The following is a 461373-nucleotide window of genomic DNA, read 5'->3' as shown; positions in this document are numbered from 1 at the left end:
ATTCATGAAGAATGTCATCCTTTTCCAAAGACAAACAAGATAGTGCTTAAAGCCGAATCAGAAGCCTGGGCCCAACGGTGTCGTGTGCACCCCAACCATGGATGGGACGTTCCGAGGCCCGCTCATGGTGGAATGAGACACCGCTTGTCAGCGGGTGTCTGCCACCGTTTGGCAATAGCATAACGCCGCTCTCCAGCATGGCCTTCGCCCAAGGTAAAGACAAGATCTGCAGGTGCAATAATGTCGAATGATGCGCCATAGTGCAGGCCTTATTCCGGCGAGGATATTGGCGTGCTAGCAGCGACGCGCATGGGGATGAGCTGCTCAGGCGTGTGCGCTCATGACATGCTTGACACGCGTGTAGTCTTCGAGGCTGTAGGCTGATAGGTCCTTGCCATAGCCTGAATACTTGAATCCTCCGTGCGGCATTTCGGCGGTCAGTATGATGTGCGTGTTGACCCACACGGTGCCGAAGTCGAGCGCGGCGCTGAGACGCTGAGCGCGACCATGATCGCGGGTCCAGACACTGGAGGCCAGGCCGTATTGGACATCGTTGGCTTTATGAAGCGCATCCTCTTCATTTTGGAATGACTGTACGGTCAAGATCGGGCCGAAGGTCTCGTTCTGGACGATGGCGTCTTCCTGTTGCAGCTGAGAGACCACCGTTGGCTCGAAGAAGAAGCCGGGGCGCGGAGCCCGCTTGCCTCCCGTTTCGACACGTGCGTGAGGGGGAAGGTGAGCGATGATGTTCTGCATGCGTGAGAGCTGCTTTGCATTGTTGAGTGGCCCGAACAGTACGCGCTCGTCGTCAGGGTCACCGTAGCGCGTCGCTTCGACGGCAGCGGTCAGCAGGGCCACAAAGTTATCGTGCACGCGGGCATCGACCAGAATGCGTGTCGCCGATGTACAGTCTTGGCCCGCGTTGAACAGGCCGGCCAGCGCTATGTGTTCAGCCGCCCGTTCGAGATCGGCATCGGCAAACACCAGCACGGGAGCTTTGCCACCCAGTTCGAGGTGAGCGCGGGTGACGTTTTCTGCCGCGCTCTTGGCGACTTCAATGCCTGCCGCAACGGAGCCGGTAATGGACACCAGCGATGCGGCAGGATGACTGACGATTAGGTTGCCCGTGCTGGCATCGCCCAGCACAACATTGAACGCTCCTGTTGGCAGGAATGGCGCGGCAAGTTCGGCCAGCAACAGGGTACTTTCCGGTGTGGTATCGCTGGGCTTGAGCACAATGGTGTTGCCGGCGGCCAGTGCGGGCGCGATCTTCCATACGGCCATCATCAAGGGGAAATTCCACGGTGCGACCTGACCCACGACGCCCAATGGCTCGCGCCGAATGGTCGATGTCATGCCTTCGACATATTCCATAGCCGCCTTGCCCTCCAGTAGGCGCGCGGCTCCAGCAAAGAAGCGCAGCTGATCGGCGCATACATTAACTTCTTCCGCCTTGATCAGGTGCTTGGGCTGGCCGGTGTTGCGGCACTGCGCCTCTACCAAGCGATCCGCATGCTCTTCTAGTGTATCGGCGATAGCCAGCAGGGCCTGCTGGCGCTGGGCGGGCGTGCTTTTGCGCCATTCAAGAAAGGCGCGTCCTGCTGCGGCATAGGCGGCTTCGACATCGTGTTGATCTGAAATAGGGGACAGCGCGACGACGTGTTCATTGGCTGGATTGATACATTCAAAAGTGTTCTGGCCGTGAGCAGCGATATAGCGGCCGTCGATGAAGTTGCGCAGATGAACGGGGTGGGCTGACATAGTGACTCCATATAATCACACCGAGAATAATGGCCATGCCTATTATTCGTGAGGCAGTACGTCATACAGGGCAAGTCCGAGTCCATTTTCTATTTTTGTTTTTAAAATCAATTAATTGATATGTTTATTGGTGATAATAAATCACAGGATTATATCGGCGCTGGATCAATAAAGTGCCGTGATGCGAAATCGCGAGGATTGCACGCTTTGCTATGGTGCATATTGGTTTGCTGGATGCACACTTTTAGACGTTATTACCCTGGTGAGTACTGTTTACATAAGTAAATGGTGGTGTGTTTTTTATTTAAACGGAACGAAACATCTTTATAACAGCGCAAAGTTTCACCGCGGTGAGCAACGTGAGTGCGGGCACTTTGAGTGCTGTCTTTATTGATGGGGAAATAATGAAAGGAGTGAATGACGACCGGTGAGTATCGAACATGAGCATACGATTATAGCGCAGCACGCAGTGTGAGCAGGCGGTTGCCATGGCGCTGTCGAAGTATACGGTGACAGGCAGGCCTTTTTAGCCGCACATCGAGGGGGCATGGACAGGTCTGTAGGGATAAGGCTGAATGCTTTCTGCAGACTTGTGGCGGAAGTAGTGCCAGAGGCGGGAGGTGTGGCATGGCGCAGTGATACTGCGCCATGCCGTGGGCGATGCTCTGTGTGGGTCAGGCCAGCGTGTAGCACGGTTCGTAGGCGGTACCGGGTAGCTTCATGCGTTGCTGCTCAACAAAGGCATTTAGCAGTGCGTCGAGATGCGTCATGATGTCCGGCGCTGCATGCAGCTTGAAGCGACCTCTTTCGGCAATGGCCGCCATGCTGTTGGGCTTGACGTTGCCCGCTACGATGCCTGAGAACGCGCGTCGTAGGTTGGCCGCCAATTCGTGGACTGGCTGGTTGGCATGCAGCGCAAGAGAGGCCATAGCCTCGTGCGTTGGCTCGAACGGCTGCTGGAAGTCATAAGGAATGTGCAGGCGCCAATTGAAGTAAGAGGCGTCGTGATTCTCGTGGCGGAACCGTGCGACGACATCGACCCCTTTCTGCATGGCCTTGGCGACGGCTTCCGGATCGTCGATGATGATCTGATAGCGCTGCTGTGCGGTTTCACCCAGTGTGACGGCGATGAAGTCGTCCAGCTGACGGAAATAGTCAGCACTTTCTTCGGGACCTGTCAGAATGACTGGGAATGGAATGTGCTGGTTGGCGGGATGCAGCAGAATACCCAGCAAGTACAGAATTTCCTCTGCGGTGCCTACGCCGCCCGGAAAGACGATGATGCCGTGTCCAAGGCGCACGAAGGCTTCGAGGCGCTTTTCGATATCCGGCATGATGATCAGTTCGTTGACGATTGGGTTCGGTGATTCGGCCGCGATAATGCCGGGTTCTGAAATGCCGACGTAACGACTGTTGTCGTAGCGCTGTTTTGCGTGCGCGACATTGGCTCCTTTCATAGGGCCTTTCATGGCACCCGGGCCGCAGCCGGTGCAGATATCGCGTTTGCGTAACCCCAAACGGTAGCCGACGGCCTTGGAATAGTCGTATTCAACGCGCGAGATTGAGTGGCCGCCCCAACACACTACCATATTGGGCGGACGGTGAGCGTTCAGTGCATTGGCGTTGCGCAGGATCTGGAAGACCGTATTAGTGATGGCTTCGCTGGGACCCATCGACTCCGCGCCTTGTGAAACCAGCTCATTAGAGACATAAGCCAGATCGCGCAGCATGGCCGAGAGCTGTTCCCGTATGCCATGGATCATTTCGCCATCGACGAAAGCGTTTGCGGGAGCGTTGTCCAGCTTTAGGCGCAGGCCTTTGTCTTCCTGTAGCAGTTCGATATCGAAATCGGGATAGCAAGCTTGCATGCTGGCGGCATTGTCCGACAGTGCCCCGGCGGTCAGGATGGCCAACGCACAGCGGCGCAGCGTTTCATGAAGCCCTGTCGATGAGGTATCGCGCAGCCGATTCACTTCGAACTGGGAAAGAACCTCAAGGCTGCCTTCGGGAGAGATCATGGTCGATACGGTGGGGTAGGCGGAACGCGCCTCTGTGGACGTGCGGGTCAGCGATCGTGCAGAAGCGGACGAACTACTCATCAGGATACCTCGTGTTGGAGACGGCTGTTGACGGAAGACGCCAATCGTCGACTCCCTTGGAAGGCCAGAACGTCGACAGGGGCACCTCACCGTAATAAACGCTTACACCTTACTACGGCATTATTGCCTGAGGGATCAAGCGTTGAGTGTGTGCAGCATCGCATGGGCACCGTTCGACAAACAACGCAATACGTTGTAAATGCATCCACTACGCCGCGTTATCGGCACAGATTGACGTCCACAGTGCGGTAATGGCATTGATGTCATCAACGCTCATCGCGTCTTCACCAATCGAGCATTCAATCAGCTGCCAGCAGGTGGCATCGAACGCCTCGGCGGTAATGGTGGCAGGGTCGTATTCGGCGCGATCGAGTACCAGCTCGACCTGCGGAATCAGGTAGCCCAGCGGAAACAGTTCGTGATCGTCAGCGTTCAGCTCTCGATTGAGCAGGCGTTGGCGCAGTGTTTCTCCGCGGGCGATGAAAGGGTCTGACATGGCATATCCGTTACTAGAGTGAAAAAAGACGGCGTCTTCAGCGCTAACGGGCTGTATTGAATGCCGAAACGGTGCCGCTCGGAAGCGGTTCTCTGTGTGCTTGGCGACGATCCTATCATGCGCTGGTGGCAAAGGCGCAATGCCACAGCGGTGCAGCTTTGCTATGATAGCGCCTTTCTTCTGGCCTCAGCTGGACCATCACTGCCTCATGTTCAATGCACTGTATTTCCGTACCTTCATTACTCTGGTGGAAACCGGCAGTTTCACTCAGACCGCTCGACGATTGGATATGACGCAGCCGGGCGTCAGCCAGCATGTTCGAAAGCTCGAACACTATCTGGGCCACGAGCTGCTGCATCGCCAGGGGCGTCGCTTTGCGCTGACGGAAGCGGGGCGACGGGCCTATGACTATGCGCTGAAGCTTTTCACCGAACATGAGCAGTTTCGCCACTCGCTCGACAACGATGCCGAGCACAGCGGTGAGTGTCGTATCGCCAGTCCTGCCAGTGTCGGGGTAATGTTCTATCCGTTCGTGCTGGGCTATCAGCAGCTTCATTTAGGGCTGTCAATCCATTATCGCTTTGCCTACAGCAGTGACATTATCAAGGATGTCGAAGCGGGCCGCTACGACTTGGGTATCGTTACCGAGACTTCGCGTCACAGCGAGCTGCGCTCCGAGCTATGGCATCACGAACCGCTCAGTCTGGTGGTTCCTGCCGATTTCCACGGTAGCTCGCTCGGTGAGCTGCAGATGTTGGGCTTTATCAACTATTTCGATGGCGTAAGCCATGCCAACCAGCTGCTGCGTGAGAACTTCCCTGGTGAGTTCCGCTCAATGAATAGCATCCCTCAGAAGGGCTATATCAGCGAAGTTACGCAGGTGCTTGATCCCGTCGCACGCGGCATGGGCTTCACAGTAGTACCGACAACGATTTTGGAAAGTTCGCCGTGGCAGCGTCAGGTGCGTGAACTGATCCTGCCGCGCAGCGTGTACGAAGAGCTGTATCTTGTCACGCGACAGGATATCGATCTGCCGAAGCGCTATGAGCAGCTGCTGAACGATTACCGTGATGCACGCCGCACAGCGCTCTACAGCCAGCCCGAGAACTTACCACCGACAGCCAACGAGATGGGGACGCTGTAGGCAGGCTGTTTGGCAGTGGCGTGCATATAATGGAAAGGCCTCTATTCGTCATGAAATAGAGGCCTTTCGTGTGTTAAGAGACTGTTTCATAACCTGAGCAGTTACTTTTACCCTTTCTAAAATAGACGGCTTTTGCCGCAATTTTTTGGTTTGAATCCCCCTCAATGACATGGGTATTGCGGCTATGGAACACGCTCTAAGTCCGCAAAGACAAACGAGCAGGGGGGTAGCGCTTGGCCGTGTACTATTTCGCGCTGACGCGCAGCAGCATCACACCAAACCCCCAGAAAATGATCCCCGTGGCACGGTTGAACAGCGCCTTGATGGTTGGGCGGCGCAGGTAGCCAGCCAATGTGCGGCCCCCCAGTGCATACATGAAATACCAGAAGGTTTCGATGATGGCAAAGGTGGTGATTAGGATCGCGAACTGTGGCAGCTGCGGCTGTTCCGGTGCGATGAACTGAGGAAAGAAGGCGGCGGTAAACAGGATAAGCTTGGGATTGCTGATGCTGGTGACAAACCCGCTACGGAACAGGTGCGGTAGCGACTGTACTGCCTTGGCTGCATGCAGAGGGTCTTCGCCATCAGTTGCAGCAGGGGCAGCACGCCACGCCTTAAGACCGAGATAGAACAGATAGGCTACGCCTGCGTAGCGAAGTGCTTCAAATGCGCCGGGAATTGCCATAAAGACGGTCGTTAGCCCAGCCATGGCCGCTAGCAGAACGACGATAATGGCTGACAGGCTGCCCATCATTGCGGCAATGCTTCGAGTGAAGCCGACTTCGATGCTGCGTGACAGAATCAGCAGCATGTTGGGGCCGGGGATGGCCGACAGCAGGAATACGGCACCAATAAACATCCACCACGTGTGTAGTGTCATCTTGTTTTCTCTTCTTGTCCGGCTAAATCAGCAGTGCCGTTTCACACACGGTATCGAAAGTGGGCTGGGGTGCGTTCAAGAACGTCGTGTGTGATGGCGGCGAAAGGCGTGATGATTGTTATTATCGTGAAGCGTCATTGCCGCTTAGAGTTGATGGCGACAATGACGGTTATGTCACTTCTGCACTGATGAGGCAAGTAGCAGTACCGAAGCCAGTTCAGGCGTCAGCGTTTCCCCTTCGATAATGCCTGCATCTTTCAGCGCCTTGCCAGCAGCATATACCCCAATATGAGTGCTGCCATGAGGGCACTGGCTGATGGCGATCAGGCGCTTGCCCTGACGGGCCGCCCGTTCTAGTACCTGATGTAGATCGGTGTCATCGGGCAGGTTGCCGCTTCCCCAGACTTCCAGCACGGCCACATCGGCGAGCGCCAGTTGCGCACTCACCTGTGTCGCCGCAATACCTGGCCAGAGCACGATGCGCGCAAGACGCGGCAGCGTTTCCGGCACGGCAAGTGGGGCTGCCGCAATATGCAGTGCCTTCATTACTCGTCGGCGGGCATCACTATTGGGCGGTTGCAATAGATGAAGGGCGGGCAGTGGATGATCGTCACGCTGGTTAATAGGCCAGCAGGCGAGCAACGGAGCGTTGGGTGTTTCAAAACCTTGATGATCTTCGGTATACCACTTGCGCGCGGCATCGCCTTGCAGTAGTCGCCCGCCGAAGGCCAGCATCACACCCTGTGCTTCGGGATGTGCGGCATAGCGCATGGCCAGCTCAATATTATGCGCGGCATCGCTGCCATCGGCTTCCAGCGGTAGCTGTGCACCAGTCACGACCACGGGGCAGCGGCACGTATCGCCCAGCCAGACGCTCAGCATGGCACTACACCACGCCATGGTATCCGTACCGTGCAGTACGACGATGCCGGTTACGTCATTGTCATGGGCATGATCGCGTATCTGAGTGACGAGGCGTAGCCAGTCATTCGGCGTGGCGCTGCTGGAGTCGATAGGGGTGCCTATGGCCTCCAGATGCCACTCTGGCAGGGCACTCCGGCGCGGGTGAGGCAGGTGTGTCAGCTGTGTGCGAAGGCGCTCATCCAGCTGGTGGCCCGGCACCAGCCCGTCAGGGCTAGGCACCATGCCCAGCGTGCCTCCGGTATAGAGAATCAGCAGTCTACGCGTCATAGTTCAATCTTTGTTCAGCAGCGTACGGTAGTTGCGGACAGCATCGGTAAAGGTCACAAAACGACTGTCGGCGTCGTCATCACGGCGGTCAACGCGGCAGCTGACGGCCATGCCTCGGTCGACGGCGATTTCATCGAATAGCTCCAGCGTAACGTCCTGAGGCGCCATCTGTTCCGGCGTGATGATCCCATCTGTAAGGGTGAAGGATTCAACCAGACTGGCGCGTACGCGTGTCGAACCACCTTCCTGAATGATGCGGCGAATGAACAGCCAACCTTCGCAGGCCAGCGTGGTCTGATCGTCGTAGCGACGATCGAACAAGGTGCGGTAGCACGCGCCTTCCGTTGCGCCGCGCGTGGCCATGCTGCGGTAGGCCTCGACGACCTTGTTGGCACTGACACCGGCCGCGGCCATTTTTTGCACCGCGCCCTTGTGTTCGCGGTCAAGGCGATCTTGGCGCAGAAAGCGCTGCCAATGCGCGTAGTGTTGCAGAAGGCTGTCGGGACTGGTCTTCGTGGACATCACTTAACTCCCTGTGAATATTGAAGTGTTGTCATGATGGGCAAAAAGCCAGCCAAACGCCAGTGCAATGTCTACGCTGGAAGGTTCCAGGTACAGGGATGTCTATGGTGTGACGTACCTAGCGTGTTAGGACACCGTATAAAAAAGTGGCGGCCCCCGTGTGCTGTACATGTAGTGAGGATGAAACGTGACAATGCCCGATTCAAGAACGGCCCAAACGCCTCCGGCGGATATTCATCATGAGCTGACGCTGCTCGATACCGAATCACCCGGGCGTACCGTGGCGCGGGTGATCGGGATCTACGGCGCACTGTGGATCCTGCTGACCGTACTGCTATCGCCCATCGTGCCTTATGACGCAGTAGAAGCGTGGCACTGGGGGCAAGGGCTGGAAGCCGGATCGCCCAAGAACCCTTGGCTCGTTGGCAGCGTGGCGGCGCTGGGGCGCTTCTGGCCGCTATCATGGCCCGCGTTTTGGTACGCCAGCCATGTTGTGGCGGTAGTGATAGGCGCGTGGGGCTGCTGGAAACTGTGCGAACGGCTCATCCCTGATACCCGCCGTGCCGTGCTAGCGGTACTGATGATGAGTTTTTCCGCCACCATCAGCATCGACATGCTGCCGTACAACGACAATTATCTGTTAATGATGCTGTGGCCGTGGATGTGGTACGGCTTTATCCGGGCACTGTATGACGATGGACGTTATTGGCTAATGCTGGGTGCCGTCATGGCTTTAGCCGGCATGGCCAAATACACCACCGTGTTGTATCTGCCGTTCATGCTTGTGATCGTCCTTGTGCAAGGGCGACTCAGGGCCACACTGACTCAGCCGTGGCTGTGGGGTGGTGTGCTGGTAGGGCTGGCGCTGATCGCACCTAACCTGTATTGGCTTTCTCAGCACGACTATGCCGCTTTCCGTTGGTTCAGTACGCGAGTAGGCGGTAACAGTGCGTGGGACGTTGTGCGGGTCTACTTTGCCGTCTTCTACAATGCGCTGCTGATGGCAGGTGTACTGCTGCTGGCCCGCTGGCGCTGGAAGTTGCCTGAGCGCCCTGAAACACAGGCATTCGTGATCATGGCGGTGGTACCGGTCGTGTTGCTGGGGGGCTACTTCGCATTGCGTGGGGGCGTGCGCACGGAATGGATGATGCCGTTTGCTGTGCCGCTGGGACTGGCTGTAATGATGTGTATGGTGCCAGGCGAGCATGGGCGCTATCGGTTGCCGCTCTACTGTAGTTATGTCCTGGCCGTGCTAATGCTGTGTGGATTTTGCGCATCGAAGGCATGGCAGGCCATGTATTCGGAGCGACCGCGTGAGCACGTGGCGGCGCTGTCGGATGCACTCAACAGCTGGTGGCGGGAACGGTATGAGTTGCCGCTGGTCTATGCCGGAGGTAGCCGGATGGGGGACTGGATGGGGATTTATGCACCCGATCATCCCCGTGTACCGACACGCTGGCCCTCGGCTGCCGTGCGGGCGTTGACCCCGGTTGATCATTCACCCTATCCGAACATCTATACGCCAGGGCTGACCGACGAGCTGTTGTTGCGTGATGGCGCTATGTGGGTCGGTGAGGCCAATTCGTCGTGCAGTGCGCCAAACGTGTTGGAACTTGATCCATCGCTGAGTGCATCGCTGCGCCAGCGCATTGAGTATCACACGTTGGTTTTCCAACAGAGCAGCATGCCGCGGACCTCCTTCGCAGTGTGCGTGGGCGTACTGCCGCCGGCTCGGCACGGTGTAGTGGGTGCAGCGGATGGCGTTCATCATGAAGGCGTGATGACCGAAGACGAGTGACGGTTCACAAGGCAGCCCTCATGCGGCAACTTCGGAGGGGCGGACTATACTGAATTCTCTATGGCGTTGAATGTGTAGCCTGATTGCCCACGATGCCAATGCATCGGCATAAAGAATAACCAAGGAGTCGTGACACCATGGCTGGGATTCGCTGGATGGGAAGTATTGTCGGGTGCGCACTGTTGGCTGGGTGTGCATCGACATCGCCACATGTCATTTCACATTCGATTGAAGTGTCGCCGGGCATCAATGTCGTGCGCACGGCGCAGGGCAATGTCGTTGACAGCATCACCATGCGTCGCGATGCTACTCGCGTGAACGATCTGGCGCTGCGTGATTGTCTGTTGAGCAATGTCGTACCGGCCAACCGTGAGCCGGCCACAGATATCGTGCAGCCGGAAGCGTCGGTCTGGCAGCGCCCCGGTGAGGTAGACGTCAATGGGCAGACGGTGCATTACCGCCTGTCGCTACAGCGTCTCAAAGATCAGAACTACTACCTGTTCGATCAGCTGGGGCAGCCACATCGCGATGCACAGGGGCAGGAGATGTGGACACCGGTGCCGGCTTGGGATCACCAGCAGCCGAAGGCTCTGCACAGTGCGCTGGTTGAAAAGACAAATGCCATTCAGTCGTGCTTAGTGAACGCCGAGCAGCAGCAGCGTTCAGCAACGTCGGGGCGTGATGCGCGCATGCGCTCCTCCTAAGCACTGTATTACCCGATGTTATTGCGAGGCGGTACAGCGTTCGTGCCGTCTCCATCGTTTTTCTTTCTGCCTGCTAGACGCCTTCGTTAGTTATGCCTGTCTTTGATGGTGTTAGCGGCTGTGCGCAGCGCCTCTTTTAGCGGGCCATCCGGCCAGCGCTCGAAGCGCAGCGCGCGTGCCACGCCCTCCGCCAATCGATCCATTTCCTTCAGTCGAAACGTTGCCATGTCGAAGGGTGCCCCATCGTGCTCTTTGCGGGATGGCATCACCCAGCGTAGCAGGTCGTCGAGCGCTTCTGCGTTGTCTAGTAGGCCGTGCAGATAGGTACCGATGATTTGACCATCCGCTGAGCGGCAGCCTTCTGGAGCGCGCTCTGCTTCCGCGCGCGTGGCCAGTGGTACTTCGCCGTGATCGGCGTCGGGTGGCGTGCTGCTTCCCATGTGAATTTCGTAACCCGACAGCGTTAGTGACCGCTCTCCCGTAAAGCTGCCGTGACACACGCTTTGGCGCAGCGTCTTGTGTGCGGTATAGCGTGTGGTGTGGCTGAGCCAGCCCAGTCCGGCAACGCGTGCGGCCCGCTCCGGGCGGCGAGGACTATCGTGCGCGTCTGGATCTTCGAGCCAAGCTCCCAACATCTGGTACCCCCCACAAATACCTAGCACCTTGCCGCCATAGCGTAGGTGGCGCGTCAGCCAAGCTGGCCAGCCCTGTTGGCGTAGCCAGTCAAGGTCGTCGAGGGTGCGCTTGCTGCCGGGAAGGATGCACAGGTCGCTGGAACCCGCCTCGGCAGGCGTACGGGCAAGCGTCAGGGCAACATCGGGGTGCAGGCGCAGCGCATCAATGTCAGTTTGGTTGCTGATACCGGGCAGCTGGATGACCGTGATGTGGACCTTGTCAGGGGACGAGGACCGTGTGGTCGAAAACTGGCCTGATGACAGGCTGTCTTCGGCATCAAGGTACAGCCGCTCAATCCATGGGATGACGGCCAGCACGGGCAGCCCGGTGCGCGTCTCCAGCCAGTCGATGCCGGGCTGCAGCAGGGCGGGATCGCCTCGAAAGCGATTGATGACCAACCCGATCACTTGCTGTCGTTCTTGAGCGCTTAGCAGTTCCAGTGTGCCAACCAAGTGCGCGAACACACCACCGCGGTCGATATCGGCGATCAGGATGACCGGCGCGCGGGCGGGAAGGGCCAGCCCCATGTTGACCAGATCGTGCTGGCGCAGGTTGATTTCTGCGGGGCTTCCGGCACCCTCGATCATCACGAACTGCATATCGTTGGCCAGCTGTTGCAGGCAGTCGACGACCCGCTGGCGCAGCTGTGGCTTGAGCGCATGGTAATCGCGCGCGCTCATATGGCCGATCGGTTGGCCGTCCACGATGACCTGCGAGCAACGTTCCCCGGTCGGTTTGAGCAGAATGGGATTGAAGCGAACCGAGGGAGGCAAGCCGCACGCTAATGCCTGTACGGCCTGTGCACGCCCGATTTCACCATCTTCCACACTAACAGCGCTGTTGAGTGCCATATTCTGCGACTTGAAAGGGGCTACGGCATGGCCTTGGCGCGCAAGTAAACGACACAGTGCGGTGATCAGAGCGCTTTTGCCTGCATCTGACGTTGTGCCTTGCACCATCAACAAGCGCGGATCGAAGTCGGTGGCGGTCGTCATGTCCGTTCTTCCTGCTGTTGTTCAAGATGAATCAGCAGTGATTCAAGGTAGTTTGTCCATTCAGGGGAAGCCTGCCAGAGCCCCTGCTGAATGGCGGTCATTAGCTGCTGAACCAATCGCTTAAGCGCATCGGGATTATGCTGCTGCATAAACTGCTGATTCTCGGTCTGGAGCAGCGATGCGCCGACTTGTGCATAGTGATGGTCGGCCATCACACGGGTCGTGGCATCGTAGGCAATCATGCTGTCGATGCTGCGCGTCATCTCGCTGGCACCTTTATAGCCGTGAGCGCGCATGGCCTGTTGCCAACGAGGATTGAGCACGCGCGCGTGCAGGCTCTGTATGAGTGACTCGCTGAGGCTTTGAACACGCAGTGCGGCCGGTTGGGTGTGATCGCCAACGTAGAGCGCGGGCATTGCTTGACGTAACACATAGGTGGCATTGGCCATGCCGCCTTGGAACTGTGCGTGGTCTGTGGCGTCTAGCAGGTCCTGCTCGATCAGGTCACGGTTGTGAAACACCACATCCAGCTGGCACAGCTGATCGGCAAACCCCGCGTGGGCGTCGTGCTGCTCCAGCTGATCGTCGCCGGAGGCTTGCCAGGCATGCCCGCCCCAGCGCACATAGGCTTCGGCCAGCGCCTCGCGGTCCTGCCAGTTTCCGTGCTCCAACAGGGGGGCCAGACCGCTGCCATACTGGCCGGCGGCACTGCCAAATACGCGCTGACAGGCCTGTTGCAGCGATGAGGTATCCGAATGCCCTTCGCCGAGTAACGTCTGCTGTCGCGCCATAACGTGCTGGAGAATGGTGTTGCCATTTCCCGGCTCTTCATAATGGGCCAGTGCGTGGACGGCCTTGTTGAACAGTAGAATCAGATTGGGAAAGGCATCGCGAAAGAAGCCGGAAACGCGCAAGGTCACATCGACGCGCGGTCGTCCCAGACGGAATGCGGGAATGATCTCGATATCCGCTACCCGAGAGGAGCCTGCGGCCCAGCGAGGGCGAACGCCCATTAGCGCCAAGGCCTGTGCCACGTCGTCTCCACCGGTGCGCAGCGTGGCCGATCCCCACAGCGTCATGCCGATCCACTGTGGGTAATCACCGTGCTCTTGCAGGTAGCGTTCGATGACCTGCTCGGCGGCTTGTTGGCCAAGCACCCATGCCGTAGGCGAGGGAATGGCACGGCTGTCGAGAGTGTGCATGTTACGTCCGGTGGGCAGAATGTCCCAGCGTCCGCGGGCGGGAGAGCCGCTCGCACCGGCGGGAACGGCACGGCCGTCCAGTGCCTCCAGAATCGAAAGATGTTCGCGCCGGACGCTGTCCCGCAGCGCGGGTAGCAGTGTGTGATGTGCCAGCATAAGCACGGCGCGTGTTGCAGGCCACCCCGACAGCGATTCAGGGTGGCCCTCAATGACGTGGTGACGGATGAGCTGGCGTGCGCACTGTTCGAGGCGCTCTCGTGTATCGGCTTCCGTACGCCAGAGTGCGGATGAACACGCGTCTAGAGTGAGTGGAAACGGGCCTGTCCATGCGGCCGTACTATGGGCCAGCGGATCAAATTCTTGAGGCAGTCCTAGATCATCTGCCATGGCATGCAGCAGCCCCTGATCGTCGGCAGCCTCATCACACGACACACTCCCACGGGTCGCCGCCAGCGTGCGGGGAATGCGCAGCAGTGAAAGCAGCTGATCGACCAGCAACGTATCGCGCGGCAGCTCACCCAGAACATGCAGACCGCTGCGTACCTGACTTTCCTTGATATCGCACAGCCATGCGTCCAATGCTTGTAGCAGCGTATCGTCATCGCTGCCCGCCAGCGCACGCGCTGTCGTCAGTTCTTCCAGTACATGTGTTTCACGCGCACGCGTCAGTATCTGCTGGCGCAGATAGCGTTCACGTTGCTGGTCGACGTTCATCGCCTGATAGTATTCATCCATCAATTGCTCAAGCTCAGCCAGATGACCATGAATGTCGGCTTGCATCAGTGGTGGCGTCAGATGGCTGATCAATACTGCCTGTGCACGCCGCTTGGCCTGTGCGCCTTCGCCGGGATCGTTGACGATGAACGGGTAGATATTGGGCAGCGGCCCCAGTGCAATTTCCGGCCAGCAATGTCGAGATAGTGCGAGGCTTTTGCCCGGTAGCCATTCAAGATTGCCGTGAGTCCCCATATGGATGACCGCGTTGGCCTGCCAGTGATGGCGCATCCAGAAATGAAATGCTAGATAGCTGTGCGTCGGCACTAGGGTGGCATCGTGGTACAGCGCGGCCTGGTCGATGTCATAGCCGCGCATGGGTTGGATGCCGATGAACAGGTGTCCAAAGGGCAGCCCCGCTATTGGGAACGCGGGACCTTGCGGTGTCATCAGCAGGCGAGGATCCTGTGCTGGCTGTCCCCAGCGTTCTTCAAGGGCTTCACGTGCGGTCAACGGCAGTCGAGCGTAATGGCGAAGGTAATCGCTGAGCAGTAACCCGTGGGCGACGGGATTAAATAGGCTGTTGGCGGTATTGGTCACGCCCTCACGCAGCGAGGTCATCAGTGCATCGCTATCAGTGGGAACGTTGTCGATCTGGTAGCCCGCCGCTGCCAGCACTTTCATCAAACTGACCGTCGATGCGGGTGTATCCAGTCCAATACCATTGCCCAGTGACGCCTCGTCGGCAGGATAGTTGGCCAGCACCAGTATCAGGCGGCGCTCGCAGCGTGGCGTTTGCTGCAGACGATGCCAATGCACAGCTAGCTCGGCCACGAACTGCGCTCGATCGGGCTGCAGTTCGAAACGTACGCTGTCGTATTGGCTGCGCTCATGGCGTTGCAGAGCGGCCTTAAATCCTACCGCGCGTGTAATGATGCGCCCATCCAGCTCCGGCAGCGCGATCTGCATGGCGATATCGCGCGCGCATAACCCCATGTCGTTGGCCTGCCAGTCTTCTTCACGGGTGCTGGCCAGCGTTGCTTGCAGGACGAGAATGCGTTGGCGCAGAGGCCATGAGGGTATCGTTGGGCGAGAGGACAGGGCATCGTTGGCGCTGCGGGCGATGGCAAACCCGGTCATATTGATGACCAGTGAAGCCGCTTCTTCCTCTATGGTCCGCTCCAGTAAGGTCAGGCAATCTGGCTGCTTGAGGGAGGTCACCGCTAGCGTGATGACGCGGAACCCCACTGCTGCAAGTACCTCGGCAAAATGATCGAATACCGCACTATTGGCGGCCTGCACATGGCTGCGATAGATTACCAGTATCAGCGTGGCCGCAGCGCTTTGCCCGCAGACAAGAGAAGAGTGTTTGGCGGCAGGGCGATCGGCGTGACGTATTGCGCTAGGCACTACCTGGGCTTGATCTACCGCCTGCACGGCGTCCTTGTCGGGACGCAGCCAGCGGTGCAGCACATAGTCGAACAGCCGCTGCGCGTTGCACGGGCCACCTTCACGCAGATAACGCCATAGGCGATGGGCCTCTTCTGCGCTCACCGTACCTGAAGACAGAATATCCTGATCTTCGACATCCTCACCGGGCACCACAACAAGCGTGGCGCGTTTGCGCGTGGCCCATTGCTGTAGGGCTTCCAGTCCATAACGCCAGTAACGGATGCCTCCCAGCAGCGACACCACCACCACCTTGGTACCGTGCGGCAGAGAGGGCAACATGCGATCAAGCACCTTGTCCTGCCATAGATCGAATGCCGCAGGCTTGTTCAGATGCAGCGTATTGACCAATCGCAGGGACGGATACTCCTCGGGCAGTCGATCGCTGGTGTGAGCCAGCAAGCTCAGCACACTATCGGCTCCCGACATGATGATTAGCTCGGCGGGCGTCTGGTCAAGGTCGATGATGCCCGCGCCGTCGTCGAATGCGGCACCGGGCTGAGCGGCGAAAAGATGCATGGGGCGTCAGTGAGGCAAATGGGCCTGCGACAGACGTGCGTCGATCGCGTGGGTGTCCAGCTGGCGACCGATAAAGATCAGCCGAGTCTGGCGCGGTTCATCGGCACGCCACAGTCGATCAAAGTGAAGCCCAACGCGGTCACCGACCACGTGAAGTACCTGACGCATGGGTTTGCCCGTGTCAGCGAAGCCCTTGATGCGGAAGATGCCTTGAGTCGCTACCAGGTGGCGCAGTGCGTCCAACAGCTGCAGCGTATCCACTACGCCCAGTGTCGCTACGTAGTGATCGAAGTCATCGTGGGCGTGATGATGTTCTCGGCCTGCAGCATGGTGATGATCGTGGTGTGTATGAACGTGATCGACGCGCTGTTCGGACTCAAGCCCCAGTCCCATCAGTAGCGACGCCTCCGCGCCTCCTTGGCGTACGAACAGGGTCTGAACGCTTGACGGCAGCACGGTATGCAGCTGATCGCTGACGCGCAGTCGGTCCTCTTCGCTCATCTGATCGGCCTTGCTGACGACAACCATATCTGCGGCCGCAAGCTGGTCTTCCAGCAGTTCATGCAGCGAGGGATCATGATCAAGGCTACTGTCCGCCTGACGCTGTGCCTCGATGCGCGCTGTAGATTGGGCGACTTCGCCTATGGCCAGTGCTGGGCCATCGACAACAGTGATCACCGCATCCACGGTACAGAACTGCTTAATCTCAGGCCAGTTGAAGGCTTGTACTAGCGGCTTGGGCAGTGCCAGCCCTGACGTTTCGATGAGGATATGATCCAGCTCATGGCGTCGCTTGACGAGCTCTTTCATCACCGGCAAAAACTCTTCCTCGACGGTGCAGCAGATGCAGCCGTTGGCCAGCTCATAGATGCCATTGTTTTCATCGGCAGGGCAGTTTTCTAGTGCGCAGCCTCTGATCAGTTCGGCATCAACGTCTAGGTCTCCGAACTCATTGACGATGACGGCGATCCGTTTGCCATTGGCCTGACGCAGCAGGCTTGAAATGAGAGTGGTCTTGCCGCTGCCGAGAAAGCCGGTCACGACCGTAGCCGGAATCTTGTCCAGAGCGGGTGAACGAAGGGTCATTCGGACACTCCTTATCGTCAGTGTGATGGTGGTGTGCAAAAGTCGGGCCTGCAGCACAGCCATGGTAGCGCCTGCGTGAGCAGATGAAAGGGCCCGATGGATCAGGTCAGTATCGTGCGATGGCCCCGGTGGCATCGTGCGTCGAAGATATGCAGCGAGTAATCCATAGCTGTGGCGGCTGCGCTGATCGCACCTGTGCGCTGGCCAAGGCCGCGGCTTCCGCGATGCCCCACAGCCCCGTGCGTTCGTAGAGTGACGCGGAACGGTGGCTCAGATCAGGGGCGTAAGTTGCCAGCGCCGTCGTCGACCATGCCTCAAGTGGCACATTCAATGTGTGTGCAAAGGTCGTCAGCGCTGCATGGTGTTGGCGAGGGGCCCAGCATGCGATGGCGCGCAGCGGCCCCGATGGGGTTTCGAGCCGTTGTTCCATCTGGCGAAACAGCGAGAGTAGGGTGTCGAGTGAACACGCAGCCCTGCAGCCGATTCCCATTACGAAGCCTCTCATGGCCGTACCGATGACGCTGTTTGGCGTGGTGCAGTGAACAACGCCGCGCAGGCACTGGGGTTTGAAGGAAAATACAGATGCAGATAGCTCGCGGTGGTATTGCCCTGCCGATAGACGGCCTCGCCCGGTGCCGAGTGACGCGCACGCTGGCAATGGGTCAGCGGCGGCAGTGTTTCAAACGCACGCGAATGATGATGGGAGTGGCCGCGTAGTGTGCCTTCCGGCAGCTCGACACTCTGCATACCCTGACACCCTGAATGTCCCTGCATACGTCCCTGCCCTGGCAGCACGTTAGCCATGGGGAAGGTATCGCCCTCTAGTGTGACTAGCGATGCCATCAGGTACAGCATGCCTCCGCACTCGGCCAGAATCGGGCAGCCACGATCATGGGCATTGCGCAGCGCCTGATGCATGGCGGTATTGCATGCCAGTGTGTCGGCGTGAAGCTCGGGATAGCCGCCCGGCAGCCATACGGCGGTATAGCCCTCGGGCAGCGTACTGTCCGTCAGCGGAGAGAAGAACGCGATGTCAGCACCCAACGCTTCCAATAGCCGAAGGTTGGCGGAATAGATAAAGCTGAAGGCGGCATCACGAGCAACGGCAATCCTGCAGCCCTCTAGTGTTGTTGCCGGCGTGGTATCGTACGCGGGAGCCGGAAAGCTGACGTTGGGCAGCAATGTGGACAGTGTGCTTCCTTCAAGCTGATCCGCAGCCAGTGCGATGCGTTCGTCTACATCGTGCTGTTCATCCGGCATGACCAGCCCTAAGTGGCGGCTGGGCAGTGCCATGTCGTCCTTGCGCAGCAGCGATGCCAATAGGGGTGTTTCGGGCGCCAATGCGGCCTCGATTAGCTGGCGGTGGCGCTCGCTACCGAGCGCATTGGCTACAATGCCCAGCGTGTTTAGAGAGGGGCGGTAGTGCGTTAGCCCGAGCGCCACTGCGGCCACAGTCTGTGCCATACCGCGGGCGTGAATGACGGTGACGACGGGCAAACTGAAGTGCTCGGCCAGATCAGCGCTGGAAGGGTCACCGTCGAATAGCCCCATTGCCCCTTCGATAAGAATCAGATCGGATTCAGCCGCTGCTTCGTAGAGCGCGCGGCGGCAGGCTTCTTCGCCCATCATCCATAGATCAAGCGGTTCGGCTGATCCGCCGCTGGCGCGGGCCAGCAAAAGAGGGTCAAGATAGTCAGGGCCGGTCTTGAAAACCGTCACTCGCTTGCCTTGACGCCGGTGCCAAGCTGCCAATGCGGCGGTTACTGTCGTCTTGCCTTGACCTGATGCTAAAGCGGAAATCATCAGCGCCGGACATTCGCGCGTCGTTGTCATCAAAACTCAATCCCTGCCTGTGCCTTCACACCTAGCCGAAAAGCATGGCGCTCATCCTGAATAACACTAATGGTGTCGGCTATCTCCTGCAGCGGAAGCGCCATGGTGCGTCCCGTGACGATGACGTTGAGGGCGGGAGGGCGTGCTGCCAGTACATCGGCCACTTCCTGAGCGTCCAGATAGCCATACTTGAGCATATAGGACAGTTCATCAAGTATGACGAGCTGCACCGGATGCGGCGCATCGGAAGCCGTTGACGGGATCAGATAGCGGCAAGCCATCTGCCATGCCTGCCGAGCCGCTTCGGCTTCACGCTCTGGATCTCGTGTCTCCCAGCTGAACCCATGTCCCATTACATGGAAATCGACGTTTGGGTGATCCTTGAAGAACAGATGTTCTCCCGTTTCCCGTGTCCCCTTGATGAACTGTATGACAGCTGCCCGTTGACCGTGGCCCAGTGCCCGCACCATGGTGCCGAATGCTGAGCTGCTTTTGCCCTTACCGTTGCCTTTTAGCAGGATCAGTACGCCACGCTCGGTAGTGGCCTGAGCGACACGCTCATCAATGATCTGTTTTTTCTTCAGCATGCGACGTTGATAAGAATTTTCTAGTGCCGTCATAGCGTATTGCTGCCCCGCATCGTTGCGCATTCCAATAACTTGAGTAAACAAAATGGTAATTGTGCCACAGCGTTTACGATGTCCGCTTAAATTTAGCCTGCGGCGTACGTATGCAGCGCTGCCGCGGCGACATGCTCACCGCCAAGCTGCGTGGCAAGCAGATGGCTGCGCCCCAATCGCTGCTCGCCCACTTCACTGTCGACCACGGTAAGTGGCGATGGCCACGGATCCGCTGAACTCCACTGACAGCGTGCATCCGTAATCAGCCAGCTATCGATGTGTGCGGCAGGAAAATTGCGTCGCCAGCGAGCAATCCAGCGACGGCCTTCCTGCAAGGCCAACGACAGAGGGGTGCCGCCTCCCGGCTGAAGGCTTTCCAGCGTTCGCGTCACATTGCGGATTTTTTCCTTGCCTCGCAGTAGCCACTTGACACTGTTGCCTTGAAAATACAGTAGCGCGACGTAGCGCTGTTCTTGCTGAGCTTGGGCAATCAGCTGCTGCACGATCTGCCGCGTCTGATAGAACGCCTCCGGCTGGCGCTGCGATGCTGATGAATCCAGCAGAATCAATACCGCATCATGAGCGCTTGGGTGCAAAGTGCGGCGCAGCACTTTTTTAAGTCCCTGAGGGGTCAGGTTTTCAGCGAGAGATAAAGAACGCTCCCAATCAATGTCGTCAGCAGTGTGTCGACCTTGACCGCGGCATCGTCCATGTGTGGATGCGGAATGCCATGTCTTGCCCTGTGCGATGGCAGGCATCTCAGCCGCGAGTGTATTTGATGACGGCGGCTCAGGTCTCTTTAGCAGGTAATGGTCATTGCTAAGAGAAGGGGAGGGCTGAGCGGTTGTGGACGCCGGCGAGGAGGGCGGAATATCACCTGAGTCGCCGATTGGCGCTGAGGCGGAATCTGACGTGGACGTGTTCGGTGGTGACGGAACTGATTCTGGAGCTGTCTCACCAACCTGTGCTGAACCAGAGAACGGCGAGGGAGGCATAAAGGTCGGCGCAGAGGCAGCAAATGATGCTGACGACGCACAGGATTCATGCGGCGCCGCTCGGCGATGGTTCAATACCAGTGCTTCAACGGCGGCAAGGTCGTCTTTAGTGACCGCCTCTTGCTGTTGCAGTGCGGCATGAGCTAGCGCAGCGCGTTGCCAGGCAATATCTGCGCGCACGCCTTCTATTCCCGCGTTGGCGCAACGTTCTGCGATGGCGTACTCAATCTGTTCAGGGAGATGGACATGGGGGAGTCGTTGGCGTGCCCGCTCTAATCGCAGTGAAAGAGCCTGCATGGCCTCTTCATGCTGCCGACAAAACCCCTCTGGATCTGCATCGAACTGGCGGCGTGCACGTACGATGGCTACCCGCTCTTTGCACGACGGTATGTCGCTCAGCTGTACCGCTAATCCAAAGCGATCGCTCAATTGCGGTCTCAGCTCACCTTCCTCTGGATTCATCGACCCGATCAGAATAAAACTCGCCGCGTGAACGTGGCTGATGCCATCTCGTTCCACCCGATGGCGCCCAGAGGCCGCGGCGTCAAGCAACTGATCCACCAGTACGTCCGGCAGCAGATTGACCTCATCGACATATAGAATTCCACGGTGTGCTTTTGCCAGCAGACCGGGGCGAAAGCGCACCTCTTGTCGCGACAGGGCGCTATCAATGTCGAGCGAACCGGTCAACTGAGCCGTACTGCACCCCAACGGCAGTTCCACGAACGCATCACTCCCGCGAGGAAGCAGCGCTGAAAGGGCACGTGCCAGTGTTGTTTTAGCGATGCCACGAGGGCCACTGAGCAATACGCCGCCTAAACGAGGCTCGATTACCGCCAGCAATAGCGCCGTCTTCAACGATGCCTGTCCTACTACGGCAGTAAACGGGAAAACGGGAGGCCGCTCAGAGGACAATGCCGACATGCCATGCTCCTAACATTGAGTGATCTTTTCTATATGAAATGGCGAACCCTACGACTTAGCACAGCGTGCGCGACGCCCCATTTCATTTGAGTGGCTTCACTGTACATCAATCTGATGCCCACCCCGAGACAAAGGCTATTGTCAGTGAGGCCTCTCTGTCCATTCGAAGCATTATGAAGGCATGAATGATGTGCTTATGCGCTCTGCTGAAGATAAAGGTGGAAGATCATCCAAGACGGGTGATGCATGAGGGGCATGATGGAGTGGCGGCTTACGTGGGGAAAAAGATGGATCAAGGTGAAGGGCCTGAACGAAAGGGTAGGAAGTGACGTATCCAAGGCCGCGAGGGTGCTTCGGCCGAGCGATGCGTTAATTCCATGATAAATGGATGGAAAACGAGCATTGGAAACGGAGCATCGCCTGAAGCCACGCCTCAGGCTGGCTGAGAAGTAAGGATACACATGGCTAACGTAGAAATAGTGACCTATATTCATCAGCAAGAGTTGCAATGCGTTTGCAATATCATGTCGACCGTGGAAAATGCCTGAATATCGACGTATTTATGTCGGTATTTTGTGGATTGCGCCTTCGTGCCGTCTGCAGAACGCAGAGGTCTGATCGTCATGACGGCCTTTTAACCAACTAGCATCAGGAGATTTTCAATGCGCGTTACTCCCATGCGACTGGCCATCGCCGCTTTCGCTTCCGTAGCGGTCATCAGCGGCTGTGCAGGTCAGTCCAAGCAAGAAAAAACCGCCCAGCAAGGCCAGTCTGCCATTGCTGCACCCGCTCAGCAGGCGTATCACAACGATGCTGAGCAGTACACGCTGACCTACCCGACCAGCTGGAACACCCGTGTCCAGCCACAAGATACAAACGTTTGGCAGGGCAAAGCACTGCTGGACGCTGAAAACGTCGTTGTTTTCAGCTACCTTGAAATTGACAATGGCAACCAGTCCAAACCGCTGCTGGCACTGGCGACCTATGACAAAGCCACTTACGACCGCCTGATGTCCGAAGTGGGCACAGAAATGCCGAGTGGTCAGGTCGTTGCAACTCGCGACAATAAAGTGTTGGTTGTTTACCAGAATGCCAATAACCCCTATGATCCGGCATCCTTCCAGGGTCAGCAGTACGCACGCCGTCAGGTGGGCCTGAATACCCTAAAATCAGGTCTGCAGTGGTAATTGTTGAAGGTTAGTGCTTCCCAAGGGCAAGGAGAAATCCTTGCCCTTGTCGCCTATGGCGATAGGCTCTTTACACCACTCACCACTCACCACTCACCACTCACCACTCACCACTCACCACTCACCACTCACCACTCACCACTCACCACTCACCACTCACCACTCACCACTCACCACTCACCACTCACCACTCACCACTCACCCTAGGTATAGGATGTATCAGTCATTGGCAGCTCTTACATGCGTTGCTCTGTATCGCTTAGCGTTCTGGCTGGAGTAGAGAGTGGGTAATGTGCTTTTGCTGTCCGACAAAAATGTATTCCCAATACGGTGCGTTGATGCATGTGATGCGCCCAAGGCATTGGCCGCTTTACGGATAAAGCAAAAAGAGGCATGCCCTGTCTTTCTAGTCTTGACCCCCTCGCTGTGTTGAGTGAATTCAGTAATAGCTTCATAAGAACAGGAAGAAGAGTTAACCCGCTAAGAAATCTCTTCTTGATAGCGGATAATGTCCTTTGGTTTTTAGCCTGATTGAGAATGCAATCGCATATCCGCATCAGGAAGGTGCGCATAAATGTATCTTTATCGGCAAAAGCCCTTGCCAACCCCCAGTGATCTCTGTAGAGTACGCCCTCGCTGCCAGGGCAAACGCCGGGTGGCACGGAAGCTAACCTCTTATAGGTCTTCGCTTTTTTTGAAGAGGTTTCAGTTGAGATGGTCGTATCGTCTCCTGAAACGATCGCCAAATCGGCGGTTGACAAAATCTTCAGAAAATGTAGAATGTGTTTCCACTTGCTGAGCAGCAAACGCCGCTCGCAAGACGCTCTTTAACAAGATGATCAGGCAATTTGTGTGGGTGCTTGAGGTTTTCGAAGTGAATCATCATTTCGAGCATCAAGTAACTCATCGATTCAATGAGTTGTTTCGATACTCGAGCCGGATTGGTCACCTAATGGCCAATGAAAGATTTAAACTGAAGAGTTTGATCATGGCTCAGATTGAACGCTGGCGGCAGGCCTAACACATGCAAGTCGAGCGGCAGCACGGGAAGCTTGCTTCCTGGTGGCGAGCGGCGGACGGGTGAGTAATGCATGGGAATCTGCCCGATAGTGGGGGATAACGTGTGGAAACGCACGCTAATACCGCATACGTCCTACGGGAGAAAGGAGGGGATCTTCGGACCTTTCGCTATCGGATGAGCCCATGTTGGATTAGCTAGTTGGTGAGGTAATGGCTCACCAAGGCAACGATCCATAGCTGGTCTGAGAGGATGATCAGCCACACTGGGACTGAGACACGGCCCAGACTCCTACGGGAGGCAGCAGTGGGGAATATTGGACAATGGGCGAAAGCCTGATCCAGCCATGCCGCGTGTGTGAAGAAGGCCTTAGGGTTGTAAAGCACTTTCAGTGGGGAAGAAAGCCTGAGACCTAATACGTTTCAGGAAGGACATCACCCACAGAAGAAGCACCGGCTAACTCCGTGCCAGCAGCCGCGGTAATACGGAGGGTGCGAGCGTTAATCGGAATTACTGGGCGTAAAGGGCGCGTAGGCGGTCTGTTAAGCCAGATGTGAAAGCCCCGGGCTTAACCTGGGAACAGCATTTGGAACTGGCAGACTTGAGTGCAGGAGAGGAAGGTAGAATTCCAGGTGTAGCGGTGAAATGCGTAGAGATCTGGAGGAATACCAGTGGCGAAGGCGGCCTTCTGGACTGACACTGACGCTGAGGCGCGAAAGCGTGGGTAGCAAACAGGATTAGATACCCTGGTAGTCCACGCCGTAAACGATGTCAACTAGCCGTTGGATCCCTTGAGGATTTAGTGGCGCAGCTAACGCACTAAGTTGACCGCCTGGGGAGTACGGTCGCAAGACTAAAACTCAAATGAATTGACGGGGGCCCGCACAAGCGGTGGAGCATGTGGTTTAATTCGATGCAACGCGAAGAACCTTACCTACTCTTGACATCCAGAGAACTTTCCAGAGATGGATGGGTGCCTTCGGGAACTCTGAGACAGGTGCTGCATGGCTGTCGTCAGCTCGTGTTGTGAAATGTTGGGTTAAGTCCCGTAACGAGCGCAACCCCTATCCTTATTTGCCAGCGATTCGGTCGGGAACTCTAAGGAGACTGCCGGTGACAAACCGGAGGAAGGTGGGGACGACGTCAAGTCATCATGGCCCTTACGAGTAGGGCTACACACGTGCTACAATGGCGAGTACAGAGGGTTGCGAAGCGGCGACGTGAAGCTAATCCCAGAAAGCTCGCCTCAGTCCGGATCGGAGTCTGCAACTCGACTCCGTGAAGTCGGAATCGCTAGTAATCGCGAATCAGAATGTCGCGGTGAATACGTTCCCGGGCCTTGTACACACCGCCCGTCACACCATGGGAGTGGATTGCACCAGAAGTGGCTAGTTTAACCTTCGGGAAAACGGTTACCACGGTGTGGTTCATGACTGGGGTGAAGTCGTAACAAGGTAGCCGTAGGGGAACCTGCGGCTGGATCACCTCCTTAAACGTAAAATGATCACCTCGTGATCTTAAGTACCCACAACAAATTGCCTGATCTTGATAGAGCGAAGTACTGCAGGGGATATTCCCTGGCCGTGCGCAAGCAGTTGCCGGGTCTGTAGCTCAGTTGGTTAGAGCGCACCCCTGATAAGGGTGAGGTCGGCAGTTCGAGTCTGCCCAGACCCACCATTATTATATGGGGCCATAGCTCAGCTGGGAGAGCGCCTGCCTTGCACGCAGGAGGTCAGGAGTTCGATCCTCCTTGGCTCCACCATCTGACTGTCTTGATGGCCGGTTACCCAGTACTTAGTTTAGTGATCTAGCTTCTAGTCACGAACCAATCTTCATTGCCTGATGATTGATTATTAGAGAGTGTAATAATCAATACCACATCATGTGATGCATGTTGTTTCCTGACTGTAAGCTTCTTGCTCGCAGTATTGCTCTTTAACAATGTAAATCATGCTGATGCCAAGTCCAATGGAACGCCGTCAGATTTTACTTCCTCGGAAGTAGCATCCGATAGGCCGTGACATTGGCAAATGAGATACGTCTCAAGCGTATCCGGCGAAAATTGTTTTCGTTTGAATCGTGATCTATGACTCTTTCGGGTTATATGGTCAAGCGATTAAGCGCACACGGTGGATGCCTAGGCAGCCAGAGGCGATGAAAGACGTGATAGCCTGCGATAAGCATCGGGGAGGTGGCAAATGACCTTTGATCCGGTGATCTCTGAATGGGGAAACCCACCCGTCATAAGACGGGTATCCTTACCTGAATACATAGGGTATGGAGGCAAACCGGGAGAACTGAAACATCTAAGTACCCCGAGGAAAAGAAATCAACCGAGATTCCCCCAGTAGCGGCGAGCGACCGGGGACTAGCCCTTAAGTCTTAGTTGTATTAGCGGAAGTGTTTGGAAATGCACGCCATAGTGGGTGATAGCCCCGTACGCGAAAATGCAATTAAGGTGAAATCGAGTAGGTCGGAGCACGTGAAACTTTGACTGAACATGGGGGGACCATCCTCCAAGGCTAAATACTCCTGGCTGACCGATAGTGAACCAGTACCGTGAGGGAAAGGCGAAAAGAACCCCAGTGAGGGGAGTGAAATAGATCCTGAAACCGTGTGCGTACAAGCAGTGGGAGCAGACTTGTTCTGTGACTGCGTACCTTTTGTATAATGGGTCAGCGACTTATTCTCAGTAGCGAGCTTAACCGTATAGGGGAGGCGTAGGGAAACCGAGTCTTAAATGGGCGACATAGTTGCTGGGAATAGACCCGAAACCGGGCGATCTATCCATGAGCAGGTTGAAGGTTGAGTAACATCAACTGGAGGACCGAACCGGGATCTGTTGAAAAAGATTCGGATGACTTGTGGATCGGAGTGAAAGGCTAATCAAGCTCGGAGATAGCTGGTTCTCCTCGAAAGCTATTTAGGTAGCGCCTCATGTATCACCGCCGGGGGTAGAGCACTGTTTCGGCTAGGGGGTCATCCCGACTTACCAACCCGAGGCAAACTCCGAATACCGGTGAGTGCAGCATGGGAGACACACGGCGGGTGCTAACGTCCGTCGTGAAAAGGGAAACAACCCAGACCGTCAGCTAAGGTCCCAAAATCTTGGTTAAGTGGGAAACGATGTGGGAAGGCTCAGACAGCTAGGAGGTTGGCTTAGAAGCAGCCACCCTTTAAAGAAAGCGTAATAGCTCACTAGTCGAGTCGGCCTGCGCGGAAGATGTAACGGGGCTCAAACCAAGTACCGAAGCTACGGGTTCAACACTTAAGTGTTGAGCGGTAGAGGAGCGTTGTGTAAGCCTGCGAAGGTGTGCTGTAAGGCATGCTGGAGGTATCACAAGTGCGAATGCTGACATGAGTAACGATAAAGGGAGTGAAAACCTCCCTCGCCGGAAGACCAAGGTTTTCTGTTCGACGTTAATCGGAGCAGAGTGAGTCGGCCCCTAAGGCGAGGCCGAAAGGCGTAGTCGATGGGAAACAGGTTAATATTCCTGTACCAGACAGTACTGCGATGGGGTGACGGAGAAGGCTAGGTGAGCCAGGCGACGGTTGTCCTGGTGAAAGTATGTAGGCTGAGCAAGTAGGCAAATCCGCTTGCTTAAAGTCGAGATACGAGACGAACTGATTCCTCGGACTCAGGAAGTCATTGATGCCACGCTTCCAGGAAAAACCTCTAAGCTTCAGGTACTGTGTGACCGTACCCCAAACCGACACAGGTGGTCAGGTAGAGAATACCAAGGCGCTTGAGAGAACTCGGGTGAAGGAACTAGGCAAAATGGCACCGTAACTTCGGGAGAAGGTGCGCCGGCGTAAGGTGAAGAGACTCGCTCTCAGAGCCCCAACCGGTCGAAGATACCAGGTGGCTGCAACTGTTTATTAAAAACACAGCACTCTGCTAACGCGTGAGCGGACGTATAGGGTGTGACGCCTGCCCGGTGCCGGAAGGTTAATTGATGGTGTTAGGACTCGTCCGAAGCTCCTGATCGAAGCCCCGGTAAACGGCGGCCGTAACTATAACGGTCCTAAGGTAGCGAAATTCCTTGTCGGGTAAGTTCCGACCTGCACGAATGGCGTAATGATGGCCACACTGTCTCCACCCGAGACTCAGTGAAATTGAAATCGCTGTGAAGATGCAGTGTTCCCGCGGCTAGACGGAAAGACCCCGTGAACCTTTACTATAGCTTCACACTGGATGCTGATGTTGTCTGTGTAGGATAGCTGGGAGGCTTTGAAACTGTGACGCCAGTTGCAGTGGAGCCAACCTTGAAATACCAGCCTGACATCATTGGCGTTCTAACTTGCTACCGTTATCCGGTAGAAGGACAGTGTGTGGTGGGTAGTTTGACTGGGGCGGTCTCCTCCCAAAGAGTAACGGAGGAGCACGAAGGTACCCTCAGTACGGTTGGAAACCGTGCAGTGAGTGCAAGAGCATAAGGGTGCTTGACTGCGAGACAGACACGTCGAGCAGGTACGAAAGTAGGTTCTAGTGATCCGGTGGTTCTGTATGGAAGGGCCATCGCTCAACGGATAAAAGGTACTCCGGGGATAACAGGCTGATACCGCCCAAGAGTTCACATCGACGGCGGTGTTTGGCACCTCGATGTCGGCTCATCACATCCTGGGGCTGAAGTCGGTCCCAAGGGTATGGCTGTTCGCCATTTAAAGTGGTACGCGAGCTGGGTTTAGAACGTCGTGAGACAGTTCGGTCCCTATCTGCCGTGGGCGTTGGAAGTTTGAGAAGAGCTGCTCCTAGTACGAGAGGACCGGAGTGGACGAACCTCTGGTGTTCCGGTTGTCACGCCAGTGGCATTGCCGGGTAGCTATGTTCGGACGGGATAACCGCTGAAAGCATCTAAGCGGGAAGCCCCCTTCAAGATGAGACTTCCCTGGGGCCTTGAGCCCCCTAAAGGACCCTCGAAGACTACGAGGTTGATAGGCACGGTGTGGAAGCGCAGTCAATGCGTTGAGCTAACGTGTACTAATGGTCCGTGAGGCTTGACCATATAACCCCAAAGGGTTATGGACACGATCCGAAAACAACGGATACGCGACGAGACGATCTCGGCCCAGCATGATTTACAGATTTAGGTCGCGGTGCCCTAGGCATCGAGACCGAACCGAATACGCTTGACGACCATAGCGAGCGGGTACCACCTGATCCCATGCCGAACTCAGAAGTGAAACCGCTCAGCGCCGATGGTAGTGTGGGGCTTCCCCATGTGAGAGTAGGTCATCGTCAAGCATCTTTACTAAATACCCCCGGCCAGCAATGGTCGGGGGTATTTGCTTTGGGGGCTTTGGGGGGGAGGGGCCAAGGCAGCAGGCTAAGGCTGAAGGCGGGTGATAACGGCCGCGCCTGCCCTCGTCGCTAAGAAGCACAGATGAGCGGCCAGAGCCAAGAGAAGAAGGGGAGCAGCGCAACCTAAGGCCCTGCCACCGAAAACGGCAGGCACCCCAGTAACGCATCGCCCCCGGCGCGCTGTGTGAAGGTTGTCCGCTTGTCTATCCTACATTCTGCATCGACATCACTTTGACCTATTTCGCGCATTCATTTTATCTATAGCATGAATTCTTCAGCAGTCTTTTATGCCCATTTTTGAGCTGTTGTGTGCTCCTCTAACAACTGTTCGGGCGATGCCGCGAACATCAAGACGTATAGTCTCTGAGCCAAAGCGCTTGATCAGCTGCTGTGGGTCGACAGTTGTTCTTCGGGGCTTCGACATTTTTTCAGTGCCACCGATGGTGATCGGCTGACTGTCGGCTTTTTAGAAAGCATTCACTAGGCGCTATGATTCTGCACTGATTTTTTATGATATTGGTTGATGCATACCCGAATCTCGTTAAGATGCAGCTTAAGTAACTCGCACGCCTTTTAGCTCTTCTTTTATACTTTCAGCGCAACATGATGATTACATCAATAAAAGTTAACCCTTAGTCCTCTCTGCTTGGCATTTTAAGCCACAAAAAATTATCTAATTTTGCAAAATATAGACAATCTGCTGAATATCATATTGATAGATTGATCAATATGATATTTAAAGAGAGCAAATGTAAAGATAGTAGGTGTGAAAACAGGAAGCTGCTTTTGTGTGGCAGATATAATGCTTTTTGCTATGTGCAGATCGTTATAGCTTGGCGATCGTATTTGGTTACGAAATTAATAACTGTTTGGTCAGGAGTGTTAAACAGCCGCACTAAAATGCGGCGGTAGTCTTCATTCAGGCATCACGTTCCAGTCGCTCTATCTCTGCAACGATGTAGGCAGCTGCTCTGATCAGGTTGCGGCGTGGGCTTGTTGAGGGATGCCAGCCGTCTTCGTTCCACGGCCATAGTTCTTTAGCATCTCTCTGCAAGATTTCGCGTAGTTCTAATGGGTAAAAGCTGGTCGTCGCTGCAGATAGGTATGCACCAGCAGCATGCGTGATGCTTCCATCAATGTACTGGTCTGCTTCTTGGGGCGGAAGGGTGCCCTTGATGAGTCGACGGTGCTCGTGGCGTATCTCTGTGTAAATTTCCATGGTGTTCCATTAAGCATTATTTTAGATCAACCTTGCCCCTCTATGTATCGGCTTGTCTGCTTTTGGCTATAACAAAGGAAACTGACTAAAATACGCAGTGATCTATGTATTGCGATGTCACGGAAGAGAACAACTGCCATGCCTCTATTTTTGTTGTGTGGCATGGCGTGCTTTAGGGTATGTTCAGATATGGTGTATGGGCTTGCGGAGGGAATCGTTGGTCAGTAGCGCCAAGTCTCAACGACATTGGCTCCATACTGAGCTTTCCATTCTTTCAAGGTGCGGTGGTTAGCACCTCGGGTTTCGATACGTTCTTGCGTATAAGGGTTCAAATACGACTTGACTGGGCGACGACGGGTCGACGCTGTATAGTCGGCAACAAGCGAACTGATATCTCCTGGCATTACCATTCTGATAACGCTTTCAATATCTTGATCGTACTCTTTCACCAATGCGTGCAGGCGTGTGGCAAACTCTTGATCGAGAGCAATGGCTGGATTCTGCTCAATTTGCTCAAGTTCCGCCTGCAAGCGCTCGATTTCTGCGCGCTTTTCATAGTAGGCGGCAAGTGCGAGTGTCATCTTCTTTCTTCCCTGTTTGATAATGGTAAATCCTGTCGAGAGTATAATGCGTCATGCGACGTTGATAAAGGTAGAAGGTCAACATGATAAAAGCAATTGGCAGCAAGGCACTTCTTCATCTCCTTACTTTTAAAACATTTCTGATGTTAAATATGCTTGAGCTGTAATTTATTGCGTGGATGGTTTTATTGTAACCACCAGTTATAGCCAGTAACGTGGAATGATTATTTATCTCCCGCATGGTTATGGATAATTAACTTATGCTCCCGAATATTTTTTGTATGCCAGTAGACTCATGGTGAATAGGTAAGAATTGCGGATTCCGCTCTTGCAATACGTGCATATTCTAGATTTTTTTCATTTTATTTAGCATGGTCCGGGGGCGATCACTATGCTGTTTGGGCGTAGAATGAAGATCAGACATTCCTGATGACTGTCATGGGATAAAGGAGCCACTATGAAGAAATTCGCTATGTTGCTGGGAGGTATCGCTACGGTACTGACCCTTTCTGGATGCCCTTGGTGGATGGGACCTCCTCCTGATGGTGGCCCTCATCACGGTGGCGGTGGCCCGGGCGGGTACCACGGTCATCCTTAATGTAGTAGATATAGTAGAGGTCAAGCCTTGTATTTTAGGGGGCTTGGCCTTTTTTTGAATTGCACTCCATAATGCATAACCCGTTAATTAAGTGTGGGTTGGGTGAGCGCAAAGGGGGACACCTAATCATCTATATTATGTATGGTGCAACGAGAAATTTATCACTTCATCCTTCATTTTTTGATTAGGGCATTTATTATTTCTGTAGTTTCATGCCACACCTTTAGGCTGTTCATATTATGGAGTGCATATGCCACTCTTATCTATAATAATTTTTCTTAAAGGATAAGATGATGGACTATAAAGATATTGCTTGCCGCCTAGAGGGTGATTTGCCGGATGTTGCCGCTTTGTTAGAGGGAAAGCGAGCTGCCATGGTGGCCTTTGTGGTCGCCACCGTGCTTGGGGTATCTCCTGAGCCAGACGCTATCTGTAAGGCATTGGATGCGGATATGGTTGCTGCCGTTCAAAAACTTAAGGCATATGACATAGCGGCTAAGCTGGACCAAGTGACAGAGCCAAAGGATAATTCGGATGCCGGTCGCTCAGATGTTGCTTCGGCGCGTGACATGCAGATAGAAGCTTTACATAAGGGAAAGGGCGATTTCGCGAACTGGTTTGCTGTTATCGTTTTCCTGTCATGCTTTGCTATGATCGGCGTCATGTTGCTGCATGGGGCGGCGACCATCAATGATAGCATGCGTTTCTATGTGCTCGGTTTCCTGCAGTCCGTTGTGATGGCGATTGTTGGCTTCTACTTTGGTTCTTCTGCCCCTAGTCGCAAGCAGCATGCAGCATTGCTGGGGCAGGCCAAGTAGAAGCACAACTTTAGGGCTTTCTTTTGCAGGAACAGTGGTGTATAGTACGTTCCGTACTCAGGGAGTCCTCTCTGTTGTATTTCGGAGCGTGGCGCAGCTTGGTAGCGCGCTGCAATGGGGTTGCAGAGGTCGCAGGTTCGAATCCTGTCGCTCCGACCATATTTTTAAAGGCAGAACACTTTCGAGTGTTCTGCCTTTTTATATGTGAAAGATAAGATCCTTGCCGATTTTATGCCACTCCTTCTCTCATCTCTCCATTCCGTATGCCACGGGAAAGCTAATCTATATTTTACCTCACAGAATCATATTGTTAAGGCATATGTTCCATATGGTAGAAAGCGATAAATAATATTGGGGATTGAATGTAACCATCCTATTTTCATTTTAATAGTGTGCTTTAACTTACAGCATCTATATGCTGTATGTCATTGTTAGCTATTCTGCTATTTTAATGTGGTAGATTCTCCTATCTGTGCAAAAAAATATATAAACAGGAGAAGAGCCGTCCTTTTCTGAAAATCAGTAGGCCTTGCATAGACACATAGACAAGTTTGGATATCTAATGTGCACCGTTACTTTGCTATAGGCATCAGTCGTGCATTTTTGTGTCTGCCTTGGAATGAGAGCTGGAATAATCCCGGCAGCTACTGCTATTCTGGTGAGCAAGGGAAGGGCTGGATGCTCATGCCCTTGTCTGAGCAATAACACTCTCATGAATGACAGGAGGTCTATCATGTCTGGACTAGGTTGGATTCTGTGGCTGATCGTCGGTGGTCTTGCCGGTCTCATCTCAGGCAAGCTGATGCGTGGAGAAGGCTTCGGGCTGTTCGGTAACATCATCGTTGGTGTTGTCGGTGGTTGGTTCGGTGGCTGGATTCTGCCGGTCGACCCCCACAGTGGTAGCTTCTTCGGCTCACTGATCACGGCCATCATCGGTGCTGTGATTCTGCAGTGGATCGTTAGCTTGGTCACTCGTAACCGCTAACATTATCCAAATTTGCGCTGCAATGACGCGTGAATGCTGTGCATAGAAGATGAAGGCTAAGTCTCGTACTTGGCCTTCATTTTTATAGGTAGATGCAACCTTGAAGCGCTAGCTATACATATCGTAGATGCCTGATGATGATTTTTTTCATAGGAGGGGGACCCGTTTATAGTTATTGCATAGGCACTCTTCTCGCTAGCGGCCTATTGAGTATAATAGTCTTATTTTTAGCATGGCTACTTATAGCAAGTGTGCAGGGTTTTTAAATATATAAATAAATATGAAAATATCATAAATGACTTGAATTGAAGGTGTGAGAGTTTTCAGATTTGCCTGATGCCTGATGCCTGATGCCTGATGCCTGATGCCTGATGCCTGATGCCTGATGCCTGATGCCTGATGCCTGATGCCTGATGCCTGATGCCTGATGCCTGATGCCTGATGCCTGATGCCTGATGCCTGATGCCTGATGCCTGATGCCTGATGCCTGATGCCTGATGCCTGATCTATTGGGTAGGCTGGCTTATCGCCTAATATATAATATGTATATTTATGGATTCTTATTTTTAATTAGTCAAAGCAGTTATTTTTCGACTGGTTATCTTGTTGTGTGTTAAAAATATTATTGTTATCGCGAAATAACAATAATGTGTCTGTTTTTTAGACTGGCATAGAAATGATATGTTTTATATTAGTGTTCATGATGTTTATTTTTAATATCTTATTGTCTGGAAGTAATGTGAATTTTAGTTTGAGAAATAATCCGCTGTATTTGTTATTTTTTAAACTATCTTTATAGGTCGTTTCATAATCTGAGTGGTGATTTTGCCCTTGCTAGGACAAACGGTTTTTCTGCGCTTTTTTGAATTGAACCTCTATCAATGGCAGAGATATTGAGGTTATGAAATATACTCTTGATTTAATTTGTCCAAAACTATTTATGCTTATCAATTAATATACAGTGTGATTTTTGAGTTTTAAGATTTTATAATTGATAAATATTCATTGGCGCCTATGTTGTTTGAATATTTATTTGTATTATAATTTTTGGAATTTACTTTTAATGAATTTTTGCTAAGGGCGTGTTTCATAACCCCAATACCCATGTCATTGAAGGAAATTCAAACCAGAAAATTGCGGTAAAAGATGTCTATTTTAGAAGGGAAAAAGTAATCGCTCAGGTTATGAAACAGTCTCTAAAAAGCTCTTTTAATAGCATAAAACTAATGTCTAATCTCACAGCGTAGGGTTGTTTATTAGATTATTTTTGTGTGTCATTATTAAGCATTCATCGCTAAAATGGCATTGCTTGTTTGCCTGCTAGATTCCTAGTAAAGAGTCTCCCTCTTTTTGCGGTGGAAGTGCATTGACAGTTTAGGAGCATATGTTGCTCTGGAAGCGAGCAGGTGAGAAGCCTTATTCATTATATTGGCTGTAATAAAGTACAGGGTGACGCTGGTATTGCTTCATCTTTATATAAGTTTTATTTTCTGACGTCATATTAAAAGTATACGCTTGTACTGCGATACCCCGGGCATGGATGTGCGCTGAATTAGTGCATGAGATTTTTCTCTGTTTGCTCGATTGCTTGTATGCGATTCGACTACCACCGCTGTCTTGTAGTGAGAGACGGTATGCTGACAGGCTCGCAACGAGCATGCGCTATGTGCATGCCTTGATAAGCAATGTGTGGGGGCTACATGATGTGCTTTAGCGCTTGGCTCATACCACTTAACAAAAGGCATTTTGGCTTTAAGCCAAGGCAGCGCAGCAGGAGCATCTTTGGGTTTCATGAAAGAAAAGAAGAGTGCTCGGGGCCATGTGTATCGCTTATCGCAAAATCCGAATGTCTGTGTCGTGAGATATGGGCGTGAAATGCGTATGATATTGCACTATGGCGTGAGGAACCGTCGCAATGCATTGCGTTGCTGTCATGGTCTGCGTGGCGTATGCCCATGCTAGGCTTTCTGAAATGGATTTGAATAATGCCTCATTTCAAGACCGTTGGACTTGTCATGCGCCCAGGCAGCCATCATTCCGATGAAACGCTGGGGCAGGTGCTGGATATTCTTTCTCGCCACGAGATCGATATCATATTGGACGAACGCATTCTTGCTGCCGAAATCGGCTGTATCAGTGATGGCTGTGATGTCTCGCGCCTGCCGAGAGCGGCCCTCGAGACGCTCGGGCGGCGGTGTGACATGGTGATCGTTATCGGTGGCGATGGCAGTATGCTGGGCGCTGCTCGCACGCTATGTTTGACCGGTACGCCCGTGCTGGGTATCAATCGCGGTCGTGTCGGTTTTCTGACCGATATTTCAACCGCTGACCTTGAGTTGCGCCTAGAAGAGATCTTGTCCGGTACGTATGTGGCGGAGCACCGCTTTCTGCTGGATGCGTTTATCATGCGTGAAGGCCGTGTCGTGTCCTGTGCGCATGCGCTCAATGATGTCGTGCTGCATTCGGGGCAGGTGGCTCGAATGGTGGAATTCACGCTGTTCATTGATGATCAGTTCGTGTATCGCCAGCGGGCAGATGGCCTGATTGTGGCAACGCCGACAGGTTCCACGGCCTATGCGCTGTCAGCGGGCGGGCCAATGTTGCATCCGTCGCTGGAGGCAATGGTATTGGTGCCGATGTTTCCTCATGTGCTGTCGAATCGTCCTCTCGTGATTGGAGCGGCCAGCAAGGTGTCACTGCGTATCGAGCACGGGCCTGATCCTGCTCCACAGTTGAGCTGTGATGGTCAGACTCGGTTGGTTCTGCAGCCGGGCGATAGGATCGATATCATCCGCAAGCCGCAGCGTTTGGTGTTGCTGCACCCTCAATCGCACGATTATTTCGATAGCTGTCGTAGCAAGCTCGGCTGGAGCAGCTCGACTCAGGAGTGTCCATGACCTTAGGTAGCCTTCATGTCAGACCGATCTGGTAATATCGGCATGCCTATACGCATGTTCGAAACGTCGTCATTGGATCTTATCGGCGATGCACATGGCTGTGCTGCCTTACTAGAGGCTTTGCTGGATCGGCTGGGATATCGTCCTGATGCAGCAGGTGTATTGCGCCACCCGACGCGCAAGGTTGTCTTTCTGGGCGACATCATCGACCGCGGACCACAGATACGTGAGGCTGTGGCGATGGTGCGCCGTATGGTCGAAGGGGGCGCGGCGTACGCGATCCTGGGTAATCACGAGATCAATGCGCTGCGCGCCTGCCGGCTTGAAGTTCGACAGCGTCACTCGCGCCAGCGGCAGGTGCTCAAGGAGACGCTGGAGCAATATGCCCGCTACCAAAAGGAGTGGGATAGCGCGCTGGATTGGTTCGCACAGCTGCCATTGTGTCTTGAGATGGCTGGTATGCGTGCTGTTCATGCGTGCTGGGATGAACGATTGATGCGCCCCTTCTTGGAGCGTCAACCGGACGGGCGCCTGACGCCCGAGCAGCTTCAGCGTTCGCTTGATCCTCAGTCGTTCTTTTTCGATCTGGTGGATCGAGCCACGCGCGGTCCGCAGTTGAACTTGCCTGGTAACCTGTGCATTCACGGGCGCGATGGCATTCAACGCAAGGCGTTCCGTACCAGTTTCTGGCATGCACAGCCTCACGTGTATGGCGATGTGGTCTTTCAGCCGGACCCTTTGCCGCACTGCATCGAAGAGCGGCCCTTGCAGGAGCGCGAACTGAACCAGTTGGTGTACTATCCGCCGGATCAGCCCCCTTTGTTTTTCGGCCACTACTGGCGCAATGGTCATCCCTCGTTGCTGACCCCTAATGTTGCCTGTCTGGATTACAGTGCCGTCAAGGGTGGTCATCTTGTGGCATATCGTTATGATGGCGAGCAGGCACTGTCGGCGGACCGTCTAGTATGGCAGTCGGCTAACGATCTCGCTTAATGAATGTATCCCGGTGTTCGCCATACCTGGAATGGTCTGGATTCACCGCCAACCAGGAGCTTCGCGCCTATGTCGACGGTCTATCGATTTTCTGCCGAAGAGGAGCTGGCAACGCTGCGTCAGTGGCTCTGGCACGAACACATTAGCCATTACTATCGTCAGCAGGACGGCGCTCAGCTCATCATCCTGATCAATGATGCACAGCAAGGCCCGGCCAATGTGCTGGTGGAGCGCTGGCGGCGCAACGAATTACCGCCGCTATCGTCGATGTCTTCCGCCAAAGGGCTGGTAGATAGAGGACAGTGGCGAAGCCTCAAACGGGCCTTGCATCACCAGCCGGTGACCATGGTGCTGTTGCTGGCATGCGTGGTCATCTTCCTGCTGGCGGCGGTAAACGGCAATGCGGTGTACTACGCTCTGTCCATTTTGTCGCCCAATGCTTGGCCCAGTGTGGAGGACACGCTTCATATGCATGCGGCTCTGGCCGCTGTTTTGCAGGCGCAGGAGTGGTGGCGTCTGGTCACGCCCATCTTCATTCATTTCAGCTTGGCTCATCTCGTATTCAACATGCTGTGGTTATGGGTCTTTGGTCGTCACATTGAGCGAGATGAAGGTTCTGTCTACTGGGCCGGGCTGGTTCTGCTGTGGGGCATCTTGTCTAATCTGGCGCAGCTTCTCTACGCGGGACCTGCCTTCGGGGGAATGTCCGGCGTTGTGTATGCTGTCATGGGGTATCTGTGGGTCGAACAGCTCACGGGGCGTCGGCGCATACCGGTGATGCCTGGCTGGCTGCTGTTCATGGCGGTGCTGTGGGCGCTGTGGGGGGTGGTTAATACGATGGGGTTGAGTCATAACGTTGAGATGGTCAGCAACATGGCTAATGCTGCCCACTTTGGTGGACTGTTCGCCGGCTGCGCTACGGCACTGATGTCGGCGTTGTGGCATAGATTTACGGATCGGCGGCGTGCGATGCACTAACTCCTGCTGACATGCTTTGTCGAAAAGCCCTCCACTGATGTGGGGGGCTTTTTGTTAGGTCAAGCAAATTGTTGGGCTAAGCAACGCTCATCAAGCAGCATGATCTACCGGATACCCATTAGGAGATGGGCGGCGTTTATGGTGGGTAACGTTCTGGCGCTGTGCCTGAACTGCTATTATAGGCCTTCATTACGAGCGGTTATCTTTATCTTTTCGCGTGGCGGTGTGGGTATGCAAATGGAAGGCGCATTGCGCAAGATGGCCATTACGGCTGATGAGGAGGGCAAGGCACACTATGCGCTCAGACTGGATGACAGTGCACTGCCGCTCAACGGTGCGGTAGGTCGAACGGTCCGCTTGGTTTGGACGGGTGCTATTCGTTGCGTGCACTGCCAGCGCTCTACCAACAAGAGCTTTGCCCAAGGGCACTGTTATCCCTGCTTTAAGCGGCTGGCCAGCTGCGATACCTGCATTATGAGTCCTGAACGTTGCCACTATGCGCAGGGAACGTGCCGTGAGCCGGCATGGGGTGAGCAGCATTGCATGGCACCTCATCTGGTGTATCTGGCCAATAGCTCGGCGTTGAAGGTCGGGATCACCAAACCGTCTCAGCTACCGACACGCTGGCTGGATCAAGGTGCCACCCAAGCGGTGCCTATTCTGGACGTTGATAGTCGTCTACAGTCGGGTTGGGTCGAAGATACGTTGCGTTCAGAGATCAGTGATCGCACCTCGTGGCAGGCCATGCTTAAAGGCGAAGCTGCTGAACTGGATATGGCGGCTTTGCGTACCCGTGTGCTTGCGCAGTTCGAACCGCAATTGGATGCGTTGCGTGCCCGGTGGGGGGCCGATGCTATTCGTGTGCGAAGTGATGTGCCGCGCCGTTTTCATTACCCTGTGCAGGCCTATCCTGCGAAGGTGAAGTCTTTCAATCTTGATCGACAGCCCATCGTTGAAGGGCAGTTGATGGGGCTGAAAGGGCAGTACCTGATCCTCGATAACGGGGTCATCAACCTGCGCAAGTACGCTGGCTACCACGTTGACTTCAGCGTTGTGTCATAGGGGGGCACGTGATGTCATCTGCTTCGGATGTACTGGCACTGCGCCCCGCGGTGCTGACTGATCTGGATGCTTTGGAAGAACTGGAGTTCGACTGCTTCGATTCGGATCGCTTTTCGCGCCGCCGTTGGCGCTATCTGCTCACACAGGCACATGCTGTCACGCTGGTGCTGGAAGACCCCCAAGCGGCACATGATGATGAACGCTTGCAAGGTTATGCCATGGTGCTGCTGCGAACCCACAGCCGCCGTGCACTGCTGCATTCGCTATGCGTTCACCCCCAGGTGCGGCGCCATGGACAGGCCCTGCGACTGCTGGCGGCCTGCGAGGCGCGGGCCATTGCTGCGGGGGCTGATACGCTATGGCTTGATGTTCACGTCGATAATCATGCCGCACTGCGTCTTTACCAGCGATGCGATTATCATCGCTACAGCTGGGAAGATGAAGTATATGAAGATGGGGGGGCCGCATGGCGGATGGAGAAGCGCCTAGCGCACGCCGCCATTTAGCCCGCGTGTGGAGGGCGGCATCGTATGATCAAACCGTGTGAAATGGTTGTTCACGGCGGTCGTTAGGCAATGAAGGTAAGAGCATGTGTCATACCTCCAATCCCCGTGTCGTCGAAGGGACCTCAAACCACAAATCTGCGGTAAACGCCGTCTATTTTAGAAAGGGAAAAAACAATTACTCAGGTTATGAAACAGCCTTTAAGTGATTGAGCAATAGAGCGGCTTGGTATCGGTGCGGTGAGTTTATTGCGTGATGGCGTCATACACGCGGCAGCGACTTTCCATGGCGAGCGTTGAGTAACAAAAGCTATCGGGTGTTTGTGATGGAGTGCCCAAGTGAGGCCAGCTACTTGGCAGGTAGGCCATGAAACCGTTGTTGTGTGCTAGGCGGTTTTTCATACCGGGCAGTGCAGGGTTGCCTGAAGAGTATGTTTGTATGGCTTGAGCAAAGGTCGGCAGCCTTTGGGTGTTTCAGGTTGTCGCAGAGCCTGTTGAGCCGACAAAAGAGGCTTGTCGAAGAGTGGCTGTGCTTTTACATTAGACTCATACCTGTGTTTTTCCACATGCCTGTCTGGGAGGCGTCATGTCGGCGATCTGTTTTTTTTGCGGTTCCGCTCCGGGTAATGATCCCCTCTATCAGCGCGATATTGCCGCGCTCATCGAGACACTGGCACAGCATGAGTGCTCATTCGTGTATGGGGGAGGCAAAGTTGGACTGATGGGGGTTGTTGCTGACGAAGGTCTGAAGCATGGCGCGTCAGTCACCGGAATCATCCCTCGGCACTTGGTTGATCATGAGCTGGCGTACACTGGGCTGACCGAGCTGGTTGTGACGGATGACATGCATCAGCGTAAGCTGGCCATGGCCCAGCGTTCGGATGCGTTCATCGCGTTGCCCGGTGGTGTGGGTACGCTTGAGGAGATCTTCGAACAGTGGACGTGGAGCCAGATCGGTCTGCATGCCAAGCCGTGTGTGTTCTTCAATACGGGAGGCTTTTTTGACCCGCTGATTGCGTTCCTGCAGAAGGTGGTCGACAAGGGGTTTATGAAGCCGCAGTACCTTGAAACGCTGATCGTATCGGATGATCCCGATGAAATCGTCGCGCGTCTGAAAGGCTATACGGCACCCGTAGACAAATGGTCCAAGGTAGTCGAGGCATAAGCGTAGCGCCTTCGTGCCGAAGAACGGTTGTGCAATGCCACCGATCTTCGGCACTGAATCACATCCGTTCTGTTCGCAGGTGTTCGCGCACTTCCATAAGAATCGTGCCGAGCATGTTTTTGCCAGAGCCATCACCACCATCTCCCCAATAGGCATCTTTGGACGTGTGCTCTATCAGCAGACGATCTCCCGTGCTGAGCAGCAGCGCGCTGGCTTCTTCATGCTGCGAGAACTTTTGCAGCACAGCATGGCGCATCACTTCATTCTTGATGCTTTCCCAGTCCTTTCTCAGCGGCAGCTTGCGGTTGCGGCCGATTTCTGCTGCTTCACTTGCCTTGAAGCAGCGTTGAATCTGTCGCTGGATAGCCGGATCAAGAAACTTTTGTGCCTGGAAATAGTGTTCGACTGTCCGCCAGCGCGTTTTGCCTTCCCAAAAGCCATAACGGTGAAAGTTTGAAAATATGCCGTACTCATCATTGGCACGATAGAAATAAATGGGCGTGTTCAATGAGTCTATCCCTATTCACAAAAAATAAAATTATTATAGAGTGGTATTATCAAGTAAGTGATAACGGTGACATGGTAGTCTGCGGGCAGGGAATCAAGCAAATAAGAGTAGGGAAAATAACGATGCCGTATGATTTGAAGAACAAGCTGGTCGTTGGGGTGGCCTCAAGTGCTGTATTTGATCTGACAGAGTCCGATGCTGTATTTAAAGACCGCGGTGAAGAAGCTTATCGCAAGTTTCAGCAAGACCATCTCAATGACCCCCTAGCGCCGGGAATGGCGTTTCCTTTTATTCGACGCTTGTTATCCATTAACCATATTGCAAGCAACCCCGGTGATCCGTTGGTGGAAGTCATTCTCTTGTCGAGAAATGATCCGGATACCGGGGCAAGGGTAATGAAGACCATTGAGCACCATGGGCTTGGTATTACACGTGCCATCTTCATGCAGGGAAAATCACCCTGTGCTTATATCCCTGCACTCAATATTTCGCTGTTTTTGTCCGCTAACGAAAAGGATGTTCGGCATGCCATTGAGCAAGGACATCCCGCAGGGCAGGTGCTGAATTCGAAGTTTGCGGATGACGATGATGAGACGCTGCGCATTGCCTTCGACTTTGATGGCGTTTTGGCCAACGATGAATCGGAGTCGGTGATGCAGGCTTCGGGGCTGAACGCATTTCATGAACATGAGGTGAAGAACGTGGCTCATCCTCACAGCCCCGGTCCTTTGCAGGATTTCGTCGTCAAAATTTCCCGTATTCAGGCGATTGAAGAAGCGTACAAGAAGCAGCATCCGGGCTATCAGAACCGGATTCGGGTATCAATCGTGACGGCGCGCAATGCACCGTCGCATGAACGAGCGCTTCAGTCGCTGAAAAGCTGGGGTGTTATGGCTAACGAAGCGTTTTTTCTGGGAGGAATCGAGAAGAAGGCGGTGCTTGAGGTGATGAAGCCGCATATATTTTTCGACGATCAACCCGTGCATCTCAAGGCCGCCAGTGAGGTCGTGCCTTCCGTGCACGTGCCCTTTGGTGTTGTTAACGCAACGTCTTCCAGAGTCGAGGCGTTGACGCCGACACCGAAGCACTTCTGGTTCTCTGGAGCGCTTAAGCGACTGAGAAATGGATGAAAAAACACCGCTATAGAGCGTGGCCTGCTTTATAGCGGTGAATCTCGTCATATGTCATAAAGGTACAGCAGTACTGCAGGAAAGAAGGGTGATGGTGCAGCGGCACTAGCGATGAGCGTGTGAGCGCCCTTGCACCGCCTTGAAGCGTGGGTTGCTTTTGCAAATCACGAAGACGCGACCGCGGCGTCTAACGATCTGGCAGTCGGGATGGCGCTTTTTGGCCGATTTCAGCGAAGAGAGATACTGCATGAACGGATCTCCTGACAGATAAAGGCGATGACCCCTGTGCGGATGGGCCGTCGATAACCGCAACCGTGACTTAGAGAGTGTTTCAAAACCCCTTGAAAAAAATCATGTTGCCTAAAAGTCTCACTGCATGGCTACTTCACTACTTCCTGACGAACTCTGGTATATCATCCAACCTCTTCTCCCCGAGCACACGCCAGACCCTCGCGGAGGAAGGCCTCGTGTATCTGACCGACAAGCGCTGTCTGGCATCTTGTTCGTACTGATGACAGGGATTCCTTGGCGACATCTGCCTACTTCTCTAGGGTTTGGCTCCGGCCCCACCTGTTGGCGACGGCTGAAAAAGTGGCATGAGGCTGGCGTTTGGCAACAACTCCATCATGAGCTGTTACACCGCCTGCATCTGGCAGATCGCATCGACTGGGAACGCGCCTGCGTGGATGGCTCATCCGTAAAGGCGAAAAAGGGGGATCTGCCGTAGGCCCTAATCCCACCGATAGAGGACGTTTGGGATGCAAGCGTCATCTGCTGACGGATGGCAATGGCGTACCGTTGGTAGTGCTTTTTTCTGGTGCGAACATGCACGATAGCGTTCCGCTGACGGCGTTACTGGAAGCGATACCTAAGCTGCAAGGCACTCGCGGCCGCCCTCGGCATCGCCCGAACAAACTGCACGCTGACAAAGCCTATGACTACGAGCGTTGTCGAGAAGCCTGTGTTGTTCGAGGTATCAGTCCGCGGATAGCGCGCCGCGGCAAGGACAGTAGTACGAGGCTAGGCAGGCACCGCTGGGTGGTAGAACGCACTTTTGCATGGCTCAATCACGCTAAACGGCTAGCCGTTCGGTACGAACGCCGACTCGATATTTACTGCGCCTTCACGTTGCTGCGATGTGCCATGATCTGTTTTAAGAAGCTGATGTTGGGGTTTTGAAACAGCCTCTTAGTGCAGAGCCTTGATGTCACCGAAGCGGCGCTGGAAGCGCGCTGCGCGACCTTCGGAGTTGATGGTGCGCTGCTGACCGGTATAGAACGGGTGTGAGGCCGAAGACACGTCGAGGCGTACCAGTGGGTAGGTGTTGCCGTCTTCCCACTCGATGGAGTCCTTGGTCTCAATCGTCGAACGGATCACAAAGTAGGCGTCGGCGGTAGTGTCGTGAAAAACGACAGTGCGGTAGGTCGGGTGAATGCCGGGTTTCATGGCGGTTTCCTCGATGAATGGGGCTGGCCTGCATATCGGTGTCGGGTCAGGTATCAATGTTGTTATGTTATAATGTATCAATTTTTCGATGTCAAGCGGTGCACCATCGTCAGGCAAAGTGACCACTTGGGGGACCGATAGGAAGGTCGCTATAGGCAGAGAATGGCTTGAGGCCGCTTTCCTTGGGCGGCTGCACCATTCTGGCATGTTCCTTGCTTCATGCTATGGCACATCACGTGATGTGAAACAGGCGGATGCGAGGGATCCTCATGCGGATAAGGCAATACGCGGCGTTCTGGCGCCTTCTTTGGGCGGTGGCGGGGGTGTGTGCTATGGCGGTGGCGTCAATAACGTCATCGCAGGCATGTGCCGCCGATCTGGCCGACATCCAGCGTAGAGGTGTTATTCGTGTCGCTGTGCCGCTGGACTACCCCCCTTTTGGCACGATCGCGCCGGATCTCACGCCTATTGGTTACGACATCGACACGGCCCACTATTTGGCTAATCGGCTGGGGCTGTCGCTGGAGCTCGTGCCGGTGACCAGTGCCAACCGTGTGGCCTATCTGGTCAGCGGGCGCGTCGATCTGGTGATCTCATCATTGGGACGCACCGCCGAGCGTGCACGTACCATCGACTTTTCCGTTCCCTATGCGCCGTTCTTCTACGGTGTGTTCTCTGCGCGTGATGAAGGAATGTGGGCATCGGCCGATGCGCTGGCGGGCAAGACCATCGGCGCGACGCGCGGGTCGCTTGAGGAGCTGCAGCTCAGCACCATGGCGCCCGCGACGACGGTGATCAAGCGCTACGAAGATAACGTCACCACGCTGGCGGCGTTCACGTCAGGCCAAGTGGACTACATCGCTACGGGCACGCCCATAGCCGCATCGCTGGTACAGCAGGGTGGAGCCCGTGTACCTCACCCCGTGTTGCTGCTCAAGAACTCGCCGTGTGCCGTTGGGCTGCGTAAGGATGCTCCCGTTCTGCGTGAACGTGTCAATGCGGCTATCGAAGCTGGCCTCAACGATGGCACGTTCGAAGCGATGTCGCACCGTTGGTTCGGTGTCGGCTTGCCTGCGGACATGCAGCCTTCTCATACGCTCATAGCCCCCTGACGAGGTCGAACTCATGCTGGATTTTCAGGCCTTGTGGCCTTATGCCTCCTTGCTAGCCCACGGGCTGCTGACAACGCTGTGGCTGACGGCGATCGCAATTCTGCTGGGACTGGCGCTGTCCATGGTGCTGGCGTGGTGGCGTGTGCAGTCGCCGCGTGCGGTACGTCAGTGCATTCAGGGTTACATCGAACTGATACGCAATACGCCGTTTTTGGTACAGCTGCTGTTCATCTACTTCGGTATTTCGGCGACCGGCATCCATCTGCCGGCGGCGGTCTGCGCGGTGGTGGCCATGACGCTGAACTTGGCGGCCTACGCTACGGAAATCATTCGTTCCGGCATCGCTTCCATCCCACGCGGGCAGCGCGAAGCCGCTCGTGCACTAGGGATGTCGCCCTATCAGGTGTACCGCTACGTCATTCTTACTCCTGCGATGAGCCGTGTTTTTTCGGCGCTTTCTGGGCAGTGCATCATTGTGATGCTGGGGTCGGCGGTTATTTCGCAGATTTCCGTCGAAGAGCTGACGTCGGCGGCCAGCTTCATTCAGTCGCGCAACTTCCGCAGCATGGAAGCCTATCTGGTGGCCTCGGCCTGTTACCTGGGACTGGCGCTGTTGATGCGGCAGGGATTCAACTGGCTGGATCGGCGCTGGTTTGGTTTCAAGGAAGGAGAACGCTGATGGCGACGTTCACACTGTGGGACATCGTGCGTGACCTGCTGATGGGGCTGCGCTGGACCGTGTTGCTGTCGCTGATTGCCTTTGTCGGCGGTGGCGCCGTAACGGTGCTGTGCGTGTGGGGAAGGCTGAGCGGCATGCGCTGGGTAAATCGGCTGATCTCAGGCTATATCGCGTTCTTCCAAGGGACGCCACTGCTGATGCAGCTGTTCCTGATTTTTTTCGGTCTGTCTGTTTGGCAGATCAATCTGTCGCCGCTGGTGGCGGCGTCGGTGGGGTTGACGCTGTTCACTGGGGCCTTTCTAGCGGATATCTGGTGGGCGGCGTTTCGCGCCATTTCTAAAGGGCAGTGGCACGCGGCACGCGTTCTTGGCATGACGCGCGCACAAACGGTGCGCTACATCATCGTGCGCCAAGCGTTTCGTCATGCAATTGCCCCGACCGTAGGGCTGGCCGTTCAGGTCATCAAGAATACGGCGCTGGCGTCTGCCATCGGCGTGGCTGAAATGACCCGTATTGCGTCCATCATCAACAACGCCACGCTGCAGCCGCTGACCCTGTTCGGGCTGCTGGCGCTTGGTTATTTCTGCCTCTGCTATCCGCTTTCGCGCTATGCACGTCACCTAGAGGAGCGCCTCGATGTTAATGGTTCGCGTTGATGCCTTATACAAGGCTTATGGAGAAAACGAAGTCCTTAAAGGGGTCGATCTGCGCATCGAGGAAGGTGAGGTGGTGTCGATCATCGGGCGCAGTGGGTCGGGCAAGAGCACGTTGCTGCGCTGCCTGAACCAGCTGGAGTTACACGACAGTGGCAATATCGAAGTGAACGGTCAGCGCCTTGATGCAGAGCGTATGACGCCACGCCAGCTCAGCGAAAACGTGGGCATGATCTTTCAGAGTTTCAACCTGTTTCCTCACTACACCGTTGGGGAGAACGTGATGCTGGCGCCGGAAGTAGTACAAGGGCGCTCTCGTCAGGAAACCGAGCCACTGGCGCGGCAATTGCTGGCATCGGTTGGTCTGAGTGAGAAGTTCGATACTTGGCCGGGCCTGCTGTCGGGTGGCCAGCAGCAGCGCGTGGCGATTGCCCGGGCGCTGGCGATGTCGCCTAAGGTGCTGCTGTGTGATGAGGTGACTTCAGCACTTGATCCCGAGGCCGTCACTGAAGTGCTGCATATCATGGAGTCGCTGGCGCAAAAGGGCATGACGTTGATTCTGGTAACGCATGAAATGCGCTTTGCCCGTGAAGTGGGCGATCGGGTGGTCTTCATGCATCAAGGGCGCATCCACGAGCAGGGGCCGGCTAAAGAGGTAATGAATAACCCACAGACACCAGAATTGCAGCAGTTTCTGGCCGCATCGCGCTAATGGAGGCGTTCATGGATAAGCGGGTATGGGCTGAGCGAATCGTATCGACAGCGCGTGGAGACGGACCCTTGGCCGGGCTGCGTTTGGCCGTCAAGGATATGTTCGATATCGCTGGACATGTGACCGGCGCGGGTAACCCTGACTGGGCCGCTACCCATGCTATACCGACGCGGACGGCCCCCTGTGTAGAGCGGCTGTGTCAAGCGGGGGCGCTGCAGGTGGGCAAGACCCAGACCGATGAGCTGGCCTATAGCCTAAACGGTGCCAATATGCACTACGGTACCCCCTTGAATCCTGCAGCGCCCGACCGACTGCCCGGTGGTTCATCGTCGGGGTCAGCCGTTGCCGTGGCCAGCGGTGATGCTGACATTGGGTTGGGGACGGATACGGGCGGTTCGATTCGCGTGCCGTCCAGCTACTGTGGCCTATACGGTCTACGCCCCAGTTGGGGAGCAATCGACATCAGCGGTACGGTGCCGCTGGCGCCTCGCTTCGATACGGTGGGGTTTATGTGTCGCTCACCGAGCGTGTTGGCGCAAGTTGGTGACGTGCTACTGCCGCGTAGCGAAACGACCGCGGCAGCAGAAGGGGTCTATTGGTTGGCCGCGGAAGGTCTTTCGGTCGATTTGAATGTGATCGGCGTGCGTTGTGCGCAGATGCACGTGCCATTGCTGGGGCAGCATGCATTGACCACGGCGTTTATGGCGCGGGCTAGCCAGGCCTTTCGGGTTCTACAGGGACGTGATATATGGCGCACGCACGGTGACTGGATCACATCTACCCGTCCACGCTTCGCTCCCGATGTTGCGGCTCGCTTCCAGTGGGCGGCTAGCCTAAGCGAGGCGGATGGCGTACAGGCGCAGCGGCAGGCCGACAGCGTGATCGCCCAACTGTGGCAGTGGAGTGGCCGCGGTCGCTATATGCTGGCCTTGCCCAGTACGCCGGGGGCCGCGCCGTTGCTAACGCTACAGGGCGACGCTCTGGCGCACTATCGTGAAGCGCTGATGGGGATGACCGCGTTGGGTGGGCTCTGGGGCGCGCCCGTACTGGCCGCTCCATGGCTGACGGATCAGCAGGCTCCTTGGGGGGTGTCGCTGCTGGCGGCCCCCGGTAATGACCGCTGCCTGTTGAATGCCGCCTGTCAGTTGACCTGACCCTATCATGGCCAAAGCCCCTTGCTGGTGAAGGGGCTGTGGGGAGGCATGTACTCATAGAGGATGCCGTGTGGTTAGGCTGCGCCATAGGGATGGTGAGTCATCCAGTGGCGTGCGATATCCGCCCGGCGCGTGACCCAGACACGGTCATGGGCTTCGATATGATCAAGGAAGCGCTGCAGAGCACGGAAACGCCCTGGGTGGCCGACCAGGCGTGCATGCAGTCCGATCGACATCATTTTCGGTGCTTCTTCTCCTTCGGCATATAACACATCGAAGGTGTCGCGCAGGAAGGCGAAGAACTGATCGCCGCAATTGAAGCCACCCGGAGTAGCAAAGCGCATGTCGTTAACGTTTAGCGTATATGGCACAACTAAATGAGGATGAACGGTGCCATCCGCGGTGGTGATGTCCATCCACAGAGGTAGGTCATCGCCGTAGTAATCACTGTCGTAAAGAAAACCGCCGTGTTCGACGACTAACTGGCGCGTATGGGGTGAATCGCGCCCGGTGTACCAGCCCAGTGGCGGGTGCCCGACCAGTCGCGTCAGTGCTTCAACGGCGCGCGCCATGTGTACACGCTCTTCTTCGATGCTGCGTTCCTGATAGTGCAGCCAGCGCCAGCCGTGACTGGCGATTTCGTGCCCTTGTTCGATCAACGCGTGCGCAATTTCGGGGCAACGCTCCAGCGCCATGGCCACACCGAAGGCCGTCAGCGGCAACTGACGACGCTCGAATTCACGCAGGATGCGCCATACCCCAGCACGCGAGCCGTATTCATACATGGATTCCATGCTCATGTGGCGGCCGGGGTAGGCCTGAGCGCCGATGATCTCTGATAGAAAGGTTTCGCTGTGCGTGTCGCCGTTTAGCACACAGTGCTCGCTGCCTTCTTCGACATTGAGGACGAATTGCACCGCAATACGGGCTTTGCCGGGCCAGCGGGGATCAGGGGTATGTCCCGCGTAGCCGCGCAGATCGCGGGAAGCGTTAGTAGGTGTCATGGACAGCGGCTCCTGTCGAGGGGGAGGTAGAAAGCAGTGATGCATATGGGCCCAGAGCCGCCTTGGCGGCCGGGTAGGCATGATCGCGATGTTTGACAGGGCGTAGCCCTTGATGCACCAGCCCTTCAAGCAGCTGAATGCCCGCGCTGACCCCGTCGACTACGGGCAGGCCGACGGCATCGCTCAGCTCGGCGGCCAGATCGGCCATGCCCGCACAGCCCAGCACGATGGCATCAATGTCATCTTCCTTAGCGGCGCGCTGGCATTCCTGCAGAAGCAGTGCACGGCATTCTGTGTCGGCATGCTCCAGAGACTGCACGGGTACGTTGCAGGCACGCAGACGAGCGCACTGCTGGGTCAGGCCAATCCGCTGAACGATACGTTGAGCGGTAGGAAGGGTACGTGCCAGCGTGGTGACGACGGAAAAGCGCTCACCCAGCATGGCCGCCGTGCGCATGGCTGATTCGGCGATGCCCAGCACCGGTACGCTACTCAGCTCGCGCACGGCGTCGATGCCAGGGTCACCGAAGCAGGCAATCAGAATGCCGTCTGTCGCCTGGTGCGCTTCGAGCGCCTGCGCGTGCAGCAGTAGGCCGGGAATGGCCAATGCGTCGTCGACATGGCTTTCCAGCGATGCCGGGCCCTGCGTCGACGTCAGTACCTCAACGTCGGCCGTACGCCGTGCCTGCTGAGCGACCTGAAGAATCTTGTCACTCATTGCTTGGCTGGTGTTGGGATTGATGATGTGCAGTTTCATGAAATGAGGCCTGAATGAAAAAGTGCATCTGCAAGGAAATGGGTCAGGCGATACAAGCAAGTTTCAGGCCATGACGGTGCGCTGGCTGTACAGAATGGTGCGGTGGGAGAAAGTTGGCACGGTTATTGAAGGGAGAACCGCGGGCATCGGCCAGGCGATAGATGATGTCCGCCACGACGCAGACCAACAACAATGCCATTTCGTCGAAGGTGCTTCCCATGTCTTCTCCCAACACCGTGTCGATAGCCGCTTCTGCTCGAAGCCGTACTGTCGATGAACGACCGCAGAGCCTGCGGCACAGCGACCGTCTCTATAACGAGGATCTTGCGCCCGCTGCACAGCGATGGGGTGCGTACAACATCGCCGCATTCTGGATGTCGGATGTGCACAGTGTGGGAGGCTATCTGGTCGCGGCCAGCCTGTTTGCCCTCGGGCTGAGCGGTTGGCAGGTCATGGTGTCGCTGTTGGTCGGTATCGTTGCGGTGCAGTGGGTCGCCAATATCATTGCCGCACCTTCTCAGAAAGCCGCCGTTCCGTTCCCGGTCATCTGTCGGATGAGCTTCGGCGTGCTGGGTGCGAACGTGCCCGCATTGGTGCGCGGTGTCATTGCTGTGTTTTGGTATGGCATTCAGACCTTTTTGGCCTCAAGTGCGTTAATGATGGTGCTGCTGCGCTTCTTTCCCGCGATGAATGAATGGACACACCTTTCCTTTCTGGGCCTGTCGCAGCTGGGATGGTTGTGCTTCGGTGCGTTGTGGGCCGCACAGGCACTGGTCTTCTGGCGTGGTATGGACACTATCCGTCGCTTCATCGACTGGAGCGGTCCGGCCGTCTATGCCGTTATGTTCATTATGGCGGGGTGGCTGTGTTATCGCGCAGGATGGTCGAACATTCACTTCACCTTGGGCGACCGCGTGCTAACACCTAAGCAGCAGCTGTGGCAGATGGTGATCGCGGCCATGATCGTGATTGGCTATTTCTCAGGCCCCACGCTGAACTTCGGCGATTTCAGCCGCTACGCATGCTCAATGAGTGCGGTGCGCAAGGGCAATTTCTGGGGGCTGCCGGTCAACTTTCTGGTCTTCGCGGCAACTACTGTGGCGATGGTATCCGCAACGCTGCCTGTGTTTGGTGAAATGATCGACGACCCGATCGCCACTGTGGCACGTCTGGACAGCGATGTCGTGGTTATTATCGGGGCACTGACCTTTGTGACGACGACGATCGGTATCAATATCGTGGCCAACTTTGTTTCGCCAGCGTTCGATTTCTCCAACGTTGCGCCGCGCTGGATCAGCTTCCGGGTGGGCGGGATGATCGCGGCTGTCGGGTCGGTGGTGCTAATGCCGTGGAAGATGTTCGCCAACCCCGAACTGATTCACTATACGGTCGAGGCGCTGGCTGCGGTCATCGGCCCGATCTATGGCGTGTTGTTGGTGGATTACTATCACGTGCAGCATCGCCGGGTGGACATTGATGCACTGTTCAGCATGCAGACCCACCGGCCTTACTGGTACCGCAAGGGCGTCAATCCGAGTGCTATCGGTGCATTGGTAATTGCGTCCGTGGTATCACTAGGACTTAACTTCGCGCCTTATTTCGGTGATCTACATCACTTCTCGCTGATTGCCGGTGCGCTGACCGCAGCTGGAATATATGCGCTATTGGCAAGAAATCTGCGGCAACAGCGGCTTGGAGGCGCGCTGTAATAGCCGCTGTGCCGTACGTTGTATAGACGGCAGTGCTCCTTGAGGGGCACTGCTGTTCTGTCGTTTCTGAATCCCCGTGTTTTCCGGAACGATGACGTTTACTGAACAATAAAAAGGAGTGTGTGTTTCATGAGCCGTACGCTGCTGTCTACCGTCAATCCTCCTCATCGCCTGCTGATGGGGCCCGGTCCGATCAACGCTGATCCTCGTGTATTACGCGCAATGTCATCACCGCTGATCGGCCAGTACGACCCGGTCATGACGGACTACATGAATCAGACCATGGCGTTGTACCGCGACGTGTTCCGCACTCAAAACGAGGCTACGCTGCTGGTGGATGGCACCTCCCGGGCGGGGATCGAGGCCGCGTTGGTGTCGCTGATTGAGCCGGGTGACCGCGTGCTGGTGCCGGTGTTCGGGCGCTTCGGGTTGCTGCTGTGTGAGATTGCTGAGCGCTGTCAGGCCGAAGTCATTCGCCGTGATATCGAGTGGGGGCAGGTGTTCACGCCTGATGCGATTGAAGCGATGCTGCGCGAAACGCGACCCAAGGTGCTGGCGTTGGTTCAGGGCGATACGTCGACCACTATGTGTCAGCCACTGGCCGAAATCGGTGCGCTGTGTCATCAGTACGGCGCGCTGCTGTATACGGACGCCACTGCATCGCTTGGGGGGAATGCGTTTGAGATGGATGCGTGGGAAGTAGATATCGCGACGGCAGGTTTGCAGAAATGTTTAGCAGGGCCGTCCGGTAGCTCGCCGATTTCGATTTCACCGCGTGCTGTCGAAGTGATCCGTCAGCGCGCCAGCATCGAAGCGGGCCTGCGCGGCGATGCCGATGCTGCAATCGCTGTTAATCATATTCGCTCGAACTACTTCGATCTGGGGATGATCCTCGACTATTGGGGACCATCACGCCTCAATCACCATACGGAAGCGACCAGCATGCTGTACGGTGCCCATGAATGCGCACGGTTGCTGGTCGAAGAAGGCATTGAGGCGGCAGTGGACCGTCATCAGCTGCACGGCGATGCCATGGTGCAAGGACTGAAAGGGTTAGGGCTGTCACTGTTCGGTGACCTCGACCACAAAATGAACAACGTGGTTGGCGTTTATATTCCTGACGGTGTGCCCGGTGAAGCGGTGCGTCAAACACTGCTGAACGACTATGCCATTGAGATCGGTACCTCGTTTGGTCCGCTGCACGGCAAGATCTGGCGCATCGGTACCATGGGTTACAACGCGCGCAAGGATACCGTACTGACGACGCTGGCTGTATTGGAGCAGGTGCTGCGACAGGCGAGGGCTCGTGTGGTAGCAGGCGGCGGTGTAGGCGGTGCCAATGAGGTGTATGCGCAAGGGGGCCGCGGATGATCCACGATGCTGCGTCCGTGATGCAGGCATGCGATCGGCTGGCGGCGATATCCGCTCGCAGCGATGGCATTGAACGCGTCTATCTTTCCGATGAACATGCCCGGTGCCATGCCCTAGTGGCGCCGTGGTTTGAAGCGGCGGGACTGATGACATGGCAAGATGCGGCGGGCAATCTGTGTGGCCGCATGGAAGGCGCAAGCGATGGGCTGCCTGCCGTGATGCTGGGCTCACACCTTGATACGGTGCCCTGCGCCGGTCGCTATGACGGCATCCTCGGCGTGATGATCGCGTTGGCGGTGGTGGAACGCTTCAAGGCGGCACGCCATACACTGCCGTTTGCGCTTGAAGTGGTTGGATTCGGCGATGAGGAGGGGGTTCGCTTCGGCAGTACGCTGTTGGGTAGCCAAGCCATCGCCGGTGGCTGGAACGCGCGGTGGTGGGGGCTGGAGGATGCCGAGGGCATCACACTGACCGAAGCGTTCACGTCCTTTGGGCTTGTGCCTGAGCGGATCGCTGAAGCCGCGCGGCGGCCCGATGCACTGGTCGCCTATTTGGAAGCGCATATCGAACAAGGGCCTTATTTAGAAGCGCAAGCGCGGCCGCTGGGTGTGGTCACGGCCATTGCGGGCGCTCGGCGATTCGATGTGGAGTGTGCCGGGCATGCAGGCCATGCTGGTACCACCCCGATGACGATGCGCCAAGATGCCCTGTGCGCCGCAAGCGAAGCGGTGCTGGCCATTGAGAATGCGGCCAGAAAGCATGGTTGTGTCGCTACCGTTGGCAAGCTGGATACCGTGGCCGGAGCCGTCAACGTAGTGCCGGGGCTTGTCCGTTTCAGCGTGGATATCCGTGCTCAGGACGATGCCCTGCGCGATCAGGCATGGGCCGAAATCACAGCCGCTTTTGAGTCTATTGGCGCGGCTCGCCGGGTAGCGTTTTCAAACCGAGAAACGCACTGTGCGGCAGCAGTAGGGTGCGCTCCCGAACTACAAAGCGCGATTGCTCGCGGCATTCGCAGTGTCACGGGGGAAAAGGAACCACTGAGGTTGGTCAGTGGCGCCGGACACGATGCTATGGCCATGGCGAACCTTACTGACGTTGGCATGCTGTTCCTGCGCTGTGCAGGCGGTATCAGTCATCATCCAGATGAGTCCGTGCTGGAAGAGGACGTTGCGTTGGCGATCGACGCGATGGTAGCGACGGTCAGCGCATTGGCAGAGACCCACAAGGTGCAGATTGAGACCGCCACCGTGTGAGTGCACAACGTTCAAGGGCGGCCGCTCGTATCCTATGCATAGGCCGCCCAACGTGAACATCTCGGTGTATAGAGGGTTAACGCGCTACCGTTTGCTATTCAGAGCATGGTTCATCATCCCAATACCCATGTCATTGAAGGGACTTCAAACCACAAAATTGCGGTAGAAACCTTCTATTGTAGAAAGAGCAAAAGTAATCACCGAGGTTATGAAACAGTCTCTTAGACCGCTTTTATCCTTGTGCCAGTGCTATCAACACGCGTGATAGGCAAGAAAGTGTATCGTCTTGCGGGCAGTGTTTACGGCATATGGCGAGACTACCTTTAACCATAATAAATTAATAATACTCTAGGAAGAAAGTGACTGCCCAGATGTCGTGTTCTATAACGATTATGAAAGCGTGGCTGAAATAATATTAGGCATATATTGTTTGTTAATGGAGTGTTGGAAATGATTCATGAGTTTGCAGTGGGTGATCAGGTACGTACCAAAAAAGGTTGGCCGGAAGCAGCAGATCAACGAAGAACGGGGGTGATAGTGGCTGTGACAGGGGGGGATAAAAGCAACTATGAGGAAGACGTGCGTGGTGAAAAGTGGGTTATAGTTGCTTGGGATGATGCCCCCAAACCGTGCGTGAATCGAATGGATATTGCGCATACGCATCTAGAGTTAAATCCTCCTCAGACACCTAAAAGGCTCAAGAAAGGCTAGTTATCTAAACCGCCACTTGGCGGTTTTTTTATATCTAAGAAACATTGGAAGTAAGCAATAGATGTCTGTGCGCTTATACACTACTTGCGTAGAGTAAGTGCAGCCTGTCCATCGCAGGTAGGCTATGCATAAATAGCACGTTATCTATATCTAACTTGTTCGAAATGGGAAAAAACAAGCACGCATTTGATAAAGTTATCTATATGGTAATATACCCATATCTTATAAAAAGAGAGAACATCATGGCAGGTGGAAGAGTCATTCGAGTGGGGGATATGACGACCCATGGAGGAACCGTCATTGAAGGGGACTCCACGATGATCATCAATGGCCGACTGGCAGCCAGGGTTGGCGATCTTGTTGCTTGTCCAGCATGCTTGGGGGTCTATCCGATCATTGAAGGCAACCCGGGGCTGACCAGTAACGGGAAGCCGATAGCCTATGAGGGATGCCGAACGGCATGCGGTGCTCAGTTAATCCTCAAAGAAAACGCAACGTTTATTCATCGGGTCCCCTCTGGTGGAGCGGCGTCAGTGCAGCATGAAACGTCAGCGGCCTCGGCGGAACAGCAAGTCAGCGGTCAACGCATGCAAGGGAGAGACGAGCCTAATTCAAGGCCATACTCAGGGCGCTTCAAGGTGATTGACCGAAGCAGTGGAAGGCCTTACTTGATGAAACCAGTAGAAGTGACATGCTCTGATGGGCAAGTTATTCAATGCATAACAGATGAGCAGGGCTATACCCCCGTTATAAGCAGTGACCGTCCGTCGACAATTTCTATAAAGATTATGGAGTAATTAATGGGAAGGCTTAGGCTAGGTGGGGGAGAAAATAAAGAATATATTGGCAATAGATTTAGCGGAAATTTAGATTATGAAGACAAGATATTTCTATGCAGCGCCGCATGTCAATGTGAAAAGACGCCGCTTATAGCCAAAGATGGCTCTGAAAGAAAGCAAGATTGCATGAGTATGAGAATAAATGCCTTGGCAAAAGCATCTCCGAAATCTTCTTTCTACAAAGCAGAGGTAAACTATGATATGACTCAGGCCCCGCCTGAGCCGGTATTGGAAAGCTGTCCTGCACCCGGAATAGAGCCTCAAAGGCACCCTTATCTTCCCGGCTGGATAACCAAATATTGGAATGACACTGCGAAAGGACGGCCTTCGTGGCAGAGCGGATGTGGATACATAAAAAGACCTGATGTAATAATTGTACATGATCCATTAAAATCTCCAGTGCAGTCTAATATAAAAACTGTAGTTGAGGTTAAATTTCCAAACGATACATTTGGAAAAGACCAAATAGAAGATTATATAGAAATAGCAGGAAGCGAAGATAAAGTTGCAGTCCTTTTAACAGAGGATTGTGGATGCTCTGACAAAGAGCGTGAACGTGAACCGGTGTCTGAACCGGCAGTTGCTCCTGCTGAAGAAATATCCGCTCACTCCTCCCAAGCTCGGGCAGAGGTTCAACAGGAAGCTGATAATTCGTATGCATACTATGATGGAGATAATGTTATGCATGTCGTAGCTTCTCCCCTTGACGATAATGAGAACTCATCATCATATAACCTTGGGAAATTTTTTTACTTATCGGCTGCGGAGCAGCGAGTCCTTGCAGAATCATCTGGTATGGCTTTGGCAGCCTTGGCTACTATTGTTGCGTATTCTTGGCTTGCGCTCCTTGCGTAAAGGGAAAATATATTATGGATACTAAGTTATTGGAGCTCTACGGAAATAGAATGGAGTTTCCGGGAAGACTATTAAGTGGAAACCCGCAAGATTATGTAGGGATGGCTTTGAGTGTATCTTGCACTATTTTCTTTAGATGGGGTTGGCAGGAAGAGAAAAAAGAAGCTATCTGTAAAGCCTTAGATAAATATATGTCTTGCTTTGGTTCGGAAATAAAATGGGTTTTTTCTGATGAAGAACCGGGTAAGGGAAATAAGCAAGAATACAAAAAGACTGAACCCCTTAGAAAATTATACAAAAAGTGGGATGACAATGTTCTTGTATATCGAAAATACAAAGGAGGGAACACATTTGATGATGCAAGCCCCTATTCGTTCCTAATAGGCTCTAGACGGAAATGGAAGTCAGACAAGTTTGAGAGAGCGGGCGAAATAGGCATGGATGTTGTTCGCTTCTCTGTACCGCTTCCTGCTTTAGTGCAACACCCTAAGGTATTCCAAGAGATGGTGCTTGAATTGGCAGATGGCTTGGATGCATTGCATGGTTTCGCAGGGCTGAGCACAGAATTATCGCCCGATCAGCTAACAGAAGAACCTACCGAAGCATGGCAAGCTCAACGCTGGAATGGTATGTCTGTAGGCGACGATTTTTTGGCATCAGGACGGCTCGCTACTACAAGGATAAAAACGGTTTCATGGCTGACCATCATTGGTCAGGACATAATACCGAAGGCGGACTATCAGTGGTTGAGATCAGAATTACCTCCTAGCTGGTTTGCCTTTTATGAATACAAGACAGGGGTGATTGTTCAATCAGGTCCTGCTCCAGATCCAGCCCCATTGAGCTCTAACCCATTGCCTGCAACGTATGTGCTTCCCAATATGCTTCTTAAACCGTTTAGAGCAGAGGATTGCACAATACATTTGAACACCGGCCTAACGCCGCTCATTGCCACTAAAGAGGCCAGATCAGCTTGGTTGTCTCGCTTTGATGTGCCAGAAGACCAGCTTGATGTTTACAAGGCCAAGCTAACCAAAATGCCCTGCCTGAAACAGAAGCACGTACTGATGGACGCTATAGATCCGCGGTTACAACCTCTCTATAAATGATTTTCCACGGCCCCTCTTTGGGGCCATTCCTCTAATGATCCATGCACTCCTTTCAAGTGTCTTTTTTTATGTTTATAGCCTGGTTATTTTAAATTAAGGGATCACTACCCTCTTTAAATGTTGGAGTTTGGCACAAGTCGTCACGTTGGAGACAAGCGCTGCTTAGCATCTGATCTGACTATATGGAAGAAAACGACCATAAGACGATGTGGGCGCGCGGGCGCTAACCTGTGTATGGCTAGACGTCTTTGCGACATTAACCTGTGTGAGCACTTCTGGCTTCCTGTACAATGCTGTGCATTCTCGATACGCAGTGCCGGATGAACCGGCGTAGTTCAGATAATGAGCACAAGCATGAGTACAGATTTCGAATTTTTGAAGCAAGGCGACAGCGAATGTGCCCAAGAGGCAAGCATTCGCAGAACGTTTGCCATCATTTCTCACCCCGATGCCGGTAAAACCACTCTGACCGAGAAGTTACTGCTGTTCGGGAATGCGATTCAGGTGGCCGGTGCAGTGAAAAGCAAGCGCGAAGCGCGCCATGCCACGTCTGACTGGATGAAGATGGAGCAGGAACGTGGTATCTCCGTGACCACGTCTGTGATGCAGTTCCCGTACAAAGGGCGCATCGTCAACCTGCTGGATACACCCGGACACGAAGACTTCTCGGAAGATACCTACCGCACGCTGACGGCGGTTGACTCCGCGCTGATGGTGGTCGATGCCGCCAAAGGTGTCGAGGAACGTACCATCAAGCTGATGGAAGTCTGTCGTCTGCGTACTACGCCCATCCTGACCTTCATCAACAAAATGGACCGTGAAACCCGCGATCCTATTGAAGTTATGGATGAAATCGAGACGGTATTGAACATTGCCTGTGCGCCGGTCACTTGGCCGATTGGGATGGGGAAACGGTTCAAGGGCGTCTATCACCTGATCAACGACACGATCCACCTGTATCAGACCGGTCAGGGGCATCGTATTCAGGAAGATCAGCGCATCGACGGTATCGACAATCCCGAAGTGGACAAGGTACTGGGCGAAAGCATGGCTCAGGAGCTGCGTGATGAGATCGAACTGGTGCGCGGCGCTTCCCATGAGTTTGATCTTGAAGCCTACCGTGCAGGGGATCTGACCCCCGTATTCTTCGGTACTGCGATGGGTAACTTCGGCGTTCGCGAAATGCTGGATGGTTTCGTCGAGTACGCTCCGCCGCCTCAGACCTACACCACCGATACGCGTGACGTCGAAGCGGGCGATGAACGTTTCAGTGGTTTCGTGTTCAAGATTCAGGCGAACATGGACCCAAAACACCGCGACCGCGTGGCGTTCCTGCGTGTATGTTCGGGCAAGTACGACCGCAACATGAAGATGCACCATGTGCGTATTGGCAAGGACGTGAAAATCGCTGATGCGATGACGTTTATGGCCGCTGACCGCAGCCATGTCGAAGAGGCGTGGCCTGGTGACGTAATCGGTCTGCACAACCATGGCACGATCCAGATCGGGGATACCTTCACCGCAGGTGAAGATATGCGCTTTACCGGCATTCCGCACTTTGCGCCGGAACTGTTCCGCCGCGTGCGTCTGAAGGATCCGCTGAAGGCCAAGCAGCTGCAGAAAGGGTTGCAGCAGCTGTCCGAGGAAGGGGCCACTCAGGTGTTCATGCCGCTCGACAACAATGACCTCATCGTCGGGGCGGTCGGTGTGCTGCAGTTCGATGTAGTCGCGCACCGCCTGCTGGAAGAGTACAAGGTCGATTGCATCTACGAGGCCGTTAACGTGACGACGGCGCGCTGGCTCGACGGCGATGAACGTAAGCTGGATGAAATGAAGCGTAAGACCAGTACCAACCTGGCGATCGACGGTGGTGGTCACCTGACCTATCTAGCCCCGACGCGTGTCAACCTGCAGCTGACGGAAGAACGCTGGCCGGACATCACGTTCCGCACCACGCGCGAGCATTAATATACCGTTATATTGCCATTAGGCAGCGTAACGAATAAAGCGGAGGCCACTGTGCCTCCGCTTTTTCATCTTTTACTGGTCAATATACGGCTGCCTTTACCGGTAGTGTCGATGCAATGGCGTGCGGCCGGATTATTACGCCTATAGGCTGTCGAAATCATTCTGTCCGTTGGTTTTCTTGTAGCTGGCATTGCGCTGTTCGAAGAAGTCGGTCTTGATCTCGGTGAAGTTGTCTGCGTAGGCCCGAATCCACGGCATGCCGTTGTCGGTGGCTTCATCGTACAGCGGTTCGATACCCAGCATTCCCGCCATCTTGTTAGCGCGGTACTTCACGTAGGTCAGCATCTCCTGTACGTCAATGCCATCAATGTCCGTCAGCACTTCCGATGACCACTGCGTTTCGAGATCGACGGCGTGACGGAAGGCCTCGCGCGCATAGTCCGCCAGTGCGTCGGTATTAAGATGTCGCTGTTCGCCCAGAATAGCGCGTACCAGTTCCGTGATGAATTTGGTGTGCGCCAGCTCGTCGCGGTTGATGAAGCTGATGATCTTGCCTGTGCCGGTCATGCGGTTCTGGCGCACTAGGTTATAAAAGAAGGCGAAGCCGGAGTAGAAGTTGATACCTTCCAGTATTGACGATTGCAGCAGCGCCTTTACCAGCGTATCCGGTGTCTTCTCAGACAGAAATTCATCGTAAGCCGCCATGATGGGCGCATTGCGTGCCACGATGGTGGGGTGCGTGCGTGCCAGTTCGAACACGCGTTTCTGATCGGCAAGGCCGGTGATCGACGACAGCACATAGGAATAGCTCTCGTTATGAATGGCTTCCTGCTGAGCGATCATCGACGCATTCACGTGAGCGGCATGCTCCGTGACATAGTCACTAATGTTGTAGATCAGGCGTGTCTGTGGTGAATCCAGCGTCGCTAGCAGGCCGATGATGGCATCGAACGCATAGCGCTCCTTCGCGGGAAGATCGTGATATTCCTTGGCGTCATCCTTCATGTCTACTTCATCGGGAATCCAGTAGTTAGTCGACAGTTCTTGGAATGTCCTGAGGAAGGAAGGGAACGGTTTTTCATCGAGCGGAACGCGATGCCGCTGACCGTTCAATAACCGTGACGTTGAGGTACTCAGAGACGGTTGAAGGATTTTAATCTGGCGCTGATGACCCGATATGCCTGACATTATCACACCTTTGTTTATAAAGTTAACCAAGGTTAATATGATATACATTGGTGTATTTGGCTTCAATCTGTCATCGAGAAATGCCTGCATGGGCTGACAGTCAGTGCCATGACTCAAGGGAATAAAACCTGCCATAATGCGCTAGGACATTGATTCGATATGCTATGCCGCTGAAATGTTGGTTTAAGCGCTGTGTGGGGGCGGAGATGACGCTAGATAAGGGTGTAATTGGACGAACTGTGATGGCGGTGGTTGCCTGTGTGGCATTGGTGTTAGTGGTGGAGCTAATTGTCCTGCTGTGGGTGGGAGTGCGAGACGATATTGCGCCCAGCGATGTGGGGATCGTGCTGGGGTCTAGCATTACTGCTGGAGGTGAGCCATCGCCGCGCTTGCAGGCACGTCTTGATAGGACTGGCGAACTGTGGCAAGCGGGAGTGTTTCCTGCCGTGATCGTAAGCGGTGGGGTCGAGCCGGAAGGGTGGGACGAAGCCGCTATCATGGCGCGCTACCTACAGCAGCGCTGGCACGTTCCAGCATCTGCCATTTTGCTCGACGCTACTGGCAACACCACTCATGACACGGCCTGTCATAGTGCTGCCTTGATGCGTCAACATGGCTATCGCAGCGCGCTGGTGGTCAGTCAGCATTTTCATATTGCACGCAGCCGTGATGCTTTACAGCAAGCAGGGATTGATGACGTTCATCACGCGCATGCATATTTTTTTGAAAGACGGGATATTTACTCGACGGTACGTGAAATGGTGGCCTGGCCACTATATCGTTGGCGTCATGCTGACGGTTGTGCTTCTAGCGATTAACGCTTTTCAGCAAACGGCGTGTGTTGAATATAGCATTGATGAGTTGTGCTGGCGGGGCTATAAAAAAGAGCGGCCACGTAAGGAGTATCGCGGCCGTTCTTTTATCGTCTATTAAGAGCGTGTTTCATAACCTCAATACTTTTGTCATTAATGGGCTTTAAATTAAAGCAGTGCGGCAGAATCCGCCCGTTCTAGCAGGGACAAAGGCAATCGCTCGGGTTATGAAACAGTCTCTAAACAACGCTTTTATTAATCACGAATCACAGTTGAGACGAAGATTATAAAAGACCGGATCTGCCTTCATTATGGATCCTGTTGCAGCGTCCACAATGAATCCTGGCCAGAACAGAATATTGATAAATGTAAGGCCAACCACTGATTTCCCCGTTTGCAGTACGCGTGGCGAACAGCCTTTCTTTTCGGCAGAAAGGGTAACGCTTTTACCGCGAGGGACTGGGTAAGTCACCGTTCCATTCCCCATATACAGCCCGTCGACAAATACCTTGGTGTCATTATCTTGAGTACTGACCGTAATAGTATCTTGAGAGGGGCCAAATACTGTGGCACAACCGTTCAGTAGCAGAAGGGATGCAGCGGCTGTAATTAGAAGTTTTTTCATGCTGATCGGAGTCGCTTGAGAATTAAAAGGTAAGTGTTTTAGTCAAGCACGATGTTAACACAATGTTAATATGCAAACAAATGTCATAATTGGTGGTGTTTTTGTATTGATGCCATGATGGCTGTTACCGGATAAATCGTGGGCTGCCGTGTTATGAGGCACTTAGAAAACGGTGATGTCGCAAGACTATGCTATGGTATGAGAGGAAAGCAGGGGCGGCATGCGCCTGCTCTATTGTGCCTGTAAACAGGCCGTCCAATGGATTGAAGAGGGAGTGCAAGGAGCTGCTATGGCCAGTCAATTTCTGAAGGATTTTCGCAAGTTTGCCGTCAAGGGCAACGTTGTCGATATGGCAATCGGTATCATCATCGGTGCTGCGTTCACCAGCATCGTCAACAGCTTGGTGAAGGACATTCTGACGCCCATCATCGGTCTGTTTACCGGTGGTCTGAATTTCGACAATATGTTCGTCGTGCTTCGTGAGGGTGCTATTGCGGGGCCTTACCCGTCACTGGATATCGCTCAGAAGGCTGGGGCAGTCACCATCAACTACGGTAACTTCCTGAATGCGGCGATCTCCTTCATCATTGTGGCATTCGTCTGCTTTATGCTGGTTCGCATGATCGGCAAGCTGCAGCGCAAGGAAGAAACCGAAGTCAAAGCGCCGACCACCAAAGAATGCCCGTTCTGTGCGTCGACCATCCCGCTCAAAGCCACTCGCTGCCCGTCATGCACGTCTGAGCTGGGTAGCACTGCCGGTACGATGGCCGATAGTGAAGCCACCCAAGGCTAATAACAATACGTCTATCTCTTGTCATAATGAAAAAGCCCGCTACTCATGCGGGCTTTTTCATGTCTGAATAAAGGCGATATTCCAGAAGATATGGTGAGGCCGGGACTCGGCAATGATGAGGATATTATGGATGACCAGAGTCATATGACGGCATATCACGATCATCACTGTCATCTAGATGCGGTGGCGTTCGACGATGATCGGGATGACGTCGTAGCGCGAGCACGAGCGTTAGGCGTGACGCGCTGTACGCTGGCGGCGACGGTGCGGGAGCACTGGCCGCGGGTGATTGAGACGGCACATCGCTACGGTTTCGATTATCAGCTAGGGCTGCATCCTTACTTCATGGATCAACACCGCTTAGAGGGTGCCGGTCACGATATTGACGCTTTGGCTGATTTACTGGCGGAGTTCCCGCGAGATCAAGCGCTGGTAGGCATAGGGGAGTGCGGTGTCGACAAGCGCTTTCCTGAGACACTCAAACAGCAATGGGCGTTATTCGAGGCGCAGCTTCAGCTGGCGAAGGCCTATCGGCTGCCGGTCGTGATTCATTGCGTGCGACTGTACGATGAGGTGGCAAAGCGCCTGCGCGAACTGCAGCTACCCGCCGGAGGTATTGTGCACGGTTTTATCGGTAGCGTGCAGCAGGCACAGCGCTTCGTGGCACTCGGGTTCAGAGTGGGTATTGGCGGAGCCATTACATGGCCGCGCAATGAACGGCTGCGTCGCGTGGTAGCGGCACTGCCAGCAGAGGCTATCGCATTGGAAAGCGATGCCCCAGATATGCCGCTGTGGTGGCCTGAAACGCAGCGGCCTCAGTGGTTGCGCAGCCACAACGGGCGGGATCGTAACGAACCGTGCATGGTCGCGCGGTTGGCAGAACAGGTCGCTGCGCTACAGGCTGGTAATGAGGCTAGACACCCTCGTTTTCCTGAGTGACGACGTATAGTGCTTTCGGTGGCTGTACGGGCGGCAGTGCGCGGGCTTGAGTAGACAGGATGCGCTGTCGGCGTTGGCGTGTTGGTAGTGATTGCGGCAGGCCTGTCTGCAAAGCGCGTTCGATAGCCTCTAGTATGACAACATCGAACAGACCTTCCTCTCCGTCTGGCTCTGGCACGACGTCCTGCTGCAGGCAGTCGACAAAGTAACGGAGCTCGCCACCGAACTGGTCGTGCGGGCCGTGAGCGTAGTCAAAGCTCTGACCGTGGCGTGTCAGGCGATAGGCCAGTATGGCGTCGGGGCCAAAGGTAAAGCAGGGGGAGGCACTGATTGTGCCTTCTGTGCCCACCAGTGTGAAGGTATCGACCGATGCGCCGGCAAAGGTCGTACTGAAGGTTGCGATGCGCTGGCTGGGAAACGTCAGTGTCACCGTGACGGTATCATCGAAACTGAAGTGGCGGCCCGGTGTTCGCACGCCTTGTGCCGTGACCTTGGTTGGCTCTTCATCGAACAGGTGGCGCACCTCGTTGAGCGGATAGATGCCCAGATCGGGTACCGGCCCTGACCAGTAGCCGTGCTTGGCACGGTGGGTGTCTTCATCAACATCCTGCCCAAACGCTGCTGTATACATGACGGGGCGCCCCAACTCGCCGCGGCGAACGCGCTCGATCATCTCGACGGTGGCAGGTTCCTGATGAAGGCGATAGGCCACCATTAGTTGCGCGCCGCTGTCCTGCTGGGCCTGCATAATGGCCAGACAGTCGTTGACACTGGTCGCCATCGGCTTTTCCAGCAGCACATGAATGCCTCGTTCAAGGGCGGGTACGGCATACTGGCGATGAAGGAAGTTTGGGGTCGCGATGTACACTGCATCAATGGTGTCGGATGCGAGTAGCGCATCATAGTCGTCATAGCCGTAGCAGCGAATGTTGTAGCGGTGCCCCAGCGCCTCAGCCTTACGTGGATCCCCCGTCACCAGTGCGACCAGCTCGGCATCGTCAAGCTGCGCCAGCGCTGGAATGAAGGCGGTCTGAGTGATCTGCCCGCCGCCGACGGCGGCGAAGCGTATCGTTCTGCGCGTTGCCATTCTCTAACACTCCTTTAGTTGAGCATTTCAAAGCGAGATGCGGGGTGCATTGTGTGTCGATAGGGCGTATGACGGTCATATCATGAGTGCGCTGCCATTGCTTTTACCATAGAAGTCCAGTAGGAAGATGTCGAAGGCCTCAAAGGGCTGTGCACGGTCGAAAAAAGCAGGTAAGACGCTGTGCCAGCGCTATGCTTGATAGCCAAACGGTCATTACCGCTCAAGGAGGATGCTATGACCTTAAATGGCCTACGCGCCGTGCTGTGCCGTACGTTGAGTGTGGCACTACTGGGCCTGCCCGCTGTGGCGCAGGCCGAACTGCCGCTAACGACACCGGGAAAGCTCACGATTGGTTCAGATCTGACCTATCCGCCGTATGATTGGGTGGACCAACACCACCAGCCTCAAGGTATCGACCCGGAACTGATGACATTGATTGCCCGCGAGCTGAATCTAGAAGCGGATTTTCATGACACGCGTTTCGTTAGCCTGCTGCCAGGGGTGCGTCGCCAGCGTTTTGATGTGGCGGCATCAGTGATCACCATTACGCCTGAGCGTTTGCAGACGGTGGACTTCATTCCCTATCTGAAATCGGGTGAAGCGTTGCTGGTGCGGCATGATATGGCAACACCGCCGACAAAGGCCGATGCGCTGTGCGGTCATAGCGTGGCCGTGCTGGAGTCGGCCGCTTGGATTCCTCAGCTTGAAGCATTGTCCGATCAGTGCGTGCAGCAGGGGCAGAAAGCGATCCAGATCCGCACCTTCGATACCAATCCTCATGCCACGCATGCGCTGACCTCGCGCAACGTTGATGTACAGCTGATTGACAGTGTGATGGCTGAACGGGTGGTTGAGCAGCTCAAAGGGGCCGTGGTCATCAGCTCTGACAGACTGCTCTATACCGAAGTGTTGGGTATCGCCGTCAGCAAAGAGCGGCCTGCATTGAAAAGCGCCATTGAGCGTGCGTTGATCCAGTTGAAAAACAGTGGGGAATACCAGCGGCTGTTGCAGCGCTATGGGGTGGAGGCGGCACAGACCGGCGATCTGCCAGAGGCTCAATAGGACGGGGCGCCGTGTCTCTGGTCTTCGATCGGTCTAAAACATCCGTGACTGTTAAATAAATCACTGACTGCTAAATAAAAAGACCGCACTGCCTCATTCTTAGGAGGCGGTGCGGTCTTTTTATTGTGCGGTGTGTTATCTGGTTGCTGAGGGTATCCGCTGTGCTATGAGTAGCGCATGCGGCGCTCTGTCCGGGAGCGGCTACGATGACCTCGTTAGCCTCTCATCGCCCTCGCGGCCTACGGCTGTTGGGTGACCTCCGGTACAGGCTGTGTCAGGTTGGCGCCGCTGTGTGCATCGGTGATCGTGGTCGCATCGGCATAGCCGTAGAATATGCCCTTGCTTGGAGAGGCACCTGTCTGTGCTTCCACATCACCACGGAATTGAGCTGTTTCTGACAGCGTGACCGGGGCGAAGGCACCGAGGCCTTTGAACACGGTGTAGGCCTTGGCGTTGCCCTTGACCGTTGAACCGCTGCGCAGCACTGTCAGCGCACCGATAATGCCATTGTCCTGCACCGTTCCGCCTGCCACCGTGGCGTGATCCTCGACGCGCGCATGACCGAGCACGTTGCCGCTGAGCACGCGGGCATTAAGGCCAACGTAAGCGGTGTTGTCCACGCGGGCTCCCTCGGCGACCCAGCCCCCGCCATTGGTATGGCGATGCCCTTTGGGCGTAGGCTGTGGCGCATTGGGTTGGTGGCCTTCTGGATAGGCATTCTTCAGTGTGATGCGCCACGGGTAGCGGTAGACGCTGTAATACGGCTGATCCCATTGAATATTGTGTGGTGTGCTTGGGGTGCCCATCACTACCAGATAGACCTCTTTCTCATCGGATTTAAGCCCAAAGTGGAGGCTGGCACGGCTGCCATGGCGAAGCACGCTGTAGCGCGCTTTGCCGCTCTGGCTGATCGCGACCAGTCCCCAGCGCCAGTCTGAATCGGGGGGGACGATGGTCGTTGGCTCATTGGCCAGGCCGGCAAGCTTCGATGCGGCAGGGGCGGTCTGAACCAACCCCTGAAAATCGACGTCGATCGACTTGGCACCGGTTGCCGGTATTAAGCGCACCAAATTGTAGCCCCAGCGCTGCGGTGCCCACGCAAAAGGTACTTGATAGCCGCCAGAGCTGTTTGCAATGGTGTCGAGCGAGGTCAGGCGCAGGGCGCGGTCGAGGTTACCATCGTCGTCGGCAACCGAGGGATCGAACGCGTGGTTGCTGCCGTACTTCTGACGGTACAGTGCGCCCTGATCGCTGCCGTTGGGGTTGATGTAGTCCCAGTTGACGTTATGGCGCGCCCATTCACCGAACACATCATTCAGTTGCGATTGAGACCAGCCCATGTTGTCGCGAATGATAGAAAAGGGATCGGCCGTGGCCGTGCGGGTATCACCATCCTTGGGGGCCTTTGCCCATAGATCATTGATGATGCCGTAACCGTAGCGATCCTTCAGATACTCCATGAACTGCCAGTTGCAGTAACGATCGCGTGTCGACCCCAGATACAGGTGAGGGTAGTTGATCAGCATTTCCGAGCAGTGAACCTCACTGCCGTGAAACTCGTCCATCTGGTGTGCCATCCAGTTGGCGTGTGATTCCCATATCCAGCCTGAATAGGGTGAATTGCGCATGCCGCCCGTGCTGCCCTGCAGGGCGTGAGTGAACTCATGCGCCAGCCCCCAGTGATCGGCTAGCGCTGGCGCGGCGATCCACATGCCCATCCCACCGCTGCTGGTCATGCCACCGCTCAATCCAAACGAGGGGTCGATATGCACGCTGACTTTGTACTTGGCGGCCGACCGACAATAGGGCGTAGGAAAACCTATACGTTCGATGAAGGTAGACCAGGTCTTTTCTAACTGTTCACCGGCTGCGGCAACCGTAGCCATTGTCGTAGCATTACCCGACCATCGGAAGGCAAAGTGCGCGGTTTCGTAACGTACTGAAGGCATATCGGTATCGTTGGGGTTGGCGACCCAGTGGCCATCGACACATGATGACGTTGCCGCATGGGCAAGGGAAGCCATGCTAGCCAGTCCCATACATAGCCCCAATCGCATCGTTAGCGAAGGCGCCTGTCTGACACAGTGAAACGGGTAACGGATAAGCGTGATTATTCTCATCGTACATTGGCCTTATGATAAACAGTAGCGTAGTGCTGCACTTTTAATGAGTCGCCACATCACTACCGGAAGGCAGAGATAGGCGCTGCATGAAAAGTTGTTATCATATGGTAAGAGTTATGAATATCAGTTGATTATGAGTTGTTGTTTCAGATATTAAATACATTAACTTAAAGGTTGTGTTTAATTAAATAAATCATAAGTAAAAATAAATAATGATTGTTATTGTACGTATCGTTTTATAATAAAGTAAGAAAATAAAATAACGAATATAAGTGCACAAGCCTGTCACGGTGGGCCTGCATTGCTATGGCGAGTGAGAGCGATAACCGCCATGTCCTGTATGAGCTGTGGGTTGAAACGCTGCGTTCTGTGCCTCTTGATAGCGCAAAGCATCGTTTTAGCCAACTGCGATACGGCTGAGATGAGAACGGCGTTCGTTGCCGGTAATGCCGATGTGGGTGGAGTTATCGTTTCGATAACGCGAGATGGATAACGCTCTGGTGAGGATGAACAAGGACTGGGAGCACAAAAGTGTGAAGGATAGGGCGGGTAGACAGGGGGCATCCCAAGATCGCGTGGTCATGGCGAGCGGAGCAAGATAGGGTTGTATTTGCGCCATAAAAAGCCTTCACGCCTTGGCATGAAGGCTTCGTTGTCACCCGCGAGCGCTTGATATGCTCAGCGTTCGGGGATTATGCCGTGGTGGCGATTGACGCGACCAACTCTTCGGGGTCGCGGCGTTCGATGGCGTACGGCAGTGCAACGGCCGTCACAATATCGCCGTGGACGCTGAGCGGCGGCATCTCTTCTTTTTGGCTAACGACGGCCAGCAGCTCCCAGCCTTCGCTGACGCCCGGTGCTACGGCCAGTATGGTGCCAATATCGCGTTCTGAGGCGCTGTCGACGACGCTATCACCGACGCATGGGGCTTCCAGTGTATCGGCCGCGCACAGATGCATTAGGCGTCTTTTTACTTGGCCGCGGAAATGCGCGCGCGCCACCACTTCTTGCCCGGTGTAGCAGCCTTTTTTGAAGCTGATACCCCCCAGCGCTTCCCAGTTGATCATCTGAGGTAGCCAAGCATCGCTTTGCGAGGCTTGAAGCCAAGCGATGCCCGCATCAATCTGCAGGCGCTGCCAGTCGCCCTGTGACAGCGTACTGCTGTCGACACGGTAGGGGCATTCGCTGGTGCCGATCCACACCAAGCACGCTTCGCCTTCCACGCGTAGCAGATAGCCAGTGCCACAGTTGACCCAAGCACCTGCCAGTGTGGCGGGCAGCGCTGCGGTATAGGCCGTCAGTGCTGTAGACGACGCGTGGATGCCCTGCAGGATGATATCGGTGCGAACGGTCAGCGTCGCCTTGTAGAACACGATGTACTTACGCAGATGCTGTTCCAGCACGTCGACGATGGAGGGGTGCATGATGAGCCAATAGCGCTCGGGTTCTGGGCGGAAGATACGCGTATTGGCCACCATGCGGCCCTTGGGTGTACAGAATGCGGCCAAGGGCGCGAAGGCGTCGTTGGCATGTGCAAGCTGCGCTGTGCACTGGCCTTGCAGAAAGCGTTCTGCATCCTTGCCAGCCACTTCGAGAACGGCAAACGATTCAAGGGGCGCGGTAACGGCGACGGTATCGGTTTCTGACATGATGAACCTCTTCTCTAGGCGGGAGCGGCTGCGAAGGCCCTCTCGACGGCGCAGTGCCAATAATAACGATAGCGTGCAGCGTACCCTATTTTCCAACGCACTCACATGAGCGCGGCATGCTCAGTACGATAGCGTTTCGCTATTGTCTAAGCCATGTTACGTGGTCGCGGTGACCGGTAGCTCAGTGTACGCCGCCTAGGTGGTCTGTCGTGCGGAAGGCGGTCTGATCTTTATCCTCGCGGGGAGCGGTCAGTTCCTGAATGATGGCGCAGTCATCCACATCGCGGTCGGCACTGCAGATAGTGCTGAGCGCCTTGAGTTGCTGCTCCAGTTGCTGCAGCTCGGCAATGCGATGGCGGACGTGAGCCAGATGCTCGCTGATAATGGCGTCGATGGGGCCGCAATCCTTGCCGTGGTTGTTCATTGCATGCAGCAGGGCGCGGATCTCCTCATGGGTCATATCCAGTGCGCGGCATCGGCGGATGAACAGTAGCTTCTCCAGATGAGCGGCGTCGTAGTGCCGGTAGTTGTTCTCGGTATTGCGGCGCGGAGCCTGCAACAGCCCTTCCTTTTCGTAATAGCGCACCGTTTCGATCGGGCAGCCTGCCTTGCGTGCCAGTTCACCAATCTTCATGTCCGTTCCGCCTTCGCTTGACCCTGTAGTTAGATCAGGGTTTCTAATGGCGCAGTGTAGTGAATAGACGAGTCGATTGAAATGAACGATTGCACGGAAAAGCACCACGCGCACGATCATGATGCCGCTACCTGCTGTGGTCATGGGCATTGTCATGACGGCGCTAGCGAAGCTCCTGCGGTCAGCTACGCCCCTGTCGGCGGCTCTCAAGCCGTGGCCGGAGGCTGGCGGACCGACATCCGTATCATGCAGATGGACTGTCCGGTTGAAGAAGCGCTATTGCGGAAGAAGCTGGGCGGTATGCCGGCCGTGACGGCGCTGGAATTCAACCTGATTCAGCGGGTACTGACGGTCACGCATCAGCCCGAGGCGTTGGCATCCATCCTGGCGGCCATCCGCACGCTTGGCTTCGTCCCCGAAATAGCCGAAGACGATGATGAGAAGTCCTCGCTATTGGTAGCGCGCAAGCCGTGGTGGCCGCTAGCGCTGGCCGGAATAGCAGCGTTGGGCGCGGAAACCGTACACTGGCTAGGGGGGCCGCTGTGGGTGGAAGCTGGGCCTGCGCTGTTGGCCATCATGCTGTGCGGGCTGACCACGTACCGAAAGGGTTGGATCTCAATTCGTAACGGTAATCTGAATATCAACGCGCTGATGAGCATTGCGGTGACGGGGGCGCTGGTGCTCGGACAGTGGCCGGAAGCGGCGATGGTCATGGTGCTGTTTGCCATTGCCGAATTGATCGAAGCAAAATCTCTCGACAGTGCACGCCATGCCATCGGTTCATTGATGAATCTGACGCCCGACACGGCACGTGTGCAGCAGGCCGATGGAACATGGCAAGACATGGCTGTAAGCGACGTTGTGCTAGGCAGCCGCGTACGCGTCAAGCCGGGTGAGCGGATCGGTCTGGACGGCGAGATCGTCGCCGGGCGAACCTCTATTGATCAGGCGCCAATTACCGGCGAAAGCATGCCCGTCGATAAGGCGGTGGGGGATGCGGTCTTTGCTGGCACCCTCAACCACTCTGGGGCATTCGACTACACCGTTACTGCTGCGGCCAATACGACCACGCTTGCGCGCATCATTCACGCGGTGGAAGAGGCTCAGGGGAAAAAAGCACCGACGCAGCGTTTTGTCGACCGTTTTTCACAGGTCTATACCCCCGTCGTCATTGCTGTGGCGGTAGCAGCGGCCATCCTGCCACCCGTGCTGGGTATAGGCGGTTGGCAGGAATGGCTGTACAGGGCATTAGTGATGCTGGTGATCGCATGCCCTTGTGCGCTGGTGATCTCGACGCCCGTCACTATCGTCAGTGGGCTGACTGCCGCGGCTCGCAAGGGGATTCTGATCAAAGGGGGCGTTTATCTTGAACTAGGGCGCAAGCTGCATGCGCTGGCGCTAGACAAGACCGGTACGTTGACGCACGGTCAGCCAGTGCAGACCGATATGACGGTATTCGGCACCGACAGTGAACGAGCCGTGCAGGCGCTGGCGGCGAGCTTGGCTTTCCTCTCGGACCATCCGATATCTCAGGCCATCGTTACCGCCGCCGCTGAACTGCCGTTGCAGGAGGTCGAGGATTTCGAAGCGCTGGTGGGGCGCGGTGTTCGCGGCATGATGGCAGGGCAGCCCCATGCGCTTGGCAGCCTGCGGTTGACCGAAGAAACGCTGGGCTGTTCCGATGACGTTCGACAGGCTGTGGCGCAGCTAGAGCGACAGGGCAAGACGGTCATCCTGCTCAATGATGGACAGCGGGTGCGCGGGCTGTTTGCCGTCGCTGATACCGTCAAGGACTCCAGCCGCGACGCCATTCGACGGCTGCATGCTCAAGGCGTCAGAACGGTCATGCTGAGCGGTGACAATCCCCATACGGCCAGTGCCATTGCTGCACAGGTTGGCATCGACGACGCGCATGGTCTTCAGCTGCCGCAGGACAAATTGCGTTTCGTTGAGCGTTGTTCGCGCCGTGGCGTGACCGGCATGGTCGGGGATGGCATCAACGATGCGCCCGCGCTGGCGGCCGCGGATATCGGCTTTGCCATGGGAGCGCTGGGTACCGATACCGCTATTGAAACGGCTGATGTGGCGCTGATGGACGATGACCTGCGCAAGATTCCAGCCTTCATCCAGCTTTCCCGACAGACTTATGCCGTGCTGGTCCAGAACATCAGCCTTGCGTTGGGCATTAAGGCGGCATTTATGGTGTTGACGCTCGCGGGGATGGGGACGCTGTGGATGGCTGTGTTCGCCGATGTCGGCACCAGTCTTCTGGTTGTGGCGAACGGGCTAAGACTGCTGCGTAGCAAATAACCGCGATAGGGTGGCGGTGTGTGATCGCCACGGCTGCGGATAGCCACAGGATAGCGGCCTACTGACTAAAAACAGGGCTGTGGTGCGCCGCTGGCCCGAGGAGCGGTTTCTTTTCTTCGCGCGGATAGGGCATTGAGGCCCTCTGGTCCTGCGTTGTCGCCAAGCGTCATCGGCAGCGGTTGCCTGGTTTTCTGGGCGATAGCGTCACTTGATCAACTTCCTGATTATTGACGATATATGGCGGCATCTGCGGATATGGCACGCACCCTGCGTTAACGTTACACTTGGGATTAAAGGCGCTTTCATGGAAGCGCCATTTTTCATTCACGCAGGTAAAGAGAACCATTCGATGGCCATCACACTGGAACTGGAAGGGCTGAAGAACGCCAACGATGTTAACGCTTTGACTACGGCGCTGATCTCACTCGACGGTGTCGAGAATGTTGAAGTAGCGCTTCACTGGGCAGAAGTGGAAGGGCGTGTCGCACGTCGTGCGGTCGAAGACGCTGTGCGTAAGGCGGGTTTCCGCATCAAGTCCTGAGCCGTGAAAGGGGTTTCAATCCCGCTCTTGAAAGATGCTTCGAGTGAACATATATACAGTATTCCAAGTGGCTATACTGTGTAGAGCAGTATGTCATTTGTCACTAGCGAATCATCCGCGTTGAGCGAGGAGGCCCGTCTCATGAGCAAGCCCTTCAGGATCGTATCCCGGTATACGCCTGCTGGTGATCAGCCTGCAGCCATTGATGCCCTAGTGAAAGGCGTTGAGGCAGGGCTGGCCCACCAGACGCTGCTAGGGGTCACGGGCTCGGGTAAGACTTTTACCATGGCCAACGTCGTCGAGCGTCTGCAGCGCCCGACGGTCGTGCTGGCCCCCAACAAGACACTGGCTGCTCAGCTGTACGGCGAATTCAAAGCGTTCTTCCCCGATAACGCGGTCGAATACTTCGTGTCGTACTACGACTACTATCAGCCAGAGGCGTACGTGCCTTCCTCGGACACCTTTATCGAAAAGGATGCGTCCATCAACGACCATATCGAGCAGATGCGATTGTCGGCGACCAAAGCGCTGATAGAGCGTCGTGATGCTCTGATTGTGGTATCGGTATCTGCGATCTACGGGCTGGGTAGCCCCGAGCTGATGAAGAAGATGCGCTTGCACTTTAACGTCGGCGAACAGATCGACCAGCGCTCGTTCCTGCGCAGTCTGGCCGAAATGCAGTACACCCGTAACGACGCCGATTTCCGCCGCGGTACCTACCGCGTGCGCGGTGATGTGATCGATATCTTCCCCGCCGATGCCGAAGACCAGGCCATTCGCGTCGAACTGTTCGATGATGAAATCGAAGGTATCAGCCTGTTCGATCCGCTAACGGGCGCGATCCAGAGCAAGGTGGCGCGTATGACCATCTTCCCGAAAAGCCACTATGTTACGCCGCGCGAAACCATCCTTGAGGCAGTGGAAGGTATTAAGCTAGAACTGGCCGAGCGTCTGGACTGGCTGCGTAAGCACGATCGTTTGGTTGAAGCGCAGCGTCTTGAGCAGCGCACGCGCTACGACATCGAAATGATGCTGGAACTGGGGTACTGCAACGGTATTGAGAACTATTCGCGCTATCTGTCGGGCAACGCGCCGGGTGAAGCACCGCCTACGTTCTTCGATTATATGCCACCTGATGCTCTGCTCTTCATTGATGAATCGCACGTCAGCGTACCGCAGATAGGTGGGATGTACCGCGGCGACCGTTCGCGCAAGGAAACGCTGGTGGAATACGGTTTCCGGCTGCCCTCTGCGCTGGATAACCGCCCAATGAAATTCGAGGAATGGGAAGCAGCGGTGCCGCAGACCATCTTCGTATCGGCGACGCCAAGTGCCTACGAAGAAGAGCACTCCGGGCAGGTCGTCGAGCAGGTGGTGCGTCCGACAGGTCTACTCGACCCCGAGGTCGAAGTGCGACCGGCATCGACGCAGGTGGATGATCTGTTGTCCGAGATCAACAAGCGGGTTGCGGTTAAGGAGCGCGTAATCGTCACCACGCTGACCAAGCGTATGTCAGAAGACCTGACCGAGTATCTGGACGAGCACGGCGTGAAGGTGCGCTATCTGCACTCCGATATTGACACTGTCGAACGTGTCGAGATCATTCGCGACCTGCGCCTTGGCAAGTTTGATGTGCTGGTCGGGATCAACCTGCTGCGCGAAGGGATCGACATCCCTGAGACCTCGCTGGTGGCGATTCTTGATGCCGACAAGGAAGGGTTCCTGCGCTCCACCCGATCACTGATCCAGACCATCGGGCGTGCGGCACGTAACGCGCACGGTAAAGCGATTCTATACGGTGATCGCATCACCGACTCAATGCGCCGCGCTATCGATGAGACTGCTCGCCGCCGTGAAAAGCAGATGGCCTTCAACGAGGAACATGGCATCACACCGAAGACCATCACCAAAAGTGTCGAGGATATTTTGGAAGGTGCTCAGGCACCGGGGGCACGCAAGAACCGTCGCCGTGGCGAGCAGCAGAAGGGGGCTGGCGTACAGATTGACCGCGAAGCGCTGTCATTGATGACGCGACCGGAAGTGCAGCAGGCCATTGGTCAGGTCGAAGATCAGATGCACAAAGCGGCCAAGAATCTGGAGTTCGAGCAGGCGGCGGCGCTGCGCGACCAGCTGCACATGCTCAAGGAGCGCCAGCTTGAACTGCAGTAACCTCATTGAGCGGCTTCCAGTGGCACGCTAGATGATGATAACGACAGGCTGGCGGCGACAACCGCTGGCCTGTTGTCTTTCTGGGTCTGATCGCAGGGTGCGAGCCTCTGCTGCTCTGGATTATGGTGAGGCGCGAGCGCGTTTCATCGTGTCTGTCTGGCGATAGGCACGATATCCGCCGTCACTGTCTGACTCGCCATTATAAGCATTGCAACCATAAAAAAGAGGGAGACACCATGCCTGAAGGCCCCGAAGTACGCCGTATTGCTGATCGCCTTGCCAAGGTATTGACGCCGACGCCATTGGAAGACGTCTGGTTTTCCTTGGCTGATCTGAAACCGTTCGAGAAACGTCTGGTTGGGCAGCGGGTGACCCACGTGGACAGTTGGGGGAAAGCGCTGCTGCTGACGTTTGAGGATGGGCACGTGCTGTATACCCACAATCAGCTGTATGGGCGTTGGGCCGTTGGGCGTGTGCATGCGCCGCCATCACTGTCGCGCGCATTGCGCGTTTCGTTGGTGACCGATCGCCATATAGCGCAACTGTACAGTGCCACCGATATCACGCTATGGCATCGCGATACGATCCACGAGCATCCGTTTCTTGCAAAGCTTGGGCCTGATGTGCTGACACACGGCGTAACGATAGAGCAGATTCTCGAACGTTTTGAACAGCCACGCTTCGCTCGGCGGCGGCTTGGCGGTCTGCTGCTGGATCAGGCGTTTCTGGCCGGCATCGGTAACTACCTGCGCTCCGAGATTCTGTTTTTTGCGGGACTGATGCCGCACTGGAAAGTGGCCGATCTATCACCTGTAGCGCGCGAGCGTTTGGCAAGCGTCATTCTCGACGTGACGCAGCGTGCTTGGCGTCAGGCTGGTGTGACCAACATTGACGCTTGGCAAACGCCTCTCAAAGCCGCCGGGCTAAAACGAGCGCAGTGGCGTCATGCCGTTTTCAACCGTGCAGGGGAGCCGTGTCATGCCTGCGGTACGTTGATTGAGCGCCAAGACGTAACCTCGCGTCGCCTTTATTACTGCTCCCACTGCCAGCGTTGATGTCCCGTATTGGGAACACGTTAGAAGAAACCAAACTAAAAAAAGAACGACGGGTGTCGATTATCATGTTGATTTTGTAGATAATCATTCCCTTCAATATAAAACAGTCCCACTTAGAGGCTGTTTCATAACCTGAGCGATTACGTTTGCCCTTTCTAAAATAGACGGCTTTTGCTGCAAATTTTTGGTTTGAAGCCCCCTCAATGGCATGGGTATTGGGGTTATGAAATATGCTCTTAGGGGCTACAAGATGATGACGTTTAAGGGACATTCATGAAAGCACTGTTCATTGCAGCGGCTGCCGCACTGCTGCCAGCGACCGCTATGGCCAAAGGGGCAACGTATACCTATCAGGATCGTACGGAATGTTCGGCGTACTACTCCACGCTAGGCACGATCGGTGATTTTAAGGACCTGAGCGAAATAGAAGCGAGCAGTTGGGCTGGTCGGATGAACTACGAAGATGAACAGGCCCATCCTGAAGACGACATTCTGCACAGCGGCAAGATTTTCCATGATGTGAGCAGCCGTTATAGAGCGATGCAAAGTGAGCTGCCGCGTAATCCTAGCGCACAGGACCTAGCGGCCTTCCGTGCTAAGTACGATAAGAAATGTCGTGCCATTGCGAAGCAGCAGTGCGCATTGGCTGAGGCGGGTGGTAATGCATGCGATGTGTTCACACCCGCAGAACGCGAGAACATCTATAGTAGCAGCGACAACCGCCACTAAATGAAACAGCGGTATAGAGCAATGCCTCGCCTTGTGCGGGGCATTGTTGTTTTGGGCCTTCGCCCATACACACCCGCCAGTCGTCGTTCAGCTTCACACAGGGTGGACGGGATGATTAAGCCAGTGCCCTCATGTATCCTCTGCCTGTACGCTATGCTTTATAACACCATGATCTCTGCTGTTATAAAAAGATCATCGGAAGCCATGCCCACACTGCCATCATTGCGCTGACAGCGCTGGGCCTTTCTGCCATTCACGCACGAGGCGCCTTACTGTGATTGAATCCGACACCTCGATGCTGGCACTTTTCGGCGCGCTATTTGTGTTGTTCTTTCACGCACTGGGTGTTCTGTCCGGTGTTATGGCGCTGATGTCCAGCCGCACTTCGCAAGGGGCGATTGCGTGGCTGATCTCATTGGTCACTTTTCCCTATCTGGCCGTGCCAGCGTATTGGTTCCTAGGACGTCCGCGCTTCTACGGCTACGTTAACGCACGCGGCGAGCGCGATAACGTATTGCGCCGAGAACTGCATCGCGTGCGCAGCCACCTCGATGCCCACCGTTCCTCCCTTCAGGAAGCGCATTGTCGCATACAGGCCATCGAACGCCTTTCCATGACCCCGCTTACCTCCGGCAATCGTGTCGATCTGCTGATTGATGGTGCTGATGCCTTCGACAGCATGTTCGAGGGGTTGAAGCGAGCCGAAGATTACGTGCTGATCCAATTCTTTATCGTTCGCAATGACCGCCTAGGGCGGCTGTTGCAGCAGCACTTGATTGACTGTGCTGAACGGGGTGTGCGGGTCTGCTTCATTTACGATGAGTTAGGCAGCCATCAATTGCCAGAGCGCTACATTCGAACCCTGCGCGATGCGGGTGTCGAGATCCACCGTTTTGGGTCTTCTCGCGGCTGGCGGCACCGCTTTCAGGTTAACTTCCGCAACCATCGCAAGGTGCTGGTGGTAGACGGGCGTGAAGGCTGGGTCGGTGGCCTCAACGTAGGCATCGAATACCTTGGCGAGAAGCCGAGCATAGGCCCTTGGCGCGATACGCATCTGTACCTGCATGGCCCTGCTGTGTTGGGGCTGCAAGAGGCGTTCTGGGAAGACTGGTACTGGGCGACCGAAGAGATTCTGGCGCTGGAGTGGCAGCCGCAGCATACCGAAACGCAGGATCGACAGGTGATCATTGTGCCAACCGGCCCCGCTGACGGGCAGGCAACGGCCAGTCTGATGGTGCAGAACGCCATTAATATGGCGAAGAAGCGCTTCTGGGTCAGTAGCCCTTACTTCGTGCCGGATGAAGGCGTGCAGGATGCGCTCAAGCTTGCCGCGCTGCGCGGTGTCGATGTCCGAGTCATGATCCCCGAACGCCCCGATCACCTGCTGGTATACCTGTCAGCTTTTTCGTTTCTCGGCGATATGATACGCGCCGGCGTCAAGATATACCGTTATCTTCCCGGATTCTTGCATCAGAAGGTGATGCTGGTCGATCAGCACAGTGCCTCGGTTGGCACCGTTAACCTTGATAATCGCTCGTTTCGGCTTAACTTCGAAATTATGGCCTATGTCATCGATTCTGGCTTTGCGCAGGAAGTGGAGGCCATGCTGACGCGTGATCTGGCGCAGTGCCGACAGGTCACGCTTGATGAAATCACTCAGCGACCGCTGTGGCGTAAGCTGGTCTCTCGGGCAGCCTACCTGGCTTCTCCCATTCAATAGTCCATACGGAGGCGTGCTGCATGAACCTTGAAACGAAATGGCTCGACGACTTCGTAGCGTTGGCGGATGCACACAGCTTCTCAGCAGCAGCACGGCAGCGGCACGTTACGCAGCCCGCCTTTAGTCGACGCATCCGTATGCTGGAACAGACGATAGGGCGGACGCTAGTCGATCGTTCCACGTCTCCGGTGCGGCTGACGCCTGTTGGAGAACGGTTCTTGCAGACGGCCAGGGCACTGGTCGAGCAACTGGATGATTGTCTGCCGCGCTTGCAGGCACCTGATGAAGGTACCTTGCTGTCGCTGCGCATCGCTGCGGCCCACTCGCTGGCTTCAACCTTCTATCCAGGATGGTTGTGTCAGCCAGATAACCCGCTCCAGCAGCACCATGTCGAAATTAATGCCATGAACGTTGCTGAGGTTGGCATGTCGGTCATGCTACATCGCCATGATCTGGGGCTGATCTACCATCCTGCCAATATGCCGATGGATGAGCAGATGCAAACGCGTTTCGACCTGCATCGGCTTGGTGGCACTCGTTTGCTTCCCGTCCAACGCTCCGCCGGTGCAGAGCATCGCTGGCTGGGTTATGCGCAGGGAACGTTGCTGGGCCATATGACCTCACTGTTGCCGGTCACGGAAATGCAGCATGATGATCAGGAGCGTCAGCCTACGCACTGCGCGGAAAGCGCCAATGTGCTGAAAGCGATGATCATGCAGGGTATCGGGGCAGGGTGGCTACCAGAGCTACTGATTGATGATGAATTGGAAGCGGGGACACTGGTCACACTGGGTGATGAGCAAGTACTGCTGGATATCATCCTGATACGAGCGCATGAAACGCACCCAGAGCCACTGCGCGATGCACTGTGGCATGCATTGCCGGACAGCTGTGCTGATGAACTGTGGTAAAGGGAGCGGTAACTGAGTGTGTTGAGAAGTAGAAAAGAATGACCGCGCCGTTGAGTGCTGAGGCCTTGTGATGAGCTGTTGACTGCGTAGTGTTGGTTCCTAATGCACAAAGCAAAAACCCCTTGTGCTATTTGGCACAGGGGGTTTTCGAGAAGAACGCTGTGGGTTATCAGGCCGTCAGCACTTCTTCCATCCAAGCCGCCATAGCGTCACCGTCCATGTCGACGCAGACGTCAACGATACCACCCTGTGTCCAGCGGTCATCAAGGTAGTCGCGGTCGGTGGATGCCATCAGGGTCAGGCCTTCCGCCGGCCCTTCGGTGACAACGTGGATATGGCCTTTGGCAGTCTTGAACAGTTCCGGTTTCAGCACCCATGCTACGGCACAGCTGTCATGCGGGCAGCAGCCGTCGATGCCCAGTGCGCCTTCGTAGAAGTCCGCGTAGAAATCGAAGCTATGTTGCAGCACTTTGCCCAGTTCGCCCTGATGGCTGGCGATGCGCTTCATGCGTGCCGGATCAAGAACGGCCTTGTGGGTGACGTCCAGACCTACCAGTGTCATTGGCCATGCCGCGCTCAGCACGCGTTTTGCTGCATGAGGGTCGGAGAAGATGTTAGCTTCGGCGGCTGGTGTAACGTTACCGCCGGTATGAACGGCACCGCCCATTACGACAACTCGTTTGACGCGATCGACGATGGTCGGGTCGAGCTGCAGTGCGGTAGCCAGATTGCCCAGCGGACCTACGGCGACGAGGGTGATTTCCCCCGGACGTTCACGTGTCTTATCGACGATAAACTGCGCTGCACATACGGCTTCAGGTTTGCGCGTCGGGTCGGGCAGCGACTGGTTGCCCAGCCCGTCGGCGCCGTGGATCCACGCAGGAGGCGGGAACGGTGTCTTGACCAGTGGGTAAGCGGCACCCTGTGCTACCGGAATGTCTTGGCCTGCCAGCTCGGTCAGCAGCAGTGCATTACGCGTTGCTGTTTCGACATACACATTACCGAATGTCGTGGTCAGACCGACCAGTTCGATTTCAGGAGAAGCCATCAGCAGGGAAATTGCCTGGGCGTCATCGACGCCAGGATCGGTGTCGAAGATGATAGGGATCGTCATGCTCAGTTCTCCATTCAGACAGAAACGCGCAGGGCAGCACGAAAATTGCGCGCAATAATAATGTAAAAACACGGGGATAGAAAGCCTATCCCCGTGTGTGAACCGCCATGGTCGAGCGAATCAGCGTGTTGCTTCCAGCAGCGCTACTACCTCTTTGCGTGCAGGAATGCTGGACGACGCACCCTCTAGCTGAACGCAGAGTGCTGCGGCTGCGACGGCTTCTTCAAGCGCTTGCTGCGGCGTTGCGCCTCGTACTGTTGCGGCCATAAAGTAGCCGACGAACGTATCGCCTGCGGCAGTGGTATCCACGGCATTCACTTTATAAGCCTCACGGCTTAGCTGAACGTGTCCATCACTGTAAAGCGCGCCCTTGGAGCCGAGCGTCAGCACGCAAGCACAGGACGGGAAGTGGCGATGCAGGCGGGCCATAAGGGCTTCGGGCGTAGCGCAGTCACTGCGTACCTGGGCGTCATCAACGCCTTCGCGCGCGGCTAGTAGATCAATGGCTTCCCCTTCATTAACGAACAGCAGCGATACACCATCGAGTGACAGGCGAGCGACTTCTGCGGTCATGGGCGCAGGGTTGAAGGCGATTGACATCCCTTGATGGTGGGCCTGTTCAAGTGCTTCCTTGAGATGGGCGCATTCATTCTGTACCAGCAGCCAATCGCTGGCTGTGCCGCGGGACAGCGGTGTCGTGACCGTGTCGAGCGGCATGGCACCGTTGGCGCCGTGGAACAGAACGATAGAGTTTTCAGCGGCATCATCTACTTGAATGATGGCATGGCCGCTCAGCAGGTCCTGGCAGTGGGCGATATCGTCGATATGCGCACCTGCCGTGGCGAGGGCCTGAGTTACCCAGGCATCTTGATGGCCGATGGCACCGATGTGTGCAACGTCAGCACCGGCGCGGGCAATCGCTATGGTCTGGTTGGCTCCCTTGCCACCGAGTACCTGGCGGTAGCTGCGGCTGGAGAGGGTTTCTCCCGGACGTACCAGATGGGGAACCCGATACACGTGATCGATATTGATGGAGCCAACATTGTAAATCATGAACGGAGTATCGCTTGCTTAGTGAAAAAGCCAACCTCGCTTGATCAGAGGCGCAAACAGCTTACGGTACAGGCTGCGTAGCGGCATATACAGCGAGGGCATGAACAGAGGACTTAAGACATGGATGATGAAGGCGCTGCTGAACGCAACGATGACCGCACCGGCCATGTCGATCGGGAAATGAACCCCGAGATAAATCCTTGACCAGCCGATCAAAGTGCCCAGCACGGCCAGGCCCAGACCCAGCAAACGCACACGATGGCGCAGCAAGAACGTAAAAGCTACGGTCATGATGACGGTCATGTGATCGCTGGGGAACGACGGATCGGCCTCATGATACAGGAAGTTGTGCCCAGTTGGCATCGCAAACGGTCGAGGATGGTGCCACAGCATGCCGATGACGTTGTTGACCAGCAGTGCCGCTCCTGTCGCCAGCAGTGCATTCAGCATGATGTAGTGATGTTCCGGGTTGCGTCGCAACCAGCAGATCATTAACAGCGTCGGTACTACCCAAATCGCATAGGTCGCAAAGAAGTGCGCCATGCCCAACATGAACATGGAAGGGTGAGCGGGCGCATTGATGTAGGAAAAGACGAGCAGATTGAGCGCTTCCATGGGTGGGGCTGCATCCTCGATAGACCAAGAGTAAATGAAAAAGGCGTCTGCGCTATCGACAGCGATAGGCGCGGATGGTTCGAATGCCGATGAGCGAGGGGCTATATCGGCATGCGCTTATCGTTAAGGTAGACGACAGTTTGGCGCATGTGCACCTGAAATTGTGGTGAGCCGCCATTGCGTACCTTAGCGGCGGTCAGCCGGATGGCGGTACATCGAACGCATGTAGTATAGGAAATGAGCTGCGGCCGTAAGCGTAGGATAGCGCCATCAATAGGGCGTTAAGCGCTTAAGAGCAGCTTTGGTAGGGCATTGCGCTGTGCGGCAGTCGTCGGGGCGGTACCCAACCCTGTGACGGTACAAAGGAAACTGTTGGGCAGGTGTTATGTGAAAGGCAAGAAAGGAAATGGTGGAACGAAGGGGGGACGAAAGGAAAGAGGCTCGGCAGAAACGGCAATGGCACCTAATCGGTGCCATTGTCGAAAGGGTGTGGAATCGGTAAAGCTAACCGCAGCTGACGTGGGGAGTGCCCGTTGCGGCAGAAATGAACATAGACGCCACGGAAAAGAACACCAATACACCACAGGAGTCACACAGGGTAGAGACCAGTGGGCCGCTGGCCGTGGCAGGGTCCAGCCCAAAGCGGTTAAGCAGAAACGGCAGAGACATCCCCAGCAGGCTGCCGACCATGACGATGGCAACCATGCTGATGGCGACCGCACAGGCGACATCAAAGTTGCCGCGGGCGTAGCTGATCGGCGAGATAGCGACGGCCATGGTGATCCCCAGTACGCATGAGATCAGCAGCTCGCGTCCCAGCAGCGATGTCCAGTCACGAATGTTGACTTCCCCAGTACCCAGACCGCGCACCATCAGCGTAGCTGCTTGTGATCCCGCATTGCCGCCGCTACCAATCAACAGTGGCAGGAAGATGACCAGCGCTGCCTGGGCTTCGATCAACCCTTGGAAGTGCGCGATTCCCGCACCGGAGAATAGGCTGCCAAAGACCAGCAGTACCAGCCAGACGATACGCTTGCGGTACAGCGTGAACAGAGATGTGCTGCTCAAGCCCTGTTCGAGCACCCCCACACTCCCTGCACGGTGGAAGTCATCGGTGGTTTCCTTTTCGACGACGTCCATGGCGTCATCGTAGGTCACGATACCGACCAGCTTGTTGTCGTGATTGACGATGGGAATCGCCAAAAAGTCGTAGTGGCTAATCATGCGGGCCACGTCTTCCTGCGGCATATCAGAGCTGGCTGATACCACATCGCTGATCATTACCGAATCAAGGCGTGCCAGCGGATCGGCTAGGATTAGCTGGCGCAGTGACATGGTGCCGGTCAGACGTTGCTGATCGTCCAGCATGTAAACCTGATAGATCGTTTCCGCATCCGGCGCTGTCTGGCGCACCTTGTTGAGCGCTTCCGATACGGTCAAACGCTCGTTAATCGACACGTATTCCGAGGTCATGATCGAGCCTGCGGTGCCTTCTTCATAGCTCGACAGGCGCAGCATGTCTTCGCGTTCCTTGTGCGCCATGCGGCGTAGGATCGACTCGCGGCGTACCGGTTCAAACATATTGAAGACGTCGGCACTGTCGTCGCCGTCCATTTCGGTGAACAGGCGTGCTAGCTCGTCATCGCTCAGTTCTTGGGCGATGCGCAGCTGTTTGTCGGCAGGCAGATAGGAAAAGATTTCGGCGCAGTGCTTGAGTGCAATGCCCTTGAGAAAGAGAGTTGAGATGTCATCGGGTTCGCGCGCAAAGCGCTCGGCGATGTCTGCCGCGGGGGCATCATCAAGAATGTCGTTAAGTGCAGTGAAGTCGCGGCGAGCGAGTGCGCGACGAATGCTGGGCATGAGCTCGATCGTGTTCATGAAGCCTCCTGCAGATCCACCCGTGCAGCAGCCATGAACGTCGATTCACGGTGTCAGGCTGGGGATCCGATGCAGTGTCTACGTCGGTAGTAATGTAGGAAAAGAATGGAAGTGGCGTTACGCCTTGACGGGTCAGGTTCCATTGAGTGGGTCTCTTGTTCGCGCCAATGTGGATAAAGGCGTGCCAACCTTAGACATCTCGCTAGTGAACGTCAACCGCTGCGCTGAGATTTATCCGCAGGTTCAGGGGGGAACGAGGGAGGCTTTCGTTAGGGAAAAGGACGATGTTCATGACGCAGGCAGACCTATGCTGCCCGCGCCCGTCAGGTCGTTTACTTGGCGTTGAACGTCGAAATGTTGTGAGCGATAGTGCTGATCAGGGTATCGCGCGCTTCTGTTGAAGCCCATGCGCTGTGGGGCGTTATGATCAGGTTGTAGCGGTCCTTGCGAAGTGCAGCGAGGGTTGGATGATCCTGTGATGGCGGTTCCTGATCAAGTGTATCCAGCGCCAGCCCACCTAAGTGGCCAGATTCAAGTGCCGCCAGCACCGCGCTATTGTCGATGACCTTGCCTCGTGCGCAGTTGATCAGCAGGGCGCCTTTCGGCAGTGTCGCCAGTGCCTCGGCATCAATCAGTCCCTCGGTTTCCGGGGTAAGTGGGCAGTGCAGCGACAGCACATCGGCGGATGGCAACAGAGTGGGCAGGGCCGGGCGCGTATCGTCCTGCTTGCCGGGGCGCGCCGCGAACGTTACTTTCATTCCGAAGGCTTCGGCCAGTCGCGCGACGGCCGACCCGATATCGCCGTGGCCGACGATCACCAGATGACGACCTTCCAGTAGGGTCATGAGTTTAAGGCGCTGGGTAAAGCTGACCTCGTTGGACCATTCCCCATTGACCAGTCCGTGGCGGTAGGGCAATAGGCGACCTGCTAGTCCTAGCATTAGCATCATCGTGTGCTGAGCGATGCTTGGCGTGCCAAAGCCCTTGACATTGCGGACTTCGACCCCATGTTCCTTGGCGGCCGCTACATCAATATGATCCGTGCCCGTGCCGACTGTACAAATGAGTTTTAGGTCGGGAAGGGCTGTGATGATGTCGCGAGTGATGACAACCTTGTTGGTGATAACGATGTCTGCGCCCTGCAGGCGAGACACCACCTCACTCGGAGCGGTCGAGTCGTGGCAGGTCAGAGTGTCGACGGCGCTTTCGATGGGCGAAAGGTCGGGGTCGGCAGCGAGCGTATCGATGTCCAGCATGACGGCATGCATGGCAACCTCCTCGTGCAATGGGGAAAACAGCTCTGTAGAGTCCGATCAATACCTTGCTTAAAGATAGCGACCAGGCGCTATAATAGGGCAAAATGTCCTTCTGACTGTCATGTCCTGCAAACAATTTCCAGACTGTCGTGAAACGTGAGATGGTCTGGAGCATGACTGATGTGAGTAACGTATCATGCCTATTTATGAATATCAGTGCTCATCTTGCGGCGCCACCCTGGAAAAGTTGCAGCGTATGAATGCCGAGCCGCTGAAGGAATGCCCGGAATGCCATAAGGACACTCTGGCGCGCGTGGTGTCGGCATCAGGCTTCCGCCTGTCCGGCGACGGCTGGTACGAAACCGACTTCAAAACCTCGAACAAGCGCAATCTTGCCGGGGGCGGTGGCTCTTCCGCAAACAGTTAGAGCGTCATCATGACGAGTTATCGGCATGCGGCACTCGTGTTCGGCACGGGCGCTGCATGCCGATGTCTTGCACACACATTCAGGTAATGGAATTCAACATGCGCAGCCATTATTGCGGCCAGCTCAACGAAAGCCTGGTAGACCAGCACGTCACCCTGTGCGGGTGGGTACACCGTCGTCGTGACCACGGGGGCGTCATTTTCATCGACCTGCGAGACCGCGATGGTATCGCACAGGTAGTCGTCAATCCTGACATGGCCGATGCCTTTGCCACCGCAGACCGCTCACGCAGCGAGTATGTGCTGAAAGTCGAAGGTCTCGTCCGTCTGCGCCCGGAAGGCACGCGCAACCCGGATATGCCGACAGGCATGATCGAGGTCGTTGCCGAGCACGTTCAGGTGCTGAACGAATCAAAAACGCCTCCTTTCCAGCTCGAAGAGCACAACGTCAAGGTCGGTGAGGACATCCGTCTCAAGCACCGCTACATTGACCTGCGTCGTCCGGAAATGATCGAACGTTTCCGTATGCGTTCCCGCGTAACGCACTTTGTGCGCAACTACCTCGAAGAGCACGGTTTCCTCGACGTCGAAACGCCGATTCTGACGCGTGCGACGCCGGAAGGTGCCCGCGATTATCTGGTGCCCAGCCGTACGCATCCAGGCGAATTCTTCGCGCTGCCGCAGTCCCCTCAGCTGTTCAAGCAGCTGCTGATGGTGTCCGGTTTCGACCGCTACTATCAGGTTGCGAAATGCTTCCGTGATGAAGACCTGCGTGCAGACCGCCAGCCGGAATTCACTCAGATCGATATCGAAGCGTCGTTCATCGACGAAGAAGCCATCATGTCCATTACTGAAGACATGATTCGCAACCTCTTCAAGAACGTGCTGGATGTCGAACTGCCGGCCAAGTTTGATCGCATGCCGTACAGTGAAGCCATGCATCGCTTTGGTTCCGACAAGCCTGATATGCGCATCCCGCTCGAAATGATCGATATCTCTGATCTGATGAGCCGCGTTGACTTTAAAGTCTTCTCTGGCCCTGCCAAGGATGACAACGGTCGCGTTGCGGCGCTCAAAGTGCCGGGCGGTGCCAAGCTGTCGCGTAAGGAAATCGACGAATACACCAACTTCGTCAGCATCTACGGCGCGAAAGGTCTGGCATGGATCAAGGTCAATGATCGCAAAGCCGGTCTTGACGGCTTGCAGTCGCCGATCGTCAAGTTCATGACAGATGTCATCGACGAGCTGATGGAGCGTCTGGATGCACAGGACGGCGACATCATCTTCTTTGGCGCCGACCGTACACGCATCGTCAACGAAGCGCTGGGTGCTCTGCGCGTTCGCCTGGGTGAAGATCTGAACCTCTACACGCAGCGCTGGGCGCCGCTGTGGGTTGTCGACTTCCCAACGTTCGAAAAAGACGACAGCGGCAAACTGTCCGCGTGCCACCACCCGTTCACTGCACCGGCGTGCTCCGTGGAAGAATTCCGTGCTAACCCGGGCGATTCACTGTCCCGCGCTTACGATATGGTGCTGAACGGTACAGAACTGGGCGGTGGTTCCATCCGTATCCATGAACAGGATATGCAGCGCGCGGTATTCGAAGTGCTGGGCATTAGCGAAGAAGAAGCAGAAGAGAAATTCGGCTTCCTGCTGGATGCGCTCCAGTACGGTGCGCCGCCTCACGGTGGTCTGGCCTTTGGTCTTGACCGTCTGGTCATGCTGATGACGGGCGCCAGCACGATTCGTGACGTTATCGCTTTCCCGAAAACGCAGAGTGCAGCATGTCCGCTGACCGATGCCCCGGGAGAAGTCAGCGAGGCTCAGCTCAAGGAACTCAACCTGCGTCTGCGTAAGCGCGACGCCTGAGCGACATAGCGTCATTGGTTAGGCACCGGGGACGTTGCCGGTGCCACTTCGGGTCACGACCGACAGGGTGAGTGACCCCTTTTCATTCATTTCGAGGAGGTAGCTGTGGCAGGCCATAGTAAGTGGGCTAACACCAAGCACCGCAAGGCAGCACAGGATGCCAAGCGCGGTAAGATCTTTACCAAACTGATTCGCGAGCTGACCATCGCGGCGCGTCAGGGTGGTGCTGATCCGAACGCTAACCCGCGTCTCCGCGCTGCGATCGATAAAGCCCTGTCTAGCAATATGACCAAAGACACCATGCAGCGTGCCATCGACCGTGGTGCCGGCAATACCGAAGCCGACAACATGGAAGAGCTGACCTACGAAGGTTACGGTGCAGCGGGCGTTGCGGTACTGGTCGAATGCATGACGGATAACCGCAACCGTACGGCTTCCGAAGTTCGCCACGCGTTCACCAAGAACGGCGGTAACCTCGGGACCTCGGGTTCCGTAGCGTTCATGTTCACGCGTCGCGGCAACATCAGCTTCCCGGCGGGCAGCGATGAAGAAGCCATCATGGAAGCGGCGCTAGAAGCGGGTGCCGAAGACGTCATCATCAACGATGATGGTTCCATCGACGTTGCAACTGACGTCAAGAGCTTCGGCGACGTCAAGGACGCACTGGAAGCGGCGGGACTGAAAGCCGAAGACAGTGAAGTGGGCATGTTCCCCGATAACTACAGCGAGATCAGCGACGTCGATACTGCGTCCAAGATCATCAAACTGGTTGATATGCTGGAAGATCTGGACGATGTCCAGAACGTATACAGCAACGCTGACTTCGACGACGCCATCCTCGCGGAGCTCGAGTGATCATACTGGGTATCGACCCTGGATCGCGGCGCACCGGATTTGGCGTCATCGACGTCAGCCACGGTTCGCCGCGGTACATCGATAGCGGCTATATTCGCATTCAGGCGGATACGCTGGCGCAGAAATTAGCGCAGGTCTATGCCGGCGTCAGCGATATTATTGCGCGCCATGTACCGGCAGAAGTCGCCATTGAACAGGTCTTCATGGCTAAGAACCCTGACTCTGCGCTCAAGCTGGGGCAGGCTCGTGGCAGTGCGATCGTTTGTGCGGCTAATCATGGACTGCCTGTTCATGAGTATGCCGCTCGCCTCGTTAAGCAGTGTGTGACTGGGCACGGTGGTGCCGATAAGGAAGCCGTTCAACGGCTAGTAGCTTCCACGCTGCGCCTTGAAGGACTGCCTCAATCGGATGCGGCAGATGCGTTGGCCATTGCATTGACTCATTTCTATACCCAGCGTGGTTTGGTGCGACGAGGCGGCAGTGCGCCCACCCGTCGACAAGGCAGCCGCAGTAGCTGGCGCCACTACCAGCCCTGAGCGTAATACTTCGCGGAAAGGGCTATCCTGCATAGCACGCCTATATTATCTGCCTTCATTGATGCCATGTATTGATGTACAGTAAGTGCATGCTATAAGCGTGGTAATTCCTGCCCGTTATTCTCTTTTTCCGATGAACGAGGACGCTCATGATAGGTCGGCTCCGTGGCATTCTGATCGAAAAGCAGCCTCCGCTGGTAGTGATTGATGTACAGGGCGTAGGGTATGAAGTCGAAGCGCCGATCAATACCATTCTGGCGCTGCCTGTGCTGGGAGAAACCGCGGTACTGTTCACTCATATGGTGGTGCGCGAAGATGCGCAGCTGCTGTACGGCTTTAGCAATGACACCGAACGACGCCTTTTCCGTGAACTGATCAAAATTTCCGGCGTAGGGCCACGCATGGCACTGGCGATTTTGTCGGGGATGGACCGTGCCCAGCTGGTGCGCTGTCTGCTGGATAGCGACACCAAAGCATTGACCCAATTGCCGGGTGTCGGCAAAAAGACTGCCGAGCGTCTGATCATTGAAATGCGTGATCGCCTTGAAAAGTGGCCTGAGCTCAAGATGGGGGTGCCGCAGGGAGGAGACATGTTGGCGGCGCTTGATGAAGATGCTGCGCCCCCGGATGTGGCTTCCGATCACTATGCCGATGCCGAGGCGGCGCTGATCGCATTAGGGTATAAGCCTACCGAAGCAGCGCGAATGCTGAATGGGCTGGATGCGGCGGATTCCACCGAGGCACTGATCAAGCAGGCGCTGACGCGTAAAATCTCGGGCAGCACGCCTAGAGGGACGCGCTCATGATTGAGTCCGATCGACTAATCGCCGCTGACGAGCTGCCTCGAGAAGGGCGGCTTGATCATGCCATTCGCCCGCGCCAGCTCAGCGACTATGTCGGCCAGCCGCGCGTGCGCGAGCAGCTTGATATCTTCATTCAGGCCGCACGCCGTCGAGGTGACAGTCTGGATCACACCTTGATCTTTGGTCCTCCAGGCTTAGGCAAGACCACGCTAGCTAACATCATCGCTGAAGAGATGGGCGTCGATATCAAGTCGACGTCCGGGCCGGTGCTCGAAAAGGCCGGCGATCTGGCGGCCATGCTGACCAGCCTGGAGCCGGGCGATGTACTGTTCATTGATGAGATCCATCGCCTGTCTTCCGCCGTCGAAGAAGTACTGTATCCGGCGATGGAAGACTACCAACTCGATATCATGATTGGAGAAGGGCCCGCTGCGCGCTCAATCAAGATCGACCTGCCCAAGTTTACGCTGGTTGGCGCGACGACCCGTGCTGGTCTGCTAACATCGCCACTGCGCGATCGCTTCGGCATTGTACAGCGGCTGGAATTCTATAACGTTGCGGATCTAACCCATATCGTATCGCGCTCTGCACGTTTGCTTGGCGTTGATGCCGATGAGGAAGGCGCCGCTGAAATTGCACGCCGTGCGCGCGGCACCCCCCGTATCGCCAATCGCCTGCTGCGTCGCGTACGCGACTTCACGGAAGTACGCAGTGATGGGCGCCTCAACGCCGACATTGCCGATCAGGCGCTGAATATGCTGCATGTGGATCGTCACGGGTTAGATCATATGGATCGTCGGTTGCTGATGACCATGATCGACAAGTTTGAGGGTGGGCCAGTCGGGGTCGATAGCTTGGCTGCCGCGATCAGCGAAGAGCGCGATACCATTGAAGATGTGCTTGAGCCTTATCTGATCCAGCAAGGCTTCATCTTGAGAACGGCTCGAGGCCGCATGGTCACGCGGCAGGCCTATCTTCACTTCGGAATCGACCCGACCGACTGCGACGCGTCAGAATAGGGGGACGGCGGATGAGCCATGTTAACGAATGCCCGATCCGTGTGTACATCGAAGATACCGATGCGGGCGGTATAGTGTTCTATGCCAACTACCTACGCTTTATGGAACGTGGGCGTACGGAATGGTTGCGGGATCTGAATCTTCAGCAGGGTGAGCTTTTGGCACAAGGGGTACAGCTGGTCGTTAGTCGACTGGAATGTCGCTATTTGCGACCGGCCATGCTTGATGACCCGCTAGTAGTCGAAACCTCCGTTACGGCCTGTCAGCGCACGCGCATTACCTTCACGCAGCGAGTGCTAAAAGACGGCGAATGCCTGTGCGAAGGGCAGGTGCATGTTGCCTGCATTAGCGCGGACACCCAGCGCCCCATGCGGCTTCCCGACCACTTTCAGGCGGCCGTTGCCCCTTCCGCATAGCGTTCTGCTGTAGTTGACATCGTCTGGCAGTGTCGGTAGTAAGGTGGCAGTAGTCATTCTTATCGCCTGTTGACGGTTGAGTGGCGTTGCGCGAACCGTGTGGAAGGTGTTTCCAATGAAAGCACTTGCTGTTGCACTGCTGATTCTCATGCCGCTGCACCTGGTTGAAGCGCTCGAGTGCGGTGATGCTCAAACTCAGGCTGAAATGAATGCCTGTGCCTATGCCGACTACCGTCAAGCAGAAAGCACCTTGAGCGCTTCCTATTCAGCGGTGCTGAAGCATACCTCTGATGTAGCCCAGCGCCAGTTGCTTGAAACGGCCCAGCAGCGCTGGCGTGAGTATCAAGAAGCCGACTGCCAGTTTCAGTCCTATGCCGGTCGTGGTGGCTCCCTCTATGCCATGAGTTATACCGACTGTCTCGCGGGGGCTTCCCGTCAGCGAACGGTTGCGCTTGATGCGATGCAGAACTGCCCTGAAGGGGGCGTGAACTGTACCTTTTCTGCTGACTAATCTCTCTTATTGTTATTTTTCTGAGAATGACTCTCTAATTGGCGTTCTGTATTTTAAAATTGGTAGTGGAATAATGGAACGCCTTTTAATACTACGACAATAATGGCTTTTTATAGTGGTAATAATGCTGCTGGGAATCGTTAATATTACCCATGTGGAGGACTGTCTCGTCGTATATTTTGCACCATGACAATGGCATATAACCGAGATGCAGTGGCGGTTTTAATTTGTCATGACTGACGTTTGTGTTTTATCAATGATGAATTAAATATTACCCATACCCATACCCATACCCATACCCATACCCATACCCATACCCATACCCATACCCATACCCATACCCATACCCATACCCATACCCATACCCATACCCATACCCATACCCATACCCCGCGATAATTCCGTACATGAGAAAATATAAGGGTAAATAAGTTATAAAACCTATATTGCGGCAAATGATTATGATTATTAGATAAAAGTTGGTGTTGTTTTGATATCAATGGAAAGTGAATAGATATGAAAATAATAGGGGGGAAGGTGTTGTGATGTGATTACAATTTAATGTTATAAATGGGGCTGCCTGCTTATTATTGTATGATGATAAAATACCTTGCGCCTTCCTTTGAAGGCTATCATCGTGCCCGCAGCACCCGCAGCACCCGCAGCACCCGCAGCACCCGCAGCACCCGCAGCACCCGCAGCACCCGCAGCACCCGCAGCACCCGCAGCACCCGCAGCACCCGCAGCACCCGCAGCACCCGCAGCACCCGCAGCACCCGCAGCACCCGCAGCACCCGCAGCACCCGCAGCACCCGCAGCACCCGCAGCAGAAGTGTTAAGCATTTTCCCGTGTTGTGGGTAATGAACATTTGTGTCTATCGCCAATCAAAGGCATGTCTAGTGTGGGCGGGAGCCTTGAGGTAGTGCGTGTGCTGGAATGGTGAGTGATGTTCGCATGGGTATGCATGCTGTTGTGCTCTGGGACGCACGATACCAGTATGAGGTCTGGGCTATCGCTATTATTCTTTGACCATGCACCTTAGCGTCACAGCGAACCTCTTCGGTCATTATGATGTCGGCTTCTCTTTGTTTCTCACCGCGCTAGACAGGCTATTTTTGCGAGCGATTTCTCACAATATGGTCACATTGAGACAACTGTCTTTTCAGAAAGCCTTCTGAAAGCGCATGATTAACAGCAATTTAGGATGAAATGCGTTTTGCGTTCTTCATTATTTCACATATGCTGGGCTGGTGCGGCTATGCTCTGCACGACTACCATGATACCTATCGCTGCCATGTCACGAGTCCGTTGTATGCGCTACGATTTTTATGGCTGTAGTCGATCTGCAGTCAGGAATGCGGCTATTGTAGGGGCTATCGAATGGATGACAGGCCGTGTACGAAGGACTCGGAAATGAAGGACAGACGTTCTACAGGCCGCTCAGGACTGGGCGTGCCGATTCTGTTGGCGCTGGGACTGCACGGTGCTCTTTTCACCGCACTGGCCGTTCACTGGAATTTTCCATCGGATGCTGAGCCACCGCAGCCGCTAGTACAGGCTACGCTGGTGGGCGTCGATAGCGGTGTGCCGCAGCCCGATCGGAGTGCGCCTGCTTCACAGGCGGCACCCAATGCACGCAAGGAAACACCGTCTCCTGCCCCCAAAGCGGCAGAGGAGAATGATGTGCCAGAAGTCCCTGCCGTGGCCCAGCCTGAAGTAAACGTTGAGGCTGAAAAAGCGACACAGGAAAAAGCCAAAGCCGATGCTGAGGTTAAAGCTCAGGCTGACAAAGCGGCGCAGGAAAAAGCTAAAGCCGATGCTGAGGCTAAAGCCCAGGCTGAGAAGGCGGCGCAGGAAAAAGCTAAAGCCGATACTGAGGCTAAAGCTCAGGCTGAGAAGGCGGCGCAGGAAAAAGCCAAAGCGGATGCTGACGCTAAGGCGAAAGCTGACAAAGCGGCGCAGGAAAAAGCCAAAGCGGATGCTGACGCTAAAGCGAAAGCTGACAAAGCGGCGCAGGAAAAAGCCAAAGCAGATGCTGACGCTAAGGCGAAAGCTGACAAAGCGGCGCAGGAAAAAGCCAAAGCGGATGCTGACGCTAAAGCGAAAGCTGAGAAGGCGGCGCAGGAAAAAGCCAAGGCCGATGCTGCTCGACGTAAGAAATTTGCCGAGGCGGCCGCTGCCGCTGCAGCTACGGATGATGGCGTAGGCCAAGAGCAGAAGACGCGTCAAAATGCCCAGCAAGCGGCCCAGGCCGTAAACGGTATGCAGGCGTTGATCCATAAAGCGGTCGAGCAGAACTGGTACCACTTGCCTAACGAGCCCGCTGGACTAACCGTACAGCTTTCCATCAAATTGGTGCCGTCGACGGGTGAGCTGAAAGATGTCAGTGTGTCGCGCAGCAGTGGCAACGAAACGTTCGACCGCAATGCGATACAGGCTGTACATCAGGCTGCGCCGTTCTCTGAGCTGGCACAGCAGCCTGCTGCGGTTCAAAAACAGTTTCAACAGCTTACGCTGGAATTCAAGCCGGATGCCAAAGGGCAATAAGTGTTCGTTGGCACTTTCTGAGCAAGGATTTGTACAAAACGTGGTGAGGCACACTATCATCAGTCGAGGCAAAGGAGTGCATCAGGCATGATATCGAATAGTTTTGGTGTGGCGCCTTCTGAGCCCAGCTCAGTGGCAGCCACACTTCGTGGGAGAAAGGGAATGAAACGGTTGCTGGCGGCGGCCGTTGGCTCGCTGGTTGCTATGTGTCTGTCGGCACCATCGCAGGCGGCGCTGACGATCCAGATCACGCACGCCAACGATCAGGCCATCCCCATTGCCGTGACCCCTTTCCAAGGGCAGGCGTCTCTTCCTCAGCCCGTCAGTCAGATCGTGGCTGCAGATCTTCGCAACAGCGGCGCGCTGGCCCCTCTAAGCGAGTCTTCATTGCTGCCCGCACCTGTTGTGGGGTCTGCCGTGGATTATGGTGTCTGGCAACAGCTCAAGGCGCGCTATCTGGTCATCGGGCGTGCGGAAGCCGTTGCAGGAGGCTATCGCCTGCAGTACGAACTGCACGATGTGGCAACCCATGAACGGTGGCTGTCGGAGGCCGTCACTGTGGCGGATACTCAAGCGCAGCTGCGCCAAGGGGCACACTACATCGCTGACCGTGTTTTCGAACGCATCACAGGAACCAAAGGGGCCTTCCGTACCAAGCTGGCATACGTGACGGCTCAAGGACTGGGCAACAATCAGCACTTTGGTCTCTATATTTCTGACCAAGACGGCTATGGGCCGCAGGAGGTACTCACCTCTAGCGAGCCAATTCTGTCGCCGTCATGGTCACCGGATGGGCGCAAGCTGGCGTATGTCTCCTTTGAAGACAAGCGTCCTGCGATCTACGTTCAGGAGCTGGCGACCGGGCGTCGCCTCAAGCTGGCCAGTTTCGTCGGCATCAACGGTGCTCCATCATGGTCACCGGATGGGCGCAGCCTAGCCATGGCGCTGTCGAAAGATGGTACGCCAGACATCTATCTGATGGATCTGGCGACGCGCAACCTGAAACGATTGACACAGGATCGTGCGATCAATACCGAACCAGATTTCAGCCCCGACGGTAAATCACTGATCTATACTTCCGACAAAGGTGGTCAACCTCAGCTCTACCGCATGGACCTTGCGACAGGTAGTGCTCAGCGTATGACATTCACCAATCGCTACAATGCAGGTGGTCATTACTCACCTGACGGCCGTAATATCTATCTGGTGACGCGCTCCAATCAGGGTTTTCAGGTTGCACGTCAAGATGTTGCGTCAGGACGCTTATCCGTTATGACGAATACCGTCTGGGATGAAGCGCCTGCCGTTGCGCCCAATGGCACCATCGTGGTATATGCCACACAGAAAGGTGCACGAGGCGAGTTGAATGCAGTATCTGCCGACGGGCGGGCATCCTTTGCCATTCCCTCGGCGGAAGGAAACGTACGAGAGCCGGCGTGGTCGCCGTTTCTCGACTGATCAGTGAACTAACGACAGTCATAACGCTGTCTTCGGTATTTCTCATAAGGAGATGACCATGCAAGTTTCCACTTACGCTAAAGCACTTGTTGCTGCGTTTTCCATCGCCGCTCTGGCAGGCTGTTCCAGCAACAGCACCGTACCCGACAACGGTGCAGGCGCTAACGGTGCCAACACCGACATGACCAATTCTTCTGGCGCATCTGCCAACGGTCTGAACGGCAACGGTGTTTCCGGTCAGGATCTGTCTGCTGCTGGCAGCCAGATGCCGACAACCAACACCATTTACTTCGATTTCGACCGCGATACCATTCGCCCTGAATTCGAATCTGTCCTCAACGACCATGCGGCTTACCTGCGTGCACACACCAGCACTCACGTGACTCTGCAGGGCCACACTGACGCCCGTGGTACGCGCGAATATAACCTGGGTCTGGGTGAACGTCGTGCCAACGCCGTTCGTCAGTACCTGGCCGTACAGGGTGTCAACGCAGGTCAGATCGAAGTCGTCAGCTATGGTCAGGAACGTCCGGTCTGTGGCGAACGTACTGAACAGTGCTATGGTCAGAACCGTCGCGTTGAATTCGCTTACTGATCAGCAGCAACCAATGTGAGTCCGGACCTATGAAAATTCTATGGAAAGGACTGTGCGGTGTGGGAGCCTTAGTGCTCCCACTTTCCGTATGGGCCGATGATGTGGCTGCGCCGGTACAGGATGCCGGAAGTGCGCCCGCACAGGCACAGAACGTGTCCGTGCAGAACACGCCTGCTGCCTCTGGCAACATGGTGCTTTTCAATCAGCTGCAGTCGCAGCAGACCACGATTGATCAGTTGCAAGGGCGGTTAGAAGAGCTTCAGCATCAATTGGACGACCAGCAGCAGCGGTCGCTTCAGCGTTATGATGCGCTCGAACAGCGTCTATCAGCGCTGGAGAACGGCAATAGTACAGGGGCTAATAGCGATGCCGCTGCGCCTGCGACGGGTGATGCTGCTACAGACAGCGCAAAAGGCAGTGCCGAAGCAGGTAGTGCGCAAGAGGCCTATCAAAAAGCGTTCGATCTGGTGCAGGCGCATCAGAACGATCAGGCTATTGCGGCATTCGAAGCGTTCAGCACGCAGTATGCCAATGATCCGCTGCGCGCCAATGCGCAATATTGGCTGGGTGAGCTGTACTTGAAAGGCAGTAAAGCGGACAAGGCTGAGAAAGCGTTCTTGACCGTCGTCAACGATTATCCCAAGAGCAGCAAGCGCGCCGATGCGCTTTACAAGCTTGGGCTGGTGAATGCGCGTCAGGGACGTGTCGACGATGCGCAGAAGCGTTTGCAGCAGGTGATGAAAGAGTACCCGAAGTCGTCTGCCGCAGGGCTGGCCGATACGTTTCTTAAGAAAGTAGCGGGGTAGTCTCACTCCGCTGCCGTTATGCTAGGCGCAAGAAGTGGCAGCCACATTCGTGGCTGCACCGCCTGTCACGAAGCCCCGTCGCACACCTTGGCGTCGGGGCTTCGCCCGTATTGGACGGTAGGTCGGCGTCAGCCAATGCTCGGGCGGCAGTGCATCATGTAATTGATGCTCAGGTCGTTGCCCAAGCTGTACTGACGGGTAAGCGGCTGATAGCTCAGACCCTTGAACCCCTGCACCTCAAGATGATGATGGCGCGCCCAGCAGGCCAGTTCGGCTGGGCGAATGAAACGATGGTAGTCGTGCGTGCCCGCTGGCAGTAGCTTAAGCACACGTTCCGCAGCCACGATGCCGAACAGCCATGCTTTGGGATGGCGGTTCAGGGTGCTGAAGAAGAGATGACCGTCCGGTTTGACCAGTCGTGCGCAAGCGGCCACGATGCTTTCTGGATCCGGAACGTGCTCAAGCATTTCCATGCAGGTCACCACGTCGAACTGGCCCGGTGCTTCCTCGGCCAGTGTTTCGACGCTGACAACACGGTAGTCCAGCGCTAGTGGCTGGCCTTCAGCATGTGCTCTGGCTGCACCGATCGTGGCTTCTCCCAGATCGATACCTGTGACATGTGCGCCCTGATGTGCCATGGCCTCGCTCAGAATGCCACCGCCGCAGCCGACATCAAGAATGCGGCGACCGCTTAGACTGCCGCAACCTTCGGTGATGAAACGCACGCGCAGAGGGTTGATGTCATGCAGAGGACGGAACTCGCCATCGCGACTCCACCAGCGGTCGGCCAGCGCTGCAAACTTGTCGATCTCGTGGGGGTCGACATTGGGCGTCGTGAAAAAAGTGCTTTCGGACATGAGGGCTTCCTGAAAGAGCGTCAGAACTCAACGGCACGAAAAACGACTCGCCGTATCGAAATATGCATGAAGATGGCAAACCCAGCGTAGCAAACGTGAATGTCGCCCGATAGGCGTAGAGGACGATGCCGTTTGTGACGTAAAAGCTGTGGGTCATGTGTCGAAGTATACAGGATCGCTGCAGTGCGTACTCGATATGCGCAGTGATGTTAACAAATGAGACGCGGCCGTTTTTGCGGTTTAACAGATGTTGTGCCAATACGATTTACCGTCTAATGTCATGATTATAGAGACGCAACGGATAGGTTGTCGGTATAGTCCGCGTTCTTGCCATTATTTATTGAGTATAAAGCGTAAAAGGGCAGTCAGATGTCCGCTGCTTTATATGGATACTAAGAAAAGGGACCTTCATGATTCGTAAAGCCGTTCTGCCTGTGGCCGGATTTGGGACTCGCTGCTTGCCTGCTTCCAAGGCAATTCCAAAAGAGATGATTACGATCGTTGATCGTCCCGTCATCCAGTACGTGGTCGAAGAGGCTGTTCGTGCCGGCATTAAAGAGATCATCCTGGTCACGCACTCCAATAAATCGGCCATCGAAAACCATTTCGACAAGCACTTCGAGCTGGAAGCGCAGCTGGAAGCGAAAGGCAAGACAGAGCTGCTGGAAGAGTTGCGCCATATCCTGCCAAGCGATGTTGCGATCATCAGTGTGCGTCAGCCGGAAGCGCTGGGGCTGGGACATGCCGTACTGTGCGCCAAGCCTGTCATCGGTAACGAGCCGTTTGCAGTACTGCTGCCAGACGTACTGGTTGAGGGTGCCCTCGACGATGGCAACAACGACTTAGGCCGCATGGTTCAAGCGTTCGATGAACACGGCCGCGCCCAACTGATGGTAGAAGACGTGCCGCGCGATATGGCATACAAATACGGTATCGTGGATATTGATGGCGAAGCACCTCGTGCAGGCGAGCATGCGCCGCTGGCGGGTGTGGTCGAAAAGCCTGCGCCGGGAACTGAACCTTCCACGTTGGCCGTCATTGGTCGCTATCTTCTGCCGGCTTCGATCTTGAAGATATTGCAAGACACCAAGCCTGGGGCAGGCGGTGAAATCCAGTTGACAGACGCTATCGAAACGCTGCGCCAGCGCGAAGGCGTTGATGCCTACCGCATGGCTGGCATGACGTATGACTGTGGCCACCAGCTGGGCTATCTGGAAGCCATTCTGGCCTTCGGACACAAGCACCCGAAATACGGTGAAGGATTCCGTGCGCTGCTAAAACAGTATGCAGACTGAGTGACGCTAAGAATTTCTCGCTGAGTGAGAATGCCGCCCCCGGGCGGCATTCTTCGTTTCCGATTCTGCGGGCGGACAAGGGGTTAGAGAGCGGCAGCCGGCCAACATGAAGACGGCTAGGCTAGAATCATCCCACCACATCAGGGATAATCCCGCTATAGTAACCCTCATAAGCCTTTGTCGTGGACGGATGAATACCCGTTAGCGCAAGGGTGTCTTTCGCGTGATGTATGCGAGCCTCTCAAGGCTTATTGCTCAAGCCGTGGCGCCTGCGGGCTGCCACGGGCTACGCCGACTCATCTTCTTGCAGGGACGTTGCATGATTCGCCCCCAATATTCTGCGGTGAATGCCAGGCCATTTGCATGGCGCCGCTGTACGGCATTGGCTGCGCTGGCAGCATGGACGCTATGGCCGGTCCATGCGCTGGCACTGAGCGTCGACCTGGACGGTATGTCCGGGCCCGCGGCGACCAACGTCGTCAACTATCTCAAGCCGCTGACGATTCCCGACGACGCCGATCCCGAAGCGTTCAAACGGCAGGTTAATTCATCCGTCGTCAAGGCGCTAAAAGCGCATGGCTATTATTCGCCAGAGATCACCATCACATCGCTGACTCGGTCGAAGGTCAAGTTGAAGATCGTGCCCGGCGATCCAGTGATTATCCATGGGCTGAATATCGAAGTGCTTGGCGAAGCGGAAAAGGATGAAAACTTCAGCAAGCTGGTGGATGACAGTGCGTTAGTAGCGGACAAGGGCAAAGCCCTGTCGCACTACGACTACGAAACGCTTAAGACGGCGCTGTCGACCCTAGCGGCGCAGCGGGGCTACTTTGATGCGCACTACACGCTGAGTCGCATTGAGGTTCGTCCGTGGGAAAACCGTGCGGACATCCTGCTAGTGCTCGAAAGTGGCAAGCGCTACACCTACGGCGATATTCGCTACCGTGGGGTACAGATTGACCAAGACAAGATTGATGCGCTGCGTCCCTTCAACAGCGGCGACTACTATCTGGCCGATGACCTGTCGCGTTATAACCAGCGGTTAAGTGATGCCGGTTGGTTCCGCAGTATTGCTATCAAGCCCGAGTTGCAGGCCCCGGCATCCGCTGAAGCTGATGTGGTCGAGGTGCCGCCTGATGTGGCAGTGGACTCTGCTACTGCTGCCCCGAAAGCGTCTGGCAGTGATCGTGGTCAGGCCAATATCGACGTTACCGTCACTCCCGCAGATCGCCATCGTTTCGAGACCAGTATCGGTTTCTCCACCGATGAAGGGCCGCGCACCAAACTGTCGTGGAACCAGCCGTGGGTTAATACGAACGGCGACAGTTGGAACAACAGCCTGTATCTATCAGGTAAGAAACAGATTCTGTCAGGGCTGTATTCTATCCCGCTGGATAATCCATTACGCGGTCGCTACGAAGTCGAATACGGCATCAAACGCATCAATGATAACGACACCAACAGCGTGCGCGAGTACTTGACGCCCGCTCGTGTGTGGAAGTTCGAGAACGGTTGGGAGCAGCGCCTCTACGTTACCTTTGCCTTCGAGCACTTTACTCAAGCGGATGATACAGACACGGTCTTTATTTCGATGCCGGGGATGGCATGGACGCGCACCGATGTCGATAATGCGCGCTTCCCAATGCAGGGGAACCGCCAGACGCTCAAGATCGAAGGGGCCAACCGTTATTTGCTGTATTCGGATGTGACCTTCCTACGTTCTGAGGCTTCCACGCAGTGGATTACCCACCTAGGTAACGATAACCGCTTCTTCGGGCGCTTGATTGGCGGTGCGACGGCCACTAACGATTTCCACCGCCTGCCGCCGTCATTGCGCTTCTTCGCTGGTGGTGATAACAGCATCCGCGGCTATTCCTATAACGACGTGGCACCGCGCAATGCGGCCGGTGAGTTGATCGGTGGCCAGAACATGCTGGTTGGTACACTGGAATACCAGCGCCGTATCGCAGGTAACTGGTGGGCTGCGGCGTTCTACGATGCCGGTAGCGTGTGGGAATCCAACCCTACCTCTGATGATTTGAAACGCTCCGCTGGACTGGGGGTTCGCTGGCAGAGCATCGTCGGCCCCATCCGATTGGATATCGCTCATCCCTTTGATAGCAAGGAGGACTCGTGGCGTCTGCACTTCGCCATTGGCCCCGAATTCTGATGCGTGGGTTTCGCATCGTTGGTTGGAGTCTATGCGGCCTGATGGGCCTGATACTGCTCGGGGTAGGGTTCATTCTGTCTCCTACGGGTACCGCCTGGTTGCTTGATAAAGCGCGTTCTCACGGCTATCTCAGCTATGACCACGTCGAAGGTGCTCCGCTGGATCACCTAGTACTGGAGGGGCTGCGCCTACCGCTGGGTACGACGGAGTTGCAGGCCAGCCATCTGGAGCTGCGCTGGGCAACCGACTGTTTGCTCAAAGGGCGGTTGTGCCTAGATGATCTGAGTGGTCAGGGCATCCATATTGTTGTGGGGCCTGCTGCTGAAACGACCGCGGAAACGAGCAGTTCATCAACGCCGCTGGCGCGCATTCAGACCCCCATTCCTGTCGAAATCCGCCGGATTGTGCTGGATGATGTCTCGATGGAAATGGCAACGGGCATGACGATGTCTTGGCGTCACTTTTCAAGTGGTGTCCGCATGGACGGCAGTTTGGTCACGCTGGCCGAAACGCACCTAGACGACACGCGTGTCACGCTGGCACCGGCGGCCGAAGCTTCTTCAGAAGACAAACCTGCATCGGTAGCAAGCACGCCGACAGCACGTGCTCCGCTGACCAATCCTCTGGCACCTCTCAGTATTCATCCGTTGGATCTGCCTGCTTCGCGCATTCAACTGCCCGATATCACGCTCCCCGTCGATGTGGACGTGCCCGCCATTGCTGTGGCCGGTGTCGATATCGACGGACTTGGCGCGCCGCTGCGCATTGATAGCATTGCCTTGGCCATGCACGCGCGCGATACCCGTGTGGTTGTTGATCGCTTGCAGTACAGCGGTCCTGATGGTGAGCTGGACGCTACAGCGGATGTCCGTTTGAGCGGGGAATATCCGCTCTCCGTGTCGTTGGACGGCACGGTACATCATGCGCCGTTGCAAGACGAACGACTTTCTCTTCGCGTGGGTGGTTCCCTTGCTGCGGTGAATCTGCAGCTTGATGGACAAGGGCAGATGCCGATGAAGGTCGGCATCAAGGCCGATCTGCTGTCGCAGCTGATGCCGTTCTCGGCGAGCATCGTATCACCGCAGCTTCAGTGGCCGCTGAGTGAAACCGAACGGCGTCAGGCTAGCGCGGTATACCGGGTTGATGGACTCAATGTGTTGGCCGAAGGCGATTTGACCGGATACCGGTTGGGCGTTGATGGCACGGTGCGCAGTAACACGCTCAAACCGATGCCAATTCATTTAGCGGGGCAAGGTGACGACCATCAGTTTGCGTGGAATGTATTGAAGGTGGGGGTTGGCAGCAAGGGCGGCCTGCAGAGCCAAGGGCAGGTGCAATGGGCTCCGAGGCTGGCAGCGAAAGCTGACGTTACCCTCGACCAGCTACAGGTCGATGCGCTGGCACCGACCGTACCGGGCTTGCTGTCGGGTCAGACACATGTCGAGTTCCAGCAGCACGACGATGCCAGCTGGAATGTGCAGGTGCCGAAGTTGGCGCTGAATGGCAGTCTGATGAAACAGCCACTGGCTCTGGAAGGTCAGCTGGAAGGGGATAGCGGCTTCCACTGGACGATCCGCAACCTTAATCTGCGTCAGGGACGCAACCAGCTGCAGGCGCATGGTGTTGTGGCTGAGCAGTCTGATCTGCACGCGACGATTGATGCACCCATGCTGTCATCGCTGTGGCCGGGGCTAGGGGGGCGTTTGCGGGGGCAGCTCGACGTGAGTGGGCCACTGACATCGCCGCGCGGCCGCGTCGATCTACAGGGTGATCAGCTGCGCTATGCGGCTCACCAGTTACAGCATTTATCGCTGAACGGCAGTGGCAGTGGTAGCGACGATCCTGATATGGATGTAACGCTGAGTGCTACGGGCGTGAAAAGCGGCGCCCTGGCACTGCGTTCCGCAGCGCTGACCCTGAAAGGGCGTTTGAGCCAGCATCGCCTGAACGTCAGTGTGGATGGCCAAAAAGGTTCTGCTGTGACCCAAGCGCGTTTGGCGCTTGAGGGTGGTCTAAATGCCCAGACGCATCATTATCGTGCCCGCGTGACGCCGCTGTCTGTTGACGCGGCACAGGTAGGACAGGTTGCACTCACTGGTCCGCTAGTCGCCGATGTTGACCTCAATGCGTCCGCGGCCACGGTGCAGCCGTTTTGTTTGGTGCGTGCTCAGGGCGGGCGTTTGTGTGCCGACAAGGTGATTCAGGCCAGCGCCGACCATGGTCAAGCCCAGCTTATGCTGGAAGGGCTGCCGATGGCGATGCTCAACAGTGTCATGCCTGACCCGTGGCGCGTTAGTGGTACGACGCAGGGCCGTGTCGATGCCCGCTGGTCTGCCGGTGGTACACGTTGGACAGCCAATGGTGATCTGACTAACGGCGTGACTGTCAGCGGGAAGGATGCTGACGGCAAAGCCTATAGCCTGCCTGCGATGTCGACGCATCTCGTGCTGGACGCGACGCCAGAAAAGGCACATCTGCAGACGCAGATGGTATTGAAGAATGCGGGCCAGCTGCGTCTTGACGTTGGTATCAGCGATCCTCTTGTCGCACGCCAGCTGTCCGGATCCATCGCCGTTGAACAGCTGCTGCTGTCACCCTATCGCCCATTGATTGCCGGTATCGATTCACTGGACGGGGCCGTCAATGGCCGAATTGCGCTGGGCGGCACGCTCGCGCATCCGCATCTGGAGGGGCAGCTGGTGCTTGGGGGCGTGAAAGCCAAAGGCCCCATCATGCCCATTGCGCTGGATGACGCGCGCATCGCGCTTGATCTGCACGGCGAGCAGGGGCAGATCGACGGCTATCTTGCATCGGGTGATTCGCGCTTGCTGCTGAACGGCAGTGCGCAATGGCCACTCGATGCGCCGTGGCAGGTGGCGATGACGCTGCGCGACAACGGCACACCGCTTGAAATCATGGCGCTGGACTATGGGCGTGTGAAAGTGTCGCCGCATATCGAGTTGAAGGCTAACCCTGAGCTGCTCAGCATCGAAGGTAACGTTGACGTACCGTGGGCGCGCATCGAAGTGGCACAGCTGCCGCCGACCGTACAGACGCCCTCCAGTGATGAGGTGATTCTGACACGTGACGAAGCGGCTCATTTGGATCGCCTGCGTGCGGGACTGGAAAAACAGAACCTGTCGCGTGAACGACGCTGGGCGGATGCTGCGGCTCTGCAGAAAGCGGGTATGGCAATCAATCTCAACGTGCGTGTCAGCTTCGGCAAGGATGTGCATTTGGCGGCCTATGGCCTCAACAGCAACATCACGGGGGCTTTCGATGTGCGTCAGCGCCAAAATGCCATTCAGCTGTTTGGCACGGTGGCGCTGAAGGATGGCCGCTATAAGGCATTCGGTCAGGACTTGATCATCCAGAAAGGCGAGATCGTGTTCACTGGCCCGGCCGCTCAGCCGCGTCTTGACATCGTAGCGATCCGCAATCCGGAAAGTATCGAAGATAACGTGACCGCAGGGGTGAAGGTGACCGGTACGGCTCAGTCGCCCAATATCCAAGTGTTCTCCGATCCTGCAATGAACGAGACGTCGGCGCTGTCCTATTTGCTACAAGGCCATGCCAGTGACTCCGGCAGCAACGACAACGCGCTGACATCCGCTCTGATCGGGCTGTCGATCGCCCAGAGTGGCAGTACGGTTGGTGCAATCGGTGAAACGTTTGGTATTCAGGACCTGACGCTGGATACCGCGGGTACGGGTGACAACAGCAAGGTCGTGGTCAGTGGCTATGTACTGCCGCGTCTGAAGGTCAGCTATGGCGTTGGGGTCTTTTCGCCTATCGCCGAACTGACGCTGCGCTATCGCTTGATGCAGAACCTGTATTTGCAAGGGGTCTCGGGTACATCGCAGGCACTGGATCTGATCTACACCTTCAGTCTAGGACGTACCCCTGATACATTGCCTAGTGATGCAGTCAAGAAATGACCTTGGCTTGAACGAAGACTCGAACACGGAGGTGCGCATGTCACGTTCACAACAGATGCCAACCGCAGCCGATGCCATCGTAGGTCGCCGCGAGCCGCTGCCCCTTGCGCCAGAGCACCAAGTCAATGGACATAGCATGTTACCGCCGTGGCCTGCCGAGATGGCGGTGCTGACGGTCGGAATGGGCTGCTTCTGGGGAGCCGAACGGCTGTTTTGGACACAGCCGGGCGTCTACGTCACCGCCGTGGGCTATGCCGGTGGCACCACACCCAACCCGACCTACGAAGAGGTGTGCACTGGGCGTACGGGGCATGCCGAGGTCGTGCGCATTGTGTTCGATCCGCGAGCTATGGCGCTGGAAACGCTGCTGACCCTGTTCTGGGAGAACCATGACCCGACGCAGGGTATGCGCCAGGGCAACGATATTGGCACCCAGTACCGCTCCGTGCTGTTCTATCACAATGAAGAACAGGCAGTGGCTATCCGGCGCAGTGCCGAGCAGTTCGGTGCGGCACTGGCAACCGTCGGCAAGGGACCCATTACCACGGATATCCTGCCAGAGGCACCGTTCTATTACGCTGAGACCTATCACCAGCAATATCTGGCCAAAAATCCACAGGGCTATTGTGGGCTGAAGGGAACCGGCGTCAGCTGCGTGCTCTGAACCTATGCTGGCCGTGATTCATGCCTTTCCAAGGCGCACCGCTTTAAAAGGCTGCGCCGTTGGGGAGGCATTTTTCATCGCCATAACGTAGCGATCCTGATCCGAGGAAATGGATGTCCTACGAATACGTCATTTCAGGCCCGCTGGACGTGACTGTCGAGGTGCTTTACGCCGCGCTGGACAAAGCGCTGATCGATATGCCTGGCTATGCCTGTTCGTTCAGAGAGGGCGCTGCTGCTTGTTATCGAGCTGAGCAGCGCTCCGCTTCCGATGGCTGGGGATGCGATATCGAGCTGTACCACCAGTGCGGACGTATTTTTATGACAATCTACAGCGGTATCCCTGATGAAATTGACCGGTATCTGCACGCCATGCTGCGTGTGGAGCGGTTGAGCTTCACTATGAATGAGCAATGAAATGATGAAAGGCAGTATCGAGCGGATGGCGGCGCTGAAAGAACTGTTTCAGCGTACTCTGAGCAAAGAAGAGCATCTAAGTGAAGAAGAGGGTGATCGCGTCCGTGCCAGCGGCATGGCGCAGGCGTGTGCGTTCATGGCAAGCGTGACGCATGAACCAGTGTTGTATGCTCAGTGCCAGCAGCTGCTGGCTGATCACGTTGGCTGCGCCGAAGATGTTGCGATGCTGCGTGCGCTGATTGATGAAAATGATACGGTAAATGAGATTGTGCGGCAGTCCAGCATTGCCCGTTGGCTATGAGCACCACTGAATGAGCGAGTGCGTATCGTCAATGCCAATAAAAAGGCCAGCCTCATCGGGCTGGCCTTTTCTTCTATTGTCGGTGAACGGCTATCGGTGACCGGTGTTTATTCCGCACGATCCAGATACAGCTGCTCGACCTGATCCAGACCGGATACGGTGCAATCCAGCGGAGTCACTCGACCGTTCTGCAGGCTGTAACACCAGCCATGGATGACTAGCTCCTGCTCGTTCAGCCATGCCCGCTGGATCACATTGGCACGGGTCAACTTGCGTACCTGACGACGAACGTTGAATTCGCACATCCGATCGACCTGCTGATCGTGAGGCAGGTGAGCCAGCTCGCTGCGGCGGCGTGAGTATTCTTCACGGATATCCAGCAGCCAGTTATCGACCATGCCCGTGGTACCGCCGGGCGTCATGGCGGTCTGGACGCCGCCGCAGCCATAATGGCCGACAACGAGAATATGTTTTACCTTTAGGACTTCGACAGCGTACTGGATCACGGACATCGCGTTGATGTCAGTGGGGTAGACCATATTGCCCACATTGCGGTGTACGAACACTTCGCCCGGGGGAAGGTCAATGATCTGGTTGGCAGGTACACGGCTATCAGAGCAGCCAATCCAGAGGAAATCGGGCGATTGCTGATGCTGGAGCCGGGAAAAGAACTCGGCGTCCTGCTCAGCCATACGATCAGACCAGAGGACATTGCGTTCCAGCAGGTCCTGGATCTCAGGGTGTGCTTGACACATGGCAGACTCATCTTCCAAATGTAAATCAGTGGATGTACAGCATAACGCATCTAACCTTAGTAGTACGGTATGCTTTTAAGGTGTGACGCTTACTTTCCCTGTAAGGATGAGTATTATTCACGTCTCTCTATTTGCAACCCGCTGACAAGGAGCATCGGCAGCATGGCAGAATACGATTATCAGCTTTTCGTGATCGGAGCAGGCTCTGGCGGCGTACGCGCTGCGCGTACGGCAGCTTCACGTGGCGTCAAGGTTGCCGTTGCCGAAGACCGCTATTTAGGCGGTACGTGTGTGAATGTCGGCTGTGTTCCTAAGAAACTTTATAGCATCGCTGCACATTACCATGAAGATTTTTCAGATAGTGAAGGCTTCGGCTGGACGCTAGAGCAGGCCCCACGCTTTACGTGGGCCACCCTGCGTGATCACAAGAAGGATGAGATTTCACGCCTGAACGGGATCTACCAACGCCTGCTGGACAACTCAGGCGTGACGACAATCGAAGGGCGTGCGCGTATCGTCGACGATCATCACGTCGAAGTGAATGGCCAGACATACAGTGCTGAAACGATTCTTGTCGCTGTGGGCGGGTGGCCATGGCGCCCGGACATTCCTGGCAGTGAACATATGATCGACTCCAACGCCGTATTCGACTTGCCGGAGTTCCCGCAGCGCTTTCTCGTCTACGGCGGAGGCTATATCGCCGTCGAGTTCGCGAGTATTTTCAATGGACTGGGAGCCGATACCACACTGGTTTATCGTGGTGAGCTGTTCCTGCGCGGATTCGATCACGAAGTGCGCGAGTTCACTCGCGACGAGATGGCCAAAAAAGGTGTCACACTGACGTTCGATACGTCGATCAACCGCATCGACAGGCAGGCCGACGGTTCACTGCACGTCACGTTGGATAACGGCGATGCCATCGAGGTGGATCAAGTGCTGTGTGCAACAGGGCGCCGGCCACATTTCGACGGTTTGGGGCTGGATAATATCGGCGTCGAGCTGACCGATAGTGGCAAACTTAAGGTCGATGACTACTACCGCACTGCTACCCCATCGGTATGTGCTCTGGGCGATATTATCGAAGGGCCAGAACTGACCCCTGTCGCTCTGGCACATGCCATGCGTTTTGTCAGCTACCACTATGAAAACGTTACTCCATCACCGTTCGATGCTGGCCACGTTGCGACGGCCGTGTTCTGTCATCCTAATATCGGTACCGTTGGGGTCAGCGAAGAGCGCGCTCGCGAACAGTTCGACACGATTCGTGTCTACAGCACCTCGTTCCGCCCGATGAAGCATACGCTTTCGGGACGCGACGCACGCTGCTTGATGAAACTGATTGTCGACGATGCCAGCGACCGCGTCGTTGGCGCGCATATGGTGGGGGACGATGCAGGAGAGCTTATCCAAGGGATTGCTATTGCCGTACGGGCAGGGCTGACCAAAGCTGATTTCGATGCCACGATAGGCATTCATCCTACAAGCGCCGAAGAATTCGTCACCATGCGTACACTGACACGCCACTGATGAATCAAAGCAAGGTGGATCGTTAAGAGGCTTTGCTCTGATAACAAGGTTGTCGCTGTCGATAGCGCTTATCCGTTATCTACCCAATAGAAGCCGCCTGACGTAGATGTCTGGCGGTTTTTTATTGTCCTGGATAGATGTATTTCATATTGTTTTAGGAAATAGAAATATAGATTTTTTGGCTGATCGCTAGTTATTATACGGATGCTTTATTGATTGTATTAAATTGCATTAACTGTCACATAAAAAATATGTCTTGCAAGAGATTGTTTAATAACCTGAGCGATTACTTTTGCCCTTTCTAAAGTAGATGGCTTTTGCCGCAATTTTTTGGTTTGAAGCCCCCTCAATGTGGGGTTATGAAACATGCTTTAACAATAGAGCTAGGGATAAAAAGCCTGCCTATATAAAAAAGGCAAAGGCAAAGGCAAAGGCAAAGGCAAAGGCAAAGGCAAAGGCAAAGGCAAAGGCAAAGGCAAAGGCAAAGGCAAAGGCAAAGGCAAAGGCAAAGGCAAAGGCCAAGGCCATTATATAGGCGGTATAAAATTTTTATTTTTATGATGTTAAGATGGCAGCTTTCACGATTAACACTGAAATTAATTTTTATATATCGGGTCTTTTTAACGGCTATATCAAGTCGCAATAGGTTGTTGCCATTTCGTGCCAACGTATAAAACAATCAAGCGGATATAACTCGTATCGTATTTATATTTGGTGATTGTAGACTCAAATAATAGGCCGTGTCCCTCTTTTATTGAATAGGTGCTTAACTTAAAAGGTACAGCATATGCACACGCTTCCGTGTGCGTCATTCACTATAAAAGGAATCTTATATGCACGACAACACACCTATTCATTGTCACATGGTCAAAAAAACGATCTTGAGTGTAGGTTTTCTGCTGGTCGCTGTCAGCTTGGCCAATACCGTAGGTGCGCAAGATCTAGGCGGCTTCTGGCAAAGCAGTGAAATGAGGGGATCCGGCACCGAGGAGCCTTCTCGCGCTGAGGTTTGGAGCAATCAGTGGCGCAGCGCCTATAACCGATGCAAGAGTGCGTTTGCTGACACTCGCTCAGTGCGCCTTGAACGCGTGATAGCCAGTCGCCTTGGTACTGGGCGGTTCAATATGACCGGTGAGTGGATTTGTAGTAACGACGCATAACTGTCGTTGAGGGAGAATACAGCCGCGCCCTTCAGTGGAGAAGGGCGCGGCTATTGCGTTTCTGGGATACGGATCAGTGACGGAAGTGGCGCTTCCCGGTGAAGATCATAGCGATGCCAGCTTCGTTGGCAGCTTGGATAACCTCTTCATCACGGATGGAACCGCCGGGCTGAATAACGGCCTTGATCCCGACACTGGCGGCGTTGTCGATGCCGTCGCGGAACGGGAAGAAGGCGTCAGAAGCCATAACGGCGCCTTCAACCTGTAGACCGGCATGCTCGGCCTTGATGGCAGCGATGCGGGCAGAGTTGACGCGGCTCATCTGACCCGCCCCTACACCGATGGTGCGTTCGTCACGGGCATAGACAATGGCGTTGGACTTCACGAAATGCGCGATATGCCAAGCAAACAGCAGATCGCGGTATTCCTGTTCGGTCGGCGCACGGTCAGTGACGACGTGGAACTCGCTTTCATCGTCGACACCTGCATCTTGCGTCTGGACCAGCAGGCCGCCCGTCACGCGCTTCATGTCCCACTGCGGCTGTGCCGATGTGCTGAAATCACCGCATTCGAGTACGCGAACATTAGGCTTGGCCTGCGTCACGGCCAAAGCTTCTGGTGTGATGCGAGGTGCGATGATGACCTCGACAAACTGCTTACCGATGATATCGCTGGCCGTATCAGCATCCAGCGGACGGTTAAAAGCAATGATGCCCCCGAAGGAGGACTCAGGGTCGGTTTCGAAGGCCCGGGCATAGGCTGTGCGGATACCGCCTTCTTCATCACTGACCGTAGCGACACCACATGGGTTGGCATGTTTGACGATAACACAGGCCGGCGCTTCAAAGCCTTTGACCGCTTCGAGTGCAGCATCAGTGTCGGCGATATTATTGTAGGACAGAGCTTTGCCTTGCAGCGCCTTGGCTGTAGAGATGCAGCCTGCTGGTGGATGCGGCTCGGTATAGAACGCGGCCTGCTGGTGCGGATTTTCGCCGTAGCGCAGGGTGCTCTGCAGATGCAGCTCCGGCTGCCATTCGGTCGGGAACTCGTCTGGCGTCACCGTGGTATCGCCGCGCTGGCAATGCTGCAGATAGTGAGCGATGGCAGTGTCATAGGCTGCAGTATGCGCGAAGGCCTTGCAGGCGAGACGGAAGCGCGTTTCGTGGTCGACCTTACCGTCGTAGCGTTCGAGCGTATTGATCAGAGCAGAGTAGTCCGCTGGATCGACGACGATGGTCGTGTGGCTGTGATTCTTGGCGCAGGAGCGCACCATGGCTGGGCCGCCGATATCGATATTTTCAATAGCATCTTCGAACGAGCAGTCAGGGCGAGCAACAGTGGCTTCGAAGGGGTAAAGATTGACAACGACCATGTCGATGGGAGGAATGTCTCGCGCTTTCATGACGCCATCATCAATGCCGCGGCGTCCCAAGATGCCACCATGGATACGAGGATGCAGGGTTTTGACGCGACCGCCCATAATTTCTGGGAAACCGGTGTGCTCGGAGACTTCCGTCACTTCGATCCCGTGTTCTTTGAGCGTGCGGTAGGTTCCGCCTGTAGACAGCAGCTCGACTCCGTGTCCGATAAGCGCTTGAGCGAGCGGTACTAGCCCTTGCTTGTCCGAAACGCTCAACAAGGCACGACGAACGGGTGTCAACGACATGGTAGATGATCTCCTGGGCAAAGTAGTAGACAGACACTGCATAAATGACACGTTTGCCCTGAGGTCTTGCCTCCTTCTGCGGGAGGTTACAACCGCAGGGATACTGTTTTTTCCAAGAGCGTATCGTCGCTTTTGGAAACAAACAGATATAGCTTGCCCTGCACAGGGCAAGCCCTCAATAGAACATCGAAAGTACAGCAGAATGGCGTGAAAAAACAGTCCCTGCATGCACTGTTCGGGCCTGAGAGACAGCCTTTTGATGTGATGAAATGTGCTATAGGCCCAAGAATAGAGGCCTTGCACAAGGGATTGGCTATCAGTAAAGGTGTGCTAAAAAAAAAGATGAGGTGTTGAATAAAACGGATGGGTGGTGCGCTTTGTCCAATGGGTAATAGCTGAAATTCGTAGTACCTAATGCGTGTGGGCGGTTTTAGTTCGCTTCACGGCAATGGCACTAGGCTGTATCTGAAAGATCATAGTTGTTTCAACCGGTACAGGTCTTGGTATTTGGATGATCAATTTGATCAATATCAGAGCCGACTGGTCAGCCAGCGGAGTGGGCAAAGCAAAAAAGGGATCAATAGAACTTCGCGCTCATGCGTCATGGGCGTAGTCGAAGAGAGGGCACTTCTGGGCGCTCATGCAAAAGAAGCCCGTGCATTATCCTACCGAGAGAGGGCGTTCGGGGTGCGAGTGTCACCTGCTAACGAATGGCTATGGGGGCGCTTTTTTCCGGCGTCAACATGCATGATAGCCGTGCCGTTGACAGCGTTACTGGAAGCTGTGCCTAAGCTGCAGGCGCTGGCGGCATCGTCCGAACAAGCTATACACTACAAAGCCTATGACTACCTGAGTTGTAGGGAAGCCTGTATTGCTCAATGCATCACGCTGCGCATAGCTGCCGAGGCAAGGACAGTTGAATCGAATGTCAAAATAGAGTTTTTTAACATTAATAGGAAAATAAAATAAATACAAGGTCAAGCATCATTCACTAAAGCAATAAATATAATAAAATTATGTGATTGATATAGAAAGGCCCGCTGACAGCGGGCTAGGGGAGTATTTAGTGTAAAAGATTAAGGTAGATAGCTTTTACAATCGCCGAGGTTTTATTTGGAGCATTTAATTTAAGCATGGAATTTCTTAAATGAAAGTTTACAGTACTGCAGCTTAAATTTAGTATCATTCCGATTTCGTCTGCCGTTTTTCCATCACCTGACCACCTTAATACTTCTTTTTCTCGTTCTGAAAGTTTAATATTTTCATTGTGCTTTTTTTGATTTATTTTTGTCAAAATAATCGTGGAAATATATTGCATTTTAAAATATACATTATCAATATCTTTTTGAGATATTGGCGCAGACGTATCTAGCCAAAGCATACTAAATGAGGATTTGCTCTCTATAAATGATTGCGCTCAACCTCCATAATGACCCCATCCATAATATTCATCACATAAATCAGGTACTTTAGAGTACATGTCATCATTCATTGTACCTAGCCAATAAATAGGCTCTATCGTTTGAGAACAATGAAGTGGTACTGGAGCATTGTCATAGCCACCATTTGCATGTTTTTCTACTACATCATCTTCTATAGTATTAATTGCCAATGTCGTTCTATTCGACATTGGTAAAGGAATTTCTGTTCTCCAGCCAGCACTTTCAAAACCAAATTTTTTGGTTGTTTTGAGAGCATAGTCTAGGACATCTTGCATAGTGATGGCTTTTTCTAAATCATTGTATAAATCTATCTGCCACTGGCTGTTCATTTCTCCACCCCCTTTACGACGTTCTTTATCTCATTACTGTAAAGAAATCAAGCTGAATAGCTACTGAACTAAAAGGCAGCTGTAAAGAAATAGACACACTAATGAGGTGGGTCTATGGGCGGGCTTCTTATTTTTTACGTTGACTTCAACACAGCTTACGAAGCATAAGCCTTGTTAGCTGCGCGATCCCAGCCACCGCTGATATTGACTCCAGCTTGGCCGGTTGCACGGCTTTGCTAAGTTTAAGTTAATGAGATGCGCCCATAGTTGAAATTCACATGCTCAAGGGGAAGGTCATCATGAGCGTTCCCAAACGCTGAGACGTTTGTAATAACTACTTCTTCTAGTTTTATTTGAAGGTATTTTTCTTGCTTACTGCCGGCCCTGTTGATGTAATGGATAAAATGTTAGCACTTTTTCTGTCATTCGTACCAAGCGCGCATACCCAAATTGTACAAAATGATGCCTACAGCTACGTTTCTAACGTCGCTGTAGGTGAGGTCGTAAACTGCAATAAAGACGCTCAATTGATATGGAGGTTAATGGAGAAGATTGAGGTAAATAGCTTTAACAATTGCATTTGTTTTATTTGGAGCATTGAGTTTGTACATTGTTTTTCTAAGATGAAAGTTTATAGTGCTGTGACTTAAATTTAATATTTGTGCTATTTCATCAGCAGTTTTACCATCACCACTCCATTTTAAAACTTCTTTTTCGCGCTCTGATAACTGTATATTATTTTTGCTTTCTTGTCTTATCCTACTTATAGCACTATGAACGGCAATTGTAATCTACTCTAGATTGAAGTTGACATGGTTTTCAAGATAAGATTGAGCCATTATTTCTGGGCCATCTACAATAAACATACTAAATTGCCCGCTACCTTCATTTACAGATTGTGCCCATCCTCCTTTATGCCCCCAGCTAAAATATTCTTCTACTAACTCAGGGTCTTTTTCGAAGATTGCACCTTCATTTTTTCCAGTCCATATCGCTGGAATATTTGTTTTTGAGCAATGCATGGTTACTGGAGCTTTATCGTAGCCACCGGAACTGTTTTTTTGATTAACTTTATCTTCGTTAGTACCCAAAACATAAGTTTTTCTATTTACTAAAGGCATTGCAAATTTTGTTTTGAATGTACAAAATTCAAATCCTAAAGGTTTAACTATTTTTAAGCTAGCATCCAAAACATCTTGCATATCAGTCGCACTTTGTAAATCATTAAACAAGTCTATCTGCCACTGACTATTCATTTTGTCGCACCCCGTTTTTGACGTTCTTTATCTCGTTACTGTAAAGAAATCTACGTGCGAAACCACTGCACGAAAGAACAGCTACAAAAAATAGACCCACTCAAAAGGTGGGTCTATATATGGGGAGGAAGTAGAGAGAATTATGAACATCTAAAGCTTACACACACTTTCTCTTCCACTTGACCATCACAAATATAATGTTTTTATATATTTCATTTTTTACATTGATTTCAACACAACTTACGAAGCATACGCCTGAAAAATATAAAGTATGCGGCTATTTTTTGAATTCGATTAGTATAAATTTAATTATTCTTACAGCAATGCAAACAATAAATGCACTTACAGCTATCTGCAAAGATAGGGCTATCATATCTATATTGTCGTAAGCATCTTCTCCATCGCCAATATTCATCCAAACACTGTGTTCTGCTATAAAGTCAGATAATGCTGAAAATGGAATAATGAAAGTTACGGCAAATGTCGCAAAGATATAGAGAACTAATTTTGCTATTTTCTTCATGCTACATATCCTTGGGGTCAGGAGAAATATTGTATTATTGAATAATCAGGATGGCCAATAACTCTTAGAGACTGTTTCATAACCGGAACGATGGCTTCTACCTTTTCTAAAATAGACGGCTTTTAGCGCAGATTTGTGGTTTGAAGTCCCTTCAATGACACGGGCATTGGAGCTATGAAACATGCACTTATTCATTCAGCTTAGAGGGGAGCGATGGTCATTGAAGAGGGCTGGGCGGTTAACGTCCAGAAAACTGATCCTAGCCACTATTGAACACTACTGGTATGGCTTGAACTTTTTTGTGCGCTACACGCTACATAGCCAAAGTTATTTTTTAGCGTGTATACAGCCTATCGCCGTGACCTGTCTCTTGGTTGAGCAATACATGTCACGGCGTGTCACTGGCAGTGGTGCCAATAAGGCTGATGCAGGAGTAGAGGAGGGCGGTTACAGCAGGTTGTACTGTTTGAGTTTCTTGCGCAGTGTGCCGCGATTGAGTCCGAGCATCTGCGAGGCGTGCGTTTGGTTGCCGTGCACGTAGTCCATGACACTGCTGAGCAGGGGGGCTTCGACTTCGGCCAGTACCATGTCATACAGGTCGGTTACCGTCTCTCCGTCCAGATGATGGAAATAGCGCTGCATTGTTGCGGCAACGGTCTCGCGTAGCGTCGCCTGCGATTCCTGCACAGCGTGCTGCGGGGCAGAAGAGGCGGGATGCGTGTCGGCGTGCTTTGGTTGTGTATCGTGACTCATGATGTCTTTCTCACATGCTGGCGCATATTGGCGACAGAAATGCGTGCACGAACGCGCGCTGTTGCTCTGGCGTCTCGAGTGCATTGAAACGGGCGCGAGCCTGTTGGCCTTCTGGTAGGGTCTGAAGGTACCAGCCCACATGCTTTCGGGCGATGCGCACGCCCATATAATCGCCGTAGTGTTGGTATAGCGCGCTTAAGTGCGTCTGCATAACCGCGAGCCGTTCGTCGGCAGAGGGGGGGGCCAGATGCTCTCCCGTCTGCAGGTAGTGAACGATCTCCCTGAACAGCCATGGGTTCCCTTGGGCGCTGCGGCCGATCATGACAGCATCAGCCTTAGTGTGTTGCAGAACGCGATAGGCCTTTTCCGGTGAGTCGATATCGCCATTGGCGAATACCGGAATATCGATGGCCTGCCGGATAGCAGCGATCGTGTCGTATTCCGCTTCGCCAGTATAGCGTTGTTCACGCGTACGGCCGTGAACGGCGAGCGCTTGAATGCCCAGTGACTCGGCTAGCCGAGCGATGCGAATGCCGTTGCGCGTATTTTCGCACCACCCCGTACGGATCTTGAGCGTGACCGGTACGTCGACGGCAGATACTACGGTGGCTAAGATATCGCCGACCAGTCGTTCATCGCGTAGCAGCGCTGAGCCGGCAGCCTTGTTGCACACTTTCTTAGCCGGACAGCCCATGTTGATGTCGATGATCTGGGCACCGTGCTCGACATTGCCTCGTGCTGCGTCTGCGAGCATCTCGGGATCGCCGCCGGCGATCTGAACGATGCGGGGCTCGGGTTCGCCACGATGGTCAAGGCGCAGCTTCGACTTTGCCGTATGCCATAGGTTCCGGTCGGAGGTGACCATTTCCGACACGGTTAGCCCCGCGCCCAGCTGTCGGCACAGCTGACGAAAAGGACGATCCGTGACACCGGCCATCGGAGCCAGAATGCACGGTGTCGTCAGCGCATAAGGGCCAATGGTGGGCAGTCGCGGCGGCAGAACGGTAAAGCTCATGCGTTTACATCACTCCGGGCGGTAACCATCGACGCGAATCCAGCCTTCACGATCTACCGGTGGCTTGACGAACAGGCCCTGTGCTTCATACGCCGCAACGATATCATTGGCTTGGTTGGCCAGAATGCCGGACAACGCAAAGCGGCCACCGGGGGCAATATAGCCAGCGATCATAGGCGCCAGTTCGACGAGTGGTCCAGCCAAAATGTTGGCCACAACGATATCGTAGGTTTCCTGCGGTGCATTTTCGGGGTAGTGCAGGGTGAACTGCGCGTCCTCGATGGCGTTGCGTTGAGCATTGTCGCGGCTGGCGAGCAGGGCTTGTGGGTCGATGTCGGTGCCGCGGGCATAGCGCGCGCCCAGCTTGAGGCCTGCGATTGCCAGAATGCCAGAACCGCAGCCTACATCCAGCAGGGTATGATCTTGTAGAACACCTTCCACGGCTTGCTGGTCCAGCCATTCCAAGCACAGTGCTGTGGTCGGGTGCGTGCCGGTGCCGAAGGCAAGGCCGGGATCAAGGATGAGGTTGACGGCATTCGGTTCGGGCGGTTCGTGCCAGCTCGGAACGATCCATAAACGTTCGCCCATACGCAGCGGATGGAAGTCGTCCATCCAAACACGCGTCCAGTCCTGATCTTGTAGGATCTCGTAGTCGATCTGTGGAGCGGGGACCTCTGGCAGCTGACTAGCCCAGCCTTGTTGTACACGACTGAGCATGCCGTCAACGCCTTCAAGGTCGTCATACAGCCCTTTCAGTACGGTATGTGCCCATAATGGCGTGGTGCCGCGCTCAGGTTCAAATACCGGTGTGTCCTCGGCATCTTCGAGCGTGATGGCGCAAGCACCCTCATCGGTCAGCAGTGATTCGAGCAGATCGGCGTGTTCAGGATCGATACAGGCCTTGAGCTGAAGCCATGCCATGGCAGCAATACCTCGGTAAGCACGGCCAGTGTCGCGATAAAACGACACTGGCGTGAAAGTCAGAAGAGAGAAGCATGCAGGCAGCTATAAAAGCTGCACCTGCGAAAAGAGCGGCACCTGGCCGCTCTTTCGAAGCGAAATAACAGGCCCTGGTTTATACCAAAAGGCCTGCCGATTTTCACTCAGTGCTTTTTCGACGCCAGCGAATTTTCTAGATAGTGGATGTTGACGCCGCCCTTGATGAAGGCTTCGTCACGCACCAGACGCTGTTGCATCGGGATATTCGTCTTGATGCCTTCCACCAAGATCTCATCGAGGGCGTTGCGCATGCGTGTCAGCGCGCTAGCACGGTCATCGCCCCACGTGATCAGCTTGCCGATCAAAGAGTCGTAGTACGGCGGAACGGTGTAGCCGGTGTAGATATGGGAGTCCATACGTACGCCGATACCGCCCGGTGCGTGGTAGAAGGTGATCTTGCCGGGAGACGGCATAAACGTATCAGCATCTTCGGCGTTGATGCGGCACTCGAAGGCGTGACCACGCAGCTTGATATCTTCCTGACGAATGGACAGCGGCAGACCGGAAGCGACGCGCAGCTGTTCCTTGACGATATCAACACCGGTCACCATTTCAGTGACGGGGTGTTCGACCTGCACGCGGGTGTTCATTTCGATGAAGAAGAAACGACCATTTTCGTACAGGAATTCGAACGTACCGGCACCACGGTAGCCAATTTTGATGCAGGCATCGACGCAGGACTTGAGCACGTGCGCACGCGCTTCAGGATCGACACCCGGTGCTGGAGCTTCTTCCAGTACCTTCTGGTGGCGACGCTGCAGCGAGCAGTCACGGTCGTAAAGATGGACAGCATTCCCTTGTCCGTCAGCCAGCACCTGAACTTCGATGTGGCGCGGGTTTTCCAGGAATTTCTCCATGTAGACCACGTCGCTACCGAATGCGGCATTGGCTTCGGTCTTGGTGACGCTGACCGCTTCCAGCAGTTCGCTTTCTTCACGCACGACGCGCATACCGCGACCACCACCACCTGCGGCAGCTTTGACGATGACCGGGTAGCCGATGCGGCGACCGAAGTCGATGATCTTCTGATCATCGGCCGGCAGCGGGCCATCGGAACCGGGGACGGTCGGTACGCCAGCGGCTTTCATAGATTCGATAGCCGATACCTTGTCACCCATTAGACGGATGACGTCGGCGGTCGGGCCGATGAAGGCGAAACCAGAGCGCTCTACCTGCTCGGCAAAGTCGGCGTTCTCGGACAGGAAACCATAGCCAGGATGGATGGCGGAGGCGTCGGTGACCTCAGCGGCAGAAATCAGTGCCGGAATGTTGAGGTAGGACTGGGCCGGGGAAGCCGGGCCGATGCAGACGGCTTCGTCTGCTAGGCGGACGTGAATGAGGTCACGATCGGCTTTCGAATGAACGGCCACCGTTCTGATGCCGAGCTCCTTGCATGCACGCAGGATACGCAGTGCAATTTCGCCGCGGTTGGCGATCAGTACCTTTTGCAACATGATCTTCTCGCAGATTCGGTGAGACAGGTGCAGCAAGACACCCTGTCAGGCGCAGTGCGCTGCTGACAGGGGCAAGTGGCTCAGAGGATGGTAACCAGCGGCTGGTCGAATTCGACCGGCTGACCGTCTTCAACGAGTACGGCACCGATGATGCCGTCCTTGTCCGCTTCGATCTGGTTCATCATCTTCATGGCTTCGACGATGCAGACGGTATCGCCCTTGCGGACCTGCTGACCTTCTTCAACGAACGGTTTAGCGCCCGGCGCGGAAGCGCGGTAGAAGGTGCCGACCATCGGAGAGTTGACCGCGTGGCCTGCCGGAGCGGCAGGCGCTGCCGGTGCTTCTGCGGCAGCAGGTGCGGGAGCGGCAGGTGCTGCGGCTTGAACCGGCTGCGGAGCAGAGTAGTAAGCGGTGACCGGTGCCTGGCCGCCTACCTGGCTGAAGTTGCGGCTGATGCGGACGGATTCTTCGCCTTCCTGAATTTCGATTTCGCTGACGTTGGATTCTTCCAGCAGTTCGATCAGTTTTTTGACCTTGCGAATGTCCATGTGTAATTCAGTTCCGATAGCTGTGAAATGAATACCCCTGTGCCTTGGGACAGCAGGAGCGTAGATCAAGAGGGCTTAGCGCGTGAGTCGTGCAGAGGTCAGCGATAAGGGTGACGCTGTTAACCTGTGCAAGAACTTCGAAGATCGCTTCATGATAGTCGAAGATATGCCCGCTCAGCCGATGGAGATGGAGTTTGCCGAAAATTAAAGGCAGTGTCTAGTCATGGCTGAGCACGACGTGATGCGTTCAGCACCGCGCGCAGGTGGTTTTCCACTTCTTCTCGCGAACGTTCGCCGACGATACGCTCATCGGCAGCCTCTTGTCCCTCAACGAAAAATAGAACGCCTGGGGGGCCAAATAAACCGTGGTCTCGCAGAAATTCGAGCGTCTTTTTGTCAGGATGCGTGACATCCAGTCGAAAACCCCGAAAAAGACTCAGAATTGGCTGCAATTCGGGCGCTGCATATACCGTGCGCTCCATCTGCTGGCAGCTGGTGCACCAATCTGCATAGATATCAATCAGTAGCGGCTGACTTGAGCTGTCGTTCAGTACGCGCTGCAACGTCTCTATACGGTTGATGCGAGGCCAAGGCGAGGCTGTATCGGAAGAGGGCCTTAAGCGTGGCTCAGTGGTGGCTGTAGCGGTAAAAGAGGCCAATGGGCGAAGTGGGTCGTGACCGCCAGCCGCTGCGCCTGCAATACAGGCGACACTCCATATGGCTACTGCCCAGCCAGTGACCTGCAGTAGTGCTCGGCTTCCTTGTTGGGGTGGCAAGCCTGCGCCCAGTAGTCGCGCCCCACCCAGTCCCCAGATGCCCCATAGCAGCAGAGTGCATGCTGGCGGCAGGATGCGGGCCAGTAGCCATAGTGCTGTGCCCAGTAGCATCAACCCGAACAGGCCCTTGACCGTGGTCATCCATGCGCCTGCACGTGGCAGCAGTCCCGCCCCGAATGTACAGCAAATAATGATGGGGGTGCCCATGCCTAGCGCAAGTGCCACCAGCCCCAGCATGGCCATAACGACGTTGCCTGTTGTGCTGAGGTAGACCAACACGCCGGCCAACGGGGCAGACAGGCATGGGGAGAGCACCAAGGTTGAAAGCGCGCCGGTAGCGACCGTACCGATCAGGCCGCGTTGATGCAGACGATCATTGGCATTTTGCATGCGCATGGACAGCCACAGTGGCAGTCGCAGCTGATAGAGATCGAACAGCCAGCCCGCTGCCACAATGCAGGCAACCGCCATCGGAACCAGTACCCAAGCGCGCTGTAATTGGGCTTGCAGTTGCAGGCTGCTGCCGAACAGTCCTACTACTAGACCCAATAGCGCGTAGGCGATGACCATGCCTACCACGTACGCCAGCGACAGGCCCAGCGCTTGGCGTCGAGACGGTGTGCGGCCCACCACGATCGCACAGGCGATGGGCAGCATGGGCAGCACGCAGGGCGTAAAGGTTAGGCCAATACCCGCCGCAAAAAGCACCAGTAGTGTCCAGGGTGACAGCGCGGGGGCTATTGGGGGGGCGCTGAGGACCTTATTCGTAGTGCTGGGGTGCGGGGGGGCAGAAGATGTAGCGCTTGCCGGTGCGCTGAGCGTTTTTTGCATGGGCGGGTAGCACAGCCCCGCTTCGGCGCAGCCCTGATAGCGGATGTCGATAGGGGCCGAATTGCTCTGCCAGTCGGGCAGTGTGATGCGTGCTTGGTCGTGATAGACCGAGACCAGGCCAAATGCGGGGTCGTCTTTCTGCTGAGGAGGACTGAATTGGGCGCGGTCGGTAATATCCTGACCCGCTTGAGTGAGATGAATGCGATCCCGGTACAGGTAGTAACCTGGGGCTGCCTCAAGCGCAATGTACGGGCCGTGTTCGCTTTCGGCACTATCGACCTTGAACGCTTGGTCCGGTGGCAGAAACGATGGCGTGGCTGGCGTTGCGGTGTCGGCCACTAGGTGGCGCTGAATGATGGACGGCGGCGTATTGTCGGCATGGGCTGACAGAGAGAACAGCGGTAGGATCAGCGTCCACAGGCATAATAGCCGAGTACAGAAGCGAGGCATGGGCATGCAGAAAAGTGCTCCGCGCGTAAAGGGAAGAGCGGCAAAGAGAGGGATCGCTGGCCGACAACATGGCAAGCCTGCGTGGATAAGCAAGAAGCGCCCCTGAACGGAGCGCTTCGTAGCACGTCAAGGCCGCATCATTTCTGTGCGTTGTAGGCCTCAACGGCTTTGAGGATGGCGTCGCGTGCTGCCTGAGCGCCTTCCCAGCCGTCAACCTTGACCCATTTGCCTGCTTCGAGGTCTTTGTAGTGCTCGAAGAAGTGGGCAATTTGCTGGCGCAGAAGTTCCGGAAGATCGGTCACTTCTTTGACATCATTGTACAGCGTGGTGAGTTTGGCGTGCGGTACGCAGACCAGTTTGGTATCTTCACCGGCTTCGTCGGACATGTTCAGCATGCCGACGGCACGAGCGCGGATGACGCTACCCGGCTGAACAGGATACGGCGTAACGACCAGTGCATCGAGGGGGTCACCGTCGTCAGCCAGTGTGCGAGAGATGTAACCGTAGTTGGCCGGATAGAACATCGGAGTGGCCATAAAGCGGTCGACCATCAGCGCATCGAAATCCTTGTCGATTTCGTATTTGATCGGCGTGTGCTGTGCCGGAATTTCGATGACGACGTAGATGTCATCGGGCAGTGACTTGCCCGCAGGGATGTCTTTGAAACTCATGAAGAAAGGCCTTGATGTCATGAATACAGGTTGAAGGTGCGGCAGTTGGCTCAAGCGCAGGCACTTGACGCACACATATACCTTGAGCCGCTGTCCGTGGACAGCGCCAGAGTATACGAAGTCGTTGCGGGGATTACCAATCTGCCGATAAGCAATCCGCTGAATTATCGTTTCGAGACGGCATGTTTCGTGGCTTTGGCGAAAGATGCCCCCGACTTTTTGCGCATCGAAAACAGGCGCGTGTCTCTCTATTATATGTTCCCTTATGTTGCATGGAGACGTTTCGTTGGCACATCAACTGATACTGAGCTCTGGGCAAGCTTTCGTGGCCGCCATGCCTCGCCATCACCGTTCTTTCATGGCGGTGCAATGCCCTCAGGTATTGCCGGAGCCACAGTACGGAGGATGCGCCGTCATCGCTGACTCCCCGTCACGCAATGCCATTGCCCGTCAGGCGGCGGATCTGGCGGTGCGAGGGTTCATCGACGATTACTATTCCACGCCGGAGCACTGGGACACCAAGTATGCGGTGCATCGTGTACTGCGTGCGCTCAATATGTGGTGCTATAGCCAGAGCCGCTTTATCCGCGGTGGCAGCTATGTCAGTGCCTTCTCCACCATGATCTTTAAGCGCGACATGGCACACCTGTTCCATGCTGGGGATACCCGTGTCTACCGTATCCGTGGCGCGGAATGCGATCAGCTGACGCGTGATCACATTACCGAGCTGGGCGGCTATCGCTATCCTTCGCGAGCGCTGGGGATGGACGTCAATCTCGATATCGAATACATGCGCCTGCCGGTCAAGCCGGGGGACATCTTCCTGTTCACCACTCAGGCGGTGAACGGCACGCTTACGCCTAGTGACTATGTGCAGGTCATCAGTCAGCATGCCATCGACCTGGATGAAGCCTGTCAGCAGCTCTGCCACCGTGCTAGCGAGCAGGCCAGCGAACGTGGTTATGGCGACGATTCGTTTTGCTTCCAGTTGGTGCGTGTCGATCAGATCGAAGCGACTTCCGATGAACAGCAGCAAACAGCATCGCTGCTGGACGGGGAGCCTCCGGTGCCTCCCGAGCTGCGCGTGGGGGATGAACTGGACGGTTACCTGATCGAAGAGGTCACGCAACGTACCGAGAAAGTGCGCATTTATCGGGTGTTGGATCCTGACAGTGGGCGCCGTTTCGTACTCAAAACCATCAGCCCCCAATTGTCGCGGCGCAGCCCGTTTCTCAAGCATTTCGTGCACCAGCGTGAGCTGATCGAACGCGTCCGCTCACCGTTTATCAATCGCGTGGCCAATCCTCCACGCCCGCGCAACTACTATTACTATCTGCTGAACTACATCGAAGGTGATCTACTACCCGATTGGCTGCGTGCGCATCCGAACGTTTCTTACGAGCATCGTCTCGATCTGGCGCGCCAGATGTGCAAGGCGGTATCGACGCTGACGCACAACAATGTTATTCATCAGCGGCTGCGGCCCGAGTCGTTCTTGATCGACGCGCATGGCCAGATCATGCTGGTCGACTTTTCCGCCTGTGAAGACCGCGAACTGGCCTCCAAGCAGGAACTGCTATCGCTGACCTGCGATATCGGACTGACGCCGTTCAATGCGCCGGAGTATGCGCTGAACGGTGAAGTGGGGCGGCGTAGCGATCAGTTTTCCCTCGCGGCCCTGATTTACTGGTTGCTGAGCTATCGCTGGACTGGGCGTGAGCCACACGGTGAAATGCCGTATGACGTGCCGCTCGACAGTATCCGCAGCGAGGCAGCGCGTGCGCAGATGACCTATATTCCACTGCGCGAGCGTGTGCCAAGTGTCTCACCTGCGCTGGATGATGCGCTCCAGCGCGCGTTATCGCCGCGTCGTGGGCTGCGCTTCCGGCGTTTATCGGAGTTTCTGGTGGCGTTACGCCCAGAGCAGCGTCACCTTCAGCCCAAAGCGCGTTCCGGTTCGCGCTGGTGGCCTGTCGCGGTGGGCGTATTGATCGTGGTGTGGTTGATCACCTGGTGGTCGCGCTAGCGCAGGATACGGCTATCGCGCTGAAATACGATAATTTTCCCATTCTGGCTGCGCCTTTCGGTGTGCCGATCCGATATCCTGATATATGCGTGCGCCTTTTTAGGCGCATTTCATTTTTTGTCACGCACTGCCGGGCAGGGTGGGCGTGCTTCTCCTGAACCACAGGACAAAAGGCAATCCGACGCATGCATATTCATATTCTGGGCATCTGCGGTACGTTTATGGGTAGTCTGGCGCGTCTGGCGCGCGATGCAGGCCACCACGTCACCGGATCGGATGCTCATGTCTATCCCCCGATGAGCACCCAGCTGGAAGATGCTGGTATTCATCTGATCGAAGGCTATTCTGCTGATAACCTTGAACCGACGCCCGATCTTGTTGTGATCGGGAATGCCATGTCGCGCGGTAATGCTGAGGTGGAGGCCGTATTGAATCGGCGCCTGCCGTATACCAGTGGGCCTCAGTGGCTGCGGGATCATATTCTGGGTCAGCGTCAGGTGCTGGCCGTAGCGGGCACGCACGGTAAGACCACGACCACTAGCATGCTGGCATGGATCCTGAGTGATGCGGGCCTCAATCCCGGCTTTCTAGTTGGCGGCGTGCCGCTCAACTTGGGAGTGTCTTCAGCGCTGGGCGATGCCAATGCGCCTTTTGTTGTCGAGGCCGATGAATACGACAGTGCTTTCTTTGACAAGCGCTCCAAGTTTGTTCACTACCGTCCCGATGTGGCCGTACTCAATAATCTTGAGTTTGATCATGCGGATATCTTCCCTGATTTGGCCGCTATTGAGCGCCAGTTCCATCATCTGGTGCGCACGGTGCCCGGTAACGGCCGTATCCTGCAGGCAGCGGGTGAGGCCGCGTTGGCGCGTGTTATCGCGCAGGGATGCTGGACGCCAGTTGAGCAGTTCGGTGCGGTAACGCACGATGGTTGTCAGTGGCAGTACCAACTGCATGATGCGCTGGGGCAGCGGTTCACACTGAGTTATACGGATCCGCAGCAAGGCGTTATACAGGCTGACGTGCAGTGGGCGTTGCACGGCGAGTACAACGTGCGCAATGCCCTAGCGGCCGCCGCCGCGGCTTACCATGCGGGCGTTTCTATGGCGCAGTCTGCTTCGGCACTGTCCCGCTTCAAGGCACCTCGTCGTCGTCAAGAAGTGCGTGGTGTGGTCAATGACATTGCCGTGATTGACGATTTCGCTCATCACCCGACCGCCGTGGCACTGACGCTGGCCAGTTGGCGTGCCATGGTTGATCAGCAGGGGCATGGTCGTGTGCTGGCCGTACTGGAACCGCGCTCCAACACCATGAAAATGGGCGCGCTGCGCGATCGGCTGGCGGCCAGTGTCGATGATGCTGATCTCAGCTTCTGGTACCGCCCGGCGGGGCTGGGGTGGTCGCTGGAAGACGTGACATGTGCGACACGAGCACCCGCGATGATCTGCGATGACGTGAACGCACTGGTCGACGCCCTTGTCGTCGAAGCGCGTCCCGGTGATCGTATCGTGGTGATGAGCAACGGTGGATTTGAGAATATTCATCAGCGCTTACTGGACGCACTGGCCGCTCGCCATTCGTAAGCCATCGGTTGTCAGCCGTGCATTATGAAAAAAAGCCCGCCTCATTTAGCTAATGAGGCGGGCTTTTTGTTGTCGTGTCGAGTCGACTTAGTGCAGTGGCAGCAGCCACATGCGCAGGGCCAGCAGCACGACCATGCCCAGCATGGGCAGCCATGCACCACACCAGCTCACTTCCTTGCGAGAGAACGCGTGATAGCTGATGTTGACGATCGCGTGCAGTGTCAGCCCCAGCAGTGCGCCTCCAATAAGATCGCTGAGCCAGTGGACGCCGTAGACCAAGCGCGACAGCCCCATCAGGGTCGCCAATGCTAGTGCCGTCCAGAAGCACAGGCTGCGCAGGCGCGCAGGAAGGTGGGCCATCAGGTAGGTCGCCATCAGGCAGCAGAAGATGGCCGCCCCTGATGTGTGTGAGCTGGGATAGGAGTAGGAGTGAAGTAGTCCTGACGGGCGAGGGCGATTCAACAGATGTTTAAGGCCCCAGTTCACGATCGGTACGGCCAGCATGGCACCTGCCCAGTGCAGGGCAATGGCGTAGTAGCGACGCCATGTCCACCAAATGATCCACGGTAGGCTGAGTGCCAGCAGACCGGGGCCATCACCGATCATGGAAGCGAATTTCGCGGCCGTCGTCATATAGGGCAGCTTGGCGAAATCCGCGAACAGATCACGGGTCATGGTATCGATGCCGAGCGGCAGAGGGAGCGCCTTCCAGACGATGAACGTCCATGCGATTAGGCAGGGAAGACTGATGCTCAGCAGCACGATGGCCCCTAGTGGGAAACCGTCGAACGGACTACTGAGCGCGTTCCAGAAGCGGCGGCGGCAGGAGGGCGCACGCATGCGGCGCTCCAGCGCGTAATAGAGCCGTGCTCCCGGCGCGAACAGTGTACGTCCCCACGACAGCAGAAACCCACCAACCAGAAAGGCCGCCAGCAACCCGCCGATCCAGATCGACGCTGCCGCTGAAAAGTGTGCATTCTGGCCCGCGCAGTAGCCGGGCAATAGATAGAGCGGTGCCCAACCAATGGCGGAAATGACGTTGACGACCAGAAAGCGTGACTGCGGCATCCGCATCATCCCCGCAATCATGGGAATGAGGGGGCGCACAGGGCCGACGAAGCGTCCGATCAAAATCGAACGGCCGCCGTGCTTGTTGAAGAACATTTGGCCGCGCGCCAGCCACGATGGGTGGCGGCTGAAGGGCCAGAGGCGCGGAATGCGATGGCACTGGGTTTTGCCCAACCAATAGCTGATGCTGTCGCCGACGGTAGCGCCGAGCGCTCCGCTTGCCAGCATCAGATAGACGTTCATGTCGATCTGGCCGGCGCGCAGTGCAACGCCGAACATCATGATGGTGCCGGGTAGAATCAGCCCCAGCACGGCTACAGATTCGATGGCAGCAACGATGAAGATAGCAATGGCAACCGTTAGCGTAGAGCCCGGCAGTGACGCGATTAGCTCATCCATCGTGATGCCTCCGTGACGCAGGCTGGCAACGGGAGGCAAGTGTAGGGGTAAAAGGTGACAGCAGGCAGCATGATGAGTATCTCGTGGCTGCTTTGTACATGGCAAACAAAGCCCTTATAGTGAAAGTCTTATCGGCGGAAAAATGATGAAAACGGGCCAGTTACGCACGGCCTTTGAGTGCGACATACCGCCAAATGAAGGTTACTATAGCGCAAACCGTCTGATCCGTAGAGTCCCTTGTAGCGGGTAGGGGCTTGATTTATCGCGGCATTGGATGAATGTATCTTCAGTCAGAACACAGCTGAATCTAGGAGGCCAGCATGACCGATGCTCTGCAGGACACACATTCCTATATGCTTGAACTGGGTCGCCGAGCACGCAGCGTTGCCGCAACGCTAGCGCTGGCGTCCACGCGCCAGAAGAACGATGCATTGCTGGCGGCAGCGGCGCACATCGACGCTGATCGCGCCCATATCCTCGCAGCCAACCTGCGCGATGTCGAACAGGCAAAAGCGCGTCAGCTGCCAACGGCTCGTATCGAACGCTTGGTGCTTACTGATGCTCGCATTGACGGTATCATCGCGGGCCTGCGTCAGGTCGCCAATCTTGATGACCCCGTTGGTGCCGTCGATGGCATGCGTACGCGTCCCAATGGGCTGAAGATCGGCAAGATGCGGGTCCCGCTAGGCGTTATTGGCATCATCTATGAGTCTCGCCCCAATGTTACCGCAGATGCCGCGGCCTTGTGTCTGAAATCGGGCAATGCCTGCATTCTGCGCGGTGGTTCTGAAGCCCGCGAATCCAATGCAGCGCTAGCCAAATGTCTGTATGCAGGCCTGCGTGATGCCGGGCTGCCCGAGTCTGCCGTACAGGTTGTCGAAACCACCGACCGTGCTGCGGTCGATACGCTGGTGACGATGTCGGACTATGTCGATGTCATCATCCCTCGGGGCGGTAAGGGGCTGATCAAGCGCATCTCCGAACAGGCGCGCGTGCCGGTCATCAAGCACCTAGACGGCAACTGCCATATGTACGTCGATGAAACGGCGGATCTAGCGCTGGCGGAAAAGGTCGCCATTAATGCCAAATGCTATCGTTATGGTATCTGCGGTGCACTGGAAACCCTGCTGATTGACGTCAGAGTGGCCGAGCGCTTCCTGCCGGTAATCGCTAAGGCATTTGCAGAGCGCGAAGTCTCTCTGCGTGGCTGTGAGCGTAGTCGTGCCATTGTGTCTGGCCTTGAAGCCGCAACAGAAGACGATTGGGCGACCGAATATCTGGGACCGATTCTAGCTGTGCGTATCGTTGATGGTCTGGACGACGCCATGGCGCACATCAACCGCTACGGCTCACAGCATACTGATGCCATCATCTCGACCGACATCAACCGTATCCAGCACTTTATGGCGGGGGTTGATTCCAGTTCTGTTGTGGCCAATGCGCCGACCTGTTTCGCGGACGGTTTTGAGTATGGCCTAGGGGCCGAGATCGGTATTTCAACCGGCAAGTTGCACGCTCGCGGCCCCGTCGGGTTGGAAGGTCTGACTTCGCAGAAATACATCGTATTTGGGCAGGGGCAGTGCCGTGGCTGATGCTGTACGAATCGCCATGTTTGGTGGCACGTTCAACCCCGTTCATGTGGGGCATCTGCGTGCTGCCATCGAACTGCGGGAACAGCTGGCGCTTGATCAGGTCCATATGATCGTGAACCGCGAGCCACCGCACCGTCAGGTGCCCGGTGTCTCCGGGCAGGATCGGTTTGCCATGCTGTCTGCAGCGGTTGCGCCGCTGGACGGCATCGTGGCCGATGCTCGCGAGCTGGAGCGTGAGGGGCCTTCCTATACGGTAGATACCCTGCGCTCGCTGCGAGACCAGTACGGCGCCGATGCTCGTCTGATGATGGTCGTCGGAGTGGATGCTTTCCTTGGATTAGCTAGCTGGCGTCAGCCCGATGTACTGTTCTCGCTGGCGCATATCGTCGTGATTCAGCGCCCCGGTGCCGAACTGGTACTGAGCGACGAAGTGGCGGCGCTAGTTGACGGCCGCAAGGCCGATGGCATTGACGATTTGATGGCGTGTACGTCGGGTTGTTATCTACCGTTGCGCTTGCCAACGCCGATTGAGCTTTCGGCGACAGCCATCCGTGAACGTCTGGCGCTCGAGCAAGACACACGTTACCTGCTGGCACCTGAAGTGCTGAGCGTGATCGCTGAACGTCAGCTATACCGTCAGCAATAAGTGTGTGGTGCCGACGGTCAGCCTTGCACCAGCATGTGATGATCGTGGGTGCCAACGACACGCTACTCGACGAAGAAGGGCAGCAATAGCCGCCTTCTTTGATAAAAAAGATGTCTGAACAGGCGAAGCGGGGCGAAAAAAACGGTAAGATGCGCTCTTTCCGCGGTTATCGGCCCAGATGTACCGCTTTTTCAGGCAATGCTACTGAACGATTGATTGGATAACATGCAGACACAAGCTTTGAAGACACTGGTCGTCGACGCCTTGGAAGACCTCAAAGGTAAAGATATCGTCGTGTTGGATGTCGCTCATATGACGAGCGTCACTGATTTTATGGTTATCGCGAGCGGTACCTCCTCTCGTCACGTTTCCGCTATGGCAGACAACGTCGTCGAAAAAGCCAAACACGCGGGTATGCAGCCGTTGGGTGTTGAAGGGCGTCAGGCACAGGACTGGGTGCTGGTCGACCTTGGCGATGTCGTTGCTCACGTGATGACGGCGGAAGCCCGTGAGCACTACGACCTGGAACGCCTGTGGGGCGAACTGCCCATTTCTACGCGCGACAATGCGGAAGGTGGGCAGGCGTGAAACTCCGTATCCTCGCTGTCGGCACCAAAATGCCGGACTGGGTGGAAACGGGTGTCGAGACGTATGTCAAACGAATGCCGCGCGACTGCGCTATCGAGTTTATTGAGATAGCGCCGGGTAATCGCGGCAAGAATGCGGATATCGCCAGAGCGATGGCCCAGGAAGGGGATCGCATGCTGAGCCATATTCGCGATAGCGATCATATCGTGGCGCTTGATGTCAAAGGTCGCACATGGGACACGCACAAGCTGTCGCATGAGCTTGACGGGTGGCGTATGCAGGGTGGCGATGTCGCCCTGCTGATCGGCGGCCCGGACGGCCTTGATCCGCGCTGTCTGGCCAAGGCCCATCAGCGCTGGTCGCTGTCAGCATTGACGCTGCCTCATCCGCTGGTACGTATCGTACTGGCCGAGCAGCTTTATCGTGCGTGGACCCTGTTGGTAGGCCATCCTTACCACCGTTAGTCTGTCGTTTCTTCCCGTTTACCCTGCTGTTGAAGGTCATGCTGCGTACACTGATTACCCGTCTTCGAGACAAGGACAACAAGCCCACGCGCATCAAGGATACGGCAGAGGAAGTCGCCCTGTTTCGCGGCCGCTGTCTGGCAGCGGCCGCCATGGTTGTCCTGATGACCTGTGGCATCATGGCCCGCATGGTCTATCTGCAGGTCTTCCAGCATGAAGAATTTCTGGTTCGATCCGACAACAACCGCATTCGTATTGAGCCACTGCCGCCCACCCGTGGATTGATCTACGACCGAGAAGGGCGTCTGCTGGCCGAAAACCGTCCCACCTACAACCTGATCATGGTGCGCGAGCGCTCCGGTGATGTGACCCAGACGCTGGAAACGCTGATGTCCGTGCTGGAATTGCCGCAGGACATGCTTGACGAGTTGAAAGACCGTTCGCTCCAGCGTCAGCGCCCGTTCCAGCCCGCCGTTCTTTTGAGCGATCTCAGCGAAGGCCAGATCGCACGTCTTGCGCTCAACCGCTACCGCTTGCCCGGCCTTGATGTCGAGGCGCAGCTGCTGCGCTATTACCCTGACAGCGATGTGATGGCCCATGTGCTGGGCTACGTCGGCCGCATCAGTCAGGATGACCTTACACGCCTTGACCCCGATAGCTATGCCGGTACCCATTTTGTCGGCAAGATCGGTGTCGAACGTTTTTACGAAAAGGAATTGCACGGTCAGGCGGGCATGCGTCAGCTTGAAGCCAATGCCCGTGGCCGTCTGTTGGGCGAACTGAGCCGCACGCCGCCGGTACGGGGCAAGGATGTCATCCTGACTATCGACAGTGCGCTTCAGCACAAGGCCTACGAAGAACTGTCTGGGCGACGCGGTGCGATCGTGGCCATTGATCCCAAAACGGGCGGCATTCTAGCAATGGCTTCCTCGCCGGGATTCGATGCCAACATGTTCGTGACCGGCATCAGCCGCAAGGATTACCAGTCACTTCAGGATGACAAAGACCTGCCGCTCTACGCACGTGCCGTGCAGGGGCGTTATCCGCCAGCATCGACCATCAAGCCGTATATGGCACTGGCTGGCTTGGATTCAGGCGTGGTGACGCCCGGTGATGCGGTCAACGACCCGGGCTTCTACGAGCTGCCCAATGACCCCAGTCATCACAAGTACCGCAACTGGTTCCGCTGGGGGCACGGTCGGGTTGACATGCCGCGCGCCATCTTGCTGTCCAACGACACCTACTTCTTCAATCTGGCCCACAATTTGGGCATCGAGCGTATGAGTGCGTTCATGCACCGTTTCGGTTTTGGTGAAGAGCACTCGCTTGATGTATGGGGCGCCGGTTCAGGCACCATGCCTGATCCCGAGTGGAAGCGCCGTCGCTACAAGCGCGAGCGCGACAAAGTATGGTTCCCGGGTGAAACGCTCTCTGCCGGTATCGGTCAGGGGTATATGTCGGCCACGCCGCTTCAGATTGCAACGGCAGCGGCCGTGCTGGCCAATCGTGGGAAATGGGTGCGTCCGCATCTGGCGGCGCGTATCGGCACGCACGACGTGCTACCCCCGTTCCCCGATACGCCACCCGATATCGATATCAACTACCCCAATGCGTGGAATATCGTCATCAATGCTATGAAAGGGGTCGCGGATAATTCCGATGTACTGCGCGATGGGCGTCACTATACCTTGGCGGCCAAGACCGGTACGGCACAGGTCTTCACGGTGGCACAGGACAAGCGCTACAACGCTGCCGAGGTCGATGAGCGTAAACGTGACCACGCACTGTTTATCGGTTTCGCGCCGGTTGAGAATCCCCAGATTGCCGTGGCGGTCATTGTCGAAAACGCGGGGTGGGGCGGTAAGATTGCCGGTCCGATCGGGCGTCATATCATCGACGAGTGGATGAAGCCTGGGGCTGAACACGAGGTAAAAATCCTGTCGGGACATCACGATGAAACACTGTCGGTACCCGGCGAGATCGAATAGAACTCAGGATACGTTATGAAGGGTTGGTTGCGAACGTTCTACCAGCGACGCCATGCGCGTGGCGACAGCATGGGCTTTGGCATGTTGCACATTGATCCTTGGCTGTTGCTGTCATTGATGCTGACCATGGCCGGTGGGCTAGTGGTGCTGTACAGTGCCAGCGGCGAAGCGCGTCTGTACGTTGAAGCGCAGGCGCTGCGTTTCGTACTGGCGTTCGTGGTCATGGCGATCATTGCACAGATTCCGCCGGTGACGATGCAGCGCTGGGCGCCGGCCATGTACGTGCTGGTTACCCTGATGCTGGTGGCCGTGGCTGTCACGGGTTACCACGCGATGGGGGCTAAGCGCTGGCTAGAAATTCCTGGCGTAATGCGTTTTCAGCCCTCTGAGTTCATGAAAATCGTGATGCCGATGATGCTGGCCAGTTACCTATCGCGACGTTCGATTCCGATGAGCTGGCCTGATCTTGGTGTGTGCGTGTTGATCATGATGGTGCCAGTACTGCTGATCGCGCGCCAGCCTGATCTTGGAACGGCATTGCTGATCTTTGCCGCCGCCATGTTTGTCATCTTTCTGGCCGGCATTTCTTGGCGCCTGGTCTTCATCAGTGTGCTGGTCATCGGCGCGGCATTGCCACTGCTGTGGTTCAACATGCATGACTATCAGCGCCAGCGTGTACTGACCTTCCTCAACCCTGAAATGGATCCGCTGGGATCCGGCTGGAACATTATCCAGTCTAAGACTGCCATCGGTTCCGGCGGGCTGTTTGGCAAGGGCTGGATGGACGGCACACAAGCACAGCTGCAGTTCCTGCCTGAGCGCCATACCGACTTTATCGTGGCCGTGCTGGCAGAAGAATTTGGCATGGTCGGCATGATCTTATTGATGATTGGGTATCTAATGATTGTTGGGCGCGGCCTCTATATGGCGTATTGCGCTCAGGACACCTTCGGTCGTCTGTTAGCAGGTAGTCTGATCCTGACCTTCTTTATTTACGTATTCGTAAACATTGGGATGGTCAGCGGCATCTTGCCGGTAGTGGGCGTGCCACTGCCGCTAGTAAGTTACGGTGGGACATCGAGTATCACGCTAATGGCCGGGTTTGGCATCGTGATGTCGATACACACGCACCGTCGCTTACTGCGGCCCTGATTACGCCCCCGACCCTTTTCAACGCCGTATGGACGGACGACGTAGCGATGCCCTTCGAACAAAGGAGTGAAGGATGGGTAATAGAGCGATGATGCAGAATGTCGGTGGTTACGGTGCCCGAATGGGTGCTGCCGCGCTGTTGTGGATGTCAGCAGTGGCTGCCGTGCAGGCCGCGGACTTTCCGGCTACCGAACCTGCGATCAAGCAGTTCATTGAAACGACGGCCCGCGAACAGCAGATTCCTGTTGAACAGGTGCGCCGTGCGGTCGAAGCCGCTACGTTCCAGCCCAGCATTATCGCTGCGATCAGTAAACCCGCCGAGAAGCGTCTGCGCTGGGATGAGTACCGTAACCTGTTCATGCAGCAGTCGCGTATCGACAAGGGTGCCGATTTCGTGATGCAGAACTTGCCCGCGATGGAACGTGCCGAACGTGAGTACGGCGTACCGCGTGAGATTATTGCCGCCATCATCGGCGTCGAAACGGGCTATGGCGCCAACACGGGAAAATACCGTGTGGTTGATGCTTTGGGGACGCTGGCCTTCCGCTATCCTGCCCGTTCGGCCTTCTTCAGTAAGGAGCTGAGCGCTTATCTGAAGCTCACCAGCGAGCAGAAGCTGGATCCGTTGGCGTATAAGGGGTCTTATGCCGGAGCAATGGGCTACCCGCAGTTCATGCCATCCAGCTACCGTGCCTACGCAGTGGATTACACCGGTGACGGTATCCGCGATATCTGGAACTCGCCGGCGGATGCTATCGGCAGCGTGGCGCATTACTTCCAAGCACACGGCTGGAAGTCTGGTGAAAGCGTAGTGTTGACCGCGACGGGGCCGCAGCAGCCCCCCGAAGGTCTTGATTACAACCGCCCTGAAGCACCGTATCGCACCGTGGCCGAACTTGAAGCCAAGGGCATCCATGGCAGTGCAGCACTGCCTGCCGATACCCGCGTCATTCCGCTGGCTTTTGAGCTGAGCGATGGCAGCGTGGAGTACGATATCGGGCTGCATAATTTTTACGTGATTACTCGTTACAATCACAGCCCACTTTACGCAATGGCGGTGACTTCCCTTGCTAAGCAGATCCAGAATACATTGGCGCAGCGTCAAGCCCAGCACTAAGGCGCTTCGTTGCGGTTGGGCGGTCGGATTGATCCTGTTGCTGGCCGGGTGCGCGTCTCATCAGCATCGCTATGCATCTCGCTCTGACAGCTACCCGACGGACCAGCGCGATCTGAGCCAAGTCAAGGATGCGGTACCGCATTACGAGCCGCGTGCGCGTTCGGGCAACCAGCCGCTCTACACCGTGCTGGGCAAGCGTTATAGTGTGTTGCCCAGTGCGCAGGGGTATGTCGAAGAAGGGCAGGCTTCCTTTTACGGTAACAAGTTTCATGGCTACGCTACGTCGAGTGGCGAACCCTATGATATGTATGCCATGACGGCGGCGCATAAGCAGCTGCCGCTGCCCAGCTACGCGCGGGTAACCAACCTTGATAATGGGCGCTCGGTTGTAGTACGCGTTAACGATCGAGGGCCGTTCCATGATGGCCGCATTCTTGATCTGTCCTATGCCGCCGCATGGCGTTTGGGCATCGCGGCTAAGGGAACAGGGCATGTGAGGGTCGAAGGCATCGACCCTTTGGCGCTATCATCGCCCGCTGCGGCAGCCGTTGCGGCCAAGTCCGTACCAGCAGCACCATCGACCTCGGCGAACCTCCCGCCTGCTGCCGTTGTCTCACCGACGGCACCGCCTCGTGTAGCGGCCAGTACGGTTGCGGCAGGCAGTATGGGCGGCGGAAAGATGCTGCAGGTGGCGGCGCTAAGCTCCGAACAGAATGCACGGCAGCTTCGAGCGCAGCTGAGTTCGCGCTTGTCGCTGCCGGTCGCTGTACAGAAAACGCGCGATATCTATCGTATCCATGTGGGGCCTTTTCATGATGAAGTGGCGCTGGTGGCCGCCCGAGAAGCACTTAACAACGCCGGATACGCTCACCCGATTGAGGTGGACGCGGTGCCTTGACTGTCACCACCGCATGGATGCACGTTTTTGACGGTAATTGACGTACCGTTCCACGACTGGACAACAGGAAATAGAAATCATGAACAAGAGTGCTTCATCCGTTCGCCGCTCCCGTGTCTGGGTGTTGGCGGCCATGCTGGGTATGACACCGGTGATGGCAGGCTCAAGCCTGCTGGCTCATGCGGAAGATGCACCTGCCGTCCCTCAGAGCCAGCAGTCGCTGCCGCCCAACCTGCCGCCGCTCAATCTGGCGACGGCCGTGCCGGCACCGCCACAGTTGGCGGCAACCTCGTGGTTGCTGATGGATGCGCGTACGGGCCAGGTGTTGATCGAACACGATTCTCACAAACGTGTTCCGCCGGCCAGCCTGACCAAGCTGATGACGGCCTACATCGCCGAGTACCGCACGGCACAGGGCCAGCTGCCTGAAGAGACTCCTGTGCTGGTCAGTGAGCATGCTTGGCGTACCGGTGGTTCGCGCATGTTCCTGCGCGTTGGCACCACCGTGCCGGTCAGCGAGCTGATGAAAGGGATCGTCATTCAGTCCGGTAATGATGCCAGCGTCGCAATGGCTGAGCATATTTCCGGCTCCGAAGACACTTTTGCTGCACTGATGAACAGTATGGCGCAAGCGCTGGGCATGAAGGATTCCCACTTCATGAACGCGACGGGACTGCCGCACGACGACCATTATTCGACGGCATATGACCTTGCTATCCTAGCGCGCCACATCGTCAACGACTATCCCGAGCATGCCTCTCTCTATGCTCAGAAAGAGTTCACCTACAACAATATCCGTCAGCCGAACCGCAACCTGTTGCTGTATCGCGATGCGCGCGTGGACGGCCTGAAAACCGGTCACACTGACGCTGCGGGCTATTGCATGGTGGCTTCTGCCAAGCAGGGTGACATGCGTTTGATCGCTGTCGTGATGGGGACTACCTCCGAGCAGGCGCGTGCGGTTGAAACGCAGAAGTTGCTCAACCACGGCTTCCTGTACTACACCACGCAGCACCTGTATCAGAAAGGGCCGATCAACAACGACCTGCGTGTTTGGGGCGGTGAAAAGAATCACCTGAAAGTAGGCTTCGAGAGCGACGTCTACGCGACACTGCCGCGTGGCGATGCGCCGCTGACCCAGCATACCGATCTGCCTTCCAGTGTCGATGCCCCTGTTCACAAAGGGCAGACGCTGGGCTCTATGACCATCCGTCGTGGTGATCAAGCGCTTGTTCAGGTGCCGCTGGTCGCCCTGGAAGAGGTCGAGGAAGCGGGCTTCTTTGGCCGCCTCTGGGACAGTATTGTACGTTTCTTTGTCAATCTGTTCTGATGCTAGGCATCGGTTGACGCTCAACATGGTGCCCAGAAACACCATGTTGATGTGAAACGAACCCCACGGTGGCGAAGCGCCCTGTGGGGTTCGTCGTTTCAGCTGTTTCGAAGTGCGGAGCGCAGTCGACAGCTTGCTGTTGCAAAAAATCGCGACAAACACCTTGATCATAATAGCCATTGCCCATACTACATAGCGCTATATTATCGTTATGGTGAGTGTCTTAGCGCAGGCTTTACGAGCGGCACGGCGTGATTACCACCATGACGATGACCCGCCCGCAGGATCAATGTATCCTTTAAGGCAATAGAGTGGGGCGCAGCAGCGCTTTTCACCGACGCATTCAACGCTAAGCGGTTTTAAAGTGCCGCTTGGCCTGGCATAGAGACATGATATGAGCGACAACCAGAACACTGAGCAGAAGAGTACTGAGGTGCTGGGTATGCAGGGCGATGGCGGCCAGCCGGCGCCAAAGATTGAATTTCCCTGCGACTACTCGTTGAAAATCGTTGGTGATCACGATGACGGTTTCCAGCCGGCTATCGTCGAGGTGCTCAAGCGTTTCGATAGCGGCTTCAACGAAGCCAATCTGAGCCACCAGGACAGCCGTACTGGCCGTTTCCGTTCACTGCGTGCCACCATCACGGCAACAAGCGAAGAGCAGCTTAAGGCGCTGTTCGAAGCGCTCAAGGCCACGGGTCGCGTACACATGGTGCTGTGAGGTATATGCCCGAGATGCCCATAGCCACGCCACAGCCGACGCATTCTTTTGATCTTTATCGACTGGGGATGCGCGCTTATCAGCCTGTTTGGCAGACCATGCGCCAGTACACGGATCAGCGTCAGCGCGATGATCGGGATCAGCTGTGGCTGGTCGAACACCTGCCGGTATTTACGCAAGGGCAGGCAGGCAAGCCCGAGCATGTACTGATGCCGGGTGACATTCCCGTCGTGCAGAGCGACCGTGGTGGTCAGGTGACGTATCACGGCCCTGGCCAACTGATCGCCTACCTGATGTTTGATCTCAAGCGCTGTGGCATCGGCGTGCGGTCAATGGTTACGGCGCTTGAGCAGAGCGTTATCGACGCACTGGCACAGCACGGCATAGTGGCCTTTGCGCGTCCTGACGCGCCGGGTGTCTATGTTGATCGTGCTGATGGCTCACTGGCCAAGATCGCATCACTGGGGCTGCGCGTACGTCGCGGCTGTAGTTATCATGGCATCGCGTTCAATCTGGATATGGACCTGTCGCCATTTGAGCGCATCAACCCTTGTGGGTATGCCGGAATGGCGATGACACAGCTGCGTGACCTACTGCCTGCCGGCACGGTCATTGATCGCGCGCAAGAAGCCGACCGCTGGCTGAACTGTCTTGTTCATCAGCTGACCCAACAGTCGACCGCTTTCCTGTTCGCACCTATTGCACAGGAGGGCGATCCCTTTGAATTTTACGAGTCTGGTGGTGAGTCATGAGTGAATCCACTGTAACGCCGAAGCGCGCCGTACAAGGCGTTAAGCTGCGTGGGGCAGAAAAGGTTGCCCGCATCCCAGTCAAGGTCATACCGACGGAAACGCTGCCGCAGAAGCCCGATTGGCTGCGCGTACGTATGCCGGTATCCTCTGAAGTGACCCGTATCAAGCAGACGTTGCGTAAGCACAAGCTGCATACGGTGTGTGAGGAAGCCTCCTGTCCTAACCTAGGAGAATGTTTCCACGGCGGCACAGCCACCTTCATGATCATGGGCGATATTTGCACACGCCGCTGCCCGTTCTGCGATGTGGCGCACGGTCGCCCCAACGTGTTGAACAGCGATGAGCCACGCGAGCTGGCGCAAGCCATCGCCGAGATGAAGCTGCGCTATGTGGTCATCACCTCGGTTGACCGCGACGATCTGCGTGACGGTGGTGCAGGCCATTTTGCTGACTGCGTTTCGGCTATTCGTGCACTCAGCCCCGACATTGAGATCGAAATCCTGGTTCCCGATTTTCGTGGGCGTATGGATGTGGCCATCGATATCCTGGCTGATGCGCCGCCGACCGTTTTCAACCACAACCTTGAGACCGTGCCGTCGCTGTACCGCAAGGTACGCCCGGGGGCCGACTATCAGTGGTCGCTGGATCTGCTGAAGCGCTATAAGGCGCGTCGCCCGGATGTCACAACCAAGTCTGGGCTGATGGTCGGCGTTGGCGAAACGGATGAGCAGATTATTGAGGTCATGCGTGATCTGCGTCGCCATGATGTAGATATGCTGACCATCGGCCAGTACATGCAGCCGTCCAAAAACCACCTAGCGATCGACCGCTGGGTACGCCCCGAAACCTTCAAATGGTTTGAAGAAGAAGGGTTGAAGATGGGCTTCCGCCAAGTTGCTTCCGGCCCGCTCGTGCGCTCCAGCTACCACGCCGACAAGCAGGCCCACGGCGGCCACGTATCGTGATAGCGCTGATCGCCTAGCAATATAGCGATTGCTTGAAAAGCCCTGCCGTTGACGTGTTAGCGGCAGGGCTTTTTTATGCGGTGCACGATAGTCGGTGCTATTGGGGGGAGATAAAAGTGCTGTAGTTCACACAGAGTATTCGGTCTATGGGTTATGCATTTGGGGGAAACTTTAAAAGCCCATTTTGCCTTTGAATTTTGAGGCATGACTGATTAGAGGCCTTTTCTGATGAACTTCGTATGTCATTACCCCATTTCTTTTGCACTAAGAGACTGTTTCATAACCTGAGCGATTACTTTTACCCTTTCTAAAACCTAGCGCAATTTTGTGGTTTGATGTCCCGTCAATGACATGGGTATTGGGTTATGAAACATGCTCTAATGGTCGAGATTCTAGGTATTCTTATTATTACATGCTTCCAGAGCGATCAGTCTCTACCGAATACTGCGCCGCCCCAAAAGCAACAAGGGCATCATCATTTGCTATACCGTGTCGTCTATGTCGGCGTAATGTGCTTGCTTGGAATTTCATTTGTAGATAAAAATAACCGCTGCAGAGGTCGGTGCTACTGGTCGAGGGATAAGTACCAATCGGCGGGTTAATAGTAATGGTATGCGCTCAGTAGCACTTTAGACGTATAAACGGCAGGATTTTTATTATATCTCATGCATGATTTAAGATGTTGTTATGAAATAGCCTGGGAGGCAGTGTGGGTAGCAATACACCTTTTCATAGGGCGTCGAGGCTGATATAGCGGCATAAAGTAGGATTTACTCTTATGGGTAGTGGGAAGGTTGATAAAAGTGATTGTTAGTTCATTGATATAAGCGCTGTCTAAACAGCCACAATGCTTTCTACTGCAACTATGTGTTATGATTGGGCTTGGTTCAATTGGAAGCTTGGGTTTCGTGTGCTGACAATTGGCGTACTATTTTTTATATTAAAACTGAGCAAGGCGGGGGTATAGTTTGTTGATTTTACTGTAATCATTAAGTAATTAAATGTTGTTTTTTTGCATTTCTTATTAGTGACAGTGTTGGGCTTAAAGCGGGGATATGTTATGAAAAGTTATAAAATAATAATTGAAAATATATTGTTTTTTTAAACTGTAGAGAGGTGGGGATGATGATAAAGAATGGTAATAAGTCTTCATTTAATATAGTTTTTAAGTGTGGTTGTGTGCTGCTGACTATTGCAGCTCTTTTTCTATTCCATCTCGCATATGTGGTATATACTATGCCACAAACACATCTCTTTGTACTTTTTTTCAAGTTTATTCCGGTGGCTTTTTTTGCAGTATTGGGACTGATAATGGTAGGCAGTGGTTTGGCTATAAAAGCCTTTAAAAAGTAGTGCTTTATTTATTGTGAGGTGATTGTTTTTACTTAATAATATATAAATATTTTTTTAATTTAACGCATTTATTAATAGTTAAGGGTGTAATATTTTTGATTGATATCATATTGTATCGTAGAGATATTAACAAATTGCCCGTTATGCACCATTAAATGGCAATAACTTAGATCATGTAACAGCCACTATTGAATCTCACTCGATAGCACATGGGCTTCTTATAGTGGTAGTGGCTGTTACTCCTCGTCAGCCGTTCTGTGGCTGCGGGGCGGGGCGATCGGCGGGCCAGATGATCGCTTGAGCGGCGATGACACACTGACGTACGGGGTCATAGGTCAGTGCCGGTGAACCGTGCAGTTCGAAGCCTTGATCCAGTAGTGTCGATACGCGCTGGCAGAAAGCGGCATCGTCAGGGCCGGTTAACAGGCGATAGCGTTTGAATGGGGCAGGTGAAGAAGCAGGCATGGCGATATCCTAAGAAAGCGGCGATCAATATGAACTGAGAGTGCCGCAAGTATGCGGCAGCATCAAGTCCGCGGTCAGTTGAATTAGCCGCCAAAAGTCGCTTTTTTTGGCCCTGCAGACGGGGCGTTGGGGCGTATAGTGAAGGTCTGCGAGGCAAACGCAAAAAGGCAACCCTTCGGGGTTGCCTTTCTTTATTAATGTCTGTGGGGCTCTGAATGATGGGCTGATCTAGCCCAGTAGATTCGGAAAGGCACTGTCGATGGCCAGAATGGACAGTTGCGCCACGCCATAACCGATCAGCGCCCCCGCAATAACATCGCTGATGTAGTGCAGGCCAAGAATGACCCGCGACAACATGACGATAATGGCAAACGGAATAACGCCGATCAAAAGGCGTGGTTCATACTGCCATGCGAGCGTCGTGAACATGACGGCGTGCAGAGTATGGCCGCTGGGGAAGCTGTAGCGATCCAGTGGCGGCATGGTGCACGGAATCAGATCGAACGAAATATATGGCCGTTCGCGACACAGCTTGTTTTTGATCAGTCGATAGAGCAGTCCGCCAATTGCCGCGGAAACACCCCACGAAACGGCCATGATCCACCCCAGTTTGCCGTGCAGTACGGGCAGCATAAGGCAGACGGCAATCCATGCTGGATAGTCGCCCAGCCAGCTCGCTTTCTGCAGCAGCCACAGCACGGGACGATAACTGCCTAGGCGAGTGCAACGGCGGCAGGCTTTCCACTCCAGCATATCGAGATGCTTGAATACTGCATGGCGTCGGTCACGCATCATGAGTCTCCCTGGCCTGATGCAAGTAACGAACGAACGTTTCCGCGATGTGCGGCCACGTCAGGCTTGCCACTCGGTCGCACGCGCACTGCCCGATCGTCCTGATCTGCGACGGCGTCTCGCGAATGGTCCGCACGGCGTCGATAAACGCCTGCTCGTCTCCACAGGGTACCACAAAACCGTTGACCCCATTTTCGATCAGCTCTCCCGCGGCAGCATAGTCGAACGCTACCACACACTGTCCGCTTGCCATCGCTTCAGTGACCACGTTGCCAAACGTCTCGGACAGCGAAGGGAACAGGAAGATATCCCCACTGGCATAGTGGCGTGCCAGATCCTCATTTTGCTGAAAACCGACAAAATGCGCCCACGGTGCGGCTTCTTCGATCTCATGGCGCATGGGGCCATCGCCCACGATGACGGCGATCTGGTCGGGGTGGCGTTCATGCAGTGCGCGCAGTGACGCCACCAACAGTGGAATATTCTTTTCGACAGCCAAGCGCCCGGTATACATGACAACGGGTGTGTCCGGTGTTGCGCCCCATGAGGCACGCAGCGCATCGTCACGGTGCTGAGGAGAGAACCTGCCGTGATCTAGACCGCGCCCCATGACCTGTACATTGCGGTAACCCTGTGCGGTCATGCGCTCGGCCTGCTGGCGGGTGGGTACCAGCGTGGTCAGTGTGCGGTTGTGGAAGCGTTTCAGGAACGCCCCGACAAACGGGCGCACAGCGCGCAGCCAGAGATAGTGGCGGCTGTACTGGTCGAAATTGGTGTGAAAGCCACTCACGACGGGCAGGCGCAGCTGGCGGGCAACGCGCAGTGCCACCATGCCGAGCGGCCCCTCGGTCGCGATATAGACTACGTCGGGGCGGTGTGCACGCCAGAACTGGCGCAGCTTGCGCGGAGGTACCCAGCCGATATTGACCCCTTCGTAATCCTTGACGGGAATCGCCTTGACCTGCAACTCCTCATCGACTCGGGCATCATGTGAGCCGTCTTTGGGCGTGGGCCGTACTAGCTGAAGCGTGTAGTGCTGCGCGTGAAGATAGTGCGACAGCTGTGACAGCGTATGGGTGACGCCATTGATTTCAGGCAGCCAGGTTTCGCTGACGAAAGCCACTTTCATGGGGGCCATCCGAGTGGCGGACAGCGCATGAAGTGACTCATGGTCGATGAAAGCGGGAGGCAAGGGCATAGGATCACTCACTTCAGCAAGCGGCGAGGGTCAATGGGACGACCGCTCTGGCGCACGTCGAACAGCAACTGAGGGGATGCCGTGACATCATCCTGAGCCACCTGACATAGCGGGGTACCCGTCTTGACGCGCTGGCCAGCTTTGACGCTGAGCGAGCCACAGTGCGCGTAGACGGTCTGTATATTGCGGGCATGGTGCACGATCACCACATGGCCCAGCTGGCGCATCGTGCTGGCGAATTGCACACTGCCATCCGCAACGGCAGTGGCCGTCTGGGATGTGCGGGCGGCCAGCATCATGGGTTGTAGGCGGCCGCGATCATCGGGGCCGAACTCGCGTATCACGCGCGGTTCCTGCATTGGCCATGGGCGATGGGTCATCTCGTTGGGCAGTGGAGCCGGTGCAGGTGCTACGCGGGTGGGGGTAGGGCGTGCCGCAGGGGTTTTGGTTGCCGCAGCTGTCCTGTTGACGGTGGCCTGCGAAGACTGTGTGGCTGCTCCGCGCTGTATGCCAGATAGCGTTACCCACTGGCCGATCTCAAGGCGAGGGTTCGGGGGCAGCGAGGGGTTGGCGGCGGCCATTGCCTGTGGCGTCTGATCGAAGTAGTGAGCAATGCTGTACAGCGTGTCGCCACGGCGAACACGATAGCGCATGCGTGCACTGGTCAGCGACGCGCATTCTTCCGCATTGGGTACAAGGATACGTTGCCCGACGCTCAGAGAATCGGCGCGCAGCGAGGGGTTATAGCGCTGTAGGCACGCCGTTGGGCGATTGTTGCGCTGGGCAAGACGGTAAAGCGTTTCGCCGGGTTGTAGCGTTGTCCAGCCACCATCGCCGCCGTTTAACGAGGAGGCTGTGCTGCATCCTGCGAGAAACAGCACGGCGCAAAGAGCGCCGCGCAGAGGATGACGCATCACCATCGACGCGCCAAAAGGAGCCTGCTTCGCGGATGGGCGCACATTAAGGCGGGGTGGCGTCATGAGGCCAGATACCGCGTTGTTCGGGCAGGGATAAGGCAACGCATAGCGAATTCCTGTCTTATTGAGCGGCAAGAAGCGATGCCAGCGATGCCTGCAGCGCGGGTACGCATACCAGCATGTCGCGGCTATATAGAGCAGCCGGAACCGTGTCCGGTACCGGCCCGTAATGGCTGAAACACGCGCCAGCTTCCTGCGCGATCAGCGTGCCCGCGGCCATGTCCCATGGCGAGACGCTTTCGAAATAGCCATCCAGACGTCCGTCGGCAACGTGGCACAGATCAAGCGCCGCCGCACCATTGCGGCGCAGGTCGCGACACTGCATTAGTAAACGGCCAGCCAGTTCAAGCTGGCGTGGACGAGCGCTGCGGTCATAGGCGAAGCCCGTCGCGATCAGCGCTTCATCCAACCGAGTGATCTGCCGACAGTGAATCGGGTGGCCGTTGCGCCATGCGCCCTCTCCGCGAATGGCGGTGAAGGTTTCGTTCAAAAACGGTGCATGCACCACACCAATCTGTGGTTGTCCTTCATCGCACCACGCAATCGACACGGCCACATGGGCATGACCGTGAGCGAAGTTGACGGTGCCATCAATGGGATCGACGACCCACAGCGGTCCTTCGAGCTGGGCACGGGACATGGCATCGGGGGCCAGCTCTTCGGTCAGGCGCGCTTCACCGGGATACATGCCTTCCAGCGCCTGGCTGATCATAGTGTCCAGTTGGACATCAATGTCGGTCACCAGTTCTTCACCACGTTTGAGGCGTGCACCGAAACCGCCGTGTTGGCGTGCTTCAAGCAGTGCATCGCCAGCACGGCGGGCGATGGCTTCGGCAATATGGCATCGCTGGTGAAGAGACATCATGATCGTTTCCTTCCATGCGCTGGATTAAAGAATCATACAGGATCAGTGTAGCAAGGCTTAACGCTTGACCGGGCGTTTCTGCAGCTTGCGTTGCAGAGTGCGACGGTGCATCCCCAGGCTGCGGGCCGTTGCCGAAATATTGCCATCGTTTTCCTGCAGCACGCGTTGGATGTGCTCCCAGGTCAGGCGATTAACGGACGGCGGGTGATCCGCAATCTTGGCATCCGGATCCGGCGCTTCGGTCTTCAGTGCGTGCAGCACCTCATCCGCATCGACCGGTTTGCACAAGTAGTTAGTCGCGCCTAGCTTGATCGCTTCCACCGCCGTCGAAATGCTGGAGTAGCCAGTCAGGATGATCGTTTTGCACTGCGGTACGATGGCCAGCAGTTCCGGCAGCAGTTTCAGGCCGGAGCTTTCCGCCAGCTTGAGGTCGATGGAGGCATAGTCTGGCTGATGCTGACGAGCCATCGATAGCGCCTGATCTGCCGTGTTGGCGACGAAGACAGCGAACCCGCGGCGCTTCATGGCACGCTCCATAACGCGGCAGAAGAGTTCGTCGTCATCGATGATCAGAAAGGAAGTCGGATTGTCCATGGTGTGCTCTCGTGTCATAACTCAGCGTTGACGCTTCTGGTAAATAGCGCGGGGTGGCAGAGCCATTCAGGACAAGGTGCCTGCGCGCGGCAGTGTCACTTCGGTGAGTGTACCACCACCGTCCTGGTTATAGAGTTTCACGCTACCGCCGAAGCGATTGATAGTGGCATGTGTCAAAAACAGTCCGATGCCCATTCCCTTTGAGCGAGAGGTGACGAAAGTCTCACCTAACTTATCGGCGATGTCCATCGGGATGCCCGGGCCGTAGTCGCGGATATCCAGCGTCACCGTATGTTCGTTCCAGTCCAGTGTGATCTTGATCTGATCTGGGCTGGCGTCTGCCGCGTTGTTCAGCAGGTTCATCACGGCCTGTCCCAGCGTGATATCGACATCAATCTGGGCCGAACGGCGCCCGCGCACTTCGAAGTCGTATTCGACGTCGGGGCGCATCACCAACCAGCGCTCAATGACGTTGCCAACCCACAGCGGCGCATCCTGCGTCTCGATGCTACTGGCCTTGCGTTCGGCGCTGGCCGCTAGCGTGCGCAGATGTTGCTTACAGGTATCGACCTGACAGCGGATCATATCGAGATCTTCTTGCACTAGCGGATCGGTAATATCGCTGCGCATCTCGTTCAACAACACCGCGATGGTCGACAACGGGGTGCCCAGTTCATGCGCGGTCAGTGCCGCCTGACTGGCCACTGCCAAAATCTGTTCGTTGCGCAGCGAGGCCTCGCGTGTCTGTGCCAGACTGTGGTCGCGTAGACGCAAGGCACGGGCCATCTTGTAGATGAAGTAGGTCATCAGTGCCGCACACAAGATGAAGTTGAGCCACATGCCCACGATATGCAATGAAAACGGCAGGTTAAAGAAGTGCTGCTCAAGTTGCGGCAGAGGCACATAGAAGTACATCAGCAGCGTGTAGCCGAGAATGGCGAACAGCGCGGTGGTGATTGAGTGCCACCAAGGCAGGGTGGCGGCCGCTATTGTGATCGGAACTAACAGGTAGGTTACGGCAGGGTTGGTAGCACCACCTGTCTGAAAGAAGACGCAGGTCAGTCCCAGCAGGTCAATGATGAGATGCAAGGTGTACTCAAGGTCAGAGACGGGGCGCGTGAGTCCCAGTCGCCACCATGTCACCACGTTGAAGGCCGCCATAAACAAGATGGTAGCCATCACGGATAGGACATTGAGCTGGAACCCCATCACCTCGATACCGAAGATCACGACCAGCAGAAAACCGGTCCATGTGATGCCGCGCATGATGGTCAGACGCATCAGGTTGAGCCGAGGCGTAGACAGCGCAGGAGGAGGTGGAAGCGCCATGAAGTCCTTTCCTTGGGTGAGTGTCAAACATGGATCGTCATTCTACGGCAAACCACAACGCTTGTGACCACCTGTCGCACCGCACTGTGTTGCCTTTTTCGAATTTATCGCATTTATACCGTTATATTGACTCTTGTTTCAAGCAATATTCTAGCTAACGTCCTCTCACTCAACGAGAATTGAAGTCAAGGGTGCGTGTGCGGCGCTAGATCGCTTATGATGAAGACAAACCGTCAACACGCATGTCCAACCATGACTGTGCGATGCGTTGCTTCCTTATTCACTTCATTCATCAGTGCTGGAGTCATTCCGCCATGAGCGAACCCGAAGTCGTCTATCTCAAGGACTATCTCCCACCGGCCTATACCGTCGAGACCACTCATCTCACTTTTGAGCTGGCACCCGAGGATACGCACGTCAAGGCGACGCTGCGAATGAAACGCCATCCCGAACGTGAAGCGGGCGTGCCGCTCGAACTGTTCGGTGCGAACCTTGATCTGCGTGCCATCTCGCTTAATGGCGAAGCGCTGTCCAAGAGCCGTTACCGCATTGACGGAGAACGGCTGATTATTGACGACGTTCCTGATGCTTTCGTGCTTGATACTGAAGTCGTGATTGCGCCCGAGCAGAACACAGCGCTTGAAGGGCTATATCGCTCCAACGGGATGTACTGCACGCAGTGTGAGCCAGAAGGCTTTCGCCGTATCACTTGGTACCCTGATCGCCCAGACGTAATGGCCAAGTTCACCACGACCGTCATTGGCGACAAGGCCACGCTGCCGATACTGCTGTCTAACGGCAACCCCATCGATCAAGGAGACCTGGAAGACGGCCGCCACTTTGTGACATGGGAAGATCCGTTCCCCAAACCGTCTTATCTGTTCGCGCTGGTTGCTGGACAGCTTGAAGTGGTCGAAAGCTATTTCACCACACGCAACGGGCGCACCGTACTGTTGCAGCTGTACGTCGAACCGCAGAACCTGCACAAGACTGAATTCTCGATGGGCGCGCTCAAGCGTGCAATGAAGTGGGACGAAGAGACTTACGGTCGCGAGTATGATCTTGACCGCTTCATGATCGTTGCCGTTGACGACTTCAACATGGGGGCGATGGAAAACAAAGGGCTCAATATCTTCAACAGCTCTGCGGTGTTGGCGAATCCAGAAACCACGATCGACGCAGGATTCCAGCGCATCGAAGGCATCGTGGCGCACGAGTATTTCCATAACTGGTCAGGCAACCGTGTGACCTGCCGTGACTGGTTCCAGCTGGCACTCAAGGAAGGCTTCACGGTCTTTCGTGATCAGACGTTTTCCGCTGATACCAATTCTGCGCCCGTCAAACGTATCGAAGACGTGGCCGTGCTGCGTACCCAGCAGTTCGCCGAAGACGCAGGGCCGACAGCTCACCCTGTGCGCCCTGATCATTTTATCGAGATTTCCAACTTCTACACCCTGACCGTTTACGAGAAAGGGGCCGAAGTGGTGCGCATGCTGCGCAACTTGCTGGGCAAGGAAACGTTCCGCCGCGGTACGGATACCTACTTTGAACGCTTTGATGGTCAGGCCGTACGCGTCGAAGATTTTGTGAACACGATGGCCGATGTCAGTGGCATCGACCTGGGCCAGTTCATGCGCTGGTACGAACAGGCCGGTACCCCGCGTATCGACGTGGCCGAAGAATACGATGCGGAGCGTCAGGAGTACGCTCTGACCTTCCGTCAGCATACGCCGGCCACCCCGGGGCAAGTCGCGGACAGCAAGCAGCCGCTACACATCCCAGTCCGCATGGGGCTGCTCAACGGCCGTGGTAATCCGATCGAGCTGGCCGTTGGCAACGAGCGTCCGGGACACGAAATGGTGCTGGAGCTGCGCGAAGCGGAAGAACGTATCGTCTTCAAGCACGTTGCTGAAAAGCCGACGCCGTCGTTGCTCCGAGGCTTCTCAGCGCCGGTCATTCTGAATTTCCCGTACACGCGTGAACAGCTGGCCTTCTTGGTCAAGTATGATGTGGACGGCTTCAACCGCTGGGATGCCGGGCAGCGGTTGGCACAAGAAGCGATCTTTGACGTCATGCATGCCATTCAGGCCGGTGAAGCGCCGACACTGGACGACACGCTGCTAGATGTCTTTGACTACCTGCTGAAAACGCCAGATCGTGCAGACCGCGCTGTACTGGCCGAAATGCTGCAGTTGCCTTCTGAGGCCTATCTGGCGGGGCAACGGGCACAAGTCGATATCGATGCGATCCATGATGCTCGTGCATTCGTCGAGCGTTCTTTGGCAGAGCAGCTGCACTTCCACTGGCAGGCGCTGTATGAAAGCAATGTGACGAAAGCGGCGTACGAACCGTCATTCGAGCAGATTTCTCATCGTGCACTGAAGAACGTTGCGCTGAGCTATCTGTGTGCGACAGGTGATGAAGACGCGCTGGCATTGGCCGATCAGCAGTTCAAGACAGCGACCAACATGACGGATACGCGGGCTGCGTTGACCCAGTTGGTGCACCGCCATGCCGGTGAGCGTGCTGATGCGGCATTGAAGGCCTTCGAAGCGCGCTGGTCGCACGATCCGCTAGTGATGGATCAGTGGCTGACGTTGCAGGCCACCCAGCCGCACCCGGAGGCACTGGATCGCGTCAAGGCGCTGATGGCACATCCGGCGTTCTCGCTGCGCAACCCGAATCGTGTCCGTGCCTTGATCGGTGCATTTTCACAGCACAACCATGTCAACTTCCACCGTGCTGATGGGGAAGGGTATGCACTGCTGGCAGACATCGTGCTGCAGCTCAATAAAAGCAACCCCGAGATCGCCGCACGCTTGGTACTGCCTCTGACTCGCTATCAGCGTCTGGATGAGGTGCATCAACAGCTGATGCGTGGTGCTCTCGAGCGTATCCGCAACCAATCGTTGTCGCGCAATCTGTATGAAGTGATCGAGAAAGCGCTGGCCTGAAGATTGGGGCAGTGATGAAGGCGGCCTCGCGCATTGGAAGAGCGCGACGAGGTGTCTTCTACTGAACGACCATCACGGCGGGCTGCGTTTAAGGCAGCCCGCTGCATTCAAAGGATATGAACGATGTCGCATGATGCACTGGGCCAAGCACTGATGATTCGCGCACTGGCCGCGCGCGAAAAGGCCTATGCGCCGTATTCGAAATTCCATGTGGGCGCTGCGCTGCAGACTACTACAGGAGAAGTATTCGACGGCTGCAATATTGAGAACTGCTCCTACGGCTTGACGAACTGCGCCGAACGGACGGCCATTTTCAAGGCCGTATCGGAGGGGCATGCCAAGATTTCTGCTCTGGCCGTTGCCGGCGATACCGACGGCCCTATTGCGCCGTGCGGTGCGTGTCGGCAGGTTATCGCTGAGTTTGCCGAGAAGGATACACCGGTATGGCTGACTAACCTGAAAGGTGATGTACAGCAAACGACCGTAGGGGTGCTATTGCCCGGCGCTTTTGATGCCAGTGATCTTTGATCCAGCATCTTTGATAGGACGTCATCGGGTAGGTTGCTCCGCACAATAGGCGTGGCTACCCGATGCCGCATACGGCTTCATCACGCTCAAGGCTGTTGGGGGAGAGACAGGTTCCATGGCGGCAACGCCTACGGACGGCATCTGTCTGCTGGACCGTTCAGTTGGGGCTGTACTGCCTTTGTGTTTTCATGAGCGCTCTTGTCGGTCATCTTTTCTGGAAAAGGTCCGTCTGGGGTATATCGAACCTGTATGTATAAATGCACTAGGGGCAGAGAGAGTGCTGCACCTATTACCTGTCATGCATGAGCGGCATGGATGTAGCGATGATTTTCCCGTGCTCGTGCCATATATGAAGCCTCACGCTTTCTGATAATTTTGATTTTTCGATGTGCCTGCACAAGGATGTTCGCCGCGATTTTCACAAGCATAGAATGCAGTATCCCCCCGTAGGCAGGGGCCGCCATACCGTTCATGCGCATGCTGCGGCGTCTTTACATCGCTTTATGACTCAGGCCGTATCGTTTTATGGCTGGCGCTATTTGCATGGTATGACGGTCCTACTGTCTCTTCTAATGGCGTTATTATTGGAAGCCTTTCGCCATTGATAATAGCGTTGTTCTATTAAAGTACTATTTCTGTTATTGCATCATTTTTCCTTGAGTCTTACCTAGACTTTCTATTAAGGAAATAACGTGATGCGTGCTGTTTCAATATAAACAGCCTGTGAAAAATGGACTGAAGCGTGGCCTCTATGCCCGTGCTGAGGGAGCACAAGCACGGCATTCATGGTCTTTCTATGCAACGATTACAAAAAAATACAATGGCGCTTTTGTGAGCCGGTGGCTATTTACTGGTATGTTAATAAACACTTTCCATTCGCGATAATAAAGTCGCGGTTTATTGCGGCCGTTACAATTACACCTGAAAATAGAAAATCTGAGGCAGGGATAAGTATTGATGAACTCTCTTCATCATGGACATTCACCATCGGCTGAGTTCCCGTGGCTATTGCTCTGCCCTGGGAAGCCTGCCCAATACTTCCAGTCATGTGCGATGGCGGAACATGCTGCCAGAGCCTGCGTCGAGGAAGGGCTGGCGCTGCGTGAAAGCATCGTCATCGCGTATGCACTGGGTACTCTTGCGGGCAACAGCCAAGAGGTACGGATGGTATCGCACCGTAGCCAAGCGGTAGTCGATATGCTGGCAAAGCGCGAAGAGCAGCGGCTGGCGGGGCGCGACCCTGCGAGGGATCCTGCGCTTGAAAATGGCAGTACCGCTCATGCGGCTGGGGCCTACCTGACGGCGGCAACGGCATGGTCTGTGCCCCGCGAACTGAGGCAGATCGTAATGGCTTCTGCTGAGGAGTGGTGGCCGTGGCCGCTTGACGAATGGAAGCCTGAAGGCAGCGCTCTCGGCAACCTATGCCAAGCATTGGCGCTGCTGCTGGCGGAAACCGAGCGCCTTGAGCGCCATCGTCATACATGGCAACGCTTGGCTGCCGATATCAAGGCATAGCAGAAATGCTGTGTTTTTAAGAGGTATGTGTGTTAACCGCTGCATAGGCGTTGATCAGCGCTGCGATCTGCTGGCGCTGATCGTCTGGTGCCTGAGTTAGTAGTGGCTGGTGGCGCACCGCATAGCGACGTGCCAGTGCGGGGTCTAGCTGTTCCAGCGCCGCCAGATGGCCCTCTAGGGTCCCCACATCGCCGCGGGCAAGTGGCCCTGTCAGTGCTTGAGTAACGCCACGTTCGCGGGCGGCGCTCAATGTGTTCTGCATGAGTGGCAGTAAAGCATCCATCATATCCTTTTCGCTGCTTCCCCAGCTTTCCCATAGTCGGGCCATGTCTGTCATCAGCGCAACCAGAAGAGCACTGGCGTGGTTGGCGGCCGCGTGATAACGCATGCGAGTATTCGGCGGCAGGATATTGACGTGGCTGCCAAGGGCGTGGGCAAGCGTAGCAAGATCCTTGCTCAGCGCTTCGTGCTCGGCCTCAATCGTGATGGTGCAGTGCTGAAACGTTGTTGCGGTTCCGGCCGCCTGACTGATGCTCTGCAGTGGGTGGAAGCCGCCGATATGCGCTTGGCAGTGCTGTGCAGCCTGAAGCGCCTGCACATCCGTAGCCCCACTCAGGTGAACCACGGCGCTTCCCGCCGACCATTCGATCGTATCAGCGAGAGGGGCAATGGCATCGTCAGGCGTTGCAATAAAGATAAGCGAACAGGTCTCGGCCAGCGCCTGCGCGCGCGCTATGCGGGCATGCACGCGTTGGGCTAACGCACGCGCCTTGGGGCATGCCTCGCTGCGTCCGGCAATTGCATGGATGGGATAGCCTTGTAGTGAAAGGGACTCTGCCAGAGCGGACCCCATACGGCCAGGACCAATCACGCCTAGCGTGGAAAACTCAAGGGTGGCTGCCGTGGTGCTCATGTTTCGTCCCGTTCATCCATCCTTACCACGTTTCCAAGCTCAGCCACGGCGTGACTGATGGTCCGTGCGCTCATTTCCCGTCGCCGTTAAGCTGCCCCATCGATTGCAGGTAGGGCGAAATGTGAGGATGCTGGTCATGAGAGTGAGAGAGAGCCCATACGGCGGCACATGCGATAGCCAGTGCAACCAGCAGTCGGCCACTCCTGCGCTGTTGCCTGCGCTGATCCTTATCGAGCCGACTGTCTGGTAGATACTTCTGGCTCAGACGCCGCCAGAGCGAAGAAGGCTGATCTGACGCTGCAGAGGCTGGTTCGGTTTCCACCTGCTCGGTGTCGGCAGGCTTTGGCGGCTCCGCAATGCCCAGCAGTGAAAAGTCAATGGTGTCACGTAGCGGCTTCACGTTATCAGGAAGGTCGTGATACACAGCATAAGGGCGGAACCCTGCCATGCTGTGTTCCACGAGAAAGAAGTACCGGAATGTGCCCACGGTCGTTTCTGCTTCATAGCGGAAGCCGTAGAGCGCTACGCTGTAATCGTGATTGAGGAGCTCGACATCCTGCTTGATCAGCTCCGAGGCCTGCAGGGTATGGAACGGCACAACAACGTGATGTTTCTCGTTATCGAGGATATATTTGAGTTCCCCAGTAATATTTATGGCTGTGCGCATAAGTCGTAGGTTCGATCCGTGGTGAAAAGGCCCTGATCAACGGTGGCATCCTACCACAGTCGTGCCAAGTTGCATCGGTCATTTAACAACCTATCTTGCGGTATCTCGCGGCCTGACTCTGTCAGAGCCCCGTCAATTGTACTGTTCTCGCCTAGGCCGCATATGGTCATGATAGCAAAGGAATTGGTACCATACGGACTATAATGATCACTTGTTTATTGATTGCCGGGACACAGGTATAACGATGGCCAAGCTTTATTTCAATTACGGTGTGATGAACGCAGGCAAGTCGCTTAATCTGATCAAGGACGCTTACAACTATGAAGAGTCTGGACGTAGAGTGCTGGCGTTCAAACCGGCAATCGACACGCGCAATGATAAGATCGAATCGCGTATCGGCTTGCGCCGAGATGCCATCAACGTCGCTAATGACGATGATATCTATGCCTTGTTTGAGACTGAAAATCGGCGGTTGCGGGCTGAAGAAGGTCTGCATTTTTCGGCCGTATTCGTAGATGAATGCCATTTTCTGACGGCACAGCATATCGTCCAGCTGTCGGATATCGTGGATAGGTTGAGCGTGCCCGTGCTGTGCTATGGGTTGCGGACGGATGCGTTTGGTCAGCTGTTCGAAGGCAGTGCTCGTTTGTTCGCGCTGGCCGACGAAATCAACGAGATCAAGGGGATGTGCCGATATTCGGAGTCCAAGGCGACGTTCGTAATGCGGCTCGACGAGCAGGGACGGCCGATTCGGCAAGGGCAGCAGATCTGCATTGGTGGCAACGATCACTATGTGTCGTGTTCGCGCAAAGAGTACAAGAAGCGTATGACGCTTTAGTAGGCATCAGGGCGCCATGAAGGAAAAATCCTTCATGCGTCTAGCGGAGCATATCGTGATGAGCATGATATGATCGCCCATAATGACCATGGGGTGCTTGATAAGAAAAGACACCATGGAATTTCACTTGAAAGCAGGAGATATCATCGTGGATCGTAATCCTTTCCCCACTGTTGATCAGACGCAGGTTGTGACAGCGTCAGAAGGCCGACGTGTTCTGCGCAACACGTACAGTCTGCTGGCCATCACGCTGCTGTTTTCGGCTGCCATGGCGTGGCTATCGTTCGCGCTGGGTACGCGCTACATTTCCCCGATTATTTTCATCGTCGGCGCCTACGGTCTGATGTTCTTGGTGCACGCCACCGCGCGCACAGGTTTCGGCTTGGTCGCCATCCTTGCCTTTACCGGTTTTATGGGCTACTCGCTGGGTCCAGTGCTGAATATGTTCATGTATGCACGGGGTGGCTCCAGCATCGTGCTGCTGGCGCTGAGCATGACTGGCGTTTCATTCCTAGGACTGTCGCTGGTTGGTATCTTTACGCGCCGCGATCTTGGCTTCCTCGGTAATTTCATCACGGTCGGTGTTTTCGTGCTGCTGGCAGGCATGATCATCAACCTCTTCGTGCACGCCTCGGCACTGTCGATGGTGATGTGCTGTGGTTTCATCCTGTTGTCGTCTGCCGTCATCCTGTTCCGTACCCAGCAGATCGTGCGTGGTGGTGAAACCAACTACATTCTGGCGACGATTGACCTCTATGTGAGTATCTACAACATTTTTGTCAGTCTGCTGCAGATTCTCAATAATCGTGACTGATTGATTTTAAAGGCTTTGTTGGCGTCCTGCATACTCCAACGATAGCCCTGAAAGTGTTCATTTGCGTCATGTTGGGCACAGTGTGGTCACACTCTGGTCACACTGTGTTCGCATCCAACAGGATGCTCCCAAGCCGAAACTCGAAAGCGCCTTGGCACAAAAAAGCCCTGACAGAGCGGCGCGGTCATTCTGGCTTGGTCGGTTATTTTTGTTATTGGTTCCCCACGCCTTCTAGCTGTTCGATGAACGACTGTGCGATAGCGGCAAAGTCGGCATCATCGCCAGTGCTTCGAAGCGCAGCCTTCCCCTCCAGTCGAGTCGCCCGGTTAGATGTATTCTTCTGTTGAAAATATAAAAACAATTTGTTGCTATAATGTGTAAAATTGTTTTTGGCATTGGAATGATTTGGATATAGAAGCTAAATTTGCATATGTTAATCGTGCTTGTATATCTTGTTCATTATAAGGAAGTTAAAATGAAAGGCCCTTCCAAAGATGCAATACATCCTTTGCCATATTTTCCCGAAATAATATTTCTCAAAAATATAGCAGATAATCCCAATGTTATTGTTGGTGATTATACTTATTGCAACGATCCTAAATGACCAAGTGGTTATTTTGAACGGCATGTATTTCATTATTACCCCTTTGTTGGTGATAAGTTAATAATAGGAAAGTTTTGTTCTATAGCACGTGATGTGAAATTTTTAATGAATGGTGGAAACCATGATTTGCATAGTTTGAGTACCTATCCCTTTCAAATGTTTGAGAACGGATGGGACTCTTTGCGTGAGGTTTTAAACGGCGTCTCCTTGAAAATACCCGTGCATCTGCCTTTGAAAGGAGATACTAAAATAGGTAATGATGTATGGCTTGGACTATCTGCAACAATTCTCCCTGGCGTATCTATTGGGGATGGTTCTATTGTGGGTGCTCAAGCAGTGGTAACACATGATGTTCCTCCCTACACCATTGTTGCTGGCAATCCTGCAAAAGTAATAAGAAGAAGGTTTGATGACAAAACGATCAGCAAGTTAGAAAAAATTGCTTGGTGGAATTGGTCTATTAAAAATATAAACGAAGTGATGAAATATATTGTACGAGGGGATGTAAATAATTTATGGAGATATGCAGTTGATAATAAACTTGCTATTGTTAGTTGAGTTTTTTGGATTTAAATTAAATCGCCAACTGGCGGTTTAATTTAAATCTGGAGTAAGCAAACAGCAGAGCACGCAATCACAGTATGTATTTGTACATGCCATCGCAGGAAGACTAGACGGCGCTAGTCAGCGATGCCCTAAACAATCGGTCAGTTGCTGGCAATGGCCGCATCGTCGACGTTAGCAGTAGCAGAACGACGGTATAAAAAACATCCGATAAGAGGTGATAAAAAAGAAATTATCTCCACCGCTACTCCGGACAGAAGGGTAAGAGCGATGCATGCGATAGTCGTTGTATGCCATCCTCTTTTGTTTGCACTCTGCGTAAGTGATAGAAGCGCATCTTTAAAACCAGAGGTCGAGCCTAACGCAGAAAAACATAGGCACTCATTTAGAGAGTGTTTCAAATAGAGAGTGTTTCAAAATCCTTTGAAAAAACAAGGTTGCCCAAAAGTCTCACCGCATGGCTGCTTTACTACTTCCTAGCTTAGTGCTGTGTTTGTTGGTGGGGCAGCCTTATCCCTGCCGCAGAGCATACAGGCAGGTGCCTGTCCGTATGCTCTGGTGATTCACGCGTGCGTTATCGTCGGGCAAGCCGAAAGGGGTTAAGTGCGATCAAGGCACCAAGGATCAGTACCAGTACGCCGATGCACTGTAGCAAGGCAAGGGTTTCACCCAACAGCGCAATTGAGAAGAACGCGCCACACGCCGGTACCAGCAACATCATCAGCGTCGCGCTAGAGGCCTTGACGTGGCGCAGGCCATAGAAATAGAACATGGAAGCCAGCGCGGTTGGGCCAATGATCAGAAAAAACACGTTGAACCATACAGTAGGGGAAATGCTTCCCCAGGCAACCGTGCTCCACTGAGGGGCGGCGAGAAGTATCAAGCCCAGTGCGCCTCCAGACGTGGCGCAGGCCGTTGCCTGAAGTGCCCCAATCGAGCCCTTTGCCAGCAATGTCTTGGACAGGATGCTGTACGTTGCCCAGCAGCCTGCAGCGAGCAGAAACAGCATGTCGCCCCATAAGCGGCCATTCGAGACGCTGGCGTTGCCGGCACCGTACAAAAAAATAGCGGCACCGATCAGTCCGATTAGCAATCCTGCGAGACGTGAGGGCGCCGCCGTTTCTCTGCCAAAGCCGATCATCAGCCCACTGGTCAGCAGAGGGCTAAGCACGGGAATGATAATGCTGCCGTCCAGAGACGGTGCCAGTGTCAGTGCCCAGAAGAAAAATACGTTGTAGCCGAACACGCCGATCAGGCCAGCCAGTGCGGCAGACAGCATGGCACGGTAGCTGATGACTCGAGTGCGATCCCGGAACAAAACCGCCATCAGTGCCAGCACGATTCCTCCGCCTGCAAACCTCAGTGCGGCAGCAACGGTGGCGGGCATTTCGCCGACCACAATCTTGGAACTGGCAAAGGCACTGCCGAACATGATCATAGTGCCGAGCAGACTGAGATAGGCCAATCGTGTCTCTGTGGGGCTGCTCACAGGCAGAGAGGAGCGGTCGGGCATGGGTCAGTGTGTCCTTGTTATGGATTGTTGTTTATGGCGTGTCGTGGTCGTTGTTGCTGAAGGACGGCGTTCGGTACGCAAGAAAGAAGCGCTCGCGATCATGAGGTCTGGTGTCGCCGAAAGATGACTGTCGCACAGGGGGATAGGGTGTGTCTTGGACAATCGTGCCGAAGCGGCATGAAAAGTGATGAACGGCAGGGTGAAAACGAGAAAAAGGGCCTTTAGAAGGCCCTTTTTTGGCAGGTCATCGACGTATGATCGATAGGCATTAGAGCGGCAGCGGCTGCTCCAGTACGCGGCGCAGCACGAAACTTGAGTGGGCGCTGGTCACGCCGGGAATACTGTTGATATGGTTGAGCAGTAGGTCCTGATACTCGTCCATGTCGTGCACAATGACGCGCAGCTGGTAGTCGGCTTCTTGTCCTGTAATCAGCAGGCACTCAATGATGTTGGGAATGTCTCGAATGGCCTTTTCAAAGGTCGAAAAACGCTCAGAGTTGTGCTGGTCCATTGAGATCAGTAGCAGCGCCATCAGGTTAAGGCCAAGGCGCTTGGCATCCAGCATGGCGCGGTAGCCTGTGATCAGCTCGCTTTCCTCAAGGGCGCGCACGCGGCGCAGGCACGGGGAGGGGGACAGGCCGATGCGATCGGCGAGCTCTTGGTTGCTGATGCGGCCTTCGCGTTGCAGCAGCTCCAGAATGTGGCGGTCGTAACGGTCTAGGCGGTATCCGTTTTCTGAAGAAGGCATGAGTGTGTCTCTTTTGGCATTTGGTTGAAATATTATGCCAAATTATAGCCTGCGCAATGCAATTTTAGCAATGAATAGGGCTGGATCAAGCAATGGTGTTGGGGCTACAATGGCATGAGTTCGATATGCCGTATGTAGCCACACCATAGGGATGCAGTGGCAGCGGCCACTTATTCAATTTATTTTCCTCAAGGGATCAAACACTCATGTCTGACGCTCATGTGGTGAAGAACACTATCTTTGGCGATGCGGCGCAAGGTTCTTTCGACCATCGCAAATACAGCGCTCCCGCACCAGTCCCAGCGTTCAATCGCACCTGGCCTGACAATCGCATCACGCGTGCGCCCATCTGGGTCAGTGAAGATCTGCGCGATGGCAACCAGGCCCTGCTTGAGCCCATGAGTGTCGAACAGAAGCAACGACTGTGGCATCTGATCCTGAAAATCGGCATCAAGGAAGTGATGGTTGGCTTCCCGTCCGCCAGTCAGCCCGACTATGACTTCGTGCGTTGGTTGATCGACGAAAACCAGATTCCGGAAGATGTGACAATTGCCGTGCTGGTGCAGGCGCGCGAGCACCTCATCGCACGCACCTTTGAAGCATTGAAGGGTGTGCATCGTGCCATCATCCATATCTATAGCTCGACGTCGACTATCCAGCGTGAACGCGTATTTGAGAAGACCCGTGATGACATCAAAGCACTGGCCTGTCAGGGTGTGACCTGGGTATGTGATTACGCTGCGCGCTACCCTGAAACCGACTGGCGCATCGAATACTCACCGGAAAGTTTCTCGGAAACCGAACCAGAGTACGCGGTGGAGGTGTGCGAAGCCGTGATGGCGATCGTTAAGCCGACGCGTGAAAAACCGATCATCTTCAACTTGCCGAATACGGTCGAAGTGGCTTCTCCAAATCACTATGCCGATCAGATTGAGTATTTCTGCCAGAACATCAGTAATCGCGATGCTGTTGTGGTGTCTGTGCATACGCACAATGACCGGGGCGGTGCTGTAGCGGCTGCCGAGCTGGCGCTGCTGGCCGGAGCGGATCGCGTTGAAGGTACGCTGCTGGGTAACGGCGAACGTACCGGTAACATGGATATCGTGACGCTGGGGATGAACCTGTACAGCCAAGGGATTGACCCTCAGCTGGATCTTTCCAACCCGGAAGAGATCATCCGTACCGTGAGTGAGTGCACCAAGCTGATCGTGCATCCTCGTCATCCGTGGGTCGGTGAATTGGTATATACCGCATTCTCAGGCAGCCATCAGGATGCTATTCGCAAGTCGCTGCGCAATCAGCGCCCGGAAGAAACGTGGCAGGTCGCTTATCTGCCTATCGACCCGCGTGACATTGGCCGCAATTACGAAACGGTGATCCGCGTCAACAGCCAGTCCGGTAAGGCAGGGATGGCATTCCTGCTCGAACGTGACCACGGCATCAGTCTGCCGCGCTGGATGATGCTGGAGTTGGCACCGATCGTACAGAAAGCCAGTGAGAAGACCACCGGTGAACTGTCGAGCGATGATATCCGTGCGCTGCTGTTCAAGGAATTTTCGCCAGAACAACCCTACACGCTGGAGCACTATCGTTTCGATCGCGAAGGCAGCACATTGTCCACGCGCATTCGTGAAGGCGACAAGGTGCATGTGCTGGAAGGGCAAGGCAATGGCGTGATCTCGGCTTTTGTCGACGCATGGCATCACTATGACAGCCGTCCGCTGAGCGTCACCAACTACAGCGAGCATGCCATGGGCAGCGGCAGCGATGCCAAGGCGATCGCCTTTGTTCAGCTGAACGTCGATGGTGTATCCGTGACCGGTGTGGCGGAAGACTACGATACTGGCGCTGCTTCGCTGCGCGCCATTCTGGCCGCCTTCGACCGCGCTGCACGTCAGGCGAGCTGAGATAAAGGCAGTACGGTGACGGGTATTCGTCAGCCGTAGCTACATAAAAGGTCGGTACCGAGCAATTAATCGGTGCCGACCTTTTTTACACTTAATCAGTTGTTACTGCCCCCTTTCTGAGTGCTGGAGCGATAAGCGCTGCTAATCAGTCTGATACCTGTCCGCGCAGCCAGCGAATTTCTTCGGCCCAGCGATCCGGCTCGGTCGTTTCCAGAATCAGTGGAATGTCGTCCAGCCGAGCGTCCTGCATTAGGGCGGTGAAGCAGGGCAGGCCGATCAATCCTTCTCCCAGTGGCGCGTGCCGATCGACGTGGCTGCCACAGGCTGTCTTACTGTCGTTCAGATGCATCCCTTGCAGGTAGCGCAGGCCGACCGTCTCATCTAGGGCATGCAGCATTGCTGCTGTGCCCGCGGCAGTGCTCAAATCATAGCCCGCGGCAAAGGCATGGCAGGTATCGACGCACACACCGATACGCGACGTATCTTCAACCTGCGCGATGATGGCCGCTAACTGTTCGAAGCGGTGACCCATATTGCTGCCTTGGCCTGCGGTGTTTTCCAAGACCACACTGACGTTTTGCGTTTGTTCCAGCGCATGATTGATGCTGTCGGCGATGTGAGTGATACAGGCGGCTTCACTGATCTGGCGTAGGTGGCTGCCCGGATGAAGGTTGAGTCGTGTTAGACCCAGCTGTTCACAGCGCTGCATTTCATCCAGAAAAGCCGCATACGATTTTTCACGCCCTTCCGTTTCGGGGTGGCCTAGATTGATAAGGTAACTAGCATGCGGAAGGATGTGTCGCGCAGCAAAACCGTGCTGTGTACAGGCGGTTTTGAATGCGGCGATGACGGCAGCGTCCAGTGGTTTGGATTCCCAGCGACGCTGGTTGCGCGTGAACAGCGCGAAGGCATTGGCCCCAATGGCAAGGGCATTGTCGACGGCATGGTGTACGCCGCCTGCGGCGCTGACATGAGCGCCAACATGTTTTCTGCACATTAGAAGGTCTCACCGGTCATTAATGATAATTTAGATGAAAAATGAAGAGGGTATGAAGGATATAGCGCCAAGATGCTTGGTATTGCTCTAACATTGTGGGAGGAATGAAGAGAAGAATGCTATATCTGAAAGATCGAGGGGTATCCCTTTCAGAAAACATGCGCTTATTGTAAGCCAGTCGTTACAAAAAATCTCGAATAGCTTCCGGATTATCGGATTGCCTTTAGCGAGAGAAGTCATGCTAAATGGGCGATAAGTCGCGCCTTGTGCGCCCGAGTAGGCAAGATCGCGTCAGACTGACCTTTCGCTTACTTGTGTGATCGATAAAGAGAGCGTCTCATCGTGATGTGGCCTCAAAATAGGGGCGCATTGAATGAAACAGGTAAAGGAGTCTTGTGTGCCTGATCGTAATTTTTCGAAGCACCATGCCCGCCGGTGGATACGAATACTGTCGGCGCTGTCGTGCAGCATCGCCGGCATGGCGGTTTTGCAGGCCAACGCCTTCGATTTCAATGATGTTTCAAGCCAGGCTCAGTCGCTGGCGCAGGAGCGTTACGATGCGCCAGCGCATAGCCTCTCATCTTCGCTGAGCGCGTTGGACTATACGCACTACAGGGACATCCACTTCAAGAATGAATATGCGCTATGGCACGGGCAGGGCCTGCCATTTGAGCTGGGGTTCTATCCTGAAGGGATGGTCTATGACACGCCGGTCGAAGTGAATGAAGTCACAGGCGACCAGGTGCATGCGCTGACCTATGCGCCCGAGCAGTTCGACTGGAGCGCCAATGCATCGCTCAAGCCTGAAGAGCTAGCGTCGCTGGGTTACGCTGGGTTCGAGGTACGCTATGGGCTGGGCGATGGGCAGCGCCATCCTGTGATGGCGTTCCTCGGCGCCAGCTATTTCCGCGCTATCGGTGAGAACCAGCACTTTGGTGTGACGGGGCGCAGCGTTGCCATCGATACGGGGTTGTCGTCGGGCGAGCAGATGCCACAGTTTAAGCGCTTCTGGGTCGTCAAACCGTCGCCGGGTGATCGCTACCTCATCATTTATGCGCTGTTGGACTCTCCGAGTGTGACCGGAGCCTATCGCTTCGTGCTGCGTCCGGGTGAGGATTCCATCGTGGATGTCCAGTCTCGCCTGTTCATGCGTGACAAGGTCAACAAGCTGGGCATCGCACCGCTGGCCAGCATGTTCTATTACGGCAGTGCGCAGCCGAGCAATCGTGACAATTTCCGGCCGGCCATGCATACCTCTGATGGACTGCTGGTGCGTGATGATAAGGATGACTGGACATGGCAGCCACTGCTTAACCCGCGTCGTCTGAACATCAACGATTACGAAATGCCGCGTCTGGCCGGTTTTGGGCTGATGCAGCGCGATCATGACTTCAGTCACTATCAGGATGTGGATGAGCGCTACGACCAGCGTCCCAGCGTGTGGGTTGAACCTACCCAGAACTGGGGGGCTGGCAAAGTTCAGCTGATCCAGATCCCATCGCCCGATGAAACCAACGACAACGTCGTTGCGTTCTGGCAGCCGCAGACGCTGCCGAGCAAGGGGCAGTCGTACGATTTCAACTACCGCATGACATTCACCAGCAACGAGCCGCGCCTGTACAGCAATCAGCTGGCTTGGGTCGACAGTACTCGTCGCAGCGAAGGTGAAGTGAAGCAGGGCGATACCAGTCGCAAGAATGACGGTACCGTGGCCTACATCGTCGATTTCCGTGGCGACAACCTGAAATCGCTGAGCGCTCAGAGTGTCGTGACCGCAGATGTCCTGCCTAGCGATAACGTTGAGGTCGTGAGCGCTGATGTTGCCCGTCAGCCTGTGATTGATGGCTACCGTTTGACGCTGAAACTGCGCGTCAAGGATGCCAGTAAGTCGCAGGACGTGCGCGCCTTCATCAAGGATGGCACTGGCCATCGTCTTTCTGAAACCTGGCGACTGCTGAAGACTTCCGATGCCTGATAAACACTATACGCCGTCGAGTGCCTATCTCGACCAGCTGGCGTCGTTGACCGCCGAGCCGTCTGCTCAGGCGGAATTCGAGATGCTGTCGAAGGATGATGCCCTTTCTCTTAGCCAAGCGCATGCCAAGATCGGTCATGCGCCCGAGAATTCCACTGATCCGGCGCAGCCGTCCGTTGCGCGTCGCCTCGAGCTGGCTGATCAGCACGATGTGCCTGATGAGCTGCTGGAAGAGGATCATGCTCAGCGGCTTCGGCTGCGCAGCGTGCCACGCTGGACGCGCACTCCGATAGCGCCGCGCCCGTGGTGGAAAAAGCGCGGGCCGTTGGAACGCCTATGGCGCACGCTGTGTCCTTGGGGGCGCAAGGAGCGCGCCGAGCAAGACGCAGCAGACAGCGAACAGCCGCCGTTGCATCATCACCGCTGGCAGCGCGTGGGACTGATGCGCCGCGTCGTACTGCTGTTCTTGGTGGTCGTGCAGAGCCTGATGGCGGTGGCCTATATGACCACCGTGCTACCTAACAAAGGCGGCACGCTGCTGGAAGTGGCCGTGCTAATTCTGTTCGGTCTGCTGTTCATCTGGGTGTCGTCAGGGTTCTGGACGGCGCTAATGGGCTTCCTGCAGCTGGTGATTGGGCGTGATCGCTACAGTATCTCCGCCTCGACCGCCGAGGACACGCCGATTGCCGATGATGCGCGCACCGCACTGGTGATGCCAATCTGCAACGAAGATGTCAATCGCGTCTTCGCCGGTCTCAAGGCTACTTACCTGTCGCTCAAGGAAAGCGGGCGCTTGGATTTGTTCGACATCTATATCTGCAGTGATTCCTTTGATCCTGATACCTGCGTGCAGGAAAATCAGGCATGGATGAACCTGTGCCGTGAAGTCGAAGGTTTTGGCCGTATTTTCTATCGCCGCCGCCGCCGCCGCGTGAAACGCAAGAGCGGTAACATCGATGACTGGTGTCGCCGTTTCGGTAACCAGTACCGCTATATGCTGATTCTGGATGCCGACAGTGTGATGACGGGCAGCTGCCTGACCCGTCTGGTGCAGCTGATGGAAGCCAACCCTGACGCGGGTCTCATCCAGAGTGCACCGGTATCCGCTGGGGGCACCAACCTGTATGCACGTCTGCAGCAGTTTGCTACGCGCGTCTACGGTCCGCTGTTTACCGCAGGGCTGCATTTCTGGCAGCTGGGTGAATCCCACTACTGGGGGCACAATGCCATCATCCGCGTTGCGCCGTTTATGAAGCACTGCATTCTGGCACCACTGCCGGGCAAGGGGTCGCTTTCTGGCCCGATACTGTCGCACGACTTCGTTGAAGCTGCGCTGATGCGCCGTGCCGGCTACGGGGTGTGGATTGCCTATGACTTGCCTGGGTCGTATGAAGAGATGCCGCCCAACCTGGTCGATGAGCTGCAGCGTGATCGCCGCTGGTGCCACGGTAACCTAATGAACTTCCGCCTATTTTGGGTGAAGGGCATGCACCCAGTGCATCGTGCGGTGTTCCTGACGGGCGTAATGTCCTATCTGTCAGCACCGCTCTGGTTCCTGTTCTTGGTACTGTCAACCGCGCTGATGGCGACCAACCTATTTACCGACCCCGTCTATTTTTCCAAGCCGGGGCAGTTGATAGCAGAATGGCGCCTCAATTGGTATCCGTGGCGCGCTGTGGCGCTGTTCAGTGCCACACTGACGCTGCTGTTCCTGCCGAAGATCATGAGCCTGATTTGGCTGTGTTCTCGCGGGGCCAAGGAATACGGTGGCTCGCTGCGCCTGATTTTGAGCGTAGTGCTGGAGTCGCTGGTGTCGATGCTGCTGGCCCCAGTGCGGATGCTGTTCCACACCCGCTTCGTGATCAGCATTCTGTTCGGGCTGAAGGCCAAGTGGACGTCGCCGGACCGCGAGAGCTCCGAGACTTCTTGGGGGGAAGCGATCCGTCGTCACGGTGTTCAGACGCTCGTAGGCTGTGCGTGGATCGCCCTGGTGTTGTGGATGGACCCGCGCTTCCTGCTGTGGTTCTCTCCGATCGTCGGCGCGTTGGTAGTGTCGATCCCAGTATCGGTACTGACCAGCAAAGTCAGTCTGGGGATGGCACTGCGCCGCTGGGGTATTCTGAGGATTCCGGAAGAAACTCATCCGGGGCCAGAGCTGCTTAATACGTGGAAATTCACGCGTGAAGCACGCGCACAGCGCAACGTGCCCAATTTCGTGCACGCTGTTGTCGATCCGCTGGTCAACTCGGTCAACTGCGCGCTGGGTACCGCTCGCCATACCACGTCCGAGGCGATCGAGATTCGCCGTCAGGGGCTGGTGCGCAAGGCGCTGGTCAGCGGTCCGCACCGTTTGGGTGCGGCAGACCGCTTGGCACTGCTTGATGACCCCATCATGCTGTCGCGACTGCACTATAGCGTGTGGGAAGACGGTGATCGCTATCCGGCTTGGCGTGCGGTCTACTTGAACATGCAAGCACGACAGCTTTCCTGACCCGACGCATTTCGCTGAATGAAAACGCCTTGAAGTTCTTCACTTCAGGGCGTTTTTTTATGCCTGCTTCTCTTTCCATCACGATCTTTCATACAGCAATCCTGAGTGAATTAGTTTCCGTCTCATAAACATGGCATGCGCACTGCATAGACATTGTTGAACAATCTTTATGCTTGGAGGAGTGCTCATGAAACGCACCGCTATGCTTACCGGCCTGCTCATTCTGGCAGCGACTCAGTCTCAGGCGGCGCTTGTCTCCGAAGGCGAGCTGACCATTGGTTCCGACCTGACTTATCCGCCTTACAACTACCTCAAGGATAACGAACCGGCCGGGTTCGACGTCGAGGTGATGGCGCTGATCGCGCAGCAGATGTCGCTAACGCCGCGCATCAAGGACACGCGCTTTGCCAGCCTGATCATGGGGCTGAAAAGCCACAAGTTCGATGTCGTGGCATCGACGCTGTATGTCACGCCGGAGCGTGCCCAGCAGGTGGCGTTCATTCCTTATATGAAGACCGGTGGGGCACTAATGGTGAAGGCAGGCAGTACCGATGCCCCTCAGCATCCTGAAGACCTGTGCGGCAAGCGGGTCGGGTCGATCAAAGGCGGAGCTTGGATTCCGAAGCTGCGCGCGTTGTCGGAGAGTTATTGCGCGCCACACCAGTTGGGCGCCATTGATGTGAAGGAATTCCCTTCGTCACCGGAAGTAACTCAGGCGCTCTTTTCTGGAGCCATCGACGTCGAGTATGAAAATGCGGCCGTCGCCAAGGCCACCGTCGACAAGACGGGTCAGCGGATGAAGATCACGTCGACGTCGCTGCTGTATCCGGTTGTAGTCGGTCTGGCTGTCAACAAAAACGACACTGCGCTGCACGAACAGCTCGAAACCGCGCTGAGCAGGGTCTCGACGACGCCTGAATACGCCGCGCTGCTTGATAAGTATAACGTGCAGGTACCGGCAAAGACCGATTTCCAGCGGGCGTTGGACGGCACGCTTTAACGGGAGGGCGACGCTATGCAGTTCGATTGGCCCTATCTGTTCAGCTTGCTGACGTTTGCCGACTTCTGGAAAGCCAGTCTGGTCGTGGTGCAGCTGAGCCTACTAACGTGGTGCAGTGGCGTGGTACTAGGAATGGGTATCGCGTTTGCCCGCCGGTCGCGTTCGCGGGTACTGAGAAAGGCGGCGGCGCTGTACATCTGGTTGTTCCGCAGTTTGCCGCTGTTGGTGCTGCTGATCTTCATCTTCAACCTACCGCAAATGTTTCCTGCGTTGCAGGGCGTACTGGGCAACCCGTTCGTGGCCAGTGCCATTGCGCTGATCCTGAGTGAAACGGCCTATATCGCCGAGATTCACCGCGGTGGACTGATGGCCGTGCAGAAAGGGCAGTTTGAGGCGGGCAAGGCTCTGGGGCTGAGCCGTGGGCGTATCAATGCTTACATCATTGTGCCGCAGGCGCTGCGCATTTCATTGCCGACGCTGGTCAACGAGTTCATCACGATCGTCAAGATGACGTCGCTGGTATCGGTGATCTCACTGGCGGAAATCCTGATGGTGGGCGAGCGGCTCTATACCGACAATTTCAAGGTTATGGAGACGTTGCTGGCCGTGGCGTTCTACTACGTGCTGATTGTGACGGTGTTCGAGCGACTCTTTGCGTGGTTGGAAGTGCGGCTGGATATTCAGCGCCGCACCCCAGATGCCATTGATGCTGAAGCACTGCGCACCACGCTGCCGCCGGCATCTGCACCATCGCGACGCAGCGTTCAGCCATCGGCCAAGCCCATTCTGGAAGTGAACGGCATGACCAAGGCGTTCGACGGCAAATGCGTACTCGACGGCATCCATCTGGCGGTTCATCCCGGTGAAGTCATTTCGATCATTGGGCCGTCCGGCTCTGGTAAGACCACGCTCATCCGCATGATCAATGGGCTGGAACAGATGGACAAAGGGGAAGTGTTTCTGTCAGGGCGCTCCTTCATCCACGCGGGGCAACCCGACTATGCGCTGCCGTGGCGCACTCAGATCACCAAAATCGGCATGGTGTTTCAGGGCTTCAACCTGTTTCCCCATAAAAGCGTCATCGACAATCTGATGCTGGCGCCGCGGCTGCACTTCAACGAAGACCCGCGCACTCTGCGTCAGCACTGTCTCGCAATGCTGGACAAAGTGGGCATGCTCGAACACGCCTACAAATACCCGCACCAACTGTCCGGTGGTCAGCAGCAGCGCGTGGCTATTGCGCGCACGCTGGTCATGAAGCCCAGCATCATTCTGTTCGACGAACCGACATCGGCGCTGGACCCCGAGCGCGTGGCAGAGGTACTGGACGTCATTGCGCGTTTGGCGCAGGAGGGCATCACGATGCTGATTGTGACGCATGAAATGAAGTTCGCGTTCTCTGTCTCGGATCGAGTGGTGTTCATGGAAAACGGCCATATCGCCGTCGATGCACCGCCCGCAGAAATTCGTCAGATGACGGGGTCGCGTATCCACGCGTTTGTCAACGATATTGCCATGAGCTAAGGAGCGGCCAAGCATGCCCACTTCACTATCCTCCGCGGCAGCACTGCAAACGGCGGTACTCGACAAAGACGAACTGGCATCGCTGCCGGCCTTTCAGCGTACGGCCATTGAACTGCGGGATCGCATTATCAGCGGCCGCTTGCAGGCCGGCCAGCCACTTGCCGAGCAGGAGCTGGCATCGGAATGGGGCATATCACGCAATACCGTGCGAGAGGCGCTGCGCTTTCTGCACGGTGAAGGGCTCGTGGAATACCGTCATAACCACGGTGTTAGCGTGCGCTGCTTGAGTCGCCAGGACGTGCGCGATATCTACCGGACACGGCGCTATATCGAGCTGATGGCTGTACAGCTGCCGGAGACGATTACCCATTACCACCTCGACAGGCTGCGCCAGCCGCTTGACCTATCGGCACAGGCTGCTGCCAGCGATGACTGGCAGGCGGTCGGCACCTATAGCCTGCGCTTTCACCAGTGCTTGGTGCACATGCTAGGCAGCGCACGGTTGGATGCTTTCTTTACGGTACTGGTGGCGCAGCAGCGTCTGCTGTTCGCATCGGGTCAGTATGAATCCGCCTTCCAGCAGCCTTGGCTTGAGCGGGACCGACGGCTCTGGCAGCTGCTGAGTGAACAGCGCCTCGCCGAGGTGGCTCAGATGCTGATGACGTACCTCGAAGAATCTGAGCGTCAGATCATGGACACCTTCGCTGCTCCGCGGGAGCGGCTTTTCCAAGCCCTGTGAGATTTTCAAACACTGTCAGCACAGAACACGTACTGTCTGTACAGAAGAGGAGTATGACCTTATGTCTTCTTACGCTTTTTATCCGGCAGCCTATCAGAGCACTAAAGGTTCTGCCCTTGATGTCGATTGCGATTTCTATCAGGCACTGGCAGACGGCTCAAGGACGCTGGTGAGCGAGCACCGCGTGCCGATTCGCACGGGATTTGCATGGGAAGTGCCGGCGGGCCATCTGTTCCGCATCACGACGCCGGAAGGTCCACAGGTCGGCGATCTGAACATTTGGAACCGTCATGATCCGCGCGAACGGATGTGGGTATCGCGTACGCGTCAGCTGCAGCGAGCGCACCTGTCGACTTTCGATCGCTTGTGGTCGACGTTGCCGTTCATGCGTCCGTTGGCAACTATTACGGCGGATACGCTGGCGGACTATGGTGTGGATGAACACGGTGGGCGTGTGCACGATCTAATGGGAACCCGTTGCGATCCGTACGTCAATAAGCTGCTGACAGGCGAGGATTTCGATTTCCACTGCCACTCCAACCTGACACGTGCCGTGCAGCCTTACGGGCTGACTGAATTCGATGTTCATGACGTGATGAACGTCTTCCAGTGCACGGGGCTCAATGCCGAAGACCGCTATTTCATGAAGGCCTGTCCCGCACGTAAGGGTGACTATCTTGAGTTCTTCGCTGAAATCGACCTGTTGTGTGCCATTTCGACGTGCCCGGGGGGCGATCTCTCACTCGCTATGTGGGGCGATGATGCCGAAGACACACTGAAGGTGTGCCGACCGCTTGGTATTGAGATCTATAAGCCTGACGATGCACTGCTGGCGCAATGGCAGTCGCCGGTGTCGCCGGACTATAAGGGCAATCATGGTATGCGATTGGCCGAGGTCGACTGGGCTGCCGAAGGCTCGAAATAACGGGCGGCTGCAGGACACTGTCAAAAGGGCGCACTGGCGTAGTATAAACGTAAGCAGAATGCGCGATTTATGGGCGAGGGGAACACTCCTCGCCTTGTCGGTCTATGAATGAGGTGCTGAGACCCGCCGAGCGTGCGGCATGACCTGCGACGCTATTATGCTCATGCACCCCATCGCCTTTCTCTACGGACGGGCGGATAACAACAATAGGAGGGGTTAATGGCAACATCGCTATTGCTAAATTGCGATATGGGCGAACAGTTCGGCGCTTGGCCCTGTGGTCAGGATGAGGCGTTGATCGCACTGGTCGATCAGGCGAATCTGGCCTGTGGTTTTCATGCGGGTGATTTCTCGACCATGGCGGCCGGTGTGGCACGCGCCAAGGCGCACGGTGTGATGATCGGGGCGCACCCGGGCTATCCCGATCTGCAAGGCTTTGGGCGTCGCGCGATGGCGTTTACGCCGCGTGAAGTGACAGAACTGATGCTGTACCAGATCGGTGCTCTAGATGCCTTTTGCCGCGCGCAAGGTACCGAGGTGGCCTACGTCAAACCGCACGGTGCGTTGTACAACGCGATTGCAGATGATGATGCCTTGCTGGATGCCGCACTGACGGCCTGTGCCCGTTATCGGTCAGGCCTAGCGCTGATGACACTGGCTCGCGCCGATCATGATGCTGACGCTGTACGGCAGCGTGCCGAGATTGCGGGTGTTCCGGTGCTGTTCGAAGCGTTTGCTGATCGTCGCTATTTGCCCAATGGACGACTGACGTCGCGCCAGCGCCCTGATGCGGTACTGCACGATGTGAATACCATGATTGCTCAGGCCACTGCCATTGCGGCAGGCGAGCCGTTCGCGACGGCTGATGGCGGCATGTTGCGCTTGCGTGCGGATAGCCTGTGCGTGCATGGCGATACCCCGGAGGCGTTGGCGGCTTTAACCGCGCTGCGCTGTGCCTTACAGGAGCCGGTATGAGCTTTGTGATCGAATCGGCAGGCGTCGATGCGCTGCATGTCGAGTTTACGGCAGCCCCCTCGGCGGCGCTGACTGCCCAGCTGTGCCAGATGGCGGCTCAGCTCGAACAGCAGTTTAAGGCGATTCTGCTAGATATCACCATTGGCTGGGATAGCCTGCTGATCCAATATGACATGCAGCGTGTTGGCTACAGCGAACTGTACGATCGCCTGATGCAGTGGTGCACGCAGTGGCTAGAGCAAGCGACCGGCGTTGAGCCATCCGCCGTGAACGATAGCGGCGTGCTGGCGTTGCCCGTGCTTTACGATGGTGAAGATCTCCAGGATGTTGCACGGCACTGTGGACTGGCATCGGTTGCCGATGTGATCGCACTGCATTCCAGCAGCGCCTTCTATGTCGGAGCGATCGGTTTTGCGCCGGGATTTGCCTATCTCGGCGGTCTTGATGAGCGCTTGACGTTGCCACGCCGTTCATCGCCGCGCGCGCGAGTGCCGGCCGGCAGCGTTGCTATTGCGGCTGGGCAGAGTGCGCTGTATCCGCAGGCCTCGCCCGGTGGCTGGCACCTGCTAGGGCGTTGCCCACTGACGCTGTTTGATCCCGTCGCTCAGCCTATGTCGCCATTTCATGTCGGACGACAGGTGCGCTGCTATCCGGTTGATGACGCTGAATTTCAAGCGTTGCAAGGGAGGTCAGCGGTATGACGTTATCCCCCATCTTTGAGGTTGTCGCGCCAGGGATGCTGACCACGTTGCAGGATCAGGGGCGCTGGGGGCATCAGCATCTCGGCATTTCTCCCTGCGGGCCGATGGATACGCACGCCGCGGCGTGGAGCAACCGCTTGCTAGAAAACCCCGGTGATGCGCCAGTGCTCGAAATCGCACAGGGTGGGCTGCACCTGAAGGCCAGCACTGCACTGTGGGTAGCGGTGACGGGGGCCGAGGTTGCGCTATCGGTACTGGCAGAAGACGGTCAGTGTGTGCGCCAGCCTGCGGTGTGGTCGCGGTTTCCATTGCTGCCGGGTGAGCAGTTGGTCATCGGGCCGGCACGGCATGGGGTGTGGAGCTATCTGGCGGTTGCGGGAGGCTTTGCTGGGCAGAACGTGATTGGCAGCGTGGCCACACAGACCCGTGAAGGGCTGGGCGGGCTGGACGGTAAAGGGCATGCCATTGCGCGGGGTGATCAGCTGTATCGCCGGGCTTTTGGCCCCTCATTTATGCGCGGCGCCCAGACGCCTGCCGCCTATCGCACCGAGTGGGACGTGCCCGTGCTTCGTGTGCGCTTCACTCCCGCCCACGATTACCGCCGCTTCAATGCTGACGATGTACAGCGCTTTATTGAGGCGGAATGGCAGCTGTCGACGCTGTGCAGTCGCATGGGCTATCGGCTAGAAGGTGAACAACCGCTACAGGCACCGCCAACGCGCCGATGGTCGCTGGGCGTGCTGCCCGGTGCGATCCAGATCGTGCCGGAAGGTTATCCTATCGTGCTGATGGCGGACGGCCAGACCATGGGCGGCTATCCGTTGCTGGGCTGGGTGCATCCGCTTGACCGTGCACGCCTGGCTCAGCGCCGACCGCATCAAAAAGTGCGCTTCGAGCTCTGCACCGTGCAGGATATCCAACAGGATGCTGCTCGTGCGGCAAGGTTCTTTAGTGGTGCCGTGTTGCGCTAGCCGCTCAGTCTTCTTTGCGCCGACCGCATTGTGTGTGACGCATGGCATGCCGATGCGACAACAGAAGGGCCGCTACAACTACTGTGGCGGCCCTGCTGTTGTAATGAATGACTCTCTGGTTTTAGGAGGCTGTGGCGGCTTCCAGCGCCAGTGCAGTGACTTCGGCAAGGTGATCAATTTCGTCATCGCTGATGATATAAGGGGGCATCCAGTACAGCACATTACCCAACGGGCGCAGCAGTACGCCGTGCGCTAGCGCTACTTCGTAGGCGCGCATGCCCCGGCGCTCCTCGAACGGGAAAGGGGTCAGCGAGGCTTTGTCCTTGACCATTTCGATGGCCACGATCATGCCCGTCTGACGCACGTCTCCTACATGAGGGTGAGTACGGAACGTCTCGGCAGCGGCGGCCATGCGCTGTGCTCGGTGACGATTACCTGCAATGACATCGTCTTCTTCCAAAATGTCGAGCGTGGCCAATGCGGTGGCGCAGGCCAGTGCATTGCCCGTGTAGCTGTGCGAATGCAAGAAAGCCTTCATTGTGGTGTAGTCATCATAGAAGGCGTCGTATATCTGATCGGTGGTGAGCACCACGGACAGGGGCAGATAGCCGCCCGTCAATGCCTTGGATAGGCACAGATAGTCGGGGCGGATACCGGCCTGTTCACAGGCAAACAACGTGCCCGTGCGCCCGAACCCCACCGCGATCTCATCAACGATCAGCTGTACTCCGTGGTGGTCGCACAGCGCGCGCAGTCGGGTTAAATAGCTGGGTGGATACATGCGCATCCCGCCGGCACACTGCACTAGCGGTTCCAGAATGACCGCGGCCAGTTCGTGCGCGTGCTGCGCCACGGCTTGTTCCATATGCACGAACATGCGCGCCGCGTGCTCGTCCCACTGTTCACGCGGCAGACCGAAGCAATCCGGTGAAGGCACTTTCAGCACGTCAAACAGTAGCGACTCATACGGAGCGGCGTACAGTCCTAGATCGCTGACCGACAGCGCGCCGACCGTCTCACCGTGATAGCCGTTGGTGATGGTCAGGAAACGGCGCTTTTCGGGACGCCCGATATTGCGCCAGTAGTGCAGGCTCATCTTCAGCGCGATTTCGATGGCGGCAGAACCATTGTCACCGTAGAAGCAATGGCCCAGTCCTTCCGGCGTAATGCGCCCCAGACGTTCAGAAAGTTGGATGACCGGCTCATGTGTGAAGCCGGACAGAATCACATGTTCGAGCTTGTTCATCTGCGTGCGAAGCTTGGCGTTGATACGCGGATTGGCGTGACCAAGGATGTTGACCCACCACGAGCTGATGGCATCTAGGTAGTGTTGACCCGCCATGTCTTCCAGCCATACGCCTTCACCGCGCCGCACAGGAATGAGTGGATAGTGCTCGTGATCCTTCATCTGGGTACACGGGTGCCAGAGTGCGTTCAGGTCGCGCTGCATCCACGTGCGATTGAGGGGGGCATGCGGGTCGTTCAGTCGTGGCTCAGACATGAGGTTTCCTATGGCGTATGGCGATGGACGGAAAGCGGTAGTTTAGGCACCCAGCAGCGGTGTCAGGTCGAGGTGCTGCGCGATGGCCTCGGGCTGCGGGTTATCCATAAACGGCACGATGCCCAGGCAGGGCGCTTCCAGTCGGCGATGCAAAATATCGAGGTACTGGTCGAGACAGTGCTCGGAGGGCGGCGGTGTCACGCTATTGGCAACCCAGCCGGCAATTGGCAGACCCGAGCGCTTGAGCGCTTCGTAGGTCAGAAAGGCGTGGTTTAATGCGCCCAGCTTGATGCCGACGACCAGTATCAGCGGCAGATCCAGAGCGATAGCAACATCGGACAAGTCTTCATGATCGTTGATGGGGACGTACCAGCCACCTGCACCTTCCACTAGCGTGAACTGACGGCGCAGCGCCAGGATCTCCCGTATGGGGGGTAGCATGCGCTCGACGCTGAGTGTGGCACCGGCTTCCGCTGCGGCAATGTGCGGCGATGTGGGGGCATCGAACAGCACGGGATTGATCTCTTCGAGTGTCAGCGAGGGGTGGCATTGTTGATGCAGGGCAACGGCATCTTCATTGCGCGGTCCTTCGGCAGTCATTTCGGTGCCACAGGCCACAGGCTTGCTGGCGGCCGTCGTCAGTCCCTGTTGGTGGGCTTTGTAGAGCAGGGCACAGCTGACGGCCGTCTTACCGACTTCCGTATCGGTGCCGGTAACGAAAAAGGCGAAAGAAGACATCGTGACGCTCCTTGTCGAAGAATGAAAAGAAAGACGGTTTACCGCTAGGACAGCGTTCAGCGCGGTTTGTGCAAAATCACAAAATGCGTGTCATAGCGGGCAGGGATTCCCTGTGGCTCGCGGACGTTATCGCTGGCTGCCGTTAGCTGACGTAGCCATGTGCGTCCTTTCAGCCCGCGCCGTGAAGACGCCGGTCCCTGAGCGCCCAGTTGTGACAGCCCGCGCATTAACTGGATGACATCAGCATAGTGGCAACAGAAGGACTGGCGACGGTGATGTGACAGCTGTAATGCACAGTGGTGCAGCGTCTCGTAGAGTCGCTCTACACTCATAAATGAAGAGGGATGGGGTCGTCCGCTCACCTGTTGCTGGAGCTGGCGCAGTTCACGCAGGGTGTCATCGCCCAGTGTCGAGAACGACAGCCAGCCACCGGGGCGCAGGCAACGATAGGCTTCCTCCAAAAATAGCCCCAAATCGTCAAGCCACTGAAGCGCAAGGCTTGAATAAAGCCGGTCGACGCTACCGGTGCTAAAGGGCAGGCGAGCAGCATCGGCCTGTAGCCACTGTATGGCGTTGCTGCGCGAGGACCGTGCTTTCAGCAGCATGGGGTGTGCGATATCAATGCCGCAGAGCGGGCCGGCTTGTGGTGCACGCTGTCGGGCCAGGCGCTGGGTCAGATAGCCCGTGCCGCAGCCCACGTCGATCCAGCGTTCATTCGATGACGGGCTTGGCAGCCGTTGCTGTGTCTGGGCAAGCAGGCTTTCAGCAATGCCGCGTTGTAGCACGGCCGCACCGTCATAGGTGGCGGCTGCCTGTGCAAAGCGTCTACCGATATCGCTGTGCCGCGAGGAGGAAGCCATGACCGTCATGCGTCGGCACCATCCTTGAGCAGGTCCGCTATTTGACGAGCAATGTGCTCGGCGTGAGTCAACGGTAGCAAGTGACCCGCATCGTTCAGCACATCGCTTTGCATGCCTCGCGCCATCAACTCGGCTGCTGCCGTACACGGCACCAGCGCATCGTGAGCGGCAAAAACATGACGGCATAAATACTGTTTATTTACCCAGTATGTCGATAAATCGGTACTCTGAAGCCATTCAAGCTGGCGCTGACCCTCATCAACTGACAGGGTTAAATCGAGCCAATCCCCCATCATCGTCCGCAGTGCACGAGGGTTGGAACAGCCCTGCAATGCCATGCGAGCAAAGTGGTGCAGGGTGTCCTGCGGGCGCCGCTGCCAGGCTTGTGCGAAGCCCCTAAAGTCGTGTGGCGGCATGGCGCAAGGCCAGTGATCATCGGCTACGAAGCGCAGGTTGGTGCCCAGCGTTATCAGTGCGGCCGTGCGTGCATCCGGCAGTGCTGCCAGCCGCGATGCCAGCAGCCCACCGAGTGACCAACCGAGGTAGCAGATCCTTGCATCAGGGGACGATAGCGCCTCACAGGGCAGCCACTGGTCACGCCATTTCTGCAGGTCGTTATTATGCTGTATGGATGAACAGTGTTGAGTGGGGGTCGCGTATCGAGCGTCTGGGAAATGCTTCTGCAGAGCGTCACGCAGCGGCATCATAACCTCGGCGGTAAAGCCCCAGCCTTTGAGCAGTACGAAGGTCAGCATGAGGCTTCTCCGTGTAGAGCTGTGCGTGCCACATAGGCCGTGGCCAGTATGTCGACCAATTGAGTCAGTAGCGCCGGTGTGTGAATCGCTGACAGCGTGACGCGTAGACGGGCGGTGCCCTCGGGTACGGTCGGGGGGCGGATGGCACCAATCTGGAAGCCGTGAGCCGCTGCCGCATCACGCATGGCCATTACGGTGGGAATGTCACCCACGATGAGAGGCTGAATCGGGCTGGTCGAGGCTGTCAGAGGCAGCCCGGCCTGTGCCGCCAGCGCACGGAAGAGGGCTATGTTGTGTTCAAGCTGGACACGGCGTTCTGGCTCTTGGCGCGCAATGGTCACGCTGGCACAGGCGGCATGGGCGAGGGCAGGAGACAGGCTGGTGGTATAGACGTACGGGCGCGCAAATTGCACCAGTGTGTCGATCAATAGCCGACTGCCTGCAATAAAGGCCCCTTGCAGCCCAAGTGCCTTGCTGAGCGTACCAACCAGTACGGGTACTTCATGTGGTGCATCAACACCCTCCGCTTCGGCCAGTCCAGCGCCCGAGGCCCCCAGCACGCCCACGCCATGCGCATCATCAACGATCAGTAGCGCATCGTGCTGCTGACTGAGCCGTACCATATCGCGCAGTGGTGCGGTATCACCGTCCATGCTGAACAGCCCATCACTGACTACGGCAACGCGCCGGTTGCGGTCGGTCGAGGTGTGCTGTTCACGTTCATGCTGCAGGCGTCGTTCGAGCGCGGCCATGTCCAAGTGTGGGTAGCGTTTGAGGCGTGCCCCACTCAATCGCGCGCCATCCAGCAGCGACGCATGGTTGAGCCGATCACCCAGCACAACATCACCCTGTGAAAGCAATGCGTCGTGGATGGCGAGGTTGGCCTGAAAGCCGCTCGGGAAAACCAGCGCATCTTCTCGTCCCAGCCAGTCGGCCAGTAAGCCTTCTAGCTGTGCATGGGCATCGGTCTGCCCCGTGACCAGCGCCGAGGCACCGCTACCGGCCCCGTAGCGCCTGGCACCATCAGCCAGCGCTTCTACGATACGAGGATCGCGGGCCAGTCCCAGATAATCGTTGCCGGCCATATCGTACGCAGGCGAAGCCAGCGTCAGTGTTCTACGCTGACGGAGGCATTGGGCCTGACGGCGCTCATCAAGCGCCGCTTCCAGATCGGAGGCAAAAGGAATTCCCATCATGGCGGTCAGTTCGCTGCGGCGTCGGTCGCGATGTCGGCGAAGCGCTGAGAGGCGATCGACTGCTCGATGGCCAGATCCAGCGTATCGTCATCGAACGCTTCGTGATGAGGCACACCGCGCATGCCAAGGCGCTCCAGCAGCTTCATGTCATGCTCGGTAGCGGCGTTGCCAGCGGTCAGCAGCTTCTCACCGTAGAAGATCGAGTTGGCCCCCGCAAAGAATGCCATTGCTTGCAGTTCATCGGTCATCTGCGCGCGGCCAGCGGCCAGACGCACGCGCGAGCGCGGCATTAGGATACGCGCAGTGGCGATCACGCGAATAAACTCGATGGGGTCGATATCTTCGACATCCTCAAGCGGGGTGCCTTTGACTTTGACCAGCATATTGATCGGTACACTTTCCGGGTGCTCATCAAGATTGGCCAGCTGCTGCAGGAAGCCCGCGCGGTCGAAGGCCGATTCACCCATGCCGACGATCCCGCCACAGCAGACCTTCATGCCCGCCTTGCGCACGTTCGCCAGCGTGTCGAGACGATCCTCGAAGCGGCGTGTGGTGATGATGGAGCTGTAATATTCCGGCGAAGTATCGATATTGTGATTGTAGTAATCGAGACCGGCATCGGCGAGCGCATGAGCTTGATCCTCATTGAGCTGGCCCAGTGTCATGCAGGTTTCCATCCCCAGCGCGCGTACGCCCTTGATCATCTCAATCACATAAGGCCAATCGCGTGTGGTCGGATGCTTCCAGGCCGCACCCATGCAGAAGCGCGTCGCACCTGCCGCTTTGGCCTTGCGTGCTTCCTCAATCACTTTCTCGACCTTCATCAGGCGTTCCTTATCGACGCCCGTGGTGTAGTGGCCCGACTGGGGACAGTACTTGCAGTCTTCAGGACATGCCCCCGTCTTGATCGAGATCAGCATTGAGATCTGGATGTCGTTCGGGTCGAAATTCTGTCGATGCACGGTGTGGGCAAGGTACAGCAGTTCGTGGAACGGGCGCTTCAACAGATCGTCGATCTCTTGGCGTGTCCAGTCGTGGCGGGGGGCGGTGATGTCGGTCATGTCGGCTCCTGAAGACGGAAATGGGGCAAAGTCTGTCGCGCACCCTTCGAGATGTCAACCAGTAGTCGTTATAGTGGTTGACAGTGGAGATGCCAGCACGTTCGATGCACTCTTTTTCATCTAGTGCGCATTTTCAGGTTCTGGCGAGCGACAAAAAACGTTACGATTCATTCCGTAGGCCGTTAGAACAAGACCTATCCTTTTGAGAGCCATCATCATGAAAGGGGCGGCAGCATGATTGAGACAGTGCTGGGAGCGGAATGGGGCGGTATTCTTGTCCACCTGCTTGTGGCGTGGGGTATCGGTAGCCTGATCGGACTGGAACGCAGCTTCCACGGTCGCGCCGCTGGGTTTCGGACACACGCGTTGGTGTGTGTGTCGTCGGCACTGTTGACGCTGATCACAACATATCAGCACTTATGGCTGCCTGCGGGAATCGGGCACGTACAGACGGACCCGACGCGCATGGCGCAGGGCATTATGACCGGTATCGGGTTTCTCGGGGCCGGTGTGATTCTCAAGGAAGGTTTGACGGTACGCGGCCTGACGACGGCCGCGTCCATTTGGATTACCGCATCGATTGGGGTGCTGGTGGGAATGGGGTTCTGGTGGCCCGCGTTGCTGACGACCTTTATCACCTTGATGACGTTGGCAACTTTTCGCTGGGTGGAAAGTCATATGCACCGGCAGCGCTTCGTGAGTGCCTCGCTCAAGTTCCCCAGCCATCAGGTGCCCGACGAAAGCGAATTACGAGCACATATCGAACAGCTGGGCTGTCGCGTGGTTAGCATGAGCTATCACATGAGCTATGCCACTCAGACCTTCGAGTATCAGATGGTCGTGCTGACATGGTCCCGTGATGCTTTGGCTGTCCTGTGTCGACAGTTCCGCGATATGGAGCATCTGGTCGGATTCCGATTGAGTCCTGTTGGAGGTTGAAGGAGCGTTACCCCACATGCTGCTGATCATCAATGGCAAGTCCAATGAACATCCCACATTGCGCAGAACCGTCATGCAGCTGCGCAAGGAAGGCATACCGCTGGACGTCCGGGTGACGTGGGAAGCAGGCGATGTCGCGCGCTTCATTCATGAAGCGGCTGCGCAAGAGTGTCGCCGTGTGATCGTCGGTGGTGGAGACGGCACGCTGCACGAAGCGGTAAACGGGTTGATGGCACTGCCACCGGATCAGCGCCCAACGCTGGGCATCGTCCCACTGGGCACGGCCAACGATTTCGCGACGGCGGCAGGCATTCCGGCCGATCCGGGTGACGCATTGACCTTTGCCGTACGCGGTACGTCATTTCCCATCGACGTTGGTTTGATCAACGATGTCTATTTCCTGAATATGGCGTCGGGTGGATTTGGGGCCAAGGTGACGGCCTCTACGCCGGCCGCATTGAAGAAGACACTGGGCGGTGGGGCCTACTCACTGGTCGGCGCGTTTCGGTTCTTGAACTTTTCCCCCTATAAGGGGCGTCTAAAGTTACCGGGGCTTGAAGAAGATGTATCGACGGTCATCTTTGCGATTGGCAATGGGCGGCAGGCTGGAGGGGCTCAGGAACTGGCACCGCGCGCCTATATCGACGATGGCCTGCTGGATGTATTGGTGCTGAAATCGTTTCGTATCTGGGAATTGCCGCGCCTGATTCGTGACCTTGAGCGTCTGGCCCCCAACGGTAACCTCGTGCGCTATTTTCAGGTCCCCAGTCTTGAATTCGAGTGCGATGAGGCGATGCCGATCAATCTCGATGGCGAAATGCAGGAATACGAACATATCAGTATGCAGGTTCAGCCGCTGGCGCTGGATGTGACGCTGCCGAAGAATTGCAAACTTCTGCTGCGAAACTTGGGGGATAGCCCTCGTGACGCTGATGCAGAAGAGTTCATCAGTGCGGATGCCGACGTCTTCCATAAGGAGGATTGACGCGCCGCATTAAGATATGCGCTACTGCGCACGACGTATCGCTGGAAGATACAGCGCAGCGATGCATATCGTTTTAGCTAAGGAGAGGCAACGATGAAAAAATCAATGATGTGGGCGAGTGTTGTTGGGGTTGTAGGTGCGATGGCACTGGCAGGCTGTCAGAAACATGATGACGCTGCACCGGTAACACCGGAAGCCAGCACGACCACCACCATGACGCAGCAGTCGGCACCGGAAGCGCCTGCGTCCAGCACCACGACCACAACTACCGATACGACGACAGCGCCGGCCGCTACCGATGCTGCAGGCAGCAACACGGCTCTGCCGGCGGATCAGACTGACGACATGTCGAACATGAACAGCAGCGACGCGGCCAAACCGTCCACGCTGCCTGATTCACAGTCCGGCACGGCGGAAGACAACCGCTAAGCCTTTCTCGACGCACCCTCTGTGCGTCGATGACATCGCCCATGCCGACCGCGTGGGCGATGTCGTTTATGGCTTCCGCTGATAGCCTTGACCCCATCAGCATAAAAGATATCCCTCATTGGGCAACGCTGCCGCCTGCCGTTAACATGAAATGATCCGTTCGAATGCTGTGCCTGAACGGCGTGCTTTTGTTGTGCACGCCAAGACGGCCAGATTTATTTCACACATGGACATGCAGCCATGGCAATGACGCAACGACCCGATTCCTCTACGCTGTGGCGCACGACACCACAGCCTACCGGATGGACCTGGGCCCGCGAGGGAAGCGGGCGAGATGCGCGCGCGGCCGGACGCCTCGTCAGCCGCAATATGAGGTCTTACTGGAAGGCACGCGACATGCGTTTCAGCCTTTCCGTGTTTCTCAAGCACTGGCCGACTCAGCACAGCCTGCTGTGGCGCCCTCGCCACCGTGTGCATGGGTTGCTGTCATGGACGCTCAGCGGCGAGCATGCCCACCTGTGCGAATTTCAGCTCGACGAAGGCTATCGTGGCCACGGTATCGGCACGGCTCTGCTTTCCAGCTGGCTGCTCGAGTGCTATCGGCAGGGCGTTCGCACTGTAGAACTGCGCGTTTTCCGCGATAATCCTGCCTACCACCTCTATACCCGCTTTGGATTCTGGGCGCTTGCCGTCGATCCTGACATTTCGGGCTTCATGACCATGCGTTGTCGCTTGGATGAGCGTCAAAAGGCCCATATCGAACGTCTGGCGCGTGCCGCACATGTACCGGTATCGCTCAGCGCCTAGCCACGCGTTCTGCTCCCCGTGATGCATAATCCTGGCGTACGGCGCATCCTTGCAGGTGGCTTGATTTCGCCGCCGTGAGACGCAAGTCCTAGATTGATCTCAGCATACAACGTGTAGTTGAGGCGATCCGCCATGGCCCCGGTGCCTGCATGCCATGTCCGCCGATGCGTGTCCGCAAGCGCCATGTCATCAAGAATGTGATGAAGCGATAAGTGCCCGGTAGACGGGTCGCGAGTCTGTCATAGCGAGCAACAATGTACAGCGAGCTGCCCGAAATTAAAAAAGCCACCCGAGAACCTGCGGGTGGCTTTTTTGTCTTCTGAAACAGCGCCGTGTCTTTGCGCCGTCGAAGAGTGGGTCAGAAACCGTAGATCAGCGAGACGGTCGTCGTGCTGTCGGTCTTATGCGTTGTGTCTGCCGGCGGGTTGCTGTTGTGCTCAATGGCATAGGCCAGACGCAGCGTGAAATCCTTGTTGATGCTGACGTTCAACGCGGATTCTGAATCAGTGGTCGTGTTATTGCCCGCGTACTGCAGGCCGATGCGCTGGGTGAAGTTGGCCGTGTCGGAGATGTGGTAGGCGTAGTTCAGCGCACCGTAAGCGATCAGACGCGTATCGCTGCCGCCTGAGGTCAGGTCATCATGACGAATACCCGGACCGGCCTCGACAGACAGCGAGTGGGGCGGGCCTACCAGAATCTGGCGACCATAACCGCCGGCTAGTACGGTACGGGAGTGATAGCCCGCGAAGCGGTCGCTGGTCCAGCGCAGCTGACCGAACAGATAGTTGCGGTTGGTCAGGTTGTAGCGGGTACGGCCACCCAACTGGTAGCGCTCAGCAGTCGTTTCGTCATCACTGGAGGCGCTATTGGCATTAGCCCAGATACTGTAGGAGTGATCCTTGCGGAACCACGTGGCGTAAGCCCCTGCGTTGAGCGTCTTGGAGTCGGTGTTGCCCGAATGGCCGGTATACCCCAGTTGGGCTTTGCCATCGAAGGGTTTTTTAGCAGTGCTGGGGTCGTCTAGGGCTTCGAAATCCGTAACATCTGCCATGGCCGAAAAGGAATGAGCGGCGGCCAACAGGCCCACGGAGAACAGTAAGGTGTGTCTGAGGTTCAGAAATGCCACTGTCTGGCTCCAGTTGAAGATTCAGGAAAAGAAGAATGCAATATCAGTCACATTGACTGCGTCGAGTATAGGAAACACTGTACGCGAATTACCAGCCTGGCAGTAAGGAGGCGCTCAAGAATACCGACCCGGACAGGTGCTATCGCCATAGAGGCCAAGCGTACTCCTTGAGCTTTGCTTATCGAAAGCTAATGCTGAGCGAGGGCGTTTTTTCCCTACTCGCTGCACAAAGCCACTGGCTCCGCCCTGACCGTGCTATTGATAGAGGGAACAGGTATGCTTGAGTCATCAGGTCCACTCATTGTGGCTGGCTACCCAGAGAGCGTGTTCATGCCCGAAACCACTGCACCCTTTGCCCACCTTTCACCCGACCGCGTAGCGAGTGCGATTGAGTCGCTCGGGTTCTATCTTCAATCTGAACCGTTTGCCTTGAACAGCTACGAAAATCGCGTGTACCTGTTTCGCGACGATGACGGACAGCGTTGGGTAGCCAAATTTTACCGCCCTGAGCGTTGGAGCGATGCGGCTATTCTGGACGAACATCGCTTTATCACCGCTTTGGCGGAGGAAGATGTCGCCGTCGGTACGCTGTGGCACGACGATGATGGGCAGACGTTGCATCGGGTCGATGGGTATCGCTTAGCCATCTTCCAGCATATTGCCGGTAGAGCACCATCACTGGATACACCGGATGATCTCTTTGCGCTGGGTGAGCTGATCGGCAAACTGCACAGTGTTGCGCAGCGCTGCACGTTGCCTAATCGTCCGCAGCTGGAATGGGGCGCTATGGCGCGACAGGCGCGCGATACCGTGTTGGCATCGGCACCGTTGTCTACGTTCCAGCGTGAGGCCTATCAGCGTGTGACAGATTCTCTGTTACGTGCATTCGACGCACTTCCGCAGCAGGAGATGGTCTGCCATCCTGTTCATGGCGATTGCCATATCGGCAATGTGCTCGGCGACGCCGAACACGGCTTTGCGCTGGTGGATTTCGATGACTGTCTGACCGCACCTGCGGTTCAGGATCTCTGGATGTTCCTGAGCGGGGATCGTGAAGACGAGCGCCGTCAGCAGCTGTCCGAGCTGATTGAAGGCTACGAATCGTGGCATGACTTCGATCGTCGTCAGCTGGTGCTGATCGAACCACTGGCAACATTGCGTATCATGCGTCATGCCGCGTGGCTGCTTGCGCGCTGGAGCGACCCTGCATTTCCTGTCGCCTTTCCTGATATCAAACAGAGTGGCTTCTGGGACGAGCACCTTCGCATATTGGAAGGGCAGGCCCAGGTGCTTGCATCACCTCTTCAACTGGCTTGACACTGCGCTCACCGAGATGAGTGCGGTATACTTCCCGGCCTTCAACCTTCTGGCCGATGATTCCGTTTGGGAGCAGACAAGATTCTCATGAGTGATACAGACAACAAGACCACGACAGATGCGCTCACCGACTACTACCGCGACGTCATTACCCTGCTGGGTGAAGATGTGGAGCGCGAAGGGCTGGTAGATACTCCCTCACGTGCTGCCAAGGCGATGCAGTTCCTGACCCACGGCTATGGCTTGTCGCTCGAAGAGGTCGTTAATGGCGCGGTCTTTACCAGCGAAAGCGATGAAATGGTGCTGGTCAAAGACATTGAGCTTTACTCACTGTGCGAGCACCATATTCTGCCGTTTATCGGGCGCTGCCATATTGCCTATCTGCCTAACGGCAAGGTGTTGGGGCTGTCTAAGTTTGCACGTATCGTCGATATGTACGCGCGCCGTCTGCAGATTCAGGAACAGTTGACGCTGCAGATCGCTCAGGCTGTTGAAGAGGTGACGGGCGCCAAAGGGGTCGCCGTCGTGATTGAAGCTCGCCATATGTGCATGATGATGCGCGGCGTGCAGAAACAGAATTCCAGCATGACCACCTCTGTGATGCGCGGTGGCTTCCGTGAAAACCATCGTACCCGCCAGGAATTCCTTAGCCTGATCAAGTGATCGGCGAGACAGGCAAGGGCCCTGAATACGGTATATCCGTAAAGCGCCTTTGCCTGATAAACCCTCGGGCGAGTAAGTCACCGATGATACGCGGCAATTTTCCCGCTATCCCCCATGCCGTACGCCGCGAACGATGAGAGTCAGAGGTCCGTGGCAAGCGGATATTTTTGTCATGAATTCGCTTGTTGTGGCCGTGTGAGATGTCTGGCGATGTGTGCTGGCGGGTTTCGTTAAGGCGGAAAGGGTGCTTGGCTTAGGGAAGGACGCTGGCGCGTATGTTCCATGCGGTAAAGTCTGATTCTTGGCAAAAAACCGGCAGGCCCTGAATGCGAATAAAAAAGGCCATTTGCGCGATGCCATGCGTCCATCACGCAAGGGCTTTTGATGGCATGAATAACGTGAATAAAAAGGGAGCGGACTCAGGCATCGACTGTTTCAATCCGCAAGACATTAGCCTCGCGCTAATATCAACAGTGGCCATTCCGCTCCCTGACCGCGTGCTGCGATGAATATGCGGCTACCTTATTTATGGCAGCTACTTCGACGTTCGTCAGCGTGGTGCTTTGTCACATAATGGTGCACTAAGATACCTGCGCCCTATTTATTGTTCGGCACTAATGCATACCATCCATTGTTTTTTCAGCGTGTTACCCTCATTTTCTGTAGACTTTCACCCAGCACTTTCAGTGCGAGAGTAAGGTCTCTTCCTACACCATGCTGTTAGGGTTAAATCGCTTTTCCGACTATTTTTGTAGGACTTTGTATTCAGCGTCGGATGGCGTACCATGTGCATAACAGCCTAACTAAGTCGGAGAACGTTCATGACGTCATCCACGGCCGTCCAGACAGCGCCGCACAACCCGATAGCTATTTCCGATGCGGCTCGCGACTACCTCGCCGAGCTGCTGGCGCGACAGGAAGTCGAAGGCATCGGCGTTCGCGTGTTTGTGACCCAACCGGGTACCCCGCGCGCCGAGACCTGTCTGGCATACTGCCGCCCGAATGAAGAAGAAGCAGGGGATCTGAAGTTCGACCTTGGCCCGTTTCCGCTCTATATCGAGGCCAACAGTGCTTCGTTCCTTGAAGAGGCTGAAGTCGATTTCAGCGCCGATCGCATGGGCGGACAGCTCACCATTAAGGCCCCCAACGCTAAGATGCCGAAGGTTAGCGCGGACAGTCCGCTGGCGGATCGCATCAACTACACGTTGTATGCTGAGATCAACCCAGGACTTGCGTCTCACGGCGGCGAAATCAAGCTGGTTGAAGTCACAGAAGACAACATCGCTATTTTGCAGTTCGGTGGTGGGTGCCAAGGGTGCTCCGCTGTCGACTTGACCCTCAAGGATGGGGTAGAGCGTACGTTGCTTGAGCGTATTCCTGAACTTAAGGGCGTACGTGACGTTACTGACCACACGGATACCAGCAACGCTTACTACTCGTAGTGATTGACGATGTCCGTGAAAGGCGACCTCCTTAACAGAGGTCGCCTTTTTCTTTGCACGTGTCACCGTGATTCTTTATATAAATATACCGTTATCTTCCATTCAAAATAAAAACCCCAATACCACTAGCTCATAGTTCATTAGTTATCCCTACCAATTGAATAGATATTTTCTCGCTGTTCTCTCTTGCAACGTGCTCATCCAACCTATAATTTAACCGAGGTAAAACTTTGATCTTGTCGTTTCAAAACAAGATTTAGGTAACCTTTTGGGTAAATTTCTTTGAATACCAACTACATAGAGGCCTATTGTGAGTCAATCCTCTCGCACTAAACACTACGATGAGCTGGCCGCCTCTCAGATTTCACTACCACAAGGGGCGGGTAAGGCACGACGCTTTCTCGCTTTCATCGGTCCCGGACTGATGGTATCGGTAGGGTATATGGACCCGGGTAACTGGGCGACATCGCTGGAGGGTGGTTCGCGCTTTGGATACACCTTGCTGTTTATTGTGCTGCTTTCCAGCCTGATGGCTATCGTACTGCAGTCACTGTGCGCTCGATTAGGTATTGCTACTGACCGAGACTTAGCTCAGTCCTGTCGACGCCATTGCAGCCGACCGATCAATATCGCGCTCTGGCTTCTCTGCGAGCTGGCGATCATCGCGTGCGACCTTGCAGAAGTCATTGGGACTGCTGTCGCCATCAAGCTGCTGTTTGGTCTACCAATCTGGATGGGAGCAGTCCTAACCATTCTCGACACGCTGTTGCTGCTGATGCTGATCCGCCTTGGGTTCCGCTGGTTAGAAGCCTTCGTCGGGGCAATGCTGATCATCATCTTTGCCTGCTTTACCATCGAGTTGGCACTGGCTCAGCCGTCATTTGCAGCGATCGCTCACGGGTTCTTAATGCCGGACCAGCGCATCATCACTCAATCGGACATGCTCTATATCGCTATCGGAATCATCGGTGCGACAGTCATGCCGCATAACCTGTATCTGCACTCGGCACTGGTCAAGACGCGTGCCTTCGAGCGCACCGAAGAAGGGCGGCGCGAAGCCATCCGTTGGGCATCGCTCGACAGTACGCTGTCGCTGATCATGGCACTGTTCGTCAATGCGGGCATTCTGATTTTGGCGGCAGCTGTCTTCTTCCGCTCTGGCAATGTGGTAACGGAAATCGAGCAGGCCTATGAACTGATCTCACCGCTGGTCGGCGCTACCGGTGCCGCCACGTTGTTCGGTATCGCCTTGCTGGCATCGGGGCTGAACTCGACCATCACAGCGACACTGGCGGGTCAGGTCGTGATGGAAGGGTTTCTTAATCTGCGGATGTCCCCGGTACTGCGTCGACTGCTGACGCGAGCTCTGGCCATCATCCCCGTGTTGATCGTGATCGCACTGTACGGTGAGCAAGGAGCAGGGCGCTTGCTGATCTTTAGCCAAGTTATCCTATCACTGCAGTTACCCTTTGCGGTGATTCCTCTGCTATGGTTTGTATCGAACCGCAAGGAAATGGGGCCGTTTGTCATTGGCTGGCGAATGCGCACCGTGGCATGGCTTATCGCCCTTGTCATTATCGTACTCAACGTTCTGCTGCTAAAGGATGCCGTGAACGCAATGCTAGGATAGGCTAGCGGCAGAAACATAGTATTATGCAATGGAAAGGGAAAGGTCACAGGGTTCATGCCGATAACGGTGTGTACTGCCTCGCCTTTCCCTTTGTTTGTATTACATGTTTCTGTTCAGGAGAGATCCTTACATGCCGCATTCGAACCCAAAGCCCACCGGTTCATGGCTTGCACGTCACCGTGGAGGCGTTGCGCTTTGCTGTTCCCTTGTTGGCTTTGTGCTGGCCGAGGTCGCCTCGCACTTTCGCTTACTTCCCGAGGATCTGTTGACGCTAGTCCGTGCCTTTTTTGAAGGTGCACTGGTGGGCAGTTTGGCCGACTGGTTCGCGGTCACCGCGATCTTCCATTACATCCCCATTCCTCTTCTGGCTCGTCATACCCACCTACTGGCACGCAAACGCGCGTCGATGACGGAAGGTATCGCGGATATGGTACAGAACCGCTGGCTGTCACCGGCGGCCATCCGTACTTGGCTTGACCGTGTGTCGTTCTGTGATCTGCTGGCAGGCTACCTGTTTGCCAAGCAAGGTGGGATGACCCGTCTGGAAACCTTCTCTCAACGAGGATTGTCCTTTCTAGCTCACCATGTCACGCATTCTAGCGTGACCCTGATGCTGTGCCGTTTCTGGCAACGCACGCTACATCGCTGCCCGTTGCCGAAAAAATTGACGCCTTGGCTGCTGCGCATGCTGCGTCATCCGGGCATGGAAGATCAGCTGTATCAACGGATGGCCTGCCTGATCGAGATGCTTCAGAGACACCCGCGCATTATGGCCAGCGTCAGCACCTCACTGGCAAACCAGCTCCAACTCTCGGCAACAAGCAGTACCTGGGCACGTACGCGGCTGTGGATCGGCAAACGTTTCCTCAAAGGAGACGACGATGCCGATAAACTGCGCTATCTGCTGGAAAAGGCACTAACAGGGTTGCAGCAGCAACTGCTGGATATGGCCGAAGATCCTCATCACCCCACGCGCCGTATCGTTCGCCGTCAGCTGTTTCTTGCCGTCCGCAAGGCTGATCACAATGGACAGTCGGCCCAATTGGTTGAAACGATTTGGCAGCGGGTACTGCCGGTACTGACTCATGCCGATACGGCCGAGCAGATGGCCCATCGCATTCAGAACGAACTGTCATCGCTGATGACGAACGACATGCACCTTCAGAAAACGATCCATGCTTTTGTATCGCATCAGGTCCGGCTCTTGCTGGTCGAACCCGCACGCCGCCAGTTCTGGGATGAGTATCTGCGAATTCAGTGTGTTGGCCTGCTGGAACGCTATCCTCACGTGGTTGGCAATATCGTTCGAGAATCCCTATCACCGGCACGCATGTCGACCGATCAAATGGTTAAGCAGATCGAGGATAAGGTCGGGCAAGAAATGCAGTGGATTCGCGTCAACGGTGCCGTGGTTGGTGGTCTGGTAGCAACAGGGCTGGCCTTGCTGCGTCTCGCTATCTCGGCATTGGGCTAGCGAAAAACGTACAAACGCGTACAGCAAGACGACATCATCTTGCGATCAGTAGGTCAACGTGATGTCATGATCAGGACTATGGGAAAAGAAAGTTGCTCCTATGTCCTTAAAAAAGCGACACTATATGCCTTTGGCAGGGATCGGTTCCGATCGTGGGCCACCTATAACGACAGGATGAATGATATATGAGTATCTGGAAAAAATTGCTGACGGCCATTCGCGGCGGCGCAACGGAAGTAGGGGAAGCCATCGTCGATACACAGGCCCTCCGTATTCTGGATCAGGAAATCCGTGACGCTGAAAGCGCACTGGCTCAAGCACGTCAGGAACTGGTTCGCATCATGGGTCAGCACAAGGTCGCAACGCAGAAATGCGATGAAATGGCGGCCAAGATCGCGGATCTGGAAAGCAAAGCGATGAAAGCCTTGGATGCAGGTCGTGAAGATCTGGCAACCGAGGTCGCTGAAGCTATCGCCCATCTGTCCACTCAGCACGATGCCGAACAACAGCTGGCGACTGAATTTGCCTCTAGCGTAGACAACATGCGCCAGAGCATCAGCAAAGCGGAACAACAGATTCGCGAACTGCGCCATCAAGCGGATATCGTCAAGGCTCGCGACAGCGTGCAGAAGGCACAGTCCAAAGCCCAGAGCGCTGCTACCGGTGCCCAAGGCAATGTCGGTAACGCAGCATCTACACTGGAGCGTCTCAAGGAACGCCAGCAGCAGCAGCAGGCACAGTTCGAAGCACAGGAAGCACTGGATTCTGAGCGTACGGGCAGCGACCTCGAGCAGAAACTGCGCGATGCTGGCATCACTCCGCAGGCAAACTCCGCTAGTGCCGTACTGGAACGCCTCAAGGCGTCGCGCAACGCCGACAGCGAGTAAGCTGAGCCTTATCCGTCAGCAGTGACTGGCGGATATCAATGCATTTCATGACCGCCGTGCGCTTTCATTAGGCACGGCGGTATCGTACATCTACCCGATGAGTCGTGAGGCCCCATGTCTCGTTTGTTTGGTACTATCAAGAACCTGTGGGAAAGTCGTCAGCGCACGGATGAAGCGTCCGATACCGTTACGCCGTTTCAACTGAAATCCGGAGCGACAGTCGTAATCGACAGCGTACTGCCACTGCTGCTGCGCGACCACTCGCCGATCGAACCGTTTACGCAAGAGTCTGTGTGGAGCGTAGGCATCATCGACCTCGGTCAGTCCACCTATCTTCACCGCTTCTATTTTGATGATGAGGATTACTGGCTGCAGGTGCTCTCGCATGGCCAACGCGATGCGCAGGGCGAAGATCTGATTCTGTTCGTGTACGAAGAAAGCCTATCCGTTACCAGTGAAACCGAACTCAAACGCTTGGCGGGGCCGCAGAGCGATATCGGACTTCCCGAATACGAATATGATGGCTGCACGTTCTATCGTCAGTGGGGCTCAGAAGAAGGGCAGACGGAGCTTGTACCGTTGGCCGAGCAGGTGCGTAGTCCGGAAGAACACTATAAAATCAATCACCTCAGCATGCTGTATGCGCGCGACATCGACCTTACGGATCGCCGCGAATTCCTGCTGTTTTCGGTGGAAGAAGACGCTGACGGCAACATCAGTATCACGACCTCTCGCGGCGTCACGCTGATGCCCAGCGACATTCAGGTCATCTGATTCGGGAATGAAGAGCTTGCCGTGTCGCACGCGGCAATCGCTATCCTCGTTGGCATGGCACTGCCATCCAGACACTTCTTAATAGGGGAACACCAACATGACGTTCAGTGGATCACTGGCCGGCCTTCCTTCTTTCATGGCGTACATGGGGAGCGCCATTGCGTTCTTCATCGTTTTCCAAATCATCTACACCCTCATCACGCCGCATCACGAATTCAAGCTTATCCGTCAGGGCAATCTGGCTGCCGCCATTGCATTGGGTGGTACGTTGATCGGTTTCGCGTTGCCGGTCAGCAACGTCATTGCCCATGCCACCTCGCTCATGGATTTTGCCATCTGGGCAACCGTGGCCTTGGTAGTCCAGTTGCTGTCCTTTATCGTAACGTCTCTCACGATGAAGACACTGTCGGCACGCATTGAACGTGATGAAGTGGCCGCCGGTATCTATATGGCCGCCGTTTCCGTGAGCGTTGGCATGCTAAACGCGGCCTGCATGACGCCAGCGTATTGAACATGATATTGGTCGGTGGCTCTTCAACCGATGAATAGACGCCGACCACAGGGATTGAATGCAATGAGAAGAAGAAGTCAGGTGGGGCTGGTTCTGGCCGGCACACTGCCATTAATGCTGGCAGGCTGCGGTGGCTCGGCCCCGGATACCTATACGCTCAGCAAGACGATGAGCTTTCCATCAGTAGCGGAGTGCGCTCAGGCTGGATTTTCAGCGAATGTCTGTGCCAGCGCGTTCATTAGCGCACGCAACGACTATGAGCGCACCACGCCTGAATACGACTCCAAGCAGGCGTGCGAGGACGATTTCGTTCCCGATTACTGCGTGGCGAAGACGGTAGCGCCGACGCTAGAGGAACAGACCCTTTGGCGTCCTCGGATGAACGGTTTCACCCTGAATGTGGAAGGCGAGCTGAGCGAAGCACAGGTCAATCAGGCTAAACAGGAAGCCGCTGCATCCGGACACGCGAACGATAACCAACTGCTGGAAGGTATCCTGCTGGGCTATCTGCTGAAGAGTGGCATGCAAGGTTCGCTGCTGTATGGGCCGGCTCAACCCACGTATCTGGTCCGCGACCCTGCCGTGCAGCCCCAGCCGAATACATCGACCGGCAACAGTTACAGTGGTAGCAGCTATTCCGCCTCTCGTTATGGTGGTGGTATGCGTTCATCAACGCTGGGAGAGCAGGTTGAACGCGGGCAGCACTATTCGCAGTCTCGACAGTCGCAGCGCTATGGCAACGATTACTACCATCGCCCCAGCACGCTAGGCCAGTCCCTGCGTTCTTCATCTTCAAGCTCAGGGCTGAGTCGTCATGCCGCGTCCTCCTCCACATCGCGGGGCGGCTTCGGCAGCCAATCTTCCGCACGCGGAGGATGGAGTGGTCACAGCAGCAGCCACGGCAGCTAAGAAAAGCATCGTGAGGACGCCAATCTCTTTCAGCGCGCTCACGATCTCATGGGGGAGTGCCTGCACGCAGCAACAGGCAGGAGAAGAAAACTATGCAGCGCATCACATTAGAAGAGAGACCTGATTGGCAACAGACGGCCCATGCTATGGGCTTCGATTTCCATACGATTGACGGTGAACGTTATTGGGATGAGCGGGCCTGTTACCGCTTCAGCAATGCCCAGATCGACGTGCTTGATACCGCAACGCAGTCCATCCATGACGTATGCCTTGCCGCAGTCGAGCGGGTTGTGAACAGCGATCATCTGCTGGAACAACTTCAGATTCCTGCTCGCTTTCACAGCATGATTAAAGCCTCATGGGCTAGGCACGACCCTCACTTGTATGGCCGCATGGACTTTTCCTTCGATGGCACGCAGGCCCCCAAGCTACTGGAACTGAACTACGACACCCCGACCAGCCTGCTGGAAAGCGCCGCCTTTCAGCTTGTCTGGCTGGAACAACGCATCGCACAGGGCGCGCTGCCCAACGATGCCGACCAGTTTAACCTCGTAGCACAATACTTGGCAGAACGCTTTGCAGAACTACCCAACAGGCAAGTGCCTTTTTATTTTGCGGCTATCGGTACGTCAGCCGAAGATCGTGGCACTACTGAATTCCTACGTCGGATGGCAGAGCAAGTGGGTATCCAGACCCGCCATATCGACGTGGAAGATATCGGGCTGACAGCAGAAGGTGTCTTTGTCGATCTTGATGAGCACCCCATCAAACGGTTGTTCAAGCTTCACCCGTGGGAGTTCATCTTTGCCGAACCGTTTGGCAAGGCAGTGCCTGCTTCCAATACACAATTCTTCGAACCTGCTTGGAAAGCGATCCTTTCTAACAAAGGCATATTGCCGATTCTCTGGGAAATGGCCCCCAACCATCCCAACCTGCTACCGTCATATACCGATGGCTCGCCGGAGTCACCGGTTCCGGCAGGGTGGGTACGCAAGCCTTATCTTTCCCGTGAGGGAGCAAATGTCACGCTTCAGACAAGCGATGGTGTGTGCGTTGCCGCAGAAGGGCCTTACACCGATTCCGCGTGGATTCTGCAAGAACTGGCCCCGCTACCACGCTTTGGTGACAGCTATACCTTGATCGGGTCATGGGTGGTTGGGGATCGTGCCGCGGGGATCAGTATTCGCGAAGATAACAGCTTGATTACACGGGATTCCAGCCGCTTTCTGCCGCATTTCATCTATGATCAGCCGTTATAATGGCACTTCAAGCACATACTCATCAGGGATATACCATGACACGATCGCTTCATTCGGGCCGCCATCAGACCATTGCATTGGCCATTACGGCCTTGCTTGCCGGAGCACCTCATGCCATGGCGGCACCCAGCGGCGATGGCTCTGATGGGGAACAGGTTCGTCTGACACTTGATCTGCCGATGCGGACGACACTAGAGTGCATGGAGATTCTTGGGAACGGTGCCTCCACGCAATGCGTACGCGCCTATACTTCCGCATACGAAGAGGCTAGAGCCCACCCACCGCAATATGCATCACGCCAGCAATGCGAAACGCAGCATGCCCAGACCGTGTGTGAGATGAATACGTCATCCAGGTGGGTGCCGATAATCATCGGTATGCAGTTGACGCTTCAAGGGACACTGCCCGCCACGGTCGTGGGGCAGGCTCAGAAAGAAGTGACCCAGCAAAATACGCCAGCCCGTGACACTTCACGCCAACTGGCAAAAGCACTGATTCAGGAAGCACCCGCTGCATTTTCTATAGCCAAATCCATGCCTCTGTTCGGCGACAGAGACGCCGCACTGCCATTGATCGAACCGGTGAAGCATGAGGCTATTGCTACCACTCAGCCCGTCCCCGAAGCGTCCTCTCCGGCGGCGTCAACGTACCCAGCGGCAGCAACGCCCTCCGAGAGCGGATTGAGCTCAATGGTCGCGCCTGCGTTGGCAGGAGCAGCCGTCGCTACGGCACTTCAATCAGGCGCTTCCCATAAAGCGCCTGCACCACAACCCACGGCGACAACACCATCTGCCAGCAGTTACGGCAGTAACGGTAGCTATAATAGTGCGGATTACCGCTACGGCGCCCCGCCGACACCCGCGTATGACAATGGCAGAAGCAGTTCTGGCTCAACGCGCCCAACCTCCACAGCGCCTACTGCTGCTTCACGTCAGAACTCAACTCTCGGAAATACGCTGCGACAGGGCGCAGCCAACAACGATGATCAGCAGCATGCTGCTTCAGGCGCGCTATCGCGTGGTAATACCGGTAGCTCGACAGCGGCCCGACAGGGCTGGGGAAGCAGCTCTTCCAGCGGGGGAAGTCGATTCAGTAGTAGCAGTACCAGCAAGTCATCGGGATCAACCAGCCGTCGCAGCTTCTTCGGTAAGAAACGCTAGCCCCTACGCGGTGTCATAGCGAGCAGACGGAGAGTCTGTCTGCAATCCATAAAAAAGAGGGCCCAGCAAAGGCCCTCTTTGCTCACCTGCACACTGGTGATGGGGTGCTGTCGAGCACAGGCCAGTGCCTGTTCACAGACGCGCTTGGCTCCCAACGACGATGCCACTGTATTAATCGCTTCCAGCTCGACTGTCTTTCCAGCGCGGAGCGCAGCACTGAACGATGCGGCTCCCTCGGTTTCTACCGCTATGACCGGTACATCATGCCACTGCTGACGTACCAATCCCTCGACAACACTACGGCATCAGGCGTACAGCCCGCCGCTGCCACTTCGTCAATCATGCTGGCATGACCTTGCCACAGTAGCGGATCATCGAAAGAGAGTAGGCAAGCCCCAGGTCGTCTCGAATGCGATGGATGCCGGATACATAGGTCTTGATAGCCCTAATAGCACGATAAAGGCGGCGCTCCAAGCCAACCAGTTATTCACAAAAATCGATCAGCTTCTGAGCGTCTGATTCCTTGATGTAGAGCTCAGAGTCGAAGCAACGTCTGAGGAACTGAGAAGGAGGGTAGTAGGAGCTCAACCCGGGCGATCCATTGGTTAATTGAGCCGTCAATTCGGGATCGGGCGTAACGATCGCGTCGAGTGCAAAAGAGGCCACGGCTGAAAAATCCTAGATGTAAGGCTGGACGGTGTGGGACACCAAAATACCCGGCGCATCCTCGCCCTGCTCCATATGCTCTTCCAGCTCATAGACAAGAGCTTGGCTACCTTTCCCGCCATCGGTGCTGCGCAGCGTCCCGACTTTCGTGACAATGTCATCGCACCAAGGCAGCTTTAAATTTGTGTAAAGCACACCGCGAAGCTGGTTGGTTCTTCCAATCCCTGTTGCATATAGCTTAGCGGTGTTGATCTGCAGCATAGACAGTTCCTGATTACCAAAACGGACTCAACATGCCATGATGATACATAACGGCGATCTACGTGGGTGGCCGTGCCGCTCGTTTCGATCCAGATTACAATGCCACGGATTTTCACCCAATTGATGCCCTTCAACAAACACAAAATGTACAATGCCCGACGTAAAGCGGCAATTAGTCATGTTTTTTGGGTTCCCAGACAGCCCATTGGAGATCGGAATGGCGTTTTTTACTCAGGCGGAAGCACGTAAAGCAGCGCAACAAGCCACTCGGGGTAACCGCAGCCCGAGTGAAGTCCTCACCCAAGTCCAGAAAAATTACAAAGACGCTGATCGGTTTGACACCTTTCTTTCTCACGCCATGGTTGACGCCGAACTCGTCCTTGGAATCAAAGTCCTTCTTGAGGCGGAGGGTCAAAAGGTTTACGTAGACTGGATCGACGATCAGGTCCTCGAGCGTGATCGCGTTACTGCGAAGACTGCAGACATCTTGCGCAAGCGCATGCGCCAATCCAATTCACTGCTCTACCTCGCCACTGAGAACGCACCGAAGTCCAAATGGATGCCGTGGGAGTTGGGCTATTTCGATGGCTTCAAGAACGGTGCAGTAGCGGTTCTGCCGGTGTTGGAGAAGCCGGACTCGCTCTTTGAAGGCCAGGAGTATCTGGGGCTCTATCCGGTGATCACTAAAGAAAAGCTTGCAAACAGCTCTCCTAGGCCCGTTCCAGGTCGTGGGATACGTAACCCCTACGGATTGGGGTCTTTGTTAGATCCGGGGCATATGGGCGGCCCCAAGATTTTCCTGTAATGCTGCGGAGCGCAGCCTTCGGTCCATGAGTCACCGTTACCTCTAAGGTGCCGACGCTAAACTCGCCGATGAAGACCACGACAAGCGCCAGTCCTTACCGCGCGGATACACTGGAAACCTGATTGGGCACTTCTGCCCACCGTAGATTTCAGCCATCCACGCAACGAATCGTCTGGTGAGGGACAGACGCAACAGTGTTCCATCTTTGCAGCCCTGTAGCAGCTGGGGCTGCTCCATAAGCGGCATGGACACGTCAGGATATCCAAATTTAGAAATTGCGCTGGCCGGCATGACATGCTGCCTGGGCCACGGACGCAATGTGTAGGTTTTGCACGTTGCACCGATGGCAGGCTCTTGACGCCAGCAGTAAAGGCAGTTGCTGTCCTACATCGTGAGTGATGCGCGCTGCTGTTGATATTTGCTAGGGAGATTGAATCGACTGTAGAGGGCATCCAGCACGGTTTCTCCACGGTTGGTGGACGGCTGTTGGACAAGCCACTCTCGCAGTTGAGCACCTTGTACGGGCGGCAGGTGATCGTTGAAAGCCCTGAAGGCCATTAGATGCTGCATGCTTTCAAGGCCCAGGTTATTGAACCCCTTGACGCTGTCGAGGGTAGCGCCTGTTAGTCGCTCTCGAATTCGGTTAGGCATGGTGTGCTGTACCTGAAAGCTAAACTGCAATTCTGAGTAGATCCAGGGTGAAAATGTTCTATCTCTGTCACCAAAGCTCACGGGCACAGATTTTTCAGAACGCACGAATACAAAGGTTTCAGCTTGGGCAATGGTGCGGTGAAGGGCACTAGCAAGCATCATGTGGACATCTGCATAGACACGATGAGTGTGCGAATCCTTCGTTTCTTTATCCAATGGCCGAGTTTTCGCGATGATTTGGGCCACCAGGTCGCCGAAATAGCCCCACACCGTAGAGTCGACGAAGACATTCAGGCCGAGCTCGCTCAGCGCGAGCGCTAGATCGATAGCATTTCGCTGATCCGCATGAGAATGGGAAAGAAATACGTCGTACTTGGTTTCTGGGAAAATCTTCGCCGATAGGGCTTCGGCATCCAGGACACTGCACTGGTTATACGACCCGATAAAGAACTGGGCGAGGTTATCCACCCGCATCTTGGCATCTTGAATGTAACTGTGGATGCTGAAATCATGGGGTTGATGGATGGGTTGGTAATGTTCGATTTCGAAGCCTACGTACATCAGTTAACTCCTTGTTTTGAGAAAAGGCGCGGCGCTCCAGCCCGGTTTACGGTTTGCCAGCGGCCTTTGCGGCTGCTTCGATCCACTTTCCGAGGTTTTCACGGCCGTTATTAGTGTTCCACAGATAGTGAGACGCGCCTGAAACACGCAAACTGCAGCAGTTTGTCGTATCGCCTTGCAGGTTGGCGATTTTGCTGATGTCGACGGTCAGGATGCCATTGCCCCGGGCAACGCTTTGCTCGATTTCATACTTCACCCATTTGCTCTTGTCGGTAGTTGCCCCTACAAGAACGACAGTCACGCTGGTGCCATGCAGCTGGTCATTGATCCATTTCTTGATGGCCGCATCGCCTTGACGTTCAACTTCTTCAAAGTCAGCCTTATCTATGAAACCACCCATCTGGCCTGAAGCGATAACATTGCTGTTACGCACGTTCATTGCGCGCTGAACATCCTCATACTGGAAGCTGAAAAACACCTTTCTTGCCATGATATTCGTCCTTTAAATGAGTTCCAGCAGGCGCAGGATCACGTTGCGTGCACGATCAAGGTCGGTACCCTCGGTGCCCAATTCCTGCAGCAGGGGGGTGATTTCTTTACCATGTTCGTATTTCGTTTCGTCATAGGAATTGATGACCTCTTTCCAGAGCTCTGCCGAGATCGAGCCGGTGATACCTATGGGAATAACGAAAACGCCAGCAGCGACGGCCAGATCGAACTCTTCACGCATGCCATTTGAAGGCACTACTTCACCGCAGCCCGGGCGGACCTTGTTTCCGAAGAGGAAGATAGCAATGCCTGCATGGGCCAACATGTCGCGCCGGTATTCCGTCCACAGCTCCTTTAAGGGTCGATCGCCCGATTGGCTTTGCGGGAACGGCCTGAGGATCAGTTGGTCGCTGTCCAGTCGATGGCCGCTCATGATGGTCTGCTCAATGACGCCTGAAATCACTGCGCTGCCGATACCCAAACCAAAGCCTGAAATAACTCGGAACTCAGCCTCACTGATCTTTTTACTGAGGTGGTGAACGAAATGTTCGGATTCGCTCTGTGACCAAGGGCTGTAGTCATGAGCCGCCCCGGAGATGAAAATGGTTTTGCGTTTGTGGCGATGTTCAATTTCTTCTAGGATCGCCGTGATCTCCTTGAAATCATCGACGTAAACTGCTTTGATCCCGAAGCGAAGAAGCTCCTGTTTGAACAAGTCTTCCTTTCGAAGGCGGTACTCGAAATCGGACTGATCTTCATCCTTCCCCTGGCTGACGTTGCGCAAGATGCAGTAGTGCTGGCGCTGGTGCTTGGCGTATTGGACGCGTACCCGGCTCAGGATGTAGTCCAAGTTCGGATCGGTAAAGCTAAAGCCCAGAAACAGAAAGGTCTTGGAAACCAGATCGCCACTGAGCGCAGTGATATACGGCTGCATCTTCACGTGATAACACTCGTAGTCGTCGCGGATCAGCACTGCCTCTGAAGCGTGTTCGACGTCACCGTGCATTTTGTACACGACAGCATCGCGTTTGGGCTTGGTCGTAGCCAGTTGCTTGACCGTGTGTTTGACGTCAGCGATCTTTTCGTTTTCCTCAAGGGCCGTCTCAATCAGCTTGTCGTAGTTAGTTGTCCAGTAGGTCTGGATCGGCAACCTGGCCAAGATCCTGTGGTTATCTGTAACTTTTACTTTTGTTGAAAATTCAGTCACCAGCATCTGATCAAGCTTAGAGCGGTTGGCCCCATTAGCGTTTGAATGGTACTGCGCCAACGCAACCAGATCCGTTTCTTTGTCGATGTCCAGATCCAGCTCATCGGCAATGGGCTTGAGCAGCGTTTTCCAGTTTACAAAGCCAGCGCCCTGCGAAAAGCCGGCGCCCGCGAAAATCGCGAGATTCCCCTCGGCCATCTCCTTCGTGAGCGTGTCAACGAGCAGCAAATGATTCTTTTTCATACTATTGCACTACCGATTGGATTAAAGGTTGTGTGCCCTCGTGCCATTGCCCCGCGTATCAAACAGTGCGAGGCCAGAGGTGTGTTGGGCAACGTCAATAACACGAGACAGAGTGGCATTTCAGGAAGCTCGTAATGTGTGCGTGCGATCAGCGTACCAAAAGACCTTTTCGTACAAAACCTAACATCACCAAGGCAAAATGCCATCTTTTAATCCATGATTCAATCCGTGAGCACGGGGGCAATACCGCGCTACTACGCACTGGCCACTGCCGCTTCCTATGAGTAATCCCCACCGGCTGCGGGTCGGCGCCGATGTCTCATGTCAACTGATAGGCTTCTCCACGACCAAGATAGTAGACGATGCGAGTTCGGCCGTACCCACCGAAGGTCACAAAGGGATGCCGAGTTGGTAAAGCATTGCCCGAACTCGCAGAGGGTATTAGGGAATTATGGTCGTCGGTGTTTGACCCCGCAGCATTCCACATTCAAGATGGCCCCCAGTTGAAAGCTACCTTGTCTGGTGATCTGCTCCCCGCACATTCGGAAAAAGTTGTATCAACTGCTGGTCTGTACATCGACACTATCGTGCTCCTTGTCCGACTCTCAAGATCGCTCAGCTTTTTACGACTTCGATGTTAGCCGGAGTGGTTGAGTTCTGACGTGGGTGCGGAATGTAACGGGTGATGCACCAAGACAGGTAATGCTTCAGCAACCGCAGGTACTGGTCACGAATAGGCGAATCGATGTGCGGAAAATGTGCCGTTTCAGCTTTGCCGATTCGGGCGACCAGGTTGTCGGCTTGACGGTCGCTTTAGAGCCAGATGGCGTAACCGTCCAACAAAGCCAGAATCGCTTCAAATCGTTCCGCCAATATCTTGTATTTAACATAATATATATTATGCGAACATAGGCAATTCTCCGGTACCAAGCGTTTTTTCACCATCGCTAGCCTTTATTTCCAATCCGGCTCGGTGCTACACTCGTTTGGCCCAATCTTTGTCATATGACAAAGATTAATATGAAACAGGAAATTTAAGGAGTTTTCTTCACATGTCCATCTTCACCGGTCTGAGCTCGTTCGTGCTAACGCCTATGAATGAGCAACGCATTGATGAATCCTCTTTTTCGAAGCTGATTCAGCGGCTGGCTAACGCCAAGGTCGATTCTATGGGGGTAATGGGATCAACGGGCAACTATGCCTATCTGTCGCGCGAAGAACGCAAGCGCGTGTTGGAACTAGCGGTCGATGCCGCTGACGGTGTTCCGTTGATCACCAGCATTGGAGCCGTTCGTACTCGCCAGGTGCTTGAGCTGGCTGAAGATGCGCAGAAAGTAGGCGCAAAGGCGCTGCTGCTGGCGCCGGTCTCATACCAGAAACTTCGTGAAGAGGAAGTTTGGGCGTTGTACAAGACCGTCTGCGCCAACATTTCGGTACCGCTGTGCATCTACGATACGCCGTCCACAACGCAGTTCGTGTTCAGTGACGAGTTGCATACCCGCCTTGCACAGTTGCCTAACGTTGCTGCCATCAAGCTGCCGGGCGTTCCCAGCATTCCTGCTGATGAACGACTAGCAACTGAGCGTATTGCCCGCCTCCGTCAGCTTATCCCAGATCACGTGGCGATCGGCATCAGTCATGACATCCGCGTCGCTCCGGGCCTGAATGGGGGCTGCGATGTCTGGTTTTCGGTGTTAGGCGGCCTTTTCCCGCGCATGTGTCAGGATATGGTGGAAATGGCACGGTCAGGCCAGCATGAACAGTTGACGGCCGCTTCGGAGACATTGGCACCGCTTTGGTCGCTTTTCGAGCAGTACGGTGATCTTCGCGTCACGGCAACACTTGCTAGCATGCTGGGGCTGACAGCTGTAGACAACCTACCGCTACCATTGCGCCCGCTGGATGCGCCTGCGGCAGCACAGCTGGAAGCCATCATTCCGCTGCTGTACTGACCACTGCTGTATTAGGTCACTGAAGCTGCTTTAATGCATGAATTATTCGGGCCGCTGCTGTCGGAAAGAGGCCCGAATAATCATTCAATCAACACAATAACAAACGGGAGTAGTTCAACGGTGGATGTGATCGGCATAATGATGTCGGCAGGAAAAGCATCTGTGGACATTGCGCTCTATACCTTGATTCCCATCATGGTCGTCATGCTCGTGGTAATGAGCTATCTGGAAGAAAAAGGCGTTATCGGCTGGATCATCACCAAAATCACGCCGGTACTGGCGCCATTCGGCATCACTGGCATGGCCGCCTTTGCGGCGATCCAGATGTCCTTCATCAGTTTCGCGGCGCCCTTGGCCACGCTGACGCTGATGGAAAAGAAAGGTACTTCGGATCGCAGTATGGCGGCCACACTGGCCATGCTGATGGCGATGGGACAAGGCAACGTCTTCCTGGCTTTAGTACCCTTTGGGCTGAACTGGGGAGTGGCGATGATCGCCTCGTTCATTGGCGGCGTTGTGGCATCGTCGTTCACTTGGTATCTCTGCGGACGTCATCTGTCGACCCAGCGAATACACGATCAAGATGCAGAAAAACTGTCGCTTCCCTACGACAATGTCAGACCCAAAAGCGTGATCACTGTTATCAGTGATGCGGGACGCGATGCCATCAGGATGTCGTTTGCTGCCATTCCGATGCTGACAATCTCGCTGGTGATAGTAGGCCTTCTGCAGGCCGCAGGCTTGGTCAGCCTCATTGAATGGGCTGCATCTCCCCTACTTCGCCGCTTATCACTGCCGGACAGCTATATTTTGCCCGCCTTTACCAAATGCCTTGCCGGCGGTACCGCCTATTTCAGTGTTATCAGCGAAATGGTGCACAATGGAAGGATCAGCGTGGCCCAGCTGAATGCGTCGGCCGGGCTGCTCATTCAAACATTCGATTTAGCAGGTATGGGCATATTCTTAGCAATATCGCATCGCTTCGCGCGCTTGATGCGCTACGCGTTGCCCGGCATTGCTATGGGTATTGCCGTGCGTTCTATCATTCACTTTTGCATGTTTGGCTGATGTTTTGCCGTGTGACAAAAACGATAGCCTTGAATAACACGCTGCAGCGCAGCTAGCTGGCTCGTTCATCAAGATGCCTTTCTGGTGTTTATCGCAAAGCAGGCAGAAAGGCATTTTCTCATCTTGATTCCTTCTCATCATTGTCCTTTTCAGCCATCCCGAGCCTGATGCTGCCTACTGGTAGGCTGATAAAACGCCATTATTGCCTTGGACGAGCTGAACGAAACGTGATCATTGAAATGGCCATTAGAAAGAATGCGCCGTCGATCACTTATGCCGTGGTGCAGGAGCGTTTCTGATGCAGTGACTACCGCCCAGAACGAGTAAGAAGAATGATGACGTGCTTGGTTGGCGCGGTGATGTGGCCGCGAGTGTGTCCTGAACGGGGCTTGACGAAGATACGGCCTCTATTTTCTTTTCGACCTGCCTAACAGCCTTTATTAGGCGGTCTAGCAGGTCGAATGAATAAGAGCTGCGGATTAATTAAATCGCCGACTTGTCGCAGCGAGCAGCAAGCTTGTCCAAGAAGGTGTACAGCTTCTGGTTCATGTCGCTGTAGTCGTGGGCGCGCAACTGTGCGGGCGTTTCAATGAAGCGGTGAGTCTCTGCAAGACGCAGTTCTTCTTCCGAATGCGTGATCAGTAATTCGACAACATCCGGTGTCAGTTCCATATGGCATTGAAAACCGAAGACGCGATCACTGTAGGCCACGATCTGGCGTGGGCAGCCTTCGCTGTAGGCGATCAGCTCGGCGTCTGGGGTCAGGCCAGGCATATCGCCATGCCAGTGCCCCACATTCAATGGGCTGCCAAAATGGGCGAACAGCTCATGCGCCTGTCCAGCCTCGGTCAATACGATCGGGAACTTACCGATTTCCTTTTCGGGGCTATGATCGAAGGCGGCACCCAGTGCTTCTCCGATCAACTGTGACCCCAAGCAGATGCCAAGAACGATCTTGCCTGCCTGAACGGCTTTGGCAATCAACGCCTGTTCAGCCTGCGCGTCGAAATGTGCGCATTCAGCCATCGTTGTTGCGGGACACTGTGGACCTCCCATAACGACCAGCATGTCGATATCGTTCACGGCCGTCGGCAAAGGTTCGTTCAGATAGACGCGCGAATGGCTGACGCAGTGATGACGCTGCTCTGCCCAGAGCGCGTAGGCCCCCGGTGCTTCAAAAGCTTCATGAATGACGAAATGTAGACGCATAGGGGATCCTCTTTATCTGTTCGTATTCTCTGCCGAAGCAGGGTCAAACACTCATGACGAGTGAAAATAAGGTGCCAGCAGTTGGGCTAACTTCTTCGTAAAGGTCGTGGCGTCGGCTCCCGACATATCCGATACGGTAATGCGTATGCCGTGGGATACCTGCTTTAAGGCAAAGATTTCGCCTTCGCGTACCAGCCAACCGTACTTGGCCAGCGCCATCACAACGGGCGTGCTCTCTCTAGGCAATGGTACCCAGATATTCAGCCCATCATGGCTCTCGGACAATGGAATGCCGTCTGCCTTGAGCAGATTCACCAGCGTCTCGCGCCGCATGCGGTACGTTTCGCGAGTGGATGCAATGGTGGCATCGAAGTTGTCCGCTTGCAGGCTTGCCAGCACGATATCCTGCAGAATGTGGCTTACCCAGCTGCTACCTGCATTCAATCGCAGCGCTAATCGCTGGGCGGTATCGGTGTCACTAGCAATGAAGGCCAGTCGCATGTCTGGCCCGAGGAATTTGGACGTCGAACGAATCAACGCCCAGCGTTGGGTTTCCTGCGGAATAACATGCTGATATGGGTTGTCCGAAAGCAGCGAAAAATGATCGTCGATGATGACCAACACCTGCGGGTACTGCGCCAGCAGCGCACGAATGTGCTCCGCACGTGCAGCACTCAAGCTCCATCCTGTCGGGTTGTGCGCTCTCGGCGTGATGATGATGGCCTGAACGCCCCGAGCCAGCGCGCCAGATAAAGCATCAGCGCACATCCCTTCTTCGTCCATGGGCACCGCCACGGGAACCAAACGATTGTTCTTGAGCGTATTGATGCTGCTCAGAAAGCAGGGGTCTTCCACCGCCACCCGATCGCCCTTGATGAGATGGCTGGAAAGAATCCGTTCAACGCCGTCCACAGCGCCATTACTAAGCGTCAAGGCAAAACCAGTATCAATATCCTGCCCTAACCATGCCCGACCATATTCTTCTAGGGCGGCTTCTACGGGAGGCTCGCCATACAAGCGAGGTGTCGCGCTGACGCGCCCTAGCACTTTTCGAATATCAGGCAGCAGCGATGTCGAAGGGTTACCCCCTGCTAGATCGGTCAGCGCCAGCCCCGGTGGCGTTCCTTCCTGTGGGGCATCGTGCGCGATTGAGCGAATGACGGTGCCGTTGCGCCCTTTGGATTCCGCGATGCCTGCCGCAACCAGCCGCTTATAGGCCAGTGCCACGGTGTTCCGGTTTACGTCAAGCGTAGTGGCCAGCTCTCTTACCGGTGGCAGCGTATCGTTTGCGTGAAGCGCACCCGATTGGACGGCGAGTCGGATCTGCTCGAATATTTCACCAGCGGTTTTACCTGATATCATGATAGTCCTATGACAATATATAATCTTGCCCATGTCAACAGCATTGATGCCATGTAAGGATGCCCATCCTTCGGAGAGGGGGACGCATGACCAATAACACCATGCCTTGCAGAAGTGCACGCCGTATCAAAAGCCCTACTGCCCTGAACCCCGGCCCTTGCAATAGCGAACGGCTTTATTCATATCAGCTGGGCGGCGGCCAGCGCTCCTAGCCTTCGCACGCTGTTCTGATAAGTGTTCGTTATCTCGAAGCAGGCGGCCATGCGCAGACAGTGATTGAACGAAGGATTGCGGGCACAGAGCGCGCCCGGCATGCACAGAATATCTTCTATCAGTGCTGCTTCACACAGCATCAGCGCATCTATGCCCTCGGGAAGCTCTATCCAGAGAATAAACCCGGCTTGTGGCTGGCTGACCCGCGTGCCTACCGGAAAGCTATCCGCAATCAGTGCCCGCAGCATGGCAACCTGTCGATCATAGCGCCGCCGAAGCTGACGCAAGTGGGCATCATAGCCCCCGTTTTCGAGAAAAATGCCCACCGTTTCCGATATCGACAGCGGTTCCGCTACGGTCGTTGCGAACTTGAGCTGCTGGGCCTGATGTGTGAAGCGCCCCGCGTCCAGCCAACCAATCCGAAAGTCTGGCGCAAGCGTCTTGCCATAGCTTGCGCACACCATTACCCAACCTTCTCTATCAAACGCCTTAATGTTGGGAACCTGCTGGTCCCCCAACTGCAGCTCGGCATAAAGAGCATCTTCAATAATGGCGAGCTGATAACGGTGCGCCATTTCGACCAGATGACGACGGGCAGACACAGGCATCGTAAAGCCCAAGGGGTTGTGACCAGTCGGGATGGTGATGATGGCCTTGAGCGCCTGCTGCTCAATGATCGACGGCAGCGTATCAAGGCATAGCCCATGCTGAGGATGGGTTGGCAGGCTGACGATGCGTCGTCCAAGACTCTCCAGCAGCGGATACAGTGAATAAAACGTGGGGGTTTCGATGCCAATGGCATCACCAGGTTGAGTAGCCGCCTGAACGGCCAGGCTCAGCGCCTCCATGGCACCGTGCGTCAACAGGATGCGCTCCGCATCAAGCGCCATACCCAGTTGTAGCCCGCGCCGAGCAATCTGGGTGCGCAACGTAAGCGACCCCGGCGGCAGTGCATAGCGCGAGAGCACATCCGATTCGCGCAGCAGCTTCGTCATAATCGTTTTCAGGCGCTGAGTGGGATAGAACTTTTCCCCCACGGGACAAGCCAGCGCCAGATCAATGCAGGTCCCCCGTTGCCGCTTATCCAACAACGCGGCCAACAGTCGGTCAGCCTCAGAACGAAAATGAATGAAGGCCTGCTGATGATCGGTGATGGCGCCTACCGGTGAACGGTGCTGCAAAGCGGGCAAACTATCGCAGACGAAGTAGCCCGAGCGAGTGCGTGCCGTGATCAACCCTTTGTCTTCTAGCAACTGATAAGCGGATTTCACCGAATTGAGGCTGACACCATGGGTACGCGCATAGTCCGAATAGAAGCCAGCCGCGTACCTGCCGGCAGCTGACCGCGCTCGATTGAGCGCTCCAGCGTATCGGCAATGGTTTCGTACAGATACACGATATTTCTCCTCGTCCTTGTCCGCCTTCGGCACTGTTAGCTGCCTGTCACTCATGGCGGGCAGGTACAGAGACATAGCCACGGACAGTGTGGAGACGCAAGAGACAGGAAACAACTGTACCCATTGAAAAGGGGCTGTTTTGTATCTGTATCCTAACAAGTGAAGCGTATACGCTGCCTGTCGTAGCGTATACGCATGGGCTTCCCAACCACTGATGCTGCCAGAGAGGTGATATATGCATGCCATAGACTTCAAGCAAGTAGATGTCTTTACCACCCGCCCCTTCAAGGGCAACCCGGTGTCCGTCATCATGGACGCCAGTGCGCTTTCGAGCGAACAGATGCAAGCCATAGCGCAGTGGACGAACCTGTCAGAGACCACGTTCGTTCTGCCATCGGAGCATCCTGACGCCGATTACAGGGTACGCATCTTCACTCCTCAAAGTGAACTGCCCTTTGCAGGGCACCCCACCATTGGCACTGCTCATGCGCTGCTTGAGTCTCAACGCATTGCGCCTCGCGAAGGCAAATTAATACAGGAATGTGCGGCAGGGCTAATCCCGTTGCAGGTCACACCCGAAAGTGAAGGGATCCGCATCGCTTTTGAGCTCCCTCCACTAACGATAACGCCTTTGAGCGATGAACACATCGAGCAGCTGGAATGCTTGCTGCAGTGCCAGATCGACCGTACCTATAGACCAGCGTTGGTCGATGTTGGGCCGCGCTGGATCGTGGCTCAGGCACGCGATACTCATACCTTATTGGCGAGCAAGCCCGCGTTTGCCAAGCTGGGTGAGCTACATCAGGATCTTGATGAAACCGGCGTAACGCTGTTCGGGTTCTACGCTGACGCATCCCGAATAGAAGTCCGTTCGTTCGCTCCCGCCTGCGGCGTGAATGAAGATCCAGTATGCGGCAGCGGTAACGGCGCCGTGGCAGCGTTCATTCGTCATCATGCCATCAGTATCCCCGAGGACGGGCTACTGACATCGACACAGGGACGATGCCTAGGGCGTGACGGACACCTCTGCCTTTCCATTACTGGAGATGCCATTTCTGTAGGCGGTCATGCCCTCACCTGCATCAAAGGCACTATTAACGTCTAGAAGGTCTAGAGGCATGCCCGCGATTACCGTCACGGATGATCCAATATTCAAACAAGAAAACAAAACCAGGTCAGCAGTGCCTTCCGATACCTCTTTGCGGAGGGTTCAAGAAGCCGGTTTATACACGAGTGGCATAGCATGGTTGAGGGTGTTGGGTGGTTTGGGACTTGCTGTCGAAGGCGCTACTGGTATGACGTCATCTGTCGCTAAATCAACAACGTAGAACTATCCACGGCAATCCTTACCTCGACGCGTATGTCCAAAGGTTGCTGAACAGGCATACGCAAGGCATGAGAGAGGCAAGGAGATTAAAACGAGAAAACGGATGACCCGGTATGGCCAGCGGCGATTACCTTTTCATCGCGTCGTGTTTTGATCAGGCGGCTCAGAGATTCAGGGATCTTCTGGCGGTCTTCCGCTTCTTTATTATTGTTGTTTTTGCGGAGTCTTACCTGATAGAAATAATTACTTGGTTACGGTGGCGTTGATCAGCGTCCAGGTGGTTCCTTCGGCGAGATTGACATCCGTCATTGTCGGCGTCAGCGTGCTGGAAGCATTAGTACCGTTGAGAATGACAGCACCTTTCGTCGTCGAGCAGACGTCGTTGTAGTAGACATCGTGCCAGTTAGCTTGAGTGCTGCCCGATTTGTTTTCGTATACCGTATCCATCACGATCTGGTTCTTCACATCGTTCATCGTCACGTGATCGTAATAGACACGCGCGACTTCACCCGATGCAGACTTGTCACTTTTGATACGCAGCCCGTTGGTGGTGCCATTCATGGTCAGTGTATTGACATGAATGTCATAGACACCGTCCTTAGTTTCACTGCCGATCGACATGCCATGCCCTGCCCCAAACGTGTTGTTTAAGAAAGACATATTACGGGAAGCGCCCGTGTCAGGGTTAGCCTTGACCGCAACGTTGTCGTCACCGGTGCTGATATTGCTGTTGGCTACGGTCACGTTCTGCGAAGAGATCGGGTCGATGCCGTCGGTATTGCGTGCCGTAGACGGTGTGTCAATGGTGACGCCCCAGGCTGTCAGGCCGTTCCCTTTCTTGAATACAACGTGGAAGTTAGGCGAGTTCTTCAGCGTGATCTTGTACAGCGTGATGTTCTGGCTGTTGTCGATCTGAACCAGACGCGGTGCATTCTGTTTGTTCTTTTGCGTCTTAGCATCGGCGGCCAGCTGCCACCACGTGGTGCCTTTGTCGCTCAGCTCTACACCGCCCTGCCCGTCGATAGTGCCTTCACCGTAGATACCGCTATTAGAGGCATTCTTGAGGGTGATGAGCGCGTTGCAGCCTTTGCCATCGCTGTTAAGCGTACCGCAAGTGTTGCTGCCCTTGTCGAAGGCAGCAGCATTGTTGACGGCCTGTAAAACGGCACCTTTGTCGATGATCAGGCTTCGATCAGAAGGAATCGTGATTGGGCCACTTAGAAACGTGCTGTTGCTGTCGCTTGCGACCAGTTTCACGGCCTGACCGGTAGGACAAGCGTTCAGAGCATCTTGAATCGTTGAAGTAGCATCGGTACCGGCAGCCGTCAGCGTCGTGCACGCATCAGGCGTTGTTGGCTCGGAGACGTCACGTGTGTCTGCGGCACGGGCCGCGCTGATATCCATCAGTCCCGCAATAGCGACACCGCTCAGCGCTGCGACAGGCAGCCATTTTTTGAAAGAGTAGCAAGCAGGATTATTAAACATCCAGGTTTCCTTTTATTGTTTGTTGTCATACAGATAGTGCTCTTTAAGAGCGACACCTATACAAACACAGACACAAAAAACAAAGAAATACTTAAGAATGTGCTGCCCACCCCCACAAAGCCATACGAGTCGTATCGGTATGTTGATTGCATACAAAAAAGCCTTCAATGTGCGTCGCCGTAAGCGTGCTAGCGATGAGCATGGACCATAAAAAAGGCCTTCCCCATTAAGGAGAAGACCTTTAATCCAGCAAGATATGGCGCGAATACACGATACTCGGTCGCTCAAGGCGATCAGGCATTCATTCAGGCATTCATACTGTCACCACCAATGATGGCAGACGATGTTTGCATCCATGCTGCGCCCTTCAAGCATTACTTGATGATGCTGGCGTTTTTGAGCGTCCAGGTCGTGCCTGCCGCCAGGTTGACCGATTTCATGGTCGGTTTGAGGGTACTGGAAGCGTTGGTACCGTTGAGGATAACAGCCCCTTTAGTGGTCGAACGGACATCGTTGTAGTAGACATCGTGCCAGTTGGCCTTGGTGCTGCCCGATTTGTTTTCGTAAACGGTATCCATCACGATCTGATTTTTGACGTTGGCCATCGTTACGTGGTCGTAGTAGACGCGCGCCACTTCACCGGATGCGGATTTGTCACTCTTGATACGCAGCCCGTTGGTAGTGCCGTTCATGGTCAGTGTGTTGACGTGAATGTCGTAGACGCCGTCCTTAGTTTCGCTACCGATCGACATGCCATGACCTGCACCGAACGTGTTGTTCAGGAAGGACATGTTACGCGAAGCACCTGCGCCCGGGTTGGCCTTGATCGCGACGTTGTCGTCACCGGTGCTGATGTTACTGCGCGCCACGGTCACGTTCTGCGAGGAGATCGGGTCAATACCGTCGGTGTTGCGTGCGGTAGCAGGCGTGTTGATGGTGACACCCCATGCGGTCAGACCGTTACCCTGTTTGAACACGACGTGGAAGTTCGGCGAGTTCTTCAGCGTGATCTTGTGCAACGTGATGTTCTGGCTGTTGTCGATCTGGATCAGACGCGGTGCGTTCTGTTTCTTTTTCTGCACCTTGGCATTGGCGGCCAGCTGCCACCACGTAGTGCCTTTGTCGCTCAGTTTGACGCCACCTTGACCGTCGATGATGCCTTCACCGTAGATACCGCTGTTTTTCGCACCTTTCATGGTAATCAGCGGGTTACAACCTTTACCGTCACCATTGAGGGTACCGCACGTTTTGCTGCCGTTGTCGAAGGACGACGCACGGTTAACGGCGCGCAATACAGCCCCTTTATTGACGATCAGGCTGCGACCGGTAGGAATGGTGATCGGACCACTCAGGAAAGTACCGGATGCCAAGCGTACCGCTTTACCTGCTGGGCAGGCATTCAGTGCTTTCTGGATAGCGGCTGTAGCGTCGGTTGAGGTACCTGTCAGAGAACTACAGACCGCCGGGGCAACGGGTTCAGCCACTTTGCGGGTATCTGCGGCGTGAGCGGCGGTGACGTCGATCAAGCCAGCGATGGCAAGACTGCCCAGCGCAGTGGTTCGCAGTACGTTTGCAAATGAGTGGGAAGCGTGTTGCTCAGTCATGAATTTATCCTTGTTATCAGTATTTTAATGGATGTGTTGGCTCTTTGAGAGCGGTGTCTATGCAAACACGTATCCATCTGATAACAAAATCTTTTTGATTGTCTTTCATATAGTTACAATATGGAGCACCCTGCGTTAATACGCATCGCCCACACAGGCTTCGACCAGATCAAGGCGCGCCGCCCATGGATCTGGGCTTTTCATCGCGGTATGTGGCACTCCTCTTTCATCGATATGCAGGATGTTGTTTTCACGCGGCTCGAAACATCCCCAGTGTGGCCGTTCATTGCCATTAGGGTGCCCCTGTCGCGCAAAGGCGGTCCAATAACCGTGCATGAGGGTGGCAACTTCTTGATCCCGCTCCGTCATAGGCGCATGCAGCGTGCCCAATGTATCGAAGACGAATTCGATTTCACCACCATGCGGTGCTCCCGACAGTCCATCCGAAAGCGCCTGAGGCACATAGGCAAAGCGATACAGCCATGCTGAGGTCTGGTAGCGTCGAACCATGCGAGCAATGAAACGTGCTGGCTCTGCCATCAGCGTGTCTGCCGCCAGTTGCTGAGCAACATGCGCTGGCGGCAGATGGGAAAAGAGTGCATAGGCACGCTTATAAAGCGCGCGATCATGCTGAAACGGTGCCAGCGCGTCTTCAAGTGTGCGAACCGGTGGCGCAAAGCCAAGGTCGGCACTGGTCGTCCCAATCAGCAGTGGAAGGCGATGAAAGGCCCCGCGCTGGAACAGCGTCTGCGGCTCGTCCTCAATCAACACGCCGTCAATCATTGGCGCACAGTAACCGGGGCGCTCATGCAAGTTCCCCATGTGCAATCCTTCGACGACGCGCTCGACGGGCACAGCGCGCAGGGCATCCAGCGATGCCGCCGACTTATCGGCCGGGACACCAAGCTTTTGAGCCAGTGCTTGGGTACGCGCCACAGCAGAGGCCCAGTCGTTGCCCGGCACCAGATTGTGTCGTCCACCGCCGGACTGAATGATCGCTTTATGAAACAGCCCCTTTGACACACGCGAGGTCAGCAGTGAGATGATCGACATCGCCCCTGCTGATTCGCCAAAGAGCGTGACATTGGTCTCATCTCCGCCGAAAAATCCGATATTACGACTAATCCAGCGCAGTGCTTCGATCTGATCCATCAGGCCATAATTGCCCCGGAGCGGGTCATCTTCCAGCGCAGGATGCGCAAAAAATCCCAACCGCCCCACGCGATAGTCGATGCTGACCAGTATGACGCCCGAGCGTGCGAAGGCGCTGCCGTCATAGCGCGCAGGCGATGAGGTACCGCTGATGAAACCACCACCGTGCAACCATACCATCACGGGCAGCCGATGCTGGCCGGTACAACCGTCGGGGCGCCAGATGTTCAGCCGCAGGCAGTCTTCATCCATCGGTACTCGGTGGGCTTTTCGGGAGACCACATAGGGGTGCTGAGGACAGCCAGGCCCGAACTCAAGTGCATCCAGTGTCCCGGCCCACGGCCGCGCCGGGCGTGGCGGTTGCCAACGATGTGCCCCCGTGGGAGGTTCCGCATAGCGAACGCCCTTGAATACTTCGACACCCTCTGGCGTGCGGCGACCACGAATGCGCCCCAATGCCGTACCCACTTCCGGTGCTGCCATTTAACATCCCCTGCTGAATCCGCCCAATGTACGTGCCAGATGCTGGCAACATTCCTTCGACTTTAATAGACACAACCCACCGCGTGCCGTTCACCGCATATGCAGCAATCCCGTCTATAGTGAAGCCTGAAGCTCAGGAGAGCACGGCAGACGGCGCTCTGTCCCATCTGCCTCACACATGGAGAGTGACTAGGTATGTTGAAGGTTCGCAAGGCAGAAGAGCGTGGCGTGAGCCGACACGATGGGCTGATCTCGTGGCACACATTTTCATTCGGGGAGTATGCTGATCCGCGCCACCCCGGCTATTCGGATCTTTTGGTTATCAATGATGATCGTGTGGCCGGCGGGCACGGTTTTGGCGCTCATCCGCATCGCGATATGGAAATCCTGACCTATGTGCTGGAAGGTGCGCTGGCGCACCGCGACGGTATGGGCAGCCACTCGATTCTCTATCCGGGTGAGATACAGCTGATGAGTGCAGGCACAGGCGTCACACACAGCGAGATGAACGCCTCTGCTGATGACGAAGTGCATTTTCTGCAAATATGGATCGTTCCGCGTGAACACGACCTTGCGCCTCGCTATCAGCAGCGCGTTATCGCCCCAAGCGAGAAGAATGGCCGCCTTGCACTGATCCTGTCGGAAGATGGGCGCGATGACTCATTGATGATTGCGCAGGATGTCAGTATCTATATCGGCATGTTCGGGCCGGGGCAGAAAGCGAGCCTGCCGCTGGCCGAAGGGCGCTGCATCTGGTTGCACGTTGCCACAGGGCAGATCAGCGTCAATGGGCAGCTTGTACATGCAGGGGACGGTGTCTGCATCGAACACGAATCCCATCTGGTACTCAAGGATGGGCAGGATGCCAAGGTCATCGTGTTCGATCTACGCCAACAGCCTTTCACGGCCAGATAAGCCAAACCAGTCTTAAGTTCACAGCGTTTGTAGTGGTCCTATGCCCCGGCCAGCCACACGTGGAGAAGCCGTCACACATGCGCGTTGGGGCAATCATGATATGCATCAAGGCAGCCAACGGGGTACACTCCTTTCTCATCGAGAACGAGTTATCAGAGTCAAGGACATGCCATGCAGCACTGTGATCATTCTGCGTCTACAGCCGAGCTGATTGCCAACGCAGAGCAGCGATGCCTTCAGCGTGGAACCCGCTTCACTCCCATACGCCGTCGGGTCTTCGAGCTGATCAGCAAGGCACCGGGTGCGTTGAAGGCCTATGATCTGTTGGATCAGCTGTCAGATGAACATGCTGCGGCCCGCCCACCTACGGTCTACCGTGCGTTGGATTTCCTGATCGAACAGGGTCTGGTTCACCGTATCGAATCGCTGAACGCTTTCATTGCCTGCTCGTGCCCTGATCACCGTTCGCAGTTCCAACTGATGATCTGCGAACAGTGCGGGCATGTTGAAGAGCTGCACGACACACGGCTGGTCGATATGCTGGAACAGGTGGCTCAGGAGCAGCAGTTTCGCCTACACCGCCAGACCATTGAACTGTACGGCCTGTGTCGCCGCTGCCAGTCAGGCAGTCCGCTGAACGTCTACTGAGATGCCCGCTTAGGCCCGCTCGGCGAGATCGAAGGGCCGTAGTGCGGTATTCTAGTGGCTTTCATTGATCCGGGAGCATCACCGTGAGCACAGTCGGCCTACTCAAGACCCTCGAACAGTCCCCCGCAGGCTATACCGTAGCGCTGGACAGCGTACTGGACGCCATTCCTTGGAATGCGGACGGTCTGATTGCCGCTATTGCTCAGCAGTACGATAGTCACGAAGTGCTGATGATGGCGTGGATGAACATCGACACGTTGCGCGAAACGCTTGCCACCGGGCGCGTGTGTTACTGGTCACGTTCGCGCCAAAAAGCATGGCGCAAGGGCGAATCTTCCGGACAAATCCAAACCCTCAAGCAGGCCATGCTCGACTGCGACGGCGATACCCTGCTGCTGCTGGTCGATCAGACGGGGCCTGCCTGCCACAGCGGGCGCCGTACCTGCTTTCTAACAACGCTTGAAAACGATCAGGCGGTCGTCAACAGCGATCCACTGATTTCCCCCGAAGCGCTGTACGGCAAAGGCCACTGAATTCAGCGTTTTTCATCCGGCAGAGTGCACCACTTCGCTCGCTTTTCTGGCATTCGCTCTGCGACCGCCACGTATGCAGTAGCCATAGGGCTGATACAGGGTTTGATACGTTCGCACAGCGCAATATACCAGCGCCTGTGCGAACTGAACGGTTTCGACCACGTGACTCGATAGGTCTTGCCATATGTGCTCACACGACTCAGCTTCAACGTCTGGCCCTTCACGCCGCGGACAGCGTATTGTCATCGCACTGCTGATCGCACCGATAAAAGGCTATCAGTGGGTGATCAGCCCTCTGCTGGGGCAGCGCTGCCGATTCTGGCCTTCCTGCTCACAGTACGCCATCGACGCACTGCGTCTGCACGGCCCGCTTAAAGGCGGCTGGCTGACAATCAAACGTCTGGCGCGCTGCCATCCTTTCTGCAAGGGTGGTATTGACCCCGTCCCTGAACGTGACGAACATAAACGATAACGCAACGTCAACGGCGGTGACCAAACCAAGCATTACAGTGGCGCTGCATGCACCTTAGGGGGGTGACGTTATGAACGGCTGGCAAGAAGATTTGCTGACGACGCTGGAAAAACCGCATACCTTCGATGATATTCTGCGCGTTGGGGAGCGTTCCATTCAGGCGCTGGGATTCAAGAACTGTACGTGGATCACTCAGTTGCCGGTACCACTGACACGCCGCGAGGTATTTGCCGTCGCTAACAATGACGACGAAGTCGCTCGACGAGTACGGTCAGGCTGGTACAACAAAGCACCGGTCTTCCGTATTTGTGCGGAAACTAGCCGTCCAGTGATGTGGACTGGACGCGCGGAAGGTCAGCTGTTCGACATGAACCCCGGGATGTGGGAAGAACACTTCTCACTAGGAAGGCGAGCGGGATGGGCCCAGTCGGTTCATGATCGCATTGGCATCTACAGCCTGTTCATCACCTCAAACGATAGTCAGCTGGAAGAACCTGATATCGAGGTTCATCAGCGCCAGCTGCAGTGGCTGACCCATGCCATGCACTTTGCCATGTTCACCTCGCGCGATGAGCACGACCAAATCCTGAGCAATCGCGAGCGGGAAATCTTGCGCTGGACGGGAGATGGCAAAACCGTAGCAGAAATCGGCATCATCTTGGGTCTGTCAGACAGCACGGTCAATTTCCACCTGCGCAATGCCATGACGAAGCTGGGCGCACCGAACAAGACGTCGGCCGTCGTAAAAGCCATCTTCCTCAAAGAGCTGTTTGCCTAACCACTGCATGCTCTTGCATTTCTTTCACGGTGCCAGCGCCCATACCCTGTATGTAGCTTGAGCATCCGGCACCGTGAAACCTCGCGCCTATCCCGACTTCCACCGACCGGTCATGCACTATCATCGTCATTCGCGCCACTACGACATTCATGTCATGAATACTTCGGCTAGCGACCCTGTAGAGACCCTAATCCTGTTTGCCACCGTGGGTATGGTCGCCATTCTGTACTCGGGCTGTATTCAGCGGCTTCTGATATCACACGCTCGTGAACGATAAGGCTGTTTCCAGCATCGTCCCGATGGCCTTTTTCGCCCTGACATTGGGATATTTAACGCTATCCTCCGAAACGGCGATCGCAGGCGCTCCCACGGCATGCACCCGATCAGGCCGTGGGAGGCTGATCGGGTGCTAAAAAAGGCACATAACGAATATTGCGAGTCAGAAGGTCAACAACAAAACAACGGTGGCGGGCGTTTGCCATGACCGGACAGGCCTTCAGCAACGCTTACGCTACCCGGCCGGCCTCGGTTTCTCGCCCTTCCGCGGCATACCTTCGGTGCCACACATCAGGGAGTGACCTTTATCATCTTATATATGGCGTGACACGCTAGCCGGTCTGCACGGCAGGTAGACTCTCTTCCCTAGCGAGGGCGCGGATATCAGGCCAGTTTTGCGGCGGTCAGATAGATATGGGCCAGCATGGCATGCAGGCCGTTATTGCGCGTGGGTGAAAGGTGTTGGCTCAGACCCAGTTGATCCAGGCAGTCTTTGGGCATGGCCAAGATAGCGTGGGGAGTGCGGTCGTTATAGATGCGCATGACAACGGCGATCAGACCAGAAACGATGGCGGCATCCGACATAGCGCTGAAATGCAGGTGATCACCGTGTTGTTCGTCATAAATCCAGACGTTGGACTGGCAACCGTCGATGCGATACTCCGCTGTTTTCCATTCATCCGGCATGGCGGGCAACTGTTTGCCAAGGTCGATGATGTACTGGTAGCGGTCCATCCAGTTGTCGAAGAAACCAAACTCTTCGATCAGTTCATCAAGCGCCTGCTGGGGAGTATCCGTTGCCATGTTCATCCTCGGTTGATCAGGAAAGTAACCGCTGGCCGCAGCCAGTCGGTGATGTGAAGCGCCTTATCATAACGCTACTGGTGAGCAGTGTCGTCCTGAACCAACCCTTGGCCGTGGTGAGAAAGCTGTTCATGCCACTCTTCTGCTTCGGTATGCAGATAGCGCGCAGTGGTGTCCAACCGCGAGTGACGTGCTGTCTGCGCCAGATAGCGCATTTCGACCCCAGACTGGGCCTGATGGGTGAGCGCCGTGTGGCGCAGCCAGTGAGGCGTTGCCATTCGCAGTTGCTGGATATAGCGAGGATCACCCTCTTCCGCTTCCAGCGCGGCAGCGGCCTGCTGAAAGGTCTGCCTGAGCAGGCGATACAGCTGATTATCGGTGATGCCATCGCGTCCGTTCAGCGCCCTCAGCACGGGGGTCTCTTCATGCAGAGCGGGTATATCTGGCAGTCCTAGCGTGCGACGCCACTGGGTAAGCAGTGCTCGCATCGCAGGGGGTACGGGGACCTGCGCTGCCTTCTGCCCTTTCCCTACCACACGCCACCACCAACGCCCTTCACGCTCAATGAAGTCGTTCATGCGTGCCTGTGCCATTTCGCTGACGCGTGGCGCCAGCAGGTAGCCAAAACCGACCGCAAAGCGACGCCGAGCCTGCGCGTAATCCGCCGAAGGGATCTGCCCCGCCGAGGGGCGTTGAAGCCACTGCCACAGCCAGTTCCACAGCGGGCGTTCCAGGTAGCGCTCGACGGTTGCGGTACGGTTATCAAGTCGCTGGCGTTTGTTGCGCATCAGTCGGAAAGGGTTATGCGATACCCAGCCAGCTTCCAACAGCCAGCTCAACAAGCCCTGCAGGATCACCAGCGTCTGCCGACGGCTGGCTGGCGACAGTGGCCCCCGGAACGGTCGCCAAGCGGGATCACTGCGTCGCGAAACGCTGCCGACCCAGCGTTCACGCGGGGTGGGATCGGCAAGAAACCGTTCAAACGTGTCCAGATGTTCACGGGTCATCTGATCCAGCGTCAGCGACTGATCGCGCAGCCAAAGCAGCAGCCGCTCGGCTTCCTTGCGGTAATGGCGGAAGGTGCGTGGGCTCTCACGGTATTCCATCAGCCACTGACTGACAGCTTCTGCGTCGTTGCGCGCCGGAATATGCACGGCCGACGGGCTGGAAAGGGCCGATGTCGATCGCGGCTCCGGCAGTTCGAACGTCAACGGCGTCAATGCGGTGGTGGAAGCGAGGGTCATAAGACGTCTACACCCTAAGGAAAGTGAATGATCGTGGGCGGCGCAATGTACCGCTAGGCATCATCGCCGCACAGGCCGCTAGACCCACATGGTACCGAAAAGGCACGCCACACCCAGAAAGCCTTTTCACATGCCAAGCGGCACGTTACATTACTCCGCCCTGCAGACGGGGCCTAAGCATACCGCGTTCGCAGGCCCCCAGACTATCCATACTCTCGTGCGTGACGTTCTCTTTTCTACCGACAAAAGGTAATGCTGTTATGTCGCTCTCTGCCTATATATCGCTGTTCATTGTGCATTTCATGGCAGTGGCTATTCCCGGACCGTCGTTCTTCTTCATTACCCAGACTGCTTTTAAATACGGTAAGCACAATGCACTGATGGCGACACTAGGGGCTTCGCTGGGGGTAATGGTATGGATCACGCTGGCGCTGGCAGGGTTGATCGTGCTGATCCGCCATATTCCTTTGCTGCACACGCTGCTGACACTGGCCGGCAGTCTGTATCTGCTGTGGATGGCGCAAGCAATGATCCGTAGCGCATGGGCCAGCATTCGCGGTGCACATCGTGATGACATGCGCGTAGCAGACGAACCGGACATGCTAAAGGAAGACCGTGCGCTGAAACGCCCTCCAGCACTGTGGCGTTCACTGGGCAAAGCGGTACTGGTCGAGTTGTCTAATCCCAAATCGATGATCTACTTCAGTAGCGTGCTGTCGTCATTTCTGAGCCCGGACCTTGCACTGCATGACATGCTGGGCGTGGGCATTATGATGGCACTGATCATGCCACTGTGGTTCGTGCCGGTCAGCCTGCTGTTTTCGACCGCCAGAGCGCGTGCGCTGTACTACCGAAAAGCCTGCTGGGTCGACATGGGCGCGGGTATCATCTTCACCCTGCTGAGCCTGCATATTCTGCATTCACTCTGGTCGTGATGAATACCCAGTGTGTGCAGCGGCAACGTGAAGGGGCTTGGAGGCCATATGGCGTGATGAACACTCATGCGGCCGAATAATGAAGAGAAACCGAAATATCACATATGAAATGAAAGGAAGAGCCGCACGGGGAATGCACCACTGAAAGGCGCAAGGAAGACGCGTGGAAAAAGAAGCTCAGGGCAACTAGCGCGCAGAATGGACCGTTAGGGTGAACAAAGGCCCTTGCCTCATCCCGGGGGCAAGGGCCTTGTTCCGTTTCATGGCAGACGATCTGTCTGCACCATGACTGCTGCAATCGCACATTTCCGGCCATGGAGAAGATGCGATGCAGGCCATGACAGGGGTTACGCGCCGAGAGTGGCTCCACCGTCGATCACGATATCCTGTAGGGTCACATGCCCCGCATGCGGGGATGCAAGATAGAGAACCGCGTCCGCGATATCCTGCGGTTGGGCAATTTTGCCCAGCGGAATGCCCAGCTTGAAGTCGTCTGGGAACCCGCGGATGGTCTGTTGTTCCGATTCGGGGCCATGCCACAGCGAACGCTGCATAGCGGTATCCGTCGAACCCGGTGAAACCAGATTGCAACGCACACCGTAAGGCGCTAGCTCAAGGCCCGCGCTGAGACACAGGCTGCGCAGGGCCGCCTTGGATGCGCCATAGGCACTCATGCCGATGCGCGGGGCATGGGCAGCATTCGAACCGACGGTGACGATGGCACCACTACGCTGTGCCTTAAAGTGGCCCATCGTATTGTGAAACATGCGATAGACCCCGCCCGCATTGGTGTCGATGCAGGCCTGCCAGTCGTCTTCACTCAGCTGCTCAAGTGTACCGGTGCGCAAAACACCGGCGGCATTGACCAGAATATCCAGCCCTTCACTCAGTAGTAGCTGAGCGCTCTGGCGTGCCACAGCCTCGGCATCGGTGACGTCCAACACTACGGCCACATCGATATGCCCAGCACCTTCTGCAAAGGTTCTGTCGATTCCAATCACGTGCGCGCCCTGTGCACGGAAAGCGCGCGCGATGGCAGCCCCGATGCCTTGTGCGGCCCCCGTCACCCATACCACGTTATCGCTAAATGCCTGACTCATACCCCTGCTCTCCCAGACCGGACGGGGTCAGTTGCCCGTCCTTCACCTTGACCGTATTGGAGCGCCCTTACCGAGCGCTCCCTTTCTTTTATGCTGGCGATGACAAACGTGCTTATGCCAGCGCGGCTTCGTCGGTATGTCGGTGCACCGATGCAGAGAGCAAGGCCCACCATGCGGCCAGCGTAGGCTCCCGTGCCAACAGGGTGAAATCCACGGCATGTCCGCCACGATTCCACTGTGCCGCCAGATTCATCATGCGAATGGAATCCAGTCCAAAGTCGATCAGGTTGTCATCGTTTTCGACGTCATCACCGTCGTCGTCCAGCAACGCCACGACCTGCGCGCGCAGCTGCGCGAAGCTAACAACAACGGGAGCAATACGCTGGGTGGTTGTCACGCTGCCGCAGCGACCGGCGACATAGCGCAGCGCCATGTCATGGTCTTCACGCGAGAAATCGGCCAGCGCATCGGAAACGAAGAAGGGCTGAATATCGCGCATGAAAGCATCACAGGCCGTCATCATGCAGCCAATATGGGCATACACGCCGCCGATGATCAGCTGATCGCGCCCCATCGACTTCATATCGACTTCCAGTAACGAACGCTGGAAAGCGCTATAGCGCCATTTGGTCAGTACCGTGTCCTGAAGGGTCGGTGCCAATGCATCTACGATGGCCGCACGCTCAGGATGATCATTCAGGCCAGCGCCCCACATATCGTTGAGCAAGCGACGATCTTCGGGTTTCTGATCGACAGGCTGTGCGGTATAGAACACCGGAATGCCTGAACGATGACAGAACTGGCGCAGCGCCTTCAGGTTGTCGACGACCCGCTGGATCAGCATGCTATCCGCGGCCCAGAAATCGAGGAAATACTCCTGCATATCATGGATCAGCAGCACGGCGCGGGCGGGGTCAAACGTCCAGTCAACCTTATTAGTCGGGAGTTCGGCGCTCGTCGGCAGCGAATAGTCGGCGATACGGGGAATACTCATGAATCAGCGCTCCTTGCATGGACGGAGGTCTTTGCCCCCCCCGCTATCGAACAATTTTTGGCTCTGTCTATAAACATCTGTCGGTGCGGCTGACACTGCGCACCCTAAGCCTCAGCGCATACGCGCCAGGCGCCCGAGCCTATGTACCTGATGCCAAGCCAGCGTGCAGCGTTTCTCGCAAAGCACGCTTGTCGATTTTGCCAACGGCAGTCTGCGGAAGAGCATCGACGAACTGGAAGCGATCGGGCACTTTATAGTCGGCAACACCCAGCTCTCGCAGCCAGCGACGCAAGGGGGCGGCCTTGAGCGGCGTCCGCGCGACAACTACGGCACAGCTCTTTTCGCCCATCACATCATCCGGTACTGATACGAATGCGACCTCGATAATGTCATCGTGGCGCAGCAGCAGGTTCTCGATCTCTTCGGCTGCGATCTTTTCACCGCCGCGATTGATCTGGTCCTTCTCACGCCCAACCACTTTCAGGTAGCCATCTTCCGTCATTTCGACGATATCGCCCGACACATAGAACCCCTCGTCGGTAAAGGCGAACTCGTTGTGTATGGGCGCGCGGTAATAGCCACGGAACGTATAAGGGCCACGCACGATCAGATGCCCCGGCGTTCCTGCTGGCAAAGGCTGACCATCGGTATCGACGACGAACACTTCATCGTCGGGACACATCGGATACCCTTGGGTGTGGGTGCGGTGCCAGTCGTCATCGTCCAGACGGGTGTAGTTAACCAGCCCTTCGGCCATACCGAACACCTGCTGAAGCTGGCAGCCAAAGCAGGTCGGCACGCGCTCGGCAAGCGATACCGCCAAACGCGCACCGCCAATTTGCATCAGTTCGAGACTGTCCAGCTGCGGGCGGTTCTCAACCGTCAGCGACTGTTCCCACAGCGTCACCGCAGGCGGCACCAAGGCCACCATCGTGACCTGATGGCGTTCGATCAGCGGGAAACAGCGCTGCGGTGCGGGGTCGTCTGCTAACACCACGCAGCCACCCGCATGGAAGATACCCAGCGCGCCCGGCGAACTGAGGGGGTAATTATGTGCGGCGGGCAGTGCACACAGAAAACGCGTCGCCGCCGAGACACCGCACAGCTCGACGCTGCGGCGAATGCTGTAGTCGTAATCGTTATGCGTGCGCGGAATCAGCTTAGGGGTGCCCGTGCTGCCACCGGACAGCTGGAAAAACGCCACCTCACCCGCCGGAGTGGGCGCAGGCGTTACCTCTCGAGACACCAGCCCTTCTAGGGAACCATCAATAGCAGCGTCCAGCGAAATGGGGGCAATGCCCGCCGTACGCGTTGAGGACTCACCGCGCAGCAGGACGCGATTGATATGTGGGAAATCGTCGCGCAGCGCGCGCCAGTAGTCGTCATCCGCAAACAGCCGATGGGCACGGTCGGCGATCACCAGTGAGGGACCAATCAGCTCAGCATACGCGGCCAGTTCGGTCTTCTGATGACTGAACAGTGCGTTGACCGGCACGATGCCGCATTTCAGCAGCGCGAAGAAGGTAATGTAGAACTCAGCGACATTGCCCAGCTGTACCAGAGCCGTCTGTCCCGGCTGAATGCCCAGTCGCAGCAGCGAGCTTGCCAAAGTATCAATACGCTGGTTGAGCTCGCGATAGGAGAGCTGGCGCTCGTCGCAGACCACGGCACAGGCGTCGCTGTCGGCATGCTGGGTCACAATATCGGTCAGCGGGCGGTCGATCCAGTAGCCACGCTCTCGGTAACGGTTGGCCAGATCATCAGGCCAATGAATAAACGGAATGGTCATGATGCGTGATGCTCTTGGCAGACAGAAGAAGAGGGATAAGAAGCGGTAGCCACCGACATTAGGCGGTCACTGTCGAGGCCGAAGGCTTCGAGCATGGTGCCCAGCTTGTTGGCAGTTTCGTGCCACTCGGAAGCAGGGTCGGAATCAGCGACGATACCGGCACCGGCGAACAGCCGGATGCCGCGCTCGCCCACGACGCCACAGCGAATGGCCACGATCCACTCGCCGTTACCCTGATCGTCACACCAGCCTACAATGCCGCCAAACGGCCCGCGATCCTCTGGTTCGAGCCGAGCAATCCGCTCTGCGGCCTCAGTTTCAGGGAAGCCACGCAGTGCCGGCGTCGGGTGCAGTCGACAGGCCAGTGTCAGGGCATCTTCATCGGCCGCTTTCACTTCTGCGCGGATGGACGACCCCAAGTGCCACAGACGCGTCGTCGGCATCACCTCTGGGTGTTCGGGAATGTGAAGCTGGTGCGTCACAGGGCTTAGCCGCTGGCGAATGGCCTGCGTAACGACCCGATGTTCATGAAGGTCCTTGAGCGAATGCTGTAGTGCCTGCGCCTGCAAGCGATCTTCTGTGGCATCGTCACTGCGCCGAGCCGTGCCCGCCAGTGGCGTCGACCACAACTGATGCCCTTGCTTGCGCAACAACAGCTCAGGAGATGCCCCCAGCAGTGTGCCCTGCGGCAGCGGCACACTGAAATGATAGCTATCGGGGTTCTGGGCCATCAGACGTGCCAGCAACCGCTGGGCATCGGGACGCTGCGCCGTATCCAGCAACAGCTGACGCCCTAGCACAACCTTGTCGAGCTTCCCTTCCCGCATGTCACGAACGGCCTGTGCTACCGCGCTTTGATAGCCGTACTCATCAGCACGTGCCTTGACCGATAGCACCGAGGGGGCACTTCCTGTGCGAGAGGCGCGATGCGCCTCGGTCAGCCAATGCGAGCGATCGATCTCGGTGTGGCGACGCGGAATGAACAGCATGGACGGCTGTCGCGTATCGAAGGGGATAGCGCCGACCAGTATTGGATGGGCGATGCCGGCTTTTCGCGCTCGCGCGAAAGCCTGACGAACCTGCTTCTGGAAGGCGCTGTCTGAACGCTCACCGCCAAGCGCGGCGTGGGTGATCACCTCCTGACAGCCTTCCGTTCTGAAACTGCGATACGGTGAGGACAGCAAGAAGCCATCGTGATGTGCGTGCCCAAAGCCCGGCTTGGCCGCTGCGTCTTCCTGATATGAAGGCCGCATGGTTCGCCCTCCTGCGCGGTAGGTTGAGTGCATGAAAACACCGTTCTCACGCTGGCAAGTCCCGATGAATAACGGGTATTGCACAGGCTTCCTTATGAGAATGGTTATCATTTATAACACTACGCTAACGGAGAGTGCGACCAAAAGTCAATACAGGACCATATTAGTCTTTTTTGCTAGGGTTCACGTATCATAGGGTGCATAACGTAATGATAATGATTATCATCACTTGCATGATGCAAGAGGGAATCTCAACAAAGCCTTCCTGCTGCAGCCTCAGTGCCGCCTGCGCGCGCCTGATGGCCTACCACTGATCCATGCGCACTCTCGTGTAAGGACGCTGCTATGACTCGACCGCCCTTCTCTGGTTTCTCTGCACGCCGTCTGTTCCATACTGCGGGACGACTGATGGGGCCACTTCTGATGCTGCTGTGCGTTGCTCCCGCCCATGCGGCCGAGGGCTGGCCGCGTCAAATTCAGGACGATGGCGAGGGGGTGACGCTTTCCGCCCCGCCGACTCGGATCGTATCGACCAGCGTGACGCTGACCGGCAGCCTGTTGGCCATCGATGCCCCGGTCATTGCCAGCGGCGCAACCGCTCCTCGTTCACGCATTGCCGACGATCAAGGGTTCCTACTTCAGTGGAGTGATCAGGCCAAACAGCGACACCTTCAGCGTCTGTATATCGGCACGCCGGATCTGGAAGCGATCGCAATGCAGGCCCCAGATCTTATCGTGGTGTCGGCAAGTGGTGCCGATTCGGCACTCAAACTTAAAAGCCAGTTGTCCCAGATTGCCCCCACGCTGGTGATCAATTATGACCATGCTGCGTGGCAGGATATTACCCGTCTGTTGGGACGCGCGACCGGCCATGACGCTGAGGCCAATGCGCGTATCGCCGAATTCGATGCCGCGCTGAAAAAAACGCGTGCCCACCTCCAACTGCCACCGCAGCCGGTATCGGCATTCACATGGCCTCAGGGTCAGCAGAACAGTGCCAATCTGTGGACGAGCGAATCTGCTCAGGGACGCCTGCTGGAAGCGCTGGGCATGACCTTAGCGAAGGTGCCACCGGAGCTGGCGGACTTCCATCAGATGGGTAAACGCCATGACATTCTTCCCGTTGGGGGTGAGCGATTGGCCGATGCGCTGACAGGCAAAACGTGGCTGATCTTCGCCGCCAACGACGACACCGCGCAGACCGTACGCCAGCACCCTTTCCTAAAAGATACGCTTGCCGCGCAGCAAGGACGCGTCTTTGCCTTGGGAACCGATACCTTTCGTCTGGACTACTACAGCGCCATGCGGCTGCTTGAACGCCTGTCGACGCTGTTTGGCTCACCGGCATCTGCATCCTCATGAGCACATCGTTCCCCTCGCCCGCTCAGCGTCAGACGCTGTGGTGGCTGTGCGCATTACTGCTGCTTGTTGTCATAGCCGTCAGCCTGATGGTCGGCGCACGCAGTATCGCCCCCACCACGGTCTGGCAGGCACTGACGTCTGACTGTTCGGCATCTCGGCAGGCTGACTGTGTCATCATCGAACAGGCTCGCTTACCACGTACGCTGATGGGGGTCATGGTGGGCGCGGCCTTGGGGCTATCGGGTTGCCTGATGCAGCAACTGACCCGCAATCCATTAGCCGACCCCGGCGTGCTTGGCGTTAATGCCGGTGCCAGCCTGGCCGTCGTGCTGTGCGTTGCCCTCAGTGGGCAAACCGCGATGCCGTGGCTGGTTGGTGCCGCCTTCTGTGGTGCACTGCTGTCCAGCTTGGTTCTGATGGTATTGGGTGCGCTGACGGGGCGTGGGCACGTGGATCCAATTCGACTGACACTGATCGGGGTTGCCATGGGGGCGGCTCTGGAGGGACTGTCGTCAGGTATTGCACTGCTCGACCCCACGACGTTTGATCAAATGCGCTTCTGGCGCACGGGTTCATTGGACATTCACGGCATGACGGCCCTCAAGGCGGCCGCGCTACCGATGGGCTTAGGTCTGATGATCGTGCTGCTGATAGGACGAGGGTTGGAAGCGCTGGCGCTGGGGGATCAGCTGGCCGCATCGCTGGGCAGCCGCACTCACATCACTCACGCGCTGGGCATCGTGGCCATCGCGTTGCTGTGTGGCAGCGCCGTTGCCGCGGTAGGCCCCATCGCTTTTCTAGGCTTGATGGCCCCGCATCTGGCTGCCCGACTCTCGTCCGGCTCCGCGCGCTGGCAGCTGTACTGGGCTCTGCTGATAACCCCACTACTGCTGCTGTGCGCCGACATTGCAGGGCGTGTGCTGTTCAGTGGTGAAGTACGGGTGTCGATTCTGACGGCTGTGCTGGGTGCCCCCGTGTTGATCGTGCTGGCCCGTCGCATGTGGCGAGGAACGGCCCGATGAGCGCTTGGCAACCTCAACGACAGGATACAGAGTGCGGTCCACACCGGCGTGAACATTGGCGCGCCATCATCGTTACCGCACTGTCTTTTATCGCCGTGCTGGCACTGGGACTATGGGCGCTATGTCTGGGCCGCCTGCCGCTTTCGCTTCACCAAATTATTGGCGTCTTTAATGGAGATGCCCCAGCGTTCATGGTCCGCGTAGTAATGGAGTGGCGTCTGCCGCGCATCGCGGCAGCGGTGCTGTGCGGTGCCGCGCTCGGTCTGGCCGGCACGCTGTTTCAATCACTGATGCGCAACCCGCTGGGCAGTCCCGATGTGATGGGGTTCGATACCGGCGCGTGGAGCGGCGTACTGATCGCCATGATTGCGTTTCAGGCCACCACGGTAGGAATCACCCTTGGCGCTATCGCGGGCGGTACACTGACCGCGCTCATCATCATGTTGCTGACATGGCAACGCCATCGACCGCTCAGCCCAATGGTGTTGATCATCGTGGGAATCGGCGTTCGAGCACTGCTGATCGCATTCAATAGCTGGATGATCATGCAGGCCTCTCTTGAGGCGGCACTGTCGGCAGGGCTGTGGGGCGCGGGATCACTGGCCGGCGTTAGTTGGTCGGGTATGCTCGTGCCCGCCATTATGGTGGGGATAGCCACCGCCATGATCCTACTGTTGTCAAAGGGGCTGCGTATGCTGGAAATGGGTGATGATACGGCACGAGGTCTGGGCGTTGCCGTAGGCCGCACTCGGCTACTGCTGATCGTGACCGGTGTTGTACTGGTGGCCGCGTCCACAGCCTTGGCGGGTCCCATTGCATTCGTCGCCTTGGTATCACCGCAGATCATGCATCGCCTCAGCCCCGCCCCGCAGTTGCGACTGCCGCTCGCGGCACTGGGGGGCGCGCTGCTTCTGCTGGCGGCCGACATGGCAGCCCAGCATCTTTTCCTGCCCTACCAGTTGCCCGTCGGCGTGGTCACTGCCAGTCTTGGCGGCCTTTATCTGCTGGGATTGCTACTTCGCGAGGTACGCTCATCATGACTACGGCCTATCTGCCCAAGTCTCCTCTTCAAGCCGAGAACATCAGCGTAGGGTATGACGACCAGTACGTACTGAATGCGCTGTCACTGGACATTCCTGCCGGTGAAACAACCGTCATTATCGGCCCCAACGGCTGCGGAAAATCCACGTTGCTGAAATCGCTGGCGCGCTTGCTATCACCACGGACCGGTGTTGTGCGCTTGGAAGGCGATGTCATCGCACACCAGCGCACTCGCGACATTGCTCGTCGGCTCGGCATTCTGCCTCAGTCCTCCCATGCGCCTGATGATATCCGCGTTCGGGATCTGGTGGCGCGGGGGCGCTACCCGCATCAAGGATTGCTGACACGCTGGCGCGAGCAGGACGAACGGGCTGTCAGTAAGGCCATGACCGCGACAGCCGTAGCATCGCTGGCTGACCGTCGCGTCGATACGCTGTCCGGTGGTCAACGGCAGCGCGTCTGGTTAGCTATGGTACTGGCGCAGCAGACACCCACACTGTTGCTGGATGAACCGACTACCTGGCTTGATGTAGCGCACCAGATCGAACTGCTGGAGCTAATGAACCACTTGCGTCGCGATCATGGCAAGACACTGGTGATGGTGCTTCATGACCTTAATCAGGCCTGCCGCTATGCAACCCACCTAGTGGCCATGAAGGCCGGTCATATCATCGCGCAAGGTCGCCCAGCCGATATCGTGACGCCGGAAATGATCGACACCGTCTTTGGTCTAAAATGCGTGGTGATCGAAGACCCGATTGCTCATACACCGATGATCGTACCGTTGGGCGGTTATACACACAGCCCGCTCTAAACGAAGCCTCTCCGTCTCAGATGTAGGTGTGATAAGTATGTTGGAAGGAAAAAAGTAAGAGGACGATCAGGAAGGGACGGCGGTGTGATCGAACGACGTAGGGTGGCCGCCAGCGTGGCTGCCGCGGTCGCTCAGCCTACGCTTCACTCTTAAACGCAATGTCGATACAAGCCATCGCTCGAGATCAGCGCAAACAGGCAATGGCAATGGCAATGGCAATGGCAATGGCAATGGCAATGGCAATGGCAATGATGAAACACGCCCTATCCTTGTATGGCAAACGATAGCCTGTTGAGCGCACATCAGAGACCCTGCATTGAAATAAAACCCTTTATCAGCGCGTTACCTTTGCACTCCCTAGCTAATGACACACCTACGCCATTTCGCACCAATCACAAAGTGCCTTCGTTTTAAGAAGGCACTTTATGCAATTACCTCAGGCCTCAGTGACGGCAGTAGTCTCGATTGAAGAGGCTATTTCTTGCTGTGCCAGCTGCTGCCGAATGCTGACCAGCTCTTCGATTGATACCACCGGCAGTTCATGCTGCGTGGCAAAGCTTTGAATATCCTGCCCTTTCATCATAGTGCCATCGGCATTCATCAGCTCGCACAGTACGGCAGTAGGACGCATGCCCGCCAAGCGCGCTAGCTCAATTGCGCCTTCAGTATGCCCTTGCCGTCCCAATACACCATCATCATGCGCGCGCAGTGGGAACACATGGCCAGGCCGTACCAGGTCGTGCGGGCGAGCCTGCTCGGCAATGGCGGTCTTGATCGTGGTGACTCGGTCCTGTGCTGACACTCCCGTCGTGACCCCTTCTCGTGCTTCAATCGAGATGGTAAACGGCGTCGCATAGCGGCTTTCGTTGTGCGATGCCATAGGGGGAAGCGCCAGCCGGTGCACCGCATCCGAAGTCAGACACAGGCAAACGATCCCGCTGCATTCGCGAATCATAAGTGCCATGGTGGAAACCGTCAGCTGCTCGGCGGCTACGATCAGATCGGCTTCGTCCCTCTGTTAACGCCACACGCTAGGCGATGCGACTATGGGCGTGCCCCCTTGATGATCTGCCCACCCGCGGCGCACGGTGCGTCAGGCTGCTTGAGCGTAGCGGGATCCAGCTGAACCACCATGACGCGAGCGGGAACGTCACCGACCGTCCCTGCCAAATGGCCTTCATGACCGTCGATCGGTTGCGCACCCTGATCAACGCCCAACATCACTTCACCCGGGGTATATTCGCGACGCATGCCATCTGAGGTCTCTATGAACCAGCGGCCGTCCAGCGTCACCACCCACTGCTTTGTAGGATTGCGGTGCCAGTCACCAACCCATCCCGTAGGTGCCACGTTGAAGATCATCCGCTTGGGCTGAGGGTTATCATGCGAGACCCATTCCAGCCCAGCCGGTGGTGCAAATACTTCCAGCGTCATATCACTCCAGCGGCAAAGGCTCTGGTGGGTCACACCCTTAGCATCGGCCCATACGCTCCAGTAGTCGATGTGCTCCGGCTGAGCAGGTGCTTCCTGTGCGGCACAGTTCACCCCCCATCCCAAGATTACTGCGCCTAGTACGATACGGCAGCGCGATATGTTCATAAGTGCTCCTTCTGCGTTCGTGGCAAGTCGTATGCCGTCATACGCTCACGGCAGTTTTCTTAAGATAACTTAACGCCGGGGCACCGACACCTGTTCTAACTGGCACTGGAGGGCAAGCACGAAGCCTGAAGAGCAATGGCGAGGATGGCACTGATTTGATGGTGAAAAGCGAAGCGTTGCTGTCAACGCGGTGCGCTTGCAGCGCATTGTCGTGAATGCCACAGAGGAACTATCTGCCTAGGGCGACATAAGCCTCAGCGCAAGCAGTACCATATTGTATTTATGACGTACTCTCTCTAGTATTCGTCGGCGAGCTAAATGATATTTATTGTCACCTTAGAGCTTAATGCCTGAGCGAATATCGTCCGCCTTCTCCTCTTCAAAGACACCGCGACTGCGCCGCCCTGCAAAAGGACTTCCCGATCATGTCGACGACTCGCTATTCCACCGCATCGCGCCATTTTCACTGGCTGTCCGCTGCGCTGGTTATTCTCTGCTATGCGCTCGTGTTGAGCAGGACACTGTTCGACAAAGGCACCCCGGCACGAATGCTGGTGATGCAGGGGCACTTCTGGTTCGGCATCGCCGTGCTGGTGTTGACCGTACCGCGCATCATCAACGCGTTTCGTGCGGGCACGCCCCCCATTCACCCGCCGCTCGACCGCTTCAGCCATATTCTGTCCAAGGCATCTCACGGTTTGCTGTACCTCTTCCTGATCGTACAGCCGCTACTAGGGCTACTGATGGCCGGTTTTGGGCCAGGCAAGATGACCGTTCCGTTCACTCACTTCGACATTCCGCTACCGTTTCCGCAGAACAAATACCTAGCGGGTACGCTTCGCCAGATCCATGTACTACTGGGTACGGCGTTCTATTACGTTATTGGTCTGCACGTTGTCGCAGCGTTCTATCACCACTTGATCCGCAAGGACAATACACTGCGGCGCATGTCCTCACGCGGTAATAAGGAACAGTGAAACGGTTCCGGCATTGAATGTCTTATACGAAAAGCGGCCCTTCATTGAAGGGCCGCTTTTTCATACCAACATTTGGTATGAAGAACGAATAATACCGCTAACTGATCCGATCCAGCACCACTACACCAGATGCGCTATCCAGCGAAACAGTGGCATCAGACCATCCCGCACGGATGCCACTGGGCTGCGGCACGGCAGACAATGTGTGCAACCATACCCTTTTCGCCATCGCGCAGACTTGCTGCTTACGCTTGAGATCGCCTCGGCTTCAGCAACGTCAGGCTGACCGCCAGAATGGCCAGGACCACCAACGCCAGTGCGGGTGCCGCCACGCCCCACGGTGCGCGCTCCATGTAGGGAACGGCTGATGCCAGTAACGCTCCCCACTCCGGTGACGGAGGCTGTGCTCCCAGCCCCAAAAAGCCTAGCCCGGCCAGCGCTAGCGCTGCGCCCGGCAAGCGCAGCATGGCGTGACGCAGCAACGGTAGCGTCATAGCGGGCAGCACATGATGCGTGAAGCGCCGACCTGCTCCGACACCCAATACCGGTAGCATCGCCATATGAGGCTGCGCCTGCAACTCCTGTCTGAGCGTAATCGCATGAGCGGCCAATGGTGCCCAACTGACCAGCATGACAGCCAGAATAGCGCCTCGTGGAGAAGGGCCACACAGCGCGGCAATAACGATGCCCGCTACCATAGGCGGCACGGCATTGGCGACGTCGATGATACCCGCCATCGCACGCGGCCATAGGCTGACCGTTCCCCCGATCAACAGGCAACCACTCACCACAAGCAGTGCGCCGCCGCCCGTCTGCAATGCACCATGAGCGAGACGGGCCAACAGATCACGTCCGAGGGCATCCGCCCCTAGCGGTAGCGACCACGAAGGCGCAGCCAGACGCGCATGAGACAGTGCCCACGGATCACGTCCGATGCCTGCGATCATTAGCGCAGCCAGCAGTGCAATGCTGACGATCACCCAGGCCCGTGCCGATCTAGCACGCGGAATCGCCGTTGCGACAGGCATCGAATGCTGATGCATCGCAGCACCCTGCCACCAGCGTCCAATGGCTTCAGCCAATAGACGCGCGATGACGGCAACGCCGAGCAGCATCAGCATGCCAAGCTGAACCACGGGCATGTCTTGTGCCATAACCGCCCCCAGTGTGGCTCGACCGATACCGGGAATGGCCATAATTTTCTCGACCGCAATCGCACCGCCGGTCAGCCCCGTTATCACCAGCGCCACCTGAGGCAGCAAAGACGGGAGCACCCGACGCAGAACGGCACCCGCAACGCGTACACGTGAAATGCCCGCGATCTGCCAAGTCGTGACCCAGCGTTCATTGAAGACCGTTGCAATACGGTCCAGTGCCAACCGTCCCAGCAGCCCGCCGGCGGGAATGCCCATCGCCAGTGCCGGCAACACAAGATAGAGCGGCCCCTTCCAACCAAAAGGCGGCAATAAAGGCCACCAGACCGCGAAAATTAGCAGCAGTGCTGTGGCCAGCAGATACTCCGGCAGTGCCGTTAGCGCAATGGCGACGCTACTGGTGGTCTGTGTCAGCCGCCCTCGCAGCCCCTTGCGCACGGCAGCCTGGCAGACCACTGCCGCAACACCGCCCGCCACCAATAGCGATGCCCCCATCAGTGTCAAAGACACCCCGAGTGCTCTTAGCATTGAAGGCAAAATGGCATGCCCAGACACCCATGAGCGCCCGGCATCACCATGAGCTAGTCCAACCCACCAGCGCCATAGCGCAGCCCAAGGGCCATCGGCCAAGTTGAGCGCCGCCCGAATACTGGCCAGCACCTCTGGGGTGGCTTCCTGTTCACCCGATCGCGCACGAAGCAGTGCCAGCGCAGGGTCATGACCCGCCAGCCACGGCAACAGGCCAATGACGATCACAAGACCGACTAATGCCAGCACACGCGATAGCGATGGCAAGAGGCGCTGTTTCCAGCGCCCGTATAACGAGAATGAACCGGCATCACTCATGGGGCACTGCCACTCTTCGTATCAAGGCCGATCAGCTGGCGCTCGCGCGGATCCCGGAAAGCGCCTTGAGTGCCTTCCCTTTCGCCTTGCAGTACACGCTCATGCAACAGCGGAATAGCCGCATGCGTCGCCAATATCTGCCGCTCTGCCGTGATGATGGCCTCTCGGCGTGCGGATCCCGGTGCCAGTCCCGCTGCGCTCTGCAGTGCTTGGTCGATCCCAGCATCGCACAGCTGAGACAAATTGAACGAGCCATGGCAGCTAAAGTCGCTGTACAGATAGGCCAACGGGTCACCTGAATCCAGCACTGTTGCCCGCGACAGGATGAAGGCATCGAATTTGCCTACCAGTGCATCAGACTCAATGTGCGCATATTCACGCACCACCTGATGCACCTCGAACCCCGCCGCTTTCAGCTGCTCTGCCAGCATGACGGCAACCTCCGGCAACTCAGCACGATCACTGAATGTCGCCAGCGTGATGACCTTGCCATTGGCCGGTGCGGGCACCGTTGCTTCAACAGGAAGCTGGCGGTCACGTAGAGGCGCTGCCCATGCAATGGCCGGCCCTAGCAGCCCCTTGGCGACATCCGCGCGGCCTTCGTATACGCGTTCAACGATGGGCTGTCGCTGCACGACACTCGCCACCAGCGCACGCAGTGCAGGATCGCGGAAAGCGCCCGTACGCGTGTTCAGGTACAGCGTGTTGGTACGCGGCATCGGCACTTCATGCACTTCCTGAGGTGGCAACAGCGACACCTGCGAGACAGGAATAGCCTCCACGATGTCTGCTCGGTGAGTTCGCAGTGCTGCCGCGCGCGCAACGCCATCCGGCACGAAGCTGACATCAATGCCTGCCGACTGTGCTTTCCCGCCCCAGTAATCATCGAAACGGTCAAGGTGTGCCGCACTAGTGCCTTCGATGTTGTTCAGTATGAACGGCCCCGTGCCCGCACGGCGCGGATCAAGGGTGCCATCGGCACGATAAGCGGCAGGCGATAGAATCACCAGCTGTGGACTCGACAGCCGCTGGGGTAACAGCGGGTCTGCCTGAAGTGTGGTCACGATGACAGCATGATCGCCATCAGCAACCGCCGTCAGTGTGACGCCATCCAGAATACGTGGTTTGGGGGTAGCACGGGCTGCCACGTTAAGTGCATGCACCACACTGTCGGCATTCAACGGTGCGCCATCATGAAAATGGACGCCATCACGCAGCTCGAATCGCCAATGCGTCTCATCCAATGGCTGCCAACGAATGGCCAGACCTGGCATGGCATCGCCCTGCGAATCAAGCGTGACCAACGTTTCGGCCGTATTCCAGCGCGATAGTTTGAAGGCATCGTCGCTCAGCGGTGTTAACCCGGAACGCGGAGGTTGCATCATAACAATCTGAAGACGGTCATCTTTGGACGACGCATGCCCTCCATCGAAGCAGCCTCCCAACAGAAGGCCGCTCATCAGACCGCCCAGTGTCCGACCGAAAGTATTCATAACGTAGTGATTCCTTATGGGGTGCGACGATGATTCAAGGTGCGAGGTGCACATTCAATAGAGGGGAAAGGCAGACATGGAAGCGGAGTCGCCGCGGGCGGCGTCCATCAGCTGGCAAGAAACGGCATGCTGAGGAGCGGCAATGAGTGCGGCCATCGGGCGATCTTCCACCACCTTGCCTTGCGCCATCACCACCCCGCGCGAACACAACCGCGTCATTGCCCCGATATCATGCGAGGCCATCAACAGCCCCATGTGGTATTCCGACATTAGGCGCTCCAGCAGCGCCAACATAACATCGCGCGTGGCCAGGTCCAGGCCGCTTGTCGGTTCATCTGCCAGCAATAATCGCGGCCTTATCAGTAACGCACGGGCAATAGCAACGCGCTGGGCTTGACCGCCGGACAGCGCCCCCGCGCGCTGTTGCAGTACACGCCGAGGTAGTTCGACGTTATCCAGCAGCGCGGCAATATCCGCAGACGTTGCCGGCGGTCGCCCTAGACAATGCAGCGGTTCACGAAGAACGGCATCGATACTGTGATGAGGGTTGATAGAGGCTGCCGCCGCCTGCGGAACGTACTGCACCTGCTGGCGAAACCAGCGCAGCGCACGCACGGAGCCAGGCATTATGACCCGGCCCTGAACTCTGATTTCACCTTGAGACAACGGCTGCAAGGCCAGTAGCGCCCGCAGCAGCGTACTTTTGCCACTGCCAGAAGGTCCGGTCAATCCAACGCGCTCACCAGCGTGCAGTGCCAGTGATACTGTGTCGAGCAGGCGGGTTGCAGTATCCTGCGGTGCGTGGCAGCTGATGCGCAAAGCCTCTAGCACAGGGGTATCAGGCTCGGAAGAAGGCGCTTCGTGGCGCGGCGTCTGTCGAGAAAACCACAGGCGTCGTGTTGCCGTCATGACGTCCTCGATGCGGTAGTCAAAGGCCTCGTAGCCGCGGTGGCGTCTTGTCCTAACCGTTGCTGCTCACACTGCAACGCTGCCACCATGCGCTGAGTCACCTCATGCTGAGGCGCCGCTAGCAGCGTTGCTATCGGTGCGTCTTCAACGATCTTGCCATCACATAGCACTAGCGCACGGTCACAAAGCTGCTGTGCTGCTCGCAGATCATGTGTGATGAACAGTAGCGCTTTGGAACGCTGATGATCATCGGTAATCGAAGCTCCAGCCAGCGAATCACTTTCTTCATTGTTCGTGGCGCGATTTAACAACGGCATCCCAAACAGCGCTTTGCTCTTCTGCGGTGGCACCGCACCGGACAGCGCATTCAGCACATGCTGCTGGCTAACAGCATCCAGCGCAGATGTTGGTTCGTCAGCTACCAGCAGCGAGGTATTGCAGGCCAGCGCCAGCGCTATGCAGACACGCTGACGCTGCCCGCCCGACAGCTCAGCGGGATAGCGCCCCATCACACTGCGCGATACACCGACCTGATCCAGCAGGGATTCTGCGTGCCAGCGAATGCCACACCCCTTCTGGCCCGCACCAGCGCAAACCATCATGAGTTGTTGTCCTAGCGTATGCAGAGGGCTGAGCGCTGTTGCTGTATCCTGATCGACCATCGACACGCGTGCCGCCGAAGGCCGCAGGGCCGGATGGCGCTGCGTAATGTCATAGCCACTCAGCGTGATACGCCCGGCACACTCAACATCCTGCGGAAGAATCCCCGTCAAGGCGCGAGCCAGCAATGATTTCCCGGTACCGGAAGGTCCCAGTAGCGCAACACGTTCGCCACCGTAAATCGTCATATCAACGCCGCGCAGTACACCGTGTGATGACGTGGTCAGCGAAAGCTGGTGAATCTGCAATAAAGCAGGCGCAGCCGGATTGTATGCAGCAGAAGTGGCAGACATCATCGCATCCATGATTTATGTTATAACATAACAATATCCAACCATGAATTGCCCCCTACAGCAAGCCTTTATGCGCCGCGGCTCCCGTGTTTAGGCCTTTTTTCAGTTATCTCACAGCCATCTTCTTGGTCTATTGACCCCTTTTTAAGCGGGCTTTCCCGCCCTCTATTGGGCGTTTTTTACCCACCCTACTGTTTGAATGCCCCCTTCACGCGGTGTAACCGATTATATTCATGATAAGGCGCGTAATCATGAATATATCACTTTTAATCATATCGTAATTTCATATTACATAAATTACATTTACAGTGAGCACCAAAACCTGTACAAAAAGGCCATAGCACACAGAGCCCTTGAAAAACGGCGTTTCTTCAGCAATGACGCAAGCGCTACAGTGAAAGAATCGGACTCTCACTGAACCCAACTCTGCTGTATACTTAGCCTTTAGATCTCATCAACGGGAGATGCCTGTCGTGGCCCGAAACGGTATCCAGTTCGAAGATGTGCAGCGCGCGATCGAAACGCTGCAGCAGCGCGGTGACGCGCCCACCATTCAACGCATCCGCGATATTCTCGGAACGGGAAGTTTCACCACCATAAGCGACCACCTGCGCGAGTGGCGAACACGGCACGAGCAGCGGACGGACATCCCCTTAAAAAGTGCGGTGCCAGAACGTCTTCAGGAATCCCTGATGAATATTTGGCAGCAAGCGCAGGAAGAAGCGTACGAAGGGTTGGAGCACTACCGTCAGCAGGCAAACGATGCCATCACGGCGGCAGAGCATCAGGCTCAGCAATCCATGCGCCAGGCGGAAGACGCTCAGCAGCGGCTTTCGGCGCTTAACGAGCGCCTCGACCAGACGCTGGAACGATTGGAAGAAAAGACATCGACGCTGGCACACGTCGAGAGTGAACTGGCACAGGCACAGGCCGCGATCGAAGAACGCGACCACCGCTTGCAGACGCGCGACCGCCAGATCGAAACGCTGACGGCCGATCGCGATCGTATGGAACGAGAGCACCAGGCCGCACTGGCCCAGCAGGAAGAGCACTTCCGCAAACAGCTGGTACAGGAAGAGCAGCGTCACGAAGCCGCCGAGCAACGCCTAATGCAGCTCCTTGATGCTGCCCGTCATGAAAAGCAGGAGCAGGAAAAACTGTCGCGCCGCCGCCTTGAGCAATTGGAAGAACGGCTGGACCGCATGACGGCACAGGTAGAAGAGAAACGACGCGCCCTGCAGGACGAAGAACGCCGCCATCGCGACCTTAGTCTTCAGTCGCAGCAGACCGCTCAGGTGCTAACGGATACCCGCGCTCAGCTCGAGCGCTCTATCAAGACCGTGTCGGAGCGCGATAAGGAAATCACGCGCCTGCGCACAGAGCTCCGCGTTCTTCAAGAGCGCATGGCACGTTCGTCCGTTCCCCCCTTCATGTATTGATACTGCATGTGGTCACCTCTAGGCCGGCCCTGCCGATATGTGCTGCGTGGGCTGGCCGAGCGGTAATGCACCTCTTTCCACAGGTAGTAAAGCCAATGCCCCATGTTACGTATGGGTATCCTTACGCTCCTCGATTGCGTATGATCGTGCCTGCGGAACTATCCGTACCTATCAGGTACCCTTTACAGCAAGATTTATAGAGATCGGCGCTATGCCTTTACCCTCCCATCACGAACATTTCGAGCGTGTCCGTCAAGACCACCAGCGTGAACTCGTTGAAGACTATGTCGAAGAAATCGCGTGGCTGCATGAACACGTAGGCGAAGCGCGCGCCAGCGATCTGGCTGAGCGATTCGGCGTCAGTCCCGCCGCCGTATCGAAGGTCGTGACCCGCCTCAAACGCGATGGTCTGGTCAATGCACGCCCCTATCGCGGCATTTTCCTGACAGAAGAAGGTGTGGATATGGCCCGTCACGTAGCCGAACGGCACGAGATCGTCATGACCCTGCTGCGTACACTGGGCGTTTCGGAAGATATTGCACGCGCCGATTCAGAAGGTATAGAGCACCACTGCAGCGAAGAAACCGTGGCCGCCATGCAGCGTTTTCTGGCCAAGCATGGACCTCGCAGTACGCAGTGACCCTCGGACATTGCCAGCACAATGGATGTGCACTTTCCCCCTCGCAGCACCGAACACCCGACCGCATGCACATTTTTTCCTTGTTACACCACCCGTCCCCGTCTCACCTAGTGCTGCCGCATGGCCTCCAGCAATGCCCGATAGATATCAGCGTTCTGCTCCTCGAAACACACAACGTTCACGCGTGTAATGGCGGCGTTTTCCGCCAGCAGGGCAGCAATTCTCGTCAGCGCGATCCGCGCCGCATCTTGCTTGGGAAAGCGATAGATTCCTGTACTGATATTGGGAAAGGACACACTGGTCAGACCGCACTCGTCCAACAAGGCAAAGCAGCTGCGGTAGCATTGGTCCAATAGCGCCGGCTCGCCGTGCAGCCCATCCTGCCAGCGAGGCCCCACGGTATGAATGACATGCTTCGCGGGCAGCTGGCCTGCGGTCGTTATTACCGCTTCCCCAACGTTGCATCCACCCTGCCGCGCTCGAATACGACGGCACTCCTCCAGAATGACCGGCCCACCCTGACGGTGAATAGCACCATCGACACCGCCGCCGCCTAACAGCGATGTATTAGCTGCATTGACGATGGCGTCTACGGCAATCTGAGTTATGTCCCCTTGAATGATGTGTATTTTATCCAGCATGGTTGATTTCCTTTTTCAGGGGGACACGGCCTGTGTACGGTTCTTAGCGTGGCTTAACAACCTCAATACCTATGCCGTTAATAGCGCTTTGGGTTACAAAAACATGGTAGAAACTGCCTGCTCTGGAATAGGAATAGGCAAACACAACCACTCGGGTTATGAAACAGCTTCTTAATACTCACATGGCATATCCATGAGTATGCATGCAGCGCCACCTTATGCATTCTAGAGGCATATAACACCTGCAACCCGTTAGCCCATACCCCAGCGAAGAGACTGTTTCATAATCTGAGCGATTACTTTTACCCTTTTTAAAACAGACGGTTTCTAGCGCAACGTTGTGGTTTGACGTCCCGTCAATGACATGGGTATTGGGTTATGAAACATGCTCTAAGTAGCCATGCATTCGGGTTTTACGCAGAGCAAAAGCAGGCAGGCCAAGGCTGTAGCACCCCGCTCTGGCCAATCGCCTAGCGCAGCAGCCTCTACTCATCATTTTCACGCTAGGTTTATCTTTTTCTCTTCAATCCTGCACTCACTAGAACACGCTTTGACCGCTGCGTCAGCTTTGCCACTAGAACCCTATGACGCTAGGGCTGATATCCAGAGATTGAGGCCACCACGCGCGCCATTTCTTTCCATTTCGATATAAACGATAAGCAATCGCTACGCCGACAGGAAACGGTCCACCGCGTCAACGAAAATAGAAAACTGCTCGACATGCAGCCAGTGGGCACAGTGCTTGAGGGTCACAATACGCGCATGCGGGAAACGCGCCATGATCGCGGCACGATATTCAGGCAACACATAGCTGGAATCGCCGCCTCTCAGAAACAGCACTGGACCATTGAACGGCGCCCCTTCAATCGGTGCTCGGGCAACGTCCGGATAGCCTTGTCGTAGCGCGGGCAGATTGACGCGCCAATGCAGACAACCATCCTCGCCCTTAATCAGGTTGGTACCCAGAAAACGACGTGTTTCAAGATCGTCCTCATGCAGCGCCATAAACGCATCTGCGGCAGTGCGAGATGCGGGCGGCTGATCAGCCACCACCTGCATCGCGGCAAAAATATCGTCATGGCGGTCAAGCGCATAATCGACGGGAGCAATATCGGCCACGATAAGACGCCGGATACGCTCGGGTGCCATAACGGCCATACTCATCGCGGTTTTACCCCCCATCGAATGGCCCAACAGGTCAAAATGTTCGACACCCGACACACTGAGGGTATGCAGCACATCAGCAGCCAAATGAGCGTACTGCATATCCTCAGCGTGCGGTGAACGCCCATGATTGCGCAGGTCAATCGCCACGACTCGTCGCTGTTTCTCCCATTGTCGCGCATGCGCACGCCAGTTGTCGGCATTGCCCATTAGACCGTGAAGGACGACAAGCGGCAGCGCCTCGCTGGGCTGAGTAGCAGGATAATCAACGTAGTGAAGCAGCAAAGCGATCATAACGGCTCTCTGAGGTATACGGGAAACGATCGGGCAGCAAAAAAACGAAGATGATTAAAGGCGATGCGTGATGCGCCAACAGCACACCGTGGTGGAAGGCTTCAAAGCGAAAAGAACGGCGCTGGACCTCGACGGAACTGGCCTGCCGCCCAGACAATTAAACTTCCTCGCCAAAGTATGGTGTTTGATACCGCGCTTACCATTGAAATAGCAATCGTTATGAAGCATCACCCGTTTAGGGCTGACTACGCGCAAACACACAATATCTACAGATCACCCTAGGTCAAATGCATCTTCAAGGATGCTATCACATCTTTCTGGGGCAGCGGGCAGCGGGCAGCGGGCAGCGGGCAGCGGGCAGCGGGCAGCGGGCAGCGGGCAGCGGGCAGCGGGCAGCGGGCAAAGCATACCCTCTTGTTGCCTCACGCCAAGGCCTGTCATAAAAAAAGCGCCGTTCGATTCAGATCGAGCGGCGCTTTCGCTATTAGAATATGCGTCAACGATAAAAGGTTGGCACGTCAGATCAGAGTGCGACTATGACTGTGCCGATTCGGCCAGTAGACGCTGTTGAATCCTGCGCAGGATAAGGTTCAGGATCGCACCGTACAGCGGCACAAACATTACGATGCCCACCAACAGTTTTACGGCATAGTCGGCCCAAGCGATGCTGACCCAGAACTCAGCCATGAAGGCATCGTTGCAGTGCCAGAATGCGATGGCGAAGAACGCAAAAGTATCCAGCAGCGAGCCAAGGAACGTCGATGCCGTCGGTGCATACCACCAGCGACCGGTACGGCGCAGGCGAGCGAAGACGGCAATGTCCATTAGCTGGCCGAACACGTAGGCCGCAAAGCTACCAAAAGCGATACGAGCAACGTCCAGATTCCACAGCGCTAACGACGCTAGTCCCTGATAGTGCCCTTCGGCGAACAGTACCGAGATAACGTATGACAGCAACAGCGCGGGCAGCATCACGCAGCCAATCAGGATACGTGCTTCACGCTGCCCGATCAGCCTGACGGTCAGGTCGGTACTAATGAAGATCAAGGGAAACGAGAATGTGCCCCACGTTGTCTTGATATCAAGGCCCGGAAGCGACAGAACGAATGGAATCTGAACCAGATAGTTGCTGGCACAGATAACACACAGATGCACCAGAATAACCCCAATCAGTGCTTTCCGGCGTGCGTCTTCCGGCAGTTCGATAAACCCTGCGTGTGGCAAGGGGGATGTGGCCATGCAGAAAATCCTCTCCGACAGATGTTCATACGTTGCAGCCACATGGATTGCCTTCTCCCATGCATGATGAACGCTGCAACCTCGTGAGGGCGGTCGCCTTTTTATCTTTCTGATTTCGGTGGCGAGTATGCACTGCAACACCATATGCACGCTGACTCTTCATGATGAAAAATCGCCAACGACGATACACAGCACATACCCTTAAGAAACAGACGACGTATGCTGCCATGCTGGTTGCCATAATGCCAGCCAGCAAAAGCCGCACTCGAAGCCTTCATACCATTCAATGCGCCATAGCTGAACAGGGCCGCCCATAGGCAGCCCTGTAGATGCTCAAGATAACGAAGCGATGGCACTACGTACGTTCGCTGCGCCAGTTGAGGGCACGCTGCAAGCAGGCATTGACGGCTCGCTGCAGGGTACTTTCAGCGCCGTGCGCCAGACGCGATACCAGAGAACGCGGTGCTGTCAGCGATACCTCGAAAATATCCAGACCGTCACGCGCACGCTGCGACAAATAACCTTCGCTGGTCTGAACGTCGTCGATCAGCCCCAGTGCAACGGCCTGCTGCCCGTACCAAATATCGCCATCTGCTACTTGGTCAATATCCAGCTGCGGGCGACGCTGACGCACATGCTGCTTGAACAGTGCATGCGTGTCAGCCAGGTCTTCAAGGAACTTACGCCGCCCTTCTTCGGTATTTTCGCCCAGCATGGTCAGGGTTCGCTTATGTTCCCCAGCCGTCAGGATTTCGACATCGACATCGTGCTTTTTCAGCAGGCGATGGACGTTCGGCACTTGGGCAACCACACCAATGGAGCCAATCACCGCGAACGGTGCAGCAATCAGGTGATCTGCACAGCAGGCCATCATATAGCCACCGCTGGCCGCTACGCGATCAACGCACACGGTCAGTTTTAGCCCGGCATCGCGCAGGCGGTCCAGCTGAGCCGCCGCTAACCCGTAGGAATGCACTAGGCCACCGCCCGACTCCAGGCGCAGCACAATCTCATCCCCCTTGTGTGCGCCTTCGATCAACGATGTGATCTCTTCGGCCATTTCATCCGTGCCCGAGGCTTGCAGGTCACCGTCAAAGTCCAACACCCAGATTACCGGCTGCTCGCTCACGTCTTCCTTGAGGCGCGCCTTTTCTTCCTTATGCTGCTGTTTTTGCCAGCGCTTGTATTCGCCATCGCTCATGCGCACGCCCTGCAGCTGATGCTGCCGCGGCAGGAACCGCTCTCTTCGTTCTTTGATGCTCAGAGAAGCTTCAGCGCTCCGCTGGCGGCCTGCGCCTCGAACCCGGGCGATGATGATCAGTATGACAATCAAGGCCAGCAGAAACGTTGCCACCTTAGCGGCAAACAATGAATAAAGACTCCACCACTCCATATGACTCGCATTCCTTTATGGCGGTAATGATAAAGAAGGGCACCTGCCATGGGTGCCCCGAAATTTTGCTTCGCTCGCAGGCCGATATAACCCACCCTACGCCGCAGCAGTGTCCTATGCGTGGCGTTTCGCCTTGACCTGCTTAACGTGCTGGTCAATCAGCCAGCGTGAGATGGCCCCGACCGGTGGTAATGCAGGCAGTTCATCAATGCTGAACCAGTCCGCAGCCTCAATCTCGACGCCATCGATGGTAATGTCCTTTGTCGACGTCTGTGCCGTAAAGCCCAACATGAAAGAGTGTGGGAACGGCCAAGACTGGCTTCGCTGGAAAACCACACCATGTACGTCGACGCCCACTTCCTCTCGAATCTCGCGCTTCACAGCCTGTTCGGCATTTTCACCCGGTTCAATGAAACCGGCCAGGGTGCTGAAACGCCCCGCGGGGAAATGCGGGCTGCGGGCGAGTAGCATATCGTCGCCATACGTAACAAGAGTGATAATGCACGGTGACAGGCGCGGGTAGCAGATATGGCCACAGGCCTTGCAGTGCATGGCGTATTCGAACGCGTCCATCACCATTGGGCTGCCACAGCGACCACAGAAGCGGTGATCGCGCCGCCAGTGTAGAACCTCTAGTGCAGTGGCGACCAGACAACGCTCGTCATCACTGAGCATCGGCAGGCAGTCGGTCACCTTGTGCGCACGCCGCGCCGTAGACACGTCATCACACGGCGCTTCTACGACAGCGATGGGCATGCCCTGCCAGCGCCCCAACACAATCGACCATTCAGGAAACGGTTCTTCATGTCCCAGCAGGCGCTCATCAGACGTCAGCAGCAGTTCACCATCCGGTGTAATGCGGATCAGCAGGCCCTTGCGGGCATCCACAATATCCCGGCGTTCTCTGTCGAACAGCGATGCGGCAACCGGTGCATCCTGCAATGTCGTATTAGCCATTGAGCTTATCCCATGCGCACTCGCCGCCTGACTTACCGCGAATCATGTCGAGCTTCTTCTGATGAGCTTCCCACTCGGTTTCCGACGGGCGAATAACGCGCAGCTGGCCCGGAGCCAGTGCTACACGCTGTCGCGACGAAGCATGGCTGGCTGCAGAACTGCTGCTGTCGTTATCCTGACTGCTCAGCATCAGCGCAGTCTGCCCACCGGTCATCGCCAGATAGACTTCAGCCAAAATCTCGGAGTCAAGCAAGGCGCCGTGCAGCGTACGTGACGAGTTGTCGATATCGTAGCGTTTGCAGAGCGCATCCAAGCTGTTGCGCTGTCCGGGGTGCATGGTACGCGCCATCTTCAGCGTATCCAGCACCTGACAGCCCGCCTCGACCGGCCCGATGGCGGGCCGCCATCATTCTTCAGGCGGGTGAATTCGGCATTCATGAAGCCCACGTCGAAAGGCGCATTGTGAATGACCAACTCGGCGCCTTCGATAAAGTCCCAAAATGCCTGGGCTATCTCACCGAACACCGGCTCGTTGGCAACACGTTCATCGGTGATCCCGTGAACGGACATTGCTTCGGGGTCGATGGCACGCTGTGGGTTGATGTACTGATGGTACGTGCGTCCCGTCAAGCGACGGTTGACGACTTCAACGGCCCCGATCTCAATGATGCGGTGGCCTTCTTTCGGATCGATACCGGTAGTCTCGGTATCCATGACGATCTGTCTCATCGTTCTTCCTCTATCCCCGCCTGACCAGCTCGGAACGGCCTTGCCAGCGGGGTAACGCTTAAACGAAGGTGGCTCGACGGCTTAATCCAGCGCCTGCTTACCCGTATACATTGCCTACACACCTACGTTGGAGAAACGCATGAGGGCATCAGCGACCTGCTCGTGCCAACTCGTCCATAGCGTCGTTAGCCAGTTGATCAGCTCGCTCGTTGCCTTCGTGCCCGGCATGCCCTTTCACCCAATGCCATTCAATCTCATGGCGTTCGCATGCCGCCAGCAACTGTTTCCACAGTTCGGCGTTTTTGACTGGCGCCTTAGACGCCGTCTTCCAGCCGCGTTTCACCCAGTTGTGGATCCACTTCGTGATGCCGTTACGAACATACTCGGAATCGGTCCAGAGTTCGACCTGACAGCGTCGGTTAAGCGTCTCAAGCGCCTGAATGGCCGCTGTCAGTTCCATGCGATTGTTAGTGGTATCCGCCTCGCTGCCCTTCAGTTCGCGCTCGTGTTCGCCGCTGCGCAGTATCGCGCCCCAGCCACCGGGGCCGGGATTGCCACGACAGCCTCCATCGGTATAGATGATGACATGGGGAAGGCGGGTGTTCGTGGTGTCGTCAGTGCTGCTCATGATGTCCTGATGGGCGTGATGGAGTGGAATGGGTCGTGGGACAATCGACATCCGTGCGATGCTGCTCGGTAAGCGTTGATGGCATGGGGGCCAACACCCCTTTGGGTATCGCGCCGAGAGAGAGCAACTGCCGGTGCCGCAAGCGTTTCGCCAGCGGGACGATATACTGTTTCTGGCGCCGCGCCGAAACGATATAGCTTCCGGCCAAGGGCACATCCAGCAGTGTACCGACATGTTCAGCCCATGACGCCGTACGGCAGCGTGCCGCCGAGAATGCGCAATAGTGTACCTGCTCTATTTCAAGATCGACAAATGCTAACCAGTCACGGATCTGGCGTATGAACAGACGCCGCTGTGCCGGATGACGGCGGTGACAGTGCGGCCAGCGTGGTTGCAGCGGGTTCCAGCCGATCAGATACAGGCGACCGGTATCTGCGGTAATGCGCGCCGCTTCGCTCAGCCAGTGGTGAGGCTGGTCGACACAATCCAGCAGGTGATGTATCAGCACCGTATCGAAGTGACAGTCGTCAAAGGGTTGAGCACGGCCATCCGCGATATAGTCAGCGTGCCATAGCGGCTGGGTTGATATTGACGGTGCCCAACGGAGGGCATGGCTTGGTGCGAACGGCGTGGCCAGCGATGCCGCGGCGTTCATTTCCAGCAAACGCCCCCCTTTGTAAGCCACCATGCGTGACAGCATCACGGACTCTCGCTGCCATACCTGTTGGCCCGCAGGTGTATTCCAGTAGGCCATCAGGGCACTGACACTCTGTTGCGTATCACTCATCCCGGCTCTCCTGTGTCACTGTTGCCTTCGTGCACCCCGATGTAAATCGCCGTTTCGCCACCGCGCGTTTCATTACGGCATCATATCGCGTGATAGCCATCGAACTTACACAGCATATAGCGAAAACCAAGGAGTATTTCATGTCTTATCCTCAGTCATCTCATGGAGAACTGCACCTCTACCCGCTGCCAGCGCTCGAAAGCAACTATATCTGGGCCATCGTCAACGACCGCACACGGCAGGCTGCCATCATCGATCCCGGTGATGCAGACATCGTGCAGGCATGGTTGATGCAACAGCCAACGCTCGAACTGGCGGCCATCATTATCACTCACCATCATCACGATCATACCGATGGCCTAGCCGAACTGATCGCCCGTTTTCCCGCCCTTGCCGTTTATGGGCCTACTGACGTCGAGGGGGTCACCCAGCCACTGCACGATGGCGATACTTTCACGGTACTGGATCAGCCTGCGGCAGTGCTCGCCACTCCGGCTCATACCATAGACCACCTTTGCTATCTCATTACGCCACAAGAGAAATCCGCTAAACCCATTCTGCTTACGGGCGATACTCTTTTCATGGCAGGTTGTGGGCGTCTGTTCGAAGGAACTGCTGAACAGATGCTACGTAACATGGAACGTTTTGCAGCGCTATCACCTGACACCGCTGTCTATGCCGGCCATGAATATACCCTGAACAACCTGGCCTTTGCTCTCGCCGTTGAACCCGACAACGCGGCCATTCAAGAAGCAAAGGCACGTGCCAGTGCTGCCCGAGCAGAAGGTCGCGCGACCTTGCCCAGTACGATCGGCCAAGAGCGCCGCACCAACCCCTTTATGCGTACGCATAAAGCGACCGTGATCCAGGCTGCCTGCCGCCATACTGGTCGGCCCGCGTCTGACGATCCCGTACATGTGCTTGCAGCACTGCGCCATTGGAAGGATACATTCTGACTGATGTTGAATCGTTGCCTTTGCCATACGTCTGATTCCACAGCCAATGCCGTTGCAATGAATGTCACGAGGGGGTGCCCGTGAGCCAGCCCCCTCTTCTGCGCAGTGCGATTACGCGCCGCTTGCGCCGCGGACACCGCAGCGTCGGCTGGATGCTACTGATAGCACTGGTGATGTCCCCACTCATGCCGGAGCCTTCTGAATTTCAGGCACCCACCTATCATGAGGACAGCCATTCGCTGTGGGTGCACATGCGCGAGTCTTTTGCACTCGATCACCATATCGACAATCCTCGCGTGCGCTATTGGATCGAGTGGTATCAGCAGCACCCCGATGCCATCGATCGCTACATGAAGGATGCACGCCCATGGCTCTATCATGTTTTTCATGAAGTTGATGCACGCCATGTGCCGGGCGAAATCGCCCTGCTGCCCTTCATCGAGAGCGGCTATAACCCCAAAGCGCGCAATATCAGCGGTGCCAGCGGCATGTGGCAGCTGACCCCTCAAGCCGCCACCGAGGTTGGGCTAACCCTTTCCCGCGACTATGACCCGCGCAATGATCCGCTGGAATCAACCCACGCAGCGCTCGACTATTTCCAGTGGCTGTCGGATAACTGGTTCGATGATGATTGGGTACTGATGCTGGCGGTATACAATGCGGGCGTTGGACGTGTGAACAAGGCCATCCGTCAGGCCAACACGCGCAACTATTTCGACCTGCCACTGCCGACCGAGACGCGCCTTTACGTGCCGCGCCTGTTGGCGCTGGCCGCTATCATCGACGCACCAGAACACTATGGCATTCGACTGCCGGATATTCCCAACGAACCGATGTTCAAGAGTATCCGGGTGGCGCGCCCAGTATCACTTGATTCACTCAGTTCCACGGAGCTGAGTAGCCGCCAGCTGCATGACTTCAATCCCGCCTATGGGCAAACCGTCGGTCGCCACCAACTGTTGCTTGTGCCCGTGGCGCAGGCCCCTAGCATCATGTGCCGACTCAAAGCACGCTCAGCACTGGCAGGCGACACTCGCCAGCTGTCCTGTGATGACAAGCGCGTCGCGGCAGCCCCTTGATCGAATAAGCACATAACGCAACGGCATAGCCTCGCTTTCTACGCGAGGTTAGCGACCTATGCTAGAGTAGCGGCCTGTGGGCAGCATCGGCTGTCCCTTCTTCTCTATTCACTGTTCAGGCTGCGATTTGCTCATGACCGCCAAGACCTTCATCCCCGGCAAGGATGCCGCTCTGGAAGACTCCATCCAGCGTTTGCGCGCCTCCATCGAGGCCCTCGGTTTCCACATCGAAGAGGCCCGCTGGCTGAATCCCGCGCCTTATATCTGGTCTGTGCATATCCGGGACCGCGACTGCCCGCAGGTATTCTCTAACGGGAAAGGGGCTTCGCGCGAAGCAGCGCTGGCCAGTGCCTATGGCGAAATGATCGAACGTCTTTCTACGCGCTATCTGTGGGCCGACTTCAACCTTGCCCCTGCCATGACGCAGTTCGGTTTTGTGCATCAGCAGGATGAACAGTGGCTGCCGGCCAGCGATACGCTGCCGGAACAGGTGCTCGATGCGCGTACCCGCGGCCTTTATGATCCCGAAGGCAAGCTTATGCTGTCGATGCTGGAAGATATGAACGGCGGCGATACCGGCAAAGGTGTCTGCCTGCTGCCCTATACCCGCCAGTCTGATGGCGAAACCGTAATGTTTCCGGTCAATCTGATCGCCAACCAATTTGTATCCAACGGCATGTCGGCGGGCAATACGCGCGATGAAGCGCTGGTGCAGGGACTGTCAGAGATCTTCGAACGCGCCATCAAGCAGCGCATTCTGCGCGAAGCCATCACCCTGCCAGAGGTGCCGGACAGCCTGCTGGCCGAACGTTTCCCTCATATCCGCGAAGGGCTTCAGGCGTTAAACGCCTCGGGCTATCCCGTACGTGCACTGGATGCCTCTCTTGGCGGTCGCTACCCCGTGATGTGTGTGGTGCTGCAGAACCCGCAGGATGGCGGCGTTTACGCTTCCTTTGGCGCACACCCGCGCTTCGAGGTCGCTCTAGAACGCGCGCTGACCGAACTGCTGCAGGGGCGCGCTCTTGATGAATTGGAGGGCTTCCCTGCGCCGACGACCAACATGGACCTTGTCGAAGACCCGCACAACATGGAGCTGCATTTCATCGACTCCAGCGGCTACGTCAGCTGGGCTTTGCTAGGCGACGAACCAGACTACGACTTCGCAGATTGGAACGACGATCGCGATAACGAGGCCCTGAGCACCGCACTGATCGACTTGCTGGCCGAAGAAGGCTATGACGTCTACCTCGCCGAATACACGGCGTTGGGCGCTTATGCCTGCCGAATTTTGGTACCGGGTTTCTCTGATATCTATCTGCCAGACGAGCTGTACTGGAACAACAATAACCAGGCACTGCCTTTCCGTCAGACGCTGATGAACCTGCCTACCGCCAGCGATGATGAGCTGGATGCGGTACTGGAAGGCCTAGAGCAAAACGCCGTCAACGATCAGCTTCGAGTGTTGGAATGGATCGGCATCGTGGGCGATAAAGGCACACCGTGGGCATCACTGCGCATTAGCGAACTAAAACTGTGGCTGATGTTGGCATTAGGTCTGCAGGATGAGGCCAGCGACCAAGTGGCTATGGTGCTGGGATCCGGCGATGTTGATACTGAACGCAGTCAACTGCTCTGCGCCGTACGCGACGTGCTGGAACTGGTGTCATGCGATGCCGAACTTGCTCACTACCAGCGCGCACTGGTGGGCTATCACGGCGAAGCACGCCTAGAGCAAGCCATCTCATTGGTAACAGGTGAGCAGCGCTTCCCGGGATTGACCGCTTTGGACGCTACGGCCCCTACCGCTGCACATCAGCGTTTGCTGGAAGGTTATGCAAAAGTACTGAAAGGCCAACAGGCTGCCGCGTAATTTCCAGCCATTACACCCAGTAGCCTCTATCAAGCCGCCCTGCCTTCCCATAGGCAAGGCGGTTTTTTTTATCCTTACCGTCTGTATTTAGATACCCACACACACTGTACATCATAGTTGTTCAGCGTCGTCTCCCGAACTCAGCCCCAACATATGTCTGAGCATAACCATAAATTGCTGGCAGGCCTCTTCTTCATTAATGAACCACGTTTCTCCCGTTCGTTGACCCTTCTCACTGTAATAGATCACATACCCATGCGGCTCAGTGATAAAACATAAAGATTCGTTCGAGTCGTGATTGATTGAATAACTGTCGTGAGGCAGATTCAGCGTGCTGAGCACTCCTTTTAGTTTATTTAATGACATGGTTGAATGTTTGCCGAGATGGAATTTTGGGAAATATCAAAAACAAAAGATAACGGTATAAAATTAGCACTAGATAAGATTAGGGGGTCAAAAACTCAATGACGGGATGCGGATGCGCAGTTGAGGCTAGTCGATGAGCCTCCATGCCGTACACGCGCTTCAAGCGCTCAGGCTGCAACACCTCGTCCGGCGACCCGATGGCAACTGCATTCCCATCATGCATCAACAATAGCTGGTCGCAATAGCGCGCAGCCAAATTGATGTCATGGAGCGTAACGATCGCCGTCTTGCCTCGCATAAGTGCCATCACAGCATGCGCATGCGCTATATCCAAGTGGTTGGTCGGCTCGTCGAGCAGCCAAAGCGCTGGCGATTGCACCAGAAGCCGTGCCAGATGTGCACGCTGGCGCTCTCCTCCTGATAGTCTATCCATTCGCATAGCGGCCAATACCGACAGACCCGTCAGCGACATGGCATGATTCACCTGCCGCCGACGTTCTCGACGGCTCCCGTTGTGCGGCCACGCCCCTAACGCCACCAATTCTTCGACGCGGAATGCACCGTCTCCGTGACATTGCTGCTCAAGCAACCCTACCGTACGCGCCCGCTGTAAGGACTTCATATCGGACACCGCTTGGTCGCGCCAGAGCACATTACCGCTTTGCGGCACGACAAGCCCTGCCAGTACATCCAGTAGCGAACTCTTTCCTGCGCCATTAGGGCCCAAGACCCCGAGAACCTGACCAGGCATCAGCGTGAACCCGACATCACACAGGATCCGGCGGGCACCACGCTGCAGGGTCACTCCATTAACTTCTAGCATGAAAGATCAAGTATCTCTTGCGGACGAACGCTGCCGTAGCAACAAGGCAAATACAGGAGCACCGACGATGGCCGTCACTACCCCGATGGGTAATGAATGCGCCGCCATCAGCGTACGCGACAACAGATCGGCACCGACCACAAAAACGGCCCCCAGCAACATCGCGGCCGGAATGCGGCGTCGGTGACGTACCCCCACCCACCGGCGAACGAGATGAGGAACAACGATGCCTACGAACCCGATCGCCCCGATACGGCTCACGACCAGTGCCGTCATAAATGCTGTGAGCGCCAGCAACAGATAGCGCAGCCGCGCGACGGGAATTCCCAAGGCAAACGCACTGCGTTCTCCTAGCGAGAGCACATCCAGCGGCCGTGCTACAGCAAGGCAAACGACCAACCCCATCGCAGCGGACGCAGCCAACCATGGCACATCACTCAACCGCACGGCGCTGAGGTCTCCCAACAGCCAGAACAGTAGGCCACGAATCTGCTCAGCAGAGGCCGATGATGCCATCAAGCACGCCGCAATGGCATTGAACAATTGCGACGACGCGATGCCGGCCAGCAGCGTCTGAGAAGCTGAACCCTCGCGGTGTGCCGCTAACAGCATAACGACGCAAAAAGCCGCGACTGCCCCAGCAAACGCGCCAGCGGAAAGCGCCCAGCCCCACGCAACACCAGCGACAGTCACGGCCACAGCCCCGGCAGAGGCGCCCGCCGACAGGCCTAAAACATAAGGCTCGGCCAACGGATTACGCAGCAATGCCTGCAGCACCACACCGCACAGCGCCAGCGAACCACCTCCCAGTGCAGCCGCCATAACACGTGGCAGCCGATAGTGCCACACCACGCTGTCCTGCAACGCACTGACCGCCACAGCATCGCTCCATATGGGTAACCCTAGATGGGAGGCGATAACCTGCGCAACGGCCTGGCAGCTGAGTGAAATCTCTCCTGCCACCAGCGACACAGCGATCATCACCAGCAGAAGGAGCGCGCCCACAATCATACCTAACGCTGCCAACCGAAGTCCCTCAATGCCTTAGCCAGCAACTCGACACCCTCTACCGTATCCAGCGAGGGGTTCATCGCACGCGCAGGCATCACAACGATGTGCCCCTCACGCACGGCGGTCAGCTGGCGCGCCAGAGGATCCTGATCTAGAAACTGCTGTTTGGCCTCAATGTCATCGGCGGTGAAGTGACGCCGCGCCATCGACCCGATCACAATAATGTCCGGGTCTGCCGCAGCAATACGCTCCCAACTGACGGCAGGCCACTCTTCAGCGCTATCAATCACGTTACGAACACCCAGCGTGCGATTGATCCACGCGGGAGCGCCTTTTGCGCCAGCAACCCACGCATCGCCCCCCAGCTGAGCGCTGGAGAACCAGTACAGTACCGTCGGTGCTCGACGATCCTGTGCCAGTTGCTGTCGAGTGGCTTGCTCGATGCGCTGCTGCAGCGATGCCACCAAGGCATCCCCTCGTTCAGGAACGCCCATGATCGTGGCCAGCTCGTGAATTTCCTGATAGAGCGTGTCGATGGTGAACGGTGCCTGGCGCGCACCATCAATGGTACTGGCAGCGACCTTTTGCTTGCAGTCAGTGGGCGACAGATAAGTGGGCACCCCCGCCTGCGTAAACTGTTCACGCCGAGCAGTGCGCCCCTGCGGACCGATATCGGCAACGAACTGGGCCGCGACAAGGTCGGGCTGCTGTGCCAGCACTGTCTCGAAGGCCGGATGACGGCCAGCCAGTACGGGAACATGCGACGCTTGTTCACGCAGCGCTTCTGGAACAGGATCCAGCCAGACACCACTGGCCGCCAAGCGCTTGGCCTGTCCGAGCGCCAGCACGATCTCGGCACTGTTCTGACCGAGCGTGACGATGCGCAAGGGAGGCCGGCTAAAGCTCAACGATTGCCCACAGTTATCGAGCGATACAGGCGTATAGGCAAGCGGTGTCGATGCTACGGCCAGCACACTGCTTGCCAGCAGCACACCAGAAAGCGCCAGGCGGAAAAGAGAGCGATGTCGCATAGAAAAATCTCGAAAGAACAGACGGAACAATGCCCCGCCGCCATCGTCATGGCAAACGGGGCACCGATAATAACAATAGTGACTATGATAACCGACCTAGACTGTTTCAGGTGGCACCATCACATGCCGTGGTGCGCACCACCATTGATCTGGATGATCTGCGAAGTGATGTAGTGCCCTTCCGATGAACAGAGGAAGAACCCCAGCCCTGCCGTATCCCGAGGAAAGCCCGGGCGCTTGAGCAGCGTCTCGTCGACCAGTCGGTCGTAATAGGCCTCCGTCATCATATCGCCAAAGATTTCGGTTTCAGCGATATAACCCGGCGCAATCGCATTAACGTTGATATCACGCTCGCTCAAACGACGCGCCCAAGTGTGCGTCAATGAATGCATTGCCGCTTTAACGGCACCATAGGCACCACTGCCGCCTACCGCCAAACCACGGTACACGGCGATTGAGCTGTACAGCACGATGCTACCGCCGTCCTCCATCAACGGCAGCAACGCCTCTACCGGCAGCACCGTCGGCAATACATTGGCCTGAAAAGTCGCCTGCCACTCTTCCTCGATCTGCGCCACCGTGGCACGCTCCGTTTGGGGAGCTGCGCCGGCACAGCATACGATGGCCCTTACCGAGCGTTTCTGCTGCCGAAGAGTCTCCGCCAGCGCTTCGGCACCGCTGGACAGGCTCATATCCTGCGCACAGAACGAGGCCTTCCCGGGCACTTCAGCATTGATGGCCTCCGTGACCTGACGCAAGCGCTTCTCACGGCGTCCAACCAACACGACCTCCTGTCCCGCAGCGGCAAAACGTCGAGCAGTTGCCAGACCGATACCGGCACTGGCCCCAATGACTACGATCACACCTGTCATAATGGCATATCCTGTTCGTTATCATTTGTATTCATGCATCCTGCTCTGTCACTTTTACAAAATGGCACGCAGCACCCAGTGGGCACAGTGCTTCTTTCGTAAAACTGGGGGTCGGATGAACATACAGACTATACCGCTATAGCACGCCCTCTCAGCAGTTCAGCATCCACCTTGGCAAGCAGCCCTACACAATCAAGATCCATCAACGCGATGGCCACGTCTATGTCGATCTGTATGTGAACGGCAAGGCTGTTGTGCTGGTACAGGAGCGTCTCAGCCTGACACGTCACGCGTATTTCCCCTTCAGCGGAGAGCTAGTGTTTGTGGGTACGCGGGAGCGTGATGATCACCGCTCTACACGGATTTCAGTGCAAGGTGGCCTCTGTGATATCTCTATGGCAGCTAACCTACGCCCTTGCCCCACCTGTCCTTTGAAGTAGCTACCTCTATCACTTACCGGCATGATAAAAAAGCCTAAAAACACCAATCATGACAATAAGTTGTCTTTTAAAAAGAGGGTGAGCTGTGAACATAAAGGGATGGGTGCGTTTGGGAGATAAAGCTGCCTGCGGAGGTGCAGTAGTTGAAGGGTGCCAAAACGTTATCAGTCATGGTCGACCGTTGGCACATGTGGGATCAGCCATGGCCTGCCCCTTCGGATGTCGCATCATCGAAGGCGATGCCACAACAACCTTACCTAACCGCAGGAATGCCGCGCTTCACGGTCACCGTACGTCTATGGGTTGCCCTATCGTATCATCTCTCAACAACGTCAATGGACAAGGCACTTTGCCGGGAGAACCGATCGTCAATACATTCTATTCTGACCCCAGTAATCCACCGTCAGAAAAGACCGCTGGTGGCTGGTTGCCCGCGACACACGATGATCATTTCGTGATAGCCAACCCGCATGGAGAGCCCATTCCTCACGTGCCCTATCGCATTCAGTTGGCAGATGGGCACATCGAAGAAGGCGTCTCTGATATGGAAGGCAAAAAGCATATACTGACCCAGACTCTCAGCGCCCAAGAGTTTCGCGTTTGGATCAAGGCACCGACGGCATGAACTCTATAGAACATAGTGAAGGTCAAGATACCTGGCGCTTAGTCGCCACAGGCACAACTACGCCTATCGAAGATAACACACCTAAAATAATTAACGTTTGTAATTGCCCAGAGCTAGGCTATTGGTGTGCGGAATATATCACGGGAGAAATGAAGAAAAATCCATTTACTCCAGAGGCCCAAAAAATCCGACGTCATTTGGAAAAATCAAATTTTACATCAACATATAATCGATTGTCTTGGTGGAAAAAAGCACTTTATGCTACATCTCCTAAAACAGGTTATCTTTCTACATCAGGAAAACATTATTCATATGCTTGTTATCTATGGTATGAACAAGTTAGTTATAAAAAACCATGGGATCACAAAGTTTACTTGGGGCAAGAGTTAAGAAGAATAACTATCGAAAAAAACATAAAAATATATAAAGATTCATGGGCGTGGAATAAAATAAATGGTCATGATTATTATTTTGACATCTGGTCTAACATTCATTACGGATATGTCGGGTATCTTGTAGGTTTTAGTGAAGATGCTTTGAGACGCGGCGCCGCCCTAGCACAAGCAAGAAATGATATTTTTTCTAAAAAACACTATATTCAATACCATAAGGAAAACGAAGATATAATTGCCAGCATGGATGATGTTAATGATCAAATATCCATTAATATAGGTATTGAGCTTGCAAAAACAAAGCCGCCAGAAGAACTGCAGCTATTTTGATTTACTTTCTAAAATAGAGTCTATTCCTGTTCCATGGGGAGGAACAAACGAAAATGATTCTAAATCTAAAAGGGTCCATGAATGTCAACCAAAAAACTAGCCTTCTCCATGTGCGGGATAGTAATATTTATATTGTTATCTTATGGAATATATAAATTATTTTGTTTTTCTGGCGCAGAAATAAAAATCAACTCTCCAAAAGATGGTGAAAGCGTTTTATCAGATTGTATGTGGATGGGAACTACTATGACAAAACAGGAGTATCTTCTGGAGAAACTCGTAGTTTAGGAATCGATAATGAGGAACTGGAAAAATGTTCCCATGAGGGAATAATGATTGTTATAGAAAAAAATAGCAGAGCAATATCAGGCTTGGAAAGAGACTGTAATTTTAGATATCTTGAGATACAGTTAAACAAACATGGAGAAATAATAGAAAACAAACAAAAATAATAAAATAATTTTCATTATTTACATCAAAACCCTGCAGAGCGCGGGGGGGGGGGGGGGGGGGGAATATCTGGGATTTCTATGCTAAAAAACGCAAGATCGTCCCCCATATTAGCTTATCCACTGATAGTGGTGAATTCAGCGGCGGTAAGGGGCGATACCAAGGCGGCCCCGCTGATTGAGGCCCTCGCCAACGAGATCGGCTGGGCATTCATCAACGATGGCTTAACCACGGTATTGCGCGATGTCTGTGAGGAAGGCGCTGCTATTGAGCAGATTCATGACTTGGCGCGCGCAGCGGGCATTGCCTGCATCATGAGCTCGAACACGGTCACCATCCCACCTTATAACAGCATCACGTCCTCTACCCCCACTGATGCATCGCCCGATTGGCTATCCCGCCTTTGCCTCAGGAGGCATTGCTGCCAACATCCTCTTCAACCCGGCCATCAAAGCAGGCGGCAAGGTCAGTCTCTCGACGTTCGTAACGCAAGCCAACGGTGAGTTCAACGTCCACACCGTGCAACACCGCATCTCGTGCGATGCTCCAGATGGGGAGTGATCGACGCACTTTTATGCCAACAAAGGAAGGCCTACACCTGAACGGACGCCATGACTAACGCGGCTCCCTACGGCCACCCTAAAGCGGCGCGCGCCTCAATGAAGGCCGACGTCGATTTCATCATCAGCAAGAATCGTACGGTGACGTTGGTGCAGGTGGTCGCCGTGAGAGATGAAGAGTGGCAACGGTGAGTCCGACACCGACTGCGTCGACATCAAGCCTCTGGCGAAGTCGACGTGTGCTCGCGACAGCTCCATCGGACAGCTACTTGATGTCGAATATCAGCAGGTCGTTGCAGATCACAGCCACTGGTATGCAGAAAGGGGTGATGAGACAAAGTACCCCAAAGAAACCACAGCCGAGGCAGACGCCGAAGGCATCAGCACACTACAGGCAGCGCTGGATCTTACAGGAGCGGCAACACGCTAATCCGTTATTAATAGTCACTATTGGCTTTGGTTTTCGATAGGCCGATAAGGATGCTCTCGTAAAAGACATCACCCCAAGACACACCTTCTATTGCCGTTCACCGCCACAAACCTCATAAAAAAAGCGCCCCAGTAATGATCTTCCCGAGACGCTCATTACTGCTGTGTCATCACGCAGAGAGAATGCCACGCACCGTTCTTACTACAGGCACTAGGTACGCACTTGCTCCGGTGCGTGGCTATCCCCGAAAACCGGCATAGACCGACGCAGCCCATGGGTCTTGTAGAACATGAAGGCAACACCCAAGGCCGCCCAGCTCAAGCCAAGGATCAGCGCGGGCTTGGACAGATTGAGCCACAGGATGCCGATGCCTGCGACACCTAGCAACGGCAGTACCAGATACTGCAGGTGATCCTTCAGCGTATGACGACGCTGCAACCGAATGTAAAAATGACGAATAACGGCCAAGTTGACGAACGTGAACGCGACCAGCGCGCCAAAGTTGATCATCGCCATGGCGTTTTCCAGATCAAAGCAGAGCGCGCTTAGCGCTACTGCACCGACAAACAGCGTATTCAGCACCGGCGTACCCCATACTGGGTGCAGGTAGGCGAAGAAACGTGCAGGAAACACACGATCTCGCCCCATAACGAACAGCAGCCGGGATACGCTGGTCTGACAGGCAATACCTGATGCCAGCACACCGATAAGTGCGCAGCCCAGCATCAGCGTCTGGAACAGCTTGCCACCGACGAACACCGCAATTTCAGGCAGCGCATTGTCCGGATCCAGCTGCCCACTGGCCGGGAAATACAGCTGAATGAAGTAGGACACGCCGATGAAGATCAGCCCGCCATAAAGGGCCACCAGAAAGATCGCTTTTGGGATCACACGCACCGGCTCGTGCACTTCTTCCGACAGCGTACTAACGGCATCAAAGCCCAAAAACGAAAAGCACAGCACGGTAGCCCCTGCCAGCATCGGCATAAGGTGCGCATTTTCAGACAGAAACGGCTGCAGGCTCAGCACGTGCTGCTGATACTCATGCGTCGCGATGCCGTGCCACACCAACCCGACGAACACGGCCATCATGATGACCTGAATCCATACCAGTACGGTATTGATATGCGCCACCCAGTTCACGCTGCGCAAATTAATTGCCGTGATCAACGCCACGAAGCCTGCCACCCACATCCAGCCAGGCACGCTGGGAAACAGCGCAGACAAATAGATCTGTGCCAGCAGCGCATTCACCATCGGCAGCAGAATATAGTCCATCAGCGACAGCCAGCCGACCATGAAGCCGGTGCGGTTGCCGATGATTTTTTGTACATAGGTATACGCTGAACCTGCCTGCGGAAAATGGCGAGCGAGCTTGCCATAGCTCAACGCCGTCAGCAGCATGATTCCTAGCGCCAATACATAGGCGCTGGGCACATGGCCACCACTTTTCTGCGACACGATAGCGAACGAGTCGAATACCGTCATAGGCGTCAGATAGGCAAGGCCGATCACAACGACTTGACGAAGAGAGAGAGAGCGTCTGAGTTTCGACACTGACATATCGTCAGTGGGCGTCACAACAGCGGGGGTAGAACGATGATGAGTGAACAACATGAGGTAACCCTCCGAAGACAGCCATGCCAGAATTTGGTCGAGTAGAACTGGCATGGGGCCCCTGGATACCGGAAACGCATCAAGGAATGATGTCGCTTCCGGCCGTTGCTTGACAATCCCGCGCCAGTGCTGGAACGCCTGATAACGGACAGCCTAACAATGGCTTAATTTTCCGTTAACATTCAGGCGCTTATACTCACCTTCTAGAGGGAGTTCCTTACCTCTTGCAGTACTGCGCGCGCAGTATCCATTACTTGATGGCATTGGTCTAGCGTTATTGTCAGAGGCGGTTCAATTCGCACAGTCTTGGCATTGATAAGCGTCCCCGCCACCAGCACTCCGCGGTCGAACATGCCTTTAGAAAAGGCATAACCGATGTCGTTTTCTTGGAATTCAAATGCCATCAGAAGCCCCTGACCGCGCGCCTCTAGGATCAGATCAGGGAACTCATCTTTCAGTGCAATCATGCGATCGAGCATGACCTTACCCTTCTCCGCAGCAGCGCCCGGGAGATCGTTATCGATCAGCTCTTTGATGGTAGCCAACGCCGCGGCACAGGCCAACGGATTGCCCCCAAACGTAGAGGTATGCAGGAAAGGATTTTCAAACAGCGTCGAGAAGAGCTCTTCCGTTGCCACAACGGCCCCGGCAGGTACGACACCGCCGCCCATCGATTTCGCCAAACAGAGGATGTCAGGCGTCACGCCGTAGTGTTCACAGGCGAACATACGTCCTGTACGCCCGAAGCCGGTCTGCACTTCGTCGAGGATCATTACGATACCCTCGTCATCGCACAGCTGACGTATGGCAGGCAGATAGTCAGCCGGCGGCACGATGACCCCACCTTCCCCCTGCACCGGTTCGAGAATGATGGCGGCAACGTCGTCGCCCACCGTGGCGCAGTCAGCAACGATCTTGCGCATCGCATCAATATCGCCATAAGCCACGTGACGGAAGCCCGGTACTAATGGCATGAACGGTTTGCGGAAGACAGATTTTGCCGTTGCGGACAACGACCCTAGCGATTTGCCGTGGAAAGCCCCCGTCGTCGAGATCACGGTCGTTTTGCCACGCGACGCCTGATACCCCTTAGCCAGCTTGAGGGCAGCCTCAACTGACTCAGTGCCGCTGTTGGTAAAGAAACTGTACTGAAGCCCGCCAGGGGTCAGCTGTGCCAGTACCTTGGCCAACAGAGCGCGCAAGGGATCCAGAAGCTCCTGAGAGTGTAGAGGCTGCTTGTCCATCTGCTGACGCACCGCCTTCAGCACGGCGGGGTTGCGATGACCCACGTTGTAGATGCCAAAACCGCCAAGGCAATCAATGTACGTGTTGCCACGACTGTCCATCAGGGTATTCGGGCTGCTGGAGCGCCATTCAACGGCAGCGTAGTTGCCGTCATCTGCCACGGATTTACGGTACTCAAGGAAACCAGGGTTCACGTAGTCACGGAAATTCGCCACTACTTCATCGTTGAACAACGCCAGTTCGTCGCCGGTCAACGTTTCCTTGCCGATAGTGGTCAGCACGCCATCGATAAATTCAGTGATGTCGCCATAGCGGTTGTCATCATTCATACCATCTTCTCCACACGGGTAAAAAAACTGAAATTGCAGCGTAACGCTGATAAGAAAAGCAATTACTGTGCCAAGAATGGAAGCACGGCAGCCCTTCAGTTGTTTCTTTTAGATAACACTAAGAAAGTGTAGACGGAACAGAAACAGATTGCCACGCGTGAACATGGAAATAAAACGGCACGAATAAGCGAAGTTGCATCCATCACTAATGAAAATAGTCAAGATTGTTAATAAAATAACGGGGCGGATCGATTAACTATAACCAGCCACATCACGTACATGAGAAAGCAGAGTTGAACATGGTGGTTATTAATTAACGATTAATAATGGAGAAGAGAGAACAACGTTTATAATAGAGGGCTATATTTTCTATAATATATACAGCAATACTCGCATAGAAAATAATGACAGAAAGCACTTCCACCATGAGCACAAACTGTCAAAAAATAGCACTTTAAAAGAAGATTAACGATGAGAGAAAGGCCTGCTTGTCAGCGAGATAGGACAACGCAAGTGCCCGTTGCAATATTGGTCTGCCGCCACATATCCTGCCAGATAACGATAAAAATACGCTCAAGCTGTAGCAAATGGGTCGCAACCCACTCACACAGCGGCGTGAAATCCTGCGGACGACGCATATGCCGCCCTACGCCCATGATAGTGTCCAGCATGAACTGACGCTCGGCGGAACGCACCAGCCACCGCCCTTTCACCATGTTCTGCAGCAGCGAAGCCTTGCTTGGCGGCAGCCACTCGGCCCCTTGAATGACACAATGACAGCGTTGGATCAGTGCGGACCAGCCTTCATCAGGAGCCAACGCTGACAAACGGTGCAGGCAATAGTCCCAGACGATATCGAGTGCGATAGCAGCAAAGCGGCGCTCAGGCATACGCTGCACCAGCGCCTGCACGTCGGGGTGAGCGTCAATGATGCTATCCACCAACCGATGATGCACCACACCTTGCCGAACTGCAGGCGATAACGCATCTAAGGCTTGCTGCCCTTTGACGCCATCAGCGATCAGGCAGCCTAGAAGCTGGGCGTCACTGCCTGCTTGAGCCAGTGCCGCGTGGCCTAAAAAATTCATCTATTTCAGTGACAGTTGGTCGGTCGCGGCAGCCCTGCAAGGCGTGCAACGATCTTGGCGGGACTTTCGGAACGCTGCTCATCTTCCGGGAAAAGCGCCATCAGATACATGGACGCGCCCTTTTCCTCCCCCAGAGCCGTGCGCACCGCTTTCACTAAGGGACGCATGGCCGGCACCATTTCAAAGCGTGCATAGAAACTACGTACCACCTCAATGATCTCCCAGTGGGCGGGCGTTAGCACGCGGCCTTCATGCGACGCTAGGGCTTCGGCCACCTCAGGCGTCCAGATGGACAGGTCTTCAAGGTAGCCTTCGGCGTCCAGAGAAAGCGCGGCGTAATCAACGGTCATAGAGGTATCTCAACAATCAGGTATTTAGTGCCAGGTTACGGAGGAAGCGCATTCCTCGGTCAGCGCCATGAAGCCATTGACGTCGACCCACTGTATAGCCGGGTGCGCCAGCGGTGTAATTCCGCGCGCATCGGCATCATCTTTCAAGCAATAGGTCTGGGCTTGGACCCGCTCCGGTAAGATAACGGTATATTTTTCTTGAACGACGCCATAGACCCCATCTTCGATCAACAGCAGTCGATCATCGTCTGCTAGGAACTGCACGACATCCTGCAGCCGATCCACTCGATTCACGATATACAATTTCATCTTGTCTGCCCTAGAACACCAATATGTTTGCATGGCGACTCAGAAGCGCCCGTGCATCGCACATCACGCAGCCTTCGATCAGATGATCACTGCTCAGGCCGCGTGCTTTAAGCGAGGCCTTATCCACTTGAATCGGCCCGATGTCGTACATTTCAAGCCCTTCTAGCATGCGCAGCGTACCCTTCTGACCCAGTGGCCCGGCTTCTTGGCCACGCAAGGCGACAAAGACCCCATCGCCAGCCAGCAACAGCGTTACCGACTGATCCAGCGAGGCCGCTACTAGCGCCACTTCTAGTCCTTCGCGTGCCCAAGCACTGCCATGCGGTGCATGGTTTAGCGTAATCAACAGTGACGTTGCGGCCATTCCTATCGTCTTCCCTTTCCTTTATTTACAGCCGTTCAGGCCACGTATCATCGCCACGCTACGGTGCAAACGTGATGAATCGGTCGCTTAGCTGTTGCGCCATGACTAGCTCGCTTAGCCCGGCAAGACGAAACCCTTCTGCCAGCGTAGGGGCGACGATGCCGTAGCGTGATGCCTCGCGCGCGTCAAGAATGCCGCGCCGTGCACCAGCAGCAACGCAGACCAACAGTTCGCACTGCTGCTGTTCGGCTACCCGCTGCCAGCGCTGTAACAGATGAGGCTCATCCTGAGGCGGCGTCATGGCTGCCGCACCGTTGAACACACCGTCATGATAAAAGAACACCGCCTTGAGCTGGTGACCACGCTCAGGCAATGCTTCTGCAAGCCTCAGGGCAGAATGAGACGCCTGCGTACTGTAAGGCGCCCCCAACACCATAAAACCATAATCCATAGCGCGAACTACCACCCTCTGGCCCTATCAAATGCCCATTACATTGTCAGAACGTTTCTTTCCAGAACCGTTTCAAGCAGTCAGCCATGTTTTCGGCCAATCACTGATTTCGTATAGAAGAACATCCTATGCATTGATCATACTGGCATGCATATAAAATAAGGCGCTGTTTTATAAAGCATCATACCTTTATCCATCAGCGTGTCTCACCGATGAAGGGTGATAAGCCTACTCCCAACGGTGCACCCTCTACAATGGCGTCGATACGCAGTGATCGCGAAGACCATGCTTCTATATGCCTCTAACAGACGCGGCAGCATGTTCTTCCTATCCAGCACACGAAAGATGCTGGCGAGTTGGAAGATAGCGATGAGTGCCACGGTGCCACAGCATATCACCCCTGACATTGAGCCTAAACATGCACAAAGCGCTCGCGATCGAAAGCCACAGAAAAGAGATACCATTTCCCACAAGCAGAGAGCAGAGAGCAGAGAGCAGAGAGCAGAGAGCAGAGAGCAGAGAGCAGAGAGCAGAGAGCAGAGAGCAGAGAGCAGAGAGCAGAGAGCAGAGAGCAGAGAGCAGAGAGCAGAGAGCAGAGAGCAGAGAGCAGAGAGCAGAGAGGCTCTTGTCTATCACTCCGCATGTAAAGTAAATAATGTCGATAATTACGCCATTGAATCAATGGCTGAGCCTAAACACCAAAACAGCTCAATATCATTCATAGCCATGACATGAATAACGTATTCTTATCAATACAAACTGACCATTGGCACACGTTCATCGATATTGAAGCAAGCATCATGAAAGCAATCCATCTTGCCACGACAAAGTTGCTTTTCTTATCACAACTACACATTAAAATTATATTTCATAATTCCAATATCCATATCATTAAAGGGACTTGGAACCACAAATTGCGGTTAAAACCGTCTATTTTGGAAAGGGAAAAAGCAATCACTCAGATGATGAAACAGCCTCTAAGGCCGACAATAAATATTGCCATGTTATCAGACACCATGCAGGATCATTGTATAAATAAATGTCCGAGCCAGTAGCCCGGATAAAGCCTCGGCTTCCCATGCATACCATAAATGCCCTGCTTCAAGGCTATATCACAAGCGCTTTGCTCGCCCTTTCCAGTAAACAGGTGAATGGCAAAGAACCGCTCGCAATGCGGCGCACCAGAAATGTGCCAACTAGGGCGTATTCAATTCGCCTGACGAAAAGGCCTGCTGGCATTGCTGCAGCAGCGCAACATCACTCTGATACATGATTCCATTAGGGTGCGCAGAGGCCCTTTCGGAGAGCCCTGTCATGATGGCGGAGCCGAGCGCCAGTGCCGCAGCAGACTGTCTATAGCGATCTGCTCGTTCAGCGCGGCGTTCATAAAGGCAACGCAGTAGACGCCCAGAATCTTTGGCGTGGTAGGAAGCCGCCTGCTCGCTGTTTAGCTGCTGCTGATAAGGCGTTAGTGCAGGCGAAGAGCACGCCACTAGCCCGAGCAGCATAAGGCTAGCCGTGCAGCGAAGCATTATCGTGGTCATAACGGCTCATGAGGGTGAAAGAGGAGCAAATGGCCTAGCGCACAATGCCGGAGCCTTTGACACTCTGGCCGCCACACAATAACCCGCTTGCGTTAACGATCAATCAATAACGCATCAAAAGCCAGTACACCCTCGACCAAGTCCAGCTTGCGCGCTCGAGACAGGCGCTTCACGGCATACTCCGCACGCAGCGCCCGTCTTTTCTCACCTACCCGGCAGTGGTAGCGCAGCTGCAGCGGCGCCTTTCCTCTCAGCGCACGCGCACCACGAGGGGCACCGGCCGTATGCTCCTTTAGCCGCCGCTCAATGTCGGTCGTTATCCCCGTATACAGCTGTCCATGAACCGTCTCGAGGATATACAGCCACCACACGCGCTCCGTCATGTCGGGCGGCGATCAGGCCAGCGCGTCGCGGAAACGTGCGACAACGCTGTCGTAATCATGCGGATCAGCAGCGGCACGCGCACCGAACAGTGCTGAACCGGCCACAAAAAGCTCTGCGCCAGCATCGGCGATATCGCGAATGTTAGCGGGCTTGACGCCCCCATCAACCTCAATCTGAACGCGTTGAGCATGATGGTCGTCCAGCCATGAACGTAACTGGCGCAGCTTGCCCAGCGTGGCGGGTATAAAGGACTGACCACCAAAGCCGGGGTTGACGCTCATGACCAGCACACGATCCACGACATCAAGTACGTGTTCGAGGCAGTCAATACGAGTGGCAGGATTGAGCGCAAGCCCTGCTTCCGCACCGCCGTCACGAATCAGGCGCAGCGAACGATCAACGTGACGACTGGCTTCAGGATGGAAGGTGATGCTTGCCGCTCCGGCATCCAGAAACTGTTCGATCAGCGCGTCCACAGGCTCGACCATCAAGTGCACGTCGATCGGCGCTTCCACACCGTGCTTTTCCAGATGGTCACGCAGGGCAGAACACACCATCGGGCCAACCGTAAGGTTGGGCACATAATGGTTGTCCATGACATCAAAATGGATGCGATCAGCACCGCTGGCCAGCACCGCTTCTACTTCGGCGCCGAGGCAGGCGAAATCGGCCGACAGGATTGAGGCGGACAGCTGGAAATCACGTATGGCATTTGAAGAGGAAGTCATTGGCGGACTCTCTGCGCAGGTTCGAAAGGTCATCGTGCGATCACCCAGAAGCGATCGGCTCTACCATGCCACAGAAGTGACGCTGGCAACAGGTATTGCACACGCACAGCGGGGCCGACACTGAGTGCCGCCCCACTTGATAGGTATAGTCTTTAAACGTGCTTAGATCAGCTGACGACTGCGCTTGCGAGAACGCGAGAACAGATGGGGCATGATCAAACCGAACAGCACGCCACTGCCCGCGACAGCGCCGCCATAGGCAAAGTAGCGCATCAGCACCTGCTGACGCTCACTGCCAAGCTGGGATTGAGTCGCTCTCAGATCAGCCTGAGCCTGCGTCAGCTGTTGGTTCAACTTCTGCCGTGTGGTTTCCAGTTCGTCAATCTGTGTCTTGCGCGCGTCCAGTAGCTCCCGCATGCCCGTAGTGCGCTGCTGGAAATCGCGATCCGCATTGTCGATACGACCTTTCAAATCAGCAACCTGCTTCTGCAGCTGAGGTACATACTCGGCCGGACCGGGCTGAGGCTGCAGATCGGTAGCGCGAATCCAGACGGCATCGCCCTTCTCACTGCGTACCTGCACATAATCGCCTTGGGTCGTCAGCACCTGCAGAGCCTGACCGCTTCTTACCGTTCCAACAATACGATGATTGTCAGTAGGACCACTGCGCACATAGGTCGCTAGGTGATCGCTGACCCAGCGCGTCTGATCGGCCAGTGCCGGTGTCGCTGACGCGCCCAAAAAACCGCACAACGCTAGACCTTGTGCCCAGCGACGCGAACGAAGGTTAAACCCTTCCAGAAAATGAATCATATCTGCATTGTCCATGGCTGCAGTAACAATAAACACGCAAGTGAACAGGACAACACTTGCCATAACATAAACGCATGCTGATCACTTCATGCGTGAGCCATCCAGCGCCACGATGCGGCCTGCGTACGCCGTGGCAGGGCTGCCCGGCAATTCGGCCCTTTTTCAGAAGGCCGTACAGATCTTGCATGGCAGGTAGACAAGCATGACAACGCCCACCTGCATGGCTGACCATCACCGCCGCGAACCGTAAAATGGCTACTTTTCGATACCCTATAGTGTGCCGTGAATCGCCCCACGATAAAAAGGGATGAAACGGTCAAGAAAGAAGGCATTTATACTCTTTAGTACAAAAAATAATCAAAAACAGTGCATTACAGAAACATCTGCACCTATTTTTGTTGCGATACGTGTCTCGCCGGCGCGTTCTCCTGCCCTGTGCACGAGACAATTGCCGTGCCCACTACCAGCACCACAGCCTCGCCCCCATACCTCTTCAAACATGATCAACGCGTATCGAAACCATGCTCCAGACGGCCCATAACAGGCCGCCTGCCAGCGACATACCACAACGACACGTTACACGCACACAACATGGTGCCTGCTACGCTGCATCAAAAATTCACCTGCGCGTCATGGCTCTACGGTAGAGATAAACAGCATGGCACTATAGCGATGACAAGCCGTCACACCTGACTTTAGGTACAGTTCTTATCTAGTGACAATGCCGCACAAGCATTGTTTAATATGTAGGTGCCTGAGGGCACATCACTTTTAGAAAAATAGAGGGATAGATATGGCTTTTGACGCCTACATCAAAATCGACGGGATTCCTGGTGAAGCTCTGGACTCGAAACATAAAGACTGGATTGAAATCAAATCCTACAACTTCGGGGTAAGCCAAGAAGTATCTGAAACAGCGTCCAGCGCTGGTGGTGCCACTGCAGGCCGCTCTCACTTCAGCGACTTCCACGTCAGCAAAGCCGTAGACAAAGCATCGGCTAAGCTGTTTGAAACCTGTGCGAAAGGGACTCACATCCCCAAAGTCATCCTGCACGTTAACCGTGCTGGTGGTGATCAGGTCAAGTACCTCGAAATCACTCTGGAAGAAGTTCTGATCTCTTCCTTCACGCACAGTGCAAACACCGAAGGCGACCTGCCTATCGAAAACTTCACGCTGAACTATGCCAAAATCAAGACGGCATACACACAGCAGAAACGTAGCGATGGTCAAGGCGGCGGTCAGATCGCTGGCGGCTGGGATCGTACAGCCAACAAAACGTACGCTTAATCGTCATTCAAGCCGTACACAAGAGGCTCCCTACGGGGGGCCTTTTTGATATCTGCAGTCCACCAAAAGCCCTCTTATCCCCCAGGCCATAGCCCCCTCTGACAACGGCCACCGATCGTCATGCCGCCCGCAGGCGACCGTTATCTGCACGTTCTATTGATTTAGGCTGTACACTCAATCGTCCTGACGCGGCCCGCCCGGCGGCATCGGAAACGGTGCGATCTTGCCAGTCGAGCGTACGGCGCGAGGCGTACCTTCCCGTTCGACTTCATCGATACGTAAGACCATGTTCAAAGGGATAAAACTGCGCTGCACGCCTTCGAACGAGTGACGTAACTTGTCGGTCGTCGGATCGATCACCACTTTCGAACGGTCGGCGAATACGAAATCTCCCACTTCAATGAATCCCCACAGGTCGCTCTGATAAAGCTCTCGCGCGTAGAGCTCCCATACTTCATTCTGCTGATGGAAAAGGATTCGATAAAGGGTCGTGGTTGCTGCCATTGGCCAAGTTGTCCCTATAAAAACATGCTGACAGCCTGATGCTGTCGTAAGAAAAGTGGTCTGCCTATCGAAAGGCGCACCTTCCAGCGTTCCCAAGACATCGCTGTCGAATGCGTATGCCTAGCCAAGGTCGCAGAATGGCACCGGACGCCATTCTACACGCGCCCTATCATACACGCCGGATACCGTTGGCGGGGAAACAAGATGTGGCGTTCTGCCCTTCTACTCATCCTGCCGCCGCGGTCACACCGACGCCACACCCAAAGCAACCGACTCGCGCTGTGCTATCGCATCAGGTCTGCCACATAGCGTATACTTCAAGGCTTGCTTACACGCACGGTTGCCTATTGCCTAGGGTGCATCGCGGTATCGTCTGCACGCGCGGCTCATGCTCGCGCCACCCACCGTGCTGGCTCACTGATCGGTAGGATGGATAGCCCTGCATGTTCGCTGTCCGTCACCTTCCACTCCTGTACAGGCCTGAAACGTAACCCACTATGGCGAAGAAGCTTTTCATCAAGACCCACGGCTGCCAGATGAACGAGTACGACTCAGCCCGCATGGCTGACCTGCTCGGCGAGTCCCATCAGCTGGAGCTGACCCACGACGAAAACGAAGCGGATGTCATCCTGCTCAACACCTGCTCGATTCGCGAGAAGGCGCAGGAAAAGGTATTCCATCAGCTCGGCCGCTGGAAGAAGCTGAAAGCAGCGAAACCGGATTTGGTCATCGGGGTCGGGGGCTGCGTTGCCAGTCAGGAAGGCGAAAACATCCGCAAGCGTGCGCCGCACGTCGATATGGTTTTTGGCCCACAGACGCTGCACCGCGTGCCGGATATGCTTGAAGTGCGCGATGCAGCCACCAACCGCATTTCGGTCGTGGACGTCACGTTCCCTGAAATTGAGAAGTTCGATCGACTGCCCGCGCCTAAGAGCGAAGGGGCCTCTGCATTCGTTTCCGTGATGGAAGGCTGTTCAAAGTACTGCAGTTTCTGCGTGGTGCCCTATACCCGCGGTGAAGAGATTTCCCGTCCGTTCGAAAGTGTCATGGATGAGGTCATCCATCTGGCCGAACAGGGTGTACGTGAAATCAATCTGCTGGGACAGAACGTCAATGCCTACCGCGGTACGGATGATGACGGCGAAACCGTCGATCTGGCTGAGCTGATCGCCTGCGTAGCGGCCGTCGACGGCATTGACCGCATCCGTTTCACGACCTCTCACCCGGTCGAATTTACCGATAGCCTGATCGAAGCCTTCGGTGAGATTCCGGAGCTGGTCAGCCATTTGCACCTGCCAGTGCAGTCGGGTTCGAACCGCATCTTGGCCGCCATGAAGCGTGGCCACGAACGCGACATATACATCGACAAGATGGAGCGCATTCGCGCCCTGCGTCCTGACATCAGTTTCTCGTCCGACTTCATCGTTGGCTTCCCGGGTGAAACCGAAGAAGACTTCGAACAAACAATGGATCTGATCACTCGCATCGGCTTCGATCATTCCTTCAGCTTTATCTATTCGAAGCGACCGGGCACGCCCGCAGCCGAGCTGCCGGACGACACGCCCGAAGAGGTTAAGAAAGAACGCCTCGCACGTCTGCAGGCCACTATCAACCAACAGGCGCTGCAGATTTCACGCCGCATGGTGGGCAAGGTTGAACGTATTCTGGTGACGGGCTTCTCGCCGCGCGATCCGGAAGAGCTGTCAGGCCGTACGGAGAACAACCGTATCGTCAATTTCAAAGCGGATGATGCACTTTCCTTGATTGGGCATTTCGTCGATGTTGAAATTACCGAAGCTTACTCCAATTCTTTAAGAGGAGAGCTGGTGTCGTCCGAGCGCTATTGAGGCGACCTCACCGCTCTCCAGCGTCTGTTACTCAAAGCGGGTGACGGGCAACTACAGGCGTCGCGATAGTCGTGCGCCTTTGCAACCATATTCAGGACGGTACTCTTGAGCCAGAACGCTGCCACTTCACGTCGCATCCTTCATGTCACGCTCGAACCCAATGACCCCATGCGCCTTGCTCGTCTTTCGGGACAGCAGGACGAACACCTTAAGCAGATCGAACAGCGCCTCGACGTAACGATCCGCAACCGCGGCAATGCGTTTCAGCTAGCAGGTGCCAATGCGCAGGCGCGCTTGGCCGCTCGTCTACTGGAACAGCTGTACCGTGAGACGGAAAGCGAAGACATCACCCCGGACATGGTGCACCTCTTCTTGCAGGAAACGGGTATGTCCGAAGCACCGGCCGAAGAACAGCAAGACACTGCCGAAGACGGTGACGTCATCATCAGAACGCCCAAGCTGATGATCCGCCCCCGCGGTGGCAACCAGCAGCAGTACATCCGCGAGGTGCGCAAGCACGACATCAACTTCGGGGTGGGACCTGCCGGTACCGGTAAGACCTACTTGGCCGTAGCGGCAGCGGTTGAAGCGCTTAACCAGCAGCAGGTACAGCGTATTCTACTGGTTCGTCCAGCGGTTGAAGCGGGCGAAAAGCTGGGCTTCCTTCCGGGTGACCTTGCACAGAAAATCGACCCTTATCTGCGCCCGCTCTACGATGCGCTGTACGACATGATCGGCTTTGAACAGGTCAACAAGCTGATTGAGCGCCAGACCATTGAAATCGCACCACTGGCTTATATGCGTGGTCGTACGCTGAACAACTCGTTCATCATCCTCGATGAAAGTCAGAACACCACACGCGAGCAGATGAAAATGTTCCTGACCCGTATTGGGTTCGGCTCCACTGCCGTCGTGACTGGCGACGTGACGCAGGTTGACCTACCGCGCGGCACACGTTCTGGTTTGATTCACGTACTGGGTGTCCTGGATAACGTGCCGGGCATTAGTATCACGCGCTTCCTGTCTAAGGACGTCGTGCGCCACCCGCTGGTACAGCGCATCATCGACGCCTACGACCGTCATGAAGAACAGGATGCCCGCGAGGAAGAAGAACAGCGTGAGCGTCGCCGTCAGGCACGCGAAGCAGCCCGATCGGAAGCCATGGCCTCTCGCCATGATGACAGTGGAGATACGCACTGATGGCAGTGCTACCCGAAATCGACGTGCAGTACGCAGTGAACTTTGATCAGCAGCTGCTGCCGTCGCAGGAGGTACTCGAACGCTGGCTAATGCCAGCATTCGAAGCGCACCCGGATGAAACACGCAACGAGATGACCGTACGCTTTGTCGAAGAAAGCGAAAGTCGCGAGTTAAACCACACCTATCGCGGCAAAGACGCTTCGACAAATGTGCTATCGTTCCCGTTCGAAGCTCCCCCGGGCATGGATATTCCACTGCTCGGCGATTTGGTGATCAGCCCTCACGTTGTGGCCAGAGAAGCCGAAGCGCAGGGCAAGACGCTTGCCGATCATTTCGCGCACATGACGCTGCACGGTTGCCTGCATCTTATGGGGTATGATCATATCGAAGAAGACGAAGCCGAAGAGATGGAAGCGTTGGAACGTCGGTTGCTGGCATCGCTAGGCATAGACGACCCCTACAAAGACGAGCGCTGATATCCTGCGATAGACAAGGGTATTTCCTCTCTTCCACGGCGTTGATTTGATGTTATTTTTGTGAACACTGATCTATGACCTGCCGCCCTTGCACAGGGTCGGCTAAGCTGGGACAGTGCGTTTTCAGCAACACCGCGGCGGTGCGCCCTTTAACCCTGATTCGCGCCCGCTTTACGATTCGAGGACAAGAGATTCCGCCATGAGCGATGACCGATCGAGTAGTCAGAACGGTAGAAACTGGCTTGAAAAACTGCTCGGTGCTTTTTCAAACGACAACGATGAGCCACGCAACCGCGATGAGCTGCTGGCCTTCCTTCGCGAAACCGGCCCTCGCTTCAACCTCAATCCGGATGCCATGACCATCATTGAGGGGGCTTTCAACATCAGCGATCAGCAGGTGCGTGAAGCCATGATTCAGCGCTCCCAGATCGTGGCCCTGAAGATAGATCAGCGTCCGGATGAGCTGCTGCCCATCATCAAGGCTACGGCACACTCTCGCTACCCAGTGATCGACGATAGCCTCGATGAGGTTCAGGGCGTACTGCTGGTCAAGGACCTTCTGCCGCTGATCACCCGGTCGGAAGAAGAGCGCGCACAGATCGATCTGCGCTCACTGATTCGCCCCGCAACGTTCGTGCCGGAATCCAAGCGTCTCAACAGCCTGCTGCGCGATTTTCGCGACACGCATAGCCACATGGCCATTGTGGTCGACGAGTACGGTGGCACCGCAGGCCTAATCACGATCGAAGACGTACTTGAGCAGATCGTGGGTGATATCGAGGATGAACACGATATCGAAGATGACGACGAAATCCGCGATCTGGGCGACGGCACCTGTGCCGTGAAGGCGCAACTGTCGATCGAGGATTTCAACGAACGCTTCGGCACAGAATTCTCCGACGAAGAGTTCGACACGATCGGCGGACTGGTCATGCAGCGTTTCGGCCATCTTCCCGAACGCAACGAGACAGCCATTCTCGACGACTGGACCTTTACGGTGATGAGTGCGGACAACCGCCGCATTCGCTGGCTGAAGGCCACGCCGCCGGCTCCGCACGCGTAGGCCTCGTTCGCGACGGTCCGCCAGAAAGCCTCCTGCTGCCCGTCAGCAGGAGGCTTTTTACTGTTCACTGTGGTCTAAGCTGCACGATCTTGACCTTCATTCCTTTCACTTCTGACAAGAGATACCCTCCATGCCCTTGTCCCTGCTTCGCCATCCCCGGGTGGCTGATCTCCTAACGCTGCTGCTAGGCGGCGTAATGACCCTGACCTTCGCCCCTTTCAACGCCTGGTGGCTAGGGCCATTCGCCCTCGCGCTGTACTGCGGGCTACTGAACACTCCCCGCTTTCGCGGAGCCTTTTGGCGCGGCTGGCTGTTCGGCAGCGGCATGTTCGTCAGCGGTGCATCATGGGTGTATGTCTCCATGCATACCTATGGCGGCATGCCAATGCCGATGGCGGCACTCGTGGCCGCTCTGTTTGGCATCGGGCTGGGACTGTTCAGCGCGCTGCATGGCCTGCTTTATCGCCGTCTGATCCCGCTTGGCGCGGGTCTGTATGCCGCTCTTAGCTTTGCCGGACTGTGGGTGTTGGTTAGTGAAGCATTCCGCGGCTGGGTACTGACAGGATTTCCGTGGCTACTGGTGGGTACCGCTCATGTGGATTCACCGCTGGCAGGCTACGCCCCTCTTGGCGGCGTCTATCTAATCAGCTTGGCGGTTGCACTGAGCGGGGCATTGCTCTATCACGGCAGCAAAGCGCGCGCACAGCCCCTGCAACGGCTAGGCGCCATCGCCGGACTGATCGCTGTATGGTGCCTTGGCGCACTGCTACCGCGTCAGTGGGCACACCCCACGGGGCAACCGCTCAATGTGGCGCTGGTGCAAGGGAATCTGGCTCAGGAAACCAAGTGGGAACCCCAAGGCCAGTATCAGGCCGTCGTTCGCTATGCCGAACTGACCCAACACGCCACACAAGCCGACCTTGTGATCTGGCCAGAAACGGCGCTGCCAATGTGGAACACGGAAGCCTTGCCCGTCATGCAGCGCATCCAGCAAACGCTGCCCGCACACACCGCGCTGATGTCCGGCATGCTGACCTACGACAACCGTCAGGTCTACAACAGCGTGGTAGCACTGGCCGAGCGCGACACACCCCATGAACTCCAGCGCTACTACAAACACCACCTGGTGCCTTTCGGTGAATACATTCCGCTCTCGAATGTACTGGGGCCAATTCTCAATATCATGAGCATTCCGCCGTCCAATATTTCAGCGGGTGAAGACAGCCCAGCTCCCGTTACGCTACATGGCGTGAAACTAGGCATCGCCATCTGCTATGAAATCATCTTCCCTGAGCTGGTACGAGAGCGTGCTCAGGCGGCCGATATGCTGGTAACGGTATCCAACGACACTTGGTTCGGGGCCTCGCTCGGCCCACTTCAGCACATGCAGATGGCCCAGATGCGTGCGCTTGAAAACAACCGCTATGTGCTGCGCGCCACCAACAACGGTCTGACCGGCGTCGTTGATGCGCAAGGCCACCTGATCGCCACGCTGCCGCAGTTCCAGCCGGGCGTACTGACAACACAAGCACAACCGATGACAGGACTGACACCGTATACCCAGACGGGTAGCCGCCCCACCTTGCTGCTGGCAGCACTGATGAGCATTGCAGGAGCACTCGGCGTTCGCCATCACCGGCACTAATCGTCTCACTACATTTCACACCTTAACGAAAAGCCCTTCCCTTTCTTGCCAATGCAGAAAAGAGAAGGGCTTTTTACTGCACTGCCCATGCCTAGGTATCGCTATACCGTTCGACTTCTGTGCAATTTAAGGGGAATGGCACATCGCCATGAACGGCTCCGAGATGGGCGGAACATCATCGTCATTACCCGGCATCGTCGCATAAAGTAAGCGCAACCCTCGCAACCTCTGTCACTACAGGCCCATTGTGCGGTATGCTAGAGGCATCATGGCGGCGCTATGTGGCAGGGGTATGTCGTTGACTGCGGGGTCGTATTTTCCGCGTCCCCACTGGCGCCTTCTTTCTTTACCGTCAACTGGCCGTAGCGGCGTGATCGTCGATTACGGTCTTCGTTTCCACGGCAAGGCATTCAGACCGAATCATGGATACACACTATTCACCGCGCGATATCGAACAGTCTGCTCAGCAGTACTGGGAATCTCATCAGAGCTTCAAGGCCGTCGAAGACGACCTGAAGGAAAAATACTACTGCCTGAGCATGTTCCCCTACCCTAGCGGCAAGCTACACGTTGGCCACGTGCGCAACTATACGCTAGGCGACGTCATTGCGCGCTTCCAGCGCATGCGCGGCAAGAATGTCCTGCAGCCCATGGGCTGGGATGCCTTCGGGATGCCCGCTGAAAACGCAGCGATCAAGAACGGTACCGCACCCGCCAAGTGGACCTACGAGAACATCGGCAATATGCGCGATCAGCTCAAGGCGCTCGGTTTTGCGTACGACTGGAGCCGCGAGTTTGCAACCTGCGACAAGGGCTACTACCGCTGGGAGCAGTGGTTCTTCGCTCGTCTGGTCGAAAAAGGTCTTGTCTACAAGAAAAACTCGACGGTCAACTGGGACCCGGTCGATCAGACCGTTCTGGCCAACGAACAGGTCATCGACGGCCGCGGCTGGCGTTCCGGTGCTCGCGTAGAGCGTCGTGAAATTCCGCTGTGGTTCCTGCGCATCACCGATTACGCCGAAGAGCTGCTGGCTGACCTTGATCAACTGGACTGGCCGGAACAGGTCAAGACCATGCAGCGCAACTGGATCGGCAAGTCTCGCGGTCTGGAAATCGAATTCGACGTTGCTGAAGTTCCTGAAGCCAACGCGCACCTCAAGGTCTTCACGACCCGTCCCGACACCTTCATGGGCGTCACCTATCTGGCAATCGCCGCGGATCACCCGCTGGCTAAGCTGGCGTCCGAACTTGATCCCGACATCATGGCCTTCTGTCAGGAATGCCGTCGCGGCGGTACGTCTGAAGCCGATATCGCCACGATGGAAAAGAAAGGGATGGACACGGGCTACCGTGCTACTCACCCGCTGACGGGCGAGGCGCTGCCGATCTTCATCGCCAACTTCGTGCTGATGGAATATGGCACCGGTGCCGTCATGGCCGTACCGGCTCACGATGCACGTGACTGGGAATTCGCGAAGAAATACGACCTTAAGATCAAACCGGTCATCGCGGATCTGGACGGCAATGAACCTGACGTTTCCGAAGGGGCCTACACCGAGCACGGTCAGCTGATTAACTCGGGCGAATTTGATGATTTGCTGTTCGACGATGCCTTCGATGCCATCGCCAAGCGTCTTGAGAAGGAAGGTCGCGGCGAAATCCGTGTCAACTTCCGTCTGCGCGACTGGGGGGTAGCGCGCCAGCGCTATTGGGGCACGCCGATTCCGATCAAATATGGTCCGGAAGGCGAAACCAAGCCACTGACCGACGATGAGCTGCCCGTCGAACTGCCGCTCGAAGTCGAAATCGACGCCAGTGGTTCACCGCTGAAGAAAATGGTCACCTTCTACTCGTTGGGTGACGGCTGGACACGCGAAACCGACACCTTCGATACCTTCATGGAATCCTCTTGGTACTACGCACGCTTCTGCTGTGCCGACAACCAAGAAGCGATGCTGGACGAACGCGCTAACTACTGGCTGCCGGTCGACCTGTACATCGGCGGTATTGAGCACGCGATTCTCCACCTGCTCTACGCTCGCTTCTTCCACAAGCTGATGCGCGATTTCGGCATGGTGAACTGCGACGAACCGTTCAAGCGCCTGCTCACACAGGGCATGGTTGTTGCCGACACTTACTTCCGCGAAGAAGCAGACGGCAGCAAGACTTGGTACAACCCGCTTGAAGTCGACGTGGAAACCGATGACAAGGGCCGTGCCCTCAGTGCTACGCTGAAAGCCGATGGCCAGCCGGTCACCATCGGTGGCACAGAGAAGATGTCGAAGTCGAAGAACAACGGTGTCGACCCGCAGTCGCTGATCGACCGCTTTGGCGCAGATACCGTACGTTTGTTCATGATGTTCGCGGCACCGCCCGAACAGTCACTGGAATGGTCCGATGCCGGCGTCGAAGGCGCACACCGCTTCATCAAACGTCTGTGGAAGATGACGGCTGACCATCTGGCCGCCTGCGAAGGCCAGGCCATTGAAGCGCTCGACGCGGATGCGCTGAACGACGAACAGCGCGAACTGCGCCGTAAGACGCACGAGACCATCCAGAAAACTACGGATGATATCGGTCGCCGCACCACGTTCAACACAGCGATTGCTGCTGTCATGGAGCTGGTCAATGCCATCACCCGCTTCGACGATACCAGTGCTCAGGGGCTGGCCGTAGCGCGCGAAGCCGTGGAAGCGACTATCCTGCTGCTGTCACCGATCGCGCCGCATATCGCTCACGCTCTGTGGCTCGAGCTGGGCCATAGCACGCCGGTTATCGACGCCACATGGCCGGAAGCCGATGAAGCGGCTATGGCACGTGACATCATCACTGTCGTCGTTCAGATCAACGGCAAACGTCGTGCACAGATGGAACTGTCCGCCGACGCTGACGAAGATACGCTGGAACGCGAAGCCCTTGCTAACGAGAACGTACAGCGTCACCTCGAAGGCAAGGCCATCCGTAAAGTGATCGTCGTCAAAGGCAAGCTGGTCAACATCGTCGCGTCCTAAGCACGATGACCGACCATTGATCGGCAATGACGCCCGGCCTCTCGCGTGAGAGGCCGGGCACGATTTTCAAGGAGTGAAGCGTGAATACCCGATCTTCGTTTTTCGGCACAGCCACTCGACGCCTTGCGCTGGGCCTGAGCGCCCTCACACTGGGCGGTACCCTGATGCTGGCAGGCTGCGGTTTCCAACTGCGCGGTCTCTCCAGTTCAACACGTCTGCAGATTCAGCAGATTGATCTTGCGATCACTAATGACACCCCGCAGAACAGACTGGCCCGCGATCTCCGCGAGCGCCTGTTAAGCGCGGGAGTACGTGAAAGCAGCGCAGCGTCCTACCGCCTGAACGTTGCGGAAACGCGCATCAGCGAATCCAGCGTCGGTTATAGCGGCAGCAGCGATCAGGAACGTGAAGTGACCCTGACCGTGCCCTACACCCTGCAGCGCGTAAGCGATGGCGCTTACATCACCGGCCAGGAACGCATCACGACGCGTGGTTCATACCAGACCAGCGACCGTCAGCTACTGCAGCGTGACGATCAGCGCGCCCACGTCGAAATCACCATCACCGATGAAGCCGCTGCACAGCTTGTCGAACGTCTGCGCACACTCAACGATACCGGCGCGACAGGCAAGTAAGACGTTCCCGTATTTATTCTCTGCCGAGACGATTAGGCCCTCATGGCTATCACCAAGGTCTACCCCGACAGGCTCGATGATCATATTCAGCAGGCGGGCCTGTCCCCTGTCTATATCGTAGCGGGCGAAGAACCCCTGCTGCATATGGAAGCCTGCGATACCGTACGCCGCCATGTGCGCGACAAAGGCATCGAAGAGCGCGATATTCTGCAGGTCGAAAATGGCTTTGCTTGGCAGCAGCTCACGGAAAGCGCCAGTAGCATGTCGCTGTTTGGCGATCAGAAACTGATTGAGCTGCGCATGGGCACACAGTCGCCCGGACAGGAAGGCGGCAAGGCACTGGCCGCCTATGCTACAGGTGCACGCGATAGCGGCAACATTCTGCTGCTGAGCGCAGGCCGGCTTGATTACCGCACTCAGCAAAGCCAATGGTTCAAGGCACTGGCAGAATGCGGCGTCTTCGTTGCCATCTGGCCAATCGAGTTCAAACGATTGGGTTGGTGGATCAAACAGCGCGCCGGCCGTTACGGCCTTGAGCTTGATCAGGATGCATCATCACTCATGGCTGTACGCTATGAGGGCAACTTGCTGGCCGCCGATCAGGCGCTGGCCCGCATGCAGCTGTTGATGACACCCGGCATCCGTATCACCGCCGATGCGCTGATGCAGTATATCGAAGAAGGCGCCCGCTACGACGTATTCACGCTGAGCGATGCCTGGCTGGGTGGCGATCGCCCCCGCAGCCTGCGCATTCTGCAAGGCCTGAAAGGCGAAGGTATTGAACCACCCATCATTCTGTGGGCCATCACCCGCGAGCTGCGCACGCTGCTGTCGCTTCACCAGCACGTCGAGCAGGGACAGTCTTTGGATCAAGCCTGCAAAGCCCAGCGTCCAAGCATTCCCGAGCGGCGACGCCCGCTCTACCAGCAGGCACTGAATCGTCTGCCTCGCGCTCGGCTACACAAGCTGCTGCTTTTCGCGCAGCGCCTTGATCTGACCATCAAGGGCGGAGGCACCCTGCCCATCTGGCAGGGGCTCGATGATGTGATCCTGACGCTGGCGGGCGGCCGAGGCCCGCTGACCGAGTGGCCTGCGGCCTATCGCGTTCGAGCCTGATCTCACTGTTGAGTGGGCATGCGTTTAGTTTATTTCACCTCATATGCGTTCATGTATTGACAAATAGCGGGTGACATGAACAACGCATTGCCTTTAACATGAGAGAATAGAGAAGCATTTTCCGATTCGGGAAATGCACGGAAAATCCACAATGGTTCTCCCCTCATGTATGAAAATCTAGGACTCCGACTTGGTCGGGTACCTCGTGAATGGCGCGCAATACTGGATCATCGTCTGGCACCGCTAGGCCTGACTCAGACACGCTGGGTAACGCTGTACAATCTATGGCAGGCGGGTAACGGCCTGTCACAGTGCGAGCTTGCGCGCCTCATCGGCGTCGAAGCCCCGTCACTGGTCCGCACACTCGACCAACTCGTGGAACAGGGTCTAGTGGAACGCCGGCAGTGTGGTGAAGACCGCCGTGCCAAACGCATCTATCTGACGGCCAAGGCGGGTCCCTTGCTCGAACAGATCGTCGATCTGGTGACGGAAACCCGTCAAGAAATGCTCAAAGGATTGACACCGGAAGAGCTAGAGACCCTTATTGCTATCCTGAGCAAGATTGAGCGCAATACGCAGGCGATCCTAGAGCAACAACACGACAGAGGCTGTTGTCCTCAGGACAGCTAAATCTGGCGAAATGGATGGCGGTTGCGCATAATGCCATTACTGTGAGTGTGCTGTTGCCGCTCACTTACTGCACTGGAGTTCACCATGAGTCATGAATATCGCCATGTCTTGGTCGCCGTTGACCTGACACCAGATTCTCGTCGAGTACTCAAGCGTGCACTTCCGATCGCCGAGCGCAACGAACACGCCCGTATATCGGTCATCCACGCCCTCGAACCACTTGGTTTTGCCTACAGCGGTGATATGCCCGTTGATACGCACGAACTGCAGGAACAGCTGGATCAGCATGCGCGCACGCAGCTGGCAGCACTGGCCGATCCGCTCGGCATTCCACGCGAAAACCAGCATATCGTCGTTGGCGTCGCCAACAACGAGATCCATCGTTTTGCGCAGGAAGAAAACGTTGACCTGATCGTCGTTGGCTCACACGGCCGCACCGGCCTGTCGCTGCTGTTTGGCTCCACGTCCTCTGGCGTACTGAAAGGTGCTAAATGCGACGTACTGGCTATTCGCGTTGGCCCGGACGTCAACGATGACAGCGACGACAATGATGACCAAGGGTCAGTCGATGAAGTGGTCAAGGAAGCCAAGACGGATGAAGGCAAGGTAGCCGCCCTCACCTCTGTTGAAGTTGATGCCTGATCACGGTACAGCGCTTCTGTAATGACCTTAAAAGCCCCCACTTCGGGGGCTTTTTGCTGTCCCACCATTTTTCATGTCTACACCTCCCCCTTCCTAAACGCACATTCCTGCAGGCGTAGCCGCACACGCTGCCACACGGCACAGGCCTTCCGATAACGCCGGTATTCATAAAACGAATTTTAATGATCATAAATTTTTAGCCTTGCTGACTACCCATACCCAACAAAACGGTAAGGCCCCCTAGGTGGAGATGAAAGCCATGGCGGCATAGATGAGCAGGCAGCAGGCAGCAGGCAGCAGGCAGCAGGCAGCAGGCAGCAGGCAGCAGGCAGCAGGCAGCAGGCAGCAGGCAGCAGGCAGCAGGCAGCAGGCAGCAGGCAGCAGGCAGCAGGCAGCAGGCAGCAGGCAGCAGGCAGCAGGCAGCAGGCAGCAGGCAGCAGGCAGCAGGCAGCAGGCAGCAGGCAGCAGGCAGCAGGCAGCAGGCAGCAGGCAGCAGGCAGCAGGCAGCAGGCAGCAGGCAGCAGGCAGCAGGCAGCAGGCAGCAGGCAGCAGGCAGCAGGCAGCAGGCAGCAGGCAGCATAATGTTCTAGGTCAACATCGGAAGGTCAATACTTAAAAGAAGGATTATCGGGATTCAGCGAAAATATGATTGGCTGCCGACAACAGCGGGAAACACGCTCGCTCGGGATAGCGGGGCAATGCGCGTGTTTCCACCGCAAGCAAACCGGTGGAAACACGCAAAGTGCGGAAAATAGTGTCAGGTGTCAGCCTTCATCCTGCATGGCTTCGAGTTCGACCCAGCGTTCCATGGTGGCGTCCAGTGCCTGCTGCTGTTCGGTCAACGCATTCAGCGTTTCCTGAATCGTACCGCTGTCTTGTTCATAGAAGCTTGGCTGGCTGATCTTCGCTTCTAGCTCGGCAATGGCCGTTTCCAGTGCGTCCATCTTTTCAGGCAGCTGCTCAAGCTCGCGCTGCAGCTTGTAGGACAGCTTCTTGCGCGGCTTAGGTGCTGACGCAGCGGCTTCCGCCTTAGGCTTGGTGGCAACGGGCGCTTTCTTATCCTGCGCGGGGGCGTTGGTATCGTGCTGATGCGCCAGCGGAGGCAGTTTGCCTCCTTGACGAATCCAGTCGCTATACCCCCCCACATAGTCCACGACTCGCCCTTCTCCTTCGAACGCGAGCACGCTGGTTACAACGTTATCGACGAAGGAGCGGTCATGGCTGACCAACAGCAGCGTACCATCGAACTCCAACAACAGCTCCTCGAGCAGTTCCAACGTTTCCATATCGAGGTCGTTGGTCGGTTCGTCGAGTACCAGCACGTTAGCAGGCTGCGTAAACAGCTTGGCCAACATCAGGCGGTTGGCTTCACCACCGGACAGCGCTTTTACAGGCTGGCGGGCACGGTCAGGCGCGAACAGGAAATCCTGCAGGTAGCTCATAACGTGGCGTGTACGGCCACCCACGGTGATGTGGTCTCGCCCCTGTGCTACGTTTTCGAACACGGTAGCATTCATGTCCAGTCCAGCGCGCAGCTGATCGAAATAGGCAACCTGTAGCTTGGTGCCGACATTGACGCTGCCCTCGCTAGGCTGCAGCTGCCCCAAGAGGATCTTGAGCAGCGTGGTCTTGCCCGCGCCATTGCGCCCGATCAGACCGATGCGATCACCTCGCTGCACTTCGAAGCTGAAATCACGAATGACGTAATCGTCGCGACCTTCGAAGCGCTGCGATACATGAGACACCTCGACAACACGCTTACCACTGCGCTCACCCGTATCAACGCTTAGATTGACCGTACCCTGACGCTCACGACGATCCGAGCGCTCGCGGCGCATCGCTTCCAGCGCACGCACACGGCCTTCGTTGCGGGTACGACGAGCTTTGATACCTTGACGAATCCACACCTCTTCCTGCGCCAGACGCTTGTCGAACAGCTCGTTTTCTCGTGCTTCGACATCCAACTCGTGTTCCTTGCGGCGCTGGTATTCGTCGTAACTGCCGGGATAGCGGCCCAGCTGGCCACGGTCCAGCTCGAGAATGCCGGTCGCGACATGATCAAGGAAAGTACGGTCGTGGGTAACGAGCAACACTGCGCCCGCAAACTGCTGCAGCTGTTCTTCAAGCCACAGGATGGTATCCAGGTCCAAATGGTTGGTAGGCTCATCAAGCAGCAGCACATCAGGGGACGCTACCAGTGCACGCGCCAACGCTACGCGACGACGCCAACCACCGGACAGGCCTTCCATCAGGATGTGCTCGGGCAGCCCCATTCGTTCCAACATATTGCGAATGCGCTGGTGGTAGGTCCAACCATCCACCGCTTCGATCTGGGACTGCAACCGCTCCAGCTTTTTCATGTCCGGGTCAGGCGACGCCACCAGATGGTCATATTCACTCAGCAGCCGCCCCAGCTCCGGCAGCCCTTCGGCCACCACTTCGAACAGTGTTCGGCCTTCGGCCGGTGGCAACTGCTGCGAAAGCGAGCCTATCTTGAGCCCCGGCGCGTACCACAGCGTGCCATGGTCAGGCTGCTGACGCCCCTCGATCAGTGACATCAGCGTCGACTTACCCGCGCCATTGCGGCCGACCAACGCTAGGCGCTCGCCTTTTTCCAACTCAAGCTCGGCCCCGTCAAGAATGACATGGGGACCAAACGCCAGCTGTAAATCATCCAAACGTAATAAAGTCATAACACTGATATCACTTCACAGTCAGAAAACGGGGAGGTTCGGTGCATCTTGAAAACCTCACGATGGCATCATCATATCGCATATTCACGGCACACCCTATTCATCAAAAACAACGCGCTGTTCTATAAGGTTTTTTATTCACACTCAGAAGGAGCCGCACGGGTGAAAAACAGCACCTTATTAGCAACAATCCATTGAAAGTAAACGCTTTTAACAGCATACCACTGTCGTTCGGAAACGCGGGGATCACAATGATGAAGGATCGTCGATGCCACTGGGACATCAAAGACACTGGCCGTTAGGTGTACCCTTTTTCATCAGCAGCCCCTCCGCGACAGTTCACTGCGTAGCCACCCGCATGCCATAGCATTCCCAAGCACTTAAAGGCATACACGAGCAGCGCCAAATGGCGGCCTTTTTGTGAAGCCTTATAACGCCGCTGTTTATGAACAGAAGATAGGCCGCCCAGCACTTTATGCGAGACCAAGTTCACCGTATGGCCAGCCACACAGTGTAGCCATAAGGCCATATGAAAAGACCAATCTTCTAATGTGTGATTGTCGCCTGTAGAAAGACGGGCGTAGCGATATTGAGGCCGGAAAAATCGGCAGCCTCTGGCGCCTCTATTCCCTTGCCACAGAGCGGTAGAAAGCCCGTGATTGTGTCTGCATAGGCATATTCCAGCTCGTTATATTGGATGATGAAAGACACCAGACAGGAGTGACCTCCGGCGTCTTTCGGCGTAGCTACCGACCCAAGCGCCTGCTAGGCGATAGCGGTATAGCGTTTGGACGGGCTGACGTCTTCTCTGACGGTGCCCTCTGCGACCAGCTCTTCTTCACTGATCTCACACGGCATGCCCCCTCCTGATCGAACGGCAGAACGCCAGCGCGCTTGCCCCGATCGTCGCCATACTCGGCCGTCATCAGCACATCGTTCTTGCCAAGATAGTGCAGCAGATAGAGCCGCGCCGGCAGGCGAAAGTGAACACACGAGATCATGGGAGATGCCCTTGCGCTCCAATGACGGCAAGGGGTCAAAATCGCAGCCGGTGTCCTTTTCACCAAAATATTCATCAGGCTGGATGATGACTCTCGTTGGCACAGTAGGCTGTGTATCGACTTTATCCGTCTCCAGCACAACGTACTCTTTTTCACTGTCCATCAGTAAGGTAGCGATAGCACCAAGCACATTGATGCGGACGCATCTCGCGCACCGCATCGCTGTAGGATCTTGCAGCAGTTCAACGCCATTCGGCCAATAGATGATAGACGTCGCGTGGCAGTTTTACGCCTATCGCGATCCCTGCTCTCCCATTACCCCCAGGATGAAATCGGCTAGCTCAACACTCGCCCGATTGCTCAGCGCCGCGGGATGAACATTGGCCGTCGGAGCTGGCACATGGTTGGGGTTGGGGTTGGGGTTGGGGTTGGGGTTGGGGTTGGGGTTTTACATCAACCATCCGATACCGAGCGTCGATGAAACACTCCCTAGGAAACAGCCAAGAAAACAAGGCCAGTATTTATTTATAACCCCCCGTTCCTTCCAGTGTCGCGGCAATAATCGCACCTTGCCTTAAGGCTCAGGTCATCACCTCATTCTTTGTTTTTTCGCTAAAACAGCGCTTTTCACTCTTCAGGCCTGCGCACTCACCCCTGCGCATTCATTTGTACCCCTTACCACACACCATCATGAATGGCGGATGTGTATCTGGCGCATGGCGCGCTGTGCCAAGGTTTATTCTTCGACAAAGATAATACTTTAAAAACAATGTAATACTCCACACCAAGATACCTATCACGCCGCGGTATCGTCTCATCATGCCCAGCTGGCTTTCCCTTCGTTTCTCACCGTCGGCAGGCAATAAGCGGTGCAACATCTCGGCCGCCACTCTGCAGGCGCCGAAAAATTTGTGTACCGTAAGGCCCTCCAGATAACGGGTAACGCCTTGAAACGCTGCTCGATTAAATACATTCACGTTTTGCGTAAGGATATTGAGTCCGATGCACAGTGCATCCCCCAAACTGGCGACGCACCAGATCGTCATGATTTCCATTGGCGGCGTTATCGGAGCAGGCCTGTTCGTCGGTTCGGCCAAGGCCATTGCGCTGGCTGGCCCGCTGGCACTGGTGTCTTACACCACAGCGGCATTGCTTATGCTGTGTGTCATGTGGGTGCTCGCCGAGCTGGCCACCGCCCGCCCCGATCTGGGGTCGTTTTCCGTCTATGCCGATACCACCATTGGTCGCTGGGCAGGCTTTTCGGTAGGCTGGCTGTACTGGTGGTACTACCTGCTGCTGATGGCCATCGAATCGCTGGCCGCGGGACATATTCTGCACGGCTGGCTTCCGTCAGTGCCGGTCTGGCTTGCCGCGGTAGCCGTCATTTTGGTGATGACCGGCTGCAACTGCCTGAGCGTGCGCGCCTTTGGCCGCGCCGAATACGGCCTGTCCTTCGTCAAGGTCATCTCCATTATCGCTTTTCTGATCGTCGGCTCATTGGCCGTACTGGGCATTTGGCCACCATCCGCACCAACAGGGCTTTCACTGCTCGTCGATTACGGTGGTTTCGCTCCCAACGGGCTGGCGGCAGGCATCAGTGCCTTTCTTATTGCACTGTTCAGTTTTCAAGGCTGTGAAATTGCCACCATTGCCGCAGCAGAATCCGATCACCCCGTGCGCAACGTCCGCGCCTCCATGCGCGCCGTGGTCTGGCGCATCACACTGTTCTATATCGGCTCGATTCTGCTGGTGCTCTGTCTGGTGCCATGGAGCAGCCCGCTACTGAGCGAGGGCGCCTATCAGGCTGCACTGAACGTGATCGGCATTCCTGGTTCTGCGGCCCTGATGGACGTCGTCATTTTCACAGCGGTCATTAGCTGCCTCAATTCGGCGCTCTATACGGCATCGCGAATGGCATGGTCGCTGTCGAAGCGTGGGGACGCGCCGCAGCAATGGCAGGTACTGTCTGCCCGCCATACACCGTGGAAGGCGATCGTCTCTACCGCGGCCGTAGCGCTGATCATCATCATGGCACACGTGATCTTCCCTTCCCGCTATATGGAGTTCCTGCTGAATTCCGGCGGTGCCGCCATCCTGCTGGTGTACTGTTCAATACTGACCTCGCAACTGATCGCTCGCCGAAGATGGTCGGTCTCGCCGCATGAACAGATTCGTGTGCCCGGCTATCCGTGGTTCAGTGCGATCGTGCTGCTACTGATGGCCTCCGTCTTCGGCATCATGGCGTTCATGCCCGAGCAGCGCAGCGTGCTGGGCACCACACTGGCACTCGCCGCGGTGCTGGTGCTGATTGGCCTCTACCGCCACTCGCCTAGGCCCTGAATACGCGATCTGCAGCCAACAACGAGCTATTGCCTCCATCGCAAAGACGCCGCCCGTGCTGACAGCACGCTGGGCGGCGTCTTTTCATACCACTTCACGCTTATCAATCAGCCTACAGTTTTTATTCGGCCCTACCCCGCCTTACATCATCAGATAAAAGAAGAACATTCCATATAAAAGGAATATATCAGCACCATATACGGATATCTAACATTGTTTCTCACTATATAAACACCGTCACTCTCACTAGGCTTTAGTTCAGTAGCTGCGCTCGCTATTGTTCCGTTAAAGTAAACTACCTGCAATTTTTTATCGCGGTGGAATAAAATGAACAGTCAATGGCAGATAGATCTATTTACATGCTTGAATCACGCCACGCGTCTTCAGGATGTACTGGACGCCACCCTCAAGATTGTAAAACCTATGGGCTTCGATTATGTCGGCTGGAAAGCGATGCTGCCCGTTCCAATGTCAAACCAGCGCATTCTGGCACTCAACACTGCCGAAGATGGAACAATCGAAAAGATAGGGAATGGCAGCTACGACTACACGCCAGTGCCCCGTCACTGTGCTCGCTCTACCGAACCCATTTCATGGCTAGGCACCCGCGAAGACTGGCTATTCGAGGCAGTACCCGACGTCATGGAAGATGTCTATGGCTGCGGTCGATTCGGAGGATGGGCACAGTCGCTGATAGAAAGTAAAAGAGCATACAACATGTTTTGGGTCGATACCTCATCACCAATATCACTATCAGATATAAAACATGTGAATGCAAAGATGGAGTGGGTCGCCACCTCTGTATTGATAAAAATGAATCAAATACGTCAAATATCGGATATAAGATTATCGGAGAGAGAAAAAGAGGTTCTGCGTTGGATGGGAGATGGAAAAACAGCATTCGAAGCAGGCAAGATACTTCATTTAAGTCAAAGCACTATCAACTTTCATCTTAGAAATGCCATGTTAAAACTGGATGCACCCAACAAGACATCCGCTATTGTCAAAGCAATCTATCTTAACCTTATTCACTAGATTATTCAGATACCGCGCTCTGTTACAGAGAACAGGCCATCTGCATCGAAAAGTCTATAAGGCTTCATCATCACGCAGACGGAGGGGGAATAGGTACTCGACAGAGAAAGCCCGCTAGGAGTATGGACAGAGGATTGAGTAAATGCGCAGCCATTGTTATAGTCGACTGGTCTAATTCAAGCCGTGCATTCGATACCATGAAAAATTCAGCGCAGGATGTCAGAAAACACATACTGGATACCGCTTACGGCATCATCGCCCAGAAGGGGTTTTCTGGAGTAGGCCTCAACGAAATCCTGACGAGCGCAGGCGTGCCGAAGGGATCGTTCTATTATTATTTCGGCACCAAGGAAGCGTTTGGGGAAGCGCTGCTGGAGGAGTATTTCGACACTTATCTGGCTCGCGTGGACGATATTCTAAGCGCACCGGGGAATACGGCCGCTGAGCGTTTGCTGCAGTATTTTGGCTACTGGGCCAGTTCACAGTCATCGCCCGACGCCACGGCAAAATGCCTAGCGGTCAAGCTGGGCGCTGAGGTCAGCGATATGTCGGAAGCCATGCGCCATGCTCTCCACAAAGGCACTCAACGGGTCATCCAGCGCATCACCATCGCTCTCCGTGAAGGCGAGGATGACGGTTCTCTGTCCCTCTCTTTTGCCCCTGAAAAGATGGCGGAGATGCTCTACCACCTATGGCTTGGCGCATGCATTCGCCAGAAGATCACGCGCGACAACGCTGCACTAGAAACAACCCTGTCCACGACTCGGCATCTGCTGAATCTAAACGCCTGAAAAAAATTTAACCGCCTTATATACGACTGGTCTAATTTAAACATATCGGCACGCGTTCAAGGCCGTAAACACATCGCCTAATGCATGCCGAGACGCACTGAACCATGGTGCGCACCAAAAGGAATCTACCAATGACGTCAGCCCTTTTCACACCCGCCAAGCTGGGCCGCCATACGCTCGCAAACCGTATCTTCCTGCCGCCCCTCACGCGCTGCCGCAGCAGTCAGCCGGGGGACATTCCCAACGATTTGATGGCAACCTACTACCGTCAGCGTGCTAGCGCAGGCTTCATGGTGACTGAAGGTACGGTCATTGAGCCGCGTGGACGCGGCTATGCATGGACACCGGGCATCTACACGCCGGAGCAGGTGAGTGGCTGGCGCAAAACAACCGACGCCGTACATGCGGCAGGTGGCGTAATCTTCTGCCAGCTGTGGCACGTCGGGCGCGTTTCTCATCCGGCCCTGCAGCCGAACGGTGAGGCTCCTGTCGCCCCTTCTGCACTACAGGCCAGGAGCGTTAAAGTCTTTATTCCGACAGGCGAAGGCACGGGTGAGCTGGTACAGCCGGGGCTGCCCCGGGCACTCAGCGTAGAGGAGATCAAGGAAATCGTTCATCTGTATGCCGCCGCCGCTCAGAATGCAATTGATGCCGGCTTCGACGGGGTAGAAATCCATAGTGCAAACGGCTATCTGCCCAACCAGTTTCTCTCCATGCATACCAATCAGCGTCAGGATGAATATGGTGGCTCGCTCAATAATCGCCTGCGGTTTCTGAAGGAGATTGTCGAGGCGGTAGCAGAGGCCATCGGTGCCGAGCGCGTCGGCGTCCGCTTCGCCCCGCTGTTCACAAGTACCGATGACACCAACCGTACCTATTTGGGGCTGGTCGAAGACAACCCTCACGAAACCTATCTGGCAGCAGTCAGTATGCTGGAGAATGCCGGTGTAGCGTATGTATCCATCGCCGAAGCCGACTGGGACGACGCACCAGAGATGCCGGAATCGTTCCGCCAAGCGGTGCGTTCGGCCTTCAGTGGCGCCATCCTGTACGCGGGAAAATACACAGCGGAAAAAGCACACAGGATCGTTGACGCAGGTCTAGGCGATTTCATCGGCTTCGGGCGTCCGTTCATTGCCAACCCCGATCTACCTGCACGTATTGCGCATGACTGGCCCTTGAACCCACTTGATGCGGCCACCATGTATGGCGGAACAGACAAAGGCTATACCGATTATCCGGTCTATCAGGCCCCTACTGCGAATGGTGCCTGACACTAAGCGCGGTTGACGGTAGACGTACACGGTAAGCCGCCAGAAGAAGAAAGCCCTGCGCTTCCTTCTTTTCATCTGCGCGGCGCGTTCCTATCGGCATAACGTGTCGGAGCGATGTTGCGATGCGGCCTTCGGCCGTTAGGGTACAGCGGTATCTTTCTCGATACGTCTTTTACTATCGGAAGGCCTAGAACAGCGAAGTGGCCCTGATCATCAGCTACGGTGCCACCGGTCAATACGGGGGCCACTTACCACCAATGGCATTCACCTGACCATCGTGAACCGCTATCATGGCGACCACTACGGCCAGATGGACGGCCGCCATGTCATTTCATCCTGCCTGCTTTTGACGAGGATACCTTTCTAGCCATGCTGCCCGATACGCTGACCTTTCATTCTGCTGGCCCTCTCGTCGATATCGGTGCCAACCTAACGCACGAAAGCTATGCGCGCGATCTGCCCGCAGTGCTGGAGCGTGCCGCCACTGCGGGTGTTTCGGCCATCGTGCTGACCGGAACGGATGAGGCCTCCATAGAGCAGAATATTGCCATCATGGAGCGCCACGCCAATGATGAATCGCTGCCCTTACTGCGCGCCACCGCAGGTATCCATCCTCACGATGCCGATCACTGGTCGCCTAATATAGAGCGTCTGCTGCGCGATGTACTGCGCCGCGACGATATCGCTGCGGTGGGCGAGTGCGGGCTGGACTATTTCCGCGACTACACACCGCGTGACCAGCAACGCCATGCCTTCGAGATGCAGCTTGCTCTGGCGGCCGAGTATGGGCTGCCGCTGTTCCTGCACGAGCGAGAGGCGGGACCGGACATGCTGGACATGCTAACTCACTGGCGCGATGACATCCGTCAGGCCGTGGTGCACTGCTTTACTGGCGACAGGAAGACACTCTATGGCTACCTCGACCTCGACCTTCATATCGGCATTACCGGCTGGGTCTGCGACGAGCGGCGCGGGCAACACCTGCACCCCTTGATCAAAGAAATTCCCGCACACCGCCTGATGATCGAGACCGATTGCCCGTATCTGTTACCACGTGACCTGCCCGCGTCTCCCAAGGCCCGTCGCCATGAACCGGCCCTGCTGCCGTGGATCAGCCGCACGCTGGCACGGTTAGTTGATGAGCCGGAAGACGCGCTGGCGCAGCGCACGACCGAAACAGCAACCGCCTTCTTTTCTCTTCCCGCACAGACACTACACTTGCCTGCACGCGCCCGAGCCTCACAGGAGCATTGACCATGAGCGATTCATTTCCGGCTTTTCTCTTCATCGAAACCGGCGACGACCATCTGCCGCTGGCCATCTGTTGGTCACTGCCCGACGGCCAGATCAAGCACACGCTGATTCAGCCACTGGAAAGCTGGGGCGGCGACCACACCGAACTGGGCGACTACGATATCGACACGCTGCACGCTTCGGGCGAGCGCCCGTTGGACGTACTGCGTGAGCTGGAAGCGGATCACAGCGGCGATACCGTCTATATCAACGGTCTCAATGACGATGAAGAGGCGCTGGAGCGGCTGTTTGATGAATACGGCATTGCGCCGTTCATAGCGCTGGAGCCACTGTCCTCACTCTACCCGGACTGCGATCAGGAAGAATGGAGCGAACGGCGTGGCGAACTGCTGCAGGAACAGGGCCTGACGCCAATGCAAGCCGACCATGAGATGCTGGTTATGCTGATGCTGCATCGCCGCCTGAATGGCGAAGAAGGCGACGAGTATGGCGTGGGCGGCGACTACAACGTTGATTACTGATCGGCGTGTGACAGCGTAGAGCGGATAACCGCGCGCCGCCTCGCGTCCAAGCGCATTTCATTATGAAAGACGGCAAGACCACTTCATCATGGCCTTGCCGTCTTTTTTTAGTGCTGGCACTTATGTTCAGTGGCCGGGAGCCTTAACTTTAGCCAGACCTCCTTCCCGGCATACCGCTGCGCTGACCTATGTGCTACTTACTGCACAGGTATTGCCAGCAGCGATTGGCGTATCAGTCGTCCCAACTGCTCGAACGTGTCTGGCGCAATGATGTCTACGTGGCGGCACGGCAACGGGTGCACGCACAGCTCACCGGCATAGGGAGCCCAGACCTCTCGTACGTTCCATCCCTCTGGCAGCGACTCCGTCGCGGCAAACAGTGTGACTGTGCCGTCGAAGCGATCGGTACGCGTGGTCGACAGCAACCGCACGGCATCGGCATAGTTCTGCCCGATATCATCGAACAGGGTGTCCTGCTGCCCGTTGTGCGGTGCCAGATCCGCAGCAATGGTCATAAAACGCTCACGTTCGCGCTCTATTTCGCGCAGCACCTCATCATCCAGCACACCGTCCCACTGTTGCGTTTCTGGCGGGTAGGTATCCAGTAGCCCTAAAAAGCGGACGTCTTCGCCCAGTGCCTGCAAACGCGCCGCGACCCCTTGTGCCAATGTTCCACCCAGCGAATACCCGATCAAGTAATAAGGGCCGTGCGGCTGTACCCGCTGTAGGGTGGCAAGGTGGCGATCGCAGGCCTCCGCCATATGTGCGCTGGTGGCAAGTACGCCCTCAGGCACGGGAGACTGCAGCCCGATCAGCCCCCAGCCGCTGTCCAGATAGCGCAACAGTGAACTGAACTGCCACGAAAAACCGGAAGCTGGATGGAAGCAGAACAGCGTTGCACCATCGGCGCTCGGGCGACGCAGCGTCAACGTTTCATCAAGGCCCGCGTGAGCTGCCGCATCCTCGTCGCCTAACACCTCGGCCAGCTGGGCCACCGTCGACGCTTCCATAATCAATCCAATCGAAATAGGCTGGTCGCTCCAGCGCCGCAGTTCGGCAATCACCTGCATCGCCAGCAACGAATGCCCACCGAGTGCGAAGAAATCGTCGTCGAGATGAATCGTGTCGATGCCCAAAAAACGACTAAACACTGCCGCCAAACGCTGTTCAAGCGCCGTCTGCGGCAGACGCTGGGGCGTATCATTTGCGACGGTGGGTACTGGCAGTTGCTTACGGTCCAGCTTGCCATTGGCGCTTAGCGGTAAGGCATCGATCACAACCAAGGTCACGGGCACCATATGCGCGGGCAGCTGCTGACGCAGCACCGCGTGAAGGGCAGCACGGTCAGGCCATTCATCCGGCTGTGCGGGCGTGATATAGCCCACCAGCTGGCGTTGATCCTGCTCGCCGCCACTCACCTGACCCAGCACCATGGCCGCCACCGCAGCCTGCCCAACGCTCGGTTGTGCCACAAGTACATGCTCGATTTCACCCAGTTCGATACGCTGCCCACGCAGCTTAAGCTGCCCATCGCGTCGCCCCAGATATTCGACCACGCCGTCATCGCGCCAGCGGGCGATATCCCCGGTGGCATACATCCGTTCTTCAACAGGATAACCAGTAGAAGATGTGCCCTCAGCCATGAACTGCTGCGCGGTCAGCTCTTCACGGTGCAGATAGCCATCGGCAAGCTGTACCCCCGACAGGAAGAGTTCACCAGCAACGCCGGGCGGTACGGGCTGTAGCCGCTCGTCCAGCAGCCGCAAGCGCGTGTTCCATACCGGCAGTCCGATCGGCACACTGCTGCCCACGACCTGTGCCAGCGATGCTCCAAAGGCGGGATAGTAAGTGACATCAATGGCCGCTTCCGTCGGCCCGTACAGATTGTGCAGAGGCACATGGGTATGCTGCTGCCAGCGTTGCGCCAACCCCGTCGGCAGCGCTTCACCGCTGCAGAACACTTGGGTCAACGATTGCCAGCGCTGATCGTCAGGGGCTGCCGCCAGCGTATCCATAAACGTCGCCAGCATCGACGGCACAAAATGCAGAGTGCCGACGTGATAGCGGTCAATCAGCGCCAGCAGTTGCTCGGGATCACGGTGTGCTTCGGGCGGTGCCATCACCAACGTTGCCCCAACCATCATCGGCCAGAAAAATTCCCAGACCGATACATCGAAGCCGCACGGCGTCTTCTGCAACACGACATCCCCTTCGCTCAAGGGATAGCGATCCTGCATCCACAGCAAGCGGTTGACGATAGCTCGATGCGAGACCACGACCCCTTTGGGTCGTCCCGTCGAACCTGAGGTATACAGAACATACGCGGCATCCTGAGGGGCCGGACCTTCCGGCAACGGTACGGGCGCGATCGTGGTCGTTGCCAGCAGCGCGTCATAGCAGAAGATCGGTGCCGTACCGTCGAAGCGCGCTCGGCAGTGATGATCAGTAATCAGTCGCCGTGGACGGGCATCGTCACACATCAGTTGCAGGCGGTCGTCAGGGTAGCCAAGATCCAGTGGTAGCCATGCGGCGCCTAACTCGACGACGGCCATCATCGCCAGTGTCAAACGCACGGAGCGCGGCAACGCCAGCGCTACGATATCGCCGCGCTGCACGCCCTGCTCGGCCAGCACAGCGGCAAGCGCCTCTACTTGCTGACGCGCCTGCCGGTAAGTCAGCGTGTGCGTGTCATCGCGCAGTGCGATGGCCTCTGGCGTACGCAGTGCCTGCTCACGCAGACAGGCAGGCAGAGTCGTGTATGGAACAGGGTGATCCGTGGCGTTAACGTTTGCCAGCAGGGCATGTTCTTCCGGTAGCAACATGTCCAGGTCGCCCAGTGCACGCATCGGTGAGTCCATGACCTGATCGAAAAGTGGCGCAATACGGGCGGCGTGACGCGCCAGTGAGGCGGACGAATAACGCTGGGCATTGGCCTGTAAGGTCAGCGACAGTGCCCCGCCTTCCCTTACGTGTAGCACCAGTTCAAGATCGCGTACCGGGCCGGTCACCCATTCGTGTGTCTGGTCGTCCCAGCCGGACAAACGCAGCCGATGATCGAACATTTTGACGTTGAAAACGATCCCATGTGGTGCCGCCGTCAGCTGACGTGCATCACGCTGAATCTGTTCGGCGTCGTAGCGTTGATGGCGCTTTATCGACCGCACCGTGCGTGCCAAACGCTGAGCGTTCTCCACCAATGCCTCATCCAGGTTCAGTTCGACACCCAGCGGCAGTACGTTGACCACTGGCCCAGTGGCCGTCAGCGCGGCAGACCCTAAGCGGCGCATAAAAACCATGCCGGCAGCATAGCACGACTGTCCACTTAGGCGGGCCACCCACAACGCCAGCAGAGTTAGCGCCATATCGACGCCCGTCACCTGCCCCGCTTCGCCAAGCTGCTCCAGACACGCCAATGCGCCATCCGGCAGCGCGATGTCATGGCGCACGATCTTCGTCGTCAACCGCGCCGTATCCAGCGCCTGCTCCGACAGCGTCACTGGCGCAGGCAAAGCCGCCAGCTGCTGTTGCCAGAAATCAGCGTCCTTCTGCGCGCGCGCAGAAGCATGGTACTGATGATATTCATCAACGACCGCTGCGAATGGCGTGAAAGGCGCATCACCGAGCGGCTGATCCGCACAGCTACGGCGATAAACCTCGCCGATACGGCGAGCAATAGCGGCAAAGGAAAACCCATCGACGGCCAGATGATGATAGCGCTGATACCACAGCCAACGCTCGGGGGTCCCCGCGACCTTAATCAGCAGATGACGATAGAGCGGCCGCCCTTCACTGATGCGAAGGTCCTGCTGCAAATCGTCTTGCATCAGCTGAAGCGCATGCTCGTCGGCATGATCGTCATGACTGAGATCAAACACCATGGGGGCCGCCATATCATCGGCATGGCGCATATCCGGCCACTGCTGCCATGGCACACCATCGGTATCGCCATAGTGCGCATTGAGGGTATCCACCTCGGTCATCACCTGACGGATGGCCTGCACGAAGACTTCAGCGTTCAGCGTGGCGTCGGCCTGCGCTCGAAGCTCGGTGGAATGGGCCACGACGAAGACATTGGTATCTAAGGCTGTCTGCTCAGCGACCCAAATCCCTGGCTGCGCAGCAACCAATGGCAAAGTGATGGTGGTGGACACGAACGTTCACTCCCTTGAACCGAAAATAGGAAAAGGCCTTCCCGTATGAAAAGCCAAAAACAACAGAATGGGCCGCAAGATATGCCGGAGGCGCACCTCACAAGAAAACATCACGCCAGAGGAGGATGAGGCAGCTCCCGCCACAACCAACGCAGGCCACTGAGAAGACCATCGCGCCACCACAGCGCATCGTGACCGCCTTCGCGCACGCGGTAGTGCACATGATGGCGCTGGTGTTCGAGCACATTGAGCAGCTGCTCATGAACGTGGTGAATCAGGTGCTCCTGCCGCCCCGCTTCCAGATAGAGTTCCAGTCGACCGTTCTGACCTAGCCCTTCCTCCATTTGGTGCAGCAGCCAGCAGGCATCGTCCGGCAACGTATCAAGCAGCATCAGCTCGCGACGCGGCCACCAGAACGATCCCGACTGCGCCAGCACCTTGCCGAAGCGTTCGGGCCAATGCAGCCCGGCATACAACGCAGAAAGGCCGCCAAAACTCTGCCCGGCCACCAGCGCACTGCCCGGCGTGTCATCGAAACGCGCCCAGTGTTGGGCCTGCGGCAGTAGCTCTGCCTCCACTGCCTGCCAGAACAGAGGATTGCAGGTCAGCTCGCGGCGACGCGTGGCGTTATCGACACTGTCGATAAAGAGATAGGTTGCTTCGGGAAGCTGACCAGCACGGGTCATTTCGATCAGTGCCCCAGGTAAGGGCATCTGCTGTGTCCAGAACCCCCCGTCCAAAAAGACCGCTAGCGGCCGCTTGGATGGACAGCGGCGCCCCGTCGTCATCACCCACACCGAGCGCTCGTTTTCCAGCAACGTACTGTTCCAGCGATGCGCCTGCCACCACGTCGCGGCACGTTCAGGATCGGGAAGAGACTCGCCCTGATCCCAGCGCAGCCATGAATCAGCGATGGTCGCTCTGGGCATATGCAGCGCCGACGTGGCGTGCCCTCGTCCACTGATCCAACGCCGCCCAGCGTTGAGCGGGTCGTCCTTGCCATGCGGCAGCGCACTGCGCCACCACGCCCGCAACGCATGCCACTGCTGGATGCGCGCCTCTGGGGCGGCCGCGCCATCCACACCTTGTGCCTGCATCAGCCCCTGATCGCCGTCATCAGGAATGAAGCAGTAGCTGCCGCACCAGCGGGCATCAAGCAGCACGGTGTAATGCCACACATCCGTGCCGGGCAGGCGGATCAGAGATATCGGAGGCTGCATAGCATGGTGGTCAGTCAAACAGTTGATGCACAACCAGACATGGCGGCACGACGAATGCCGTTCATTGCCCTCGGGATCGCGCCAAACGAAGGTCACTCGGCACCGATGTGGGGTCTGGTAGTCAATCAGCGGCGTGCCCCGCTCCTTGAGGCGCTGCCACCAGTCGTCATTGCCGACGTTGCTTCGCGCTAGCCAAGGGTGCAGCACGTCCTGTGCTACCTGCGTCTGAAGAGACTGATCGGGTAAGGTCATCTGGCACTACTCTGGACGGGGGCAAGAAAGTTCCGAATCACAATAACAAATCTTATTGATAATAATTCGCGTTTACAATACTGTGACGAAGGATTGCACTGCATGATGATTGATTCCCAACGATAACTTTACTGGAGGAAGGCCAATGAAGCGGCCGCTGCACCCATCGTTCGCCCTATTCGGTCTGACGCTAGGCAGTATGTCACTGTATGTCCATGCGGCAGACGATACGAGCTCGGATGTAACGACCTCCGATACGATCGAAGTCACGGCGCCCGCGATACAAAGTCTGCAGGCACTCGGCGTATCCACCATTGGCAGTGAAGATATCGAGAAGCACCCTCCCGCACGCGATGTGTCCGAGCTGGTGCGAACCATGCCCGGGGTCAACCTGATCGGCAACTCAACCAGCGGTCAGCGCGGCAACAATCGCCAGATCGACCTACGCGGCATGGGGCCGGAGAACACCCTGATCCTCGTCGATGGACTGCCCGTATCCAGCCGCGGCTCGGTGCGCTATGGCTGGCGCGGCGAACGCGATAGTCGCGGCGACAGCAACTGGGTGCCGCCTGAAATGATTGATCACATCGACGTGATCCGTGGTCCGGCCGCGGCCCGCTACGGCAACGGCGCTGCAGGCGGGGTGGTCAACATCATCACCAAGAAGAACAAGGACAAGCAGTGGCACGGCACGCTGGGCGGCTACATGAACGCTCCTCAGCACAGCAGTGAGGGCGCAACAAAGCGCACCAACTTCAGCCTATCTGGGCCACTGGCACAGGACGTCGATTTCCGCCTGTTCGGCAACTACAGCAAAACCGATGCGGACGACTGGGACATTAACGCCGGTCACCAGTCGCAGCGTACAGGCACCTACGCCAGCACACTGCCCGCCGGACGCGAAGGGGTCATTGACAAGGATGTCAACGCCGCCGTCGACTGGCACTTTACTCCCCAGCAGACACTGAGCTTTGAAGCAGGCTTCGGGCGTCAGGGCAACCTGTACGCAGGCGACACCCAGAACACCAATACCAGTGCGCTAGTGCGTTCGATGTACGGTAAAGAAACCAACGTGCTGTACCGCGAGACCTTCGCTCTGCGCCATACGGGCCAGTGGGACGATGGCGTAGGCACCCAGAACTACCTGCAATATGAGCGCACGCGTAACACGCGTATGAATGAAGGACTAGCGGGCGGCACCGAAGGGATCTTCTCTGACGGCAACTTCTCAACGTCGCGCCTCAACAGCCTGACCGCCCACAGCGAAGTCACGCTGCCATTCTCGTTCATCCGCCCGCAGAGCGCGACATTCGGTGCGGAATGGACACACCAGAGTCTGTATGACGGATCATCGACATCACAAAGCACCGCCACCGGCGGTACCATCAGCGGCATTTCATCCACCGGCCGTGATCCTAAAACCGATGCCGACCTGTTCTCACTGTTCACCGAAGACAATATTGCACTGACCTCTTCCACCCGTCTGACACCGGGACTGCGCTTCGATCATCATTCCACCGCCGGCACTACCTTCGGCCCATCACTCAACCTGTCGCAGGATATGGGTGATGACTTCACCTTGAAGATGGGCATTGCCAAGGCCTACAAGGCTCCCAACCTGTACCAGACCAACCCCAGCTATCTGCTCTACAGCAACGGCCAGGGCTGCTATACCGGAACGCCGTGTTACCTGCTGGGCAACGAAGACCTCAAACCCGAAACCAGTATCAACAAGGAGCTGGGGGTTGAGTTCCACCGTGGCAACGTACTGGCCAACCTGACCTACTTCCGCAACGACTACCACAACAAGATCGAAGCCGGCACTACGCCGATCGGCACCACAACCAATGGCAAAACCAATCTCTATCAGTGGGAAAACGTGCCGCGTGCGGTCATTCAAGGGATCGAAGGCTCCGTCAATCTGCCGATCACCGACACCATCACTTGGAACAACAACCTGACCTGGATGCTGGAAAACCGCAACAAGTCCACCAACGACTACCTGTCCGTCATTCCCGAGTACACCCTCAACTCAACGCTGAGTTGGCAGGCCACCGACGACTTTTCCATGCAGTCCACCGTAACGTGGTATGGCGTCCAGAAACCTAAAAAATACAACTACAAGGGCGAAGCCACCAGCGGAAGCGAGCGCCAGACCGTCAGCCCATACGCCCTGCTCGGCATGAGCGGTACCTACAAGGTCAATTCGCACCTGTCGGTGACAACCGGCATCGACAACGTGCTTGATAAGCGCCACTTCCGTGAAGGCAACGCGCAAACGACAGGCAATGCCAACACCAACTCGTACATGTACGGTGCTGGGGCCGCCACTTACAACGACCCAGGCCGTACCGTATACGTCAGCTTGCAGAGTTCGTTCTAACGCTGTTTCTCTGCCGGCGGGCCTACCCGTCGGCAGAACTTGGACGCTTTTTTGTTTGTCCATGAACGACAAGGCGCCGTACTGAATTCTCCTGAGCCACTTGACCCAGAGGAAATGGAAGATGAACGCACTGAACTCACGACTGGCACGCCGCATTGGTGTGCTCTCACTGGTCACCGGGCTGGCACTACCGCTCGCGCATGCTGACACCCCTCCGGTAACGCCTGCTGCAGTCCAGACGACCGCCACTGACGGCCGCATCACACAGAACGTCCTGACCAAAGGGGTCTATCAGGTCGAGTACAGCGCCAAGCGCCACATGCTGTATGCCGCCGTTGCGGGCGACCGTACCGATACCAACGATCATGGCAGTCTGCTGGTGATCGACCCCGCTACATTGAAGATCAGTGCGCGGATAGCAACCGAAGTGCGCCCCTTTGGGCTGGCACTCGACGATACGCTTGGTCGCCTCTACACCAGCGATACGCTGGATGCCTCTATCAGCATGTTCGACCTTCAGCATAACGGCCGCCTAATGAAGTCCGTGCGCCTGTCCGAGAAGAGCGATACCGACGGCAAGTATCCGTACCGCCCGCGTGAGATACGCCTTGATGCAGCACACCACCGCTTGTACATCAGCGCTCTTGCCGAGCAGGGCCGCATCTATGTACTGGACAGCCGCACGCTCGAAACGCTAAACGTGTTCGATAACGTCGGCAAGAAACCCACCGGGCTGGCCATTGATACCGCCAAGCAGCGCCTATTCCTCTCCAACGGTGACGGTGATGTGCAGGTGCTGTCAATGCAAGATGGCCGTCTGCTCGGCCACCTCAATGTAGGTACCCTGCCACTCAACTTGCTCTACGACGGCGCCACACAGCACCTGTATGCAACCGATTACAAAGGACAGGCCATCGTCAGCGTTGACGTCAAAGACAGCACCCAGCCGCGCCTTGAACAGCGCATCGCCACGGAAAAAGGCCCCGTCGCCCTGCTGGCCGTACCGCAGCGTCACGCCATTGCCGTCACAGAGCACGATGCCGGTAACGTGGCACTGTTTGATACCCGCAATGGTCAGCTGATCAAGCGTTTCGCCCTAGGCAACCAGCCCAACAGCTTGACTGCCGTTTCCGGCAAACCGACGCTCTTCGTCAGTGTCAAGCAGCCGCGCGCCAAAGACCTGTCCACTCCGGGGCCGGACAGCATCGTGCGTATTGATGTATCGAAATAGAGCGGTATGACCGCCTAGCGAAAAGAAAGGAGAAATGCCCTGCCACACGAGAGCATTCGTGCAGCAGGTCAGCGTGGAGGAATGGTAACGACCTTGCCGCAGCACCATTCCCAACTGATGTTGGCTGCTTCTCGGGCACCTCGCACCGGAAGCAGCTTTTTTTATGGGCTGATAAAGGCCGCCAGATAGCAGAGGGGAACGCCCCCCTGTATACGCTGGACATAAGCATAGTGACGCATGAACTTGAAGCCAATCTTATGCCGCTATAGGCTTGGTGCCCACTGTCCATAACAGGATGCTGCACTGCGGATGTGGCAACCGAACGCTACCGTGCGCGCTACCGTCCCTTCGTCCTATTACCGGGAAGATCATTCCTATGCCCCAGCCTGCCTCTCGACGACTTTCCCCCCCCTTGTCCTTTGCCTTCGCATGCCTGCTTACAGGCGTAGTGGCGGGTATCGGCGGACTTATCCTGTCGTCACTGTTGCATATCATTCAACACCTAGCGTATGGCTATAGCACCGACCAGATTCTTGGCCACGTCAGCTTTCTGGAAGGCGCCACCCAAGCACCGTGGTGGCGACGCCTTCTTGCACTCTGCGTGTGTGCACTGGTCGCGGGGCTAGGCTGGTGGTATTTATGGCAACGGATGCGACCGCTGGTCGGCATCAACCAGGCAGTACGAGAAGGAGCACCGCCCATGCCGACCGGATCGACGCTATGGCACGTGCTGCTGCAAATCGTAACGGTAGGGCTGGGGTCACCGCTAGGGCGTGAAGTGGCTCCCCGCGAACTAGGGGCATTAGGGGCTGGTCACATTGCACGACGCTTAGGGCTGGCGAGCGAAGACGTCGCGCTCTTGATTGCTTGTGGTACGGGTGCAGGGTTGGCCGCGGTATACAACGTTCCGCTGGCAGGTGCTCTGTTCTCTCTGGAAGTGCTACTGGGACGCTTCCGTTGGCGCATGGTGATACCCGCGTTGACCACATCGGCATTGGCCGCTTGGATTGCAGCACAGGGGTTGGGCAACGCACCACAGTACCACCTGCACATGAGCGCCGGGGCCTCCCCCCAACTGATGATCTGGGCCATTGCAGCAGGCCCACTACTGGGCCTCGGCGCCTACGCATTTTCACGCATTACAGAACAGGCCCGTGTCAGCGCCCCACGCGACCATCGCTTGTTCTTCTACTGCCTGATCAACTTCCCGCTGATCGGGCTGATGGGCATTGCAGCACCGTCGATCCTCGGCAACGGCAAACCCATCGTACAGAGCTGCATTGACGGCACGTTTACCTTACCGGTACTGCTGATGGTGCTGGTATTCAAGCTCATTGCGGTCTGGGGCAGCCTCAAATCAGGCGCGCATGGCGGACTGCTGACCCCTGGACTTGCGATGGGTGCGATTATCGGCACGCTGGCGGGCATGCTATGGAACAGCCTACTGCCAGGCATGCCCATGGAAGCGTTCGTTCTCGTTGCAGCACCCGCATTTCTGGCCGCGTCGATGCGCATGCCCATGACCGCACTGGCACTGGGGCTAGAGCTCACCCGCGTTGACCACTCATGGCTGTCACCGATGGTGCTGGCGACCGCCGGCGCTCTGGCCACCGCCCATCTGTGCCGTCAGCGCTGGAGCCGCTAGCCTCTAATAGCAATAGCCATCAGCCAAAAATGAAGCGGGCATGCCGTATGGCATGCCCGCTTCACATCGACAGAAAACCGCGCGTTACTCATTATTTCTTAGGAGGCAGCGTGTCCCATAGATGTTCGATCGCCCCGGCTAGCGCCTGCCGTGCCGCGCTGGATTTCGTTTTCGTGTAGGTATGCAATAACCGTACACAGTCTTCCGCGGCTTCGCTTCCTTCGTCCGTACCCTCTTCGTAGCTCTCTCGCGCTTCCTCAAGCCACTTGATCAACGCATGGACGGCGCGTCCTGAATCGGCTTCCGTGGTGTGGTACAGCGCTTTCAGATGCTCACGTACAGACATGATCAGCCTCTTGATGCGGATGGGTGATAATTCATCACAGCACTTCTCTACCGAGAGCGCAACACTCTACGCGCCCGTTACGCCTATCATCCACCTGAACATGTGGCACACGACACCCCCTGCAGTGCAGTCGATTCAACGCTATTTACCTAGCCCGTAAGCGGTGCGCGGGGCAGATAAATACCGACACCAAGTCGACGGGGCACATGCTGGGAGAAACACGCCGCCAATACGGCGGTCGCTTTGCATACACCCCGCATTGCGGCCATTTTTCCGTTCAGCATGCGACAAACACCCTCTATCCAAGCGCGAAACCACAACGCTACTCTGATCTTTCCAGGCTTACCGCCGACTCAGGATGTCTTCTCATGACACATGCGCTGTACATTACCTATCGCCCTTCTTCACACCAGCGTGGCGCCACCTCACACGACATGACCGTACTTGCCGATCAGATCAACCGTGTGGAAGGACTGGTTTCGAAGGTATGGATCCAAAATGAGGAAGACGAACTCAGAGGCGGCTTCTACTTCTTCGATACCGCCGAGCATGCCGAAGCATGGAAGGAAAGACTGATTCAGGAACGCACAGCCGAAGGGGCAACCCAACTGAACTACCAACTGTTCAACGTTGTTGATGATTTCACCGCCAAGACATGGCATCAACCTGCCGCATGGCAACAGGCCTGAGCCACCCGTGCATAGACCATCGTCCCATTACGCCACGGTATAGGAAGAAAGAGCAGGGAGAAGTGAATCCGCTGAGCCCTTCCCATCACAGGCCACCAGCGACAGAAAATCAGGACGCCCTCTCCGATCAAGAGGGCCAGCAATAGCGCCACACCGTCAGGTAGCAATCTCCGCCAATAACGAATCAAGGGCCAACGATACCGTTACAGCAACCTACAGCATGCCCATCACTCTATCGCTATACCCATCGCCCTGTCGCTTATGGGCAGAGTCTCATCACTCGTCGTCACTATCATCCATATCATTGCAGTGCAGCCGATAGCCCACGTTGTTGGGCCGATCTCCCTGTTCAGGCGCGATAGGCACCATACGGCATTTATGCTCCGTATCGTGCGTGCCGCGAGGGCTGGGCATATGATCTGCCGAGCGTGAAGCGTGTTCTTCTTCACCGCGAGCACGAGGATGGCTTGCAGCAGATGATGGATGAGGAGCGAGCGAAGAGTAATGCGAAGAAGAGGAGGAATGCTCGAATGCCTCAGCGGGTATACATACGGCCCCCATCAACAGTGCAACCGTGGTACAAGAGAGCCCGTTCCTAAATGTCATGACGCTGCCTTTTCTATTTTAAGTAGATGCTGCAAACCGTTATTCTGCCGCTGCTGATATACGCACAGAGCGAATACAACGCTGCCGCGCCGACATGGCGACCCTCCAGTTCGGCGACATCCATTTCATTGGGTCACACCTTCAAGCGTTCTCAACCTCGGCTAGGTCACTGATTCTAGCACTTTTTTAACCGATGATAACGAACCTTATCGTTGTATGAACCTCTTTCCATGCCATATTTTAAGATAGGATCATCAATTTGATTGAGCTGCGAGGACAGCCATCACGCTTGCATCATCCTCCCGCGTTCTTTCATAAAGCAGATGAAAAGAATTATGGTGTTTGCCTTGGCAACCTCTCTTTTCGTGCAGGACTGCGCTGACTCTCTTTTCGTGCAGGACTGCGCTGACAAACCTTCTGATAGCGATATAATGAGTGTCACGGATGAAGTAACCACCTTGATCCCTACCTGCGGCCCTTCCTCCAAATCAACCTTGCCGCACGAGATTCCAATAAGGGATATTGCCACTGGCGGCGGGAATACCGTCTTACCGAGCGGTACTACGCTAAGAGACTGTTTCATAACCTGAGCGATTACTTTTACCCTTTCTAAAACAGACGGTTTCTAGCGCAATTTTGTGGTTTGACGTCCCGTCAATGATATGGGTATTGGGTTATGAAACATGCTCTAAGCATCACGCGACATCTCCGTGGTTATCATGGCTGTTCGAGCATACCCATAACCCAACAGCCCCGGTTATAGGAACCGAGGCTGGATATCACAACGCCAGGTGGTATGCAGCTGCGCCGCCGTTACCATGCTTTGGGTATTGAGACATTGCTAGACACGTTAAAGTAAGGATCAATGACGAACTCATCTTTATCCTTTACTTTTCCAATAAGCACAGTGCGAGTAAAAGGCACCTCGGACAAGGCCTGCTTGGACGTGAGAGCAATTTTCTTCAATGCATCGGACTTGGCCCAGTCAGCCATAGGCTTCTGCTTGATGACCGCATCGACACGCCATACATCACTGATACTGGCGGGTGGCGTTGCTGTGGTATCGCGGGTAATAGACGCAATACTGACCACTTCATAACCCTCAGAAAAGCAGAGCGCCTTGTTTTCCGGCACGTATACCGCCTTTCCAGCATCGGTTAGCGCGTAATCCCGCCCTTCATGGGTCAAAATGCCGGCATCCACGAACGGCTGCAGATTGCTGGCATTACCCGGTGCAATGCCCGAGCCGAAACTACTGTCATCCAGCTGAATAGGAAAGTTATTGAACAAGACAGAGGTAAAGCAAGAGTGCTGGGGAAGCTTGTGCTGTATGGCCTGCTTTATATCGCTATCAGAAGGTTTGTCAGAGCAGCCCTGCACGAAAAGAGAGGTTGCCAAGGCAAATATCATAATTCTTTTCATCTGCTTTTACCTTTATTGAAACATCCCGGACACGATATACCACTGGACGTCAGCTTAGCCCAATTTTAACGAGCAATCGAGTTATCCTTCTCTTCCCATTTATCAGCGACATAAGACCATAGTCTAGAAAAATGGAAGTTCTTAAACTCAATGTAGCGCTCATATAAATAATACTCAAAATATTTCGCAACGTTACTTAACGAAAGAATAAACAACAGGGTAAAATCTTATCATTGACCAAGATGCTTGTTCATAAGCGTAACCGTTTAAGCAGTACCAATATCGACGGAGATTTACCTACTGGCCTATAGGGAATATAACGGCAATGGGCCTGCCACAATGGCATTGCACACACGACACCAATGCATTTCGCCTCGCTCAGCCTTTCTGCCCTTCTAACCTTGTGCCCTTCTAAAGAGGCGCGGCTTGTCAGGCACACCCCCTTCATGCTGCATGAGCAAAGTTATTCCTGTCGATACTGCCCTTTTATTCAAGGAAACAATACATCGCATTGTGACGTGGGTAAGGTCGGAAGATATTCTGAGCGGTGACTATTAGCACCGCGCAACGTTTCCAAAAGGCACCGCGTTCGGCGCAAGCAAATGCTTTTCTCGTGGCTATAGTAGATTATGACCATTGCAGGCATATATCGGCATGCCACCATACTTGATGGCAAGGACGATAATAGATTAGCCCTGCCCTTCCCCCTTATAAGGGCCGTCCAGATATTGTCTTAAGGAACTGTTTAGTAACCTGAGTGATTGTTTTTCCCTCTCTAAAACAGACAGTTTCTACCGCAATTTTGTGGTTTTAAATCCCTTCAATGATATGGGTATTGGGGTTATGAAATATGCTCTAAAAAATGGCCTTATTCATCGAAGACGCTGACTCTGCATGGAACCTGCCGTATTCAGTAACAGCGCTTGGTGGCAATGCCGTACGCTACATGGCCGTGCATATCCGCGACCGTGATGGCCGCATACCGCAGGAGGCCAATGCGCCACAGTACGTCTCATCCGAGGCCATCATTAACGCCCCAAGCACAATCGAAGAAGAGTCGGACAGGTAATGAGTAGGGGTGTATGGCCATACGGCCAAGGCAAATCACGCCTGCCGATGCCAGCGACGCCCTTTTTCGGAAGTAGGAAGATGATGAACATGGAAAGCATCGTAGTGAGGTGTTGCCATAACGACAGGCGCCGCGGGGCGATCGCGCATCCAGCGAATTGATCGACCGGGGTACTTACGCGCAAGGCTCGCCAGCGTCTCGTGGTCGTGGATGTAAATACGTCTACGCATGACAACTCTCCTCTCAGATAGGCATGCTGCAGGTTGAGCGGCCATTTACGGCCACATACTGTATGCATGCACAGTATTCTACTACACACTTCCCACGATCGGAAACTGTTCCTCGCTGTCATTTTTGCGCTTACATGACCACCATGAGCACAGGAAAACCAATCCTGTCGGGATAACAAAGAGATAGCGGTAAGTGTAAAAATTGCCGCACCCTCACCTTGAGATGGCTCAACGAATTCCAGCAACAAAAAAGCCGATCCACTAGGAATCGGCTTACTGATTGCGCGCGTCAAAAAAGCAGCGGATGGCATTTTGACAAGGGCGGATGAAGGTACAGCACCACCGACCCACAGCGCGTCATGGTGACGTCATCCACCGACGCGCTTGATGTGCCTTCTATCTATTGCCCACGTTCTATTCTGTCTTTGTAGACCCCGCCTTATTTGGCACTCGCATTGCGCTCCACCTGCTGGGTGAAGTAATCGTCGGGGGCCTGCAACGCCTCGTTTTGCTGTGCGGTCATACGCGACAGCACATCACTCAGCGGGCACAGCACACCCACTTCGGTATCTTCGCATCCCGCAAAACGCCACTCGCTCACCAAGAGGGGGTCTGCATCACTTAGCGGCGCCAGCTGGCGCCATTGATCCAGCGAACGTGCCTGGAAAGAGACGCGTACCATTTCACGGTCGCGCGGGCGATCATGGTAGCGTTCAAATACCAGCGCCCCTGCGGGAGGGATGTCGTTGCGCGGATAGCCCGGCAGCTGCCAGCCGAATCCCATCATGGTGCGCAGTTGACTGATATTGGTGTCATGGCCGAAGAAAAGCACCAACGGACGCCCAAGGGGGTCGCTTTCGGTAACGTGCGCGGTCTGAAGTGCATGGGTGAGCAGCCCCATCAGGGCAGATCCACCGTGACGTGCCACCTCTGGCAGATCGTTGCCTAGCGCATAGCGCAGTGTCTGCAGGCCCATCAGTGCCGTAACATCATGGGCATTCCGCACGTTTCCAAAAGCAACCTGATCCAGCGGTAACCCTTCGCTGTACTGCAATCGAATCGTTTCAGCCATGTTGCCCGCATACTTAAGCGGCCCTTCAAAGCGGACCTTGTTGCCTTTCGCCTGCGCCCCCCATGGCTGATCCAAGAACTGGCAAGCCTCCGGTTGGCAAACCGCTTTCCGCAAGCGTTCCACGTCATCGCGGTGGCGCTCGGCAAGTGCGTCCAGTGAACCTCCGGCAACTTGGTGCAGCTCCACGGCCACCTTTGCCTCATCCAGCGGCATGCCAACCGCCTTCTGCCCTTTCATAACAGGGTCTTTAGGACGCGAGGAATGATAGGTGTGGAAGCCACAACCGGGGAACATAGCATCCACCGCGGCCTCTCCCGTGTTGCGGGCACGGGCGGTCGGGCTAGACCACGCTAGCACCTGACGTTCAGGACAACCGTCTTCCAAAGGCAAACCCGCCTTCCGCCATTGATCCAACATCCACTTCATCTGGCTAGCGACCCCTTCGGCACCATGTGCGGTTAGCTCACCGTCATGCACTGTGCTGCTCGGCCACGCATGCCCCGTCTCGCGGGCCAGCATCTCAGAATCGGTCTGCATGCGTACGCCATGCCGCATCACCACCACCACCTGCTCAAGCTGATAATCAGACGGCTTGGCGCGCGCAGTGTGATCGCCGCATCCTGCCAGCCCGATCACCGCCAGCAGGCCGGAAATCATCCATTTTGTTGTCATTGCTGCAGTCTCTTTCATTCATCATGAAGCGTGCTCGGGTTGGGCAAAGTCTCCCAACGTCTAATGGGTCTATCATGGCAATCATGGCAGAAATGCGATAGTACTCGCGTTATCCTTCACATATCTTTCACGCACGTTTTTGGTCTTGATTCGAAACACCGCCGCAGGCATGCGATAATCATCGCATTGCTGGACACTCTGCCTCTTCCCCACACTGAGGCAAGTCCTTATAGTGTGCCCCTTGATCCGATATCCAGGCGTCCCTGATGTTCTCAAACAATCCTCTTCTTGCTCAGCTCAAGCAAAAGCTTCACGCTGACACTCCGCGCGCCACTGGCGTCGTCAAAGCAACCGACAAGGGCTTTGGCTTTCTCGAAACCGACGACGGGCAGTCCTATTTCCTGCCACCGCCCATGATGAAACGGGTGATGCATGGTGACCGCATCGACGCCGTCATTCACGAAGAAAACGAAAAGAAGAGTGCCGAACCGGAAAAACTGATCGAACCGTTCCTAGAGCGCTTCATCGGTCGTATCCGCAAGCGTGAGGGACGTCTGTCCGTCATACCGGATCATCCGTCCATTTCTCTGGCCATCACGTCGCGCGTTAAGCGCGATCTTGACGAAGCGGCCCTGCAGGAAGGGGATTGGGTTGTTGCGCATATGGTGCGTCACCCGATGAACCCCAACGACCGCAGCTTCTTCGCTCAGGTCGACGAGCTGATCGCGGCAAACGATCAGCCTAATGCCCCTTGGCGCGTCACGCTGGCCCGCCATGCACTCGAATACGCGTCTCCGGAAGGTCCTGCCGAATGGACGCTACGCGAAGAAGGCCTTGAGCGTCGCGACATCACTGCCATGCCGTTCTTCACCATCGACAGTCGTTCCACGAAGGATATGGACGATGCCCTGAGCATCCGTGCCCACGAAGACGGCGGCTGGGTACTGAGCGTCGCGATCGCTGATCCGACGGCCTATGTCGATGAAGGCGATGCGATTGATCGTGAAGCACGTCAGCGTGCCTTCACCGTCTATCTGCCGGGCCAGAACGTCACCATGCTGCCGGAAAGTCTGGCCGACAATCTGTGCTCGCTGCGCGAAGAAGAAGACCGTCCGGCGCTGGGCTGTGACATCCACGTTGCCGCCGATGGCAGCTTGGTCAGTCATGACTTTTACGCCGCAACGGTACGCTCTCACGCCCAGCTGGCCTACGAAGACGTCTCTGACTGGCTGGAAGGCAAAGGCGAGTGGACTCCGTCATTCGAACGCGGTGAAGAACAGCTGCGTGCCCTTGCCGCGCTGACCGAAGCCCGTACGGCATGGCGTCAACAGCACGCCGTCGTCTTCAAGGACCGTCCCGACTATGTCTTCGATCTGGATGAAGCAGGTAACGTCCTCGACATCCGCGCCGAGCACCGCCGTATCGCCCAGCGCATGATCGAAGAATCGATGATTCTGGCCAACGTCTGCTGCGCGGAAACCCTGTGTGAAAAGATCGGCCACGGTATCTTCAACGCTCATCAGGGCTTTGCCGAAGAGAAGATTGATCAAGCACTAGCGTTCCTCGCCGAACAGGAAATCGACGTTGCACGCGAACAGCTCACCGATATCGAAGCCTATCGCCAGTTCCGCCATGCGATGGACGCTCGCGAGGATGCTTGGCTGGACGCCCGCCTGCGCCGCTTCCAGGGCTATACTGCCATGAGCGCTACACCGGCACCGCACTTCGGTATGGGCCTTGAACGCTACGCGACGTGGACCTCTCCGATCCGTAAGTACGGCGATATGATCAACCATCGCCTGCTCAAGGCCATTCTGCTCGGCACTCAAGCTAATGGCGCCGCGTCTGAAGAAGCAACGCAGCATCTGGCCGAACGTCGTCGCCTCAACCGCATGGCCGAGCGCGACGTTAAGGACTGGCTGTACGTTCGCTATCTGGCCGCCACCATTGCCAGCGAACAAGTCTTCGAAGGCGAGCTGGTCGACATCCGTCGCGGAGGCCTGCGTGTTCGTCTCGAAGCCAACGGTGCTTCCGTGTTTGTTCCAGCGTCCACGCTGGTAGCGGATAAAACGACGCTGGCTATCGATGATAAGGAAGGTCGTGTCGTCATCAGCGGTGAATGCCGCTACCGCCTTGGCGATCGCGTCAGCTTGGTGCTGATTGAAGCGCGTGAAGACACCCGTTCACTGATCGGTCGTCTGGCCCCCGCAAGCGCATAATGCGGAGCTGCCCGCACCGCCTGGGGGCGGGCAGCAATCCTTTTCTGTGTCATTGCAGCAGAAGGCAAGCGGTCAAGGTTCTTCTGCCAGAACAACGAGGTGACGGCTGCGTGCATATTGCCGACATGACCATGTTCTATGCGCCTTCCAGCGGCGGAGTGCGTACCTATCTGGAAGCCAAGCGACAGCGGCTGGTCAACGCCGACGACGTCTGCCATTCCTTACTTATTCCCAGCCTGCCAGCAGACGCTACGCCTGCTGACGGCATAGAAGCACCTCCCGTTCACGGCTCCCGTGAGCAGCGACTTCAGACCCTTCGCATTCCTGCACCGCCTCTACCGTTCAGCGGGGGCTATCGTTTTCCACTGCGAACTCATCATTGGGTCAACGCACTGGACAGGTTACAGCCTGATATCATTGAAGCAGGCGATCCCTATGTAGTGGGCTGGGCCGCCATCCGTGCGGCACGTCGTCTGAATGCCCCCTTGATCGCCTTTTACCATTCCGATCTGCCAGAGATGCTGGGCAGCCGCTTCGGCAACGGTGTCCGTCACCTGACCGAACGCTATATCCGCCATCTCTATCGCCACTACGACAGCGTACTGGCTCCCAGTCAGCTGATGGCTCAACGGCTTGCGGCCATCGGCGTCGAGCGTGTCAGCGTTCAGCCACTGGGCGTTGATACCGTTCGCTTCACGCCAGACAAGCGCGATTCGGCACTGCGCCAGCAGCTGGGGCTTGCCGATGACATACGGTTGTTGATCTTCGCTGGACGCGGTTCACAGGAAAAGAACCTTCCTGTGCTGCTAGAAACGCTGAAGATACTGGGACCGCAGTATCACTTACTGATGGTGGGTTCAAACATGCCACGCCAGACGCCGGACAACGTCACCACGATCAGTCGATTCTGCCCCCCTGACGAACTTGCAGGCTTGCTGGCAAGTGCAGATGCACTGCTGCATGCCGGCACACAGGAAACCTTTGGCTTGGTGATTCTTGAAGCCATGGCCAGTGGTATCCCTGTCGTGGCAGCCGATGCAGGGGCACTGCCCGAAATGCTGGACGACCGCTATTCACGGCTATGCGCCCCACTTGACGCTCAGGACATGGCACGCGCTACACGCGATTTGTTCGAGCAGGACATCAAGGCTATGGGCGCTCTCGCACGCCAGCGTGTCGAACGACACCACGGCTGGGACGCGGTCGTCGACAGTCTGCGCCAACACTACGAACACGTCATTGCTGAACGCTTGACAGTCGCACAGGATCACGCTTCATGACAGCTGCCTCTTCGCGCCATTTCATGATGGCGCTGCACGACATCTCTCCTGCCACTTGGGAGGACTACCGCCCATTCGTCGAAGAAATGGACGCACGTGATGTGCGCATGACGTGGCTGGTCGTACCTGACTTTCACCATCGCAGCCCTACGTTCGAAGATCCGAAGTTTCTAGCGCTATTGGAATCCCGTCTAGCCCGCGGCGACGAGCTGGCCCTGCACGGTTTCTATCACTGCGATGACGGCCCAGCACCACGCTCAGCGCGCGAGTACTTCATGCGTAGGCTTTACACCTACGAAGGCGAGTTCTACGGACTCGATCACAGCAGCGCCAAGGCGCGCCTCGAAGAAGGCATTTCGCTGTTCGAACGCCAAGGCTGGCCACTGCACGGTTTCGTAGCACCGGCCTGGCTGATGAGTCAGGCCACGCGCCACACCCTCTCCCACCTACCACTGCGCTATACCACCGATACGAAAGGGTTCTACCACCTTCCCCATTTCGAACACGTACCGGTACCCACGCTATGCTGGAGCGCGCGCGCCAAATGGCGCCGCGGCATGTCCTATGTCGTCAATACATTGTCCGAGCGTCGCTACAGCAAAGGGCAAGCACTGCGACTGGGGCTTCATCCCGTCGACATGCGCCACGACATGTCCCGCCGTTACTGGCTGGATGCCGTAGAGCGGCTTCAACAGCAGGGTTTTACATCCATGACGAAATACGGCTGGCTTTCTGCTCAGCAGCAAACTGCTCAATCCTGATCGTCCGAGGGTATCTGCCTTTGCCATGTGCGATCGTTCATCGCAGATGCCCTTCTTCCATGACCACGTCCATGATGGAGACGCCATGTTCCGCACGCTGGGCATGCTGATCATCGGCCTGATCGCGATCATCGCGATCCCGGTGATATGGGGAGGCCGCGGTATGCTGCCCCTGTTGCATCAATTCCCGTTACACCTGCTGGTCGTGATGATCGGCATGATTTTTGTCTGCTGGTACCTTAACGCCGCCAAGTTACGCGTACTGCTGGCAGGCCGCTCAGGCCACCTGACCCGTCTGCAGTCGATGGGCGTCATCATGGCCGTAGAGTTCGCGATCTGCGCCACCCCAGGAGGGGCTGGCGGCTACCTCACGCTGATCGCGATCATGAAGCAGCGAGGGCTGCGCCCCGCCGAAACCACCGCCGTCTTTGCCGTCGATCAGATGATCGACATGGTGTTCTTCTTCGTGTCGATGCTGCTGGTCGGCCTGTACGTCATCATGACATCAATACAGCTGCCGTCGATGAAGGTGCTGGCCGTACCATTGATCCTGATGGCCGCGGCGCTGAGCGCTCTGATCTATGCGGGCCGCCACCATGAGCGCATGCTGCGCCATATCGCCGGTTTTCTGAAACTGTGCCACGTCAGCGGTCCGCGCCGCCGCAGCTGGATGCGTCGGATTCTGGTGTTCCGCAACGCATTGCGCACCACCTTAAAGATGCCGCGCCATCTACTGTTGCAGGCATTCCTGTTCGGCGTGCTGCACTGGTTAGTACGCTACACCGTGCTCTACCTAGCGCTGTACGGGCTGGGGCATCAGGTCAACTGGGGTTACACCTATCTGGTACAGATGGTGTCGATGGCAGCAGGACAGGTCACGCTGCTCCCGGGTGGTGCAGGTGGTGCCGAGTTCACCTCCATGTTCATGCTGGACCGCATCGTAGGCCACGACACGGCCGCGGCCGCCATCCTGATCTGGCGTCTGGTGACCTACCATTTCTACCTGATTGCGGGCATTCCCGCCTTTCTACTGTTGGCAGGTCGACCGCTTCTGTACACGCTGTTCAAAATGCGCAAGAAGGATGTAGAAGCGCTCAAGCACGAACACAAGTCGTGATCGTTGCGCTGGCGAAAGGCCGGCGGATAGTGTTCACATCACGCTAAGAGAAAGGTGCCTTCACGGCACCTTTCTTGCATCTGCTCCCGTAAACATTCACGCGACAGCGCAGCGCCTCCGTGCTCATCTGCCCCGGGAGCGACCGTCGACGCCCCCTCTGTGCCAAGGAGCCTTGCCATGGTTCACAACCTGATCGCATTCATGCTGGCAGCAACACTGCTTACCCTCACGCCCGGACTAGATACAGCATTGGTATTGAGAACGGCTGCCGCAGAAGGACGACAGCAAGCAATGCGGGCTGCGCTGGGCATCAATGCAGGATGCTTAGTATGGGGAGCCGTCATTGCACTAGGGCTTGGCGCACTACTGGCGGTCTCAACCACCCTATTCACCCTGTTCAAGCTGTGTGGCGCCGCCTACCTCTGCTGGCTCGGCCTGCATATGCTGCTGCGTCCACGCACTCACTTTGCATCCAACGCCAGCGACGACACCCTCAAGAGCTCGCACATTGGCTGGGGAATGAAAGGCTTATTGAGCAATGTCCTCAACCCCAAAGTGGGCATTTTCTACGTCTCGTTTCTGCCGCAGTTCATCCCCGCACAGCATTCATTTGTTGGCTGGACACTCATCTTGGTGATGCTGCACATTGGCATCAACCTGACGTGGTTCATGCTGCTGATCCACGCCACTCGTCCCCTGACACAGCTACTGCGTCGTGCCAACGTCATCAAATGGCTAGATCGCGTCACGGGAGGTCTGTTCCTCTTCTTTGCTGCTCATCTGGCATTCGGACGGCGCTAGCCAGCAACCCGGTTATGCACGCTGGAAGCGTCGCGTTGCCGGCCTTCCAGCGTACAGATCATCCTGCGCATTCAGCATTGCAGTTCACTCCTTTCATCACAGCCCGCTTCAAATCACGGCAATGCGTGATAAGACCCGGTGTCTTTTGTTATCGTCGTCTATACCTACGTCGTATACCGGCAGGACAAAGGCACCGTGCCTATAAACACGGGCCCCCCCCTTATCGCGAGGAGCAAGCACTGCATGACAACGACAATACGCGCCGCCGACCTGATCGATAGCGTCGCGAACGCACTGCAGTTCATTTCCTACTATCACCCCAAGGACTTTATCGACGCAATGTACGCGGCTTGGCAACGCGAGCAGAACCCCGCGGCCAAAGACGCGATGGCTCAGATACTGATCAATTCTCGTCTGTGCGCGATCGGCAAACGCCCTCTGTGCCAGGACACTGGCATCGTTACAGTGTTCATCACGATCGGGATGAATGTGCGTTTCGACACTGACACGGCTATTGATGATCTGATCAACGAAGGCGTCCGCCGCGCCTATACCTATCCTGACAACGTACTGCGCGCATCCATCCTTGAAGACCCCGATGGCGCCCGCCGCAATACACGTGACAACACACCGGCAGTAATTCATCATCGCTTGGTGCCCGGCGACACCATTACTCTACAGCTGGCCGCCAAGGGCGGTGGCAGTGAGGCCAAGGCGCGCTTTGCTATGCTCAACCCGGCCGATAACGTTGCCGACTGGGTCATGGCTCAGCTTCCCGGCATGGGCGCGGGCTGGTGCCCCCCAGGCATGTTGGGTATCGGCATCGGTGGAACAGCAGAGCAGGCCATGCTGATGGCCAAGCAGTCATTAATGGCCCCCGTTGATATTCAGACATTGGAAGAACGTGCTAGGCACGTTCCCGATAGCCTGAGTCACGAAGACAGGCTGCGCCTAGAGCTATTCACACGAGCCAATCAGAGTGGCATCGGTGCTCAAGGCCTAGGTGGCCTAACCACCGTATTGGACGTCAAGGTGCGCTCAGCCCCAACTCATGCAGCCAACAAGCCAGTGGCTCTCATCCCCAACTGCGCCGCAACACGCCATATCGACATCACGCTGGACGGCACGGGTCCTGCCCAGCTTCCCGTTCCATCACTAGAAGACTGGCCAGAGATAGCGCGAACAGCCAGCGATGACACGCTTCATGTCGATCTTGATACCGTCACTGCCGACGATATCGCCCACTGGCAGCCGGGACAGACCTTACTGATATCGGGCCATCTGCTGACGGGCCGCGATGCCGCACACAAGCGTCTGGTCGACCTGCTCGAACAGGGAGCCCCCCTCCCCATTGATCTACACGATAGGTTTATCTACTACGTCGGCCCCGTTGATCCCGTTAGAGATGAAGTGGTCGGCCCTGCAGGACCGACTACGGCTACCCGCATGGACAGATTCACACGCCCCCTGCTCGAACAGGCCGGCCTCAGGGGCATGATCGGCAAAGCTGAACGTGGCAAAAACGCGATTCAGGCCATCAAGGACAACCAAGCGGTCTACCTCATGGCCGTCGGCGGTGCCGCCTATCTTGTTGCGCAAGCGATCACGGCTGCCCGAGTCGTAGCCTTTGAAGATCTAGGAATGGAAGCCATCTACGAATTTACGGTCAAAGACATGCCCGTCACTGTGGCCGTTGATACGCAAGGGCACAGCATTCACGCCCTCGGGCCCCAGAAGTGGCACGACTATATCGCCGCTCACTAAACAACGAACAGTAGGCGGTAGGCGGTAGGCGGTAGGCGGTAGGCGGTAGGCGGTAGGCGGTAGGCGGTAGGCGGTAGGCGGTAGGCGGTAGGCGGTAGGCGGTAGGCGGTAGGCGGTAGGCGGTAGGCGGTAGGCGGTAGGCGGTAGGCGGTAGGCGGTAGGCCAGCATCGTAATGCCATCCCACAGGCACGCCACACTTTTTTATCAGCAGGCGTTGGCGTGCTTGCCTCTACTGAGCGATCGAGAACACGCATGGCGCTTCTTTTTCTTCACATATGCTTAAAATCACCCGTTGGTATTATGACATGAACACGTCACGATGACTGATATTTATAACAGAACCCATTGCATCAAATATTTCAAAACATTGCCATTCAAAATTATGACTAATAATTAATTATTTCTTATCTTTATAGAAGCATTATAAAATAGCACTCATTAAAAGTGTATTTCATAACCCCAAGTCTCATATCATTGAAGAGACGTCAAGCCACAAAACTGCGCTAGAAACCGTCTATTTTAGAAAGGACAAAAGTAATCTTTAAGATTATGAAACCGTCTCTAATTGAAATTACCATTCAGCAAGAAAACTGGCTATAAAAAATCTTGATACTTTTATGTATTTCTTAATAATTTCATTGTCATAATGTGATTATGAATTCCACCACCTACCCCCCTTCAAAAAGCAGGCAATGGTCGTTATATATAAAGCGTGCCCTAGGCACTTCTATAACCATTATAATTAGATGCATAACATAGCCATAAAGAGCCGTATAAAAACAAGAGATACGCTTTTTATAAGGAGCTAGCAATAGTGATCACCAATACAGTGACAACCGCCGGATTCACAATTTCCGACACCCGGATCATTGATGCCAATGGTCAGTCCTTTCTCATCCGAGGCATCAATCATGCCCATACGTGGTACAAAGCCGATATTGAGGCAGCGCTAAAATCCATTGCGGCGACAGGTGCCAACCTGGTACGCATCGTGCTATCGAACGGCACTCAGTGGGAAAAAGACGACGTCGAATCCGTTCGCAACATCCTCTCGCTGTGCGAACGGCACCAACTAATCGCCATGCTAGAAGTGCACGACGCCACAGGCAGCGACAATCTGCAAGCATTACAACACGCCATATCCTACTGGATCGAGCTGAGCGCCGTGCTTATCGGCAAGGAAGATCGGGTCATCATCAATATCGCCAATGAGTGGTTTGGCTCATGGTCATCCTACGCTTGGTCGATTGGCTATGAATTCGCCATCACGGCACTGCGCGAAGCGGGTTTTGAGCATCTACTGGTAATTGATGGTGCTGGATATGGCCAATACCCACAGTCCATCATCGACTATGGCCAAGCGCTGCTTAAAAGCGACCGTGCGGGACGACTGGCCTTCTCACTGCATATGTATGAATACGCCGCCGCCGATACCGCCACGATCAAACGCAATATCGACGAGATACTGGCACTCAATCTGCCATTGATCATCGGCGAGTTCGGGGATCGTGTGCCGGAAAGCCACCCCGTCGATATTGGCATGCTGATGCGCTATGCAGAAGAAACAGCCGTCGGCTGGATCGCTTGGTCATGGTATGGCAACGATGGGTCAGATACCGTACTGGATCTGTCTTCCGGCCCAAATGGCCAGTTCACCCTGCCCCCCTGGGGAAAGACCGCCATCGACAATGTATACGGCATAAGATATACAGCAGAACTGTGCTCGATTTTCTATTAGTAAAGTAGGTTCAATCATAATTCACGCACCCGCTGAAATATCATTGGACGTATCAGCGTTGGCCTTGTCTACCATAGCCCAAAGGCAAGGCCGACTTATGCTCATAAGCCAACTTTATTAATGAATTCAGCAAAGCAAGCTTCAAATTTATCATTATCTATACCATTAATATTTTTATCGTTGGTTATATATTCCATTGCACAGCCCACTACCGGACGCCATGCACTTCTTTCAACCCCTCTGATTACCAAGACAGGAGTATCAAAAGCACCTGCGATATGGACAGGAGCAGAACAGACAGCGACCAACGCTTGAGCCTGCTTTATATAGGCTCCCGATAACTCTAAGGTTGGCGGAATCGGGGAAACAAAAACATTTTCCAATGTTGATGCAATGGACAGACACATGGGTTCGATGCCAGGAGAGACTATCAAACAAATATCATTATTATAATGCCGTGAAATCGCCTGACAGATATGAAGAGCATTTTTTTCTGAAATAGGACCCCAAGAGGCACCTAGCAGAGAAACCGCAATATAAGGAGTACGCTCAGGAGTAATGTCTGCAACCGGAAACAGCAAGGAACGATTATAGTCGCAGCCTATCATCTGGGCGACGATGCCCCAGCAATCGACAATCGAAACACCACGCCGATATAGAAGATTGGCGTAATGAACAGATTTATGCACCATTTTAGGCCGGCTGGTGCGTTTAGCGCTTTCCATTGCGGATAGCACAGCCCGAGGTTTGAGTAGGCAGGCAAGCTGTGCGAAGCGCGGAGACACTCGCCCCAGGCCGTTGACGATAACATCAATTTTGCCTTGCTTTCTTATGTTCGCCGCCGTGTGTGCAATGCTGCTTTCGGTAAGCGCTTTCTTCTTGCCAACAGGTACGATAACAACGTTCGAGTACTGCTTATCAAGCAGCTCGATATACAGCCGGCTAGTGGGGCTACAGATGAAGTAGGCGCTTCCAGTACACTTTTCCAGAATAGCCCGGATGATAGGCGAAGCGACCATAATATCGCCAATGCCGTCGACACAGTAAAACACGGCGTTTTCGATGTTTTCAATAGGCCCGTCAGCTATCTCAGGCTTAAAATCGTACCGCTTTATTTCTAATTTTTCTTTTAGCTTCTTGATCACTTTCATTGAGTGGCGCTCGGTAAGGTATAGGATGACGTAATATTTCCCCTTCCTCACAAGATAACGCAATGCTTACAACGGATATCGCTATTTAAATTTTTATTTGCGCCATAGACACTGTACATGTTTTTAATATGGTGAGCACCCTAGCGCATAACATCCCTTTGATACGCAACCATAGTGCCACGGCCATGCAAGAATGCCTACCCCACAATAGCCAATGGCGGATAGTTATCGTCAGGCATTTCATAAAACCTGAAGTCTCAAACTCGAGTAAGTCCAACTATATAGTTGATAACTATGATATTTATCTTTTTAAACACTTAATGAATAAGGAGCTCCCTTAATCACAGCCAATTTCTTGACCTTCCTGCGTGATGATGCATTCGTTCCCTTCACTATCTCGAGTGTGCGCATCACCATTACTGTCAATCCAAGTGCGAATGGAGTAGCTGTTTCCATCACTATCGCTAGACGTTGTCTCAGTGCCATTTCCCCCAAAGGAACGACTGTTCACATCCACACGATACTCGTTGCCCTCCGCATCCCACGAACGGACATAACCATTGCCATCATCATCCATAGCACTCTCAGAGCAGACACGGTATTCGCCTTCACCAAAGCACTCGGCACACACAGCAGGTGCGTAAACAGAAGATAGAAGGCCTATTCCAAGCAGTAATAACTTCATATTTAGTCTCTCTTTCTCATAGGAAAATTATTTTAAATATCGTTTTTATTGACACAATATTTATAGAAAACATAGAGCTCCACATTTACCCATAGATGTGTTAAAAACATTATTTATAGCCATATATTATTCTGAATTTATACAGCTTATTATTTTTCACAGCGACTATATCTCTAAAAAAATCGTTCAATTTATAAAAATATTAAAAATCACAATTTAATTAAAAACTACTGAGATGATCTATAACTATAAACAAAGCGCCAACATATCGAACCCACCGTCATTAAAAACTACTAGAACAATGTCAAGTTAGCCATCTATTTATGCAGAATATGCTTTCGCTTTTATCTCAGTAATATTAATCAATACATCTTCTCAGACCCAGTTAACAGATTGACCTTGTAAACACTCACCGGGCCTTCTGGGGTCCCGAGACGCAATAGCCATGATCTGTGCAAAGGCCAAAACGACTTGCTTGCACAACTAACGACCATTTTGCTATCGCTCATGAACCATGAAAGTTAAGTAATGGATGACATGATGCATCCCACGCCTAGATAACTGCCCCACTCTGCCAAAGCTTTTTGTGACAGGACGGTTTCTACCACAATTTTGTGGTTTGAAGTTCTTTCAATAACATAGGTATTAGGGTTATGAAACACACTCTTAATATTTCTGTGCTTCTTTTCCGCCTTCATTTCACCGCAATATGCCGATAATGGGCAGTTGTTTTTTTGCCACGTCATCAACACTTAACCCATTGATATAAAAGTCTTTAAACGCATCAAAAAGCACCTGAGCGCGAGGAGGCAACCCCTGCTGCCGATACTGCTCTGCCTGTGCTTTTACCTTTTGCGTGAAGGCCTCCCGATCCACCTCAACATGGCCATCAAGGTTGTCGACACTAATAAGAAATGAAAAAAGGCAACAAGCTGCAAGCCAGACCATACGGGGCTACAGGCGAGTATGCCTATTTTTCAATTCATTAGTGTGACCAAATTGTGCTCAAGACAATACCGACACTGCCTGCATAGCACGGTGAGGCGCCAAGTGAGCATACCTTTCCGTCATCGTAACAGAAAAGTGCCCTAGCACCTCTTTGACATCAGCAAGGGGCACGCCATGGCTTACCATCCAAGAGGCACAGGTATGGCGAAGGTCGTGCACACGGAAGTCTTCTATGCCTGCTAACCTGCATGCCTTTCTAAAACTGGGATCTGGATACGCCCAACGTTCACCATCTTCTTTCGCAAAGACCCAGCGTAATTTAAGGCCATGCTCAACAGCAAACGCCCTTCTCTTCTCCAGCACCTGTATAGCAGCATCGTTGAGAGGAACAGACCGAGTACGCCCGCTCTTGTTCTCGTCAGCCAGCAAGGTCACGATGCGCTCTTCAAAGTTAATGCTTCGCCACTGGAGCTTTAGCATCTCGTTTTTCCGCATCCCGGTATTGAGCGCCAAAACGATGAAGCTGGATAACAGGTCATGGCACTTCATGCCATTGGCTACGCTGATTAGCCGATCAGCTTCCTCACGAGTAAGCCAACGTACGCGTTGCCCACGCTTAGGCAACGAGATGCCTTCAGAAGGATCACTGATATTCCAGTCCAATTCCTTGCGGCAGTACGCAATAGCCGCTTTGAAATATGACATTCGAGTACTCAGGCTTGCAGCAGTATAACCACGCTCGCGCTGCATGCGCTGTATTGCGGATCTAACATACTCCTTCTTTACCGTGTTAATGATCACCCCGCCGAAGTAGTGGCGCAGTATCTCAATAGAGGTTTGAATATTATGGAAGGACTTGCTCCCTTTCTTGGCTTTTAGGTATTCAGTCATCACCTCTTCGAACGTGTATTCAGGCGCCTTACCCCACGTTTGCTGCTGCCACAGCTCTGCCTTTAACCTCCCTTCGATCGCTTCCGCTTCTTGCTTATTGGCCGTGCCAGTAGACTGTCTAATTCTTTGGCCGTTTGGGCCTTTAAGATTGACCCACCAATACGGGCTGCCTTTCCGTTTATAAGGCATGCCTGCTCTCCCTGTAATGCGCACTTGCGTGCTTCTTCATCGATGCGACGCTTTAGCTCGCGCCAGTGCACGAGTATACGCCCCCCAATAGTGACAGCCGGAATCTCTCCAGCCTTGGCCCAACGCTCAACTGTGGAGCGGCTTACCCCCATCCTTTCCGCTACCCACCCGGGTGGCGATGTATATCGTTCCTCTTGCACAACCTCCTCCTGATACGACAAAGCCCGCGCAGGGCGGGCCGTAGGCATAAAAAAAGACGCTCAAGGCGTCTATATTGGGTATGCCCGCCCATGGGTGATCTATGGGCGAGCGTTTCTATTTTCAGTAACTAACGAACTAGGCCTGCTCTAAGGCCGTTTTCGTTTTCCCCATCCATCTTTGCAGAGAACCAGACGCGGCTTTGATAGCCACTAAGCGCTCTCTGAATTCATGGGCAACGATGCCATCAAGCATGTCGATGCATGGGTGGAAAATGGTCATCCAGCGCTCAAGAAGCTCAGCAGAGCTATTCTGAATGCAGTTTAGGTTGGTCTGGAAAGACTCCGCTAATCTCACCAACTCCTCTACCCAGTGGCGTAGTGCTTCAACCTCTATACCTGCGGCACTGATATCCATCACCCGTACGTACTGATCATTCTTGATAGCTTTACGCAGCAGCGCGAGCAACTCCGTCAGCTTGCTGTGGTAGATAAGGTCCATGCCGAATAGCCTTGAAGCAGGCAAATTGTCGAAACGATCGTTTGGCGCTTTGGGTAGGTTGACTGTGATGTGGTCGTCATTCATTGCAGCGGGGATGTACTCACCTTCAATAGCGTAAGCCGCCACGAAGTTACAGGCACTATCCATATCATTGGCGGGAATCAGCTCGGCACGCGGTACATTGAAGCGGGTATGGAGCATGCCCCACATACGGTGCTTGGCTTGGCGCTGAATGCCTATCGGCAAGACCTTCGCTTTTTTGGCGATCAGGTCGTGCAAGACGTTGAAACCATTGGTGCCGATCGTCTTAGCTTGAATAGTGTCGGCATCATCGGGCGCTATTTGACGTAAACGTTTTTCGCAGTCAATGAAGTAGCGGCGCGCTTGTCTCCCCTTCTCATTTCGCTCAACCATCGACAGCTCTTTCGCCATGTCGAGGGTGAGGTGGTAGGTCTTGGAGCGTCGATCGCCTCCGCGACTTTTGGCTGCTCGTTTGATTTCCCCGTTCTGGGAAACCAAAGAGTTTTCGCCATAATTGGCAAAAACGACGTAATCGGCATTCTCAATAAAGCCGTACTGATTGATCCGGTCAGTGATCCAAGTTGCAAAACGTTTTCCCACTTCAAGAAAAGCATGAAGCGCACGAGCATCGACGAGCTGAGATTGCTCATCGTGGATGGTGCCAGAGAATACGGGGATGATTGCCTGAACGGCAGATGCAGTTGCCATGGTACGACTCCTCTTAATTTCTGGGAGCCCGACACCTTTTCGGCCAAATGAGGGTGGCGAGCTGTACGCGGGTTGGCCGACCGGGGGTAAGAGGAAACCCGGCACACCCGAAGGTGTCCCACGCACAGCCCGCCATAACGCAGACACAAAAAAACGCCGTTATGGCGCTGTGCGCCTTACCTTTTCCGAGCGGCCAAGCCCGATCACCGATTTTGCGGCGACACACGAAAGGTAAAGCTAAACATTTTATGTGTCAATCTAATTTCGATGGCTATGCTTAGGTGTGTATGCGATACATCAGCCACTACTGAGTTGGAGATGAGTCATGAACGTCGAAGAGTACAAATGCTTAGTAGAAAACATCAGTAATGGGTTGCTAACGCTAAAAAGGACATAGAGGTCAATGCCAAGCCGATATCGGAGAACCTCAGAGCCACCCTTGAGCCTTTTAGTACTAAACTAAATGAGTTTTCAGCACAGATAAAAGCAACTATAAGTGACAAAAAACCAAACAATAATGACAAATAATCCAGGCTAATTAAAGAATTGCTAATTTGTTTTAAGGTGGCGAGCTGTAAGCGGGTTGGCGAACCGAGGCACAACGGAACCCAGCAGGCCCGAAGGGCTCATATATACAGCTTATCTCACCGTGACTTCTTATAACCACCTAGCTCAAGAGATTTAAAAAAATGTCTATTAAATCCACTCTTACTTCAACTATTACAGTATCTATTATAACAGCAAGTGCAACCATCGCAGCAACATACATAAATGGAAGGTTAACGTTAGATCAAAGAAGAGAAGAAATAAAACAACAAGATCATAAGACAGCCATGGAATATTATTATAATAGATGCAAGCTAATGTCGGAAGAATACTACCATCACTTAGATACATTAACAATTGCACGTTTATCTGAGTTTAGAATAGAAGATGTAGAACAAGGTAGACCTGCTTTAAGCAAGCAAGAATTTTTTGACATATCAGATACATTTTACAAACTAAAACAAAGCGAAAAAAGGCTTTCTATATATTTATCTAAAGAAGAAAATGAGGATATAGAAAAAGGAAAGGAAAAAGCAAGTGAACTAAAAGAAGAAAAGATTTTTGTAAGACAGCTTATACAATACTCATTAATAAACTCGATAATATCTGAAAAATTAAGAGAATGTAACACCCCTCTTTATGGGAAGGATTAAAATAGCCTACATTTTAATAATACCCTACCTTCAACTATATAATTCTCAAAGTAACATAAGACTCCTAATAAGCTGTTTCATAACCTGAGGCGATAACCTCAGTCTCTGTTAGAACAGGCGGGGTTTACTGCATTTTTGCAACTTAAAATCCCTCAGTAACAGAAGTATTGAGGCTTTGAAACAGTCTCTAATTAGAAGGGATCTTGCAGAGACTGAAGGCCATATTTATTTAAGAAGGCCGTCGCCAATTCTGATTACAACACCTTAGCGCGCTGATACGATAAGGTGTTGTACATACTCTATTGCGAACTTACTATGACCGAACGGTCCACGTTGCAGGTCGCCCTTGCTCAACAGATGAGTTTTCTAGCAACAGCTGCTCACGTCGACGATCCGACCCTTGCCAGCCGACTGATCGGCTGTTCAGGGCAGCGCTGCCCAGTATTCCTGCGGGTACTGAGTGCGGATGCGTACACTTATTTCGTGCTCTGCTGTTTGCTTCATTGTTGCCTTGATGTGACGAAGCCTGCTCATGACGAATTTTTTCGTGTTCGTTACGCAATTCTTTATATCCAAAAAACAAAGCTTCTTTTTCTTCTACACTAAAGAGCAGCATGACTTTTTTCGTATAACAAATTAGCATTCTTGTATCAAACACTTCAGTGGAGCATAAAATGACTTCTAGCATCCCCAAAAAAAGCATATCTTATTCAGACCAAACATTTATAAAAATATCGAATATATTTCTTGATTTTTTAAAAGAAATCACCGTATCAGCCACAATATTTTATATATTAAGAACAAATTGGCTACAACATCAAGAGAAACTTGTGGCACTATTAATATTTATAGTAGCATTAACAGTCCCTATTATTTCGTGCTTTAAACTGAGTCTCTCTTTAGTTAATCTTTCCGAGAAACACAAAGAAAACAGAACGTTTAGGATGCTTATTACTATGGCATGTCCGATTATCGTTGGAATAACCATCTCAGGACTATTAAACTACAATGTATATGAATCTCAAAAAGAAATATTTCCATGTATTCCAAAACAGCAAAAAACAGCAATTTAATTATAAATAATTATTTATATTAAGAGTGTATTTTATAGCCTCCCGTACTCATGTCATCAAGAAAGGCCTCAAGCTAAAAAATCTCGGCAAAAGCCGTCTATTTTATAAAGGATAAAAGTAATCGCTCAGATTATGAACCAGTCTTTTAATACGGTATAATTTAAAACTAATTTAGTTCTTCAGGAGCTCTACTAAGCATGATGGGACGTCAGTGGGAAAAAATTAGCATTGCAGTGATATCTGCATTATATATAACCGCATGCTCTAATGGTGATAAAGATCATATTAATATTAACAAAACCTACACAGAGAGCTCTTCGAATATAGAGGTAAAAGAACAAAAGGCTCCATCAAAGCCATGGACTCCTTATGTTTACAGTGATAGCGATGAAATTGTCTATAGGGATAAAAACAAACCTAATGAGTTTGTCACAAATCTCATAGCATCAGCTAGTAAATACATATATAAAGACACATATGAAACCACTGAAGAATATAACAAGAGGCTTGCCTTATGGGATCACTCTCCATTTTCCGAAGAAGATGTTTATTTAATAGAATATAAATATCCGATAAGCGTATCTTACGATGCAGACAAACAGCAGTACGAAACAGGTTATGGTGGCATAATCTGTTATGACGGCTGCAGTATAGGAGGATTCCAATTCAAAGAGAAATATCAGAGAGTTTATACAAATGGAGCTTATGAATATCGCCCAACTGTTATAGATGATTATACAATTAGCATTATCGCGCCAAAAGAAAATTTATCAGAAGTAGGGATTAGAGACAAAGACCATAGTGATATCTGGAGGCTTAAGGCAGAATGCCCAATGCCCATTGAGCAAGCAAGACTATACCGTAATTCAAATGTAAACATAGGGTATCTTGTAAAAATAATTAATTTTAAAATTCAAGATGACCCTTGGGGTAAAAAAGGAACAAGCTTGCAAGATTACCCAGAAAAAATAACAGAGAAAACAATTAAAATTCCTGCCCAAATATTGGGGTATGTATGCTATATGGATGATGGAAAAATATTCTACAAGAGCAATAAATTATCGAAATAAAAAAATACGAAAAATATTAAAAAATATGATAAGCAACAGTTGATATTAAGTATTACAGCCCGAGATGAGTTGGCTTCAGCAGCTACACTTTAGCTTACGCTGGAGCCACTCCCCACCCATACTGGACATGCTCACAGAAAAGTTCGTGGACAATGCCTTCGCGCTCGTCTTCAGAAAGACGGCTCCATTCATCAGGCGTGATATCCGTGTCTTCATGAAAGACGTTGTCATTGCCGATGAGCGGCAACCCATTAACGCTGAATTCAAGAATTACGGTGGCGTTGCTCATGGTCGTTCTCCTGGCAAATAAATGGGCTCATAGTCTGGTAGGTGCGGCACCAGCGGCACCTTGCTTGGATAACTGCCAACCATGATGGTCAGTGCCCTATCTTTGAAAGAACGGCGGTGGTCATGCCATCTACTCGACGATCGTATGCAGGTCGGCCCTGAGTAGCGGATAGAGCGGCCACAAACCCGCTAATTTCTCCTAGGTGAGAGCACACATCCTCAATTCGAAACAGCAGGTAATAGCCGGTCAGCGTCGTGTCGCGCGCATTTATTTCCCACAGCCGGAAGGTATTGCCGTTTCTCAATGACAAGCGAGGCCTGAACAGAACGGGCGATGACATGCCCGTCTTTTTGGCTCGGCTGAACTCTCGTTTATTGAGCACTAGGTCTGCTCGTCCTAGCCTAATCACATGATCAAGATTCATGGATTACCCCCGATAGTCTTCCAGTCACCGTCTTGTGCCTCGTGCCACGCTGTTGTAGCGCTCGTGACTCATCAGCCGCCACTTGCCTTCCTTTCTCACCAATCGGTAGCGAAAGCCAACGTTCACTACATCGCCCGCGCCAGAGGCAAGGCGTCTGGCGCGTAGATCCCCGCACTGGTATTGGTGAAGGGCCTGCTCAGCTCTACTACATATGGCTTGTGGTATGCGCCCCACGACCGCCATGGTTGAGTGCGATTGCTTCATAGCCACCTCCAAGGTATAAAAAAACCGGCCAGAGCCGGTTTAGATAACTATTTCTTTTTGAGCCGTTTGGGCGTTTGAGGTGGGTTCAGTTCTAGGTGCGTATGCGCAACATCCATTCGATTCACGCAGGGTTTAGGGGCATCATCCCAAGCGACAATAACCCACTTCTCGCCCCGTACATCTTCTTCGTAATTGATTTTATCGCCACCAGTTATCGCAACGATCACTCCCGTTCTTCGCTGATCTTCTGCTTCAGGCCAGCCTTTTTTAGTGCGAACTTGATCACCGACCAAAAATTCATGAGTCATTTTAAAAACCCCATTAATTAACAATATGATCCCGTAATTGTATCGGCCCCGTTTAATTAATATTTATAGAGCACTATGTTATCTACCGCTACCACCAGGTGATTATTGATGATCAATTGCAATCAAAATGGTATCTCGTCGTCGAAGTCATCAAACCCGCCGGGAGGTGGTGCGCCTCGCTGCTGCTGGGGCTGGCTCTGGGGTGGTGTGTAGTTGCCGTTCTGGGCTTGCTGGTAGCTGTTGTTTTGGCGTGGCCGCTGCTGATTCTGCTGCGCGGGTTGTTGCGGCTGGTAGCTGCCTTGCTGGCCCTGCTGCTGACCACTACCGCCGATCAGGTCGATTTCTGTGATGCGCATATCAAGGCTTTGTCCCGGCGTGCCGTCCTGCTTCTGAAAGCTACTCATCGACAACTCGCCGCTAACCGCGACCTGCTGACCTTTGGTCAGGTACTGCACAAGGCCGCCCTCGGCACGCTTACCGAACAGCGCTCCGCGCACCCACAGCGTCTTCTTGTTGTCGCCGTAACCAGCATCAACGGCGATAGCCAGATTAGCTACCGTCGTCCCGCTCTGAGTCACTCTAACCTCGGCATCTCGCCCGAGCCGCCCCGTTGCCGTAAATACGTTCATGCTTGCTCCTTATGCTGCGTGTTCAATGATGGCCTGCTCGCGCTGCGCCATCTCGTCATAAAAGCGATGCACGCTGTCGGCCAGCGCGTCGATAACCTTCTCATCCCGATAGACCCGCTGCACGAACAGCGGCATGCCGGGCCAATAGCCAACGAAGTCGAGCCATTCACGCTCACTGACCCATAGTCCGCCTTGAATCTGTGCCATGTGCTCTTTCGGCACCACGCCGTCATAGAGCATGGCGGCCATCTTGCCGGGCAGCTTCGTCTTGATCTCGATCAGGCCGTTATCGCCTACCAACCCATCGGGCGAGTACCCGACACCGTGGTTCAAAATGATGCCCGTCTCTTCAACGAGCAGCCCTGTCACTTCGGTGTAGAGGTCGCGGGCGATTGGCTCCAGTGCGTGGCCGCGCTCGGTGTGAACGTTGCCCGCGAAGCTGTCGCTAATCTCGCCAGTGAAGCGCTCAGCGATCAGTTGGAACATATAGGTGATGGCATCAGCGCCCAAGCCATTAGGCCCCTTTCCTTTGACCAGCAGGCACTGTGCCCGCGACATGGTAACGATGCCCAAACGGGCCTCCAGCCATTCAGGTGTGCCCTGCTCGACATCAACTATCTGCATGGTCAGCCTCCTGCACAGCCTTGTCAGCGTTGGCGTTGGCCTTTGCTTTCTCCCGTGCGGCGTTTAGGTTCGCCATCAGGCGATCAAACGCATCCTTGTAAACATTGGCCGGATCGCCCCAAGTGCTGTCGAACCATTCATTCGTGTGCTCGCTGCACTGCGCCAGTATTCGACCGATCTGGCCGGCCTGCATCGCCGTTACCGTAGGCTTACGTGCGGCTGACGCACCGTTGTCATCCTCGCCTCGGGTGGCAATGTTGAGCATGGCACACATGACATAGCGCTTACCGTAGGACACTGACGATCCAACCGCCTGCACCGCGTTCTTGCTGCCGGTCGTGTCCAGCGGCAGCATCACACTGGTTTCTTCGCGATGCCCTGCGGTATGCATCAGCACGCCCGTAATCTCGACTGCCCCTTGCAGGTTCCGAACACGAAAAGTCAGCCCGAACCCATGCTGCTTCATAATCGGCTTGACCGTATCGTTAATGTCCTCGAAAGTAGCGTACTTCATGTTGTGCCCTTGACCACGCTCTGCAATGGCGGGTATCTCGGCCTGCATCTCGGCCATCGCGCTATTGAACTGCTCCTGTGCAGCGCGGTTCATAATCCGTTCATGCATATCCAGCATGCGTTCCAGCTTGTCGATCGGAAGCTCCGGCATGCTGGCCATCTTTTCAATGATCGGCATGATCGACTGCGCTTGATTGGCAGGCATCTGCTGTATGCCCTGCTGCTCCACCTGTTGCACTTCATTCGCCATGATGTATCCTCTCTATGATTTCGTATTCCAACGCGATATCAGGCGGCTACCGCAAATAGCCGCCATCTCATTTCTGTTCTTCTTCCCCTGCTGCTTCTCGCCGCTTGCGGCGCGCCTCTTCTTCCCGCTGCCGACGCGCTCCAGCATGTGCGCCTGAATTGAACATCAGGATCGCTATCAACAGCGGTAGCCAAACAGCGATCACGATCTGCGGCCATGTCATACGTCTTCACTTCGCGCCATCGTCAACAGCTCATCAATGGCTTCTACTGAGTGGCCCAGCTGAGTCATGACGCAGGCGATGGTCTCCAACATGACGTACATGGCCGGAGCAACAGCAATCAGATAGCCATTGGCACGCTGCTCTTCGGGCACATTGGGAAGAAAGCTGTCATGCAGAGTGGCAATGACCTCGTTCTCGCTATCGGTGACCTCTCCCATCACCGCACAGTAACTCCATACCCCAGTGGTAAATCGCGCTTCACTCATCACATCCCCCTAATACAGAAAAGAACCACCAGCACGGCTATCAGCCATGCGATCCAAAACATCCAACTCACAGAATGCCCAGCTCCCGCTGTGCGTCCTCGCAGATAGCGTCATATATGTGCTGATCGAGCAGCTTTAGCACCCGTGCGCGCCGTGCCATCCCCTGCTGTGGCCGACCTACGTCGATCTCCAGCTGACTGATGCGAAGCTCCGCCAGTAGCGGGAACAGCAATGAAGGATCAGAGTTGTCATCCAGTGCGCTAGCGATACGTTTCTGGCAAGACTCCACATCACTGATCCGCTCGAAGTCAGCGATATGCTGTGTGCGGTCTATCTCGCGGTCGATTGCTTCACCCTGACGCGCTAGGGCCCGTTCGTTTAGCTCGAAGCGCCCGCGTTGTAGGTCGTGGTAGGCTTCGTATGATCGTGCGACGTTCATCTCATCTGCTCCCTATCCGAATAGCTGGCAGTGCCCATGCCTTCTCGTAGTAGCCACGCAGCTGGCAAGCTTTCCTAAAGTTGATGTCGTTGAGTGCGTTTGATGGCATGCCCGGGCGGCGCCACTTGAGCACCTTGCCGCTAGGAATAAGTGACGGTAGATCAACCACCCGCGTGTTTCTGTCTATCTCCACGGCTTCCTCCAGACATAAAAAACCGCCAGATGGCGGTGGTAGTTGCTTCGCTTGGCTCAGGCGCTCATCACGCCACATTGCACGACCAGATCAATTGGCCCCATGACAGGCCCGTCGACCTTGCAGCCCTTCCAGCGTGTTGCCAGTGCGTGAGCAACGTAGTCCAGACAAGTATCGTTATCGTCAATGCCGAAGTACTTAGCGTTTGCCGCCTTCAATACGTCGACGTCATCCGGCGCAGCGTCCACAACATACATATCAGCCGTGGCCGGTACGTCTTCCCAGAAGATCAGTGCTTTCATCTATTTCTCCAACAAAAAAGCCCTCACATGGAGGGCGCAAGCAGGGAATTAGGTGCCTCTATTCTCAGCCGAGGCAAGGCGTTGGTCCCACTATCGCAGCTGGCGCGAGCCGGACAGCCCCGGCGGCCTCACCACTACGCAGGTGACGCGCTTTTGCTAGAATGGCAGCTCCCACACCCCACCCAGCAAAAAAGGAATCGCCTTGTGAGCGATAAGAAAAAGTCGACTTCGTCTGACACTGGCACAATTCGGGTTCATGACAGCAAGCCACCTCGTGCGGTAGCTGCTAAGACACAGCCGCCACCCAAAAAGTAAGGAAAGATATGAGCCAAGAAGAACACGCGATCACCGACCTTGAGGTCGAAATCAATACGACATATTACGCGCAGGATATAGGCGAAATTCTCTGCCGAAGAATCAACACAACTCTGATATGTCTTCAGTTTTTGCTTGGCTCATCTGTGATAGCCAAAACCGAACACACTTTTCTCGTGGGCCTCTCTATTGCGGCAATCAGCGCCATTCAAGCTGCCTGCAAATTCTCAGAAAAAGCTGCTAGGCATCGAGAATGCCGTCTGATCTACTCTCGCCTTGTCAACGAGATAGGCCTTGCTGATGATCGCGCTGCTTATGATGCTGTAGAAGAAAAGCACTTTGCAGCAGAGGTCAATGAGCCTCAAGTCTCGCATCGCGCACTCGTTCTTGCTCAGCACTGCGCTCATCAAAAACTTTACGATAAGCCCCAAAAGATGAAGTTCAGCCTCTTAGAGCGCCTTACTGCTTCTTTTGCAGGCGTATCACTCAAACATCACTGACTTCCATCCATTCGCGATTGGCCCATCAGCGACACCTCTCACAGCACCCTTCAAGACCAATCCGAATGCGCCCTCATCGAAGGCGCTGCCGCTGTTACCTTCCCCACCCGCGGCTGGGGTATTCATTCACGCCAGCCCCTCACTCTCTCAAAGCCTACGGGATAACGTGGTAATCCATTTTTAAAGAGCTGCCGATGGGTGACTCCCTCAAACGGCAATATAAAATTAGCACTGCTAATCATTTTATTCAACATCCCTGCTAATATTTTTATCACAACAACTAATAAAATCGCGAACCAAGGCATGGAGCTGTAGGGGAGGCACAAAAAAGCCCAGCGCTTGGCTGGGCTTAGAGCTGATGGCTTGAGAATGCGCTTACTGGCTCGGGTCTCGTATGCGGATATCATCAAGCCACCACGAGGTTGTCCCAATCTCATTGTGCAGCTCAACGTACATTTTGTACCTGACTACAGCGCCGTATTTGTTCTGTGCGTCTACGTATGAAATTACTGCATGCTTGCACTGCCCCCTGCTACGCACCATTACGTCGCTATCGGAGTACGATGGAAACTGTGCGGTCGTTGGCGAGATCAGCTCTCTCTGTGCAAACTGGTTGGCCATACGAAACGCAGACTCTTTATCGTTGCATCTCTGCTCAGGAGTCGGCGGCGGTGCAGGCACTTTGGGATGATCGTCAAGCCAGTTAATTAACCAAACGGCCCCTACAAAAAACAGTAAGGCTTTCACTATCCATGGGGTCTTCTTTTTTGGAGCAGCTGCTATGGATTGCCGAACCCTAGGAGCCCCACAATGAGGACACGAGAATGCCTCACTACTCAGCGTTCCTTGGCATTCTCTGCATTTAATCAGGGCCAATTACATGCCTCCCATATCATAGGGAGGTACCTTGACGGTCTCAGATACCCACTTGCCATTAGGGTTCATGAAAACGATCGGTCGTGCCGCAGGGCGCAGCTTAACAACTATAGGCTTGTCGGTCTTTATCTCTTCCAGTACGCGGGATACATCGCTGTCCCCTTTATCGCTAGTAAAGTAGTTAAACTCCAGATCTTCCTCGCTGCCAGCACAAGCCTTTATCGCGCTGTATGAAGCACCGTTTAGTGAAACAACCTGTTTATCGTCTTCAATTACTCTTCCGCTATAGCAATATGGTGATGGATATCGAATGCTCACATGATATCCAGATTTTGGCCCAGTCCACATAGAGAGGCGTATAGGAAAATCAGGTGTGGAGTCATTGATATGTTCAGCTTCATCATCGCTCATGACTACCCATTGATGAGCACTAGCCCCGTCCGCCAGCGCCAGCAGCGCAGCACCTACAATCAGTCGTTTCATACTCCCTCCTTTTGATTGGGCCATTGTATCAGGAGGTAAAAGGCTTTAGTGCAGACGCAAAAAAAACCGTGCATTGACGAGGCTTATCTGTGCGATAGAATCTACGCCAGCGGCAATATATTGGGCTAGCTCAAAGAACAAACCGCTCCATGCAGAGCGATCCGCTTTCTTAATTTAGCAGCCTTTCCTAAACATTCGCACGGGTATACAGACATTTCCATTAGTGATAAAAATTAGCTGTCTAAAGGTCTTGCGCCTAAATATATAAAATGTGGCATTAAAATTTATAATCTACAAACAGATACAAAGCCCCAGACTACAGACCACACATAACTTTATTAAAAACATCTTTTATAGCATATCTATTTTGAAGGTTTGCTTATTGGAATTATTTTAGCTGTCTCGAGCTCATCTGATGTTAATTCCATTTGAGTCATTGATGGGCTTATATCTGAAAGAGATTTCACAACTATTCCAATAGTATCTGCTTTTCTAAACATTTGCTTATCATGAGTCCAAAGCTCATCTGCATTGTACGCTTTACATATAGCAATAATTTGCCTGTCGAAACTTACTTTTTTGCTTTCCTGCCCCTTCTCCATTTGCGCCAACTCTTTCGCAGATATCATTCTAGCGCATTCTATTGCACATATGGCATCAAAACTTACTATTTCAAAACAGCTAACTCCATTAATTTCATTATGATAAGCCTCATGTAGAGCAGGCTCTATATGTACCAAAGTCTCGGCGAATGATGGCGATGGTATTAAAATAGAATCTTTTCTTTTTTCAAAGAGATCTATCAGAGCTTCTGTACGCGCAACGGGGTTTTCAACTATTGATCCAGTCCGAGGGCAAAATAAATTATTCCCAGCAGTACTTGCATCAAGTACTTGTATCAATATATTAGTATCAATAACAATCTTCATTCTGTTGCCCTACCATCCAAAATTTCTTTGTGAATATTTTTACCGAGACTCTTTTTGATTCCACCTAGTTTTTTAAGCCTGTCAAGAGCCCGCTTAGGCGATACATTATCAATGACTTCATACGACTCAATCGTGAGCATCTTGAGACGCCAACCACCTTTTTTGCTCTCAATCCACTCACCCTTGCCATGAACGTGGATATAAGAGAACAAATCTTTCCCCAAATTCATTGCCAATTCTTGGGTTGCTTGGCAAAAAATTATTCCCCCTGTCGCACTTTCTAAACGCACAGGTATTGTTTCATCTTTACCACCTATTGAATAAAGTCTCCCTTTCATCGATGTCTGCATTATTTGCGTCAGTAATGAAGCTTTTGAGGCTTTAAGACGAGTAGGAAATGAAACTATTTTGCCACCTTCAGAAATAATCTCAGCATCGTAACCATCTTGATCCACTTGGTTTAATATTCTTTCATACGCTTCTTGCCGTGCTTTCGAGCCTCGACCATAATGTGCGTCCTGAATATTTCGGACAACGGAGCTATAGTCATTATCATCTACCATTATATTTACTAGCGCCGACCCCTTACCAATGGAGTCTAAGTGCATAGATTTTCCTTTCCCATAAAGAGTAGATATTTGCGATAGATACTTTGAGAGGCTATCAAGCGGCAAAGTCTCAGGAGACGCACCTTGAAGTCTTAGTGTCAGTGTTTTCATAGCTTGAAGGCCGCTATATTTCCGGCTTTTCCTCTAAATTGTGTCGCATTGTAAACATAGCATGTTGTTAGGACATTTCTACCTGTACAAAAGGGATGGCGCAACTATGAATACAGGATATCTCAGCATGCAGAGAAGTCTTGTGCTGTTGCTAACTTAATGCTTTACGTCTGAGGATCGGCCCGCAGACCCCTTCGCTCAAAGACAAGAGTCATCTAGAAAGTTTGTACAGCTTGCTTTACTACCCCTACCAAGCGGCAATTGCCGTTAATTTTGATAAGCGGATAGGAAGGATTAAGCGGCTTGAGATAACGCTGTCCTCCATCTTCTACCAGCTTTTTGAACGTAGCCTCTTGGCTATCCTCAAGCTTCGCCACCACCAAGTCTCCCGGCTGTGCATCAATCTGCGTGACGACTAAGATCATTGCTCCTTCTGGAATACTCGGCCCGGCAGGGCTCGTCATGGAGTCACCACGAACCTCTAACCAGAAAGCCTCACCGCCAGGAACACGATAGGTAGTCTCCATGTATTCGCTAGCGCCCCCTGGCTCGTAAGGCTCAACTGCTTCAGCCCAACTGCCTGCGGCAACCCAATTGACTACTGGATACCTGTATGTGTTCGAAGGCTGGCCTGCAATTTCTACATTGCGCTGATTTGGCTGTGGAATGTGCCGCGCCAGTCTTTTACTTACGTCTATAGGGTCGAAGCTCAACGCCCGTGACAGCTTCACCAAAGCATCCAAATTCAAAGCAATGCGCCCATTCATGTACTGGCTCACTGCGCTCTGCCCTGTCCACCCGCAAGCCTCTGCAATGTCCTCTTGAGTCAAGCGGTCCCCGCGCGCTTTGGCCTCTGCCTTGCGCTGGGAATATATCTCTTTAAGCCTTTTGGCTTCGGTAAGCTGCTCGGGAGTCAATTCTGTTCGCTTAAACTTTTTCATGGGTGCTCATTACTATAGGACGGGATCGTAGGGGCTACGACCGTTACTTTAGAAGCACCACTAATACACAACAAACACTACAGGTGTTTTTGTATTGTTTTAAAAAATGAGTACTGCTACTATAATTAGCAATACATTCGCGCTAGGCGGCTAGATATGAATGAGATTCCACTTACCACCTTCTTAAAGGCGCACACGCAAACAGAGACGGCTCGGCAAATAGGCATCACCCAAAGCCGTGTCTCTCAACTGGTTCGCGCTAAATGCGATGTTTACGTCGTTGTTACAGAAGAAGGCTCCGTTAGCTCTGCATATGAGAAACGGAAAATCGGGAAGCAGGCACGTCCACCTGTTTAACAAAGAGAAATATCGGCAAGAACCTATTGATCTTTAGGTTGTTGCCAAAAATTAAACGCTGAGTACAGATGCAAAAACGCCCGGCAGTCGTGGCATAGGAGGAAGAGATGAATCACGGCGAAGTCAATGAAATCGCCAAGAAGCTCCTATCAGACCCGCAGCTATATGCGGTCTTCAAGGAGCAAATCATGGCTGACCCAAAGAACATGGAAAAGGTTGTCAGCAATGCATATTTGGCTATCCAAAAAGGCTTAGAGCCCCATATCACCAGCCCTGATAGTCAGCCCTGCTGCTGTCGCTCTCCAGTATCTGGGAAACCGTATCGCGATAAAAACGGTTGCCTACGTCATGAATAAGAAGTTCTGAACTGGCTTTGAGGATTTTTATCGCCTCTACAAGAAGCTCATCTTTCAGCAAAAGATGCCTGCTTCTTTCTGAAGATTCGGAAACGTCTTTCAGCGTAAAGCCTGTTTTTTCAGACAGATAGTAGACAACAGCCTCTTCAGGGGAGAAGACCGTAAGAGCGTTGGAGAAGGTATTTGAGAGGTGGATGCTAAACGATCGGTACGCGATCGCGGTGATAGCGTCTTGAGTCGCTACAACACACGCTTCTCTCACCTCTTCATCTGGAAGATTTATCGCCTGCTCAAACTGACTTTTCAAGCGAGCGGAAATCGGTCTCCACTCCTGAAAGATATTGAACTCAATCACTTGGTATCTCCGTTTAGGTTTATTGGGCGCTGCAACGCCCCGCCAAACAGAATACCAAATCGTAAACGCAAAAACGCCCGGCAGGTCTGGGGAGACTAGGGCCGGGCGCTTTCACTCAATGAGGTAATGATGAATCACATGAGCGGTTTTGTCCAGCGGGGTGCGGCGTGAGCATTGAAGCGATGAACTGGGCGCTGAAACAGCAGCTCGTGAAAGACTCTGGCGCGTGCTGGGTGCTGATGGGATTAGCTAACCATGCCCGTGAAGATGGCACGGCGGCATTCCCGTCTATCGCCACGCTGATGGAGTACACCAAGCTTTCCGATCGCACCATCCAGCAGAAGCTCAAAAAGCTGCTGGAGATGGGCATCATCAAGCTGGGCAACCAGAAGGTGGCACAGGCATTGGGCTTCCGTGCCGATCGCTGCCCTACCGTCTATGACCTGTGCCTTGAGCTGGGCTTTGGGGACATAAAACCACGGGGCGAGAAATCTTCGGGTCGTAGATCACGGGGTGAAATTCACGACACCACGGGGCGAAATCTACAGCAGAACGGGGTGAAATCTACGACATCACGGGGCGAAGAATCTTCGGGGGAAACGTACTTAGAACCATCCATTAAACCGTCCATAGAACCACCCCGTGTTGCACCGGGGGCTGACGCCTCCGCTGCGGGGCCGGTTTTCGGTGAGGTCATCCCTGCCGAACAGATCGAACCGAAACGCCCTCGGGTCGACATCCCTGCTGACATGCCGGGACCGAAGGATCACAGCGCGAAAACGTTTCGTGCTTGGGCCAACTACGCCATGGCCTACCGCCACCGTTACGACGCTTGGCCGATCTGGAACGCACGTACTGCCGGACAGCTCAGCCAACTGGTCGACCGTGTAGGTCATGACCTCGCTCCTGCCGTAGCAGCGTGGTACCTGCGAACGAACAACCAGTTTTACGTCACCAAGGGCCACCCCGTCAGCCTGATGCTCACGGACTGCGAAACCCTCGCAGTGCAGTGCCAGACAGGCCGTCAGGTCACCGCGACCAAGGCACGCCAAACTGATCGTACTCAGTCCAACCTGAGCGCCGTCGAGGAAGCCAAGGCGATGATGCGTGCACGCCGTGAGCAAGCAGGAGGTGCCGCATGCTGACCGCTGACGAACAAGACCGCCTGTTCGAAGTGCTAGGTGCCACGATGGAAGTCATGGGGCAGGAATACACGCCAGCAGCCTTGATGCTTATGGTCAGTGACCTATCGGCCTACCCGCTGAACGAAACACAGCATGCGCTGGCACGCTGCCGATCGGAGGTCAAAGGGCGTCTGACGCTGGCCAGCATCGTCGAACGCATCCCGTCAGACAATGCGCACCTTCCGGCAGCCGAAGCATGGGCACTGGCGCTGTCAGGGCAGGATGAGTCAGAAACGATCATCTGGAATGGAGAGGTTGCAGGAGCTATGGCCGATGCCCGCCCGATTCTCGCTCTCGGTGACAAGGTCGGTGCCCGCATGGCGTTCATATCGTCCTACGAGCGTCGCGTTGAGCAGGCCAAGGCCGAAAGTCGCCAGCCCCAGTGGACCGCGTCGCTTGGCTCTGATCCCGCACGCCGTCAAGACGTCATCGAGCAAGCCGTTGAGCAAGGCAGGATCGCGCCAGAGCAAGCCAAAGAGCTACTGCCCTCGCCTGATCGCCTTGAGGCCAAGCTGCCGCTGCCGCCGTCACCCGAAGAACAGGAACGTCGCCGCCGCAACGCCAACCGAATGATTCAGGAAATCCGGCACGCCCTGTCGAGCGAGTCGAGAAACGATCGGATGGCACAGAAACGTCAACGTGAACGAGAGCAGCAAGAACAACGCCGCCAGCAGCTACTGGCGCAGGCAGAACAGATGGCCGAGGGCACGTCATGAGCAAACAGCAACCCGTCTACATGCGTGCAGTGCGATTAGTCGACCCAACCACAGGAGCTGAGGTATCGGCGTTCATCCCTGCCAGCGCCACAGATGCCAACATCGTGCGTGAGCGTGGCGTGAAGATCGGCACCACCCTGCGTTGCGATATGAAGCAGCCGCGCAACCTGCAGTTTCATCGACTGGCGCATGCACTTGGCCAACTGGTGGCGCAGAACATCGACGACTTCAACGGCAAGAACGCGCATGACGCGCTCAAGAAACTGCAGACCGACTCCGGCGTTGAGTGCGATATAACCCACACCGACGTGCCCGGCTTCGGGGTGCTGGTCAGTAAGCAGCCCCGCTCCATTGCCTTTGACCGGATGGACCAAGGGCGCTTCTTCCAGCTGATGAGCGAGCTGTGCACCTACATCGCCAAGACCTATTGGCCACAGTGCACGGCAGAACAGATCGAAGAGATGGCGCTGGCCATGGTGCAGGAGCGAGCAGCATGAGGATTACATCGAAAGCGATGCGTGCATCGGCTCGTGATGAGCGCTGCACGCTAGGCATCCTTGGGGTTTGCAATGAGCGTACGGATACCACCGTACTGTGCCACCTACCCAATGAGTCACACGGGCTGGCGCGTAAGAGTGATGACCTGTCGGCCTGCTATGGCTGTGCGGCATGTCATGACGTGATTGATGGACGCGTACCGTGGCCGAGCGAAGAGAAAGCGCACGCCGAGTGGTATATGCGCCGCGCACAAATCCGCACGCTGGTGCGCATGGTGGAAAAAGGCATCATCACCATCAAAGGAGTGGCGGCGTGATTCAGGTCTTCGTGCCCTATCTCGGCCCGTCACTCAACAGCATCTACGCGGGCGTCCACTGGGCGACCCGTAAGAAGCACGCCGATGCCGCCCATAGAGCGACACAGATCGCCGTCCGCGGCATGGCACCGCTTACCCACCCGGTACGCCTGACATTGCAGCCCGTGCTGGGCAAGGGGAAGCGTCGCCTCGACTGCTCTAACTATGGCTACACCCTCAAGCTAATTGAGGATGGCCTAGTGCGGTCGGGGCTACTCAAAGACGACACGCCTGATTATGTAGTCAGCGTGCAGACATTGGCACCGATCCGTGACCCTAAACGCGGCTCCGGTGTGTGGGTAATGATTCAAGAAGTAGCCGAGGGGGCTGCATGAGCAATTGGGAAGAGCTATACGCACAGTGCTATAAACGCGCTATTGAGCCGCGCACGCGCTTCCTAACCACTGATCCGCGCACAGCCGTGGCGCTGGCCTATGAAGACGGCATGCGTACGCAGTCGATGGTCGATCTGTATGAGGCTGGCAAGGAAGGCAAGAAGTCACGCTCAGTGCGGGCGATTGAGAGCCGCGAGAAGCGTGCAGGCACTGGCGCAGATATCCATGCTGAGTACCACAAGATACGCCGTTACGTTGACGGTCTGCTCGATACCGACCCGCTTCGGTACGCCGTCATCATGACGCTGGCACCAGTGAAAGAGTCTATTCGCCAAGCGTGCAAGGGTGAGGTCTACGATATGCTGCATACCCGCGTACGCATGGAGCTAGCCGAACGTGGAGAGCGAGTGCTGAAGAAGCGAGCAGAGCGCTTGGTTGCCCTATCACAAGCTATGGTTGAGCAGTCGATGCGTAGTGCCGATTGGCCGCCGAAACATGTTGCAGCGTGGTGTGAGAGCTGGTGTGGGGTGCATATTGAAATGTCTCAATGGTCGCGCAATTGCAGCAGTGATTGGTGCCTACTGGATGATTTGATGCGAGATATGGAAAAAGGCACTTTTGCTGCTATCAAAAGCATGACAAGAAAAATAAATCACCATCTGGCCTACTGCGACAATTTTGCCGCCTAATACCTGACCCAAAAGACAGGGTGCAAAAAGTGACATCTCCTTGATTTTTATAGACAATGGCCGAGCTTTGTTATCTATAAATAGAGGGAAAGATGTCTAGATTAGTTTTCGACGGGATGCAACACACTATTACTCTTTATAAGTCTGACTTTGAAATTGTGGGCAGCTGGACTGCTTATAATAGGATTGATAATGCTATAAAAATAAAAGGTAAATTTACCCACATACCAGATGGCACATATATAATACAAGATCAAATCAGACCTCACAGGCATCCAAACACAGGACAAGATACAATAGACGGAATGTACGGCTCCTATGGAATTGTGAGAATTTATATGATTGGGCATCAGGGTGTGGGCATCCATTCAGGACGACTTTATCATCAACCTGCAGGCCCAAAATACGTAACACACGGATGCATTAGAACAACTGAAGAAGCGATGAAAGCCATAAAAGACTTAATGCATAAAGAGTCCCTTGAAACATTGACTGTTTTTAACAATTCAGCTCAAGCAAACTTATTAGGATAGAGCAATGAAAAAAGTAATTTGCTTTTTGCTAGCCACATCATGGTCTCTTTTTGTGTGTCCTCTAGCGGCAGCAGAGGATGAATGCTCTTCATATAAAAAGGCAGATATGGTTCTAGACAACATATATAGCAGTTGGAACAACATTTTTTATTACTATAAAAATTATGGCGGATGTTTAGACGGCTACTATGGCGAAGGAACTACGGAAGCTGTAGCTCAAAGACTTGCTAATCACTGGGAAGAGACTAGCAGTATAGCGCCTCTGATTAATAACACAGAAGGATTTGAGTCCTTCATACTTTACAACATAAATAGCTCAGCGGATGACAAAGAGTTGCTAAAAATAAACGAATTATCGAAAGAGGCTTGCCCAGAAGGCATGACTGATTTTTGTAGAAAACTAGAAAAAACTTCCGCAGATGCTTATAACGACTTAAATTCATAGTCTCGCACTGCGATCTTCGGGCGACTTGTGTGTGTGAAGGGTTGCAGTTTTGTCGAGCAAAATGTACGATATTTGTACAGTGCCGCAGTTGCAACTAAAGGCACGACAGATAACCGAAAGCCTCGCCCTAACCGGCGGGGCTTTTTTCGTATCTGGCTCATACCGCAACCTCTGAGCCGCCTTCTCGACTTCCCCTCCGCTCAGTAGATCCAGCATCCGTGCCCCGCGTTGGGTGAAGACCACTTACAACCCAAACCAGAGTAAACGTCATGCCTCAAAATGACCCCGGTCTCTGGCGCATGATCGTCGATGCGCTGGAGCATATTCGTATATCACTGTGGCAGGAAAACATCCGGCCACACGTTATGGCTACCGCACTGTCGTTTGTCATTGCCCTACTTCGAGCTCTCGTTGGCGGCGGCAAATTCCGCCGCTCTCTTCTGGAGGCTAGTCTATGCGGTACGCTAACGCTAGCCGTATTCCCGCTGCTCGATTACTTCGGCTTGAACATCTATCTAGCTGTGTCGATTGGGGCCGCTATCTCCTTCCTTGGCGTCGATTGGTTGCGCGGCATCCTCTCTGGCGCCCTGACCCGTGTCGTCGAGCGTTGGTCAGATAAGTAACACCCACCTCCCCTAACTCGCGGCATTAGGCCGCCTGTCACCCGCTACGGCGGGTGTTTTTGTATCTGTGCAATGAGATGCATATGAACACCAAGACCAATAAGACTAAGCAGATCCACACTGGCCACTGGACGGTGAAGAATGCTCGCGGTATTCGCGCCACCAACGGCAACACCTTCCCTGCCTTTGATCCGGACAAGCTGAAACAACTCATGCCCGGCTATCAGGCGTGGGACAACTGGCTCGTACGTGACGAAGATGGCTTCGTTGCTGATGTGAATGGCTTCCGTATCCTGATCGCACTGGTGCGTCCGGTCGGCAATGGCTTCGACAGCGGCGAACGCATCGCGTACTTCTACAGCGCTGACGGTGAGCACTATGTGCCGGGCGGCTTCCTGTACGGTGATCACAAGCTGTACGACGACATTCGTGAGTGGTCCGGCTCCACGATCCTGCGCGCTGACGGCAAGCTTCAGACGTTCTACACCTGTGCCTACGGTGCCGATATCGACGGCGTGTGGCAGACCGTCCAGCGTCTGGCGACGGCCATTCAGGAAGTCACTGTCGAAGGCGATAAGCTGACGATCGAAACCCCGACCTACCATGCACTGATGGGTGGTGTGTGCGAGCCGGATGGCTTCTACTACGAAACGCCTGCGCAGGCATCTGAGCGCGAAGCCAAGTGGCCGACCCGCCACCGCGTTAGCGTCGGTTCCGACCAGACAGAAAACAACTGCATGCGCGACCCGTTCTTCTACAAGGACAAGCGTACCGGCAAGCGTTATCTGGCATTCGAAGCAAATACAGGCGCAGGCTTCCACGCACCGGGCCACGTTCGAGCTGAGTACGTCAGCGCCAATGGGCTACCGAAGGAAGGTTTCGCACCGACCGAGGACATGCTGAAAGCCAACGGCTGCATCGGCATCATCGAGCTGACCGATGATGAAGGCACTTTCGGTCAGTTCCAGGCACCATGGCTGACGGCCAACCTCGTCACTGATGAGATCGAGCGCATCAACGTCGTTGATCACGATGGCCATGTCTACCTGTTCTGCGTCGGGCACGGCAATAAGAACGCCCTCAATATGGAAAACGCGGATCTGACCAACCGCGACTACATGTTAGGCTTCCGTGCGCCGTACTTCGGTGGGCCGCTGACACCGCTCAACGGCTCCGGTGTCGTGGTACAGCAGAAGTCCTATGGTGATGCCTATGCAGGCCAGATGGCGAACCAGCAGTATGTCTACAGCTGGCTGATCACGCCGACCCGCGATCAGAAGCTGGGCGTGTTCCCGTGCGTGTCTTATGCGAACTACTGCGATACGGGTAAGGGCGTAGAGGCAGTGATGAACGCGGGCCCGTCTGTTCGCATTGAGATCGACGGCCTCAAAACCCGCATCGTCGGCATGATGTACGACATCCAGCCTGCGCAGGTTGATGCCAGCCGCGAGGCTGACAAAGGCTCTGCCACCGAGCACGGCTATGCCTAAGGCGTAGCATAAAAAAAACCTGCCATCTCCCCTAAGGGCGGTGGCAGGTTGTGTATGCAGTAGTCACTTAAGAGCGTTCTAACTCACGCAAAGCAGCTTGAGCTAGAAAACCAGATCGCGTTCTATAGGCAGCGTTCTTGGCCACCGTGTCATCAATGCGACGAATAACACGTTCGGGCAGTGAGACGTTGATTTTTTGGCTTTTGCCGAGGTAACGCGATATATCAATGTCCACTACAGCCCATACCCAGCCTTTGTAGGCCGGATTATCGCAGTGAGCATCGACAGCGCTTGCCCGTGGGATGTCATCACCAAACTCAGCCAACGTTTCCAAGTGCCCTTCGATGGCTTCCTTGGCGTTGCGTAGAGCGTCATCAAACGAGTCACCCGCAGAGAAGCAGCCGGGTATATCGGGAACGGCAACGCTATGTGCATGCTTTTCGTCTCCACGCTCAATTGCAATGGGATACAGCATGGAAGTTCCTCCTTCACGTACGGGGACCGACCTCATGCGAGGCCGGCGCTTTTTCTAATCGCCCTAACAAGACCTATCTGCAATTCCTTTTTAGGATGGGGCACGGTCACTGTGCCGGGCTTGCTTGGGTGCCTGAAGTGATGGTGGCTGCCTTTGATTCGAACACAGTACCAGCCATCTTTTTCAAGCTCTTTGATCACATCACTGCTTTTCACCTCCGGCTCCTTGCAACCAATGCAAAGCAATATTAACCCCAACAACCCCAAATATACAACCTAAAAATAACCCCAGAGTTATAAAAATATGTTTGCGCCTCGACTTCGGTCGGGGCGTTTTCGTATGCGCCATGCCCGGCGCACATCAACACAGAGCTTTTCAGAAAGGGCCTTGGAGAACGTCGGCAATAGCTGGCGAGCTTCTCTGTGGACCGACGTTCTGGGCAACAAGGCTCTTTACTCAAAAGGTGCGCAACTCATGAGCAACATCATTCCGTTCCAATACGGAGATATGACTATCCGCTTCAACACTGAGGGCTGGATCAACGCCACGGAAATTGCCAAGGCGTACGGAAAACGCCTTGACCACTGGCTGGAAAACAAAGAGACACAAAGCTATCTCAAGGCAATTGGGAAGTATCTAAATACCCCTGATTCCGGGGATTTGATTCAAGCGCGCCGCGGTAATGGTGGTGGCACATGGCTGCACCCCAAGTTAGCAGTCGTATTCGCCCGCTGGCTGGATGTGGATTTCGCGGTTTGGTGTGACTTGCAGGTCGATGCTCTGATACGCGGAGACTCCAGCCTCAAGCAACAGTACGACTTGGCTCTCAAAGCACTGCAGGAAGGAAAAGAGGCAGCCAGCTTCTTCGGCAAAGGCCTGAACTCATGGAAGCGCACCAAGCCAGAGCTCGAACATCGCGTTCAAAAGATCATCGATAAGATGCAGATGAATTTGCCTTTCAGCATAGGCGCCCCAATTCAGGGATGCCTATGCAGGTGCACTGCTCCTCATCAAACATAGAAAATCAGCAGTTCACCAACCTCCTTTAAGGGCGTTTAGGTTAAACCTTGAAGCGTAGCCTGCATGATCTCACGAACAATTTTTACTCGATCTTGCACATTATTGGCTTGCGCCACCCTATCATCGATAAAACCTTTCGCTATCTTGTCAGTGCCTTTTTTACCATTCACTGCAAGCAGACGCGCTAGACATTCGATGCAGGCATCCTCATGCCTAGCCTCGCTGTTATTTAGTGCGATTATGGCCTGCCTCGCCAATACATGCCCTAGGTTCTTCCCATTAGGAATGCTGTGGGATGCGTCGTGCTCAATAATTGCTGGTGATCGGATGCCATTCTCCAGCTTGCTTATAAGCATAGAAAATATATCACGCTGGTCGCCGCTGATGATTGGAGTAGGGTGCATAGAACAAACCTATCTGTATCGAAAGGCCTGTTGAGGCCTAGACTGATTGGGAGGCTATTCGCATGCCTTTAAGGCTAGCGCGCCCCATTCGTAAGATCGCTGAGAAACACGGTGTGCCGGATACCGTTGTTCGCAAACGAGCCAAGATGGAATCTTGGGTTTGCAGCGGAGGTTTGCAACTAGTTTGTAGATGTAAAATTTCCCCCTCCCTTCTGGAAATCCTTTTCCGCGCCAGTCCCACCGCCGCCCGGCGGTATTTTTTTGCCCAAAGATAAGGAATCAGCCATGGCCATGCGCTGGACATGCCCAGAGTGCGGCGAGTCATGCCGTATTCGTAGTAGCAAACAACCCGTGAAGGATCTGCGCTTCGTATTCCTGCAATGCAATGACATCCAATGCGGATGGCGTGGCAAAGGTACCTTCGAGATCGTTGAGTCGTACTCGGCCAAGAAGATCGCATAACAGGAGAAGCATGGCATGGCAGAGCCGGACTGGGGGGCCATACAGCTGGCCTACGAGGCCGGCACACCCTACCGGGAGATAGCCGACCAACACGGCGTGTCTGAGTCGTACGTCCGCAAGGTAGGGAAGCAACAGGAATGGAATAGGCCCGCCAAAGCATCAAAAGGCCGGGGGCGCAAAGCCAGTACGCAATCGGTGCGCACCGATACCAATGCGCACTCATGCGCACCACAGGTTGAGCACTCCGTACTGGAGGCCGCAGACGACATTCAGACGGCCTATGGCATTACGCCTCGAGCCGCATCGTTCGTGGTTGAGTACATGAAGGATCGCAACGGCACCCAAGCAGCGCTACGTGCTGGATATGCGGAGTCAGGTGCATCGGTACAGGCTAGCCGGCTATTAGCGAATGCTAAGGTCCGCCGGGCGGTTGATGAGCAGATACAAGCCCAGACCGCTCGCACTCTGATAGGACAGGACTGGGTGCTGGGGCAATGGGCAGCTATCGCTACTGCAGACGTGTCCGAGCTGACGCAGGTGCGCCGCGGGTGCTGCCGTCACTGTCATGGCGTTGACCATGGGTACCAGTACATCGATGAAGCCGAACACCAAGCGGCAGAAGAACGTGCCGAGGCCAAGGGCTATGAGCTGCCACCCTTCGGGGGATACGGGTATACCGCCCACCAGCGACCCAATGCCGATTGCCCGATGTGCGGGGGTGAAGGTATGGCCCGCGTATATACGCCAGACACCCGCGACCTTTCTCCTGCTGCCCGCCTACTGCTGGACGGTATCGAGCAAACAAAGAACGGCATCAAGGTGACTACGCGTGACCGCGATGCGGCGCTGGATCGTATTGCCAAGCACTTGGGCATGCTCAGCAACAGCCGCGTAGAGCTTTCCGGACCAAACGGAGGGCCAATACAGCACGAGTACACCGCAGACGACTATCGGGCAGCACGCGAGAAGCTGCGCAACCGGATGAGACCCGATCATGAGTGACAACATGCTGCTTGAGTGGGACGAGTTGGACTTTCCGATGCGGGTGGCAATCGCAGAAGAATCACTGACCTCGTTTCTGTCATTCGTGCAACTGTGGTTCGAACTCATCCAGGGCGATCGCCTACTGGTCAACTGGCACCACCAGTACATGGCTGCCACGATTGATGACCTGATCGCGGGAAAGCTGAACCCTCGCAACGTCATCATCAACATCCCGCCAGGCGGTACAAAGACTGAGTTCTTCTCCATCCACCTGCCAGCGTATCTGAACACGCTCGTGCAAGAAGGCGCTCTGCAGCGCTTTCGCAACCTGAACATCTCCTACGCTGACTCACTCGTGAAGCGCAACAGCCGCCGGACGCGCGATATCATCGCAAGCCGCGAGTATCAGGCGCTATGGCCCTGCAAATTCGGTGTCAATCAGGCCGAAGAGTGGGAAGTGTTCAATGCACTGGGCCGTAGCATCGCACAGACGATATCGAAGTCAGCCGGTGGCCAGATTACTGGCGGACGTGGTGGCTACATTGGCCCGGCGTACTCCGGACACATCATGCTCGACGACTTCAACAAGCCCGTCGACATGTTCAGCGAGACTAAGCGTCAGGCTGCCAACAGCATGCTGACGAACACGATCCGATCGCGCCGAAACGATAAGAGCAAGGATCACCCTACCCCGATCATCAGCATCCAGCAGCGCCTGCACACTGACGATGCTACGGGCTTCATGCTGTCCGGTGGCATGGGGATGCGCTTTCATCACATCAGCATCCCCGCATTGATCAATCGTGAATACCTCGACAGTTTGCCCAAGCGCTGGCGTGATGCCTGCTGGAACTGCATTAAGGACAGTGAAAGCCGGATCGTGGGCGGGGTTGAGTACTGGTCGTACTGGCCGGAAACCGAACACATCGACGACCTGATTGCGCTGTGGGAGAAAGACCCCTACACGTTCTGGTCGCAGTACATGCAGAAGCCGCAAAAGCTGACCGGCGGCATATTCCAGACTGATTGGTTTCAGACCTACACGACCCTTCCCCGACTCAAATACCGCGCCATCTTCGTCGATACGAACAGCGGCAAGGTCAACGATTACAACGACTATACGGTGTTCACTTTGGTGGGCGTGGGCGTTGACGACAACCTGTACATCATCGAAGTAGAACGAGGAAAGTGGGACCCGGAGGAGCTGCTGACAAAGGCCATCGAGCTGTTCGAGAAGTGGTCCCCCTACGACCCGCGCAACCCCGCACCGATTCGCTACATGGGCATCGAGGACAAACAGGCCGGTCAAGGGCTGATTACGACGCTCAAGAAGCGCCGTGGCGCCATCGCAGTTGAGGAAATCCCCCGCGGTGCCGGCGAGAACAAGCTGGTGCGCGCACTGAATAGCGTGCCGCAGATCAAGAGCGGTCGCGTCTTCGTGCCAGCAACACACGATGCTGACGGCAAGCCGATCCACATCACTCATTACGCCGACGGTAGGCAAGCAGGCAGTACGACATGGATGATCGCCGCGATGGCTGAGTTCGAAGGCTTTTCGGCGGACGACAGTCACGATCACGATGACATTGTGGATACGTGGATGGACGCCATCAGCCGCTGCCTGATCGATGATGACGGTGCCGCCGACTTCTCAGGATGGTGATCATGAACACAGACGATGAGCAATACGGTCGCCCCGAGTGGCGGCCCATCTGGATCGTGCGTTTTGAGCCCACGCGCTTTAACGCCGACTGGATCAGTGATCGTCGATCGCGCATGAAGCCACCCTTATGGCGATTCACGGCTGACCCTAACTACGCGCCTACCCTGTGGGACGAACAGCGCACCACGCAGCTCCTGCAATGGAAAAAGCTGTACGTTGCTCGGTTGGAGAGCCTGTGCTTTCCCGCCGAGTGGAAACTGCTAGCCCGTGCGCCCGCCGATCCTGATCAACCTCCAGCGGACTACGACCGCAACATTGACGGCACCATCGTCACGATCAACCCCGCAGATGCGGACTTTCTCACTCCGCCCCCACGCACCGCTGGCCTTCAGCGGCTCAATGAGGGCACCTATTAAGCAACGGAGTCACCGCCATGACGGATGCAAAGCCCCGTTTCCGTCAGCAGCAAGACGGCACGTTCACAATGCGCACCAGCGATGGCCTGCAAAACGTCATCACTGGGATGGGTACCGAACGCGACAGCACGCAGGCACACCGCTTCGTGTTCTCGAACAACTACCAGGACTGGACACAGTTTGAAGCGGCCTTTGTCGAGAACTGGCTGGCCCGTAAGTCGGTCATTATCCCGGTCGAAGACTCAACCCGCGAGTGGCGCGAGATACAGCACGAAGAGGCCGCAGCGATTGCTCAAGAGGAAGAGCGCGCAGGCCTGCAGCAAGTCATTCAGCGCGCTTTCATTGATGCAGGCATTTATGGTGGCGCCATCATTGTCATGCTGACCGACCAGCCACTGGATGCCCCGCTGGACGTCACCAAGATCGGTAAAGGCGGCCTCAAAGGGCTGCGTGTCTTCGACCGCACGTACGTCTCAGCGGTCGATATCAATATGACCGATGTGCTCGCTGGCAATTACATGCTGCCAAACACTTATACGCTCAACGGCGGTACTCAGAACGTGCACCACTCGCATGTAATCCGAGTGCCAGGGGCCGAGCTGCCGATGCGTTTGCGCGCCCTCAACGGCTGGTGGGATGACTCACAGCTACGACGGTGCCTGACCGATATCAAGAACGCTGCCGCCTCAAATGCCGGTATCGCTGCACTGATACAGCAGGCCAACGTCGATATTATCAACAAGAAGGGGCTGTACAACGCCATTGCGGCCGGTGATCAGGATGAGCAAATCGCCAGCCGCTACCGCAAGTTCAACCTGATGAAGTCGCTGTACGGCCTTGGGCTTCTTGATGATAACGAAGAGTACTCGCGCAACCAGATATCGTTCGGCGGCCTCTCTGACGTGATGCGCGCGATGATGGAATGGGCCTCAGGTGCCGTGGGCATCCCGATCACACGGCTATTCGGCGTGCAGGCTAAAGGGCTAGGCAACGACACTGCCGGCGATCAAGCCAACTACTTCAACGACATCCGATCAGGCCAAAACGGGCGTTACAAGCGCGCACTGCGTCAGCTTGACGAGGTGCTGGTGCGTTCAGCACTCGGACACATGCCCGATGACTATGCGTGGCACTGGCTCCCGCTTGAGCAGATGAACCCGAACGACGTGGCACAGCGACAGAAGACTCAAGCCGAGAAGGACGAGATTCGCCTCAACCAAGGCGTGCCGCTCAGCGCGGTACTGCGCCGCCTGCAGTCCGAAGGCGAGTACGACATCAGCGACGAGCAGATTGAGCAGGAGGAGCGCAATGAAGAAGCCGAACGACAAGGCGAAGCGGCTGGCCGTCCTGCGCCGGAGGTTGAAGAGGAAGACGAAACGTAAGGTCATACGCCCAACACGCAAGGCTGAGCGAGCGTATATCGCGGGTCTACGCGACATCGTCACTGATCTGGCCAAGCTTGTGAACAGGTCACTAATGCCATGGCTACACCAGCGCTACACCCCGTGGGAAGCGCCACAGGCCGATCATCCGCTGTCGTTTACCGACGACTTCACGACACGGCTAAACCAGCTGCGCGAGAGCTATGCCTGGTACGGCCAAGATGCTCCGCTACTGCTTCCGGACACTTCCACCACTGGTGCACCGCCAGCACCACCCGCCCCGCCTGCACATACTGCCCGCTCTAGTGCAGGTAGCGATGCCCCTTTCGGCCAGCAGATCAGACGCCTTGCAGAAGCCAAGATCAACGTCGCCGCTGCCGAAGGTACCGAAGCTGTGCGCCAGCAGGTCAACGCGGCTGTCGGTGTCGACCTAGGGGCAGTGATGCGACAGGAGCAGCTGACCGACTACGTGGCCGCAGCAGTGCAGGAGAACGTCTCGCTGATCCGCACTATCCCCGATCGCTTCTTTGGTGACATTGAACGCAAGGTACTGGACGGCTACCGCTCGGGCCGATCGCTCAAGCGACTCGCGCAGGACATTCAAGGCGTCTACTCACAATCGGACTTCAACGCACAACGCATCGCGCGCGATCAGATCAGCAAGATCACCAGTGACGTGATGATTAGGCGCATGAAGGACGCAGGCGTTGAGCGATTCCGCTGGAGCACATCAGCCGATGAGCGTGTGACCGGTAATCCAGCAGGACGTTACCCTAACGCGAAGGTGAAATGCTGGGCCATTGCGCATCGCGACATTGGCTACGGCCCCGGCGTCTATCTCCTATCAGAAGGTGCCGAGGTCAACGGCGAGAAAGGCGTCTACCCCGGCCGAGCACATATTGCTGACCGCTGCATCGCGGTCGCCCTGTTCCCTGGCATCGACTACATACCCTGGGACGAGTAGCACACCCCCTATCAATGACCATGCCCGCCCAGTGCGGGCATTTCTGTATCTGGATACCCCTATGCACATCCGATTCGCCGATCGCGCCACAGTGGGCAAGGTCAGCCAACGCGTAGTGCTCGACAACGGGTACATGCAAGTGCCAGGCAAAGTGGCTCGCGCGGGCCTGCAGCGCTACGTCGGGGCTGACTTCCTGCCAGCAGACCTCGCCGCAATCGAGCAGCAGCACGGCAGGACCATTGGTCCCCTTGATCCGATCATCATCTACCGCCCGCCGGAGCTCGTTTTCGACCCAGCGACCATGGCGGCCTTCGACAACGTCGACGTGATCATTGACCACACCGCCGCCAACTTCGTCGACACGCAGACGTATGAAAGCGACAGCGTTGGCCATGCCATTTCTGCCGGACGGCAGGAAGGCGACTGGATGGTCGTTGACCTGCTCATCAAGGCACAGCGAGCAATCGATGCGATTGGCCGCGGCAAGACGGCCCTCTCCGCCGGCTATGACGGCCAATACCGCTACGCTCCCGGCACCACTCCTGATGGTCAGCACTACGACCTCATCCTCACCAGCATCAAACCGAATCACATCGCCTTGTGCGATATCGCCAGAGCCGGCCCCGCTGCACGGCTCGCAGACAGTCAATCCACCGGAGTACTCCCCATGAAGATCCGCCTTGCGGACGGCACGTCCGTTGACGTTGCCGACGAAAACGCACGCACGCTGATCCAGCGTGAACTCGACAGTGCTGCGCAATCCGCGCAGGCAGCACAGCAAGAAGCCAGCCAAGCCGCAGCAGAGCGTGACGCGCTCAAAGACGAGAATGAAAAGCTGCAGGCGCGCACGTCTGACAGCGCTATCGCTGCACGCGTACAAGAAGTAACCGCCGTTCAGCACGATGCTGCGCAGCTGACCGGTCGTGTGGCCGACAGCGCCAGCATTGACCCGCATGCGATCCGCGCCCAGGCACTCGACCAGATGGGCATTAAATGCCGCTATGCCGACAGCTGGCAGAACGCCGATCCCGCTCGCACCGAAGCGCGCTTTGATGCCGAACTCGAAAAGAAACAGGCTGAGCAGGAGCAACAAAACACTGTGGCTGCGAAGACCGCTGACTCCCTACGCAACCTCGGTAACGATGCCGCGAACTCCGTCGCACACCATACCAGTAGCCCGGATCAGGCCCGCCGCGCTGCACGTGATCAGTACTTCAACCGCCTGAAGGGAGGTGCCCAATAATGGCTATTTCACAGAACGAGTTCTCGATCTACCCAGGACAGGCCTACGAAGGCCAAATCGCGACACTGGACCGCCCGCGTGTGAACTCAGGCATTGCCGACGACACGGTATGGTTCGGTCGTGCTGTGGTACGCGGTGCTGCTGGCCGCGCAGTGAAGGCGTTCACCAAGGACAGCAAAGCCGCCGACATGGTCGGCGTCAGCGTGCGTCATGCCGCGGCGATGAGCTACGACGGCCCGAATACAGGCAACGGCGCATCGGCAATGAAGTCTGGTTACTTCAAGGGCCAGCACGTCAGCTACCTGCGCGACGGTGCGATCCGCGTGCTGTGTGTTGACGGCGCCAAGGCTGGCGACACTGTTTCCATCATCAACGAAGACGGCGACAACCTCGGCCGCTTCACTCACGGTAAGGGCATTGAGCTGAACTGCGTCAAGTGGCGCGACACCGTGCCCGCTGGCGGCATGGGCTGGATCGAACTGTCCGGCACCCTCTCCGTATCTGCCACACCTGCATAACAACAAGGAAAACCACTATGCGCTTTGCTGATTCTTCCATTAGCTCGGCCTTCGGCTTCTTGAGCTCCAACCTCGCGCACATTGAGTCCGAGGTCTACGCCATTGAATACCCCGAGTACAAGTATTCGAAGTTCGTGCCGATCGACGACACTGCGCCAGCTTATAGCCCGCAGGTCGTACGTCGCGTCATCGACTACCGCGGTGGCCTGAAACCACGCAGCCCTTACGGCACCGACGTCCCGACCTCGGATGTCGCTCAGAAGGCCGAGTTCAAGGACATCCACACGTTCCAGAACGGCTACCAGTTCACGATTGAAGAGCTGGAACAAGCGCGTCTGGGCATGGTCACGCTGGATACCGAGCGCGCGCAGGCGGTGCGCGCCACGTCCGAGGCCAGCACTAACCAGATCATGCTGCTGGGCGCGTTGAAGGACGATGATGGCGTTACCGACCTCGCACTGGTCGGTGAAGGCCTGTTCACCAGCCCCAGCGTTCCTGTCAGCACCTCAGCGGGCAAGATTGAAGAGATCGTGTCCGCTGGTGGCGAGAAAATGGCTCAAGCGGTGCTCAACATCTTCAATGCCGCGTACAACAGCGTCTACCTCGATCAGACAAAGACAGTGCACAAGCCGAACACGTTCGCGATGCCGTCTTCGACGCTGCGGCTACTGGGCTCGACGCTGCTCGGGCCGAACAACGGCAGCAACTTCACGCTGCTGCAGTTCTTGAAGGCCAACTACCCGGACGTCGACTTCGACGATGACATCCAGCTCGAGCATGCCGGCACTGCCGGCGCACGCCGCATGATCTGCTACAAGAAAGACAAACGCATCGTACGTGGCCATATGCCGATGCCGCTGACGTTCCAAGCGATCGAAGGCCCGAACAACATGGCGTTCTACGTTCCAGCGATGTGCCGTACTGGCGGCGTCGAGTGGCGTGTACCGAAGGCGGCGAACTACGTCGACGGTATCTGATTGTTTAACCTTACAAGGGGGCTTCGGCCCCCTTTATCGTCTGGAGTTGCCATGAAAATCCTCAACATGCACACCGCCGCACTGCACGTATCTGGACCTGCTGGCGAGCGCTTTATGATCGCCCCCGGCCACAGTGAAGAGGTACCGGATGAGACCGATATTGCGCTGTTCTCTGCCGGTGGCCTGATCAACATTATCGAGCCGCCAGCACCTACGGATGAATCGGAGCCCGAACCCCAATCGGAGCCGGAGCAGTCTGACGACACAAAATCCAAGGGCAAAGGCAAAGGTGGCAAGAATGCAGATAACGCCGCAGGTGATCAGTGAGTTTCGGGATGACTACCCGGAGTTCGAAGACACGGCACGCTACACCGACGCGCTAGTACGCAAACTGCTGACGGAAGCAGATCACGAGACCGGCCAGCGCTGGGGTCAGTATGACGATGCGCAGCAGTCGCTGAAGCGCCGCGGCATGTTCGCGTTCGCCGCACATATGCTCGTGATGCGCACCGCTGCACAGCAGGTCTCAAAGGCCGGTGGCGTGGCCAGCGTGGTCGCACAGGTGTCTAGCAAACGCGTAGCGGATGAGTCTGTCTCGTATGCGATCGCAACGCCCGACTACGCTACTGCGACCGCCAACGGCTCGCTCGGTAATACCGTGTATGGGCAAGAGTTCATGCGCCTGCGCAGCCGCATCATTGGGCCGCTGATGATATGAAGATCAACACCGCCGGCCCCAACCTCGATGCGATGTTCTCGCGGCTCGATAAGCGATCCCAGCAGCTCAAGACTGACAAGCAACTGCTGGTCGGCGTCCCTGCCAGTGCGGGCACCGAAGAAGACGGCATGCCGCTGGCGCGGCTGGCGTATATCCACGAGTTCGGTGCGACGATTGATCATCCCAACGGGGCAAAGATCATAATCCCCGAGCGATCGTTCCTGCGGACGCCACTTAAGGCCAACCTGCCGAAGTATCGAAAGGCGTTCGAGTGGTTCGTAGGCCGAGCCCTCAACGGCAAGATCACTATGAACCAGGCGCTCTCACAGGCGGGGCTGATGATGGTCCGCGACTGCCAAGAAGCGATATCCCAAGGGATCGGGCCGCCGCTGGCACGCAGCACGATCGCACGCAAAGGCAGCAGTAAGCCGCTGGTCGACACTGGCCGACTGCGGCAAGCCATCACGTATCAAGTAACCAACGACGAGGAGTGACGGCATGAACGGCATCGATATGCAGTCGCTGATAGACCCGCCCTTCCGATCAACGCCAGCCGGTGACGTCTGGCTTATCCGGCAATCAGGCAACAGCGGCTACACCGGCCCCGGCGGGACATGGCAGGCAGCAAAAGCCGACCCTGTTCAATTGACCATGGTCAACATCCAGCCGCTCAAACCGCGCGAAGCCGAATCACTGATGACCGTGGGCGCCGCCGGTGTCAGTGCTCCCATCAGCGTCAACGACTGCCGCGTCGTGCATCTCAACGATGGAACCTATCTGCAGTGCGATGACGAAGCACAGGAAGCCGACATGCTGCGGTTCAGCGACGGCTTGCAGATGCGCGAGTGGCGCGTCATCGCGGTTGACAACCGACCGTGGCACCACTTCTGCCGTGCCGTCGTGCAGCGCTACCGAGGGGCTGGCTAATGCGCTCGATCGACGAATGCTATGTGCCACTGCACGAGATGCTGTGCACCGTTCTGCAACTGCCTGCCGACCGCGTTATTCTCGCGAATCAAGGCCGTGGTGCCCCGCCGGGCACCGAAGCTTATGCAACGTACTGGCCTGAACCGATCCGCGCACACGGCTGGCCGATCGTCGATCAGGAGGATGTGTCCGCCGTCGAACCATACGACCCTGCACTGGGCGGCAGCTGGACCGATCTGCGACAGACCCTACGCGTCAATATGCTGCTGAGCGTGACCGTCAATGTGTACAACGCGGACGCACAGACACGCATCATGCGCCTCGTACACGCCCACTTTCGCCCTGACATCAGTAGTCTCCTGCACACGCACCGGCTCGGCTGGCAAAGCGTTAGCAACATCCGCAACCTGACCCACATTCTGCAAGCCGGCATCCAGCCACGCTTCAACATCGACATTGACCTGTGGTCCACGTTTGAAACCACTGTTGACGTGCTCCGCGCCGCTGGCGCGCCCTTCACTTTGCACGATACCGACAATCACATCATATCCAAGGGATAACCATGTCTATCGACATCTCCGATATTGCACCACTGAACCTGAACATCGGGTCCGGTGGCTTGACCGGTGCGAAGCATGCGTCAGCCGTGGCGTTCGCTGACCAGCTTGATCTGGCGTCGAATATTACGTTCGCAGCCGAGACGTACCGCGACTACACAAGCCTCGCGGCCGTCGCCACTGACTTTCTGAAGTCATCCGAGATCTACCAAATCGCGTCGCGCTGGTTCACAAACTGCACGGGCCAACCGGCGTTCAGCATCTACATGAAGAACAGCAGCGCTACGCCAGCCGACAACATGACGGGGTTTCTGCACCAGAAATACCGCTACTTTCAGCTGTTCAAGAACGGCGACCTAACGCGCGAGACCATCCCCGGGCTGGCGGCACTGTGCGAATCGGAACGACGCGGACTGCCACTGAACCTGACCGCTGCCGATGTGGTCGCCGCGGGTACAGATGACCTCGGCACGCTGGTACACGACCTGCAGTATCGCCACGTATTCCCAGCTTACCGGTCGGCAGCGACGATCGCGCAAGATGCTGGTCAGGCTTATGCGCACTACGCCACCATGGCTACGTTCAGCAAGTTTGACCCGGCGGGCGCCAATACGGCGATCGACACCGAGTACCAAGGGCTTTCTGGCATCATGCCGGACAACCTGTCGACAACTGCAGTCAATCTGCTGAAGAAAAAAGGCATCGCCTACTTCTCACGTGTCGCGTCTAGCGGCGAAGAATCGGAATGCTTGCCTTTGAATACGTGGTCCACGTCGCCCAATCAAGAAGCGATCGACGACGTGTTCAACATTGACGTGCTCGGCAACTATCTGCAAAACGCGGGCTTCAACTACCTAAAAGGCTCGGGGCGTAAACGCGCGCTTACCGTGCAAGGGTTCAGTGGCTACATCAGTGCCATCACTACCGTACTGAAGCAGTTCAACACTAACGGCGTGCTCGGAGAAGGCAACATCACCCATCCCAGCACGGGCGAAACGGTGTATCTGCAGAATGGCTTTTTGATCCTCAACGATGAGACAGAAGTGCTGTCACTAACCGCAGCCCAGCGTCACGCTCGCCAGTACCCGTCTCTCAACATCATCGTGCTGCTGGCCCGTTCTGGCCGTGTCGCACCGATCAACCTGAACGTGGAGTAACCCCATGAGCATGCTCAATTACAGTCAGGATAAGGGCTCGCTGACGCTCAACGGTATTTCGTTCGAGAACCTCGGTGAAACTGACCCACCGATCACGATTGAGGACATCGAGCCGCGCTCGCACCTAAAGCGCGGCACCGGCGGTAAATCCGTACGCCTAGACAATGCAACGCGCGCCAAGCGCGTTACGGTCAGCCTTTTGCCGGGGTGCGATGAAGTTCGGCAAGTGTTGGCCCTCGACAAGGCCCGCGTCGACTTCAATGGTCTGTGGAGCCAAGCCGGCACCCTGGAAAAGGTCGCGCTGTTTGACGGCATTCTTGTCAATCGCGGCGAGCTGGGACGCGGGGGCAAGACAACGGCCACTGACGAGCGGCTAGTCTTCGAGTTCAACGACTCTGAAGAGACCTGATCTACACGACCTGATTACACCTCGTATACGCCGCCCATGGGCGGCGATTTTGTATCTGGGCCCTACGCGGGCCTTTTTTATTGGAGCTTCACATGGCACGTAGTTACGAAATCACCGTACGGGATCGCACCTTTATTGGCATGACCGCCTCTGCCGTCGCACAGGACGAGATGCTCGGCCTCGTCGGCCAAGCAGGCATTCTCCCCCTGCTCAATTCTGACGAGTCAATCAGCGACATGTCGAAGGTCACGTTCATGATGACCGTGCCGAAGAACATCCGCGATCGGCTTGCTCAACTTGCGACTCGAGACTTGATCAAAACCGATGAAGGCATGCCGGTCGCAATCAACCTTTTCGCCGACAACATCCAAGACTGGCAGTTGCTGATCATTGAAGCCCTGCGGGAGAACCTTGGCAGTTTTTTTACGCTGAGCGCGCACGGAAACCCCGCCGAAGACGATCTGGAAGAAGCGACAGCCTGAATAAGATCAACTGGCTGCTATGGCGCCCGTGCATCGCCAGCAGCGTGGTGCCATCACCTCTCGCGACGTGGGCAGAGATGAACGACGGCACGTATGAGCTTGCCGATGTCCTGCAGATGCACATCGTGCTTGATGAGCTCGAGTATCAACACGAGCTGGCGCTGAAAGAAGCGCAAGCCCAGGAACGCTAAGGAGCCGAAATGGCCGCTATCGAGTCGATGTGGTGGAAGGTCGGTGTCAATTACGACGACCGGCCGCTGGAGAGGATGAAGCAAGACCTGCGCGACGTTGATGCGCTGGTACATAAGCTGAACGCCCCTGCTAGCAGCAATAACAGCGCACTTTCCGAGCGACTTAGCCTGTATCGCAACCTCGAAAAGCAGGTCAGGAAGACGGCCAAGGCCATGGTCATTCCTGTGCCACAAGGCAGCGGGCAGGCTTCGCAGCAGACACGCCAGCAGGTTGAAGCCGTCAACGCCTTAGCGCAGTCATACCGCGTGACCGGTCGTGAGATCGAACAGGTCACTCAGAGGCTTCGCCACGGCGGCGCGGCGGCGGTACAGTCGCGTAGCGCCCTCTCGCAGATGTTCCGCGGCATCCATACCGGTGCCGACGGTGCAATCGGGCGGCTTGATCTAATGCGGGCCAATCTTGAGAAGCTCGGGCGACTTACCGCAGGCGCGGGTATCGCCGGCGGCATTGCAGGGACAATCATCAGCGGCGCGCAGAACGTCGTCCAAACCGAAGGCAGCGCGTATGCTACCGGCACCAGCGCACGCGCTCAGATGCGCTTCGGCAGCCAGCTCCAAGCCCTTGGCGGCCGCCGCGAAGATGCCGCACCGTTCTTTGGCAACATCAACAAGCTGGTCACCGACGCTCAGTACGGCCAGATCAGCGATGATACGCGCCTACAGATGACCCGTGCGGGCATCAACGTTGACCAGCTGCGGCAGTACTTCGACCCACGGGGCAATGATGTAACCGGTGCCGCAGATTGGCTACGCGGCCGCATTCATGATGAGGGCCAGCGCAACCCCGGTAGCGTGCGCACGGCCGCCATGTCTCTTGGCCTTTCCGAATCCTCCGTACGCCCCTTCATGACCAAGTCTGCACAGGACTGGCAACGTGAGGGAGCCCTCTTCGATCGTAGCGGTGCAGCGCCCGATGAGGAGGTCACCAAAGCCTCTGAACGCTGGCAAAGCGCAATGACCCACTTCGCTGACAACATGACAGGCATCCTCAACCAACTCATAAAACTGTCAGACCCGTTGGTGAAGGGGCTAGAGAAGGCGAACGAACATCCGATCCTTGAGGCGGCAGCCATAACAGGTGGTGGCGCATGGCTAGGCGCCAAAATGTGGTCGGGCATCAAAAACGTATTCAGTGGTGGTTCTGCTGGCAGTACAGGAGCAAGCACGGCGGCAACCGAAACGACCTCTGCCAGCCGTCTGACGGGAGCAAAGCTTGCTTCCGAAGCGGGTGCAAGGGCGGCAGGTACCGAAGTTGCTGTGTTATCTCGTTTAGCTCCCGTGCTCCGTTTTGCCAATGTAGCGACCACGGCCGCTTGGGCAATGCAGCCCATCAAAACGGCGAGGCCAGAGATCGATACTTTATCTGGCGCGGGATTAATAGAGACTCCCCCGCCGCGGCGCCGCGACCGATTTGATGAGTTAAATGCTTTCAAGCAAGACGACTTAAAAAACAAAATACAGGCCCGAGACAGCGGAAGAATTCCTACAACATGGGAAGGAAACGACCAACTCAGGGCATACGATGAAGGTATTTGGAATGAGCATCAGAAAAACTTAGAAGAATACAGACAACAAGCGGCTATCTATCAACAGCAGCCTTCTACCGTTCAAGACAATATGGACGTGCTGCAGGACCTTCGGCAGCACGTCTATTCGCCAGACACTGCAGAGGAAGCTCGTCAGCGCATTCTTTTCAAAGAGTCGCGCGGAAATCGCTACGAGGCCGATGGAAAGCTGAAGGTAAACGCGACATCCGGCGCCCGCGGTGAATATCAGGTTATGCCTGCTACTGCACGCCAGCCGGGTTATGACGTTGACCCTGCCCGTGATGATTCACCCGAAGAATATGCTCGCGTCGGCCAAGGGCTGATCAAGGCATACAACCGGAAGTACCATGGCGATATCCAGAAGATCATGTCGGCATATAACGCCGGACCTGGGGCGACTGACAGAGCCATCAATCGGTATGGTGACGAGTGGCGATCCCACATGCCGCGCGAGACACGTGGCTATATGGACTATGACCCAACCGCACCGAACTACGGCAACTATCGCCAGATGGCTGGCGGACAAGGGCCCACAGTGAACGTTCACGTTGATGCGCGAGGTAACCAGCAGCCTCACCACCTTGAGCGTGCCGTTGAAAACGGCGTCCGCCGCGGGATTGGACAAGCGAATACGGTGGTTACAACCCAATTCAGAGCATCGGCCTCGCCAGACGCTTAACCTACAGCTTGATCAATGCGAACTGCACCTTAGTTCAGCTCCGCCTTTTCCTGCTTTCATGATAACTTTCAATCGTTCAAATTGATAAGTCATTGAAATAAAACAGGGATAAGGAAACATCAATGCTATACTCTATAATATTTAGTTTAGTGTACGCTTTGATAGGTTTTTTATTCCCCGGAATTCCGCAAGTAAGAATTCACTCTTCTACTCAATCCGAGGATATTTTCTATGCGCGATTCTACATAAATGGAGATATATATGATAAGAGAGAGTTATATCATGGGGATACTGTTTATTTCTTAATCAGAGGTGAAGCCTCTAAGTATTATGAAAAAGGCATAGAAATAGATATTGAAGATAAAAACTATGAGACATCGTCTCTTAATTTAAACCAAGCATTTAAAACCATTGATATATACCTTGATAAAAATGGTAAAATCGACAAAGAAAAAACATTGATCAAGACTTAGGCTCAATATATATATTTATACCTTTCACATTATGAGAATTTGACGTCCCAACCGCCGCTTGGCGGTTTTTTTGTGCCTGGAGGAAGCCATGGCAAAGCTTGGAAACATGATCAGCAGCCGGACGCCGTCCATCCAGCCAGCTGATGAACATAACGGCGTGGGTATTATCTTCGATGCCATTCACCGTGAAGATGACAGCCGTGAGTCACAGCTCGCGAGCTACAGAACAGAGACGGCTTTCAGCGGTAATGATCACACCATTCATCGCAACCCATCGCTAACACTGGAAGTGGGCATCAGCGATAACCCTGCAAAAGTGGCGATAGCACAAGCGTCGAGCTCTACGCTGGGTGGACTAGCGAACGGGGTAGGTACTGCAGCTTCCGGCCTCATTCTGAACAAGATCGGCGGTACTGCGGCGGCGGCCGTGGGACTCGCAGCATCGGGAGGGCTCTCTGCATACGCCAGCGCGTCTCGTCGATCAGTGTCTGCTTACGACATTCTGGACGGCATGCGTCTGACGGCGATCAACGTCAACGTGGTGGGTACGAAGCGCGACTACAAAGGGTATCGCATCGTTCACCTGCGTGAAGTCACTGATCCTCAAACCGAAGGTGGCGGAATTTTCGAAATCCGCTTGGAGCAACCACGCAACTTCGCCACCAGCACATCAGCGGCAACAATCAACAGTCAGCTGCGCAATAACGACGATGTCTCTACGCGGGGCCAAGCAGACGGCAATATTGGAGAGGTGGGTATCAGCAATGGCTAGGACCATCCTTGCACTTTCGCCCAGCGGTGCACACTTCTCATTCACTGCCTCACTTGGCCAGCAGTATCGCTTCCAGCTCAACTGGCTAACAACCTACCGCTACTTCGTCGTGACCGTCACTGACGGCACTGGCAAGCGCCTAACAGCCGGTCGAGGACTGCACGTCGGCAGCAACATCATGTCGGGATGCCGCGGCTTTGCTGGCACGCTCAAGATCGAGGGCACGACACCGACACCTTCAAATCTGGGTATCGATAACCAGCTCGTATGGGAGCACTGATGACATGGCATCAACGCTCATTGACGGCCGGTACTGGGAAGCAACGATCACGCTCCAAAACGGCAGCGTGCTGAGCACCAGTGCCCCACAGCATGTGACATTCGACATTGCGTACCACCCCAATACCAGTGTCGGACACGCCGAAATATCGTTCTATGGGTTCGACCGCGACACGGTCTACGCCATCATCGAACAGGGCAGCCGCATTGAGTTTTCAGCGGGCTACCGAGATGGATTTGAGCGGATCTTTTACGGAGTGATCCGCAACGTCCACCACATCCGGTCAGGCGTCGACAACTACATCCGCGTATTTGCCACTTCCGTCTCTCAAGATGCCCAGCAGGCCATCCTTAGCAAGACATGGGGGCCAGGCACGCCCTATTTGAGCATGCTGCACGACGCCATCGACGCAATGAACGGCACCTTGAATCTGATCCCGCGCGATGCAACGTACTGGCGTGACCGACTGGGATATGCAGAGACAAGTGGCTTCACCTTCGCTGACTACGCTCTCCGGCTCGCTCAAGACCTCGCTACCCGCAGCCGGTCGATGCTCTACTCATACTCTGCAGATGGCCAGCTCCAGAATAGCGGCATCTACTCTCAGTTCTACCTCTGTGCGCCGGGATATGCAGCGACGAATGACGTACACATCATCACGCCCGAGACCGGAATGGAAGGATCGCTGACCTACATTCCGCAGGGAGTGATCGTCGCAACACGACTCAACTCAGCAATGCACCCATGCGACCGATTCCGGGTAGAAAGCCAGTACTACGCTGCCTCGGCAGGTAACCCCTACGAGGACAATCAGCGCATGCTGACAGCCAATGCTGCCGGCGAGTACTACGCAGAAACGATCACGCACCGTGGCATGTTCGACGGTGACGTGTGGACCACCAGCATTGTCGGACGAACACCCTATGCATAGCCATGACGCCCCCACCACATCAGACGCATTACAAGCCTTCTTCGATGGGCAGAAAGGCATGCTCATGACGGCCCTCCCCGGCCACCTTCTTGCCTATAACGCCGGCAAGCAGCGCGCTCAGATCAAGATCGGCATCAAACGCCGACGCAACGACATGTGGCTTGAAATACCACCCTGTATCGATGTTCCTGTTCTCTTCCCTGGCTCCCAATCGTGGAGCCTTTTTTTTGACCTGAAGGAAGGCGACGAGGGACTGGTGGTATTCAGCCAGCGGGCCGCGGATCGCTGGAAACAACACGGCGGCGTGCAGGAGCCACATGACATTCGCTCCTTCTCAGCGACAGACGCTTTCTTCATTCCTGGCGCTCGATCAGACAAGACCGCTTTCCCGGCATTCCCAGCCGGCGGCATCGGCCTGACAGACCGAGCTAATGACGTGCAGACAGTACTCACGAGTGAACGACTACGGGTCAGAAAAGGCCAGACCTCTGTCACGCTGACAGACAGCGCCGCAACGATCCGGCGTGGTAGCACAGTGGCCGAACTCACGGATACCAGCATCACCGCAACGCTGGGCTCCACTTCTATATCCATGACGCCTGACGGAATAACCCTTACCGCCGGGGGCAGCACGCTCATGATCAACGCTGCTGGCGTCGCGATTGCTGGTGCGAGCGTAACGAACAACGGCGTCAACATCGGCGCAACGCATGTGCACTCGCAGAAGAGCGACTACGCAGGCGACAGACAGAACGACACCGAGGTACCCCACTGATGATGATCCGCAACATCAAGGGCGGCGACCTTGTCACCAGCGGCAGTGATCAGCTTGTGTCAGGCAAACGCGCTGCGGGACTGAGCGCAACGTACCGCCTACGCATGATCAAAGGCGAAGACTTCATGAACGTGAATAACGGCACGCCGTGGTTCAGCGACATTCTCGGCCACGCCGACCAAGCACAGGCAGAGACGCTTATCCGCCATCAGCTCCTCGCCTCTCCTGCCGTGGCCGGTGTGGCCTCTCTCTCTTTCGATTACAACCGCTATAAGCGCGAGATCGCGGTCAGCGCGACACTCATCAGCGCCGAGGGCGATACCGTCCCCGTAGCCTTTACCAGCGAGGTCTTCTGATGCCGACCATCGACAGCACAGGCATCACGCCAAAAACGCAACAGTCGTACCTGAACGACCTCAAAAACAAGCACCTTGCCATCGACCAAGGCTGGCAAATCGACCCCTCAACGCCCGACGGCATGAAGATGCAGAGCGATTCCGAAGTGCTGGCCATGCTTGATGAAGTGCTGGTCAGCATCTACAACTCGCTCGATCCCGACAGTGCAGTCGACCAGCAGCTGGATCGGATCGGGAAGCTTTCACGAACGCCGCGCAAAGAAGCAACGTACAGCACAAGCATCGTCACCTTCACCGGCAACGCAGGGGCATACGTACCCACGGGCACGCTGATTCGACACCGATCTAACGGGACAACGTGGCGCACGAACAGTCCGCTTACCCTTGCTGATGGCGGCGCAGGAAACGTCGCGGTGACGTGCACCACTGCGGGGGCTATCTCTGCCAACATCGGTACCCTCAATGCCATCCAAGGCAGTATTCCTGACGGCGTTACAGGCGTGACAAACAGCGACGCGGCGTCGCTTGGGCAAAACAACGAGGACGACAACGACTACCGGGTTCGACGCTATGAGTCGGTAGCATCAGGCGCAGCCAACACCATTGATGCGATCTATGCCCAGATTCTCTCTCTTCCCGGAGTAAAGCATCTACGCGTCTACAGCAACGACAAAACCACTGTGAACTCGATTGGCCTCAATCCGCATTCGCTGTTTGTGTGCGTCGACGGTGGCAATGATGCTGACATTCTCAAGGCCTTTGCTGCCGTCAAGAACCCTGGTACCAACGACAACGAGGGTATTAGCACGACCAGCGTGGAAGTATCCGCTGATACCAAAACACCGAAAGGTAACCCCGTGCATCTATCGGTGTTCCGGCCGCGGTATGTGTCACTGTTCGTAAAGGTAACGATCACCTCCTCGACCTTCAGCGACGGCGACAAGAGTGCACTCAAGCAGGCAATTCTTCAGTACGCGAACAGCGGCTACCAAGGCGGCACCGGCTTTGTTAAACGTGGATTTCAGATCGGCGAAGAAGTGACCATCGGCCGACTGTACACGCCCGTGAACGCCTATATCGGCGATAACGGAACGGTGAACGATCTCACTATCGGCACACGAAAAGACGCCCTGTCACGTGACCCAGTCACGATCGCGTTTAATGACCTTGCCGTCTTCGACGCTGAGAACATCGAGATCGAGGTGCGAACGCCATGACGACGACATACGCCGACCAGGCAGAAAGCCGCATCTACTACTGGCAACGCGAGATGCCCCACCTGGTGAAGTGGGTGCGCATCCTGCCTTCTCTTCTCGATGAAAACTTCACGCGCACCTGCCGGCAGCTCAACTCGCTGCTCGATTACACCGAACAGTACGGTGAGCTACTGAACATCGTCGCGCGTATTGTCGGCATCCGAAAGCGCCCGGCCATCCGCGGGGACGCCCTCTCCTACTTCGGATACGCCGGCAACCCAGCATCGCAGCCTTACGATACCTCGCCTTATTTCGACGGCGAGGCTACTCCGGATACCGTTCTTGTATCCGACAGTGCCCTGCGCGGCATCATCGCCGCGAAAATATTCCGCAATACCAGCGCCCACACCATCGACGACTACAAGCAGATGATCGACACCATCTTTGGCGTCGACTGCACAATCATTGATCACAAAAATATGACGTTCGAGATCGTGCTCAACACCGACACAATCGACATGATGCTGTACACCGCTGTCACGACTGCATCCATCATCCAGCCACCGCAGGGCGTGTCCCTGACGGCCATTTCATTCCGCTGAGGTACCCATGACCAGACCCGCAGCATTCAACAAAATCTGGGGCTATGAGGCCCTGCAAATCACTGACGAAAACAACGAGAAAACTCAAGAGTTCATGCGCACCGGCTGGGAAGGCGGCTCGGACAAAAAGGCGCCTTCCGCCAGCGTGCAGAACTATCACATGCAGAAGACCGACCAAGCACTGCAGGAAGTCGAACGGCAGGGCTGCTTGTCATGGCGTAACGACGTTCCCTATTCCAAAGGCGCTCGCGTGTTCTTTCATGGCAGCACTTTCCATGCCCTGAAGGATAACCAAGACGTAGAGCCGCAAGGGAGCCGCGACAACGGCATCTGGTATCTGCTTCCTGTGCAGGTCTACCCCACACGTTATGACAGCGTTGAGGGGCTTGGCACGGCGGCCAAGCACAACGCCGAGGACTTTGATGCGATGGGAAGCGCCAAGGAGGTACAGCAAGCGCTTAATCAACTAATCAATAGTCTAGGGACAGCATCCAAGGAAAATAAAGAGGCATTTGACCTTCATGGCGCCGCGCAAACCGTACAAAGTAACTTAGAAGCCTTTGCAAAAACGCTGGGCGATGCAGCGAAGATGTCCAACTCTACCGCGGGTGCTTTTGCATTGAGTGGACTAATCAGCGAAGTGGCTAACACTAAGCAGCTGGTCGAATTAAGAGACAACCTGCGCAGCAGTGCAGGAGATTATTTTATTCGTATCCCGTGCTTCAACGGCAATACGAGAGAATACCTTGTCATCCAATACGGTGAGGTCAATGTGAACTATGTCGGGTGGCGTCGCTATAACTCACAAATCACGTTACCCCGCGCCTTCACCAAGTCTTTCGACAAACTCTATGTCTCTGGCAAAGATACTCTAAACGCCTATTGGACATTTGCAGGCGCAATCAAGAATACCGGAAGCTTTGAATACACTATGTACTGCGTAAACGCTGATGGCACGCCTCCCAACGTTGGCGGAAATGGATTTAACTGGTTTGCTATAGGTAGGGATTACGCATGATTGCAGATATTACGAACGGCATTTTTTATAGCAATGAAGATGAGTTCCGAAAGGCAAATAAGCTGGACGAACAAGCCACACTCCCCCGTACGGCCATATTCATAGAGCAAAACGACTATAACGAACTCTTGGCATTGCAATCCCAAGGGGCTGTGCTGAAATTTGATGATGAGGGTGTCCATGCAGTCATGCCAAAGCGTGATGCTGCTGCAGAGCGCGAGTACGCAATCAATGCCATTGACGCCGCAGCAGATGCAGCCCGTACTCGCGACAACTCTATTGGTCAGCTACTGGACGTGGAATACCAGCAGGTTATCGAAGCTCACAGCCGATGGTACGCAGAAGGGTATGATGAGGCGAAGTGCCCCGAAGAAATCACAGCCTGGGCAAATGCCGAAGGCATTAGCGCGCTACAGGCAGCGTCAGATATTGCAGAAGCGGCAGCACACCGCGAGGAAGTGATTCGTCAGATACGGACAATCCGACTCGAAGGAAAAGCAGCGATCCGAAGCGCTGGCGACGATGCAGACTTTGCGGCTATCGCCCAGCGGTTCATTAAGCCACTAGGAGGCATTGGTAACCAATGACAGAAACGACCAAGCAAGAATGACCGCCCCGCTCTATCGGGGCTTTTTTGTGCCAAGGCGCTTTCGAGTTTTGGCTCGGGAGCGTCCTGTTGGATGCGAACACAGTGTGACCAGATTGTGACCACACTATGCTCAACATGCGCTAAATGAACACTTTTTAATTAGCATGCTATAAGAATACAGCATGCATTCTCCACACATCTTCTCCTTCATTTCACCGCAACGTGCTGATAATGGGCAGCTGTTTTTTTGCCACATCATCCAGGCTTAACCCATTGATATAAAAGTCTTTAAACGCATCAAAAAGCACCTGAGCGCGAGGAGGCAACCCCTGCTGCCGATACTGCTCTGCCTGTGCTTTTACCTTTTGCGTGAAGGCCTCCCGATCCACCTCAACATGGCCATCAAGGTTGTCGACACTAACATGGAATACGCGGCCACATGCTTCTGCCAGCAAGCACTCGACGGCCTGCGGTTTAACCTCGACCTGCTCGAACGCGTGCTGCTGATCGGCATTGCGCCCATCAGGTATATACCAGTACCCATAGTCTTCCCGCTGGCGGCGTTCGTATCCTGCAATGCACCAGTGGCTGATTTCATGAAGCGCGCTGGAAAAGTACCCTCGCGCAAAGATGATGCGATGAGTAGCGCAATCAGCATCGGCTGGCCGATACAGCGGCTCGTCCGCTCCCCGCACCAATTCCGTGCGCATAGTGGGCATGAACAGCGCATTGAACAGTCCGATCAAGGTAGAAGGGTTATCTGCGTCAGGTCGGTCGATGGGCATTGAAACCGTCATGGCTACCTATTCACTTATCCATGGAAGAAGAGATGCGGCAGTATACCGTGTCTACATCAAGACTACGCAATCCCGTCAAATTGACGCAGTACAATGCACTGCGATCGCTCAAGATCACGTATCATGTAGATTCATTCGCAGACCGTTTTCACTACACAGGAGCGTCCATGTCATCTTCTCACGAGCTCTCGCGCCGGTCGCTGATCTGGTCGCTGACTCGATTGACCTTGCCCATCTGGGGAGCTGAAATAGCGCAGATGGCGATCAGTCTGATCAGCATTAGCATGATCGGGCACTACAGCACACTGGATCAGGCTGCCGTGTCGGTAGGGGTAGCACTGTGGGTACCGATGTTCTTGCTGATTGCCGGAAGCTTTTCGGGCCTGACCTCCGTCATCGCGCACCACTTTGGCGCGCGCCAGCCCGACAAGATACGCCACGATATGTGGCAGATGATCTGGATCACGTTGGTGCTGGGTGGCAGCGTGACGCTATTGCTCTGGTGTGCAACACCATGGCTGATGGCGATCTTCCATGCGCCACCAGCGCTGGCAGAGGCAGGTGAGCATTACATCTATGCCCTGCTGATAGGGCTTCCTGCTCTCATGGGCTACTTATTGCTGCTGTCCTACAGCAATGGGATGAACCATACGCGCCCCAATCTAATCTTTAACATCATGGCCATCATCATCGACGTCCCACTCACCTACCTGATGATCCACGGGGGTACGGTACTTGATGCCCTGCCGTTCGCAGTGCCACAGTGGGCACACAACATTCCTGCGCACGGCGCACAGGGCTGTGGGATTGCGTCGGCCATCACGTATTGGCTGATCATGTTCGCCATGCTGCTGTATACGGTCCGTCACCGCATCTATCGCGAAGTGCGCCTCTGGCAGCGCCCTATCGCGCCACACTGGGCAAGAATCAGCGAACTGCTGCGCACTTGCCTGCCACTGGGTGTTTCCGTGCTGGCAGAAGCGACGCTGTTCACGATGGTGGCGCTGCTCTGCGCACCGCTTGGTGCTCAGGTTGTAGCCGCCCATGAGATTACTACTCAACTGATTGCATTGATGTTCATGACACCGATGTCGTTTGGGATAGCGGTCATGATCAAGGTCAGTACCTACCGTGGACTGCAACAGCCGCAGCTTGCCCGCCGTACGGCACTACTGGGCATTGCCATGGCCGTTGCCATCGCCGTCATCAATGACTTGTTCCTACTGATCTTCGGGCGCCAGCTGCTGGGGATATTTACCACCGATATCGAAGTACTGACCCTGGCACTTCATCTCATGTTGCTGGGAATGTTGTTCCAGCTGTCGGATGCACTTCAGGCCACCATGAGCGCTATCCTACGCGGCTACAAGGATAACCGTATCGTGATGTACATCACGGTGCTGTCCTACTGGGCAGTAGGCATGGTGATTGGGATTGCGCTGGCCAAGCATGGCATCAGTGCGCCGTGGGGGGTCTACGGCTACTGGGTGGGCATGACTGTCGGTCTAACCGTTGCAGCAGTATTGCTGGGTCTTCGCCTGCGCCACACTATCCGCAAAGACATGCAGCACTATCATGCCCAGGAAGGTGCGCAAACAAGCGCGCTCTGAACCACTAGAGCGCTCGGTCCATAATGACAGAAGCCCGACACGTCATGTGCCGGGCTTCTTTAGTTTTGCCTCGACGGTCTTTTACAACGTGGGCGCGGTAAGCAGCATACGCCGCTAATCCGTCTGCTTCAGCGCGATGAGGTAGTAGAATTCATCGCCTTCTTCACGCTCTTCCAGCAGCGTATGTCCCAGAAAGCGACAAAAGTTGGGCACGTCACGCTGGGTCGCCGGGTCGGTTGCGCGAACCGCCAGTACCTGACCTTGAGCCATATCCCGCACCTGATTATGCATCATCATGACAGGCTCGGGGCAGTAAAGCCCGCGGGTATCCAAAACGGCATCTGGCGTGGGCAAGCCATCACTCATGGCATCTCTCCCTTGATGTGCACTGCGCATCGCCTGTTGCGTGCGCAATCTAACGCAGCAGTTAATCCATCAGTTCGACGAAAACGGTCACTTCTTCACGGTCGTGGTACAAGTGGCGGCAGCGCATCACATGCGTTATGCCCGCCTCATTCAAGCGTTCTTCCAGACCGTCAAGACACATCGACACTTCTTCCCAACGGCGATTCATGGGCAGCTTGAGGTTGAACACAGAGAAGCGGCACCAACGCGACAATAGCCAGCGCTCAATCATACGGATGACGCGTTCGGGGCGATCAACGATATCGCACACCAGCCATTGCAGCGGCACGGGCGGTGTCCACACGAAACCGTCTTCGCGTAGGTGCTCGACCTGTCCGGTCTTCATCAGTGCAGGTGACATGGGACCATTGTCGATGGCATAGACATGCATACCCTTCTGTACCAGCTGATAGGTCCAGCCTCCAGGTGCCGCCCCAAGGTCTGCGGCCATAGCACCATCATACAGCGCGTCCTCCCAGCGATCACGCGGCAGGAACTCATGCCAAGCCTCTTCCAGCTTGAGCGTTGAACGGCTGGGCGCTTCGTGCGGGAAACGCAGATGACGAATGCCATTGGGGAATTCACTGCGATTGCCGGGAAAACTCATGGCCACCTGAACGGCATTACCGGCAGTCCAGAACAGGTGCAACTGGCGCTTGCCCGCCCGCCGCTTGAGGGCGCCCCGCTTGCGCAGCACGCTTTCCAGCGGACGCTGTAGTGCTTTCCCCAGCCCAGACAGCGCTTTGCCTTCATTGGTGTCGGGCTGTTCAGAGCAAATCGACTCGAAGCTCCAACCACTGGCCAGTACCTGCTCGACAATCGGTCCAATACGGTCATCCGGTGCCAGAGCGGTCAATGGCGGCAATGCCACCAGTGTCTGACGGGCAAAAATCAGATGGTTCAACCGCAACGCCTGATGCAGCACGTTGGCAGGTTCGCCCGCGGGCAGGCTTGCACATACATAGCCGCTGAAGGGATCCATCTGCCACTCAAGGCGGTCGACAGCGTCACTGCCCTTTGCCTCTAGCTTTGTACACAGCTCGGCAACCAGGTCATGTTCGAACCCCGGGCGGCAGTACAGCAGCCACGCATTGGGCACCAAAGAAGAGGACTCAGACATAGGAACCACGACACTCCTGAAGCAGATACGCTGCCGAACCGACAGAATCAAAACGATAAAGCGCCCAGTGTACCGCATTCTGCCCGCATCGCTCAGCCCCGCGTACTCCAGAGGAGACAACACTTGGGTTCAGCAACGTCCAGATGCGACAACGCTCCCGCACCGAAGTACGAGAGCGTTCATGATACCGCATGCCTGAGCGTTACTTGCGCGGCTGGGCCATGGCCTGTACGCGCTTCAGCAACTGTGGATCCTGCTGGATCGCCTGGCCAATGCGATTGAACTCTTCCACCTGAAGACCGGAACTTTCAACCGCTTTGATCATCTTGCTGTTGGCTTCACGCAGGATGCTTTCATGCTGCTGAGCATCATCACCCGCTTTCTGCAACTGCGGCGTATAAGTCTGAGTGATCTCGGAGATCTTGACCGCTGCAGAAGAGAAGTCCTGCAGTTGCTGGTCAGTGAAGTTCGCGGCCACAGCACCGCTCTGCTGGCTAGCGGCTTGGGGGGCAGGTGCCGCCATGACACTCGGTGCGGCTGCCAGAATACCCGAAGAGAGCAGTGCCGCTGACAGAATAGCGGTCGTCCGTTTCATCAAATCCTCCAGAATATCGGATCGTGTGGGATACAGTGTGTCTGACGGTAGCCACACAGGATAGTTCCCAGACAATAGTGTGATTGCCGGAGCAACAACGGTATCTTCGGTCTATTATCTCTATTTATTATCATGAATTCAGCAGGTTGTTCCCGCGCGCTTACGGCCATGATTTTTTGCCTACCCATAAAAAAGAATGCGCTTTTTATGGCATGCAGGGTTTTCCCTCTGCGAGTGACTGGCTACACTGGGCTGCCCTCCTGCCGACATTTCGTCGCCGGGCAGGAGATATCGCCACCCACAGCGATTCGAACCGCCACACCCGGTGATTCGGGCATGTATGTCCACGCAGAAAAACCATTCTCCAGCAGAAAGAGTGCCTGCCGATGACTCCTCATCTCCTCTCCGTCGATGACCTTAACTTGGATGCTTTGGACGAGCTGTTCTCGATTGCCGAACGGCTGGAACCTGTCGCGCGCCGCCAGAAGGTCACTCGCATACTGGAAGGGGCCGTACTGGGTAACCTGTTTTTCGAAGCCAGTACGCGTACACGTATCAGTTTTAACACCGCCTTCTGTCGCTTGGGTGGCACAGTATGCGATACCACTGGCTTCACCTTCTCCTCAATGGCCAAGGGGGAATCGCTGGCCGATACCAGCCGCGTGATTGCAGGCTACGTGGATGCCATCGTGATGCGCCACCCCGATCGCGGCTCGGTGGCTGAGTTCGCAAGCGCGATCAATGTGCCGGTCATCAACGGCGGTGACGGCCCGGGCGAACACCCGAGCCAAGCACTGCTCGATCTTTATACGATCCGCAAGGAGTTCGCGCGCATCGGTAAGACAATCGCTGGTGCGCATATTCTGATGACGGGCGACCTAAAATACGGACGCACCGTGCACTCGCTGGCCAAGCTACTCTCGCTGCACGCCCCGATGCACTTCACGCTCGTGGCGCCACCATCGCTCGAAATGCCCGTCAACCTAATCGAGATGTTGATGGCCCGCGGACACCGCGTCGACATTCTCGACAGCCTTGATGACGTAACGACCGCCATTGATGTGGTATATGCGACCCGCATACAGAAAGAACGCTTTACTGAAGAGATGCACGATGTATTCTCCGGCCGCCCAGAGGCCTACCATGTCAATCGTGCGTTTATGGATCGCCGCGCTACGCCGCAGACCATCATCATGCACCCGCTGCCGCGCGACAGCCGCCCTGGCGCTCACGACCTTTCCACCGACCTGGATACCGACCCTCGTCTGGCCATCTTCCGCCAGACCGACAACGGTATTCCCGTGCGCATGGCCATCTTCGCCAAACTGCTGGAAGTCGATCACCTGATCGAAGGCAGCCTGCGTGACGTCACTTGGAAAGTACCCCCACGTCTGGGTGTCAATGACCGCGTCTAAAAGCGATCACGATCGACGATGCGCCAACACTGGCGCATCGTTTTCTACTTTATATGGACAGCATGATAGGAGTAGACCGTGGCCTCCCCCCGCTATGCTCACCTGAAGCGCTGCCTGAAGGCCGAAGTGCTAAGAAAGCGCCCCGCATTCTCCTGGTGGGCAATTGCCGGGCGACTGCTTTGTGAGAAGGAAAAGCGCTTCTATTTTCTCTGGCGGCTCGCCGAATACCTCCACACGTCCCCTTCCCGCGCGCAACACTGGTTGGCGCAGAAGATTACCCACCGCCTCTACTATGCCTATGGCTGTGATATCGAACTGGGAACCTGTATCGGTCCCGGACTGCGTATCCGCCACTACAGTGGCATCGTCATCAACAAACACGCCCATATCGGTGCAAACTGCACCCTGCGCCAGAACACCACCATCGGCGCAGCCTCACCCGATATCAGCCGTATCACACTGGGCGATAACGTGTCGGTAGGCGCAAACGTCTGCATTGTCGGAGACAATCTCCAGATAGGCAATAACGTCACCATCGGTGCGGCGGCCTTCATCAACAAGAACATTGCTGACAACAGTGTCTGCTACTCAAGGCATGTGCTAGTAATTCGCGAAAAAGAACTGGGCGAGCAAACCCTATAGCCCGCTAGAACACGTTTCAGTTAGCAAGACCGTCATGCCAGATGAATCACCGCTCAAGCGCCAAGAGAGCGGGACATGTATTGAAGAGCCATCATTTATGATGTGAGGGCGACACACTACGGATGCTGAGGACAAAATGCGGTCATTCAGTCGGCCACGGCAAGCCGAAGCAATGATCGTACGAACCTAGCCTCTTGTTGCAACAAAGCGTAATCGCGGTTTAGCAAGCAGCGTGAAAAATCATGATGCCATCGCACCGCCACCAAGCGCACGCCATGCTTGGACTACATAGTAAGACCGAATTTACTGGGATTCACTGCTGATATCTTCGCATATCTAACAGGAAGCACCGGACAGGGTTCGCCGAAACCGCACAAGACACGAGCAGGTGTGGCTGCCATCTACGAGAGTCGAAAGCTCACCTTTGGCTACCGTGGAGCAACGGCTGCGATGAGCTAGCCATTCGCACTTGGCATCTTCGATCATGGGCGCTTCGTCACAGCAAGCTATGCCACTTTCTCATGCATCAGGCGCTGTCGGCTGACGCTTAACCCGAGCATTACCTCCTGCCGTGTCGCACAGCACTGCTCGCCCAATAACGAGAACAGGGCAAAACAAGCCTCTATCTGATGAAACACTGCTGACAGAAACTGACAGTGTTCAGGGATACCCTACCTTTATGGGCAACAGATATCGCGGCCAAAGGCAAAGCCTGCATAATGCGAGGAGATTTCATGCACTACGATAGCAACGTCCATCGTACTTACCACCCCACACCGTACTCTGGCATCGCCTACGCTCCGCTGTGGCGTAACGATCAAGGTGGTGGTCATACCTTGCTCAGGCTCGAAACAGGCGCAAGCTTACCGCTACATCGGCACCCAGGCTGGGAACAGATCCACGTCATTGAGGGCCGACTGCAGGTTAACGACCACATCTTGGAACCCGGCGATCACCTGATCCTTGCAGGAAGCGAGGCCCATCGCGTCACCGCACTAGCGCCCAGCATTTACCTCGCCCTGTCCGAACGCGCCGGAGCAGAAATTCTCGACGGTACGGCCAACGTAAACACAACGAAAGCGTAGCCGCATCAGAGAAAACCATCGCAGAGCGGAGCATTTGGTAAGTCACAGGGTATCGTTAAGAGACTGTCTCATAACCTGAGCGATTACTTTTACCCTTTCTAAAACAGATGGTTTCTAGCGCAACGTTGTGGTTTGACGTCCCGTCAATGACATGGATATCGGGTTATGAAACATGCTCTAAGTTCACCCGTTTACGCCTAGCGTTGCGTGACATTGAAGATGAACTTGGCGAGAGTGGATTTCATTATAGTGACGCCTCAAAAAGCCCTGTTCTCAAGACCTACTCGCACTACACGCTGCGGAAAACATCAGCATTGCTGAAATCATTTAATTCATTGATGGGGCTGCGGCACCGGACTTGAGCGTAGTTAGGCAACATCCCGGACAGAGATTATCCTGCAATGAAAAAGCCCGGCATCTAGCCGGGCTTTTTCATTGCGTACGGTTCGGCGCTTTAGCGCTGCCGCCATTCGATGGCAGTACGCCAACCACACATGCCGGCAAAGTACAGTGAGGTAGCCAGCCACAGCCATTTCATTACACTGGGGTAGAAGTCGATACCGCATACCAGTACGGTGGCACACACACACCACAGCAGCGTGACAATGATGTTCAGAGACATCAGTGTCTGAACGCGAAACGGGTGCAAGAATTTGACCTTGGTCACGGTTAGCACGGCCAGCACTATGATGATAGCGAACGAGCACCAAGCTGGCAGCTGCAACACGAACAGGTACATGGCCAAGATATTCCAGGCGGCCGGGAAGCCGACGAAATAGTTGTCTTGGCTTTTCATATGCACGTTGCAAAAACAGAACATTGACGACAGCAAAATGATGATGGTCGCCAATAGTCCCCAGCCAGCCGGCAACGGAATAAAGGTAAAGATGAACACGGCAGGAATGAAAGCCCAGGTCAGATAGTCGATGACCATGTCCAGAATTGAGCCATCGAAATGCGGCAGCACTTCCTTGACCCGGTAGCGACGCGCCAGCGTACCGTCGATGCCATCAACCATCATGGCGGCGCCCAGCCACAGCAAACACTGCACCGCCTGCCCCTGAAACAGGGCCAAGGCCGCCATCAACCCCAGCACAACCCCGCTGGCAGTAATAGCATGCACTCCCCACGCCTTCCAGACATCACTGGTATTCGACGTGGTAGAAGAAAACATCTCGTTCACACTTAACTCCTAGTTGTGATGAATCGACCGTCTCTGGGTCACGGCGCGAAAGCCTACCTTATCCGCATCCCCTTGGCGATAATAGTTCACTCGCTCTCGGTTCGACCTCGCTTATTTATCAATGACTCACCGAAGCATGGGCCAACGCTTTCATTGTAGTGTGCGCAGATAGGACTTACCGCCCATAAGGCTCATCTGTGTAGCGATCCAGTGCATGCGCTGCTGGACGCGCGCATCGGGATGAACCGGACTCCACACACGGGGCGCCGGCAGAACAGCCGCCAGTCGTATGGCCTGTTCGGTAGTCAAGGCCTGTGCGGAAGTATGGAAATAGTGGCGCGCAGCGGCTTCTGCGCCGTACACACCTTCATCCCACTCGGCGCTGTTCAGGTACACCTCAAGAATGCGACGCTTCGGCCAGCTCAGCTCCATCATGGCCGTCAGCGGTACTTCCGCCCCCTTGCGGGCCCAGTCAGAGTGAGTCCACAGCAACAGATTCTTGGCGGTCTGCTGACTGATAGTGCTGGCACCGCGCAGAGAGCGTCCTTCCCGCCATGCCTGCCAAGCATCCGACATCTGCTGGGTATCGAACCCATGGTGCCACGGGAATCGCTGGTCTTCAGAAGCCATGACAGCCAACTTGAGCGAATCACTGATACGCTCGTAGGGAACCCACTGATGCTGCCAACCGCTACGTGACAGAAAGGCCTGCTCTAGCATCACAGCAGTGAACGGTACGGGCACCCAGCGAAACAGTAGTATCAAAGCACCGCACAGCGCCAGCCAACCGACGATCAGCCGAATGGCCCAACGCACGCTGCTACGCAGCAGCATGCCTATCCGAGTCGTCATTAAAAAGTATCGTCCTCTTTAGACAAGGCATCGGCATGATGATGCAAATGCTCTTCGATAAAAGAGGCAACGAAGAAATAGCTGTGATCATAGCCAGCCTGATAGCGCAGTGTCAGTGGATAGTTGGCACTCAGGCATGCATCACGGAAATCTTCAGCGCACAGCTGCTCATCAAGATACGGATCGGCATCGCCCTGATCGATGAGAATGGGGATAGCATCAGCGGGAGACAGCTCTTCCTGCACCAATACACAGGGGTCATAATCCAGCCAGAGCGTGGGATCATTGCCCAAATAGGCACTGAATGCAGCCTGCCCCCAAGGGGCGGATGACGGGTGTGCCATAGGGGCAAACGCAGAAATGGCACAGTAGCGATCGCGCAGCCTTAGACCACAGACCAGCGCTCCCAAGCCCCCCATCGAATGGCCCATGATCGAACACCGCTTGGCAACAGGAAAGTTCTGGCGTATCAATTCTGGCAACTCTTCCGTCACGTAATCAAACATCCGATAGTGGGCCTGCCACGGTGCCTGAGTCGCATTGAGATAGAAACCAGCGCCAGCACCGAGGTACAGCGGATCATCATCGCTTTCGATACCCGTATCACGGGGGCTGGTATCCGGGCAAACGAGAATAATGCCTCGCTCGGCCGCCACGCGATGCGCCCCCGCCTTCTGCATAAAATTCTCATCTGTGCAGGTAAGCCCCGACAACCACCAGACCACTGGGCAAAGGGCATCAACCGCCTGCGGTGGCAAAAAGATACCGAACGTCATATCACAGCCCAACGCCTTAGAGGCGTGGCGATAGCGCCGGTAACTTCCGCCCGCGCTGACATGTGCTTCGATGCACTCCAGCGCGTCGCTGGTCGGCGTTACATCCTGAAGGGGAAGAGGCACTGCATTGCGTTCGGTCATGAAAAGACTCCTGCAAAACACGCGCGGTGGCATCCTAGCCACCGCATGACAACATGCGCCTATGAGAGCGCATGCTCAATAGCGATCGTTCCCTTATGCCATGAGATGGACAAGGAACAAAGCACGCTAGAAGTGTATGACCGTACGGATACCGTTGCCTTGATGCAATAGGTCAAATGCCGTGTTGATCTGTTCAAGCGGCAAGTTATGGCTGACGAAATCATCAATGTTGATCTGCCCGCTCATGTAGCGCTCAACATAGTTCGGCAGTTCGGTACGTCCCTTGACACCGCCAAACGCACTGCCACGCCACACTCGCCCCGTCACCAGTTGGAAAGGCCGCGTCGAGATTTCCTGCCCGGCCCCCGCAACGCCAATGATGATAGATTCGCCCCACCCCTTATGGCAGCATTCCAACGCCTGCCGCATGACCTCAACGTTTCCAATACATTCGAAGGAGTAATCCACTCCACCGTCGGTCATGTCGATCAGCACCTCCTGAATCGGCAGACTGTGCTCTTGCGGATTGATGCAGTCGGTAGCGCCCAGCTGGCGCGCCAGTTCGAAACGCGAGGGATTGATGTCAACGGCAATGATACGCCCCGCCTTCGCCATCACGGCCCCTTGAATGGCCGACAAACCGATAGCCCCTAGCCCGAACACAGCCACTGTCGCGCCGGGTTCGACCTTTGCCGTGTTATGAACAGCACCGATCCCCGTCGTGATGCCACAACCCAGCAGGCAGACCTTGTCCAGTGGTGCAGCCTTGCTGATCCTAGCCAACGCTATTTCCGGCAGCACGGTATATTCAGAGAATGTAGATGTTCCCATATAGTGATAGATCGGCTTACCGTTCAGGGAAAAGCGCGAAGAGCCATCCGGCATTACCCCGATACCTTGCGTAGCCCTGACAGCACTGCACAAATTGGTCTTGCCCGACAGGCAGAACTTGCACTGGCGACATTCCGCGGTATACAGCGGGATAACATGATCGCCAACGGTCACAGACGTTACGCCTTTGCCTACCGCCTCGACGATACCACCGCCCTCATGCCCCAGAATGGCAGGAAAGCGTCCCTCAGGGTCCATGCCCGACAGCGTATAAGCATCTGTGTGGCAAACACCCGTCGCCACCATGCGCACTAAGACCTCGCCTTCCTTGGGACCTTGGACGTCAATTTCTTCAATGGAAAGCGGCTTGTTCGCTTCCCAAGCCACTGCAGCTCGCGCTTTCATAACATCATCCTTGATAAAAGGCTTAAGGGGGTGCAATTACCCACGGTTTTGCTGGCACCGATGGGACATTCAGTGAACATTCACTGTCATAGCTTTATGTGCAGCCTGACTTCACCATCTGCCATTAATTATGCATGATCAGAAGCATATGGGCTTAAACCATTAAGTAATAGAATGGCAATGGCACATGCTCAAGATGATAAGCATCCATTCATGGAGTTATACGGTTTGATCGTTACATGGCCAACTGCTTTATGCGCGTATAATTATCTTCTACATTGATACAAATGATTTGCTTAAGGACAAGCAGCCCATGCAAAATAAGAAAACATTGAGAATGATTAAGTTAGGACTATTTGAAAGCCTGCTTGATTATCAAGGATTGCAGCACGTGCCAACAACAATAAAAAGTGCCGTCATTTTTGTGGCCCGTCACATAGGCGACACCATGGCCATATATCCTGTCGTTCGAGCACTGCAGGCGGCCAAGGTCAACTCCATCATCCTTGTAGTCAACCCAAGCTCGTACGCGGCATTGGCACCTCTTAAAACCGAAGGAATTACGTTGCATCTCATTGACCATGAGCGCAACAAGCGTGCAGTCATTGCTGCCGCTCGGAAGATAAGACGCACTTACGGGCAAGTGGATCTATGCGTGCAAGCAATGATGCGAAATACAACGGCAACATTGCTATTCCAACGTACATTGCATGCACACTGCAACATAGGACTGCACCACTGCACGTTACACATGTATGTCCCCGAAGTGGCAAAACAAGCAATGGCAATGCTTGCAACCGAGGCACCCGCACCTTTCTGTTGGGCACAGCTCATGAAAGATGCTGGTATCGCTGATGTCGAGGCTCGCTTTGAACTGCCAATTCCTCAGAATATTGAGCGACACGTTCGCGCCCAGATAGCACCTTACGGGCCTTACTTTGCGCTGAACATGGATGCAAGCCGTGCTATCGGCAGCTTGAATGAAGAAACAGCCGTTCGCCTTATACAATGCATATCCGATGTGTACGGGTATTCCGTTATCATTACTTGCTCTCCGAGTGGCGAAGAGAAAGCACGGCGAGTGTCCCAAGCCTGTCCATCGGCACACATTATTGCACCACCTCGCTCAATTTATCACTCTGCTGCCATTATCAAGCATGCGACAGCCGTCATTTCTCCGGACACATCTATTATTCATATTGCATCGGCCTACAATCGCCCAACCCTCGGCATTTACCGCACAGAAATAAAAGCATGGCGCCCTCTCGCTGATCACAATACAGTGCTCGTCACCGGAGATGACATCAATGCCATTGACCCGGCAGTGTTTGCTCGAGCCCTTGATGAGATTCTACCTCAAAACGATGTTTTCACTGTGAAGTAAACTCACCCATGCGTACGCATGATCCCTCAGATAGTATACCAACGAAAATACCGTAGTACCTGGCAATAAAAAGCGCCGCGCATCTACCTTATGCACGGCGCCCGGTCTTTGGCTTACGCTAGCGCTGTACTTTACTTCCGTTTGCGATTTGGAATATGGATCGCGTGTCCATCCACTGCCAGAGCAGCTTCATGTACGGCTTCTGACAGCGTCGGGTGAGCGAAGCAGGTCAGTGCCAGATCCTCGGCACTGGAGCCGAATTCCATGGCAATCACGCCCTGTGCGATCATTTCGCCGGCCTGCTGACCGAGGATGTGCACGCCCAGAATGCGGTCCGTTTCCTTGTCAGTGATGATCTTCACCAGACCTTCAGTGGCATTGTTGGCCATGGCACGGCCGCTTGCGGCAAACGGGAAACTGCCTGTTTCATAGGCAATCCCCGCCTCACGCACTTCCTGCTCCGTCTTGCCTACCCATGCGATCTCAGGCGCGGTATAGATGATGTTGGGAATGGTGTCGTAGTTCATCTGAGCCTTATGACCCGCGATGATATCCGCCACCATCACCCCTTCCTCAGATGCCTTATGGGCCAGCATCGGGCCACGCACCACGTCACCGATGGCATAAACACCCACCACGTTAGTACAGCACTGATCATCGACTTCGATGAAGCCGCGGTCACTGACCTTGACGCCAGCATCAGCGCTCAGCAACTGCTCGGTATAGGGACGGCGGCCAACACAGACGATCAGTTTGTCAAATGTCTGCTGCTGTTCACCATTAGCGTCCGTATAAGTGACGGTCACTTCATTGCCAGCAACTGTACTGCCGGTAACGCGCGCGCCCAGCTTAATGTTTAAGCCCTGCTTGCTCAGGATACGGTAGGCATCTTTCGCCAGCGTTTCATCAGCAGATGCCAGGAACGAATCCATCGCTTCGAGCACCGTAACGTCACTGCCGAGGCGTGACCAGACGGACCCCAATTCAAGACCGATGACACCGGCACCAATGACACCCAAGCGTTTCGGGGCTGCCGTGAAATCAAGTGCACCGGAAGAATCCACGATAGTGTCGCCGTTCACCGGTGCCGGCGGAATGTCGACCGGTACCGAGCCAGAGGCGATGATGATGTCGCGCGTTTCGTAGACAGCCGTCGACCCATCGCGATGGGCCACTTCAACCTTGCCACTGCCCAGCACCTTGGCCGTGCCTTCCAGTGCAGTAACGCCATTGGCTTTGAACAGGCCACTGATACCGCCAGTCAACGTTTTCACGATGCCATTCTTGCGGGAAATCATCTTCTCGACGTCGGCTTTCACGCCACTGATTTCAATACCGAAGGTATCAAAGTCATCACGCGCTTCTGCAAACTTGTGGGACGCTTCCAGCAGTGCTTTGGAAGGAATACAGCCTACATTAAGGCAAGTGCCACCGTGTACGGTGCGCCCTTCAGCGTTGACCCACTTCTCGACACAGGCCGTTTTCAGGCCCAGCTGTGCGGCACGAATGGCGGCTACATAGCCTCCGGGGCCTGCCCCGATCACGATAACGTCAAACTTTTCGGCCATGATCTGATTCCGATGGAGATGGATGAATAAAGGTAATGATGGCAGACATCGCGCAGCAGCGGTGCCTGCCAGAAGGTTTTCGAAGCACAGCCACAGGCTGCGACTTCTGTTTCCGAACGCGACGGTGCTCGTTCGAGTGCGCTATGCGCCAACCGTCAGGTGGCGATCAGCATTCCTCCGCGTCTTTCCCTCTATGGTAAAAGACGCGGGCATCAATTACACGCCCAGCAGAATACGAGCAGGATCTTCCAGCAGCGCTTTTACCGTCACCAAGAACTGTACGGCATCCTTGCCATCGATCATGCGATGATCATACGACAAGGCCAGATACATCATCGGACGAATGACGACTTCACCGTTGACGGCTACCGGACGGTCTTCAATCTTGTGCATACCGAGAATGGCCGTCTGCGGCGGGTTGAGGATCGGGGTCGACAGTAGCGAACCGAATACTCCACCGTTGGTAATGGTGAACGTACCCCCCGTCATTTCGTCCAGCGTCAGGCGATTTTCGCGACCACGCTTACCGAAATCGGCGATCTGCCGCTCGATATCGGCCAGCTGCATCGTATCGGTATCACGCAGTACAGGAACCACAAGGCCTCGCTCGGTGGATACAGCGACGCCGATATCCTGATAACCATGATAAACGATGTCATCACCGTCAATAGAAGCATTGACATCAGGGAAGCGTTTAAGTGCCTCGGTGCATGCCTTGACGAAGAAGCTCATGAAGCCCAGCTTCACATCGTGCGCTTTCTGGAACTGCTCTTGGTAGTGTGCACGCAGCTGACGGATAGCGCTCATATCCACTTCGTTATACGTGGTCAGCATAGCGGCCGTCTGCTGCGCTCGCACCAAGCGATCGGCAATCGTCTGGCGCAGGCGGCTCATGGGCACGCGCATGTCCTGACGCGGCAGAAATTCGTCTTCTTCAGCGTTAGGCAGATTGGCTCGCGTTACCGACGCTGCCCCTTTCAGCTTGCGCTGCACGTCTTCTTTCAGGATACGCCCACCGCGGCCGCTGCCCGACAACGTCGAGATATCGACACCATGCTCAGCCACCAGCTTGCGAGCAGCCGGCGCAAGACGCCATTCGCCATCGGTCGGATGTGTCACCGTATTCGTATCGACGACCGTCGGGGAAGCGGACGGCGTGATACTGCCCAACTGCAGCGTACCCAGCGGCTGTTCACTGGTGACTTGCTGGCCTTCAGCGACATTAACGGCCGTCAGCGTACCCGGATCGGTGGCACAGACTTCGAGCACCACCTTGTCAGTTTCGATCTCGACCAGCAGCTCGTCGCGCTCAACGTGATCGCCCACCTGATGATGCCAAGACAGCAACGTGCCCTCCGCTACCGACTCGGGATACTGCGGGGCATGAATAATGACCGTCTTTTCTTCGGGCTGAATGGCCGCGGCCGCGGAGTCGACGACCGTTTGCGGCTGTGCGGCAACGGCCCCTTGCTGCAGATGCCCCAGCAGCTGTTCGCTGGTGCAGCGCCCGCCTTCAGCCACCAGAATATCTGTGAGGGTTCCGGCGTCGGCAGCGACGACTTCCATGACCACTTTATCCGTTTCGATTTCAACCAACAGCTGGTCACGCTCGACACGATCACCCGGAGCACAATGCCAGCCCACTACCGTACCTTCAGCAATGGATTCAGGGAAACTGGGCGCTTTGATCTCGATAGTCATATCCGTTCAATTCCTTGCCTGCATTCCGCCCTGATCCATCCAGCTACTCCGGTTCAGGGCGGGAACCGGCGGACATATCTAAACGTCGTGTATTAGGTCTATATCACGCATGGCGCGTATAAAAAGCGACCGCATCAGCGCTTGAAGCGCGATACGGCCGCGTTGATTATGCCTTGAAGGCCGCCTCTACCAGCGCGCACTGCTCTTCGGCGTGCTGATGAGCGCTACCCGTGGCAGGAGCCGCCGCTGACGGGCGACCAACATAGCGCACGCTCGCGCGATCACCCGACCGCGCCACTACCTCATCAAGGGCATCACGCACGCCCTGCCAGTAACCTTGGTTGCGAGGTTCTTCTTGGCACCATACCAGTGTTTTCAGAGCAGGATAGCGTGCCAACTCAGCAGCCACTTCTTCGACCGGGAAGGGATACACCTGCTCGACACGCACCAAAGCCGTATCCTGATGCGCCTGCGCGCCGCGCTCGGCCAGCAGATCATAGTGAACCTTGCCCGCCGACAGCACGACACGCGTTACCCGCGATGCATCGGCCTGATCGTCCGGCAGCATGGTCTGGAAATGGCCGTCCGCTAGCGCTTCCAGTGAAGAAACCGCCAAGCGATGGCGCAGCAAGCTCTTCGGCTGCATAACCACCAGCGGTTTAGCTACGCCGAGCATCAGCTGGCGACGCAGCAGATGGAACATCTGTGCAGGTGTCGTCGGCGTACAAACGAACATGTTCTCTTCCGCACACAGCTGCAGGAAGCGTTCGGGACGTGCCGAAGAATGCTCTGGCCCTTGGCCTTCATAGCCGTGAGGCAGCAGCAGCACTAAACCACAGCGCTGTCCCCATTTTGCATCACCCGCCGCAATGAACTGGTCGATCACGACCTGCGCCCCGTTGGCGAAATCGCCGAACTGAGCTTCCCACAGCACGAGAGACTGCGGCGCTGCGGTTGAATAACCGTATTCAAAAGCGAGCACGGCCTCTTCTGAGAGCAACGAATCGTGTATGACACAAGGTGCCTGAGGTGCAGAAAGGTGCTGCAACGGCACCCATGCCTTGTCCATCTGCTGGTCGTGCAACACGGCATGGCGATGCGAGAACGTGCCTCGCCCACTGTCCTGCCCAATAAGACGCACGGGGTGACCAGCAGCCAACACAGAGGCATATGCCAGTAGTTCTGCTGCCCCCCAGTTTAGCGGTATCTCGCCCGTCAGCATGCGCTGGCGGTCTTCGTAGACGCGCTCGACCTGGCGTTGAAGGGATAGATCGGCCGGCACGGCAAAGGCACGTTCGCCCAGAGCAACCAGCGATTCGGGCGTTAGTGCAGGCAGTGCCGACACATCAAAAACGCTCGCCTGCGGCGCTGAGGCAGGCGCGGATGACTCCAGCCATTTGCGATAGTCGTCGGCCAGCTGTTTCACCTGCTCAGCACTGACCCGTCCCTGCGCCACTAGGCGCTCGGCATAGCGCTGCTGTGCCGTGGACTGCTGGCGGATCTTGGCATACATCAGTGGTTGCGTGCCGGAGGGCTCATCAGCTTCATTATGACCACGGCGACGGTAGCCGATCAGGTCGATAAGCACATCCTGACCTGAGTGCTCCCGCCATTCAAACGCCAGACGCGCGGCACGCAGCACCGCTTCAGGTTCATCAGCATTCACATGCAACACGGGAATCTGCAGCATGTGCGCGATATCCGTGCAATAGCGCGTCGAACGAGCATCATCCGCCCGCGACGTCGTGAAACCAATCTGATTGTTGATGACGATATGGACAGTGCCGCCGATACCGAAGGCTCGTGTGCGCGACATCTGCAGGCATTCCATGACCACACCCTGCCCAGCGAATGCAGCATCGCCGTGCATTGCGATAGGCAGTACCTGTGCACCGTCCTGATCCTGACGCGCACGCACGGCCCCTTGCAGCACAGGGGTAACGATTTCAAGGTGGGAAGGGTTAGGCACCAGCTCGCATAACAGAGCCCCATTGGGGAACTGGCGCGTGCTGTGGTAGCCCAGATGGTACTTGACGTCGCCACTGGTGCCGGTATGCGGTGCACGCCCTTCAAATTCGTCAATGACGGCCGCAGGCGGCTTGCCCAGCGCATTGACCAGCACGTTAAGGCGGCCACGGTGCGCCATTCCAATCATAACGTGCGACAGCTTACCGGCGGCCTCATGCATCAGCGCATCCACTAGAGGAATCAAGGCATCGCAACCTTCAAGCCCAAAACGCTTGGCCCCTGGGTAGCGGCCAGCCAGATAGCGCTCGAAACCATCGGCGGCAGTCAGACGCTCCAACAGTGCCTGCTGCTCTGCACGCGATGCAGCACGCTGTGGCGCTTCGATACGCGCCAGCCACCACGCCCGCGCGTCAGGATCATCAAGCGGTATTTCGACCGCCAGCGCTCCAGCATAGGTCTCAACCAACCAGCCTTGCAGTGCCATCAGCGTCATACGCGCCGGCAAATGGTGCGGCAGCTCCATCGCTCGTATATCCAGCTCACGCGCCATATCAGCCACCGTCAATCCATGCGTAGCAGGGTCCAGCTCAGCCACCGTTTCCGGCGACTGAAGCGCTAACGGATCAAGATGTGCCTGCCGGTGGCCGTGACGACGCCAAGCGTCTATCCACGAACGCACATGGCTGGTCACTTGCTGCTCACGCGTTACCGCTGGCGAAGGCGCTGCGATGCGCTGGCGAAGGCTAGCCTGCCCGCGAAAGCGTTCGCGAACAGAGGAAAGAGGAACATGGGCTTTCGAATCTTCGACGAGGGTATCGAAATAGTGACGCCACTGTTCAGGAATGCTGTCGGGAGCATCAAGATAGCGCTCGAATAGCTGCTCGACATAGTGCGCATTGGCGCCATTCATATGCGAGCTGCGCCAGAGAGCCGCCATCCGGCTATTTTTTTGTGTCTGTTTCATGCGCGTGCGGACCTGCCTGCGAATCGGTGTTGTCATTCTGCCGGCCTTCTTCCGCTCCCTCGATATTAAAGAGGACCGGAGACAAGAGGCTTAATATAGCAAGATTGCCGCGGTAGCTTAAGAGGACTTTTCGCCCACTCGCTGCCTTTTAGTGCAAGCGGTGTCCTTTTAGCCTCAAGCAGGGGATGACAATCCTCTCTTACTGAGGTAACACTGAAAGAACCGTAGAGCAACATCTGACAGTCACGGATCACACTGTCTTCTACGCTTTGGCTTGATATCCAGCGTTGCAGGTCTACGGCAAACCGCAGCTTCCTCACGCCAAGACCTTCCTAATCCCACAATAACTACAACGATGTAAGGAATGAGTGCATGTCATCCAACAAGAAACAGGCCGTTCTACATATTGATGGGCAAGTGATTGAACTCCCCATTCTGTCAGGTACCTTGGGCCCCGATGTACTTGATGTCCGTCAACTGTCTACCCAAGGGCTACTGACCTACGACCCAGGCTTTATGTCGACGGCGTCCTGCGCCTCGGCCATCACTTATATCGATGGCACCCAAGGCATTCTGCTCTACCGGGGCTACCCGATTGATGAACTGGCCCAGCGCTCCAGTTTTCTGGAGCTGTCCTATCTACTCTTTCACGGCGAATTGCCCACCCCATCGCAGTACGCCGAGTTCATGTCGAAAGTGCAGGCGGAAATGCTGGTCCACGAGCAGCTGGTGCGCTTCTTCACCGGCTTTCGCCGCGATGCACACCCGATGGCGGTCATGTGCGGCGTGATCGGCGGACTGTCAGCGTTCTATCACGACATGCTGGATTTTGCAGAGTCGCGCGATCGCGAAGAAGCTGCCGTGCAACTGCTGGCTAAAATGCCGACGCTGGCGGCCATGTGCTACAAGTACAGCATCGGCCAGCCCTTCATGTATCCGCGCTACGAGCTGGGCTACACCGAGAACTTCCTGCACATGATGTTTGCAACGCCATGTGCGCCCTATGTCCCCAACCCTGTTGTGGTCCGCGCACTTGATCGCATTTTGATGCTGCATGCCGACCATGAACAGAACGCGTCAACCAGCACGGTACGTCTAGCGGGTTCCACAGGAGCCAGTCCGTTTGCCTGTGTCAGCGCAGGGATCGCCGCACTATGGGGATCCGCACACGGTGGTGCCAACGAAGCCGTTCTGAACATGCTGGACGATATCGGCGAGAACAGCGAAGAGAACATCCAGCGCTATATCGAACGCGCCAAGGATAAGAACGACCCGTTCCGTCTGATGGGTTTCGGGCATCGCGTTTACCGCAACTTCGACCCGCGCGCCAAAGTGATGAAGGAAAGCTGCGATGAAGTGCTGGACGCACTGGGCATGGCCAACGATCCCAAGCTACAGATTGCCCGCCGACTGGAAGAGGTTGCTCTGCAAGACCCGTACTTCATCGAGCGCAAGCTATACCCAAACGTCGATTTCTACTCGGGCCTCATCCTGCGTGCGATCGGCATTCCAACCAACATGTTCACGGTCATGTTCGCGCTTGCACGCACGGCAGGCTGGATCTCGCACTGGAATGAAATGGCAGGCCACCCTCACCGCATCGGCCGCCCACGCCAACTGTATGTAGGCCCAACCGAACGGCACTATCCTGCGCACGCACCTAATGATAAGTAGCGCAGGCAGCGAATGCTTCTCCGGCCCTTGGCATATATATGCCAAGGGCTTTTTTGTCGGTGGCATCACCGTACGCGACTCGCCCCTACGGGTACTCACCACTTTTTTCTGCGCCAGCTTCCTCGCCCAAGCTCCTTCTAAACCGCTGGCCGGGCACTCTCGTAACGGTGAGTAATAGTAAAAAGCAATCGGAGGAAGATGGAGAGCAACGCCATGAAAGTGGTGCTTATCTGAGTTTTCCACTTCATCCCCAGCTAAAACGGCCGATGTAGTCAGATGGGGTGGTTTTCCACACTTTCTGTGGATAAGCCTGTGAAAAACGTCTTCCGACCCGCGTATAGCGACCGTGGCTCAAGGGATTTCGTCAAATTGATCAATTTTTGATCAATCATAAGTCATTGTTTTGAAAGAGTTATTGCAAATACAAAAGGATAGCGGTCCAGCGTGAGCCATAAGCGACCAAAACTGTAGCGTTCGGCTAGCACTTAGTGGACAAGTAGAGGAAAACAAGGGAATGTCAAGCAGGATATGGCTGTAACGCACGCCATGACAGCAAATTGCATGCTGCAGAGAGGAAACACCCGAAGCCGCACGGCGATGTGCAGCTTCGGGTTAGTAATTGGTGGAGCCTATCGGGTTCGAACCGATGACCTCAACGCTGCCAGCGTTGCGCTCTACCAACTGAGCTAAGGCCCCAAGCGAAACGCTATGGGTATGGCTACCGACAACGTATCGAGTCAGTCACACTGGTGAAGCATGCTGACATGCCAGTTTTCGTGCGGCATCACGTTAAAGGACGGGGCGCATAGTACATTATGCGCCCCAACCGGTCAAGGCATCAGTCGATAAGAGGCAATTGCTGCTCTGTTTTCTCCAGCGCCTTGAGTTTCTTCTTGCCAAAGCCACCCAGTACGTCGACGGCATGACGCAGACGTGCACGGGTCATATCGGAGCCCAGAATGGCCATGGCGTCGATGACGGACGTAGAGGTCAGGCTGCCGGTAATCGCCATGAAGACCGGTGCCAGTAGCTGCTTGGGTTTCAGCTCGTAGTGCGAGGAAAGCACCTTCACCTGCTCAAACAGACTGTCCTTGTCCCAGTGACGCACTTTCTCGAAGCGCCACACCATCAGCTGCAACAACTCTTTCTGCTGTTCAACCGGCAGATTGATCAGCTCGAAGTCGTCCTGCGCCACATCGGGCAGCCCTGCGAAGAAGTGCCCTGCCAACGGAATGACGTCCGTCAATTTCTGGATGCGCGGTCGGATTTCAGGCAGCAGCTGATCGATATACTCGCGGTTGAAAGCCCATTCTTGCATAGCACGGATGAACTGATCGTCCGTCAGCTCTTCACGCAGGTACAGCCCATTGAGCCAGTTCAGCTTCTCAAGATCGAAGATCGGACCACCCAGCGAAATGCGCGTAACGTCAAAGTTCGCTTTCATTTCGTCGAGCGAGAACTTTTCACGCTCGTCAGGCATCGACCATCCCATGCGGCCCAGATAGTTGAGCACGGCCTGCGGCAGATAGCCCATGCGGCGATAGTAATTGATCGACGTAGGGTTCTTACGCTTGGAGAGCTTAGATTTGTCTGGGTTGCGCAGCAGCGGCAGGTGGCACAGCTCCGGCATTTCCCAACCGAAGTACTCATATAGCAGCTGGTGCTTCGGTGCCGAGTTGATCCACTCTTCACCACGCAGCACGTGGGTGATTTCCATCAGATGGTCATCTACCACGTTGGCCAGATGGTAGGTCGGCATTCCATCAGACTTCATCAGGATTTGCGCATCAACTTGCGCCCAGTCCAGCTCGATTTCGCCACGCAGCATGTCCTTGACGATGCAAGTGCCTTCGCGCGGTACCTTCATGCGCACGACATACGGCGCATTCGCAGCTTCGCGGCGCGCGACTTCGTCAGCGGGCAGCTGCAGGTCTTCTGCCTTGAGCGCCATGAAGTTACCGGCTTCTTTGCGTTCTGCGCGCAGCGCATCAAGCTCTTCCGGCGTACGGTAGCACTTGAACGCATGACCAGAGGCCAGCAGTTGATCGACATACTGGGTATAGATGTCACCGCGCTCGCTCTGGCGATAGGGGCCATGAGGGCCACCGACATCCGGGCCTTCCTTCCACTCAATGCCCAACCAGCGCAGCGAGTCGAAGATCATCTGCTCGGACTCACGGGTCGACCGCTCGCGGTCGGTATCCTCGATACGCAGGATGAATTCGCCACCGTGCTGGTGAGCGAAACACAGGTTGAACAGCGCAACGTAGGCAGTGCCTACATGAGGATCACCGGTAGGTGACGGCGCAATACGCGTGCGAACAGTCATGATTACCCCTTGAGATACGGGAACAGGATCGAACGATGGCAGGATATCTCAGCAAAGATGACTTCTTTGCATGGGTATCCTTGTGTACATTAAACGCTATCATACGCGAACTTGATGCAGGCATCAGCATGACCTGCCAGATTGCAGAGCGCATTCACCCCATCGTGCTTTTTATGCCGCGCCGATTCGGCTAGCGCACGATGCGCCTATTCTTATGAAGTGAAATGCACGCTGCTCGCAGTGCCCGTCTTCTCACTGTTTGGTTTCCGTTGGAGTTTTCATGTCATCACACCCTTTGCCCACACCCGCCCAGTGGCTACGCGCCAATGCCAGTCGCGGCGGTCGCTGGAATCGGGTCATCATGCTGGCAGCGACCGGGTCCACCCTACTGCTACTGCTGCAAGCGTGGGCCATTGCTAGCGTGGTGTATCGGCTTGCCATTGAGCATGCACCACTGTCATCGCTGACTCTACCTTTGATCATACTGCCGGTGGCCTTTCTGGGACGCGGCGCACTGGCTTGGCTACGCACCGAAGCGGGCGTACGCTGTGGCTTGGCAATCCGCCAGTCGGTACGAGAAGACGTGCTGCGCCGTATCGGTGAACGAGGCCCACTTTGGAGCCAGCGCCAGCACAGCGCTGCGCTGGGCAATCAGGTGTGGGATCAGGTCGATGCGCTGCAAAACTACTACGCCGATTACCGTCCTCAGATGCTGCTCTGCGGCACGATTCCACTGATCATTCTTTGCGCCGTACTGCCCGTCAGCTGGGCCGCCGCACTGATCTTGCTAATCACAGGCCCCTTGATTCCACTCAACATGGCAATGATTGGCTGGGGAGCCAAGAACCTCCAAGACCAGCAGTTGACCGAAACCCACCGCATGAGCCGACACTTCCTCGATACACTGAAGGGGATGCCGACGCTGCGTCTGCTTGGGCGCTCACATCAACAAGCTAACGAGATCTATGCAGTCTCCGAAGGGGTACGTCAGCGCAATATGAAAGTGCTGCGATTGGCATTCCTCTCCTCTAGCGCACTGGAGTTCTTCGCATCTGTTTCGATTGCCCTGTTGGCTACCTATATCGGCTTCACTTACTTGGGGCAGTTTGACTTCGGTACTTGGGGTAAAGGGCTTAGCCTGTTCGGCGGCCTATTCATGCTGATTTTGTCGCCAGAGTTCTACCAGCCGCTGCGCGATCTTGGCGTTCACTACCATGCCAAGGCCGAAGCGGAAGCGGCGGCCCAGGTACTGATGCCACTGCTGACCGAAGCACCACCATCCGCTGATGCTAGCACTACAACGACGAAACACTGGGCGGTGCCGGATACACTGGGCATCACACTCAACCACGTTAGCTGTCGCTATCCCGGTCAGGCATCGCCGGCACTGAACGATGTCAGTTTTTCCGTAGCGGCGGGAGAAACCATTGCCGTTATCGGGCCCAGCGGCGCGGGCAAGAGCACCCTACTGACCACCCTGCTGGGCTTCATGCAGCCGGAACAGGGCACCATCACTCTTCACTCAGGTGAACGCCTTGATCACTTGCTGACGTCCGAGTGGCAGCACGCACTAAGCTGGGTCGGACAGCACAATGCACTGATTCCGGGCACACTGGCCGATAACCTCACGATTGCGTTACCGGACGACCAACCGTTTGACGAGGATCGGCTATGGGAAGCACTCGACAAAACCGACCTGCGCTGCTGGGCCAACCAGCTGCCACAGGGACTGCACACGCGCATCGGTGACGGCGGCCAGCCAGTCTCCGGCGGTCAAGCGCGCCGCATCGGCCTGGCACGCGCCTTTCTGCGCGACGCACCGCTTGTGCTGCTGGATGAACCTACAGCCAGCCTCGACCAACAAAGCGAGCGCATCGTCAACCGCGCCATTGCCACACTCAGCAAGGGCCGCACGGTCATCATGCTGACCCATCGTCTGTCACTGCTTAATCAGGCTGATCGTATCCTGCTGCTGGAACAGGGCCGCGTGCGTGCCTTCGATACACTGAGCGCGCTGAGCCAGCCCCACGGCCCACTGGCCAACGTCATCGACGCCGCCCACGCCGATCTGGATACCCAAGGAGAGCCGTCATGACATCTTCCCACGGCGCTCCACTGCGTCTGCGTGAGCTGTGGCCCTACCTGGCCCAGATGAAGCCCTACTGGTTGCTGCTCGCCACCGGCTTCCTGCTCAACCTAATAGCCCTCGTATCCAGCGTCAGCCTTATGGCGCTCTCCGGCTGGTTCATCAGTGGCGCAGCCGTGGCCGGGCTGCTTGAAGCCACCCGCATCGCCTTCAACTACGCCATTCCATCAGCGGGCGTGCGCTTCTTCGCCATCACGCGTACTGCCAGCCGCTATGGAGAGCGCGTCACGACGCATGAAGGCACGCTTAAGCTGCTGTCGGTGCTGCGCCGCTCGACCTATCTGCGCATTGAGCCACTCTCCCCTGCCGCGCTTCAACGTTTGGGCAGCGGCGAGCTGATGACACGACTGACGGCCGATATCGACACACTCGATAACCTCTACCTGCGCGTACTAATTCCCTCAACGGTCGCCATGGTTGCCATCGGTCTGTGCGGCGCAGTCATTGGCTGGTTCGCGCTGCCTATCGGACTGTTTGCCGCACTGGCACTGCTGTTCAGCGGACTGATCGGTCCTTTCCTTGCATGGCGCCGCGGCCACCACCTATCCGATGACTGGCAGCAACGCAACGGGCAGTTACGCCGCCGCCTGCTCGAACAGCTACAGGCACTTCCGGAGCTGCTGCTGTATGGGCGTTGGCAGTCCAATTCACGCGCTTTGCTTGACGGCCAGCGTCAACGCGATGATATAGAACTGACACTGGCACGCCAGTGGGGACAGTCACAGTGGCTGTCGCAGCTGTTGCTGGGGCTGACGGTAACCGGAGTACTATGGCTAGCAGGCATCTGGGTCACACAGCACGATCTTGACCCCACCTTGGTGGCGCTAATGGCGCTTACCGTATTGGGAGCGTTCGAAGCCATCGCCATGCTGCCTCAGGCGTGGCAGCATCTGGGGCGTATCCAGCGCGCCGCGCGCCGTATCGACGATCTGACCTCAACAGTACCGGATATTCACTTCCCTCATGCAGATAGTGCCACCCCGCGCAGCCACGACATCACCATTGACCAACTCAGCGTCGCCTTTGACGACCATCCAGTGCTGCAGCACGTTTCTCTCCAGCTTCCTGCGGGTACGCATACCGCCTTACTAGGCCCGTCGGGCGGCGGCAAGACAACCCTGCTGAATGCGCTGGTACGCTTCATTGAACCGGACGCTGGCCAGATTATCTTAGGCGATGTACCGATCAAGGCATTGAGCGAGACAACACTGCGCCATCTATTCAGCGTTGCACCTCAGGATGTGCAGCTGTTCAGTGCATCTCTACGTGACAACCTGCTGCTGGCAGCCCCCAATACCAGTGACGAGCAGCTAGAAGACGTATTGCGCGCCCTGCAGCTGGGCGACTGGCTGGACAGCCTGCCCGCAGGACTAGACAGCTGGCCGGATGAGGGTGGCAGTTCTCTGTCTGGCGGGCAGCTGCGCCGCTTCGGACTGGCGCGAGCACTGCTGGTCGATGCCCCCATCGTACTGCTGGACGAGCCGACCGAAGGGCTTGAGATAGCCCTTCAGCAACGGGTGATGAACGAGGTGGTCACACGCTGCCAAGGGCGCACACTAGTGGTTATTACCCACCACCTGCAGTCGCTGACGCTCTTCGATCGCGTCGCCATTTTTGAACAGGGACGCATCATCGAACAGGGCGCACCACGCGAATTGAAGGACTGCCCGGACAGCCGCCTTGCAGGCATGCTGCGCCATCTGACTCTATAGCAGGCAGGTGCCCAAAAAACCCATCGACAAGCCCCGCGCGCAGCATTGACTGTACGCGGGGCTTTTCACTGTCGGCACCATAAGGCTTTTGCCTATGACAGGGTCAATGCACGCGGCCACTTTCCATCAAAATCATGCAGCCAAACTGCGTGTCGACCTGAGTCATCACGCCTTTTGCCTTGAACTGCTGCCCTTCCTTCAATGTGCGGGTACTGGGGTGACGAAACACCACCACCATGTTCCCTAGATCATCACCGGAAAGCAGTCGGAACCGTTCATCTTTAATAAATTCACTGTCATAGCGATTCACAACACCACTGGCGGTTAGAACAGCCCCCTGTGTATTGCTGGTTGGCCTGTGCAACGTCCTGTTTAGCCTCTGCACAGATCTGTGCAACGCTTTTATGCACCTCTGGCAGTGCTCCCTCAGATGCGCCTGCTCCGCAGGACAGTGCCAAAACAGATAGCGCCATCACCGGCATAATCTTCATAGCTCACCCCATCGTCGTACCTTTACCCAGCCCCCAAGTGCAGAGCAAGCGTACAGCCTAATTGTTACTTGTCGTGCTCAAGCAGCAGATTGAATGCGCACCGCTCAAACGCGATGATCTTATGCCATCTTTTTGATGGGTCGAGCAATTCACTCATCATCGAGTGCTGATGCTTTCCCCCTTATCTTCTGCGCACATGGCATCAGTTATGGACGTGACTCTGCCGAGGGTGGTTACCTAACCGTTATCAATATTGATGCCAGCAATAGGCCCACTGATGGCAAAACGCTGCTCCTCACTCAGCGAGCGGTCATTAACGTATCTCTACTTGGCATAGGAAAGCACCCTTAAAGAACAGGCCGTGCAAACAATGGCATCGCTCGTTGATGCACTGAAGGATAGGGCTTCTTTTTCACGGCCTTCGCGTAGGGCTGCGGTATACTGAAGCCTAGGAAGGACATTCAAAGGCCGCACTATAGCAATGTGCTGCCAGACGCTTTTCAGGGAGAATTCACATGTCGTCATCCGCCACCCCGACGGCCGCACTGACGGTCGAGTGGGACCCCGAACTGATTCACCGCTATGACAACGCAGGCCCACGCTATACCTCGTATCCAACAGCGCTGGAATTCCATGAAGGGTTTGAGGACGACGATCTGGAAGAAGCCATTGAGGAAGGTCGCGGACGCCCTCTCTCACTGTACGTGCACATCCCTTTCTGCCACACACTGTGCTGGTACTGCGGCTGTAATAAGATGGTGACGCGCCAGCTTGATATCGTTGACGATTACCTCGACACCCTTGAACAAGAAGTCATCACACGTGGCGCGCAATTTGCCGGTCGCGAGGTTGTCCAATTGCATTTTGGTGGCGGCACCCCTAGCTTTCTAAGCCTTGACCAGCGCCGTCGCGTACTGGCCTTTTTGCACAAGGCATTCCAGTTCGCTCCCGATGCCGAAATTTCAATCGAAGTCGATCCGCGCCGAATAGAGCCCACACTCATTGACGAGCTGCACGAAGAAGGTTTCAACCGCCTGAGCATCGGTGTACAAGATTTCAATAGCGAGGTTCAAAAGGCCATTCATCGCGAACAAGACGATGAACTGATCTTCGGTCTGCGCGAACGCGCCCGCGCGCTCGGATTCCGCTCCTTCAGCATCGACCTGATCTATGGCCTGCCACTGCAGACCGCTGAGCGCTTCGCTTATACGCTGGAGCGCACGCTGGCACTGGCTCCCGATCGCATCAGCCTGTTCAGCTATGCCCATCTGCCTGATCACTTTCCATCGCAGCGACTGATTCACACCGAGGACATGCCCAAAGCTGAAGAAAAGCTCGAACTGCTACAGATGGCAATCGCGCGCCTGACGGAAGGCGGCTTCGACTTCATCGGCATGGACCATTTCGCACGCCCCGATGATGAACTGGCAGTAGCCCAACGCAATGGGCACCTGCATCGCAACTTCCAAGGCTATACACCGCGCGGCGACACTGACGTGCTAGGACTGGGTGTCTCGGCCATCAGCTCGTTCCATACCGCCTACGCGCAGAACGTCAAGGACGTCGCCACCTATCAGGACACCGTTAATACGCTAGGCCACGCGCTATGGCGTGGCGTTATGCTTACGCCTGACGACATCATGCGTCGCGATATAATCAACACCTTGATGTGCCAGTTCCGGCTCGACATTCCCGCCATTGAACAGCGCTATGGCATCGACTTCTGCCGTGACATGGCTGATGACATGGCACTGATGGCCCCCTTGGCCGCCGACGGACTGGTCGACGTTAGCCGCGACGCCATCACCATCACCCCACGGGGCCGTTTGCTCGTACGCACCGTGGCAGCCTGCTTCGATGTCTACCTGCGCCGCGACAAGCATCAGCACTATTCGAAAGTCATTTGAACCCAGAGCTGCCCCGCTGATAAGACATAGGCCCCAGCCACTTGCACTGGGGCCTTTTGCTGCCCAGTTTGCCGGCATCATCACATGCCATGTATCGAACACCGGCTCTATCGCTGCCCCCTCCAATGCCCACTTGTCGCTATTTCTCACGATTTATTCACACAAATATTGAGGAGTGTCGCCGCATCAACGTCGCACCTCACGGGTTCACGCTATCAAATGAGCGTAAAGAGACTCATACCCAACGCCGGTATGCGCAAAAGGAACGTTATGCGCGTCATGTATAAAAGTGCCTTATAGGCAGGTAGCCGTGCGAGCATGATGTAGAGAAACATCAGGCAGCCGACATTGCGCTTCGAGCGTAACGACTCGTTCAGCACAACGGGTTGAGAACGGTAACGCGGGGAGACAACAAGCAGACCAGAAGAAATATTCGAACTGCGAAAGCAAGAAGCCCGAAAAGGAAGAAGATAGAGAGCAGGATAAAAATATAAGCCGCGCGATTCATTCTGGCGGCTATCGGCATTACAGGCAGCGGTCGTAATGATAGCGGCCATACTAAAAAGGTAACACCACGCGGAAAAGACGCTGCTGTGGCGGCACATGCAGAGACGCGCAGTCACTACCAATGGGCGTTGAGAGGATGTGTCGGCGACAAATGCTACGCTCAACGCCACATGTCATACTTTAGACGCATTCGCCGTCAGTGGCCTGCGTCAAGATTACTGCGTCGGGATCAGCCTTCGATGCGTGGCGGATCGATTTCCAGACGCTGTGCCGCAATGACGGCCTGTGTACGGGAATGAACGCCCAGCTTGCGCAGGATAGCAGTAACGTGCGCCTTGACGGTAGCTTCGGACACGTTCAGGTCATAGGCGATCTGCTTGTTAAGCAGGCCGGAGGTCAGCATGCCCAGTACGCGGAACTGTTGCGGCGTCAGGGAAGCGATAGCTTCGGCAAAGCGAGAGTCTTCTTCATCGCCATCGCCCAGCACGTCTTCCATGCCTTCAGGCAGCCAGACTTCACCGTCCATGATCTCGGCAATCGCTTCAGCGATGGTGTTCAAAGAAGCAGATTTGGGAATGAAGCCAGAAGCGCCATAGTCGATGGCACGGCGTACCACGCGCGCCTCTTCGCTGCCCGAGACAACGGCTACCGGCATTTCAGGGGCCTGGGCACGCAGCTGGATCAGCCCCGAGAAACCGTGGGCACCCGGCATATGAAGATCCAGCAGCACTAGATCGGCATCGCCATGCTCGGCGACACGCGCCAGCGTAGCCTCCATGGTGTCCGCTTCTACGATCTGCACACCTTCATTGCCTGCCTGAAGCGCCTGTTTGAGCGCTGCACGGAACAATGGATGATCATCTGCTACGATGAATTTCTGCGCTACGGTCATGAAATCCTCTCCGTATCGTCTCTGCAGCACAGCCCACTGGCTGCGGAGCCGCGTTCAGCCCGATACCCGCAAGCTACAGGCACGGTGCCTTCGATGCTTGACCGGTACCATCATGCTATACAGTGCGACGCCAGCCGTCGGCAACTTGCAGATGACGATACCCCAGATGCAGCGCAACGCCGACGGACGAATTGCCGCTGAACCGCTATCGTAAACGACTATGCCTTCGGTTCACAGCCCAATAAACGCAATTGCTGCCCACAACGGCGGCAACGGTAAGCATATCCTCGCTCAATGCGACGATGCCGACGCACGGTCAGCCAGTGCCCTTCAGTACAGTGGCAACCATAATGCCAAGGCGTTGGCGTGCTGATCGTCGTGTCAAAGCGATGTGTGACGCGTGGCTGCCGCCCGTACAGATGCACCATAAGCCAACGCCATACCGGCCCGTGCGGTTTCCCTTTCGATGCAACACCGAGCACGTCGACCCAGTGCGCCATTTCGTGCGGCACGACTTCCTCGATAAAAGCACGCGGCTGTGCTGCCAGCATGATGCAATTGAAGCGCAGCGCGCGATGGCCGAAGTGCGCCTGTCCTGCACTGCGCCCTTTCAAATCGAAACGAATGTCGGGCGTGGGCAACGATGGCCAATAGCGGCGCGCATGCGCTAGACAGCGCTGTACTTGCAGTTCAACGACGGCTTTATAGACGCTGTCATCGCCCGACACCAGCCTCTCCTGCCATTTATCTGGTAGCTCGCACGTCAGCGCATTAATGCGCTCAGGTAAACAGCTTTTCATTCGACACACAAACTCCCATAAGGCCCTGCCCAAGTGCGATTACCCTGTTAGAATAACGCCAATATTGCTCTATTTTCGACGGCACATACCTTAATGTGCCTTCTTTAACGATGCGCGGCCCTGACCGCCGCCGTCCCTTGATCTGTGTGGGAGTGCCCGAATGTCCGGCAATGAAGAGCAGGCGCCACAGGTGCCACTGCTTGATGACGACGCTATGGATGAGCTGTTTGAGTTTCTCGACAGCGACCGCGTTGATCCTGAAGCACTGACGCTGTTCGGGGCTCATGGGTTCCTGATGGCGTTGGCAATCTCACCTGCAGCAACGCCAGCACAACTGTGGGTGGCTGAAATCTTCAACGGTGAACCAAATTTCGAAGATGCAGCGCAGCACGACCGCATTCTGGCTCATCTCGAAACCCTACATACCAATGCAGCCAACGTACTGGAAAGCGGCCAGATTCCCGAACTGCCCTTCGATTTAGAGATCGACGTCGATGAAAGCCCGATCGACACTCCGGTAGGCGAATGGTGTGCCGGCTTCATGACCGGCGTCTTCATGCAAGATGATGCATGGTTCAGCGAACAGGAAGAACAGGCCGCGCAACTGCTGCTGCCGTTCATGGCCTTGTCCGAACTGTTCGAAGAAGAAGATCCCGACCTGGCGGCCATGGCCGGCTCCCATGAACAGGCCAATCACCTTGCACGCCAGCTGCCCGATCTGACTCTCGACCTGTACTTGCTATATCGCGTGCCGCCAGAGAAACCGAAAGCGTATGGACCGAAGAAAGGGGCGGCGCAACAGAAAAAAGGCAGTCAGAAAAAGAATCGCCGCCGCTGACACCCGTTCGCTCCCCCTCAAAGGCCGCACATAACGCGGCCTTTGTCCCCCCCACGATACGCCGCTGCTCCGGCTTCTTGATTCCCTTTAGATACACCTAGCCACCTCTGTCCTCTGTCCTCTGTCCTCTGTCCTCTGTCCTCTGTCCTCTGTCCTCTGTCCTCTGTCCTCTGTCCTCTGTCCTCTGTCCTCTGTCCTCTGTCCTCTGTCCTCTGTCCTCTGTCCTCTGTCCTCTGTCCTCTGTCCTCTGTCCTCTGTCCTCTGTCCTCTGTCCTCTGTCCTCTGTCCTCTGTCCTCTGTCACCCGTCACCCGTCACCCGTCACCCGTCACCCGTCACCCGTCACCCGTCACCCGTCACCCGTCACCCGTCACCCGTCACCCGTCACCACTGTCATTTAGACAGCTGCCAATCATAATGACACCTATTTTTTCATATCATTATGAGAATAAAAATATTCAACCTGCTGATATAAAAGTGAAAATAAAACTGGCATGCGGTTTGCTCTATTGAAATGAATTTCACACCAAAAAGGTAGAGTATCCATGCTGACTCAGGCACAGAAAACCATCATTCAAGCCACGGTTCCGCTACTGGAAAGCGGTGGAGAAGCACTGGCGCGCCATTTCTATGCGTTGATGTTTGAGACTCACCCTGAGGTTCGCGCACTCTTCAATCAGACGCACCAAGCCACCGGTGATCAGGCTCGTGCGCTGGCCAACAGCGTACTGATGTACGCTCGCCATATCGACGATCTGTCGCCGTTGACGCCGCTGGTCAGCCGGATCGTCAATAAGCACGTTGCGCTCCAGATTCTGCCCGAACACTACCCCATCGTCGGTAGTTGCCTGCTGCAATCCATCCGAGAAGTGCTCGGCGCTAACGTGGCAACCGATGAGGTGCTGCAGGCATGGGGAGCCGCCTATCAGCAGCTGGCTGATCTGTTGATAGGTAAGGAAGAGCAGCATTACGAACAGAATGCGATGCAGCCTGGTGGGTGGCGTGGCAGCCGTCGCTTCCGCATAGACAGCATTAAGCAAGAAAGCCAAGATGTACGCTCGCTGACGCTGGCGCCTACCGATGGCGGTCCCATACTCAACTATCAGGCAGGCCAGTACATCGGCGTACGCCTAATGATTGAAGGGGAAGAGGTGCGCCGCAATTACTCGATATCCAATCGCGCGGACGGCCGTAGCCTGCGAATCACACTTAAGCATGTGCCTGATGGGCGCGCTTCAGGCTATCTGCATGAACGCCAGGTCGGCGATGAGCTAGAGATATTCCCTCCGGCAGGTGATTTCATTCTGGGGGAAGACAAGGTACCCGTGGCATTACTGACAGCGGGTATAGGGATCACTCCCGCCATTCCGCTGCTGGAAGAGGCGCTGGAGCAGCAGCGGCAGGTGCATTTCCTCCATGCCACTCATAACAGCCAGACACTGACATTTGGCGCATTCCTCGCTCAGCAAGCCGGGCTTCAGGACAGGATGACCCTAAAACTGTGCTTCAGCCAGCCGCTGGCCCATGATACCCCTGATGCCGTCGGCCATATCGACAGCCACTGCCTGCGCTCATGGCTACCTGCTGGCGACACCTTCCACGTCTATGTACTCGGCCCGACAGGCTTTATGGCCAACATGAAAGCACTGCTGCTGAAGCATGGCGTGACCGACGATCGCATTCACTATGAGTGCTTCGGACCCCACAAAACACTTTGAAGCCCCCTTGTTTCCAAACCAAGCAAACAGTGGCCGCCTTACGATATCAGAGGCGAAAACAACCGCTATAGAGAGGAAAAGAAAAAGGCGAACCCGTAGGTTCGCCTTTGTTCTTGCCTTGTTGCTGTCGCTGACCGGTTTACTGCGATGGCAGCACGCTACGTCAAATCACTCGGAGCGCTTGAGAGAACGATGCACATAAACATCGTAACGGCTGTTCTTCTCTTCAATCACATGGTTCGGTGCAGGCCCGGCAATGGGGGCCGCACCTTTAGGGCGCTTGACCACAACACGATGTGTCGCCACGTCCAGGGCGGCCTCAAGTAGCCGTGGCGCGTCATCATCAGCCCCGACCAGCGCTTGGAACACACGCATTTCCTTCTTCACCAATGCCGACTTTTCGCGATGAGGAAACATGGGGTCAAGATGAACGACCTGCGCATCGAACGCCTGAGCGGCCACGATATCAGCCAAGTGCCGAGTCGAGTCACCGCATGCCAGCTGCATCCGCGCCGCAATAGTCGCTACATCAGGATCATCAGCGCAGCGCGCGCGTGCAAGTCCGTCATCCAGTAGCGCCGCAATGGCACCCACTCGTTCAACCAGCAGCACCCTAGCGCCCAGACTTGCCAGAACGAACGCATCGCGCCCTAGCCCGGCCGTAGCATCGACGATGCTAGGAGTCACACCTTTGGTCAGCCCACAGGCTCGCGCCACCAACTGCCCTCGCCCTCCCCCGAATCGACGCCGATGAGCGGCCTTGCCCCCGACAAAATCCACGCTGATCGGGTGACCATAAATGCGTTCATCACCTCCCAGCACTAGACCTTCGGGGCGCATCTCTAGCCAAAGAGGTGATGCTTCGTCAGAGCCTGCCGTCACGCCATAGCGCTCGGCTAGATTGCGTGCGTGCTCATCACGCCATATCACCGCCATCAGTCGAGCGGCTTCCGTGTCGAGCGCGTGGCCACGTTATCGCGCAGATAGACCGGCTGAGCCAGTTCAGGCGCAACGGCCTTACCGGCCAGATAGGCCCCCGCCGCTAGACGTGCGATGCATGCCGCATCCGGTTCGGCATCAATATTCGCGGCCGTGATTGCTTGCGCCAGAGGCTGCGGATAACGTTCGCTGAACGCCAGACCTGCGCCCGCCGCAACGATCCGCTCGGGCAATGCAGCGGAACAGAGGATCGCTTCCGGCGCACAGACCTGTTCGTCGATGAGTGCCACCATCTGCGGTCGCATAGGCTGCGCAAGATCCACAAGGTAGCCACCGACGTAGACTTCTCCCATTCGCGCATCAAGCGTGCCCAGCGCAGCGACGGGCTGCGCTTGTGCACCGCCCTGCTGAAGTGCGGCCCCCAGCGCCAACGCTTCGAGGCTGGAAACGGCCACCATCGGCAGGTCCAGCCCCAGTGCTAGCCCTTGCGCCATGCCTGCGGCAATGCGAATGCCCGTGAATGCCCCCGGCCCGCGGCCATACGCTACGACATCGACATCCGCCAGCGTCAGTTCGGCTTCGGCCAGCACATCACGCACCATCGGCATCAGCTTGTGGGTATGCGCGCGTGGTGCAATCTCGTAGCGCCCGAACAGCTGGGCGGTGGTCAGATCGTCGCCCGCACAGCGCCACACCGCCGCAGAACATGCGCTAGACGTTGCGTCCAGCGCGAGCACGGTCGTCATGGGAGTTCCTCTATCGAAATGGGTCCAAACAGAAACGGCAGACCCACCTGCGCGCAGCACAGATGGGCCAAGGTCCTTCGAAGGGCTGGGAAAATCAGCCCTCCAGTGCTTTCAGCAGCTCAGCGCGGATATCATCCAGGGCACCGATGCCATTAACGCGGTGGTATTTCGGTGCTTCAGACGGCGCTTTCTTCGCCCATTCGCTGTAGTAAGCTACCAGCGGTTCGGTCTGGTCGTGGTAGACCTTCAGACGATCACGTACGGTATCTGGCAGGTCATCTTTGCGCTGGATCAGCAGCTCGCCCGTTGCGTCATCCTTGCCTTCTTCTTTCGGCGGATTGTAGATGACGTGATAGGTACGGCCGGAGCCTTCATGAACGCGACGGCCAGACAGACGCTTGACGATCTCGTCATCTTCAACAGCGATTTCGACAACGTGGTCGATCTCGACACCAGCATCCTTCAGCGCATCAGCCTGCGGAATGTTGCGCGGGAAACCGTCGAGCAGGAAGCCGTTGATGCAGTCAGGATGCGCAATGCGTTCCTTAACCAGTGCGATGATCAGATCATTGGAGACCAGCTGCCCTTTGGCCATGACCTCTTCTACCTGACGGCCCAGCTCGGTACCCGCCTTGATCGCAGCACGCAGCATGTCGCCCGTGGAAATCTGCGGAATGTCATAGTGCTCGCAGATGAACTGAGCCTGAGTGCCTTTGCCTGCGCCCGGAGCGCCCAACAGGATCAAACGCATGAGAGTGGTCTCCTGAAAATCGGATTGCGTTGAAACAAGCACGGCACAGAGCCAACGCCCTATGCCTTGGGGATTAATCACGACAAAGCGGCCCCGAAGGGCCGCTCTGCAGATGACGCTGCGGTTAGGCAGGTCACTCTGTCATGATGAGACTATACCGACGATGAAGCTTTCATGCGACCCCTGACGACATGCACCAAGGGTCTTCAAGGCCAAATCGTCGTTGGACATCACATCAGCAGTCGACGAATGTCACTCAGCAACTGCGCCAGATACGTGGTGAAACGCGCACCATCTGCGCCGTTCAGCGCACGGTGATCGTAGGACAAGCACAGTGGCAGCATCAGGCGCGGCTGGAAGGTCTGACCATCCCATACCGGCTTCATCTGCGCTTTGGAAATGCCCAGAATCGCCACTTCTGGCGTGTTGACGATCGGCGTAAAGGCCGTACCACCGATCGAGCCAAGGCTCGAAATGGTAAAGCAACCGCCTGTCATTTCGTCACGCGTCAGTTTCTTGTCCTGTGCACGCTTGGCTAGATCTGCCATTTCAATTGCAATCTGAATGACGCTTTTTTGATCCGCATTGCGCAGTACCGGCACCATCAAGCCGTCCGGCGTATCGACCGCGATACCGATGTGGACGTAGTTCTTCCAGATCAGCTTATCGCCATCGGGATGCAGAGAAACGTTGAACTGCGGGAATTTACGCAGCGCATAAGCGCATGCTTTGATCATGAACGGCAGCGGCGTCAGACGCGCCCCTTGTGCCGCCGCTTCGTCCTTCATGGACTTACGGAAGGCTTCCAGTTCCGTGATATCGGCATCGTCGAACTGCGTGACGTGTGGCACGTTCAGCCAGCTGCGATGCAGGTTGTTCGCCCCTGCCTGCAGCAGACGTCCCATCGGTTTGACGTCGATTTCACCAAATTTGGAGAAGTCGATCGCCGGCATCTGCGGAATACCCGCACCACCCGTAGCCGTTGCTTTGGAAGCCGCCGCCGGCTGATTCAGGCGCTGCTTGACGAACGTATGCACGTCTTCTTTCAGCACACGCGCTTTCGGGCCAGACCCGTTGACCTGCGTCAGATCAACGCCCAGTTCGCGTGCCAGCATACGCACAGCAGGGCCAGCATGCACGCTGCTAGAGGTATCACGTTCTTCAGCGGTCAATGCTTCGGTGCTCGGCTCTGCAGGGGCAGCCTTGACCGGCGTAGCCTGCTGGGGCACCGCCGCGCTAGAAGCCGCTTGAGCCGGCTGTGCAGCGGGCTTGGGTGCTTCACCTGCGGTTTCGATATAACCGATCAAATCGCCTTCAGACAGCGTGTCACCTTCCTTGACGGCCACCTCGACAACCTTGCCTGCAAACGGGCTAGGCACGTCCATGGACGCTTTGTCGGACTCCAAGGTAATCAGCGTATCTTCCTTGCTGATTTCGTCGCCGACACTGATCGCCACTTCGATCACGGGGACGTTTTCACTGCCACCAATGTCCGGTACGCGAATTTCACGGCGCTGCGGTTCAGCACTGGCTGCCGGAGCAGCTTCCGGCTGTGACGGAGCCACCGGCTGCGGTGCCGGAGCGGCTTGAGCGGGTGCTTCGGTAGCAGCGGGTGCACCCTGCTCGGTGATTTCCATCTGACCGATCAGATCACCGGTGGACACGTGGTCGCCTTCCTTCACGGCCAGCGACACAATGCGACCTGCATAGGGGCTGGGTACGTCCATGGACGCCTTGTCGGATTCCAGCGTAATCAGCGAATCCTCGGCATCGACGGTATCGCCTTCACTGACGGCCAGCTCAATGATCGGTACATTGTCACTGCCAGACAGATCCGGCACGTGAATGTCGACGATGCGCGTCGTGCTCTGGGCAGGCTGTGCAGCCGGTACTGCGTCCTGCTGAGGCGCTGCGACGGCTTCAGGGGCTGTCTGTTGCGGTGCGGTTTCAGCAGCGGGCGCTTCTGATCCACCTTCAGTGACCATCTCGATGATCGGATCACCGGTGGACACTTTATCGCCCTCACTGACCAGCACCTTGCCAATGCGGCCAGCATGCGGCGCAGGAATATCCATGGAAGCCTTGTCGGATTCCAGTACCAGCAGGGTGTCTTCGGCGTTAACCTCATCCCCTGCCTTCACCGAGATCTCGATGATCTCGACGGCATCGCTCACCCCGATATCGGGAAGCTTGATCGTTTCAGTACTCAAGGTCGCGTTCCTCATCACCTTGTCATCTGACCACGGTTGTCATGACCCAGAGGGCAGATGCACCGTTACGGCTATGAATATGAAGACATCAAACCGAAACCCCAATGCCGCCGCAGGCACTGTGAACAACACGGGCTAGCAGCGGCAGATTCCGGTTCAGGTCGGCATTACACCGTCAGCGGATTGGGTTTGCTGGTGTCGATACCGTATTTATCAAGCGCCTGTTTGACGAGCGCACGATCAACGGCACCTTGGTCGGCCAGCGCTTTCAGCGCCACGACCGTCACGAAATAGCGGTCCACTTCGAAGAAGTGACGCAGATGCGCACGGCTATCAGAGCGGCCGAAACCGTCCGTACCCAGCACGTGGTAATCGTTCGGCACCCATGCGCGCACCTGGTCCGCATACAGTTTCATGTAGTCGGTAGAGGCGATGATCGGACCTTCGCGACCTTCGAGGCACTGCGTGACCCACGGTTTTGCCGGTGTCTGGTCGACGTTCAGGAAGGCCTGACGTTCAATCTCCAGCGCTTCACGACGCAGCTCGTTGAAACTGGTCACGCTCCAGATATCGGATGCGATGCCGAAGTCATCACGCAACAGATCTGCCGCGGCTTCGACTTCACGCAGGATCGTACCGCTACCCAGCAGCTGTACGCGCGCCTTGGCGCCATCGGCTTCGACAGAACGCAGCGGGTACATACCGCGGATGACGCCTTCTTCACAGCCTTCCGGCATTTCCGGATGAACGTAGTTCTCGTTCATGACCGTCAAGTAGTAGAAGCAGCTTTCCTTATCTTGGAACATGCGCTTCAGACCATCACGCAGGATGATCGCCAGTTCATGCGCATAGGTCGGATCGTAGCTGCGGCAGTTCGGAATAGTGGACGCCTGAATGTGGCTATGGCCATCTTGGTGCTGCAGACCTTCACCGTTCAACGTCGTGCGACCGGACGTACCGCCCAGCATAAACCCACGCGCCTGCATGTCACCGGCAGCCCATGCCAAATCACCAATACGCTGGAAACCAAACATCGAATAATAGATGTAGAACGGAATCAGCGCATGATTGTGGTTGGCATAAGCGGTAGAAGCCGCGATCCAAGAGGCCATGGCCCCTGCTTCGTTGATACCCTCTTCGAGCACCTGACCTTTCTGGTCTTCGCGGTAGTACATGATCTGACCCGCATCCATCGGCTCGTACTGCTGACCGTGGGTGGAGTAGATGCCGACCTGACGGAACAGGCCTTCCATACCGAACGTACGAGCTTCATCAGGGATGATCGGCACGACGCGATGCCCCAGCGCCTTGTCTTTAATCAATCCGTTGAGTACGCGCACGAAAGACATGGTGGTAGAAATAGTGCGATCACCACTGCCCTTGAGCTGGTTGGCGAAGATCTTGTCGTCGAGCGCAGGGATTTCGAGCGCTTCGAAGTCACCATAACGCTTCGGCAAATAGCCTTTGAGCGCCTGACGGCGTTCGTGCATGTAGCGCATTTCCGGTGCATCGTCGGCCGGCTTGTAGTACGGCATGTCACCGCTTTCCAGCGCTTCGTCGGATACCGGAATGGCGAAACGATCACGGAACACCTTGAGCGCATCAGCGTTCATGGTCTTGATCTGGTGCGCTTCCATATCCGCTTCACCATGACCTTTACCCATGCCGTAACCCTTAACGGTATGCGCGAGGATAACGGTAGGCAGGCCATTGGCGTTGTTGACCGCTTCGTGGTAGGCCGCATAGACCTTCTGCGGATCATGGCCACCACGGTTCAAGCTCATCAGGTCTTCGTCAGACAGGTTCTCGACCATCTTCGCCAGCTCTTCGTACTTACCGAAGAAATGCTCGCGCATATAGCCCGCATCCTGAGCCGCGATGGTCTGGAATTCACCATCAACCATCTCGTCCATGCGTTTCTGCAGCAGCCCTTTACGGTCCTGTTCGAACAGACGATCCCACAGACTACCCCAGACAACCTTGATGACGTTCCATCCGGCACCGCGGAAGATGCCCTCCAGCTCGTCCATAATGCGGCCGTTACCACGAACCGGGCCGTCCAGACGCTGCAGGTTGCAGTTGATGACAAAGATGAGGTTGTCTAACCCTTCGCGAGACGCCATACCCAACGCGCCTAGCGTTTCGACTTCATCACACTCACCGTCGCCCAAGAACGCCCATACCTTGCGATCACCCGCGGCTTCTACACCGCGCGCATCAAGGTATTTCATCATACGAGCCTGATAGATCGCCATCAGCGGCCCCAGACCCATGGAAACGGTCGGGAACTGCCAATAATCCGGCATCAGGTACGGGTGCGGGTAGGAAGACAGACCATTACCACCGGCTTCCTGACGGAAGTTGTCGAGTTGCTCTTCGCTCAAGCGACCTTCAAGGAAGGAGCGCGCGTAGATGCCCGGCGCAATGTGGCCCTGGAAATAGATCAGGTCCCCTTTGCCATCTTCATCGCCGCCGCGGAAGAAGTGGTTAAAACCAACTTCGTATAGCGTACAGCTGGACTGGTAGCTGGCAAGGTGACCACCAACTCCCTTGCTTTTCTTGTTGGCTCGCAGCACCTGCGCCACGCTGTTCCAGCGCATGGCGGAACGCAGCTTGCGTTCCAAGAACATGTCGCCAGGCATTTTGGCTTCGCGGTGCGTAGGGATCGTGTTGCGATGCGGCGTTTTCAGAGAAAAGGCCGGCTGCATGCCATCGCGACGGAGTCGATCCGCCAGGCGACTCAGCAGATAACGAGCGCGGTCATCGCCTTCGCGATCCATGACCGATACCAGGGAATCCAGCCACTCCTGGGTTTCGATCGGATCAAGATCTTCTCTTGCCTCGAGATTCATGGACGTCTCTCCAGATGAATATTGGCGTTAACTGTCCCAGATCAATGCGGGACATTACTAACGTGGGGGACGTGGCACTTTTCGCGCGCATCGTCGTACAGATTGCCCCTAGCCAACGGACATCAACGATGTTCCATCAGCAGGCCGGATGGCCGAGTGCCCTGCGATAGGCCTGTGTCATCCGGACGGTATACGGCGTGAAGTGGCAAGCACTCCACGGTAAAATTCTTCAGCGGCTCGGCACAGACCAAGCCACAATGCAAAACGGCCAGCGAAGATACCGTAATATCCAAGCCCTGCCAATTAAACATGGCCCCATAATGCAGGGTTCGCAATGTTACATTACTTTAACCATGAGACATCTGCTCAAGGGCCAAGTTTCCCTCATTTAGCCTGTATTCGGACATTTTCACGCCCATAGCGCTAAAACTATCGCATGATAACGACACGGCTCGTAGACAAAGCCCTTATCAGCCCTCAATCACGGCCTTTAATTGACCGACAGATATTGTCGAAATAGCTGCCAGTCGAATGCGGGACCGGGATCGTCCTTTCTCATTGGTGCGATCAGCGCATGCCCTACGATGCGCTCCACGTTCAGTAAGGGGTAACGTGCCAGCAGCCCCCTAGCGATCGCCGCCAAGGTACGATACTGCGCCAAGGTAAACGGCACAGTGGGCAAACCTTCCAGCTCAATGCCAACGGCATCGTCGTTCAGGCCTTGCATGCCTTTCCACTGAGAGCGACCGGCATGCCAAGCGCGCTCATCGAACGGCACGCACTGTACCGCCTCACCATTGCGACGGATCACCACATGGGCCGACACCGTCACACCTCGCAGCGATGAGAAGGAAGGATGACGCGCGCAGTCCAGCGTATTGGAAAACAGATCGAAGATGGCATCGCCACCCCACTCCCCTGGAGGCAGCGAAATGGAGTGCACCACTAGCACCGAAGGCTCCGTGACAGGGCGAGCATTACGGTTGGGCGACAGACAGCGTGAAACTTGTTCCAGCCAGTGATCGCTATCGACACGCCATTCGTGTTCAATCACATGATGCAAGCTTGAAGCCATATTCACACTCCATTTCCCACTCATTGATACACGCTGACGCCATTCGAGGCCGCTATAATGCCACATCAAAGCCCGCTCGTGTTGGCGAGCGACATTTTCAACTAAGATGCTGAATGATTTAAAATATAAGAAAACCGCAGCGACAAATATTCGACACGGATCGTCGACAAATCAGACACCTCCTACCTTATGCTTACCGATTGCCCTTGGGACATGTTGTAAACGCTTGTCGTCCCACACACGGGCCTCTCTCGGTTTCACACATACATCGTTCATACCACACGTTGTCACGACAAGGACACCACCGGCCAACGAACCACACTTACGATATAAGCGCCGCTTGTAAAAAAACATTGGTGCCACGGTAAGTTGCGACGCTAATAGACACCATTGCACGCCACCAAAGTCTAATAATTCCCAGCATGCAAAAGCCAAATGACAGGACTATCGCGGCCTTTTCATAGCACGTCGTATCAAACGACCACATTTCAAGCACCACTCCGAGGCAATATCGCGCATACGGCTACCGAGTGCACAAACCGCCCCCGCCCTGACATCAATACGTTCCTGCTTCTTTTTATACCTATATAAAAGGAAGCAGGAAGCAGGAACGCAGGAACGCAGGAATGCAGGAATGCAGGAATGCAGGAATGCAGGAATGCAGGAATGCAGGAATGCAGGAATGCAGGAATGCAGGAATGCAGGAATGCAGGAATGCAGGAATGCAGGAATGCAGGAATGCAGGAATGCAGGAATGCAGGAATGCAGGAATGCAGGAATGCAGGAATGCAGGAATGCAGGAATGCAGGAATGCAGGAATGCAGGAATGCAGGAATGCAGGAATGCAGGAATGCAGGAATGCAGGAATGCAGGAATGCAGGAATGCAGGAATGCAGGAATGCAGGAATGCAGGAATGCAGGAATGCAGGAATGCAGGAATGCAGGAATGCAGGAATGCAGGAATGCAGGAATGCAGGAATGCAGGAATGCAGGAATGCAGGAATGCAGGAATATTGGGCGCTCGCCGTAGCGCCAGATCAAGCAAAACCGCTCACTTTTTAACCCGCTGATAACCTGCCTCAAAGAAAGATATCCCTCGTCGACAGTCGGCAAGGCATAAAAGCATTCAATCACACGGCATGATCACTCAAAAACAATGCGTATCACGGCAGACAGGTAGCTTAAAGGAAGAGTTTTTACGGCGGCCTTTTTGCGTCACGGTAAAAACCAAGCAACGGCATCAAAACCTTCAAAGGGCAAAGGCTCAGTGGTCCACGCGGCATGGTCGCTGGCAAGCGACTTCTTAAAGCATTAGAATGGCGGCTTTTCGTCTGGGGCCAGAGCCACGCGCAATGACAACGACCTTTGACATGATGCCTGTTGCTATAGTGGAAGGCTGCTACCCTGACAAGTTCGGCGTTCCGCGCCAGCCAGGGCTGGCTTCCAGCGCTACGGCCCGCCTAGTACTGCAACCGCCATTTGATACAGCAGATGCCTTACGCGGACTAGAAGATTTCAGCCATGTCTGGCTGACGTTCGTCTTCCATCGCAATCCGACGGCATGGCATGCACTGGTCCGTCCACCGCGCCTAGGGGGCAATCGCAAGGTAGGCGTATTTGCATCGCGCGCTACGCATCGCCCCAACCGCATAGGCCTGTCGTTGGTAGAAATTGCGGGCATCGAACGCACCCCCCACCCCACCATTATCATTCGCGGTCATGACTTGGTAGACGGCACCCCAGTACTCGACATTAAGCCCTATCTCCCTTGGTCGGACAGCGTCGACAACGCGCGCGCGGGCTTTGCACCCGCTCCGCCGCCGCAATACGCCGTTATCTATAGCGAAGCAGCCCGAAAGACCCTTGCCACACGCCCCGACGGCGATGCGCTTGTTACATTGATAAACGACGTCATTGCGCAAGATCCTCGCCCCGCTTACCACAGAGGCAACACTGAACGCCTGTACGGCGTGCGCCTACGCGACATCGACGTCAAGTTCCGGGAAACGGTGCTTGATGGCCAGTGCACACTAAAAATCGTGGCTATCGACACGCCGTAAGGACAGGGCCCTTTTCAAATAGCAACACCCTTACACAAAATTTCCTTCTTTGATGCTTCTTTGGACAAAAAAAGAGACTACCCTTTTATTTTCACATTCATAGCATACCAATAACAATACCACTTTTATCAATAACACTATGCTTATACCCAAAATCAAGTAACGCTTGAGCCTGTTTATTCTTTTACAGAGAAGAAAATAAAGCGCCCTCTTAAAAAGGCCAGCCTATACAGTGCGTTATCTTAAGAGTTGGCAAAAGGATAATTGGCATCAATACCAGAAGACCAATTTGGAGCGAGATTATCAGAGCGATAAAAGAGAAGTGTTGTGGTAACGCGATACCCGCACTAAAGAACAGTATCGTCTACTGTTACTTAATGTATAGAATGATTTGCGAGAACAGAGAGTGATCTCTCACTTTCACATTCTCGCGGAATGTTTAACTGTGTATCAGTGCGGTTTTGAGCCCGCAAGGACGTGGGCTCTGGAGGGGCAAGGATGCTGCCTCCGACTTGGCTGCTTGTACAGGCGCTATGGATCATGTCGGGCCAACGACGTCTTATAGCGTTCGTCAAGCTGCTACAATGGCGGGATGCCATTGCATGTATTCCACCGTGCGCAAGGACGCGCACCTTCTATCGTGTCCCTAGCCCTACAAGGCTAGGGATTTTTTTATAGTGGGCTCAGCATACAACGTCTGGCTGGCAACAAAAGCTCAGATAACCGATAAAAACGAGCGTTATTGAACGAATCTTGCCAACTCATAAACACCACTAAGGTTGTAATGAATTATAATCAAAACCCTTTCCCATTACTACAGCCGACAGTCTACAAAATTTGTCAGTGTCCTTAGAGACAGGTTTGTGTAAAACCAATTCACCCCCTTTTCCATAACACAGAAAAAGACGTTCAATAACAGCCTGATATCCATAATAATCCTCTGCTTTGATGTACCAGCGACTACCTCCCGCAATATGCACTTTCAGTCAGTTATTATTAAGTAATGCTTCGTCAATAAATACGATACGACGCGTAACGATTTTATAAAAGAAGAGTTAACATCCATTCTGCTAGAACCACACACACCACTACCGGATGAGAGTCAAACCCACGCACAAAAAAAGCCTGCCACCCTTAAAGGGATGGCAGACTTTTTATGGGTAGCAAGCAGTAACGCCCACTCCCTCTATCCGGCGAAGGCTTACTTAGGCAGGTTGATAACGTCCAGACCGCCCATGTAACCACGCAGTGCTTCCGGCACCGTAATGGAGCCGTCTTCGTTTTGATAGTTTTCCATAACGGCGACCATGCAACGCCCCACAGCCAGTCCAGAACCGTTCAGCGTATGCACCAGCGCAGGTTTTTTCTGCTCAGCCCCACGGAAACGCGCCTGCATGCGACGCGCTTGGAAATCTTCGCAGTTGGAAATCGAAGAAATCTCGCGGTATGTGTTCTGACTCGGCAGCCATACTTCAAGATCGTAGGTCTTAGCAGCGCTAAAGCCCATATCGCCCGTGCACAGCAGTACTACGCGGTAAGGCAGCTCTAAGCGACGCAGGATGGTTTCAGCATGGCCACGCATTTCTTCGAGCGCGTCGTAAGAACGTTCTGGATGAACGATCTGAACCATTTCGACTTTGTCGAACTGGTGCTGGCGGATCATGCCGCGAGTGTCACGTCCATAGGCACCGGCTTCGCTGCGGAAGCAAGGTGTATGAGCCGTCATTTTGAACGGCAGCTGTGCTTCGTCGAGAATCTCGCCGCGCACCAAGTTGGTCAACGGCACTTCAGCGGTAGGAATCAGGTAGTAGCCGGAATCGCCCTGCAGCTTGAACAAATCTTCTTCGAATTTCGGCAGCTGGCCCGTACCCTGCAGTGAATCGCGGTTCACCATGTAAGGTACGTAGGTTTCCTGATAGCCATGATCTTGCGTCTGTACATCCAGCATGAACTGCGCAATAGCACGATGCAGACGCGCGATCTGGCCGCGCATGACGGCAAAACGGCTACCGGTCAGGCGTGCTGCGCGCTCGAAATCCAGACCGCCAGTCAGCGCACCTATATCGGTATGGTCGCGAACGTCGAAATCGAACTGGCGCGGCGTACCCCAGCGCGTCAGCTCAAGGTTGTCGTCCTCACTTTTGCCGACAGGAACGCTATCGTGTGGCAGGTTCGGCAGTCCCATACAGATGTCGTCGAAACGCGCCTGCACTTCTTCCAAGCGCTTACTGGCCTGACTCAAACGGTCACCCAGTCCATCGACTTCAGCCAGCAGCGGTGCGATATCCTCACCATTGGCCTTGGCACGCCCGATGGCCCGGGAACGGTCGTTACGTTCACTTTGGAGGGCCTCAGTGGACGCCTGAAGCTCACGACGCTGGGCTTCGAGCGAACCGAGTTCGTCAGCGTCGATGATGAAGCCTCGACTTGCTAGGCGTTTGGCCACTGTTTCGAGATCGTTACGCAGCAGTTTGGGATCAAACATGGTGATTCAGTCCGATTACGGTAAAGCGTGGATGAAGAGCCCAGGCGGATACAGCCCAGCGACGAAAATGCACGGTATCTTGAGAAAAAGCAGTCGCTGGTAAGCAAGGCTTGAGCCGATCCGAACAAAGCACCTCGATGAAAAAGACAGAGATCATCGGATCATGCCGGTCAGTTACTGTTCGCCTATTCTATAGAGTCGTTCATTGCGCGATAAGGGGCGACAGATGCCGTTACTGTGCCTTAACCAGGCGCAGACAGCAATAAGCAGAATGCGAGAGATACCGCTCGGTAACGCTGTCTCTTCGCGTTCTACCGAGTGGTAAGCGCTCTCTAGCGCGGTTCTGCTCTAGCACAATCCTGCCGTTATCCGATGATCAAGCGTTGTACAGTATACCCCGAATACCGCTCAGGCCCTATTCAGCATCAAAGCCTATGATTACGGGAAATTTGATTAATAAAAACATACGGATATAACCGCTCGTGCTTCACCCAAGGCAGCAACTACATAAGCAAAAGCGTGGGATTGAGCGGTTCAGCATGCGCCAAGCGCATTTGCACTGCACTGACATGTAGCATCCGAAGCTTTCCCCATGCGAACAGGAGTGACATACTTTCTCTTCAGCAGCAAATAAGACAAGGGAATCATCCGGCGCGCAGTCACCCGTGACTGCGCGCCTTCATAAGAGGAGTGACAACGTGGCTGGTGATACCCAACGGACTGTCTCTCGCGCCCAGCAAACTGCTGAACGCTTGTTAGAAGGCACGGGCATAGCCATCAATGGCAGCAACCCCTGGGACATACAGGTTCATGATGAACGCCTGTATGGTCGTGCCTTCCGTGAAGGCTCCCTTGGCCTCGGCGAGGCCTATATGGACGGCTGGTGGGACTGCGAGCGCATCGACGAAATGGTCACGCGCTTGCTGCGGGCAGGACTCGGTGATCGGGCAGAAAGCGTCTGGGTACGGATGCTATATGCATTCCAGGCGACCTTCACCAACCTGCAAAGCCGCACGCGTGCCTATATCGTAGGTGAAAAGCACTACGATCTGGGTAACGATCTGTTCCAGAAAATGCTCGACGAAACCATGTGCTACTCCTGCGCGTACTGGAAAGAAGCCGATACGCTGCACGATGCACAGCTCGCCAAGCTCGACCTGATCGCCCGCAAGCTTGAACTCAAACCGGGCATGAAAGTGCTGGATATCGGCTGTGGCTGGGGTAGCTTTGCAGAGTTCGCCGCTCGCCAGTATGGTTGCCACGTCACGGGCATCACGATTTCGAAGGAACAGGCACAGCTGGCACGCGAACGCTGTCAGGGACTGCCGGTCGAAATTATCCTCGAAGACTATCGTGAACTGACCGGCACCTTCGACCGCATCGTGTCCATCGGTATGTTCGAACACGTCGGTCACAAAAACTATTCGACCTACTTCAAAACCGCCAAGCGTCTGCTAGCAAAAGACGGTCTATTCCTGCTTCACACTATCGGCACCAATACGTCTCATCTGGGCGCCGACCCGTGGATCAACAAGTACATCTTCCCCAACGGCATCCTGCCATCCGTCGCCCAGCTGATCAAGCCAACCGAACACCTGTTCGTCATGGAAGATTGGCAGAACCTCGGGCCGGACTACGACCGTACCCTGATGGCGTGGCATGAGCGTTTTGAAGAAGCGTGGCCGTCACTGAGCGATCGCTACAACGAGCGCACCTACCGCATGTTCCGCTACTATCTGCTGATCTGTGCCGCAACGTTCCGCGCCCGCAGCACCCAGCTGTGGCAGGTGGTCTTCTCGCACGACCGCCCCGCTCGCTACGACACTACGCGCTAGTCGCCATGACCTCGTTCCTTCTCGCAGGAGAAGACGTGGCAACCCTCTAGCAGTCGTGGCATATTGAGTGAAGGTGCAGAAGCCTTTCGTTTTTCATGCACCTTCATTTCGGTCGTCCTCTGCGACGCAACCGTTCGCGCTACGCATTCAAACAACGACTTCCACCATTTAAGGATTCTGCTCCATGTCCATGTTCGAGCATATACAGCGTGTTCCCGGTGACGCCATTCTCGGGCTGATCGAAGCCTTCAAGAACGATCCCCGTTCGCGCAAGATTGACCTTGGCGTTGGCGTTTACCGTGATGATAAAGGCGATACGCCTATTCTGCCGACGGTAAAGGATGCAGAACGCTATCTGGTCGAACATGAAACTACCAAAAGCTATATTGGTTCGCACGGCGCTGCCGACTATGGTGACTTGGTACTGTCGCTGGTCTTTGGAGCAGACTCCGAGGTCCTTGCCCAGCAGCGCGCCTCGCTGACACAGTCACCGGGCGGCACCGGCGCTCTGCGCCTGGCCGCCGATTTCCTGCGCACCAACCTCAGCCCTCGTCGCATTTGGATTAGCGATCCGACATGGCCGAACCATATCGGCATCTTCTCGGCTGCGGGCATCGAGATCAAACGCTACCCATACGTCGACGATCAGAACCACTTCGTGTTCGACCTCATGCTAGAAGCCCTGCGCCAGATTCCGGAAGGCGATATCGTACTGTTGCACGCCTGCTGCCATAACCCAACAGGCTACGACCTCAGCCGCGAACAGTGGCAGGCGGTTTTGGAAGTACTACGCGAGCGCCGCTTGCTGCCGCTGATCGATATGGCTTACCAAGGCTTCGGTCACGGACTGGACGAAGATGCCTACGGTGTACGCCTGCTGGCCGACAATCTGGACGCGATGATCATCACCTTCTCATGCTCCAAGAACTTCGGCATCTACAACGAACGTACTGGGGCTTTCATACTGGTCGCTGGCAACAAAGAAGAGATGCTGAATATCCGCTCTCAGGCGGCCATCACTGCGCGCGAGAACTACTCCAATCCGCCGGCACACGGTGCCTCCGTCGTCAGCCATGTGCTTGGCAATGATGCCCTACGCCAGCAATGGGTCAGTGAAGTCACCGAAATGCGTCAGCGTATTCGCTCCCTGCGCGAGCAACTGGTCAATGCACTGGATGCTCACGGTCTGCGCGAACGCTTCAGCTGCGTGCTGGAACAGAACGGCATGTTCTCCTATCTGGGGCTATCCCCGGAACAGGTCGACTACCTGCGTGATGAATACGGCATCTACATGGTGCGTTCCGGCCGTGCCAGCATGGCAGGACTGCGCTCAGAACAGGTAGAAGACATGGCGGCCGCACTGGCCGATGCAGTGAAGAAATTCGACTAGCCGATCCCGCAGGCGAGCATAGCGCGTGAATTTCATGAAAAAAGCGCTATGCTCACCTCACGGAAAAGCCAGTCATGCCTTGACGACATGCGGCCAGCCTCAGCGCTGGCCGCATGTCGTCAAGGTACCGCTGGTGCTCATTCATCTGCCATGAAGGAAGCACTGCGATGCTTACGCTTTACACCTATCCATTCAGTCGTTCTCTGCGCACGGTCTGGACAGCCGAAGAAATCGGCCTGGACTATCGCTGCGTTCACGTCGATATTCGCCGTGGTGAAGGCCGCACGCTGCGCCATTTGGTACGTCATCCGGGCGGCAAGGTGCCGGTCCTAGAGGAAAAAGACGGCTCTTTCCTCTTTGAGTCAGGCGCCATTTGCCGCTACCTAGTCGACGTGTACGGCCAAGGCACGCTCAAACCTGTTTCCGCCATGAATCAGGGCCTGGTCGATCAGTGGGTCTGCTTCGCGCTGGGCGAGCTGGAACAGCCGCTGTCACTGCAGGCCAAACACACGCGCGTACTGCCGGAAGACAAGCGCGTTCCCGAGATCCTTGGCGTAGCCCTATGGGAGTTTCAAGCCGCTGTCGAAACGCTGCTGCACCGCTTCGATCCTACTTCGCAGCAATGGCTGGTCGGCGATCAATTCAGCCTCGCAGACATCATGATCAGCCATACGCTGATGCTGGCCGACAAACGCGGTTATGTGCTTCCCGCCGAGCTGCTGCACTATCTCTCTCGCTGCCTGTCTCGCCCCGCCTATGTGCGTGCGGTGCAGCGTGAACGCGATGCCCGTGCTGAAGCAGAGGCCGAAGCGGAAGCTGACGACCGCCGTTAGGCCTGCCCCCCAGATACACGAGTGCCAGCGCGTGCGCTGGCATTCTTCATAGCGTTCTGACAGTAGCACAGCGTATCTGCCACCCGAACCCGATAGCCCTTTTCATATCATGATTATGAACGCAACGTTCATTCCCCTAACAAGGCACGGTGCTCCAGGCCAAGCTCGGGCGCACTTTCTCTTGCACAGGCGCGAACGCTTATGCAGGCACGGACTTAGCACGCAGCCAAGGCATCCAGCCCTCGCGCCAAATCACGCTTGATATCGTCAAGCCCTTCCAGACCAACCGATACACGGATCAGCCCTTCCTCAATACCTGCGGCAACACGCTGTTCAAGGGTCAGCTTGCCGTGCGTCGTCGTGGCGGGATGGGTGATCGTTGTACGTACATCACCCAGATTACCTGTAATGGACAGCATCTGAGTGCTGTCGATCACGGACCATGCGGCATCACGACCACCGTGCACCTCGAAGCCGACCACAGCACCAAAAGCTCGCAGCTGTCGCTTGGCCAGTTCGTGCTGAGGATGGCTCGGCAGGCCACAGTAGTACACCTTGGCGACCGCAGGATGGGCTTCCAACCACTCAGCCAGTGCCGCCGCCTGTTCACAGTGAGCCTTCATGCGCAGCGATAGCGTTTCAAGCCCTTTGGTGAACAGCCATGCGTTAAACGGACTGAGACACGGACCACAGGTACGTACAACGTTGAAGATATCCTGCATGTGCTCGCGCCGCCCCACTACGGCACCGCCGATAGCTCGGCCCTGACCATCAATGTACTTGGTCGCGGAATGCACTACGATATCCGCCCCCAAGGCCAGCGGCTGCTGAAGCACCGGGGTGCAGAAACAGTTGTCGATGACCAGCAGCGCACCATGACGATGAGCAACATCCGCAACAGCACGAATGTCGATCAGCGTTGCCAGCGGATTAGACGGCGTTTCTGCAAACAACAGTCGCGTCTGCGGCGTAATCGCTTTTTCCCACGCTTCGGGATTGACCACCTCAGTAGCCGAAATAAAGCGGATACCGACACCGAATTTCTCGAGGTAGTTGCGGAATAACCCCACCGTGGAGCCAAACAGTGCGGATGACGCCAGTATTTCATCACCGCTTTTCAACAATCCAAGCGCCAGTGACAGGATCGCCGACATACCGGAACTCGTTGCAACACACTGCTCACCGCCTTCCATCGCGGCCAACCGTTTTTCGAACAGCTGCACGGTCGGGTTATGGAAACGCGCGTAGACATTGCCTTCTTCTTCCCCGGAGAATTTGCGCATGGCTTCAGCAGCGCTGCCATAGACAAAGCTCGATGTCATGTAGAGGGGATCAACGTGCTCCTGTTCGTGGGTGCGCTGATGAAAGGCGCGAATAGCAGCCGTTTCTGCGCTCCATTCGGAATGGTCATACGTGCTCATTGGCGGCAAAGCCTCCCGTTCTGTGTGCAAGATCGGCAATAGGCGATAAAAAACCCCTGTCTCCGGCTAAAGAGACAAGGGCTGAGCGTACCATGATCCGACGGTTGTTGTCCGTCAGTGTTGCAGTCGCGGCTTGATAATTTCAGAGGCAGCCTGAGTGCCCGCCTCTTCCGCTTTGCGTGCAGCAGGCAATACGTGCTCATCGAACGCTTGGCGCAACAGCGTTCCTAGGCGACCGGTCAACACCCCTTGTGCCTGAGCAATAGTGGGCCGCAAAATGGAATGCTGCCAACCACTCATCTGCCCGAAAGGCGTCATTGGAATAACGACGTTCAACAGCACAAGAATAGCGGTTGCCTTCAGCGCACCGAACACTGCACCCAACACATGATTGAAGCCCCCCATTCCAGCCCAGTCGATCATCGACTTCAGCGTGCGGACGATAAAGCCGCCCACCAGTACACAGCCGATGATCAGAGCGGCGAAGGCAACGATCAAGCGCAGCTCCTCAGAAGCAAACATCGCGGGCAGATGAGGGGCCAGAACACCGCAATAGTGGTTGGCGGCCAGAAAGGCAACCGCCCATACCAGCAGCCCCAGCCCTTCATGAATCAGACCGCGACGCAATCCCATTACCGTACAAAAACCGGCAATGGCAATGAAACACCAATCAAAACCCGTCAACGCCATCAGTGCTTGCCGTTACGTACAACAAGACCATTGGTACCCGCACGCTGCTGCATCTGCGTACGCGCTTCTTCGGCGGCCTGCGAAGTAGAGAACGGGCCGACCAGTACGACCGTGTTCGGATCACGCTTGAGCGTGTAGGCCTTGAAGCCGCTCTGCGCCAGACGCTGGATCAAACGCTGAGCGTTGTCGTTGTTACCGAAACTGCCCGCCTGAACGGACCAACCATCGGTCGGCACGGCAGCGCTGGGAGCCGGAGCCGCCGGTTTGGCAGGCGCAGCCGCTGGAGCAGGGCGTGCTTCGGGGCGTTGAGCCGCATTCATGATCGGGTCACTGGACGCCAACTTAGCGGGCTTGCTTTCTGCTTTAGGCGCAACAGGTGCTGCAGCAGGCTTGTCTGCTTTATGTACAGGCTGAGGCGCAGGTTTGCTGGGAGCAGGCGCGGCTGGACGCGCCTGTGCAGGTACCGGAGCGGCCGGGCGCTGCACAGCGGGCTGAGCAGGGGCAGCAGGCACGACAGGAGCAGGCTGCAGATTGGTCTGGATAGGCTGCGGCGCAGCTGGTGCCGGCGTGATCGGATTGACGACAGCCGAACCATTCTGCTGATCCAGAGCAGGTACCGCACCATCGGTCGGCGCTTGATCCACCGCATTAGGTGCAGCGGACGCATCCGCAGGCAGCGTCAGCGGCTGATCATTGGCCGGTGAACCATTGATCGGCTGCTGATTGAAGGAGACGTCCGGTGCCGCCGCATCTTCCTTGTGGTGTCCGGGTCTTCCAAAGAAGATCAGCACCAGAATAACCGCTATGGCGACCAGGATGATGCCGCCACTGATTCGTTCACGCATCCCGTACTTCATTTACACATCCTCGTGTCATGGTTTCCTTGCGGGCAGTGGCTCATCACGGGCACCTACCCCATCATTCCGACTGTGCATCCAGATAGTCCAGTGCGGCTGCTACGGTCAAGAACGAACCGCACACCAGCCGTTCATCGGCATAAGGTTGCAATGTTTCACAGTAATGCATGGCCTGATCGACCGTGTCACAGCGTGCCAGTACGTGGCCGCCATGACGCTTCACAGCGGCAACCAGCGTATCGGCATCGCGTGCACGATCGCCGGCTAACGAGACCACAATCCATTCAGAAATGACGGACTGCAGCTGTTCGATCACACCATCGGGATCTTTATCGCCCAACATGCCCAGTACGGCCACTCGCCGTGCGGGCACGGTGCCCTGACGTTCACGAGCCTTAAAATAACGGGCAACATAGGCAGCCGCGTGGGGGTTATGCGACACGTCTAGGCACCACGGCCCTTTCCACTGCAGACGCCCCGGCATATCAAGTGAGGACAGCGCGCGTGCGACCCGTTCGGCCGATAGCGGGCCAAACGCCAGCCAGGCTGCCTGAATAGCCGACGCGGCGTTATCCAGTGGCAGATGCGGATCGGGTAGCGCGACAAGTTCGACGTCGTTGCCTTTCGCATCGTGCCCTGACCACGACCAATGCCCATCAACAGCATCAGTGCGGACAAAGGATTCACCCAGCTGGCGCAGAGTGCCCACGCCACAGTGCTCGGCCACCTCGCGCACCGAAGCAGGCAGATCACTACTGCCCAGCACGGCCCCAGCACCCCGCCGGAAGATACCCGCCTTCTCTCGCCCGATCGCATTGATATCGCTACCGAGATATTCAACATGATCGATACCGATAGTGGTGACAACCCCCACATCGGCATCAAAGATATTGACCGCATCAAGACGGCCGCCGAGACCGACTTCCAGCACTACGACGTCCAATGCCGCCTCTTGGAAGATCAACGCCGCCGCCAGCGTGCCCACTTCAAAGTAGGTCAGACTAACTTCCGGCAGGCCAGGCTGAGTGCGTGCTGCTTCAATACGTTCGAAAGCCGCCACCAACTGATCATCGGTGACATACTGACCTTTAACGGTCACGCGCTCATTGTAGCGACGTAGATGAGGGGAACTGTAGGTACCGCTGCTCAGCCCATGGGCACGAGCAATAGCATCGACCATCGCAACCGTCGACCCCTTGCCATTGGTACCCGCCACAGTCACGACATGACGTGCAAGCGGACGGCCAGTCAACGACAGACGCTCCGCTACCGTGGTCAAACGCTCCAACCCGAGATCGATTGCAACAGGGTGTTGACGCCCAAGAAGCGTCAACCATTGATCCAGCGTCATTACAGTTCCCCCCTCCGTCCCGACTAAACGTCAGGCCTGCTTGCGGCTTGGCGCATGAACGAACTTGCGCATCATGCGTTCAAGCGTATCGCGCAGTTCACCGCGGTGAACGATCATGTCGACCGTACCGTGTTCGAGCAAGAACTCACTGCGCTGGAAACCTTCAGGCAGCTTCTCGCGTACGGTCTGCTCGATGACGCGAGGACCCGCGAAACCGATCAGTGCCTTAGGTTCGGCCACATTGATGTCACCCAGCATCGCCAAGGATGCAGTAACCCCACCGAAGACCGGGTCGGTCAGAACGGAGATGAACGGTACCGCTGCGCTTTTCAGCTTTTCGATGACCGCAGAGGTTTTAGCCATCTGCATCAGCGAGAACAGTCCTTCCTGCATACGTGCACCGCCACTCGCCGCAAAGCAGACCAGCGGAATGCGTTCTTCATAGGCACGCTCGGCAGCACGGACGAACTTCTCACCGACAACCGTCCCCATGGACCCCCCCATGAAGCTGAAGTCGAAAGCCACGGCCACGACATCCAGACCGTTCAGACGACCACGCATGGCGATCAGCGCATCGTTCTCGCCTGTGTTCTTCTGGGCCGCACTCAGGCGATCCTTATAGCGCTTAGAATCCTTGAATTTCAGGCGGTCGATCGGCAGCAGGTCTGCTGCGATCTCTTCGCGTCCGTCTTCATCAAGAAACCAGTTGAGACGTTTGCGTGCCGACATGCGCAAATGATGATCGCATTTCGGACATACGTTATCGTGACGTTCGAGTTCCGGACGATACAGAACTGCTTCACAGCTCGGGCACTTGTGCCAGAGGCCATCAGGAATATTGGAGCGTCGATCAGCGCGCTTGGTGCGCCCCATCGAAGGGACAATTTTATCCAGCCAGCTCATGAGCGAAAGGCGTCCTAGATCATTGAAACGAGTTTGGTCTTTCGCCAGAGGAAACGACCTCTTAAATGGCGAAAAACAAGAATAGCGTGTGAGACACTGTGCGCTATTGTAACGGTCTCCGGCCCCAATTGGGTAGCCGCTTGATGCCGATCACGCTGGCAATCGGGTGGCATCGGCCTGCCGCACGGCGTTGGCAAACGCTTGCATGGCCGCTACTGACTTGGTTCCCGGCCCAGATTCCACTCCGCCAGAAACATCGACAGCATAGGGTCCGACCTGATGAATGGCGGCCCCGACGTTATCTGCCGTCAACCCTCCCGCCAAAATGATGGAAGGTGCCAGCGCGGCAGGAATGCGCTGCCAGTCGAAACGCTGACCGGTACCGCCGGGCATATCCGGCACCCACGCATCCAGCAGTAAGGCGTTGGCCTGCGCATAGCGTTCGACCTGTTCAGCAAGGTCAAGGCCTTGCTTCATGCGCAGCGCCTTGAACCACGGCACGCCAAAAGTCGCACAGTCTAGCGGAGATTCATCTCCGTGAAACTGTAGAACATCCAACCAAGGCAAGCACTGTTCGACCTGTTGCGCAGAAGCATTAACGAACAGGCCGACACGCGACACAAAGGGAGGAAGCCGGTTGGTCAATCGTGCCAGCTGTTCAGCCGTCACTGCACGACGACTGCCTTCCCAGAGCACGAAACCGATAGCATCCGCACCTGCCGCGATGGCCGCATCGATATCCGTTCGGCGGGTTAGACCGCAGATCTTGAGGCGAGTGCGCTGAGCCACCACGCTTTTTCCAGAATCCGTCATAGTGTCTCTTTCCTTATGCCATGGTGCCCGTATCCGCACGCCACACAAACATCACTTGTCATCACAGCTTGCTGCAGGTACCTCTCCCAGTCCGTGGCGCTGCATGCGCGCGGTCGTGCGTAGGTATTCACCAATTGGCACCTCCCGCTCACCTGTCCACTCGCCAAGAAACAGCAGCGGCGTGGGCCCAAGCGGGGTTTCGGGCAGGACATCCTTGCCCGCAAAGCGCGCGTCGACGAAGTGCAACCCCTGTGGAGGCGCGGTGATGCCGGCCTGAGTGCGGTCACGCGACGCCAGCACCTGTGCGCACCATTCTACGGTACGGCGACCGTCACCGATGGCCAGCAGTACGCCCACGATATTGCGAATCATATGATGAAGAAAGGCATTGGCCTGCACGTCCACGACGATCAGTGGCCCATGTCGCGTCACGTCAACGAAATGCACGTGACGCCATGGAGTGCTGGACTGGCAACGTGCGGCTCGGAACGCCGAGAAATCGTGTTCGCCCACCAACGCCTGTGCCGCTGCATGCATTCGCTGTTCGTCTAGTGGTGTGCGATGCCATGTCATCGTGGCATGCCCCAGTGCAGGCGGCATGCTGCTGTTGAAGATGAGGTAGCGATAGCGACGCGCAGTGGCCGTGGCACGGGCATGGAAATCATCAGAGACAGGCACCGCCCACTGAATGCGTACATCGGCAGGCAGGTTGGCGTTCCCCCCCATCACCCACGCCTTCTGCGTACGCGCCACGGGAGTATCGAAATGGATGATCTGACGAGTCGCGTGCACACCGGTATCCGTACGCCCACTGGCAAACACTTCGATAGGCTGACGCGCGACGCGCGCCAATGCCTCTTCCAGCGCCTGCTGAACGGAAGGCCCCTCTTTCAGTCGCTGCCAGCCATAGTACCGTGAGCCATCGTACTCGATTCCCATGGCAAAGCGGCCTGCGCGTGGATGGTGTTCATCAAGCAAGGTAAACAACGACATGAACCGATAACTTCCCGTTCCGTGAAATGATGACACCGCCGACCTCTATGGCTATCGCTATAGCCAAGAAGAGGAAAAAACGGTGCATGATAAAGCGCTCATTATCTGGGCAACGCTTAGGCAAGCACAAGCGCCCATGACGCAATGAGGGAGGCAGGCCGAAGCCTCCTCCCTCATCCTTACTACCGCACAAGATAAGCCTTAACGGTCAGCGATCACGCGCAGCATGCGACGCAGCGGTTCAGCCGCACCCCACAGCAGCTGGTCACCAACGGAGAATGCCGACAGGTACTCCCCGCCCATGTTCAGCTTGCGCAGGCGACCAACAGGCACTGTCAGTGTACCGGCAACGGCCGTTGGCGTCAGATCTTGTAGCGTGGCTTCTTTATCATTCGGTACCAGCTTAGTCCACGGGGTGTAATCGCGAATAGCCGCTTCGATATCCGCCAGCGGGATATCTTTTTTCAGTTTGATGGTGAATGCCTGTGCATGACAGCGCATGTTGCCGATACGCACGCACAGGCCATCGACAGGAACAGTATTCGGCGCATAACCCAGGATCTTGTTGGTTTCAGCACCACCCTTCCATTCTTCACGGCTCTGGCCGTTCTCAAGTTGACTGTCAATCCATGGCAGTAGGCTGCCCGCCAGCGGATAGCCGAACTGCTCGGTCGGCATCGCATCGCTGCGCAGTGCAGCGGTAACGTCGCGGTCGATGTCCAGCATGCTCTGCGCCGGATCATTCAGACCTTCCGCAACCGCATCATGCAGATAGCCCATCTGGTTAAGCAGCTCTTTCATATGGCGCGCACCGGCACCTGATGCAGCTTGGTAGGTCATGGAGGTCATCCATTCGATCCACCCTTTTTCGAATAGGCCACCTAGCCCCATCAGCATCAGACTAACGGTACAGTTACCGCCGACAAAGGTGCGGCGGCCTTCTTCAAGGCGACGGTCGATCAGCGCACGGTTGACCGGGTCGAGAATAATGGCGGCATCGTCGCGCATGCGCATGGTGCTAGCCGCGTCGATCCAGTAACCGGTCCACCCCTGCTCACGCAGCGCATCGTGAACGGCCTTGGTGTAGTCGCCGCCTTGACAGGTAATGATGACGTCCTGATCGGCAAGCTGCTCTAGATCGAAGGCATCTTTCAGTTCGCCGGTTGTCTTACCATTGACTACCGGCCCTTCGATGCCTACCTGAGAGGTAGAAAAGAAGGTAGGTTCGATATCACGGAAGTCCTGCTCTTCCTGCATACGCTGCATTAGCACGGACCCTACCATGCCACGCCACCCGACCAGTCCTACCTTAAGCATGTTCGCCATCTCCGTTTTATGTCCTGTTCGCCCGATCATCATGAGCTGCGTAGCGCAGCATTATTATTGATAAGTGCTGGAGGCAGAGACAGCCCTGCTGTCAGCGGCCGCTTCCGTTCCCGATAGCGCGCTGGCACAAGGCCTTCTGTCCATACCCTTCATACTGCCACTTCCGACAGCGCTTTTCTATTGTCGTTTGGACGTGTTACGAAGAGGGTAACGGACTACTGAAAGCACAAGAATCGATGGAGAAAATCGGGAAAAGTGAGTAGCATTGACCTTCAGGTCGAGCTACACAGACTTATTTTAGCATCCTGCTTTTGCATACACTCCAAAAGGCGCTTATGCATTTCTTTTTTATCTTATTAAAATATTTCAGCTTTTGTTTTTTATCAAAATTATTCGTTACCATTTCAGCATGTATATCTCTATCATATTTTGCAGGAAAATAATCGTTTATTTTATCATTATCAAGTACTCTATCCTTGGTAAAGTCCACACTATCTGAAACAGCTACGATAGCGCTCAACTCTTCGGGAAAATCATCGATAGAACCATAGAGGGTGGGCACTAATTGTCGATAATAGTCCCCCATTTTTGTTTTTCCGATATAACCAACAGCATAATCTTAACCTTCGCGACAACCTTCCACCCCAAAGTACATAAAGATCCCTTTATTAACCGCTATATTTGTATCACTGTAGTGTCCCATATCCTCTAGAGAGTCCCTGCAACTCTGTACAAATTCATCCCGCGTCATTTTATTACCAATCATCCATGCCGAATACAGATCAACAAAAAAATCTCCATTCTTGTCTTTTGGATAATTCACATATGTTTTAGATTCCTCCCATAAATATTCACTTATATTATCCAGCCAGTAATCTATATATGGCGTTGATAGCAATACCTTTGGTATATCCCCCCAACAATTGTTTACCATTACAGCAATTCGACCAAACTTATCCATCGCAAACCAGGTAAAAATTGCCCCGAACCCGGGTTCCCAGTCTTCACTCAAGCTCATGCTTCTGATTCCTTTATAATCAGTCGAACGTCTAAATATTCAGTACTTACATTTACTATAGACTATTGACATGATCGCCAACATTTGGATTAAAAAACCATCTCATGCATCAGCACAGGTAGCAATCTGTGAAAGTTTCAGACAATAAAGCAACAACAAAATAAAAATTATTAAAGAACAAAATCAGATAACAAAATACTTTTGTGTATTGCTATAAATATTATCACGTCCAAATTTCATCACCATCGTCGCATATCCAAACACCACCTCCTGGAGTCCAAAAATTATCATCAATATCGAAGCAAAACATATCGTCGCTCATTTTATCTTCACTAGCAGGAAAAGACGATTTAAATCTTTCAGATATTTCTGAAGGACTTCCTTTCAAAAAAACACCGTCACTTGCTATTTTTAAAATCCCTTTCTCCATGGCCACTTTTAATATATAACAAAAAGTTTCTATTTTCTCATAATGACTTAAATCTGGACGCCGTGCTTCCAAATTATACCATATTGCATCAATATCAAATCCAAAACTCACTTCTAATATTTCTTCTACAAATTCCAATACAGCATCAGTCATAGACAAATGTCCTTGAGGCAATCTCTGTTGGATTTGACACAGCTATCAATTATAGTGGTATCTGACTTTACTCTGTACAGCCCAAACTGCTCCTTCACGTGATGAGTGAAGCCCCATCGTGTCCTTTTAACACCAATCCAATAGCGGTGCTTAAGCTGGCCCAGGATCAACAATATTCTTATTTTTCTATTAACATAAGAAGGTTAGGTTAAAAGTCATTAAGTCCATATTTCGTCGCCATCGTTACATATCCAACCCCCCCCCCCAGGAGCCCAAATATTTCCGTCTACGTCTAAACCAAAAAAGAACTCAAAAAGATCTTCTTCTTTATCAGGAAAACTTTCCTTGAATTTTTTAACTTGATCATCAATAGATCCTTCAAGAAACTCTCCAGAATTAGCAAGCTTTAAAATCCCACTTCTCATTGTTTTTTCAAGTATGTTTGAAAACTCTTCAATTCTTTCTTCATAAGAAAAGCATTGAAACTCATCGCAAACATAATCCCATATTGATCCAATATTAAAACCAAAACTGTCTTTTATAATATCTTCGTACATCATTCCATCATTCATCATCTATCACCAATTTTATTTCCATTCTGCTAACTTTTGTATCAGGAATTTTTGCAAAATCTAATGTCCACTGCGCACCAGTATCACTTTTTGCAAAATTTCTGAGCGCAACTTTAGTACCATATTCCAAAGCATACCTATAAATAATTCCTTTTGGTGTAAGAATAGGCTCAGGCATTTCTGTGGCACCTGTCATAGCCTTAAATATATCTTCAACATCTTTTTTTCACCCACTTTGAAGATAGCAGCTCTTTTACCTGGATCAGATATAGAACCGAGAACCTTTCCATTTACTGTCATTTTGAAGTCTGTAGGAGGTAACTTTTTATCCTCAAACTGAGCACGCATCTCTGGCCAAGAAGGCGTGTGGGATGACACTGATTGCTGAGCCAAGTTTTCACCAAGCCAAATCAAACACCTAAGAGGTTCAGCTTGAGTAATAATAGTTAAACTTGACTTTGCTGTTGTTACAGAATTTTTACTTGCCTTAAGAGAACTGGACACGACGTACGTGGCCCATTCTCTTAAGGCAGCACTCGCAGCATTCACCTTTGCATTTTTATACCGATGGTATAATCAATAATGATCTGTACGAGTTAGGTTTGCGGCACTCTAAAATTAATAAAAGTCTTCAGCAACCAAGCGCTCCTCCTTCAATATTTTCAAAAAATCATGATATGCTTCATCATCATTTTCCAATATATCATCCAACAACTCTTTTTCAATAAGAGACCAATGAAAAACGCCCCACCCACCGTCATTTTTATAGTATACGTACCTAGAATTAAAAGAGCCATCAACAATATCCAACTCATCATCTAAAAAAGATATTAATCCTCCATGACCTTTAGGAAACAGCAAAAACATTTTTTTCCCATCAATTACATATATAGCAAAGGCATCAACAACTTTCCCACTATTTAACAATCGGGCTTTCAATTTTTTCCCCTCCAATTATAGATGGTCCTGGCTGTAAGACACTCTGAGGTTTACTAGTAGCTTTTATATTATACGCTTTCTCCGAAATCCGATTATATTAATAATGAATCGCAATTGTTTTTCCATCCGGCATTTAGAAAGTGTTTCAAAACCCCTTGAAAAAAATCATGTTGCCTAAAAGTCTCACTGCATGGCTACTTCACTACTTCCTGACGAACTCTGGTATATCATCCAACCTCTTCTCCCCGAGCACACGCCAGACCCTCGCGGAGGAAGGCCTCGTGTATCTGACCGACAAGCGCTGTCTGGCATCTTGTTCGTACTGATGACAGGGATTCCTTGGCGACATCTGCCTACTTCTCTAGGGTTTGGCTCCGGCCCCACCTGTTGGCGACGGCTGAAAAAGTGGCATGAGGCTGGCGTTTGGCAACAACTCCATCATGAGCTGTTACACCGCCTGCATCTGGCAGATCGCATCGACTGGGAACGCGCCTGCGTGGATGGCTCATCCGTAAAGGCGAAAAAAGGGGATCTGCCGTAGGCCCTAATCCCACCGATAGAGGACGTTTGGGATGCAAGCGTCATCTGCTGACGGATGGCAATGGCGTACCGTTGGTAGTGCTTTTTTCTGGTGCGAACATGCACGATAGCGTTCCGCTGACGGCGTTACTGGAAGCGATACCTAAGCTGCAAGGCACTCGCGGCCGCCCTCGGCATCGCCCGAACAAACTGCACGCTGACAAAGCCTATGACTACGAGCGTTGTCGAGAAGCCTGTGTTGTTCGAGGTATCAGTCCGCGGATAGCGCGCCGCGGCAAGGACAGTAGTACGAGGCTAGGCAGGCACCGCTGGGTGGTAGAACGCACTTTTGCATGGCTCAATCACGCTAAACGGCTAGCCGTTCGGTACGAACGCCGACTCGATATTTACTGCGCCTTCACGTTGCTGCGATGTGCCATGATCTGTTTTAAGAAGCTGATGTTGGGGTTTTGAAACAGCTTCTTAGTGTTTGGCCTCCATTTTTTGAAACCCTGCTTTTGCAGGAAATCTAGGGTCATTATTTAATCCAAAAAGAGGGTTGCCTCCCGCCAGATCACTTTCAACAAATTGAAATAATATCTTTTCATTAATATCACGTGGGTGTGCCGACTGATTATTTTTTGCTGTTGACGGAACGGATTCTGCATTTTTTATCAACTGCCTATGATAAATATTATTTTCACTCTTCTCGCTTAGATTATGAGTGTTTTTAACATTTTCTTTTATTCTCTCTAGTGCTTCTTTTTCAGCCAATGATTTTACAGGCTCAGTTCCGGTAATAGTAACCTTAGGCGATGAGTCTGTCGCTATTGAAGCCTCGGCGGCTATTCTGTCCGCTTTAGCTGCGTTAGCAGCAGTTTCTGCACTTTCAAGGCCAACTCTCTCTGCAGCAGAAGCTGCTTTTTCTACGCCAGCCGCACCCGCTCTAAGTCCACCAACCTCCCCTATACCAATAAAGAGAGAACCTACGTCAATCGCAAGCTTACCGGACTCTACACCGGCATTGTAGGAAGCTTCTTTACCACCGTTACCGAGATAATAACGGCCAATGTTCTCAACGCGTGCCTGTATAGGTTTAGTTATAAGCTCAGAGGGGTCGATGATAAACTTAAAGGTGCTCAGCTTGTCCCAATTTTCAATCGGGTGTAATAAAGCGTCTGTCGTGTACGTCCATGCGCTTCCTGCGGTATCGACCGGGTGCGTAGCGGCCTCCCACGCGGGGATAGCAATATCTTTGACGTACTCCTTCGGAGCGCTGAAATTGCCTTTTTGGTATTCCAGCTCTTGCTCTAGCCCAGTTTTCGTCCACTGGGCCGTCACCTCAGGCATAGAGCAGCTGTAATCTGCTATGCAATCTGCCAGTTCATCTACGACTTGCTTCATCTGTGGCAGTGTTAGGCGGTTATTCTCCACCGCATTTTTACCCGCCTGTGCCCCGGCACCGACTTCGGCCGCGTGGTTGCTTCCACCGCCTGCTAGGCCACCCGCAACGCCGCCGGCCACTTGCCCCCACTGGCTGATCCGTTCGCGTTCGCTCTGGGTCAAGTCTTGCGTGGATTTGCCATCGGCGATCACATGAGCGGCGACATGGGCCACCAGTTCACCGGCCGCGGCGCCAGCAGTACCCGCCTTGGCATTACCGCCGGACACGGACGCCACCGCACCACCCACTACCGCGTGGCCCAAGGCGTTTACTGCCGTTTCTGTGGCGCTCAGCTGTTCGCTGGATTTGCCACTTGCCACTGACCGGTAGTCGCTTGCTTGATACCTTATTCTAATAAATAAACAAAACGTTTTCCTTCCGGATAAAACAATTTATCGTCTTCTTGAATATCACTCATTACCTTTATTATTATTTCATAATCTTTCCCCATCAATATCTTAGAAATATCATGGTTTTTCCATACAATTTCAACAGGTCTTTCTAGATCACATTCTAGCCGATCTCTAAATGCATACAAATTATATCCATATCCCACGCCAAAATCTATTTGCTCTGCTAATCTTTTATAAAACTCTGCTTCATTTTTAATAAATTTCCCATCTATTTCAGCTCGATTAATCATTTCCATTCGCCTATACTGTAAAAAGATTTATAGTGATCTGTTGTTATAAACAACAAACCATCATTAGAATATACAAGCCTAGTTCCAGGCTGTTTTGACCTCTTCATATTCTCATTTATACCAATATCAACCTCTCTCCACTCCCGCCCTAATGCTTTTGGAAGCAAATCATGATCATCCCGAAATATATCCCCTCCTAATTGTTTTCCTGGATTTGTATTACCTACAGCTTTACCACTACTCCATCCATTTAACTTAGCTTCATGTTTGGTTATATATTGCAAAGGTAATTCTCCCGTATTTTTAAGCGAATCCACAACATCGTTTGCTTTTTCTATTGTCTCAAGGTCAAAATTTAAACCTTTATAATTCGCAGAAGATCTTGCACGTGCGGCTTGCTCAGCCGAAACATAATTCACCGCTACAGAAGAGTCATGTTTAGCTACAGATGCACTATTAGCCAACGATTTAACAGGCTCAGTTCCAGTAATAGTAATCTTGGGCGATGAGCCTGTCGCTATAGAAGCCTCTGCGGCTATTCTGTCCGCTTTAGCTGCGTTAGCAGCAGTTTCTGCACTTTCAAGGCCAACTCTCTCTGCAGCAGAAGCTGCTTTTTCTACGCCAGCCGCACCCGCTCTAAGTCCACCAACTTCCCCTATACCAATAAAGAGAGAACCTACGTCAATCGCAAGCTTACCGGACTCTACACCGGCATTGTAGGAAGCTTCTTTACCACCGTTACCAAAATAATAACGGCCAATGTTCTCAACGCGTGCCTGTATAGATTTAGTTATAAGCTCAGAGGGGTCGGTGATAAACTTAAAGGAGCTCAGCTTGTCCCAATTCTCAATCGGGTGTACTAAAGCGTCTGTCGTGTACGTCCAGGCATTTCCTATAGTGTCGACCGGATGATTAGCGGCTTCCCACAAGGGAATAGCAATATCTTTGGCGTACTCCTTCGGAGCACTGAAATTACCTTTTTGGTACTCCAGTTCTTGCTCTATGGCAATTTTTGCCCACTTGGCCATCACATCGGCCGTAGAGCAGCCGTAGTTCGCCATACACTCTGCCAATTCATCAGCAGACCGCTTCATCTGTGGCAGTGTTAGGCGGTTATTCTCTACCGCATTTTTACCCGCCTGCGCCCCTGCGCCAATTTCGGCCGCGCGGTTGATTCCGCCGCCCGCTAGACCACCCGCAACGCCGCCGGCCACTTGCCCCCACTGGCTGATCCGTTCGCGTTCGCTCTGGGTCAGTTCACTCGTGGGTTTGCCATCGGCGATGACATGGGCAGCAACGTGAGCTGCCAGTTCACCGGCCGCGGCGCCAGCAGCACCCGCCTTGGCATTACTGCCCGATACGGACGCTACGGCACCACCTACGACAGCATGGCCCAGTGCATTCACTGCCGTTTCTGTGGCGCTCAGCTGTTCGCTGGGCTTGCCATCGGTGGTCGCTTGCTTAACCCCTTTGGCCAGCCAGGGTGCAGCGGCCGAGGCAATGGCTCCCTTGGTATTTCCCGCCACTAGACCCGTAACAAGATGGGCCCCGCTCTGCAGCCACAGTTGGTTGTCACTACCGATGCCGTAGTCTTTCATCGTATTGGCATACGCATCGGTGTTTTTCAGTGCTTCGTCGTAGGCGGCTTGATGGCGATCGGCGTCGCTGTAGTAGCCAAACTCGGCGCCACTCTTCACTTTCTCATCAGCGGCAGCCATCGCTTGTGCATGCGCTGCTGGGTCGTTCTTCGCCGCTTCATAGGCTTGTTGTTCGCCATACGACACGCCAATGTCAATGGCCTGATTAACCACCGTCTGTGCGGTTTGCAGCGTTTTAAGACGCTGCTGTTCTTTTTCTTTGTCAAAGAGCGGGGTCAGGGCGTTAGCGGCATGTTCGACATCACGGTCGAGTGCGGCAATATCTTGCGTTTGATGTGCCTGATCACGAATCAGGATATCACCCTGGCTGACGGCAGCATGCGTCGTACTACTGTCATCACCATTATTGCCCATCAAGGCGGTCACAGCGGAGGCTGCCGCTCCCATGGCCATCTGCGCGCCACCCGCGCCTGTGCCGCCGGATATCCCTGTTTGCTGTACATTGAAGTGCAGCTGGTTTTCTAGGTCGCTAAAGCCCAGCGTACCGGTTTCAAGGCGATTTTTGTCGGCTTCGGCACGGCTGCCAATGACCGCCGCATCCAGCTGGGTATGATCCCCTACCTTGACGTCATAACCGCCCTTGCCGGCGAACAGCCCAGACTGCTCTTTCACGGACATGAACGAACTGTCCATCGTGCCGTTGCTGATGCTGCCTTGAGCACCGCCCGTCCCGATACCGGCACTTACACCACCACTCACGCTGGTCTGGGTACTGTTGTATTCCTCTTCATCCTGTTCGCTTCTTAACGTCAGGTTACGACCGATATCGGCACGGATACGGTCACCGTTAACCTGAGCCCCTTGTAGCAAGGCATCACGTCCGCTGTTAAGCGCTACGTCGTGCCCAGCATCCACGGTGGCCTCGACATGCGAAACACTATTGCCTTTTTCCTTACCGCGACCGGCATTGGCGGCAACGTCGACGGTTAGGCCGCGATCGCCAGCACTGACACCGAGGCTGCCACCGCCACTCTTGTTACTGCCTTTCAGGGTGCTGACATCCTGGCTGGAAACCAACGCGATATCGCGTGCCGCATCAAGTGCAATGTCATGAACAGCCTTGACCTGGCTGCCGACAATGGTGAGGTCACCCTTGCCCTGCTGGCCATGTGCCCTCACGGTCAGGTCGTTGCCTGCGCCAAGCGTGCTGCTGGCGGTGGTATCTTGGGTTTGGGTCTGTTCGCTGGAGGTTTTCTGCTGGCCAATGCTGGCACTGACCGCGACGGTGCTGCCCTGTTGGCCACCCTGCACACTCTGGCCGGCCTGAACGCCTTTCAGCACCGCACTGATCGCCTGCAGCGCCCGTAGGCGATCGTCCTCATCACTTTCGGCTACCTGTTTCAGCTCGTGCGCCGCTTCAACCATGCTGCCGACCATACCGGTCACCGCCAACGTCAGGCCTTTCTGCTCGGTCTTGGTTTTGGTGATATCGGTATAGCGATTGCGCGCCTCGTCGACCGTCACGTCACTGCCTTGCAGTGCAAGGTCATGTCCGGTCACGATGTCACTGCCGTGGACGTGCAGGGTCTTGCCCGCGACCAGCGTGGTATTACCCTCGCTGGCCCCAACCGTCGAGCCGTGCGCCGTATCCCCTTGGCTATCTGTGGTGCGCTGCTCAAGCTTCTTACCAACCATGACGCCGGTCACACCGCTCTTCATCACACCACTCTTACTCGTAGTGGATGAAGTCTGGCGGTCATGTTCCTCTGCTGCTGTCGTTACATGCAGATCATTGTCCGCCGCCAGCGACACGCTCCGGCTGCCTACGATGTTGCCGGCCGTCACACTGACGTCATGGCCAGCGTCGACGCCTACACGATCACCACTAAGCGTGGTGCCTGTTGCGGTGCGATCGTAGCCGATACTTTGGGTCTCGGAACGCTTGCCGGATGCCCAGCCTTGTTTTGAAGAGGTTGTCTCAACGTTCTGGTTTTGGAGGGTCTGAGCGGTGGTTAGCGCTACGTCACGGCCAGCCTGAACATTGATAGCTTGCCCGGCATTAACACTAGCGGCCTTGAGGGTGACATCCTGCCCGGCACTGAGCGCGATATTTCCCTGACTCAGCAGTTGGCTACCTTTTTCGGATAGCGAAGCGTCGTTGGCGAGCGTGCTGCTGTTGCTGCTACTCATCGGCCCCTGTTCGCCCAGCACTTTGCCTGCCGCCCAGCCTGCGGGTCCCGACATGAAGCCAGTGTATGCACCGATGGTCTTCGCCAGTCCGCCTGACAGCGCCCCTTTCTTGCTGACCTGAGTGCTGGTCTGGTGGTCGCGCTGCTCAGTGGCCGTGGCGATATCAAGATCATGCAGCGCCGCCAGCTGGATGCTCTGGGTGCCCACCACATTGCCCGCTTCAATACGCATGTCCTGACCAGCGCTCACCACTACGCTATCGCCGCTCAGTGTGGTACCCAGCGCCGTGCGATCATGCACTTCGCTGTGAGTGTCGATGGTTTTCTTCGACAGGGTGCCCTTTTGCACCGTATGCGTATGATTGACCAGATCGGCCGTTTCCTGCCCAGCACTTAGCGCAACGTTGCGCCCCGCCTGCACGCTAATCCCTTGCTGCGCCGATACGTCAGCCGCCTTGAGACGGATGTCCTGACCCGCGGCCAACTGGATCTCACCATTGCTGATCAGCTGACTGCCTTGTTCCGAACTTGTCGCTTCACGCGAATAAGTGCCCTTGCCGAAGTCGAAGTTGTAACCGTCATGGGTGGCTTCTGTGCCTAGGGCGATATCGTTCCCCGCAGTCAACACCAGCTTGCCGTTATCCCCAGCGTTGAGTACCTCGGAAGCGGTCAGTGAGATATTGTTGAGCGCGGTCAGCGTCAAAGCGCCATTGTCGCTCTCGGTATAAATGCCCGCCTGTCGATTCCGATAACGCTCCTTGGCGCTCTCATTGAAGGTACTAGCACTGCTCAGGTCATGGCCTGCCTCCAAGGTGACCGCCTGCTGTCCTTGAATACGACCACCGATATTGCTCAGATCATGGCCCGCACTGACCTCAACGCGGTTGCCGCTGAGCGTGCCACTGTTGGTCACGTCAGTCGCGGCGATACGGGCACGCTCGCGACTGGCAATCTGCCCGTCATTCACCAAGGTATCGGTCTGGAGCGCTACATCACGGCCATTCAGCAACGAGCCATTACCCGCCAGGTCGCCTTCATGCAGGTGGGCATACACCTGCGGCACCGTCACGGTCTCTACCGAACCGTCTGCCAGTGTTACGTTGCGATCCACCAGCCATACGATATCGCTGGTCAACAGCGCCATCTGCTCCGCGGACAGCTCGACGCCCGGCGTCAGACCATACCGATTCGCAAAGGCGATACCATCGTTCATCAATGATTTGAACTGGGTATCGTCGTTGTCGAAACCGTCGAGATAGCGCTGTCCGGTCAGACGCATCACCTGATCGCGCACCAGTTGCTGCTCGTAGAAGCCATCGCCCAGACGCTTGTGCATTCGGGTTGGCGACTCGGACAAACGCTCCCGCATATAGTCGGTTCCCAGCCACTGCTTGTACTGGGTGAAGCGGGGATCGGTCTCAATCAGGTAATGGCTATCGCTATCGTGGGTCGGCGTGAAGAGCGCGCTATCCGGCAGCGTGGTATCAAGTGCCAGCGTGCGAATAACGATCGGGGCAGTGGAAGCTTTTGTCGTATTGAGGGCTGCAGCTGCCGTCAATGTCTCGGGAAGCTCAGGCTGACCGGCATCGCTGCTACCCAGTGTGATAGCCGGTGCCGTACGGACGGACGCCGCACTGCGGGAAGGAGAGCTTGCCTGCTGGAGTGAGGCTTGCTGATCTGCTGCGACCGGTGCCAGCGTACTGGTAGGCAGAAGGCGCTGCTCCGGCACACTGACCTGCATGCTTTTGTAGGTAACGGTACTCAGGCCGACATCATAGGACTTCTGGTAGATGCCATAGCCTGCTGTTAAGCTACTTGTATCATCAATTTTTTTCTTTTTCTGCGCTTTCCCCCCTTTTTTGCGCTTTGACGGCCAGTAACTGCTGACTTCGCCCGGTTTGAACGTTGGTCCGCTCGACAGCGTTGAAGCGAGCTCTCCTTCCGTTTCTCTCCTTTGAACTCGCACATCAATATTGTTGATGTGACTGCTATCCAGCACCAGCTTCTGTCCCGCAACAACTTTGCTGTTATATGCATTGAACATTGCCGCTTTCAGCGCAATATCGCCACCTGCGCGTATGACAGAAGGGTCATCTTTTTCAATATGATTTTCAGAAATGAAGCGGGTGTACTTATATTCCTTCCACCGCTCAGTGCGCCCTCCGGGATAGACGAGGTTGTCACGGTTGGCATGATGGTTAACAACATATGCCGGTCCGGCCTTATAACGATTAGGATCACCCTCTGGCTGATACTCATGTACTTGTTCTGCCGACACTATCTGTAAAATGCCAGACATCACCACATGTAGGTCGCGGTTGTTGATTTCGTCCGCCGCAAGCGACAGGTTGCCCATCGCTTCGATGCTGGCGCTGAGATTATCCAGTCGCCCAGCGCTGCCTGTAACGTGCTGCTGTTCATCCAGCGCGCCGCCTACGGCCATATCGCCTTGGCTATAAAGCAGCGCGTGATCGCGGTTGATCAATGTCCGGGTTGCGAGATCAAGACGCTCGCGCGCCGCGATTACTGGCGCGACTCCTTGATCGGGCAGGTTGTTGAGGGTCGTCGCCGATACAGCCAAGTGATCGCCGTAAAGACGCCCGGTGCCCAAGTTGTCGAAAGTGCCGGCCTTCACGAATACCGTGTCGCCATCGATCAAGCCGCGGTGGGTCAGCGTATCGCGTGCTGACAGCGACACGCGTTCACCGCTCATCTCACCATCGCGGTCGTTGCTTATGGCCTGCGCATTGAGCGTCAGTGCGCCACCAGCCTGAATGAGGCTGTGGTTATCGAGGCGTCCTTCGGTGGTGATCGAAAGATCGTGATTGGCCTTGAGTTCACCGTGATGATCAATGCTGTTCTTAACATCAAGCGTCAAATCCCCCTGCGATAACAGGCGCCCTTCGCGCGGCAGGCTGCCGACCGCTACATCGACACGGTTACCAATTAACGTACCCTCGGCATTTTCCAGCACCGTGTTTGGCGTGCCCTTAAGCGACAGCGCACCGTTGGCGGTAATCAGGCCGTCACGGTTATCCACCTGAACTGTCGGTATCAGTACCAGAGCATCGCCCGCCCGGAGTAGACCATTGCGGTTGTCGACGCGGTCAGCGTTGAGTGTCAATGCATTGGATTCGATCCCACTGGCAGTGCGCGTGGCATGGTTATCAATGAGCGCACTTTTCAGTGCCAGCGTGCCATTGGCTCGGATAAGTCCGCCGTCGGCATTGTCGAGCACGCGGGTGAAGATCAGGTGCCCGCCATCGACAGTCTGGATCTGCCCTGCGCCGTTATGCAGCTCGCCTCCCTCAAGGCTGACTGCCCCGGAAGCCATAAGCTGACCCTGACGGTTATCCAGTACGCCTGTGTGTGTGTCGACCGCAAGTGTCTGCCGCCCGCTGACGATGCCTTGGCGGTTATCAAGCATGCCGCTGTCGAGCAGGAGCCCTTGATCACCAACAATGGTGCCCTCGCGGTTGTCGAGTGACTGCCCATGCGTATCCACCGACAGGGCTGCCGGTGTATGAAGATGGCCATGACGGTTATCAAGTGCCTGAGTCGACAGCATCAGCCCGCCATTGCCAACGACGGTACCCGCCGCGTTACTCAATACATTAGCAACGATACCGGTCTTGCCATGGCCTGCCAGATAGCCATTAGCATTGTCGACTTGACCTGCCTGAATGGTGAGATCGCCAGAGGCCATAATGCCCGCATCATCACCGCTATCGGTGTTGGTCAAAGCATGCCCGTGGGTGTCGATACTCAGCGCATCTCCCGCAGCCACACGTCCGCCCGGGCTGGTGAAGCTAGCCGTATCCAGCGCTACTGTACGCGCCGCCTCTATGACACCGTGCCCGTTGGCGACATCACCAGCCTGCATGTTCAACGCATCCAACCCGACAATTCGTCCGTTGTCGTTCTGCAGCGTTCCAGAAGCCAACGTCACGGCCCCTTGACTCACCAGCCCTCTGTCAGCGGTCGAGCGGTTATCAAGGGATTGCCCATGCGTGTCGATCGACAAACCACCGGTGGACTGAATCAGGCCCCCGGTGTTGTCAAGGGCGTGAGTAGAAAGCTCCGCATCGCCCCCACGGCTCATCACCGTACCGGCTCTGGAACTGACCTCTTCTGCGGTCAGTGCCAGCGTCTTGCCCGCCTGCAGTAAGCCATCGTCATTCATCACGTTGGCGGCAGTGAAGGTCAGGTTGCCGAAGCTACCGATGCGGCCATGATGGCTGTCGACATCCCCCGCCTTAAGCACCATGTCACCGCGGCTGATCAGCCCACGGTCAGCCGTATCGTGATTGTCGAGACGCTGGCCGTGGGTATCCACGCTCAGCCCTTTGCCCTGAACAGTCCCGTTCGCATTGATCAGCGTACCGGTCGCCAGCGAAGCCTTACCTTCATCGGCCTGAATGATACCGCCGGTATTGTCCAGCAGCTGGCGATCGGTATTGACGTCAATCTGCTCCCCCGCAATCAACCGCCCCCCCGCGTTGTCGAGAGCCCCGCCTATCACGCTGAGCCGACGCCCCGCTGCCATACTGCCACCACGGGTGGCAACCGCCTTGCCGTGACCCTCTAGCATCAGATCACCGCCAGCATCGACCGTACCGCCGGTACTGTTGATGCCGTGCGCATCAATGCTGAGCTGCCCATGGCTCGACAGCGTCCCACCATTGTTGTCTAGCGCCTGACCAGACGTCAGCGCCATATCGGCTTGTGTGGTGGCCAGCACACCACCGGTATTGTCGAGAGCAACGGTAGCGATGCTAAAAGCATCCTGACCGGTATGCACAATACGTCCGCTCTGATTATCCAACGCTGGCGTCGTCACCGTGACCCGTTCAGCCTGCCAGTGCCCTTGACGATTGCGTACGCTGTCTTCAGCCACCACATTCATGGACGACGCCTGAACGCGCGCCGACGAGGTATCAACTTGCCTACCGTTCAGCGATACGTTATGCGCAGCGATCTGTGCCCCCGTTGCTGATATCTGTGGCGCACTGGCCGTCACGGCATCGGTCGCCAGCACCTTGCCATGCACCTCAACCTGCTCGCGGGCATGAATCACCATCTTGCCCGGCTGTGTCAGGTGCCCCTCATGATCGACCCCCGCAGCCAGTACGCTGGTCGCACTGGACGTGATCTCAGGAGCCGCCAGCGTCAGATCCCCTCCCGCGACAAGCTGCCCCTCATTGCGCAACGGCGTAGGACTCTCGAGCGACAGCGTGCCGCCGTCAGACGTCAGCTTCCCTTGGTTGATCACCCCATCCTGCGCTGACAGCGAGACGCCCTGCGCCCCCCCTTTCAGCGTACCGGCATTGACCAACTGACCGTTGGTGGTAATGGCCACTTCACCCGCTGAGGCACCGATCACCCCTGCGTTGTGCACCCCAACGCCTTTCTCAGTGCCGACCATCACGATGCGATTGGCGTACATGCCCCCCAGAGCAGATACGTCCAATGCCACCTCGGGCGTTTCTCCCTTGCCCTTGATCGGCGTGATGACTGGATGCTGGGCGTCACGCGTATCGACTGTGTTCGCACCGGTAATAACGCTGACATCGCTACCATGCACCTGAGCGTTGACGCTGACGGCACGGGCAATAATATCGGTGTGGCTTGTCTGCCGTGCATCCAGCCCGGCACCGTCAATGGCAACCGTTCCCTGCTCGACGGTCACTCCATTGAAGCGATCACCGTCCATCATCGGCCGCCCGGTGGTCAGCATGCCCCGATCCGCGTTGATGAAGCCGCAGCCATCACAGTGAATACCGGAAGGGTTCGCCACCACGACGTCGGCCCGCCGCCCCGCTACTTCAACCCAGCCCTTAAGCTGGCTAGGGGTAGGTGAATTGACTTCGTTAAGAATGACCCGGGCTTCCCCGCGGGAAAGCCAAGGGTTGGCATCGACATAGCCCCCCAGCTGAGTCGATACGGCCTGGCGACTGTTATTGAGAATGGCGCCATGGGCACCCACATCGAACTGGCGATAGACGTTGTGCGACACCCCGGCTGCATTCGGCGTCTGGATATTGACTTGAGGACGGCCGCTGGCCGTCTCGATGATGGTGGGCTGCTGCGACCCGGGCGCACGGCCGTCGGCCACGATATCGGCATATGCCAGCGGCACTGCCCCAGCAGCGATGGCTGCTACGAGCACGGACAGTACTGCAGTAGGCAGCACATGCGTCGACATCGAACGACGCTCGCCTTGTGAAGATGCCGCCGCCGTACGACTGGTCGTGCGTTCAGCAGCCACCATCAAAAGCCCGCGCGCCTTGTTGAAGACGATCCGATAGAGATGTCTATTCATGGCCAATATCCCTGCAAAGACAGACGAAAATGAGGTGTGTGGCACCCTCGCGATACGGCATCCGCCGTGTCACGGGGCACTTCGTGTTGTGTTAAGAGCACGTCAGATAGGCCGATGCATCGGCCACCGCTTTACTTCCGGACTAGAAGAAGCCGCCCTGCCAGCTCAGCGAAAAGCCCGCAGTAACGCTTGAGGTGCGAAAATTCTCTGGCTGTGAAACGGGGTGCGATACGAACAGGTCATAATCAGTGCCATAGAGGTGGCCCCGAAGGCCAAGCGCATCTCCGGTTAGCCGCTTGCCGGCTAACAACTCGCTGCCATTGCCGTCGACTTCACCGTGATCGAGTGCGATATACAGCTCTTGCTGCGTCGCCGGAATCTGCCAACCCAATTCGTTGCGCCAATACCAGCCTTCGTCAGCGCTCAGCGTGTTCTCGCCATCAAAGCCGCGAACGGTCCAACGGTTGCCGATGGCGAACTGCTCCTGGGCTGTCAGAGGGGTATTGCTGCGCTGATACTGGTACTGAGACTGGTAGCGGAAGGACTGACCGAAAAGGTGGAAAGGCATCGTGGCATGCGCCGATAGCCCGAAGATACGCGAGAGCGCGGTAGCATCACCGACGGCTTCCTCTGGCGCTGGATGGGCACCGAAGGCCCGCACACCGCGCGTGTAGCGAGCCCCCATATCCAAAGTAGCGGCCCCAAGATACTGTCGATGATCGAGCGCCAGCCCCCAGTGCGTCGTCTCGCGATGCTGGACGTCGATTTCAGTGCCGTTGATGAAACTGCGGGACTGGCGGGTCATGATATCGGTCGCCAGTGTCGTTTTATGGAAGGTGCCACGGTGCAATAGGCGCGATAGCGACACGTCCATCATGTGGCTGCTACCGGTATAATCATAAGTACGGCCACCCCAGCCCGCCACGGTACGCCGATAGTCATAGTCGCTGGCACTGATCCCCAGCTTCCAATACCCATAGGGCACGGAATACTGCAGACCGTAGTTGCGCGAATGCCGCTCGCGGATGAAGGCCGTATCACGGCTGGCAGTCAGCTGAAACATATCGTTCAAACCCAGCGGATTATCGAGCGCCAACATAACGCCCCCCTGCTTGCGTCCCGTCGCCTTGGTACCGGTATCGTCCAGCCATGCGCCCCAGCGCAGCCGATTCTGCTGCTGGCGGGTCAGCACGATATCGCTCTCACCCGGCGCAGCCCCCGGCCGCAGCGCCATTCTTGCCCGCACGCCCGGTAGGCGCTGCAAATTCTCCAGCCCCTGCTCGATATCCCGCAGGTCAAGTAAGTCACCTGATGCCACCGGCATTGCAGCGGGCAGCCAGACCCGCGAATCGCTGCCTTCGGCAAAACGTATCTCACGAACGGTACCGGGCATGACGTTAAGATGAAGCTCCCCATACAGCAGGTTCTGCGGTGGGGCCAGCACGCGCGTGGTCACCCAACCATGATTGATCAGGCGATCCTGCAGCTGAGCCATCAACAGATTGATCCCCCTAGAGCCGAGACACTGGTTCAGCGCTGGCTCGCTTGCGCGTTGCAGCTCACGTACTGCCCAGCCCGGCAGACGATCAGCGTTGTCGATATGCACATGCCGGATCATGAAACACGGGAGCTCAACGGGGTAGGCGGAAGACCCCATGCCACGGCCCTCAACACCAAAGCGGATATCAGGGGTAGGCGGCGCCAGCTGTGCATCACGCGCTTGCTGCTGGGTCTGCTGGTGACGCAAGAGTTCATCGTTAACCGATGACGGTGCTGCCCACACCGCATTGCTGCCCGCCAGCGCCAGCATCAGGATCGCAATGTGTGCCCCGCCCCTGGTGATCTCAGCCATCCGCTTATCCCCGCCTGCTCGTTATAATGTCGGCTTTGTATAATGTGAAAAATCGTGCACATATTTACACGTCATATTAATAATGTGCCATGGCCTAAGTAGTCACTTATCATTGATCGCCTGCTATCGACTCTTGCATTAGCTCTTTATTATTTCGGCCGTTTTCACCACCAGATAAAAGAAAAATAAGGGTATATTCCGAGAGGAATTACTTACCTCAGTGCCAGCTGATCTTGCGCCCCGTAAGATATTCAAAAACACAATTTAACAACACAAATTACAAAAAATAACTCCAAATACCCTATTAAGTATTCGCTCACTAAAACACACCAAATAACTATGATTTGAGGCGTTGAGGCGTTGAGGCGTTGAGGCGTTGAGGCGTTGAGGCGTTGAGGCGTTGAGGCGTTGAGGCGTTGAGGCGTTGAGGCGTTGAGGCGTTGAGGCGTTGAGGCGTTGAGGCGTTGAGGCGTTGAGGCGTTGAGGCGTTGAGGCGTTGAGGCGTTGAGGCGTTGAGGCGTTGAGGCGTTGAGGCGTTGAGGCGTTGAGGCGTTGAGGCGTTGAGGCGTTGAGGCGTTGAGGCGTTGAGGCGTTGAGGCGTTGAGGCGTTGAGGCGTTGAGGCGTTGAGGCGTTGAGGCGTTGAGGCGTTGAGCAATATGCTGCTGCCGCCCATCCGTATCCGCAATAGCCCATGCACTTTTAATTTGAAGAAAGCAGTAGATATATAATCAAACTGTGAGCATCTTAACTTATTGGGCGTAGCAGATATGGCATGGTACAGATAATGCCACTAGGCCAGTGAGGAAAAGCAACAAGTAAGCAATTGATAACAGGGTACGCCTTGATGCGCCGGTTATTGCATACAACCAGCGCATCGCAATATAGCATTATTTCAATATTAAAATATTGAAACAACTCTACGATTACTTGTCCGCTTGTTCACTTTCCTGAACAGGCTGACGTTCATTGCAGGCAAAAGACAGGAAGATATAGTGGTCACCCTTGCGGAACATCTGTACACGGCGATGGGAAGGTTCTTCCTGCTTGACGAACGGTTTTTCGGTGAAGTTCCAACCATCCTGTTCAAGAGTGGAACGTACATTGCCAGCGGCCGTCTTGATCGACGTCAGCTGCAAGCATTCAAACACGTCACGTGTCGGGATATGCTGCTGCGGGTTCAGCTCTTCCATGTCCGGAATCAGACGGATTTCAAGGTCGTAGACAGGTTTGCGCGCCACATCGGACGGCTGGAAGTAATCGATGACGTGGTTGTAGGCCGTCAGGATCAGGCTGTTCTCGGAACGCAGCACGACGACATCGCAGTCAGTGTCCTGCAACAGAGAGCAGGTCAGCAGTTCACGCACGATGTCATGCTTGCCAGTATCCAACTCGGTCGTTTTCTTCAGCGATTCCGTTACAGCAGTCAGGAAGCTCTCGATCGAATTGAAATCACCGGGTACGTGATCGTTGATACGGTCAATATAAAAGAGTTTCATGGGGCGATGGTCCCTTGCCAGCAGAGTTGAAGAGAGCGAGCCCGCTGCGTGATCGTTGCCTTAGGCATGAAGGCCGCGCTCTCTGCTCGATGATCGACACTACAGGCATCGATCATAAAAAAGTGATTGCCCATTGAGGCTGAAACTGCACGCAATAGAGCCAAACACTGGTCATTCCTTTTGCCTGATCATCATAGCATTATTGTTGCCTGCACAAAGGAACAGAAACGCACACAGCGTTCCGTATTCTCACCCGTCGCTTATAAAAAGAAACAGGGCGGAAAGCTTACGCTCCCCGCCCTGTTTCAATTCACTGCTTGGCAGCCGATTATGCCGACTGCAGATCACGCATCAGCAGCCCATACTGCAAACGTTCAGGCGCGATGGCATCACCATGCAGCGGGATACGCACGATATGGCCGTCACCCGGCGCGACGTCCATGCGCTCACCCGTAGAGCGCTTCACCATGCCATCCAACACGAAGCGGCGATTGCCGCCCGGCAGCATCAGCTCCAGCGTATCGCCGACACCGAAACGGTTCTTGACGCGAATTTCCAGCGTATCGGCCGTACACCCTTCCGGAATCACTTCACCCACGAACTGCTGATGCACGCCAATAGAGTGGCCATTCTCGTAGTTCTGATAGGCATCATGGACGTGACGACGATAGAAGCCTTCGGTGTAGCCACGGTTGGCAAGGTTGTCGAGCTCGTCCATCAGACGCATGTCGAACGGACGACCGGCCACGGCATCGTCGATCGCACGACGGTAAACCTGAGCGGTACGCGCCACATAGTACGGCGACTTGGTACGGCCTTCGATTTTGAGCGAGTGAATACCCATTTCGGTCAGGCGCGGCACGTGTTGTACGGCACGCAGATCGCGCGAGTTCATAATGTAGGTACCGTGCTCGTCTTCTTCGACAGGCATCAACTCTCCGGGGCGCGTCGTATCTTCGATCAACGCTGACAGCGTGCCGGGCTGGCTCTGACCATCCGGCGACCAACGCCCGACGTTGGCTTGCCCACTGACCTGTGCCACCGGAATCAGATCACCGCTGTCATCGGTCGTGGCCTCAACCGTGTCGTACTTCCAACGGCAAGCATTGGTGCAGGTACCCTGGTTCGGATCACGGTGGTTGAAGTAACCGGACAGCAGGCAGCGACCGGAATAGGCGATGCACAGCGCGCCGTGAACAAAAGTTTCCAGCTCAATATCCGGGCATTCCTGACGAATACGCGCCACTTCGTCCAATGACAGCTCACGCGACAGAATGATGCGTTTGATGCCCTGCTGCTGCCAGAACCGCACAGCCGCATAGTTGACAACGTTGGACTGAACCGACAGGTGAACGGTCTGCTCTGGCCAGCGCTCACGAATCAGCATGATCAGCCCCGGATCGGACATGATCAGCGCGTCCGGCTTAGCCTCAATCACTGGCGCCATATCCCGCAGGTACGTATCTACCTTGGTGTTGTGTGCCGCGATATTAGACGCAACGTAGAACTGCTTGCCGCGCTCGTGAGCGTAATCGATCCCCTTATGCAGGTTGTCGATCTTGAAGTCGTTATTGCGTACGCGCAGCGAATACCGTGGCTGACCGGCATAGACCGCATCAGCGCCGTAAGCGAAGGCGTAACGCATGTTCTTGAAAGTACCTGCTGGAGAAAGCAGCTCCGGCGCGCGAAGTGTGGTCTTGGTCATGACAGGAAACTACCTGATACCCGAATGCAGCGGATGAATGCGGCAGGACGCCGCATCTACGAATGACAGATGATTGTACGCGATGCGCCCCAAGGATGCCACGACACAGCATTCGCGGGCTGGCATCCCCCTGAACGAGGGGTTAGAATGGCGCCCTTATGACGCAGGCCTACTTCACGTTTCATGGAAAGGCGCGTCATTCGCTGCTGAAGAAGGCCATTCACCGCCTTTTATCGGCATTTTTCGTAGTCAGAAGCCAAGCGCACGCTCGCCTTACTTCTGGCAGGCTCTCCGGACCGGATCCCGGATCACCGATTCATTCATCGGGAAAAATTCTCCGCCATGTCTGAACACACGCCTGTATCAGCGTCCAACGCTGTCCTTTCTTCTTCCATTCCAGCCTCACGGCGCGCCGTCGTCATCTATTCTGGCGGCATGGATTCGTTCACTGTGCTGCACAAGGCGATTGCTCAAGGCTTCGAAGTGCACGCCTTGTCGTTCAACTATGGCCAACGCCATTCTCGCGAGCTGGAATCGGCGCGCAAGGTCTGCGCGCAGCTGGGCCTTTCACACAAGGTCGTCGATATTCGTGCCATTCACGGTCTGATCGACAACTCCTCACTGACCAACAACGACCAGGCACTGCCAACGGGCGACTACGACGAGGGCAACATGACCTCGACGGTTGTGCCCAACCGCAACATGATCCTGCTGTCGCTGGCTATCGGCTACGCCGTCAACATCGACGCCGAACACTGTTTTTATGGCGCACACGGCGGCGATCACGCCATCTATCCCGACTGCCGTCCAGAATTTGTCGAGAAGATGCAGGACGTCGCCCGTATCGCTAACTACACCCCCGTTGAGGTACATGCCCCTTACCTGACCGCCAGCAAGGCTGACATTCTGGCCGATGGCATTGCGATGGGCCTCGACTACGCCGATACGTGGACCTGCTACCTAGGTGAAGAAGCGGCCTGCGGTGAATGCGGCAGCTGTCGTGAACGCTTAGCAGCCTTCGCAGCCCACGGCCTGACCGATCCCGTGCCCTACCGTCAGTCCAAGGGATAACACATGTACGCTATCAAAGAAGCCTTCTACTCTCTGCAGGGAGAAGGGGCACGGGCCGGTCGCGCCTCCGTATTCTGTCGCTTTACGGGCTGTAACCTGTGGAGCGGACGCCCACAGGATCGCGAAAAAAGTGCCTGCCGCTTTTGCGACACCGATTTCATCGGTACTGATGGACAGAACGGTGGCAAGTTCGTGACCGCCGATCAACTGGCAGACCATCTTGATGCACTGTGGCCCTATCTGGCAGCCAGTGGCAAACGCTACGTCGTCTTTACGGGCGGCGAACCACTGCTACAACTGGACAAGGCACTGATCGAGGCCATGCATGCGCGTGACTTCGAGATTGCCGTGGAAACGAACGGCACGCTGCCCGCCCCAGAAGGCATTGACTGGATCTGCGTCAGCCCCAAGGGCGCGACCACGCTGGTACAGACTTCCGGTCACGAGTTGAAGCTGGTTTATCCTCAAGCGGATGCCTTACCGGAACGCTTCGAAACGCTGGACTTCCAGCATTTCTACCTTCAGCCAATGGATCTGATACCGTTGGGCCAGCAAGGCACCACTCAAGCACGGGCACTCACCTATTGCCTGCAGCACCCACAGTGGCAGCTCTCACTTCAGATGCACAAGATCATAGGAATCGATTGAGATGAGTCTTTTCGTACACGGCCTTTCCGCACTCGATCTGTCTTGGTGGTGCGGTGAACGCGGCTTAGTCGGGGCCAGCTGGCACGTCGATCTGCTGCTGAACGGAGAACTGGGCGAAGACGGCATGCTGTTCGATTTCGGTGAAGTCAAACCGTGGGTCAAGCAGCACGTCGATGGCACCGTAGACCATACCCTACTGGTACCGACGAAGATGGCGGGCGTCAGCGTCACAGAATGCCGTGAAGGGCTGTGCGTTCGTTTCTCTTCACCTTGGCCAATGGAAATCCGCGCACCGCGCCAAGCATTTACTCTGCTACCGTGGCAAATTATCGACGCCGATCGCATTGGTCGCTATCTGTCGGAGCAGCTGATGAAGCGCCCTCCGGCGCGTGTCACCGACATTCAGCTCACGCTGCGCGAGGAACCGATTCCCGAAGGATTCTGCTATGGCTACAGCCACGGCCTCAAGCGTCATATTGGCAACTGCCAGCGCATCGCTCACGGTCACCGTTCCCGCCTGTATATCTGGCGCGACGGCGAGCTAGATGAAGCCCTGATCCAGCACTGGTGTGAACGACTGGCGGATATCTATCTGGCGGATCGCGAGGACTGTATCGGTGCCGAGGATGGCGATACGCTCTCGCTCGCGTATGATGCTCCCCAAGGCCACTTCCGCATGACGCTGCCACGCCAGCGTGCCGCTATTCTGCCCACGACGACGACCGTCGAACAAATAGCCCAGTGGATCGCTAATGAAACCGCACGAATGCAGCCTGGCCGCATTCGTGTGCAAGCTTTCGAAGGCATCGGCAAGGGCGCCATTGCCGAAGCACACCGTTAACTCCGAACCACACGGTTTATCACCCCCGAAGAGGACCGACCATGAATGCCCGTATTCCCACCGCCTCTTCGGATCAAGGGTGCCGCCCCGGCTGCGGAGCCTGCTGCATCGCCCCCTCCATCACATCGCCGATTCCCGGCATGCCGGAAGGCAAACCGGCCGGCGTACGCTGTGTGCAGCTTGATGACCGCAATCTATGTCGACTGTTTGGCCTTCCCGAGCGTCCAACGGTCTGTCGTGCCTTCGACTACGACCTCTCCCTGTGTGGTACGGATAATGGGGCAGCACTGGACAATATCACCCTGCTGGAAACAGCAACGCTATAGGCTTTGAAACTGCCCGTTTAGGGCATATTTCATCCCCAATACCCATATCATTGAAGAGGCTTCAAACCACAAAATTGCGGTAGAAATCGTCTATTTTAGAGAGGGCAAAAGCAATCACTCAGGTTATGAAACAGTCTCTTAAGGGGAGAGGCGCGCCCTTCTAATCGACGACCGTTATTCACAGCCATCGTCATACTGAGCATCCTCATTCGCCCCCAATGTACTGGACGACAGCGGATAAGGTGCCGCAGGCGATGCGGCACGAGAGACGGGGGAAGAAAGCGCATGGCGCTCTTCAACCTGCGGGCGATAGCCATTGCCGGACACCCCTGCCGATGAAGAACCCTGCCCATTGGCTGCATCTACGCTGACACAGCGCGCACTGCCAGCCGCATCGGTACAGGATGGTGCCACGGTTGCGGATACGTTGAACGCCAATACAAGCACACTGCCAATGATGCCCCACGCGAGTCGTTTCATACCGTTCTCCCTTCTTTCAAAGTAACGTTCTGCTTGTAGCGCTTTAGATAACGCTTTAGTCATATAATGAGCGCATGATACATGTGACGACCATTGTCACACGTTGTAGCGCCACATTTCGCGGAAATACATGCCTTTTATCCGCGATATGATGCCTTATCGTGGGATTTAGCCTGCACTCAGACAGGAGCGGGCCGCCTAGCCAGCGCGACATCAACGCGGTCATGGTCCCCTTCATAGCGGAGCATAGCCTTCCACGATAGCGGCAATACCCTTTAGGCAACGGCTTGAAAGATGAAAAGCATGAGCCGTATTTCTCAACATATCTCATCACGACGCATAAAATCAGGTCAAAGGAATATGCCGACACGGCTTTTTGCAGTGCCTGCCGCGATCACTGATGATAGCCCGAACGCTTTGCCTTCAACGTGTAGACTTACCGTTACCCAACTTGCTGACGTTCATAGCTCAACACATGAAGCCAACCGTCTAACTTGCGCCATTGGCACTCTGCAATGATCAGTATGTGATCAAGACCATCCTTGTTGGCCTGTTTCTTAACCAGCTTAGGCGCACCAGCTTGACGTAAACGACGACAAGTGCATCAGCAGCCTGGCCCAAGCTACCCCGTGAGCAATCCTCGATAAGGTCTGTCCAGCGATCGCATCAAGGCATTTGTATCCCATTTTGCAAATAATAAGCCATGCGCTACTCATCCTTTCACGGCGCACTCAGAGCGTGTTTCATAACCCCATACCCATGTCATTGAGGAGATTTCAAACCACAAAACTGCGGTAAAATCCGTTTATTTTAGAAAGGGCAACAGCCATTGCTCAGGTTATGAAACAGCCTCTCAGCCGGTTCACCGCACATAAAAAAAGAGGGAACGGACGAATCCGTTCCCTCTTTGACGTTATGACAGTAAGCCTAGGTCAGCATTGTTAACCGCTGCCTTGCTCGTTTGTCATTACGCTTTCGGCAGAGCGCCTTTGACACCGTTTGCACGGATGGCCTGACGTGCTTCAACCACTGCGGCACGGAAAGCATCGTTGATCTGAGCGCGGAACGGGTCGAATGCAGACAGTTCCAGACCTTTTGCCAGATCATCGCTTTTCGCCAGAGCACGCTGTTCAGCGGTCAGCGTCGGTTCGAACGTTTCGAAGGATTCACCTTTTTCGTTCTTGCCACACAGCACTTCCAGCCATGCTGCTGCACCGAAGGCCAGACGAGAAATGTCGTTGCCAGCTTTCAGGTTACGTTCGAACGTATCCGTCCAGAATACCTGGATCTTGGAGTTGGTATCGCCCGCGATACGCAGCAGCTGATCAGCCATTGCCGGGTTGGCAAAACGGTTGAGAACAGAGCGTTTGTATTCCTGAACATCCAGATCAGCCGGAGCATCCAGCGTCGGGATAACGTCGAGGTTCAGGAAGTTTTCCAGCAGTGCCGCCAGGTCACGGTCTTGCATGGCTTCGTGAACGAATTCATAGCCCAGCAGTACTGCAGGGCAAGCCAGCATAGTGTGAGAAGCGTTCAGCATGCGGACTTTGACCTGCTCGTAGCCAGTCACGTCGTCTGTCATGCGAGCGCCAACAGCGGCCAGATCCGGGCGACCTGCGCAGAACTTGTCTTCCAGAACCCAGTCAATGAAGGTTTCGGTCAGCAGCGGCAGTTCGTCCTGCAGACCACTACCTGCATTCAGTTTTTTGATCGCGTCAGCAGTAACGGCCGGCGTGATACGGTCAACCATAGCGTTCGGGAACGTGACGTTCGCTTCGATCCACTGAGCCAGTTCAGCATCAGCAGCACGTGCGAAACCAGTAAAGGCTTTCTTAGCAACCGTACCGTTGTGACGCAGGTTGTCGCAGGACAGGATGGTGAACGGACCTACGCCTGCATCACGACGACGACGCAGCGCTTCGATCACCAGACCGAACACGGTCTGCGGTTTCTGCGGGTTGGCCAGGTCGTGCTTGACACCAGCGTGTTCAAGATTGAACTCGCCTGTGTTCTCGTCGATGTTGTAGCCACCTTCAGTGATGGTCATGCTGATGATGCGGATAGCCGGATCAGCCAGCAGCTTGATGACGGCTTCCGGGTTTTCCGGTGCGTGCATGTAGTCGATAACGGAACCAATGACACGAACGGAAGAGCTGCCGTCGGAATCAACTTCAGTCAGAGAGTACAGACCGTTCTGACGTTTGTAGGCAGCCGCTTTTTCACGCATAGCGTCGTTGTCGATCAGTTCGACACCGACGATACCCCAGTCACGCTGATCTTCACGTGCCAAGCAGCGATCAATATAGAACGCTTCGTGAGCACGGAAGAAGTTACCCATACCGAAGTGAACGATACCCGGAGTTACAGTGCTGCGATCGTAGTCGGGCGTAGCAATGGAGCTCGGCAGAGTAGACAGGGTTTCATTGTTGAGCATTTGAGGCGCTCCTTGTGTCAGGGTTGCCATAGGGGAATGGTCAATGAATAACCAATGGAAATGGGTGCCCATCACAAAGGCAACATGTCTCATTTTTCATTGAAAAACCGCATCATAGGCGATGCTTTTCTCCGAAAACACGACTGTTACCGTTAGGCTTGCACGTATAGTTATCCTTTTTGACAGGGGCTTCTATGCCACCTTGGTTGGATAGACGAAACGTGTTTACTTTTGAATACAACTATTATCGTCCCCTAACGGAATTCTCTACAACACTCCGTTTTTATCCAATTGGCACTAAACACCGTTCACTTTTCGTAAAAAGACGCTATCTTGAGCCAATATGAGCGTTCTCCATATCGCTCATTTTTCTTTCGCTGAAGGAGCCTCATTATGCGCCCGTCACTGCATGCTACATTTTGCCACACCACCTCTCACCTGCTATTCGCAACATTGAGCTTGTTGACGATGGGTCAAGCCGTGGCAGACGAAGCTCAAACTTATCCTGACGCTTATATGAAAAGCCATCCGCAAACTCAGCAGGCCTTCCAGCACGCCACAAAACCCTTGCTGAATCAGCACAAATGGGTGGCCAACTATGGCACCGCCAGTCCAGTGGGCAAGTATGAACAGGACGGTCTTATCTATACTGTGATCACTGGCTGCAAACCCCATGACTGCAGCTCGGAGCAGTACATCGCTCTGGTCGACATCCACAGCAACGTACGCGGTGCCTTGATTCGTGAGCGACAGCGTGCCAGCGGCACGCTGACCACGACAACGTTCGACTGGTTCGGCGATGTCGACGACAGCGCACGCACGCTGATTCTCAAGGCGTACTCAGCAGCGCAGTAGTTGTCAGCCTTCGGGGCTTGCAACATCGATATATCAAACACCGTAAAGGGCGCAAGAATCGTTAATTGGGCGCCCTTCTCGTTTTCAGTCTGCGGATTTACTAAATCAGACAAAAATGAAAGGAATGCTAAAAATAGATTTTTTTGCGCCGATAAGTATGGCGTGTCAAAAGGCTCTTGTTTGACGCATGGCTTCCATGCGTCCCTTTTTACACGCCATGCGTTCATATAAGCGCAGTGTCACCCTGCAGACGTCCTTATCTTCTGTCAGGGCCGCATGTTCATGTAGCAAAAAGACATGATCGATAATGTACTCAAGGCACTGCGACTTTTGCCGATATGAAAAAAGCATCTCCTATTAAACGCGCCCGCTGGCGCGTTTTTCTTTTTAAAGGGCATTGTTTGTTACATCGTCACCTCCGTCATAAGAGGCTCTAACCGACAAGTACACATCATAATAATGACAATGTCCCATCAAATAAAAAGGCCGCTAAATGCGGCCTTTTTATTTAGTCATCAGCGAGATGTCATTTTGTCCTCGGGCAGCTTGTGCCCATACCGTACCTCTCGCGGCAAGCGCCGCACATTGATGAACAGCTGGATCGCATTGAGGGCTACCAATACCGAAGTGGCAACGAACACCCAGCGGAACCCCCACAGCGCAGAGACGGTCGACCCCATCATGGGACCCAGCATATTGCCCAAGTAGAGAAAGGACTGATTGTAGCCCAGCACACGGCCCGTCACCCGCTGGCTACTGAAAGTGACCAGCAGAGTCTGCACCGCTGGCAGTAACGCGCCATCGGCAAAACCAAGCAGAAAGCGCAGCCCTGCCAGCTGACATGGGGTCGCAACCAGTGACATCGCGATGAACAGTAGCGCCGCGACTGCCAACGCTGGCACTAGAATCCTTGCCATACCGACCTTGTCACCAAGGCGCCCCAACCGAGGAGCCGCGATCAAGGCGGCAATACCAGGCAGCGAGGCCACTATCCCGCTCATGAAGGCGACGTTCTCCTGCCCTCCGCCGATCAGATAGCGAATGAACAGCGTCAGCACTGGCCCAATGGAGCCGTTGGCCACCTGAATCATCAGGGTAGTAATGAACAGAGTCAGCATTAACATCGGGTACTGCCACGAGCGAAACACCTCGCGGTTGCTCATATGGTCCTTACGCTCGACCTGAACCACGCGCCCTTCCCGAATAAGAAAGAGCGTGACCAGAAAGCTTATAAACATCATGCCCGATGTCAGCATGAAGACCCACCGAAGACCAATGTGGTCAGCCAAGAAGCCACCCAGCAATGGTCCGGCAATAACGCCCGTTACCTGCGCCGTCGACAACGTTCCAAGCGCCCAACCGCTGCGCTCACGGGGGGCTTGAGAAGCGACCAGCGCCATGCCATTGGGAATAAAACCTGATGCCAGCCCCATCAACGCCCGCAGCGCTACCAGCTGGTAGACATTAGTCGCCATACCTTGCAAAGCAATCGCGATGGCCATGCCCAGTGCCGCGCGCAGCAACATGGGGCGTCGCCCCATTCTGTCTGCCAGACTACCCCACAGCGGCGCAACGATGGCGGCCACCAAAAAGGTACTGCTGAACACCAGGCCTGACCACAAGCTTAACGCCCCATGCTCATGGATGCCCAGCTGCTCCACATAGAGCGGGAGGAAAGGCATGATCTGACTCATGGCCAACCCTGTGAAAAAACACCCTAGCCACACTGACGCGAGATTTCTTTTCCAGTTGAGCTCCATGAATCACCTGTCACGACAAAAACCTGATACACCATGCCATCCGATAGCGCTGCCACCCACGGATAACGATGCCCGACTTGCGCCTACCTGCTGCGCGGCGAAAACACCACCCTTGCCGCCACTTAGCACGCTACTCAAATAGCATACGCCCATGATCGGTGGGCCTCTACCCGATCTGCATCACAGCACGGTTTTTCTTTACGGTACGACTCAAGCTCAAGCAAGATAGGCACCCAGCATCAAGAACAGCCATGCTTTCCCCGACATAAAAAGCACATGCTTTATATCGGCACACCTCTTAAGATAAGCATCGACACACGCCAAAATATGAAAACAGCAAGCCGACAAGAACAGATAAGTCTACGTGTCACAGAGAAGACCATAATATTGATAACGGTGATGGAAGCATCATCATTCACTAAATGACGATCCATTTATTATTATATAGAACATAAGGGAGTCGGAAGATATGTGCAGTATCAAGGCATCAGTAAAATTGCTGTAACTAATGATAATCTACAACAAAAATAAAAAACCAGCCATCATTAATCTGATGATACTGACGCTCGATACAAAATGCAGGCCCCCTATCATTCATACCATACGATTATAAAAAATCCATAAATTATTATTTATTAACAACCAAACTAAGAGGACGTTTTATACCCCAAATAATTTATTTCCCCATCTCTAGAATGAATGATTTCTACCGCGTTTTTGAGATTTTAAACACCTGAACGAAGCGAATGTTTGTTGAACCTATAAAACACTCTCTAAATACTATATATCATGACAATCCTGTTATGGTTTGAACATCAAAATAG

General features: G+C 55.4%; 426 protein-coding genes, 4 tRNA genes, 3 rRNA genes and 3 pseudogenes (1 of these 436 only partly in view). 235 read left to right on the top strand and 201 right to left on the bottom strand.

The features are described 5' to 3' along the window. The 4 genes from gabT to ZBT109_RS07490 all read right to left on the bottom strand — a co-directional run. Nucleotides 1–6: the beginning of a 4-aminobutyrate--2-oxoglutarate transaminase gene (gabT, locus tag ZBT109_RS07505; protein WP_027706306.1), read on the bottom strand. The gene continues 1266 nt to the left of window position 1, outside the view; only the first 6 of its 1272 coding nucleotides appear in the window; its start codon is at nucleotides 4–6; the stop codon falls past the left edge of the window. Nucleotides 7–324: 318 nt separating this feature from the next. Further along, nucleotides 325–1761 carry a gamma-aminobutyraldehyde dehydrogenase gene (locus ZBT109_RS07500; protein WP_027706307.1) on the bottom strand — a complete coding sequence of 479 codons (1437 nt, stop codon included), beginning with the start codon at nucleotides 1759–1761 and terminating at the stop codon, nucleotides 325–327. Between the two features lie 674 nt (nucleotides 1762–2435). Next, complete coding sequence (gene ppnN, locus ZBT109_RS07495) at nucleotides 2436–3779, bottom strand: nucleotide 5'-monophosphate nucleosidase PpnN (protein WP_027706308.1); 1344 nt, start codon at nucleotides 3777–3779, stop codon at nucleotides 2436–2438. 289 nt (nucleotides 3780–4068) lie between these two features. Further along, nucleotides 4069–4356 carry a hypothetical protein gene (locus ZBT109_RS07490; protein ID WP_027706309.1) on the bottom strand — a complete coding sequence of 96 codons (288 nt, stop codon included), beginning with the start codon at nucleotides 4354–4356 and terminating at the stop codon, nucleotides 4069–4071. A 208-nt stretch (nucleotides 4357–4564) separates the two neighbouring features. On the opposite strand from ZBT109_RS07490, the gene ZBT109_RS07485 reads away from it, so the two are divergent. Continuing rightward, nucleotides 4565–5500, top strand: a complete 936-nt coding sequence (locus tag ZBT109_RS07485) for a LysR family transcriptional regulator (RefSeq protein WP_027706310.1) — start codon at nucleotides 4565–4567, stop codon at nucleotides 5498–5500. Nucleotides 5501–5744: 244 nt separating this feature from the next. Here ZBT109_RS07485 and ZBT109_RS07480 read toward each other — a convergent pair whose 3' ends face one another. The 3 genes from ZBT109_RS07480 to ZBT109_RS07470 form a co-directional block, all read right to left on the bottom strand. Further along, nucleotides 5745–6380, bottom strand: a complete 636-nt coding sequence (locus tag ZBT109_RS07480) for a LysE family translocator (protein ID WP_027706311.1) — start codon at nucleotides 6378–6380, stop codon at nucleotides 5745–5747. A gap of 174 nt (nucleotides 6381–6554) precedes the next feature. Then, nucleotides 6555–7571 (bottom strand): asparaginase, encoded by a 1017-nt coding sequence (locus ZBT109_RS07475; RefSeq protein ID WP_051524241.1) that lies wholly within the window; start codon nucleotides 7569–7571, stop codon nucleotides 6555–6557. A 3-nt stretch (nucleotides 7572–7574) separates the two neighbouring features. Continuing rightward, nucleotides 7575–8093, bottom strand: coding sequence for a hypothetical protein (locus ZBT109_RS07470; RefSeq protein ID WP_038279729.1), 519 nt, complete (start codon nucleotides 8091–8093; stop codon nucleotides 7575–7577). A gap of 193 nt (nucleotides 8094–8286) precedes the next feature. Between ZBT109_RS07470 and ZBT109_RS07465 the strand changes: the two genes are divergently transcribed. Both ZBT109_RS07465 and ZBT109_RS07460 read left to right on the top strand, forming a co-directional pair. Beyond that, nucleotides 8287–9891 carry a glycosyltransferase family 39 protein gene (locus ZBT109_RS07465; RefSeq protein ID WP_027706313.1) on the top strand — a complete coding sequence of 535 codons (1605 nt, stop codon included), beginning with the start codon at nucleotides 8287–8289 and terminating at the stop codon, nucleotides 9889–9891. Between the two features lie 137 nt (nucleotides 9892–10028). Then, nucleotides 10029–10595 carry a hypothetical protein gene (locus ZBT109_RS07460; protein WP_027706314.1) on the top strand — a complete coding sequence of 189 codons (567 nt, stop codon included), beginning with the start codon at nucleotides 10029–10031 and terminating at the stop codon, nucleotides 10593–10595. A gap of 86 nt (nucleotides 10596–10681) precedes the next feature. Here the strand turns inward: ZBT109_RS07460 and ZBT109_RS07455 are convergent, their stop codons facing one another. The 7 genes from ZBT109_RS07455 to ZBT109_RS07425 form a co-directional block, all read right to left on the bottom strand. Beyond that, nucleotides 10682–12265 carry a cobyric acid synthase gene (locus ZBT109_RS07455; RefSeq protein ID WP_051524242.1) on the bottom strand — a complete coding sequence of 528 codons (1584 nt, stop codon included), beginning with the start codon at nucleotides 12263–12265 and terminating at the stop codon, nucleotides 10682–10684. After that, entirely contained in the window at nucleotides 12262–16149 is a 3888-nt protein-coding gene (gene cobN, locus ZBT109_RS07450; RefSeq protein WP_027706315.1) for a cobaltochelatase subunit CobN, read from the bottom strand. Before cobN ends, ZBT109_RS07455 begins: the two co-directional genes overlap by 4 nt. Nucleotides 16150–16155: 6 nt before the next feature. Next, on the bottom strand, nucleotides 16156–17235 hold the full coding sequence (gene cobW, locus ZBT109_RS07445) for a cobalamin biosynthesis protein CobW (protein WP_027706316.1): 1080 nt from the start codon (nucleotides 17233–17235) through the stop codon (nucleotides 16156–16158). A 106-nt stretch (nucleotides 17236–17341) separates the two neighbouring features. Further along, nucleotides 17342–17740 carry a cobalamin biosynthesis protein gene (locus ZBT109_RS07440; RefSeq protein WP_084261966.1) on the bottom strand — a complete coding sequence of 133 codons (399 nt, stop codon included), beginning with the start codon at nucleotides 17738–17740 and terminating at the stop codon, nucleotides 17342–17344. Beyond that, nucleotides 17737–19068 (bottom strand): cobyrinate a,c-diamide synthase, encoded by a 1332-nt coding sequence (locus ZBT109_RS07435; protein ID WP_038279732.1) that lies wholly within the window; start codon nucleotides 19066–19068, stop codon nucleotides 17737–17739. The genes ZBT109_RS07440 and ZBT109_RS07435 overlap by 4 nt, the downstream gene beginning before the upstream one ends. Continuing rightward, complete coding sequence (gene cobO / locus ZBT109_RS07430; RefSeq protein ID WP_232012827.1) at nucleotides 19068–19718, bottom strand: cob(I)yrinic acid a,c-diamide adenosyltransferase; 651 nt, start codon at nucleotides 19716–19718, stop codon at nucleotides 19068–19070. Before cobO ends, ZBT109_RS07435 begins: the two co-directional genes overlap by 1 nt. A 62-nt stretch (nucleotides 19719–19780) precedes the next feature. Continuing rightward, a complete protein-coding gene (locus ZBT109_RS07425) occupies nucleotides 19781–21607 on the bottom strand; it encodes an AAA family ATPase (RefSeq protein WP_027706319.1) in 1827 nt (608 codons plus the stop codon). Between the two features lie 662 nt (nucleotides 21608–22269). Between ZBT109_RS07425 and ZBT109_RS07420 the strand changes: the two genes are divergently transcribed. After that, nucleotides 22270–22794 carry a hypothetical protein gene (locus ZBT109_RS07420; protein ID WP_027706320.1) on the top strand — a complete coding sequence of 175 codons (525 nt, stop codon included), beginning with the start codon at nucleotides 22270–22272 and terminating at the stop codon, nucleotides 22792–22794. A 236-nt stretch (nucleotides 22795–23030) separates the two neighbouring features. On the opposite strand, the gene ZBT109_RS13835 is transcribed toward ZBT109_RS07420, so the two are convergent. After that, complete coding sequence (locus ZBT109_RS13835; protein WP_156934062.1) at nucleotides 23031–23600, bottom strand: hypothetical protein; 570 nt, start codon at nucleotides 23598–23600, stop codon at nucleotides 23031–23033. Nucleotides 23601–23764: 164 nt separating this feature from the next. Between ZBT109_RS13835 and ZBT109_RS07410 the strand changes: the two genes are divergently transcribed. From ZBT109_RS07410 to rrf, 5 genes are all read left to right on the top strand, one after another. Further along, nucleotides 23765–25304, top strand: a 16S ribosomal RNA gene (locus ZBT109_RS07410). 108 nt (nucleotides 25305–25412) lie between these two features. After that, nucleotides 25413–25489 (top strand) — tRNA-Ile (locus tag ZBT109_RS07405). A 9-nt stretch (nucleotides 25490–25498) separates the two neighbouring features. Continuing rightward, nucleotides 25499–25574: transfer RNA gene (locus ZBT109_RS07400), tRNA-Ala, on the top strand. Between the two features lie 344 nt (nucleotides 25575–25918). Then, nucleotides 25919–28818, top strand: a 23S ribosomal RNA gene (locus ZBT109_RS07395). A gap of 123 nt (nucleotides 28819–28941) precedes the next feature. Beyond that, nucleotides 28942–29057, top strand: a 5S ribosomal RNA gene (gene rrf / locus ZBT109_RS07390). Together the 16S, 23S and 5S rRNA genes with 2 tRNA genes alongside form the textbook arrangement of a ribosomal RNA operon. 976 nt (nucleotides 29058–30033) lie before the next feature. Here the strand turns inward: rrf and ZBT109_RS07385 are convergent. Together ZBT109_RS07385 and ZBT109_RS07380 are read right to left on the bottom strand one after the other, a co-directional pair. After that, complete coding sequence (locus ZBT109_RS07385; protein WP_027705593.1) at nucleotides 30034–30333, bottom strand: hypothetical protein; 300 nt, start codon at nucleotides 30331–30333, stop codon at nucleotides 30034–30036. A 221-nt stretch (nucleotides 30334–30554) separates the two neighbouring features. Further along, nucleotides 30555–30914, bottom strand: coding sequence for a histone-like nucleoid-structuring protein, MvaT/MvaU family (locus ZBT109_RS07380; RefSeq protein ID WP_027705592.1), 360 nt, complete (start codon nucleotides 30912–30914; stop codon nucleotides 30555–30557). A 457-nt stretch (nucleotides 30915–31371) separates the two neighbouring features. Between ZBT109_RS07380 and ZBT109_RS13830 the strand changes: the two genes are divergently transcribed. The 10 genes from ZBT109_RS13830 (at nucleotide 31372) to ZBT109_RS07335 (ending at nucleotide 40913) form a co-directional block, all read left to right on the top strand. Continuing rightward, the gene (locus ZBT109_RS13830) at nucleotides 31372–31512 is read left to right on the top strand and encodes a hypothetical protein (RefSeq protein WP_169734013.1); all 141 of its coding nucleotides are present in this window, start codon (nucleotides 31372–31374) and stop codon (nucleotides 31510–31512) included. 290 nt (nucleotides 31513–31802) lie between these two features. Next, complete coding sequence (locus ZBT109_RS07375; RefSeq protein ID WP_145984501.1) at nucleotides 31803–32330, top strand: hypothetical protein; 528 nt, start codon at nucleotides 31803–31805, stop codon at nucleotides 32328–32330. A gap of 82 nt (nucleotides 32331–32412) precedes the next feature. Further along, nucleotides 32413–32489 (top strand) — tRNA-Pro (locus ZBT109_RS07370). 574 nt (nucleotides 32490–33063) lie between these two features. Continuing rightward, complete coding sequence (locus ZBT109_RS07365; RefSeq protein ID WP_038278733.1) at nucleotides 33064–33315, top strand: GlsB/YeaQ/YmgE family stress response membrane protein; 252 nt, start codon at nucleotides 33064–33066, stop codon at nucleotides 33313–33315. 1985 nt (nucleotides 33316–35300) lie between these two features. After that, the gene (locus ZBT109_RS07360; RefSeq protein ID WP_027705589.1) at nucleotides 35301–36212 is read left to right on the top strand and encodes an NAD(+) kinase; all 912 of its coding nucleotides are present in this window, start codon (nucleotides 35301–35303) and stop codon (nucleotides 36210–36212) included. 15 nt (nucleotides 36213–36227) lie between these two features. Continuing rightward, on the top strand, nucleotides 36228–37205 hold the full coding sequence (locus tag ZBT109_RS07355; protein WP_232012826.1) for a metallophosphoesterase: 978 nt from the start codon (nucleotides 36228–36230) through the stop codon (nucleotides 37203–37205). A 69-nt stretch (nucleotides 37206–37274) separates the two neighbouring features. Then, on the top strand, nucleotides 37275–38183 hold the full coding sequence (locus ZBT109_RS07350) for a rhomboid family intramembrane serine protease (RefSeq protein WP_027705587.1): 909 nt from the start codon (nucleotides 37275–37277) through the stop codon (nucleotides 38181–38183). A 138-nt stretch (nucleotides 38184–38321) separates the two neighbouring features. Continuing rightward, complete coding sequence (locus ZBT109_RS07345) at nucleotides 38322–39245, top strand: DUF2797 domain-containing protein (RefSeq protein ID WP_232012825.1); 924 nt, start codon at nucleotides 38322–38324, stop codon at nucleotides 39243–39245. Nucleotides 39246–39256: 11 nt separating this feature from the next. Continuing rightward, on the top strand, nucleotides 39257–39751 hold the full coding sequence (locus tag ZBT109_RS07340; RefSeq protein WP_038278731.1) for a GNAT family N-acetyltransferase: 495 nt from the start codon (nucleotides 39257–39259) through the stop codon (nucleotides 39749–39751). Nucleotides 39752–40334: 583 nt separating this feature from the next. Then, nucleotides 40335–40913, top strand: a complete 579-nt coding sequence (locus ZBT109_RS07335) for an LOG family protein (protein ID WP_027705584.1) — start codon at nucleotides 40335–40337, stop codon at nucleotides 40911–40913. A gap of 58 nt (nucleotides 40914–40971) precedes the next feature. Here ZBT109_RS07335 and ZBT109_RS07330 read toward each other — a convergent pair whose 3' ends face one another. Then, entirely contained in the window at nucleotides 40972–41421 is a 450-nt protein-coding gene (locus ZBT109_RS07330) for an NADAR family protein (RefSeq protein WP_027705583.1), read from the bottom strand. Between ZBT109_RS07330 and ZBT109_RS07325 the strand changes: the two genes are divergently transcribed. After that, nucleotides 41421–42551 carry a 5'-nucleotidase gene (locus ZBT109_RS07325; RefSeq protein WP_232012824.1) on the top strand — a complete coding sequence of 377 codons (1131 nt, stop codon included), beginning with the start codon at nucleotides 41421–41423 and terminating at the stop codon, nucleotides 42549–42551. The two genes, ZBT109_RS07330 and ZBT109_RS07325, sit on opposite strands and share 1 nt — an antisense overlap. Before the next feature lie 105 nt (nucleotides 42552–42656). On the opposite strand, the gene ykgO is transcribed toward ZBT109_RS07325, so the two are convergent. Then, nucleotides 42657–42800: a type B 50S ribosomal protein L36 gene (gene ykgO, locus ZBT109_RS07320; protein WP_027705582.1), complete on the bottom strand. Its 144-nt coding sequence runs from the start codon at nucleotides 42798–42800 to the stop codon at nucleotides 42657–42659. Nucleotides 42801–42927: 127 nt separating this feature from the next. Between ykgO and ZBT109_RS07315 the strand changes: the two genes are divergently transcribed. Next, nucleotides 42928–43730 (top strand): IS5 family transposase gene (locus ZBT109_RS07315; RefSeq protein WP_120185348.1). Its coding sequence is split into 2 segments (ribosomal slippage): nucleotides 42928–43258 and nucleotides 43258–43730, totalling 804 coding nucleotides; the frame shifts between segments, so codons are not numbered across the junction. 9 nt (nucleotides 43731–43739) lie between these two features. Here the strand turns inward: ZBT109_RS07315 and ZBT109_RS07310 are convergent. Next, nucleotides 43740–43997 carry a type B 50S ribosomal protein L31 gene (locus ZBT109_RS07310; protein ID WP_027705833.1) on the bottom strand — a complete coding sequence of 86 codons (258 nt, stop codon included), beginning with the start codon at nucleotides 43995–43997 and terminating at the stop codon, nucleotides 43740–43742. Nucleotides 43998–44329: 332 nt separating this feature from the next. Between ZBT109_RS07310 and ZBT109_RS07305 the strand changes: the two genes are divergently transcribed. The 5 genes from ZBT109_RS07305 to ZBT109_RS07285 are packed head-to-tail and all read left to right on the top strand — an operon-like array spanning nucleotide 44330 to nucleotide 48307. After that, nucleotides 44330–45109 carry a transporter substrate-binding domain-containing protein gene (locus tag ZBT109_RS07305; RefSeq protein ID WP_197714323.1) on the top strand — a complete coding sequence of 260 codons (780 nt, stop codon included), beginning with the start codon at nucleotides 44330–44332 and terminating at the stop codon, nucleotides 45107–45109. A 13-nt stretch (nucleotides 45110–45122) separates the two neighbouring features. Continuing rightward, entirely contained in the window at nucleotides 45123–45788 is a 666-nt protein-coding gene (locus tag ZBT109_RS07300) for an amino acid ABC transporter permease (protein ID WP_027705831.1), read from the top strand. Further along, the gene (locus tag ZBT109_RS07295; RefSeq protein WP_038278949.1) at nucleotides 45788–46444 is read left to right on the top strand and encodes an amino acid ABC transporter permease; all 657 of its coding nucleotides are present in this window, start codon (nucleotides 45788–45790) and stop codon (nucleotides 46442–46444) included. Before ZBT109_RS07300 ends, ZBT109_RS07295 begins: the two co-directional genes overlap by 1 nt. Beyond that, the gene (locus ZBT109_RS07290; RefSeq protein WP_027705829.1) at nucleotides 46425–47153 is read left to right on the top strand and encodes an amino acid ABC transporter ATP-binding protein; all 729 of its coding nucleotides are present in this window, start codon (nucleotides 46425–46427) and stop codon (nucleotides 47151–47153) included. The genes ZBT109_RS07295 and ZBT109_RS07290 overlap by 20 nt, the downstream gene beginning before the upstream one ends. A gap of 11 nt (nucleotides 47154–47164) precedes the next feature. Further along, on the top strand, nucleotides 47165–48307 hold the full coding sequence (locus ZBT109_RS07285) for an amidase (protein WP_051524082.1): 1143 nt from the start codon (nucleotides 47165–47167) through the stop codon (nucleotides 48305–48307). A gap of 74 nt (nucleotides 48308–48381) precedes the next feature. On the opposite strand, the gene puuE is transcribed toward ZBT109_RS07285, so the two are convergent. The 3 genes from puuE to ZBT109_RS13825 are packed head-to-tail and all read right to left on the bottom strand — an operon-like array spanning nucleotide 48382 to nucleotide 50288. Beyond that, nucleotides 48382–49311: an allantoinase PuuE gene (gene puuE, locus ZBT109_RS07280; RefSeq protein ID WP_038278943.1), complete on the bottom strand. Its 930-nt coding sequence runs from the start codon at nucleotides 49309–49311 to the stop codon at nucleotides 48382–48384. Next, nucleotides 49298–50068, bottom strand: a complete 771-nt coding sequence (locus ZBT109_RS07275; RefSeq protein WP_051524078.1) for an aspartate/glutamate racemase family protein — start codon at nucleotides 50066–50068, stop codon at nucleotides 49298–49300. Before ZBT109_RS07275 ends, puuE begins: the two co-directional genes overlap by 14 nt. A 43-nt stretch (nucleotides 50069–50111) precedes the next feature. Further along, nucleotides 50112–50288 (bottom strand): hypothetical protein, encoded by a 177-nt coding sequence (locus tag ZBT109_RS13825; RefSeq protein WP_156934047.1) that lies wholly within the window; start codon nucleotides 50286–50288, stop codon nucleotides 50112–50114. Between ZBT109_RS13825 and ZBT109_RS07270 the strand changes: the two genes are divergently transcribed. From ZBT109_RS07270 to prfC, 8 genes are all read left to right on the top strand, one after another. Next, a complete protein-coding gene (locus ZBT109_RS07270; protein WP_051524076.1) occupies nucleotides 50287–51777 on the top strand; it encodes an NCS1 family nucleobase:cation symporter-1 in 1491 nt (496 codons plus the stop codon). The genes ZBT109_RS13825 and ZBT109_RS07270 overlap by 2 nt on opposite strands. 129 nt (nucleotides 51778–51906) lie before the next feature. Continuing rightward, a complete protein-coding gene (locus ZBT109_RS07265) occupies nucleotides 51907–53148 on the top strand; it encodes a pyridoxal-phosphate-dependent aminotransferase family protein (RefSeq protein ID WP_027705825.1) in 1242 nt (413 codons plus the stop codon). Further along, nucleotides 53145–54404 (top strand): allantoate amidohydrolase, encoded by a 1260-nt coding sequence (locus ZBT109_RS07260; RefSeq protein ID WP_027705824.1) that lies wholly within the window; start codon nucleotides 53145–53147, stop codon nucleotides 54402–54404. Before ZBT109_RS07265 ends, ZBT109_RS07260 begins: the two co-directional genes overlap by 4 nt. Nucleotides 54405–54854: 450 nt before the next feature. After that, entirely contained in the window at nucleotides 54855–55115 is a 261-nt protein-coding gene (locus ZBT109_RS07255) for a hypothetical protein (protein WP_027705823.1), read from the top strand. Between the two features lie 164 nt (nucleotides 55116–55279). Then, nucleotides 55280–55912, top strand: a complete 633-nt coding sequence (locus ZBT109_RS07250) for a PAAR domain-containing protein (protein WP_084261879.1) — start codon at nucleotides 55280–55282, stop codon at nucleotides 55910–55912. A gap of 3 nt (nucleotides 55913–55915) precedes the next feature. Continuing rightward, nucleotides 55916–56809 carry a VRR-NUC domain-containing protein gene (locus ZBT109_RS07245; RefSeq protein WP_051524073.1) on the top strand — a complete coding sequence of 298 codons (894 nt, stop codon included), beginning with the start codon at nucleotides 55916–55918 and terminating at the stop codon, nucleotides 56807–56809. Nucleotides 56810–56823: 14 nt separating this feature from the next. Continuing rightward, complete coding sequence (locus ZBT109_RS07240; protein ID WP_027705821.1) at nucleotides 56824–57918, top strand: type VI immunity family protein; 1095 nt, start codon at nucleotides 56824–56826, stop codon at nucleotides 57916–57918. Between the two features lie 354 nt (nucleotides 57919–58272). After that, nucleotides 58273–59886, top strand: coding sequence for a peptide chain release factor 3 (gene prfC / locus ZBT109_RS07235; RefSeq protein ID WP_038278938.1), 1614 nt, complete (start codon nucleotides 58273–58275; stop codon nucleotides 59884–59886). A 141-nt stretch (nucleotides 59887–60027) separates the two neighbouring features. On the opposite strand, the gene ZBT109_RS07230 is transcribed toward prfC, so the two are convergent. Next, entirely contained in the window at nucleotides 60028–61074 is a 1047-nt protein-coding gene (locus tag ZBT109_RS07230; protein ID WP_027705819.1) for a ribonucleotide-diphosphate reductase subunit beta, read from the bottom strand. A gap of 206 nt (nucleotides 61075–61280) precedes the next feature. Between ZBT109_RS07230 and ZBT109_RS07225 the strand changes: the two genes are divergently transcribed. Then, nucleotides 61281–61892, top strand: a complete 612-nt coding sequence (locus ZBT109_RS07225) for a YdcF family protein (protein ID WP_051524103.1) — start codon at nucleotides 61281–61283, stop codon at nucleotides 61890–61892. 253 nt (nucleotides 61893–62145) lie between these two features. Here the strand turns inward: ZBT109_RS07225 and ZBT109_RS13595 are convergent, their stop codons facing one another. Then, on the bottom strand, nucleotides 62146–62511 hold the full coding sequence (locus ZBT109_RS13595; protein ID WP_145984500.1) for a putative periplasmic lipoprotein: 366 nt from the start codon (nucleotides 62509–62511) through the stop codon (nucleotides 62146–62148). Between the two features lie 289 nt (nucleotides 62512–62800). On the opposite strand from ZBT109_RS13595, the gene mscL reads away from it, so the two are divergent. Both mscL and ZBT109_RS07215 read left to right on the top strand, forming a co-directional pair. After that, nucleotides 62801–63304, top strand: coding sequence for a large conductance mechanosensitive channel protein MscL (gene mscL / locus ZBT109_RS07220; RefSeq protein WP_051524072.1), 504 nt, complete (start codon nucleotides 62801–62803; stop codon nucleotides 63302–63304). Between the two features lie 126 nt (nucleotides 63305–63430). Continuing rightward, on the top strand, nucleotides 63431–64243 hold the full coding sequence (locus ZBT109_RS07215) for a TatD family hydrolase (protein WP_027705817.1): 813 nt from the start codon (nucleotides 63431–63433) through the stop codon (nucleotides 64241–64243). On the opposite strand, the gene ZBT109_RS07210 is transcribed toward ZBT109_RS07215, so the two are convergent. Further along, entirely contained in the window at nucleotides 64218–65330 is a 1113-nt protein-coding gene (locus tag ZBT109_RS07210) for a Gfo/Idh/MocA family protein (protein WP_027705816.1), read from the bottom strand. The genes ZBT109_RS07215 and ZBT109_RS07210 overlap by 26 nt on opposite strands. Before the next feature lie 234 nt (nucleotides 65331–65564). On the opposite strand from ZBT109_RS07210, the gene ZBT109_RS07205 reads away from it, so the two are divergent. Beyond that, on the top strand, nucleotides 65565–66392 hold the full coding sequence (locus ZBT109_RS07205; RefSeq protein WP_027705815.1) for an ABC transporter substrate-binding protein: 828 nt from the start codon (nucleotides 65565–65567) through the stop codon (nucleotides 66390–66392). Nucleotides 66393–66631: 239 nt separating this feature from the next. Here the strand turns inward: ZBT109_RS07205 and ZBT109_RS07200 are convergent, their stop codons facing one another. From ZBT109_RS07200 to cadR, 3 genes are all read right to left on the bottom strand, one after another. Next, nucleotides 66632–68416 carry an Svx/AvrXca family virulence/avirulence protein gene (locus ZBT109_RS07200; RefSeq protein WP_038279091.1) on the bottom strand — a complete coding sequence of 595 codons (1785 nt, stop codon included), beginning with the start codon at nucleotides 68414–68416 and terminating at the stop codon, nucleotides 66632–66634. A gap of 791 nt (nucleotides 68417–69207) precedes the next feature. Next, nucleotides 69208–70164, bottom strand: coding sequence for a CAF17-like 4Fe-4S cluster assembly/insertion protein YgfZ (gene ygfZ / locus ZBT109_RS07195; protein ID WP_051524070.1), 957 nt, complete (start codon nucleotides 70162–70164; stop codon nucleotides 69208–69210). Between the two features lie 181 nt (nucleotides 70165–70345). Then, entirely contained in the window at nucleotides 70346–70798 is a 453-nt protein-coding gene (gene cadR, locus ZBT109_RS07190; protein WP_027705813.1) for a Cd(II)/Pb(II)-responsive transcriptional regulator, read from the bottom strand. Between the two features lie 81 nt (nucleotides 70799–70879). On the opposite strand from cadR, the gene ZBT109_RS07185 reads away from it, so the two are divergent. The 7 genes from ZBT109_RS07185 (at nucleotide 70880) to ZBT109_RS07155 (ending at nucleotide 80233) form a co-directional block, all read left to right on the top strand. Continuing rightward, nucleotides 70880–73108 carry a heavy metal translocating P-type ATPase gene (locus ZBT109_RS07185; protein ID WP_084261878.1) on the top strand — a complete coding sequence of 743 codons (2229 nt, stop codon included), beginning with the start codon at nucleotides 70880–70882 and terminating at the stop codon, nucleotides 73106–73108. A gap of 304 nt (nucleotides 73109–73412) precedes the next feature. After that, nucleotides 73413–73649: a heavy-metal-associated domain-containing protein gene (locus ZBT109_RS07180; protein WP_232012823.1), complete on the top strand. Its 237-nt coding sequence runs from the start codon at nucleotides 73413–73415 to the stop codon at nucleotides 73647–73649. 141 nt (nucleotides 73650–73790) lie between these two features. Next, complete coding sequence (gene uvrB / locus ZBT109_RS07175) at nucleotides 73791–75818, top strand: excinuclease ABC subunit UvrB (protein ID WP_027705811.1); 2028 nt, start codon at nucleotides 73791–73793, stop codon at nucleotides 75816–75818. A 236-nt stretch (nucleotides 75819–76054) separates the two neighbouring features. Then, a complete protein-coding gene (nei, locus tag ZBT109_RS07170) occupies nucleotides 76055–76873 on the top strand; it encodes an endonuclease VIII (RefSeq protein ID WP_027705810.1) in 819 nt (272 codons plus the stop codon). 273 nt (nucleotides 76874–77146) lie between these two features. After that, entirely contained in the window at nucleotides 77147–77602 is a 456-nt protein-coding gene (locus ZBT109_RS07165) for a hypothetical protein (protein ID WP_027705809.1), read from the top strand. A 295-nt stretch (nucleotides 77603–77897) separates the two neighbouring features. Further along, nucleotides 77898–79322 (top strand): cardiolipin synthase, encoded by a 1425-nt coding sequence (gene cls, locus ZBT109_RS07160; protein WP_027705808.1) that lies wholly within the window; start codon nucleotides 77898–77900, stop codon nucleotides 79320–79322. Nucleotides 79323–79342: 20 nt separating this feature from the next. Then, on the top strand, nucleotides 79343–80233 hold the full coding sequence (locus tag ZBT109_RS07155; RefSeq protein ID WP_027705807.1) for a LysR family transcriptional regulator: 891 nt from the start codon (nucleotides 79343–79345) through the stop codon (nucleotides 80231–80233). A gap of 169 nt (nucleotides 80234–80402) precedes the next feature. On the opposite strand, the gene ZBT109_RS07150 is transcribed toward ZBT109_RS07155, so the two are convergent. The 5 genes from ZBT109_RS07150 to ZBT109_RS07130 form a co-directional block, all read right to left on the bottom strand. Continuing rightward, complete coding sequence (locus tag ZBT109_RS07150) at nucleotides 80403–81347, bottom strand: nucleoside hydrolase (protein ID WP_027705806.1); 945 nt, start codon at nucleotides 81345–81347, stop codon at nucleotides 80403–80405. A gap of 120 nt (nucleotides 81348–81467) precedes the next feature. Continuing rightward, nucleotides 81468–82400 carry a ribokinase gene (locus ZBT109_RS07145; RefSeq protein WP_027705805.1) on the bottom strand — a complete coding sequence of 311 codons (933 nt, stop codon included), beginning with the start codon at nucleotides 82398–82400 and terminating at the stop codon, nucleotides 81468–81470. A gap of 18 nt (nucleotides 82401–82418) precedes the next feature. Next, nucleotides 82419–83015: a phosphatase PAP2 family protein gene (locus ZBT109_RS07140; RefSeq protein ID WP_027705804.1), complete on the bottom strand. Its 597-nt coding sequence runs from the start codon at nucleotides 83013–83015 to the stop codon at nucleotides 82419–82421. A gap of 504 nt (nucleotides 83016–83519) precedes the next feature. Continuing rightward, nucleotides 83520–84893 (bottom strand): magnesium transporter, encoded by a 1374-nt coding sequence (mgtE, locus tag ZBT109_RS07135; protein ID WP_051524066.1) that lies wholly within the window; start codon nucleotides 84891–84893, stop codon nucleotides 83520–83522. 332 nt (nucleotides 84894–85225) lie between these two features. After that, nucleotides 85226–86161: an NAD(P)-dependent oxidoreductase gene (locus tag ZBT109_RS07130; RefSeq protein WP_027705803.1), complete on the bottom strand. Its 936-nt coding sequence runs from the start codon at nucleotides 86159–86161 to the stop codon at nucleotides 85226–85228. Between the two features lie 184 nt (nucleotides 86162–86345). On the opposite strand from ZBT109_RS07130, the gene ZBT109_RS07125 reads away from it, so the two are divergent. From ZBT109_RS07125 to ZBT109_RS07090, 8 genes are all read left to right on the top strand, one after another. Continuing rightward, nucleotides 86346–86576 carry an FmdB family zinc ribbon protein gene (locus tag ZBT109_RS07125; protein ID WP_027705802.1) on the top strand — a complete coding sequence of 77 codons (231 nt, stop codon included), beginning with the start codon at nucleotides 86346–86348 and terminating at the stop codon, nucleotides 86574–86576. A 98-nt stretch (nucleotides 86577–86674) separates the two neighbouring features. Then, complete coding sequence (gene aspS, locus ZBT109_RS07120) at nucleotides 86675–88444, top strand: aspartate--tRNA ligase (protein ID WP_027705801.1); 1770 nt, start codon at nucleotides 86675–86677, stop codon at nucleotides 88442–88444. 105 nt (nucleotides 88445–88549) lie between these two features. After that, the gene (locus ZBT109_RS07115) at nucleotides 88550–89299 is read left to right on the top strand and encodes a YebC/PmpR family DNA-binding transcriptional regulator (protein WP_027705800.1); all 750 of its coding nucleotides are present in this window, start codon (nucleotides 88550–88552) and stop codon (nucleotides 89297–89299) included. Continuing rightward, nucleotides 89296–89835, top strand: coding sequence for a crossover junction endodeoxyribonuclease RuvC (gene ruvC / locus ZBT109_RS07110; RefSeq protein ID WP_027705799.1), 540 nt, complete (start codon nucleotides 89296–89298; stop codon nucleotides 89833–89835). Before ZBT109_RS07115 ends, ruvC begins: the two co-directional genes overlap by 4 nt. A gap of 149 nt (nucleotides 89836–89984) precedes the next feature. Further along, nucleotides 89985–90641 carry a Holliday junction branch migration protein RuvA gene (gene ruvA, locus ZBT109_RS07105; protein WP_027705798.1) on the top strand — a complete coding sequence of 219 codons (657 nt, stop codon included), beginning with the start codon at nucleotides 89985–89987 and terminating at the stop codon, nucleotides 90639–90641. Next, nucleotides 90638–91657, top strand: a complete 1020-nt coding sequence (ruvB, locus tag ZBT109_RS07100; RefSeq protein WP_027705797.1) for a Holliday junction branch migration DNA helicase RuvB — start codon at nucleotides 90638–90640, stop codon at nucleotides 91655–91657. The genes ruvA and ruvB overlap by 4 nt, the downstream gene beginning before the upstream one ends. A gap of 11 nt (nucleotides 91658–91668) precedes the next feature. After that, a complete protein-coding gene (ybgC, locus tag ZBT109_RS07095) occupies nucleotides 91669–92073 on the top strand; it encodes a tol-pal system-associated acyl-CoA thioesterase (RefSeq protein ID WP_027705796.1) in 405 nt (134 codons plus the stop codon). A 115-nt stretch (nucleotides 92074–92188) separates the two neighbouring features. Next, entirely contained in the window at nucleotides 92189–92584 is a 396-nt protein-coding gene (locus ZBT109_RS07090) for a lysozyme inhibitor LprI family protein (protein ID WP_051524064.1), read from the top strand. A gap of 632 nt (nucleotides 92585–93216) precedes the next feature. Here ZBT109_RS07090 and ZBT109_RS13820 read toward each other — a convergent pair. Further along, complete coding sequence (locus ZBT109_RS13820; protein WP_232012822.1) at nucleotides 93217–93453, bottom strand: hypothetical protein; 237 nt, start codon at nucleotides 93451–93453, stop codon at nucleotides 93217–93219. 545 nt (nucleotides 93454–93998) lie between these two features. Between ZBT109_RS13820 and tolA the strand changes: the two genes are divergently transcribed. The 4 genes from tolA (at nucleotide 93999) to ybgF (ending at nucleotide 97991) form a co-directional block, all read left to right on the top strand. Continuing rightward, nucleotides 93999–95132 carry a cell envelope integrity protein TolA gene (gene tolA / locus ZBT109_RS07080; RefSeq protein WP_051524062.1) on the top strand — a complete coding sequence of 378 codons (1134 nt, stop codon included), beginning with the start codon at nucleotides 93999–94001 and terminating at the stop codon, nucleotides 95130–95132. A 162-nt stretch (nucleotides 95133–95294) separates the two neighbouring features. After that, the gene (gene tolB / locus ZBT109_RS07075) at nucleotides 95295–96590 is read left to right on the top strand and encodes a Tol-Pal system beta propeller repeat protein TolB (protein ID WP_027705794.1); all 1296 of its coding nucleotides are present in this window, start codon (nucleotides 95295–95297) and stop codon (nucleotides 96588–96590) included. Nucleotides 96591–96648: 58 nt separating this feature from the next. After that, the gene (gene pal / locus ZBT109_RS07070; protein WP_027705793.1) at nucleotides 96649–97185 is read left to right on the top strand and encodes a peptidoglycan-associated lipoprotein Pal; all 537 of its coding nucleotides are present in this window, start codon (nucleotides 96649–96651) and stop codon (nucleotides 97183–97185) included. 29 nt (nucleotides 97186–97214) lie between these two features. Then, nucleotides 97215–97991 (top strand): tol-pal system protein YbgF, encoded by a 777-nt coding sequence (gene ybgF, locus ZBT109_RS07065; RefSeq protein WP_027705792.1) that lies wholly within the window; start codon nucleotides 97215–97217, stop codon nucleotides 97989–97991. Nucleotides 97992–98119: 128 nt separating this feature from the next. On the opposite strand, the gene ubiG is transcribed toward ybgF, so the two are convergent. Next, complete coding sequence (gene ubiG / locus ZBT109_RS07060; RefSeq protein WP_027705791.1) at nucleotides 98120–98848, bottom strand: bifunctional 2-polyprenyl-6-hydroxyphenol methylase/3-demethylubiquinol 3-O-methyltransferase UbiG; 729 nt, start codon at nucleotides 98846–98848, stop codon at nucleotides 98120–98122. Between the two features lie 410 nt (nucleotides 98849–99258). Between ubiG and galU the strand changes: the two genes are divergently transcribed. The 6 genes from galU to ZBT109_RS07030 all read left to right on the top strand — a co-directional run bounded on the left by galU (nucleotide 99259) and on the right by ZBT109_RS07030 (nucleotide 107632). After that, the gene (gene galU, locus ZBT109_RS07055; protein WP_027705790.1) at nucleotides 99259–100143 is read left to right on the top strand and encodes a UTP--glucose-1-phosphate uridylyltransferase GalU; all 885 of its coding nucleotides are present in this window, start codon (nucleotides 99259–99261) and stop codon (nucleotides 100141–100143) included. A 319-nt stretch (nucleotides 100144–100462) separates the two neighbouring features. Continuing rightward, nucleotides 100463–102313, top strand: a complete 1851-nt coding sequence (gene tamA, locus ZBT109_RS07050) for an autotransporter assembly complex protein TamA (protein ID WP_051524059.1) — start codon at nucleotides 100463–100465, stop codon at nucleotides 102311–102313. Further along, the gene (tamB, locus tag ZBT109_RS07045) at nucleotides 102277–106251 is read left to right on the top strand and encodes an autotransporter assembly complex protein TamB (protein ID WP_051524056.1); all 3975 of its coding nucleotides are present in this window, start codon (nucleotides 102277–102279) and stop codon (nucleotides 106249–106251) included. The genes tamA and tamB overlap by 37 nt, the downstream gene beginning before the upstream one ends. A gap of 37 nt (nucleotides 106252–106288) precedes the next feature. Then, entirely contained in the window at nucleotides 106289–106915 is a 627-nt protein-coding gene (msrA, locus tag ZBT109_RS07040) for a peptide-methionine (S)-S-oxide reductase MsrA (RefSeq protein WP_027705787.1), read from the top strand. Between the two features lie 113 nt (nucleotides 106916–107028). Further along, a complete protein-coding gene (locus tag ZBT109_RS07035; RefSeq protein WP_027705786.1) occupies nucleotides 107029–107331 on the top strand; it encodes a hypothetical protein in 303 nt (100 codons plus the stop codon). 1 nt (nucleotide 107332) lies between these two features. Continuing rightward, nucleotides 107333–107632, top strand: coding sequence for a hypothetical protein (locus ZBT109_RS07030; RefSeq protein WP_027705785.1), 300 nt, complete (start codon nucleotides 107333–107335; stop codon nucleotides 107630–107632). 107 nt (nucleotides 107633–107739) lie between these two features. On the opposite strand, the gene ZBT109_RS07025 is transcribed toward ZBT109_RS07030, so the two are convergent. After that, complete coding sequence (locus ZBT109_RS07025) at nucleotides 107740–108387, bottom strand: carbonic anhydrase (protein WP_027705784.1); 648 nt, start codon at nucleotides 108385–108387, stop codon at nucleotides 107740–107742. 162 nt (nucleotides 108388–108549) lie between these two features. Here ZBT109_RS07025 and gorA point away from each other — a divergent pair, with 162 nt between their 5' ends. The 3 genes from gorA to ZBT109_RS07010 all read left to right on the top strand — a co-directional run bounded on the left by gorA (nucleotide 108550) and on the right by ZBT109_RS07010 (nucleotide 111074). After that, nucleotides 108550–109914: a glutathione-disulfide reductase gene (gene gorA, locus ZBT109_RS07020; protein WP_027705783.1), complete on the top strand. Its 1365-nt coding sequence runs from the start codon at nucleotides 108550–108552 to the stop codon at nucleotides 109912–109914. Nucleotides 109915–110224: 310 nt separating this feature from the next. Further along, nucleotides 110225–110449, top strand: coding sequence for a hypothetical protein (locus ZBT109_RS13925; RefSeq protein WP_179949534.1), 225 nt, complete (start codon nucleotides 110225–110227; stop codon nucleotides 110447–110449). Nucleotides 110450–110747: 298 nt separating this feature from the next. Next, nucleotides 110748–111074: a hypothetical protein gene (locus tag ZBT109_RS07010; protein ID WP_038278931.1), complete on the top strand. Its 327-nt coding sequence runs from the start codon at nucleotides 110748–110750 to the stop codon at nucleotides 111072–111074. Between the two features lie 73 nt (nucleotides 111075–111147). On the opposite strand, the gene purH is transcribed toward ZBT109_RS07010, so the two are convergent. After that, the gene (gene purH, locus ZBT109_RS07005) at nucleotides 111148–112740 is read right to left on the bottom strand and encodes a bifunctional phosphoribosylaminoimidazolecarboxamide formyltransferase/IMP cyclohydrolase (RefSeq protein WP_027705780.1); all 1593 of its coding nucleotides are present in this window, start codon (nucleotides 112738–112740) and stop codon (nucleotides 111148–111150) included. A 507-nt stretch (nucleotides 112741–113247) separates the two neighbouring features. On the opposite strand from purH, the gene ZBT109_RS07000 reads away from it, so the two are divergent. Continuing rightward, nucleotides 113248–113709 carry a hypothetical protein gene (locus tag ZBT109_RS07000; protein WP_145984498.1) on the top strand — a complete coding sequence of 154 codons (462 nt, stop codon included), beginning with the start codon at nucleotides 113248–113250 and terminating at the stop codon, nucleotides 113707–113709. 94 nt (nucleotides 113710–113803) lie between these two features. Here the strand turns inward: ZBT109_RS07000 and ZBT109_RS06995 are convergent, their stop codons facing one another. From ZBT109_RS06995 to accB, 11 genes are all read right to left on the bottom strand, one after another. Then, nucleotides 113804–114121: a LuxR C-terminal-related transcriptional regulator gene (locus tag ZBT109_RS06995; protein ID WP_084261875.1), complete on the bottom strand. Its 318-nt coding sequence runs from the start codon at nucleotides 114119–114121 to the stop codon at nucleotides 113804–113806. Between the two features lie 36 nt (nucleotides 114122–114157). Beyond that, nucleotides 114158–114511, bottom strand: a complete 354-nt coding sequence (locus tag ZBT109_RS13590) for an autoinducer binding domain-containing protein (RefSeq protein ID WP_145984497.1) — start codon at nucleotides 114509–114511, stop codon at nucleotides 114158–114160. 242 nt (nucleotides 114512–114753) lie between these two features. Next, nucleotides 114754–114903 carry a type VI secretion system tube protein Hcp gene (locus tag ZBT109_RS14215; protein ID WP_408646092.1) on the bottom strand — a complete coding sequence of 50 codons (150 nt, stop codon included), beginning with the start codon at nucleotides 114901–114903 and terminating at the stop codon, nucleotides 114754–114756. Between the two features lie 147 nt (nucleotides 114904–115050). Then, nucleotides 115051–115245, bottom strand: a complete 195-nt coding sequence (locus ZBT109_RS14210; protein WP_408646091.1) for a LuxR C-terminal-related transcriptional regulator — start codon at nucleotides 115243–115245, stop codon at nucleotides 115051–115053. A 57-nt stretch (nucleotides 115246–115302) separates the two neighbouring features. After that, the gene (locus tag ZBT109_RS06980) at nucleotides 115303–115767 is read right to left on the bottom strand and encodes an autoinducer binding domain-containing protein (RefSeq protein ID WP_027705777.1); all 465 of its coding nucleotides are present in this window, start codon (nucleotides 115765–115767) and stop codon (nucleotides 115303–115305) included. Between the two features lie 277 nt (nucleotides 115768–116044). Next, nucleotides 116045–116290: a hypothetical protein gene (locus tag ZBT109_RS06975; RefSeq protein WP_027705776.1), complete on the bottom strand. Its 246-nt coding sequence runs from the start codon at nucleotides 116288–116290 to the stop codon at nucleotides 116045–116047. A gap of 447 nt (nucleotides 116291–116737) precedes the next feature. Beyond that, on the bottom strand, nucleotides 116738–117043 hold the full coding sequence (fis, locus tag ZBT109_RS06970) for a DNA-binding transcriptional regulator Fis (RefSeq protein WP_027705775.1): 306 nt from the start codon (nucleotides 117041–117043) through the stop codon (nucleotides 116738–116740). A 10-nt stretch (nucleotides 117044–117053) separates the two neighbouring features. Continuing rightward, nucleotides 117054–118058 carry a tRNA dihydrouridine synthase DusB gene (gene dusB, locus ZBT109_RS06965; RefSeq protein WP_051524053.1) on the bottom strand — a complete coding sequence of 335 codons (1005 nt, stop codon included), beginning with the start codon at nucleotides 118056–118058 and terminating at the stop codon, nucleotides 117054–117056. A 9-nt stretch (nucleotides 118059–118067) separates the two neighbouring features. Continuing rightward, the gene (gene prmA, locus ZBT109_RS06960) at nucleotides 118068–118979 is read right to left on the bottom strand and encodes a 50S ribosomal protein L11 methyltransferase (protein ID WP_027705773.1); all 912 of its coding nucleotides are present in this window, start codon (nucleotides 118977–118979) and stop codon (nucleotides 118068–118070) included. A gap of 182 nt (nucleotides 118980–119161) precedes the next feature. Then, the gene (gene accC, locus ZBT109_RS06955; protein ID WP_027705772.1) at nucleotides 119162–120511 is read right to left on the bottom strand and encodes an acetyl-CoA carboxylase biotin carboxylase subunit; all 1350 of its coding nucleotides are present in this window, start codon (nucleotides 120509–120511) and stop codon (nucleotides 119162–119164) included. An 80-nt stretch (nucleotides 120512–120591) separates the two neighbouring features. Next, complete coding sequence (accB, locus tag ZBT109_RS06950) at nucleotides 120592–121059, bottom strand: acetyl-CoA carboxylase biotin carboxyl carrier protein (protein WP_027705771.1); 468 nt, start codon at nucleotides 121057–121059, stop codon at nucleotides 120592–120594. Nucleotides 121060–121141: 82 nt separating this feature from the next. Here accB and ZBT109_RS14110 point away from each other — a divergent pair, with 82 nt between their 5' ends. Then, complete coding sequence (locus ZBT109_RS14110; RefSeq protein ID WP_267878430.1) at nucleotides 121142–121267, top strand: hypothetical protein; 126 nt, start codon at nucleotides 121142–121144, stop codon at nucleotides 121265–121267. Between the two features lie 13 nt (nucleotides 121268–121280). On the opposite strand, the gene dsbD is transcribed toward ZBT109_RS14110, so the two are convergent. Further along, entirely contained in the window at nucleotides 121281–123122 is a 1842-nt protein-coding gene (gene dsbD / locus ZBT109_RS06945) for a protein-disulfide reductase DsbD (RefSeq protein ID WP_027705770.1), read from the bottom strand. Nucleotides 123123–123253: 131 nt separating this feature from the next. Further along, nucleotides 123254–123787, bottom strand: coding sequence for an inorganic diphosphatase (ppa, locus tag ZBT109_RS06940; RefSeq protein ID WP_027705769.1), 534 nt, complete (start codon nucleotides 123785–123787; stop codon nucleotides 123254–123256). A gap of 286 nt (nucleotides 123788–124073) precedes the next feature. On the opposite strand from ppa, the gene ZBT109_RS06935 reads away from it, so the two are divergent. Continuing rightward, entirely contained in the window at nucleotides 124074–125813 is a 1740-nt protein-coding gene (locus ZBT109_RS06935; RefSeq protein WP_027705768.1) for a protein kinase domain-containing protein, read from the top strand. A 185-nt stretch (nucleotides 125814–125998) separates the two neighbouring features. After that, complete coding sequence (mpl, locus tag ZBT109_RS06930) at nucleotides 125999–127396, top strand: UDP-N-acetylmuramate:L-alanyl-gamma-D-glutamyl-meso-diaminopimelate ligase (protein ID WP_027705767.1); 1398 nt, start codon at nucleotides 125999–126001, stop codon at nucleotides 127394–127396. A gap of 87 nt (nucleotides 127397–127483) precedes the next feature. Here mpl and ZBT109_RS06925 read toward each other — a convergent pair whose 3' ends face one another. Next, on the bottom strand, nucleotides 127484–128863 hold the full coding sequence (locus ZBT109_RS06925) for a bifunctional DedA family/phosphatase PAP2 family protein (RefSeq protein ID WP_051524051.1): 1380 nt from the start codon (nucleotides 128861–128863) through the stop codon (nucleotides 127484–127486). Between the two features lie 320 nt (nucleotides 128864–129183). Here ZBT109_RS06925 and ZBT109_RS06920 point away from each other — a divergent pair, with 320 nt between their 5' ends. The 12 genes from ZBT109_RS06920 (at nucleotide 129184) to lipA (ending at nucleotide 141076) form a co-directional block, all read left to right on the top strand. After that, a complete protein-coding gene (locus tag ZBT109_RS06920; protein ID WP_027705765.1) occupies nucleotides 129184–130455 on the top strand; it encodes a glutamate-5-semialdehyde dehydrogenase in 1272 nt (423 codons plus the stop codon). Continuing rightward, a complete protein-coding gene (nadD, locus tag ZBT109_RS06915; RefSeq protein ID WP_027705764.1) occupies nucleotides 130448–131101 on the top strand; it encodes a nicotinate-nucleotide adenylyltransferase in 654 nt (217 codons plus the stop codon). The genes ZBT109_RS06920 and nadD overlap by 8 nt, the downstream gene beginning before the upstream one ends. A gap of 225 nt (nucleotides 131102–131326) precedes the next feature. Then, entirely contained in the window at nucleotides 131327–131689 is a 363-nt protein-coding gene (rsfS, locus tag ZBT109_RS06910) for a ribosome silencing factor (protein WP_027705763.1), read from the top strand. Continuing rightward, nucleotides 131686–132153: a 23S rRNA (pseudouridine(1915)-N(3))-methyltransferase RlmH gene (rlmH, locus tag ZBT109_RS06905; protein ID WP_027705762.1), complete on the top strand. Its 468-nt coding sequence runs from the start codon at nucleotides 131686–131688 to the stop codon at nucleotides 132151–132153. The genes rsfS and rlmH overlap by 4 nt, the downstream gene beginning before the upstream one ends. 38 nt (nucleotides 132154–132191) lie before the next feature. Further along, nucleotides 132192–134141 (top strand): penicillin-binding protein 2, encoded by a 1950-nt coding sequence (gene mrdA, locus ZBT109_RS06900; RefSeq protein WP_051524048.1) that lies wholly within the window; start codon nucleotides 132192–132194, stop codon nucleotides 134139–134141. A gap of 69 nt (nucleotides 134142–134210) precedes the next feature. Further along, nucleotides 134211–135293 (top strand): rod shape-determining protein RodA, encoded by a 1083-nt coding sequence (gene rodA / locus ZBT109_RS06895; RefSeq protein WP_408646090.1) that lies wholly within the window; start codon nucleotides 134211–134213, stop codon nucleotides 135291–135293. Nucleotides 135294–135366: 73 nt separating this feature from the next. Beyond that, a complete protein-coding gene (gene mltB, locus ZBT109_RS06890; RefSeq protein ID WP_197714322.1) occupies nucleotides 135367–136410 on the top strand; it encodes a lytic murein transglycosylase B in 1044 nt (347 codons plus the stop codon). A 28-nt stretch (nucleotides 136411–136438) separates the two neighbouring features. After that, the gene (locus ZBT109_RS06885) at nucleotides 136439–137308 is read left to right on the top strand and encodes a septal ring lytic transglycosylase RlpA family protein (protein ID WP_038278926.1); all 870 of its coding nucleotides are present in this window, start codon (nucleotides 136439–136441) and stop codon (nucleotides 137306–137308) included. 79 nt (nucleotides 137309–137387) lie between these two features. Next, nucleotides 137388–138638, top strand: coding sequence for a D-alanyl-D-alanine carboxypeptidase family protein (locus ZBT109_RS06880; RefSeq protein ID WP_084261874.1), 1251 nt, complete (start codon nucleotides 137388–137390; stop codon nucleotides 138636–138638). Nucleotides 138639–139032: 394 nt separating this feature from the next. Beyond that, nucleotides 139033–139359: an HP0495 family protein gene (locus tag ZBT109_RS06875; protein WP_084261873.1), complete on the top strand. Its 327-nt coding sequence runs from the start codon at nucleotides 139033–139035 to the stop codon at nucleotides 139357–139359. 14 nt (nucleotides 139360–139373) lie between these two features. After that, nucleotides 139374–140111, top strand: a complete 738-nt coding sequence (gene lipB, locus ZBT109_RS06870; RefSeq protein ID WP_051524092.1) for a lipoyl(octanoyl) transferase LipB — start codon at nucleotides 139374–139376, stop codon at nucleotides 140109–140111. Further along, nucleotides 140108–141076 carry a lipoyl synthase gene (gene lipA / locus ZBT109_RS06865; RefSeq protein ID WP_027705757.1) on the top strand — a complete coding sequence of 323 codons (969 nt, stop codon included), beginning with the start codon at nucleotides 140108–140110 and terminating at the stop codon, nucleotides 141074–141076. The genes lipB and lipA overlap by 4 nt, the downstream gene beginning before the upstream one ends. A 1599-nt stretch (nucleotides 141077–142675) precedes the next feature. Here lipA and ZBT109_RS06855 read toward each other — a convergent pair. The 7 genes from ZBT109_RS06855 to ZBT109_RS06825 all read right to left on the bottom strand — a co-directional run bounded on the left by ZBT109_RS06855 (nucleotide 142676) and on the right by ZBT109_RS06825 (nucleotide 148649). Continuing rightward, nucleotides 142676–142894 carry a DUF1737 domain-containing protein gene (locus ZBT109_RS06855; protein WP_038278923.1) on the bottom strand — a complete coding sequence of 73 codons (219 nt, stop codon included), beginning with the start codon at nucleotides 142892–142894 and terminating at the stop codon, nucleotides 142676–142678. A 228-nt stretch (nucleotides 142895–143122) separates the two neighbouring features. Beyond that, nucleotides 143123–143689, bottom strand: a complete 567-nt coding sequence (locus ZBT109_RS06850) for a phosphatase PAP2 family protein (RefSeq protein ID WP_324603189.1) — start codon at nucleotides 143687–143689, stop codon at nucleotides 143123–143125. Next, nucleotides 143679–144884: a glycosyltransferase family 4 protein gene (locus ZBT109_RS06845; RefSeq protein WP_324603188.1), complete on the bottom strand. Its 1206-nt coding sequence runs from the start codon at nucleotides 144882–144884 to the stop codon at nucleotides 143679–143681. The genes ZBT109_RS06850 and ZBT109_RS06845 overlap by 11 nt, the downstream gene beginning before the upstream one ends. An 8-nt stretch (nucleotides 144885–144892) precedes the next feature. Continuing rightward, a complete protein-coding gene (locus ZBT109_RS06840; protein ID WP_084261872.1) occupies nucleotides 144893–145864 on the bottom strand; it encodes a M23 family metallopeptidase in 972 nt (323 codons plus the stop codon). Between the two features lie 58 nt (nucleotides 145865–145922). Then, entirely contained in the window at nucleotides 145923–146726 is an 804-nt protein-coding gene (locus ZBT109_RS06835; RefSeq protein WP_027705752.1) for an inositol monophosphatase family protein, read from the bottom strand. 57 nt (nucleotides 146727–146783) lie between these two features. Continuing rightward, nucleotides 146784–147320 (bottom strand): response regulator transcription factor, encoded by a 537-nt coding sequence (locus ZBT109_RS06830; protein WP_027705751.1) that lies wholly within the window; start codon nucleotides 147318–147320, stop codon nucleotides 146784–146786. A gap of 66 nt (nucleotides 147321–147386) precedes the next feature. After that, nucleotides 147387–148649 (bottom strand): ATP-binding protein, encoded by a 1263-nt coding sequence (locus tag ZBT109_RS06825; RefSeq protein ID WP_027705750.1) that lies wholly within the window; start codon nucleotides 148647–148649, stop codon nucleotides 147387–147389. Nucleotides 148650–148963: 314 nt separating this feature from the next. Here ZBT109_RS06825 and pepN point away from each other — a divergent pair, with 314 nt between their 5' ends. The 3 genes from pepN to ZBT109_RS13955 all read left to right on the top strand — a co-directional run bounded on the left by pepN (nucleotide 148964) and on the right by ZBT109_RS13955 (nucleotide 153646). Further along, complete coding sequence (gene pepN / locus ZBT109_RS06820; protein ID WP_027705749.1) at nucleotides 148964–151603, top strand: aminopeptidase N; 2640 nt, start codon at nucleotides 148964–148966, stop codon at nucleotides 151601–151603. A gap of 123 nt (nucleotides 151604–151726) precedes the next feature. Continuing rightward, nucleotides 151727–152131: a cytidine deaminase gene (locus tag ZBT109_RS06815; protein ID WP_038278918.1), complete on the top strand. Its 405-nt coding sequence runs from the start codon at nucleotides 151727–151729 to the stop codon at nucleotides 152129–152131. A gap of 957 nt (nucleotides 152132–153088) precedes the next feature. Then, nucleotides 153089–153646: a hypothetical protein gene (locus tag ZBT109_RS13955; RefSeq protein ID WP_197714321.1), complete on the top strand. Its 558-nt coding sequence runs from the start codon at nucleotides 153089–153091 to the stop codon at nucleotides 153644–153646. A gap of 16 nt (nucleotides 153647–153662) precedes the next feature. On the opposite strand, the gene ZBT109_RS06800 is transcribed toward ZBT109_RS13955, so the two are convergent. Together ZBT109_RS06800 and ZBT109_RS06795 are read right to left on the bottom strand one after the other, a co-directional pair. Next, on the bottom strand, nucleotides 153663–154559 hold the full coding sequence (locus ZBT109_RS06800; RefSeq protein WP_051524041.1) for a Rossmann-like and DUF2520 domain-containing protein: 897 nt from the start codon (nucleotides 154557–154559) through the stop codon (nucleotides 153663–153665). A 70-nt stretch (nucleotides 154560–154629) separates the two neighbouring features. Beyond that, nucleotides 154630–155226, bottom strand: coding sequence for a hypothetical protein (locus ZBT109_RS06795; protein WP_027705746.1), 597 nt, complete (start codon nucleotides 155224–155226; stop codon nucleotides 154630–154632). Between the two features lie 244 nt (nucleotides 155227–155470). Between ZBT109_RS06795 and ZBT109_RS06790 the strand changes: the two genes are divergently transcribed. The 3 genes and pseudogenes from ZBT109_RS06790 to ZBT109_RS14100 all read left to right on the top strand — a co-directional run bounded on the left by ZBT109_RS06790 (nucleotide 155471) and on the right by ZBT109_RS14100 (nucleotide 158040). Next, nucleotides 155471–156064, top strand: a complete 594-nt coding sequence (locus tag ZBT109_RS06790; protein ID WP_027705745.1) for a thymidine kinase — start codon at nucleotides 155471–155473, stop codon at nucleotides 156062–156064. A 148-nt stretch (nucleotides 156065–156212) separates the two neighbouring features. Further along, nucleotides 156213–156878: a Bax inhibitor-1/YccA family protein gene (locus tag ZBT109_RS06785; protein WP_232012821.1), complete on the top strand. Its 666-nt coding sequence runs from the start codon at nucleotides 156213–156215 to the stop codon at nucleotides 156876–156878. A gap of 475 nt (nucleotides 156879–157353) precedes the next feature. Beyond that, a pseudogene (locus ZBT109_RS14100) lies at nucleotides 157354–158040 on the top strand (CatB-related O-acetyltransferase). A 580-nt stretch (nucleotides 158041–158620) separates the two neighbouring features. Here ZBT109_RS14100 and ZBT109_RS06770 read toward each other — a convergent pair. Then, nucleotides 158621–159559 carry a DMT family transporter gene (locus ZBT109_RS06770; RefSeq protein WP_051524039.1) on the bottom strand — a complete coding sequence of 313 codons (939 nt, stop codon included), beginning with the start codon at nucleotides 159557–159559 and terminating at the stop codon, nucleotides 158621–158623. A gap of 268 nt (nucleotides 159560–159827) precedes the next feature. Continuing rightward, nucleotides 159828–160307: an Lrp/AsnC family transcriptional regulator gene (locus ZBT109_RS06765; RefSeq protein ID WP_027705742.1), complete on the bottom strand. Its 480-nt coding sequence runs from the start codon at nucleotides 160305–160307 to the stop codon at nucleotides 159828–159830. A 206-nt stretch (nucleotides 160308–160513) separates the two neighbouring features. Between ZBT109_RS06765 and leuA the strand changes: the two genes are divergently transcribed. Further along, entirely contained in the window at nucleotides 160514–162214 is a 1701-nt protein-coding gene (gene leuA / locus ZBT109_RS06760; RefSeq protein WP_051524037.1) for a 2-isopropylmalate synthase, read from the top strand. 145 nt (nucleotides 162215–162359) lie between these two features. Here leuA and nfo read toward each other — a convergent pair whose 3' ends face one another. Beyond that, nucleotides 162360–163211, bottom strand: a complete 852-nt coding sequence (gene nfo, locus ZBT109_RS06755) for a deoxyribonuclease IV (RefSeq protein ID WP_027705741.1) — start codon at nucleotides 163209–163211, stop codon at nucleotides 162360–162362. A gap of 397 nt (nucleotides 163212–163608) precedes the next feature. Between nfo and ZBT109_RS06750 the strand changes: the two genes are divergently transcribed. The 9 genes from ZBT109_RS06750 (at nucleotide 163609) to ZBT109_RS06710 (ending at nucleotide 174512) form a co-directional block, all read left to right on the top strand. Continuing rightward, nucleotides 163609–165186: a glucan biosynthesis protein G gene (locus tag ZBT109_RS06750; protein ID WP_027705740.1), complete on the top strand. Its 1578-nt coding sequence runs from the start codon at nucleotides 163609–163611 to the stop codon at nucleotides 165184–165186. Beyond that, a complete protein-coding gene (gene mdoH, locus ZBT109_RS06745) occupies nucleotides 165179–167677 on the top strand; it encodes a glucans biosynthesis glucosyltransferase MdoH (RefSeq protein ID WP_051524035.1) in 2499 nt (832 codons plus the stop codon). Before ZBT109_RS06750 ends, mdoH begins: the two co-directional genes overlap by 8 nt. Before the next feature lie 187 nt (nucleotides 167678–167864). Continuing rightward, nucleotides 167865–168677 (top strand): ABC transporter substrate-binding protein, encoded by an 813-nt coding sequence (locus ZBT109_RS06740; RefSeq protein WP_051524034.1) that lies wholly within the window; start codon nucleotides 167865–167867, stop codon nucleotides 168675–168677. 15 nt (nucleotides 168678–168692) lie between these two features. After that, the gene (locus tag ZBT109_RS06735; RefSeq protein ID WP_027705738.1) at nucleotides 168693–170201 is read left to right on the top strand and encodes an amino acid ABC transporter permease/ATP-binding protein; all 1509 of its coding nucleotides are present in this window, start codon (nucleotides 168693–168695) and stop codon (nucleotides 170199–170201) included. Between the two features lie 13 nt (nucleotides 170202–170214). Further along, nucleotides 170215–170940: a GntR family transcriptional regulator gene (locus tag ZBT109_RS06730; protein WP_051524032.1), complete on the top strand. Its 726-nt coding sequence runs from the start codon at nucleotides 170215–170217 to the stop codon at nucleotides 170938–170940. Nucleotides 170941–171001: 61 nt separating this feature from the next. Beyond that, a complete protein-coding gene (locus tag ZBT109_RS06725) occupies nucleotides 171002–171865 on the top strand; it encodes an urea carboxylase-associated family protein (protein ID WP_027705736.1) in 864 nt (287 codons plus the stop codon). A gap of 219 nt (nucleotides 171866–172084) precedes the next feature. Further along, on the top strand, nucleotides 172085–172840 hold the full coding sequence (locus tag ZBT109_RS06720; protein ID WP_027705735.1) for a 5-oxoprolinase subunit PxpA: 756 nt from the start codon (nucleotides 172085–172087) through the stop codon (nucleotides 172838–172840). Further along, entirely contained in the window at nucleotides 172837–173541 is a 705-nt protein-coding gene (locus ZBT109_RS06715) for a 5-oxoprolinase subunit B family protein (protein ID WP_038278912.1), read from the top strand. Before ZBT109_RS06720 ends, ZBT109_RS06715 begins: the two co-directional genes overlap by 4 nt. Then, nucleotides 173538–174512 (top strand): 5-oxoprolinase subunit C family protein, encoded by a 975-nt coding sequence (locus tag ZBT109_RS06710; protein WP_027705733.1) that lies wholly within the window; start codon nucleotides 173538–173540, stop codon nucleotides 174510–174512. Before ZBT109_RS06715 ends, ZBT109_RS06710 begins: the two co-directional genes overlap by 4 nt. A 121-nt stretch (nucleotides 174513–174633) precedes the next feature. Here ZBT109_RS06710 and ZBT109_RS06705 read toward each other — a convergent pair whose 3' ends face one another. From ZBT109_RS06705 to bioB, 6 genes are read right to left on the bottom strand one after another with little or no spacing between them, the layout of a single operon-like run. Beyond that, nucleotides 174634–176013 (bottom strand): adenosylmethionine--8-amino-7-oxononanoate transaminase, encoded by a 1380-nt coding sequence (locus tag ZBT109_RS06705; RefSeq protein WP_051524029.1) that lies wholly within the window; start codon nucleotides 176011–176013, stop codon nucleotides 174634–174636. 42 nt (nucleotides 176014–176055) lie between these two features. Then, a complete protein-coding gene (gene bioD, locus ZBT109_RS06700) occupies nucleotides 176056–176751 on the bottom strand; it encodes a dethiobiotin synthase (RefSeq protein ID WP_027705732.1) in 696 nt (231 codons plus the stop codon). 56 nt (nucleotides 176752–176807) lie between these two features. Then, nucleotides 176808–177620 (bottom strand): methyltransferase, encoded by an 813-nt coding sequence (locus ZBT109_RS06695; protein ID WP_051524027.1) that lies wholly within the window; start codon nucleotides 177618–177620, stop codon nucleotides 176808–176810. Further along, nucleotides 177617–178366 carry an alpha/beta fold hydrolase gene (locus ZBT109_RS06690; RefSeq protein ID WP_027705731.1) on the bottom strand — a complete coding sequence of 250 codons (750 nt, stop codon included), beginning with the start codon at nucleotides 178364–178366 and terminating at the stop codon, nucleotides 177617–177619. The genes ZBT109_RS06695 and ZBT109_RS06690 overlap by 4 nt, the downstream gene beginning before the upstream one ends. Then, a complete protein-coding gene (locus tag ZBT109_RS06685) occupies nucleotides 178360–179562 on the bottom strand; it encodes an aminotransferase class I/II-fold pyridoxal phosphate-dependent enzyme (protein WP_051524026.1) in 1203 nt (400 codons plus the stop codon). The genes ZBT109_RS06690 and ZBT109_RS06685 overlap by 7 nt, the downstream gene beginning before the upstream one ends. Nucleotides 179563–179567: 5 nt before the next feature. Next, nucleotides 179568–180623: a biotin synthase BioB gene (gene bioB, locus ZBT109_RS06680; protein WP_027705730.1), complete on the bottom strand. Its 1056-nt coding sequence runs from the start codon at nucleotides 180621–180623 to the stop codon at nucleotides 179568–179570. 234 nt (nucleotides 180624–180857) lie between these two features. On the opposite strand from bioB, the gene ZBT109_RS06675 reads away from it, so the two are divergent. The 4 genes from ZBT109_RS06675 to ZBT109_RS06660 all read left to right on the top strand — a co-directional run bounded on the left by ZBT109_RS06675 (nucleotide 180858) and on the right by ZBT109_RS06660 (nucleotide 183783). Then, on the top strand, nucleotides 180858–181562 hold the full coding sequence (locus tag ZBT109_RS06675) for an MgtC/SapB family protein (protein ID WP_051524024.1): 705 nt from the start codon (nucleotides 180858–180860) through the stop codon (nucleotides 181560–181562). A gap of 16 nt (nucleotides 181563–181578) precedes the next feature. Next, nucleotides 181579–182547: a lipid kinase YegS gene (gene yegS / locus ZBT109_RS06670; protein WP_084261870.1), complete on the top strand. Its 969-nt coding sequence runs from the start codon at nucleotides 181579–181581 to the stop codon at nucleotides 182545–182547. Between the two features lie 93 nt (nucleotides 182548–182640). Continuing rightward, the gene (locus ZBT109_RS06665; RefSeq protein ID WP_027705728.1) at nucleotides 182641–182976 is read left to right on the top strand and encodes a hypothetical protein; all 336 of its coding nucleotides are present in this window, start codon (nucleotides 182641–182643) and stop codon (nucleotides 182974–182976) included. Between the two features lie 240 nt (nucleotides 182977–183216). Next, nucleotides 183217–183783: a GNAT family N-acetyltransferase gene (locus tag ZBT109_RS06660; RefSeq protein ID WP_051524022.1), complete on the top strand. Its 567-nt coding sequence runs from the start codon at nucleotides 183217–183219 to the stop codon at nucleotides 183781–183783. 358 nt (nucleotides 183784–184141) lie between these two features. Here ZBT109_RS06660 and ZBT109_RS06655 read toward each other — a convergent pair whose 3' ends face one another. Then, entirely contained in the window at nucleotides 184142–184909 is a 768-nt protein-coding gene (locus ZBT109_RS06655; protein ID WP_051524021.1) for a DUF481 domain-containing protein, read from the bottom strand. A gap of 330 nt (nucleotides 184910–185239) precedes the next feature. Here ZBT109_RS06655 and ZBT109_RS06650 point away from each other — a divergent pair, with 330 nt between their 5' ends. From ZBT109_RS06650 to ZBT109_RS06600, 11 genes are all read left to right on the top strand, one after another. Beyond that, a complete protein-coding gene (locus ZBT109_RS06650; protein WP_027705726.1) occupies nucleotides 185240–186226 on the top strand; it encodes a serine/threonine protein kinase in 987 nt (328 codons plus the stop codon). An 87-nt stretch (nucleotides 186227–186313) separates the two neighbouring features. Beyond that, nucleotides 186314–186889 (top strand): GTP cyclohydrolase I FolE, encoded by a 576-nt coding sequence (gene folE, locus ZBT109_RS06645; RefSeq protein ID WP_027705725.1) that lies wholly within the window; start codon nucleotides 186314–186316, stop codon nucleotides 186887–186889. Nucleotides 186890–187710: 821 nt separating this feature from the next. Beyond that, the gene (gene nfuA, locus ZBT109_RS06640; RefSeq protein WP_027705724.1) at nucleotides 187711–188331 is read left to right on the top strand and encodes a Fe-S biogenesis protein NfuA; all 621 of its coding nucleotides are present in this window, start codon (nucleotides 187711–187713) and stop codon (nucleotides 188329–188331) included. Between the two features lie 310 nt (nucleotides 188332–188641). Then, entirely contained in the window at nucleotides 188642–189961 is a 1320-nt protein-coding gene (locus ZBT109_RS06635; RefSeq protein WP_197714376.1) for an Nramp family divalent metal transporter, read from the top strand. Nucleotides 189962–190091: 130 nt separating this feature from the next. Further along, entirely contained in the window at nucleotides 190092–191435 is a 1344-nt protein-coding gene (locus tag ZBT109_RS06630; RefSeq protein ID WP_027705723.1) for a DUF445 domain-containing protein, read from the top strand. Between the two features lie 185 nt (nucleotides 191436–191620). Continuing rightward, a complete protein-coding gene (locus ZBT109_RS06625; protein WP_027705722.1) occupies nucleotides 191621–192322 on the top strand; it encodes a PspA/IM30 family protein in 702 nt (233 codons plus the stop codon). 114 nt (nucleotides 192323–192436) lie between these two features. After that, nucleotides 192437–193096 carry a DUF2491 family protein gene (locus ZBT109_RS06620; protein ID WP_027705721.1) on the top strand — a complete coding sequence of 220 codons (660 nt, stop codon included), beginning with the start codon at nucleotides 192437–192439 and terminating at the stop codon, nucleotides 193094–193096. A gap of 97 nt (nucleotides 193097–193193) precedes the next feature. Then, nucleotides 193194–193607: a DUF350 domain-containing protein gene (locus ZBT109_RS06615; protein ID WP_038278908.1), complete on the top strand. Its 414-nt coding sequence runs from the start codon at nucleotides 193194–193196 to the stop codon at nucleotides 193605–193607. Nucleotides 193608–193670: 63 nt separating this feature from the next. Further along, nucleotides 193671–194516, top strand: coding sequence for a DUF1190 domain-containing protein (locus tag ZBT109_RS06610; RefSeq protein WP_169734019.1), 846 nt, complete (start codon nucleotides 193671–193673; stop codon nucleotides 194514–194516). Between the two features lie 92 nt (nucleotides 194517–194608). Next, on the top strand, nucleotides 194609–195775 hold the full coding sequence (locus ZBT109_RS06605; protein ID WP_027705718.1) for a glutathionylspermidine synthase family protein: 1167 nt from the start codon (nucleotides 194609–194611) through the stop codon (nucleotides 195773–195775). A gap of 35 nt (nucleotides 195776–195810) precedes the next feature. Further along, nucleotides 195811–196935 carry a DUF1190 domain-containing protein gene (locus ZBT109_RS06600; RefSeq protein ID WP_169734018.1) on the top strand — a complete coding sequence of 375 codons (1125 nt, stop codon included), beginning with the start codon at nucleotides 195811–195813 and terminating at the stop codon, nucleotides 196933–196935. Between the two features lie 678 nt (nucleotides 196936–197613). Here the strand turns inward: ZBT109_RS06600 and ZBT109_RS06590 are convergent. Continuing rightward, nucleotides 197614–197862, bottom strand: coding sequence for a hypothetical protein (locus tag ZBT109_RS06590; RefSeq protein ID WP_027705716.1), 249 nt, complete (start codon nucleotides 197860–197862; stop codon nucleotides 197614–197616). A gap of 217 nt (nucleotides 197863–198079) precedes the next feature. Here ZBT109_RS06590 and ZBT109_RS06585 point away from each other — a divergent pair, with 217 nt between their 5' ends. Next, entirely contained in the window at nucleotides 198080–198667 is a 588-nt protein-coding gene (locus tag ZBT109_RS06585; RefSeq protein ID WP_027705715.1) for a TIR domain-containing protein, read from the top strand. 384 nt (nucleotides 198668–199051) lie between these two features. On the opposite strand, the gene ZBT109_RS06580 is transcribed toward ZBT109_RS06585, so the two are convergent. The 3 genes from ZBT109_RS06580 to ZBT109_RS06570 are packed head-to-tail and all read right to left on the bottom strand — an operon-like array spanning nucleotide 199052 to nucleotide 201818. Continuing rightward, nucleotides 199052–199879 (bottom strand): TIR domain-containing protein, encoded by an 828-nt coding sequence (locus tag ZBT109_RS06580; RefSeq protein ID WP_027705714.1) that lies wholly within the window; start codon nucleotides 199877–199879, stop codon nucleotides 199052–199054. Nucleotides 199880–199925: 46 nt separating this feature from the next. Continuing rightward, complete coding sequence (locus ZBT109_RS06575) at nucleotides 199926–200369, bottom strand: TIR domain-containing protein (RefSeq protein WP_027705713.1); 444 nt, start codon at nucleotides 200367–200369, stop codon at nucleotides 199926–199928. Nucleotides 200370–200381: 12 nt separating this feature from the next. Further along, nucleotides 200382–201818, bottom strand: a complete 1437-nt coding sequence (locus ZBT109_RS06570; protein ID WP_027705712.1) for an SIR2 family protein — start codon at nucleotides 201816–201818, stop codon at nucleotides 200382–200384. Between the two features lie 1052 nt (nucleotides 201819–202870). Between ZBT109_RS06570 and ZBT109_RS06560 the strand changes: the two genes are divergently transcribed. Then, a complete protein-coding gene (locus ZBT109_RS06560; protein ID WP_324603187.1) occupies nucleotides 202871–203770 on the top strand; it encodes a dihydrodipicolinate synthase family protein in 900 nt (299 codons plus the stop codon). Between the two features lie 33 nt (nucleotides 203771–203803). Further along, complete coding sequence (locus tag ZBT109_RS06555; RefSeq protein WP_197714375.1) at nucleotides 203804–204838, top strand: nucleoside recognition domain-containing protein; 1035 nt, start codon at nucleotides 203804–203806, stop codon at nucleotides 204836–204838. Between the two features lie 483 nt (nucleotides 204839–205321). On the opposite strand, the gene ZBT109_RS06550 is transcribed toward ZBT109_RS06555, so the two are convergent. From ZBT109_RS06550 to ZBT109_RS14095, 4 genes are all read right to left on the bottom strand, one after another. Further along, a complete protein-coding gene (locus tag ZBT109_RS06550) occupies nucleotides 205322–206047 on the bottom strand; it encodes a type 1 glutamine amidotransferase (protein ID WP_027705709.1) in 726 nt (241 codons plus the stop codon). A gap of 51 nt (nucleotides 206048–206098) precedes the next feature. After that, entirely contained in the window at nucleotides 206099–207409 is a 1311-nt protein-coding gene (gene ptsJ, locus ZBT109_RS06545; RefSeq protein ID WP_027705708.1) for a MocR-like B6 salvage transcription factor PtsJ, read from the bottom strand. A 179-nt stretch (nucleotides 207410–207588) separates the two neighbouring features. Next, a complete protein-coding gene (locus ZBT109_RS06540) occupies nucleotides 207589–208893 on the bottom strand; it encodes an aminotransferase-like domain-containing protein (RefSeq protein WP_197714374.1) in 1305 nt (434 codons plus the stop codon). After that, complete coding sequence (locus ZBT109_RS14095; RefSeq protein ID WP_267878428.1) at nucleotides 208890–209018, bottom strand: hypothetical protein; 129 nt, start codon at nucleotides 209016–209018, stop codon at nucleotides 208890–208892. The genes ZBT109_RS06540 and ZBT109_RS14095 overlap by 4 nt, the downstream gene beginning before the upstream one ends. Before the next feature lie 236 nt (nucleotides 209019–209254). Between ZBT109_RS14095 and ZBT109_RS06535 the strand changes: the two genes are divergently transcribed. Beyond that, the gene (locus ZBT109_RS06535) at nucleotides 209255–210124 is read left to right on the top strand and encodes a PhzF family phenazine biosynthesis protein (RefSeq protein ID WP_027705707.1); all 870 of its coding nucleotides are present in this window, start codon (nucleotides 209255–209257) and stop codon (nucleotides 210122–210124) included. 465 nt (nucleotides 210125–210589) lie between these two features. Here the strand turns inward: ZBT109_RS06535 and ZBT109_RS06530 are convergent, their stop codons facing one another. The 3 genes from ZBT109_RS06530 to ZBT109_RS06520 form a co-directional block, all read right to left on the bottom strand. Next, entirely contained in the window at nucleotides 210590–211831 is a 1242-nt protein-coding gene (locus tag ZBT109_RS06530; protein ID WP_051524014.1) for a glycoside hydrolase family 28 protein, read from the bottom strand. A gap of 374 nt (nucleotides 211832–212205) precedes the next feature. Beyond that, the gene (locus ZBT109_RS06525) at nucleotides 212206–213435 is read right to left on the bottom strand and encodes a glycoside hydrolase family 28 protein (RefSeq protein ID WP_051524012.1); all 1230 of its coding nucleotides are present in this window, start codon (nucleotides 213433–213435) and stop codon (nucleotides 212206–212208) included. Nucleotides 213436–213570: 135 nt separating this feature from the next. After that, nucleotides 213571–215070 (bottom strand): carboxylesterase/lipase family protein, encoded by a 1500-nt coding sequence (locus ZBT109_RS06520; protein ID WP_051524011.1) that lies wholly within the window; start codon nucleotides 215068–215070, stop codon nucleotides 213571–213573. A 228-nt stretch (nucleotides 215071–215298) separates the two neighbouring features. Between ZBT109_RS06520 and ZBT109_RS06515 the strand changes: the two genes are divergently transcribed. The 5 genes from ZBT109_RS06515 (at nucleotide 215299) to ZBT109_RS06495 (ending at nucleotide 218416) form a co-directional block, all read left to right on the top strand. Next, nucleotides 215299–215985 carry a pirin family protein gene (locus tag ZBT109_RS06515; protein ID WP_232012875.1) on the top strand — a complete coding sequence of 229 codons (687 nt, stop codon included), beginning with the start codon at nucleotides 215299–215301 and terminating at the stop codon, nucleotides 215983–215985. Between the two features lie 171 nt (nucleotides 215986–216156). Beyond that, complete coding sequence (locus ZBT109_RS06510; protein ID WP_051524009.1) at nucleotides 216157–216633, top strand: transcriptional repressor; 477 nt, start codon at nucleotides 216157–216159, stop codon at nucleotides 216631–216633. 83 nt (nucleotides 216634–216716) lie between these two features. After that, the gene (gene hisI, locus ZBT109_RS06505) at nucleotides 216717–217166 is read left to right on the top strand and encodes a phosphoribosyl-AMP cyclohydrolase (protein ID WP_027705702.1); all 450 of its coding nucleotides are present in this window, start codon (nucleotides 216717–216719) and stop codon (nucleotides 217164–217166) included. Nucleotides 217167–217350: 184 nt separating this feature from the next. Continuing rightward, a complete protein-coding gene (yidD, locus tag ZBT109_RS06500) occupies nucleotides 217351–217638 on the top strand; it encodes a membrane protein insertion efficiency factor YidD (RefSeq protein ID WP_051524006.1) in 288 nt (95 codons plus the stop codon). Nucleotides 217639–217708: 70 nt separating this feature from the next. Beyond that, nucleotides 217709–218416: a LuxR C-terminal-related transcriptional regulator gene (locus tag ZBT109_RS06495; protein WP_051524005.1), complete on the top strand. Its 708-nt coding sequence runs from the start codon at nucleotides 217709–217711 to the stop codon at nucleotides 218414–218416. Nucleotides 218417–219076: 660 nt separating this feature from the next. Here the strand turns inward: ZBT109_RS06495 and ZBT109_RS06490 are convergent. After that, on the bottom strand, nucleotides 219077–219496 hold the full coding sequence (locus tag ZBT109_RS06490; RefSeq protein WP_027705700.1) for a SufE family protein: 420 nt from the start codon (nucleotides 219494–219496) through the stop codon (nucleotides 219077–219079). A 74-nt stretch (nucleotides 219497–219570) separates the two neighbouring features. Then, the gene (locus tag ZBT109_RS06485; protein ID WP_051524004.1) at nucleotides 219571–220740 is read right to left on the bottom strand and encodes a tyrosine-type recombinase/integrase; all 1170 of its coding nucleotides are present in this window, start codon (nucleotides 220738–220740) and stop codon (nucleotides 219571–219573) included. A gap of 260 nt (nucleotides 220741–221000) precedes the next feature. Between ZBT109_RS06485 and ZBT109_RS06480 the strand changes: the two genes are divergently transcribed. Further along, a complete protein-coding gene (locus tag ZBT109_RS06480) occupies nucleotides 221001–221675 on the top strand; it encodes a LysE family transporter (protein WP_027705698.1) in 675 nt (224 codons plus the stop codon). 347 nt (nucleotides 221676–222022) lie between these two features. Here ZBT109_RS06480 and dhbA read toward each other — a convergent pair whose 3' ends face one another. The 4 genes from dhbA to ZBT109_RS06460 all read right to left on the bottom strand — a co-directional run bounded on the left by dhbA (nucleotide 222023) and on the right by ZBT109_RS06460 (nucleotide 226811). Beyond that, nucleotides 222023–222775: a 2,3-dihydro-2,3-dihydroxybenzoate dehydrogenase gene (dhbA, locus tag ZBT109_RS06475; RefSeq protein ID WP_027705697.1), complete on the bottom strand. Its 753-nt coding sequence runs from the start codon at nucleotides 222773–222775 to the stop codon at nucleotides 222023–222025. 112 nt (nucleotides 222776–222887) lie between these two features. Further along, nucleotides 222888–223769, bottom strand: a complete 882-nt coding sequence (locus ZBT109_RS06470) for an isochorismatase family protein (RefSeq protein ID WP_027705696.1) — start codon at nucleotides 223767–223769, stop codon at nucleotides 222888–222890. A 139-nt stretch (nucleotides 223770–223908) separates the two neighbouring features. Beyond that, nucleotides 223909–225558 (bottom strand): (2,3-dihydroxybenzoyl)adenylate synthase, encoded by a 1650-nt coding sequence (locus tag ZBT109_RS06465; RefSeq protein ID WP_027705695.1) that lies wholly within the window; start codon nucleotides 225556–225558, stop codon nucleotides 223909–223911. After that, nucleotides 225555–226811 (bottom strand): isochorismate synthase, encoded by a 1257-nt coding sequence (locus tag ZBT109_RS06460; RefSeq protein WP_084261867.1) that lies wholly within the window; start codon nucleotides 226809–226811, stop codon nucleotides 225555–225557. Before ZBT109_RS06460 ends, ZBT109_RS06465 begins: the two co-directional genes overlap by 4 nt. Before the next feature lie 345 nt (nucleotides 226812–227156). On the opposite strand from ZBT109_RS06460, the gene fepB reads away from it, so the two are divergent. Genes fepB through ZBT109_RS06440 form a run of 4 tightly spaced genes read left to right on the top strand, consistent with a single transcriptional unit; the run spans nucleotide 227157 to nucleotide 231050 of the window. Further along, nucleotides 227157–228173, top strand: coding sequence for a Fe2+-enterobactin ABC transporter substrate-binding protein (fepB, locus tag ZBT109_RS06455; RefSeq protein WP_211245198.1), 1017 nt, complete (start codon nucleotides 227157–227159; stop codon nucleotides 228171–228173). Next, on the top strand, nucleotides 228170–229195 hold the full coding sequence (locus ZBT109_RS06450) for an iron chelate uptake ABC transporter family permease subunit (protein WP_051524003.1): 1026 nt from the start codon (nucleotides 228170–228172) through the stop codon (nucleotides 229193–229195). Before fepB ends, ZBT109_RS06450 begins: the two co-directional genes overlap by 4 nt. Continuing rightward, nucleotides 229192–230235: a FecCD family ABC transporter permease gene (locus ZBT109_RS06445; RefSeq protein WP_084261866.1), complete on the top strand. Its 1044-nt coding sequence runs from the start codon at nucleotides 229192–229194 to the stop codon at nucleotides 230233–230235. Before ZBT109_RS06450 ends, ZBT109_RS06445 begins: the two co-directional genes overlap by 4 nt. Continuing rightward, complete coding sequence (locus tag ZBT109_RS06440; RefSeq protein ID WP_027705691.1) at nucleotides 230232–231050, top strand: ABC transporter ATP-binding protein; 819 nt, start codon at nucleotides 230232–230234, stop codon at nucleotides 231048–231050. Before ZBT109_RS06445 ends, ZBT109_RS06440 begins: the two co-directional genes overlap by 4 nt. A gap of 436 nt (nucleotides 231051–231486) precedes the next feature. On the opposite strand, the gene ribB is transcribed toward ZBT109_RS06440, so the two are convergent. Then, a complete protein-coding gene (gene ribB / locus ZBT109_RS06435; protein WP_084261865.1) occupies nucleotides 231487–232050 on the bottom strand; it encodes a 3,4-dihydroxy-2-butanone-4-phosphate synthase in 564 nt (187 codons plus the stop codon). Nucleotides 232051–232094: 44 nt separating this feature from the next. Next, nucleotides 232095–232649 (bottom strand): cupin domain-containing protein, encoded by a 555-nt coding sequence (locus ZBT109_RS06430; RefSeq protein ID WP_051524001.1) that lies wholly within the window; start codon nucleotides 232647–232649, stop codon nucleotides 232095–232097. Between the two features lie 425 nt (nucleotides 232650–233074). Between ZBT109_RS06430 and ZBT109_RS06425 the strand changes: the two genes are divergently transcribed. Then, nucleotides 233075–233626, top strand: coding sequence for a cytochrome b (locus tag ZBT109_RS06425; protein ID WP_027705689.1), 552 nt, complete (start codon nucleotides 233075–233077; stop codon nucleotides 233624–233626). Nucleotides 233627–233871: 245 nt separating this feature from the next. On the opposite strand, the gene ZBT109_RS06420 is transcribed toward ZBT109_RS06425, so the two are convergent. Genes ZBT109_RS06420 through ZBT109_RS06405 form a run of 4 tightly spaced genes read right to left on the bottom strand, consistent with a single transcriptional unit; the run spans nucleotide 233872 to nucleotide 238981 of the window. Continuing rightward, nucleotides 233872–235626, bottom strand: a complete 1755-nt coding sequence (locus ZBT109_RS06420) for an ABC transporter permease subunit (RefSeq protein ID WP_027705688.1) — start codon at nucleotides 235624–235626, stop codon at nucleotides 233872–233874. Then, entirely contained in the window at nucleotides 235623–237119 is a 1497-nt protein-coding gene (locus ZBT109_RS06415) for an ABC transporter substrate-binding protein (protein WP_027705687.1), read from the bottom strand. The genes ZBT109_RS06420 and ZBT109_RS06415 overlap by 4 nt, the downstream gene beginning before the upstream one ends. A gap of 54 nt (nucleotides 237120–237173) precedes the next feature. Further along, complete coding sequence (locus ZBT109_RS06410) at nucleotides 237174–238028, bottom strand: ABC transporter ATP-binding protein (protein WP_051524000.1); 855 nt, start codon at nucleotides 238026–238028, stop codon at nucleotides 237174–237176. Then, the gene (locus ZBT109_RS06405) at nucleotides 238025–238981 is read right to left on the bottom strand and encodes an ATP-binding cassette domain-containing protein (protein WP_051523997.1); all 957 of its coding nucleotides are present in this window, start codon (nucleotides 238979–238981) and stop codon (nucleotides 238025–238027) included. Before ZBT109_RS06405 ends, ZBT109_RS06410 begins: the two co-directional genes overlap by 4 nt. A gap of 473 nt (nucleotides 238982–239454) precedes the next feature. On the opposite strand from ZBT109_RS06405, the gene ZBT109_RS06400 reads away from it, so the two are divergent. Both ZBT109_RS06400 and mntR read left to right on the top strand, forming a co-directional pair. Further along, entirely contained in the window at nucleotides 239455–240420 is a 966-nt protein-coding gene (locus ZBT109_RS06400; RefSeq protein ID WP_169734016.1) for a DNA-binding protein, read from the top strand. A gap of 211 nt (nucleotides 240421–240631) precedes the next feature. Next, the gene (gene mntR / locus ZBT109_RS06395; protein ID WP_038278902.1) at nucleotides 240632–241060 is read left to right on the top strand and encodes a manganese-binding transcriptional regulator MntR; all 429 of its coding nucleotides are present in this window, start codon (nucleotides 240632–240634) and stop codon (nucleotides 241058–241060) included. 107 nt (nucleotides 241061–241167) lie between these two features. Here mntR and ZBT109_RS06390 read toward each other — a convergent pair whose 3' ends face one another. From ZBT109_RS06390 to ZBT109_RS06350, 8 genes and pseudogenes are all read right to left on the bottom strand, one after another. Next, on the bottom strand, nucleotides 241168–241701 hold the full coding sequence (locus tag ZBT109_RS06390; protein WP_038278899.1) for an O-acetyl-ADP-ribose deacetylase: 534 nt from the start codon (nucleotides 241699–241701) through the stop codon (nucleotides 241168–241170). A gap of 666 nt (nucleotides 241702–242367) precedes the next feature. Further along, nucleotides 242368–243159 carry an alpha/beta fold hydrolase gene (locus ZBT109_RS06385; protein WP_038278896.1) on the bottom strand — a complete coding sequence of 264 codons (792 nt, stop codon included), beginning with the start codon at nucleotides 243157–243159 and terminating at the stop codon, nucleotides 242368–242370. Between the two features lie 534 nt (nucleotides 243160–243693). Continuing rightward, nucleotides 243694–244398 carry a 7-cyano-7-deazaguanine/7-aminomethyl-7-deazaguanine transporter gene (locus ZBT109_RS06375; RefSeq protein ID WP_051523996.1) on the bottom strand — a complete coding sequence of 235 codons (705 nt, stop codon included), beginning with the start codon at nucleotides 244396–244398 and terminating at the stop codon, nucleotides 243694–243696. Nucleotides 244399–244753: 355 nt separating this feature from the next. Next, the gene (gene sohB / locus ZBT109_RS06370; RefSeq protein WP_027705682.1) at nucleotides 244754–245791 is read right to left on the bottom strand and encodes a protease SohB; all 1038 of its coding nucleotides are present in this window, start codon (nucleotides 245789–245791) and stop codon (nucleotides 244754–244756) included. Nucleotides 245792–245905: 114 nt separating this feature from the next. Next, nucleotides 245906–246748, bottom strand: a complete 843-nt coding sequence (gene nudC / locus ZBT109_RS06365; RefSeq protein WP_084261863.1) for an NAD(+) diphosphatase — start codon at nucleotides 246746–246748, stop codon at nucleotides 245906–245908. Next, nucleotides 246741–247477 (bottom strand): annotated as a pseudogene (dnaQ, locus tag ZBT109_RS06360) (DNA polymerase III subunit epsilon). Before dnaQ ends, nudC begins: the two are co-directional and overlap by 8 nt. 148 nt (nucleotides 247478–247625) lie before the next feature. Next, nucleotides 247626–248105, bottom strand: coding sequence for a ribonuclease HI (rnhA, locus tag ZBT109_RS06355; protein ID WP_027705679.1), 480 nt, complete (start codon nucleotides 248103–248105; stop codon nucleotides 247626–247628). Next, entirely contained in the window at nucleotides 248092–248892 is an 801-nt protein-coding gene (locus tag ZBT109_RS06350; RefSeq protein ID WP_051523994.1) for a class I SAM-dependent methyltransferase, read from the bottom strand. Before ZBT109_RS06350 ends, rnhA begins: the two co-directional genes overlap by 14 nt. Before the next feature lie 140 nt (nucleotides 248893–249032). On the opposite strand from ZBT109_RS06350, the gene gloB reads away from it, so the two are divergent. The 3 genes from gloB (at nucleotide 249033) to ycaO (ending at nucleotide 252797) form a co-directional block, all read left to right on the top strand. Then, the gene (gene gloB / locus ZBT109_RS06345) at nucleotides 249033–249848 is read left to right on the top strand and encodes a hydroxyacylglutathione hydrolase (RefSeq protein WP_051523993.1); all 816 of its coding nucleotides are present in this window, start codon (nucleotides 249033–249035) and stop codon (nucleotides 249846–249848) included. 80 nt (nucleotides 249849–249928) lie between these two features. Continuing rightward, nucleotides 249929–250927: a transglycosylase SLT domain-containing protein gene (locus ZBT109_RS06340; protein ID WP_051523992.1), complete on the top strand. Its 999-nt coding sequence runs from the start codon at nucleotides 249929–249931 to the stop codon at nucleotides 250925–250927. A gap of 133 nt (nucleotides 250928–251060) precedes the next feature. Next, a complete protein-coding gene (gene ycaO, locus ZBT109_RS06335; protein WP_027705677.1) occupies nucleotides 251061–252797 on the top strand; it encodes a 30S ribosomal protein S12 methylthiotransferase accessory factor YcaO in 1737 nt (578 codons plus the stop codon). A 445-nt stretch (nucleotides 252798–253242) separates the two neighbouring features. Here ycaO and ZBT109_RS06330 read toward each other — a convergent pair whose 3' ends face one another. From ZBT109_RS06330 to ZBT109_RS06315, 4 genes are all read right to left on the bottom strand, one after another. Next, nucleotides 253243–253986, bottom strand: a complete 744-nt coding sequence (locus tag ZBT109_RS06330) for an ABC transporter ATP-binding protein (protein ID WP_027705676.1) — start codon at nucleotides 253984–253986, stop codon at nucleotides 253243–253245. A gap of 6 nt (nucleotides 253987–253992) precedes the next feature. After that, nucleotides 253993–254997, bottom strand: a complete 1005-nt coding sequence (locus ZBT109_RS06325) for a FecCD family ABC transporter permease (RefSeq protein ID WP_038278893.1) — start codon at nucleotides 254995–254997, stop codon at nucleotides 253993–253995. A 2-nt stretch (nucleotides 254998–254999) separates the two neighbouring features. Then, nucleotides 255000–256028, bottom strand: a complete 1029-nt coding sequence (locus ZBT109_RS06320) for an ABC transporter substrate-binding protein (RefSeq protein ID WP_038278890.1) — start codon at nucleotides 256026–256028, stop codon at nucleotides 255000–255002. Nucleotides 256029–256147: 119 nt separating this feature from the next. Continuing rightward, nucleotides 256148–256900, bottom strand: coding sequence for an SDR family NAD(P)-dependent oxidoreductase (locus tag ZBT109_RS06315; protein ID WP_027705673.1), 753 nt, complete (start codon nucleotides 256898–256900; stop codon nucleotides 256148–256150). A 164-nt stretch (nucleotides 256901–257064) separates the two neighbouring features. On the opposite strand from ZBT109_RS06315, the gene ZBT109_RS14270 reads away from it, so the two are divergent. The 6 genes from ZBT109_RS14270 (at nucleotide 257065) to ZBT109_RS06295 (ending at nucleotide 260127) form a co-directional block, all read left to right on the top strand. Further along, nucleotides 257065–257340 carry a hypothetical protein gene (locus ZBT109_RS14270; RefSeq protein ID WP_456300744.1) on the top strand — a complete coding sequence of 92 codons (276 nt, stop codon included), beginning with the start codon at nucleotides 257065–257067 and terminating at the stop codon, nucleotides 257338–257340. A gap of 85 nt (nucleotides 257341–257425) precedes the next feature. Next, nucleotides 257426–257965 (top strand): PAAR domain-containing protein, encoded by a 540-nt coding sequence (locus ZBT109_RS06310; protein ID WP_084261862.1) that lies wholly within the window; start codon nucleotides 257426–257428, stop codon nucleotides 257963–257965. After that, entirely contained in the window at nucleotides 257962–258687 is a 726-nt protein-coding gene (locus tag ZBT109_RS06305; protein ID WP_084261861.1) for a polymorphic toxin type 44 domain-containing protein, read from the top strand. The genes ZBT109_RS06310 and ZBT109_RS06305 overlap by 4 nt, the downstream gene beginning before the upstream one ends. 825 nt (nucleotides 258688–259512) lie before the next feature. Then, nucleotides 259513–259698 carry a hypothetical protein gene (locus ZBT109_RS06300; protein WP_027705671.1) on the top strand — a complete coding sequence of 62 codons (186 nt, stop codon included), beginning with the start codon at nucleotides 259513–259515 and terminating at the stop codon, nucleotides 259696–259698. 50 nt (nucleotides 259699–259748) lie between these two features. Beyond that, nucleotides 259749–259889, top strand: a complete 141-nt coding sequence (locus tag ZBT109_RS13805; RefSeq protein ID WP_156934044.1) for a hypothetical protein — start codon at nucleotides 259749–259751, stop codon at nucleotides 259887–259889. Beyond that, entirely contained in the window at nucleotides 259870–260127 is a 258-nt protein-coding gene (locus ZBT109_RS06295; RefSeq protein WP_027705670.1) for a hypothetical protein, read from the top strand. The genes ZBT109_RS13805 and ZBT109_RS06295 overlap by 20 nt, the downstream gene beginning before the upstream one ends. Before the next feature lie 210 nt (nucleotides 260128–260337). Here the strand turns inward: ZBT109_RS06295 and ZBT109_RS06290 are convergent, their stop codons facing one another. The 7 genes from ZBT109_RS06290 to tusD all read right to left on the bottom strand — a co-directional run bounded on the left by ZBT109_RS06290 (nucleotide 260338) and on the right by tusD (nucleotide 265880). Further along, nucleotides 260338–261798: an APC family permease gene (locus tag ZBT109_RS06290; RefSeq protein ID WP_269460483.1), complete on the bottom strand. Its 1461-nt coding sequence runs from the start codon at nucleotides 261796–261798 to the stop codon at nucleotides 260338–260340. A gap of 149 nt (nucleotides 261799–261947) precedes the next feature. Further along, nucleotides 261948–263318 (bottom strand): putrescine aminotransferase, encoded by a 1371-nt coding sequence (locus ZBT109_RS06285; RefSeq protein WP_084261860.1) that lies wholly within the window; start codon nucleotides 263316–263318, stop codon nucleotides 261948–261950. 491 nt (nucleotides 263319–263809) lie between these two features. After that, complete coding sequence (locus ZBT109_RS06280) at nucleotides 263810–264406, bottom strand: acyl carrier protein phosphodiesterase (protein WP_027705667.1); 597 nt, start codon at nucleotides 264404–264406, stop codon at nucleotides 263810–263812. 5 nt (nucleotides 264407–264411) lie between these two features. Then, nucleotides 264412–264756: a TusE/DsrC/DsvC family sulfur relay protein gene (locus ZBT109_RS06275; RefSeq protein ID WP_027705666.1), complete on the bottom strand. Its 345-nt coding sequence runs from the start codon at nucleotides 264754–264756 to the stop codon at nucleotides 264412–264414. 24 nt (nucleotides 264757–264780) lie between these two features. Continuing rightward, nucleotides 264781–265065, bottom strand: coding sequence for a sulfurtransferase complex subunit TusB (tusB, locus tag ZBT109_RS06270; RefSeq protein ID WP_027705665.1), 285 nt, complete (start codon nucleotides 265063–265065; stop codon nucleotides 264781–264783). A 10-nt stretch (nucleotides 265066–265075) separates the two neighbouring features. Further along, the gene (locus tag ZBT109_RS06265; RefSeq protein WP_027705664.1) at nucleotides 265076–265429 is read right to left on the bottom strand and encodes a DsrE family protein; all 354 of its coding nucleotides are present in this window, start codon (nucleotides 265427–265429) and stop codon (nucleotides 265076–265078) included. 58 nt (nucleotides 265430–265487) lie between these two features. Next, a complete protein-coding gene (gene tusD, locus ZBT109_RS06260) occupies nucleotides 265488–265880 on the bottom strand; it encodes a sulfurtransferase complex subunit TusD (protein ID WP_027705663.1) in 393 nt (130 codons plus the stop codon). Nucleotides 265881–266150: 270 nt separating this feature from the next. Between tusD and ZBT109_RS06255 the strand changes: the two genes are divergently transcribed. Continuing rightward, nucleotides 266151–266615 (top strand): hypothetical protein, encoded by a 465-nt coding sequence (locus ZBT109_RS06255; RefSeq protein ID WP_170144697.1) that lies wholly within the window; start codon nucleotides 266151–266153, stop codon nucleotides 266613–266615. Between the two features lie 461 nt (nucleotides 266616–267076). On the opposite strand, the gene ZBT109_RS06245 is transcribed toward ZBT109_RS06255, so the two are convergent. The 4 genes from ZBT109_RS06245 to ZBT109_RS06230 form a co-directional block, all read right to left on the bottom strand. Further along, nucleotides 267077–267424, bottom strand: coding sequence for a hypothetical protein (locus tag ZBT109_RS06245; protein ID WP_027705660.1), 348 nt, complete (start codon nucleotides 267422–267424; stop codon nucleotides 267077–267079). Nucleotides 267425–267516: 92 nt separating this feature from the next. Next, the gene (locus ZBT109_RS06240) at nucleotides 267517–267807 is read right to left on the bottom strand and encodes a GIY-YIG nuclease family protein (protein ID WP_027705659.1); all 291 of its coding nucleotides are present in this window, start codon (nucleotides 267805–267807) and stop codon (nucleotides 267517–267519) included. Nucleotides 267808–267819: 12 nt separating this feature from the next. Further along, a complete protein-coding gene (gene rpe, locus ZBT109_RS06235; protein ID WP_038278885.1) occupies nucleotides 267820–268536 on the bottom strand; it encodes a ribulose-phosphate 3-epimerase in 717 nt (238 codons plus the stop codon). 162 nt (nucleotides 268537–268698) lie between these two features. Next, on the bottom strand, nucleotides 268699–269349 hold the full coding sequence (locus tag ZBT109_RS06230) for a TIGR04211 family SH3 domain-containing protein (protein WP_027705657.1): 651 nt from the start codon (nucleotides 269347–269349) through the stop codon (nucleotides 268699–268701). A gap of 793 nt (nucleotides 269350–270142) precedes the next feature. Between ZBT109_RS06230 and ZBT109_RS06225 the strand changes: the two genes are divergently transcribed. Next, the gene (locus ZBT109_RS06225; protein WP_027705656.1) at nucleotides 270143–270637 is read left to right on the top strand and encodes an Hcp family type VI secretion system effector; all 495 of its coding nucleotides are present in this window, start codon (nucleotides 270143–270145) and stop codon (nucleotides 270635–270637) included. 174 nt (nucleotides 270638–270811) lie between these two features. On the opposite strand, the gene ZBT109_RS06220 is transcribed toward ZBT109_RS06225, so the two are convergent. Continuing rightward, entirely contained in the window at nucleotides 270812–271141 is a 330-nt protein-coding gene (locus ZBT109_RS06220) for a DUF1820 family protein (protein WP_027705655.1), read from the bottom strand. A 497-nt stretch (nucleotides 271142–271638) separates the two neighbouring features. On the opposite strand from ZBT109_RS06220, the gene miaB reads away from it, so the two are divergent. The 10 genes from miaB (at nucleotide 271639) to ZBT109_RS06170 (ending at nucleotide 283406) form a co-directional block, all read left to right on the top strand. Further along, nucleotides 271639–272988 carry a tRNA (N6-isopentenyl adenosine(37)-C2)-methylthiotransferase MiaB gene (gene miaB, locus ZBT109_RS06215; protein ID WP_027705654.1) on the top strand — a complete coding sequence of 450 codons (1350 nt, stop codon included), beginning with the start codon at nucleotides 271639–271641 and terminating at the stop codon, nucleotides 272986–272988. Between the two features lie 105 nt (nucleotides 272989–273093). Further along, nucleotides 273094–274188, top strand: a complete 1095-nt coding sequence (locus tag ZBT109_RS06210; protein ID WP_027705653.1) for a PhoH family protein — start codon at nucleotides 273094–273096, stop codon at nucleotides 274186–274188. Next, nucleotides 274188–274664 carry an rRNA maturation RNase YbeY gene (gene ybeY, locus ZBT109_RS06205; RefSeq protein WP_027705652.1) on the top strand — a complete coding sequence of 159 codons (477 nt, stop codon included), beginning with the start codon at nucleotides 274188–274190 and terminating at the stop codon, nucleotides 274662–274664. The genes ZBT109_RS06210 and ybeY overlap by 1 nt, the downstream gene beginning before the upstream one ends. A 199-nt stretch (nucleotides 274665–274863) precedes the next feature. Then, nucleotides 274864–275727, top strand: a complete 864-nt coding sequence (locus ZBT109_RS06200; protein WP_027705651.1) for an HlyC/CorC family transporter — start codon at nucleotides 274864–274866, stop codon at nucleotides 275725–275727. 130 nt (nucleotides 275728–275857) lie between these two features. Continuing rightward, nucleotides 275858–277372 (top strand): apolipoprotein N-acyltransferase, encoded by a 1515-nt coding sequence (gene lnt, locus ZBT109_RS06195; RefSeq protein WP_038278881.1) that lies wholly within the window; start codon nucleotides 275858–275860, stop codon nucleotides 277370–277372. A gap of 422 nt (nucleotides 277373–277794) precedes the next feature. Next, nucleotides 277795–280383, top strand: a complete 2589-nt coding sequence (gene leuS, locus ZBT109_RS06190) for a leucine--tRNA ligase (RefSeq protein ID WP_027705649.1) — start codon at nucleotides 277795–277797, stop codon at nucleotides 280381–280383. Nucleotides 280384–280463: 80 nt separating this feature from the next. Continuing rightward, nucleotides 280464–281018 (top strand): LPS-assembly lipoprotein LptE, encoded by a 555-nt coding sequence (locus tag ZBT109_RS06185; protein ID WP_051523989.1) that lies wholly within the window; start codon nucleotides 280464–280466, stop codon nucleotides 281016–281018. A gap of 42 nt (nucleotides 281019–281060) precedes the next feature. Further along, a complete protein-coding gene (holA, locus tag ZBT109_RS06180) occupies nucleotides 281061–282134 on the top strand; it encodes a DNA polymerase III subunit delta (RefSeq protein WP_027705648.1) in 1074 nt (357 codons plus the stop codon). A 165-nt stretch (nucleotides 282135–282299) separates the two neighbouring features. After that, a complete protein-coding gene (slyA, locus tag ZBT109_RS06175; RefSeq protein WP_027705647.1) occupies nucleotides 282300–282764 on the top strand; it encodes a transcriptional regulator SlyA in 465 nt (154 codons plus the stop codon). A gap of 84 nt (nucleotides 282765–282848) precedes the next feature. Then, the gene (locus tag ZBT109_RS06170) at nucleotides 282849–283406 is read left to right on the top strand and encodes a universal stress protein (protein ID WP_084261858.1); all 558 of its coding nucleotides are present in this window, start codon (nucleotides 282849–282851) and stop codon (nucleotides 283404–283406) included. 196 nt (nucleotides 283407–283602) lie between these two features. Here ZBT109_RS06170 and ZBT109_RS06165 read toward each other — a convergent pair whose 3' ends face one another. Next, a complete protein-coding gene (locus ZBT109_RS06165) occupies nucleotides 283603–283986 on the bottom strand; it encodes a ribosomal eL19 family protein (RefSeq protein ID WP_170144696.1) in 384 nt (127 codons plus the stop codon). A gap of 184 nt (nucleotides 283987–284170) precedes the next feature. Next, the gene (locus ZBT109_RS06160) at nucleotides 284171–286099 is read right to left on the bottom strand and encodes an ATP-binding cassette domain-containing protein (RefSeq protein WP_027705640.1); all 1929 of its coding nucleotides are present in this window, start codon (nucleotides 286097–286099) and stop codon (nucleotides 284171–284173) included. Between the two features lie 2003 nt (nucleotides 286100–288102). Between ZBT109_RS06160 and ZBT109_RS06155 the strand changes: the two genes are divergently transcribed. From ZBT109_RS06155 to ZBT109_RS06130, 6 genes are all read left to right on the top strand, one after another. After that, the gene (locus tag ZBT109_RS06155) at nucleotides 288103–289440 is read left to right on the top strand and encodes an amino acid permease (protein ID WP_051523707.1); all 1338 of its coding nucleotides are present in this window, start codon (nucleotides 288103–288105) and stop codon (nucleotides 289438–289440) included. Nucleotides 289441–289767: 327 nt separating this feature from the next. After that, complete coding sequence (locus tag ZBT109_RS14025) at nucleotides 289768–290475, top strand: helix-turn-helix transcriptional regulator (RefSeq protein ID WP_027704752.1); 708 nt, start codon at nucleotides 289768–289770, stop codon at nucleotides 290473–290475. Between the two features lie 197 nt (nucleotides 290476–290672). Beyond that, nucleotides 290673–291266 carry a TetR/AcrR family transcriptional regulator gene (locus ZBT109_RS06145; RefSeq protein ID WP_027704753.1) on the top strand — a complete coding sequence of 198 codons (594 nt, stop codon included), beginning with the start codon at nucleotides 290673–290675 and terminating at the stop codon, nucleotides 291264–291266. A gap of 131 nt (nucleotides 291267–291397) precedes the next feature. Then, the gene (locus tag ZBT109_RS06140) at nucleotides 291398–292540 is read left to right on the top strand and encodes an alkene reductase (protein ID WP_027704754.1); all 1143 of its coding nucleotides are present in this window, start codon (nucleotides 291398–291400) and stop codon (nucleotides 292538–292540) included. 369 nt (nucleotides 292541–292909) lie between these two features. After that, the gene (locus tag ZBT109_RS06135) at nucleotides 292910–293794 is read left to right on the top strand and encodes a TatD family hydrolase (RefSeq protein ID WP_038277813.1); all 885 of its coding nucleotides are present in this window, start codon (nucleotides 292910–292912) and stop codon (nucleotides 293792–293794) included. 2 nt (nucleotides 293795–293796) lie between these two features. Further along, the gene (locus tag ZBT109_RS06130) at nucleotides 293797–294315 is read left to right on the top strand and encodes a hypothetical protein (protein WP_051523708.1); all 519 of its coding nucleotides are present in this window, start codon (nucleotides 293797–293799) and stop codon (nucleotides 294313–294315) included. 197 nt (nucleotides 294316–294512) lie between these two features. Here ZBT109_RS06130 and ZBT109_RS06125 read toward each other — a convergent pair whose 3' ends face one another. Together ZBT109_RS06125 and fes are read right to left on the bottom strand one after the other, a co-directional pair. Continuing rightward, nucleotides 294513–298466 carry a non-ribosomal peptide synthetase gene (locus ZBT109_RS06125; RefSeq protein WP_027704755.1) on the bottom strand — a complete coding sequence of 1318 codons (3954 nt, stop codon included), beginning with the start codon at nucleotides 298464–298466 and terminating at the stop codon, nucleotides 294513–294515. Between the two features lie 110 nt (nucleotides 298467–298576). Further along, nucleotides 298577–299938, bottom strand: coding sequence for an enterochelin esterase (fes, locus tag ZBT109_RS06120; RefSeq protein ID WP_051523709.1), 1362 nt, complete (start codon nucleotides 299936–299938; stop codon nucleotides 298577–298579). A 145-nt stretch (nucleotides 299939–300083) separates the two neighbouring features. Between fes and ZBT109_RS06115 the strand changes: the two genes are divergently transcribed. From ZBT109_RS06115 to ZBT109_RS06105, 3 genes are all read left to right on the top strand, one after another. Continuing rightward, entirely contained in the window at nucleotides 300084–302321 is a 2238-nt protein-coding gene (locus tag ZBT109_RS06115; protein ID WP_027704757.1) for a TonB-dependent siderophore receptor, read from the top strand. Between the two features lie 121 nt (nucleotides 302322–302442). Further along, nucleotides 302443–303552 (top strand): YncE family protein, encoded by a 1110-nt coding sequence (locus tag ZBT109_RS06110; RefSeq protein ID WP_027704758.1) that lies wholly within the window; start codon nucleotides 302443–302445, stop codon nucleotides 303550–303552. A 376-nt stretch (nucleotides 303553–303928) separates the two neighbouring features. Next, nucleotides 303929–305197, top strand: a complete 1269-nt coding sequence (locus ZBT109_RS06105) for a chloride channel protein (protein ID WP_051523710.1) — start codon at nucleotides 303929–303931, stop codon at nucleotides 305195–305197. 91 nt (nucleotides 305198–305288) lie between these two features. On the opposite strand, the gene ZBT109_RS06100 is transcribed toward ZBT109_RS06105, so the two are convergent. Next, nucleotides 305289–305543 (bottom strand): hypothetical protein, encoded by a 255-nt coding sequence (locus ZBT109_RS06100; protein ID WP_027704759.1) that lies wholly within the window; start codon nucleotides 305541–305543, stop codon nucleotides 305289–305291. 368 nt (nucleotides 305544–305911) lie between these two features. Here ZBT109_RS06100 and ZBT109_RS06095 point away from each other — a divergent pair, with 368 nt between their 5' ends. After that, on the top strand, nucleotides 305912–306232 hold the full coding sequence (locus ZBT109_RS06095; RefSeq protein ID WP_038277816.1) for a YdhR family protein: 321 nt from the start codon (nucleotides 305912–305914) through the stop codon (nucleotides 306230–306232). 1419 nt (nucleotides 306233–307651) lie between these two features. On the opposite strand, the gene ZBT109_RS06080 is transcribed toward ZBT109_RS06095, so the two are convergent. Beyond that, nucleotides 307652–308260 (bottom strand): hypothetical protein, encoded by a 609-nt coding sequence (locus tag ZBT109_RS06080; protein WP_145984495.1) that lies wholly within the window; start codon nucleotides 308258–308260, stop codon nucleotides 307652–307654. A gap of 862 nt (nucleotides 308261–309122) precedes the next feature. Between ZBT109_RS06080 and ZBT109_RS06075 the strand changes: the two genes are divergently transcribed. After that, nucleotides 309123–309329, top strand: coding sequence for a hypothetical protein (locus ZBT109_RS06075; RefSeq protein WP_027704763.1), 207 nt, complete (start codon nucleotides 309123–309125; stop codon nucleotides 309327–309329). A 35-nt stretch (nucleotides 309330–309364) separates the two neighbouring features. Here the strand turns inward: ZBT109_RS06075 and ZBT109_RS06070 are convergent, their stop codons facing one another. Both ZBT109_RS06070 and ZBT109_RS06065 read right to left on the bottom strand, forming a co-directional pair. Further along, nucleotides 309365–309559, bottom strand: coding sequence for a hypothetical protein (locus tag ZBT109_RS06070; RefSeq protein WP_027704764.1), 195 nt, complete (start codon nucleotides 309557–309559; stop codon nucleotides 309365–309367). 439 nt (nucleotides 309560–309998) lie between these two features. Beyond that, entirely contained in the window at nucleotides 309999–311303 is a 1305-nt protein-coding gene (locus ZBT109_RS06065; protein WP_169733995.1) for a histidine-type phosphatase, read from the bottom strand. A gap of 266 nt (nucleotides 311304–311569) precedes the next feature. On the opposite strand from ZBT109_RS06065, the gene ZBT109_RS06060 reads away from it, so the two are divergent. The 6 genes from ZBT109_RS06060 (at nucleotide 311570) to ZBT109_RS06035 (ending at nucleotide 319245) form a co-directional block, all read left to right on the top strand. Further along, nucleotides 311570–313522 carry an exoribonuclease II gene (locus ZBT109_RS06060; protein ID WP_027704765.1) on the top strand — a complete coding sequence of 651 codons (1953 nt, stop codon included), beginning with the start codon at nucleotides 311570–311572 and terminating at the stop codon, nucleotides 313520–313522. Between the two features lie 110 nt (nucleotides 313523–313632). Next, nucleotides 313633–314802, top strand: a complete 1170-nt coding sequence (locus ZBT109_RS06055) for a glycosyltransferase family 4 protein (protein WP_027704766.1) — start codon at nucleotides 313633–313635, stop codon at nucleotides 314800–314802. Continuing rightward, nucleotides 314799–315563 carry a DUF2334 domain-containing protein gene (locus tag ZBT109_RS06050; RefSeq protein WP_027704767.1) on the top strand — a complete coding sequence of 255 codons (765 nt, stop codon included), beginning with the start codon at nucleotides 314799–314801 and terminating at the stop codon, nucleotides 315561–315563. The genes ZBT109_RS06055 and ZBT109_RS06050 overlap by 4 nt, the downstream gene beginning before the upstream one ends. A gap of 85 nt (nucleotides 315564–315648) precedes the next feature. Next, nucleotides 315649–316680, top strand: coding sequence for a lysylphosphatidylglycerol synthase transmembrane domain-containing protein (locus ZBT109_RS06045; RefSeq protein WP_038277819.1), 1032 nt, complete (start codon nucleotides 315649–315651; stop codon nucleotides 316678–316680). A gap of 177 nt (nucleotides 316681–316857) precedes the next feature. After that, nucleotides 316858–317481, top strand: coding sequence for a LysE family translocator (locus ZBT109_RS06040; protein WP_038277822.1), 624 nt, complete (start codon nucleotides 316858–316860; stop codon nucleotides 317479–317481). Between the two features lie 243 nt (nucleotides 317482–317724). Beyond that, complete coding sequence (locus ZBT109_RS06035; RefSeq protein WP_027704769.1) at nucleotides 317725–319245, top strand: fumarate hydratase; 1521 nt, start codon at nucleotides 317725–317727, stop codon at nucleotides 319243–319245. On the opposite strand, the gene ZBT109_RS06030 is transcribed toward ZBT109_RS06035, so the two are convergent. Beyond that, the gene (locus ZBT109_RS06030) at nucleotides 319242–319430 is read right to left on the bottom strand and encodes a hypothetical protein (protein WP_170144695.1); all 189 of its coding nucleotides are present in this window, start codon (nucleotides 319428–319430) and stop codon (nucleotides 319242–319244) included. The genes ZBT109_RS06035 and ZBT109_RS06030 overlap by 4 nt on opposite strands. A gap of 630 nt (nucleotides 319431–320060) precedes the next feature. Between ZBT109_RS06030 and ZBT109_RS06025 the strand changes: the two genes are divergently transcribed. Continuing rightward, nucleotides 320061–320984 carry a cellulase family glycosylhydrolase gene (locus ZBT109_RS06025; RefSeq protein ID WP_051523712.1) on the top strand — a complete coding sequence of 308 codons (924 nt, stop codon included), beginning with the start codon at nucleotides 320061–320063 and terminating at the stop codon, nucleotides 320982–320984. A gap of 101 nt (nucleotides 320985–321085) precedes the next feature. Here ZBT109_RS06025 and ZBT109_RS06020 read toward each other — a convergent pair whose 3' ends face one another. The 6 genes and pseudogenes from ZBT109_RS06020 to ZBT109_RS05995 all read right to left on the bottom strand — a co-directional run bounded on the left by ZBT109_RS06020 (nucleotide 321086) and on the right by ZBT109_RS05995 (nucleotide 326276). Then, nucleotides 321086–322135, bottom strand: a complete 1050-nt coding sequence (locus ZBT109_RS06020) for a glycosyltransferase family 9 protein (RefSeq protein WP_027704770.1) — start codon at nucleotides 322133–322135, stop codon at nucleotides 321086–321088. 337 nt (nucleotides 322136–322472) lie between these two features. Next, nucleotides 322473–322820 (bottom strand): hypothetical protein, encoded by a 348-nt coding sequence (locus ZBT109_RS06015; protein WP_145984493.1) that lies wholly within the window; start codon nucleotides 322818–322820, stop codon nucleotides 322473–322475. A 699-nt stretch (nucleotides 322821–323519) separates the two neighbouring features. Then, nucleotides 323520–323768 carry an elongation factor P hydroxylase gene (locus tag ZBT109_RS06010; protein WP_027704772.1) on the bottom strand — a complete coding sequence of 83 codons (249 nt, stop codon included), beginning with the start codon at nucleotides 323766–323768 and terminating at the stop codon, nucleotides 323520–323522. Between the two features lie 57 nt (nucleotides 323769–323825). Then, nucleotides 323826–324848: a tyrosine-type recombinase/integrase gene (locus tag ZBT109_RS06005; RefSeq protein WP_051523713.1), complete on the bottom strand. Its 1023-nt coding sequence runs from the start codon at nucleotides 324846–324848 to the stop codon at nucleotides 323826–323828. A 50-nt stretch (nucleotides 324849–324898) separates the two neighbouring features. After that, nucleotides 324899–325000 (bottom strand): annotated as a pseudogene (locus ZBT109_RS14205) (helix-turn-helix domain-containing protein); the annotation flags it as partial. A 184-nt stretch (nucleotides 325001–325184) separates the two neighbouring features. After that, nucleotides 325185–326276 carry an antA/AntB antirepressor family protein gene (locus tag ZBT109_RS05995; RefSeq protein WP_051523714.1) on the bottom strand — a complete coding sequence of 364 codons (1092 nt, stop codon included), beginning with the start codon at nucleotides 326274–326276 and terminating at the stop codon, nucleotides 325185–325187. 689 nt (nucleotides 326277–326965) lie between these two features. Here ZBT109_RS05995 and ZBT109_RS05990 point away from each other — a divergent pair. From ZBT109_RS05990 to ZBT109_RS05985, 3 genes are all read left to right on the top strand, one after another. Next, nucleotides 326966–327475, top strand: a complete 510-nt coding sequence (locus tag ZBT109_RS05990; RefSeq protein ID WP_120185341.1) for a hypothetical protein — start codon at nucleotides 326966–326968, stop codon at nucleotides 327473–327475. A 674-nt stretch (nucleotides 327476–328149) separates the two neighbouring features. Next, nucleotides 328150–328548 carry a hypothetical protein gene (locus ZBT109_RS13580; protein WP_145984492.1) on the top strand — a complete coding sequence of 133 codons (399 nt, stop codon included), beginning with the start codon at nucleotides 328150–328152 and terminating at the stop codon, nucleotides 328546–328548. A 197-nt stretch (nucleotides 328549–328745) separates the two neighbouring features. Next, on the top strand, nucleotides 328746–329618 hold the full coding sequence (locus ZBT109_RS05985) for a hypothetical protein (protein WP_027704774.1): 873 nt from the start codon (nucleotides 328746–328748) through the stop codon (nucleotides 329616–329618). A 94-nt stretch (nucleotides 329619–329712) separates the two neighbouring features. Here ZBT109_RS05985 and ZBT109_RS05980 read toward each other — a convergent pair whose 3' ends face one another. From ZBT109_RS05980 to ZBT109_RS05945, 11 genes are all read right to left on the bottom strand, one after another. Beyond that, nucleotides 329713–329907 (bottom strand): DUF7167 family protein, encoded by a 195-nt coding sequence (locus ZBT109_RS05980; RefSeq protein WP_027704775.1) that lies wholly within the window; start codon nucleotides 329905–329907, stop codon nucleotides 329713–329715. 88 nt (nucleotides 329908–329995) lie between these two features. Continuing rightward, the gene (locus tag ZBT109_RS13575) at nucleotides 329996–330331 is read right to left on the bottom strand and encodes a hypothetical protein (protein WP_145984491.1); all 336 of its coding nucleotides are present in this window, start codon (nucleotides 330329–330331) and stop codon (nucleotides 329996–329998) included. Between the two features lie 24 nt (nucleotides 330332–330355). After that, nucleotides 330356–330574, bottom strand: coding sequence for a ParE family toxin-like protein (locus ZBT109_RS14265; protein ID WP_456300743.1), 219 nt, complete (start codon nucleotides 330572–330574; stop codon nucleotides 330356–330358). 68 nt (nucleotides 330575–330642) lie between these two features. Beyond that, nucleotides 330643–330903 (bottom strand): hypothetical protein, encoded by a 261-nt coding sequence (locus ZBT109_RS05975; RefSeq protein ID WP_027704776.1) that lies wholly within the window; start codon nucleotides 330901–330903, stop codon nucleotides 330643–330645. Between the two features lie 122 nt (nucleotides 330904–331025). Next, on the bottom strand, nucleotides 331026–331532 hold the full coding sequence (locus ZBT109_RS05970; RefSeq protein ID WP_027704777.1) for a single-stranded DNA-binding protein: 507 nt from the start codon (nucleotides 331530–331532) through the stop codon (nucleotides 331026–331028). Nucleotides 331533–331541: 9 nt separating this feature from the next. Further along, complete coding sequence (locus tag ZBT109_RS05965; protein ID WP_027704778.1) at nucleotides 331542–332156, bottom strand: lambda exonuclease family protein; 615 nt, start codon at nucleotides 332154–332156, stop codon at nucleotides 331542–331544. Further along, nucleotides 332143–332919 (bottom strand): ERF family protein, encoded by a 777-nt coding sequence (locus ZBT109_RS05960; protein WP_027704779.1) that lies wholly within the window; start codon nucleotides 332917–332919, stop codon nucleotides 332143–332145. The genes ZBT109_RS05965 and ZBT109_RS05960 overlap by 14 nt, the downstream gene beginning before the upstream one ends. Before the next feature lie 67 nt (nucleotides 332920–332986). Continuing rightward, nucleotides 332987–333142, bottom strand: coding sequence for a hypothetical protein (locus ZBT109_RS13790; protein ID WP_156934029.1), 156 nt, complete (start codon nucleotides 333140–333142; stop codon nucleotides 332987–332989). After that, on the bottom strand, nucleotides 333139–333408 hold the full coding sequence (locus ZBT109_RS05955) for a hypothetical protein (RefSeq protein WP_145984490.1): 270 nt from the start codon (nucleotides 333406–333408) through the stop codon (nucleotides 333139–333141). Before ZBT109_RS05955 ends, ZBT109_RS13790 begins: the two co-directional genes overlap by 4 nt. Nucleotides 333409–333475: 67 nt before the next feature. After that, entirely contained in the window at nucleotides 333476–333847 is a 372-nt protein-coding gene (locus tag ZBT109_RS05950) for a hypothetical protein (RefSeq protein ID WP_027704781.1), read from the bottom strand. A 249-nt stretch (nucleotides 333848–334096) separates the two neighbouring features. Continuing rightward, a complete protein-coding gene (locus ZBT109_RS05945) occupies nucleotides 334097–334342 on the bottom strand; it encodes a hypothetical protein (protein WP_038277829.1) in 246 nt (81 codons plus the stop codon). A 323-nt stretch (nucleotides 334343–334665) separates the two neighbouring features. Here ZBT109_RS05945 and ZBT109_RS05940 point away from each other — a divergent pair, with 323 nt between their 5' ends. Next, a complete protein-coding gene (locus ZBT109_RS05940; protein ID WP_027704782.1) occupies nucleotides 334666–335157 on the top strand; it encodes a hypothetical protein in 492 nt (163 codons plus the stop codon). A gap of 876 nt (nucleotides 335158–336033) precedes the next feature. Here the strand turns inward: ZBT109_RS05940 and ZBT109_RS05930 are convergent. From ZBT109_RS05930 to ZBT109_RS05915, 4 genes are all read right to left on the bottom strand, one after another. Next, complete coding sequence (locus tag ZBT109_RS05930) at nucleotides 336034–336516, bottom strand: hypothetical protein (RefSeq protein ID WP_027704784.1); 483 nt, start codon at nucleotides 336514–336516, stop codon at nucleotides 336034–336036. A gap of 362 nt (nucleotides 336517–336878) precedes the next feature. Beyond that, entirely contained in the window at nucleotides 336879–337445 is a 567-nt protein-coding gene (locus ZBT109_RS05925; protein WP_084261753.1) for a type II toxin-antitoxin system VapC family toxin, read from the bottom strand. Further along, on the bottom strand, nucleotides 337442–338164 hold the full coding sequence (locus tag ZBT109_RS05920) for a hypothetical protein (RefSeq protein WP_145984489.1): 723 nt from the start codon (nucleotides 338162–338164) through the stop codon (nucleotides 337442–337444). Before ZBT109_RS05920 ends, ZBT109_RS05925 begins: the two co-directional genes overlap by 4 nt. Nucleotides 338165–338379: 215 nt before the next feature. Continuing rightward, nucleotides 338380–339105 (bottom strand): LexA family protein, encoded by a 726-nt coding sequence (locus tag ZBT109_RS05915; RefSeq protein ID WP_038277831.1) that lies wholly within the window; start codon nucleotides 339103–339105, stop codon nucleotides 338380–338382. A gap of 156 nt (nucleotides 339106–339261) precedes the next feature. Between ZBT109_RS05915 and ZBT109_RS14200 the strand changes: the two genes are divergently transcribed. Beyond that, complete coding sequence (locus tag ZBT109_RS14200; protein WP_120185340.1) at nucleotides 339262–339462, top strand: Cro/CI family transcriptional regulator; 201 nt, start codon at nucleotides 339262–339264, stop codon at nucleotides 339460–339462. 264 nt (nucleotides 339463–339726) lie between these two features. Here ZBT109_RS14200 and ZBT109_RS05905 read toward each other — a convergent pair whose 3' ends face one another. Then, the gene (locus tag ZBT109_RS05905; RefSeq protein WP_027704786.1) at nucleotides 339727–340173 is read right to left on the bottom strand and encodes a hypothetical protein; all 447 of its coding nucleotides are present in this window, start codon (nucleotides 340171–340173) and stop codon (nucleotides 339727–339729) included. A 167-nt stretch (nucleotides 340174–340340) separates the two neighbouring features. On the opposite strand from ZBT109_RS05905, the gene ZBT109_RS05900 reads away from it, so the two are divergent. From ZBT109_RS05900 to ZBT109_RS05855, 10 genes are all read left to right on the top strand, one after another. Continuing rightward, entirely contained in the window at nucleotides 340341–341318 is a 978-nt protein-coding gene (locus ZBT109_RS05900; protein WP_051523717.1) for a helix-turn-helix domain-containing protein, read from the top strand. Then, nucleotides 341312–342073 (top strand): hypothetical protein, encoded by a 762-nt coding sequence (locus ZBT109_RS05895; protein ID WP_051523718.1) that lies wholly within the window; start codon nucleotides 341312–341314, stop codon nucleotides 342071–342073. Before ZBT109_RS05900 ends, ZBT109_RS05895 begins: the two co-directional genes overlap by 7 nt. Beyond that, nucleotides 342070–342570 carry a hypothetical protein gene (locus ZBT109_RS05890; RefSeq protein ID WP_027704787.1) on the top strand — a complete coding sequence of 167 codons (501 nt, stop codon included), beginning with the start codon at nucleotides 342070–342072 and terminating at the stop codon, nucleotides 342568–342570. Before ZBT109_RS05895 ends, ZBT109_RS05890 begins: the two co-directional genes overlap by 4 nt. Beyond that, complete coding sequence (locus ZBT109_RS05885) at nucleotides 342567–342887, top strand: nuclease domain-containing protein (RefSeq protein ID WP_027704788.1); 321 nt, start codon at nucleotides 342567–342569, stop codon at nucleotides 342885–342887. Before ZBT109_RS05890 ends, ZBT109_RS05885 begins: the two co-directional genes overlap by 4 nt. Next, nucleotides 342884–343261, top strand: coding sequence for a RusA family crossover junction endodeoxyribonuclease (locus ZBT109_RS05880; protein ID WP_051523719.1), 378 nt, complete (start codon nucleotides 342884–342886; stop codon nucleotides 343259–343261). The genes ZBT109_RS05885 and ZBT109_RS05880 overlap by 4 nt, the downstream gene beginning before the upstream one ends. Continuing rightward, on the top strand, nucleotides 343258–343950 hold the full coding sequence (locus ZBT109_RS05875) for a hypothetical protein (RefSeq protein ID WP_027704789.1): 693 nt from the start codon (nucleotides 343258–343260) through the stop codon (nucleotides 343948–343950). The genes ZBT109_RS05880 and ZBT109_RS05875 overlap by 4 nt, the downstream gene beginning before the upstream one ends. Before the next feature lie 92 nt (nucleotides 343951–344042). Next, nucleotides 344043–344483, top strand: a complete 441-nt coding sequence (locus ZBT109_RS05870; protein ID WP_084261754.1) for a L,D-transpeptidase — start codon at nucleotides 344043–344045, stop codon at nucleotides 344481–344483. 4 nt (nucleotides 344484–344487) lie between these two features. Then, nucleotides 344488–344928, top strand: a complete 441-nt coding sequence (locus tag ZBT109_RS05865) for a hypothetical protein (RefSeq protein ID WP_051523720.1) — start codon at nucleotides 344488–344490, stop codon at nucleotides 344926–344928. A gap of 269 nt (nucleotides 344929–345197) precedes the next feature. Then, nucleotides 345198–345551: a phage holin, lambda family gene (locus ZBT109_RS05860; RefSeq protein WP_051523721.1), complete on the top strand. Its 354-nt coding sequence runs from the start codon at nucleotides 345198–345200 to the stop codon at nucleotides 345549–345551. A gap of 83 nt (nucleotides 345552–345634) precedes the next feature. Continuing rightward, the gene (locus tag ZBT109_RS05855; RefSeq protein ID WP_027704790.1) at nucleotides 345635–347041 is read left to right on the top strand and encodes a glycoside hydrolase family 68 protein; all 1407 of its coding nucleotides are present in this window, start codon (nucleotides 345635–345637) and stop codon (nucleotides 347039–347041) included. A gap of 67 nt (nucleotides 347042–347108) precedes the next feature. Here the strand turns inward: ZBT109_RS05855 and ZBT109_RS05850 are convergent, their stop codons facing one another. Further along, the gene (locus ZBT109_RS05850) at nucleotides 347109–347516 is read right to left on the bottom strand and encodes a type II toxin-antitoxin system HicB family antitoxin (protein WP_027704791.1); all 408 of its coding nucleotides are present in this window, start codon (nucleotides 347514–347516) and stop codon (nucleotides 347109–347111) included. A 32-nt stretch (nucleotides 347517–347548) separates the two neighbouring features. Then, complete coding sequence (locus ZBT109_RS05845) at nucleotides 347549–347731, bottom strand: type II toxin-antitoxin system HicA family toxin (protein WP_027704792.1); 183 nt, start codon at nucleotides 347729–347731, stop codon at nucleotides 347549–347551. Nucleotides 347732–347990: 259 nt separating this feature from the next. On the opposite strand from ZBT109_RS05845, the gene ZBT109_RS05840 reads away from it, so the two are divergent. After that, nucleotides 347991–348536, top strand: a complete 546-nt coding sequence (locus ZBT109_RS05840) for a KilA-N domain-containing protein (protein ID WP_084261756.1) — start codon at nucleotides 347991–347993, stop codon at nucleotides 348534–348536. A 35-nt stretch (nucleotides 348537–348571) separates the two neighbouring features. Here the strand turns inward: ZBT109_RS05840 and ZBT109_RS05835 are convergent, their stop codons facing one another. Beyond that, nucleotides 348572–348940, bottom strand: a complete 369-nt coding sequence (locus tag ZBT109_RS05835; protein WP_027704793.1) for a hypothetical protein — start codon at nucleotides 348938–348940, stop codon at nucleotides 348572–348574. Between the two features lie 285 nt (nucleotides 348941–349225). Here ZBT109_RS05835 and ZBT109_RS05830 point away from each other — a divergent pair, with 285 nt between their 5' ends. The 28 genes from ZBT109_RS05830 to ZBT109_RS05695 all read left to right on the top strand — a co-directional run bounded on the left by ZBT109_RS05830 (nucleotide 349226) and on the right by ZBT109_RS05695 (nucleotide 371266). Further along, the gene (locus ZBT109_RS05830; RefSeq protein WP_084261757.1) at nucleotides 349226–349402 is read left to right on the top strand and encodes an ogr/Delta-like zinc finger family protein; all 177 of its coding nucleotides are present in this window, start codon (nucleotides 349226–349228) and stop codon (nucleotides 349400–349402) included. Nucleotides 349403–349417: 15 nt separating this feature from the next. Then, entirely contained in the window at nucleotides 349418–350404 is a 987-nt protein-coding gene (locus tag ZBT109_RS05825; RefSeq protein WP_051523722.1) for a terminase small subunit, read from the top strand. Then, nucleotides 350397–352049, top strand: a complete 1653-nt coding sequence (gene terL / locus ZBT109_RS05820) for a phage terminase large subunit (RefSeq protein ID WP_027704794.1) — start codon at nucleotides 350397–350399, stop codon at nucleotides 352047–352049. Before ZBT109_RS05825 ends, terL begins: the two co-directional genes overlap by 8 nt. Before the next feature lie 2 nt (nucleotides 352050–352051). Continuing rightward, nucleotides 352052–352465, top strand: coding sequence for a hypothetical protein (locus tag ZBT109_RS05815; RefSeq protein ID WP_027704795.1), 414 nt, complete (start codon nucleotides 352052–352054; stop codon nucleotides 352463–352465). 17 nt (nucleotides 352466–352482) lie between these two features. After that, nucleotides 352483–353847, top strand: coding sequence for a DUF1073 domain-containing protein (locus ZBT109_RS05810; RefSeq protein WP_038277833.1), 1365 nt, complete (start codon nucleotides 352483–352485; stop codon nucleotides 353845–353847). After that, nucleotides 353774–354811 (top strand): hypothetical protein, encoded by a 1038-nt coding sequence (locus ZBT109_RS05805; RefSeq protein WP_145984488.1) that lies wholly within the window; start codon nucleotides 353774–353776, stop codon nucleotides 354809–354811. The genes ZBT109_RS05810 and ZBT109_RS05805 overlap by 74 nt, the downstream gene beginning before the upstream one ends. A 61-nt stretch (nucleotides 354812–354872) precedes the next feature. After that, complete coding sequence (locus tag ZBT109_RS05800; protein ID WP_027704796.1) at nucleotides 354873–356054, top strand: DUF2213 domain-containing protein; 1182 nt, start codon at nucleotides 354873–354875, stop codon at nucleotides 356052–356054. After that, nucleotides 356054–356572, top strand: a complete 519-nt coding sequence (locus ZBT109_RS05795; protein ID WP_027704797.1) for a structural cement protein Gp24 — start codon at nucleotides 356054–356056, stop codon at nucleotides 356570–356572. The genes ZBT109_RS05800 and ZBT109_RS05795 overlap by 1 nt, the downstream gene beginning before the upstream one ends. Nucleotides 356573–356589: 17 nt before the next feature. Then, nucleotides 356590–357549 (top strand): DUF2184 domain-containing protein, encoded by a 960-nt coding sequence (locus tag ZBT109_RS05790; RefSeq protein WP_038277835.1) that lies wholly within the window; start codon nucleotides 356590–356592, stop codon nucleotides 357547–357549. 51 nt (nucleotides 357550–357600) lie between these two features. Then, nucleotides 357601–357876, top strand: coding sequence for a hypothetical protein (locus tag ZBT109_RS05785; protein WP_027704799.1), 276 nt, complete (start codon nucleotides 357601–357603; stop codon nucleotides 357874–357876). Further along, the gene (locus tag ZBT109_RS05780; protein WP_027704800.1) at nucleotides 357848–358267 is read left to right on the top strand and encodes a DUF4054 domain-containing protein; all 420 of its coding nucleotides are present in this window, start codon (nucleotides 357848–357850) and stop codon (nucleotides 358265–358267) included. The genes ZBT109_RS05785 and ZBT109_RS05780 overlap by 29 nt, the downstream gene beginning before the upstream one ends. Continuing rightward, nucleotides 358264–358761, top strand: coding sequence for a phage virion morphogenesis protein (locus ZBT109_RS05775; protein ID WP_027704801.1), 498 nt, complete (start codon nucleotides 358264–358266; stop codon nucleotides 358759–358761). Before ZBT109_RS05780 ends, ZBT109_RS05775 begins: the two co-directional genes overlap by 4 nt. Before the next feature lie 4 nt (nucleotides 358762–358765). After that, nucleotides 358766–359194 (top strand): hypothetical protein, encoded by a 429-nt coding sequence (locus tag ZBT109_RS05770; RefSeq protein ID WP_027704802.1) that lies wholly within the window; start codon nucleotides 358766–358768, stop codon nucleotides 359192–359194. Further along, nucleotides 359194–359754 carry a phage neck terminator protein gene (locus ZBT109_RS05765; RefSeq protein WP_027704803.1) on the top strand — a complete coding sequence of 187 codons (561 nt, stop codon included), beginning with the start codon at nucleotides 359194–359196 and terminating at the stop codon, nucleotides 359752–359754. The genes ZBT109_RS05770 and ZBT109_RS05765 overlap by 1 nt, the downstream gene beginning before the upstream one ends. A gap of 2 nt (nucleotides 359755–359756) precedes the next feature. Then, nucleotides 359757–360908, top strand: coding sequence for a DUF3383 family protein (locus ZBT109_RS05760; protein WP_027704804.1), 1152 nt, complete (start codon nucleotides 359757–359759; stop codon nucleotides 360906–360908). Nucleotides 360909–360912: 4 nt separating this feature from the next. Further along, nucleotides 360913–361317, top strand: a complete 405-nt coding sequence (locus tag ZBT109_RS05755; RefSeq protein ID WP_027704805.1) for a hypothetical protein — start codon at nucleotides 360913–360915, stop codon at nucleotides 361315–361317. Between the two features lie 92 nt (nucleotides 361318–361409). Beyond that, the gene (locus ZBT109_RS05750; protein ID WP_027704806.1) at nucleotides 361410–361799 is read left to right on the top strand and encodes a hypothetical protein; all 390 of its coding nucleotides are present in this window, start codon (nucleotides 361410–361412) and stop codon (nucleotides 361797–361799) included. 200 nt (nucleotides 361800–361999) lie between these two features. Next, nucleotides 362000–364276 (top strand): lytic transglycosylase domain-containing protein, encoded by a 2277-nt coding sequence (locus tag ZBT109_RS05745; RefSeq protein WP_051523724.1) that lies wholly within the window; start codon nucleotides 362000–362002, stop codon nucleotides 364274–364276. A gap of 122 nt (nucleotides 364277–364398) precedes the next feature. Beyond that, nucleotides 364399–364749, top strand: a complete 351-nt coding sequence (locus ZBT109_RS05740; RefSeq protein ID WP_027704807.1) for a hypothetical protein — start codon at nucleotides 364399–364401, stop codon at nucleotides 364747–364749. An 88-nt stretch (nucleotides 364750–364837) separates the two neighbouring features. Then, nucleotides 364838–365521 (top strand): phage baseplate protein, encoded by a 684-nt coding sequence (locus ZBT109_RS05735; protein WP_027704808.1) that lies wholly within the window; start codon nucleotides 364838–364840, stop codon nucleotides 365519–365521. Further along, nucleotides 365514–365801: a phage baseplate plug family protein gene (locus ZBT109_RS05730; protein WP_027704809.1), complete on the top strand. Its 288-nt coding sequence runs from the start codon at nucleotides 365514–365516 to the stop codon at nucleotides 365799–365801. The genes ZBT109_RS05735 and ZBT109_RS05730 overlap by 8 nt, the downstream gene beginning before the upstream one ends. Before the next feature lie 4 nt (nucleotides 365802–365805). Continuing rightward, nucleotides 365806–366732, top strand: a complete 927-nt coding sequence (locus ZBT109_RS05725; protein ID WP_027704810.1) for a hypothetical protein — start codon at nucleotides 365806–365808, stop codon at nucleotides 366730–366732. After that, nucleotides 366725–367507, top strand: a complete 783-nt coding sequence (locus ZBT109_RS05720; RefSeq protein ID WP_051523725.1) for a Gp138 family membrane-puncturing spike protein — start codon at nucleotides 366725–366727, stop codon at nucleotides 367505–367507. The genes ZBT109_RS05725 and ZBT109_RS05720 overlap by 8 nt, the downstream gene beginning before the upstream one ends. Then, a complete protein-coding gene (locus tag ZBT109_RS05715) occupies nucleotides 367507–367863 on the top strand; it encodes a hypothetical protein (protein ID WP_038277838.1) in 357 nt (118 codons plus the stop codon). Before ZBT109_RS05720 ends, ZBT109_RS05715 begins: the two co-directional genes overlap by 1 nt. Continuing rightward, nucleotides 367863–369080: a baseplate J/gp47 family protein gene (locus ZBT109_RS05710; protein WP_027704811.1), complete on the top strand. Its 1218-nt coding sequence runs from the start codon at nucleotides 367863–367865 to the stop codon at nucleotides 369078–369080. Before ZBT109_RS05715 ends, ZBT109_RS05710 begins: the two co-directional genes overlap by 1 nt. Further along, entirely contained in the window at nucleotides 369077–369661 is a 585-nt protein-coding gene (locus ZBT109_RS05705; RefSeq protein ID WP_051523726.1) for a DUF2612 domain-containing protein, read from the top strand. Before ZBT109_RS05710 ends, ZBT109_RS05705 begins: the two co-directional genes overlap by 4 nt. Nucleotides 369662–369668: 7 nt before the next feature. Then, the gene (locus tag ZBT109_RS05700) at nucleotides 369669–370679 is read left to right on the top strand and encodes a hypothetical protein (protein ID WP_027704812.1); all 1011 of its coding nucleotides are present in this window, start codon (nucleotides 369669–369671) and stop codon (nucleotides 370677–370679) included. After that, nucleotides 370676–371266: a hypothetical protein gene (locus tag ZBT109_RS05695; RefSeq protein WP_027704813.1), complete on the top strand. Its 591-nt coding sequence runs from the start codon at nucleotides 370676–370678 to the stop codon at nucleotides 371264–371266. The genes ZBT109_RS05700 and ZBT109_RS05695 overlap by 4 nt, the downstream gene beginning before the upstream one ends. 214 nt (nucleotides 371267–371480) lie before the next feature. Here ZBT109_RS05695 and ZBT109_RS05690 read toward each other — a convergent pair whose 3' ends face one another. Beyond that, nucleotides 371481–372053: an elongation factor P hydroxylase gene (locus tag ZBT109_RS05690; RefSeq protein ID WP_051523727.1), complete on the bottom strand. Its 573-nt coding sequence runs from the start codon at nucleotides 372051–372053 to the stop codon at nucleotides 371481–371483. A 179-nt stretch (nucleotides 372054–372232) separates the two neighbouring features. On the opposite strand from ZBT109_RS05690, the gene ZBT109_RS05685 reads away from it, so the two are divergent. Next, the gene (locus ZBT109_RS05685) at nucleotides 372233–373675 is read left to right on the top strand and encodes an MATE family efflux transporter (protein WP_051523728.1); all 1443 of its coding nucleotides are present in this window, start codon (nucleotides 372233–372235) and stop codon (nucleotides 373673–373675) included. 114 nt (nucleotides 373676–373789) lie between these two features. Here the strand turns inward: ZBT109_RS05685 and tusA are convergent, their stop codons facing one another. The 3 genes from tusA to ZBT109_RS05670 form a co-directional block, all read right to left on the bottom strand. Continuing rightward, entirely contained in the window at nucleotides 373790–374041 is a 252-nt protein-coding gene (gene tusA, locus ZBT109_RS05680; protein ID WP_027704814.1) for a sulfurtransferase TusA, read from the bottom strand. Between the two features lie 61 nt (nucleotides 374042–374102). Next, nucleotides 374103–375200 carry a 23S rRNA (cytidine(2498)-2'-O)-methyltransferase RlmM gene (gene rlmM / locus ZBT109_RS05675; protein ID WP_084261759.1) on the bottom strand — a complete coding sequence of 366 codons (1098 nt, stop codon included), beginning with the start codon at nucleotides 375198–375200 and terminating at the stop codon, nucleotides 374103–374105. Nucleotides 375201–375402: 202 nt separating this feature from the next. Next, the gene (locus ZBT109_RS05670) at nucleotides 375403–375795 is read right to left on the bottom strand and encodes a DUF4168 domain-containing protein (protein ID WP_027704816.1); all 393 of its coding nucleotides are present in this window, start codon (nucleotides 375793–375795) and stop codon (nucleotides 375403–375405) included. 386 nt (nucleotides 375796–376181) lie between these two features. Between ZBT109_RS05670 and pyrB the strand changes: the two genes are divergently transcribed. The 3 genes from pyrB (at nucleotide 376182) to ZBT109_RS05655 (ending at nucleotide 378937) form a co-directional block, all read left to right on the top strand. Then, a complete protein-coding gene (pyrB, locus tag ZBT109_RS05665) occupies nucleotides 376182–377210 on the top strand; it encodes an aspartate carbamoyltransferase (protein WP_027704817.1) in 1029 nt (342 codons plus the stop codon). Nucleotides 377211–377288: 78 nt separating this feature from the next. Next, entirely contained in the window at nucleotides 377289–377852 is a 564-nt protein-coding gene (locus ZBT109_RS05660) for a serine acetyltransferase (RefSeq protein ID WP_027704818.1), read from the top strand. A 734-nt stretch (nucleotides 377853–378586) separates the two neighbouring features. Then, nucleotides 378587–378937, top strand: coding sequence for a cupin domain-containing protein (locus ZBT109_RS05655; protein WP_051523729.1), 351 nt, complete (start codon nucleotides 378587–378589; stop codon nucleotides 378935–378937). A gap of 454 nt (nucleotides 378938–379391) precedes the next feature. Here the strand turns inward: ZBT109_RS05655 and pcsA are convergent, their stop codons facing one another. From pcsA to ZBT109_RS05635, 4 genes are all read right to left on the bottom strand, one after another. Next, entirely contained in the window at nucleotides 379392–380111 is a 720-nt protein-coding gene (gene pcsA / locus ZBT109_RS05650) for a phosphatidylcholine synthase (RefSeq protein WP_051523735.1), read from the bottom strand. A gap of 159 nt (nucleotides 380112–380270) precedes the next feature. Further along, on the bottom strand, nucleotides 380271–380972 hold the full coding sequence (gene mtgA / locus ZBT109_RS05645) for a monofunctional biosynthetic peptidoglycan transglycosylase (protein WP_232012874.1): 702 nt from the start codon (nucleotides 380970–380972) through the stop codon (nucleotides 380271–380273). Then, nucleotides 380972–381889 (bottom strand): S-formylglutathione hydrolase, encoded by a 918-nt coding sequence (gene fghA, locus ZBT109_RS05640; RefSeq protein WP_051523730.1) that lies wholly within the window; start codon nucleotides 381887–381889, stop codon nucleotides 380972–380974. The genes mtgA and fghA overlap by 1 nt, the downstream gene beginning before the upstream one ends. A gap of 126 nt (nucleotides 381890–382015) precedes the next feature. After that, nucleotides 382016–383125, bottom strand: coding sequence for an S-(hydroxymethyl)glutathione dehydrogenase/class III alcohol dehydrogenase (locus ZBT109_RS05635; RefSeq protein ID WP_027704822.1), 1110 nt, complete (start codon nucleotides 383123–383125; stop codon nucleotides 382016–382018). A 313-nt stretch (nucleotides 383126–383438) separates the two neighbouring features. Between ZBT109_RS05635 and ZBT109_RS05630 the strand changes: the two genes are divergently transcribed. Further along, nucleotides 383439–384509, top strand: a complete 1071-nt coding sequence (locus ZBT109_RS05630) for a glycosyltransferase family 9 protein (protein WP_027704823.1) — start codon at nucleotides 383439–383441, stop codon at nucleotides 384507–384509. Between the two features lie 131 nt (nucleotides 384510–384640). On the opposite strand, the gene lpdA is transcribed toward ZBT109_RS05630, so the two are convergent. The 3 genes from lpdA to ZBT109_RS05615 all read right to left on the bottom strand — a co-directional run bounded on the left by lpdA (nucleotide 384641) and on the right by ZBT109_RS05615 (nucleotide 390710). Next, nucleotides 384641–386077 (bottom strand): dihydrolipoyl dehydrogenase, encoded by a 1437-nt coding sequence (gene lpdA / locus ZBT109_RS05625; protein WP_027704824.1) that lies wholly within the window; start codon nucleotides 386075–386077, stop codon nucleotides 384641–384643. Between the two features lie 216 nt (nucleotides 386078–386293). After that, entirely contained in the window at nucleotides 386294–387778 is a 1485-nt protein-coding gene (gene odhB, locus ZBT109_RS05620) for a 2-oxoglutarate dehydrogenase complex dihydrolipoyllysine-residue succinyltransferase (protein WP_027704825.1), read from the bottom strand. Nucleotides 387779–387944: 166 nt separating this feature from the next. Next, on the bottom strand, nucleotides 387945–390710 hold the full coding sequence (locus ZBT109_RS05615; protein ID WP_232012873.1) for a 2-oxoglutarate dehydrogenase E1 component: 2766 nt from the start codon (nucleotides 390708–390710) through the stop codon (nucleotides 387945–387947). Between the two features lie 372 nt (nucleotides 390711–391082). Here ZBT109_RS05615 and gltA point away from each other — a divergent pair, with 372 nt between their 5' ends. Next, nucleotides 391083–392384 carry a citrate synthase gene (gene gltA, locus ZBT109_RS05610; RefSeq protein ID WP_027704827.1) on the top strand — a complete coding sequence of 434 codons (1302 nt, stop codon included), beginning with the start codon at nucleotides 391083–391085 and terminating at the stop codon, nucleotides 392382–392384. Nucleotides 392385–393004: 620 nt separating this feature from the next. On the opposite strand, the gene ZBT109_RS05605 is transcribed toward gltA, so the two are convergent. After that, a tRNA-Ala gene (locus ZBT109_RS05605) sits at nucleotides 393005–393080 on the bottom strand. Nucleotides 393081–393222: 142 nt separating this feature from the next. After that, complete coding sequence (gltX, locus tag ZBT109_RS05600; RefSeq protein ID WP_027704828.1) at nucleotides 393223–394713, bottom strand: glutamate--tRNA ligase; 1491 nt, start codon at nucleotides 394711–394713, stop codon at nucleotides 393223–393225. A 280-nt stretch (nucleotides 394714–394993) separates the two neighbouring features. On the opposite strand from gltX, the gene cydD reads away from it, so the two are divergent. Both cydD and cydC read left to right on the top strand, forming a co-directional pair. After that, complete coding sequence (gene cydD / locus ZBT109_RS05595; RefSeq protein WP_027704829.1) at nucleotides 394994–396808, top strand: thiol reductant ABC exporter subunit CydD; 1815 nt, start codon at nucleotides 394994–394996, stop codon at nucleotides 396806–396808. Continuing rightward, nucleotides 396805–398571 (top strand): thiol reductant ABC exporter subunit CydC, encoded by a 1767-nt coding sequence (cydC, locus tag ZBT109_RS05590; protein ID WP_051523731.1) that lies wholly within the window; start codon nucleotides 396805–396807, stop codon nucleotides 398569–398571. The genes cydD and cydC overlap by 4 nt, the downstream gene beginning before the upstream one ends. 103 nt (nucleotides 398572–398674) lie before the next feature. On the opposite strand, the gene ZBT109_RS14090 is transcribed toward cydC, so the two are convergent. Beyond that, entirely contained in the window at nucleotides 398675–398809 is a 135-nt protein-coding gene (locus ZBT109_RS14090; protein WP_269460480.1) for a hypothetical protein, read from the bottom strand. Between the two features lie 58 nt (nucleotides 398810–398867). Continuing rightward, nucleotides 398868–399062 (bottom strand): hypothetical protein, encoded by a 195-nt coding sequence (locus tag ZBT109_RS13785; protein ID WP_170144692.1) that lies wholly within the window; start codon nucleotides 399060–399062, stop codon nucleotides 398868–398870. Nucleotides 399063–399577: 515 nt separating this feature from the next. Between ZBT109_RS13785 and hemN the strand changes: the two genes are divergently transcribed. Further along, a complete protein-coding gene (gene hemN / locus ZBT109_RS05580) occupies nucleotides 399578–400969 on the top strand; it encodes an oxygen-independent coproporphyrinogen III oxidase (RefSeq protein WP_038277846.1) in 1392 nt (463 codons plus the stop codon). 736 nt (nucleotides 400970–401705) lie between these two features. Here the strand turns inward: hemN and ZBT109_RS05575 are convergent. Both ZBT109_RS05575 and ZBT109_RS05565 read right to left on the bottom strand, forming a co-directional pair. After that, complete coding sequence (locus ZBT109_RS05575) at nucleotides 401706–402368, bottom strand: response regulator (RefSeq protein ID WP_027704832.1); 663 nt, start codon at nucleotides 402366–402368, stop codon at nucleotides 401706–401708. Between the two features lie 218 nt (nucleotides 402369–402586). Then, on the bottom strand, nucleotides 402587–403168 hold the full coding sequence (locus ZBT109_RS05565) for a SprT family zinc-dependent metalloprotease (RefSeq protein WP_084261761.1): 582 nt from the start codon (nucleotides 403166–403168) through the stop codon (nucleotides 402587–402589). A gap of 160 nt (nucleotides 403169–403328) precedes the next feature. Here ZBT109_RS05565 and ZBT109_RS05560 point away from each other — a divergent pair, with 160 nt between their 5' ends. Together ZBT109_RS05560 and hmpA are read left to right on the top strand one after the other, a co-directional pair. Further along, entirely contained in the window at nucleotides 403329–404006 is a 678-nt protein-coding gene (locus ZBT109_RS05560; protein WP_027704834.1) for a YecA/YgfB family protein, read from the top strand. 544 nt (nucleotides 404007–404550) lie between these two features. Then, nucleotides 404551–405723: an NO-inducible flavohemoprotein gene (gene hmpA / locus ZBT109_RS05550; RefSeq protein ID WP_027705624.1), complete on the top strand. Its 1173-nt coding sequence runs from the start codon at nucleotides 404551–404553 to the stop codon at nucleotides 405721–405723. 168 nt (nucleotides 405724–405891) lie between these two features. Here the strand turns inward: hmpA and ZBT109_RS05545 are convergent, their stop codons facing one another. The 6 genes from ZBT109_RS05545 to ampD form a co-directional block, all read right to left on the bottom strand. Continuing rightward, entirely contained in the window at nucleotides 405892–406659 is a 768-nt protein-coding gene (locus tag ZBT109_RS05545; protein WP_027705625.1) for a class I SAM-dependent methyltransferase, read from the bottom strand. Continuing rightward, nucleotides 406659–407408 (bottom strand): tRNA (adenosine(37)-N6)-threonylcarbamoyltransferase complex dimerization subunit type 1 TsaB, encoded by a 750-nt coding sequence (gene tsaB / locus ZBT109_RS05540; RefSeq protein ID WP_027705626.1) that lies wholly within the window; start codon nucleotides 407406–407408, stop codon nucleotides 406659–406661. Before tsaB ends, ZBT109_RS05545 begins: the two co-directional genes overlap by 1 nt. 94 nt (nucleotides 407409–407502) lie before the next feature. Further along, nucleotides 407503–408159: an adenylate kinase gene (gene adk, locus ZBT109_RS05535; RefSeq protein WP_027705627.1), complete on the bottom strand. Its 657-nt coding sequence runs from the start codon at nucleotides 408157–408159 to the stop codon at nucleotides 407503–407505. A gap of 230 nt (nucleotides 408160–408389) precedes the next feature. Then, nucleotides 408390–410369 carry a dihydrolipoyllysine-residue acetyltransferase gene (aceF, locus tag ZBT109_RS05530; protein ID WP_027705628.1) on the bottom strand — a complete coding sequence of 660 codons (1980 nt, stop codon included), beginning with the start codon at nucleotides 410367–410369 and terminating at the stop codon, nucleotides 408390–408392. Nucleotides 410370–410536: 167 nt separating this feature from the next. Further along, complete coding sequence (aceE, locus tag ZBT109_RS05525; protein ID WP_027705629.1) at nucleotides 410537–413221, bottom strand: pyruvate dehydrogenase (acetyl-transferring), homodimeric type; 2685 nt, start codon at nucleotides 413219–413221, stop codon at nucleotides 410537–410539. A 490-nt stretch (nucleotides 413222–413711) separates the two neighbouring features. Next, nucleotides 413712–414296: a 1,6-anhydro-N-acetylmuramyl-L-alanine amidase AmpD gene (gene ampD, locus ZBT109_RS05520; RefSeq protein ID WP_051523982.1), complete on the bottom strand. Its 585-nt coding sequence runs from the start codon at nucleotides 414294–414296 to the stop codon at nucleotides 413712–413714. Nucleotides 414297–414930: 634 nt separating this feature from the next. Between ampD and ZBT109_RS05515 the strand changes: the two genes are divergently transcribed. Continuing rightward, on the top strand, nucleotides 414931–415326 hold the full coding sequence (locus ZBT109_RS05515) for a hypothetical protein (protein WP_145984484.1): 396 nt from the start codon (nucleotides 414931–414933) through the stop codon (nucleotides 415324–415326). Between the two features lie 322 nt (nucleotides 415327–415648). Then, the gene (gene tsaA / locus ZBT109_RS05510) at nucleotides 415649–416356 is read left to right on the top strand and encodes a tRNA (N6-threonylcarbamoyladenosine(37)-N6)-methyltransferase TrmO (protein WP_027705541.1); all 708 of its coding nucleotides are present in this window, start codon (nucleotides 415649–415651) and stop codon (nucleotides 416354–416356) included. A 1201-nt stretch (nucleotides 416357–417557) separates the two neighbouring features. On the opposite strand, the gene serS is transcribed toward tsaA, so the two are convergent. Then, nucleotides 417558–418841, bottom strand: a complete 1284-nt coding sequence (serS, locus tag ZBT109_RS05505; RefSeq protein WP_027705540.1) for a serine--tRNA ligase — start codon at nucleotides 418839–418841, stop codon at nucleotides 417558–417560. Between the two features lie 698 nt (nucleotides 418842–419539). Between serS and cfa the strand changes: the two genes are divergently transcribed. The 3 genes from cfa (at nucleotide 419540) to ZBT109_RS05490 (ending at nucleotide 422899) form a co-directional block, all read left to right on the top strand. Beyond that, nucleotides 419540–420676, top strand: coding sequence for a cyclopropane fatty acyl phospholipid synthase (cfa, locus tag ZBT109_RS05500; RefSeq protein WP_027705539.1), 1137 nt, complete (start codon nucleotides 419540–419542; stop codon nucleotides 420674–420676). Nucleotides 420677–420866: 190 nt separating this feature from the next. Then, nucleotides 420867–422066 (top strand): amino acid aminotransferase, encoded by a 1200-nt coding sequence (locus ZBT109_RS05495; RefSeq protein ID WP_027705538.1) that lies wholly within the window; start codon nucleotides 420867–420869, stop codon nucleotides 422064–422066. Nucleotides 422067–422233: 167 nt separating this feature from the next. Further along, nucleotides 422234–422899: a glutathione S-transferase family protein gene (locus ZBT109_RS05490; RefSeq protein ID WP_027705537.1), complete on the top strand. Its 666-nt coding sequence runs from the start codon at nucleotides 422234–422236 to the stop codon at nucleotides 422897–422899. Nucleotides 422900–423114: 215 nt separating this feature from the next. On the opposite strand, the gene ZBT109_RS05485 is transcribed toward ZBT109_RS05490, so the two are convergent. The 15 genes from ZBT109_RS05485 to ZBT109_RS05430 all read right to left on the bottom strand — a co-directional run bounded on the left by ZBT109_RS05485 (nucleotide 423115) and on the right by ZBT109_RS05430 (nucleotide 434365). Next, nucleotides 423115–424320 carry an O-succinylhomoserine sulfhydrylase gene (locus ZBT109_RS05485; RefSeq protein WP_027705536.1) on the bottom strand — a complete coding sequence of 402 codons (1206 nt, stop codon included), beginning with the start codon at nucleotides 424318–424320 and terminating at the stop codon, nucleotides 423115–423117. A gap of 114 nt (nucleotides 424321–424434) precedes the next feature. After that, entirely contained in the window at nucleotides 424435–425010 is a 576-nt protein-coding gene (locus ZBT109_RS05480; protein ID WP_051523953.1) for a CvpA family protein, read from the bottom strand. Beyond that, on the bottom strand, nucleotides 425010–425867 hold the full coding sequence (locus ZBT109_RS05475; RefSeq protein ID WP_084261845.1) for an SPOR domain-containing protein: 858 nt from the start codon (nucleotides 425865–425867) through the stop codon (nucleotides 425010–425012). The genes ZBT109_RS05480 and ZBT109_RS05475 overlap by 1 nt, the downstream gene beginning before the upstream one ends. Before the next feature lie 61 nt (nucleotides 425868–425928). Next, on the bottom strand, nucleotides 425929–427218 hold the full coding sequence (gene folC / locus ZBT109_RS05470; protein ID WP_027705535.1) for a bifunctional tetrahydrofolate synthase/dihydrofolate synthase: 1290 nt from the start codon (nucleotides 427216–427218) through the stop codon (nucleotides 425929–425931). Nucleotides 427219–427248: 30 nt separating this feature from the next. Next, nucleotides 427249–428121 (bottom strand): acetyl-CoA carboxylase, carboxyltransferase subunit beta, encoded by an 873-nt coding sequence (accD, locus tag ZBT109_RS05465; protein WP_051523950.1) that lies wholly within the window; start codon nucleotides 428119–428121, stop codon nucleotides 427249–427251. A gap of 150 nt (nucleotides 428122–428271) precedes the next feature. Further along, nucleotides 428272–428934, bottom strand: a complete 663-nt coding sequence (locus ZBT109_RS05460) for a phosphoribosylanthranilate isomerase (RefSeq protein ID WP_027705534.1) — start codon at nucleotides 428932–428934, stop codon at nucleotides 428272–428274. A gap of 51 nt (nucleotides 428935–428985) precedes the next feature. Continuing rightward, entirely contained in the window at nucleotides 428986–429927 is a 942-nt protein-coding gene (gene truA, locus ZBT109_RS05455; protein WP_051523948.1) for a tRNA pseudouridine(38-40) synthase TruA, read from the bottom strand. A gap of 201 nt (nucleotides 429928–430128) precedes the next feature. Further along, a complete protein-coding gene (asd, locus tag ZBT109_RS05450; RefSeq protein ID WP_027705533.1) occupies nucleotides 430129–431244 on the bottom strand; it encodes an aspartate-semialdehyde dehydrogenase in 1116 nt (371 codons plus the stop codon). Between the two features lie 301 nt (nucleotides 431245–431545). Then, nucleotides 431546–431839, bottom strand: a complete 294-nt coding sequence (locus ZBT109_RS13950) for a hypothetical protein (RefSeq protein WP_197714372.1) — start codon at nucleotides 431837–431839, stop codon at nucleotides 431546–431548. Between the two features lie 33 nt (nucleotides 431840–431872). Next, on the bottom strand, nucleotides 431873–432271 hold the full coding sequence (locus ZBT109_RS05445) for a hypothetical protein (protein WP_197714371.1): 399 nt from the start codon (nucleotides 432269–432271) through the stop codon (nucleotides 431873–431875). A gap of 223 nt (nucleotides 432272–432494) precedes the next feature. Next, entirely contained in the window at nucleotides 432495–432854 is a 360-nt protein-coding gene (locus ZBT109_RS05440) for a DUF596 domain-containing protein (protein ID WP_027705532.1), read from the bottom strand. A gap of 218 nt (nucleotides 432855–433072) precedes the next feature. Further along, nucleotides 433073–433414, bottom strand: coding sequence for a DUF596 domain-containing protein (locus ZBT109_RS05435; RefSeq protein ID WP_169734010.1), 342 nt, complete (start codon nucleotides 433412–433414; stop codon nucleotides 433073–433075). A 4-nt stretch (nucleotides 433415–433418) separates the two neighbouring features. Continuing rightward, on the bottom strand, nucleotides 433419–433622 hold the full coding sequence (locus tag ZBT109_RS13560) for a hypothetical protein (protein WP_145984483.1): 204 nt from the start codon (nucleotides 433620–433622) through the stop codon (nucleotides 433419–433421). Then, a complete protein-coding gene (locus ZBT109_RS13555; protein WP_145984482.1) occupies nucleotides 433619–433930 on the bottom strand; it encodes a hypothetical protein in 312 nt (103 codons plus the stop codon). The genes ZBT109_RS13560 and ZBT109_RS13555 overlap by 4 nt, the downstream gene beginning before the upstream one ends. 114 nt (nucleotides 433931–434044) lie before the next feature. Then, a complete protein-coding gene (locus tag ZBT109_RS05430) occupies nucleotides 434045–434365 on the bottom strand; it encodes a hypothetical protein (protein WP_027705531.1) in 321 nt (106 codons plus the stop codon). Between the two features lie 190 nt (nucleotides 434366–434555). Here ZBT109_RS05430 and ZBT109_RS05425 point away from each other — a divergent pair. Next, nucleotides 434556–435358 (top strand): IS5 family transposase gene (locus ZBT109_RS05425; RefSeq protein WP_120185336.1). Its coding sequence is split into 2 segments (ribosomal slippage): nucleotides 434556–434886 and nucleotides 434886–435358, totalling 804 coding nucleotides; the frame shifts between segments, so codons are not numbered across the junction. A 9-nt stretch (nucleotides 435359–435367) separates the two neighbouring features. On the opposite strand, the gene ZBT109_RS05420 is transcribed toward ZBT109_RS05425, so the two are convergent. The 7 genes from ZBT109_RS05420 to trhP all read right to left on the bottom strand — a co-directional run bounded on the left by ZBT109_RS05420 (nucleotide 435368) and on the right by trhP (nucleotide 452134). Continuing rightward, entirely contained in the window at nucleotides 435368–436648 is a 1281-nt protein-coding gene (locus ZBT109_RS05420; RefSeq protein WP_170144691.1) for a VENN motif pre-toxin domain-containing protein, read from the bottom strand. A 26-nt stretch (nucleotides 436649–436674) separates the two neighbouring features. Further along, nucleotides 436675–436971, bottom strand: a complete 297-nt coding sequence (locus ZBT109_RS05415; protein WP_027705603.1) for a barstar family protein — start codon at nucleotides 436969–436971, stop codon at nucleotides 436675–436677. Then, on the bottom strand, nucleotides 436968–447080 hold the full coding sequence (locus ZBT109_RS05410; protein ID WP_027705602.1) for a two-partner secretion domain-containing protein: 10113 nt from the start codon (nucleotides 447078–447080) through the stop codon (nucleotides 436968–436970). Before ZBT109_RS05410 ends, ZBT109_RS05415 begins: the two co-directional genes overlap by 4 nt. A gap of 142 nt (nucleotides 447081–447222) precedes the next feature. Further along, entirely contained in the window at nucleotides 447223–448932 is a 1710-nt protein-coding gene (locus ZBT109_RS05405; RefSeq protein ID WP_197714370.1) for a ShlB/FhaC/HecB family hemolysin secretion/activation protein, read from the bottom strand. Nucleotides 448933–449269: 337 nt separating this feature from the next. Next, the gene (locus tag ZBT109_RS13920) at nucleotides 449270–449626 is read right to left on the bottom strand and encodes a superantigen-like protein SSL4 (RefSeq protein ID WP_179949539.1); all 357 of its coding nucleotides are present in this window, start codon (nucleotides 449624–449626) and stop codon (nucleotides 449270–449272) included. A 230-nt stretch (nucleotides 449627–449856) separates the two neighbouring features. Next, nucleotides 449857–450429: a hypothetical protein gene (locus ZBT109_RS05390; protein ID WP_027705395.1), complete on the bottom strand. Its 573-nt coding sequence runs from the start codon at nucleotides 450427–450429 to the stop codon at nucleotides 449857–449859. A gap of 328 nt (nucleotides 450430–450757) precedes the next feature. Next, complete coding sequence (gene trhP, locus ZBT109_RS05385) at nucleotides 450758–452134, bottom strand: prephenate-dependent tRNA uridine(34) hydroxylase TrhP (RefSeq protein WP_027705394.1); 1377 nt, start codon at nucleotides 452132–452134, stop codon at nucleotides 450758–450760. Between the two features lie 342 nt (nucleotides 452135–452476). Here trhP and queC point away from each other — a divergent pair, with 342 nt between their 5' ends. Genes queC through ZBT109_RS05365 form a run of 4 tightly spaced genes read left to right on the top strand, consistent with a single transcriptional unit; the run spans nucleotide 452477 to nucleotide 455020 of the window. Further along, nucleotides 452477–453205 carry a 7-cyano-7-deazaguanine synthase QueC gene (gene queC, locus ZBT109_RS05380; protein WP_051523885.1) on the top strand — a complete coding sequence of 243 codons (729 nt, stop codon included), beginning with the start codon at nucleotides 452477–452479 and terminating at the stop codon, nucleotides 453203–453205. 3 nt (nucleotides 453206–453208) lie between these two features. Next, nucleotides 453209–453853, top strand: a complete 645-nt coding sequence (queE, locus tag ZBT109_RS05375; RefSeq protein WP_027705392.1) for a 7-carboxy-7-deazaguanine synthase — start codon at nucleotides 453209–453211, stop codon at nucleotides 453851–453853. Nucleotide 453854: 1 nt separating this feature from the next. After that, on the top strand, nucleotides 453855–454694 hold the full coding sequence (locus ZBT109_RS05370) for a 6-carboxytetrahydropterin synthase (protein ID WP_027705391.1): 840 nt from the start codon (nucleotides 453855–453857) through the stop codon (nucleotides 454692–454694). Between the two features lie 41 nt (nucleotides 454695–454735). Continuing rightward, the gene (locus tag ZBT109_RS05365) at nucleotides 454736–455020 is read left to right on the top strand and encodes a YkgJ family cysteine cluster protein (RefSeq protein WP_051523883.1); all 285 of its coding nucleotides are present in this window, start codon (nucleotides 454736–454738) and stop codon (nucleotides 455018–455020) included. Between the two features lie 174 nt (nucleotides 455021–455194). On the opposite strand, the gene ZBT109_RS05360 is transcribed toward ZBT109_RS05365, so the two are convergent. Both ZBT109_RS05360 and ZBT109_RS05355 read right to left on the bottom strand, forming a co-directional pair. After that, complete coding sequence (locus tag ZBT109_RS05360) at nucleotides 455195–455500, bottom strand: hypothetical protein (protein ID WP_027705389.1); 306 nt, start codon at nucleotides 455498–455500, stop codon at nucleotides 455195–455197. Between the two features lie 967 nt (nucleotides 455501–456467). Then, on the bottom strand, nucleotides 456468–457934 hold the full coding sequence (locus ZBT109_RS05355; RefSeq protein WP_027705388.1) for a mannitol dehydrogenase family protein: 1467 nt from the start codon (nucleotides 457932–457934) through the stop codon (nucleotides 456468–456470). A 393-nt stretch (nucleotides 457935–458327) separates the two neighbouring features. On the opposite strand from ZBT109_RS05355, the gene ZBT109_RS05350 reads away from it, so the two are divergent. After that, nucleotides 458328–458789: an Ivy family c-type lysozyme inhibitor gene (locus ZBT109_RS05350; RefSeq protein WP_051523882.1), complete on the top strand. Its 462-nt coding sequence runs from the start codon at nucleotides 458328–458330 to the stop codon at nucleotides 458787–458789. Between the two features lie 515 nt (nucleotides 458790–459304). Here the strand turns inward: ZBT109_RS05350 and ZBT109_RS05340 are convergent. Next, nucleotides 459305–460549, bottom strand: a complete 1245-nt coding sequence (locus ZBT109_RS05340; protein ID WP_051523881.1) for a multidrug efflux MFS transporter — start codon at nucleotides 460547–460549, stop codon at nucleotides 459305–459307. Nucleotides 460550–461373: the final 824 nt, after the last annotated feature.

This window comes from Zymobacter palmae (assembly GCF_003610015.1).
Taxonomy (GTDB): domain Bacteria; phylum Pseudomonadota; class Gammaproteobacteria; order Pseudomonadales; family Halomonadaceae; genus Zymobacter; species Zymobacter palmae.
The sequence above is the reverse complement of the archived record's forward strand: the minus strand, read 5'-3'. Positions and strand labels throughout refer to the sequence as shown.

Bases quoted from the DNA above. Each gene is read 5' to 3' on its own strand.
- mgtE (WP_051524066.1), bottom strand. From the start codon at position 84,893: ATGAACACGATCGAGCTCATGCCCAGCATTCGTCGCGCACTCGCTCGC.
- ZBT109_RS06495 (WP_051524005.1), top strand. From the start codon at position 217,709: ATGAACGGCTGGCAAGAAGATTTGCTGACGACGCTGGAAAAACCGCAT.
- ZBT109_RS05925 (WP_084261753.1), bottom strand. From the start codon at position 337,445: ATGAAGATTGTTATTGATACTAATATATTGATACAAGTACTTGATGCA.
- ZBT109_RS05835 (WP_027704793.1), bottom strand. From the start codon at position 348,940: ATGCACCCTACTCCAATCATCAGCGGCGACCAGCGTGATATATTTTCT.
- ZBT109_RS05715 (WP_038277838.1), top strand. From the start codon at position 367,507: ATGATGATCCGCAACATCAAGGGCGGCGACCTTGTCACCAGCGGCAGT.
- ZBT109_RS05890 (WP_027704787.1), top strand. From the start codon at position 342,070: ATGAGCAAACAGCAACCCGTCTACATGCGTGCAGTGCGATTAGTCGAC.
- ZBT109_RS07035 (WP_027705786.1), top strand. From the start codon at position 107,029: ATGTCCTACGAATACGTCATTTCAGGCCCGCTGGACGTGACTGTCGAG.
- ZBT109_RS06705 (WP_051524029.1), bottom strand. From the start codon at position 176,013: ATGTCTGAGCCACGACTGAACGACCCGCATGCCCCCCTCAATCGCACG.
- ZBT109_RS05980 (WP_027704775.1), bottom strand. From the start codon at position 329,907: ATGAGCAACGCCACCGTAATTCTTGAATTCAGCGTTAATGGGTTGCCG.
- cydC (WP_051523731.1), top strand. From the start codon at position 396,805: ATGACATCTTCCCACGGCGCTCCACTGCGTCTGCGTGAGCTGTGGCCC.
- ZBT109_RS06800 (WP_051524041.1), bottom strand. From the start codon at position 154,559: ATGAGCACCACGGCAGCCACCCTTGAGTTTTCCACGCTAGGCGTGATT.
- gloB (WP_051523993.1), top strand. From the start codon at position 249,033: ATGTCTTATCCTCAGTCATCTCATGGAGAACTGCACCTCTACCCGCTG.
- ZBT109_RS07145 (WP_027705805.1), bottom strand. From the start codon at position 82,400: ATGATTTACAATGTTGGCTCCATCAATATCGATCACGTGTATCGGGTT.
- ZBT109_RS05915 (WP_038277831.1), bottom strand. From the start codon at position 339,105: ATGAAAAAGTTTAAGCGAACAGAATTGACTCCCGAGCAGCTTACCGAA.
- galU (WP_027705790.1), top strand. From the start codon at position 99,259: ATGATTCGTAAAGCCGTTCTGCCTGTGGCCGGATTTGGGACTCGCTGC.
- ZBT109_RS14090 (WP_269460480.1), bottom strand. From the start codon at position 398,809: ATGGTGGTGGTGTTTCGTCACCCCAGTACCCGCACATTGAAGGAAGGG.
- ZBT109_RS06285 (WP_084261860.1), bottom strand. From the start codon at position 263,318: ATGAATGATGACAACCGCTATGGCGACATCACTGAATTTATCGATGGC.
- ZBT109_RS05740 (WP_027704807.1), top strand. From the start codon at position 364,399: ATGCTATACTCTATAATATTTAGTTTAGTGTACGCTTTGATAGGTTTT.
- ZBT109_RS06465 (WP_027705695.1), bottom strand. From the start codon at position 225,558: ATGACCATTCCGTTTATTCATTGGCCTGATGATCTGGCCAACCGTTAC.
- ZBT109_RS05370 (WP_027705391.1), top strand. From the start codon at position 453,855: ATGAGTCTTTTCGTACACGGCCTTTCCGCACTCGATCTGTCTTGGTGG.
- queC (WP_051523885.1), top strand. From the start codon at position 452,477: ATGTCTGAACACACGCCTGTATCAGCGTCCAACGCTGTCCTTTCTTCT.
- cobN (WP_027706315.1), bottom strand. From the start codon at position 16,149: ATGCATCTTTTCGCCGCTCAGCCCGGTGCCGCATTCGACGACGGCGCG.
- adk (WP_027705627.1), bottom strand. From the start codon at position 408,159: ATGCGTTTGATCCTGTTGGGCGCTCCGGGCGCAGGCAAAGGCACTCAG.
- ZBT109_RS06425 (WP_027705689.1), top strand. From the start codon at position 233,075: ATGTCGACGACTCGCTATTCCACCGCATCGCGCCATTTTCACTGGCTG.
- ZBT109_RS07440 (WP_084261966.1), bottom strand. From the start codon at position 17,740: ATGAGAGGCTTCGTAATGGGAATCGGCTGCAGGGCTGCGTGTTCACTC.
- ZBT109_RS05745 (WP_051523724.1), top strand. From the start codon at position 362,000: ATGGCCGCTATCGAGTCGATGTGGTGGAAGGTCGGTGTCAATTACGAC.
- ZBT109_RS05850 (WP_027704791.1), bottom strand. From the start codon at position 347,516: ATGCTGTATCCCATTGCAATTGAGCGTGGAGACGAAAAGCATGCACAT.
- ZBT109_RS06160 (WP_027705640.1), bottom strand. From the start codon at position 286,099: ATGACTTTATTACGTTTGGATGATTTACAGCTGGCGTTTGGTCCCCAT.
- ZBT109_RS05965 (WP_027704778.1), bottom strand. From the start codon at position 332,156: ATGCAGATAGTTGATGTCGAGCAGGGCACACCTGAATGGCTGGAGGCC.
- pepN (WP_027705749.1), top strand. From the start codon at position 148,964: ATGAGCGAACCCGAAGTCGTCTATCTCAAGGACTATCTCCCACCGGCC.
- ZBT109_RS05930 (WP_027704784.1), bottom strand. From the start codon at position 336,516: ATGAAACGACTGATTGTAGGTGCTGCGCTGCTGGCGCTGGCGGACGGG.
- ZBT109_RS05655 (WP_051523729.1), top strand. From the start codon at position 378,587: ATGCACTACGATAGCAACGTCCATCGTACTTACCACCCCACACCGTAC.
- lipA (WP_027705757.1), top strand. From the start codon at position 140,108: ATGAGTGAATCCACTGTAACGCCGAAGCGCGCCGTACAAGGCGTTAAG.
- ZBT109_RS06610 (WP_169734019.1), top strand. From the start codon at position 193,671: ATGAGAAGAAGAAGTCAGGTGGGGCTGGTTCTGGCCGGCACACTGCCA.
- tusB (WP_027705665.1), bottom strand. From the start codon at position 265,065: ATGAAATTGTATATCGTGAATCGAGTGGATCGGCTGCAGGATGTCGTG.
- msrA (WP_027705787.1), top strand. From the start codon at position 106,289: ATGTCACGTTCACAACAGATGCCAACCGCAGCCGATGCCATCGTAGGT.
- ZBT109_RS06230 (WP_027705657.1), bottom strand. From the start codon at position 269,349: ATGATTCATTTTCTGGAAGGGTTTAACCTTCGTTCGCGTCGCTGGGCA.
- ZBT109_RS05760 (WP_027704804.1), top strand. From the start codon at position 359,757: ATGTCTATCGACATCTCCGATATTGCACCACTGAACCTGAACATCGGG.
- ZBT109_RS05355 (WP_027705388.1), bottom strand. From the start codon at position 457,934: ATGCTCAACAATGAAACCCTGTCTACTCTGCCGAGCTCCATTGCTACG.
- ZBT109_RS06220 (WP_027705655.1), bottom strand. From the start codon at position 271,141: ATGGCAGCAACCACGACCCTTTATCGAATCCTTTTCCATCAGCAGAAT.
- ZBT109_RS06015 (WP_145984493.1), bottom strand. From the start codon at position 322,820: ATGAAGTTATTACTGCTTGGAATAGGCCTTCTATCTTCTGTTTACGCA.
- ZBT109_RS06690 (WP_027705731.1), bottom strand. From the start codon at position 178,366: ATGCTGACCTTCGTACTGCTCAAAGGCTGGGGCTTTACCGCCGAGGTT.
- ZBT109_RS05830 (WP_084261757.1), top strand. From the start codon at position 349,226: ATGGCCATGCGCTGGACATGCCCAGAGTGCGGCGAGTCATGCCGTATT.
- serS (WP_027705540.1), bottom strand. From the start codon at position 418,841: ATGTTTGATCCCAAACTGCTGCGTAACGATCTCGAAACAGTGGCCAAA.
- ZBT109_RS07460 (WP_027706314.1), top strand. From the start codon at position 10,029: ATGGCTGGGATTCGCTGGATGGGAAGTATTGTCGGGTGCGCACTGTTG.
- ZBT109_RS06170 (WP_084261858.1), top strand. From the start codon at position 282,849: ATGAGTCATGAATATCGCCATGTCTTGGTCGCCGTTGACCTGACACCA.
- cobW (WP_027706316.1), bottom strand. From the start codon at position 17,235: ATGACCCTTCGTTCACCCGCTCTGGACAAGATTCCGGCTACGGTCGTG.
- ZBT109_RS07030 (WP_027705785.1), top strand. From the start codon at position 107,333: ATGATGAAAGGCAGTATCGAGCGGATGGCGGCGCTGAAAGAACTGTTT.
- ZBT109_RS05945 (WP_038277829.1), bottom strand. From the start codon at position 334,342: ATGAAAGCACTGATCTTCTGGGAAGACGTACCGGCCACGGCTGATATG.
- ZBT109_RS05630 (WP_027704823.1), top strand. From the start codon at position 383,439: ATGCAAAATAAGAAAACATTGAGAATGATTAAGTTAGGACTATTTGAA.
- ZBT109_RS05710 (WP_027704811.1), top strand. From the start codon at position 367,863: ATGCCGACCATCGACAGCACAGGCATCACGCCAAAAACGCAACAGTCG.
- ZBT109_RS06730 (WP_051524032.1), top strand. From the start codon at position 170,215: ATGCCCACTTCACTATCCTCCGCGGCAGCACTGCAAACGGCGGTACTC.
- yegS (WP_084261870.1), top strand. From the start codon at position 181,579: ATGCTGCTGATCATCAATGGCAAGTCCAATGAACATCCCACATTGCGC.
- sohB (WP_027705682.1), bottom strand. From the start codon at position 245,791: ATGGAGTGGTGGAGTCTTTATTCATTGTTTGCCGCTAAGGTGGCAACG.
- ZBT109_RS06005 (WP_051523713.1), bottom strand. From the start codon at position 324,848: ATGCCTTATAAACGGAAAGGCAGCCCGTATTGGTGGGTCAATCTTAAA.
- ZBT109_RS07140 (WP_027705804.1), bottom strand. From the start codon at position 83,015: ATGGAAGCGCTCAATCTGCTCGTCTTTTCCTACATCAATGCGCCCGCT.
- ZBT109_RS06575 (WP_027705713.1), bottom strand. From the start codon at position 200,369: ATGGCAAGAAAGGTGTTTTTCAGCTTCCAGTATGAGGATGTTCAGCGC.
- ZBT109_RS07130 (WP_027705803.1), bottom strand. From the start codon at position 86,161: ATGCATGCCGTCATGCTGGACATCGATACGCTCGCTGCCGACCCCGAC.
- mpl (WP_027705767.1), top strand. From the start codon at position 125,999: ATGCATATTCATATTCTGGGCATCTGCGGTACGTTTATGGGTAGTCTG.
- ZBT109_RS06065 (WP_169733995.1), bottom strand. From the start codon at position 311,303: ATGACAACAAAATGGATGATTTCCGGCCTGCTGGCGGTGATCGGGCTG.
- ZBT109_RS06715 (WP_038278912.1), top strand. From the start codon at position 172,837: ATGAGCTTTGTGATCGAATCGGCAGGCGTCGATGCGCTGCATGTCGAG.
- ZBT109_RS06035 (WP_027704769.1), top strand. From the start codon at position 317,725: ATGACAACGACAATACGCGCCGCCGACCTGATCGATAGCGTCGCGAAC.
- yidD (WP_051524006.1), top strand. From the start codon at position 217,351: ATGTGCTCACACGACTCAGCTTCAACGTCTGGCCCTTCACGCCGCGGA.
- ZBT109_RS06445 (WP_084261866.1), top strand. From the start codon at position 229,192: ATGAGCGCTTGGCAACCTCAACGACAGGATACAGAGTGCGGTCCACAC.
- ZBT109_RS07285 (WP_051524082.1), top strand. From the start codon at position 47,165: ATGGATAAGCGGGTATGGGCTGAGCGAATCGTATCGACAGCGCGTGGA.
- ZBT109_RS13925 (WP_179949534.1), top strand. From the start codon at position 110,225: ATGGCTTTTGCCGCAATTTTTTGGTTTGAAGCCCCCTCAATGTGGGGT.
- ZBT109_RS05895 (WP_051523718.1), top strand. From the start codon at position 341,312: ATGCTGACCGCTGACGAACAAGACCGCCTGTTCGAAGTGCTAGGTGCC.
- dusB (WP_051524053.1), bottom strand. From the start codon at position 118,058: ATGAGCTTTACCGTTCTGCCGCCGCGACTGCCCACCATTGGCCCTTAT.
- ZBT109_RS13920 (WP_179949539.1), bottom strand. From the start codon at position 449,626: ATGGGCTATTGCGGATACGGATGGGCGGCAGCAGCATATTGCTCAACG.
- ZBT109_RS06040 (WP_038277822.1), top strand. From the start codon at position 316,858: ATGGTTCACAACCTGATCGCATTCATGCTGGCAGCAACACTGCTTACC.
- ZBT109_RS13580 (WP_145984492.1), top strand. From the start codon at position 328,150: ATGACTTCTAGCATCCCCAAAAAAAGCATATCTTATTCAGACCAAACA.
- ZBT109_RS05785 (WP_027704799.1), top strand. From the start codon at position 357,601: ATGAAAATCCTCAACATGCACACCGCCGCACTGCACGTATCTGGACCT.
- rnhA (WP_027705679.1), bottom strand. From the start codon at position 248,105: ATGAGCAGCACTGACGACACCACGAACACCCGCCTTCCCCATGTCATC.
- folE (WP_027705725.1), top strand. From the start codon at position 186,314: ATGAGTGATACAGACAACAAGACCACGACAGATGCGCTCACCGACTAC.
- ZBT109_RS05995 (WP_051523714.1), bottom strand. From the start codon at position 326,276: ATGGCAACTGCATCTGCCGTTCAGGCAATCATCCCCGTATTCTCTGGC.
- purH (WP_027705780.1), bottom strand. From the start codon at position 112,740: ATGTCGTTGACACCCGTTCGTCGTGCCTTGTTGAGCGTTTCGGACAAG.
- ZBT109_RS05360 (WP_027705389.1), bottom strand. From the start codon at position 455,500: ATGAAACGACTCGCGTGGGGCATCATTGGCAGTGTGCTTGTATTGGCG.
- ZBT109_RS05445 (WP_197714371.1), bottom strand. From the start codon at position 432,271: ATGAGCTTGAGTGAAGACTGGGAACCCGGGTTCGGGGCAATTTTTACC.
- ZBT109_RS06290 (WP_269460483.1), bottom strand. From the start codon at position 261,798: ATGCCAGTTCTACTCGACCAAATTCTGGCATGGCTGTCTTCGGAGGGT.
- ZBT109_RS05560 (WP_027704834.1), top strand. From the start codon at position 403,329: ATGTCCGGCAATGAAGAGCAGGCGCCACAGGTGCCACTGCTTGATGAC.
- accB (WP_027705771.1), bottom strand. From the start codon at position 121,059: ATGGACATTCGCAAGGTCAAAAAACTGATCGAACTGCTGGAAGAATCC.
- ZBT109_RS13790 (WP_156934029.1), bottom strand. From the start codon at position 333,142: ATGACATGGCCGCAGATCGTGATCGCTGTTTGGCTACCGCTGTTGATA.
- mdoH (WP_051524035.1), top strand. From the start codon at position 165,179: ATGCCTGATAAACACTATACGCCGTCGAGTGCCTATCTCGACCAGCTG.
- ruvA (WP_027705798.1), top strand. From the start codon at position 89,985: ATGATAGGTCGGCTCCGTGGCATTCTGATCGAAAAGCAGCCTCCGCTG.
- ZBT109_RS07265 (WP_027705825.1), top strand. From the start codon at position 51,907: ATGAGCCGTACGCTGCTGTCTACCGTCAATCCTCCTCATCGCCTGCTG.
- ZBT109_RS05705 (WP_051523726.1), top strand. From the start codon at position 369,077: ATGACGACGACATACGCCGACCAGGCAGAAAGCCGCATCTACTACTGG.
- ZBT109_RS06405 (WP_051523997.1), bottom strand. From the start codon at position 238,981: ATGTCTGCCACTTCTGCTGCATACAATCCGGCTGCGCCTGCTTTATTG.
- ZBT109_RS05485 (WP_027705536.1), bottom strand. From the start codon at position 424,320: ATGAGCACGTATGACCATTCCGAATGGAGCGCAGAAACGGCTGCTATT.
- ZBT109_RS06320 (WP_038278890.1), bottom strand. From the start codon at position 256,028: ATGCGACATCGCTCTCTTTTCCGCCTGGCGCTTTCTGGTGTGCTGCTG.
- ZBT109_RS07165 (WP_027705809.1), top strand. From the start codon at position 77,147: ATGAAAGCACTGTTCATTGCAGCGGCTGCCGCACTGCTGCCAGCGACC.
- ZBT109_RS07125 (WP_027705802.1), top strand. From the start codon at position 86,346: ATGCCTATTTATGAATATCAGTGCTCATCTTGCGGCGCCACCCTGGAA.
- ZBT109_RS07360 (WP_027705589.1), top strand. From the start codon at position 35,301: ATGCCTCATTTCAAGACCGTTGGACTTGTCATGCGCCCAGGCAGCCAT.
- ZBT109_RS06165 (WP_170144696.1), bottom strand. From the start codon at position 283,986: ATGCTGCCTGCTGCCTGCTGCCTGCTGCCTGCTGCCTGCTGCCTGCTG.
- ZBT109_RS06580 (WP_027705714.1), bottom strand. From the start codon at position 199,879: ATGTACGTAGGCTTCGAAATCGAACATTACCAACCCATCCATCAACCC.
- ZBT109_RS07420 (WP_027706320.1), top strand. From the start codon at position 22,270: ATGCGCGTTACTCCCATGCGACTGGCCATCGCCGCTTTCGCTTCCGTA.
- ZBT109_RS06430 (WP_051524001.1), bottom strand. From the start codon at position 232,649: ATGAACATATCGCGCTGCCGTATCGTACTAGGCGCAGTAATCTTGGGA.
- fis (WP_027705775.1), bottom strand. From the start codon at position 117,043: ATGAGTCACGATACACAACCAAAGCACGCCGACACGCATCCCGCCTCT.
- ZBT109_RS07200 (WP_038279091.1), bottom strand. From the start codon at position 68,416: ATGGCTTCCCTTGCCCATGCGGCAACGTCATCATGTGTCGATGGCCAC.
- ZBT109_RS07230 (WP_027705819.1), bottom strand. From the start codon at position 61,074: ATGTCAGGCATATCGGGTCATCAGCGCCAGATTAAAATCCTTCAACCG.
- rlmM (WP_084261759.1), bottom strand. From the start codon at position 375,200: ATGTCTGAGTCCTCTTCTTTGGTGCCCAATGCGTGGCTGCTGTACTGC.
- ZBT109_RS06460 (WP_084261867.1), bottom strand. From the start codon at position 226,811: ATGCGGCCTTCATATCAGGAAGACGCAGCGGCCAAGCCGGGCTTTGGG.
- ZBT109_RS06140 (WP_027704754.1), top strand. From the start codon at position 291,398: ATGACGTCAGCCCTTTTCACACCCGCCAAGCTGGGCCGCCATACGCTC.
- ZBT109_RS06490 (WP_027705700.1), bottom strand. From the start codon at position 219,496: ATGGCAACGGATACTCCCCAGCAGGCGCTTGATGAACTGATCGAAGAG.
- ZBT109_RS05750 (WP_027704806.1), top strand. From the start codon at position 361,410: ATGGCACGTAGTTACGAAATCACCGTACGGGATCGCACCTTTATTGGC.
- ZBT109_RS07365 (WP_038278733.1), top strand. From the start codon at position 33,064: ATGTCTGGACTAGGTTGGATTCTGTGGCTGATCGTCGGTGGTCTTGCC.
- ZBT109_RS07270 (WP_051524076.1), top strand. From the start codon at position 50,287: ATGTCTTCTCCCAACACCGTGTCGATAGCCGCTTCTGCTCGAAGCCGT.
- ZBT109_RS05940 (WP_027704782.1), top strand. From the start codon at position 334,666: ATGAGCCAAGAAGAACACGCGATCACCGACCTTGAGGTCGAAATCAAT.
- nfo (WP_027705741.1), bottom strand. From the start codon at position 163,211: ATGTGCAGAAAACATGTTGGCGCTCATGTCAGCGCCGCAGGCGGCGTA.
- ZBT109_RS05460 (WP_027705534.1), bottom strand. From the start codon at position 428,934: ATGACGGATTCTGGAAAAAGCGTGGTGGCTCAGCGCACTCGCCTCAAG.
- accD (WP_051523950.1), bottom strand. From the start codon at position 428,121: ATGAGCTGGCTGGATAAAATTGTCCCTTCGATGGGGCGCACCAAGCGC.
- ZBT109_RS05565 (WP_084261761.1), bottom strand. From the start codon at position 403,168: ATGAAAAGCTGTTTACCTGAGCGCATTAATGCGCTGACGTGCGAGCTA.
- gltA (WP_027704827.1), top strand. From the start codon at position 391,083: ATGTCATCCAACAAGAAACAGGCCGTTCTACATATTGATGGGCAAGTG.
- ZBT109_RS05545 (WP_027705625.1), bottom strand. From the start codon at position 406,659: ATGGCGGTGATATGGCGTGATGAGCACGCACGCAATCTAGCCGAGCGC.
- ZBT109_RS05685 (WP_051523728.1), top strand. From the start codon at position 372,233: ATGTCATCTTCTCACGAGCTCTCGCGCCGGTCGCTGATCTGGTCGCTG.
- ZBT109_RS06020 (WP_027704770.1), bottom strand. From the start codon at position 322,135: ATGAAAGTGATCAAGAAGCTAAAAGAAAAATTAGAAATAAAGCGGTAC.
- tamA (WP_051524059.1), top strand. From the start codon at position 100,463: ATGATTCGCCCCCAATATTCTGCGGTGAATGCCAGGCCATTTGCATGG.
- ZBT109_RS06845 (WP_324603188.1), bottom strand. From the start codon at position 144,884: ATGCCCTTGCCTCCCGCTTTCATCGACCATGAGTCACTTCATGCGCTG.
- ZBT109_RS06535 (WP_027705707.1), top strand. From the start codon at position 209,255: ATGCATGCCATAGACTTCAAGCAAGTAGATGTCTTTACCACCCGCCCC.
- rsfS (WP_027705763.1), top strand. From the start codon at position 131,327: ATGCAGACACAAGCTTTGAAGACACTGGTCGTCGACGCCTTGGAAGAC.
- nudC (WP_084261863.1), bottom strand. From the start codon at position 246,748: ATGGCTAATACGACATTGCAGGATGCACCGGTTGCCGCATCGCTGTTC.
- ZBT109_RS06440 (WP_027705691.1), top strand. From the start codon at position 230,232: ATGACTACGGCCTATCTGCCCAAGTCTCCTCTTCAAGCCGAGAACATC.
- ZBT109_RS05840 (WP_084261756.1), top strand. From the start codon at position 347,991: ATGAGCAACATCATTCCGTTCCAATACGGAGATATGACTATCCGCTTC.
- ZBT109_RS07245 (WP_051524073.1), top strand. From the start codon at position 55,916: ATGGGAAGGCTTAGGCTAGGTGGGGGAGAAAATAAAGAATATATTGGC.
- ZBT109_RS06010 (WP_027704772.1), bottom strand. From the start codon at position 323,768: ATGGTCTGGCTTGCAGCTTGTTGCCTTTTTTCATTTCTTATTAGTGTC.
- ZBT109_RS06450 (WP_051524003.1), top strand. From the start codon at position 228,170: ATGAGCACATCGTTCCCCTCGCCCGCTCAGCGTCAGACGCTGTGGTGG.
- ampD (WP_051523982.1), bottom strand. From the start codon at position 414,296: ATGGCTTCAAGCTTGCATCATGTGATTGAACACGAATGGCGTGTCGAT.
- miaB (WP_027705654.1), top strand. From the start codon at position 271,639: ATGGCGAAGAAGCTTTTCATCAAGACCCACGGCTGCCAGATGAACGAG.
- cydD (WP_027704829.1), top strand. From the start codon at position 394,994: ATGTCATCACACCCTTTGCCCACACCCGCCCAGTGGCTACGCGCCAAT.
- ZBT109_RS06225 (WP_027705656.1), top strand. From the start codon at position 270,143: ATGGCTTTTGACGCCTACATCAAAATCGACGGGATTCCTGGTGAAGCT.
- ZBT109_RS06100 (WP_027704759.1), bottom strand. From the start codon at position 305,543: ATGTCTGTACGTGAGCATCTGAAAGCGCTGTACCACACCACGGAAGCC.
- ZBT109_RS06045 (WP_038277819.1), top strand. From the start codon at position 315,649: ATGTTCCGCACGCTGGGCATGCTGATCATCGGCCTGATCGCGATCATC.
- ybeY (WP_027705652.1), top strand. From the start codon at position 274,188: ATGGCAGTGCTACCCGAAATCGACGTGCAGTACGCAGTGAACTTTGAT.
- ZBT109_RS07090 (WP_051524064.1), top strand. From the start codon at position 92,189: ATGAAAGCACTTGCTGTTGCACTGCTGATTCTCATGCCGCTGCACCTG.
- ZBT109_RS06710 (WP_027705733.1), top strand. From the start codon at position 173,538: ATGACGTTATCCCCCATCTTTGAGGTTGTCGCGCCAGGGATGCTGACC.
- ZBT109_RS06105 (WP_051523710.1), top strand. From the start codon at position 303,929: ATGCCCCAGCCTGCCTCTCGACGACTTTCCCCCCCCTTGTCCTTTGCC.
- hmpA (WP_027705624.1), top strand. From the start codon at position 404,551: ATGCTGACTCAGGCACAGAAAACCATCATTCAAGCCACGGTTCCGCTA.
- ZBT109_RS06110 (WP_027704758.1), top strand. From the start codon at position 302,443: ATGAACGCACTGAACTCACGACTGGCACGCCGCATTGGTGTGCTCTCA.
- ZBT109_RS06920 (WP_027705765.1), top strand. From the start codon at position 129,184: ATGACCGATGCTCTGCAGGACACACATTCCTATATGCTTGAACTGGGT.
- ZBT109_RS05365 (WP_051523883.1), top strand. From the start codon at position 454,736: ATGAATGCCCGTATTCCCACCGCCTCTTCGGATCAAGGGTGCCGCCCC.
- ZBT109_RS05615 (WP_232012873.1), bottom strand. From the start codon at position 390,710: ATGAAACAGACACAAAAAAATAGCCGGATGGCGGCTCTCTGGCGCAGC.
- ZBT109_RS13955 (WP_197714321.1), top strand. From the start codon at position 153,089: ATGAACTCTCTTCATCATGGACATTCACCATCGGCTGAGTTCCCGTGG.
- ZBT109_RS06275 (WP_027705666.1), bottom strand. From the start codon at position 264,756: ATGACCGTTGATTACGCCGCGCTTTCTCTGGACGCCGAAGGCTACCTT.
- ZBT109_RS07385 (WP_027705593.1), bottom strand. From the start codon at position 30,333: ATGGAAATTTACACAGAGATACGCCACGAGCACCGTCGACTCATCAAG.
- ZBT109_RS05440 (WP_027705532.1), bottom strand. From the start codon at position 432,854: ATGACTGATGCTGTATTGGAATTTGTAGAAGAAATATTAGAAGTGAGT.
- ZBT109_RS07480 (WP_027706311.1), bottom strand. From the start codon at position 6,380: ATGACACTACACACGTGGTGGATGTTTATTGGTGCCGTATTCCTGCTG.
- ZBT109_RS07470 (WP_038279729.1), bottom strand. From the start codon at position 8,093: ATGTCCACGAAGACCAGTCCCGACAGCCTTCTGCAACACTACGCGCAT.
- ZBT109_RS06685 (WP_051524026.1), bottom strand. From the start codon at position 179,562: ATGATGGGAATTCCTTTTGCCTCCGATCTGGAAGCGGCGCTTGATGAG.
- ZBT109_RS07465 (WP_027706313.1), top strand. From the start codon at position 8,287: ATGCCCGATTCAAGAACGGCCCAAACGCCTCCGGCGGATATTCATCAT.
- ZBT109_RS06305 (WP_084261861.1), top strand. From the start codon at position 257,962: ATGAACTCTATAGAACATAGTGAAGGTCAAGATACCTGGCGCTTAGTC.
- ZBT109_RS06410 (WP_051524000.1), bottom strand. From the start codon at position 238,028: ATGACGGCAACACGACGCCTGTGGTTTTCTCGACAGACGCCGCGCCAC.
- ZBT109_RS13950 (WP_197714372.1), bottom strand. From the start codon at position 431,839: ATGGGGGACTATTATCGACAATTAGTGCCCACCCTCTATGGTTCTATC.
- ZBT109_RS13590 (WP_145984497.1), bottom strand. From the start codon at position 114,511: ATGAACAGCCAGTGGCAGATAGATTTATACAATGATTTAGAAAAAGCC.
- lnt (WP_038278881.1), top strand. From the start codon at position 275,858: ATGCCCTTGTCCCTGCTTCGCCATCCCCGGGTGGCTGATCTCCTAACG.
- ZBT109_RS06510 (WP_051524009.1), top strand. From the start codon at position 216,157: ATGCAGCACTGTGATCATTCTGCGTCTACAGCCGAGCTGATTGCCAAC.
- ZBT109_RS06765 (WP_027705742.1), bottom strand. From the start codon at position 160,307: ATGCCTTCTTCAGAAAACGGATACCGCCTAGACCGTTACGACCGCCAC.
- ZBT109_RS06145 (WP_027704753.1), top strand. From the start codon at position 290,673: ATGAAAAATTCAGCGCAGGATGTCAGAAAACACATACTGGATACCGCT.
- ZBT109_RS13830 (WP_169734013.1), top strand. From the start codon at position 31,372: ATGAAGAAATTCGCTATGTTGCTGGGAGGTATCGCTACGGTACTGACC.
- ZBT109_RS06280 (WP_027705667.1), bottom strand. From the start codon at position 264,406: ATGAATTTTTTAGGCCACGCGGCACTGGCTCAAGCAGGCAGTGACGCC.
- ZBT109_RS05390 (WP_027705395.1), bottom strand. From the start codon at position 450,429: ATGAAACTCTTTTATATTGACCGTATCAACGATCACGTACCCGGTGAT.
- rodA (WP_408646090.1), top strand. From the start codon at position 134,211: ATGGGCTTTGGCATGTTGCACATTGATCCTTGGCTGTTGCTGTCATTG.
- ZBT109_RS06300 (WP_027705671.1), top strand. From the start codon at position 259,513: ATGCATCGCCCGATTGGCTATCCCGCCTTTGCCTCAGGAGGCATTGCT.
- bioB (WP_027705730.1), bottom strand. From the start codon at position 180,623: ATGACCGACATCACCGCCCCCCGCCACGACTGGACACGCCAAGAGATC.
- mscL (WP_051524072.1), top strand. From the start codon at position 62,801: ATGGCCAGTCAATTTCTGAAGGATTTTCGCAAGTTTGCCGTCAAGGGC.
- ZBT109_RS07300 (WP_027705831.1), top strand. From the start codon at position 45,123: ATGCTGGATTTTCAGGCCTTGTGGCCTTATGCCTCCTTGCTAGCCCAC.
- mltB (WP_197714322.1), top strand. From the start codon at position 135,367: ATGGGTAATAGAGCGATGATGCAGAATGTCGGTGGTTACGGTGCCCGA.
- truA (WP_051523948.1), bottom strand. From the start codon at position 429,927: ATGTCGTTGTTTACCTTGCTTGATGAACACCATCCACGCGCAGGCCGC.
- ZBT109_RS05575 (WP_027704832.1), bottom strand. From the start codon at position 402,368: ATGACCGTAGCGCAGAAATTCATCGTAGCAGATGATCATCCATTGTTC.
- ZBT109_RS05790 (WP_038277835.1), top strand. From the start codon at position 356,590: ATGCGCTTTGCTGATTCTTCCATTAGCTCGGCCTTCGGCTTCTTGAGC.
- ykgO (WP_027705582.1), bottom strand. From the start codon at position 42,800: ATGCAGTATCTCTCTTCGCTGAAATCGGCCAAAAAGCGCCATCCCGAC.
- ZBT109_RS05410 (WP_027705602.1), bottom strand. From the start codon at position 447,080: ATGAATAGACATCTCTATCGGATCGTCTTCAACAAGGCGCGCGGGCTT.
- ZBT109_RS13785 (WP_170144692.1), bottom strand. From the start codon at position 399,062: ATGAAGATTATGCCGGTGATGGCGCTATCTGTTTTGGCACTGTCCTGC.
- ZBT109_RS06815 (WP_038278918.1), top strand. From the start codon at position 151,727: ATGTCGCATGATGCACTGGGCCAAGCACTGATGATTCGCGCACTGGCC.
- tsaA (WP_027705541.1), top strand. From the start codon at position 415,649: ATGACAACGACCTTTGACATGATGCCTGTTGCTATAGTGGAAGGCTGC.
- fes (WP_051523709.1), bottom strand. From the start codon at position 299,938: ATGACCTTACCCGATCAGTCTCTTCAGACGCAGGTAGCACAGGACGTG.
- ZBT109_RS05780 (WP_027704800.1), top strand. From the start codon at position 357,848: ATGCAGATAACGCCGCAGGTGATCAGTGAGTTTCGGGATGACTACCCG.
- bioD (WP_027705732.1), bottom strand. From the start codon at position 176,751: ATGTCTTCTTTCGCCTTTTTCGTTACCGGCACCGATACGGAAGTCGGT.
- ZBT109_RS06480 (WP_027705698.1), top strand. From the start codon at position 221,001: ATGTCGCTCTCTGCCTATATATCGCTGTTCATTGTGCATTTCATGGCA.
- ZBT109_RS06830 (WP_027705751.1), bottom strand. From the start codon at position 147,320: ATGGACAATCCGACTTCCTTTCTGATCATCGATGACGACGAACTCTTC.
- trhP (WP_027705394.1), bottom strand. From the start codon at position 452,134: ATGACCAAGACCACACTTCGCGCGCCGGAGCTGCTTTCTCCAGCAGGT.
- ZBT109_RS05955 (WP_145984490.1), bottom strand. From the start codon at position 333,408: ATGAGTGAAGCGCGATTTACCACTGGGGTATGGAGTTACTGTGCGGTG.
- ZBT109_RS06825 (WP_027705750.1), bottom strand. From the start codon at position 148,649: ATGGCGCTTCCACCTCCTCCTGCGCTGTCTACGCCTCGGCTCAACCTG.
- ZBT109_RS05950 (WP_027704781.1), bottom strand. From the start codon at position 333,847: ATGAACGTCGCACGATCATACGAAGCCTACCACGACCTACAACGCGGG.
- ZBT109_RS06485 (WP_051524004.1), bottom strand. From the start codon at position 220,740: ATGACCCTCGCTTCCACCACCGCATTGACGCCGTTGACGTTCGAACTG.
- ZBT109_RS06330 (WP_027705676.1), bottom strand. From the start codon at position 253,986: ATGCTAGAAGTTAATGGAGTGACCCTGCAGCGTGGTGCCCGCCGGATC.
- ZBT109_RS07215 (WP_027705817.1), top strand. From the start codon at position 63,431: ATGGATGACCAGAGTCATATGACGGCATATCACGATCATCACTGTCAT.
- ZBT109_RS05825 (WP_051523722.1), top strand. From the start codon at position 349,418: ATGGCAGAGCCGGACTGGGGGGCCATACAGCTGGCCTACGAGGCCGGC.
- ZBT109_RS13805 (WP_156934044.1), top strand. From the start codon at position 259,749: ATGACTAACGCGGCTCCCTACGGCCACCCTAAAGCGGCGCGCGCCTCA.
- ZBT109_RS06850 (WP_324603189.1), bottom strand. From the start codon at position 143,689: ATGATGCGTGACCGACGCCATGCAGTATTCAAGCATCTCGATATGCTG.
- ZBT109_RS13575 (WP_145984491.1), bottom strand. From the start codon at position 330,331: ATGAATCTTGATCATGTGATTAGGCTAGGACGAGCAGACCTAGTGCTC.
- ZBT109_RS05635 (WP_027704822.1), bottom strand. From the start codon at position 383,125: ATGAAAGCGCGAGCTGCAGTGGCTTGGGAAGCGAACAAGCCGCTTTCC.
- ZBT109_RS05870 (WP_084261754.1), top strand. From the start codon at position 344,043: ATGTCTAGATTAGTTTTCGACGGGATGCAACACACTATTACTCTTTAT.
- mntR (WP_038278902.1), top strand. From the start codon at position 240,632: ATGCCTTTACCCTCCCATCACGAACATTTCGAGCGTGTCCGTCAAGAC.
- ZBT109_RS06770 (WP_051524039.1), bottom strand. From the start codon at position 159,559: ATGCCCGACCGCTCCTCTCTGCCTGTGAGCAGCCCCACAGAGACACGA.
- ZBT109_RS07380 (WP_027705592.1), bottom strand. From the start codon at position 30,914: ATGACACTCGCACTTGCCGCCTACTATGAAAAGCGCGCAGAAATCGAG.
- ZBT109_RS05920 (WP_145984489.1), bottom strand. From the start codon at position 338,164: ATGAAAACACTGACACTAAGACTTCAAGGTGCGTCTCCTGAGACTTTG.
- ZBT109_RS05725 (WP_027704810.1), top strand. From the start codon at position 365,806: ATGGCATCAACGCTCATTGACGGCCGGTACTGGGAAGCAACGATCACG.
- ZBT109_RS05695 (WP_027704813.1), top strand. From the start codon at position 370,676: ATGATTGCAGATATTACGAACGGCATTTTTTATAGCAATGAAGATGAG.
- slyA (WP_027705647.1), top strand. From the start codon at position 282,300: ATGTATGAAAATCTAGGACTCCGACTTGGTCGGGTACCTCGTGAATGG.
- ZBT109_RS07025 (WP_027705784.1), bottom strand. From the start codon at position 108,387: ATGTGTCAAGCACACCCTGAGATCCAGGACCTGCTGGAACGCAATGTC.
- ybgF (WP_027705792.1), top strand. From the start codon at position 97,215: ATGAAAATTCTATGGAAAGGACTGTGCGGTGTGGGAGCCTTAGTGCTC.
- ZBT109_RS05515 (WP_145984484.1), top strand. From the start codon at position 414,931: ATGCAGGAATGCAGGAATGCAGGAATGCAGGAATGCAGGAATGCAGGA.
- ZBT109_RS06080 (WP_145984495.1), bottom strand. From the start codon at position 308,260: ATGAAAAGAATTATGATATTTGCCTTGGCAACCTCTCTTTTCGTGCAG.
- ZBT109_RS06420 (WP_027705688.1), bottom strand. From the start codon at position 235,626: ATGAGTGATGCCGGTTCATTCTCGTTATACGGGCGCTGGAAACAGCGC.
- cobO (WP_232012827.1), bottom strand. From the start codon at position 19,718: ATGCGCAACGATGCGGGGCAGCAATACGCTATGACGGCACTAGAAAAT.
- ZBT109_RS07255 (WP_027705823.1), top strand. From the start codon at position 54,855: ATGATTCATGAGTTTGCAGTGGGTGATCAGGTACGTACCAAAAAAGGT.
- ZBT109_RS06625 (WP_027705722.1), top strand. From the start codon at position 191,621: ATGAGTATCTGGAAAAAATTGCTGACGGCCATTCGCGGCGGCGCAACG.
- ZBT109_RS13825 (WP_156934047.1), bottom strand. From the start codon at position 50,288: ATGGGAAGCACCTTCGACGAAATGGCATTGTTGTTGGTCTGCGTCGTG.
- ZBT109_RS05775 (WP_027704801.1), top strand. From the start codon at position 358,264: ATGAAGATCAACACCGCCGGCCCCAACCTCGATGCGATGTTCTCGCGG.
- rpe (WP_038278885.1), bottom strand. From the start codon at position 268,536: ATGACTTCCTCTTCAAATGCCATACGTGATTTCCAGCTGTCCGCCTCA.
- ZBT109_RS07250 (WP_084261879.1), top strand. From the start codon at position 55,280: ATGGGAAAAAACAAGCACGCATTTGATAAAGTTATCTATATGGTAATA.
- mrdA (WP_051524048.1), top strand. From the start codon at position 132,192: ATGCTGCGTACACTGATTACCCGTCTTCGAGACAAGGACAACAAGCCC.
- aspS (WP_027705801.1), top strand. From the start codon at position 86,675: ATGCGCAGCCATTATTGCGGCCAGCTCAACGAAAGCCTGGTAGACCAG.
- tolB (WP_027705794.1), top strand. From the start codon at position 95,295: ATGAAACGGTTGCTGGCGGCGGCCGTTGGCTCGCTGGTTGCTATGTGT.
- ZBT109_RS06295 (WP_027705670.1), top strand. From the start codon at position 259,870: ATGAAGAGTGGCAACGGTGAGTCCGACACCGACTGCGTCGACATCAAG.
- ZBT109_RS05875 (WP_027704789.1), top strand. From the start codon at position 343,258: ATGAGCAATTGGGAAGAGCTATACGCACAGTGCTATAAACGCGCTATT.
- ZBT109_RS07010 (WP_038278931.1), top strand. From the start codon at position 110,748: ATGCACGACAACACACCTATTCATTGTCACATGGTCAAAAAAACGATC.
- cadR (WP_027705813.1), bottom strand. From the start codon at position 70,798: ATGAAGATTGGTGAACTGGCACGCAAGGCAGGCTGCCCGATCGAAACG.
- ZBT109_RS06795 (WP_027705746.1), bottom strand. From the start codon at position 155,226: ATGCGCACAGCCATAAATATTACTGGGGAACTCAAATATATCCTCGAT.
- ZBT109_RS06695 (WP_051524027.1), bottom strand. From the start codon at position 177,620: ATGACGGTCATGGCTTCCTCCTCGCGGCACAGCGATATCGGTAGACGC.
- asd (WP_027705533.1), bottom strand. From the start codon at position 431,244: ATGCTTAAGGTAGGACTGGTCGGGTGGCGTGGCATGGTAGGGTCCGTG.
- ZBT109_RS06980 (WP_027705777.1), bottom strand. From the start codon at position 115,767: ATGAATAGTCAGTGGCAGATAGACTTGTTTAATGATTTACAAAGTGCG.
- nei (WP_027705810.1), top strand. From the start codon at position 76,055: ATGCCTGAAGGCCCCGAAGTACGCCGTATTGCTGATCGCCTTGCCAAG.
- ZBT109_RS06560 (WP_324603187.1), top strand. From the start codon at position 202,871: ATGTCCATCTTCACCGGTCTGAGCTCGTTCGTGCTAACGCCTATGAAT.
- ZBT109_RS06840 (WP_084261872.1), bottom strand. From the start codon at position 145,864: ATGACGCCACCCCGCCTTAATGTGCGCCCATCCGCGAAGCAGGCTCCT.
- ubiG (WP_027705791.1), bottom strand. From the start codon at position 98,848: ATGTCCGAAAGCACTTTTTTCACGACGCCCAATGTCGACCCCCACGAG.
- ZBT109_RS07290 (WP_027705829.1), top strand. From the start codon at position 46,425: ATGTTAATGGTTCGCGTTGATGCCTTATACAAGGCTTATGGAGAAAAC.
- ZBT109_RS05885 (WP_027704788.1), top strand. From the start codon at position 342,567: ATGAGGATTACATCGAAAGCGATGCGTGCATCGGCTCGTGATGAGCGC.
- ZBT109_RS07455 (WP_051524242.1), bottom strand. From the start codon at position 12,265: ATGACGACCGCCACCGACTTCGATCCGCGCTTGTTGATGGTGCAAGGC.
- ZBT109_RS06135 (WP_038277813.1), top strand. From the start codon at position 292,910: ATGCTGCCCGATACGCTGACCTTTCATTCTGCTGGCCCTCTCGTCGAT.
- lipB (WP_051524092.1), top strand. From the start codon at position 139,374: ATGCCCATAGCCACGCCACAGCCGACGCATTCTTTTGATCTTTATCGA.
- queE (WP_027705392.1), top strand. From the start codon at position 453,209: ATGTACGCTATCAAAGAAGCCTTCTACTCTCTGCAGGGAGAAGGGGCA.
- ZBT109_RS06390 (WP_038278899.1), bottom strand. From the start codon at position 241,701: ATGCTGGATAAAATACACATCATTCAAGGGGACATAACTCAGATTGCC.
- ZBT109_RS06070 (WP_027704764.1), bottom strand. From the start codon at position 309,559: ATGCGTAGACGTATTTACATCCACGACCACGAGACGCTGGCGAGCCTT.
- ZBT109_RS07275 (WP_051524078.1), bottom strand. From the start codon at position 50,068: ATGAAACTGCACATCATCAATCCCAACACCAGCCAAGCAATGAGTGAC.
- ppnN (WP_027706308.1), bottom strand. From the start codon at position 3,779: ATGATCTCTCCCGAAGGCAGCCTTGAGGTTCTTTCCCAGTTCGAAGTG.
- ZBT109_RS07155 (WP_027705807.1), top strand. From the start codon at position 79,343: ATGAACCTTGAAACGAAATGGCTCGACGACTTCGTAGCGTTGGCGGAT.
- ZBT109_RS07355 (WP_232012826.1), top strand. From the start codon at position 36,228: ATGTCAGACCGATCTGGTAATATCGGCATGCCTATACGCATGTTCGAA.
- ZBT109_RS06855 (WP_038278923.1), bottom strand. From the start codon at position 142,894: ATGCCTGCTTCTTCACCTGCCCCATTCAAACGCTATCGCCTGTTAACC.
- ZBT109_RS06740 (WP_051524034.1), top strand. From the start codon at position 167,865: ATGAAACGCACCGCTATGCTTACCGGCCTGCTCATTCTGGCAGCGACT.
- ZBT109_RS05810 (WP_038277833.1), top strand. From the start codon at position 352,483: ATGACGGATGCAAAGCCCCGTTTCCGTCAGCAGCAAGACGGCACGTTC.
- ZBT109_RS06790 (WP_027705745.1), top strand. From the start codon at position 155,471: ATGGCCAAGCTTTATTTCAATTACGGTGTGATGAACGCAGGCAAGTCG.
- ZBT109_RS13595 (WP_145984500.1), bottom strand. From the start codon at position 62,511: ATGAAAAAACTTCTAATTACAGCCGCTGCATCCCTTCTGCTACTGAAC.
- ZBT109_RS07325 (WP_232012824.1), top strand. From the start codon at position 41,421: ATGAGTCTATCCCTATTCACAAAAAATAAAATTATTATAGAGTGGTAT.
- ybgC (WP_027705796.1), top strand. From the start codon at position 91,669: ATGAGCCATGTTAACGAATGCCCGATCCGTGTGTACATCGAAGATACC.
- ZBT109_RS07210 (WP_027705816.1), bottom strand. From the start codon at position 65,330: ATGGCAACGCGCAGAACGATACGCTTCGCCGCCGTCGGCGGCGGGCAG.
- ZBT109_RS07435 (WP_038279732.1), bottom strand. From the start codon at position 19,068: ATGACAACGACGCGCGAATGTCCGGCGCTGATGATTTCCGCTTTAGCA.
- ZBT109_RS06060 (WP_027704765.1), top strand. From the start codon at position 311,570: ATGTTCTCAAACAATCCTCTTCTTGCTCAGCTCAAGCAAAAGCTTCAC.
- odhB (WP_027704825.1), bottom strand. From the start codon at position 387,778: ATGACTATCGAGATCAAAGCGCCCAGTTTCCCTGAATCCATTGCTGAA.
- ZBT109_RS07180 (WP_232012823.1), top strand. From the start codon at position 73,413: ATGGAAGCGCCATTTTTCATTCACGCAGGTAAAGAGAACCATTCGATG.
- ZBT109_RS14265 (WP_456300743.1), bottom strand. From the start codon at position 330,574: ATGGCGGTCGTGGGGCGCATACCACAAGCCATATGTAGTAGAGCTGAG.
- ZBT109_RS06665 (WP_027705728.1), top strand. From the start codon at position 182,641: ATGAAAAAATCAATGATGTGGGCGAGTGTTGTTGGGGTTGTAGGTGCG.
- ZBT109_RS06375 (WP_051523996.1), bottom strand. From the start codon at position 244,398: ATGGCCACATCCCCCTTGCCACACGCAGGGTTTATCGAACTGCCGGAA.
- ZBT109_RS05690 (WP_051523727.1), bottom strand. From the start codon at position 372,053: ATGCCCATCGACCGACCTGACGCAGATAACCCTTCTACCTTGATCGGA.
- ZBT109_RS07345 (WP_232012825.1), top strand. From the start codon at position 38,322: ATGGTGGGTAACGTTCTGGCGCTGTGCCTGAACTGCTATTATAGGCCT.
- pcsA (WP_051523735.1), bottom strand. From the start codon at position 380,111: ATGTTTTCTTCTACCACGTCGAATACCAGTGATGTCTGGAAGGCGTGG.
- ZBT109_RS06525 (WP_051524012.1), bottom strand. From the start codon at position 213,435: ATGACTGAGCAACACGCTTCCCACTCATTTGCAAACGTACTGCGAACC.
- ZBT109_RS05720 (WP_051523725.1), top strand. From the start codon at position 366,725: ATGCATAGCCATGACGCCCCCACCACATCAGACGCATTACAAGCCTTC.
- ZBT109_RS06350 (WP_051523994.1), bottom strand. From the start codon at position 248,892: ATGAGTGATACGCAACAGAGTGTCAGTGCCCTGATGGCCTACTGGAAT.
- ZBT109_RS06720 (WP_027705735.1), top strand. From the start codon at position 172,085: ATGGCAACATCGCTATTGCTAAATTGCGATATGGGCGAACAGTTCGGC.
- ZBT109_RS06315 (WP_027705673.1), bottom strand. From the start codon at position 256,900: ATGACAGGTGTGATCGTAGTCATTGGGGCCAGTGCCGGTATCGGTCTG.
- ZBT109_RS05475 (WP_084261845.1), bottom strand. From the start codon at position 425,867: ATGAAGTACGGGATGCGTGAACGAATCAGTGGCGGCATCATCCTGGTC.
- tolA (WP_051524062.1), top strand. From the start codon at position 93,999: ATGAAGGACAGACGTTCTACAGGCCGCTCAGGACTGGGCGTGCCGATT.
- ZBT109_RS07425 (WP_027706319.1), bottom strand. From the start codon at position 21,607: ATGTCGGCATTGTCCTCTGAGCGGCCTCCCGTTTTCCCGTTTACTGCC.
- ZBT109_RS06880 (WP_084261874.1), top strand. From the start codon at position 137,388: ATGAACAAGAGTGCTTCATCCGTTCGCCGCTCCCGTGTCTGGGTGTTG.
- ZBT109_RS06155 (WP_051523707.1), top strand. From the start codon at position 288,103: ATGCACAGTGCATCCCCCAAACTGGCGACGCACCAGATCGTCATGATT.
- ZBT109_RS06725 (WP_027705736.1), top strand. From the start codon at position 171,002: ATGTCTTCTTACGCTTTTTATCCGGCAGCCTATCAGAGCACTAAAGGT.
- ZBT109_RS06675 (WP_051524024.1), top strand. From the start codon at position 180,858: ATGATTGAGACAGTGCTGGGAGCGGAATGGGGCGGTATTCTTGTCCAC.
- ZBT109_RS06095 (WP_038277816.1), top strand. From the start codon at position 305,912: ATGACACATGCGCTGTACATTACCTATCGCCCTTCTTCACACCAGCGT.
- ZBT109_RS07475 (WP_051524241.1), bottom strand. From the start codon at position 7,571: ATGACGCGTAGACTGCTGATTCTCTATACCGGAGGCACGCTGGGCATG.
- ptsJ (WP_027705708.1), bottom strand. From the start codon at position 207,409: ATGATATCAGGTAAAACCGCTGGTGAAATATTCGAGCAGATCCGACTC.
- ZBT109_RS06470 (WP_027705696.1), bottom strand. From the start codon at position 223,769: ATGAGTATTCCCCGTATCGCCGACTATTCGCTGCCGACGAGCGCCGAA.
- ZBT109_RS05860 (WP_051523721.1), top strand. From the start codon at position 345,198: ATGCCTCAAAATGACCCCGGTCTCTGGCGCATGATCGTCGATGCGCTG.
- ZBT109_RS07350 (WP_027705587.1), top strand. From the start codon at position 37,275: ATGTCGACGGTCTATCGATTTTCTGCCGAAGAGGAGCTGGCAACGCTG.
- ZBT109_RS06835 (WP_027705752.1), bottom strand. From the start codon at position 146,726: ATGATGTCTCTTCACCAGCGATGCCATATTGCCGAAGCCATCGCCCGC.
- ZBT109_RS06600 (WP_169734018.1), top strand. From the start codon at position 195,811: ATGACACGATCGCTTCATTCGGGCCGCCATCAGACCATTGCATTGGCC.
- ZBT109_RS05755 (WP_027704805.1), top strand. From the start codon at position 360,913: ATGAGCATGCTCAATTACAGTCAGGATAAGGGCTCGCTGACGCTCAAC.
- ZBT109_RS07490 (WP_027706309.1), bottom strand. From the start codon at position 4,356: ATGTCAGACCCTTTCATCGCCCGCGGAGAAACACTGCGCCAACGCCTG.
- ZBT109_RS07260 (WP_027705824.1), top strand. From the start codon at position 53,145: ATGATCCACGATGCTGCGTCCGTGATGCAGGCATGCGATCGGCTGGCG.
- ZBT109_RS05480 (WP_051523953.1), bottom strand. From the start codon at position 425,010: ATGGCGTTGACGGGTTTTGATTGGTGTTTCATTGCCATTGCCGGTTTT.
- ZBT109_RS07375 (WP_145984501.1), top strand. From the start codon at position 31,803: ATGATGGACTATAAAGATATTGCTTGCCGCCTAGAGGGTGATTTGCCG.
- aceE (WP_027705629.1), bottom strand. From the start codon at position 413,221: ATGAATCTCGAGGCAAGAGAAGATCTTGATCCGATCGAAACCCAGGAG.
- ZBT109_RS06570 (WP_027705712.1), bottom strand. From the start codon at position 201,818: ATGAAAAAGAATCATTTGCTGCTCGTTGACACGCTCACGAAGGAGATG.
- ZBT109_RS05415 (WP_027705603.1), bottom strand. From the start codon at position 436,971: ATGATTAATCGAGCTGAAATAGATGGGAAATTTATTAAAAATGAAGCA.
- ZBT109_RS05670 (WP_027704816.1), bottom strand. From the start codon at position 375,795: ATGAAACGGACGACCGCTATTCTGTCAGCGGCACTGCTCTCTTCGGGT.
- prmA (WP_027705773.1), bottom strand. From the start codon at position 118,979: ATGGCATGGCTTCAGCTCAAGGCCTGTATCGATCCTGAACACGCCGAT.
- ZBT109_RS07240 (WP_027705821.1), top strand. From the start codon at position 56,824: ATGGATACTAAGTTATTGGAGCTCTACGGAAATAGAATGGAGTTTCCG.
- ZBT109_RS06130 (WP_051523708.1), top strand. From the start codon at position 293,797: ATGAGCGATTCATTTCCGGCTTTTCTCTTCATCGAAACCGGCGACGAC.
- tsaB (WP_027705626.1), bottom strand. From the start codon at position 407,408: ATGACGACCGTGCTCGCGCTGGACGCAACGTCTAGCGCATGTTCTGCG.
- ZBT109_RS06555 (WP_197714375.1), top strand. From the start codon at position 203,804: ATGCATGAATTATTCGGGCCGCTGCTGTCGGAAAGAGGCCCGAATAAT.
- ZBT109_RS06875 (WP_084261873.1), top strand. From the start codon at position 139,033: ATGAGCGACAACCAGAACACTGAGCAGAAGAGTACTGAGGTGCTGGGT.
- ZBT109_RS06245 (WP_027705660.1), bottom strand. From the start codon at position 267,424: ATGACCACGATAATGCTTCGCTGCACGGCTAGCCTTATGCTGCTCGGG.
- ZBT109_RS06265 (WP_027705664.1), bottom strand. From the start codon at position 265,429: ATGGCCGCAACGTCACTGTTGATTACGCTAAACCATGCACCGCATGGC.
- ZBT109_RS05795 (WP_027704797.1), top strand. From the start codon at position 356,054: ATGGCTATTTCACAGAACGAGTTCTCGATCTACCCAGGACAGGCCTAC.
- ZBT109_RS13820 (WP_232012822.1), bottom strand. From the start codon at position 93,453: ATGTTCATTACCCACAACACGGGAAAATGCTTAACACTTCTGCTGCGG.
- ZBT109_RS06550 (WP_027705709.1), bottom strand. From the start codon at position 206,047: ATGCGTCTACATTTCGTCATTCATGAAGCTTTTGAAGCACCGGGGGCC.
- ZBT109_RS05340 (WP_051523881.1), bottom strand. From the start codon at position 460,549: ATGGAGCTCAACTGGAAAAGAAATCTCGCGTCAGTGTGGCTAGGGTGT.
- ZBT109_RS06650 (WP_027705726.1), top strand. From the start codon at position 185,240: ATGCCCGAAACCACTGCACCCTTTGCCCACCTTTCACCCGACCGCGTA.
- tusA (WP_027704814.1), bottom strand. From the start codon at position 374,041: ATGAGTGATGGCTTGCCCACGCCAGATGCCGTTTTGGATACCCGCGGG.
- accC (WP_027705772.1), bottom strand. From the start codon at position 120,511: ATGTTGCAAAAGGTACTGATCGCCAACCGCGGCGAAATTGCACTGCGT.
- ZBT109_RS06385 (WP_038278896.1), bottom strand. From the start codon at position 243,159: ATGATCGCTTTGCTGCTTCACTACGTTGATTATCCTGCTACTCAGCCC.
- ZBT109_RS07335 (WP_027705584.1), top strand. From the start codon at position 40,335: ATGTCGGCGATCTGTTTTTTTTGCGGTTCCGCTCCGGGTAATGATCCC.
- ZBT109_RS05970 (WP_027704777.1), bottom strand. From the start codon at position 331,532: ATGAACGTATTTACGGCAACGGGGCGGCTCGGGCGAGATGCCGAGGTT.
- tusD (WP_027705663.1), bottom strand. From the start codon at position 265,880: ATGGATTATGGTTTTATGGTGTTGGGGGCGCCTTACAGTACGCAGGCG.
- ZBT109_RS05975 (WP_027704776.1), bottom strand. From the start codon at position 330,903: ATGACTCATGAATTTTTGGTCGGTGATCAAGTTCGCACTAAAAAAGGC.
- ZBT109_RS06995 (WP_084261875.1), bottom strand. From the start codon at position 114,121: ATGCTTTGGCTAGATACGTCTGCGCCAATATCTCAAAAAGATATTGAT.
- ZBT109_RS05435 (WP_169734010.1), bottom strand. From the start codon at position 433,414: ATGATGTACGAAGATATTATAAAAGACAGTTTTGGTTTTAATATTGGA.
- ZBT109_RS05805 (WP_145984488.1), top strand. From the start codon at position 353,774: ATGAAGAAGCCGAACGACAAGGCGAAGCGGCTGGCCGTCCTGCGCCGG.
- ZBT109_RS06200 (WP_027705651.1), top strand. From the start codon at position 274,864: ATGAGCGATGACCGATCGAGTAGTCAGAACGGTAGAAACTGGCTTGAA.
- ZBT109_RS05730 (WP_027704809.1), top strand. From the start codon at position 365,514: ATGGCTAGGACCATCCTTGCACTTTCGCCCAGCGGTGCACACTTCTCA.
- pal (WP_027705793.1), top strand. From the start codon at position 96,649: ATGCAAGTTTCCACTTACGCTAAAGCACTTGTTGCTGCGTTTTCCATC.
- ZBT109_RS07500 (WP_027706307.1), bottom strand. From the start codon at position 1,761: ATGTCAGCCCACCCCGTTCATCTGCGCAACTTCATCGACGGCCGCTAT.
- fepB (WP_211245198.1), top strand. From the start codon at position 227,157: ATGACTCGACCGCCCTTCTCTGGTTTCTCTGCACGCCGTCTGTTCCAT.
- ZBT109_RS07305 (WP_197714323.1), top strand. From the start codon at position 44,330: ATGGCGGTGGCGTCAATAACGTCATCGCAGGCATGTGCCGCCGATCTG.
- fghA (WP_051523730.1), bottom strand. From the start codon at position 381,889: ATGACCGAACGCAATGCAGTGCCTCTTCCCCTTCAGGATGTAACGCCG.
- ZBT109_RS07150 (WP_027705806.1), bottom strand. From the start codon at position 81,347: ATGACGATCCCTATCATCTTCGACACCGATCCTGGCGTCGATGACGCC.
- ZBT109_RS05405 (WP_197714370.1), bottom strand. From the start codon at position 448,932: ATGGCTGAGATCACCAGGGGCGGGGCACACATTGCGATCCTGATGCTG.
- ygfZ (WP_051524070.1), bottom strand. From the start codon at position 70,164: ATGTCAGAAACCGATACCGTCGCCGTTACCGCGCCCCTTGAATCGTTT.
- ZBT109_RS06975 (WP_027705776.1), bottom strand. From the start codon at position 116,290: ATGAAGAAAATAGCAAAATTAGTTCTCTATATCTTTGCGACATTTGCC.
- ZBT109_RS06325 (WP_038278893.1), bottom strand. From the start codon at position 254,997: ATGATTGTGGGCGCGCTCCTTCTGCTGGTGATGATCGCTGTGTCGCTG.
- mtgA (WP_232012874.1), bottom strand. From the start codon at position 380,972: ATGACGACTCGGATAGGCATGCTGCTGCGTAGCAGCGTGCGTTGGGCC.
- folC (WP_027705535.1), bottom strand. From the start codon at position 427,218: ATGACGCTGGATCAATGGTTGACGCTTCTTGGGCGTCAACACCCTGTT.
- terL (WP_027704794.1), top strand. From the start codon at position 350,397: ATGAGTGACAACATGCTGCTTGAGTGGGACGAGTTGGACTTTCCGATG.
- ZBT109_RS06050 (WP_027704767.1), top strand. From the start codon at position 314,799: ATGACAGCTGCCTCTTCGCGCCATTTCATGATGGCGCTGCACGACATC.
- ZBT109_RS06530 (WP_051524014.1), bottom strand. From the start codon at position 211,831: ATGTTTAATAATCCTGCTTGCTACTCTTTCAAAAAATGGCTGCCTGTC.
- ZBT109_RS06075 (WP_027704763.1), top strand. From the start codon at position 309,123: ATGGCCTTATTCATCGAAGACGCTGACTCTGCATGGAACCTGCCGTAT.
- ZBT109_RS07185 (WP_084261878.1), top strand. From the start codon at position 70,880: ATGAACGATTGCACGGAAAAGCACCACGCGCACGATCATGATGCCGCT.
- ZBT109_RS06735 (WP_027705738.1), top strand. From the start codon at position 168,693: ATGCAGTTCGATTGGCCCTATCTGTTCAGCTTGCTGACGTTTGCCGAC.
- ZBT109_RS05800 (WP_027704796.1), top strand. From the start codon at position 354,873: ATGCACATCCGATTCGCCGATCGCGCCACAGTGGGCAAGGTCAGCCAA.
- ZBT109_RS05960 (WP_027704779.1), bottom strand. From the start codon at position 332,919: ATGGCGAATGAAGTGCAACAGGTGGAGCAGCAGGGCATACAGCAGATG.
- lpdA (WP_027704824.1), bottom strand. From the start codon at position 386,077: ATGGCCGAAAAGTTTGACGTTATCGTGATCGGGGCAGGCCCCGGAGGC.
- ZBT109_RS05490 (WP_027705537.1), top strand. From the start codon at position 422,234: ATGCTTACGCTTTACACCTATCCATTCAGTCGTTCTCTGCGCACGGTC.
- cls (WP_027705808.1), top strand. From the start codon at position 77,898: ATGCTGGCACTTTTCGGCGCGCTATTTGTGTTGTTCTTTCACGCACTG.
- dsbD (WP_027705770.1), bottom strand. From the start codon at position 123,122: ATGCCCATGCCTCGCTTCTGTACTCGGCTATTATGCCTGTGGACGCTG.
- ZBT109_RS07225 (WP_051524103.1), top strand. From the start codon at position 61,281: ATGACGCTAGATAAGGGTGTAATTGGACGAACTGTGATGGCGGTGGTT.
- ZBT109_RS05815 (WP_027704795.1), top strand. From the start codon at position 352,052: ATGAACACAGACGATGAGCAATACGGTCGCCCCGAGTGGCGGCCCATC.
- ZBT109_RS07310 (WP_027705833.1), bottom strand. From the start codon at position 43,997: ATGAAACCCGGCATTCACCCGACCTACCGCACTGTCGTTTTTCACGAC.
- ZBT109_RS06925 (WP_051524051.1), bottom strand. From the start codon at position 128,863: ATGGATGAGCTAATCGCGTCACTGCCGGGCTCTACGCTAACGGTTGCC.
- ZBT109_RS06630 (WP_027705723.1), top strand. From the start codon at position 190,092: ATGCCGCATTCGAACCCAAAGCCCACCGGTTCATGGCTTGCACGTCAC.
- ZBT109_RS05700 (WP_027704812.1), top strand. From the start codon at position 369,669: ATGACCAGACCCGCAGCATTCAACAAAATCTGGGGCTATGAGGCCCTG.
- nfuA (WP_027705724.1), top strand. From the start codon at position 187,711: ATGACGTCATCCACGGCCGTCCAGACAGCGCCGCACAACCCGATAGCT.
- ZBT109_RS06605 (WP_027705718.1), top strand. From the start codon at position 194,609: ATGCAGCGCATCACATTAGAAGAGAGACCTGATTGGCAACAGACGGCC.
- ZBT109_RS05735 (WP_027704808.1), top strand. From the start codon at position 364,838: ATGGCAAAGCTTGGAAACATGATCAGCAGCCGGACGCCGTCCATCCAG.
- ZBT109_RS05770 (WP_027704802.1), top strand. From the start codon at position 358,766: ATGAACGGCATCGATATGCAGTCGCTGATAGACCCGCCCTTCCGATCA.
- ZBT109_RS06620 (WP_027705721.1), top strand. From the start codon at position 192,437: ATGTCTCGTTTGTTTGGTACTATCAAGAACCTGTGGGAAAGTCGTCAG.
- ycaO (WP_027705677.1), top strand. From the start codon at position 251,061: ATGACCGCCAAGACCTTCATCCCCGGCAAGGATGCCGCTCTGGAAGAC.
- pyrB (WP_027704817.1), top strand. From the start codon at position 376,182: ATGACTCCTCATCTCCTCTCCGTCGATGACCTTAACTTGGATGCTTTG.
- gorA (WP_027705783.1), top strand. From the start codon at position 108,550: ATGGCAGAATACGATTATCAGCTTTTCGTGATCGGAGCAGGCTCTGGC.
- ZBT109_RS14200 (WP_120185340.1), top strand. From the start codon at position 339,262: ATGAATGAGATTCCACTTACCACCTTCTTAAAGGCGCACACGCAAACA.
- ZBT109_RS07205 (WP_027705815.1), top strand. From the start codon at position 65,565: ATGACCTTAAATGGCCTACGCGCCGTGCTGTGCCGTACGTTGAGTGTG.
- holA (WP_027705648.1), top strand. From the start codon at position 281,061: ATGGCTATCACCAAGGTCTACCCCGACAGGCTCGATGATCATATTCAG.
- ZBT109_RS05865 (WP_051523720.1), top strand. From the start codon at position 344,488: ATGAAAAAAGTAATTTGCTTTTTGCTAGCCACATCATGGTCTCTTTTT.
- ZBT109_RS05855 (WP_027704790.1), top strand. From the start codon at position 345,635: ATGAACACCAAGACCAATAAGACTAAGCAGATCCACACTGGCCACTGG.
- ZBT109_RS05350 (WP_051523882.1), top strand. From the start codon at position 458,328: ATGCGCCCGTCACTGCATGCTACATTTTGCCACACCACCTCTCACCTG.
- ZBT109_RS13560 (WP_145984483.1), bottom strand. From the start codon at position 433,622: ATGACAGGTGCCACAGAAATGCCTGAGCCTATTCTTACACCAAAAGGA.
- ZBT109_RS07295 (WP_038278949.1), top strand. From the start codon at position 45,788: ATGGCGACGTTCACACTGTGGGACATCGTGCGTGACCTGCTGATGGGG.
- ppa (WP_027705769.1), bottom strand. From the start codon at position 123,787: ATGAGTTTCAAAGACATCCCTGCGGGCAAGTCACTGCCCGATGACATC.
- ZBT109_RS05985 (WP_027704774.1), top strand. From the start codon at position 328,746: ATGATGGGACGTCAGTGGGAAAAAATTAGCATTGCAGTGATATCTGCA.
- ZBT109_RS06415 (WP_027705687.1), bottom strand. From the start codon at position 237,119: ATGAATACTTTCGGTCGGACACTGGGCGGTCTGATGAGCGGCCTTCTG.
- ZBT109_RS07485 (WP_027706310.1), top strand. From the start codon at position 4,565: ATGTTCAATGCACTGTATTTCCGTACCTTCATTACTCTGGTGGAAACC.
- ZBT109_RS14025 (WP_027704752.1), top strand. From the start codon at position 289,768: ATGAACAGTCAATGGCAGATAGATCTATTTACATGCTTGAATCACGCC.
- ZBT109_RS06240 (WP_027705659.1), bottom strand. From the start codon at position 267,807: ATGACGGAGCGCGTGTGGTGGCTGTATATCCTCGAGACGGTTCATGGA.
- puuE (WP_038278943.1), bottom strand. From the start codon at position 49,311: ATGACACCTACTAACGCTTCCCGCGATCTGCGCGGCTACGCGGGACAT.
- ZBT109_RS06520 (WP_051524011.1), bottom strand. From the start codon at position 215,070: ATGGCAGCACCGGAAGTGGGTACGGCATTGGGGCGCATTCGTGGTCGC.
- leuS (WP_027705649.1), top strand. From the start codon at position 277,795: ATGGATACACACTATTCACCGCGCGATATCGAACAGTCTGCTCAGCAG.
- ZBT109_RS05765 (WP_027704803.1), top strand. From the start codon at position 359,194: ATGCGCTCGATCGACGAATGCTATGTGCCACTGCACGAGATGCTGTGC.
- leuA (WP_051524037.1), top strand. From the start codon at position 160,514: ATGTCTGACGCTCATGTGGTGAAGAACACTATCTTTGGCGATGCGGCG.
- ZBT109_RS06590 (WP_027705716.1), bottom strand. From the start codon at position 197,862: ATGCTGCAGATCAACACCGCTAAGCTATATGCAACAGGGATTGGAAGA.
- uvrB (WP_027705811.1), top strand. From the start codon at position 73,791: ATGAGCAAGCCCTTCAGGATCGTATCCCGGTATACGCCTGCTGGTGAT.
- ZBT109_RS06615 (WP_038278908.1), top strand. From the start codon at position 193,194: ATGACGTTCAGTGGATCACTGGCCGGCCTTCCTTCTTTCATGGCGTAC.
- ZBT109_RS05495 (WP_027705538.1), top strand. From the start codon at position 420,867: ATGTTCGAGCATATACAGCGTGTTCCCGGTGACGCCATTCTCGGGCTG.
- ZBT109_RS06115 (WP_027704757.1), top strand. From the start codon at position 300,084: ATGAAGCGGCCGCTGCACCCATCGTTCGCCCTATTCGGTCTGACGCTA.
- prfC (WP_038278938.1), top strand. From the start codon at position 58,273: ATGAGTACAGATTTCGAATTTTTGAAGCAAGGCGACAGCGAATGTGCC.
- ZBT109_RS06585 (WP_027705715.1), top strand. From the start codon at position 198,080: ATGGCGTTTTTTACTCAGGCGGAAGCACGTAAAGCAGCGCAACAAGCC.
- ZBT109_RS07340 (WP_038278731.1), top strand. From the start codon at position 39,257: ATGTCATCTGCTTCGGATGTACTGGCACTGCGCCCCGCGGTGCTGACT.
- ruvB (WP_027705797.1), top strand. From the start codon at position 90,638: ATGATTGAGTCCGATCGACTAATCGCCGCTGACGAGCTGCCTCGAGAA.
- hemN (WP_038277846.1), top strand. From the start codon at position 399,578: ATGTCGTCATCCGCCACCCCGACGGCCGCACTGACGGTCGAGTGGGAC.
- dhbA (WP_027705697.1), bottom strand. From the start codon at position 222,775: ATGAGTCAGGCATTTAGCGATAACGTGGTATGGGTGACGGGGGCCGCA.
- gltX (WP_027704828.1), bottom strand. From the start codon at position 394,713: ATGACTGTTCGCACGCGTATTGCGCCGTCACCTACCGGTGATCCTCAT.
- ZBT109_RS06660 (WP_051524022.1), top strand. From the start codon at position 183,217: ATGGCAATGACGCAACGACCCGATTCCTCTACGCTGTGGCGCACGACA.
- ZBT109_RS05990 (WP_120185341.1), top strand. From the start codon at position 326,966: ATGTCTATTAAATCCACTCTTACTTCAACTATTACAGTATCTATTATA.